The organism is Methyloprofundus sp. (genome assembly GCF_965251085.1).
Lineage (GTDB): Bacteria > Pseudomonadota > Gammaproteobacteria > Methylococcales > Methylomonadaceae > Methyloprofundus.
Genome location: NZ_OZ252594.1, coordinates 3460288 through 3921660, shown reverse-complemented (window position 1 = coordinate 3921660; position 461373 = coordinate 3460288). Strand labels below are relative to the sequence as shown.

General features: G+C 41.9%; 430 protein-coding genes, 9 tRNA genes, 3 rRNA genes, 1 other RNA gene and 25 pseudogenes (2 of these 468 cut by a window edge). 279 read left to right on the top strand and 189 right to left on the bottom strand.

Going from position 1 to position 461373, the window contains the following annotated elements:
* From aspS to ACQY3F_RS18440, 8 genes are all read left to right on the top strand, one after another.
* Positions 1-533, top strand: partial view of an aspartate--tRNA ligase gene (gene aspS / locus ACQY3F_RS18475; RefSeq protein WP_428356474.1) — the end only. It extends 1252 nt beyond the left edge of the window; the window shows 533 of its 1785 coding nt (coding positions 1253-1785); the start codon falls outside the window, past its left edge; its stop codon occupies positions 531-533.
* A 96-nt stretch (positions 534-629) separates the two neighbouring features.
* A complete protein-coding gene (nadA, locus tag ACQY3F_RS18470) occupies positions 630-1724 on the top strand; it encodes a quinolinate synthase NadA (protein WP_428356473.1) in 1095 nt (364 codons plus the stop codon).
* Between the two features lie 22 nt (positions 1725-1746).
* The gene (locus ACQY3F_RS18465; protein WP_428356472.1) at positions 1747-2967 is read left to right on the top strand and encodes a competence/damage-inducible protein A; all 1221 of its coding nucleotides are present in this window, start codon (positions 1747-1749) and stop codon (positions 2965-2967) included.
* A gap of 482 nt (positions 2968-3449) precedes the next feature.
* Complete coding sequence (locus tag ACQY3F_RS18460) at positions 3450-4601, top strand: NAD(P)-binding domain-containing protein (RefSeq protein ID WP_428356471.1); 1152 nt, start codon at positions 3450-3452, stop codon at positions 4599-4601.
* 1194 nt (positions 4602-5795) lie between these two features.
* Positions 5796-6206, top strand: a complete 411-nt coding sequence (locus ACQY3F_RS18455) for a hypothetical protein (protein ID WP_428356470.1) — start codon at positions 5796-5798, stop codon at positions 6204-6206.
* Positions 6207-6359: 153 nt separating this feature from the next.
* Positions 6360-7397 carry an IS110 family transposase gene (locus tag ACQY3F_RS18450; protein WP_428356468.1) on the top strand — a complete coding sequence of 346 codons (1038 nt, stop codon included), beginning with the start codon at positions 6360-6362 and terminating at the stop codon, positions 7395-7397.
* A 409-nt stretch (positions 7398-7806) separates the two neighbouring features.
* A complete protein-coding gene (locus ACQY3F_RS18445; RefSeq protein WP_428356466.1) occupies positions 7807-8139 on the top strand; it encodes a helix-turn-helix transcriptional regulator in 333 nt (110 codons plus the stop codon).
* Positions 8126-9391: a type II toxin-antitoxin system HipA family toxin gene (locus ACQY3F_RS18440; RefSeq protein ID WP_428356465.1), complete on the top strand. Its 1266-nt coding sequence runs from the start codon at positions 8126-8128 to the stop codon at positions 9389-9391. The genes ACQY3F_RS18445 and ACQY3F_RS18440 overlap by 14 nt, the downstream gene beginning before the upstream one ends.
* 774 nt (positions 9392-10165) lie before the next feature.
* On the opposite strand, the gene ACQY3F_RS18435 is transcribed toward ACQY3F_RS18440, so the two are convergent.
* From ACQY3F_RS18435 to rph, 3 genes are all read right to left on the bottom strand, one after another.
* Positions 10166-10552, bottom strand: coding sequence for a hypothetical protein (locus ACQY3F_RS18435; protein ID WP_428357741.1), 387 nt, complete (start codon positions 10550-10552; stop codon positions 10166-10168).
* A 296-nt stretch (positions 10553-10848) separates the two neighbouring features.
* Positions 10849-12105: a serine hydrolase domain-containing protein gene (locus ACQY3F_RS18430; protein WP_428356464.1), complete on the bottom strand. Its 1257-nt coding sequence runs from the start codon at positions 12103-12105 to the stop codon at positions 10849-10851.
* A gap of 589 nt (positions 12106-12694) precedes the next feature.
* On the bottom strand, positions 12695-13417 hold the full coding sequence (gene rph / locus ACQY3F_RS18425; RefSeq protein ID WP_428356462.1) for a ribonuclease PH: 723 nt from the start codon (positions 13415-13417) through the stop codon (positions 12695-12697).
* A 312-nt stretch (positions 13418-13729) separates the two neighbouring features.
* Here rph and ACQY3F_RS18420 point away from each other — a divergent pair.
* The 10 genes from ACQY3F_RS18420 (at position 13730) to dcd (ending at position 23649) form a co-directional block, all read left to right on the top strand.
* Positions 13730-13814: transfer RNA gene (locus ACQY3F_RS18420), tRNA-Leu, on the top strand.
* A 110-nt stretch (positions 13815-13924) separates the two neighbouring features.
* Positions 13925-15229 carry a trigger factor gene (gene tig, locus ACQY3F_RS18415; protein WP_428356461.1) on the top strand — a complete coding sequence of 435 codons (1305 nt, stop codon included), beginning with the start codon at positions 13925-13927 and terminating at the stop codon, positions 15227-15229.
* A gap of 10 nt (positions 15230-15239) precedes the next feature.
* Entirely contained in the window at positions 15240-15881 is a 642-nt protein-coding gene (gene clpP / locus ACQY3F_RS18410; RefSeq protein ID WP_428356460.1) for an ATP-dependent Clp endopeptidase proteolytic subunit ClpP, read from the top strand.
* Positions 15882-15920: 39 nt separating this feature from the next.
* Positions 15921-17195: an ATP-dependent Clp protease ATP-binding subunit ClpX gene (gene clpX / locus ACQY3F_RS18405; RefSeq protein ID WP_428356459.1), complete on the top strand. Its 1275-nt coding sequence runs from the start codon at positions 15921-15923 to the stop codon at positions 17193-17195.
* Between the two features lie 292 nt (positions 17196-17487).
* Entirely contained in the window at positions 17488-19908 is a 2421-nt protein-coding gene (lon, locus tag ACQY3F_RS18400) for an endopeptidase La (protein ID WP_428356457.1), read from the top strand.
* Positions 19909-20067: 159 nt separating this feature from the next.
* A complete protein-coding gene (locus tag ACQY3F_RS18395) occupies positions 20068-20343 on the top strand; it encodes an HU family DNA-binding protein (RefSeq protein ID WP_428356456.1) in 276 nt (91 codons plus the stop codon).
* Between the two features lie 68 nt (positions 20344-20411).
* Positions 20412-20487 (top strand) — tRNA-Val (locus tag ACQY3F_RS18390).
* 8 nt (positions 20488-20495) lie between these two features.
* A tRNA-Asp gene (locus ACQY3F_RS18385) sits at positions 20496-20572 on the top strand.
* A gap of 492 nt (positions 20573-21064) precedes the next feature.
* A complete protein-coding gene (locus ACQY3F_RS18380; RefSeq protein ID WP_428356455.1) occupies positions 21065-22921 on the top strand; it encodes a SurA N-terminal domain-containing protein in 1857 nt (618 codons plus the stop codon).
* Between the two features lie 161 nt (positions 22922-23082).
* Entirely contained in the window at positions 23083-23649 is a 567-nt protein-coding gene (gene dcd, locus ACQY3F_RS18375) for a dCTP deaminase (RefSeq protein ID WP_428356454.1), read from the top strand.
* 67 nt (positions 23650-23716) lie between these two features.
* On the opposite strand, the gene ACQY3F_RS18370 is transcribed toward dcd, so the two are convergent.
* Positions 23717-23974, bottom strand: coding sequence for a YcgL domain-containing protein (locus ACQY3F_RS18370; protein ID WP_428356452.1), 258 nt, complete (start codon positions 23972-23974; stop codon positions 23717-23719).
* Between the two features lie 49 nt (positions 23975-24023).
* On the opposite strand from ACQY3F_RS18370, the gene ACQY3F_RS18365 reads away from it, so the two are divergent.
* Positions 24024-24623, top strand: a complete 600-nt coding sequence (locus tag ACQY3F_RS18365; RefSeq protein ID WP_428356450.1) for a lysostaphin resistance A-like protein — start codon at positions 24024-24026, stop codon at positions 24621-24623.
* On the top strand, positions 24624-25106 hold the full coding sequence (locus ACQY3F_RS18360; RefSeq protein WP_428356449.1) for a hypothetical protein: 483 nt from the start codon (positions 24624-24626) through the stop codon (positions 25104-25106).
* Between the two features lie 53 nt (positions 25107-25159).
* On the opposite strand, the gene ACQY3F_RS18355 is transcribed toward ACQY3F_RS18360, so the two are convergent.
* The 6 genes from ACQY3F_RS18355 to ACQY3F_RS18330 form a co-directional block, all read right to left on the bottom strand.
* A complete protein-coding gene (locus ACQY3F_RS18355; protein ID WP_428356448.1) occupies positions 25160-26464 on the bottom strand; it encodes a putative bifunctional diguanylate cyclase/phosphodiesterase in 1305 nt (434 codons plus the stop codon).
* 87 nt (positions 26465-26551) lie between these two features.
* Positions 26552-27301 (bottom strand): ISAs1 family transposase, encoded by a 750-nt coding sequence (locus ACQY3F_RS18350; protein WP_428353157.1) that lies wholly within the window; start codon positions 27299-27301, stop codon positions 26552-26554.
* The gene (locus ACQY3F_RS18345) at positions 27280-28332 is read right to left on the bottom strand and encodes a Druantia anti-phage system protein DruA (protein WP_428353913.1); all 1053 of its coding nucleotides are present in this window, start codon (positions 28330-28332) and stop codon (positions 27280-27282) included. Before ACQY3F_RS18345 ends, ACQY3F_RS18350 begins: the two co-directional genes overlap by 22 nt.
* A gap of 82 nt (positions 28333-28414) precedes the next feature.
* On the bottom strand, positions 28415-29116 hold the full coding sequence (locus ACQY3F_RS18340; RefSeq protein WP_428356446.1) for a Druantia anti-phage system protein DruA: 702 nt from the start codon (positions 29114-29116) through the stop codon (positions 28415-28417).
* A 19-nt stretch (positions 29117-29135) separates the two neighbouring features.
* Positions 29136-29384 carry a diguanylate cyclase domain-containing protein gene (locus tag ACQY3F_RS18335; RefSeq protein ID WP_428356445.1) on the bottom strand — a complete coding sequence of 83 codons (249 nt, stop codon included), beginning with the start codon at positions 29382-29384 and terminating at the stop codon, positions 29136-29138.
* Positions 29385-30361: 977 nt separating this feature from the next.
* Positions 30362-31558 (bottom strand): ISAzo13 family transposase, encoded by a 1197-nt coding sequence (locus ACQY3F_RS18330; RefSeq protein ID WP_428352931.1) that lies wholly within the window; start codon positions 31556-31558, stop codon positions 30362-30364.
* Positions 31559-31849: 291 nt separating this feature from the next.
* Between ACQY3F_RS18330 and ACQY3F_RS18325 the strand changes: the two genes are divergently transcribed.
* A complete protein-coding gene (locus ACQY3F_RS18325; RefSeq protein ID WP_428356444.1) occupies positions 31850-32467 on the top strand; it encodes a hypothetical protein in 618 nt (205 codons plus the stop codon).
* An 18-nt stretch (positions 32468-32485) separates the two neighbouring features.
* Here the strand turns inward: ACQY3F_RS18325 and ACQY3F_RS18320 are convergent.
* Positions 32486-33681 (bottom strand): ISAzo13 family transposase gene (locus tag ACQY3F_RS18320; protein ID WP_428356443.1). Its coding sequence is split into 2 segments (ribosomal slippage): positions 32486-32874 and positions 32874-33681, totalling 1197 coding nucleotides; the frame shifts between segments, so codons are not numbered across the junction.
* A 149-nt stretch (positions 33682-33830) separates the two neighbouring features.
* On the opposite strand from ACQY3F_RS18320, the gene ACQY3F_RS18315 reads away from it, so the two are divergent.
* Positions 33831-34682: a DHHA1 domain-containing protein gene (locus ACQY3F_RS18315; protein WP_428356441.1), complete on the top strand. Its 852-nt coding sequence runs from the start codon at positions 33831-33833 to the stop codon at positions 34680-34682.
* Positions 34683-35125: 443 nt separating this feature from the next.
* Here ACQY3F_RS18315 and ACQY3F_RS18310 read toward each other — a convergent pair.
* Positions 35126-36698 (bottom strand): IS3 family transposase gene (locus ACQY3F_RS18310; protein WP_428356440.1). Its coding sequence is split into 2 segments (ribosomal slippage): positions 35126-36239 and positions 36238-36698, totalling 1575 coding nucleotides; the frame shifts between segments, so codons are not numbered across the junction.
* Positions 36699-37846: 1148 nt separating this feature from the next.
* On the opposite strand from ACQY3F_RS18310, the gene ACQY3F_RS18305 reads away from it, so the two are divergent.
* A protein-coding gene (locus ACQY3F_RS18305) for an IS3 family transposase (protein ID WP_428354389.1) occupies positions 37847-39420 on the top strand; the annotation gives its coding sequence in 2 pieces (ribosomal slippage) (positions 37847-38321 and positions 38321-39420; 1575 coding nt in all).
* Positions 39421-39643: 223 nt separating this feature from the next.
* Positions 39644-39862: a putative transposase gene (locus ACQY3F_RS18300; protein ID WP_428356439.1), complete on the top strand. Its 219-nt coding sequence runs from the start codon at positions 39644-39646 to the stop codon at positions 39860-39862.
* A gap of 779 nt (positions 39863-40641) precedes the next feature.
* Here ACQY3F_RS18300 and ACQY3F_RS18295 read toward each other — a convergent pair.
* Complete coding sequence (locus tag ACQY3F_RS18295) at positions 40642-41646, bottom strand: DUF2950 domain-containing protein (protein ID WP_428356438.1); 1005 nt, start codon at positions 41644-41646, stop codon at positions 40642-40644.
* Positions 41647-41658: 12 nt separating this feature from the next.
* Complete coding sequence (locus ACQY3F_RS18290) at positions 41659-42951, bottom strand: DUF3300 domain-containing protein (RefSeq protein WP_428356437.1); 1293 nt, start codon at positions 42949-42951, stop codon at positions 41659-41661.
* A gap of 220 nt (positions 42952-43171) precedes the next feature.
* Here ACQY3F_RS18290 and argC point away from each other — a divergent pair, with 220 nt between their 5' ends.
* Positions 43172-44206 carry an N-acetyl-gamma-glutamyl-phosphate reductase gene (gene argC, locus ACQY3F_RS18285; protein WP_428356435.1) on the top strand — a complete coding sequence of 345 codons (1035 nt, stop codon included), beginning with the start codon at positions 43172-43174 and terminating at the stop codon, positions 44204-44206.
* A gap of 11 nt (positions 44207-44217) precedes the next feature.
* On the opposite strand, the gene ACQY3F_RS18280 is transcribed toward argC, so the two are convergent.
* Both ACQY3F_RS18280 and ACQY3F_RS18275 read right to left on the bottom strand, forming a co-directional pair.
* The gene (locus ACQY3F_RS18280; protein ID WP_428356434.1) at positions 44218-44721 is read right to left on the bottom strand and encodes a GNAT family N-acetyltransferase; all 504 of its coding nucleotides are present in this window, start codon (positions 44719-44721) and stop codon (positions 44218-44220) included.
* Positions 44718-45002 (bottom strand): DUF1778 domain-containing protein, encoded by a 285-nt coding sequence (locus tag ACQY3F_RS18275; RefSeq protein WP_428356432.1) that lies wholly within the window; start codon positions 45000-45002, stop codon positions 44718-44720. Before ACQY3F_RS18275 ends, ACQY3F_RS18280 begins: the two co-directional genes overlap by 4 nt.
* Before the next feature lie 560 nt (positions 45003-45562).
* Here ACQY3F_RS18275 and erpA point away from each other — a divergent pair.
* On the top strand, positions 45563-45895 hold the full coding sequence (erpA, locus tag ACQY3F_RS18270) for an iron-sulfur cluster insertion protein ErpA (protein WP_428356430.1): 333 nt from the start codon (positions 45563-45565) through the stop codon (positions 45893-45895).
* Between the two features lie 39 nt (positions 45896-45934).
* On the opposite strand, the gene ACQY3F_RS18265 is transcribed toward erpA, so the two are convergent.
* Together ACQY3F_RS18265 and ACQY3F_RS18260 are read right to left on the bottom strand one after the other, a co-directional pair.
* A complete protein-coding gene (locus tag ACQY3F_RS18265; protein WP_428356428.1) occupies positions 45935-47050 on the bottom strand; it encodes an anhydro-N-acetylmuramic acid kinase in 1116 nt (371 codons plus the stop codon).
* Positions 47047-48468, bottom strand: coding sequence for a peptidoglycan DD-metalloendopeptidase family protein (locus ACQY3F_RS18260; protein ID WP_428356426.1), 1422 nt, complete (start codon positions 48466-48468; stop codon positions 47047-47049). The genes ACQY3F_RS18265 and ACQY3F_RS18260 overlap by 4 nt, the downstream gene beginning before the upstream one ends.
* Positions 48469-49969: 1501 nt before the next feature.
* Between ACQY3F_RS18260 and tyrS the strand changes: the two genes are divergently transcribed.
* From tyrS to ACQY3F_RS18220, 8 genes are all read left to right on the top strand, one after another.
* A complete protein-coding gene (tyrS, locus tag ACQY3F_RS18255) occupies positions 49970-51181 on the top strand; it encodes a tyrosine--tRNA ligase (RefSeq protein WP_428356424.1) in 1212 nt (403 codons plus the stop codon).
* A gap of 537 nt (positions 51182-51718) precedes the next feature.
* A 16S ribosomal RNA gene (locus ACQY3F_RS18250) occupies positions 51719-53257 on the top strand.
* Between the two features lie 82 nt (positions 53258-53339).
* A tRNA-Ile gene (locus ACQY3F_RS18245) sits at positions 53340-53416 on the top strand.
* Positions 53417-53654: 238 nt separating this feature from the next.
* Positions 53655-53730: transfer RNA gene (locus ACQY3F_RS18240), tRNA-Ala, on the top strand.
* A gap of 370 nt (positions 53731-54100) precedes the next feature.
* Positions 54101-57281 (top strand): 23S ribosomal RNA (locus ACQY3F_RS18235).
* A 211-nt stretch (positions 57282-57492) separates the two neighbouring features.
* Positions 57493-57607 (top strand): 5S ribosomal RNA (rrf, locus tag ACQY3F_RS18230).
* The 16S, 23S and 5S rRNA genes sit together here with 2 tRNA genes alongside, the layout of an rRNA operon.
* A 202-nt stretch (positions 57608-57809) precedes the next feature.
* Entirely contained in the window at positions 57810-60374 is a 2565-nt protein-coding gene (gene mutS / locus ACQY3F_RS18225) for a DNA mismatch repair protein MutS (RefSeq protein WP_428356422.1), read from the top strand.
* A gap of 518 nt (positions 60375-60892) precedes the next feature.
* Positions 60893-61348, top strand: a complete 456-nt coding sequence (locus ACQY3F_RS18220) for a TerB family tellurite resistance protein (protein ID WP_428356420.1) — start codon at positions 60893-60895, stop codon at positions 61346-61348.
* 100 nt (positions 61349-61448) lie between these two features.
* On the opposite strand, the gene ACQY3F_RS18215 is transcribed toward ACQY3F_RS18220, so the two are convergent.
* Both ACQY3F_RS18215 and ACQY3F_RS18210 read right to left on the bottom strand, forming a co-directional pair.
* Positions 61449-62114, bottom strand: coding sequence for a class I SAM-dependent methyltransferase (locus ACQY3F_RS18215; protein ID WP_428356418.1), 666 nt, complete (start codon positions 62112-62114; stop codon positions 61449-61451).
* A gap of 338 nt (positions 62115-62452) precedes the next feature.
* Positions 62453-62740, bottom strand: coding sequence for a hypothetical protein (locus ACQY3F_RS18210; protein WP_428356416.1), 288 nt, complete (start codon positions 62738-62740; stop codon positions 62453-62455).
* 90 nt (positions 62741-62830) lie between these two features.
* On the opposite strand from ACQY3F_RS18210, the gene ACQY3F_RS18205 reads away from it, so the two are divergent.
* Complete coding sequence (locus ACQY3F_RS18205; protein ID WP_428356414.1) at positions 62831-63175, top strand: winged helix-turn-helix transcriptional regulator; 345 nt, start codon at positions 62831-62833, stop codon at positions 63173-63175.
* Between the two features lie 507 nt (positions 63176-63682).
* Entirely contained in the window at positions 63683-66127 is a 2445-nt protein-coding gene (locus ACQY3F_RS18200) for an arylsulfatase (RefSeq protein WP_428356412.1), read from the top strand.
* A gap of 201 nt (positions 66128-66328) precedes the next feature.
* Here the strand turns inward: ACQY3F_RS18200 and ACQY3F_RS18195 are convergent, their stop codons facing one another.
* The gene (locus ACQY3F_RS18195) at positions 66329-67162 is read right to left on the bottom strand and encodes a CvfB family protein (RefSeq protein ID WP_428356410.1); all 834 of its coding nucleotides are present in this window, start codon (positions 67160-67162) and stop codon (positions 66329-66331) included.
* A 915-nt stretch (positions 67163-68077) separates the two neighbouring features.
* On the opposite strand from ACQY3F_RS18195, the gene ACQY3F_RS18190 reads away from it, so the two are divergent.
* Positions 68078-68983: a hypothetical protein gene (locus tag ACQY3F_RS18190; protein ID WP_428356409.1), complete on the top strand. Its 906-nt coding sequence runs from the start codon at positions 68078-68080 to the stop codon at positions 68981-68983.
* 267 nt (positions 68984-69250) lie between these two features.
* A complete protein-coding gene (locus ACQY3F_RS18185) occupies positions 69251-69430 on the top strand; it encodes a hypothetical protein (protein WP_428356407.1) in 180 nt (59 codons plus the stop codon).
* Positions 69431-69537: 107 nt separating this feature from the next.
* Here the strand turns inward: ACQY3F_RS18185 and ACQY3F_RS18180 are convergent, their stop codons facing one another.
* A complete protein-coding gene (locus ACQY3F_RS18180; protein ID WP_428352931.1) occupies positions 69538-70734 on the bottom strand; it encodes an ISAzo13 family transposase in 1197 nt (398 codons plus the stop codon).
* Between the two features lie 134 nt (positions 70735-70868).
* Between ACQY3F_RS18180 and ACQY3F_RS18175 the strand changes: the two genes are divergently transcribed.
* Positions 70869-72953, top strand: a complete 2085-nt coding sequence (locus ACQY3F_RS18175; protein ID WP_428356405.1) for a hypothetical protein — start codon at positions 70869-70871, stop codon at positions 72951-72953.
* An 11-nt stretch (positions 72954-72964) separates the two neighbouring features.
* Positions 72965-73669 (top strand): hypothetical protein, encoded by a 705-nt coding sequence (locus ACQY3F_RS18170; RefSeq protein WP_428356403.1) that lies wholly within the window; start codon positions 72965-72967, stop codon positions 73667-73669.
* 408 nt (positions 73670-74077) lie between these two features.
* Here ACQY3F_RS18170 and ACQY3F_RS18165 read toward each other — a convergent pair whose 3' ends face one another.
* Positions 74078-74356, bottom strand: a complete 279-nt coding sequence (locus ACQY3F_RS18165; protein WP_428356402.1) for a PqqD family protein — start codon at positions 74354-74356, stop codon at positions 74078-74080.
* A 502-nt stretch (positions 74357-74858) separates the two neighbouring features.
* Positions 74859-76748, bottom strand: coding sequence for a DNA topoisomerase IV subunit B (parE, locus tag ACQY3F_RS18160; protein ID WP_428356400.1), 1890 nt, complete (start codon positions 76746-76748; stop codon positions 74859-74861).
* Positions 76749-76827: 79 nt separating this feature from the next.
* Here parE and ACQY3F_RS18155 point away from each other — a divergent pair, with 79 nt between their 5' ends.
* The 4 genes from ACQY3F_RS18155 to ACQY3F_RS18140 all read left to right on the top strand — a co-directional run bounded on the left by ACQY3F_RS18155 (position 76828) and on the right by ACQY3F_RS18140 (position 78939).
* Positions 76828-77061 carry an exodeoxyribonuclease VII small subunit gene (locus ACQY3F_RS18155; RefSeq protein ID WP_428356398.1) on the top strand — a complete coding sequence of 78 codons (234 nt, stop codon included), beginning with the start codon at positions 76828-76830 and terminating at the stop codon, positions 77059-77061.
* Positions 77054-77950: a (2E,6E)-farnesyl diphosphate synthase gene (gene ispA, locus ACQY3F_RS18150; protein ID WP_428356397.1), complete on the top strand. Its 897-nt coding sequence runs from the start codon at positions 77054-77056 to the stop codon at positions 77948-77950. Before ACQY3F_RS18155 ends, ispA begins: the two co-directional genes overlap by 8 nt.
* Positions 77951-78346: 396 nt before the next feature.
* Entirely contained in the window at positions 78347-78571 is a 225-nt protein-coding gene (locus ACQY3F_RS18145; protein WP_428356396.1) for a hypothetical protein, read from the top strand.
* Positions 78568-78939: a type II toxin-antitoxin system VapC family toxin gene (locus ACQY3F_RS18140; protein WP_428356395.1), complete on the top strand. Its 372-nt coding sequence runs from the start codon at positions 78568-78570 to the stop codon at positions 78937-78939. Before ACQY3F_RS18145 ends, ACQY3F_RS18140 begins: the two co-directional genes overlap by 4 nt.
* A gap of 26 nt (positions 78940-78965) precedes the next feature.
* On the opposite strand, the pseudogene ACQY3F_RS18135 reads toward ACQY3F_RS18140, so the two are convergent.
* Together ACQY3F_RS18135 and ACQY3F_RS18130 are read right to left on the bottom strand one after the other, a co-directional pair.
* Positions 78966-79420: pseudogene (locus ACQY3F_RS18135) on the bottom strand (glucose-6-phosphate dehydrogenase); the annotation flags it as partial.
* On the bottom strand, positions 79377-79559 hold the full coding sequence (locus ACQY3F_RS18130; RefSeq protein WP_428356393.1) for a hypothetical protein: 183 nt from the start codon (positions 79557-79559) through the stop codon (positions 79377-79379). The pseudogene ACQY3F_RS18135 and the gene ACQY3F_RS18130, both read right to left, overlap by 44 nt.
* A 141-nt stretch (positions 79560-79700) precedes the next feature.
* Here ACQY3F_RS18130 and ACQY3F_RS18125 point away from each other — a divergent pair, with 141 nt between their 5' ends.
* Together ACQY3F_RS18125 and dhaL are read left to right on the top strand one after the other, a co-directional pair.
* Positions 79701-79916, top strand: coding sequence for a DUF1289 domain-containing protein (locus tag ACQY3F_RS18125; RefSeq protein WP_428356392.1), 216 nt, complete (start codon positions 79701-79703; stop codon positions 79914-79916).
* Between the two features lie 128 nt (positions 79917-80044).
* Complete coding sequence (dhaL, locus tag ACQY3F_RS18120) at positions 80045-80677, top strand: dihydroxyacetone kinase subunit DhaL (protein WP_428356391.1); 633 nt, start codon at positions 80045-80047, stop codon at positions 80675-80677.
* 312 nt (positions 80678-80989) lie between these two features.
* Here the strand turns inward: dhaL and dhaK are convergent, their stop codons facing one another.
* Entirely contained in the window at positions 80990-81979 is a 990-nt protein-coding gene (gene dhaK / locus ACQY3F_RS18115; protein WP_428356390.1) for a dihydroxyacetone kinase subunit DhaK, read from the bottom strand.
* A gap of 547 nt (positions 81980-82526) precedes the next feature.
* Between dhaK and ACQY3F_RS18110 the strand changes: the two genes are divergently transcribed.
* From ACQY3F_RS18110 to ACQY3F_RS18045, 14 genes are all read left to right on the top strand, one after another.
* On the top strand, positions 82527-83060 hold the full coding sequence (locus ACQY3F_RS18110; protein WP_428356389.1) for a TRAP transporter small permease subunit: 534 nt from the start codon (positions 82527-82529) through the stop codon (positions 83058-83060).
* Positions 83053-84429: a TRAP transporter large permease gene (locus ACQY3F_RS18105; protein WP_428356387.1), complete on the top strand. Its 1377-nt coding sequence runs from the start codon at positions 83053-83055 to the stop codon at positions 84427-84429. The genes ACQY3F_RS18110 and ACQY3F_RS18105 overlap by 8 nt, the downstream gene beginning before the upstream one ends.
* A gap of 18 nt (positions 84430-84447) precedes the next feature.
* The gene (lptM, locus tag ACQY3F_RS18100) at positions 84448-84597 is read left to right on the top strand and encodes an LPS translocon maturation chaperone LptM (RefSeq protein WP_428356386.1); all 150 of its coding nucleotides are present in this window, start codon (positions 84448-84450) and stop codon (positions 84595-84597) included.
* Positions 84597-85841, top strand: a complete 1245-nt coding sequence (lysA, locus tag ACQY3F_RS18095; protein WP_428356384.1) for a diaminopimelate decarboxylase — start codon at positions 84597-84599, stop codon at positions 85839-85841. The genes lptM and lysA overlap by 1 nt, the downstream gene beginning before the upstream one ends.
* A gap of 104 nt (positions 85842-85945) precedes the next feature.
* Positions 85946-86776 carry a diaminopimelate epimerase gene (gene dapF, locus ACQY3F_RS18090; RefSeq protein WP_428356383.1) on the top strand — a complete coding sequence of 277 codons (831 nt, stop codon included), beginning with the start codon at positions 85946-85948 and terminating at the stop codon, positions 86774-86776.
* The gene (locus tag ACQY3F_RS18085) at positions 86773-87447 is read left to right on the top strand and encodes a DUF484 family protein (protein ID WP_428356381.1); all 675 of its coding nucleotides are present in this window, start codon (positions 86773-86775) and stop codon (positions 87445-87447) included. The genes dapF and ACQY3F_RS18085 overlap by 4 nt, the downstream gene beginning before the upstream one ends.
* 2 nt (positions 87448-87449) lie before the next feature.
* On the top strand, positions 87450-88352 hold the full coding sequence (gene xerC / locus ACQY3F_RS18080) for a tyrosine recombinase XerC (RefSeq protein WP_428356379.1): 903 nt from the start codon (positions 87450-87452) through the stop codon (positions 88350-88352).
* 138 nt (positions 88353-88490) lie between these two features.
* A complete protein-coding gene (locus ACQY3F_RS18075) occupies positions 88491-89486 on the top strand; it encodes a DUF2333 family protein (RefSeq protein ID WP_428356377.1) in 996 nt (331 codons plus the stop codon).
* 6 nt (positions 89487-89492) lie between these two features.
* The gene (locus ACQY3F_RS18070) at positions 89493-89807 is read left to right on the top strand and encodes a DUF4389 domain-containing protein (protein WP_428356376.1); all 315 of its coding nucleotides are present in this window, start codon (positions 89493-89495) and stop codon (positions 89805-89807) included.
* A gap of 3 nt (positions 89808-89810) precedes the next feature.
* Positions 89811-90887, top strand: coding sequence for a DNA polymerase IV (dinB, locus tag ACQY3F_RS18065; protein ID WP_428356375.1), 1077 nt, complete (start codon positions 89811-89813; stop codon positions 90885-90887).
* Between the two features lie 204 nt (positions 90888-91091).
* Complete coding sequence (locus ACQY3F_RS18060) at positions 91092-91277, top strand: hypothetical protein (protein WP_428356374.1); 186 nt, start codon at positions 91092-91094, stop codon at positions 91275-91277.
* 1 nt (position 91278) lies between these two features.
* Positions 91279-91824 carry a ribosome biogenesis factor YjgA gene (yjgA, locus tag ACQY3F_RS18055; protein ID WP_428356373.1) on the top strand — a complete coding sequence of 182 codons (546 nt, stop codon included), beginning with the start codon at positions 91279-91281 and terminating at the stop codon, positions 91822-91824.
* 604 nt (positions 91825-92428) lie between these two features.
* The gene (locus ACQY3F_RS18050; protein WP_428356371.1) at positions 92429-94279 is read left to right on the top strand and encodes a mechanosensitive ion channel family protein; all 1851 of its coding nucleotides are present in this window, start codon (positions 92429-92431) and stop codon (positions 94277-94279) included.
* Between the two features lie 34 nt (positions 94280-94313).
* The gene (locus ACQY3F_RS18045) at positions 94314-95489 is read left to right on the top strand and encodes a M20 aminoacylase family protein (protein WP_428356370.1); all 1176 of its coding nucleotides are present in this window, start codon (positions 94314-94316) and stop codon (positions 95487-95489) included.
* A gap of 218 nt (positions 95490-95707) precedes the next feature.
* Here ACQY3F_RS18045 and ACQY3F_RS18040 read toward each other — a convergent pair whose 3' ends face one another.
* The 7 genes from ACQY3F_RS18040 to ACQY3F_RS18010 all read right to left on the bottom strand — a co-directional run bounded on the left by ACQY3F_RS18040 (position 95708) and on the right by ACQY3F_RS18010 (position 100951).
* Positions 95708-96196 carry a hypothetical protein gene (locus tag ACQY3F_RS18040; protein WP_428356369.1) on the bottom strand — a complete coding sequence of 163 codons (489 nt, stop codon included), beginning with the start codon at positions 96194-96196 and terminating at the stop codon, positions 95708-95710.
* Between the two features lie 125 nt (positions 96197-96321).
* Positions 96322-96522, bottom strand: a complete 201-nt coding sequence (locus tag ACQY3F_RS18035) for a hypothetical protein (RefSeq protein WP_428356367.1) — start codon at positions 96520-96522, stop codon at positions 96322-96324.
* Positions 96523-96631: 109 nt separating this feature from the next.
* Complete coding sequence (tnpC, locus tag ACQY3F_RS18030) at positions 96632-98266, bottom strand: IS66 family transposase (RefSeq protein WP_428355813.1); 1635 nt, start codon at positions 98264-98266, stop codon at positions 96632-96634.
* 46 nt (positions 98267-98312) lie between these two features.
* A complete protein-coding gene (gene tnpB, locus ACQY3F_RS18025) occupies positions 98313-98678 on the bottom strand; it encodes an IS66 family insertion sequence element accessory protein TnpB (protein ID WP_428353231.1) in 366 nt (121 codons plus the stop codon).
* Positions 98675-98992 carry an IS66 family insertion sequence element accessory protein TnpA gene (tnpA, locus tag ACQY3F_RS18020; protein WP_428352923.1) on the bottom strand — a complete coding sequence of 106 codons (318 nt, stop codon included), beginning with the start codon at positions 98990-98992 and terminating at the stop codon, positions 98675-98677. The genes tnpB (ACQY3F_RS18025) and tnpA (ACQY3F_RS18020) overlap by 4 nt, the downstream gene beginning before the upstream one ends.
* A gap of 70 nt (positions 98993-99062) precedes the next feature.
* On the bottom strand, positions 99063-100259 hold the full coding sequence (locus ACQY3F_RS18015) for an ISAzo13 family transposase (protein WP_428352931.1): 1197 nt from the start codon (positions 100257-100259) through the stop codon (positions 99063-99065).
* Between the two features lie 125 nt (positions 100260-100384).
* Complete coding sequence (locus ACQY3F_RS18010) at positions 100385-100951, bottom strand: MGH1-like glycoside hydrolase domain-containing protein (RefSeq protein WP_428356366.1); 567 nt, start codon at positions 100949-100951, stop codon at positions 100385-100387.
* A gap of 191 nt (positions 100952-101142) precedes the next feature.
* Between ACQY3F_RS18010 and ACQY3F_RS18005 the strand changes: the two are divergent.
* A pseudogene (locus tag ACQY3F_RS18005) lies at positions 101143-102050 on the top strand (tyrosine-type recombinase/integrase).
* Positions 102047-103123 (top strand): IS91 family transposase, encoded by a 1077-nt coding sequence (locus ACQY3F_RS18000; protein ID WP_428352924.1) that lies wholly within the window; start codon positions 102047-102049, stop codon positions 103121-103123. Before ACQY3F_RS18005 ends, ACQY3F_RS18000 begins: the two are co-directional and overlap by 4 nt.
* A 320-nt stretch (positions 103124-103443) precedes the next feature.
* On the opposite strand, the gene ACQY3F_RS17995 is transcribed toward ACQY3F_RS18000, so the two are convergent.
* From ACQY3F_RS17995 to ACQY3F_RS17980, 4 genes are all read right to left on the bottom strand, one after another.
* Complete coding sequence (locus tag ACQY3F_RS17995; protein ID WP_428356364.1) at positions 103444-105180, bottom strand: MGH1-like glycoside hydrolase domain-containing protein; 1737 nt, start codon at positions 105178-105180, stop codon at positions 103444-103446.
* Positions 105181-105793: 613 nt separating this feature from the next.
* A complete protein-coding gene (locus ACQY3F_RS17990) occupies positions 105794-106315 on the bottom strand; it encodes a hypothetical protein (protein ID WP_428356363.1) in 522 nt (173 codons plus the stop codon).
* A 314-nt stretch (positions 106316-106629) separates the two neighbouring features.
* Positions 106630-109425: an insulinase family protein gene (locus ACQY3F_RS17985; protein ID WP_428356362.1), complete on the bottom strand. Its 2796-nt coding sequence runs from the start codon at positions 109423-109425 to the stop codon at positions 106630-106632.
* A gap of 163 nt (positions 109426-109588) precedes the next feature.
* A complete protein-coding gene (locus ACQY3F_RS17980; RefSeq protein WP_428356361.1) occupies positions 109589-110698 on the bottom strand; it encodes a hypothetical protein in 1110 nt (369 codons plus the stop codon).
* A gap of 201 nt (positions 110699-110899) precedes the next feature.
* On the opposite strand from ACQY3F_RS17980, the gene pssA reads away from it, so the two are divergent.
* From pssA to ACQY3F_RS17940, 8 genes are all read left to right on the top strand, one after another.
* Positions 110900-111649 (top strand): CDP-diacylglycerol--serine O-phosphatidyltransferase, encoded by a 750-nt coding sequence (gene pssA / locus ACQY3F_RS17975; RefSeq protein WP_428356359.1) that lies wholly within the window; start codon positions 110900-110902, stop codon positions 111647-111649.
* A gap of 271 nt (positions 111650-111920) precedes the next feature.
* Positions 111921-113456 (top strand): 2-isopropylmalate synthase, encoded by a 1536-nt coding sequence (locus ACQY3F_RS17970; protein WP_428356357.1) that lies wholly within the window; start codon positions 111921-111923, stop codon positions 113454-113456.
* 136 nt (positions 113457-113592) lie between these two features.
* Complete coding sequence (locus ACQY3F_RS17965) at positions 113593-114258, top strand: uracil-DNA glycosylase (protein WP_428356355.1); 666 nt, start codon at positions 113593-113595, stop codon at positions 114256-114258.
* A 2-nt stretch (positions 114259-114260) separates the two neighbouring features.
* Positions 114261-114815, top strand: a complete 555-nt coding sequence (gene rimI / locus ACQY3F_RS17960) for a ribosomal protein S18-alanine N-acetyltransferase (RefSeq protein WP_428356354.1) — start codon at positions 114261-114263, stop codon at positions 114813-114815.
* A gap of 165 nt (positions 114816-114980) precedes the next feature.
* Entirely contained in the window at positions 114981-115622 is a 642-nt protein-coding gene (locus tag ACQY3F_RS17955) for a DUF6781 family protein (RefSeq protein ID WP_428356352.1), read from the top strand.
* Between the two features lie 36 nt (positions 115623-115658).
* The gene (locus ACQY3F_RS17950; RefSeq protein ID WP_428356350.1) at positions 115659-117320 is read left to right on the top strand and encodes an ABC1 kinase family protein; all 1662 of its coding nucleotides are present in this window, start codon (positions 115659-115661) and stop codon (positions 117318-117320) included.
* Positions 117321-117638: 318 nt separating this feature from the next.
* Positions 117639-117887, top strand: a complete 249-nt coding sequence (locus ACQY3F_RS17945; RefSeq protein ID WP_428356348.1) for an AbrB/MazE/SpoVT family DNA-binding domain-containing protein — start codon at positions 117639-117641, stop codon at positions 117885-117887.
* Positions 117877-118269 carry a type II toxin-antitoxin system VapC family toxin gene (locus ACQY3F_RS17940; protein ID WP_428356347.1) on the top strand — a complete coding sequence of 131 codons (393 nt, stop codon included), beginning with the start codon at positions 117877-117879 and terminating at the stop codon, positions 118267-118269. The genes ACQY3F_RS17945 and ACQY3F_RS17940 overlap by 11 nt, the downstream gene beginning before the upstream one ends.
* Before the next feature lie 163 nt (positions 118270-118432).
* Here ACQY3F_RS17940 and ACQY3F_RS17935 read toward each other — a convergent pair whose 3' ends face one another.
* The 6 genes and pseudogenes from ACQY3F_RS17935 to hslO all read right to left on the bottom strand — a co-directional run bounded on the left by ACQY3F_RS17935 (position 118433) and on the right by hslO (position 123022).
* A complete protein-coding gene (locus ACQY3F_RS17935; protein ID WP_428356346.1) occupies positions 118433-118753 on the bottom strand; it encodes a helix-turn-helix domain-containing protein in 321 nt (106 codons plus the stop codon).
* Positions 118750-119112 carry a type II toxin-antitoxin system RelE/ParE family toxin gene (locus ACQY3F_RS17930; RefSeq protein WP_428356344.1) on the bottom strand — a complete coding sequence of 121 codons (363 nt, stop codon included), beginning with the start codon at positions 119110-119112 and terminating at the stop codon, positions 118750-118752. Before ACQY3F_RS17930 ends, ACQY3F_RS17935 begins: the two co-directional genes overlap by 4 nt.
* Before the next feature lie 1129 nt (positions 119113-120241).
* Entirely contained in the window at positions 120242-120844 is a 603-nt protein-coding gene (locus ACQY3F_RS17925) for a polysaccharide deacetylase family protein (RefSeq protein WP_428357740.1), read from the bottom strand.
* A 586-nt stretch (positions 120845-121430) separates the two neighbouring features.
* Positions 121431-121718, bottom strand: a complete 288-nt coding sequence (locus tag ACQY3F_RS17920) for a HigA family addiction module antitoxin (RefSeq protein ID WP_428356342.1) — start codon at positions 121716-121718, stop codon at positions 121431-121433.
* Between the two features lie 9 nt (positions 121719-121727).
* A pseudogene (locus ACQY3F_RS17915) lies at positions 121728-121925 on the bottom strand (type II toxin-antitoxin system RelE/ParE family toxin); the annotation flags it as partial.
* A 221-nt stretch (positions 121926-122146) separates the two neighbouring features.
* Positions 122147-123022, bottom strand: coding sequence for an Hsp33 family molecular chaperone HslO (gene hslO / locus ACQY3F_RS17910; protein WP_428356341.1), 876 nt, complete (start codon positions 123020-123022; stop codon positions 122147-122149).
* Between the two features lie 128 nt (positions 123023-123150).
* Between hslO and queC the strand changes: the two genes are divergently transcribed.
* From queC to ACQY3F_RS17860, 10 genes are all read left to right on the top strand, one after another.
* Positions 123151-123822 carry a 7-cyano-7-deazaguanine synthase QueC gene (queC, locus tag ACQY3F_RS17905; RefSeq protein WP_428357738.1) on the top strand — a complete coding sequence of 224 codons (672 nt, stop codon included), beginning with the start codon at positions 123151-123153 and terminating at the stop codon, positions 123820-123822.
* A gap of 339 nt (positions 123823-124161) precedes the next feature.
* Positions 124162-125379 (top strand): FAD-dependent monooxygenase, encoded by a 1218-nt coding sequence (locus ACQY3F_RS17900; RefSeq protein ID WP_428356340.1) that lies wholly within the window; start codon positions 124162-124164, stop codon positions 125377-125379.
* Positions 125376-126140 (top strand): ABC transporter permease, encoded by a 765-nt coding sequence (locus ACQY3F_RS17895; protein ID WP_428356339.1) that lies wholly within the window; start codon positions 125376-125378, stop codon positions 126138-126140. The genes ACQY3F_RS17900 and ACQY3F_RS17895 overlap by 4 nt, the downstream gene beginning before the upstream one ends.
* A gap of 179 nt (positions 126141-126319) precedes the next feature.
* Positions 126320-126688, top strand: a complete 369-nt coding sequence (locus ACQY3F_RS17890) for a DUF4398 domain-containing protein (RefSeq protein WP_428356337.1) — start codon at positions 126320-126322, stop codon at positions 126686-126688.
* A 40-nt stretch (positions 126689-126728) separates the two neighbouring features.
* The gene (locus ACQY3F_RS17885) at positions 126729-127499 is read left to right on the top strand and encodes an OmpA family protein (RefSeq protein WP_428356336.1); all 771 of its coding nucleotides are present in this window, start codon (positions 126729-126731) and stop codon (positions 127497-127499) included.
* 265 nt (positions 127500-127764) lie between these two features.
* The gene (locus ACQY3F_RS17880; RefSeq protein ID WP_428356334.1) at positions 127765-128193 is read left to right on the top strand and encodes a hypothetical protein; all 429 of its coding nucleotides are present in this window, start codon (positions 127765-127767) and stop codon (positions 128191-128193) included.
* Between the two features lie 36 nt (positions 128194-128229).
* Positions 128230-128658: a hypothetical protein gene (locus ACQY3F_RS17875; protein ID WP_428356333.1), complete on the top strand. Its 429-nt coding sequence runs from the start codon at positions 128230-128232 to the stop codon at positions 128656-128658.
* Between the two features lie 132 nt (positions 128659-128790).
* Positions 128791-130326, top strand: coding sequence for a phytoene desaturase family protein (locus tag ACQY3F_RS17870; RefSeq protein WP_428356332.1), 1536 nt, complete (start codon positions 128791-128793; stop codon positions 130324-130326).
* A 64-nt stretch (positions 130327-130390) separates the two neighbouring features.
* On the top strand, positions 130391-131986 hold the full coding sequence (locus ACQY3F_RS17865) for an NAD(P)/FAD-dependent oxidoreductase (RefSeq protein ID WP_428356331.1): 1596 nt from the start codon (positions 130391-130393) through the stop codon (positions 131984-131986).
* A 228-nt stretch (positions 131987-132214) separates the two neighbouring features.
* Positions 132215-132736 carry a transposase gene (locus tag ACQY3F_RS17860; RefSeq protein ID WP_428356330.1) on the top strand — a complete coding sequence of 174 codons (522 nt, stop codon included), beginning with the start codon at positions 132215-132217 and terminating at the stop codon, positions 132734-132736.
* A gap of 66 nt (positions 132737-132802) precedes the next feature.
* Here the strand turns inward: ACQY3F_RS17860 and ACQY3F_RS17855 are convergent, their stop codons facing one another.
* The 6 genes from ACQY3F_RS17855 to ACQY3F_RS17830 are packed head-to-tail and all read right to left on the bottom strand — an operon-like array spanning position 132803 to position 137755.
* Positions 132803-134092 carry an NAD(P)/FAD-dependent oxidoreductase gene (locus ACQY3F_RS17855; protein WP_428356329.1) on the bottom strand — a complete coding sequence of 430 codons (1290 nt, stop codon included), beginning with the start codon at positions 134090-134092 and terminating at the stop codon, positions 132803-132805.
* Between the two features lies 1 nt (position 134093).
* On the bottom strand, positions 134094-134813 hold the full coding sequence (gene fabG / locus ACQY3F_RS17850) for a 3-oxoacyl-ACP reductase FabG (RefSeq protein WP_428356327.1): 720 nt from the start codon (positions 134811-134813) through the stop codon (positions 134094-134096).
* On the bottom strand, positions 134810-135184 hold the full coding sequence (locus tag ACQY3F_RS17845) for a hypothetical protein (protein WP_428356326.1): 375 nt from the start codon (positions 135182-135184) through the stop codon (positions 134810-134812). The genes fabG and ACQY3F_RS17845 overlap by 4 nt, the downstream gene beginning before the upstream one ends.
* 49 nt (positions 135185-135233) lie before the next feature.
* Entirely contained in the window at positions 135234-136142 is a 909-nt protein-coding gene (locus ACQY3F_RS17840) for a lipid A biosynthesis acyltransferase (RefSeq protein ID WP_428356325.1), read from the bottom strand.
* On the bottom strand, positions 136135-136446 hold the full coding sequence (locus tag ACQY3F_RS17835; protein ID WP_428356323.1) for a hypothetical protein: 312 nt from the start codon (positions 136444-136446) through the stop codon (positions 136135-136137). Before ACQY3F_RS17835 ends, ACQY3F_RS17840 begins: the two co-directional genes overlap by 8 nt.
* Positions 136433-137755 (bottom strand): AMP-binding protein, encoded by a 1323-nt coding sequence (locus ACQY3F_RS17830; protein ID WP_428356322.1) that lies wholly within the window; start codon positions 137753-137755, stop codon positions 136433-136435. The genes ACQY3F_RS17835 and ACQY3F_RS17830 overlap by 14 nt, the downstream gene beginning before the upstream one ends.
* 430 nt (positions 137756-138185) lie before the next feature.
* Between ACQY3F_RS17830 and ACQY3F_RS17825 the strand changes: the two genes are divergently transcribed.
* From ACQY3F_RS17825 to ACQY3F_RS17740, 18 genes are all read left to right on the top strand, one after another.
* On the top strand, positions 138186-138503 hold the full coding sequence (locus tag ACQY3F_RS17825; protein ID WP_428356321.1) for a hypothetical protein: 318 nt from the start codon (positions 138186-138188) through the stop codon (positions 138501-138503).
* Positions 138503-139204 (top strand): TSUP family transporter, encoded by a 702-nt coding sequence (locus ACQY3F_RS17820; RefSeq protein ID WP_428356319.1) that lies wholly within the window; start codon positions 138503-138505, stop codon positions 139202-139204. Before ACQY3F_RS17825 ends, ACQY3F_RS17820 begins: the two co-directional genes overlap by 1 nt.
* Before the next feature lie 98 nt (positions 139205-139302).
* The gene (locus ACQY3F_RS17815; RefSeq protein ID WP_428357736.1) at positions 139303-139971 is read left to right on the top strand and encodes a lysophospholipid acyltransferase family protein; all 669 of its coding nucleotides are present in this window, start codon (positions 139303-139305) and stop codon (positions 139969-139971) included.
* A gap of 5 nt (positions 139972-139976) precedes the next feature.
* A complete protein-coding gene (locus ACQY3F_RS17810) occupies positions 139977-140750 on the top strand; it encodes a glycosyltransferase family 2 protein (RefSeq protein ID WP_428356317.1) in 774 nt (257 codons plus the stop codon).
* A gap of 186 nt (positions 140751-140936) precedes the next feature.
* Complete coding sequence (locus ACQY3F_RS17805) at positions 140937-141200, top strand: phosphopantetheine-binding protein (protein ID WP_428356316.1); 264 nt, start codon at positions 140937-140939, stop codon at positions 141198-141200.
* A 7-nt stretch (positions 141201-141207) separates the two neighbouring features.
* Positions 141208-141852, top strand: a complete 645-nt coding sequence (locus ACQY3F_RS17800) for a hypothetical protein (protein WP_428356314.1) — start codon at positions 141208-141210, stop codon at positions 141850-141852.
* Positions 141852-142484, top strand: a complete 633-nt coding sequence (locus ACQY3F_RS17795) for a LolA family protein (protein WP_428356313.1) — start codon at positions 141852-141854, stop codon at positions 142482-142484. Before ACQY3F_RS17800 ends, ACQY3F_RS17795 begins: the two co-directional genes overlap by 1 nt.
* A 2-nt stretch (positions 142485-142486) precedes the next feature.
* A complete protein-coding gene (locus tag ACQY3F_RS17790; protein ID WP_428356311.1) occupies positions 142487-144799 on the top strand; it encodes an MMPL family transporter in 2313 nt (770 codons plus the stop codon).
* A 223-nt stretch (positions 144800-145022) separates the two neighbouring features.
* On the top strand, positions 145023-145283 hold the full coding sequence (locus tag ACQY3F_RS17785; protein ID WP_428356310.1) for a hypothetical protein: 261 nt from the start codon (positions 145023-145025) through the stop codon (positions 145281-145283).
* Between the two features lie 3 nt (positions 145284-145286).
* Positions 145287-145811 (top strand): DNA-binding protein, encoded by a 525-nt coding sequence (locus tag ACQY3F_RS17780; protein ID WP_428356309.1) that lies wholly within the window; start codon positions 145287-145289, stop codon positions 145809-145811.
* A 46-nt stretch (positions 145812-145857) separates the two neighbouring features.
* Complete coding sequence (locus tag ACQY3F_RS17775) at positions 145858-146115, top strand: type II toxin-antitoxin system Phd/YefM family antitoxin (RefSeq protein ID WP_428356308.1); 258 nt, start codon at positions 145858-145860, stop codon at positions 146113-146115.
* 65 nt (positions 146116-146180) lie between these two features.
* Positions 146181-146456, top strand: a complete 276-nt coding sequence (locus tag ACQY3F_RS17770) for a hypothetical protein (protein ID WP_428356307.1) — start codon at positions 146181-146183, stop codon at positions 146454-146456.
* Positions 146449-146679, top strand: a complete 231-nt coding sequence (locus tag ACQY3F_RS17765; RefSeq protein ID WP_174483412.1) for a DUF2283 domain-containing protein — start codon at positions 146449-146451, stop codon at positions 146677-146679. The genes ACQY3F_RS17770 and ACQY3F_RS17765 overlap by 8 nt, the downstream gene beginning before the upstream one ends.
* 226 nt (positions 146680-146905) lie before the next feature.
* Positions 146906-147139, top strand: coding sequence for a FitA-like ribbon-helix-helix domain-containing protein (locus ACQY3F_RS17760; protein WP_428356306.1), 234 nt, complete (start codon positions 146906-146908; stop codon positions 147137-147139).
* The gene (locus tag ACQY3F_RS17755; protein WP_428356304.1) at positions 147126-147542 is read left to right on the top strand and encodes a type II toxin-antitoxin system VapC family toxin; all 417 of its coding nucleotides are present in this window, start codon (positions 147126-147128) and stop codon (positions 147540-147542) included. The genes ACQY3F_RS17760 and ACQY3F_RS17755 overlap by 14 nt, the downstream gene beginning before the upstream one ends.
* 129 nt (positions 147543-147671) lie before the next feature.
* Positions 147672-148880, top strand: coding sequence for a beta-ketoacyl-ACP synthase (locus ACQY3F_RS17750; RefSeq protein WP_428356302.1), 1209 nt, complete (start codon positions 147672-147674; stop codon positions 148878-148880).
* Positions 148877-149626 carry a beta-ketoacyl synthase chain length factor gene (locus ACQY3F_RS17745; RefSeq protein WP_428356301.1) on the top strand — a complete coding sequence of 250 codons (750 nt, stop codon included), beginning with the start codon at positions 148877-148879 and terminating at the stop codon, positions 149624-149626. The genes ACQY3F_RS17750 and ACQY3F_RS17745 overlap by 4 nt, the downstream gene beginning before the upstream one ends.
* A 252-nt stretch (positions 149627-149878) precedes the next feature.
* Positions 149879-151201 carry an NAD(P)/FAD-dependent oxidoreductase gene (locus ACQY3F_RS17740; protein WP_428356299.1) on the top strand — a complete coding sequence of 441 codons (1323 nt, stop codon included), beginning with the start codon at positions 149879-149881 and terminating at the stop codon, positions 151199-151201.
* Here ACQY3F_RS17740 and ACQY3F_RS17735 read toward each other — a convergent pair whose 3' ends face one another.
* From ACQY3F_RS17735 to ACQY3F_RS17720, 4 genes are all read right to left on the bottom strand, one after another.
* Positions 151202-151678: a methyltransferase family protein gene (locus tag ACQY3F_RS17735; protein ID WP_428356298.1), complete on the bottom strand. Its 477-nt coding sequence runs from the start codon at positions 151676-151678 to the stop codon at positions 151202-151204.
* Between the two features lie 67 nt (positions 151679-151745).
* The gene (locus tag ACQY3F_RS17730; RefSeq protein WP_428356296.1) at positions 151746-151967 is read right to left on the bottom strand and encodes a hypothetical protein; all 222 of its coding nucleotides are present in this window, start codon (positions 151965-151967) and stop codon (positions 151746-151748) included.
* A gap of 65 nt (positions 151968-152032) precedes the next feature.
* Positions 152033-153127 carry an acyl-CoA dehydrogenase family protein gene (locus ACQY3F_RS17725; protein ID WP_428356295.1) on the bottom strand — a complete coding sequence of 365 codons (1095 nt, stop codon included), beginning with the start codon at positions 153125-153127 and terminating at the stop codon, positions 152033-152035.
* 71 nt (positions 153128-153198) lie between these two features.
* Entirely contained in the window at positions 153199-154635 is a 1437-nt protein-coding gene (locus ACQY3F_RS17720; RefSeq protein WP_428356294.1) for an amino acid adenylation domain-containing protein, read from the bottom strand.
* Between the two features lie 445 nt (positions 154636-155080).
* Between ACQY3F_RS17720 and ACQY3F_RS17715 the strand changes: the two genes are divergently transcribed.
* Entirely contained in the window at positions 155081-155335 is a 255-nt protein-coding gene (locus ACQY3F_RS17715) for an AbrB/MazE/SpoVT family DNA-binding domain-containing protein (protein WP_428356293.1), read from the top strand.
* Positions 155332-155721, top strand: a complete 390-nt coding sequence (locus tag ACQY3F_RS17710) for a type II toxin-antitoxin system VapC family toxin (protein ID WP_428356292.1) — start codon at positions 155332-155334, stop codon at positions 155719-155721. Before ACQY3F_RS17715 ends, ACQY3F_RS17710 begins: the two co-directional genes overlap by 4 nt.
* 283 nt (positions 155722-156004) lie before the next feature.
* Here the strand turns inward: ACQY3F_RS17710 and ACQY3F_RS17705 are convergent, their stop codons facing one another.
* The 10 genes from ACQY3F_RS17705 to purM form a co-directional block, all read right to left on the bottom strand.
* A complete protein-coding gene (locus tag ACQY3F_RS17705) occupies positions 156005-156244 on the bottom strand; it encodes a hypothetical protein (RefSeq protein WP_428356291.1) in 240 nt (79 codons plus the stop codon).
* An 89-nt stretch (positions 156245-156333) separates the two neighbouring features.
* A complete protein-coding gene (locus ACQY3F_RS17700) occupies positions 156334-156513 on the bottom strand; it encodes a BrnT family toxin (RefSeq protein WP_428356289.1) in 180 nt (59 codons plus the stop codon).
* Positions 156514-156647: 134 nt separating this feature from the next.
* Positions 156648-157844 (bottom strand): ISAzo13 family transposase, encoded by a 1197-nt coding sequence (locus ACQY3F_RS17695; protein WP_428352931.1) that lies wholly within the window; start codon positions 157842-157844, stop codon positions 156648-156650.
* Between the two features lie 209 nt (positions 157845-158053).
* Positions 158054-159199 carry an ISAzo13 family transposase gene (locus ACQY3F_RS17690; RefSeq protein WP_428356287.1) on the bottom strand — a complete coding sequence of 382 codons (1146 nt, stop codon included), beginning with the start codon at positions 159197-159199 and terminating at the stop codon, positions 158054-158056.
* A 154-nt stretch (positions 159200-159353) separates the two neighbouring features.
* The gene (locus ACQY3F_RS17685; RefSeq protein WP_428357734.1) at positions 159354-159725 is read right to left on the bottom strand and encodes an REP-associated tyrosine transposase; all 372 of its coding nucleotides are present in this window, start codon (positions 159723-159725) and stop codon (positions 159354-159356) included.
* Between the two features lie 538 nt (positions 159726-160263).
* Positions 160264-160869: a hypothetical protein gene (locus ACQY3F_RS17680; RefSeq protein WP_428356286.1), complete on the bottom strand. Its 606-nt coding sequence runs from the start codon at positions 160867-160869 to the stop codon at positions 160264-160266.
* A 431-nt stretch (positions 160870-161300) separates the two neighbouring features.
* On the bottom strand, positions 161301-162626 hold the full coding sequence (locus ACQY3F_RS17675; RefSeq protein WP_428356285.1) for a hypothetical protein: 1326 nt from the start codon (positions 162624-162626) through the stop codon (positions 161301-161303).
* The gene (locus ACQY3F_RS17670) at positions 162623-162859 is read right to left on the bottom strand and encodes an acyl carrier protein (RefSeq protein ID WP_428356283.1); all 237 of its coding nucleotides are present in this window, start codon (positions 162857-162859) and stop codon (positions 162623-162625) included. The genes ACQY3F_RS17675 and ACQY3F_RS17670 overlap by 4 nt, the downstream gene beginning before the upstream one ends.
* A gap of 111 nt (positions 162860-162970) precedes the next feature.
* The gene (locus tag ACQY3F_RS17665; RefSeq protein WP_428356282.1) at positions 162971-163939 is read right to left on the bottom strand and encodes a Tim44 domain-containing protein; all 969 of its coding nucleotides are present in this window, start codon (positions 163937-163939) and stop codon (positions 162971-162973) included.
* Positions 163940-164306: 367 nt separating this feature from the next.
* Positions 164307-165356: a phosphoribosylformylglycinamidine cyclo-ligase gene (purM, locus tag ACQY3F_RS17660; RefSeq protein WP_428356280.1), complete on the bottom strand. Its 1050-nt coding sequence runs from the start codon at positions 165354-165356 to the stop codon at positions 164307-164309.
* Positions 165357-165445: 89 nt separating this feature from the next.
* On the opposite strand from purM, the gene ACQY3F_RS17655 reads away from it, so the two are divergent.
* From ACQY3F_RS17655 to selD, 37 genes are all read left to right on the top strand, one after another.
* The gene (locus tag ACQY3F_RS17655; RefSeq protein ID WP_428356278.1) at positions 165446-166198 is read left to right on the top strand and encodes a DUF2066 domain-containing protein; all 753 of its coding nucleotides are present in this window, start codon (positions 165446-165448) and stop codon (positions 166196-166198) included.
* A 228-nt stretch (positions 166199-166426) separates the two neighbouring features.
* Positions 166427-167539 (top strand): tRNA guanosine(34) transglycosylase Tgt, encoded by a 1113-nt coding sequence (gene tgt / locus ACQY3F_RS17650; RefSeq protein ID WP_428356277.1) that lies wholly within the window; start codon positions 166427-166429, stop codon positions 167537-167539.
* 271 nt (positions 167540-167810) lie between these two features.
* Positions 167811-168161, top strand: a complete 351-nt coding sequence (gene yajC / locus ACQY3F_RS17645) for a preprotein translocase subunit YajC (RefSeq protein WP_428356276.1) — start codon at positions 167811-167813, stop codon at positions 168159-168161.
* Positions 168162-168293: 132 nt separating this feature from the next.
* Positions 168294-170147 carry a protein translocase subunit SecD gene (secD, locus tag ACQY3F_RS17640; protein WP_428356275.1) on the top strand — a complete coding sequence of 618 codons (1854 nt, stop codon included), beginning with the start codon at positions 168294-168296 and terminating at the stop codon, positions 170145-170147.
* Between the two features lie 14 nt (positions 170148-170161).
* A complete protein-coding gene (gene secF / locus ACQY3F_RS17635) occupies positions 170162-171085 on the top strand; it encodes a protein translocase subunit SecF (protein ID WP_428356274.1) in 924 nt (307 codons plus the stop codon).
* A 156-nt stretch (positions 171086-171241) separates the two neighbouring features.
* Positions 171242-171673: a nucleoside-diphosphate kinase gene (ndk, locus tag ACQY3F_RS17630; RefSeq protein WP_428356273.1), complete on the top strand. Its 432-nt coding sequence runs from the start codon at positions 171242-171244 to the stop codon at positions 171671-171673.
* Entirely contained in the window at positions 171645-172760 is a 1116-nt protein-coding gene (gene rlmN / locus ACQY3F_RS17625) for a 23S rRNA (adenine(2503)-C(2))-methyltransferase RlmN (RefSeq protein ID WP_428357733.1), read from the top strand. Before ndk ends, rlmN begins: the two co-directional genes overlap by 29 nt.
* On the top strand, positions 172669-173523 hold the full coding sequence (gene pilW, locus ACQY3F_RS17620; protein WP_428356272.1) for a type IV pilus biogenesis/stability protein PilW: 855 nt from the start codon (positions 172669-172671) through the stop codon (positions 173521-173523). Before rlmN ends, pilW begins: the two co-directional genes overlap by 92 nt.
* Before the next feature lie 15 nt (positions 173524-173538).
* Positions 173539-174804 (top strand): histidine--tRNA ligase, encoded by a 1266-nt coding sequence (hisS, locus tag ACQY3F_RS17615; protein WP_428356270.1) that lies wholly within the window; start codon positions 173539-173541, stop codon positions 174802-174804.
* 30 nt (positions 174805-174834) lie between these two features.
* Positions 174835-175482: a YfgM family protein gene (locus ACQY3F_RS17610; RefSeq protein ID WP_428356269.1), complete on the top strand. Its 648-nt coding sequence runs from the start codon at positions 174835-174837 to the stop codon at positions 175480-175482.
* Positions 175483-175521: 39 nt separating this feature from the next.
* Positions 175522-176703, top strand: a complete 1182-nt coding sequence (gene bamB / locus ACQY3F_RS17605) for an outer membrane protein assembly factor BamB (RefSeq protein ID WP_428356268.1) — start codon at positions 175522-175524, stop codon at positions 176701-176703.
* Between the two features lie 97 nt (positions 176704-176800).
* Complete coding sequence (gene der, locus ACQY3F_RS17600; protein ID WP_428356266.1) at positions 176801-178231, top strand: ribosome biogenesis GTPase Der; 1431 nt, start codon at positions 176801-176803, stop codon at positions 178229-178231.
* Between the two features lie 208 nt (positions 178232-178439).
* The gene (locus ACQY3F_RS17595; RefSeq protein WP_428356265.1) at positions 178440-178667 is read left to right on the top strand and encodes an addiction module protein; all 228 of its coding nucleotides are present in this window, start codon (positions 178440-178442) and stop codon (positions 178665-178667) included.
* Complete coding sequence (locus tag ACQY3F_RS17590; protein ID WP_428356264.1) at positions 178664-178945, top strand: type II toxin-antitoxin system RelE/ParE family toxin; 282 nt, start codon at positions 178664-178666, stop codon at positions 178943-178945. Before ACQY3F_RS17595 ends, ACQY3F_RS17590 begins: the two co-directional genes overlap by 4 nt.
* 47 nt (positions 178946-178992) lie before the next feature.
* Positions 178993-179508, top strand: coding sequence for a thiol peroxidase (gene tpx, locus ACQY3F_RS17585; protein WP_428356263.1), 516 nt, complete (start codon positions 178993-178995; stop codon positions 179506-179508).
* Between the two features lie 19 nt (positions 179509-179527).
* A complete protein-coding gene (gene tsaB, locus ACQY3F_RS17580; protein ID WP_428356261.1) occupies positions 179528-180226 on the top strand; it encodes a tRNA (adenosine(37)-N6)-threonylcarbamoyltransferase complex dimerization subunit type 1 TsaB in 699 nt (232 codons plus the stop codon).
* A 16-nt stretch (positions 180227-180242) separates the two neighbouring features.
* A complete protein-coding gene (locus ACQY3F_RS17575) occupies positions 180243-180866 on the top strand; it encodes an L-threonylcarbamoyladenylate synthase (RefSeq protein WP_428356259.1) in 624 nt (207 codons plus the stop codon).
* Between the two features lies 1 nt (position 180867).
* On the top strand, positions 180868-181518 hold the full coding sequence (locus ACQY3F_RS17570) for a site-2 protease family protein (protein ID WP_428356257.1): 651 nt from the start codon (positions 180868-180870) through the stop codon (positions 181516-181518).
* Positions 181519-182331, top strand: a complete 813-nt coding sequence (locus ACQY3F_RS17565; protein WP_428356255.1) for a segregation and condensation protein A — start codon at positions 181519-181521, stop codon at positions 182329-182331.
* Positions 182324-183334 (top strand): SMC-Scp complex subunit ScpB, encoded by a 1011-nt coding sequence (scpB, locus tag ACQY3F_RS17560; protein ID WP_428356253.1) that lies wholly within the window; start codon positions 182324-182326, stop codon positions 183332-183334. Before ACQY3F_RS17565 ends, scpB begins: the two co-directional genes overlap by 8 nt.
* 17 nt (positions 183335-183351) lie before the next feature.
* Positions 183352-183642, top strand: coding sequence for a DUF3301 domain-containing protein (locus tag ACQY3F_RS17555; RefSeq protein WP_428356252.1), 291 nt, complete (start codon positions 183352-183354; stop codon positions 183640-183642).
* Positions 183643-183786: 144 nt separating this feature from the next.
* Positions 183787-184029, top strand: a complete 243-nt coding sequence (locus ACQY3F_RS17550) for a hypothetical protein (RefSeq protein WP_428356251.1) — start codon at positions 183787-183789, stop codon at positions 184027-184029.
* Positions 184030-184188: 159 nt separating this feature from the next.
* Positions 184189-184323, top strand: coding sequence for a hypothetical protein (locus ACQY3F_RS17545; protein WP_428354266.1), 135 nt, complete (start codon positions 184189-184191; stop codon positions 184321-184323).
* Complete coding sequence (locus ACQY3F_RS17540; RefSeq protein WP_428356250.1) at positions 184268-184639, top strand: hypothetical protein; 372 nt, start codon at positions 184268-184270, stop codon at positions 184637-184639. The genes ACQY3F_RS17545 and ACQY3F_RS17540 overlap by 56 nt, the downstream gene beginning before the upstream one ends.
* 53 nt (positions 184640-184692) lie before the next feature.
* Positions 184693-185079 (top strand): FAD-dependent protein, encoded by a 387-nt coding sequence (locus ACQY3F_RS17535; RefSeq protein ID WP_428356248.1) that lies wholly within the window; start codon positions 184693-184695, stop codon positions 185077-185079.
* Positions 185076-186365: a putative transposase gene (locus ACQY3F_RS17530; protein ID WP_428357732.1), complete on the top strand. Its 1290-nt coding sequence runs from the start codon at positions 185076-185078 to the stop codon at positions 186363-186365. Before ACQY3F_RS17535 ends, ACQY3F_RS17530 begins: the two co-directional genes overlap by 4 nt.
* A 34-nt stretch (positions 186366-186399) precedes the next feature.
* Positions 186400-187794 carry an NAD(P)/FAD-dependent oxidoreductase gene (locus ACQY3F_RS17525; RefSeq protein WP_428356247.1) on the top strand — a complete coding sequence of 465 codons (1395 nt, stop codon included), beginning with the start codon at positions 186400-186402 and terminating at the stop codon, positions 187792-187794.
* A 141-nt stretch (positions 187795-187935) separates the two neighbouring features.
* Entirely contained in the window at positions 187936-188364 is a 429-nt protein-coding gene (rplM, locus tag ACQY3F_RS17520; protein WP_428356245.1) for a 50S ribosomal protein L13, read from the top strand.
* Between the two features lie 20 nt (positions 188365-188384).
* Entirely contained in the window at positions 188385-188777 is a 393-nt protein-coding gene (rpsI, locus tag ACQY3F_RS17515) for a 30S ribosomal protein S9 (RefSeq protein ID WP_428356243.1), read from the top strand.
* 431 nt (positions 188778-189208) lie between these two features.
* Positions 189209-189487 (top strand): type II toxin-antitoxin system RelE/ParE family toxin, encoded by a 279-nt coding sequence (locus ACQY3F_RS17510; protein ID WP_428356242.1) that lies wholly within the window; start codon positions 189209-189211, stop codon positions 189485-189487.
* A gap of 8 nt (positions 189488-189495) precedes the next feature.
* Positions 189496-189795, top strand: coding sequence for a HigA family addiction module antitoxin (locus tag ACQY3F_RS17505; RefSeq protein WP_428356241.1), 300 nt, complete (start codon positions 189496-189498; stop codon positions 189793-189795).
* 50 nt (positions 189796-189845) lie between these two features.
* Positions 189846-191240 (top strand): replicative DNA helicase, encoded by a 1395-nt coding sequence (gene dnaB / locus ACQY3F_RS17500; RefSeq protein ID WP_428356240.1) that lies wholly within the window; start codon positions 189846-189848, stop codon positions 191238-191240.
* On the top strand, positions 191237-192322 hold the full coding sequence (alr, locus tag ACQY3F_RS17495) for an alanine racemase (protein ID WP_428356238.1): 1086 nt from the start codon (positions 191237-191239) through the stop codon (positions 192320-192322). Before dnaB ends, alr begins: the two co-directional genes overlap by 4 nt.
* A gap of 93 nt (positions 192323-192415) precedes the next feature.
* Complete coding sequence (locus ACQY3F_RS17490; RefSeq protein WP_428356236.1) at positions 192416-193174, top strand: carbonic anhydrase family protein; 759 nt, start codon at positions 192416-192418, stop codon at positions 193172-193174.
* A gap of 22 nt (positions 193175-193196) precedes the next feature.
* A complete protein-coding gene (locus tag ACQY3F_RS17485; RefSeq protein ID WP_428356234.1) occupies positions 193197-194669 on the top strand; it encodes a M48 family metalloprotease in 1473 nt (490 codons plus the stop codon).
* 520 nt (positions 194670-195189) lie between these two features.
* Positions 195190-196302: a tRNA 2-selenouridine(34) synthase MnmH gene (mnmH, locus tag ACQY3F_RS17480; protein ID WP_428356233.1), complete on the top strand. Its 1113-nt coding sequence runs from the start codon at positions 195190-195192 to the stop codon at positions 196300-196302.
* A complete protein-coding gene (selD, locus tag ACQY3F_RS17475) occupies positions 196299-198500 on the top strand; it encodes a selenide, water dikinase SelD (RefSeq protein WP_428356231.1) in 2202 nt (733 codons plus the stop codon). Before mnmH ends, selD begins: the two co-directional genes overlap by 4 nt.
* A 191-nt stretch (positions 198501-198691) precedes the next feature.
* On the opposite strand, the gene ACQY3F_RS17470 is transcribed toward selD, so the two are convergent.
* The 9 genes from ACQY3F_RS17470 to ACQY3F_RS17430 form a co-directional block, all read right to left on the bottom strand.
* Positions 198692-198823 carry a hypothetical protein gene (locus ACQY3F_RS17470; protein WP_428356229.1) on the bottom strand — a complete coding sequence of 44 codons (132 nt, stop codon included), beginning with the start codon at positions 198821-198823 and terminating at the stop codon, positions 198692-198694.
* Between the two features lie 57 nt (positions 198824-198880).
* Positions 198881-199372, bottom strand: coding sequence for a DoxX family protein (locus ACQY3F_RS17465; RefSeq protein ID WP_428356228.1), 492 nt, complete (start codon positions 199370-199372; stop codon positions 198881-198883).
* Positions 199356-200174, bottom strand: coding sequence for a DNA-binding domain-containing protein (locus tag ACQY3F_RS17460; RefSeq protein WP_428356227.1), 819 nt, complete (start codon positions 200172-200174; stop codon positions 199356-199358). The genes ACQY3F_RS17465 and ACQY3F_RS17460 overlap by 17 nt, the downstream gene beginning before the upstream one ends.
* Before the next feature lie 10 nt (positions 200175-200184).
* Positions 200185-201033 (bottom strand): HvfB family MNIO-type RiPP peptide maturase, encoded by an 849-nt coding sequence (locus ACQY3F_RS17455; RefSeq protein ID WP_428356225.1) that lies wholly within the window; start codon positions 201031-201033, stop codon positions 200185-200187.
* 315 nt (positions 201034-201348) lie between these two features.
* Positions 201349-201678, bottom strand: coding sequence for a copper-binding oxazolone/thioamide-containing RiPP (locus ACQY3F_RS17450; protein WP_428356224.1), 330 nt, complete (start codon positions 201676-201678; stop codon positions 201349-201351).
* A 352-nt stretch (positions 201679-202030) separates the two neighbouring features.
* Complete coding sequence (locus ACQY3F_RS17445) at positions 202031-203713, bottom strand: NAD(P)/FAD-dependent oxidoreductase (protein WP_428356223.1); 1683 nt, start codon at positions 203711-203713, stop codon at positions 202031-202033.
* A gap of 247 nt (positions 203714-203960) precedes the next feature.
* Positions 203961-204863, bottom strand: a complete 903-nt coding sequence (locus ACQY3F_RS17440) for a peroxiredoxin family protein (protein WP_428356221.1) — start codon at positions 204861-204863, stop codon at positions 203961-203963.
* A 346-nt stretch (positions 204864-205209) separates the two neighbouring features.
* Positions 205210-206964 carry a putative transposase gene (locus tag ACQY3F_RS17435; RefSeq protein ID WP_428357730.1) on the bottom strand — a complete coding sequence of 585 codons (1755 nt, stop codon included), beginning with the start codon at positions 206962-206964 and terminating at the stop codon, positions 205210-205212.
* Positions 206965-207002: 38 nt separating this feature from the next.
* A complete protein-coding gene (locus ACQY3F_RS17430) occupies positions 207003-207467 on the bottom strand; it encodes a hypothetical protein (protein WP_428353676.1) in 465 nt (154 codons plus the stop codon).
* Between the two features lie 135 nt (positions 207468-207602).
* Between ACQY3F_RS17430 and ACQY3F_RS17425 the strand changes: the two genes are divergently transcribed.
* The 4 genes from ACQY3F_RS17425 (at position 207603) to ACQY3F_RS17410 (ending at position 209129) form a co-directional block, all read left to right on the top strand.
* Positions 207603-207788 (top strand): cupin domain-containing protein, encoded by a 186-nt coding sequence (locus tag ACQY3F_RS17425; protein WP_428356219.1) that lies wholly within the window; start codon positions 207603-207605, stop codon positions 207786-207788.
* 16 nt (positions 207789-207804) lie between these two features.
* The gene (locus ACQY3F_RS17420; protein ID WP_428356218.1) at positions 207805-208029 is read left to right on the top strand and encodes a hypothetical protein; all 225 of its coding nucleotides are present in this window, start codon (positions 207805-207807) and stop codon (positions 208027-208029) included.
* A gap of 158 nt (positions 208030-208187) precedes the next feature.
* Entirely contained in the window at positions 208188-208457 is a 270-nt protein-coding gene (locus ACQY3F_RS17415) for a helix-turn-helix transcriptional regulator (protein WP_428356217.1), read from the top strand.
* A gap of 108 nt (positions 208458-208565) precedes the next feature.
* On the top strand, positions 208566-209129 hold the full coding sequence (locus ACQY3F_RS17410; protein ID WP_428356215.1) for a TetR/AcrR family transcriptional regulator: 564 nt from the start codon (positions 208566-208568) through the stop codon (positions 209127-209129).
* 141 nt (positions 209130-209270) lie between these two features.
* Here the strand turns inward: ACQY3F_RS17410 and ACQY3F_RS17405 are convergent, their stop codons facing one another.
* From ACQY3F_RS17405 to ACQY3F_RS17385, 5 genes are all read right to left on the bottom strand, one after another.
* Positions 209271-210902 (bottom strand): SulP family inorganic anion transporter, encoded by a 1632-nt coding sequence (locus ACQY3F_RS17405; protein WP_428356214.1) that lies wholly within the window; start codon positions 210900-210902, stop codon positions 209271-209273.
* A gap of 560 nt (positions 210903-211462) precedes the next feature.
* Positions 211463-212929 carry an MFS transporter gene (locus ACQY3F_RS17400; protein WP_428356213.1) on the bottom strand — a complete coding sequence of 489 codons (1467 nt, stop codon included), beginning with the start codon at positions 212927-212929 and terminating at the stop codon, positions 211463-211465.
* A gap of 762 nt (positions 212930-213691) precedes the next feature.
* Positions 213692-215206, bottom strand: coding sequence for a TAXI family TRAP transporter solute-binding subunit (locus tag ACQY3F_RS17395; protein WP_428356212.1), 1515 nt, complete (start codon positions 215204-215206; stop codon positions 213692-213694).
* A gap of 2 nt (positions 215207-215208) precedes the next feature.
* Positions 215209-216414, bottom strand: coding sequence for a sodium/glutamate symporter (gene gltS / locus ACQY3F_RS17390; protein WP_428356211.1), 1206 nt, complete (start codon positions 216412-216414; stop codon positions 215209-215211).
* Positions 216415-216925: 511 nt separating this feature from the next.
* Positions 216926-217321 carry a hypothetical protein gene (locus ACQY3F_RS17385; RefSeq protein ID WP_428356210.1) on the bottom strand — a complete coding sequence of 132 codons (396 nt, stop codon included), beginning with the start codon at positions 217319-217321 and terminating at the stop codon, positions 216926-216928.
* Between the two features lie 83 nt (positions 217322-217404).
* On the opposite strand from ACQY3F_RS17385, the gene ACQY3F_RS17380 reads away from it, so the two are divergent.
* A complete protein-coding gene (locus tag ACQY3F_RS17380) occupies positions 217405-218292 on the top strand; it encodes an IS1380 family transposase (RefSeq protein ID WP_428356209.1) in 888 nt (295 codons plus the stop codon).
* A 29-nt stretch (positions 218293-218321) separates the two neighbouring features.
* On the opposite strand, the gene ACQY3F_RS17375 is transcribed toward ACQY3F_RS17380, so the two are convergent.
* Positions 218322-220076 carry a putative transposase gene (locus ACQY3F_RS17375; protein WP_428357615.1) on the bottom strand — a complete coding sequence of 585 codons (1755 nt, stop codon included), beginning with the start codon at positions 220074-220076 and terminating at the stop codon, positions 218322-218324.
* 38 nt (positions 220077-220114) lie between these two features.
* Complete coding sequence (locus tag ACQY3F_RS17370) at positions 220115-220579, bottom strand: hypothetical protein (protein ID WP_428353676.1); 465 nt, start codon at positions 220577-220579, stop codon at positions 220115-220117.
* Between the two features lie 170 nt (positions 220580-220749).
* Between ACQY3F_RS17370 and ACQY3F_RS17365 the strand changes: the two are divergent.
* Positions 220750-221241, top strand: a pseudogene (locus tag ACQY3F_RS17365) (transposase); the annotation flags it as partial.
* 230 nt (positions 221242-221471) lie between these two features.
* Here the strand turns inward: ACQY3F_RS17365 and ACQY3F_RS17360 are convergent.
* On the bottom strand, positions 221472-222614 hold the full coding sequence (locus ACQY3F_RS17360) for an SGNH/GDSL hydrolase family protein (protein WP_428356207.1): 1143 nt from the start codon (positions 222612-222614) through the stop codon (positions 221472-221474).
* Between the two features lie 266 nt (positions 222615-222880).
* Here ACQY3F_RS17360 and ACQY3F_RS17355 point away from each other — a divergent pair, with 266 nt between their 5' ends.
* The 11 genes from ACQY3F_RS17355 to ACQY3F_RS17305 all read left to right on the top strand — a co-directional run bounded on the left by ACQY3F_RS17355 (position 222881) and on the right by ACQY3F_RS17305 (position 234524).
* Complete coding sequence (locus ACQY3F_RS17355; protein ID WP_428356205.1) at positions 222881-223195, top strand: hypothetical protein; 315 nt, start codon at positions 222881-222883, stop codon at positions 223193-223195.
* The gene (locus tag ACQY3F_RS17350) at positions 223188-223445 is read left to right on the top strand and encodes a PIN domain-containing protein (protein WP_428356204.1); all 258 of its coding nucleotides are present in this window, start codon (positions 223188-223190) and stop codon (positions 223443-223445) included. Before ACQY3F_RS17355 ends, ACQY3F_RS17350 begins: the two co-directional genes overlap by 8 nt.
* A gap of 83 nt (positions 223446-223528) precedes the next feature.
* Positions 223529-224725, top strand: coding sequence for an ISAzo13 family transposase (locus ACQY3F_RS17345; protein WP_428352931.1), 1197 nt, complete (start codon positions 223529-223531; stop codon positions 224723-224725).
* Positions 224722-224949, top strand: coding sequence for a type II toxin-antitoxin system VapC family toxin (locus ACQY3F_RS17340; protein ID WP_428356203.1), 228 nt, complete (start codon positions 224722-224724; stop codon positions 224947-224949). The genes ACQY3F_RS17345 and ACQY3F_RS17340 overlap by 4 nt, the downstream gene beginning before the upstream one ends.
* A gap of 100 nt (positions 224950-225049) precedes the next feature.
* On the top strand, positions 225050-227275 hold the full coding sequence (locus ACQY3F_RS17335) for a tetratricopeptide repeat protein (RefSeq protein ID WP_428356202.1): 2226 nt from the start codon (positions 225050-225052) through the stop codon (positions 227273-227275).
* 303 nt (positions 227276-227578) lie between these two features.
* Positions 227579-228589, top strand: a complete 1011-nt coding sequence (locus ACQY3F_RS17330; RefSeq protein ID WP_428356200.1) for an HAD family hydrolase — start codon at positions 227579-227581, stop codon at positions 228587-228589.
* A gap of 334 nt (positions 228590-228923) precedes the next feature.
* Entirely contained in the window at positions 228924-229133 is a 210-nt protein-coding gene (locus ACQY3F_RS17325) for a dodecin (RefSeq protein ID WP_428356199.1), read from the top strand.
* A gap of 579 nt (positions 229134-229712) precedes the next feature.
* A complete protein-coding gene (locus ACQY3F_RS17320; protein ID WP_428356198.1) occupies positions 229713-230996 on the top strand; it encodes a DEAD/DEAH box helicase in 1284 nt (427 codons plus the stop codon).
* A 516-nt stretch (positions 230997-231512) separates the two neighbouring features.
* Entirely contained in the window at positions 231513-231881 is a 369-nt protein-coding gene (locus ACQY3F_RS17315; protein WP_428356196.1) for an STAS/SEC14 domain-containing protein, read from the top strand.
* Between the two features lie 308 nt (positions 231882-232189).
* Positions 232190-233065, top strand: a complete 876-nt coding sequence (locus ACQY3F_RS17310; RefSeq protein WP_428356195.1) for a patatin-like phospholipase family protein — start codon at positions 232190-232192, stop codon at positions 233063-233065.
* Positions 233066-233114: 49 nt separating this feature from the next.
* Positions 233115-234524, top strand: coding sequence for an aldehyde dehydrogenase (locus ACQY3F_RS17305; RefSeq protein ID WP_428356193.1), 1410 nt, complete (start codon positions 233115-233117; stop codon positions 234522-234524).
* Positions 234525-234641: 117 nt separating this feature from the next.
* Here the strand turns inward: ACQY3F_RS17305 and ACQY3F_RS17300 are convergent, their stop codons facing one another.
* Positions 234642-234944, bottom strand: coding sequence for a type II toxin-antitoxin system RelE/ParE family toxin (locus ACQY3F_RS17300; protein WP_428356191.1), 303 nt, complete (start codon positions 234942-234944; stop codon positions 234642-234644).
* Positions 234945-234947: 3 nt separating this feature from the next.
* On the bottom strand, positions 234948-235190 hold the full coding sequence (locus tag ACQY3F_RS17295; RefSeq protein ID WP_428356190.1) for a type II toxin-antitoxin system ParD family antitoxin: 243 nt from the start codon (positions 235188-235190) through the stop codon (positions 234948-234950).
* A 345-nt stretch (positions 235191-235535) separates the two neighbouring features.
* On the opposite strand from ACQY3F_RS17295, the gene ACQY3F_RS17290 reads away from it, so the two are divergent.
* The 3 genes from ACQY3F_RS17290 (at position 235536) to ACQY3F_RS17280 (ending at position 237433) form a co-directional block, all read left to right on the top strand.
* Positions 235536-235850 carry a hypothetical protein gene (locus tag ACQY3F_RS17290; protein ID WP_428356188.1) on the top strand — a complete coding sequence of 105 codons (315 nt, stop codon included), beginning with the start codon at positions 235536-235538 and terminating at the stop codon, positions 235848-235850.
* 238 nt (positions 235851-236088) lie between these two features.
* A complete protein-coding gene (locus ACQY3F_RS17285; RefSeq protein WP_428356187.1) occupies positions 236089-236847 on the top strand; it encodes a hypothetical protein in 759 nt (252 codons plus the stop codon).
* Between the two features lie 208 nt (positions 236848-237055).
* Positions 237056-237433, top strand: coding sequence for a DUF4345 domain-containing protein (locus ACQY3F_RS17280; protein WP_428356186.1), 378 nt, complete (start codon positions 237056-237058; stop codon positions 237431-237433).
* 50 nt (positions 237434-237483) lie between these two features.
* Here the strand turns inward: ACQY3F_RS17280 and ACQY3F_RS17275 are convergent, their stop codons facing one another.
* Positions 237484-238395, bottom strand: coding sequence for a class I SAM-dependent methyltransferase (locus ACQY3F_RS17275; RefSeq protein WP_428356185.1), 912 nt, complete (start codon positions 238393-238395; stop codon positions 237484-237486).
* Between the two features lie 268 nt (positions 238396-238663).
* Between ACQY3F_RS17275 and ACQY3F_RS17270 the strand changes: the two genes are divergently transcribed.
* The 3 genes from ACQY3F_RS17270 (at position 238664) to ACQY3F_RS17260 (ending at position 245158) form a co-directional block, all read left to right on the top strand.
* Positions 238664-240364: an autotransporter assembly complex protein TamA gene (locus ACQY3F_RS17270; RefSeq protein WP_428356183.1), complete on the top strand. Its 1701-nt coding sequence runs from the start codon at positions 238664-238666 to the stop codon at positions 240362-240364.
* Entirely contained in the window at positions 240361-243813 is a 3453-nt protein-coding gene (locus ACQY3F_RS17265) for a translocation/assembly module TamB domain-containing protein (RefSeq protein ID WP_428356181.1), read from the top strand. The genes ACQY3F_RS17270 and ACQY3F_RS17265 overlap by 4 nt, the downstream gene beginning before the upstream one ends.
* A gap of 196 nt (positions 243814-244009) precedes the next feature.
* Positions 244010-245158: a fatty acid desaturase family protein gene (locus tag ACQY3F_RS17260; protein ID WP_428356180.1), complete on the top strand. Its 1149-nt coding sequence runs from the start codon at positions 244010-244012 to the stop codon at positions 245156-245158.
* A gap of 165 nt (positions 245159-245323) precedes the next feature.
* Here the strand turns inward: ACQY3F_RS17260 and ACQY3F_RS17255 are convergent, their stop codons facing one another.
* Complete coding sequence (locus ACQY3F_RS17255) at positions 245324-246124, bottom strand: inositol monophosphatase family protein (RefSeq protein WP_428356178.1); 801 nt, start codon at positions 246122-246124, stop codon at positions 245324-245326.
* 98 nt (positions 246125-246222) lie between these two features.
* Between ACQY3F_RS17255 and ACQY3F_RS17250 the strand changes: the two genes are divergently transcribed.
* The 15 genes and pseudogenes from ACQY3F_RS17250 to ACQY3F_RS17180 all read left to right on the top strand — a co-directional run bounded on the left by ACQY3F_RS17250 (position 246223) and on the right by ACQY3F_RS17180 (position 259734).
* Positions 246223-246948 carry an RNA methyltransferase gene (locus ACQY3F_RS17250; protein ID WP_428356176.1) on the top strand — a complete coding sequence of 242 codons (726 nt, stop codon included), beginning with the start codon at positions 246223-246225 and terminating at the stop codon, positions 246946-246948.
* Positions 246941-247684: a serine O-acetyltransferase gene (gene cysE / locus ACQY3F_RS17245; protein ID WP_428356175.1), complete on the top strand. Its 744-nt coding sequence runs from the start codon at positions 246941-246943 to the stop codon at positions 247682-247684. Before ACQY3F_RS17250 ends, cysE begins: the two co-directional genes overlap by 8 nt.
* 179 nt (positions 247685-247863) lie before the next feature.
* Complete coding sequence (locus ACQY3F_RS17240) at positions 247864-248355, top strand: Rrf2 family transcriptional regulator (RefSeq protein WP_428356174.1); 492 nt, start codon at positions 247864-247866, stop codon at positions 248353-248355.
* Between the two features lie 23 nt (positions 248356-248378).
* The gene (locus ACQY3F_RS17235; RefSeq protein ID WP_428356173.1) at positions 248379-249452 is read left to right on the top strand and encodes a cysteine desulfurase family protein; all 1074 of its coding nucleotides are present in this window, start codon (positions 248379-248381) and stop codon (positions 249450-249452) included.
* A gap of 207 nt (positions 249453-249659) precedes the next feature.
* Positions 249660-250595, top strand: a pseudogene (locus ACQY3F_RS17230) (IS66 family transposase); the annotation flags it as partial.
* Between the two features lie 44 nt (positions 250596-250639).
* On the top strand, positions 250640-251380 hold the full coding sequence (locus ACQY3F_RS17225) for an IS66 family transposase (RefSeq protein WP_428356172.1): 741 nt from the start codon (positions 250640-250642) through the stop codon (positions 251378-251380).
* Positions 251377-252234 (top strand): Druantia anti-phage system protein DruA, encoded by an 858-nt coding sequence (locus ACQY3F_RS17220; RefSeq protein WP_428356170.1) that lies wholly within the window; start codon positions 251377-251379, stop codon positions 252232-252234. Before ACQY3F_RS17225 ends, ACQY3F_RS17220 begins: the two co-directional genes overlap by 4 nt.
* Before the next feature lie 209 nt (positions 252235-252443).
* A complete protein-coding gene (locus ACQY3F_RS17215; RefSeq protein ID WP_428353027.1) occupies positions 252444-252908 on the top strand; it encodes a hypothetical protein in 465 nt (154 codons plus the stop codon).
* 59 nt (positions 252909-252967) lie between these two features.
* Positions 252968-254701: a putative transposase gene (locus ACQY3F_RS17210; RefSeq protein WP_428356169.1), complete on the top strand. Its 1734-nt coding sequence runs from the start codon at positions 252968-252970 to the stop codon at positions 254699-254701.
* 61 nt (positions 254702-254762) lie between these two features.
* Positions 254763-254930, top strand: coding sequence for a hypothetical protein (locus ACQY3F_RS17205; protein WP_428356168.1), 168 nt, complete (start codon positions 254763-254765; stop codon positions 254928-254930).
* Positions 254931-255439: 509 nt separating this feature from the next.
* Complete coding sequence (locus ACQY3F_RS17200; protein ID WP_428357729.1) at positions 255440-256123, top strand: IS1634 family transposase; 684 nt, start codon at positions 255440-255442, stop codon at positions 256121-256123.
* A gap of 92 nt (positions 256124-256215) precedes the next feature.
* On the top strand, positions 256216-257577 hold the full coding sequence (locus ACQY3F_RS17195; RefSeq protein WP_428352972.1) for an IS1380 family transposase: 1362 nt from the start codon (positions 256216-256218) through the stop codon (positions 257575-257577).
* 215 nt (positions 257578-257792) lie between these two features.
* Positions 257793-257999 (top strand): hypothetical protein, encoded by a 207-nt coding sequence (locus ACQY3F_RS17190; protein WP_428356167.1) that lies wholly within the window; start codon positions 257793-257795, stop codon positions 257997-257999.
* Positions 258000-258060: 61 nt separating this feature from the next.
* Positions 258061-258405, top strand: coding sequence for a hypothetical protein (locus ACQY3F_RS17185; RefSeq protein ID WP_428356166.1), 345 nt, complete (start codon positions 258061-258063; stop codon positions 258403-258405).
* 54 nt (positions 258406-258459) lie between these two features.
* Complete coding sequence (locus ACQY3F_RS17180) at positions 258460-259734, top strand: autotransporter outer membrane beta-barrel domain-containing protein (protein ID WP_428356164.1); 1275 nt, start codon at positions 258460-258462, stop codon at positions 259732-259734.
* Between the two features lie 85 nt (positions 259735-259819).
* Here ACQY3F_RS17180 and ACQY3F_RS17175 read toward each other — a convergent pair.
* Positions 259820-261015 (bottom strand): annotated as a pseudogene (locus ACQY3F_RS17175) (ISAzo13 family transposase).
* A 172-nt stretch (positions 261016-261187) separates the two neighbouring features.
* On the opposite strand from ACQY3F_RS17175, the gene ACQY3F_RS17170 reads away from it, so the two are divergent.
* Entirely contained in the window at positions 261188-261526 is a 339-nt protein-coding gene (locus tag ACQY3F_RS17170) for a transposase family protein (RefSeq protein WP_428356162.1), read from the top strand.
* Between the two features lie 899 nt (positions 261527-262425).
* Here the strand turns inward: ACQY3F_RS17170 and ACQY3F_RS17165 are convergent.
* The 5 genes from ACQY3F_RS17165 to ACQY3F_RS17145 form a co-directional block, all read right to left on the bottom strand.
* A complete protein-coding gene (locus ACQY3F_RS17165) occupies positions 262426-263697 on the bottom strand; it encodes an alpha/beta hydrolase (protein WP_428356161.1) in 1272 nt (423 codons plus the stop codon).
* A 372-nt stretch (positions 263698-264069) separates the two neighbouring features.
* Entirely contained in the window at positions 264070-264477 is a 408-nt protein-coding gene (locus ACQY3F_RS17160; protein WP_428356159.1) for a hypothetical protein, read from the bottom strand.
* Between the two features lie 2 nt (positions 264478-264479).
* Positions 264480-265148: a DUF6796 family protein gene (locus ACQY3F_RS17155; RefSeq protein ID WP_428356158.1), complete on the bottom strand. Its 669-nt coding sequence runs from the start codon at positions 265146-265148 to the stop codon at positions 264480-264482.
* Complete coding sequence (locus tag ACQY3F_RS17150) at positions 265141-266742, bottom strand: CRTAC1 family protein (protein WP_428356157.1); 1602 nt, start codon at positions 266740-266742, stop codon at positions 265141-265143. Before ACQY3F_RS17150 ends, ACQY3F_RS17155 begins: the two co-directional genes overlap by 8 nt.
* Positions 266743-266951: 209 nt before the next feature.
* Complete coding sequence (locus tag ACQY3F_RS17145) at positions 266952-268496, bottom strand: catalase (protein WP_428356155.1); 1545 nt, start codon at positions 268494-268496, stop codon at positions 266952-266954.
* Between the two features lie 207 nt (positions 268497-268703).
* On the opposite strand from ACQY3F_RS17145, the gene ACQY3F_RS17140 reads away from it, so the two are divergent.
* Both ACQY3F_RS17140 and ACQY3F_RS17135 read left to right on the top strand, forming a co-directional pair.
* A complete protein-coding gene (locus ACQY3F_RS17140) occupies positions 268704-269207 on the top strand; it encodes a transposase (RefSeq protein WP_428353680.1) in 504 nt (167 codons plus the stop codon).
* Positions 269204-269971, top strand: coding sequence for a DDE-type integrase/transposase/recombinase (locus tag ACQY3F_RS17135; RefSeq protein ID WP_428356154.1), 768 nt, complete (start codon positions 269204-269206; stop codon positions 269969-269971). The genes ACQY3F_RS17140 and ACQY3F_RS17135 overlap by 4 nt, the downstream gene beginning before the upstream one ends.
* Here the strand turns inward: ACQY3F_RS17135 and ACQY3F_RS17130 are convergent.
* The 5 genes and pseudogenes from ACQY3F_RS17130 to ACQY3F_RS17110 form a co-directional block, all read right to left on the bottom strand.
* A complete protein-coding gene (locus tag ACQY3F_RS17130; RefSeq protein ID WP_428352931.1) occupies positions 269902-271098 on the bottom strand; it encodes an ISAzo13 family transposase in 1197 nt (398 codons plus the stop codon). The two genes, ACQY3F_RS17135 and ACQY3F_RS17130, sit on opposite strands and share 70 nt — an antisense overlap.
* An 83-nt stretch (positions 271099-271181) precedes the next feature.
* A complete protein-coding gene (locus ACQY3F_RS17125; protein ID WP_428356153.1) occupies positions 271182-272177 on the bottom strand; it encodes a hypothetical protein in 996 nt (331 codons plus the stop codon).
* A 156-nt stretch (positions 272178-272333) separates the two neighbouring features.
* Complete coding sequence (locus ACQY3F_RS17120; protein WP_428356152.1) at positions 272334-273149, bottom strand: outer membrane lipoprotein-sorting protein; 816 nt, start codon at positions 273147-273149, stop codon at positions 272334-272336.
* A 63-nt stretch (positions 273150-273212) separates the two neighbouring features.
* Positions 273213-275909 carry an efflux RND transporter permease subunit gene (locus tag ACQY3F_RS17115; RefSeq protein ID WP_428356151.1) on the bottom strand — a complete coding sequence of 899 codons (2697 nt, stop codon included), beginning with the start codon at positions 275907-275909 and terminating at the stop codon, positions 273213-273215.
* Between the two features lie 340 nt (positions 275910-276249).
* Positions 276250-277041 (bottom strand): annotated as a pseudogene (locus ACQY3F_RS17110) (IS1380 family transposase); the annotation flags it as partial.
* A 127-nt stretch (positions 277042-277168) separates the two neighbouring features.
* On the opposite strand from ACQY3F_RS17110, the pseudogene ACQY3F_RS17105 reads away from it, so the two are divergent.
* Positions 277169-278076: pseudogene (locus tag ACQY3F_RS17105) on the top strand (tyrosine-type recombinase/integrase).
* Positions 278073-279149, top strand: a complete 1077-nt coding sequence (locus ACQY3F_RS17100; protein ID WP_428352924.1) for an IS91 family transposase — start codon at positions 278073-278075, stop codon at positions 279147-279149. The pseudogene ACQY3F_RS17105 and the gene ACQY3F_RS17100 overlap by 4 nt, the downstream one beginning before the upstream one ends.
* A 210-nt stretch (positions 279150-279359) precedes the next feature.
* Here the strand turns inward: ACQY3F_RS17100 and ACQY3F_RS17095 are convergent, their stop codons facing one another.
* Entirely contained in the window at positions 279360-280049 is a 690-nt protein-coding gene (locus tag ACQY3F_RS17095) for a transposase (RefSeq protein ID WP_428353770.1), read from the bottom strand.
* A gap of 447 nt (positions 280050-280496) precedes the next feature.
* Here ACQY3F_RS17095 and ACQY3F_RS17090 point away from each other — a divergent pair, with 447 nt between their 5' ends.
* Together ACQY3F_RS17090 and ACQY3F_RS17085 are read left to right on the top strand one after the other, a co-directional pair.
* Entirely contained in the window at positions 280497-281771 is a 1275-nt protein-coding gene (locus ACQY3F_RS17090; protein WP_428356149.1) for an NAD(P)/FAD-dependent oxidoreductase, read from the top strand.
* A 9-nt stretch (positions 281772-281780) separates the two neighbouring features.
* Positions 281781-281981 (top strand): YgaP family membrane protein, encoded by a 201-nt coding sequence (locus tag ACQY3F_RS17085; protein WP_428356148.1) that lies wholly within the window; start codon positions 281781-281783, stop codon positions 281979-281981.
* Between the two features lie 494 nt (positions 281982-282475).
* On the opposite strand, the gene ACQY3F_RS17080 is transcribed toward ACQY3F_RS17085, so the two are convergent.
* Positions 282476-283168, bottom strand: coding sequence for a 4'-phosphopantetheinyl transferase family protein (locus ACQY3F_RS17080; RefSeq protein WP_428356147.1), 693 nt, complete (start codon positions 283166-283168; stop codon positions 282476-282478).
* Entirely contained in the window at positions 283161-284873 is a 1713-nt protein-coding gene (gene ggt / locus ACQY3F_RS17075; protein WP_428356146.1) for a gamma-glutamyltransferase, read from the bottom strand. The genes ACQY3F_RS17080 and ggt overlap by 8 nt, the downstream gene beginning before the upstream one ends.
* On the opposite strand from ggt, the gene ACQY3F_RS17070 reads away from it, so the two are divergent.
* From ACQY3F_RS17070 to ACQY3F_RS17060, 3 genes are all read left to right on the top strand, one after another.
* Positions 284872-285705 carry an HAD-IIA family hydrolase gene (locus ACQY3F_RS17070; RefSeq protein ID WP_428356144.1) on the top strand — a complete coding sequence of 278 codons (834 nt, stop codon included), beginning with the start codon at positions 284872-284874 and terminating at the stop codon, positions 285703-285705. The two genes, ggt and ACQY3F_RS17070, sit on opposite strands and share 2 nt — an antisense overlap.
* A 397-nt stretch (positions 285706-286102) precedes the next feature.
* On the top strand, positions 286103-288418 hold the full coding sequence (locus tag ACQY3F_RS17065; protein WP_428356143.1) for a WD40/YVTN/BNR-like repeat-containing protein: 2316 nt from the start codon (positions 286103-286105) through the stop codon (positions 288416-288418).
* A 352-nt stretch (positions 288419-288770) separates the two neighbouring features.
* A complete protein-coding gene (locus ACQY3F_RS17060) occupies positions 288771-289469 on the top strand; it encodes a WD40/YVTN/BNR-like repeat-containing protein (protein WP_428356142.1) in 699 nt (232 codons plus the stop codon).
* Between the two features lie 230 nt (positions 289470-289699).
* Here ACQY3F_RS17060 and ACQY3F_RS17055 read toward each other — a convergent pair whose 3' ends face one another.
* Positions 289700-291061, bottom strand: coding sequence for an IS1380 family transposase (locus ACQY3F_RS17055; RefSeq protein ID WP_428352976.1), 1362 nt, complete (start codon positions 291059-291061; stop codon positions 289700-289702).
* Between the two features lie 83 nt (positions 291062-291144).
* Here ACQY3F_RS17055 and ACQY3F_RS17050 point away from each other — a divergent pair, with 83 nt between their 5' ends.
* On the top strand, positions 291145-292575 hold the full coding sequence (locus ACQY3F_RS17050; protein ID WP_428356141.1) for a WD40/YVTN/BNR-like repeat-containing protein: 1431 nt from the start codon (positions 291145-291147) through the stop codon (positions 292573-292575).
* Positions 292576-292649: 74 nt separating this feature from the next.
* Here the strand turns inward: ACQY3F_RS17050 and ACQY3F_RS17045 are convergent, their stop codons facing one another.
* From ACQY3F_RS17045 to ACQY3F_RS17015, 7 genes and pseudogenes are all read right to left on the bottom strand, one after another.
* Positions 292650-292886, bottom strand: a complete 237-nt coding sequence (locus tag ACQY3F_RS17045; RefSeq protein ID WP_428356140.1) for a hypothetical protein — start codon at positions 292884-292886, stop codon at positions 292650-292652.
* A gap of 164 nt (positions 292887-293050) precedes the next feature.
* The gene (gene hda / locus ACQY3F_RS17040) at positions 293051-293746 is read right to left on the bottom strand and encodes a DnaA regulatory inactivator Hda (RefSeq protein WP_428356139.1); all 696 of its coding nucleotides are present in this window, start codon (positions 293744-293746) and stop codon (positions 293051-293053) included.
* Between the two features lie 2 nt (positions 293747-293748).
* On the bottom strand, positions 293749-294093 hold the full coding sequence (locus ACQY3F_RS17035) for a DUF2069 domain-containing protein (RefSeq protein ID WP_428356137.1): 345 nt from the start codon (positions 294091-294093) through the stop codon (positions 293749-293751).
* The gene (gene wrbA / locus ACQY3F_RS17030; RefSeq protein ID WP_428356136.1) at positions 294090-294680 is read right to left on the bottom strand and encodes an NAD(P)H:quinone oxidoreductase; all 591 of its coding nucleotides are present in this window, start codon (positions 294678-294680) and stop codon (positions 294090-294092) included. Before wrbA ends, ACQY3F_RS17035 begins: the two co-directional genes overlap by 4 nt.
* 86 nt (positions 294681-294766) lie before the next feature.
* Complete coding sequence (arsC, locus tag ACQY3F_RS17025; RefSeq protein ID WP_428356135.1) at positions 294767-295114, bottom strand: arsenate reductase (glutaredoxin); 348 nt, start codon at positions 295112-295114, stop codon at positions 294767-294769.
* A 115-nt stretch (positions 295115-295229) separates the two neighbouring features.
* Entirely contained in the window at positions 295230-296351 is a 1122-nt protein-coding gene (locus ACQY3F_RS17020; protein WP_428356134.1) for an MATE family efflux transporter, read from the bottom strand.
* Positions 296352-296387: 36 nt separating this feature from the next.
* Positions 296388-296513, bottom strand: a pseudogene (locus ACQY3F_RS17015) (hypothetical protein); the annotation flags it as partial.
* Positions 296514-296596: 83 nt separating this feature from the next.
* On the opposite strand from ACQY3F_RS17015, the gene ACQY3F_RS17010 reads away from it, so the two are divergent.
* Complete coding sequence (locus ACQY3F_RS17010; RefSeq protein WP_428353111.1) at positions 296597-297601, top strand: IS630 family transposase; 1005 nt, start codon at positions 296597-296599, stop codon at positions 297599-297601.
* On the opposite strand, the gene ACQY3F_RS17005 is transcribed toward ACQY3F_RS17010, so the two are convergent.
* Together ACQY3F_RS17005 and ACQY3F_RS17000 are read right to left on the bottom strand one after the other, a co-directional pair.
* A complete protein-coding gene (locus ACQY3F_RS17005; RefSeq protein ID WP_428356132.1) occupies positions 297580-299184 on the bottom strand; it encodes a putative transposase in 1605 nt (534 codons plus the stop codon). The two genes, ACQY3F_RS17010 and ACQY3F_RS17005, sit on opposite strands and share 22 nt — an antisense overlap.
* Before the next feature lie 41 nt (positions 299185-299225).
* Positions 299226-299690, bottom strand: coding sequence for a hypothetical protein (locus tag ACQY3F_RS17000; protein WP_428353305.1), 465 nt, complete (start codon positions 299688-299690; stop codon positions 299226-299228).
* Between the two features lie 317 nt (positions 299691-300007).
* On the opposite strand from ACQY3F_RS17000, the gene ACQY3F_RS16995 reads away from it, so the two are divergent.
* Together ACQY3F_RS16995 and ACQY3F_RS16990 are read left to right on the top strand one after the other, a co-directional pair.
* Positions 300008-300472 carry a hypothetical protein gene (locus ACQY3F_RS16995; protein WP_428353027.1) on the top strand — a complete coding sequence of 155 codons (465 nt, stop codon included), beginning with the start codon at positions 300008-300010 and terminating at the stop codon, positions 300470-300472.
* A 59-nt stretch (positions 300473-300531) separates the two neighbouring features.
* Positions 300532-302265, top strand: a complete 1734-nt coding sequence (locus ACQY3F_RS16990) for a putative transposase (RefSeq protein ID WP_428356131.1) — start codon at positions 300532-300534, stop codon at positions 302263-302265.
* Here ACQY3F_RS16990 and ACQY3F_RS16985 read toward each other — a convergent pair.
* Complete coding sequence (locus tag ACQY3F_RS16985; RefSeq protein ID WP_428356129.1) at positions 302204-302572, bottom strand: MATE family efflux transporter; 369 nt, start codon at positions 302570-302572, stop codon at positions 302204-302206. The two genes, ACQY3F_RS16990 and ACQY3F_RS16985, sit on opposite strands and share 62 nt — an antisense overlap.
* Before the next feature lie 29 nt (positions 302573-302601).
* Complete coding sequence (locus ACQY3F_RS16980) at positions 302602-303306, bottom strand: hypothetical protein (RefSeq protein WP_428356127.1); 705 nt, start codon at positions 303304-303306, stop codon at positions 302602-302604.
* Positions 303307-303517: 211 nt separating this feature from the next.
* On the opposite strand from ACQY3F_RS16980, the gene ACQY3F_RS16975 reads away from it, so the two are divergent.
* Positions 303518-303593, top strand: a tRNA-Lys gene (locus ACQY3F_RS16975).
* Between the two features lie 426 nt (positions 303594-304019).
* On the opposite strand, the gene tnpC (ACQY3F_RS16970) is transcribed toward ACQY3F_RS16975, so the two are convergent.
* Positions 304020-305585 carry an IS66 family transposase gene (gene tnpC / locus ACQY3F_RS16970; RefSeq protein ID WP_428353782.1) on the bottom strand — a complete coding sequence of 522 codons (1566 nt, stop codon included), beginning with the start codon at positions 305583-305585 and terminating at the stop codon, positions 304020-304022.
* Between the two features lie 386 nt (positions 305586-305971).
* Here tnpC (ACQY3F_RS16970) and ACQY3F_RS16965 point away from each other — a divergent pair, with 386 nt between their 5' ends.
* Complete coding sequence (locus ACQY3F_RS16965; protein ID WP_428356126.1) at positions 305972-306331, top strand: hypothetical protein; 360 nt, start codon at positions 305972-305974, stop codon at positions 306329-306331.
* A 655-nt stretch (positions 306332-306986) separates the two neighbouring features.
* Positions 306987-308177, top strand: a pseudogene (locus ACQY3F_RS16960) (undecaprenyl-phosphate glucose phosphotransferase).
* Here ACQY3F_RS16960 and ACQY3F_RS16955 read toward each other — a convergent pair.
* The 6 genes from ACQY3F_RS16955 to ACQY3F_RS16930 form a co-directional block, all read right to left on the bottom strand.
* Positions 308157-308843 carry a VanZ family protein gene (locus tag ACQY3F_RS16955; RefSeq protein ID WP_428356125.1) on the bottom strand — a complete coding sequence of 229 codons (687 nt, stop codon included), beginning with the start codon at positions 308841-308843 and terminating at the stop codon, positions 308157-308159. The pseudogene ACQY3F_RS16960 and the gene ACQY3F_RS16955 sit on opposite strands and share 21 nt — an antisense overlap.
* A gap of 148 nt (positions 308844-308991) precedes the next feature.
* Complete coding sequence (locus tag ACQY3F_RS16950) at positions 308992-309546, bottom strand: transposase (RefSeq protein ID WP_428356123.1); 555 nt, start codon at positions 309544-309546, stop codon at positions 308992-308994.
* 218 nt (positions 309547-309764) lie between these two features.
* Positions 309765-311582, bottom strand: coding sequence for an IS1634 family transposase (locus ACQY3F_RS16945; protein ID WP_428356121.1), 1818 nt, complete (start codon positions 311580-311582; stop codon positions 309765-309767).
* Positions 311583-311807: 225 nt separating this feature from the next.
* On the bottom strand, positions 311808-312206 hold the full coding sequence (vapC, locus tag ACQY3F_RS16940; protein ID WP_428356119.1) for a type II toxin-antitoxin system tRNA(fMet)-specific endonuclease VapC: 399 nt from the start codon (positions 312204-312206) through the stop codon (positions 311808-311810).
* Positions 312206-312439: a type II toxin-antitoxin system VapB family antitoxin gene (gene vapB, locus ACQY3F_RS16935; RefSeq protein WP_428356117.1), complete on the bottom strand. Its 234-nt coding sequence runs from the start codon at positions 312437-312439 to the stop codon at positions 312206-312208. Before vapB ends, vapC begins: the two co-directional genes overlap by 1 nt.
* A 222-nt stretch (positions 312440-312661) precedes the next feature.
* A complete protein-coding gene (locus tag ACQY3F_RS16930; RefSeq protein ID WP_428356115.1) occupies positions 312662-313006 on the bottom strand; it encodes a transposase in 345 nt (114 codons plus the stop codon).
* 74 nt (positions 313007-313080) lie between these two features.
* Between ACQY3F_RS16930 and tnpA (ACQY3F_RS16925) the strand changes: the two genes are divergently transcribed.
* From tnpA (ACQY3F_RS16925) to tnpC (ACQY3F_RS16915), 3 genes are read left to right on the top strand one after another with little or no spacing between them, the layout of a single operon-like run.
* The gene (gene tnpA / locus ACQY3F_RS16925; protein ID WP_428353774.1) at positions 313081-313398 is read left to right on the top strand and encodes an IS66 family insertion sequence element accessory protein TnpA; all 318 of its coding nucleotides are present in this window, start codon (positions 313081-313083) and stop codon (positions 313396-313398) included.
* A gap of 8 nt (positions 313399-313406) precedes the next feature.
* Entirely contained in the window at positions 313407-313760 is a 354-nt protein-coding gene (tnpB, locus tag ACQY3F_RS16920; RefSeq protein ID WP_428353775.1) for an IS66 family insertion sequence element accessory protein TnpB, read from the top strand.
* Positions 313761-313806: 46 nt separating this feature from the next.
* The gene (tnpC, locus tag ACQY3F_RS16915; protein ID WP_428356113.1) at positions 313807-315441 is read left to right on the top strand and encodes an IS66 family transposase; all 1635 of its coding nucleotides are present in this window, start codon (positions 313807-313809) and stop codon (positions 315439-315441) included.
* A 25-nt stretch (positions 315442-315466) separates the two neighbouring features.
* Here tnpC (ACQY3F_RS16915) and ACQY3F_RS16910 read toward each other — a convergent pair whose 3' ends face one another.
* From ACQY3F_RS16910 to ACQY3F_RS16885, 6 genes are all read right to left on the bottom strand, one after another.
* Positions 315467-315781, bottom strand: a complete 315-nt coding sequence (locus tag ACQY3F_RS16910) for a dTDP-4-dehydrorhamnose 3,5-epimerase family protein (RefSeq protein WP_428356111.1) — start codon at positions 315779-315781, stop codon at positions 315467-315469.
* Positions 315778-316665, bottom strand: coding sequence for a glucose-1-phosphate thymidylyltransferase RfbA (gene rfbA, locus ACQY3F_RS16905; protein ID WP_428356109.1), 888 nt, complete (start codon positions 316663-316665; stop codon positions 315778-315780). The genes ACQY3F_RS16910 and rfbA overlap by 4 nt, the downstream gene beginning before the upstream one ends.
* A gap of 396 nt (positions 316666-317061) precedes the next feature.
* Positions 317062-317241, bottom strand: coding sequence for a hypothetical protein (locus ACQY3F_RS16900; RefSeq protein ID WP_428356107.1), 180 nt, complete (start codon positions 317239-317241; stop codon positions 317062-317064).
* A 43-nt stretch (positions 317242-317284) separates the two neighbouring features.
* Positions 317285-317638, bottom strand: a complete 354-nt coding sequence (locus tag ACQY3F_RS16895; protein ID WP_428357727.1) for a PIN domain-containing protein — start codon at positions 317636-317638, stop codon at positions 317285-317287.
* Positions 317639-318113: 475 nt separating this feature from the next.
* Positions 318114-318275, bottom strand: a complete 162-nt coding sequence (locus tag ACQY3F_RS16890) for a hypothetical protein (protein ID WP_428356105.1) — start codon at positions 318273-318275, stop codon at positions 318114-318116.
* Positions 318259-318420 (bottom strand): hypothetical protein, encoded by a 162-nt coding sequence (locus ACQY3F_RS16885; protein ID WP_428356103.1) that lies wholly within the window; start codon positions 318418-318420, stop codon positions 318259-318261. The genes ACQY3F_RS16890 and ACQY3F_RS16885 overlap by 17 nt, the downstream gene beginning before the upstream one ends.
* Positions 318421-319036: 616 nt before the next feature.
* Between ACQY3F_RS16885 and ACQY3F_RS16880 the strand changes: the two genes are divergently transcribed.
* Complete coding sequence (locus ACQY3F_RS16880) at positions 319037-319783, top strand: reverse transcriptase domain-containing protein (protein ID WP_428356101.1); 747 nt, start codon at positions 319037-319039, stop codon at positions 319781-319783.
* Here the strand turns inward: ACQY3F_RS16880 and tnpC (ACQY3F_RS16875) are convergent.
* The 3 genes from tnpC (ACQY3F_RS16875) to tnpA (ACQY3F_RS16865) are packed head-to-tail and all read right to left on the bottom strand — an operon-like array spanning position 319766 to position 322126.
* Positions 319766-321400 carry an IS66 family transposase gene (gene tnpC / locus ACQY3F_RS16875; protein WP_428356099.1) on the bottom strand — a complete coding sequence of 545 codons (1635 nt, stop codon included), beginning with the start codon at positions 321398-321400 and terminating at the stop codon, positions 319766-319768. The genes ACQY3F_RS16880 and tnpC (ACQY3F_RS16875) overlap by 18 nt on opposite strands.
* Positions 321401-321446: 46 nt before the next feature.
* Entirely contained in the window at positions 321447-321812 is a 366-nt protein-coding gene (gene tnpB / locus ACQY3F_RS16870; RefSeq protein ID WP_428353150.1) for an IS66 family insertion sequence element accessory protein TnpB, read from the bottom strand.
* A complete protein-coding gene (gene tnpA, locus ACQY3F_RS16865; protein ID WP_428352923.1) occupies positions 321809-322126 on the bottom strand; it encodes an IS66 family insertion sequence element accessory protein TnpA in 318 nt (105 codons plus the stop codon). The genes tnpB (ACQY3F_RS16870) and tnpA (ACQY3F_RS16865) overlap by 4 nt, the downstream gene beginning before the upstream one ends.
* A 120-nt stretch (positions 322127-322246) precedes the next feature.
* On the opposite strand from tnpA (ACQY3F_RS16865), the gene ACQY3F_RS16860 reads away from it, so the two are divergent.
* Positions 322247-322852 carry a reverse transcriptase domain-containing protein gene (locus ACQY3F_RS16860; protein ID WP_428357725.1) on the top strand — a complete coding sequence of 202 codons (606 nt, stop codon included), beginning with the start codon at positions 322247-322249 and terminating at the stop codon, positions 322850-322852.
* Between the two features lie 1127 nt (positions 322853-323979).
* Here ACQY3F_RS16860 and ACQY3F_RS16855 read toward each other — a convergent pair.
* The 4 genes from ACQY3F_RS16855 to ACQY3F_RS16840 all read right to left on the bottom strand — a co-directional run bounded on the left by ACQY3F_RS16855 (position 323980) and on the right by ACQY3F_RS16840 (position 325012).
* Positions 323980-324111 (bottom strand): hypothetical protein, encoded by a 132-nt coding sequence (locus ACQY3F_RS16855; RefSeq protein ID WP_428356097.1) that lies wholly within the window; start codon positions 324109-324111, stop codon positions 323980-323982.
* A gap of 345 nt (positions 324112-324456) precedes the next feature.
* On the bottom strand, positions 324457-324609 hold the full coding sequence (locus ACQY3F_RS16850; RefSeq protein WP_428356095.1) for a hypothetical protein: 153 nt from the start codon (positions 324607-324609) through the stop codon (positions 324457-324459).
* On the bottom strand, positions 324591-324824 hold the full coding sequence (locus ACQY3F_RS16845) for a DUF2442 domain-containing protein (RefSeq protein ID WP_428356094.1): 234 nt from the start codon (positions 324822-324824) through the stop codon (positions 324591-324593). The genes ACQY3F_RS16850 and ACQY3F_RS16845 overlap by 19 nt, the downstream gene beginning before the upstream one ends.
* Positions 324821-325012 (bottom strand): DUF4160 domain-containing protein, encoded by a 192-nt coding sequence (locus tag ACQY3F_RS16840; RefSeq protein ID WP_428356093.1) that lies wholly within the window; start codon positions 325010-325012, stop codon positions 324821-324823. Before ACQY3F_RS16840 ends, ACQY3F_RS16845 begins: the two co-directional genes overlap by 4 nt.
* Positions 325013-325255: 243 nt before the next feature.
* On the opposite strand from ACQY3F_RS16840, the gene ACQY3F_RS16835 reads away from it, so the two are divergent.
* Positions 325256-326617 carry an IS1380 family transposase gene (locus ACQY3F_RS16835; protein ID WP_428352972.1) on the top strand — a complete coding sequence of 454 codons (1362 nt, stop codon included), beginning with the start codon at positions 325256-325258 and terminating at the stop codon, positions 326615-326617.
* A 486-nt stretch (positions 326618-327103) separates the two neighbouring features.
* Here ACQY3F_RS16835 and ACQY3F_RS16830 read toward each other — a convergent pair whose 3' ends face one another.
* Positions 327104-328300 carry an ISAzo13 family transposase gene (locus ACQY3F_RS16830; protein WP_428352931.1) on the bottom strand — a complete coding sequence of 399 codons (1197 nt, stop codon included), beginning with the start codon at positions 328298-328300 and terminating at the stop codon, positions 327104-327106.
* A gap of 75 nt (positions 328301-328375) precedes the next feature.
* Here ACQY3F_RS16830 and ACQY3F_RS16825 point away from each other — a divergent pair, with 75 nt between their 5' ends.
* Positions 328376-329242: an ISAzo13-like element transposase-related protein gene (locus ACQY3F_RS16825; RefSeq protein ID WP_428356092.1), complete on the top strand. Its 867-nt coding sequence runs from the start codon at positions 328376-328378 to the stop codon at positions 329240-329242.
* Between the two features lie 681 nt (positions 329243-329923).
* Here the strand turns inward: ACQY3F_RS16825 and ACQY3F_RS16820 are convergent.
* The 9 genes from ACQY3F_RS16820 to ACQY3F_RS16780 all read right to left on the bottom strand — a co-directional run bounded on the left by ACQY3F_RS16820 (position 329924) and on the right by ACQY3F_RS16780 (position 333747).
* Positions 329924-330064 (bottom strand): transposase domain-containing protein, encoded by a 141-nt coding sequence (locus ACQY3F_RS16820; RefSeq protein WP_428357724.1) that lies wholly within the window; start codon positions 330062-330064, stop codon positions 329924-329926.
* 554 nt (positions 330065-330618) lie between these two features.
* Complete coding sequence (locus ACQY3F_RS16815; protein ID WP_428356090.1) at positions 330619-330822, bottom strand: hypothetical protein; 204 nt, start codon at positions 330820-330822, stop codon at positions 330619-330621.
* Between the two features lie 134 nt (positions 330823-330956).
* Positions 330957-331289, bottom strand: a complete 333-nt coding sequence (locus ACQY3F_RS16810; RefSeq protein WP_428356089.1) for a DUF5615 family PIN-like protein — start codon at positions 331287-331289, stop codon at positions 330957-330959.
* Entirely contained in the window at positions 331289-331513 is a 225-nt protein-coding gene (locus ACQY3F_RS16805; protein ID WP_428356088.1) for a DUF433 domain-containing protein, read from the bottom strand. Before ACQY3F_RS16805 ends, ACQY3F_RS16810 begins: the two co-directional genes overlap by 1 nt.
* A 126-nt stretch (positions 331514-331639) precedes the next feature.
* Positions 331640-332137, bottom strand: coding sequence for a hypothetical protein (locus tag ACQY3F_RS16800; RefSeq protein WP_428356087.1), 498 nt, complete (start codon positions 332135-332137; stop codon positions 331640-331642).
* Positions 332134-332430 (bottom strand): nucleotidyltransferase domain-containing protein, encoded by a 297-nt coding sequence (locus tag ACQY3F_RS16795; protein WP_428356085.1) that lies wholly within the window; start codon positions 332428-332430, stop codon positions 332134-332136. The genes ACQY3F_RS16800 and ACQY3F_RS16795 overlap by 4 nt, the downstream gene beginning before the upstream one ends.
* Before the next feature lie 132 nt (positions 332431-332562).
* On the bottom strand, positions 332563-332733 hold the full coding sequence (locus tag ACQY3F_RS16790; RefSeq protein WP_428356083.1) for a hypothetical protein: 171 nt from the start codon (positions 332731-332733) through the stop codon (positions 332563-332565).
* A gap of 5 nt (positions 332734-332738) precedes the next feature.
* Positions 332739-333002, bottom strand: coding sequence for a hypothetical protein (locus ACQY3F_RS16785; protein WP_428356082.1), 264 nt, complete (start codon positions 333000-333002; stop codon positions 332739-332741).
* Positions 333003-333570: 568 nt separating this feature from the next.
* Entirely contained in the window at positions 333571-333747 is a 177-nt protein-coding gene (locus ACQY3F_RS16780; protein WP_428356081.1) for a hypothetical protein, read from the bottom strand.
* Between the two features lie 232 nt (positions 333748-333979).
* Here ACQY3F_RS16780 and ACQY3F_RS16775 point away from each other — a divergent pair, with 232 nt between their 5' ends.
* The 4 genes from ACQY3F_RS16775 (at position 333980) to tnpC (ACQY3F_RS16760) (ending at position 336513) form a co-directional block, all read left to right on the top strand.
* Complete coding sequence (locus ACQY3F_RS16775; protein WP_428356080.1) at positions 333980-334408, top strand: outer membrane beta-barrel protein; 429 nt, start codon at positions 333980-333982, stop codon at positions 334406-334408.
* A 71-nt stretch (positions 334409-334479) separates the two neighbouring features.
* On the top strand, positions 334480-334797 hold the full coding sequence (tnpA, locus tag ACQY3F_RS16770) for an IS66 family insertion sequence element accessory protein TnpA (protein ID WP_428353701.1): 318 nt from the start codon (positions 334480-334482) through the stop codon (positions 334795-334797).
* A complete protein-coding gene (tnpB, locus tag ACQY3F_RS16765) occupies positions 334794-335159 on the top strand; it encodes an IS66 family insertion sequence element accessory protein TnpB (protein WP_428353703.1) in 366 nt (121 codons plus the stop codon). Before tnpA (ACQY3F_RS16770) ends, tnpB (ACQY3F_RS16765) begins: the two co-directional genes overlap by 4 nt.
* 46 nt (positions 335160-335205) lie before the next feature.
* Complete coding sequence (gene tnpC, locus ACQY3F_RS16760; protein ID WP_428356079.1) at positions 335206-336513, top strand: IS66 family transposase; 1308 nt, start codon at positions 335206-335208, stop codon at positions 336511-336513.
* A 42-nt stretch (positions 336514-336555) separates the two neighbouring features.
* Here tnpC (ACQY3F_RS16760) and ACQY3F_RS16755 read toward each other — a convergent pair whose 3' ends face one another.
* A complete protein-coding gene (locus ACQY3F_RS16755; RefSeq protein ID WP_428353388.1) occupies positions 336556-338439 on the bottom strand; it encodes an IS1634 family transposase in 1884 nt (627 codons plus the stop codon).
* Between the two features lie 177 nt (positions 338440-338616).
* Between ACQY3F_RS16755 and ACQY3F_RS16750 the strand changes: the two are divergent.
* Positions 338617-338952 (top strand): annotated as a pseudogene (locus ACQY3F_RS16750) (transposase domain-containing protein); the annotation flags it as partial.
* A 34-nt stretch (positions 338953-338986) separates the two neighbouring features.
* Positions 338987-339190 (top strand): ISAzo13-like element transposase-related protein, encoded by a 204-nt coding sequence (locus tag ACQY3F_RS16745; protein ID WP_428356077.1) that lies wholly within the window; start codon positions 338987-338989, stop codon positions 339188-339190.
* A 195-nt stretch (positions 339191-339385) separates the two neighbouring features.
* Here ACQY3F_RS16745 and ACQY3F_RS16740 read toward each other — a convergent pair whose 3' ends face one another.
* Both ACQY3F_RS16740 and ACQY3F_RS16735 read right to left on the bottom strand, forming a co-directional pair.
* Positions 339386-340039: a c-type cytochrome gene (locus ACQY3F_RS16740; RefSeq protein ID WP_428356075.1), complete on the bottom strand. Its 654-nt coding sequence runs from the start codon at positions 340037-340039 to the stop codon at positions 339386-339388.
* Positions 340040-340049: 10 nt separating this feature from the next.
* Positions 340050-341291 carry a molybdopterin-dependent oxidoreductase gene (locus ACQY3F_RS16735; protein WP_428356073.1) on the bottom strand — a complete coding sequence of 414 codons (1242 nt, stop codon included), beginning with the start codon at positions 341289-341291 and terminating at the stop codon, positions 340050-340052.
* A 218-nt stretch (positions 341292-341509) separates the two neighbouring features.
* On the opposite strand from ACQY3F_RS16735, the gene ACQY3F_RS16730 reads away from it, so the two are divergent.
* Positions 341510-342046 (top strand): DUF924 family protein, encoded by a 537-nt coding sequence (locus tag ACQY3F_RS16730; protein ID WP_428356072.1) that lies wholly within the window; start codon positions 341510-341512, stop codon positions 342044-342046.
* Between the two features lie 7 nt (positions 342047-342053).
* Here ACQY3F_RS16730 and ACQY3F_RS16725 read toward each other — a convergent pair whose 3' ends face one another.
* The 4 genes from ACQY3F_RS16725 to rpsT form a co-directional block, all read right to left on the bottom strand.
* Positions 342054-343013 carry a DUF1835 domain-containing protein gene (locus ACQY3F_RS16725; RefSeq protein WP_428356071.1) on the bottom strand — a complete coding sequence of 320 codons (960 nt, stop codon included), beginning with the start codon at positions 343011-343013 and terminating at the stop codon, positions 342054-342056.
* 249 nt (positions 343014-343262) lie between these two features.
* Positions 343263-343574 carry a hypothetical protein gene (locus tag ACQY3F_RS16720; protein ID WP_428356070.1) on the bottom strand — a complete coding sequence of 104 codons (312 nt, stop codon included), beginning with the start codon at positions 343572-343574 and terminating at the stop codon, positions 343263-343265.
* A 545-nt stretch (positions 343575-344119) separates the two neighbouring features.
* Positions 344120-345136: a Gfo/Idh/MocA family protein gene (locus tag ACQY3F_RS16715; RefSeq protein WP_428356069.1), complete on the bottom strand. Its 1017-nt coding sequence runs from the start codon at positions 345134-345136 to the stop codon at positions 344120-344122.
* Positions 345137-345281: 145 nt separating this feature from the next.
* Entirely contained in the window at positions 345282-345545 is a 264-nt protein-coding gene (gene rpsT, locus ACQY3F_RS16710; RefSeq protein ID WP_428356067.1) for a 30S ribosomal protein S20, read from the bottom strand.
* A 93-nt stretch (positions 345546-345638) separates the two neighbouring features.
* Between rpsT and murJ the strand changes: the two genes are divergently transcribed.
* The 5 genes from murJ (at position 345639) to ACQY3F_RS16685 (ending at position 352393) form a co-directional block, all read left to right on the top strand.
* The gene (gene murJ, locus ACQY3F_RS16705) at positions 345639-347168 is read left to right on the top strand and encodes a murein biosynthesis integral membrane protein MurJ (RefSeq protein WP_428356066.1); all 1530 of its coding nucleotides are present in this window, start codon (positions 345639-345641) and stop codon (positions 347166-347168) included.
* 190 nt (positions 347169-347358) lie between these two features.
* Complete coding sequence (gene msrB, locus ACQY3F_RS16700; protein ID WP_428356065.1) at positions 347359-347751, top strand: peptide-methionine (R)-S-oxide reductase MsrB; 393 nt, start codon at positions 347359-347361, stop codon at positions 347749-347751.
* Positions 347748-349049 carry a M18 family aminopeptidase gene (locus ACQY3F_RS16695; RefSeq protein WP_428356064.1) on the top strand — a complete coding sequence of 434 codons (1302 nt, stop codon included), beginning with the start codon at positions 347748-347750 and terminating at the stop codon, positions 349047-349049. Before msrB ends, ACQY3F_RS16695 begins: the two co-directional genes overlap by 4 nt.
* Before the next feature lie 318 nt (positions 349050-349367).
* Positions 349368-349940 (top strand): c-type cytochrome, encoded by a 573-nt coding sequence (locus ACQY3F_RS16690; protein WP_428356062.1) that lies wholly within the window; start codon positions 349368-349370, stop codon positions 349938-349940.
* Positions 349941-350155: 215 nt separating this feature from the next.
* The gene (locus ACQY3F_RS16685; RefSeq protein WP_428356061.1) at positions 350156-352393 is read left to right on the top strand and encodes a fused MFS/spermidine synthase; all 2238 of its coding nucleotides are present in this window, start codon (positions 350156-350158) and stop codon (positions 352391-352393) included.
* A 363-nt stretch (positions 352394-352756) separates the two neighbouring features.
* Here the strand turns inward: ACQY3F_RS16685 and uvrA are convergent, their stop codons facing one another.
* The 4 genes from uvrA to cysD all read right to left on the bottom strand — a co-directional run bounded on the left by uvrA (position 352757) and on the right by cysD (position 359375).
* Positions 352757-355585, bottom strand: a complete 2829-nt coding sequence (gene uvrA / locus ACQY3F_RS16680; protein ID WP_428357722.1) for an excinuclease ABC subunit UvrA — start codon at positions 355583-355585, stop codon at positions 352757-352759.
* 17 nt (positions 355586-355602) lie between these two features.
* Positions 355603-356487, bottom strand: coding sequence for a UTP--glucose-1-phosphate uridylyltransferase GalU (galU, locus tag ACQY3F_RS16675; protein WP_428356059.1), 885 nt, complete (start codon positions 356485-356487; stop codon positions 355603-355605).
* A 245-nt stretch (positions 356488-356732) separates the two neighbouring features.
* A complete protein-coding gene (gene cysN, locus ACQY3F_RS16670) occupies positions 356733-358361 on the bottom strand; it encodes a sulfate adenylyltransferase subunit CysN (RefSeq protein WP_428356057.1) in 1629 nt (542 codons plus the stop codon).
* Positions 358362-358466: 105 nt separating this feature from the next.
* Complete coding sequence (gene cysD / locus ACQY3F_RS16665; RefSeq protein WP_428356056.1) at positions 358467-359375, bottom strand: sulfate adenylyltransferase subunit CysD; 909 nt, start codon at positions 359373-359375, stop codon at positions 358467-358469.
* Positions 359376-360169: 794 nt separating this feature from the next.
* On the opposite strand from cysD, the gene ACQY3F_RS16660 reads away from it, so the two are divergent.
* Positions 360170-360709, top strand: a complete 540-nt coding sequence (locus ACQY3F_RS16660; RefSeq protein WP_428356054.1) for a hypothetical protein — start codon at positions 360170-360172, stop codon at positions 360707-360709.
* A 223-nt stretch (positions 360710-360932) separates the two neighbouring features.
* Here the strand turns inward: ACQY3F_RS16660 and ACQY3F_RS16655 are convergent, their stop codons facing one another.
* A complete protein-coding gene (locus ACQY3F_RS16655) occupies positions 360933-361802 on the bottom strand; it encodes an ion transporter (protein WP_428356053.1) in 870 nt (289 codons plus the stop codon).
* Positions 361803-362078: 276 nt separating this feature from the next.
* Between ACQY3F_RS16655 and ACQY3F_RS16650 the strand changes: the two genes are divergently transcribed.
* The 8 genes from ACQY3F_RS16650 to ACQY3F_RS16615 all read left to right on the top strand — a co-directional run bounded on the left by ACQY3F_RS16650 (position 362079) and on the right by ACQY3F_RS16615 (position 372137).
* Positions 362079-363734 (top strand): glutamine--tRNA ligase/YqeY domain fusion protein, encoded by a 1656-nt coding sequence (locus tag ACQY3F_RS16650; protein ID WP_428356052.1) that lies wholly within the window; start codon positions 362079-362081, stop codon positions 363732-363734.
* Positions 363735-363767: 33 nt separating this feature from the next.
* Positions 363768-364292 carry a globin domain-containing protein gene (locus ACQY3F_RS16645; RefSeq protein WP_428356050.1) on the top strand — a complete coding sequence of 175 codons (525 nt, stop codon included), beginning with the start codon at positions 363768-363770 and terminating at the stop codon, positions 364290-364292.
* 731 nt (positions 364293-365023) lie between these two features.
* Positions 365024-366997, top strand: a complete 1974-nt coding sequence (locus ACQY3F_RS16640; RefSeq protein ID WP_428357720.1) for a C4-dicarboxylate ABC transporter — start codon at positions 365024-365026, stop codon at positions 366995-366997.
* 12 nt (positions 366998-367009) lie between these two features.
* On the top strand, positions 367010-367609 hold the full coding sequence (locus ACQY3F_RS16635) for a YdbL family protein (RefSeq protein WP_428356049.1): 600 nt from the start codon (positions 367010-367012) through the stop codon (positions 367607-367609).
* Between the two features lie 692 nt (positions 367610-368301).
* Positions 368302-369024 (top strand): META domain-containing protein, encoded by a 723-nt coding sequence (locus ACQY3F_RS16630; protein WP_428356048.1) that lies wholly within the window; start codon positions 368302-368304, stop codon positions 369022-369024.
* A gap of 143 nt (positions 369025-369167) precedes the next feature.
* Positions 369168-370583, top strand: a complete 1416-nt coding sequence (locus ACQY3F_RS16625) for a hypothetical protein (protein WP_428356046.1) — start codon at positions 369168-369170, stop codon at positions 370581-370583.
* Between the two features lie 520 nt (positions 370584-371103).
* A complete protein-coding gene (locus ACQY3F_RS16620) occupies positions 371104-371652 on the top strand; it encodes an FMN-binding protein (protein ID WP_428356045.1) in 549 nt (182 codons plus the stop codon).
* A 59-nt stretch (positions 371653-371711) separates the two neighbouring features.
* Positions 371712-372137: a hypothetical protein gene (locus tag ACQY3F_RS16615; protein ID WP_428356043.1), complete on the top strand. Its 426-nt coding sequence runs from the start codon at positions 371712-371714 to the stop codon at positions 372135-372137.
* Between the two features lie 617 nt (positions 372138-372754).
* Here the strand turns inward: ACQY3F_RS16615 and ACQY3F_RS16610 are convergent.
* Entirely contained in the window at positions 372755-373561 is an 807-nt protein-coding gene (locus ACQY3F_RS16610; RefSeq protein WP_428356042.1) for a PfkB family carbohydrate kinase, read from the bottom strand.
* A gap of 309 nt (positions 373562-373870) precedes the next feature.
* On the opposite strand from ACQY3F_RS16610, the gene ACQY3F_RS16605 reads away from it, so the two are divergent.
* The 4 genes from ACQY3F_RS16605 to ACQY3F_RS16590 all read left to right on the top strand — a co-directional run bounded on the left by ACQY3F_RS16605 (position 373871) and on the right by ACQY3F_RS16590 (position 377118).
* Entirely contained in the window at positions 373871-374128 is a 258-nt protein-coding gene (locus ACQY3F_RS16605) for an RNase H family protein (protein ID WP_428356041.1), read from the top strand.
* A gap of 540 nt (positions 374129-374668) precedes the next feature.
* Positions 374669-375490 carry a hypothetical protein gene (locus ACQY3F_RS16600; RefSeq protein WP_428356040.1) on the top strand — a complete coding sequence of 274 codons (822 nt, stop codon included), beginning with the start codon at positions 374669-374671 and terminating at the stop codon, positions 375488-375490.
* A gap of 150 nt (positions 375491-375640) precedes the next feature.
* A complete protein-coding gene (locus ACQY3F_RS16595; RefSeq protein WP_428356038.1) occupies positions 375641-376927 on the top strand; it encodes an IS630 family transposase in 1287 nt (428 codons plus the stop codon).
* A gap of 8 nt (positions 376928-376935) precedes the next feature.
* Positions 376936-377118, top strand: a complete 183-nt coding sequence (locus tag ACQY3F_RS16590) for a topoisomerase DNA-binding C4 zinc finger domain-containing protein (protein WP_428357719.1) — start codon at positions 376936-376938, stop codon at positions 377116-377118.
* Between the two features lie 217 nt (positions 377119-377335).
* On the opposite strand, the gene ACQY3F_RS16585 is transcribed toward ACQY3F_RS16590, so the two are convergent.
* The gene (locus ACQY3F_RS16585; protein ID WP_428356037.1) at positions 377336-377563 is read right to left on the bottom strand and encodes a hypothetical protein; all 228 of its coding nucleotides are present in this window, start codon (positions 377561-377563) and stop codon (positions 377336-377338) included.
* A gap of 266 nt (positions 377564-377829) precedes the next feature.
* On the opposite strand from ACQY3F_RS16585, the gene ACQY3F_RS16580 reads away from it, so the two are divergent.
* The 4 genes from ACQY3F_RS16580 (at position 377830) to ACQY3F_RS16565 (ending at position 380731) form a co-directional block, all read left to right on the top strand.
* Positions 377830-378090, top strand: coding sequence for a hypothetical protein (locus ACQY3F_RS16580; protein WP_428356036.1), 261 nt, complete (start codon positions 377830-377832; stop codon positions 378088-378090).
* Between the two features lie 191 nt (positions 378091-378281).
* Positions 378282-379103 carry a hypothetical protein gene (locus ACQY3F_RS16575; RefSeq protein ID WP_428356035.1) on the top strand — a complete coding sequence of 274 codons (822 nt, stop codon included), beginning with the start codon at positions 378282-378284 and terminating at the stop codon, positions 379101-379103.
* Between the two features lie 150 nt (positions 379104-379253).
* The gene (locus ACQY3F_RS16570) at positions 379254-380540 is read left to right on the top strand and encodes an IS630 family transposase (protein WP_428356038.1); all 1287 of its coding nucleotides are present in this window, start codon (positions 379254-379256) and stop codon (positions 380538-380540) included.
* Between the two features lie 8 nt (positions 380541-380548).
* Entirely contained in the window at positions 380549-380731 is a 183-nt protein-coding gene (locus ACQY3F_RS16565) for a topoisomerase DNA-binding C4 zinc finger domain-containing protein (RefSeq protein ID WP_428357719.1), read from the top strand.
* A 217-nt stretch (positions 380732-380948) separates the two neighbouring features.
* Here the strand turns inward: ACQY3F_RS16565 and ACQY3F_RS16560 are convergent, their stop codons facing one another.
* Positions 380949-381176, bottom strand: coding sequence for a hypothetical protein (locus ACQY3F_RS16560; RefSeq protein WP_428356037.1), 228 nt, complete (start codon positions 381174-381176; stop codon positions 380949-380951).
* A gap of 266 nt (positions 381177-381442) precedes the next feature.
* Between ACQY3F_RS16560 and ACQY3F_RS16555 the strand changes: the two genes are divergently transcribed.
* The 3 genes from ACQY3F_RS16555 to ACQY3F_RS16545 all read left to right on the top strand — a co-directional run bounded on the left by ACQY3F_RS16555 (position 381443) and on the right by ACQY3F_RS16545 (position 384894).
* Entirely contained in the window at positions 381443-381703 is a 261-nt protein-coding gene (locus ACQY3F_RS16555) for a hypothetical protein (protein ID WP_428356036.1), read from the top strand.
* A gap of 191 nt (positions 381704-381894) precedes the next feature.
* Complete coding sequence (locus ACQY3F_RS16550; RefSeq protein ID WP_428356035.1) at positions 381895-382716, top strand: hypothetical protein; 822 nt, start codon at positions 381895-381897, stop codon at positions 382714-382716.
* Positions 382717-382866: 150 nt separating this feature from the next.
* Positions 382867-384894, top strand: a complete 2028-nt coding sequence (locus tag ACQY3F_RS16545) for a DNA topoisomerase III (RefSeq protein WP_428356034.1) — start codon at positions 382867-382869, stop codon at positions 384892-384894.
* Positions 384895-384912: 18 nt separating this feature from the next.
* Here the strand turns inward: ACQY3F_RS16545 and ACQY3F_RS16540 are convergent, their stop codons facing one another.
* From ACQY3F_RS16540 to ACQY3F_RS16525, 4 genes and pseudogenes are all read right to left on the bottom strand, one after another.
* On the bottom strand, positions 384913-385281 hold the full coding sequence (locus ACQY3F_RS16540) for an ISAzo13-like element transposase-related protein (protein ID WP_428356032.1): 369 nt from the start codon (positions 385279-385281) through the stop codon (positions 384913-384915).
* Positions 385248-385583, bottom strand: coding sequence for an ISAzo13-like element transposase-related protein (locus ACQY3F_RS16535; RefSeq protein WP_428356030.1), 336 nt, complete (start codon positions 385581-385583; stop codon positions 385248-385250). Before ACQY3F_RS16535 ends, ACQY3F_RS16540 begins: the two co-directional genes overlap by 34 nt.
* Positions 385584-385836: 253 nt before the next feature.
* Positions 385837-387412 (bottom strand): annotated as a pseudogene (locus ACQY3F_RS16530) (IS3 family transposase).
* Positions 387413-387537: 125 nt separating this feature from the next.
* Positions 387538-387999, bottom strand: coding sequence for an ATP-binding protein (locus tag ACQY3F_RS16525; RefSeq protein ID WP_428357717.1), 462 nt, complete (start codon positions 387997-387999; stop codon positions 387538-387540).
* A 442-nt stretch (positions 388000-388441) separates the two neighbouring features.
* On the opposite strand from ACQY3F_RS16525, the gene ACQY3F_RS16520 reads away from it, so the two are divergent.
* Both ACQY3F_RS16520 and ACQY3F_RS16515 read left to right on the top strand, forming a co-directional pair.
* Positions 388442-388690 (top strand): DUF4160 domain-containing protein, encoded by a 249-nt coding sequence (locus ACQY3F_RS16520; RefSeq protein ID WP_428356029.1) that lies wholly within the window; start codon positions 388442-388444, stop codon positions 388688-388690.
* Between the two features lie 3 nt (positions 388691-388693).
* A complete protein-coding gene (locus tag ACQY3F_RS16515; protein ID WP_428356027.1) occupies positions 388694-388942 on the top strand; it encodes a DUF2442 domain-containing protein in 249 nt (82 codons plus the stop codon).
* A 119-nt stretch (positions 388943-389061) separates the two neighbouring features.
* On the opposite strand, the gene ACQY3F_RS16510 is transcribed toward ACQY3F_RS16515, so the two are convergent.
* From ACQY3F_RS16510 to ACQY3F_RS16485, 6 genes are all read right to left on the bottom strand, one after another.
* Positions 389062-389601 carry an ATP-dependent DNA helicase gene (locus tag ACQY3F_RS16510; RefSeq protein WP_428356026.1) on the bottom strand — a complete coding sequence of 180 codons (540 nt, stop codon included), beginning with the start codon at positions 389599-389601 and terminating at the stop codon, positions 389062-389064.
* A gap of 689 nt (positions 389602-390290) precedes the next feature.
* Positions 390291-390497, bottom strand: a complete 207-nt coding sequence (locus tag ACQY3F_RS16505) for a Fic family protein (RefSeq protein WP_428356024.1) — start codon at positions 390495-390497, stop codon at positions 390291-390293.
* A gap of 10 nt (positions 390498-390507) precedes the next feature.
* Complete coding sequence (locus tag ACQY3F_RS16500) at positions 390508-391323, bottom strand: Fic family protein (protein ID WP_428356023.1); 816 nt, start codon at positions 391321-391323, stop codon at positions 390508-390510.
* Positions 391324-391446, bottom strand: a complete 123-nt coding sequence (gene rhuM / locus ACQY3F_RS16495) for a RhuM family protein (protein ID WP_428357715.1) — start codon at positions 391444-391446, stop codon at positions 391324-391326. It lies immediately after the preceding gene.
* Positions 391447-392385: 939 nt separating this feature from the next.
* Positions 392386-392762, bottom strand: a transfer-messenger RNA (tmRNA) gene (ssrA, locus tag ACQY3F_RS16490).
* A gap of 93 nt (positions 392763-392855) precedes the next feature.
* Complete coding sequence (locus tag ACQY3F_RS16485) at positions 392856-393926, bottom strand: helix-turn-helix transcriptional regulator (protein WP_428356021.1); 1071 nt, start codon at positions 393924-393926, stop codon at positions 392856-392858.
* Positions 393927-394523: 597 nt separating this feature from the next.
* Between ACQY3F_RS16485 and ACQY3F_RS16480 the strand changes: the two genes are divergently transcribed.
* The 5 genes and pseudogenes from ACQY3F_RS16480 (at position 394524) to ACQY3F_RS16460 (ending at position 399046) form a co-directional block, all read left to right on the top strand.
* Positions 394524-394877 (top strand): hypothetical protein, encoded by a 354-nt coding sequence (locus ACQY3F_RS16480; RefSeq protein ID WP_428356019.1) that lies wholly within the window; start codon positions 394524-394526, stop codon positions 394875-394877.
* Between the two features lie 221 nt (positions 394878-395098).
* Positions 395099-395455, top strand: a complete 357-nt coding sequence (locus ACQY3F_RS16475) for a hypothetical protein (RefSeq protein ID WP_428356018.1) — start codon at positions 395099-395101, stop codon at positions 395453-395455.
* Between the two features lie 406 nt (positions 395456-395861).
* The gene (locus ACQY3F_RS16470) at positions 395862-396992 is read left to right on the top strand and encodes an alkaline phosphatase D family protein (protein WP_428356017.1); all 1131 of its coding nucleotides are present in this window, start codon (positions 395862-395864) and stop codon (positions 396990-396992) included.
* A 73-nt stretch (positions 396993-397065) separates the two neighbouring features.
* Positions 397066-397973, top strand: a pseudogene (locus ACQY3F_RS16465) (tyrosine-type recombinase/integrase).
* On the top strand, positions 397970-399046 hold the full coding sequence (locus tag ACQY3F_RS16460; protein WP_428352924.1) for an IS91 family transposase: 1077 nt from the start codon (positions 397970-397972) through the stop codon (positions 399044-399046). Before ACQY3F_RS16465 ends, ACQY3F_RS16460 begins: the two are co-directional and overlap by 4 nt.
* 565 nt (positions 399047-399611) lie before the next feature.
* Here ACQY3F_RS16460 and ACQY3F_RS16455 read toward each other — a convergent pair.
* On the bottom strand, positions 399612-400361 hold the full coding sequence (locus ACQY3F_RS16455) for an ISAs1 family transposase (protein WP_428353157.1): 750 nt from the start codon (positions 400359-400361) through the stop codon (positions 399612-399614).
* On the bottom strand, positions 400340-401392 hold the full coding sequence (locus tag ACQY3F_RS16450) for a Druantia anti-phage system protein DruA (RefSeq protein ID WP_428353913.1): 1053 nt from the start codon (positions 401390-401392) through the stop codon (positions 400340-400342). The genes ACQY3F_RS16455 and ACQY3F_RS16450 overlap by 22 nt, the downstream gene beginning before the upstream one ends.
* Before the next feature lie 104 nt (positions 401393-401496).
* Here ACQY3F_RS16450 and ACQY3F_RS16445 point away from each other — a divergent pair.
* The 8 genes and pseudogenes from ACQY3F_RS16445 (at position 401497) to ACQY3F_RS16410 (ending at position 408169) form a co-directional block, all read left to right on the top strand.
* Positions 401497-402344, top strand: a pseudogene (locus ACQY3F_RS16445) (tyrosine-type recombinase/integrase).
* On the top strand, positions 402341-403417 hold the full coding sequence (locus ACQY3F_RS16440; protein ID WP_428354445.1) for an IS91 family transposase: 1077 nt from the start codon (positions 402341-402343) through the stop codon (positions 403415-403417). Before ACQY3F_RS16445 ends, ACQY3F_RS16440 begins: the two are co-directional and overlap by 4 nt.
* 457 nt (positions 403418-403874) lie before the next feature.
* Entirely contained in the window at positions 403875-404582 is a 708-nt protein-coding gene (locus tag ACQY3F_RS16435; RefSeq protein ID WP_428356016.1) for a tyrosine-type recombinase/integrase, read from the top strand.
* Positions 404537-404699 (top strand): annotated as a pseudogene (locus ACQY3F_RS16430) (transposase zinc-binding domain-containing protein); the annotation flags it as partial. The gene ACQY3F_RS16435 and the pseudogene ACQY3F_RS16430, both read left to right, overlap by 46 nt.
* 79 nt (positions 404700-404778) lie before the next feature.
* Positions 404779-405238 (top strand): annotated as a pseudogene (locus ACQY3F_RS16425) (IS91 family transposase); the annotation flags it as partial.
* Positions 405239-405403: 165 nt separating this feature from the next.
* Positions 405404-405798: pseudogene (locus ACQY3F_RS16420) on the top strand (transposase); the annotation flags it as partial.
* Positions 405799-406217: 419 nt separating this feature from the next.
* A pseudogene (locus tag ACQY3F_RS16415) lies at positions 406218-407125 on the top strand (tyrosine-type recombinase/integrase).
* Positions 407126-407152: 27 nt separating this feature from the next.
* Positions 407153-408169 (top strand): IS91 family transposase, encoded by a 1017-nt coding sequence (locus tag ACQY3F_RS16410; protein WP_428356015.1) that lies wholly within the window; start codon positions 407153-407155, stop codon positions 408167-408169.
* A 248-nt stretch (positions 408170-408417) separates the two neighbouring features.
* Here the strand turns inward: ACQY3F_RS16410 and ACQY3F_RS16405 are convergent, their stop codons facing one another.
* The 5 genes from ACQY3F_RS16405 to ACQY3F_RS16385 all read right to left on the bottom strand — a co-directional run bounded on the left by ACQY3F_RS16405 (position 408418) and on the right by ACQY3F_RS16385 (position 410462).
* Positions 408418-408705 carry a HigA family addiction module antitoxin gene (locus tag ACQY3F_RS16405; protein WP_428356013.1) on the bottom strand — a complete coding sequence of 96 codons (288 nt, stop codon included), beginning with the start codon at positions 408703-408705 and terminating at the stop codon, positions 408418-408420.
* An 8-nt stretch (positions 408706-408713) separates the two neighbouring features.
* A complete protein-coding gene (locus ACQY3F_RS16400; protein WP_428356012.1) occupies positions 408714-408992 on the bottom strand; it encodes a type II toxin-antitoxin system RelE/ParE family toxin in 279 nt (92 codons plus the stop codon).
* Positions 408993-409606: 614 nt separating this feature from the next.
* Complete coding sequence (locus ACQY3F_RS16395; protein WP_428356011.1) at positions 409607-409777, bottom strand: hypothetical protein; 171 nt, start codon at positions 409775-409777, stop codon at positions 409607-409609.
* Between the two features lie 6 nt (positions 409778-409783).
* Positions 409784-410047 carry a hypothetical protein gene (locus tag ACQY3F_RS16390; protein WP_428356009.1) on the bottom strand — a complete coding sequence of 88 codons (264 nt, stop codon included), beginning with the start codon at positions 410045-410047 and terminating at the stop codon, positions 409784-409786.
* A complete protein-coding gene (locus ACQY3F_RS16385) occupies positions 410040-410462 on the bottom strand; it encodes a putative toxin-antitoxin system toxin component, PIN family (RefSeq protein ID WP_428357713.1) in 423 nt (140 codons plus the stop codon). The genes ACQY3F_RS16390 and ACQY3F_RS16385 overlap by 8 nt, the downstream gene beginning before the upstream one ends.
* Before the next feature lie 1211 nt (positions 410463-411673).
* On the opposite strand from ACQY3F_RS16385, the pseudogene ACQY3F_RS16380 reads away from it, so the two are divergent.
* From ACQY3F_RS16380 to ACQY3F_RS16365, 4 genes and pseudogenes are all read left to right on the top strand, one after another.
* Positions 411674-412581 (top strand): annotated as a pseudogene (locus ACQY3F_RS16380) (tyrosine-type recombinase/integrase).
* Positions 412578-413654 (top strand): IS91 family transposase, encoded by a 1077-nt coding sequence (locus tag ACQY3F_RS16375; protein ID WP_428352924.1) that lies wholly within the window; start codon positions 412578-412580, stop codon positions 413652-413654. Before ACQY3F_RS16380 ends, ACQY3F_RS16375 begins: the two are co-directional and overlap by 4 nt.
* A 457-nt stretch (positions 413655-414111) precedes the next feature.
* Positions 414112-415019, top strand: a pseudogene (locus ACQY3F_RS16370) (tyrosine-type recombinase/integrase).
* Positions 415016-416092 carry an IS91 family transposase gene (locus tag ACQY3F_RS16365; protein ID WP_428354445.1) on the top strand — a complete coding sequence of 359 codons (1077 nt, stop codon included), beginning with the start codon at positions 415016-415018 and terminating at the stop codon, positions 416090-416092. The pseudogene ACQY3F_RS16370 and the gene ACQY3F_RS16365 overlap by 4 nt, the downstream one beginning before the upstream one ends.
* Before the next feature lie 342 nt (positions 416093-416434).
* Here ACQY3F_RS16365 and ACQY3F_RS16360 read toward each other — a convergent pair whose 3' ends face one another.
* A complete protein-coding gene (locus ACQY3F_RS16360) occupies positions 416435-417631 on the bottom strand; it encodes an ISAzo13 family transposase (protein WP_428352931.1) in 1197 nt (398 codons plus the stop codon).
* 236 nt (positions 417632-417867) lie between these two features.
* On the opposite strand from ACQY3F_RS16360, the gene ACQY3F_RS16355 reads away from it, so the two are divergent.
* The 4 genes from ACQY3F_RS16355 (at position 417868) to ACQY3F_RS16340 (ending at position 419654) form a co-directional block, all read left to right on the top strand.
* A complete protein-coding gene (locus ACQY3F_RS16355) occupies positions 417868-418098 on the top strand; it encodes a hypothetical protein (RefSeq protein ID WP_428356008.1) in 231 nt (76 codons plus the stop codon).
* A 4-nt stretch (positions 418099-418102) separates the two neighbouring features.
* A complete protein-coding gene (locus tag ACQY3F_RS16350; RefSeq protein ID WP_428356006.1) occupies positions 418103-418252 on the top strand; it encodes a hypothetical protein in 150 nt (49 codons plus the stop codon).
* 101 nt (positions 418253-418353) lie between these two features.
* Complete coding sequence (locus ACQY3F_RS16345; RefSeq protein WP_428356005.1) at positions 418354-418521, top strand: hypothetical protein; 168 nt, start codon at positions 418354-418356, stop codon at positions 418519-418521.
* Positions 418522-418661: 140 nt separating this feature from the next.
* Positions 418662-419654 (top strand): integron integrase, encoded by a 993-nt coding sequence (locus ACQY3F_RS16340; RefSeq protein WP_428356004.1) that lies wholly within the window; start codon positions 418662-418664, stop codon positions 419652-419654.
* 281 nt (positions 419655-419935) lie between these two features.
* On the opposite strand, the gene ACQY3F_RS16335 is transcribed toward ACQY3F_RS16340, so the two are convergent.
* Positions 419936-421672 (bottom strand): diflavin oxidoreductase, encoded by a 1737-nt coding sequence (locus tag ACQY3F_RS16335; protein WP_428356002.1) that lies wholly within the window; start codon positions 421670-421672, stop codon positions 419936-419938.
* 195 nt (positions 421673-421867) lie between these two features.
* Entirely contained in the window at positions 421868-427333 is a 5466-nt protein-coding gene (locus ACQY3F_RS16330) for a glutamate synthase-related protein (protein ID WP_428356000.1), read from the bottom strand.
* A 442-nt stretch (positions 427334-427775) separates the two neighbouring features.
* On the opposite strand from ACQY3F_RS16330, the gene ACQY3F_RS16325 reads away from it, so the two are divergent.
* Positions 427776-430088 carry a TonB-dependent receptor gene (locus ACQY3F_RS16325; protein ID WP_428355999.1) on the top strand — a complete coding sequence of 771 codons (2313 nt, stop codon included), beginning with the start codon at positions 427776-427778 and terminating at the stop codon, positions 430086-430088.
* Positions 430089-430604: 516 nt separating this feature from the next.
* On the opposite strand, the gene ACQY3F_RS16320 is transcribed toward ACQY3F_RS16325, so the two are convergent.
* From ACQY3F_RS16320 to xseA, 4 genes are all read right to left on the bottom strand, one after another.
* A complete protein-coding gene (locus tag ACQY3F_RS16320; protein WP_428355997.1) occupies positions 430605-431486 on the bottom strand; it encodes an NAD(P)-dependent oxidoreductase in 882 nt (293 codons plus the stop codon).
* A gap of 13 nt (positions 431487-431499) precedes the next feature.
* Positions 431500-431826 (bottom strand): YbjQ family protein, encoded by a 327-nt coding sequence (locus tag ACQY3F_RS16315; protein ID WP_428355995.1) that lies wholly within the window; start codon positions 431824-431826, stop codon positions 431500-431502.
* A gap of 602 nt (positions 431827-432428) precedes the next feature.
* Complete coding sequence (locus ACQY3F_RS16310; protein WP_428355993.1) at positions 432429-433277, bottom strand: peptidoglycan DD-metalloendopeptidase family protein; 849 nt, start codon at positions 433275-433277, stop codon at positions 432429-432431.
* Positions 433270-434622 carry an exodeoxyribonuclease VII large subunit gene (gene xseA, locus ACQY3F_RS16305; RefSeq protein ID WP_428355992.1) on the bottom strand — a complete coding sequence of 451 codons (1353 nt, stop codon included), beginning with the start codon at positions 434620-434622 and terminating at the stop codon, positions 433270-433272. The genes ACQY3F_RS16310 and xseA overlap by 8 nt, the downstream gene beginning before the upstream one ends.
* 111 nt (positions 434623-434733) lie before the next feature.
* Here xseA and ACQY3F_RS16300 point away from each other — a divergent pair, with 111 nt between their 5' ends.
* From ACQY3F_RS16300 to ACQY3F_RS16290, 3 genes are read left to right on the top strand one after another with little or no spacing between them, the layout of a single operon-like run.
* Entirely contained in the window at positions 434734-435141 is a 408-nt protein-coding gene (locus ACQY3F_RS16300; protein WP_428355991.1) for a DMT family transporter, read from the top strand.
* Positions 435141-435431, top strand: coding sequence for a sulfurtransferase complex subunit TusB (gene tusB, locus ACQY3F_RS16295; RefSeq protein WP_428355989.1), 291 nt, complete (start codon positions 435141-435143; stop codon positions 435429-435431). The genes ACQY3F_RS16300 and tusB overlap by 1 nt, the downstream gene beginning before the upstream one ends.
* Complete coding sequence (locus ACQY3F_RS16290; RefSeq protein ID WP_428355988.1) at positions 435422-435754, top strand: TusE/DsrC/DsvC family sulfur relay protein; 333 nt, start codon at positions 435422-435424, stop codon at positions 435752-435754. Before tusB ends, ACQY3F_RS16290 begins: the two co-directional genes overlap by 10 nt.
* Before the next feature lie 160 nt (positions 435755-435914).
* Here ACQY3F_RS16290 and ACQY3F_RS16285 read toward each other — a convergent pair whose 3' ends face one another.
* Both ACQY3F_RS16285 and ACQY3F_RS16280 read right to left on the bottom strand, forming a co-directional pair.
* On the bottom strand, positions 435915-436304 hold the full coding sequence (locus ACQY3F_RS16285; protein WP_428355986.1) for an RNA-binding S4 domain-containing protein: 390 nt from the start codon (positions 436302-436304) through the stop codon (positions 435915-435917).
* Positions 436305-436312: 8 nt separating this feature from the next.
* On the bottom strand, positions 436313-436657 hold the full coding sequence (locus ACQY3F_RS16280; RefSeq protein ID WP_428355985.1) for a rhodanese-like domain-containing protein: 345 nt from the start codon (positions 436655-436657) through the stop codon (positions 436313-436315).
* Positions 436658-436788: 131 nt separating this feature from the next.
* Between ACQY3F_RS16280 and ACQY3F_RS16275 the strand changes: the two genes are divergently transcribed.
* From ACQY3F_RS16275 to ACQY3F_RS16265, 3 genes are all read left to right on the top strand, one after another.
* Entirely contained in the window at positions 436789-437172 is a 384-nt protein-coding gene (locus ACQY3F_RS16275; protein WP_428355983.1) for a DUF6394 family protein, read from the top strand.
* A gap of 40 nt (positions 437173-437212) precedes the next feature.
* Positions 437213-438943 carry an NAD-binding protein gene (locus tag ACQY3F_RS16270; protein ID WP_428355982.1) on the top strand — a complete coding sequence of 577 codons (1731 nt, stop codon included), beginning with the start codon at positions 437213-437215 and terminating at the stop codon, positions 438941-438943.
* Positions 438944-439131: 188 nt separating this feature from the next.
* Positions 439132-439284, top strand: a complete 153-nt coding sequence (locus ACQY3F_RS16265) for a heavy metal translocating P-type ATPase metal-binding domain-containing protein (RefSeq protein WP_428355981.1) — start codon at positions 439132-439134, stop codon at positions 439282-439284.
* Positions 439285-439409: 125 nt separating this feature from the next.
* Here ACQY3F_RS16265 and lpxH read toward each other — a convergent pair whose 3' ends face one another.
* Positions 439410-440135 carry a UDP-2,3-diacylglucosamine diphosphatase gene (gene lpxH / locus ACQY3F_RS16260; protein WP_428355979.1) on the bottom strand — a complete coding sequence of 242 codons (726 nt, stop codon included), beginning with the start codon at positions 440133-440135 and terminating at the stop codon, positions 439410-439412.
* Between the two features lie 230 nt (positions 440136-440365).
* Positions 440366-440947, bottom strand: a complete 582-nt coding sequence (locus ACQY3F_RS16255) for a peptidylprolyl isomerase (protein WP_428355978.1) — start codon at positions 440945-440947, stop codon at positions 440366-440368.
* A gap of 141 nt (positions 440948-441088) precedes the next feature.
* On the opposite strand from ACQY3F_RS16255, the gene cysS reads away from it, so the two are divergent.
* From cysS to ACQY3F_RS16230, 5 genes are all read left to right on the top strand, one after another.
* Positions 441089-442474, top strand: coding sequence for a cysteine--tRNA ligase (gene cysS, locus ACQY3F_RS16250; protein ID WP_428355977.1), 1386 nt, complete (start codon positions 441089-441091; stop codon positions 442472-442474).
* A gap of 772 nt (positions 442475-443246) precedes the next feature.
* Positions 443247-443876, top strand: a complete 630-nt coding sequence (gene fchA / locus ACQY3F_RS16245; RefSeq protein WP_428355976.1) for a methenyltetrahydrofolate cyclohydrolase — start codon at positions 443247-443249, stop codon at positions 443874-443876.
* 98 nt (positions 443877-443974) lie between these two features.
* Positions 443975-444051, top strand: a tRNA-Pro gene (locus tag ACQY3F_RS16240).
* 7 nt (positions 444052-444058) lie between these two features.
* A tRNA-Arg gene (locus ACQY3F_RS16235) sits at positions 444059-444135 on the top strand.
* A 26-nt stretch (positions 444136-444161) separates the two neighbouring features.
* Positions 444162-444237: transfer RNA gene (locus tag ACQY3F_RS16230), tRNA-His, on the top strand.
* Between the two features lie 62 nt (positions 444238-444299).
* On the opposite strand, the gene ACQY3F_RS16225 is transcribed toward ACQY3F_RS16230, so the two are convergent.
* Positions 444300-444680: a tyrosine-type recombinase/integrase gene (locus ACQY3F_RS16225; protein ID WP_428355975.1), complete on the bottom strand. Its 381-nt coding sequence runs from the start codon at positions 444678-444680 to the stop codon at positions 444300-444302.
* Between the two features lie 171 nt (positions 444681-444851).
* Here ACQY3F_RS16225 and ACQY3F_RS16220 point away from each other — a divergent pair.
* The 6 genes and pseudogenes from ACQY3F_RS16220 (at position 444852) to ACQY3F_RS16195 (ending at position 450746) form a co-directional block, all read left to right on the top strand.
* Positions 444852-445759, top strand: a pseudogene (locus ACQY3F_RS16220) (tyrosine-type recombinase/integrase).
* On the top strand, positions 445756-446832 hold the full coding sequence (locus ACQY3F_RS16215; RefSeq protein WP_428352924.1) for an IS91 family transposase: 1077 nt from the start codon (positions 445756-445758) through the stop codon (positions 446830-446832). The pseudogene ACQY3F_RS16220 and the gene ACQY3F_RS16215 overlap by 4 nt, the downstream one beginning before the upstream one ends.
* 457 nt (positions 446833-447289) lie before the next feature.
* Positions 447290-448197, top strand: a pseudogene (locus tag ACQY3F_RS16210) (tyrosine-type recombinase/integrase).
* Positions 448194-449270 (top strand): IS91 family transposase, encoded by a 1077-nt coding sequence (locus tag ACQY3F_RS16205; protein WP_428352924.1) that lies wholly within the window; start codon positions 448194-448196, stop codon positions 449268-449270. The pseudogene ACQY3F_RS16210 and the gene ACQY3F_RS16205 overlap by 4 nt, the downstream one beginning before the upstream one ends.
* 416 nt (positions 449271-449686) lie before the next feature.
* Positions 449687-450594, top strand: a pseudogene (locus ACQY3F_RS16200) (tyrosine-type recombinase/integrase).
* Entirely contained in the window at positions 450591-450746 is a 156-nt protein-coding gene (locus ACQY3F_RS16195; protein ID WP_428355974.1) for a hypothetical protein, read from the top strand. The pseudogene ACQY3F_RS16200 and the gene ACQY3F_RS16195 overlap by 4 nt, the downstream one beginning before the upstream one ends.
* Before the next feature lie 175 nt (positions 450747-450921).
* On the opposite strand, the gene ACQY3F_RS16190 is transcribed toward ACQY3F_RS16195, so the two are convergent.
* Together ACQY3F_RS16190 and ACQY3F_RS16185 are read right to left on the bottom strand one after the other, a co-directional pair.
* Positions 450922-452655, bottom strand: a complete 1734-nt coding sequence (locus tag ACQY3F_RS16190) for a putative transposase (RefSeq protein ID WP_428355972.1) — start codon at positions 452653-452655, stop codon at positions 450922-450924.
* 59 nt (positions 452656-452714) lie between these two features.
* Positions 452715-453179 carry a hypothetical protein gene (locus ACQY3F_RS16185; RefSeq protein ID WP_428355971.1) on the bottom strand — a complete coding sequence of 155 codons (465 nt, stop codon included), beginning with the start codon at positions 453177-453179 and terminating at the stop codon, positions 452715-452717.
* Positions 453180-453314: 135 nt separating this feature from the next.
* Here ACQY3F_RS16185 and ACQY3F_RS16180 point away from each other — a divergent pair, with 135 nt between their 5' ends.
* The 5 genes and pseudogenes from ACQY3F_RS16180 (at position 453315) to ACQY3F_RS16160 (ending at position 457068) form a co-directional block, all read left to right on the top strand.
* Positions 453315-454031, top strand: coding sequence for a reverse transcriptase domain-containing protein (locus ACQY3F_RS16180; protein WP_428355969.1), 717 nt, complete (start codon positions 453315-453317; stop codon positions 454029-454031).
* Between the two features lie 48 nt (positions 454032-454079).
* A pseudogene (locus tag ACQY3F_RS16175) lies at positions 454080-454241 on the top strand (transposase zinc-binding domain-containing protein); the annotation flags it as partial.
* A gap of 201 nt (positions 454242-454442) precedes the next feature.
* Positions 454443-455639, top strand: a pseudogene (locus ACQY3F_RS16170) (ISAzo13 family transposase).
* 175 nt (positions 455640-455814) lie between these two features.
* The gene (locus tag ACQY3F_RS16165) at positions 455815-456054 is read left to right on the top strand and encodes a hypothetical protein (protein ID WP_428355968.1); all 240 of its coding nucleotides are present in this window, start codon (positions 455815-455817) and stop codon (positions 456052-456054) included.
* A gap of 15 nt (positions 456055-456069) precedes the next feature.
* Positions 456070-457068: a reverse transcriptase domain-containing protein gene (locus tag ACQY3F_RS16160; RefSeq protein ID WP_428357712.1), complete on the top strand. Its 999-nt coding sequence runs from the start codon at positions 456070-456072 to the stop codon at positions 457066-457068.
* 165 nt (positions 457069-457233) lie between these two features.
* Here the strand turns inward: ACQY3F_RS16160 and ACQY3F_RS16155 are convergent, their stop codons facing one another.
* Both ACQY3F_RS16155 and ACQY3F_RS16150 read right to left on the bottom strand, forming a co-directional pair.
* Positions 457234-458814: an FMN-binding glutamate synthase family protein gene (locus tag ACQY3F_RS16155; protein ID WP_428355967.1), complete on the bottom strand. Its 1581-nt coding sequence runs from the start codon at positions 458812-458814 to the stop codon at positions 457234-457236.
* A gap of 98 nt (positions 458815-458912) precedes the next feature.
* Entirely contained in the window at positions 458913-460361 is a 1449-nt protein-coding gene (locus ACQY3F_RS16150) for an aldehyde dehydrogenase family protein (RefSeq protein WP_428355965.1), read from the bottom strand.
* Between the two features lie 137 nt (positions 460362-460498).
* On the opposite strand from ACQY3F_RS16150, the gene ACQY3F_RS16145 reads away from it, so the two are divergent.
* Positions 460499-460966 carry a hypothetical protein gene (locus ACQY3F_RS16145; protein WP_428355963.1) on the top strand — a complete coding sequence of 156 codons (468 nt, stop codon included), beginning with the start codon at positions 460499-460501 and terminating at the stop codon, positions 460964-460966.
* A gap of 56 nt (positions 460967-461022) precedes the next feature.
* Positions 461023-461373: the beginning of an IS66 family transposase gene (gene tnpC / locus ACQY3F_RS16140; protein ID WP_428353782.1), read on the top strand. The gene runs 1215 nt beyond the window's last position; the window shows 351 of its 1566 coding nt (coding positions 1-351); its start codon is at positions 461023-461025; its stop codon lies off the right edge, out of view.

The window sequence follows — 461373 nt, the reverse complement described above, 5'->3', positions numbered from 1 at the left end:
TGGATCTAGGCTTATTAGAAGGCGACTGGAAGCCGCTCTGGGTGGTTGATTTTCCAATGTTTGAATGGGATGAAAAAGGCCAGCGTTGGAATGCTATCCATCACCCTTTTACAGCACCTAGCTGTTCAGAGGAAGAACTTAAAGCCAACCCTGGAACAGCGTTGTCGCGAGCTTATGATTTAGTGCTGAATGGTACAGAAGTGGGCGGTGGTTCAATTCGTATCGACAAAACTGGAATGCAATCCACTGTGTTAGGTATTCTAGGTATCGGAGAACAGGAAGCGAATGATAAATTTGGCTTTTTACTCGAAGCCTTAAAATATGGCTGTCCTCCGCATGGTGGTATGGCTTATGGCCTGGATCGATTAGTGATGCTAATGACAGGTTCAAGTTCAATTCGAGAAGTAATCGCTTTCCCGAAAACTCAATCGGCGGCTTGCCCATTAGTGGATGCACCTGCGATGATTAATGAAGAGCAATTAAAAGAATTGCATATTAAGCTGCATAAGCCTATTGTTAAAGACGAAGCTTAAATATATGTGTAGGGCGTGGATTTAGCCCGCTTTTAAGTGTAAAGATATTTGCGGGCTGAAGCCACGCCCTACCAAAAGAGTTTTTAAGAAATCATTATGACTGCATTACCCATCCAAAACTACGCATTACTTTCCGATGAAGAATGCGCGACAAAAATACAGCAAGCGAAAGCAGTTTTAGGCAAGCGCTGTATTATTTTAGGCCATCATTATCAGCGTGACGAAGTATTTCAGCACTCGGATATATCCGGCGACTCCTTAAAGCTTTCCAGAGAAGCAGCCGAATCCGATGCTGAATATATCGTTTTTTGTGGCGTGCATTTTATGGCAGAAGTAGCGGATATTTTGTCTCGCCCGGAACAGATTGCCATTTTGCCTGATTTAGCGGCGGGTTGCTCAATGGCAGACATGGCGAATAAAGTTAATGTGCAGCGCTGCTGGGATGAGCTCGCGAAGGTCATTGATGTTGAAAATGAAGTCACCCCTGTAACTTATATTAATTCAGCGGCAGATTTAAAAGCGTTTTGTGGCGAACATGAAGGTATCGTTTGTACCTCATCCAATGCCGGGAAAATCCTCGAATGGAGTTTTGCCAAGCGAGAAAAAATTCTGTTTTTCCCCGACCAGCATTTGGGCCGCAACACTGCTTTTAATATGGGTATTGCCTTGGATGAAATGGTGGTATGGGATTTTACCAAACCATTAGGTGGCTTGACAGCAGAGAAAATCCGCAAGGCAAAAATGATCCTCTGGGGTGGTTATTGTTCAGTGCATCAGGTGTTCCAGCCAGAACAGATTGATGCTTTTTTAGAGCGTTACCCTGAAACTAAAGTGATTGCTCATCCGGAAGCTTGTTTTGAAGTGTGTCAAAAAGCCGATTATATCGGCTCTACCGAAGTTATCTTGAAAATAGTGCGTGAAGCCGAGCCAAACACACGTTGGTTGGTTGCAACCGAGCTGAATTTAGTTAATCGCTTGCATGATGAGTGTAAAGCAGAAGGCAAAAATGTCCATTTTATGTCACCCGCTTTAAGCATGTGTTCGACCATGTTCCGTACCGATCCGCAACATTTGGCCTGGGTTCTTGAAAATCTGGTCGCAGGACATGTGGTAAACCGCATAAGCGTAGAAAAACAAGACGCAGTCAATGCTAAAATTGCGCTGGATAATATGCTGGCAATTAACATATAGCAGATAAAATCAGAGGATATTTATGCAAGCTATAGCAGAAATATTTTCTCAAGGTGAAGAAATCGTTAGCGGCCAGACGGTCGATAGCAATGCCGCATGGCTTTCGCAGCAGCTGGTACAAATGGGGTTTGTCGTTAAACGACATACCGCAGTAGGCGATAATTTAGCTGATTTAAAAAGCTTAATGCACGATATTTCCACGCGTGCAGATGTGTGTATTTGTACGGGTGGGTTGGGGCCAACCATCGATGATCTGACCGCACAGGCAGTTGCAGAAGCATTCTCAAGACCATTACAGCTGGATACGGTCGCATTAGAACAGATCACGCAGTATTTTAGTGGTCGAAAACGCGAGATGGCTGATAGTAATCGCAAACAGGCTTTTTTCCCGCAAGGCTCGCAACGCATAGATAATGAATGGGGTACTGCGCCAGGTTTTGCTGTACAGCAGAATCAATGCTGGTTTGTTTTTATGCCAGGCGTGCCTTACGAAATGAAGCATATGTTTTCTGCAAGCATTGTCAGCCAACTTTCACAGCGCTATTCTCTACAACCCGAACAATTAATTAGCCTGCGCTCAGTGGGTATCGGTGAATCTGATTTACAGGAAATACTCAACACAGTGGCCTTGCCTGAAAGCGCACAACTCAGTTTTCGCGCGGGCGTAGATGAGGTACAAACCAAACTGATTTTCCCAAGTCATACTGAACAGTCGATAGTAACAACGACCGTTAAGCAGGTAGCGGAAAGTATCGGTGATTATATTTTTGCCATAGATGGATTAGATGGGGCCGATAGATTGCGGGGCGGACTGGTTGATGTCATCAGCCAATTGATGCTGCAGCAAAAATTCACATTATCTGTTCAGGAAACAGCTTCGCAGGGACTTATTTCCGCAAAATGCATCGCACAACCCTGGCTGATTAGTTCGACTTTTAAGCAAATCTTACAGCAACAGACTGAAAAACTGGCGATAGAGGATTTTCTGGATGCTGCTACAAGGATTGCGCAAAGTACCCAGCAACAAGAGGGAACTGATTTAGTTCTGGTTCAGCTATATCAAGGCGGCACTGAACAATTCCAGAAAAAAGAGCAGAGTATACGACTCTTTAGTTTACTGATGACTCCCACGGGTATTATCCATAGACAGCGTACATTAGCAGGCTCAATATCACGCAAACAAAACCAGGCAGCTATTTATTCGTTGGATTTATTACGACGATATTTGCAGAATAAAGTTTAGCGTTATTAGCTTGCAGCATTTTCTTTTACAGAATACCAGTGCTAGAGTGTACGGTAGTCCATAATTATTAACCTACCCACTAACTCAAACTGGCTAGCACAACTTTGCTCCCAATCCCTATTTGGGAATATATGGACGAACAGCTCTGCTGTGAGAAGTTTAGGTCAATGCTGTTGACTTAAGAATAAACTCCTTCTCCAGAGGGAGAAGGCTGGGATGAGGGGATTGTAAATGCTTGATTTTATCCTCCTCACTCAACCCTCCAGCAAGTGAGGGCTTAAGTCAACAGCATTGGAGGTTTAGGTAGGCAGAGCTTACTTTTCATGCGTTCCCAAACAGAGTTTGGGAGCGAGAGTTGTGACATTTCCAGTCTATTCTTAATTATTTTGAGTAGTTTATATATTGCGGCTTACCTATAAGGTAATCTTATCAAGATATAAGCTTACCCTTACCTTACTTGTCCCGCTGAACAATAGATACTTATGAGTCTTATTAAACGAACTCAATTGCTTATAATTGGCGCTGGTCCCTATGGCCTTGCTGCTGCAAGGCTGGCGAAAATACGTGAACTGGATTACCTGGTTTCCGGATCATGCATGAGTTTCTGGAAACAACATATGCCGCCAGGAATGAATCTGCGAACGACTTGTGACTGGGGTGAAAGCAGTGAGCTTGAGCATTTTCTGCAACAACGTCAGCTGACCTTCGAGCAAATATCTCCAGTTCCTCGTGAGTTTTTTATCGACTTCGTTGAAACTACCGCAAAGTCCGAGCAGCTGAATTGGACACTCGGACAGGTAGCTCAGGTGAACTATGAGCAGGACATTTATAAATGTGTAATGGATAACGGTGATGTTATCTGTGCGCAAAATATACTGGTAGCCACGGGCTACTATGACTACCGTTTTATTCCTACTGAACTGGCTGCAATATTTCCTGAAGAACAGCGTATTCACACGGCGGACTGCGCCGATTTAAGCAAGTTTTCTAATCAGCGCTGCTTAATTGTTGGTGGCCGTCAGAGTGCTTTTGAAACTGCCGCTTTGCTAGCATCCCATGCTGAATCCGTCGAACTTGTCTATCGGCATGCACGTCCTGAATTTGTGCGCTCGGACTGGACCTGGACAGATGAGCATATGCAACGCACCCGAACTCAACCTGGCTGGTGGCGTAAATACCCAGCAGAAGAAAAGCAAGTCATTAATCAACGGTTTTGGCATGATGGCAGGCTGCAACTGGAAGACTCTCTGGAGCAGTCGGTCACGCATAAAAAGATTAGCCACAATCCGGATACGACTATTGTTGGTTGTGTGCCACAAGCAGATGGCTCATTGCAGGTAAGCTTGTCAGGAGATCGGACAATTTTTGTGGATCAGGTGATTTGCGCTACCGGTTATCGCCCTGATGTGCAAAAAATTCCATTTATTGCAGATGGAAATATCCTCAACAAGATGGAAATAAAAAATAGCCTACCAGAACTGAGTGATGCTCTTGAAAGTAACATCCCAGGTTTGTATTTTACTGGAATACATGGCGTTAACGACTTTGGTCCGTTTCTATTTTTTGTCGCGGGATCTACAGCAGCAGCGGAAATCGTCATCAACAGTATTGAATCTCAAATAAACGCCAAATAATTAAGTAATTAGGGTAAGTATGTGAAAAATAATTGAGATATCGAAAAATCCCAGTAAAAAGAGCAGTGTGTTTTATTACTGACTCAACCAGCGTTGTACATAGGCTGCGTTCATCAGCTGGTTCAATAATACGCAAATAAAACCAAGCAGCCATTTATACACTGGGTTTGTTATACTTCACGCGGTCACGGGTGCGGAAAATATAGAGAGCTGATTTTTGTCGATAGCAAGGCTCACTAATTGGCTGTTTTTTGTTAGTATCATGGTAACTGCTCAGACATCCTGAGTAGTTACCGCAAAATAAACACTTTTGCGGATTCAACTCTGAATGTGGCAGCTTAGTCTTTAGGAATAAGAAATTTGGAATAGTTGTCTTGACTATTTGGGGTACTTAATTCTTCTGGTGATTTTAGTTAAATTATTACTTGATTACCCACAACTCTCAGCTAGACTCCGTCATTCCTGCATGCTTTTAGCAGGGATCTCGTAGGTTAAGCATAGATTCCCGATAAAGCTTGTGCCCACGCTTGACTGGGTAGACTTCGGGAATGACGAGTTTTTTAATATACTGTTTTTAATGTTTTATTCTCTTATGGCTGAGAGTTGGACGTAATCAGGAATTATTATGCTAAAACATGTTATTTTACCTGCACTTCAAATAGTTACCTGATTACCCATGACTTTCAGCCATTCTCCGTCATTCCTGCATGCTTTTAGCAGGGATCTCATGGGTTTAGTACAGATTCCCGATAAAAGACTTCGGGAATGACGAGGTTTTTAACATGCTGATTTTCTAGTTTTATTCTACTGTAGCTAAGAGTTGTACGTAATCAGCAATAGTTATAACAATAAATAAAGGATTGGGTTAAGCTCTTTTAACTAGACAACTCTCATTTATTCCCCTTTTCTTGAGACACGCTCTAAAAATTATCAGGCAATGCCTGCGAACTTACCCACGCCCACAGAACGTGGTTACTATTTTTAATATAAGGCATCTGGAAATAAATAAGCGTCCAATATTTGGGCGGAATTTTTGTTTGTCATTAGTGCTGTAGCATTAGGCGCATAACTGGTTACGTAATTATTGCTACAGTGCTAATGACGGACAAAAAGACCAGCAAAGTTGGATGATGTGTGTTTCCAGGTGCCTAGTACAGCCAAGCACCTTCATATACCCTGGAACCCAATAAAAACATGATTGAAATAACGAATTACCAAACCTTATTAGCCGTTGGCAAACAACAACAAGAACCCCAACGCTTTCTGTTTGTATTTTTACAGACTTCATTACCCAAAGATCATACTGACGATGATAAACGGCGCTTTCACTCTGGAAAAGGTGGAGAATTACAAGCGATTATGTGTGTCGACAAAGATTTACAAGAATTAAGCAACTTTGCAGACCTGATAAAAGAATCAGAGCAGATGGAGCAAGACTGGAGTATTGTTTTAATTGCCTGTCTTTCAGGGGTAAATGCTACTTTACCAAGCTCCAAGGAAGCTGAACAGCCATTAAAAATGATGGTGCAAACCGTGCAAAATGGTGGTGACCTGTCGAAATATCTAGCCTTTGACAAACAAGGAGAACTGTTACATTTTGCTTGATAGTTAAACTTAGGCAACTCGCAATAAATAACCCACCCACCTTGTTGGTCTTTTTGTCCGTCATTAGCACTATAGAAATAGATAATTGGACTCCCCACCCAAATAGGTAGAGTATGTAGTTGCTCTCAAACAAAATATTATGGAGTCCATAACATGAAGCATACAATGATTGGTGTTGATTTAGCAAAAGAAGTCATTCAAGTTTGTATTTATACAAACAAAAAGGTGCATTCCAACAAGGAAATGATACATAACGAATTTCTTCACTGGCTTTTTAAAACCAAGCCCAGCATCATTATATTTGAAGCATGTGGTACATCAAACTACTGGAAACAAAGAGCGATTGAAGCAGGACACGATGCACGTCTTATTTCGGCTAAATTAGTAGCAACCGTCAGGCAGAACCAGAAAACAGATAAAAATGATGCACTGGCCATTGTTCAGGCCGCTCAACTTCCTGAAATAAGGTTTATAGACGGTAAGAATGAAAAACAGCAACAATTACAGTCTGTATTACGTTTACGAGAGCTTTCAATTAAGCAAAAAACAGCTTTAAATAATCAGCTGAAAGCTTTATTGCTTGAATTTAATATTCGGGTATCGACTAAAAATGGTGGCTTAAAAGGCGTTGTCGCATCGGTATTAGAAGATGCAGAAAATGGTTTTTCCTGTGAGTTCAGGCCGGCTTTAGATATCGCCTGGAAGCAGTATTCGCAATTATTGGAATCAATTCGAGTCTACGATGAGTGTTTAGAATCCTCTATAAACGAGCATAAGGATTGCAAACGCTTACTGAAACTTGAAGGCGTAGGTACATTGAATGCCATTAATCTCTACATTGCCTTGGGGTGTGCCGAGTTGGGTGCCTTTAAAAAAGGGAAAGATGCCTCGGCTTGTATTGGGTTAACACCGTTACAATATTCCTCTGGGGGAAAAACGAACCTCGGGTCTATTGGCCGGTATGTGAAAAATAGTACGCTTAGAAGTCAGCTCATTACAGGTGCCATGTCAGCAGTAAGTCAGGTTGTAAAAAGAGAGGCAAAGACCAAAAAGAATGCATGGATACAAGGATTAGTTGAGCGTCGAGGTAAAAAATGTGCGGCTGTCGCATTGGCTAATAAAACAGCGAGAACGGCTTATGCCATGCTCACTCAATGCACAGAATACAAAGCAGAGCTACTCGCTGTTTAAAAAGAGTTCCAACAATAAAAAATGCAAAATCGAAGATAAAAATCAGCGTGTTAAATCAGTACGTAACAAAGAGCTTCGAGCTCGCTGAATAGATTTGAAAACACGTTCGCGTAAATATCATAGAGCCTGAGTTAGCTACTCTCTATAGAGCTCGTACATAAGTACGCATTTATTTCTTTTATTGGGCAAATTTATTGTTGACACAGGGGAGTCCACATAAGTTAAGAACAAGAGTAAAAGATTCAGGATTACTTTAAATGACCATTAAAATAATCATTAAGCATGTATATGACTGTTAAAATAGTCATTTTTCTTGACTCAATATAAATTTACTGCTAGTTTTGACTATAGTAATGGTCATTATATACCCTAGTGACCATTAAATTAGACATACCTAAGAATGGCCACCATGAAAAAGCAAAGAACTTATTCCAAATATGCCTTAGAAACCACCACCTTACTCGGAGAGCAGATCAAGCTTGGGCGCAAACAACGTAAATGGAGCGAGCAAAATCTGGCAGAACGCGCTGGTATTTCCAGAGCCACCTTGCAGAAAATCGAAAATGGCGAGATGAATTGTGCTATTGGCCTATATTTCGAGGTCGCTACGCTCGTTGGCGTATATCTGTTCGAACATGATAATTTCCCTCTTTCACGACAAATAGAACAAACTAAAGATAAAGTTGCCTTGCTGCCTAAACGTATCAAATCAAAAACTAGGGTGGTACATGATGACTTTTGACAATCAATACAGCGAAGCTTATGTTTGGATATGGCTGCCGAATGAAACCGAACCAGTTGTAGCAGGAAAGCTGGAAACTGATAACGGCAATCTTTTGTTCAACTATGGTAAAAGTTACCTTGAACGGGTTAACGATACAAAACCAGCTATTCCTATTTACGAACCTGAACTGCCTTTAAAGTCAGGAGCGTTACCTTTGCTTGATGGGTTGAGTATGCCCGGATGCATTCGTGACGGTGCGCCCGATGCTTGGGGGAGGCGAGTCATTATTAATAAAAAATTGGGTATGAAAGGTGCGGATACAGATACAACTGTCCTGGATGAACTAACTTATTTATTAGAGTCAGGTTCTGATCGTATCGGTGCATTGGACTTTCAACAGTCCCCCTTTCATTATGAACCGCGTAGCGCGACCAATGTTGCTCTCGAAGAACTATTGGATTCTGCCGCGCGTGTTGAAAAAGGTGTTCCACTCACCCCAGAACTTGATATTGCCTTGTATCATGGCACGGCCATTGGCGGTGCAAGGCCAAAAGCTCTAGTTGAAGATAATAATAAAAAATATGTCGCCAAATTTTCTTCCAGCACTGACATATACAGCGTAGTAAAAGCTGAATTTATCGCCATGAAATTAGCCGACATTGTTGGGCTTGATGTTGCACCCGTTAAACTGGAAACCGCAGCAAATCGAGATGTGTTACTTGTCGAACGATTTGATCGTGAGGAAACCAAGCAGGGCTGGGCTCGTAAATCAATGGTATCCGCACTAACTCTATTTGCCCTTGATGACATGATGGCGCGTTATGCAAGCTATGAAACTTTGGCTGAAATAATTCGTTATCGTTTTACCGATCCAAAAGACACACTGATAGAATTATTCTCTCGCCTGACCTTCAATATTCTTTGCGGCAATACGGATGACCATGCCCGTAATCACGCGGCTTTTTGGAATGGCAAAGATTTAAGCCTAACACCTGCATATGATATATGTCCTCAAGGGCGTTCTGGCAATGAAGCCTCCCATGCGATGCTAATATCAGGCAATAATAATCTTAGCCAGTTAAAAACCTGCCTTGGGGCTGCACACTCCTTCCTTATCTCGGAACAAGATGCGCGCGAAATTTTTGAAAAACAAAAGCAAGCTATAGAAACAAACTGGGATGCGGTATGTGACGAAGCCAAGCTTGGTGAGATAGATAGAAAACTATTCTGGGGACGGCAGTTCTTAAATTCATACTCTATTGAAGGATAATGGTAATCATGAAAAACGATTATCGCCTATGAATTTTGATTATATTACAACTTAGATGACCTAACTGCAGGAAGTCCACCCATACCATTAGGAGTCTTTGATTTATGATTATTAATAATTATTGCAAGACCTGAACATCCCATAGGGATTTTCAATTTTTTCTTCAATACTCATGCTCTTCTCGACTATTGAAATTTTGTTAAAGAGCACTTTCTAGAGTATAGGTACAATTAATAGCTTACTAACGTGCTAAAAGCACACTCACTAGAAAGGTTTTAAATTGATAATTGATATTTACAAAAGCCCGGTAGGTCCGATTAGCGTAGCGTAGCGTAATCGGACGCATGTTATTCCGCTGCCCACCGAAATATTTATATCGGTTCCACACGGCAAATCAATAACCTGAGCAAGGTATTGATGAAAAGTAGAGTAAGGCCAATCTACAACACGTCTTAGCAATCCATGTTGCATGAGAAGCCGCTTTTAATTAACCGCTAACGCATACGAACTTACTGTTATTTGGCGGCAATGTCCGGCCGCAATGCAAATGATCCGGTAATACAGCCCATACATCAATTTGAAAAGGATGACGTTTACGAACACGTCGCACCGTATCGCGTAGCGAATTGTTCTCTCGAAACTAATCATTCGTCCGATTACGCTGCGCTAATTGGACCTACCTGCCTCAGCAGCAGTTTCAGGTATATTCAAAGTATACTTAAAAGAGTCTAGCCAGGTTTTGGGGGATGACACACTTCAATAAAATAGGTTAAATTAATGTATGCTTTCGCCTGACCATCGATCGCGGTTTTTCCAAAATGTACAGGTTGGGCATTTCTCTCCATCCGGATAATCAATACCTTCTTGGTGTGGGCAGCCGATAATAGCATCAAGCATAGCAATGGACTTTACATTGTATGCAGAGATGAAATCTAATACTTCTTCTAGCACCAGAGGATCATTTCTTATATCTTCTGTAGATAACCAACTTTTCATCGGTTCTGGACTAGCATTCTTCTTTGCAACAATCCCAACCGCAACTTTCGTAGCTTTTTTATCTGTTGGGCCATAGTATGCAACGGTTGCAGCGGGATAACCTCTAAAGCCTTTACGTATTTTATTGGCTAATTTCTTTTTATTCCGTTCAGTTTTTAGGCTCATTTTTTTCAAAATTAATAATTTATGCCACGATTAGTTAAATCTTCATTCAATTTTCTATGATTTTCCATAATCCTCAATCCATCACAAATTCATCTCTCAAATCAATAGGTTGTTATCATATCATTGCAATAGATTAACTGTAAAAAAACAGCTTCCCTCCGGAACGAATGCTCGCCGATAATTGGGCATGATGCTGTATTATTGTGGAATGAGTGAATGTTAGATTGGATTCTTATTGAGTTTTAGGGGCAGACCTCTTTTTCCTCCTCTATTTTTCGTGACCCTATTTTACCGTCCTACTTAGATTCTTTCTGTTTCCATTTAATCGCTTCCCGAATGGCTTCGACAAGGACCTTATCCTCTGAATGCATGTCGTCGACATTCAAAATGTTCATCACTGCAACATAAGAACTCTTGGTCGGTGGGTGGTATCTCATGACAGTCATGAACCCAGCGCGCGCTCCGTCATGACCGATTCCCAGATCTTTTGGCTTCTTTGTCGTTGCCAATCCGTAAGTACCGTGCCGATCGGCGGTTGCCTTTTGAGCATTCATCTGCGCAAGTGTCTCACTATTCAAAATGTCATTGGTTCCCCAAAGACGGTACGCCCAATTACTCAAGTCTGCGAGCGTGGTAACAAGATTACCGTCAGCCTGCGCTGACGACAAATTGTCGAAGGGGGGCTTGAAGACTTTTCCGTCCACCTGAAGGTAGTTGTCGATGGTGGCTGTTGAATTCTTGTGACTACCGGTCACGATGAACGCTGATTCGTTCATGTGCAACGGTTTCAGAAAGTTGTTACTCAAATATTGATCAAGTGGGCTACCTGAAACTCGTTCAACGATAATGCCAAGTAATTGATAGCCGGTATTGGAATAGTGAAAATCTTTGCCTGGCTTGAAGAAGCTGATTTGGCCTTTGGAAACCGGCGCAAGCAATTCTTCTTTAGTAAATGTGTGAGTTTCGCCTTTTTTTCTCATGAGATAGTCAACAAAACGCTGGCCGGCGTATGGTGCATCAACTGTTTCAGGGATATCGTTGTTAGTAACATCGAACACGCCAGCCCGATGAGAAAGTAATTGGCGAATCGTAATCTGCGACTTGTAAGGAATTTTGAACAAATCATTATCTGGAAGGTACGGTTTGTTGCGATTCGGAATCGTATCCGTAATCAAGTCGTCGATATTGAGTTTTCCTTCCTGATGCAATTTTAGAATAGCAGCACTGGTAAACGTCTTGCTGGTGCTTGCCGCGTGATGTCGAGTATTCAGTGTATAAGGTTTGTCGAAACCATATTGTCCAAATAACGTCCCCGATTTGTCGCGAACAATAACGGCGATACCGACCGGTTTGCCGAAAGTACTCGTGTACGCCGAAAATTTTTTCTCTAACACCTCGTCAAATGTACCTGGCGACGAAACCAAATCCTTACCTTGTTTGCTGGGCGGCTTTTGCTCAGGTTCCTTGATATTTTTGCTGATCGAATCGGGATTACAACCTGAGGAAATGGCGCAAAGATAAGTAAGCAAAAAAGTGATTATGAATTTATTCATCAGGATTAAAGCCTTTCATAATGTGTATTCTGATAAGGGGGCTGACACTAATGCTGTTGGCTTAAGCCTTCTCTTGCCGGAGAGGGTTGGGTGAGGAGAATAAAATCATGCATTGATAATTCCCTCATCCCAATCATCTCCCTCTGGAGAAGGAGATTATTCTTAAGTCAACAGCATCCCCGAAGTTAGTGAATAGCTAGCGAAATAATTAAGCAGGAAATACAATTTCTTAAGCTATTTTGTATTTCACGAATTTACGGGCTGCTGTATTTGCCGAGACTTATGGGTAATCAGGTATCATTTTTATTATGAAGAGCATTATCCTAAAAACCTCAGTTGAACGCTAAAAAACACTCTAGGCATTTGCATATAAAACATAATGACCGTAACAACTTATCATCTGCACGGTGAACAAACTCCGCTTCACGGTTTTGTGAATAAATCTGAGCGCGAAATACTGCGTTACAGCTATTGCCAAGGGCTACGGCCATTGCCTGCTAGCTGTGTCTTGTCTTTCGCACTCAGATTTTCCACAAAATCCCTGCTCAACTGCGGTTTCTAGGATTATGGATATAAAGATAATACTGTTTTAAAGATGAGCCTCTAAAGCTTCCGATTGTTTACTGATTAAATCGGCAATACCTGATTTAGCCAGATCTAACATGGCATTTAATTCTTCCTGACGAAAAGCATGGCCTTCAGCAGTCCCCTGAATTTCTATAAAAGCAGAGGCATCATTCATAACCACATTCATATCGGTTTCGGCATTACTGTCTTCTATATAATCCAGGTCCAGTACCGGCATGCCTTTGTAGATACCAACTGAAATGGAGGCTACCTGTCCGTGTATCGGGTTTTTTTTGATTTTCTTTTGCTTTAATAGCGTCTGTAGGGCAATTGATAATGCAACAAATCCACCGGTAATAGAGGCTGTCCGAGTGCCACCATCGGCTTGTAAAACGTCACAGTCAATGGTGATGGTGCGTTCACCTAAGGCGGATAAATCAACGGCAGCGCGTAAAGAGCGGCCAATAAGGCGCTGGATTTCTTGAGTACGACCACCCTGTTTACCCTGGCTAGCTTCACGTCCCATGCGCGTATGTGTAGAGCGGGGTAGCATGCCATACTCGGCGGTTACCCAGCCGTCACCTTTGCCTTTTAAAAAACGTGGAACTCTATTTTCTACGCTGGCTGTGCAGAGTACACGTGTTTCGCCAAATTCAACTAAGACAGAACCTTCAGCATGTTTAGTGTATCCACAGGTAAATTTTACCTCTCTCAGTTGATCGAGTGCGCGTCCGCTAGGTCTCATTATTTATCTCAATATATTTAAAAAAAGAGGTAGAGTATACCTGATTGTGTGCTTCGGGTATGAGCAATGCCGGATAAATTTAGATCTGTTTAGGGAATTGAAATAGTGCCGAATTACACAACAAGGTATCGCTATATAATTTTATGCTTATTGTAGGAAAATTTTTTTATTTTTTTCTGTGTGTACTGTATTGATTCAAAAGACTTAATAATTTTACAGCGAACTTAACCAGCAATGCCTAGTGAGTTCTGCTTGAATTTATATTTGTGTTTACTGAATTAGCTGTTTATAATGCGCCTTCGAATTAAGTATGCGAGCGTGGCGGAATTGGTAGACGCGCTGGTTTTAGGTACCAGTATCTTATGATGTGAGAGTTCAAGTCTCTCCGCTCGCACCACTTAATAAGCAAATGAAATATTAACGATAATCATCGTTAACTCTCCCGAGATACATCCCCAACGCGGGAATTAATAGTCAACCCATATACAACAGTTTTGAGGTAAATCAATGGAAGTTTCTGTCGAAAAGACATCGGAATTAAGCAGAAAAATGATCGTTAGTATTCCTGAAGATATTGTTCAGGATAAAGTCAATGAGCGCTTAAAGTCTTTAGCTCGCGAAGTAAAGATAGACGGTTTTCGTCCGGGAAAAGTTCCGCAAAAAGTTGTGCAAAAGATGTATGGCGCGCGCGTAAAAGAAGAAATTACTGGCGACTTAATCCAGACAAATTACGTTCAGGCTTTGCAGGATAACGATTTGCGTCCGGCGGGCATGCCTCATATTGAGCCTATTAAGAGTGACCAGGGCTTTAGCTTTGCCGCTGTTTTTGAAGTGTATCCGAATTTTACCTTAGACGCAGTAGATACTATCGAAGTAAACAAGCCTGTCGCGAGCATTGAAGCAAGCGATGTTGACGCGATGATAGATAAGCTGAAAGAGCAAAAGAAAGACTGGCAGGTATCCGAGCAGAGTTCACAAGAGGGTGACCAGGTTACGATTAAATTTTCGGGTACTTGTGAAGGCGAAAATTTCACTGAAGGAACGGTTGATGATTTTCAGGTTGAGCTGGGTTCAAAAAAGATGGTTCCAGGGTTTGAGGATGAATTAACTGGACTTGCTGTAGGCGATAAAAAGACCTTCGAAGTCACGTTTCCTGAAGATTATGGCAACGAGAAATTAGCAGGTAAACCGGCACAGTTTGAGATAGAAGTACTAAAAATAGAGAATCCGAAATTACCTGAGATTGATGCAGATTTTATTAAAGCCTATGGAATAGAAAGCGGTGAGCTGGCTGAGTTCCGTGCTGATGTAGAAAGCAATATGCAACGCGAATTAGCCCAGGGACTGAAGGCAAAACTTAAAAATTCAGTGATGGATGCTCTATATGATGCGATTTCTGTTGCTTTACCTGGCGTGATGGTTGACCAGGAAATCGAAAGCTTAATGAAGCCGTATTACGAGAGTGCAAAAAAACGTAATGTCGATGTTAATGATATCAAACCAGCAACTGCGGATTTTGAAGATCAGGCTAAACGTCGCGTTGCCCTAGGTTTGATTCTGGCTGAAATTATTCAGCAAAATGAAATCAAGGCGGAAGCGGCTATAGTTCGTGCGGTGATTGATGATATGGCGCAGAGCTATGAAGATCCAGAGCAGGTTATCAACTGGTATTATGGTGATAAAGAACGTCTTGCTGAAGTCGAGCAAATGGTTCTGGAAGATGCCACCGTTGCCTGGGTGTTAGATAAAATAAAAGTAACTGATGAGCCCGTTTCATTCAAAGATGTAATGGAACCTGCTACACAACAATAAGGATTGGAGCATGGCTAATAGTGATAACGGAATAGGTAATATTATATCGCCCGAAGCGGCCGGCGGCTTGGTGCCTATGGTCATAGAGCAGACTGCACGTGGTGAGCGTTCATATGATATATACTCGCGTTTATTAAAAGAGCGAGTGATCTTTCTGGTCGGCCAGGTAGAAGATTACATGGCTAATCTTGTTGTTGCTCAGCTGTTGTTCTTAGAGTCTGAAAATCCGGATAAAGATATCCATTTGTATATTAATTCTCCGGGCGGTTCAGTCACCGCGGGTATGGCAATTTATGACACTATGCAGTTTATTAAACCTGACGTAAGTACCATGTGTATTGGTCAGGCGGCAAGCATGGGGTCTTTATTGCTAACCGGTGGTGCTAAAGGTAAAAGATATTGTCTACCTCATTCGCGGGTGATGATTCATCAGCCGCTAGGTGGGTTTCAAGGGCAGGCTTCTGATTTTGATATTCATGCGCGTGAAATCTTAACCATTCGTGAAAAGCTAAATAAAATTCTATCGCATCACACTGGGCATAATATGAAGAAAATTCAGGCCGATACTGATAGGGATAATTTCCTCAGTGCAGAGGAGTCGGTTGATTATGGGCTAATTGATAAGGTATTATCTAATAGAACAGAGTCCTGAAAAAGTAATGGCTTCTAAATCAATTATGAAGGATGAGCGATGAGTAAAGGTAGTAATGGCGATAAGATTTTGTATTGTTCATTTTGTGGTAAAAGTCAAAGTGAAGTAAGAAAGCTTATTGCAGGCCCATCTGTCTATGTTTGTGATGAGTGTGTTGATCTTTGTAACGATATCATTAAAGAGGAATTGGCTGGTGATAACCAGGATGAAAGCGAAGAAGGCCTGCAGAAATTACCTAAGCCTAAGGAAATTAAGGCTGCACTAGATGAATATGTGATCGGTCAGGAACAAGCTAAAAAAGTACTCTCAGTTGCAGTTTATAATCATTATAAGCGTTTGCGGAGCCACGGAACAAAAGGCGATGAAATTGAGCTGGGTAAAAGTAATATATTGTTGATAGGGCCGACAGGCTCTGGCAAGACCTTATTGGCAGAGACTCTGGCTAAGGTTCTGGATGTGCCTTTTAGTATCGCGGATGCAACAACGCTGACTGAAGCGGGTTATGTCGGAGAAGATGTAGAAAATGTCATTCAGAAGATTTTGCAAAAATGTGATTTTGATGTCGAGAAAGCTGAAGCAGGCATTATTTATATTGATGAAATTGATAAGATTTCACGTAAATCTGAAAATCCATCCATTACTCGCGATGTTTCAGGTGAAGGCGTACAGCAAGCGTTATTAAAATTAATAGAAGGAACCGTTGCTTCGGTAGCGCCACAGGGTGGACGTAAAAACCCGCAGCAAGAGTTCGTGCAAGTAAATACGGCGAATATCCTGTTTATAGTTGGAGGTGCTTTTGCCGGGCTGGATAAAGTTATTAAACAACGCACGGAAAAAGGCGGAATTGGTTTTTCTGCTGAAGTAAAAACCAAAGATGATGCCAAAAATGTAGGCGAAATATTTGCTGAAGTTGAGGCAGAAGATTTAATTCGCTATGGCTTGATACCTGAGTTTGTTGGCCGATTACCTGTGGTTGCTACGCTGGAAGAACTAAACGAAGAAGCATTGATACAGGTGTTGACGGAGCCTAAAAACGCCTTAACCAAACAGTATAAAAAATTGTTTGAAATGGAAGGCACTGAACTGGAATTCCGCGAAGACTCTTTATATGCGATTGCGCAGAAATCTATGCAGCGTAAAACCGGGGCCAGAGGTTTAAGAACTATCGTAGAAAGTGTTTTGCTGGATACCATGTATGAAATTCCTTCGGTTGATAATGTCGCTAAAGTAGTGATAGATAAATTAGTCATAGAATGTGAAAACGATCCTTATTTTGTTTATGAGAATAAGAAAAAGGTTGCTGCTTCGGAATAGTTATTAACAGTAGGCTTAGGTTAATTATTTAAAAGCGGGCGTTTATTTATAAGCGCCCGCTTTTTTTTGCTTTATCTTAAAGCATCGATTGAGCGCTCATATTTCTTTACAACACCGTGCAGCGGTATTGACTCACTAAATGTGTGAATCATCACTGGGTTTAAAGCGCTATTTATTCACTAGGTTATTAGAAAATATAGCGTTCAACTGATGTTTTTAGGTTTATACCTTGTTAAATACCTAATCATCCTTATATCATATGCATTAAACATGAATTGATTAAAGGCTTCCTATGCAAACCAATGAAATTATAGATGTGACCGGTGACGATGATTTAACACCAGTTTTACCGCTTAGAGATGTAGTCGTTTATCCGCATATGGTTATTCCTTTATTTGTCGGAAGGGAAAAATCCATAGAAGCTCTGGATAAAGCGATGCAGGAAAATAAGCAAATTTTGCTTGTTTCGCAAAAAGAAGCGGATCTAGATGAGCCACAATTTGATGAATTACATACGGTTGGAACTTTAGCAAATATATTGCAATTACTAAAACTTCCTGATGGAACGGTAAAGGTTTTAGTCGAGGGTGAGCAACGTAGTCAGGTAGTTAAATATCATGACCGTGATGGTTGTATTTTTGCCGAAATAAGCGAAATTAACGATGTTATAACGTTGAGCGATAAAGAGCTGGATGTATTGGTTCGCGCGACGGTTGATTCATTTTCAACATATGTCAAATTAAACAGCAAAATTCCGCCTGAAGTATTAAACGCCTTGTCGGGTATAGATGAAACAGGGCGACTTGCCGATACTATGGCTGCGCATATGAGCCTGAAGGTTGTTGAAAAACAGGAATTGCTGGAAATGGCCGATATAGTGCAGCGTCTTGAAAAGCTGATGTTGCTAATGGAAAGTGAAGCGGATTTATTTTCCCTGGAAAAAAACATCCGTGTGCGGGTCAAGCAGCAAATGGATAAAAATCAGCGTGAATATTACTTGAATGAGCAAATGAAAGCCATTCAAAAAGAGCTGGGTGAAATGGATGATGCTGTTAGCGAAATAGAAGAGCTAGAGCAAAAAATTGCCAAAGCAGGTATGTCAAAAGAGGCCAAGGAAAAGGCGGGAGTCGAGCTTAATAAGCTAAAAATGATGTCGCCTATGTCAGCAGAAGCCTCCGTTGTACGTAATTATTTAGACTGGATGATAAATGTACCCTGGAAAAAGAAAACCAAGGTGCGTAATGATTTAAAGCTGGCCGAAGAAATATTGGATATAGATCACTATGGGCTGGAAAAGGTAAAAGAGCGAATATTAGAATATTTAGCCGTTCAGCAGCGCGTAAAATCTTTGAATGGACCTATTCTATGTTTAGTTGGACCTCCTGGCGTTGGTAAAACCTCTTTAGGTGAGTCTATTGCCCGCGCTACGAATAGAAAATATGTCAGAATGGCCTTAGGGGGAGTGCGTGACGAAGCGGAAATACGCGGACACAGACGCACTTATATCGGCTCTATGCCGGGTAAGATATTGCAAAATATGTCCAAGATTAAAGTGCGTAATCCTTTATTCCTATTGGATGAAATTGATAAAATGTCGGGCGATTTTCGCGGTGACCCAGCGTCAGCGCTGCTGGAAGTATTAGATCCTGAACAAAATAAAGCCTTTGCCGACCATTATTTAGAAGTAGATTTTGATTTATCGGATGTTATGTTTGTGGCGACGGCTAATACCATGAATATACCGGGACCGCTACTGGATAGAATGGAAGTGATTCGTCTGGCGGGTTATACCGAAGATGAAAAAATCAATATAGCTATGCGTTATCTATTGCCTAAGCAATTAAAAAATAATGGTTTAAAAGATTCGGAAGTAGAAATCGAGCAGGATGTTATTCGAGATATCGTAAGGTATTACACTCGTGAGGCAGGGGTACGTAGCCTGGAGCGTGAAATTTCTAAAATATGCCGTAAAGTTGTAAAAGAATTATTACTTAAAGAAAAGCGGGGACATGTCAGTGTTACAGCGAAAATAATAGCGGATTACCTGGGCGTACGTCGGTTTAGCTACGGTCTGGCTGAAGAGCAAGACCAGATTGGCCAGGTAACAGGTCTTGCGTGGACAGAAGTAGGGGGTGAATTGCTCACTATCGAAGCGGTAGCGATGCCAGGTAAAGGCAAGCAATCTACTACGGGTACCCTGGGCGATGTTATGAAAGAATCGATAGCGGCTGCAATTACTGTGGTGCGTGCGCGTGCAGAAACTTTAGGTATAAAAGAAGAGGCTTTTCAACAGCAGGATTTACATATCCATGTGCCCGAAGGCGCAACACCAAAAGATGGGCCTAGTGCCGGTATAGGCATGTGCACAGCGATCATCTCTGCCCTCACTGGCGTTCCAGTTAAAGCCGAAGTGGCCATGACTGGGGAAATTACTTTGCGTGGCGAAGTGTTGCCTATCGGTGGGCTCAAAGAAAAGTTGCTTGCGGCACATCGTGGCGGTATTAAAACGGTTATTATTCCTGCAGAGAATGAAAAGGATTTGGCGGAAATCCCTGATAACGTTAAACAAAATTTAACTATTAAGCCAGTGCGATGGATTGATCAAGTGTTAGAGATAGCTTTGCAGTATCAGCCTGAGCCATTAAAAAAACTTAAGCAAACGGTTGATAAAACCGCTTTGAAAGCAGATGAAAAGTCGATTAGAGCGCATTAATTTATCAGTTAGACTCAGTTATTTTGCAGGTGCAAGGCTGTATCGCTTGACACAACTAAGACAGAGTTGATATAAATACACTCGCTTTCATAGTAAATTTAGTTTTTTGGCTGGTCGGCATAAACGTGTGCTGTGTATATTTCTTAAGGAGAATAATAAATGAATAAATCAGAACTTATCGATGCAATGGCAGATGCTTCAGAGCTAACAAAAGCAGATGCTGGGCGTGCACTCGACTCTTTTATGTCGTCTGTTACCGATGCATTGAAATCAGGTGATTCTGTTGCTTTAGTGGGCTTTGGTACATTTGCTGTAAAAGATAGAGCTGAGCGTAAAGGTCGTAATCCACAAACTGGGGCGGAGATAACGATTAAAGCGGCGAAGATTCCTTCATTCAAAGCAGGAAAGGGCTTGAAAGAGAGCGTCAACGTATGAAATAGAGATATTTCTAATATTTAGCTTGCAAGTTATTAGAAAGCTATTATAATAGAATACCTTAAGTCGGGTGCTTAGCTCAGCTGGGAGAGCATCGCCCTTACAAGGCGAGGGTCGGGGGTTCGAACCCCTCAGCACCCACCATAGACTTTGGAGCGGTAGTTCAGCTGGTTAGAATGCTGGCCTGTCACGCCGGAGGTCGCGGGTTCGAATCCCGTCCGCTCCGCCATATTAAGAAACCCCGACCTTTTGGTTCGGGGTTTTTTTTTGTTTAAATTTTTCTAGGTTAATGCGATATAAGTCATAAATAAATTTATCAACAAGAATACGCAGTTTGACATTGCGGTTTTATTTATACAGAATACAAAGTTTCGCATGATCCTAGAAAAATCAGTTGAGCGTGAATTTATAGTGCAAGACATTGAATTAATATAATACTTTCAAAAAATTTTAGCTTCACCCATCGGTTAAGCGGACATTTTTTGCAAGTGCGGTGGAATCAAGAGCTCGTGCTAGAAAACGTGAGCAACTGATTTTTCTAGGATGATGCTGCTCAAGCTACATAGGTACCTAATAGCTACGATACTATTAAAGCATTATGGTTATGGGTCATGCGAAGTATAATAGACTTTATATATTGATCCTATAGAGTATATTATTCCAAGGGTGATGGTTTAAAAACAGGCACTCAGAAGTAAATTAATCGAGTAAGGCTAATAAGATGTTGACAAAAATAAGAGAAAAAACACAGGGAACTTTTGCCTGGGTAATCTTGATATTGATATGTGTGCCCTTTGCATTATGGGGTTTGCAAAACTATACCGATGGTGGGCAGGAAAATGCCATTGTCATTGTTGGGGACAAGGAATTTGTTCAACGCGATGTAAATCAGGCTTATGCGCAATTCAGACAGCAGTATGCAGAGGTACAGATACCTGAGGAAATATTGAGAAACCAGGCTATCGAAAAATTAATTCGTGATGAATTGCTGTTACAGCATGTCACAGATGAAAAGCTGACGGTTACGGATGAAACGGTACGCAAATTTATAGCTTCTTTACCATATTTTCAGCGTGATGGAAAATTTGATAAAAAGCAATATGAATCGATGCTAGTGGCGCAAGGAATGTCATCGGCACAATTTGTCAACCGTATCCGCAAAGCATTACTGATGGAGCAGTATCAAAAGGCCATCACTGATACTAGTTTTGTTTCTGAACAGGCTATCGAAAGCTTTTTCAGGATTCAAAACCAGACTCGCGATATAGAATATCTTACCGTTGCTTTAATGCCTGTAGAAACGATTCCTACAGCTGAAGAAATTAACGCCTTCTATCAACAGAAGGCGAATGATTTTCAGACGGCAGAGCAAGTTTCGGTGGAATATGTGGAGCTATCTCTAACTGATTTGATGGATGATGTGCAGCCCACTGAAGAGCAATCAGAGGAATATTATCAAGATAATATAGCCATTTATTCGACTAAAGAGCGGCGCAAGGTCAGCCATATATTATTTGCTAAAACAAATGAGGTGGCTGAAGAGCAGGCGCTAGCTAATGCACAGGCAGCAAAATTACGTTTAAATGAAGAATCATTTGCTGATTTAGCCGCTCAGCTTTCTGATGATACCGTGACGGCAAAGACCGGTGGTGATCTTGGTTTATTTGAAATGGGTGTAATGGAGCCCGCATTTGAAACAGCTGCAACTGAATTGAAGCTAGGTGAAGTGTCTGAGCCTGTTCAATCCGCATTTGGCTATCATTTGATAACCGTAACAGAATTAGTGCCTGCAGAAGTTAAAACTTTAGCAGAGGTTAAAGTTGAAGTTGACCAGGCAGTACAACGCGCTGCAGCAGAAACAACTTTTTATGAGCTAGGTGAAATATTAACTGAAGTAAGCTTTGAAAATTCCGATAATTTGCAAGTTGTAGCTGACGAATTGGGTATAGAAATTCAACAGGTTGAATTATTTACTCAGGACGCAGGTGAGGGTATTGCCAGTGAACCAGCCGTTAGAAATATCGCTTTTTCCGAAGCGGTTTTACAAGGAAATAATAGTGAACCTTTAGAGTTGGGGGATGATCGCTTGCTTGTCTTACGCATGAAAGAACATCAGCCTGCTGAAACTAAACCCTTGTCTGAGGTGCAGGAAATCATCATTGCTGTGATTCAAACTCAACAGGCAAGGCAACAAACAGAGCAGCAGGCGGAAACTATTAAGCAACAATTACTCTCCGGTATTGCTATGCAGGAGGCCGCTGAAGAGTTATCTCTTAACATTGAAAAAATTAGCGGATTAAAGCGCGATAGTACTGATATAACTGCACAACTTAACGAGGCAGTATTTAAGGCGGCAAAACCGATTGCTGGTCAGGCGACTGTTATAGTCGTAGAGACCCCCGAAGGTAATCAAGCTGTAGTGAATTTATTGGCGGTGACTGATGGAGTTAAATCGGCAGAAGATACTGAAAGATCTAAACTTGCCATGGCTAATATAGCCAGAGCATTAGGACAGTCTGATTATGCTGCTGTTGTTGATGGAATGCGCCAATCAACCAGAGTTTCTATAAGAGAATAAAGCTATTCTGATTGGGTGTGAACGAAGGGGCTATTTATAGCCCCTTTTTTATGCCGATAAATTCTAGTCGTGGATTTATTCGAAGTAAATTCTATATGACCTGTGTTTAGGATAAAATTAGCCTAAACTGGAATATCTTAAATTAATGTAACAAGGGCAATATGAGTATAAAATCAGATAAATGGATTCGTCGTATGGCGCAAGATAAAGGCATGATAGAGCCTTTTGAGGCAGGGCAGGTCAGGGATACTGAGCAGGGAAAGGTTATTTCCTATGGTACATCAAGTTATGGCTATGATGTGCGCTGTTCTGATGAATTTAAAATATTTACCAATATTAATTCAGCAATAGTCGATCCAAAAAATTTCAGCGAAGGTAGCTTTGTTGATGTAAAGTCTGATGTATGCATTATTCCACCTAATTCGTTTGCATTGGCGAGAACTGTTGAGTTCTTTCGTATTCCGCGTGATGTTTTAACTATTTGTTTAGGCAAATCAACTTATGCGCGCTGCGGGATTATTGTCAATGTCACCCCGCTGGAGCCTGAGTGGGAAGGGCATGTAACGTTAGAGTTCTCAAATACGACCCCTTTACCCGCAAAAATTTACGCGCATGAAGGCGTGGCGCAGATGCTGTTTTTTGGTGGTGATGAAGTCTGTGAAACCTCGTATAAAGACCGTGGCGGGAAATACCAGGGGCAACAGGGTGTAACTCTGCCAAAAGCCTAAGAGAGACTCCTGGCGTGGCACTCGCTGTTATACTTCGCGAGAGTTAAGTGTGTTTTACGTGATGTTGCTATTGTAGATTTTTGGGGGCAGGGTACAAGGTAGGTGGCAATTGAATAAAAAAACCATTTTCTTCAATTCCCTTGATGACGTCGCTTGCTTTTTCTCGTGCAAGTTGACGCTCTGGAGTGAGTGCTAGTTCCATTACAAATGATGGCGTTCCTATGATTTTGAGTATTGCTTGCGGGACAGCGGAAAAATCATCTTGTTTTGCGATATATAAATATAATTCTTCTTTTTTGTTACCTTTATAAATAAAACAGTGCATTATTATCCTTGCTTAACTGAAACTAGCATTATTATCGCATCAATTAACAATGAATGAACCTACAATAGACCCTGAAAAATTTTTTAAGACAGCCTGCTATTTCGAGAGTGCATTGATTCTAGTTGCCCTGTTATTGGGCTGGATAGCGGATATAAATCCATTTGAATTTATTATTTTCGATGAACAGGCGGTAATGAATGGCATCATTGGAACCTTGCCTTTATGCCTTATCTTTATTGCTTTAAATCAGCTGCAACTGGATTCACTAGATAAGATTAGACAGGTCTTACATACAACCCTTGGGCCTAGCCTGCATAAGCATCACTGGACTGACTTGTTTATTTTAGCGGCGATTGCAGGTGTTTCTGAGGAAATTTTATTTCGCGGAGTTATCCAGCCCTGGATAGAAAACTCATGGGGTATGGTAGTAGGAATATTAGCGAGTAGTGTTATATTCGGCCTGGTTCATGCTGTGACAGCCTTGTATTTTGTAATGGCAACGGCTGTGAGTATTTATCTTGGGTTGTACCTTGATTACGATGGTACCAGGAATCTACTGACGCCTATTATTATTCATGGCTTATATGATTTCTTTGCTTTTGTTGTCATATTGCATAGTTATCGACTCGCACTACAAAAGGGTAAATAAATGGCGATTTCACAACTGCAACTGCAATTACAACCTGATCTGATATTCGCTGGCATTATCAGGGCTTTGGCTTTACTTAGTCTAATGGCTTTCATTGCTATTTGTCATATATATAATGATCAAATACAAACAGATATGGACGCTCAGGCGCGTATTATTATCAGAACCTCACTCTATGTTGTTGCCATCGTGACTTTTCCGTTGATGAAATTTATGCGTCATGTGTTGCTACGATTAAATCAAAGGGGAAAGGGTGAGCGTAGTGCAAAATCTCGTTATTTAGTGACTATTATCATTTCTATGGCTGTTGCTGAAACGATTGGTATCTATGGTTTTGTGATGTATATACTCGGCGATAGCTTTAATACCTTATATATATTTATTATTTTATCTGCCTTAGCTATGTATCTATATAAGCCAAAAGTGGAAGAATATCAGCTGATTGTTGAGAGTATTGGGCCTCAACGTAACTCGCTCGACTAATATTGATCTGGTTTTTAATATATTTTCCGCATCCGTGACCGCGCGAAGTATAGTTAATTAAATATCTGTGAAATATAGAGTTGTACTTGTTCTGGTGATGACGGCTTGGAAAAATAGTACCCTTGCGCAATATCGCAACCCGCATCTTGCAAAAACTGTAATTGTTCTTTACTTTCCACGCCTACCGCAATCACTTCCTTATTCAGAGCGTGAGCCATATTAATAAGAGCCTGCACAAGTGCCTGGTTTTCATGGTTAGTGATTAGGTTAAGCAGAAGTGAAGCATCAATTTTGAGATAATTGACGGGGAGATTTTTCAGGTAGGGTAGGGATGACTGACTTATGCCAAAGCCATCTATATATATGTTTAGGCCGGCTTCTGTTAGCTCTTGAATGGCTTTTTTACTTACCTCGGGTATTTTCATTAGCGCACTTTCTGTTATCTCTATGGCAATTGATTCAAGGGGTGCACCATTCGCTTCAATCTGATTAATGAAATTTTTTGTAAATTCATAGTTGATGAGTTCAACGGCGGAAATATTTATTGTAATATTCTTAAAATCAACGCATTCTTCAGCCCAGGCAATAGCTTGGGAGCATACTTGTCTTGTAATCCATTGGCTAAGTTCTAAGATCAGCCCGGTTTTTTCTGCAAGAGGAATAAATTCTAGCGGAGAAATCATGCCCAACTCTGGATGTTGCCAGCGAATTAAAGCCTCGTAACCCTGTATACTATTATCTTGAATGTAGTGTTTGGATTGATATGCTATGCGTAATTCTTGCGTATTTTCGGCATTTTCTTCTGTGAGAATTTTGCGTAAGGCTTGTTCTAGCTCAAGTCTGCGTTTGCTTTTTTCATCAAGCTCTGGCGTACAAAATGTAAATGCCTTATTGTTATGTTTGGCAAAATACATCGCATTGTCTGCTTGTTGTATGAGTGTTTCGGTGTCACCGCCATCCTGTGGATAGAGGGCAATTCCGATACTGCTACCAATACTCATTTGTTGATTATTGATAACAAATGGATTTAGTATGCGAGTCAAGATTTTTTTGGCAACGACTTTAGCGGCGTGTTTACCAGAATTTAAAAGAATCAGCGCAAATTCATTGCCACCTATGCGTGCTATCGTATCGGAGTCGCGGGTTAAGGCTTCTAGCCGACTAGCCGCTTCTTTAAGTACAGCGTCGCCGGTAGAATGGCCGTAATTTTCATTGATTAGCTTAAATCCATCAAGATCCATAAATAGCAAAGCCAGGGATTTATCCTGGCGGCGGGATAATCTCAGCATTTGTTTAAGCCGGTCAGTGAATAAACGATGATTGGCAAGTCCAGTAATATCATCATAATAAGACAGCAAGTCTAGTTGTTCTCTGGTTTGAATTATCTGACTAATATCATGCGCAATACCCTTCAGCCCAGGGTTAATTTGTTCATATTCTAAACCTTATGCGGCACAAGGCCTCCTGGTATTTTTTGTAATTTTCAAATAGTCTAAAACAGCTCTGGTATTCTTATTGAGTTGCCTCATTTTCTTTGAAATCCCTTTCTCAACTTTTGATTTTATTAATCCGATAGCAAAGCGCCTAAGACGGGTCATGTTCTCAGGGCCATAACCGGTACGAATTGTTGAGCGATCTTCATCAAAAACCCAGTCAATAATATAATGACTGACTTCAATAGACCAGTGACCTCGAACTTTATATAAGATGGTTTTCGGATCTGCGTCTTTTTTTGTTCTGCTGGTCACACCGTAAGCGGTCGCAAGTGATGTTTTCCCACTTTTCTTGTCCGTTATTTCTCGTTCTATGCGATAAACCTGGGCAACATGAGGGAATAATACATACTCACTTAATTCCGATGTGACCCAGATTCTACGAATCTCAATTCGTCCGTGCCCGACAGACACTTTGTCTTCATAATCTGCCAAACGGCTATCATTTGAAAAGTAGGTGGTAATATCATCAAGCAGTGTCGGCTGGTTTCCTTTGACACTAAAATAATAATGCGCTTTTCGTTGTTCTACTAAATAACGCGCGAATTCAGTCTGGGTGTGCAAAGCATCGCTGGTGATATCTTTATTTTCAATCGGTAGTGTATCTAATAATTTCGGAGCAAATGTTATTTCATTGGTTTGCTTAACTTCATCCGACCCATCTCCAACAGGCAAAGTACCTACTTTTTTTGGGCGTAGCAAATTCCTGTGGTATGCCCAACAGCACTCATTATTTGTGTTTGGCGCCCTGATTCATCAATCGCATTACACATGACTTTGCCATCTATTGCGAGTGAGTTGTCATCCTGGGCATAGGCTTTGTTCCAGGCATTAAAGGCTGCGTCAAGTTCATTCGGGTCTACTCTTACTAAGATATTTCTAAAAATGCTTAGGCTTGGAATCACATAACGGCCTTTATCATAACGGCAACGAAAATGCGCTCTGGACTTTTGAGATAAGCTTTCAGCCCAGTCAAAAATAGATTCATAGCTCCTCATGCCGCATAACACAGCTCCAGCGGCTATTCCCAGAACAGTCTGTATTCTATGGCGTCGCCCTTGGGCTCTACGGGGATCATTAATTTCCTTGAAGAAATCCGGTAATGAACGCATTTGATGACGCGTTATTTTCATTTTTACCTCACCTAATAAAAAATGATGACTTAATATAGTGTGAGATAAAACAGATTGTGCTCGACGATGAAGTGGCTTAACGAAAATCAGCTTTTTGTGCTCTGTTTGAGCAGAGTAACCGTCTGTTACCCTGCGAAACCCTTTCGTGTAACCAATAGCCTGCCAGTTACTGGCTCGATAAACACCTCCATGAAATCGCTTTGGATCGACAAAGGTCTCGACCAACAAAATAGGGTGTCCATACTTTTCAACCCAATCATTGGATAAGCGTTTAAGGCACAGTGAAAGGAGGCGTGATCCTAGGTTTTTATCATGCCTCGTCGGTAATATCAAAAAACGGCTGTTGTTGGCAATCAGTTTTAAGCGGCCCGTTTGGTGGCGATAACTCCATCCTATCCAGCTATCACGAGCCGCACACTTTAATGCGGCGGCCGAAAAGCTGATCAGTGCAATCCATTCTGTTTCAGAATAGGCCACATACCAAAGGGTTTCACCAATTTTTGGAATAGCACCTAAGTAATGCTGGGCCTCCATCAAATCCTGATATTTTGGTTCTTCTTGCTTTAAAATGGGCCTGACTGATATTTGGTTGAGTTGCATCGTTTTATCTCAAGAAACTGGATAGAAACTATACATGCTTTTCATGGGTTTGTCCATCTTGGGGTGTAACTCATTACCATGCTTACCCTTTATAGCTAGAACAAATTAGCCGTGATCCATACTGCCGGTTAAAATCTTTTGCTATCGTTGCCATGCTCATGCCTAGTACTTTCGATGCCAGGTTTTTGCAGTTGACACTGGGACGGATCAAAAAACGACTCATCCCGACGATCATATGGAGCTGTGCTTGATGCTCTTCTTGATTCCAGCCTATCCATTGATCGCGGGCGGATAATTGCAAAGCCGGCGCGGCATACCCAATCCCTCCTAACCAGCCATGCTCGGAACGAATCAGGTAGCGCATTTGCCTGCCCACCAATATTGCTGCTTTCAGGTAGTGTTCTGTAAGCATCAGTTCATTCCAGGTTCGCATCTGATCTGCCTCTTGTACTAGTACCAATTCAAGCGCTGCAATGTGCCTGACTTCATCGGGTACATCAACAGGATGTGGTACGGAGTCCGTTAAACGGCGGGGTGATTTTGTGCCCGTTTTGTGTTGCACCCTGGGTAGCTCAAAATGCCCCGATGATTCTAGAGCACGGAGTGCTTTCAGGCAGCCACTGGTTTGCATTTTCCCGCGTGCATCGTGAAATTCAAAGTGTGTACAGACTTGTTTGGCTAAATCGCTTCTATGTGCAACTCCCTTGCCTTCCAGTAATTGTTTGATGTATTCTATATTGCTTGATAAGGAGAGTGTTCGTTTGATTTGGTTTTGTTTATTCATGCCTTATAGCATGCAATAATTATTCTTGATTGTCCAGCTGTAATTTATGGGTAATAGGCAGGGCTAGCCGACTAGCCGCTTCTTTAAGTACAGCGTCGCCGGTAGAATGACCGTAACTTTCATTGATGAGCTTAAATCCATCAAGATCCATAAATAGCAAAGCCAGGGATTTATCCTGGCGGCGGGATAATCTCAGCATTTGTTTAAGCCGGTCAGTGAATAAACGATGATTGGCAAGTCCAGTAATATCATCATAATAAGACAGCAAGTCTAGTTGTTCTCTGGTTTGAATTATCTGACTAATATCATGCGCAATACCCTTCAGCCCGATACATTCATTATGTTGATTATAAACATGTTTTTGCTAAATTTCTAAGATATGTTTGGCTTTCAGTTCACCCTGCAGTTGATAAGTTGTTACGGTCATTATGTTTTATATTCAAATGCTTAGAGTGTTTTTTAGCGTTCAATTGCGGTTTTTAGGATGATCGTTATGGAATAGGCGGATTCAACTCTGAAGTGCAATTCTTGTCATCATGCGGCCTCACGTTGAGTCTTGTTAAAAAACACAGCTTGAGGGGTATTACAGTTTAACGTTTTTCGAGGTCGATGATTGAGCTTATTCATGACTGCTTCGACCTGCTCACTGGTTATTTCTCAAAGCTACTGCCTTTAATGAAATACTGCCTTTAATGAAATACTGCCTTATCAATCCATTGGTGTGCTCATTCAAACCTCGTTCCCAGGAGGCGTAAGGGTGGGCAAAACAGGACATCGCAGGTTTTAATCAGTTTCGTTAAGCTTTTGCTGCGAACTTGGGCAGGGATGCCCAAAATGAACTTTCGCAAAAGTAGGGGCTCCCCGTGTGTTAATAACGTCGAATGTCATTTTAATAATTTTACCGGCTTCTTGTCTTCGCTTCTCAGCCTTAATATGTGCTTGCTTGGGACGGTATCCCCGCATTACGCTCAAGTCCACGGCTAATTGTCGATGGAGACACTCCAGGGATTAAGTCTATATCCTTTCCTGATTACCCCTGACTCTCAGCCATTCTCCGCCATTCCTGCAAGCTTTTAGCAGGAATCTCATGGGTTTAGTACAGATTCCCGATAAAAGACTTCGGGAATGACGAGGTTTTTAACATGCTGATTTTCTAAGTTTATTCTACTGTAGCTGAGAGTTGTACGTAATCAGCTATCCTTTTGAGAAGTTACTGCTTTTAATAAGGGAGATGGAAAGAAATAATCATCCAGAACAACCAGGAGAAATGGTCAAAAACCATTTCTCCAACGATGGCATTCGGTCAACAAACTGATAATACGTCTTCATTGCTTTTTTACCTACCTTTACTCCTGTTTCATATATTTTTTCTGTTAATTTAACAATAGGTGCTTTGCCATTGTAGGTCATACTTTTGGCAAATTTTAAAGTTGTTTCAACTGTATCCATTATGTCGCCACTAATATGATTTTCATAGGCTCCCCATACTCGTTCAATTGGGTTATATTTACTATGATAAGGAGGGTAGTAGGCCAGTTTTATCTTTATGTTGCTTTTTTCAGCAAACTCCACAAGCCTTTTTATAAACTGAGTTCTGGAGCTACTGTTCTCCATACCATTGTCAGCGTTAATTGTCAGAATATCTACTCCATATTTTTCTTGAATTTCTGGCCAAATTTCTTCCAATCGGTCAACGATGAAATCACTGCTGGCATAGCCTGCTGTAAAGAAAAGGAAAAAATCATCATGTTCAGGCAGATAAAAACCAAAAGGAGTTAACTTTTCCTTAACATCTAAATCATGATCCTCTGCTTTTGTTAAAACCCGATTTCGTCCTCCCCGTGAAAAATTTCCTATATTCATTCTTGCTTTGGCATCAATTGATATACGAATCTCTTTTGGGTTGATATCTGCCATTCCATTGACTGAATGAACTTGTTCAAAAATTGCATCCGTTTCCTTGATTTTCTTATGAGGCTTTGTTTTTTGTACCTTTTTTGGATGGTAACTCAGGTCATTTAATTTTGTATTGATAGTTTTTGAGCAAGGTAATGTTTTTTCATCGTAATAATCAATCTCCAGTAAACGTTTTCTAACTTCTTTAGCCGTTAGCCGGGTATATAATCGACAGGAATTAAAAGAGGGATCCGTTTGACACTCCGGTTCAGCAATTTTTTTTATGTCATCAAGTAGATGAGGAAAATGCTCTTCACTTTTATTACGCCCTCTCGCTGAAAAATTATCTTCTATGGGCTGAGTTTCAAGTTCATATTGTCCTTTTCGGATAGTGCCTCTATTCCATCCTAGTTTTTCTTCAGCAATACTTGCACCACCTGAGCCTAGTAGCTCCACCGTTTCAGCCATGAATATACGACGTACCGAGCCTTTTAAACGATGGGCTGTATTTATAATCCAACCTATAATGCTATCTGTTAATATCAACAAGCTTATCTGCCTAGTGTGAGAATAAATTCAGAATTCATTATTATAAATTATTGAGACACAAGCTTACTTCGTTTGGATGATTATTTCTTTCCATCTCCCTAAGGCTGAAATCTGGTATCGTTGTCCTTCGGTTAGCTGACTGTATGGGTTCATATGTGGGCAGATTGAAAAATCCTGAACTATATATCAGCTGGCCTTCTCAGTCTCAGAAAAATGAATTGAACTTATTGGTTGAATCTGAGTACGTAAGAAAAACTGATTGCTAAAATTTGAATTAAGAGGTCTGCTATGACATATTGCTTTTTTTACAAATCCAGATTCATTAAATATGCTTTTGTAGTGTGTGCTGTTTTGTATGCCCCGTTATCACTTGCTACGACCTCAGCTAATCAGGGGCTAATTGAAAAAGAAAGCCTGGATTATTTCAATGATATAGACGTTTCTGATTTTCAACAAACTACGGAAGACTTAGAACTTGATAAAATCAATATGGGCAAAAAGCATCATGATGTATTGCTGGCAACCCTAGAGCTATTAAACAGAGGTGAGGTTGAAAAGGCAATACTAATCACACGTATTTTGATTGATAATGGCGAGCAAGCTGCTCCAGCCTATGAAGTATACGGAGCAGCTCTAGCTATTAATGGGGATACGGATAAGGCCCTGCAAAAACTGCAGAAAGCAGTGGATATAAGCCCTGAACAGCACTCTTCTATCACTAAAATGGGTGACATTTATTACGCTTTAGGCAACTTTAAGGAATCAAAAAAGAAATATTTACAGTCTAGCAAAATTGACTCAACTATACGGGTAGAGCAGATGCAGAAAAGCACTATAAAGACCTGTCACAATAGTTTGGTTTTTTGTTCTTCTGACAAGCAGGAGAGTACCTTTATTTCAGCTTAGGGAGATGGAAAGAAATAATCATCCAGAACAACCAGGAGAAATGGTCAAAAACCATTTCTCCAACGATGGCATTCGGTCAACAAACTGATAATACGTCTTCATTGCTTTTTTACCTACCTTTACTCCTGTTTCATATATTTTTTCTGTTAATTTAACAATAGGTGCTTTGCCATTGTAGGTCATACTTTTGGCAAATTTTAAAGTTGTTTCAACTGTATCCATTATGTCGCCACTAATATGATTTTCATAGGCTCCCCATACTCGTTCAATTGGGTTATATTTACTATGATAAGGAGGGTAGTAGGCCAGTTTTATCTTTATGTTGCTTTTTTCAGCAAACTCCACAAGCCTTTTTATAAACTGAGTTCTGGAGCTACTGTTCTCCATACCATTGTCAGCGTGTGTGTCAGAATATCTACTCCATATTTTTCTTGAATTTCTGGCCAAATTTCTTCCAATCGGTCAACGATGAAATCACTGCTGGCATAGCCTGCTGTAAAGAAAAGGAAAAAATCATCATGTTCAGGCAGATAAAAACCAAAAGGAGTTAACTTTTCCTTAACATCTAAATCATGATCCTCTGCTTTTGTTAAAACCCGATTTCGTCCTCCCCGTGAAAAATTTCCTATATTCATTCTTGCTTTGGCATCAATTGATATACGAATCTCTTTTGGGTTGATATCTGCCATTCCATTGACTGCATGAACTTGTTCAAAAATTGCATCCGTTTCCTTGATTTTCTTATGAGGCTTTGTTTTTTGTACCTTTTTTGGATGGTAACTCAGGTCATTTAATTTTGTATTGATAGTTTTTGAGCAAGGTAATGTTTTTTCATCGTAATAATCAATCTCCAGTAAACGTTTTCTAACTTCTTTAGCCGTTAGCCGGGTATATAATCGACAGGAATTAAAAGAGGGATCCGTTTGACACTCCGGTTCAGCAATTTTTTTTATGTCATCAAGTAGATGAGGAAAATGCTCTTCACTTTTATTACGCCCTCTCGCTGAAAAATTATCTTCTATGGGCTGAGTTTCAAGTTCATATTGTCCTTTTCGGATAGTGCCTCTATTCCATCCTAGTTTTTCTTCAGCAATACTTGCACCACCTGAGCCTAGTAGCTCCACCGTTTCAGCCATGAATATACGACGTACCGAGCCTTTTAAACGATGGGCTGTATTTATAATCCAACCTATAATGCTATCTGTTAATATCAACAAGCTTATCTGCCTAGTGTGAGAATAAATTCAGAATTCATTATTATAAATTATTGAGACACAAGCTTACTTCGTTTGGATGATTATTTCTTTCCATCTCCCTTATGCTTTTCTGTCTTCAGGTCTAGGAACAGGCAGGGTACTCTTATATGAGCATTGATATGAAAGGACATGAAGTGGCTGTACTGTACCATGCCGACTGTCTGGATGGTTATGCTGCCGCCTGGTCTGCGTGGAAATCTCTTGGCAAGACGGCAGAGTATCAGGCGGTACGCCATCAAATGCCAATACCAGAATTTTCTGAGGGTGCTGTACTCTATATATTAGACTTTTGTTATCCCATCGAGCAATTACGGGTTGCAGCACAAAAAGCAAGTAAAATTATAGTTCTGGATCACCATATCAGTGCACAGCAAGCAGTTGATGCTTTTCAGGGAGAGTTGCCTGCAAACCTGCAGATAACCTTTAATATGCAGCAAAGTGGTTGCATGATCGCGTGGCAATATTTTCATGGAGATCTTGCGCCGCCTATGATATTAAGCCATATTCAAGACCATGATTTATGGCGCCACCAGATAGCACATACTGAGGAGATAACCAGAGCCTTGTTTTTACGTCGTCCACTTGCTTTTTCTAGCTTTGAAAAGATAGAGCTAGATGCCTTATTCCGCGAGGGAAAGGTATTATTAAAGCAACAACGGCAAATGGTTAAGACTTTGTTGAATTCACGCCACTCGATAAAGCTAAATGATGCAGTGGGATTAGCTGTCAATGCGCCAGGTGCATTTTCCAGTGATTTAGGGCAGGCGCTGGCTAAACTATCAGGGACTTTTGGCTTAACTTATCATTATCATGGTAAGCGTCAGTGTTACGAGTGTGGGCTACGGTCCATCGGCGAGTTTGATGTCTCTCAAATTGCAGTGGCCTTCGGTGGAGGAGGGCATCAAAATGCAGCAGGTTTCAGTATAGACAGAAAGACATTTTTAGCCTGTTTGCCCTAAAGCAATGCTCAAGAACAAAAGATTAATACCTGCTCATAAGCAGGATGTGCTGAGGAACGAAGCGCATCAATTTTGGTACTCTTTGTGAACTGACCCATATAAGTTAAACTTCGCGCGGTCATGGATGCGCATTTCTAGCGGCTGAGTTTTTGCCGATAGCTACATTGCTGAAGCCATTACGTAGCTAGCTATGGGAGCGGCCGACAAGGCTGTAAATCTTGGAGGGTGAAAGTCCTTTCACCGTCAGTTGCGCTAAATGTCAACCAACCTGTCGCATTATTGTGATATAAAACTTGCTGTGCAAGTACATGGGGGCTTTGCCCCCAAACCCCCAAGGTATTTTTACAACGGTAATGATATAATTCCATTACGGTACAGGCTGAGGAGCCGATGACCGTCAACGGTAATAGGCGGCCCATGTCGCCTTTTGCTTTATTGTTCGCTTAAGCTACATTTTTCAACTTTAATTCGTTTTCTTCCGAGTTAATATCATCCTTGTCAGGGTTCAGAAAAACAGTCTTTATGGGACTTAAATTCCTTGTATTACGCCCATTCCAGCGCTCAGGATGACGCACCTTCGCTTGTTCAATAACTTTCTTTCTGTTCTCCAGTATTGCCCTATCTAAGCCATTATGACGTTGATTAGGTGTTACAAATTTAATCGCGCTGTGTTGGTGTTCATCGTTATACCAATCCACAAATCCTTCCACCCAATCTCTTGCTTCTTTTAAACATGTAAACGGATCTTCTGGGAAGGTATAATGATATTTGACGGTTTTAAATAAGGACTCCGAATAAGGGTTGTCGTTGCTAACGCGCGGCCGGCTATACGAAGGACTGATGTCTAAATCAATCATTTTTGCTCTCAATGTTGCACCTTTCATCGGGCTTCCGTTGTCAGAATGAATCACCAACTGGTTTTTATCTATTTTTTCTCGGCAGGCAATATCTTCTATCAAATCAGCGGCATGAGCACTTGATTCACAATCATGAACCTGCCAGCCGACTGTTTTCCGGCTGTAAATATCCATCACCATATACAAATAGTAGTATTGCCCCTTTACCGGGCTTAATAAATAGGTAATATCCCAGGAATAGATTTCATTGGCTGCAGTCGCTTTTAGTGACCGGGGTTTCTTACGCTGAGCTGCTGTCCCTTTACCTCTGTGTTTAAGTTGATTATACTCTTTCATTACTCGGTAAAATGTTGATTCTGATGCAATATATTCACCGATGTCTAATAAAGTAGGCACTATTTGGTAAGGGGTTAATGTGCTATATTCAGGCAAATTAATAACCCTTAGTATGTCTTGCCTAATAACATCTGATAACTTGTTGTGCGCAGGAGAATCATTGTAAATTCTTTGGTCTTCTGATAATTTCTTCCCCTGGTTCCACCGTTGATAAGTACGAGATGCAATGCCAACAAGCTCACAAGCCAGATGCTGTCTTGCGCCATTTTGTACCGCCTCGTCAATGAATGCACAGTATTGCTTGCGATCTGGGTAGGAGATCAAGCGACCTCCTTTTCCCCCAGATCGCTTGGCACTTTTTTGATAATACCAGTAAGGCGGCTGTTTCAGAGAGCGCTCTATCCTTGCGATTGAGCTCTTTCTGTAAGCGTTTGTTTTCTTGTTTAAGTTTCTTTTGTTCTTGCCTGGAAACAGAATTAGATGCTTGCTTTTCTGATAAAAAATCTGATTTCCACTCCTTCACATGATGCGGGTAAATTCCATTTTCTCGGCAATATGAGCTAAGCTGCTCGCCGTTCAGGCTGTGGCAGTCCATTACGGCCTCAAGACGTTGTGCTTTAGCCCAATCCTGAGGGCTTTTTTCTTTTGACATACTTGTTTCGGGTTTCTCTAATTTATTCTTCTTGGCTAAGTGGATCCATCTTTGAAGTGTTGAATAACCAATACGTAAATCATCGGCAATAGTGTTAAGCGTTTGATCAGATCGTCTGGATAATGCTTTTTCTACAGATTGTACTTTGAATTCCTGATTATATAATGCCATTTCTGTCTCCTAAAATAAAATTTTACAGGCGACAGGTATGTTGACATAGGGGGGTTGACCGATAACGGACGGTTAGTATATCCCCTGTTCAGCGAGGTAACAGACTGAAATATGCGGGGAAGTAAAAGCCCTGACTGCCTGGAGTTGAGAAATTCTGCGGTAGGAGCAATTTGGGGGGCGAGCAAATCTGCGGGCAGGAACATTAGAGAATGACTGCAGCCTCGAAAACTACGCCACACAGAAGTTGCAGTGTGGGTTATTGCCAAGCGCCGACCAGTTCATAGCGCTGGGAAGGCCGTTGTCTTGTGGGAAGAAACGGGTAAATGCACCATGAGAGCAGCCGGGGTAGGGGTCCTTGCACGCAGAGAAAGGTTTGTAGAGATAACGTCGGGAAGATCCTACTTCCAGCAGGGGTTGACAGCAACCTGCAAAGACCTTATGTTCAAGGTTAATTCCGTAGGCATAAGGAGGATTTAGGATTGTCGCATGAGTTCGTATGAGCGATGAAGGCAGGGTAACTCCTGCTGACGGGGTGCTGGATGCCTCGGTGTGAAAGGTAACGCCTTGAACATGCAAAGGGACTCTGGGCGCTTGATAGCCTCTTGAGTACTCGGACAATGTAAGGTCGAGGAACATATTAGAGGTAACCTTGGAAGTAAATCAAGGGGCAGAGGGGTGTATGTGAGTCAACACTTAAGCTTCATGCTCTTTGGGAAGGCGACTGAAGGTATTAATCAAGGTCAGAACCGGACTCGGGAAAACCGACCGTCCGGGATCGTAGGCAATGTCATTCGTTTAAGAAACACTCCTATTCGGTTAAGAATCAGATAAACTTCAACCCAACCCACATTCTTATGTTAAAAAATCAAGCGCTATTTCTCCGCGTATTCCATTGCTGTGCTGACTGTTTCGATTCTCTTGCGTAATGACGCCCCTTCCTTTTCTTGTGATAGTAACGTGAAATTGAACAAACCAACTCAGTCATCACCTGATTGATGTAAATACTGGGTGCATACAAAATCTCCTCAAGATGTCGGGCTACGGTCGTTAATGTATTTTTAAAGTTCACCTGAATGGTTTGCTCTGCCTCTGATTCCCCCTATGTCAACATACCTGTCGCCTGTAAAAATTAATATTAGGAGACAGAAATGGCCATATATAGCCAAGAATTTAAAGTACAATCTGTAGAAAAAGCATTATCCAAACGTGACGAACAAACGCTTCACGATATTGCCGATAATTTACATATTGGTTATTCAACACTTCAAAGATGGATCCGATTAGCCAAGGAAAATAAACTAGAAAATCCTGAAACAAATATGTCAACTGAAAAAAGCCCACAGAGCTGGACTAAAGCACAACGTCTTGAGGCTGTAATGGACTGTCACGGCCTGAACGATGAGCATCTTAGCTCTTACTGCCGAGAAAATGGAATTTACCCGCATCATGTTCAGGAATGGAAATCAGATTTTTTATCAGAACATCAAGCATCTAATTCTACCTCCAGGCAGGAACAAAAAAAACTCAAACAAGAAAATAAACGACTACAGAAAGAGCTCAATCGTAAGGACAGAGCTCTCTCTGAAACGGCGGCTTTACTGGTGTTATCAAAAAAGTGCCAAGCGATCTGGGGGGAAACGGAGGTCGATTAATCTCCTACCCAGATCGCAAACAATACTGTGCACTCGTTAATGAGGCGGTACAAAATGGAGCAAGACAACAGCTGGCTTGCGAGCTTGTTGGCATTACTGCCCGTACTTATCAACGATGGAATCAGGGTGAGAAATTATCAGAAGACCAAAGAATTTATAATGATACCCCTGCACACAACAAGCTATCAGAGGCCGTTACGCAAGAAATATTAAAGGTCATTAACCTGCCAGAATATAGCACGTTAACCCCTTATCAAATAGTACCTACTTTATTAGATTCAGGTCACTATATTGCATCAGAATCAACATTTTACCGAGTAATGAAGGCGCATAATCTACTTAAACACAGAGGTAAAGGGACAGCAGCTCAGCGCAAGAAACCCCGGTCACTAAAAGCGACTGCAGCCAATGAAATCTATTCATGGGATATTACCTATTTATTAAGCCCGGTAAAGGGACAGTACTATTATTTGTATATGGTGATGGATATTTATAGCCGAAAAATAGTTGGCTGGCAGGCTCATGATTGTGAATCAAGTTCTCATGCTGCTGATTTAATAGAAGATATTGTCTACCGAGAAAAAATAGATAAAAACCAGTTGGTAATTCATTCCGACAATGGAAGCCCGATGAAAGGTGCAACGTTAAGAGCAAAAATGATAGATCTGGAAATCAGTCCATCGTACAGCAGGCCACGTGTTAGTAATGATAACCCCTATTCGGAGTCTCTATTTAAAACGGTCAAATACCATTACACCTTTCCAGAAGCCCCCTTTGTCAACCTACACGAAGCAAGGCACTGGGTGGAACAGTTTGTAGATTGGTATAACAATGAGCATCAACACAGTACGATTAAATATGTAACACCTAATCAACGCCATAAGGGCTTAGATAGTGCAATTCTAGAGAAGAGAAAGAGTGTTATCGAGCAAGCGAAGGAATGTCATCCTGAGCGCTGGAATGGGCGTAACACAAGGAATTTAGACCCTATAAAAACTGTTTTTCTGAATCCTGATAAGGATGAAATCAGCTCGGCAGAAAACGAATTACAGTTGAAAAATATCGCTTAAGTTAACAGTAAAGCAATCGGCGACATAAGCCGCCCATTACCCTTGACAGTCATCGGCTCCTCAGCCTGTACTGTAAGAATATTATATCATTACCCTTGCTTAAATACCTTGGGGGTTTGGGGGCAAAGCCCCCATGAACTTGCGTAGCAAGTTTTATATCACAAAAATGCGACAGGTTGGTTGACATATAGCGTCCCTAACCTCACCGACAATCGACTTTCCGATGGCAAGGCAACTATTACAAACGCTGTTTGTGACAGAAGCAGATATATTACCCGATGAAGTAAAAAAACAACTTCGGATACGTGTGCATAGTACTTCCCGACCTGCAAGTAATAAAGCAATAGAAAAGTTATTTGAACAACTCAATCAAACGGAACTCAATTATCCAGGAACCGATCTGCGCTTAATTTATGAGCTGACTTCATCCGCAAAAAATTAGGAAATGGTCTCAAATTAGTTTCGTCTGAATCAAGATGTCTGAGCTTAGCTAAGGCGCTTAGGCAGGCATTAATTTTATTGCGTTTTTTTGCCGTGACCCAGTGCAAATGTTCGCATAGCGTTTCGGCAAGTTCGGTCAGGCTTAAGTTGGGGAACGTGTTAACGGTTTGCTGAACGTAGGCGAGTTCTTTTTTAGAAAAATAACGAGCAGAAAGTGTAAGGGGTTGGGTAATAGCTGTTGTCATTATGTTGCCTGCCTGCAAAAATTAAATTATCCATGCTTATGTTGGCAGATTAGATGGATATAGTCAAGGCAAAAAGTAACTGAGGAAAGCGTTGCTTAAGCTTATGAGTATTAATCACTTTATTTTTTTTTGTTATTTTTGTATTTAAGTGAATGACATTGGGATCGTAGGGGGGCTTGCGGAAACGTGATGTATGGTCAATGGCTATTTGCTACTAATCTGGAAACAAGAGGATACCATGGATAAACTATTGGCCTAAGCCTGCCTGCGCGCGCCGTATTTCTACCCCGACCGTCAGTTTCAACGTCCCCGTATTAAGTGCGGGGCAGGCTTTGCTATCGACTAAAATAAGCTCACTATACAAGCGCATCCGTGACCGCGTGAAGTATAGTGTTCGATGAGTAGTGAGGAATATAGATTGATAATCTATTAGTAGGCGCAATTCCGGTCTTTGTTTGTGGCTAGATTAGCCGCTCGCAGTAAACTGCCCGTTAAAAATTAACCCCGGCAGTTTACTAGCGACTTTAAATTGGGGTTATTGATCAACAATAGTCTGCGGGGCATTCACTTCTTGTGCGGGTACCCAGCTTGCATCTGGATCATAGTGGGTCATTTTGAGTGCAATTTCAGCAGTATCCAAGCCAAGATTTTGTTCGTAAACGATGCCATCATGGCTAACAATAAAGCTCATTATGCCGCTGTCAGCATAATCCTGCGGCCAGGCAATAACAGCAAACCCGGCGCGCATTTTATCGCCTATCATATAATTATAGGCACCTCCCCTGGCGTGTTTGCCTTGGGCTTTTAGAATGTGGTAGAAATAACCATGATACCCTTCACCTGGGTTGCGATTACCTAGAAGTGAGCCTAATGGACTAAGTTCTTTGCCCGGTTCTGTTTCCCAAAACAAGCCGTCTTTAGAGCCTGGAGCGCTGATTAGTTTCTGCGCGTATTCTAATAAGCCGTTAGTGTTACGATCTTGCGTGGCATATTCCATTTGTGCATCATAGTAGGCGAGAACCGCTTGCATAGTCGCCAGTTCGTTTCTACCTATGCGCCGTATGCGCATCCGCTCAAGGCCTTCTTCTACGTCAAAGTACCAGCCTGCTGAACCCGAAACAATGGGTATGGGCATGGTCCACTCGCTTTTGCCTATAGCAAGCAGCATTTTGTTTTCGCCCTGAGGCAATAAGGTGTGATGCTTTTCCCAGGCATGATCAAAGTTATTTAAATCTTCTGAGGTAACATCATCCAGGGGTAGAATTTCGCGGAAATCTTCGCCGAGTAACTTGTTAAATTGTTCTTGGTCAACATTTTTAACGGCCTGTGAGAAAGCAACCGCTGCATCTTCGGGGTCATTAAACACTGCCTGTTGCAGAGTAGGGTCTATATTCAGTTGTACCTCCGGCTGGTTGAAGCGTGAGCAGGATACAGTGAACAGTATTATGCTTAATATGAGTAAAGTCGAAAAGTATTTATGCATGGTCTGTAACGGGTAAGCGCTAGTCATTAGTATGTGCTTGTTTATTGTCTGGTTCATGATTGTCTCCTGTTATCGTCTGCGTCCACCACCGCCACTACGACGGCCACCACCTGAGCGATGCGAGCTACTGCGGTTACGCGTAGACCGATTACTTGAATTACCGCGATTAATGTTTTGTCGGGATTTTTTAGCATTTCCTGCATTTCTAAAGGCATTGTCACGTGATCGGTGAGACTGATTGGCGTAGTTGCCTGATTTTCGGGTATCGCGTGTTTTACCTGAGCTATGGTTTTGCCTGGAAGAATTACCAAACTTACCCTGGTTAACATCACGATTGGCCTTATTCACCGAGGAGCGTGCTTTATCGCCGCCTGAACCTTGTAATTGTTTGCGCCCGGAGGCAGGATCTACAGCACGTTTGTCTAAGGTGGAGCGTGCTTTATCGCGTTGCGCATCGCGGCCACGGTAGTCTTTGCGTTGATCCGCACCACCACGTTTGTTGTTATATTGTTTGCGGCTTTTCTTGTCTGCATAGGGAACGCCACGACGGTTATTCGAGTTGTGTTTCCAGTTAGTGTTTCTATTGTTAGAATTGATTTTGTTATTATTGATGTTGATATTATTGTGTTTATTAACATTTATATTAACGTCGCCACGACCTCTTCCCCAGCTACAGCCTCCCCACAGAGCATTGGTGATACCTATGCCCACACCAAATCCGATGCCTCTCATTACTGCGCCGCCAAAGCGATACCCAGGCGGGTAGTAGTACCAGGGGCGGTAGTGTGGCCACCACCAGGTTCCGTAGACAACCGTTGTGTTATAGACTGGAACATAGACTACCTGCGGGTCAGCTGGTTCTATTATGATAACTGTCTCGGCGGGTTGTTGTTCGACGATGACTTTTTGCTGTTCCGTTGTTTCCAGGTTGCCTTCGTTCTTGGCTTTATTGCGTAATTTCTGTACGGAGTCCATTACTTTTTCAGAGCTTGCCAGGAATGCATCACCCACATTTTGCACCCAGTCAGGCTGCTCTCCCATCATGCTTAATACCTGTGGAAAAGCGACTAAAGACATGACGCTGGGGTCCCAGGATTTATTTTGCACTGCTTTTACGGCGGCATCACCCTCTTGTTTAGGGTTATCCTTCGACCATTTAACGGCTTCACTTATATCAGCCGGGTAGGTACATGCCATCAGGATTTGTGCCAGTAATGAATCCGGATATAAGGCTATCGGCGCCATCATCTGGTCGAGCTCGGCTTCACTGAAAGTTTTATCCTCTGCTTGCGCTATAGACAGTGGTACGCAAAGCAGGGCGGCAAGCAAAGTGTTACCAAAAATTGCTAACAGTTTTTTCATAAGTCGTGCTCCTTTTTTGACTGATATTATTTAGATAGCCTGAACTGTCTTTGCCTAAGATTGTACTTGTCCGCCAGGAAAAGTGAAAGTATGGCAGAAAAAACCACAATAGCTATACAAAAATGTCTAATTAGACTCTGAATTTTAGCAATAGCGGGATACATCCAGAAATTTTGAGTTAAAATGACGCTCATTATTATATTTTGCTATAGGTTGGTTTATGATTCGCGCGGGTATTGTTGGGGGAACGGGGTATACGGGAGTAGAGCTATTAAGGATTTTGGCCTTGCATGATGAGGTAGAAGTCGCTGTGGTTACTTCTCGCTCAGATGATGGCTTACGGGCCGATGCTTTATATCCTAGTTTACGTAGCAGTATAGACATTTGTTTTACCAAACCGGATGTCGAATCGTTGGCGGGCTGTGATGTGGTGTTTTTTGCAACACCTAATGGCACGGCCATGTTAATGGCAGAGCAACTTTTAGCGCGTAATGTGAAAGTCATCGATCTGTCCGCTGATTTTCGAATTAAAGATGCAGCTGAGTGGGCGAAGTGGTATGGCATGGAACACGCATGTCCTGACTTGATAGCCGATGCTGTGTATGGTTTGCCAGAAATAAACCGTAGCGCGATTAAAGGTGCCGAGTTAATAGCTTGTCCGGGTTGTTACCCCACAGCAGTGCAATTAGGTTTTTTACCTTTAATCGAACAAGGTTTGATTGATAGCAGTCATTTAATTGCCGATGTGAAATCCGGTGTTAGCGGGGCAGGGCGTAAAGCCAGTGTTGCTACCTTAATGAGTGAAACAGGTGAGAGTTTTAAAGCTTATGCATCTTCAGGTCACCGGCACTTGCCAGAGATTGCTCAAGGCTTGTCTATAGCCGCAGGGAAGCAGGTAGGTTTAACTTTTGTGCCACATTTAGTTCCGATGATTCGCGGGATTCATGCGACATTATATGCTCAGCTTAAAGGCGATTTTGCAGCTCAGCTACAGGCAATCTATGAAAAACGCTATGCGGATGAGTATTTTGTCGATGTTTTACCCGCAGGTGCGCATCCGGATACGCGCAATGTTCGAGGCAGTAATAACTGTCAGATTTCTATAGTCGTGCCGCAAGAAAGCGATACAGTCGTTGTGATGTCGGTTATTGATAACCTGGTTAAGGGCGCGGCAGGGCAGGCGGTGCAGAATATGAATTTAATGTTTGCTTTTAATGAAAAACAGGGTTTGCAGACTATGGCTTTGTATCCATGATTTAGGTGGAGTTACTTATGCAGTGATGGTAAACCATTCAGAGGAAGAATGAATTGCCTAGGGATTGATCCAAAAGCGACAAAACCATGATGGCGGTAAAAGGCTTCAGCGGGATCATTTTTTGCATCGACAATCAACCCAAAAACCGCGATTTCAGATCGGGAAGAGCGTAAAAGGGCATCCCATAATAAGGAGCCGCCAAGGCGATGGCCTTGATATTTCAGATCAACGGCAAGCCTGCCCAATCTAGCAACAGGTATAGATGGATAACGAGGAAGGCGTTTTATCATCTCTTTCGGGATATCGGATAACGGAATATCAGCGGCTGAAAGGGTGTAATAAGCAGCAATGCAGTCTGTTTTATTTTCCAGAGCAACATAGCATGCAGTAATGCGGCGTCGAATATCCTGTGTAACACGCTCAGAAAAATACCGGTCTAGCGCATCGTCACCACAGGCAAACCCCTTCCTGTGGCGCTTTGATGTCAAAACTTCTATGCGAAATGGTTGGGTCACTGGGAATCAAACATTTGCATATGATCATCTTTAGCGCGAACCAATGCAGGTGCAAGTGGATTGGGGTTCAGTAGTAAATCCACAAAGCGTAATTGATCTTCTGCAGATAAACGGATAATTCCAGACTCTTCGATGGTTTTGTGAGCTGCTTCTTGAGCAGCGGTAACGACAAAATCGCTTAAGCTGCGTCCCTGAAGTTCGGCAGCACGTTTGACAAGAAATAAGTTATCGGGAGCTATGCGAGCTTCTAGCCTAGCTGTTCTACTGGATTGTGTTGACATAATATAAATCCTCCATATTTTAATGTACGTTAATTAACCGTACATTGTCAAGTTTATTGAAAATAACAGTAATTATTGGAGAATGCGCTGTATTTCATGTTTTTTCAAGCAAAGGGCAGTTTACTATTCCCTTGGATGTAAGGAATAGTATGGGAATACTCTCCGCTGAAATTAAAATTGAGTTTGTACTAGATGAAAATGGGCGCTGATATATTGCTAAGACAAAACCATCTGATAAAACAATCAGGCGTTTTAGAACAGCTTACAAGGCAGGAAAAATAACCATGAACACTGATGAAATCATGGAATTAACTAGAGATGAGCTTGACCACCATCCTTGCAGCTCTTACCGATTATCAATTGCTTACCAGAGGTAAAGGCAGGTTTAGCGTGTATTTTCCTAAGGTTAAATTGATTATGCCTGAACCAGGCAAAGTGTGAAATTAAAACACTATTTTGCCTGTTGCTAGGCAAAAATTTTTTATAAGCATAATTCTTGACTAAATTACTAGGTATAGTCATAATTCATAACTAATGATTTTTTATAGGGTGTATTAATAATGGCAGATCCAATTATTTTTTCTGATAGTGCAGCTAAAAAAGTAGGCAATTTAATTGCTGAAGAAGGCAATGATAACTTGAAATTACGCGTGTATATTTCGGGTGGAGGTTGCTCTGGATTTCAATATGGCTTTACTTTTGATGAAGAAGTAGCTGATGATGATACCCAGGTCGTCAATGGTGGCGTGACTGTTTTAGTGGATGCGATGAGTGTTCAATACCTGAACGGTGCGGAAATAGATTATAAAGAAGATTTATCCGGCGCGCAGTTTGTTATTCGTAACCCGAATGCTTCAACCACCTGCGGTTGCGGGTCTTCCTTTTCGGTTTAATTTGCTTATGGCGGGGTGGGCGCAATACCTACCCTGCCTTTACGCCTGATATATCCCGCCTAAAATCACAGCTTGTTTTGCCCCGGTTACTTCTGGCAAATTCCCTGTTAAACCTTCCAGTGTTCGTTTAGCTAGCCACGCAAATGCCATAGCCTCAACTTGATCTGGAGGTACGCCCTGAGTTTCTGTTGATGCAATGGGAAGCTTGAGTCGTTTCTCCAAAGCGATGACCAGTGATTTATTGTGCGTACCGCCGCCACAAAGAAATACCTGGTCAGTTTGTGGCGCAAATTTGTGTATGGCTTCGGCGATGGTTTCGGCTGTCAACTGACATAAGGTTCTTTGTATGTCCTCAGGAAGATAATCGTTTGCCTGGTTGGCTAGTTTTGTTGTTAGCCAGTCTGCGGAAAAATATTCAGTACCCGTGCTTTTGGGGGGTAGGGCAGTGAAGTAATAATCCTTTTTAAGTTGCTGTAGCAATTTGGCCTGTACTTTTCCTGTAGCAGCCCACTCGCCATCGAGATCATAAGAGCAGTCTTTGTGTTTGAAAATCCAGTAATCCATCAAGGTATTGCCAGGCCCTGTATCAAAGCCGAGTACAGGCTGTTGCATATCTTTAGGTAGAATGCTCAGGTTGGCAATCCCTCCTATATTAATAATCACTCTATTTTCTTTGTCGGACTGAAATATTGCCTGATGAAATGCCGGGACTAAGGGGGCTCCTTGCCCGCCAGCAGCCATATCTCTACGTCGAAAGTCGCTAATAACAGTGATGCCCGTTTTCTGGCTGATAATATTGGCATCGCCTATTTGCAAGGTGAAAGGAAATTCTGAATCTGGGGAATGGAATAGCGTTTGTCCGTGGTTACCTATTGCTGTTACTTCTTTAGAACTTACTTTTGCCTGACTCAGTAACTTAAGGCAGGCTTCGGCATAAAGTAATCCAAGCTGGGCATCGAGTTCTCCGTAATCACTCAGGGCGACGGATTGATGATTGCTGCAAAGGTCATGGATTTTTTGCTTTAATTGTTGGCTGAAAGGTTGATAGTAAAAATCAATAAGCTGTAGTCGATCGCCAGATAGCTCGTAAAGTCCAGCATCGATACCATCAATACTGGTTCCGGACATCATACCTATATAATATTCTCTGCTCATTCTGAGGGGGTGTCTGTAGCTGCGAAATTCGTCGGTGTAAGTTCTGCTAGCTGGCTGAGTAGGATTTTTGATTTTTCTAAGAAATCAGCTTTATACTTTGCCTGAATAGGATTGGCATTAGGCAGAGTTACCGTTAATGGGTTGCGGTGCACTCCATTGACACGGAATTCATAATGCAAATGTGCCCCAGTGGCCAATCCTGATTTACCAACATAGCCAATTACCTGGCCTTGATTGACCCGGGATCCAACGCGTTGTCCCTTTCTGAATTTAGACATATGTGCGTAAAGTGTGCTGTACTTCTGGCCGTGCTGAACAATAACGACTCTACCATAACCGCCTTTACGTCCACGATAAGTGATTTTTCCATCTCCTGCAGACTTAATAGGTGTGCCAGTACGTGCGGCATAATCGACACCTTTGTGTGCACGAATACGATTAAGCACAGGGTGCTTACGTTTCAGGTTAAAGTGTGAGCTGATGCGTGCAAAGTCTATAGGTGTACGGAGAAAAGCTTTACGCATGCTATCGCCACCCGAAGTATAGTAGCTTGCGGCACCTTCGGGGGGTTGATATCGAACTGCTGTGATAGATTTGCCACGATTAATAAATTCGGCAGCCAAAATTTTCCCAGGGCCAATGAATGTATTGTCTATATATAGCTTTTCATAGATCACTGAAAATCTATCCCCTTCATGCAGGTTAAGGGCAAAATCTATATCCCAGGCAAAAATATTTGCGAGCTGCATAATAATATTGTTGGATAGCCCGGCATTTTGCCCATCCAGAAATAGTGATGAGTGAATAATGCCTGACGCACTGTTGATGCGCCGGTCTAACTCTTTTTCTAGTAGCTCTACTTTAAATTCACCATCCTCAAGCCGGGTTGCTTTAAGTTCTTCGTAGGGGCTTTTCTTGTAAATCAGATGGCTGAAGTTACCTGAGATATCATGGCCAATTAATAAAGACTTGCCGGGCTGGATAGTTGCAAATTTTGAACTGATATCATTCGCATGAATGATTTTATGTAAGTCAGTAGTATCCAGCTGGTTTTCTGTAAAGATAATAGAAAGGCTTTCGCCGGATTTAACTTTATGTTCATGCCAGATGGTTGAAAGGCTTTGCATACTGTGTGTGGGCGTATCGACAGAAGCGGTAATAATAAGACCAGAATCTGTCGTATCGATTTCGGTGATTAAACTTTCATCTTGACCCGTACTTTCAATTTTTGTTGCAAGATCAGGGATAGTCAGGGCGATATTTTCTTGCTTGGTTTGTTCAGGTTTTGCAGCAAAGAAAATATAGCTAATAATGATTAGCAGAGCGCAGACAATCGCTATAAATAGGTGTTTTGATCGGTTGTTGATTTCATCTTGGGGTGGGTTGGTGGATTTGTATAAGTCATTTTGATAGCGCATCTATGTAATTATAAGGTGTTTTTTTTGCCAATGCCTAATATTATATTACGTCAATTTTATAATGAAAAAGAGTATACTTCGCGCGGCCACGGATGCGGAATTTATAGGGAGCTTATTTTTGTCGAAAGAAAGGCTCTTAAGTAAGCGAATAGCAGGCTACGCAGCTATTTAGGCTACGCATCTATCGGCAAAAAATCAGTTGCTAGACATCGGCAGCTATGACCGCGCGAAATATAATTGTCCGGCTAAGGAACGTGCGCGGAATAACTTAGGCGCCTGGAAATAAATAAGCGTCCAATATTTGGATAGGATTTTTGTTTGTCATCGGTGCTGTAGCAATAGGCTCATAGCTGGCTACGTAACTAGTGTTGCAGTGCTGATGACGGACAAAAAGACCAGCAAGGATGGATGATTATTTGTTTCTAGGCGCCTTAAGCAGCGAACTTGTCTTTTTATCCGTCTTCTGCGTTGTAGAAACTGTTACGTAGCTGGCTATGGGAGCGGCCGACAAGGCTGCAAATCTTGGAGGGTGAAAGTCCTTTCACCGTCAGTTGCCCGATAACGGACGGTTAGTATATCCCCTGTTCAGCGAGGTAACAGACTGAAATATGCGGGGAAGTAAAAGCCCTGACTGCCTGGAGTTGAGAAATTCTGCGGTAGGAGCAATTTGGGGGGCGAGCAAATCTGCGGGCAGGAACATTAGAGAATGACTGCAGCCTCGAAAACTACGCCACACAGAAGTTGCAGTGTGGGTTATTGCCAAGCGCCGACCAGTTCATAGCGCTGGGAAGGCCGTTGTCTTGTGGGAAGAAACGGGTAAATGCACCATGAGAGCAGCCGGGGTAGGGGTCCTTGCACGCAGAGAAAGGTTTGTAGAGATAACGTCGGGAAGATCCTACTTCCAGCAGGGGTTGACAGCAACCTGCAAAGACCTTATGTTCAAGGTTAATTCCGTAGGCATAAGGAGGATTTAGGATTGTCGCATGAGTTCGTATGAGCGATGAAGGCAGGGTAACTCCTGCTGACGGGGTGCTGGATGCCTCGGTGTGAAAGGTAACGCCTTGAACATGCAAAGGGACTCTGAGCGCTTGATAGCCTCTTGAGTACTCGGACAATGTAAGGTCGAGGAACATATTAGAGGTAACCTTGGAAGTAAATCAAGGGGCAGAGGGGTGTATGTGAGTCAACACTTAAGCTTCATGCTCTTTGGGAAGGCGACTGAAGGTATTAATCAAGGTCAGAACCGGACTCGGGAAAACCGACCGTCCGGGATCGTAGGGGGGGCTTGCGGAAACGTGATGTATGGTCAATAGCTATTTGCTACTAATCTGGAAACAGAGGATACCATGGATAAACTATTGGCCTAAGCCTGCGCGCGCCGTATTTCTACCCCGACCGCCTGTTTCTATGCCTTGAATACGAATTAAAATACTGCGCTAGATGCTCAGCTTATTTCGTGCGCGTTCCTAAGGTATAATTTACGCAATTACATTAATTAACAATGAAGGTGGGGAAATTGCAAGAAGATGTGCTGGCGCAACTAAAGCGTGGAACGGATGAAATTCTAGTAGAAGCAGAGCTGTTAAAAAAACTCAATGAAGGGCGATCATTACGCATTAAAGCAGGTTTCGATCCTACTGCGCCTGATTTACACTTAGGCCATACTGTTTTGATCAATAAATTAAAGCAATTTCAGGACTTAGGGCATGAGGTGTTATTTTTAATTGGTGATTTTACCGGAATGATTGGTGACCCCACTGGTAAGAATGTGACTAGAAAGCCATTAACTCGTGATGATGTGATTGAAAATGCAAAATCTTACGAAGAGCAGATATTCAAGATTCTTGATCCAGTAAAAACATTAGTCATGTTTAATTCCAGCTGGATGAATGCCATGAACCCCGCTGAACTAATTCAGCTGGCATCTAAAAGTACAGTGGCAAGAATGCTGGAACGAGATGACTTTAGCAAGCGCTATAAAGGCGGGCAACCAATTGCAATACATGAGTTTCTATATCCCCTTATTCAGGGCTATGATTCGGTTGCAATGAAAGCAGATGTGGAGCTTGGCGGGACGGATCAGAAATTCAATTTGCTGATGGGCAGGCAGTTACAGGAAATGTACGGCCAAATGCCACAAGTTGTCATGACTGTGCCTATTCTGGAGGGCCTGGATGGTGTGCAGAAAATGTCTAAATCCTTAAATAACTATATAGGTATAGCGGATGCACCGGATGATATGTTTGGTAAAATCATGTCTATATCGGATGAATTGATGTGGCGCTATTTTGAACTACTAAGTTTTAGGCCTTTGCAGGAAATAGCTGAGTGGAATAAAGAATGTGTACAAGGGGCTAACCCGCGTAACTATAAAGTAAAGCTGGCGCAGGAAATTATTGCCCGGTTTCACGACGAAGCAGCAGCAATAAAAGCCTTAGAGAATTTTGAAGCGCAATTTAAACGCGGTGCAATACCTGATGATATACCTGAAATAGAATTAAAAGCTACAGCAGAGGGCTATGCTATTGCGCTATTATTAAAAGATGCAGGTTTGACTTCAAGTACGTCAGATTCAAATAGGATGGTAAAGCAGGGAGCTGTAAAAATAGATGGCGAAAAATTAGCTGATGCAAAGCTGCTAGTTTCAGGGGGAACAGAGCATGTATATCAAGTAGGAAAAAGAAAGTTTGCAAAAGTAAAAGTAATCGCTTGACGTAAATTGTATGGGTTGTATAATTGCCGGCTCTTCAACGCAAGTTGAGGGGAGTCGGGTCTGGTTTCAAGGTGAGTTTTTATAGCCTGCCATAGAGCTTAATCCGGTTTTTTGAAGTGATCTGGTTTTTTATCAGGTGGCTGAAAATAAAAGCTTGACCAAATAGATATGAACGCTATAATGGTCGGCTCCTTAAGAGATTGAGGTTGGGCCTTCGGGTCCGGTTGGTGTGGGTGTTTGGCGCATTGTTTTCCGGTTAGGTTTTTTGGGAAACGGGTTCTGAAAACAAACATTGACAACGAGTTTTGACTCTGTAGAATGGTCGGACTCAGCAGGGCAGAATGCTTAAACATCCCGCTCTGAGCTCTTTAAAAAAACAAATCAAAATAATTTGTGTGGGTACTTGTAGAGATTATTGGCGTGATAAAGATAATCGATATAAGAATCTACACCGTTAATCTTCGGATTAACAAACGTAAATTCTGACAATCGAAACAAAGATTGGTGGCACATCTGATGATGTCACAAAATGATTATAAACTGAAGAGTTTGATCATGGCTCAGATTGAACGCTGGCGGTATGCTTAACACATGCAAGTCGAACGGTAACAGCAGAGCTTGCTCTGGCTGACGAGTGGCGGACGGGTGCGTAACGCGTAGGAATCTGCCTATTAGTGGGGGACAACATGGGGAAACCCATGCTAATACCGCATACGCCCTGCGGGGGAAAGCAGGGGATCTTCGGACCTTGCGCTAATAGATGAGCCTGCGTTAGATTAGCTAGTTGGTGAGGTAATGGCTCACCAAGGCGACGATCTATAGCTGGTCTGAGAGGACGATCAGCCACACTGGGACTGAGACACGGCCCAGACTCCTACGGGAGGCAGCAGTGGGGAATATTGGACAATGGGCGAAAGCCTGATCCAGCAATACCGCGTGTGTGAAGAAGGCCTGAGGGTTGTAAAGCACTTTCAATTGGGAGGAAAACAGGCAGGTCAATATCCTGTCTCTTGACATTACCTTTAGAAGAAGCACCGGCTAACTCCGTGCCAGCAGCCGCGGTAATACGGAGGGTGCAAGCGTTAATCGGAATTACTGGGCGTAAAGCGTTCGTAGGCGGTTTGTTAAGTTAGATGTGAAAGCCCCGGGCTTAACCTGGGAACTGCATTTAAAACTGGCAAACTAGAGTTTAGGAGAGGGAAGTGGAATTTCAGGTGTAGCAGTGAAATGCGTAGAGATCTGAAGGAACACCAGTGGCGAAGGCGACTTCCTGGGCTAAAACTGACGCTGAGGAACGAAAGCGTGGGTAGCAAACGGGATTAGATACCCCGGTAGTCCACGCCGTAAACGATGTCAACTAGCCGTTGGGCCTATATACAGGCTTAGTGGCGGAGCTAACGTATTAAGTTGACCGCCTGGGGAGTACGGCCGCAAGGTTAAAACTCAAATGAATTGACGGGGGCCCGCACAAGCGGTGGAGCATGTGGTTTAATTCGATGCAACGCGAAGAACCTTACCTACCCTTGACATCCAGAGAATCTGTTAGAGATAGTAGAGTGCCTTCGGGAACTCTGAGACAGGTGCTGCATGGCTGTCGTCAGCTCGTGTCGTGAGATGTTGGGTTAAGTCCCGTAACGAGCGCAACCCCTATCCTTAGTTGCTAGCAGGTAATGCTGAGAACTCTAAGGAGACTGCCGGTGATAAACCGGAGGAAGGTGGGGACGACGTCAAGTCATCATGGTCCTTATGGGTAGGGCTACACACGTGCTACAATGGTCGGTACAGAGGGCCGCAAACTCGCGAGAGTAAGCAAATCCCAGAAAGCCGATCTTAGTCCGGATTGGAGTCTGCAACTCGACTCCATGAAGTTGGAATCGCTAGTAATCGCGAATCAGAACGTCGCGGTGAATACGTTCCCGGGCCTTGTACACACCGCCCGTCACACCATGGGAGTGGGTTGCAAAAGAAGTGGGTAGACTAACCTTCGGGAGGTCGCTCACCACTTTGTGATTCATGACTGGGGTGAAGTCGTAACAAGGTAGCCCTAGGGGAACCTGGGGCTGGATCACCTCCTTACAAAGCACGCAATGCTTTATGAGTACTCACAACAAATTATTTTGATTTAAGTAAATCGAGACTGACCTTGAACGCAACTATTGGGTCTGTAGCTCAGTTGGTTAGAGCGCACCCCTGATAAGGGTGAGGTCGGAGGTTCAAATCCTCCCAGACCCACCAAATTTTGCACTGGACTGCGTTAAAATTCCACTCATGTACTAGCGTACACTTCGCGGAATTTTGCCTTGCCCAGAACGAAATTCCTGTTTATCAACAAGATGATAGAAATCAGTTTTTACGCAGGATTTTTAACCTTAGGCAAGGCGTACGAAGGCGTGAATGAAGGAGCATACATAAGTATGTAACTGAATGAGCGACGAGAACAACGCGGCATAAGGGTAAAAAGACCAGTAAAATTGGGGCCATAGCTCAGCTGGGAGAGCACCTGCCTTGCACGCAGGGGGTCGGGAGTTCGATCCTCCCTGGCTCCACCATTACTCGATGAAAAAAGTGACAAAACCTAATTCTATAAATTTTGAAGACAAGCAGAAACACTTCAGAACTTATAGAATTAGTTTTTTTTAAAGCTAATAAGCTCTTTAACAATTTGGAAATCTGTAAAGTAAACTAAATAAATTTATTTAGTAGCGTTAATCTGATTGCAAAATCGACTTAACAAAACAAAGTAAACCAAAAAAGTTTCAAACGAGTTTAAAAGCGACAAAGCGAAATAGTAGCGAAAGCAACTATAAAGTGGCGTCAAATATTAAATGAGTTCTCAAGCAGAAAAAGCGAAAATGTCAGTGAACATATAATTCAGACGTGCGAAAAGCGCAAGCTGTGTAAGACGTATTTGGGTTATATGGTCAAGTGAATAAGCGCATACGGTGGATGCCTAGGCGATAAGAGGCGAAGAAGGACGTTGTAGGATGCGATAAGCCGCGGAGAGTTTTCAAACTAACTTTGACCCGCGGATTTCCGAATGGGGAAACCCAATGGGCATAAGCCCATTATCCTGACCTGAATACATAGGGTCAGAGAAGCGAACCGGGAGAACTGAAACATCTAAGTACCCCGAGGAAAAGAAATCAATTGAGATTCCCTAAGTAGCGGCGAGCGAACGGGGAACAGCCGAGCAGAATAGAGTTAGTGGAACAGTCTGGAAAGTCTGGCGATACAGGGTGATAGCCCCGTACACGAAAACTCTTTTTTGACATATTAAGTAGGTCGATGCACGTGAAACGTTGACTGAAGATGGGGGGACCATCCTCCAAGGCTAAATACTCCTTATCGACCGATAGTGAACTAGTACCGTGAGGGAAAGGCGAAAAGAACCCCGGAGAGGGGAGTGAAATAGATCCTGAAACCGTATGCGTACAAGCAGTAGGAGCAGACTTGTTCTGTGACTGCGTACCTTTTGTATAATGGGTCAGCGACTTACATTTTGTGGCAAGCTTAACCGATAAGGGAAGGCGTAGCGAAAGCGAGTCTTAATAGGGCGTTTAGTCGCAAGGTGTAGACCCGAAACCGGGCGATCTATCCATGGCCAGGTTGAAGGTGGGGTAATACCTACTGGAGGACCGAACCGACTTATGTTGAAAAATGAGCGGATGAGCTGTGGATCGGAGTGAAAGGCTAATCAAGCCCGGAGATAGCTGGTTCTCCTCGAAATCTATTTAGGTAGAGCCTCGTGTATAACTGTTGGGGGTAGAGCACTGTTACGGCTAGGGGGTCATCCCGACTTACCAAACCGTTGCAAACTCCGAATACCAACAAGTTTTAGCACGGGAGACACACGGCGGGTGCTAAGGTCCGTCGTGAAAAGGGAAACAGCCCAGACCGTCAGCTAAGGTCCCAAAATCTATGCTCAGTGGGAAACGATGTGAAAAGGCCCAGACAGCCAGGAGGTTGGCTTAGAAGCAGCCATCCTTTAAAGAAAGCGTAATAGCTCACTGGTCGAGTCGGTTTGCGCGGAAGATTTACCGGGGCTAAGCATAGTACCGAAGCTACGGATCGACGTTTATTTATAAACGGAGGTGGTAGAGGAGCGTTCCGTAAGCCTGCGAAGGTCAATTGAGAAGTTGGCTGGAGGTATCGGAAGTGCGAATGCTGACATGAGTAACGATAATGGGGGTGAAAAACCCCCACGCCGAAAACCCAAGGTTTCCTGCGCAACGCTAATCGACGCAGGGTTAGTCGGGACCTAAGGCGAGGCCGAAAGGCGTAGTCGATGGAAAACAGGTTAATATTCCTGTACTTGTTCTAACTGCGATGGGGTGACGGAGAAGGCTAGATCAGCTTACTGTTGGATATGTAAGTTTAAGCGTGTAGGCAGAGAGTTTAGGAAAATCCGGACTCTTAATGCTGAGGCGTGACGACGAGTTTTTCCTTGTGAAAAACGAAGTGATTGATGCCATACTTCCAAGAAAAACCTCTAAGCATCAGGTTAAAACAACCCGTACCCCAAACCGACACAGGTGGGTGGGATGAGAATTCTAAGGCGCTTGAGAGAACTCGGCTGAAGGAACTAGGCAAAATGGAACCGTAACTTCGGGAGAAGGTTCACCCTTGTTATGTGAAGCCCCTGCGGGTGGAGCAGAAGAGGGTTGCAATAAATTGGTGGCTGCGACTGTTTATCAAAAACATAGCACTCTGCAAACACGAAAGTGGACGTATAGGGTGTGACGCCTGCCCGGTGCTGGAAGGTTAATTGATGGGGTTACCCCTCACCTAGATTATTTAAACCACATGTATTATGTATACGTACTTTATAGTCACGAACTGGATGAATTTTATCTGGGATCGACAAAAGACTTAAAAAAACGATTGAAAGCTCACCGTCAAGGCGAGAATAAATCAACTAAAAAAGTACAAGACTGGATTGTATCTTACTATGAAGCCTATCTAACGATAGAAATAGCAAGGCAACGAGAAAGCAACTTAAAACGAAGTGGAAAAGCGTATCACAGCTTAAAACAGCGGATACGACAAAGCATAGATAATCTAGGTGAGGGGGAAGCTCTTGATCGAAGCCCCAGTAAACGGCGGCCGTAACTATAACGGTCCTAAGGTAGCGAAATTCCTTGTCGGGTAAGTTCCGACCTGCACGAATGGCGTAACGATGGCCACACTGTCTCCAGCCGAGACTCAGTGAAATTGAAATTGCGGTGAAGATGCCGTATACCCGCGGCTAGACGGAAAGACCCCGTGCACCTTTACTATAGCTTTACACTGGACTTTGAACCTACTTGTGTAGGATAGGTGGGAGACTATGAAACCATGTCGCTAGATGTGGTGGAGTCACCCTTGAAATACCACCCTGGTATGTTTGAAGTTCTAACCTAGGCCCCTTATCGGGGTTGGGGACAGTGTATGGTGGGTAGTTTGACTGGGGCGGTCTCCTCCCAAAGAGTAACGGAGGAGCACGAAGGTACCCTAATCCTGGTCGGAAATCAGGAGTTTAGTGCAATGGCATAAGGGTGCTTGACTGCGAGACGGACAAGTCGAGCAGGTACGAAAGTAGGTCATAGTGATCCGGTGGTTCTGAATGGAAGGGCCATCGCTCAACGGATAAAAGGTACGCCGGGGATAACAGGCTGATACCGCCCAAGAGTTCATATCGACGGCGGTGTTTGGCACCTCGATGTCGGCTCATCACATCCTGGGGCTGAAGCAGGTCCCAAGGGTATGGCTGTTCGCCATTTAAAGTGGTACGCGAGCTGGGTTCAGAACGTCGTGAGACAGTTCGGTCCCTATCTGCCGTGGGCGTTTGAGATTTGAGGGAAGCTGCTCCTAGTACGAGAGGACCGGAGTGGACGAACCACTGGTGTTCGGGTTGTCATGCCAATGGCATTGCCCGGTAGCTACGTTCGGACAGGATAACCGCTGAAAGCATCTAAGCGGGAAGCCCCTCCCAAGATGAGATCTCACTGGAACTTTAAGTTCCCTGAAGGGCCGTCGAAGACTACGACGTTGATAGGCAAGGTGTGGAAGCACAGTAATGTGTGAAGCTAACTTGTACTAATTGCCCGTGAGGCTTGACCATATAACACCAAATACGTTTCAGGACAGAACACGTTCGGGAGCTGTTTGAGTTGTATGAAAGCGACATAACGTTTTTACTGTAAGAGAACGAAACCTCTTAAACTCAAAACACAGATTTCCAATTATTTAGCCACAAGCTAGATAAGAGACGATTGATAGCGAGGAAACTACCCACAAGGTATAAAACCAGGCTAGTTGATCAACACCAATTGCTTGGTGACCATAGCGAGCGTGAACCACCCGATCCCATCTCGAACTCGGAAGTGAAACCGTTTAGTGCCGATGATAGTGTGGATTTATCCATGTGAAAGTAGGGAATTGCCAAGCTCTTAAATCTAAAACCCAATCTCTAACGAGTTTGGGTTTTTTTTTGCCTCAAGCTTTGTTGTACAATACTATCTAAGCAGTTAGGTTTTTGTAGGGCGTGGCTTTAGCCCGCTTTTGTTTAATATTGTTGTACTTTAAAGCGGGCTAAAGCCACGCCCTACGGGTAAAAATTTAATAATTTTTGATATTCATTAAATAGCTCATGACGGATACAGTAGATCAACCGGTAGTTCACACACCCATGATGCAGCAATTTTTACGTATCAAGGCTGATTATCAAGATACATTATTGTTTTATCGCATGGGAGATTTTTATGAACTCTTTTTTGATGATGCAAAGAAAGCGGCTGAACTTTTAAGTATTACTCTGACAGCAAGAGGGCATTCGGCAGGCTCGCCTATTCCCATGTGCGGGCTGCCTTATCATGCGGCTGAAGGTTATATCGCTAAATTAATGAAGGTAGGTGAGTCAGTTGCGATATGTGAGCAGATTGGTGACCCTACCACATCAAAAGGTCCGGTTGAGCGCCAGGTTGTGCGAATTGTTACGCCCGGGACGGTAACCGAAGAAGCGTTGTTAGAAGAGCGCCAGGATAATTTATTAGTCGCTATCTATTATGCTAAAGTTTACGGCATTGCCTGTCTTGACCTAACTAGTGGACGGTTTGTGTTATTGCAGGTTAATTCGGCTGATGAATTATTAAGTGAAATCGAGCGCTTAAATCCAGCTGAGCTGTTATTTAATGAAGACTGGTTGCTGCCTGCTGCACTCAAGGAACGTAAAGGCTTAACACGTCGTCCATCCTGGCATTTTGAGGAAACTAGTGCCAGGAAGTTAATATTAAAGCAGTTTAAAACACATGACTTGAAAGGCTTTGGTTGTGAGAATTTAACCGCAGCTATCTCGGCTGCTGGATGTTTGTTGCAATATGTAAAAGATACCCAGCAAAGTGCTTTGCCGCATATACAAGGCATTCGTGTAGAAAATAGTGATGATAGTATTCTCTTAGATGCCTCTAGTCGGCGTAATCTAGAGTTAGATTTTCACCCTTCCGGGCAGATTAAATATACTCTGTATGGGGTATTAGATAAAACAGTCACGGCTATGGGAAGTCGTTGTTTAAGGCGCTGGTTAAATCGTCCTTTACGAGACCAGGCGATCTTAAATAATCGCTATGATTGTGTCGATGCATTATTAAAAAGTGGTTTATATGAAGATGTGCGTGAAAGTTTACGCTCTGTCGGAGATATAGAGAGGGTTAGTTCGCGTATCGCTTTAAAATCAGCACGACCGCGAGATTTACTGGTATTGCGTGATACTTTTGTAGTATTGCCAAGCTTGCAATTACTGATAGCTCAATCAGGGTGCGAGCAGATAAGTCAGTTGGCTAGCAGAATAGGTGAGCAGCCTGAGTTTTTAGCCTTATTACAGCGCGCTATTGTTGATAACCCGCCGGTATTAATTCGTGATGGTGGCGTAATTGCGGCAGGCTATAATCAGGAGCTAGACGATTTACGCAACCTTAGCCAGAACGCTAATCAATTCTTGATTGATATGGAAAGCCGGGAAAAGGAAAATACCGGGATCGCAACCTTAAGAATAAAATATAACCGTGTGCATGGTTATTATATTGAGATTCCACGCTCGCAATCTGATGATGTGCCTGATACCTATATACGTAAACAAACGCTTAAAAATGCAGAGCGATTTTTTACGAGCGAGTTAAAAGAGTTCGAAGATACCGTACTGAGTGCAAAAGAAAAATCCCTGGTTTTTGAGAAAAAACTCTATGATGAATTACTGGATGCCATTGCCACGATTCTAATTCCTATACAAACGTGTGCTTTGGCGCTGGCAGAACTAGATGTATTAGTAAATTTTGCGCAGCGGGCAAGTAGTTTGAATTTAATTCGTCCTGTATTACGTAAAGAGCGAGGAATAAGTATAAGCTCGGGACGGCATTTAGTTGTTGAGCATGTATCGGATATTCCCTTTGTCGCTAACGATTTAGATTTTAATGATGCACGACGTATGTTGATTATTACCGGGCCAAATATGGGAGGGAAATCAACGTATATGCGCCAGGCTGCTTTGATCGTTTTAATTGCCCATATCGGCTGTTTTGTACCCGCAGTGAAGCTGGAATGTGGGCCGATTGATAAAATTTTTACCCGGATCGGAGCGTCGGATGATTTAACCAGTGGTCGATCGACCTTTATGGTGGAGATGTCTGAAACAGCGAATATTTTGCATAATGCCACGGCGAATAGCTTAATCCTGATGGATGAAATTGGTCGTGGAACGAGTACTTTTGATGGATTGTCGCTAGCCTGGGCCTGTGCAGATTATTTAGCGAGAGAAATACATGCCTTTACTTTGTTTGCGACCCATTATTTTGAATTAACCAGCCTGCCAGAGGAACAAAGTACGATCCATAATGTTCACCTTGATGCGATGGAGCACGGCGATAAAATTATTTTTTTACACGCGGTTAAAGAGGGCGCTGCAAGCCAAAGTTACGGTTTGCAGGTGGCAGCACTGGCAGGCATACCCGGCTCTGTAATTGAGCAGGCCAAGCTAAAATTAAGCCACTTGGAAGATACAGCTTATAAAGAACAGCAGATAGAAATGGGTAGTAGTCAATTAGATTTATTCGCGATTAGTGCACCACATCCGGCTGTAGAGTTAATTGAAAAGTTATCGCCTGATGAATTAAGTCCGCGTGAAGCGCTGGATTTTCTTTATAAACTAAAGCAAACCCTGTAACTTATATAGTGGATGAACGAAAAGTCCAGAGGCCTCGATATGGAATTGTCCAGAGAGATTTATTTGATTTGAATGAATTGAAGAGCTTTTATTCTAGTGTCAGAAAATCTTCAAATCATTATTTCGGCTATACACTTAAGGTGAGGCATATACTATGTAGGGTATGCACCGCATACCGTATTCCTGAAAGGTACGCAATGCGTACCCTACATTTATATCCTGCCTTAAGGTCATAGGCATTATTTCCTTTGAATTACATAGTTACAAAGGCTTTCTAAGTTTCCGTTCAGGCACTATATAGTCTAATAAACCACATCCTGAAAGGCGATTTATTATCTTTCTTTTATTTCTGGGTGCCTCTAATAATTAGGATTTTTGTACGAGTTCAAGGCGAATGTTTTTCGAGAACCGCAGTGACTATGAAATACATGAGAATTGCAGAAAACCATTCAACGCTGAAATTGGGCAAAAAAGACCATTATTAGAGGTATCCTTCTATTGAATCTGGCTAAATAATCATGCTTAATCAAATTAAACTGTTCTTTGATGAACATATGAAACTTCCTGCTCCCGAAGAACCCTCGCAAGAAAAACTGCAAATTGCCCGTGCTGCATTGTTATTAGAAATGGTGACGATGGATGATAAAATCGAGGCTATAGAGCAAGAGACTGTTTTGGCATTAGTTCAGAAGAGCTTCTCTTTATCTTTAGAACAAGCCACTGACTTATTTGATCTGGCTGAAGAGCAGAGGAATCAGGCAGTTGATTATTTTCAATTTACCTCACTCATCAATAAATCTTATACGCTGGAACAAAAAATTGAATTAATTGAGTCTCTATGGAAGGTGGCTTTTGTTGATGGCGATCTGGATATGCATGAAGAATATTTGGTACGCAAAATTGCTGACCTTTTATATGTGCCTCATGCTTCGTTAATGAAGACTAAGCATCGAGTGAAAACGGACCATAGTTAAAGTTAAAGCCTGTTTATGGTTTATTCAGGAATAAGACAAAATAAATTAATCTTGACCTATATGGTTATTATGACTTCCAGAAACAGTACAATTGTATGAGTCAAGCAGGTTTTATTGCAGAAACTGAAATAACCATCCCCTGTAAATAATCTTTTGTGGTAATTTCTGTCAATCCAGCTTGCTTGAATAAGGATAAAATATCACTCGCTTGCATTTTTGGGGCGAGTTTATGCCAAGCTTCCATTGCAGCAGCAGAAAATCCTGAATTCCCAAGTGATTCTTGCAATGAATGTAAATTTTTATCAGTAAATTTAGCTGAAGGCACAAGGATCGTCATCATCCCACCTTTTTTACAAGTACGAGAGAGTTCGTCAATTGCTTTATTCTTATCGGGTATAATATTAACGAGTGACGCTGCAATAACAGCATCGAAGCAATCGGTTTCAAAGGGCAAATCAAGCACATCGGCCATTAAAAAATCAATACCGTTATTATTTTTGTTAGCAAGCTCAATCATTTTACTCGATGCATCAACTCCAGTAGGAATATAGCCTGATTTAGCAATATAAGCCGTTAAAGCACCTGATGCACAGCCCGCTTCTAGCACTTTACTTTTGGCGCTAAAGCGCTGATCATTAACCCATAGCCGCAAGGTGTTTTTATACCAATCTAACTGATTTATTTTGTCAAAAAGTAGCGCAGGTTTAAATTTAAGCAGCCATTTAATCTGCAATTGATAATACTGTTTTTTCAGCCAGAAAATCATGCTGAGTGACTCTTTTTAGGCATCCATAAAAGCAGAAGAACAATCATCCATGTCGCATTAAACAGTGGAAAAGCTGAACCGGCAATATTGACAACACCACTGAGGGTATAAAATAGTCCTGCCCCTAGATCTATTAACTGAATGAAGACCATAAACTGAACCCATAAAAGGTACTTCAACCTAAAAACCGCAGTTGAACGCTAAAAAACACTCTAAGTATTTGAATATAAATCATAATTAACGCAACAACTTATCACCTGCAGGGTGAGCAGACTCCGCTTCACGGTTTTGTGAATAAATCTGAGCGCGAAATACTGCGTTACAGCTATTGCCAAGGGCTACGGCCATTGCCTGCTAGCTGTGCCTTGTCTTTCGCACTCAGATTTTCCACAAAATCCCTGCTCAACTGCGGTTTCTAGGTTCAAAGGTTCTTTTGCTATATAGATTAGTGCAATACCATAGGCTATAAACCTTGCCGCCAACATGGCGAGTGGATAGTAAATATTGGCTTGAGGAATGCTGTGCCCGATACTTTTTAAAATGAACTCTGGGAAAAATAAATAAAAAATACCCAATATAATTTGAATCGCTCCAATAACAGTCAGTAAATAAGTCATCTTCTTCATATTTAGCTCCTTACTTGTTAAAGCATGGCTAGATTATATGAGTTAAACTATACTTTTGAAAGTAGTTACCAATAGGATAGTAGGGGTGTTATGGATAGTTTAGAAAAGAATCAAGCTTGTAGTGATGAATGTCCGGTAAAAAAAACAGCAGAACTTATTGAAGGTAAGTGGACAACATTAGTTATTAGAGAACTATTGCCGCATAAAAAACGCTATTCGGAGATTCAACGCGCATTAACAGGTATCAGTCCAAAAGTGCTAACAACGCGGTTGAGGTTTTTAGAAAAAAAAGGGGTAATCACAAGAACCGTCTATGCGACTGTTCCTCCAACCACAGAATATGAATTAACGAATATGGGTGAAAAGCTAAAAGAAGTGCTAGATGCTATGGCAGAATTTGGGAAAAACTCTAACAATCGCATCAATATTGACTGAGAGCGTCGTGGGTCGGTTAGTGGCCACTGGGCCTAGGCCTATAGAGTCTCCTGAAATTATAAGTCTGGATGGTCGCTCGTCAGTCAGGAGCGGGCATTCAAAAATTAACTGGAGTTAGCGGATTTAATCTCATCGCACCTAACTTTTTCCATTCAGTTGATAGCCTGAATCTTGTGGGATATTTAAATAATATCTTGACTTTATGGTCTGGAATTCCTATTCTTCATTGCTTCTGGTCGCTTCCTTTAGATTACACTCTGGTTCTGAAGGTGTTATTGTTAAAAAAGCTAAAAATTCGCAATTCGGACCCCTATTTTTCCCGTTATTCGTCTCGTACGAGAATACGTTGTGGAAAAGAAACTTGTTTTTATACAAGAAAAATAAGCTGGAATTATTCGACAGATTGGTTGGCGTATACTAGGCTCTAGCTCAATACAGAATAAAGAACAAGAAACAAAAATTTTTTACTGAAGAATTTTTTTACAATTATTTAACTATGGATAGCAAATGAAAATAACAAACTTTAGCCGCCAAATACTTTTTAAAGCATTCGTCTTTTCATTCTTAACTATAGCTATAACAGGGTGTAACCAAACAGATAAAGAAGCTAAACAAGCCAGCAGTGATTCACCAGAGTTTAAAGGAAAAATTGCTTTAGATATTCGAGATTCTAAAGCAGACTGGGCTGCTTACACACCAAAATCTGCACCTAAAGGTTCTCCTAATATTCTCTTTGTTTTGTATGATGACACAGGCCTTGGATCTTGGTCTCCTTATGGGGGCGCAATTAACATGCCCACTTTGGATAAGCTTGCTGAAAATGGCTTGACCTATACGCAGTGGCATACGACTGCATTGTGTTCGCCTACGCGCTCAACCTTACAAACTGGAAGAAATCATCACTTGAATGGAATGGCGGCAATTACCGAAACGGCTGATGGCTTTCCGGGTGCTAATGGCAGAATGTCTGAAAGAGTGACGCCACTTGCTAAAATATTGCAAGATAATGGCTGGAGTACTTTTTGGGTTGGGAAAAACCACAATGTTCCTGAACAAGATGTCGCTTCCGGAGGCAGCAAAAAACAATGGCCATTACAAATGGGTTGGGATCGATTTTATGGTTTTATTGGCGGCGAAACCAATCAATGGTATCCCGATTTAATCGAAGACAATCATTTTATTGAAGCACCTGCAACGCCAGAAGAAGGCTACCACCTATCTAAAGATTTAGCAGACCATGCACTTGAAATGCTACGTGACCAACAAGCAACAAATCCTTCTAAGCCTTGGTACTTATGGTTTAACCCAGGTGCAAACCATGCGCCACACCATTCCCCTAAAGACTATATAGCAAAATATAAAGGGAAATTTGATCAAGGTTACGATGTCTATAGAGAGTGGGTAACTCAACGGATGATAGCAAAAGGAATATTACCTAAAGGAACGGTCAATACACCTATGAACCCGATGCGAGCAGATATGGCCGCTCCTATTGACAATGTTCGCCCTTGGGACTCATTAAATGACGATGAGAAAAAACTATTTGCACGAATGGCTGAGGTTTATGCTGGATTTTCAGAATATACTGATGCTCAGGTAGGGCGTATTATTGATTACCTGGAAGAAAGCGGTCAGTTAGACAACACCATCGTAATGTATGCGGCTGATAATGGGGCTTCGGGTGAAGGTACTCCTAATGGTTCGGTTAACGAAAATAAATTTTTCAATGGTTACCCTGATGAATTATCAGAAAATATGAAATATTTAGAGGTTTTAGGCGGCCCGGAAACCTATAACCATTTCCCAACGGGATGGGCATCTGCTTTTTCTGCGCCATTCAAAATGTTTAAACGTTACTCACAATATGCAGGTGGAACCAACGATCCACTCATTATTTCCTGGCCAAAGGGAATAAAAGCTAAAGGTGAAATTCGTCAGCAATACCACCATTCAGTTGATATTGTGCCTACCATTCTTGAATTGACAGGTCTTGACATGCCAAAAGTTTATAAAGGCGTTGAACAAGAACCATTGTCAGGTGTATCAATGGCTTACACTTTTGATGCAAAACCAGATGGTCCAACGCGTAAAGAAGTTCAATATTTTGCAATGCTAGGCTCTCGTGGCATCTGGAAAGAAGGCTGGAAAGCGGCTGCCGTACACGCCCCATTGTCAGGAAAAGGACACTTTGATAAAGATGACTGGGAACTATACCATGTAGCCAGTGACAGATCTGAGTCTAAAGACCTTGCTAAAGAAAACCCTGAAAAACTACAGGAATTAGTAGAGGCATGGTTTGTGGAGGCTGAAAAAAACAATGTTCTGCCTTTGGATGATAGAAGTGCCGCAGAAATTATTAGTATTGAAAGACCTTCTCAAGAACCTGCGAGAGATCGGTATGTTTATTATCCCAACACTGCCCCCGTACCAGAAGGTGTGGCTGTCAATGTAAGAGGGCGCTCGTATAAAATATTAGCAAATGTTGAGCTGACTGATAAAGCTTCAGGCGTTATATTTGCACACGGCTCCCGTTTTGGAGGGCACTCTTTATTTATAAAAAATAATAAGCTCTATTATGTTTATAACTTTTTAGGCATAAAACCAGAACAGGTTTTTGAATCTTCAATAAAACTGATGCCTGGAAAACATACCTTAGGAATGGAGTTTAGCAGAGAAAAAACAGGTAAAAATGGTGAGTCTGTGGGCACCACTAAACTGTATATTAATGAAGAGTTAGTAGCTGAGGGGTCGATGAAAACACAGCCTGCTAAATTTACCTTATCTGGAGATGGCTTATGTATCGCTTATGATAGTGGAGATGCAGTGAGTGAATTATATCCATCACCCAGTAAATTTAGTGGAGGAACGATTGATTTGGTTGGAGTAACCGTGGAAGGCACACCTTATATAGATTTAGAAGCTGAAGCTAAACGAGTGATGATGAGCCAATAGATTTTGTTGCTTAGATAACAAGCGGGCTGGAGGGTGATTTCTCCAGCCTGGTTTTCTTTGGTTCAGACTTTAATAGTCGATGAATTAAGTCCGCGTGAGGCCTTAGAATTTCTTTATACCTTAAAGCGAACCCTGTAGAGCGGACTTTAGTCCGCTGCTTGTATGGGTGCTAGATATTAGCGGACTGAGCTCCGCTCTACATTACTCCTTATTTAAAGAAATACTGGTTTTTGTCAGAGTAATTTTACGTTCTTTATAGAGTGTACCAATCGCATGTTTAAAAACTTTTTTGCTGACCCCGAAAGCCGCATTTATGCTTTCTGGTGAGCTTTTATCAGACAGTTCTAAAAAACCATTATTGTCTTTCAGACGCTGAATAATTTGCTCTGAGACGGATAGTACATGGGTATGACCAGTCTTGTTCAGGCTTAAATCAATTTTATTATCCTCACGGATTTTCTTAATATAGCCTGTTAGTTTTTGCCCTTCTCTAAGGGGTTGGAAAACTTCATTATGGTATAAAATGCCCCAGAAATTATCATTAACCACCGCTTTAACGCCCAGGTCTGTTTTGCCTGAAATTATCAGCGAAACTTCATCACCTTCGTGTAAATAATGTGCTTCGTCAGAGATGTAATGATTCAGGTAGGTCGATGCGGCAATACGATTTTGGTTGTCTAGGTAGACTTTTACCAGGCAAAAGTTGTTTTCTTCCAGTTCATAATCTTGTTCAGAAAAGGGCACCAGCAAATCTTTCGCAATCCCCCAGTCCAAAAAAGCACCCGCAGAACCCATTGAAATAACCTTTAGCCAGGCAACACCATCCATTTGCACATAAGGTTTTTTACACGTTGCAAATAACTCACCCTCAGCGCCTGTATAAATAAAAACGTCCAGAGACTCGCCGGCTTTTGCCAGCTTAGGGCGCAGCTTGTCAGTTAATAGAATATCCCCAAAGTCACCACCCTCTAGATAGAGCTGCATACCCGTATCTTTTGCTATATTTAAGGTATTAAACTGACCAATGTTAATCATAGACTGTGCTGTTAAGTAAAAATGAAATAGGCAGATTAGCATATACAAAGTCTAGTGCCCTGTCCACAAAGTGGCTTTAAACGAGAAAAATTAGTGTTTGAATTGTTTAATGTATGTATCATAAAAGGCTCAGGCACCGAAGGCATAAGCGGTCGCGTTAAGTGGTTTTTGCAAATAGTGCCATGAGTAAAGATAAGCCGGCTAATAAAAGCCCCCTATATGTAAAATGCTGGGTTACGTTATCTGCGCTGCGCTTACTAAGCTAACCCAGCCTACGAGGTAATTTATTGATTATGCAGCAATTAATATCAGACAGTACGTAATCAGCATTTTAAGCCGTGGCAGCCTGGTCACCCCAATGTTGTTGACTTAAGCCCTCTCTTGCTGGAGAGGGCTGGGTGAGGAGAATAAAATCATGCATTGATAATCCCCTCATCCCAACCTTCTCCCTCTGGAGAAGGAGATTTTTCTGAAACAGCAATAGCTGAAGCTATGGTACTCCTCGCGATTTTTTGAATATCAACAGCACTATAGAGATTGTGAAAGTATTCAGTGTAAGCAGAGATTACCCCACTGCCATTAAGTTAAGGATTTATTATTTAATAATCAATGAATGACACTGTAGGCTGAGTTAGATTTTTTTTGCGAAAAAAAACGTTACCCAGCAAAGCTCCATATATGTAAAATGCTGGGTTACGTTATCTGCGCTGCGCTTGCTAAGCTAACCCAGCCTACGATGTAACGTGTTGTTTATTATTGTTTTATCCCTTAACTTAAGGGCAGTGAGAGTTTGCCCGCCTACAAAAATAGCAATATTTATAGATAAAAAGATTATTTGTTTCCCGGTGCCTTAGTCTGCGCTGCTATTGCCTTATGTAGGCTAAAGCCTACGCCCCAATAGTAGAGCAAGAACTGATGCAACAATTAATATCAGACAGTATCATTATGATCGCCTTCAATTTTAATATTATTTTCCCCAGTGAGCCGTTATTACGGGATGATGTATACAACCCCGCATTAGAAACAATAGTTATAGAACAAATAGACGAAAATACGCAACCAGCAGCGTTTCCAGAACGTTCAGGCTGGATGGATATGTCTGCCCGTAAAGGCAGGTATTTTGCACAAAGTAAATTTGCCCTGGCAACCGGTGCCGGGAGCCAATGGGCTTTGGAAATTGCACAAGTGCTTACTCTATACTGGTCCATCGGCAGTCATACACTACACTATCAGCCTGAAGCGCAATTTACCCCCGAGCGCTTACGCTTCTGGGTGTGCCATACCCTATTGCCGCTAAAATTTGCGCTGGAAAAACGTTATGAAATGTTACATGTAGGCGCAGTTGAAGTCGCCGGTCGGCCAATTTTTTTTTCGGCTGAATCCTTTGGTGGAAAATCAACACTAACGGATTATTTTATTCAGCAAGGCCATGCGCTGTATTCCGATGATTCACTGGCAATCTTTCAGCAGCATGACACGTTTTATACAGTAGCCTCCTACCCATTTCACCGGCCTTATCGTGAACCTGAAGTGCTGGGTTATCCGGTAGAAAATGTTGCCCGACAGTCTAAGCCTATTTATGCAGGTTATGTGTTAGAGGCGGTAGCAGCAGATGCAGTCGTTAGTATTACCACGCTGGAAGGTATAGAGAAATTCAAGGCCTTTCACTTTAGCGGCTTTATCGATCTGGGTTTTTTTAAAGCACATCACTTTCAGTTGCGAGCCGAGCTGGCAAAGGCAATTCCCGTTTATAAAGTAACAATCCCCTGGCAGATCGAGCGGCTGGGTGAGGTCTATGCAAAAATAGTGGCGCATAATTAAGGCACCTGGAAACACACATCATCCATCCTTGCGGGTCTTTTTGTCCGTCATCAGCACTGTAGCAAGTTACGCAGCCAGCTATGTGCCTGTTTCTACGTTTTGAATACGAATAAAAATTCTGCGCCAGATGCTCATTTTAGTTCGTGCAATACTTCCTAAGTATTGCTGATAAACTGCCTGCTTACCTAGGGAAAAACAGACACAAACAGAAAAATTGTGCTATATTTCTCAATAGTGTTATAAATTAATTTAGCAAGGAGATTTGCTGTGGATGAAAAAACTGAAAAAACTAAAAGCATAGAGGTGTCTAATTCACGTCGTGGGTTTATGCGCAAGGCCGTTTACGTAGCGCCCGCATTGATAGTCTTAGGTAGCCTGACAAAAAGCAAAGATGTAAAGGCTTTTGGCCCACCTCCTAGCCTTATTCCGACGCCAACGGGACCATAAAGAATTAGGAACAAAAAGAATTAAAGTTATAAATAATGGGAGTTAGAAATGAAAATTAATTTCAAGAAGTGTGTATCAATCACACTCAGGGAGATGGAAAGAAATAATCATCCAGAACAACCAGGAGAAATGGTCAAAAACCATTTCTCCAACGATGGCATTCGGTCAACAAACTGATAATACGTCTTCATTGCTTTTTTACCTACCTTTACTCCTGTTTCATATATTTTTTCTGTTAATTTAACAATAGGTGCTTTGCCATTGTAGGTCATACTTTTGGCAAATTTTAAAGTTGTTTCAACTGTATCCATTATGTCGCCACTAATATGATTTTCATAGGCTCCCCATACTCGTTCAATTGGGTTATATTTACTATGATAAGGAGGGTAGTAGGCCAGTTTTATCTTTATGTTGCTTTTTTCAGCAAACTCCACAAGCCTTTTTATAAACTGAGTTCTGGAGCTACTGTTCTCCATACCATTGTCAGCGTTAATTGTCAGAATATCTACTCCATATTTTTCTTGAATTTCTGGCCAAATTTCTTCCAATCGGTCAACGATGAAATCACTGCTGGCATAGCCTGCTGTAAAGAAAAGGAAAAAATCATCATGTTCAGGCAGATAAAAACCAAAAGGAGTTAACTTTTCCTTAACATCTAAATCATGATCCTCTGCTTTTGTTAAAACCCGATTTCGTCCTCCCCGTGAAAAATTTCCTATATTCATTCTTGCTTTGGCATCAATTGATATACGAATCTCTTTTGGGTTGATATCTGCCATTCCATTGACTGAATGAACTTGTTCAAAAATTGCATCCGTTTCCTTGATTTTCTTATGAGGCTTTGTTTTTTGTACCTTTTTTGGATGGTAACTCAGGTCATTTAATTTTGTATTGATAGTTTTTGAGCAAGGTAATGTTTTTTCATCGTAATAATCAATCTCCAGTAAACGTTTTCTAACTTCTTTAGCCGTTAGCCGGGTATATAATCGACAGGAATTAAAAGAGGGATCCGTTTGACACTCCGGTTCAGCAATTTTTTTTATGTCATCAAGTAGATGAGGAAAATGCTCTTCACTTTTATTACGCCCTCTCGCTGAAAAATTATCTTCTATGGGCTGAGTTTCAAGTTCATATTGTCCTTTTCGGATAGTGCCTCTATTCCATCCTAGTTTTTCTTCAGCAATACTTGCACCACCTGAGCCTAGTAGCTCCACCGTTTCAGCCATGAATATACGACGTACCGAGCCTTTTAAACGATGGGCTGTATTTATAATCCAACCTATAATGCTATCTGTTAATATCAACAAGCTTATCTGCCTAGTGTGAGAATAAATTCAGAATTCATTATTATAAATTATTGAGACACAAGCTTACTTCGTTTGGATGATTATTTCTTTCCATCTCCCTCAGTGTTTTAGCACTAGCGGGAGCCGGGTCTGTGAAGGCTATACCAGTTATTGCTGAGCAAATATTAAGTGATAATGGTTTGAGCGGAGGTCCAGGCCTTGATGGGATCGGTGGTTTTTCGGTTGCTATTTTGGGAGAGTGGGCCTTTGTAGGTAGCCCGGCAGATGAAACTGAAAATGGACAGGCATTTTGTAAGGTTTATGTCTATAGATATGATTATTTGACTAACCTATGGGGTGATGGTGGTGGTGGTGGTGGTGGTGGTGGTGGTGGTGGTGGTGGTGGTGGTGGTGGTGGTGGTGGTGGTGGTGGTGGTGGTGGTGGTGGAGCTATTGTAGCTGGAGCTCCGTATTCAGTATTAGGACCTGGCGGGTCCTGCAGTACAGCTGGGTCGGCTGCTTTTGGTTTTTCGGTTTCTACATCAACAAATCTATTGGCTATTGGTGCGCCATTGGCTAAATTTGGGGGAAGTTCTCAACCCGGAAAAATATTTTTCTTTAGATATATTCCTGGTTTTGATATTTGGGCGTTGTTCGGCGATGTTGGTCAACCTTTATTGTCTCCTGGCGTCCCAGATCTTGCAGCAGATGGGTCCGCTTTTGGAACAAAGGTTTCGATACGACTTAATGCAGCGGGTACTGAAGGAATTCTGATCGCCGGTGCACCTTTATATGATGGCGCTGGGGGGACATTAATAGACTCAGGTAAGGTCTATGTTTATCAGTGGCTATCATCTGGTATCATTAATTTTATCGGGGGGATAGAAGGGACTGTCGCCGGAGAAAAATTTGGATCCTCTGTGACATCAAATGGTGTTAACTTTCTGGTGGGTGCGCCGGAGTTTAGCGATGTAAGTATGAATAATGGTGCTGCATATTTGTACAATTTAGATGTATCGCAACCTTCTCCATTTACTTTCATACAAAGAGTCGACGGTAATACTGACGGTGGCATAACTGCTAATCGGATGCTAGGCGTGGAAGTCTCCTTAACTGCTGATGGGGTGGGTAGTACAATGCTGGTCTCAGGTGGGCCAACTAAGGGCGCTATGCAGCTTAAGTATGGTACCCCCTTCTACGTGCTTGGTGATAGTATTCTTGGAACCAACGGCGGTGACACCTCTCAGAGTGGAAACATAGCAGGTTTAGGTTTTAAAGGCACATCAGTTGAGCTCTTTTATAATAGACAAGATTTAGGTGGCGGTGCCTCTCCTGATTGGGCTTTCGATCGTACAGGACTTGATGCTGCAAATAATGCTGATTATGGTAGAGATATCAGTATTGATGGTAACGGTGGTATTCGTGTTATGGCTAATGGTAATCTCCCCCTGGGGGCAGCTGCTAATTCTAACAATAGTCGGGCCTATGCCTATTACACTCCTTGTGGCACAGGCGGTGAGTTAATCGCTGATCAGTGGGCCATGATTGGTATAAACTGCCTTACCAATGCAACGATTAATGAGATCTTTGCTGATGATCTAGGTACTTATGGTGATAACGCAAATTGGGTAATGTATAAGCAGACTACACAATTTGGCGGGCATCAGCCTGAATATGTTGAGATGGTTTCTAGCGAAGGTATGGTGCAGGGGGTGGGGTACTGGATTATAACCGATGGTTTGGGTCCAAATGGTACAAAATGGCAGCTCGATGCGGCTATGGGTATTACTGCAACCGGAACACCAAAAATAGCGGTTCCAGATGCAGGTGTATCACCACGAGAACTAGCGGCTAGTAGCTTTTCATCCAATCTAGCAACAATTTTGAGTGGTGGTACCAGCTCAAATAGTAATGATGATTTTAGAACAATGCTGTCAAGCCCATTTTTAGGTGAAATGGACTGGAGTTTAGCCTACATGGATCTTGGAGCTGGATTAGGAGCTCTTCCTCTTAGCAATTCGAGCTTGGCCTTTTATGACGATGGCAGTGGCCCTGACCTTAATGCATATGTCTATACTGGTGTCGGCGAAATCTATGAAGCTATTCCTTATGCTACGCCAGGTTTTGAAACGACTATTAAGTCTGGACAAGCATATTTTGTTCGATTTAGTGGTGGTCTAGTGACTCTGATTGACAATGGCGATAGTGTAACCCTGATTCCAGCAGATTTAAAATAAGGAGAATATAAATGAAAAAAGTACAGCAAAAATTACTCTTCTCTTTGGCTACGGCAGTTGCTTTGAGTTCTTTAAGTGGACTGGCCGTTAGTAAAGGCAAGTCTGAAGCTCAAAACAAGCCTGAGTGGTTTGTTAGAATAGCATTGGAAGTTAATGATCAGAAGGCTATTAATAAAGTAGTATTAGGTCAATTAAAGGAATGTAAAAAGTTGTGTCCTCAGCATAGGGTTAAACCTTTTAGCCCTATGGTTAAGAGTGGTAGTGAAAAGGGTATATTATTTATTAATGGCTATGGCGAGACCTTTGCTGATTATCATGGTATAAAAGGTAATGATAGCTGGGGAATAACAGTTTTAGGTGCCCCCGGTAGTGAAGTTAAACTGGAATGGGATGCCTCTGCGCTAGAATCTAGTCGGGAGAAAAGTAGAATTACTTATGTTGAAACTCCTTTTGACTCTAAAATGTGGAAACGCATACGCATAATTGACCTGGAGACTCTGGACGTTTACGAAATGCCAGAGGATGGTAGCCTTACTGTTAAGTTTGGAAGTCAAGAATCTAGTCGTAACTTTCGCGTGGTTTTAGGTCCTATCAAGGCGGATTATTTTGATCCGGCCAGTGGTGCAATAAAGCATATTAAGGAGAACCAACCTGAGGTCTTGCGTCAGCGTCGCGGGGTAAAGAAAGGCGGTAAGTTTGGTCTGCCTCCTGGTTAGTATTTAGTTTTATTAACGCTATAAAAAGGCAGCCCACGGGCTGCCTTTTTTGTTTCCCGGTTTCATAAGACAGGGGAGTAGGCTTTAGCCTACACAAATTCAAGTAATTCATTCATACAACTCATGCACCGTGTAGACTAAAGTCTACTCCCCTATATTTTCCATTCGTAGGTTAAAACCTTTGCCTTTCAGGCGAACAGCTTTATCTCAAATATGACATAAACGTTAGATATACCCGCTATAAGTGATAAGAATAGCCTACAGCCCACTGTCAATAAGTTAAATAATTTTCTATAGGATGTGCTGAGGAACGAAGCGCATCAACTGTAAACTTTTAGCCTACATAAATTTATGCTCCGTGTAGACTAAAGTCTACTCCCCTTTTCATTGCTTATTAAGGAAAACAGCTTACTCTAGGCTGACCAGGTCTTTATCTAATAGCTTGGACAGCAGGTCGTTTAAATCCAGTTCTAGTTGCTGTTCCTCAACATCATATTCCTGTCGCATTATATCGAATATCTTTTGCAGTTCATTATGCGCTTGTAATAATTGCCAGAAGCGTGTGCCGACTGCATCCAGGCCAAAATAATCTTCACTTTGCATATCAAGCAGAACGGTTTCGTTATTAACTTCCTGGGTTAGTACATCGCTGGAGATAATTATTTTGCTGTTTAGTGGGATAGGCATGGTTATTTTATTATAGGATGTGAAACTATTTATTTTAGTGAAACTACACAGTGAATTTCGACATTATAAGCTATTGATTTATTGTAGGATGGGCAAAGTTTGCGTGCCCATCTTTCTCATGACAGGGGAAAGTGCTGGGCACACTGTGTTTTGCCCACCCTACAAGTAATTTATATTATTGATTATTAAATGAAATTTACGCTGAATAGGTGCGTTTTAGTTAGGTGACATAAACTAATTTGTAACTGTCGAAAGTAGTACGAACCCCGTTGATTTACTCGCATTTTTGTCAAAGGTAATTGTTTTCTGACAATTACCCATCGTTCCCACGCTTTGCGTGGAAACGCAGCCTGTGACGCTCCTGCGTCACGGGACGCAGGAGCGTCCATATATGAATTCCCACGGAGACCATGGGAACTATCTTGTTTTATCCATCATTCCAAAGTTGATGGGTTGCTAATATGGCTGAGAATTATACGTAATGAGGAAGCGGTATGGTCTTTTAGACTTCCGCCAGATTGCCTTTGCTTTCCAGCCAGGATTTTCTATCTTGAGAGCGTTTTTTGGCTAATAATAAATCCATTTTTTCATTAGTATCATCACCCTCTTCGATGGTTAGCTGCACCAGGCGGCGAGTATCTGGGTTCATGGTGGTTACGCGTAGCTGGGCGGGATTCATTTCGCCTAAGCCTTTAAAGCGCTGTACATTGATTTTGCCTTTGAGTTTGTCAGCCTTGATGCGGTCTATAACCCCCTGGCGTTCAGATTCATCCAGAGCATAAAAAATTTGCTTACCGACATCAATACGGTATAGCGGAGGCATAGCGACAAAGACATGACCTGCTTTAACCAGACTGTGGAAATGCTTAAAAAACAAAGCGCAAATCAAGGTTGCAATATGTAGACCATCGGAATCGGCATCTGCGAGGATGCATACTTTACCGTAACGCAGACCTTGTAAGTCATCTGATCCTGGTTCTATGCCTAATGCGACCGCTATATCGTGGACTTCATTAGACGCCATTACTTGAGTAGAATCCACTTCCCAGGTATTTAGAATTTTACCGCGTAATGGCATGATTGCCTGAAATTCACGTTCGCGGGCTTGTTTGGCTGAGCCGCCCGCAGAGTCTCCTTCAACTAAGAATAGTTCACTGCGATTGATATCCTGTGAAGCACAATCAGCTAGTTTTCCGGGTAATTGTGGGCCCGCAGAAATTCTTTTGCGAATTGCTTTTTTGCTGGATTTTAAGCGCTTTTGAGCGCTTAATATGATGACTTCGGCAATTTTCTCGCCAGCAGCAGGGTGTTGGTTTAGCCATAGACTAAAGCCATCCTTAGCGACGCCAGAGACAAAAGCAACACATTCACGAGAACTTAAGCGTTCTTTAGTTTGTCCAGAAAATTGCGGGTCTTCTAATTTGACTGACAAAATATAATGACATAATTCCCAGACATCTTCCGGCGTGATTTTAACGCCACGGGGTAATAGGCTACGAATCTCACAGAACTCGCGCATGGCTTCGGTCAAGCCTGCGCGTAAGCCATTGACATGCGTACCACCTTGAGAGGTAGGCACCAGATTAACATAGCTTTCAGTCACGTTTTCTGGCAAGGACTCTGTGGTCCAGACGATACCCCACTCAACCGCTTCATGGTCTGCTGACATATTACCCATAAACGGCTCGGTTGGATAAAATTCTACATTTCCTACTCTATCTAACAGGTATTCTTCCAGGCCATTTTGATAATGCCACTCCCATGATTCTTCTGTCTGCTCGATAGATAAGCTGATTTTTAAGCCTGGGCAAAGTACTGCTTTTGCTCTTAGTACGTGCTTGAGCTTGAGTACAGACACTTTACTGGAATCAAAGTATTTGGCATCAGGCATAAAATGTACCATGGTACCGGTATTGAGTTTGCCGACACTGCCAATTTCGCTAAGTTCGGTTTGCTTTTCACCACCTGCAAACTGCATCTGGTAGATTTTGCCATTCCGCTTGATTTCTACATCCAGTTGCGTTGATAGAGCATTTACAACCGACACACCGACACCGTGTAGACCGCCAGAGAACTGGTAATTCTTATTAGAAAATTTTCCGCCTGCGTGTAATTGGGTCAAAATCACTTCAACGCCAGGCATATTTTGCTCGGGGTGCATATCAACGGGCATGCCTCGGCCATCGTCTTGTACCTTAATGCTGCCGTCTTTCAATAAAACCACGCCTATGCTTGAAGCATGTCCTGCAACCGCTTCATCCACACTATTATCAACGACCTCCTGAACCAGGTGGTTAGGTCGTGTGGTATCGGTATACATGCCCGGACGTTTACGCACGGGGTCTAAGCCACTTAAAACTTCAATAGCTGCTGCGTTATAGGTATTACTCATTTTCTAGTTAATTACTCGGATGTTTTTCATATATAATAGTTCGATTAAACTATCCTATCATTAAATTATTTTTATCGACATGCCTAGAAAGAAAAGTGCCACGTTATTTGAAGATTCTCTGAAAGGTTTAGAAGAGATTGTCGAGCAATTAGAGCAAGGTGATATTTCTTTGGAAGAGTCATTAAAATCATTTGAGCAAGGTGTGAATTTAACGCGTACTTGTCAGAAAGCCTTGCAAGAGGCAGAGCAAAAAGTGCAAATTTTATTAGCAAAAAACGGTCAACAAACTTTGGAGTCATTTAACGATGAGTAACGCCCTGAAAGAATATTTAGTCTCCAGCCAGGAGCGAGTAGAAAAAGCTCTGGAACACCGTTTGCCGGCAAATACAATTCTGCCTCAAAGACTCCATGATGCCATGCGGTACAGTACTCTGGATGGTGGAAAACGTATGCGCCCCATGTTGACTTATAGTGCGGGTAAGGCTCTGGGTATTAACCCTGATGTTTTAGATGGCCCCGCCTGTGCGGTAGAGATGATTCATGTTTATTCTTTAATTCATGATGATCTACCCGCTATGGATGATGATGATTTGCGCCGTGGCAAAGCAACATCGCATGTGGCTTATGATGAGGCGACTGCAATATTGGCAGGCGATGCATTACAAGCGCTAGCCTTTCAGACTCTGGCTAGTGACAGTAGTATGAATGCCAGTGCGGAGTCACGCATACAAATGATTAATGCACTAACGAAGGCTAGTGGCTCATTAGGTATGGTAGGTGGGCAGGCGATTGATCTGGAATCAGTGGGTAAAACGCTGACGTTGCCTGAACTGGAAAATATGCATATTCACAAAACGGGTGCTTTGATTCGTGTTGCTGTACAACTTGCGACTTTATCCAAGCCTGATTTAGATCCTGCCACGGCGAGTAAGCTAGATCATTATGCTAAATGTATCGGGCTATCATTTCAGGTTAAAGACGATATTTTAGATGAGGAAAGCGATACCGCTACTTTGGGAAAAACTCAGGGTAAGGATCAGGATAATGATAAGCCTACTTATCCAGCCTTATTAGGCTTAGCGGGCGCGAAGCAAAAAGCACAGGATTTGCATGATCAGGCCGTTGAAAGTCTGACTGATTTTGGGGCTGAAGCTGATTTATTGCGTGATTTATCTTTGTATATTATTCAGAGAGATCATTAAGGCAACTCGCAATAAATAACCCACCCACCTTGCTGGTCTTTTTGTCCGTCTTCTGCGTTGTAGAAATAGTTACGTAGCTAGCTATGCGCCTATTTCTACGCCCCCGTATCGAGTACGGGGCAGGCTTTGAAGACAAACAAAAATCCTACGTAATATGGGTGGGTTATTTATTGCGCGTTACCTAAGCTAGGAGACTGTCCGAGAATAGCTGGCTCTTTAACGAAAATTAGCGGGAAATCTGGCCAAAATTAGCTTTTCCGCTGTAGGCTTTCTATTCTCGGGCAGCCTTCTAGGGCCTTTTTGCTTTATAACTGCTTGTGCGAGAAAACGTGAGCGACTGAATTTTCTAGGATTATATGTTATAGTGATGTATAAATGTGATGTATGGAGTGTAAGATGCACAGAACACAAATATATTTCGAAGAGCTATTATTTGCAGATGTTAAGAGGCAGGCCAATAATTTAGGACTCTCGCTCTCTGCTTATATTAGAAAAACGCTAGAAAAAGACTTAGAAGAGAGAAAGAAAAACCCTCAAACTCTGGATTTTTCTGATTTTTCAGGAATGTGGGAAAACAGGGAGATAAGCCAGGAATCAATTAGAAAGCAAGCCTGGAAATGATCGTCTTAGATACTAATGTATTGATTGAAGTTTTAAAAGGTAATGAGGAAACCATTAAAAGAGTACATGCTTTTAATGAAGATCTTGTTATTTCTTCTATCTCGGTAATGGAGCTTTATTATGGTGCGATTAATAAAGCAGAGACAATAAAGCTTGAAAAGTTTGTATCACTTTTTAAGGTGGAGCATTTGAATGAGAATGTCTCAAAAAAATCTACAATGCTGATTAAGACTTATGCAAAGAGTCATAACCTGGATATTCCTGATAGTCTTATTGCCGCAACAGTTTTAGTGCGAGATTGTAAGATATTTACTTATAATCTGAAGGATTTTAGCTATATAAATGGATTGGAGTTAGTTAAGTTTTAGTGTTAAAAATCATCGGAGAATACATTTTATTCTTCCCAGGTTTGACCATCTCTAGCAATCATTTCCACTGATGCATCAGGCCCCCAGCTGCCAGCAGGGTAGTCTTTAGTTGCTGCCTTGGTGGATTCCCATGCGTCCTGAATGGAATCAATCCATGACCAGGCTTGTTCAATTTCCTCACGGCTAATAAACAGGGTTGGATTGCCGCGCATGGCTTCCAGTATTAATTTCTCATAACCGCCAAAAATACGACTATTTTTAAAGGTTTCAAAAAAGCTTAAATCCAGTTTTGTTCTTTGTAGTTTAATATTTTCATCGATACCGGGTATTTTTTCAGCATTTGAATTTCAATGCCTTCATTCGGTTGCAGGTGGATGATTAATTTATTTGCAGGTAATTGCTGGAAGCTTTCTGTGAAAATATTATGTGGTAATTGTTTAAAGTTTATGACAATTTCCGAGCGCTTGTACATCATGTACTTTCATGCGTGTGTCAGGTTCAAGAAAACCTCCATTTTCCAGGCGGTATAGAGAAATAATTAATTTTCGTCGTGACAAGTCTCCAAGGCCACCATAAATAACCAGGTCGCAAGGCGTAAAGCTCTCTTTATGTGCCGTCATTTTATTATTTTTGTACGGACGTTATTGGTTTTCTAATCAAGGGTTTGCATTAATATAGCCAGGAATGGATGTATCTAACAATAAATTAGAGTATAGTATTGCAGTTGTTAAAAGTAAATATCGTACTGGGAGAGATGTGAAATGAAATTTATTCCATGTAAAGGGAGTGCTTTTTGTACAGAAACAGGGACGCATTGTGACGGTTGTGGCAGGTCTCATGTGGAGATTGCAGAAACTAAAAAACTGGTGAGTGGTCTGGTTGAGTTTGTGCAAAAACAGGATTATGATAATCCTGAAGATTTTGCCCAGTCTATCAGCGCTTCACTGGTTAAAAAATGCATGAAACTTGGAATCTAACGATATGTCAGTAGGCTTCGCAAATACAGTGCTATTTACAAAGCGAGCTGTTTTAGATAATATTTATTAGCTGAAGTCCTCGGAAATATCCATGGGGATGGCTACTTTAAACGAGAGGAAAAAAGATAATGCAAGTAACTTCAGATATGTTAACAGAGCTAATTAAGGCCGCTAGCGATACCATAGTGGAGCATGACGCAGAAGTAACCGAACTGGATAAAACTCTGGGTGATGGTGATCATGTAATTAACATTCGCCGTGGACTAGGTTTTCTAACCGAGCAAAGTGACGAAATAAGCCAGTTAGATTGGGCGGATGCCTGGAAAAAAATGGGTATGACCTGCATGAGTAAAATTGGGGGTGCATCAGGCTCTTTAATTGGTACTTTTTTCGTTGCCATGGGTAAAGATGCAGTGGGAAAAACGATTGATCCAGTTACCTTTGCAGAGTCTTTTAATGCCGCAGTAGAAGCGATGAAAGCGCGTGGAAAATCTGATGCTGGCGAGAAAACAATGTTAGATACATTAATTCCAGTGGCTAACTATTTTAATGAAAACTGTGGCAAGCTTGAATATCCAGCATTGTTAGCAGGGCTTAAAGAAGTTGCAATTAAAGGCATGGAGTCTACCAAACCTATGCATTCAGTACGCGGCCGTTCTTCATTCCTGGGTGAGCGTAGTGTTGGGCATATCGATGCTGGCGCAAGAAGTTCTCAGTTAATGATCTGTGCAATTGCAGATGCTATAGAAGCAAAATTATAAGTGTGTATTCTGAATAGGATGTGCTGAGGCACGAAGCGCATCATTCATGTATTGATGCGCTTCCTATGGTCAGCATAGGCTATTCGGGATGCAAATAAAAAAGGTGGGCATTGCCCACCTTTTTTTTGCTTTCTGGATAGGATATTCTGAAGCACGAAGCGCGCATCATTCGAAGGTTGATGCGCTTCCTATCGTCAGCACATCCTGTATACTTTACGCGGCCAGCCACGGTTGCGGATTTTATAACAAGTCGATTTTTGTTGCTAGAAAACCGCAATCGTGGCCGCGTGAAGTATATGTGTGTTCAGGCTCTTAACAACCCCAACGTAAGTTAGCCGTATGCACAGGCGCATCCCATAATCCGATGAGTTCATCATCTAATAAAGTCACCGTGATAGAAATTCCTGCCATATCCAAAGCTGTCGTGTAATCACCGACTAAAGAGCGCTCAATAATAACACCACGCTCTTCCCAGTACTGACACGCTTCATCAAAGACTAGGTATTGTTCCATCGGAGGAGTTGCACCTAGGCCATTCACATGTAGGAGAATTCTTTGACCTTTTTGTGGCTTTAAGTCATCTTCAATTTTTTTACAAATAATCGCAGTAATTTCTTTGGCTGTGCCCAATTTCATGGTTTCTATGCCACGTTCACCGTGAATGCCAACACCCATTTCCATTTCATCTTCTGCTAATGAAAAAGTAGGTTCGCCTAAAGCAGGAATAGTACAACTTGTTAAAGCCACACCCATTGATGCTGTACTCTCGGCAACACGGTCGCCGATTGCTTTGCATGTTGCCAGGTCAGCGCCATTTTCGGCGGCCGCACCGATCATTTTTTCAACGATTAGTGTGCCAGCAACACCACGACGACCAATAGGGTGGTCTTTCGGTAGTGAAACATCATCAGCAACAATAACTGAGGCAGATTCACAATCAGACATTTCTGCACCAATTTCAAAATTCATCACATCGCCAGCGTAGTTTTTGACGATAAATATAACACCAGCCCCGCTGTTGACTTCTTCGGCAGCCATCATCATTTGATCAGGCGTAGGCGAAGTGAATGTTTGTCCCGGGCATGCCGCATCTAACATACCTTTACCAACAAAGCCTGCATGTAGTGGCTCGTGTCCTGCGCCGCCACCTGAAATAAGGGCGACTTTATTGGCGGGTGTAGGTGCTGTGCGAGTGATAAAACAAGGATCAGGATTAAGTTTAAGAATATCACTGTGTGCTTTGGCAACCCCTTTTATACTTTCATTAAACAGGCTTTCGATGGTGTTATAAAATTTTTTCATTATTGGTTTCCTGAAATTATTGTTGATTTCCTGAGATAATTCTTGGTATTCGGGTGTGATTATACTGCACTGATAGAAAATGTGCTTGTAAAAAGCATGCCCGAAAAGCGCCGGTTTGAACGAGTCAAAGCAGGTTTTTTATGTGCTCAAAATTCGTTCGACAATAGAAAATTCAGGTAGGGGAGTAGGCTTTAGCCTACATGAGGCAGAACTATGTAGGCTAGAGCCTACTCCCCGGTTTTTGGGTTCATTAAAATCTAACACACAGATAGGCATCAATTCTGGTGCTTAGGCACCTGGAAACACACATCATCCATCCTTGCTGGTCTTTTTGTCCGTCATCAGCACTGTAACAATAAGTTACGTAGCCAGCTATGCGCCTATTGCTACCGCACCGATGACAAACAAAAATCCTGCCCAAATATTGGACGATTATTGATTTCCAGGTGCCTTAGGTATTTAGAGTTGTGGACTGAAGAAGCTCACTACACATGGTAATGCAGTATAATAGCGGGCTACAAATTATTACTAATTTCTAAATCAGGTTATGCCCTTACTTTTATCCTATTTTCAGCGCAGCGCACAAGCCATTGACTCATTTAATGAACAGGTTGGCCGTTGTGTCTCCTGGTTGAGCCTGGCTTTGGTTTTGGTTACATTTTGTATCGTGGTGCTGCGCTACCTGTTTGATCTTAGCTGGGTGATGATGCAGGAATCTATCATTTATCTACATAGTCTGGTGTTTATGCTGGGCGCTGCCTATACCCTAAAACATGAGGGGCATGTACGAGTAGATATCATTTATCAACGGTGCACTGCAACAGTCAAAGCCTGGATTGATTTACTGGGCACGCTGTTGTTGTTGTTGCCTGTTGCCGGGTTTATGCTCTGGAGCAGCTGGGGATATGTTAGCGACTCCTGGGATATTATGGAAAGTTCGCGAAATTCGGGGGGCTTACCTTTTGTCTATTTATTAAAAACCAGCCTGTTATTAATGCCTGGCTTACTCATTTTACAAGGTCTATCTTTATTAATGACCAAGATTGTTTTCCTATTTGAGATAGATGTGAAGCATGGATAGTTATATGGCTTTATGGATGTTTCTGGCTGTTTTTATCATTTTATTATCTGGCTATCCAGTGGCTTTTGTACTGAGTGGAACTGCGTTACTGTTTGCCCTGCTAGGCTTGCAGCTGGACACTTTTGATGCTGACTTTTTAATGGCTTTGCCAAACCGTTTATATGGCATCATGGGAAATGAGGTGTTGATAGCGGTGCCCTTATTTGTGTTCATGGGCGTTATGCTGGAACGGGCTAAAATAGCCGAGGCTTTGCTGGAGGCGATGTCTGAATTATTTGGCTCGTTACGGGGCGGCCTGGGTGTGGCAGTGACCATTGTGGGTATGTTAATGGCGGCGAGTACAGGGATTGTCGGCGCGACTGTGGTCACCATGGGGCTGCTTTCTTTGCCGACCATGCTTAAGCGAGGCTATGATCCTGCGATATCCTGTGGCATTATTTGTGCCTCTGGCACGTTGGGGCAGATTATTCCGCCGTCAATTGTCCTAGTGTTATTGGGTGATGTGATATCAACAGCTTATCAACAAGCACAGCTAGAAATGGGTATTTTTGCACCTGAAGCCATCTCTGTCGGTGATTTATTTGCAGGCGCTGTGATCCCGGGATTATTACTGGTTGCCCTGTATTTACTCTATATTGTCCTGATGGCGTGGATAACTCCCGATCGCTTACCGAGACCAGAAAGAGTGGAAAATCAGCAGCCGGGTTTTTATTTACGTATTCTGAAAAGTCTGTTGCCGCCGTTAATGTTAATTCTGGCTGTACTGGGTTCGATTATCGGGGGGCTGGCCACGCCGACGGAGGCTGCATCTGTGGGGGCGGTAGGCGCAATGATTCTAGCCATTATGAGTGGCAAATTAAATAAGCAGATATTACAGGGGGTGATGCGCAATACCACGCAAATTACCAGTATGGTGTTTATGATCCTAATCGGTGCCGCATTATTTTCCCTCGTGTTTAGAGGATTTGGAGGTGATGAACTGATTATTGAGCTGCTGTCTGATTTGCCGGGCGGTAAGTTTGGCGCCATGTTTACTGTGATGCTGGTCATGTTTTTACTAGGCTTTGTCCTCGACTTTATTGAAATAACTTTTGTTATTGTGCCCATTGTTGGGCCGATCTTGTTAACCATGGGGATTGATCCAGTCTGGTTAGGTATTATGATAGGGTTAAATTTACAAACTTCCTTTTTAACACCTCCCTTTGGTTTTGCATTATTTTATTTACGTGGTGTTGCGCCTGAGGAAGTGACGACAGGGCAAATTTATAAAGGTGTGATGCCTTTTATTGCCATACAATTACTGCTACTGGGAATTTTAGCTTTCTTTCCTGAACTAGCAACCTGGCTACCTGGTGTTATTTATGCCTAATATTTTATACTTGATTCTATGACTAGTCCGCGACTCCTTATTGTTATTTTATTTAGCGTTGTATTAAACGCATGTGGCCAGCAGGGGCCTTTATTTATGCCTATAGAAAACGAATCCATTGATGAGCAAACGATTGATAACAGCAAGCAAGAAGCAGGGGTAAATTAATGGATTATTTTAATTACCGTGAACAGAGACTTTTTGCAGAAGATGTTGCTATAGAGGATGTTGTTACAAAATACGGTTCACCTTGTTATATTTATTCCAAAGCAACTCTGGAGCGTCATTGGCATGCATTTGATTCAGCTTTTGGCGAGCAGGCACATTTGATTTGTTATGCGGTTAAAGCAAATTCTAATATTGCTATCCTAAATACTTTAGCGCGATTAGGCTCGGGTTTTGATATTGTCTCCCTGGGTGAATTAGAGCGCGTACTAGTCGCAAAAGGTGACCCGAAAAAAGTGGTTTTTTCAGGCGTGGGCAAGCGCGAAGATGAGATCAGAGCCGCGTTGAAAGTGGGTATTCGCTGCTTTAATATTGAAGTTAAAGGCGAGCTGGATAGAATTAACCAGATAGCCGGCGAGTTAGGCGTGATTGCACCGGTATCTTTTCGAGTAAATCCGGACGTGGATGCGAAAACGCATCCCTATATCTCCACAGGATTGAAAGAAAATAAATTTGGTATCAATATAGCAGGCGCGCTTGATGAATACCGCCGGGCTGCCGCCATGCAACATATTAAAATTGTCGGTATTGATTGTCATATAGGCTCGCAATTAACTGAAACGCGTCCATTTCTGGATGCTCTGGAGCGCGTTCTGAAAATAGTGACAGCTTTAAAGTCGGAAGGAATTGTCTTGCATCATTTAGATCTGGGCGGGGGTTTAGGTATTTGTTATAACGATGAAACACCGCCGGAACCTGCTGAATATGTTGGCGCTCTTTTACAGGAGTTAGGCCAAAATGAACTGGAGATTTTACTCGAGCCTGGGCGTGCAATTGCAGGAAATGCGGGTATTCTAGTGACAAAAGTCGAGTATTTAAAACCCACTGAATATAAGAATTTTGCCATAGTCGATGCCGCAATGAATGACCTAGTGCGCCCCTCTTTATATAGTTCCTGGCAGGCAATTATTCCTGTGCAATTGGGCAGCAGAGCAGAAGAAAAACAATGGGACATCGTTGGGCCGGTATGTGAAACGGGAGATTTTTTAGGTAAAGATCGTATTCTAGCTCTAAGGCAGAGTGATTTGTTAGCCATTCGCTCTTCGGGGGCTTATGGCTTTACTATGAGCTCGAATTATAATTCACGTCCCAGAGCGGCAGAGGTTATGGTTGATGGGGCAAGCATGCACTTAATCAGAGAGCGTGAAAGCATTGCGCAGTTATGGGCTGGCGAGCATTTATTGTAGAGCGGACTTTGTAGGGCGCGGCTTCAGCCCGCCTGGCCCAAAACGCTGAATACTGAGGGGCTAAAGCAGCGCCCTACATTGCTTAAGATTTATGGACGTCGTTAATGTTAATTGAGTTTACAAAAATGCATGGCTTGGGCAATGACTTTGTGGTCATTGATGCAATTCGGCAGCAGATTGATTTAACCGCAGAGAAGATCCGCTTTATAGCAGATCGACATTTTGGTGTGGGTTGTGATCAATTGTTAATGGTTGAGTATGCATTGCATTCAGATGCAGATTTCCGCTATCGGATATTTAATGCCGATGGCAGTGAGGTTGCCCAATGTGGCAATGGCGCACGTTGTTTTGCAAGGTTTATCAGAGATAAAAAATTATCTTACAAAGATAATATCTTAGTCGATACCCATGCAGGGCAGTTGTTATTAACCTTTGATGACGATGGTTTAATAACCGTTAATATGGGTGTGCCACGACATAAACCAGCGCTTATACCGCTTAACACTGAGCAAGAAGAAAAGTTTTATACAGTAAAGGTAGGCGATGTAGAAAAAGCTTTTGGGGCGGTGTCTATGGGTAATCCACATGCTGTATTGCAGGTGATGGATGTTAAACTTGCTGAGGTGGAAGAGGTAGGTGCAGCTTTGGAAAATCATGTGTGTTTTCCAGAAAGAGCAAATATCGGATTTATGCAGCTTATAGACCGCAATAAAATTAAATTACGTGTGTATGAACGAGGCGCAGGGGAAACGTTAGCTTGCGGGAGTGGAGCCTGTGCCGCTGTGGTTATTGGCATAGAACAAGGCGTGTTAGCAAATGATGTGCTGGTTGAATTGCCGGGTGGGCCGCTTAAAATTCATTGGCAAGGGCGTAATCATCCTGTTTTTATGACTGGGCCAGCAGTCAGTGTTTTTGAAGGAAGTATAGAGTTATGAGTGAATTGAATAATGTGGAAGTGGCGGACTATTTAAAGCAACATCCGGAATTTTTTCATGAGCATTTAGATTTATTAGAGCATATTAGTATTCCGCACCCTAGCGGTGATGCGGTGTCATTGATTTCCAAGCAATTAGAGTTATTTCGCAACCGGCATCACGAAATGGAAACCCAGTTAAATGGGTTGATTGAAATTGCCAGAGACAACGACAATTCCGCGAATAAAATGCATGAGCTAACGCTGGCAGTGCTGGAAGCAGATACGCTGGATATTGCGATTGAGAATTTAAGTGTGGTTTTGGCAGAATGCTTTTTAACTGATTTTTTCGCCGTAAAGATTATTAGTGCAGATAAGCATAAGACTGCACTGGCTGGTTTATTCGTCGACCCGGAAAGTGAAGAGTTGACGCATTTTATGGATGAATTAAATAGCAATAAGGCTAATGTCGGTCATCCGACTTTAGCACAAGCCAGGTTTCTGTTTGGAGAAAATGCATTGGAAGTCAAATCGTGTGTGATTATTCCTATGGCTTATACTGAAATTGAAGGACTGGTTGCCATAGGTAGTTGCGAAGAAGATCGTTTTCATTACAGTATGGGGCATTTATTTTTAACCCAGATGAGTGAAATCATTGGCACACGCTTTGCGGCCTTGTTGAAGAATAGCTAAAGATGCAAGCGCTAGCCAGGCAGCAATTACTGGATTATTTACAGCAGTTAAAAGTTGAAAGGCGTGTTTCTGCGCATACCCTGACGAATTATCAAAGGGATTTAAAACATTTAGCCTTGTTTTGTGATGATCGACAGTGTGAAGACTGGAGTACATTGAGTTCGGCAGATATTCTTAAGCATATAGCCGAAAGGCATCGTGCAGGTTTAAGTAGTAAAAGCCTGCAGCGAGAGCTTTCGGCAATAAGAGGTTTGTTTTTATTTTTGATGAAAACCGGGCAGGTAGATAATAACCCGGCACAACATGTCAAAGCCCCTAAACAGGCCAGAAAACTTCCTAAAACATTAGATGTCGATCAGGTTTGTGCGCTACTGGATGCTGGCGCAAATTCAGTTTTAGAGGTACGCGATGTGGCCATGTTTGAATTATTCTATTCCTCTGGTCTGCGTTTAAGTGAACTGAGTTCATTAGACCTGGCGGATGTTGATATGCATGATCGGCAACTTATGGTGCTGAGTGGTAAAGGGGGGAAATCACGCTTGTTGCCTGTTGGAAAGAAAGCCGTACAGGCATTACAAAAATGGCTGAAAGTACGCCCGTCTGTGGATGATAATGAGCGTGCTTTGTTTACCAGTGCTAAAGGTAAACGTTTAGGTAATCGCAGTATTCAGTTACGTTTAAAACAATGGTGTATTAAGAAAGGCATTCCCGAATCAGTACACCCGCATATGCTACGCCATTCTTTTGCCACACACCTGCTGGAAAGTAGTCGGGACTTAAGAGCTGTACAAGAGCTATTGGGGCATGAAAATATTAGTACTACGCAAATTTATACTCATTTAGATTTTCAACATTTAGCGGAAGTTTATGACCAGGCTCATCCACGAGCAAAGAAGACCAAATAGTTAATTTTAATAAGGGATTTCTCTATCCCTATTATTATGAAAAAATGTTATTATAGTGTTCATTTGTCTTTGTAGGCCAGTCAATGTTTTTTTGCTGAGTTTGCAGGCATCACTAAGATACTAGAATAGGATAATATAATGGCAGCCAGCGATTTTTCGCATGAAGCAGAATCGAAGGGATTTGCATGGCTTATGGGAGTCCTTGGCGCACTTGCGATTATTGTTATAATCGTATTGGCCGGCTATTGGAGTATTGAACCTAAACCTTTCAATGTCATGACCGAGGCAAAGGCGCGTCAGGAAGCGCAGGGTTTTTCTGAGATTCCCGATGGCTATGTCTTTGCGAATACTTTAGTGCATATAGCCGAAACATTGCTCTATAAACCGGGAGGCTACCTTACCAATGATGTCGGTGTTCCTGGGATTCTGCTTGATAATATTCCTAGTTGGGAATATGGTGCGCTGATTATGTTGCGTGATGGCGCTTCTGCATTAAGAAATCACCTGGCGCGGGCACAATCACAGTCAGCAGAAGACCCGGACTTAGCTAGAGCTGAGCCTTATTTTTATTATGAACGTAATTCATGGGCTTTACCGTCTACTGAAGCGGAATATGAAAAAGGGATTTCAGCACTGCACTCTTATATGAGGCGTCTGGCAAATCCGCAACATAAAAATCCGGGACATTTTTATTCCCGGGCAGATAACTTATGGCAATATATAGAGATTATTATCAAGCGTCTGGGTGGTATTTCAACGCGCCTGTCGGCTAGTACTGACCGCTATGAAGCCTATGATATTGCACAGGAAAAATCAGCTGCGATTTCTCAGACTACCTGGATGCAACTGGATGATGAATTTTGGCAGGCGCGAGGCTCTTGCTGGGCATTACTGCATATATTAAAGTCTATTAAATGGGATTTCAGGCTGATTTTGGAAGATAAACGCGCAATGGATACCGTGGAAATCATGATTCATGAAATGGAAAATGCTTTGGCGCCGATTACCAGTCCGGTTATCTTAAATGGTGATGGTTATGGTATTTCTGCTAACTATTCATTGGCTATGGCAAGTTATGTATCAAGAGCAAGTGCGGCAGCACTTGATTTACGTGATGTAATGAACAGAGGTTAATCAGTAATGGAAGAACATTTAAATGCAAATCTTAAACAAGTAAGTACCTGGAAGCGTATAGGGTTTATTCTTGTTTTTGCAGTGATAGCGGGTGTTGTACGTACCTTGATATGGGTAGTCGTATTACTGCAAATTGCTTCAGCTTTATTTACCGGCGATACCAATCAGCATATTTTGGGTTTTGGTCAGAAATTAGCGGCTTACTTGTATCATATCTTGTTATTTATGACCTTTAATACCGATCAAATACCTTTTCCGTTTTCCGACTGGAATTTAACTGAAGAAGTGATAGGTAATAAGGATATAGTTACCAAAGATTAGTCTATGTCTGACCCACTGCGTAAAATCATTCACATTGATATGGATGCATTTTTTGCCGCGGTAGAGCAGCGAGATAACCCGAAGTACCAGAACAAACCTATTATAGTCGGTGGCGCACCTGATAGCAGGGGCGTCGTTGCTACCTGTAGTTATGAAGCAAGACAATATGGCATACACTCTGCTATGCCATCTTCCCGAGCCTTAAATCTGTGCCCTCAGGCGATATTTGTAAAACCTCGTTTAGCCCTTTATAAGCAAGTTTCATCAGCAATTCGGCAGGTTTTTTATCAATATAGTAGGCTGGTTGAGCCACTATCTTTAGATGAGGCATACCTGGATGTTAGTCAAAGTGAACTTTACCAGGGGTCAGCAACCCGCATTGCTCAAGCAATAAAGCAACAAATTTTGTCTGAAACGGGGCTGGTTGCATCGGCAGGTGTTTCGTATAATAAATTTTTTGCAAAAATAGCCTCTGATATGGATAAGCCTGATGGGCTCTATCTGATAACACCACAACAAGGGCTGGATTTTGTTGCCCAGTTACCGATAGGCAAGTTTCATGGCGTGGGTAAGGTTACTGAGCGGAAGATGCACGAGCTAGGTATAAAAAATGGCGCAGACCTTAAGCAATTCTCTTTGCCAGTGTTACAGCAACACTTTGGTAAATCAGCGTTATTTTTCTTTAATATTGCTCTCGGGATTGATGAGCGACCGATTCGCGTTGACCGGGAAAGTAAATCCATAGGTACCGAAACTACTTATGCCGAAGATCTGCTGCAAAGTAAGGATATTTATCAGCAGCTAACTGAGTTACTGGATAAAGCCTTGCATAAAGTTCAGGCAAAAAAACTCTATGCGCGAACTTTGACCATCAAAGTAAAATATCATGACTTCCAGCAAATTACCCGCAGCATGACATTTAATAAGCCGATAAAAAATCAACTGGCGACAACTCCGGTATTCAGGCAATTATTACGTCAGGATGGTATAGGGCAGAATAAAATAAGGTTATTGGGCATTACCTTGTCCACATTGGAAAAACAGACAAACTATTACCAGCAAATGGATATATTTGATTAGTTTTTAGCCGAGGCGCTTGCCTGTAGCCTACTGGGTATGAAGATGATATCGATACGATAACTTTGCCTTGAGAAAAAATTTTATTACTATGAAGGTCATGAGGAGCAGAATGAGAGGTCTTCAAGTCCTTCATGGTAAATATTAAAATTAGTACCCGATGGTTCATGCTGATTTACGATTATTAAAGAAAAAACAGAGGGCAATATGCAAATGGAAATGTGGGAAAGTATTTTATTAGGTGTGATGGTGCTGGGGCTAATTTTCTGGATGGGGCCTGGCATTAAAGCAACTTTGCAGCGTAGTAAAGAAGCACCAAAAGACTGGATGGGAGCATTAGTGCCCATAGCGGGCGTAGTCTTATTTGTAATATTTTTAATTATGATGGTTTGATATGAATGAATTTTTTGATCCGCTAGAGGAAGAAGAAACCTGGGCGATAAGACCCAATAAATCACAGATTAAACGTGATATCTCGGCTTTAGCTGACTTATGCGAAGAAATAACTCAATTGCCACCTGCTCAGATAGAACGTTTGGGGCTACCTGATGCTATCTTTACAGCGATTATAGCAGCGACAAAAATGCCTAATAAAGGTGCAAGGAAGCGCCAGTTAAAATTTATTAACGGCTTGATGCGTAAAGTCGATGTTGAACCGATACAGCAAGAATTAGATAAAATAAAAGCTAAAAGCGCTCACGCGACAAGGGAATTACATCAACTGGAGCAATGGCGTGCACGTCTTTTATCCGATGATAAACAAGCATTAACTCAATTTCTAGCGCAATGTCCTGGAGCAGATGCGCAGCATATTCGCCAATTGATTCGCAATGCTAAAAAAGAAGCAATCAGCGAAAAGCCTCCTAAATCTTCGCGTTTACTCTTCCGTTACCTAAGAGAGTTGCTAGATAACCAGGCAGATAAAACTGAAGATTATTAGCCGTTTTTAAATTGCGCACATTATGCAAGAATATATGTAACTACTCAGCGTATCTGATAGTTACGAAATTAGATTGTATATTTCCAGCCAGGCACCAGAAAAACAGGTATTTGATAAAAAATACCCTGATGGAACAAGCGTTTTTGTAGGATGGGCAAAGGAGGTACGACGTGCCCATCATGTTTTCGTTGATGGGCACGGATGGAGACCGTTGCCCATCCTACAGTGTTTATTTTGCTGTAACTACTCAGCTTGTCTGAGTAGTTACGAATATATTTGAATATCTACAAGCTTCAGCCACTGTAAAAACATTTATAAATCAATAATGTTCTGGCGTAGCCCGCATGTTGTTATGGAATGCGGGAATGGGTTCCTCGAATATCCCGCATTTCGTATGCTCCATAAACCTGGAAAAATCAGTTAAGCGGGAATTTTTTGGAAGTGCGGTGGAATCAAGAGCTTGTGCTAGAAACCGTGAGTAACTGATTTTTTGTATGATAATGGGCTACGCAAAATTTTAAAAAAGGCTAAATTTATTCGTGACCGCGCGAAGTATAAGTACCAACCAATGAAAATTAGGAATGTAATACCCATGGGTAACAAGTTGATTAACATTTTTTTATTGACGATATTATTGTTTGCGCCTTTGCAGTTAAAAGCTGAAAGCGAAGATAAATATATTGCGATTTCATCTATGTTTAAAGACGTGGCTGAAGTTAATCAGGAAATTGCGAACAATGATGACGACGTAAAACTACAAATTTTGCTGCAGGAAAAAAGCAGCTTGTTTCGTCATCTGATGCTGGTGATTCGTGGCTCTTTTATCGATTATCAGGTAGCCGGTATAGATAATGACGAACTAAAGCTATTACGCTCCAAGATAAGTATTAATCGCTCACGCGGAAATTCAGTTGCAGTTCAGCGCGACCAGTATGATATCGACTTTATTATGACCAAGCGGGCAATAGGAGAGTTTGTTGTTTATTTGGTCGATGCTAGTCGTAATTATAAGCCTGAAGAAGACATAGTCGGGGACACTAAACAAAAAATTAAGCAAATTAAGCAAAAAATTAAAGCCACGCCCGAGCCTATTCAAGGCGATAGCCCTATTTATCAAGATCTGGCCCAGAATCATGCAGACTTATTAAAAATTTATGCGGTGAATCTGGATTTTCTGGAGTATGTGTTAGCTAATCCAGATACGATTGTTACCACCAGTTTCTTTCAGAAGATGTCTTTAATCAGCTTAATTTCATACATTAATAGTTTTGATATATTTAGAAATATAAACTTTAAGATCGCTCCCTTACGCATAGATATGGGGGGAATTATTATTTCCTTATGTATTGTGATCCTGAATTTAATTGCTTTTCCATTGGTCTCCAAAACGAGTAACCGGTTGGTAGAACGATTTATTTTAGATGATGGCAAAATAGAAAATGTTGAGCTGGTGTTTATCAGCATGCACAAGCCCCTTTTATATCTCATGCTTTTTTTCGGTATAGATCTGGCTATGAACGCCTTGCTCTATAAGACAGAAATTAAAATCACCCTGGATTACTTTGTTTATATTATCTATGCAGGGCTGTATATCTATTTATTGTTTAATATTATTGACAGCGTTGCAGCTGTTCACTCTGAACATGCGACAAGACGTAATAAGGAATATAACAAAGAGCTGATTATACTGGTGGTAAAAGGCTTGAAAGGCTTGGTTTTTTTAATTATTTTAACCTTATTATTGAGTCATTTCGGCATAAATATCACCGCGATTATTTCCACACTAGGGATTGGGGGGCTAGCGTTTGCGATGGCAGCTAAGGATAGTCTGGCTAATTTCTTTGGTGGTTTAAATATCATGATTGACCGCATTTATAAGATGGGTGACTGGATTAAAGTCGGCTCGGTAGAAGGCACTGTCGTCGAAATTGGTTTACGAAGTACCACCGTTAGAACTTTTGATAATGCGCTAATCACCATGCCGAATTCATTGATATCAACAGCCAGCGTACTCAACTGGAATCGCCGATCAGTAGGACGGCGAATTAAAATGCATATCGGAGTGACCTATGAAAGTAATATGGATGATATCCGTCAGGCTTTGCAGGATATTAAGGATATGCTACAGGACCATCCAGGTATTGCCAGCCCCAAGGAAAGTCACACTACTCAAGCAAGAAAAAAATTTGTTAAGCTAGAGGATTTACACGGGATTAAATCTACACAGCTAGTGTTTATGGACCGCTACAATGATTTTTCCATAGATATTTTAATTTACTGTTTTTCTAAGACCGTCAATTGGGCAGACTGGTTAGAAGTAAAGCAGGATGTGATGTTTAAAATTGCCGAAATTCTGGAAAAAAATGAATTATCTTTTGCCTATCCTACCAATGTGCAGATTAACCGTGATGAGAGCAATTCAGAAACCGGCATCAGTCACTTATTAGTGGAATAAAATGCTAGAACTAAGCTTTTCTTCAGCAATATAAATGAGCATCTATAAAGAAATTTCAGCAATGCAGGCTGAAATGTGTGCATGGCGTCAGTATTTGCATCAATTCCCTGAAACAGCTTACGAAGAATTTAATACGGCACAGTTTATCAGTGAAAAGCTGCTCAGTTTTGGCCTGGAAGTTCATCAGGGTCTAGCTATAACGGGTGTGGTAGCAAGTTTATCCAATGGTACGAGCAATAAGAAAATTGCCTTACGTGCAGATATGGATGCACTGTTTATTCAGGAAAAAAATGAACTTAGTTATAAATCTCAAAATGCAGGAAAAATGCATGCCTGTGGGCACGATGGCCATTCGGCGATGTTATTGGGCGCAGCAAAATATCTAGCGACTCATACTGATTTCGACGGTACGGTTTATTTTATTTTCCAACCAGCTGAAGAAGGTCGGGCTGGCGCTAAGCAAATGATTGATGAAGGGTTATTTGATCTATTTCCGGCCGATAGCGTATTTGGTCTGCATAACTTTCCTGATACGCCGCAAGGTCATTTTGCCATTAAGAGCGGGGCGATGATGGCCTCCTTTGATTGCTTTGAAATAGAGCTGTCGGGGCAGGCGTCACATGCAGCCATGCCACACCAAGGCAATGATGTTCTGGTGGCTGCGGCGCAGATAATTAATGCATTACAAACGATAGTCAGCAGAAATGTTGATCCTGCCGATGCGGCAGTTTTAAGCATTACCCAGATTCATGGTGGCAATACCTGGAATGCGATTCCTGACTCGGTACTGATAAGAGGCACTTATCGCTGCTTTACCCAAGCGACTCAGCAGCTGATTCAAGCCAGATTGATAAAAATAACCGAATCCCTGGCGCAGGGCTTTGATTTAACAGCGAAAATTAACATAAACCCGGAAAATTCAGGATACCCTGTCACCCGAAATACGCCGGAAGAAACTGCTATTGCAATTGCAGTCGCACAAGCCGTGGTAGGCGTCGATAAAGTAGAATTACAGCCTGTCCCGAGTATGGGTGCAGAAGATTTTGCCTTTATGTTACAGGAAAAACCGGGTTGTTATGTGTGGTTGGGAAATGGTTCCTCGGATGGCGGCTGCCTATTACATAATCCACACTATGATTTTAATGACGAGATCTTAACCGTGGGCGCAAGTTATTGGGTTAAACTCGTGGAACGGGTTTTAAGAAGTTAACAGCTTGGATGGGTTCATATGCTTGCTCATCTTTGCTCAGATTGAATAAGCCTGAACTATACATCAGCAGGCCTTTTCAGTCCCAGAAAAAGGAATTGCACTTATTAGTTGAATCTAAGAGGTATAACAACTCCTCCATTGCTACGAATGCGTCAAGCGCCTATATCTGTAGAGAAGGAGGAGTATGTATTTAGAGTAGTACCGAGATAAATGAAGTATTAATGTGACTTGGCACCCGCAGCGTCATCTTTAGTATTTGTAAGACGGTTGAGCATATGCGTCTGCTGTGATGCTCTATCGGCTTGAGTCAAGTTAAGCATACCTTTAAGTCCTTCAAAACGTGTTCTGGCTTCTTTTAGCTCTACTTTTGCTGTTTCAAAGTCATCTTGTTTTATAGCTTTGCGCGCTTTTTTCAAATAACCATTAGCACGCTGACGATTACGGTCAACTTTATCATTCGCATTGATTTCCTTACTGACCCTTAAGGCATCTTTAATGTTTCCTATAATTGCTTGATCAGAATGATGGGCATCGACCGCTTCTATTGCTGCATCAATCTGGATTATAGTTGCATTAATTCCTTGCAGTGGTGTCATCTTGGCATACATGCATGCCATACCCATACAGACTGCATTAGCTGTAGTAGAAACAGTGCCTAAAGAAAGCGCCAGTGTTGTTGCTACGGCCGCGTTTTTTAACAATTTCATCAAGTGTATTCCTCGTTATATTATTTTTATTGGATTGATGATTTAACGCTAGTTTGGTGCAAATTGCAATATTTCCTATAAAATCAAAAGCTTAAAATAAGTAGGGGGATTGGGAGGGGAGCTTTTTATAATAGTTTCGCAATTAGGCCAGTCCAGCCAGTTTGATGCGAAGCGCCTACGCCACGGCCATTGTCGCCGTGAAAATATTCATGGAAGAGCAGGTAATCTTTGAAATGCGGGTCGGTTTGCAGCTTTTCATTATTGCCAAACACAGGTCTACGACCTGATTCATCACGGCGAAATAAGCTGGCTAGACGTGCCGCCAATTCATCGGCGACTTCTGCGATACTTAGGGAATTTCCTGAGTCGGTGGGGTATTCAATTTTAAAGTCTTCACCATAATAAGGTAAGCGCTCAACGAAGCACGTACTTGCCCTATTCAGGCGTATCTGATTTTTTAATATTCCAGGGCAACAAAGCCTCCACTTTATCAACCGTATCAGCATAAGGTAAAGCAGTGAGAACCTGCTTAAGATATGCATAAGGCTCCAGCCCATTTGCTTTAGCTGTTTCTATCAGGCTGTAATGTATTGCACTGGCACGAGCACCCGCAGGGGTATCAGAAAATAACCAGGCTTTGCGCCCTATCACAAACGGGCGAATCGCATTTTCTGCCAGGATGTTGCTAATATTGAGTTCACCATGGGTGCAATACACATTGAGTTTTTCCCACTGGTTACTCAGGTAAGTCATTGCCTTTCCTGTCAGGCTATCTTTAGGTACTTTATGCTGGTTTTCTTCCAGATAGGCTTTGAGCTGGTTCAATACAGGAATGCTCTTCTCCTGGCGCTGCTGATATTTTTCATCCACTGACAGGTCTTTAATTTCTCGCTCAATGACATACAGTTTATTGATCAGGCTCAGCGCTTTACCTGCTTTTGAGGGTTTGTTATTTTGTCCCTTTTTGCGTTTAGGCTGTGCATTCTGGGCATCTTTAAAATAACGACGCGCATGATCCCAGCACACCAGCTGGGTGATGCTGTTTTTTTGGCACACGGCATTGTACCCCGCATAGCCATCGGTTTGCAGATAGCCACTAAAGCCGTCAAGCAGGCGCATGGGGACGTCTCCACTACGAGAGGGATCGTATTCAAACAGGATGCTTTTTTCACCCGGTGGCCCGCCAAGCGTCACCCACATATATTTATCTGAGGTCGCTGGCCGCCCCGGTTCTTTTAATACCTGAACCCGCGTTTCATCAGCGAGTATGACTGCCCCTGTGTGTTGATGCTCTCGCATCAGGTTAATCAGGGGCTGAAGTTGTTTAGCCAGTGCGATCATCCAGTTTGCTAATGTCGCTCTGGAGATGTCACCCCCATAACGAGACAAGATGCCTTCTTGCCGATATAAAGGTAAGCCGTCAGCATACTTGGCGATAATAACAAAGCACATTAAACTGATGCTTCCCATTGCTCTGGCAATAGGGTGTCTGGGCATTTGTGCGGCTTTAACCTGGCGTTGTTTTTCGCCTTCAATCTGTTTGATAAAGACCGCTTTTTCCTGCATGTATTCAAGAACACGTACTTTAGCAGGAATAATATCCAGCTCTTCTTTCACTTTAGTAAAGAAAGTATCAATAGCACCTTCTTTTTCTTCATCGGTTAAATAAATAAAAATTTGCTCGCGAGGTAACTTATCTGAGAAGGGTTTGCGTCCCGGCTTTTTCTTGGTGCCAGTAGAACTTGTTTGTTTTTCGTCCTCAGGTGCTTCATCAGCCTCCAGGTCTAGCTCCTCATCGCTATCCGCTTCATTCTCTGCTTCATCAAACAAAGAGGATTGATGAGATTGTTCACTGGATGATCCAAAGCGTTTTATTTTAGATAAGCGTAGTACCTCTTCCAGAATAAGGATGCGTTTTTTCTGTTCGGAAATCACCCCAGACTTAACTTCAATCACACGCGTCAGTTCATCAATAGCCTGTTTTTTTTCAAGCAACAAAGCAACACTCTCCGACAGCAAAGAACCGGCTTTATCTTGTTGTTTTATATTTGAAATATCGGCTAAAATCATGGCTTTATTATAGCATTTATAGTGGCAATAATGAACACAAAAACAGCTAAAAAACAGACTCATATTGAAGTTTTTTATGACCTTTCATCGCGCTAATATCAAAGCCATCCAGCAGCCAGTTTAACTGCTGGCCTGTTAAGGTTAATGTCTCTTCCTCACCCTTAGGCCACTTAAATGTTTCTTCTACCAATGACTTGTAATAAAGGACAAAACCATTATCTTCCCAAAACAGGCATTTAATCTTATTCCGCCGTTTATTCGTAAAGGCATAGAGAGCCCCCTCAAAAGGATTATGCCCTAACTCACATTCAACAATCGCCGATAAGCCCCGATGTGACTTACGAAAATCAATGGGCTGCCGATACAGATACACTTCTGTCAAAGACAGAGAGGGACGCATAACAACCGTCATCGCAACAGCTCAAGCAGTGGTTGAATACACGGCATAGTATCCTGCGTAATACCTTCCAACCGAATACCATCATTAAATTGCAAAGATAATCCTGGGACTGGCGCAGATGAACGATCCCCGTCAACCCGAATACGTGTAAACCCTGTAGGGGAAGTAGTCGGCTTTACAGTCGATTTACGTTTCCAGTAGCCTAACTTTTGCGGACATAAATCATGCTGTCGACAATAAGCTACCTGTGATTGGCCTGATGCCTGCCAGTGCTCTATGTGAATAGGCCAGAAAGTCTTTGCCTGTATTTTTTCTAACGCTGCCATTTAAAATTCCCCGTGGTATTTAACAATGGGGATAGTTTGGCATTAATCTGAGGGAGATGGAAAGAAATAATCATCCAGAACAACCAGGAGAAATGGTCAAAAACCATTTCTCCAACGATGGCATTCGGTCAACAAACTGATAATACGTCTTCATTGCTTTTTTACCTACCTTTACTCCTGTTTCATATATTTTTTCTGTTAATTTAACAATAGGTGCTTTGCCATTGTAGGTCATACTTTTGGCAAATTTTAAAGTTGTTTCAACTGTATCCATTATGTCGCCACTAATATGATTTTCATAGGCTCCCCATACTCGTTCAATTGGGTTATATTTACTATGATAAGGAGGGTAGTAGGCCAGTTTTATCTTTATGTTGCTTTTTTCAGCAAACTCCACAAGCCTTTTTATAAACTGAGTTCTGGAGCTACTGTTCTCCATACCATTGTCAGCGTTAATTGTCAGAATATCTACTCCATATTTTTCTTGAATTTCTGGCCAAATTTCTTCCAATCGGTCAACGATGAAATCACTGCTGGCATAGCCTGCTGTAAAGAAAAGGAAAAAATCATCATGTTCAGGCAGATAAAAACCAAAAGGAGTTAACTTTTCCTTAACATCTAAATCATGATCCTCTGCTTTTGTTAAAACCCGATTTCGTCCTCCCCGTGAAAAATTTCCTATATTCATTCTTGCTTTGGCATCAATTGATATACGAATCTCTTTTGGGTTGATATCTGCCATTCCATTGACTGAATGAACTTGTTCAAAAATTGCATCCGTTTCCTTGATTTTCTTATGAGGCTTTGTTTTTTGTACCTTTTTTGGATGGTAACTCAGGTCATTTAATTTTGTATTGATAGTTTTTGAGCAAGGTAATGTTTTTTCATCGTAATAATCAATCTCCAGTAAACGTTTTCTAACTTCTTTAGCCGTTAGCCGGGTATATAATCGACAGGAATTAAAAGAGGGATCCGTTTGACACTCCGGTTCAGCAATTTTTTTTATGTCATCAAGTAGATGAGGAAAATGCTCTTCACTTTTATTACGCCCTCTCGCTGAAAAATTATCTTCTATGGGCTGAGTTTCAAGTTCATATTGTCCTTTTCGGATAGTGCCTCTATTCCATCCTAGTTTTTCTTCAGCAATACTTGCACCACCTGAGCCTAGTAGCTCCACCGTTTCAGCCATGAATATACGACGTACCGAGCCTTTTAAACGATGGGCTGTATTTATAATCCAACCTATAATGCTATCTGTTAATATCAACAAGCTTATCTGCCTAGTGTGAGAATAAATTCAGAATTCATTATTATAAATTATTGAGACACAAGCTTACTTCGTTTGGATGATTATTTCTTTCCATCTCCCTGAGTTGCCGTGAAGTACGCTGACTATTGAGCGCTTACATAATAAGTGGCAAAGCGTCGTAGTGAGGTGATGATTAAATAATTAACGGGAAACCACACAGGGCCGCGCCAGTTGGAGTTACCGCCAAAAAGGACCGATTCGGATTCACCAGGTTCATACTTTACGGTAATGGAATGTCCATTGCAGTCGAAAATATAAGGTTCCTCATGGTGGGCTCGTGATAAGGACCGTATGCCGTAGTCGGATAAAAATTCACTTTCATCTAACATGCGCTGCAGTATTTTCTTCATGCGGTGCCCGCGTAAAAGAGATAATAAGCGCCGTTTGCCACGCCCCGGTGTTTCCCAATAGGATACTAAACCAGCTAGGTCAGGGCGGTAATTTAAAAACCATTTCAGGCGTAATTTAAAGTGCGGTAGTTTTTCCAGTATTTCCGGCTCAATGATTTCAACAGCAAACAGCGGAATAAGGCCAACCATCGAACGGATTTTTAGCGGGGTCATTTCGCCGTTAGGAAAGCGTAATACATCGTAGAAAAAGCTATCTTCTTCGTTCCACAGGCCGATACCGTTATCGCCAATATGGGTCATAGCAGCCGCGATATATAAGAAGTGCTCAAAGAATTTAGTGGCGATATCGTCATAAGCCTTGTTGGACGAAGCCGCTATCGCGGAGAAAAACAGCGCATCCCTTAAATTTAAAGTGTAACCTCATTGCCTGTTATATGCATAACAGGTAACTTGTAAGCTCATCCAACTAACAATAATGAGGTTACACTGTTATGACACCATCGATAGAGCTTAAATTCAACCATTATTATATCCAGCACTGTAAGCATTTAAAGCTTAAGGGACTGCAACCCAAAACCATTGACGCTTATTCACGCGCTATTCGCCGTATCGGGGAACACTTTCAGGGGCATCTGGATAACTTAACGCAAGATCAACTGGTGGATTATTTTCATGCTCTTTTAAGCCGCCTTTCCTGGAGTGCCGTGAAACTAGATCTCTATGGTCTCAAGTTTTTCTATACACATGTGCTACAAAAGCCGTGGGTTGATGTGCTAATGATTAAACCACCACGATGTACGCGTATACCCGATATTGTCACTGTGGTTGAAGCACAACAACTGTTTATGTCGACCCGTAATCTAAGCTATCGAGTTTTTTATTTTACGATTTACAGTCTAGGTTTACGTTTGGGCGAGGGCTTAAGCCTGAAAGTAGGTGATATTGATGCGACACGCATGCGGGTACATATTCGCAATGCCAAAGGCAATAAGGATCGGCTTGTGCCTTTGCCTGTGAATACCTTGAAGGTGTTGCGTAAGTTTTGGGCTGTGCATAAAAATCCAGTGCTGGTATTTCCCAACCGTGCCCGGGGTCTAAAAGGTGCACATCTTGCTGAATCCCCCCTTGATCGCGGTGGCATCCAGAAGACAATCCGTCTTGTGACGCAAGAAATGGGACTAAAAAAAAGATTTCCTGCCACTCGCTGCGCCACAGTTACGCCACTCACCTGTTAGAAGCCGGGGTTGATTTAGTTGAGTTGCAGAAGATTCTGGGCCATACCAGTTTAGTAACCACGGCTCGCTATACGCATTTGACCGATATTACCGATGAGAATGCAGAGCTGCACATTAATCAGTTAGTCAATGACTTTTCTATTCACTGGGGGCAGATTTCATGATAACCCTAGCTGCAGTGATTGATCAATTTCAGTCTGACTTTTTAAGCGAGTATCAATCTCGTTTACGCTCCAATCAGATCAGTGCATTACATGCCATGAAGAGCTGTCGGACACAGCTGAGTCCTGTGATGCAGGTTAACTGTGCAGACTGTGACTATCAAACCTTTGTGCCTCATTCCTGTGGCCAGCGTAACTGCCCGCATTGTCAACATCATGAGAGTCAACAATGGATTGAACGACAGGTACAAAAACAAGTCCCTGCTGATTATTTTATGAATACCTTTACCTTACCTGCGCAGTTAAGGTCGTTAGCCAGGCAGCATCCGCGGTTACTTTACAGTATGATGTTTGACTGTGCCTGGGCGACTTTACAGAGTTTTAGTAAAAATGATAAGCAGTTGCAAGGCGATGCCGGGGCGATTGCTGTCTTACATACACACTCACGCGAATTAAATTATCATCCGCATATTCATGTCATTATGCCTGCGGCAATCGTGGATAAAATCAAGAAGCTCTGGCGCACTAAGGAAGGCAAATACCTGTTTCATCATAAAGCACTAGCAAAAGTATTTCGTGCAAAGATGCTAGCGCGTATGAACGAAGAAAAGTTGCCATTTCCCACAGCTATTCCGGAAAAATGGGTGGTCGATTGTAAGTTTGTCGGTGCAGGCGATAAAGCATTGATATATCTGGGTCGATACCTGTATCGTGGTGTGATTCGTGAACAGGATATCTTATCCTGCCAAAATGGCAAAGTAACCTACCGTTATCAAGACAGCAAAACCAAACGCTATCAAACCAAAACGGTATCGGGGGCTAAATTTCTGTGGCTGGTGCTGCAACATGTTTTGCCTAAAGGCTTTCGTCGTGCGCGCAATTATGGCTTTTTACATCCGAATAGCAAGGGTGTTATTAAGTTGATTCACTCCCTGCTAAAGTTTGACCCGACGAAGATATTGCGTGCACTCAAAGTACGGCCGGCATTCAGTTGCAAATGTTGTGGCGGGGCGATGGTTGTTGGGCGTCGGCAAATACCCAGGGTGGAAATAATGTTTCAGCCTTTGCCAACTTAACAATTGGAATCACTAGCGCTTATGTAAATTTAAACACTTCGACCCAGGCTATCAGCGGATTAAATGCTGAGGGAGTTGCTTGGGCTAAAATCGGAGATTAAGGCAGAATTTTGCTCCGATACTTGGACTTTGAGAGTTGACTGCAATGGACAACGCTCAAAGTTCAGTTAAACAGGTAAAAACAGAGGTTCGATTCATCAGTCGGGCTGATCAACAAAAAGCTATTTTCATAGAGCGCATTAAATGAATTCCTACTATCGTGCCGGGCTTGTCCAACAAACGGTTCAGATTGTGGCTCGCTTCGCGATCACAATCTAACCTTATTCGTTATGCAGGGCTAGTTCCAGTGCTATACGCATCAGGTTAAGGCTGTACATAGCCATCCAGCTGGTACCGTCTGCCTGGTCAAGATGCCCCCCAGTCGGTAGCGGCGCGCTACGATCGAATACCCCGATATTATCTAACCCCAGAAAGCCGCCCTGGAAAACGTTATTATCATCTACATCTTTGCGGTTAACCCACCAGGTAAAATTTACTATCAGCTTATGCATCGAGCGTTCCAGAAATTCAAGATCGCCCTGACCATTATTTGCATCGCGTTCTGCCTTGTAAATTTCCCAGGCAGCCCAGGCATGCACAGGTGGGTTAACATCGTCGAATGACCATTCGTAAGCTGGAATTTGTCCGTTGGGATGCATGTACCAGACTCGGGTCATTAGCAGGATCTGGCTTTTGGCAAAGCTCGGATCGATCATGGCGAGTGTTATGCAATGAAAGGCTAGATCCCATGAGGCATACCAAGGGTATTCCCATTTATCCGGCATGGAAATAATATCGGCGTTGTTTAAATGCTGCCAGTTATAGTTGCGGATCTTACGCCGTTTGGGGGAGGGCTTGGGTTGCCCAGGATCACCGTTTTGCCATTGCGGGATGTCGTAATAATAAAACTGTTTGCTCCAGATCATACCCGCAAAAGCCTGACGTTGAATCATGCGCGCTTCATCATCGGCTAATTCAGATTGTATTTGGGCATAAAAGGCATCGGCTTCTTGCTGGCGGGTGGTAAAAATTTGATCAAAATCGCTAAAAGCTTGTTTATTAGCGTTGTTACTTAGGCGCAGACGTACTTCGACTTTACCATTGGCAGGAACATCAAAAGTATAGTGCGCACAGGACTTAGTGCCTTGCTTGTTCGGGTTAACAGCAGCTGATTGCTGATGAATAATGGCTTCATGAAAGGCATCTTTAAAATAGCCATTAGCTTCCTCAGCGTATAACTTGGGTATGTTGGTATTATTATCGCAGAATAATAGTTCAGGTGCGCCATCAAGGTAGCAGTAGTAATCGCCCAGTTTAGTATGAGTTATGCTGATCACTTGTTCTGCACTGGCGGATAAAGAGGGGCGCGTTTCATCGTAACCCCAGCTCCAGGTGTTGCGGCACCATAGTTGCGGCAATATATGCAGAGGTGCCGCCTGAGGCGCTCTATTATAAGCGGTGATACGCATCAGGATATCGTCTGCATCTGCTTTGGCATACTCGACAAAAACATCAAAATATTCGTTTTTCTCAAACACCCCGGTATCGAGTAGTTCAAATTCCGCATCGGTTTTTCCACGCCGGCTATTTTCCTCGATCAATTCATTATAGGGAAAAGCCTGCTGTGGATATTTGTACAGCATTTTTAAGTATGAATGGCTGGGCGTCGCATCCAGATAGTAATAAAGCTCTTTGACATCCTCGCCATGGTTACCTTGTGAATTGGTTAAGCCAAAGAGTCGCTCTTTTAATATGGGATCTTGACCATTCCAGACAGCAAGGCCGAGGCACAGTTGTTGATTATTATCGCAAAACCCAGCGATGCCATCTTCACCCCAGCGATAGGCCCGACTTCTCGCCTGATCATGAGTGAAATGATCCCATGCTTCGCCATCGTCACTGTAGTCTTCGCGTACCGTACCCCATTGACGTTCGCCCAAGTAAGGCCCCCATTTTCGCCAGGCATTGCTTTGCACATCAATGCGTTGTTGCTCAGCTTTATTTTGCTTTGATGTCATGGTTAATCCTGTTATTTAGAGGGTTCAATTCATTGCTAATAAAACGTCATTAACTTGAGCTTAGAAAAATCAGTTGCTCACGGTTTCTAGCGCAAGCTATTGATTCCACAGAGCTTGCAGGAAACCCCCTGTCAACCTATGGGTGAAGCTAAAAAATCATTTGTAAAGTGTTATATTAATTTCAATGACTTGCACTATAAATCCGCGTTCAATCGATTTTTCTAGGTTGACGCATATAATAAACTCATAGATGAAAATGGTGTATTTAGCGACTAAGTAAGACACTTTTAAATGGCTTAGTTTAGTGTTTATGCAATCACCCGTTGTGATTCCTCTTAGCCCTGCGTCAATTATGGGGGGCAATAATGACCAACCTATACCCAATAGTTAAGATAGACAATATAGATTACATTACTTTAACGCAGCAACTTTCAGGTATATAGCTTCCAGATTACCAGCCAGTCTGAAGCATAAATAATGGCTATGTCTGCATTAGCTGTTGGTAAGACCTAAAGGCCAATGATTGCGGGCATTTATATTTTACTATGACCCGCATAAAAAACAATAACTTAGGTGGTCGCCAACACTTAATGAGTACATAGCCTAAATAATACTACTTAAGCAGTTCTGCAAAAGGCTTAAGCTGTTTGTTATTATGTTGTCTACAGACAGTTAATAGATAGGTTTTGTCAGCAATATTTATCGAACTATCTTCCAGTGTGGTTTGGCGTTTGCATCGTGTGCCTTTAGCGGTACTGCCCTGACATTGTCCGCTGTTATCTTTTAAATCAATGATGTTCTCGTTAACGGTGCTTGTGGTGCTTTTTTCTGCAGCCGGAGTCTCCAGTTCTATTGGCTCAACTGGGGTTGGTTCCTGGGTAATTATAGGGGTAGGATTTTCTGGCTCTGGATTGGTCTGCTCTTGAGTAATAACTGGAGCCGGATCCTCTTGTGCCTCGAGCGGGGGAACACAGTTCAGTTGTTTTCTAAATATGAAGATAAATCCAACAATCGCGAGAAAAGGCCAGATGGGCATAGCACTGGAAAGACTTTCTTCAGCGGCAAATAAAGTTCCAGAGTTAAGGCTAATACAAGTTGCGAGGATTGGAGCAGATATACTTTTCTTAGAGAGCATTTTATTTCCTTTAGGTTAACAAGTTGTATTCGTTTATAGCGATTTTGTAAAAATAACACAATCACAGCAATTAATGAAATATTTCCTAACACTAAGGAACGAGAATTTAATAATACCCGTCCCTTAGAGACTGTGAAAGTATCTTATGTGGCTGGGGTAGAAGTACGAAACCCAACAATCGAGGCCACCTAAACTAATGATTGTCGGCTTTCTCTAATCTACGAAGTGTGACTTGTTTTGAGTGTCATTGATTGCTTTTACAGCCTGTCTAGCCTTATGTTTAGTCTCCGGGGTTAAAGACCCAATCCAGGTGGCTAAAGTTTATTATGCCCTTGTTTAAAAGTGTCGATATCGATAATCAGCTCTGGATTAGCAAAATCGTCATTACTGAATTGATTGCCTAATGCATAGCTGCGTAACTCGCGTGGCTTATCTATCAGCCAGTCTTTATAGACGGCTATTAAGCGCTGCTTATCAATCTTACCTACCGCTTTAGCAATACGCTCTTTAGTATCGAAATCAGTGTTTTCTCGGTCTATTTCCAGCCAGTTTCTATAGCTTCTTTTTTTCAGGCTTTTATCTTTTTCCAGCAGGCGAGTAATCAATCCGGCCTTATAGCTTTCCAGTTCATGCTCTGTCATTGCCTCTAATTCCTGTAGATAGGAATTGATAAAAGTAAGGTAGCTAGTTTCTATTTCAGGTACTGATATAACAGGCGATTGCATAATAAAGATAATACCTGGCATATCTTTCATAGGCAGGGCTGCAACACCCAAATTGTAGCCTAGTTGCTGGCGAGTACGTAGATCGGCAAAGAATGGGGGAGACATAATACGCCCTAATAACTGTGCTTCTGCTTGTGACTGGATGCTTTTATCGGGTGCCTGGAAATACAGTGCCAAGGCAGCATCATGATTATCAATCGTTAAGCGACGTGCATTCAGGGATTTTTCTGTCAACTGAATAATGCCTGCACTAGGTACTCGCGGTGCTTCAGCTGTTAAACCCATTTGCTGGCTGAGCATGGCGGAAATATCTTTAGCTTCGCTAGCCGTGTTATTTCCCTGCAATAACATCGTGACATGCAGTTGTTTTAGAAAATCCGTAGCGAAAATCTCTAAATCCTGGCGCGTTATGCTATCTAAAGCAGTCAATTTTTGCTCATTTGTCCAGCGCCGTTCGACCAAAGTACGTTTAAGTTCAGCGAGAATTTGCTGGAAGGGTTGTTGCTTTTGTGCGTTGGATAATTTTTGTTTGAACCGTGCGGTTAAAATATTAAAGCGCTTTTCTGTTATCTCAGGTGCTTTGATTGCAGCAATAATTCGTTCTAACAAGACGGTTTGTTTTTGATCATAACCAGACAGAGCAATACTAATGCCTCGCTCCGTTGGATAAACTGAATAATTTAATCCTGCCAGGTGAGCGGGGTATGCGTAGCTGTTGAGTTGTTTATTGACAATGCCGGTGAACAGTGCGGTTAATAAGCTATTGCGTGGAGTTTGAGTGGCAATAGGCGATTGTAGCGCTATAAACAAGTTGCTGCGGGGAACATTGAAGCTGGTGTCTAGCTGGTGCCAAACATTAATACTGCTGTCCTGCAGTATTAATTTTGGGTGAGTCTGGGCATCTTGGTTAATTCCGGCCTGTGGCGTTTTTAGCTGTAATGCATCGGGTATAAATGGGTTGGCAGCGGGCAAAGCTAATGCTGGATTGATGGGCGAGTGTGACCAGGTGTGGAGTAGCTCTGGGTCAATATTGGCAATGCTATAATCCACCTGGTAATATTCTTCGGTTTTATCCGTATCAAGGTCTTGAGTATTTAAAGCAATCAGGACTCGATCAGGCGTTAATTGGCTTAATAATTGTTTGCTTAAGTCAGGTCTGAATTGCTCAATCACATAGAGGCCGCGCAATACATCTTCCGGGGCATAATATTGTATGTTGCGAGCCAGCCCGGTTACTGTGCTACTAGCATCATGTTGTTCTTGATAACGAAATTGCAGGGTCGCCATCTGGCTTTGTTCTTGCCATAGCCATTCTTGAATATCATTGTTTTGTAAAAGCCTGATATATTGAAAGACGATATCGATAATCTCATGGGTATGTTGCAATCCGGCCTGGGTTAAATTAATACCCAGGTGCAAGCTGGATTCCTGTGCATTATTGCTAAAACCAGCGGATGAGCTGAGTTCATCTGCCCAGCCTTTTTCTTTTAGCAGAGCAAGAATACTCCCTTCGCCTTCATGTCCAAGTAAGGACTGAAAATAAGCACTGGGCTTGGCAAGATAATGAGACTGAGTTTCTGGCAAGGGAAAAATAAGGCTTAATTCACGCTTTTCCTGTAGCGATTTGATATTAATTTGCTGTGCCATTTGTGCTGCAGTTAAAAATGGCTGGGTGAATACTTTGTTTGCTGTTTTCTGATTGGGAATCGCAGAAAATTTGTCAGTGACCCATTGTTTTAAAACCGGCAATGGTTCATTTGCGAGCACCACTAATGTCATTAAATTCGCTGAATAATGCGTTGCATAAAATGCTAACAGGTCATCACGTACCAGGTCATTTTCTCTGTCGGCTAATGTTTCCAGATTACCAACGCTAAATTTAGCGTAAGGACTTTGCGGGTTAAATGCTTGTTGCAGGCCCGCAAAATAACGCCGATTTTCAGTTTTAATTTTGCCGAGGTATTCAGAGTTGACTGCATTTTTCTCCCGTTCTACAAATTCAGCATTAAATAAAGGCGCGGTAAAAAACTGACTGAAACGGTCTAGTGCAGGTTCCAATGAAGCATTTTTTATATCAAAAAAATAGTTGGTGTGTTCGCGTGCAGTATAGGCGTTTCTGGAGCCGCCATGTTTAGCAATAAAGCTTTGGTACTCATCAGCATCGGGATATTTTTCAGTGCCTAAAAACAACATATGTTCTAGAAAATGTGCGAGTCCTGCGAGGTCATCTGGGTCACTAGCGCTGCCGACAAAGACATCCAGGGATGCGGCGGCTTTTTTGGTTTCCGGGTCAGAGATAATAAGTACTTTTAAACCATTGTCCAGAGTGAATGCCTCATAGTGGCGGCTGTCGTTCTGGCTTTGAATAATGTCAGCTTTAGGCATAAGCAGTCTGTTTGATGTGCAGGCGTTGCAAAGTAACGCAATGAGAAGAATAAGGAGTTTTGAGTGTAAGGTCATAGCAGGTCAAGTTTACTTAGGTATGTTTAACTGTGTTGAGAATACTGGAGAAAGTAATTTTCCAGATATTTTCTGAGATAAGGAGGTTTTAATTTTCGCTAACGATTTTAATTTTACTAAACCCGCCATTCGTTGTGCGTAAATTGGTTACCTGGCCTCGATATAACCGCGCACTTACCGCGAGAATAGTTTTACGGTAGACAAACAGGCGAAAATCAGTTTTAAACTTTTCCCCATCGGGTGCATGCGTAATGGTTGGCTTAATACGCTGTTGGACTAATGTTTCGTGAGGCACCAGGCTATTCAGTTTGCTTTTAGTTAATTTATCACCTACATATACGCCTCGACTGGCATAGCTGGTCGTTGGCTTGAACACTTTTTGTTTGCGCTCTGCCCATAAAGTTTCCTCAGGGTGTGAGGATAATAATTGGGTATGCGGGATAGCTTGTTGTAAACGAGCTGCCTCCGCAGGCGATAATAAATCCTTAAAAAAATCATTATGGGACCAGTCAACCATACGTTGTTTATCCGCCAGTAGGCCATAAATGCGGGGGTTGGGTGTTAAACAGACGCTTTTTTGTTGCCATGCCTGGGCTATGGGTTGCATTTCAGAGCTGTTTAAATAAAAATCACAATGGCGGTTATAAATCAGGTCGATAGCCTGGTCTTGATAATACAGGCGAGTATTCTTTATTTCAATCTGAGCAGGGTCAATAATCACGGCTTTTATACCTGCTTGCTCAAATAGTCTGGCAAAAACCTGCATTTCAGCATACAGAAACTGCTGTTCTGGTAACTGATCAATGATTGCAATTAATCGAGGTCGTGCACTAGGGTCTTGACGAAATAAGCGGTATTCTTGTAAAAAAGTATTTAATAATTTAGCGGCCAGTTTTTTGGGGAAATCAGTCGCGTCTATTTGATAACTACGCGCAGCAAACCATAAGCCGCCTGCATTATTATTCACTTCAATTAGTTTGACCTGCTGCGTATCAGCTATATGAAAGTCATAGCCCATTAATACCGAGAAATGCCCAGGGTCGAATTGCGCTGTTGGGGGAAGGCTGGTTAATAGCGGAGGGTAAGCAGGGTTTTCACTCAGCTCTTGTAAATCACGTACCAGTTGTATCATCTGCTTTAAACAGCGGTATGATAGATTGACTGTATGCGGGCTAATGCCGTGTTGTTGATTATTCATATTGCCGCGTATTCTTACATGGAAACTCTATAAATTAAATATCTGATTGTATAGCGCAGGGTTTTCGAATGAGCGGTTGTTTATTTTTTACGCCAAATTTCCACAAAAATCCGTGCTCAACTGATGTTTTTAGGTTAAATGCTATACAATAGTCTGCATTATTATTTATATTTTATAAAACTGTTTAGCAAACCCTTAGTCATGACTGAACCGGATCAGAAAAGCTCAAAAAAACGTAATCGTGGAATTTACTTATTGCCAAATTTGTTTACTACAGGGGCTTTGTTTTCTGGTTTTTACGCCATTGCATCGGCAATTTCAGGACGTTATGAAATAGCTGCCATCTTAATTTTTGTCTCGCTAATTCTGGATGGCCTGGATGGGCGTGTTGCGCGCATGACCAATACGCAAAGTGAATTTGGTGCTGAATATGACAGCATGGCCGATATGGTTTCTTTTGGTGTTGCGCCTGCTATCGTTATGTATTTGTGGTCTTTATCTTCATTAGGACAGGCGGGCTTAATTGGTGCTTTCGTGCATTTAGCGGGTGGCGCATTACGTCTGGCAAGGTTTAACACCCAATTGGCAACGCAGGATAAACGCTATTTTCAAGGCTTGCCTAGTCCTGCCGCGGCGGCTATTTTAGCGGGTCTGGTTTGGGTTAGCGAAAAATATGAGTATGGAGTTGATGGCTGGCCATGGCTGGTTTTAATTATGACAGTAGCGACAGGTTTATTGATGGTCAGCAACTTCCGCTATTATAGTTTTAAAGATATAAATTTGCGTGGCAAAGTGCCTTTTGTGGTGGTTATCGGTGTCATGTTAGGTTTTGCCGTTACTTTATCCAACCCTGCAACGGTTTTATTTTTCTTTTTCTTTGGTTATGCCTTGTCAGGTCCTATTATGACTATGTTATTATTACGTCGTAAGCGTCAGGGACGCATGAATTAACATAATGAATCAACAAGAAAACCAACACAATATTATGATCAGCAAACAACAGGCAATACATGTTTATTCTTCCGCTAGTTGCCTAGGCCGCCATCTGCCCTGCTGGGCATCTCTATAATATTCTCTAAATATACAACGATACGGATTCGCGCGATAAGCTTTCACCCCTAAATAAAGGCTGAAATACCTCCTAGGCTCTCCTCGACTACAATGAATCCGTGTCATATATCACAAGCTGGCTAAACATAAGCCACCATGAATGGAATTTCCCATGAAAGATAAATTAATAATATTTGATACGACTTTGCGCGATGGCGAGCAAAGTCCGGGTGCGTCGATGACGCGTGAAGAAAAGGTTAGAATTGCACGTGCTTTGGAAAAATTAAAGGTCGATGTGATTGAAGCGGGCTTTCCTGCGGCGAGTGACGGTGATTTTGCTGCCGTGCAAGCGGTAGCTGAGACGATCAAAGACAGTACGGTCTGTGGACTTGCGCGTGCTTTGGATAGAGATATAGACCGTGCGGGAGAGGCCTTAAAACCAGCTCAAAGCTCGCGTATACATACGTTTATTGCAACTTCACCGATACATATGCAAATGAAGTTGAAAATGTCGCCTGAGCAGGTGATTGAGTATGCGGTAAAAGCCGTTAAGCGAGCGCGCAAGTACACGGATAATGTCGAATTCTCCCCTGAAGATGCCGGTCGTTCCGAAGAGGATTTTTTATGCCGTATTTTAGAAGCGGTTATCGATGCCGGTGCGACCACCTTAAATATCCCGGATACTGTGGGCTATAGTATTCCGGCTGATTTTGGTGCAATGATAGGCAACCTAAGGCAGCGTATTCCGAATGCTGATAAAGCTGTTTTTTCAGTGCATTGTCATAATGATTTAGGTTTGGCTGTGGCAAATTCTTTGTCTGCGGTAATGAATGGCGCGAGACAGGTAGAATGTACTATTAATGGTTTAGGCGAGCGTGCAGGTAATGCGGCTTTAGAAGAAATCGTTATGGCGATTAAAACTCGGCACGATGTCTTTGCTTGTGATACCCGCCTGGATACTCGGGAAATTCTTACCTGTTCTAAATTAATTTCCAGTATTACTGGATTTCCTGTGCAGCCGAATAAAGCCATCGTTGGCGCAAATGCCTTTGCGCATGAGTCCGGTATTCATCAGGATGGTGTATTAAAGCATCGTGAAACCTACGAAATTATGCGCGCTGAAGATGTGGGTTGGTCAGCAAATCGTATGGTTTTGGGTAAGCACTCGGGGCGTAATGCGTTTAAAAATCGCATGACGGAATTAGGCTTTGAATTTCATAGTGAGTCAGAGTTAAATGATGCCTTTTATCGCTTTAAGCAATTAGCGGATAAAAAGCATGAAATTTTTGATGAAGATTTGCAAGCCTTGATTACCGAGGTGAATACCGATAGCGAAGAAGAGCATTATAAGTTAATTGCTTTAAAAGTGTGTTCTGAAACAGGGGAAACTCCGAGTGCAAAAGTCACCGTTAAAGTGGGTGAGCAGGAGTTCAGTGCTGACTCGGAAGGGAGTGGAGCGGTTGATGCCAGCTTAAAGGCAATAGATTCTATTGTTAAGTCAGGTGCTTCTTTAGAGCTTTATTCTGTCAACAGTATCACCAATGGTACTGATGCTCAGGGTGAAGTGACTGTGCGTTTGGAGAAAGGTGGGCGCGTTGTTAATGGTTTGGGCGCCGACACAGATATTGTTATTGCATCCGCGAAGGCCTATATCAATGCGCTAAATAAACTTGAAAATAAAGGTGAAAAGCAGCACCCGCAGGTGTAGTTGATTATTCTGTTTTAAACGATGTAAGTAATTTAAACGTAGGGCGTGGCTTTAGCCCGCCGATGCCAAAGTATTGAAAGGCGGGCTAAAGCCACGCCCTACCTAAATAATAAACCCGTTGGAGTTCAGGCTGGTAATGGATAATACAACACGCTTACAATATCTATCAGCGATGGGCATAGATGTCTGGGTGCCTCGAGCTGTTGAAAATACTACCCCCAAGGATGTCCCGCTAGCTAAAATTGAGCAGGATAGTTGGGAGATTCTGCACGCTGAAATGCTCGTATGTCAGCAATGTGAACTAAGTCAATCACGTCAGCAGGTTGTTATAGGCGCAGGAAATCAGCAGGCCGATTATATGTGGATCACAGAAGCGCCCAGCGAGGAAGATGATCAACAAGGGCTACCATTTGCTGATCATTCGGCTGAGCTATTTACAGAAATGCTACGGGCTATGCAACTCAGCAGGGAGCAGGTTTATATTACGCATATCGTTAAATGCCGCCCTGCTGAAGATCGTGATCCAAAGACTCAGGAATTAGAAGCTTGTAACGCTTTTTTGCAGCGCCAGATTGCCTTGGTTCAGCCTAAGCTATTAATTGCTGTTGGCCGAATTGCTGCACATAAATTATTGCAAAGTAAAGCCCCTCTGGCTGAATTAAGGGGAGTCGAGCATCACCATGCAGGCATTCCTTTGATTGCCATGTATCATCCGGCGTATTTATTACGCTCATTAACCGAGAAGTCTAAAGTGTGGCAAGATATGCAACGGGCTTTAACTCTTTTTGAAAAAGTAAAATAAACATGTTTAAACAAGTATTGAAGCAAATTAAAGGCTTAGTCACCTATGATGCCGACCGGGAATTTTACGCTAAAGTTTTTCCGGATAGCTTAAATCAGGTGGAATTGATGCGTTTTCGTAAAATGAGTAAAGCGGATTTACCGCGAGTGCTGGAGATCGAAGGGCAGGGGTATAATTACCCATGGAAAGAGCCGATATTTCACGATTGCTTAAATGCAGCTCACTATGATTGCTGGGTGAGCGAGGATACTGAAGATAAAATAACCGCTTATTGTATTGTTTCAACAGCGGTGGGTGAGGCAACTGTGCTTAACCTTTGTATCGACCCGGTGATGCGTAAGCAAGGCCTGGGGCGAAAATTTATGCAGCATGTCATTGAAAATGCTCAAGCAAAAAAAGCCGAAAGTGTGTTTTTAGAAGTAAGGCCATCGAATACAGGTGCTATCGCTTTATATGAAAGTATGGGCTTTAATGAAATTGGTATTCGACCAGGATATTACAAGGCTGAAAATGGTGTACGCGAAGATGCCGTTATGATGGCTTTTACTATCGTTTAAATCGCTTTAAAGGCTATTAAATTCAATGTATTAAGTTTGATTCAGGTTTGCATTTTGTTCTTTGTTATTCAAGGGGCGATATGTTTCTTGCTCAGTAAGATAAGGGAAAATGAAACCTACAAGATTCTAAATCAGTAATATTAAATATCTTTTTTGGAGAAAATCATGGTTGATAATAGTAGGCAAGAACAACAACAGGCGGCACGGGATTCTGTTATCCGTGGTAACGATATACACAATGAAGTGCGCAATATCGTTGTTGATGCATTGAAAGACGGGCAGATGGAACCTGGACATATTAAAGAAGTGTTGCAGGCTGTGGTTAACGGTGCTTTTGAGGGTGCGAATAATGCCGCGCCTGAAGCAAAAGCGATCATGCAGCAAACAGTCGCCGGGATTGATGATGCATTAAGCCAGGTGGCACAAGCTTCTTCGCTGGCAATTGAGGAAGCAGCTGATAATGTCGAGCACTTTACCGAGCACGATTTGAAGCGTGCTTTAACTGATTTGAATGATCTTGAAAAGCTGTTTTTAGATACTTTGAATGAGGTTGCAAAAGGCGGTCAGGAAGTCACCTCCAATACTATCAGCAATATAGTCAGTCATCTACAACAAAGCTCCACTTCAGTCGGACGAACAGTCTCTGAGACTTCCGGTCACTTAAGCGAATTTCTTAGCCGTAAAGGTAAAAATATTCAGCTGGCAGATGTCGCAAAAACGACAGGTGCCTCTGTCGCCCGAGTTGCCAGTGGCTTGCTCGCGGGTATTGCGGATAGTTTAGCGCCAGATGATAAAGCAGGTCGATGACTATACATCGATACTGGTAAGCCGGGTTTAGGCTAAATGATATTAGGAACTTTAAATGCCGCCAAGGATCTTGGCCGGGTACATGAGATTGCATTAATCCTGATTCGCTATGGTTTTGGCGATGTAGTGCGTCGTCTGGGTCTGGCGAATATCATCGACCGTGCAGGTAAGGTTTTACATTGGGCCGAGGTTGAGGAACTGGCTCACCTGGAGCCGCCTGCCAGGGTGCGCAGAGCTTTAGAGGAAATGGGCCCGACGTATGTAAAATTAGGTCAGATTCTGGCAACACGTGCAGATTTATTCTCTCAGGAATGGATTAAAGAATTTACCAAGCTGCAAGATCAGGTGCGTGCCGTGCCTTTTAGTGAAGTCGAGCCACAATTACTCGAAGATCTAGGCGGTGAAATCGATGATTTTTTTAGCGAATTCGAACGTGAGCCTTTAGCAACCGCATCCATCGGTCAGGTTTATCGTGCCTGCCTAAAAGGGGGACAACAGGTTGTAGTCAAAATCCGCCGGCCTGGTATTCGGGCCATAGTAGAAGCTGATTTACGCTTACTCAAGCAATTAGCCGAAATAGCAGACCGAGAAAGCATAGATTTAAGGCGTTTCCAGCCTAAAGAAATTATTCATCAATTTACCTTGTCGATGCGCCGCGAACTGGATTTAGCCGGTGAGGGTCGTAATTCAGAACGTATTGCTGCATCTTTTTCCAATGACCCTGTGCTGGTTATTCCAACAGTATACTGGCAACTGACTTGCGAGCGGATGAATGTACAGGAATATATAGACGGAATTCCTGCGCGGGATCTTGTAGCGATTGACAGTGCAGGTCTGGATAGGCAGCAACTGGCAAATAGTGGCGCTGATGTGGTCATGAAAATGGTGCTGGAAGATGGTTTTTTCCATGCGGATCCGCATCCCGGCAACCTGTTTTTTCTGCCTGAAAACCGTATCGCTTTCATTGATTTTGGTATGGTCGGGCGGCTAACAGAAGAGCGGCGCGCACAGGTTATCCATCTTTTACAGGGAGTCATCAGTCGTAACACCAGTCAGGTGGTCAGGATTTTATTGAAATGGGCGGGAGATGCGCCGATTAATACCGAAAGCCTGACCACCGACGTCGATGGCTTTATCGATCAGTATCACGATGTGGCACTGAAAGACATTGATATCACCACATTTATAACAGATTTAATGACTTTGCTGCGCGACCACCATCTGATGCTACCGCCAGACCTGACCTTATTGATGAAGACCTTGATTACTCTGGAAGGCATGGGGCGGCAATTAGATCCCAACTTTAATATAGTGCAGGTGGCAAGTCCCTTTATGCGCCGTGCTTTATTTAAGCGCTATACTCCCGATGCATTACTAAAGCGGGGCTGGGAAGGTTTTTCCGAGATGATGGAATTAATGACAGAGCTCCCTAATGACTTACACCGCATACTGGAGCTGGCACGGCGTGGCGCTCTTGGTGTACGCCTGGAGATTAACAAACCGGAGTGGCTAGGCAAAGAGTTAGACAGGGTAGTGAATCGCTTATCTGTCAGTTTGATTACTTCGGCGTTAATCGTCGGTAGTTCAATTGTTTCGACAGTGGAAGGTGGGACTTCCTCTTTCCTCGGGCTGATTGGTTTTGTCGGGGCTTTTATGGGGGGAATCTGGTTATTATTTTCTATCTGGCGTAGTGGTTAGTTTGTAGTCAGCACTAAACAAACCTCTCTCGTATCTATGCCCCAGAGAAGAACCCAGGAGGCTGTTCAAGAATAGAAGGTCTACTGCGGAAAAGCTGATTTTGGCCAGATTTTCCCGATTATTTTCGTTAAAGAGCCAGCTATTCTCCTCTAATAATCGAAAAGTCTGACTCAAAATAGCTTCCCCTTGCTACGGCTTCTATTCTTGGACAGCCTCCTAGGAAAGCATCTGTGAACTACGCTCAATTATTTCAATAGTGGCAGTATATGTTTTTTACCATTATGATAATGTGTGTCAAATAAATATTTGAGGTAAAAAATGCATCATATGGCAACCATAGGGAAGTCAGGCCGATTAGTAATACCTGCTCAGTACCGTAAAGCTCTAGGTCTCACCGAAGGTGAAGGGGTGATAATTTCATTAAAAGATGGGCATATAGAAATATTGCCTGTTGAGCAATCAATAAAGAATGTACAGGAAAAAGTTGCAAGGTACATGCAGTCAGATAACGATCTTGTACAAATGCTGTTTAATGAGCGTAGAGCAGATGTGGCAAATGAACAATAAATATTTACTGGATGCCTCTGCAATTCTTGCATTACTTCAAAAGGAGAAAGGGTCGGAAGTGGTTGGAAAATGCCTTCCTTGTAGCGCTATTTCCTCCGTTAATCTGGCAGAAGTTGCCAGTGTTCTTAATAAACTTGGCATGCCGGAAAGTGAAGTTTATGAGCTTATTAATGCAATGGATATTGAAATTCTAGATTTTGAGAAGGGCACCGCCATTGCTACTGGTGGGATGAGAAATATTACTCAAAAAAAAGGTTTGTCATTAGGAGATAGGGCCTGTCTTGCGACAGCGAAACAGCATAAACGTATTGCTCTAACTGCTGATAAGGCATGGCTGGAGTTTCAGCAAGACATTGGCGTAGAAATCAAATTTATTCGTTGATTTGTCTTGATCAATGCTGAGTTGTGCTTTGTGCCTGAGCGAGTGATCCTGAAAACACTCGCGCTATGTCGATTTTATCAAAATGGCATTTAGCACTGACCCCTTTGGTCCCTTTTTATGTGCAAAATGCAAGACCGACCCCAAAACTTATTATGTCTTTTTATTACGCACTGAGCCTATAATCAAGAAGGTGAGGGGATTTTTCTAGGAGTTCAAGTAAAACTTTAGTCGAGCCACTTGGCTTTCTTTTTCCTTGCTCCCACTGCCTTATTGAGGATGCGCTAACATTTAACACTTTAGCAAATACAGTTTGACTGAGGTTCATTTGCTTTCTTATGGCTATGATCTGATTTGTTGTTAATTGGACTTTTGGAATTTCTACACCCAGCAGATCAAGTTCTTTTTTTGTAAAGGAGACTTTTATTCCAGAGTCCATCATATCTTGAACAGTCTCTCCAATTGCATTCTTTATAGACTCTCTCATTTCTCTTCCTTCAGATCAAATAGTATTTTTTGCCCGATAGATTCTTCAAGTTCCTCTGAGTCCAAAGCTAAAAGATCATTTCCTAATTTCTTGAAATATTGTAATTCAGCTTTGTCAATATTCTCTTTTTCGTTCTTTCCAAATCCATATAAGAAAATTGCTTTCTCACTTTCTTGAGATACAATAATTGTCCTAAACCCTGAACTTTTTCCGCTATGTTCTCTTTTTACTCGAACTTTGAACAGGTGACTTCCTAAATCTGTTGTAGATAATCCACCTTCTAGGTCACAGATAGCCACAAGCAAGTCATCATTTGTCAACTTAACTTTCTTTGACCATTTGGTGGACAATTTTTTCATGGCTCAACTATAGCACATTGTGATATATGAATTAAACTGAATATGAAATTAAGTCGTTTTTCTAAATGAGCACAGCGGGGTCACATTACGACGGGGTCTACTATAGAATTATGACTATATCTCAATCAGTGATATTGCTAAGAATCATAAATCAAAGACGCTGTGACCCTCGTTTTTTGGTTCAATCAAATATTTAGCAAACCAAAAATATTTAAAGAGGGTTACTTAGGAACGCACACGGAATAAGTTGAGCATCTGGCGCAGGATTTTTATTCGTATTCAAGACGTAGAAAACGGATAAAAAGACAAGTCAGTTGCTTAAGTTATTTCGTGCGCATTCCTTAGGTGTTGTGGCGGTATAAACTAAGTTGGCTGAATACTTAATTTACAATAGAGAAAGCAAACTAATGAAACACTTAAATTTAATGCTATTAATGGGAACTTTGGTCGCCTTACTGAACATAGGCGCCTAGTTGGTTGTGTCCCTTTACAGCCCTCTGTTGGGATATTTGGAGCTGTTGAAGACGATTCTTGCAGAGGCAATCAAGCTTGTTTAGATAATTCTGGTTATATCGGATCAGATTCTTGCAAAGGTGATTTTGCCTGTCAAAGAAACGAAGGAAAAGTCCAAGAAGACTCTTGCAATGGAGAATATGCCTGCCAAGATAACTTAGGTATTATTGGAGAAGACTCATGTAATGGAAACTATGCATGCCAATTTAACACCTCTGTTATTGGGAGGAATGAATGTAACAAAAACAACGAGTGTCAACAAGTCCCTGACGAATAAAAATGGTCAGCCTCTGTTGAAATTGCTTGTTTCAATGCCTGCTCTTGGCTGATAAGGCTCTTTCAATGGGAGTTTTGAATTAACACTAGGAAGCCCTCACGCGAGAAACAACGGGGTCTTTGGTTTAGGCTATGTCTCAGTTAGTGGTATTGTTAAGAATCATAAATCAAAGCCCCCTTATTCGCTTTATAAGACCTGAGGTTCCCCGAGTTTGATTCTGCATGCAGCTTGCATGAGGACGTTGCAAAAAACAAGGTCAACATCAGTGCAATACACTTTTCGATAAAATGTGTGTTCATTTTTAGGTAATAGTTGTTCGGTGTGTGCTGCACAAACCAATTAATCTATTTCAGGAAAGATGATCAGTTTTTTATTTTGCATGTCTTGCAAAATATAGGGCAATATTTCTACAGTGTTCTGTACCCGGTCATGAAAAAGAATACTTGATCTGTCATCGATTTGCCTGGTAATTCGCGTTAGCATTTTTTGTGCATTTTTATTTATCGTGTCGTAAGACCTTATATTCCATCCGACCACCTGTAAATTATTGTTTTTAGTTATTGCTGCAATTATTGGGTTACTGATGCCAAGTGGTGGCCTGAAAAGCGTTATTTTCTGGTTAATAATCGCTTCTACTACTTTAATGCCGTGCAAAATTTCTTTTTCGGCCTGGCAGAAACCCAGCGTTCCAAAGTTAGCTGGGTGGTTCAGGGTATGTCCACCAATCAAGTGCCCACGCTTCACTATTTCTTTAACAATATCGGGATGATTTATGGCGTTTTTTCCGATAAGAAAGAAAATTGCTTTTGCATTATAGGTTTCTAATATATCCAGTATTTTCAGCGTCATTTCAGGGTCGGGGCCATCATCAAACCCCAATACGGCATAACCTTTTTTTGCTTTATTTTTTGCCTTTAAATAGACGTTTAATTGCAGGTTCATAGAGAAATAAAACAATAACAGATAAATTGTTAACACTGATAAAAGTACAGGGAGCAATACATCCGTGTTGCGCAGAAAAATATATATTATTCCTTCGATAAAAAGAAAAAAAACGGCAAGTTGCTTGAAGCTATACATAAACCTAGAAACCGCAGTTGAGCAGGGATTTTGTGGAAAATCTGAGTTCGAAAGACAAGGCACAGCTAGCAGGCAATGGCCGTAGCCCTTGGCAATAGCTGTAACGCAGCATTTCGCACTCAGATTTATTCACAAAACCGTGAAGCGGAGTCTGTTGACCCTGCAGGTGATAAGTTGTTACGGGCATTATGTTTTATATTCAAATGCTTAAAGTGTTTTTTAGCGTTCAACTGCGGTTTTTAGGATAAATGGAGTAAAAATAAATTCTATACTTTGCTTGGTGACTGTTGCGCTGTTATAGTGCGTCGATTTTTGTTGAGAGCAAGGCGCTGAAACAGACGGCCAGCCTTCGAAAATGGTGATTAATAATTACACCCTGCATATCAAATTCAGATCAAAGGGGTAGCCAACTTGACCTTAAACTTCAATTAAGACGACTAAACAAACATCAGGCCACCAATATTTTAGAAACCTGTAGTTCGTCTCTATGTTGTTCGGCTTGCCATAAATCATATTGAGATTGCTGGTTCATCCAGCTTTCTGATGAAGTATTAAAAGCTATAGATAAACGAACAGCCATTTCAGGGCTTATACCAGCTTTGCCATTAATAATGCTGGATAATGTTTTTCTACTAATGCCAAGTGCCTTAGCTGCATCAGTAACTGTCACCCCTAAAGGCTCAAGGCAGAGTTCTTTTATTATGAGTCCAGGGTGGGGGGGATTGTGCATTAACATGGTTTTACCTCAATGATAATCTTCATAATTGACAATCTCTGCATGCTCTCCATTCATTCGAAAAGTTACTCGCCAATTGCCGCTCACTTTAACTGACCAAATATCATTTCTATCACCCGTAAGTTGATGAAGTGATAACCCTGGTAAGTTCATATCCAATGGTTGTGCAGAAGCATTAAGCCTACCTAAAATTAGTTGAAGCCTAGCGGAATGATTTGATTAGATAGCTGATTTATTTCCTGTTTTAAAGAAGCGTTCTAGCCCTTTATGTTTGAAACTTATAATCATAAGCTAAAGTATAACTAGATACGTTACAGGTATCAATTGGTTTTATCAAAACCATCTTTTTGGAGGAGTCCATATCATCAACTAATGTTTTTTATGATAACAAGTGATTGTCTCGGTCTGGTTTTTTGAGAGATCTGGGATTAATGCTGGGTTTTGCTTTTAGGGTGTACTAATGCTTTGGAAAAGACGCGAGCTATATCAACTTTATCAAAGTGATATTTGCTACTGCAAAATTCACAATCTACAATGATCTTACCTTGCTCGGTAAGGATTTCATCTACGGTTTCGCGGCCTAGCGATAATAATGTTACTGCGACCTTTTCAGCCGAACAGCGACATTTGAAGCTAATCGGTTCTGCGGCAAACAGGCGTACTTGTTCTTCATTAAACAGACAGTGCAGAACTTCTTCACAGGGGAGTTCTAATAGTTCTTGCTTGCTAATTGTGCTCGCTAAAGCCTCTATACGAGTCCAGTCTTCTTCTGAGTCTGAGTTTTGCTCTGCAGGAAGTTCCTGTATTAAAAGACCCGCTGCCTGATGTTCGTTGGCAAAAAGCCATACACGCGTTTTTAATTGTTCAGATTGGGTAAAATAAGTTTCTACAGCGTCACTAAGCTGTGTTCCCGCTAAGGGTACAATTCCCTGATAAGGCTCGCCTGAGGTGGGTTCTATGGTTAAAACCAGGCGACCAGAGCCGAGTAATTCAGCAATGTTTTCACCTGAAGCATCTGCATCGCAGCGCGCCCAGCCACGGATTTCTCTATTATTGGTACTTTGCGCTACTATTGATTTAAGTGGTCCATCGCCTTGAGCCTGGAGAATCAAGTTGCCATCAAATTTTATCGTCGCCGATAGCAAAGTTGCTGCTGCCAGAGCTTCAGCGAGTAGCTGCATGACATCTTCAGGATATTTGTGGTGTTGTTTTGCTGCTTGCCAGCTAGAGCTCAAGTTTAACCATTCGCCCCGGACGGCTAATCCATCAAATAAAAAACGGCGTAGAACATCTTTTTCTTGCATTGCGAGTTGTCACTTATAGTTTGATTATTCCTTATATTATAACTGCACTTATTCAATGCGCGCAGCGATATTCCATTACCTGTGTTAGCCAGTATAATAGTGTGCGAATTGACAACTATTTAAGCAATATGACAAAAAAAGCAATCATCTTATTATCAGGCGGGCTAGACTCAGTTACTGTTCTTGCGTTGGCAAAACAACAAGGCTATGACATATATGCTTTGAGTTTTGATTATGGTCAAAAGCATAATTCCGAACTTACGTCAGCCCGGGAAATAGCACAAGACTATCAAGTAGCTGAACATAAAGTAATCAATTTAGGTTTGGGGGAAATTGGTGGTTCGGCTTTAACCGATGATGCCTTGAAAGTGCCCGTAACACATCAGGAAGGAATTCCGGTGACTTACGTTCCCGCCAGGAATACGGTGTTTCTTTCGTTTGCACTAGGTTGGGCGGAAGTGCTGGGTGCGCATGATATTTTTATTGGTGTTAATGCGGTTGATTATTCTGGATATCCCGATTGTCGCCCAGAGTTTATTAAAGCTTTTCAGGTTTTGGCAAATCTAGCCACTAAAGCAGGTGTAGAAGGGCATGAAATTAAAATTCATGCGCCTCTTATCCATATGAGTAAAGGTGAAATCATACAACAAGGCACTAAGCTGCATGTCAATTATGCGCAAACAGTCTCCTGCTATGCTGCGAGTTCAGATGGTTTGGCCTGTGGTGAGTGTGATGCCTGCCGATTAAGGCAACAAGGGTTTGAACAGGCAGAAGTATCAGATCCAACCCAGTATCAATAATTCATAGAACACAACCCTTAAACCTAGAAAAATCAGTTTCTCACGGCTTCTAGCACAAGCTCTTGATTCCACAGAACTTCCAAAAAATACCCGATTAACCTACGGGTGAATCTAAGATTTTTTGAAAGTGTTATATTAATTCAATGTCTTGCACTATAATTCCGCGCCCAACTGATTTTTCTAGGTTAAAGGAGTGTGAAACGGATGTTAGAAGTTAGTGATATTACAGGATGTGCTGACGAAAGGATGCGCATCAATCTGGTTCAATAGCATTGGATGTTTTCGCTATGTCTCCTCAGTGCTATAATTATTCACATAATTTGTTTACTGGATAGTGGCATGAATGAAGAATATGATGTATTAATTGTTGGTGGTGGAATGGTCGGTGCGGCTGTCGCCTGTGCCTTGGGTGATAGTGATTTAAAAGTAGCTTTGATTGAACAAACCATGCCAGAGGCATTTTCTGCGGAGCAAGCACATGACTTACGTGTCTCTGCTTTAAGTATCGCATCACAGCAAATTTTACAAACGGTGGGTGCCTGGGATGCGGTAATGGTGATGCGCGTCTGTCCCTTTAAGCGTATGCGGGTCTGGGAAACAGCGGGGGATACCGAATTTAATAGTGATGATATAGCTTATGATGCATTAGGGTATATTGTCGAAAACCGCGTGACTCAGCTAGCCTTATTACATAGAGCCCAAGAGTTTCCAAATATAGAGTTTCTGTGTCCAGCTACTATCAAGCGCATAAACTATACCAATGGCAAAGGCAGTGTAGAACTTGATGATGGCCAGGTTTTATCTGCTAAAGTCATGGTCGGTGCAGATGGTGGGCAGTCACGCTTAAGACAAACCGTCGGGCTGGGCGTGACCAGTTGGGATTATAAGCAACATGCCATGGTTATTTATGTAGAAACTGACTACCAGCAACAGGATATTACCTGGCAGCGCTTTGTACCCACCGGCCCGCAGGCATTTTTACCATTAACAGGAAGCTATGGCTCTATTGTCTGGTATAACACACCCGATGAAGTGCGTCGCTTAAAAGCTCTAGCTGAAACAGAATTGCTGGCTGAACTTATGGCAACTTTTCCGGAGTGTTTAGGCAAAATTAATAAAGTTCTTGGTGTAGCGAGTTTTCCGTTAAAGCGTCAACATGCACAGGAGTATGTAAAACAAGGGGTTGCCTTAGTGGGCGATGCTGCGCATATGATTAATCCACTAGCAGGACAGGGCGTCAATATAGGTTTATTAGATGCGGCTATGCTGGCAGAAGTCTTAATTGATGCCAGCAATAAAGGTAAAAACATTGCTGATGTTGAGGTGCTCAAACGATACGAGCGTTTACGCCGAAACGAAAACCTGAAAATGATGACTGTGATGGATTTGTTTTACCGTACGTTTAGTAATCAGGTTTTACCGCTTAAGTTCTTTAGAAATCTGGGTCTGGGTTTAGCGGAACGAATTACCCCGTTAAAAAATAAAGTGATGCGTGGAGCAATGGGTTTAGAGGGGCGCTTACCCAAGCTGGCAAAAGGTGAAACGATAATTTCATGAATAACTCGATTGCCTTTAGAACCCTGTTGTTTAAAGAAATTCGTCGCTTTACGCGTATCTGGCCACAAACATTATTACCACCGGCGATTACCACTTCATTATATTTTCTGATTTTTGGCAAACTGATTGGTGATCGTATCGGTAGTGTGAATGGGGTTAGCTATATGGATTATATCGTACCGGGTGTGATTTTAATGTCAGTGATTAGCCACTCCTATTCCAATGTTGTGTCTTCGTTTTATTCAACCAAATTTCAGCGGCATATTGAAGAGTTACTGGTGGCGCCTGTACCAAACTGGGTTATTCTGGCGGGTTATATTGGTGGTGGAGTTATACGCGGAATGTTAGTCGGTTGTGTCGTGGCGGCAATTTCTCTGCTATTTACTGAAATATCCGTGACTAATTGGTGGATTACTGTTGCTGTATTTGTGTTAACTGCAACCTTGTTTTCTCTGGCTGGCTTTGTTAATGCGATTTTTGCCGATAGTTTTGATGATATATCCATTATTCCCAATTTTATTTTGACACCTCTTAGTTATCTGGGCGGTGTGTTTTATTCTGTTTCCATGCTCCCTGAGATCTGGCAGAAAATTGCTTTGTTCAATCCTATTTTGTATATGATTGATGCTTTTCGCTTCGGCCTGATTGGTATTTCAGATGTCGATGTAATCAGCGCCATGATTATTACCGTCAGTTTTATACTGGTATTAATCATTTTTTGTCTGATTTTACTGGCCAGAGGTACAGGTATAAAAAGTTAATATTTAGGCGGTGAAATAGAGGCTGATTTTTTACTGCGAAATATTGAATCTATCAAGGTATAAAAAATCGGGATGCGCTTTAGAAAATTCTTTTGCAATTCCGCATAACTAATATAGAATCACAATGTTAACTACATTAGTTTGTCATTATTTCTTAAATTAAAATGGAGAGCGAGTTTATGTTTATAAAAAATAATACTGCAGCATTAATTAAAGCGACTGCTTTAGGTGTTGCTGTTTCTGCCTTAAGTGCATGTGGAATTGCACCACCAAAAACTGAAGTTGCGTATGCAGAAGCTACGCTACAGTCGGCTAGAAACATAGGTGCCAATGAATATGCTGCGGTGGAACTGGAACGAGCAAAAAATAAACTACAGCAAGCCAAGAGCGAAATGAAAGAGGGTAACGATGAAGCGGCGTTACGTTTAGCCAATGAGGCAACTGCAGAAGCAAGTTTGGCTCAAGCGAAAACTGAGGCAGGAAAAGCAGGTGCATCAGAAAAGCAAATGCAACAAAGCTTGCAAATGTTGAAATCCCAGCTGCAATAATCAGTTTTAACCCGATTTACTAATATTTATGGACCTATTTATGAAAACATTGACAGTAAAAAAACTGCTTATTCCTGTAGTCATTACTACGCTGGTTGCTGGTTGTGCAGAATTACAAAAGCCAAAATCGTTACTTGATGCACAACAAGCGTATAAATCAGCGGCTAGTAATCCAGCCATACAGAAATATGCAACAGATGAGTTAACTAAAGCAAATGAAACTTTGCTTAATGCGGTTGCTTCTGAGTCGCTAGATGACATGACGTCATTGGCCTACATTGGAAATGCCCAGGTTGAAACGGCAGTTAGTATTGCTGCGGCTGAACAATCAAGACAAAACAGTGTTGATTTGATGGCAAAAAAAGAGCAATTAATTAACGACTCGCTTAACTTAAAAAAAGACGCTACTCAGAACCAACTAGATGTAGCGGAGAACAAAGTACTGGCAATGCAATTATCTGAAGCAGAGCGTGAAATTTTACGAGCCTTTGGGGATATTGAATTTGTTACAGGTACGGCTGATTTAGTGCCTGGCGCCACCAGAGGTATTGATTTGCTAGCGACCTATATGGAAAAGTATCCTAGTAAAAAAGTAACCTTGGAAGGGCATACTGATAGCACGGGTAGTACAAAACTTAACAATGAATTATCACAAAAACGTGCTGATTTTATTCGTAATGTTTTAATTAGCAAAGGTGTTGCTGCCAACCGTATTACTGCGATAGGCTATGGTCAAAGCCAGCCGATTGCTTCAAATAGCTCACAAGCTGGACGGCAGAAAAATCGTCGTATTGATATAAAATTCAACTAGTACAACACTAGTGATATAGGATGTTACGCAGCAGTTATGACTGCTGCGTAACGCTCTTCAAAAAATCTCCTGAATATTCTTGTTACAGGCTCATACTCTGAAAGGACGATGGTACTTTTCCCCAGTTGCAGCTTAAAGAGCCGAGGGCTTAGCCAGTAGCGACTATCTTTACAAGCGCTCATTAGTTAAGGTTAACTCACTTGCAGTTCTTCATCGGTGCGCAATCTCTGTATAATTAAGCGTTTTTCTGAAAGTAATACGCACCATGAAACACATTCTCTCAACGCTATTAGTCAGTTTACTCTTATTGATGCCATTCCCGTCCCTGGCGACAAGTAAAAGTTGCACTATAAAGTATAATTTAACTGGCTGGTCTTTTTTTTATCAAGGCTATAAAGGGACGGGAGTTGTCAGTTGTACTAATGGACAGAGTGCCCGGGTTTCTTTGACCCTACATGGCGGTGGCTTAACTTTAGGTGTGATCGATATTGAAAATGCCAAAGGTAAATTTACGGGCATTAAAAGTATTCAGGATATTTATGGCACTTATTTCTCAATCGATGTACATGCTGGTTTTGCCCGTGCAGCAGAGGCGCGTACCTTATTTAAAGGCTATATCGCCGGTGGTGGTGCTGGTGTCGGTGGTGGTTATAATCTAGGCTTTGCCTTTAGTGGCTTAACCATCAAGCCTTAAGGTATAATCAAGTTTTACTATTTGAAAGGAATAATTATGCGTACAAAAATTTTAGGCTTAGCTGTTAGTTCACTTTTCTTTATGTCTTTTTCTACAGCTCATGCTGAAGATTGTGACTTAAAATATACTATGAAAGGCTGGGCTGCTTTTTATAAAACCTATGAGGGAACAGGAACAGTAACGTGCCCAAGCGGAAAAAGTGCCAATGTGAAACTGAGTTTGAAAGCCGGTGGATTTACTTTTGGCGCCTATGAAGTAACTGAGGGTAAAGGTAAAATTCGTGGGGTAACAAAAATAGATGATATTTATGGCAGCTCTTTTATGATGGATGGCGATGCAGGCTTTATTAAATCAGTTGAAGGACGCTGGGCACCAAAAGGCGCTCGAACTGTAACGCAGTCCGGAAAAGGTAAGGGATATGATCTAGGTTGGGCTATGGGCGCTTTAAGTATTCAGAAGCCTTAATTAGCACGTAGATTTTTATCGATCAAGTTGTTATCGTGCGCATCATGCCCTTTGCACATAGGAAAGGGTATGATGCTTCATCTCCTGTCTAGTTGCTCCCGTTATATAAAGTGCTTAAGGTATTAGCAATACATGCAGCAAAAGAAATTTGATATTGTTGTTATTGGGAGTGGAATAGGCGGTTTAACTGCCGCCGCTTTGCTGGCAAAATCAGGCCGGCAAGTTTTGGTGTTAGAGCAACATGACCGTGCTGGGGGCTATGCACATGGCTTTAAACGCAAGAAATATACATTTGATGCAGGCGTACATCTTACTAGCGGGTGTGGACTAAAGGGCTTAGCGGGTGGGCAGATAATCCGCAAAGTGCTGCAAGCTATCAATCAGTATGATCAGCTGGAATTTGTCCAGGTTAATCCCTTTGCTCTTGTTTCGGTTGCTGATATCGAAGTTGAACTGCCTTCATCCATTGATGGCATCGTAACTCAATTAGCTAAGCTATTTCCTGATGAACGACAGGGCTTGAAAGCGTTACTATCCTTATGTTTAGCCTTGGCGGAGCAAGTCGCTAAATGCGATGATGTTATGGCAACAGAAGCTAATAATATCATGCAATCTGAATTAAATTTATTACTTAAATATCGTCACTGCACTCTCGCTGAAGTCTGGAGTGATTACATTACAGATCCCCAACTAAAATGCATCTTTGCGGCGCTATGGCCGTATCTGGGTTTGCCTCCTGAAAAAGTATCGTTTATTTATTGGGCGAGTATGCTAATGGGCTATGTTGCTGATGGTGCCTATTACTGTGCCGGCGGTTTCCAAGTATTCTCTGATAGTCTGGTCACAGGCTTAAAGCAGGCTGGAGGCGAAATTTACTATAAGCAAAAGGTAAATAAAATACATGTCTGTGAGAACAAGGTTCAAGGCGTACTTCTTGAATCAGGAGAAGTCATTCACGCCGCAACGGTTATTGCGAATGCTGATATGCGACAGACAGTCTATCAGCTGATAGGTAAAGAATATTTCCCCAAACGCTACCTTACCCGGTTGCAGCGCATGGACGTATCATGTTCTATTTTTGTCGTTTATATTGCTACTGATCTGGACCTTGTTCAGGCCGGAGCACATCATGAAGCATTCTATTATGATGAATTAAGTCATGCGCTTAATTACAAAAAATCAATGCAGGGCGAAGTGTCCTGGATAAGCATCACTGTGCCAACTTTGGTGGATAGCAGTATTGCGCCTAAAGGTGAGCATTTAGTCATGTTGACAACTTTAGCGAAGTTTGATCAGGCTAGTGATTGGCAGCAAGAAAAAACCAATTATATGCAAAAAATGCTGGATTTTGCAGATCGTAAAATTAAGGGCTTAAAATCACATGTATTGTTTATTGAAGCGGGTTCTCCCTTGACAATGCAGCGCTATACATTAAATCAGGACGGCGCTGCTTATGGTTGGGCAGTAACACCAGAGCAAGTGGGTGCCAATCGCATTGCTAATAAGGCTCCGATCGAGGGGCTTTATTTTTCCGGGCACTGGACGACACCGGGCGGTGGTGTTTATGGTGTCAGTTATTCAGGCGTACAAACAGCACAGAAAATTTTAGGCTTAACTCGGCAAGCTGAGCTGTGGGCAGTTTGTGCCGCAGCACCCGTTAGATTATAGTGAGAGGGGACTCTGGTAGGCTAAAGCCTACTCCCCGCGGTTTATGTAGTATTGGAGAATTGTAATGCACAATGCGTATGACGTCCTGATTATGGGCGGGGGGTTATCTGGACTGACATTAGCCATTCAGCTGAAGCTAAGAATTAACGATATCAGCATATTGATCGTAGAAAAAGCAACCTTTCCTATGCCAGAAGCGGCACATAAAGTGGGTGAATCTACGGTAGAAATAGCCGGTTATTACTTTGATGAAATTCTGGGTTTGAAAGCGGAACTAGAAAATGAACTGCCTAAATTAGGCTTGCGATTTTTTTATAGCTATCGGGATAATCAAGATATTAGCAAACGGATTGAAATTGGGCCGAGTATTTTTTCCTTCTCTAAAAGCTATCAAATAGATAGAGGTCGATTTGAAAATGCTTTAATCAAGCGATGTCTCACTCTAGGGATAGATTTTCAGGATAGTTGTAAAATAAAAGACATTTCTGTCGAAAAACATAATCATCAAATCACGCTTTTACACAATGAACAGAAAAGCGTTATTCACAGTAAATGGCTTATTGATGCAAGTGGGCGCATGGGGCTGTTAAAGAGAAAGCTCAAGCTGGCAAAGCCTGCTTACCATGATGTCAATGCCTCATGGTTTAGAATCAATCATCAGATCAAAGTGGATGACTGGGTGGCTGAGCAAGAGTGGCAAGACCGGGTTGAAGAACCCAGGTGGCTGAGTACCAATCACTTAATGGGGAAAGGCTACTGGGTGTGGATTATTCCACTGTCATCGGGCGCGACCAGTATAGGGATTGTTGCAGACCCTAAAATTCACCCCTATGCAGGGTTTAACACTTTTGAGCGCGCCAAAGTGTGGCTGAAAAAACATGAGCCACAATTTGCCGGGATTATTGATCGGCACCTTGATCAGTGGCAGGATTTTCTCACTCTGAAACATTATTCATATAATTGCAAACAAATGTTTTCAGCAGATGGTTGGGCGATTACCGGTGATGCAGGTGTTTTTCTTGATCCATTTTATTCGCCAGGCAGTGATTTTATTGCCATGAACAATGGTTTTATTACTGAACTAATTGTTAAACAATATGCTGGAGAGGACATTAATGTAGCAACAGAGGCTTACGAGAAACTATTTCGTATCATGTTTATCGCATTCGGCCCTGTTTATGCAGATCAATACCCTATTATGGGGAATGCCAGGGTGATGACGATAAAAATTATCTGGGACTTCACTCTTTATTGGAGCGGGATCGCGTTATTATTTTTCAGCAATAAATTAACCGACCTAGAGTTTATGCAATCCGCATCAATCACCCTGCAGCAGATATATCAGCTGAATTCCCAAATGCAGGGTCTATTCCGTCGCTGGGCCGAGATAGATTTATCGACACAGGATATGAGTGATATTTTTTTGAATTACAGCCGGATCGAGTTTATACAGCAGCTGAATAAGGATTTGCATAAGCAACAGAGTGATTCAGAGTTACAGCAAAGACTGGTGCTGAATATGGAATTTATTAAGCAGCTGGCATGTGAGATCATTGCAGAAGCAATGCGGCTATACCCAGAGTTAAATGAGTATGCTCCTGAAATGCAGGAGGCTAGCACTCAGCATTTACTGGATGTTTTTGCTGCATTCGGGGAGTAGGCTTTAGCCTACACGTATAGACACATTTAAAAAATAAGGCTCTGTCACCGTTAAGTGTGGAAAATATAGCTAAAAACTGTTTAAAGCTTGATATATTACGCTTTAAAATAGTATTTCATCGCATTGTTAATTGATTGGAAGAATGATTTTTTAAAATATACACTTAACGGTGACACATTTAAAAAAATATGACTCGTGTAGGCTAAAGCCTACTCCCCAAAGGTATGCATGAATAAAAAGACTTTAAATCACTATAGTCAGTTAAATGTTTATCAGTTCGTTACTTTTCGTACGCATGATAGTGTTGATGAGTATTTACATCGAGTGAATCAAACACCTGATTTAAGCATCTCGCAAAAACAAATGAACATTGATAGCTACTGTGATCGATCAAATAAAGGGTGTTATCTAAAGGGTGATGTGATTACTATTATTGATAGTTACCTAAAACAGTTAGATCCTGAATTCTATAGGTTAATTGCCTACAGTATTATGCCAAATCATTTACATTTGTTGTTTCAGCAAAACCAACAACTGAAAGAAATAATGAAAAGAATAAAGGGCGGGTCAGCATTGTTGGTAAATAAATATCTGGCAAGGCATGGAAAACTATGGGAAAGAGATTATTTTGATAAAGCTATTCGTGATGAAATACATTTTTTGCTAACTTACGAATATATAAAAAATAATGCAATTAAAGCAAAGTTAGAAGATGCTGATCAACGCTTTTATGGCATATATGAAAATTAGGGGAGTAGGCTTTAGCCTACACGTATAGACACATTTAAAAAAATAATGACTCGTGTAGGCTTTAGCCTACTCCCCTATTTTCTGTTTTTTAAATAGCGTAAATTTTCTATTTAGCTTGAATTCGAGCAGTATATTAATGAAATATAGGAACTTAAACGCAAGCAGGGGAAGTCTAATTTGAGAATTATGATACGCATCTCCCGCTAAAACCGAGATAACAGCTGATTTCAACTTTTGCTTAACAGGGTGCTGGCTGGCTTCATCAGACGACATAAGCAATTTATGCAGAGCCGGACTGTTAAAGCGATAAATAAACCAGCAAAAAGCTTTTATTTCTTCTGCGACGGATTTTTCAAATTGCTTTACCCGTTGTTTATTATCAGCTGTACTCCTGAGTATTTGATCGACTAGGTCAGCTCCTCTTGTTGCGCTTTGCATCGCTAAATAAACGCCGCTGGAAAATACCGGGTCTACAAAAGCATAAGCATCACCAATCAGTAAAAAACCATCGCCAGACATAATACTGGATTGATAAGAATAATTTCCTGTTGCCTGGACTTCACCATCCAGCTCAGCGCCTTTCATGCGCTGACCCACTTCAGGAATAAAGCTTAAGCTTGTTTGTAGAAACGTTTTTAGATCGCTATCGCGTGTTTTTAAATATTCTGGCCAGCAAACGCAACCAACGCTCATAACGCCATCTTTAAGTGGAATCAGCCATACCCACCCGTGCTGAAACCAGTAAATACTGATATTTCCCTCATCTCTGCCGGTTCTACGCGCTACATTTTTAAAATGACCAAAAATGGCGGCCATTTTGTGCTTGGGGTTTTTTTGTTTGCTATTCAGTTGTTGCGCCAATACAGTATCGCGTCCTGAGGCATCCACCAGGTACTTGCTGGTAAATTCGTGTTGCTTACCTTGTGCATCGACAGCGATTGTTTTTTTTATGGAGCTACCTAAATCGCTATGAGTGACTGTCATGCCTTCCAGGGCTATGACTCCTTTTTTCTGGCAATTTTTAAATAATATTTCGTCTAACTCGGAACGTCTGACTTCATAGGCGAAGGCGGGGCTAGTATTGGTGGCTTTGGCAAAATAAAAGGTATCTTGTGCGAGAGAAGTTTTCAGAGAATTGAATTCTGCGGCATACTTCTTAATCCCTATAGCATCAACTTGCTCTAGTACACCTAGTTTTTCAAACAGAGGTAAATTCATCGGTAATAAAGATTCACCAATATGAAAACGAGGGTGATGGGCTTTCTCCAGCAGGCAAACACAATACCCTTTTTCAGCAAGCAAACTGGCAATCGTTGTTCCGGCAGGCCCGCCGCCAATCACTAAAACATCGTGCATTTTAAGCCATCGCTCCATTAATATTAATAATCTGCCCTGAAATATAGCTGGCATCATCAGAGCATAAAAAAGCAGCAAGAGCAGCGACTTCTTCGGGCTTTCCAGCTCGTTTCATTGGCACGATGTTTTTAATCATTTGCTTATCAAAGCTGTTTTCTGTCATTGTGCCTTCGATAATGCCGGGTGCAATCGCATTGACAGTGATCTTGCGTGATGCAAGTTCTTGCGCCAGCGATTTGGTGACACCGTTTAATGCCGCTTTTGCAGCTGAATAATTACATTGGCCACGATTGCCCATCACACCCGCTACTGATGACATATTAATAATCCGCCCCCAGCGACTTTGTATCATCGGCATTAATAACGGCTGAGTGACATTATAAAAACCATGCAGCGAGACATCAATCACATCTGCCCAGTTTTTCCTGCTCATTCCGGCTAAGGGTGCATCTCGATGTATGCCGGCATTATTGATGATAATCTGGATGAGCCCTGACTCGGAGAGTTTTTCCAAGGCTTTCTCCGTGGTTTCTGCATCGCAGACATCAAAAGCAATCGCTTCGGCTGAGCCACCTTGTTGCTGAATAGTAGTGACAATATGCTGTGCTTTATCAATGTTATGATTGCTATGAACAATTACATGGATATTATTTTTAGCAAGGCGATAGCACAAGGCTGAACCTATATCGCCACTACCGCCCGTAATAAGTGCTTTTTTCATGGTTGGGTATGAATGACCGTTGCCCGGGCATCAAGTAGTAAAGTGTCTTGACTGTCGGTAATTCGGAATGAATAAACGGCTCCGTTTTCGATTTTTAGCTCTGCGCTGGCTTTTATATGTAGCGAGCCGCTAATAGTATCTAAGCTATTAATATGAAAATGTGCACCTCGCACAGCCGCTAGAAATCCCGGAGAAGATTTGCCAGATAGTAAGCCGCCATGAATTGCCATCGACTGAGCGCCATATTCGATAAGATGCATGATCGAGAGACTGTTATCTAAGCGTAAGGGATTATCAGTCGCTAAATGTGACTGAGTGGAGCAATTAATGTGTTTATCACTCCATGAATCGACCTGATCAATTAACATCATAGATCCGGCATGGGGAATCAGGTGTGCAAACTGTGCTTGATTTAAAGTCTTATTGTTCATCTTTTTGCCAGTAATCATAAAAATTGAACCAATTGTAAGGCGTCTCCAGCATTTGTTTTTCCAGAATATCGACATATTTCTGTGTATAGGCTTGTATGTCCTTTTGCCTGGTTTTGCGGTTTAAGGTAACTTCTTCAGCGAGTAATTCAAAGCGAATTTTATAACGATTGCCTCCCAGGTAAATACCAAAAAACACAATCAGTGGTACCTTTAAAGCAGAGGCGAGTAAAACAGGAGCCGTAGACATTTTGACAGGTTCACCGAGTAGCGAGCAGATAACTGTTTTGTCATTGCCTTCACCTAAAATACGGTCACCCAGTAAGCCGACTGTTGTGCCACTATCAATGGCTTCTTTTACCTTCAACAGTCCGCTGGGTGAGCCATCTAAAGAAATTAAGGTGTCCGCAACATCAGCATTAAGTGCGTTAAGTACTTGCACCATCATAGGTGCCTGCTGCTCATACATAAGGATTTTGATCGGCAAAGGATAGTTGCTTACAGCATAACTGCGTAATACTTCAAAACTGCCGATATGACTCCCAAGTAGCAGACAGCCTTGGCCATTTTTGCTATAGGTTAAGGGAATGTTTTCTGCTGGAAAACTAATGTCTAATTTGGAAAATTGGCCAGTAAGTAAATACACGCGATCCAGAATAGTTGATGCAAAAGTATGGATATGTTTTGCACAATCCAGCCAGTTTGCCTGGCGTTTTAATACCCGTGTCAGGTATTGCATGGATGCCCTGCGCGGGGCCGTGGCGAACAGTAGAAAATACAGGGTGATCGGGTATAGCAGTAGGCGTGCTACAGGCCGTCCAAGGTGCAGGGCTATCCAGCGTATGGTGAGTAAGGTGAACGGGGTGCTACGTTCCTTGCTATCTTGCCAGTGTTTACTCATCGTCAATCTCCTGGATAAGAATTGAGCCGGTCGCGAGGGTGTCTGTATGGCGAGTGCAGGAGAATTTTATATTGTGTGCAGACGATTGTTGGAGAGTAATGGTGAAATCTTCGCCTGGGTGTAGAGGATGTAAGAACTTGGCCTGGGCTAAGGTGTTGATACGGTAAGCAGGCAACCATAAGCGCAGTTGTTGTTGCACATAATTTAAGATAACGACTCCCGGAACGATAGGGTTGTCGGGGAAGTGTCCGGCAAAGCAAGGGTGAGTCGCTTCAATACAATAATTCTGGTTATTTTCTAGCAAGTTGCTGTGTCCGTATCAGTTGCTCAAGTTCTGTTTTATTTATTTTGCCCATGTCATTGCGGGGTAAGGCCGAGACTGAATATATTGCACGAGGGATAAAAACTTCATCTATGGATTGTCTTAACTGTTTAATAATAGCATGTTTGGGTAATTGGCTAACAACCAGGACTGATAAGCGCTCATTATTGCCGGGAAAAAAAATACCGTCTTTAACGCCGTTGATAGAGGTCAGTTGGTGATTAAGGTCGCTTAGCGAGGCTCTTTTACCTGCAATTTTAATTAAATCTGTTGCACGACCCAGTAGGGTAAAAAAACCCTGATTATCAATGCTGAAATTATCATCTAAAATCTGTGGCTTGATAATGTGTCCCCCCTGTAAAATAAATTGTTTATTCTTCTGACTTAGATGAATTGTGTCGTAAGGTTGCCACAGACTGGATTTAGCTGGACGGCGGGAAGCGAACGATAAAGTCTCTGTGCTGCCAAAGAGTTCAAAGACTGGTGTTCGTAGGCTTTGCTCTACGTGTGTTGCCAGATTTTTTTCCATTGGAGCCGTTGAAGACAGGACAAACTTAATAGTATTCCAGTGACTACTTGTCTCACTACAGATTTTTAAATGCCTGGGAGTAGAGATCAGGATTTTATCAGTGCTTATATTATTCAAGGTTGAGCATATATCCTGGGGATAAAAAGGGCGGCTATTATGCAATGTCATTTGCGAAAATAATAGCCAGAATAATGAAGTTTCCAGGCCATACATATGTTGCATGGGGACTGTAGAAACCAGGGTGATTTGCTTATTTTTTAGTTTAAAGCGCTGTAGTGCTAATTCGGCAGAAGCTTGAAACTCACGCCAGGTTTTCGTTATGGCTTTAGGTTTACCGGTACTACCTGAGGTAAACGAGATAGATAGAGGACGGTTTATATCGATTAGGGGAAAAGGATTGCTGCTTTTTTCTAATAAGTCATAAGTAATAAGGAAATCACTGATGCTTTTGTCATCGCCTAGTCGGTAACTATCAGGATAAGTTGCTTGTAATTCGTGTAGAGTTTTTGGTGCCTGATTGGAGGGTAGTAATGAAATTTGTTTGCGGATGCAAACAGCTAGATAAGAAACGATAAACAGGTAGCGATCCTGGCATAGGTTAATGGCATAGTTTTTTTCAGGTAATTTCTCACTTAGCGCAACAGCATGGGCTAATAAGTCAGCACGGCTGATAATGCCAGAGGCGCAAATACAAAAAGGCATCGCTAGTTTTTTTTTCAGGCTTTCAGCCAGTAAAATTGTGTGTTGATTGTGTGCTGTCACGATAAGAGTGGCAAATAAAAAAAGTGATTAATTATCCTAGAAAAATCAGTTGGGCGCGGAATTATAGTGCAAGACATTGAATTAATATAACACTTTCAAAAAATCTTAGATTCACCCGTAGGTTAATTGGGTATTTTTTGGAAGTGCTGTGGAATCAAGAGCTTGTGCTAGAAGCCGTGAGCAACTGACTTTTCTAGGATTATACAGGATACTTTACGAGAAAGGCGTAGGGCGTGGCTTTAGCCCGCCAATATAAGCATAGTGTTAAAGGCGGGCTAAAACCACGCCCTACGGATAGATTATCAAAGCTATCGGCAAAAATCGCCCGCTAGAAAACCGCAGCCGTGGCCGTGCGAAGTATATGCTAAAATATTTTGTTCAGTGTCGCCCCATGTTGGTGAGGTGCGGTAAGACTATTTTTGGTTAGGTAATGATAAGCAGAGAAAAAAGTTGGTCATTGATAGTGAGTCTGCTAGTGGCTGTCACTGTATGGGGCACTTGGCTTTTTTATACATACCCAGAGAGTTGGCAAATCATTCATAATTATTGGCAAGTCTCGGTAACGATGGTTTTTGGTTCTATTATTGCCGGTGCAACCAGTGAAGGTGGTGGCGCGATTGCTTTTCCAGTCTTTACTAAGGTTTTGCATATCCCGCCAGCTGATGCAAAAGTTTTTTCCCTGGCTATACAAAGTGTCGGTATGGTTGCGGCTACAGTTGCTATTATGCGGCTACAGTTGCTATTATAATGATGCGCGTGAAGGTGTTGTGGCGAGTGATAATTTGGGTTAGCCTCGGTGGCGCGCTTGGTATAGTTATTGGTTCTGTTTTACTATCACCTTTATTGGCTACGGTAACAATTAGGATGTTATTCACTATCATGGCTATCAGTCTGGCATTTACCCTTATACGCTTAAGCACTGGCTTTCGACTTAACCACTTAAATATGCCTGACATAGCTTTAAGGGAAGTCATCGTATTATTAATAGTGGGTGTTGTTGGCGGGGTGATCTCTGGTTTGGTGGGGAGCGGTCTTGATATGATTTGCTTCTCGGTGCTGGTGTTATTATTTCGTATCAGCGAAAGTATCGCGACACCAATATCGGTTGTTTTAATGGCTATTAACTCGGTTTTAGGGACTTTGCTACAGATTTATTTTCTTGATGGCATCAATGCGCAAGTGCAGGCTTATTGGCTGGCGGCAGTTCCAGTGGTTGTGGTGGGCGCACCTTTAGGCGCTTATTTTTGTAGTCGTATGCATTATTTGCATATTCGCTATTTGTTAATTGCGTTAATATGTTTAGAGCTAGTCACTTCACTTTGGCTGTTAACATTTGATAGCGCCTTGATTATTTTTAGTATCAGTATGTTAATGTTATTTTTGGCGGTTATGATTTCGATGGGTAGAGCGCAATTGTATGTTCGCTCCTCTGAGCAGGAGCGCGTGTGATTAAATATTGTCAGGACTGGATTGTTTACTGTTTTATGCTCGTATACTGGGCTATTACATCACTATTTGTTTCACTGCTGGGAACTTTATTGTACTTAATGCTGCCACAAAAGTACGCACTGGTTTGTGGGCGCTTTATATTGCAAAAAGATTTCCAGTGTTTTGTTTTTTTATTAAAAGTGACTGGCTTGCTCATTTTAGAGGATGATCAATTAAAAAATCTGGCAAATAGGCAGGGGGCGATGATTGTCGCACCCAATCATTCAGCCTTATGGGATGTGGTATTTATTGTGGCGCAAGTGCCTGCGCTTATCTGTATTATGAAAGAGAGTATCTTGAAAAACCCATTACTCGGAGGACAGGCAGGGCGACTTGCTGGCTATATTCCGGTTAACTCAATTAGCCAAATGATTAAATTAGCCAAACAGTGCTTAATAAAAAATAAGCAGTTGCTCATGTTTCCGGAAGGGACACGAACAAAAACTGATGCGCAATGGATGAACCCTATACAAGGCGGTGTTGCTTTGTTGGCTAAGCAAACCTCAGTGCCCGTTATTCCTGTTTTTATTCGCAGTAATTCCCGTTTTTTTGAAAAAGGCTGGCCATTGTATAAAAAGCCCGAATTTCCATTAAGAATGAGCATTAATGTGGCCGAGCCTGTTTATATACAGGAGAATGAATCAGCGCAGGAATTCGTACAGCGCCTGGAAAAAATTTACCTTGATGAATTGTCTAGTCCGCACCCATTACGAAGAGTGCCGAAATAATCGATATGAATGATAAGTGTGAATTATCAACCAGTCACCTGCTTTTAATCCCAAGTTATAATACGGGGGCTTTATTAAAAAAAACGGTGACTGAGGCTTTACAGCAATGGCTACCAGTCTGGGTGATTATCGATGGTAGTGATGATGGTAGTGAAGATTTATTGCTGGCCCTACAAGCACAATACCCTGATACTTTGCAGGTCATAAAATATAGTGAAAATAAAGGTAAAGGCGCAGCAATATTAACCGGTATTACTCAGGCGCAGAAGCAGGGTTTTTCTCACGTGTTGACGATGGACGCGGATTATCAGCATCCGGCTAGTTTTATCAAAAAATTTATGTGCAATTCGGTAGATAATCCCGAAGCAATGATTCTGGGTGAGCCAGTGTTTGACGACTCAGCGCCTATGATAAGAGTCAAAGGACGACAAATTTCCAATTGGTGGGCTAATTTAGAAACCCTGGGTTGGGGTATTCATGACTCCCTGTTTGGCATGCGCATTTATCCCATTAACGACTTAATCGCAGTAATGCACTCAACTCGCTGGGCCAGACGCTTTGATTTTGAGCCGGAAATTGCCGTGCGCATGGCCTGGCGTAAAGTGCCGGTCATTAATATTGCCACACCAGTGCGCTATATTTCTAAACAAGAGGGAGGCGTGAGTCAGTTTAAATATGGGCGGGATAATGTCTTGCTAACTGGAATGCATATCCGCTTATTTTCAGGCTTCTTATTACGCCTGCCAAAATTACTGTTGTGTAATAAGGGGGGGGAGTAGGCTTTAGCCTACTTTTAATACGCCCCTTTCTTAAGTAAACACAAGGAAATGAAAAATAGGATATTCTGAAGTATGAAGCGCATCATGCTAAATACCTCCCCATCTACAAAAGTTATTTCATTTACGATCTCACAGAGAAAATAAGGTAAAATACCCGCTATTTATTTTTAGTTTGGAAAAGGAAGTATGTCTCAAGAATTAGTCGCAGAATTAAAAACATTGTTAATCGAGGGTTTGCATTTAGAAGATATTACGGCTGAGGAAATAATTCCTGATGAGCAGTTGTTTGGCGAGGGTTTGGGTCTGGATTCAATAGATGCCTTAGAAATAGCGGTACTGCTGGATCGCAAATATGGCGTTAAAATCACCTCTGAAGATGATCGTAATCAGGAGATTTTTGCCTCACTAAATTCTTTAGCAGCCTTTGTAGTGGAAAACAGAACAAAATAATTTTCCCATGCGCACCATTCTACGTAGCATTATTGGTAGCACCATTTTCTTACTCTATCCGTATCTTGTATATAGAGGGGTGCAAGAAGGTGTGGTCTGGTTTGCACCTGCCGTGATTGCTAGTATCTATTTTTACCAGGCAGTGAAAGCACGAACAAAGCGCGTACGAATTCAAAAAACAGGCATAGTTATTACTTTATTTCTGGGTGCTATTTTTTTTCAGGATGTCATGGCAAAGTTGATTCCAATTATAATTCAGCTCAGCTTAATGCTGTTTTTTGGTAAAACATTACTCAGAGATAAAGGGCCGTCTTTGGTGGAGCGCTTTGCACAGCTTGAATTTCCTGTTATGCCTCCCGTTCTTAGTCGATATTGCCGTCATTTAACAATAATGTGGACAGGATTCTTTGCTTTTAATATTGTCACTTGCATCTTTTTGGCATTGTTTGCGTCGGTGGAGTGGTGGGCAATCTTTACCGGAGTGCTCATTTTTATGTTAACAGCTATGTTGATGATTGCTGAGTATATCTGGCGTTTTTTTCTGTTTCGCAGAATTGAGTTGCCCAGGGAGCAAATTCCAGGAATTAAGGAATCAGCAAAAGCTATGCTGGTTAATGGCCGAAAAATCTGGCTGGATGTACAGGCAAGCTAATGCAGGTAACTAAAATTTTGCCAGTGCTTGTTGTGGCTAGTCTCAGTATTAATTGTTTTGCTCAGGATACTATTGAAAGTGTTATGGCGCGCATGAAGCCAGAGACTGCGGTGCAAATACCCTATCAGGAAACGCGCACTATGGGCTTGTTTGATGAGGACTGGCAGGGCAGCGGTTATTTGTATGCTGCAATTCCGGACATCATGCTAAAACAGCAATTAAAACCAGAAATAGAGTTGATGGCCGCAGAAGCAAGTCAGCTGATTTATCTCCGACCGTCTAGCAATACCTATCACCAGACGCAGTTAGATGAAAGCAATCCAATGATGGCAAGCCTAGTTGCTTTTAAAGCGATGCTGACAGGCAATCTTGTCGCCTTGCGCCAGCTTTATCGTTTGCAATTTAGCACTTCAGAATTATCATGGACGCTAGAGATGATAGCAAAAGAGCATCAACCCGATGCCGCACCGATGAAAATTATTATGCAAGGGCTGAGTCAGCAAGCGGCAAATAATATGATAGTGATTTTGCCTGATGGTGATCGTAGCTCGTATGCATTAAGCCAGCCACAACATGGACTGGCAATTCAACATCATATGCAGGAATTATTGCAGTCGCTAAAAGATCATTAGCTGTGCGTCGCTCGATACCTGCTTTTGTTTTTTTCCTGTGTGTCCCTTTGCTGGTTTGCCTGGCTGTTTTTACCACCCAGTTTAAAACCGATATTTCGGCTTTTGTTATTGCGGGTGATAATGCCGAAGAAATTTTATTGGCCAGTGAAATACAGTCCGGTGCGTTATCACGGCGCTATATTCTCTCGGTTGATGCAGGAGGGAGTCAGCAAGTTTCTGCAGCTTTTATTCAGGGCTGGCTAAAACATTTAAAGTCTATTTCTGGCGTAGTTGATGTCTGGACAACGGATGAAAAAAGGGGGGTTTTAGAGGCTCTGTCCAGCGTATACGCTAAACATGGAGCGCAGTTATATAGCCGCAACCCCGAGCAAGATTTAGCAGAAATTTTCACCGAGACAGCGTTGTTAGAACGAGCGGCTGGTTTAAAACAGGCTTTACTCTCTCCTCAGGGACAGTTAATTAAAAAAATAGCAGTACAAGACCCGTTGCTAATATCTTTAAATGGATTTAAAGCTTTCGCAACCCAGCTACAAAACCAGACATCGAAACATTCACAGTACGCTAATTTTATATTAGAAACACAGATGTCGGGTATGGACGTACCAGCACAGCTGAAAATTCAGCAAAAAATTAAAGATTCTTTTGCTTCCGCTACACAGCTAACGGGTAATAATTATCAGCTAGATATGACGGGTGTGCCGTTATTTGCTGTAGCAACTCAAACCATGATAGAGAATGATGTTAAGTTTATAAGCATTTTTTCTTCAATTGCTCTAATGCTGTTATTTCTATTTATTTTTCGTTCATTTCGCGTTCTGCTCTGGGTTTTTTCATTGCTGATAACAGTGATGGCGGTTGCGGTATTGGTAACCAACCTGGTGTTCGGTTCGGTACATGGTATGACGATTGCCATCGGCTCTACCTTAATCGGAATTTGCATAGATTATCCCATCCACGCATTAGTCCATGCGCAAGGCTTGCAAAAGGCACAGCGAATAAATGTCATAAAAAAGATTTTTCCTAGCTTGTTAATGGGGGCACTGACGACGTTAATTGGCTATGTTGCGTTAGGGTTGTCAGGTTATCCGGGGTTTCAACAGGTTGCAGTGTATACCGGAAGCGGAATTATTGTTTCTCTGCTTTTAACCCGTTATTTATTTCCGCGACTTATGATCGGAGAAGCAAAAAATAGTAAACCCTCTCGTTTTATTGTTTTTTGGCCTAAGTTTTGCCAGCGCTACCGCTGGGGCTTGCTAGCCGGGGTAGGGGCATTGTCGGTCGTCGGGGCGGTACAATTAGACCGCTTACAATGGATGCAGGATTTGCAGCAATTAACGCCAGAACTGGATTATTTAAAGCTAACGGATAAAAAAATTCGTGAGCGTATCATTAGCGTGGAGCCTGGCCGTTTTGTGCTAGTTAGCGGTGAGACAGTTGAGCAGACATTGCAAAGTGCTGAACAGGTGTATCAGCGGCTCGATGGCATAAAAAAAACGGGAGATTTAGACGATTATTTTGGGCTTTACCCCTGGCTTTTATCAGCGCAACAGCAGTTAGCAAATCAACAGCTATTATTAAACTCTTTAAATGAAGAGCAACGCGAGTCTTGGGGTAGTGCCTTGCAAGCACATGGCCTATCAGTGCGCCGCTTAGGCGAACTAGATTACATGCAGAACGAGCCCTTGACGTTACAGCAGGTTTTACAATCTCCCGTTGCTAAATTAATCAGTAACCAAATTGTGGTTGCTGAGCAACGGACCTTATTAATTATCTGGCTTAGCGAGCATAAGCCAGAAGCCATACAAAGCGCCCTGGCAGATTTACAGCACGTACAATATTTTAGTCAACGCGATATGCTAAATCATATGGCGATAGATTATCAGCATCGAGCTGAAATAACTTTACTAGCAGGATTAGCATTAATCATATTATTGTTAGGGTTACGCTATAAAAGCCTTGTCCTTACCCTGCAAACACTATCACCCGCATTTTTAGCTGCTTTAATGATTCTGGCTCTCTGGGCGTGGACAGGGGAAGCGATTAGCTTTTTACATCTAATTGGATTTTTATTAGCGGTCGCTATCTGCGTTGATTATGGGATTTTCTATCAGGAAAACCGCAGCGGCCATTTGACCTTGACTTACCAGGCGATGGCCGCCTCTATGTTAACCAGCGCTCTGGTGTTTGGCTGTCTGATTTTTGCCCAGACATCGATGTTGCAGACTTTGGCAAAGGTGGTTAGCTGTGGCGTGATATTGGGTTTTTTATTGTGTCCGATATTGATTAGGCCTAAAGAGCCGGATCAGAATAATTAGTAAGAGCTTGAGTTGTCGATTGACAACCTTGGGTGGGTCAGTTAAGCTTTGTAAATGGGGTATAAGTACCCAAGCATAGTTAATTTAACAAATTTTACGCAGAATTTTTTTTCATTTTCAAGGCGCATACACGGCGCAGTATGGCTACGCAACTATTTATGCAACGCCGAAAATGAGAAAAAAGACAAGTAAAATGTTGGATTAACTATGCTTGGGTACTTATATGGCAAGAAAGAAGCATTCAAAGCCTGAAATTGAAAATGCACTTCGGTATGCCGAAGCTCATGGCTGGAAAGTTAAACCGGGTGGTTCGCATGCATGGGGTAAGATATATTGCCCATACAATAGCAATGAATGTCGTTGCGGTGAATTCTGTATTTCCAGTATCTGGAGTACTCCTAAAAATACAGGTACACATGCAAAGCAGATAAAGAGGGTTGTTGATAACTGTACAGCTCGAAAAGATAAAGATAATGAGACCTAACAAATGCAAGAGTATGAATTTACTTTAAAATTTAAATTTCCTGATGCTTCTATTACTCCTGATTCTTACGTAGATCATCTCGGAGCAGGGGGATGTGATGACGCTTTAATTGGGGTTGGGCAGCAAGGGAGAATTGCTCTCAATTTTAATAGGCAAGCCGAGAGTGCACTCAATGCGGTGTGTAGCGCAATTGAAGATGTAAAAAGGGTGATTCCGGACGCGGTATTAATTGAAGCAACACCTGATTTTGTTGGCCTATCAGATATAGCTGATGTTCTCGGGTTTTCAAGGCAAAATATGAGGAATCTAATGATGAATAATAGCATCTCTTTTCCATTGCCTATACACGAAGGAAGATCAGCTATTTGGCACCTTTCTACTGTACTTTCCTGGTGCCGTGAGGGTAATCGATATCAAATTGATGACTCCATTCAAGAAGTTGCCGAGGCAAATATGCAATTAAATATAGCTAAGGAAATAACTAATATAGATCCTTTAATGAGCCCTAGAATCAGTACGGTTCTTTAGCAATAAATTGTAGTTTAGATAAAAATGTAGAGGCAATATCATGCAAATGACTAATATTTCTGATGCAAAAGCCAACTTATCCCAGTTAATAAAAATAGTTCAAGAGACTAATGAGCCTATTATTATTTGGCAAGGCAGGCAACACCCCGTTGCAATACTTTCGGCATTTAAGGAAAATCCAACACCCAGAATATTAGGGGGAAGCTGGGAAGGTAAAGTAAAAATAGCGGATGATTTCGATGAGTTAGATGATGATTTAATCGATGGTTTTTATAATTCAGCTATTTTTCCAGGTGAAAAATGAACCTGCTTCTTGATACCCATGTTGTGCTACAAATTAAAAATTGTAAGGTATTTAACATATAGAAAATGATAGAAATTAGTTGGACAGATTATTTCAGATATAGAGTGAAACTTCGCGGTTTCAATTTATCAAATGTCGAAGAGATAATCAAATATAGCACTGAAAGGTACTATGATACAGCTACCGAAAGACTAGTAGTTGTAGGAAAGGACGCTAATGTCTTGGTTATGATTCCGCATGAAATTGACAAAAAAGATATAATTACTCCAATTACAATTCATGCTACTACCCGTCAGCAAATTAATTATAGAGTAAAAAGTGGGAGGTTTGAAAATGAATGATTCAAAGTTGTCTTATTTTAAGGAAGAAGATATTTTACATCTTGCTATCTCAGATGAGCGAGAGTTCGATAGTGTTGAAATTAGCCCAAATATTACGGCAGAATTGAATGATGAAGGTGAACTTATCGGTATTGAAATAATTCAGGCAAGTTCTTTTTTGAGGGATTCAATATTAGAAACAACCCAAGCGAAATTACTACAACTAGGTAAAAAAGTAGCATAACCAGTGCATCCAGCCGACCGATGGAAGCACAGTTCGCTTAAAAAGGTTATTTTTATATCAACTACAGAGGCGTTGTTGAAGTTCACCGTATATCTTCCAGCGTCGGCTGATGCAGTCGTTCTTATTTGGGCGCTGGAAAAGAATCCGATACTTTCAAATCCAGCAAATTGCGGTCAACTGCTATCAATGATAGCATTGTCTTTTTTAAACTTTCCTACGGTGATATATGCCTAATTTGCTTGTTCGTAATATTGATGAAGATATTGTAAATGCGCTTAAAGCATTGGCCGGTAAGCACGGTATTAGTGCCGAAGCTGAGCATCGTAAAATACTTGAATCCGCGTTAAAGAAACCTAGAAAAAGAAGTTTCACAGAAGTTCTGCAGTCTATACCTAATGTCGGAGATGACCAGGATTTTTTGCGCGAGCAAGATGATCGGGTAGAAAATGTATTTAATTGATACTAATGTTATCAGTGAAGTAAGAAAGCAAAATAAAGCAAATCGTGGTGTTATCAATTTTTTTAAGATCGCGCAGGAACAAGAGACGCGATTGTTTGTCAGTGTTATCACTGTGGGTGAGCTGAGACGTGGTGTTAATATCATTCGTCATCGAGGCGATAAGCCGCAAGCTGATAGTCTAGAACAGTGGTTGAAGCTACTGCTGAATGAATACGCTGATAATATTCTTGATTTTACTGCTACGGAGGCCCAGGTATGGGGGCAGTTACGGGTTCCGCATTATGAAAATGCTTTAGATAAACAAATTGCAGCGACTGCATTGACTTATGACTTAACCGTTGTCACCAGAAATGAGCATGACTTTATTGGTTGTGGCGTTAGCATTCTTAACCCGTTTGAATAAATGAAATTAAGCACAAAGTTAGATGATTTTCTATCTACCGACAAATTCACAAGAGCTGTTGCTTTATGTATTCCCAAACGGGAGCTTGGAGCGAGAAGGTATATTGAGAAACCTTGAAAAAATTATTTTATGAAAAATAATCAAACTCTAATAGATCCCGTTGCAATAACAGCCTATTCGGCTTTAAGTGCTAGCGGCCTGGGTAGTGACGCTTTATATCAATCGTTAGCTGAGAATCGCTCTCAACTAGCTCCCTTGTCTTTATTTAAACTCCCATTTCCTGCTTATGTAGGCGAAATCAAACAGCCATTATTAGACATTCGTGAGCAATTAGCTGAATATAATTGTCGTAATGCACGCGTCGCTTTAACCGCTTTAAATGATAAACAAGGTGGGGTTCGTGATGCTGTGGAAGCAGCGAAAGAAAAATATGGCGCACACCGAATCGGCGTTATTATCGGTACCAGCACCTCGGGGCTTTATGAAACAGAAGCCGCTTATGGTGTTCTGTTAGAAACAGGAAACATGCCGGATGATTTTCATTTTGTGACTGAACATGCTTATCAGGCGACAGGGCGGTTTGTACAACAGGAACTTGGCTTAACAGGCGTGTGTTATGCCATTTCCACCGCTTGTTCCTCGGGTGCTAAAGCAATTGCTGCCGGTCAGCGTCTTATTAATAGCGGGCTCTGTGATGCGGTGATCGTCGGTGGTGTGGATACCTTATGCCGCTTAACTTTGCGCGGTTTTCGTAGTTTAGAGCTGGTGGCTAATCAACCGTGTACGCCGATGGATAAAAACCGGCAAGGCATTAGCATAGGCGAAGCAGCAGGGTTAATGCTGTTAGAAAAACGGCATGCGGATAACGCCGACAAGATGAAAGTATTGTCCGTCGGTGAATCGTCGGACGCACATCATATGAGCACCCCGCATCCAGAAGGCAAGGGTGCTGCTCTGGCAATGAATAATGCCTTACAGCTAGCTGGTTTGAAAACGGGTGATATTGATTATCTAAATCTTCATGCCACAGCAACCAAAATAAATGACAGCGTGGAAAGCCGTGCGGTATACAGTGTCTTTAGAGATCAGGTTCCCTGTAGTGGCACTAAAGGAATTACTGGTCATACGCTGGGTGCGGCAGGCGCATTAGAAACAATTATTGCACTCATCGCATTACAGCAGCAGTTTATTCCTGGCACTCAGGGGTTACAGGAGCTTGATGATAATTGTCAGTGCCAGGTTATTCAATCACCCCTACAGACAAAAAACATGCACATAGCGATGAGTAATTCCTTTGGTTTTGGTGGCAATAATGCCAGTGTGGTTGTCGCGCTATGATGAAACAGTTATTTATTAAATCTGCTGCCGTGTGTTGCCCTGATAGTGACGTATTAGCTGCGTTTAATCTACCAGGCAGTGATATAGAGAAAAGCTTGATTCCAGCGGGAATGCGCAGGCGCACCAGTGTAACCACGCGCATGGCGATTACCGCAGCTGCTAATGCCAGTACACAGGCGGGCTCGGATACTCAGAACCTGGCCTCGGTTTTTGCGTCATTAGGCGGAGAGATACAGGTCACCGATGCGCTGTGTCGTTTGTTGCCGGATGATAATGAATTACTCTCGCCGACCCAGTTTCATAACTCGGTGCATAATACTACAGCGGGTTATTGGGGGATTTTAAATAAATGCCAGGCTCCCACAACAGCGATTGCCGCTGCCGATGATACTTTCGCCATGGGCTTAATTGAAGTATGGGCGCAGTTGCAGCAAAGTAGTGGCGAGCGTCTATTGGTTTGCTATGATGAATGCTGGCCACAGTATCTAGCACCGCCAATTGGTCAAACGGCATTCGCCTGTGCCTTTGTATTCAGCACGGAGGCGGAGCAGGCAATAGCTTCGATCAGCTTGCCACAGATTAGTGAACAGGCTGAGCAAGTTTTTCAAGCTGAATGGGTAAAGCTAACGGAATCAGCACCAGCAGCGGCAGTGATTCCTTTATTGCTTGCGTTGCAAGACAAACAATCAGGTTTAGTGCCGTTAAATATAAAATCACCTATCTGGGCGTGCCAGTTTGAAGTGTGATTTTCCTGGCTCAATGTCATTACAAGTAAAAATGCATAGGATGTGTTGACGACAGGAAACGCATCAATCGCGAAAGATGCGTTTCGTTCCTCAACTCATCCTATAAAAGGTTGAATGTACTTTTATGGGAGCATATAAAGGCATCTGTGCCGATGTACAAAGGCTCTGGAAAGAGCATTGCGGAATGGTTAAAGAGCCCTGTTGAGGGGCGACTTTAGGTGATATGTAATTACTGATGAATAAACGTTTAGAATGACAGATTCAATCCCAAAAAAATGCACAGTATTAGTTATCGGCGGTGGTCCTGCGGGAAGTAGTGCCGCTACCCATCTGGCAAAAAACGGGGTGAATGTTGTCTTGCTGGAACGTGCAAGGTTTCCTCGCAATCAAGTGGGAGAAAGCCTGATTCCTCATTTCTGGAAATTCACCGACCAATTGGGTGTGACTGAAAAAATTCAGCAGCAGGGTTTTCTTAGTAAAGCCGGCGGTATTACTGTCTGGAATAATAAAATTCATCAGATTTTATTTTCTGATTACGGGTATACCCGGCCAGGCTTACATATAGAGCGCGATATTTTTGATCAACTCTTGCTAGATTTTTCGGGTGAGCAAGGCGCACAGGTTTTTAATCAGGTGGTGGTCAAAAAAGTCGATTTATCCGGCTCTGAACCTGTTGTTGCTTATACCGATACGCGCGGCACACCGAATCAGGATGGAACGATACAATGTCAGTATGTGATCGATGCCAGTGGCCATAGTTCTTTATTGGCACACCAGTTAGAAACACGGCAAACCATTAGTTCAGAAATGAATTTTTTGTCACTCTGGGGTTATTTCAAAAATTCTCGTTTTGTTGGCGTGGATCGGCAAAGCCACTCAAATGCAGAATTAAAAACGATGGCACCCGTGACTTTTGTGATGTCGCACGAAGATGGCTGGTTGTGGCATATTATTCTACGTGAGAAAACCAGTGTCGGTCTGATTGTGCATACTGATAAATTAGCGGGTATGAATAAGACCCAGCGCGAAACGTATTTTAAGCAGAGTTGCGCACAGATACCTTATTTAAAAGATTTATTAAGGGATGCCGAGTTTATTGAAAATTCTTTACAGTACCGTCCTGATTATTCTTATTATGCAAGTCAGACTTGCCGTGAGAATTATTACTGTATCGGTGATGCTGCGGGCTTTGTTGACCCGATTTTTTCGCATGGCGTACAGAATGCTTTTTATAATGCAGCGGTGGCAACGCTAGCTATTATGGAAGGATTAAAAAATACTAACAAAAGAGCGCGTTTTGCCGCTTTATGTGAAAACCGTATGCAACAGTTTTATAGCTTTTCCAGAGCATTATCCTTAGGTGATTTTGGCTGTAATGGAGTGCATCGTGATCTGGTTAAGTCTTTGATGAAGTCATTGCCTCCTCTGGAATTAGAATTGATGCTAGTGGCATCTGAGATGACTAATCGCTCCGAAAATTTTAAGCAACTCGCGCGCGAGGCAGGTGTCTGGGAGCAATTTTCAGAACAGTTTGAACAGCAAAAACGCGGCGTTATAGAAGAGCTAAATTTTTAATTATTGTTCAGGGTAATAAGCTTTAAGTTGTGGTAACCATCTAGGGACATGCTGTTTATATTCCTGCCATTGCGCATCAAATAGTTTTTCCGCCCAGGGCTCTTCATGAAGTTTTACCCTGAAGAAAAAAGCGGTGGACATAAATACTGAGAACCCTATCAAGATAGGTGATGCAGTGATAATAATCCAGCCGGATAGAATTAATAAAACACCCACATACATCGGATTTCTGACATATCGATACAGTCCAACAGTAACGAGATGCTTTGGTGGATCCCACGGAGCCAGGGTACCTTTTCCCGATACGTAAAAGTCACGCACACACCAGAGTAGAATTGCCAAACCTATTGCTAAAAGCAAGCCCCCGGCTAAACTCCCCGTACCTTTAAATGGATCATATAAAGCAAGGGTAAAAGGCACGATTCCGGCGACAACGACAGGAACCATTAAAAAAGCTAATAGGGCGCGTAGAAACATTATTTATCCTTGCGTGAGTTGGAGTAAAAAAGCTTTAGCTTTTTTCTAGTGGCAGCAATAGCTAAAACTATTGCGCTCCTTTTTCGGCAACATGAGGTTTAGCAGTGCTATTAAATTCAATATTCAAAGGCTCCATGATATCCCCAATAATCATTGTACCGCGTAATTTATCCAGCCTGTTTTGTGCTTTTTGTACAGCATTAGTTTCGGGGACTAAGTTGTCAATAGTTTCCCCTCTATAACTTACATTTTTTAAGAATTCAGTAAAGTGGGCTCTTATTTTTTTCATATTCACTTCAAACATAATCTTAACTTATTTAAATTAGTTACAATTAAAACGAGATAACAAGTATATTACTTTTGTAGCCGGCTCTTATATCCCGCTCCTGTGCCAATTAAAGCAGCAATGATATTCTTTTGTATTTCCGAAGAACCAGAAAACAAACGACTGGCCATGGCATCTTGCACTAAACCGGTCATTTTACTTTCTTCGAGTAAACCGGTGGCCCCCATTATTTGCACGGCATCCAGGCTCGATTGTAAAAAAGCTTCACTGGCGATTAATTTAGTTTGCGCACTGGCTAAGCTGATGCGTTTACCCGTATCTTTTAAACGCGCACATTCATTAACCCACAATAAGCAGGTATCCAGGCGGCATTGCATCTCGGCAATTTTATGACTGATGGCTTGATTAGCACCTAAATGTTGTTCGTTAACCCGACGCTGCCGAGAGTGTTGGATAACTTGCTGCAGTTGCCATTGCATAATGCCGATAATGCCCGCAAAAATAAAGGCTCTTTCCAGTTCCAGAGCATTCTGTATCATCATGCCACCAGCGCCCGTTTTACCTAATTGGCGGTCTAAAGGAATAAAGCAGTCTTGCAGGATGACATCGCCCATCGTAGCACTCGCACAGCCAGTTACACTGGGTTGATCGCTGAAATTGGCGCCAACATCCTCTTGTTTAATCAGGAAAGCAGAAAGTTTACCTTCTAATTTTGCATAAATTAATAACACATCTGCAATCGGTGTATTGGTGATAAAACGTTTATGACCATTGAGAATAAAGCCTGAGTCGTTTTTTATTGCGTGAGTTTCAATGGCATTTACATCAGAACCCGCCTGAGGCTCGGTAATCGCATGACCACCGACTATATCGCCCGATAATAAGCCGGGTAACCAGTTTTGCTTCTGTTGATCAGATCCATAAAGTATTAATGGAAAAATGGAGCCCCAGATATGCGCATTGATAGATAAGATCAAGCCCGTATCCTGGCAGTGCTTGCCCAGGCTTAAATGCGCTTGCACTAACTCTTGAAAACCATCACCGTGCCCATTGAATTGGGCAGCAATAGCATGTCTTAATAGCCCTTGTTGGGCGCAATACCTTAGGCGGTTTTTGGAAGCGTTAAGGTCGCCACTAGAAGGAAGCTGCTGGTATTCAATCATAAAGTTTTTTTGTAGAGCGGACTTTAGTCCGCAAGTGGTAAGCATATCGACAAAGCGGACTGAAGCCCGCCCTACACCCTAAACAAATCTTGTATCGCCTGATAATCTGTTTTTCCATTAGATAACACGGGTAGATTTTCAACCACTATAAATTTACAAGGTTGCATATAAGGTGCGAGCAACTGGCGTAACGGTTTTATCGCTTCTGCTAAAGATGCGCCAGCGATTAACACCACCACAGCCGCAGGTCGTTGTCCGCTGGTGGTGTCCTTAATGCCAATAACCGCACAGCTTTCAATGGATTCGAGCTGATTAATGCATTGTTCAATTTCAGCCGGCTCAACGCGATAACCAGAGCATTTTAACATGCGATCCAGTCGGCCATGATAGTTGTATTCACCGTACTGATTGAGTGACACTTTATCGCCAGTCGAATAGGTCTTTGAGTTAAGTGCGTGTAGCTTGCCTTGTTGCCAGTAGCCGGAAAAGTTATTCAGACAGTTGACCTGTAATTCTCCGGTACCAGCGTCTATTGTCAGCTGTGCATTACAGGCAGGTAACCCAATCGGGATAGCATCTTCGGTATTTAAGCGCTTTCGATCCACCTGCCAATAACAGCATACATTGGTTTCCGTTGGACCATATAAATTATACAGTTTAGTTTCAGGGAGTAAGTTCGCCAGTTTGATTAAGTGCTGAGAGGGGAAGACTTCACCGGCAAATAAGATGCGTTTTAGACTGGGTAATGGCGTGACATCTAACGCACCTTTAAGGGCAATAAAACTGAGCAAAGAAGGCACGGTATACCAACTGCTAATCTGCTTTTCAGCTAGCCAGGCAGTTAATCGACTAGGCGATAAACTCAAGCGGGAAGGCAGGAAATAAACGCTTGCGCCGCTGGCCAAACTAGTAAATAAATCAAAAATAGAGAGATCAAAATGAAACGGCGCCAGGCTGGCGATACGCTCTTGATTGTTAATAGCAAAGGTTTGACCTGCCCAGACAGAGAAATTGCCTATCGCCTGATGACTTAAAGCAACGCCTTTAGGGTTTCCCGTAGAGCCGGAAGTATAAAGAATAGCGGCCAACGCACTGGGTTCGACGGCAGTCGGAGTGATGTATTCGGCTGTAGTGCAAAGTAAGGCATCGATATCCAGCCATAGTTCTGCTTTATCTAGCCACGCTGGCGCTTCGCCCTGCCCAATAACATAACTAGGCTGCGCATCCTGGATAATAAAGTTTAAGCGTGTTGCCGGATTTTTAATGTCCAAAGGAAGGTAAATAGCACCTGCACTTAATACCCCATAAATAGCACATGCTGAATTAATCCCGCGATCCAGAGCAATGATGATGCATTGATTTTGTACAGATTTAGCTTGCAGGAAAGCCGCTATTTTTTCAATACTAGATTTAAACTCAGCATATGAGGTGGCTTGATTTTCTTCAACGAATGCCGTTGCTTCAGGAGTTTGAGTGCATTGTTGAAAAAAGGGAGTTACGATGTTCATAGGTGGTTATGTTTTTTCGTATTTCGGAAGCGTCATAGGACAGGCGTTGAACTCTGGTAGGGTGGAATAGCGTAGTGATTTCCAGCGTGGGTAGCAAGTCGCTTTATACGTGACCTGCAATATGCCAGAAAACGCTACGCTATTCCAGTCTACGCGATTTTTTTCTTGGAGATATGATCATCTAACAATTGCCGAATTATTTTTTGATATTGCATATGGTGCTTTTCTGAAATATCTTTAAAAGATGTGACACTATCTGAACTAAGAAAGCTTGTAACCTTAGTATTTTGGTTTTTTCTGCAAGTTCCGAGGGAGATGGCAGAAAATCAGCAACCAGTTTAATTTCGCCGATTGTCTCAGTCTGATCTTAATTTCTACCAAAATTGACAAGCATACAAGTACTTATTACAATTCTTACATTAATCTTACTTTTGGCTTGCAATCTATGAATACAACAAAATTATCTAGTAAAGGACAGGTTATCATACCTAAACCCTTAAGAACTGCACACCACTGGGAGGTGGGACAGGAGCTTATTGTTGTTGATCTGGGTGACGGGGTTTTACTAAAGCCCAAGACTCCATTTCCAGTAACTAATATTGATGATGTCGCGTCTTGTTTAAAATATAAAGGTAAAGCTAAAACGTTGGATGAAATGGAGCTAGCCATAAAAAAAGGGATTGAGGAAAAATACAGATGATTTGCGTTGATACGAATATTATTGTCAGGTTTCTAACTCACGATGATGAACAACAATATAAAAAAGCATTTTCAATTTTTAACTCACACGAAGTATTTATTTCAGATACGGTGGTTTTAGAGACCGAATGGGTTTTAAGATATGCATATGACTTTTCACCTGAAGATATTGGTAATGCTTTTATAAATCTGTTTGGCTTAAAGAGCATTCATTTATCGAATCCTACTTTTATTTCTCAAGCAATAAAGTGGCATAAGCTTGGCTTAGACTTTTCAGATGCTATGCATTTAGCTCAATACCAACAATATAAAATATTATATACTTTTGATAAAAAATTCTCACGAAAAGCAGAAGAATTAACCAATTGCCTGGTTACATTACCCTAACCAAGAGATAAGCTGTGAACGACAAGTTATCAAAACTTACGTGATGCGCAGCTTATTTTTTCAAATATTTCTCAATCTTTAAAAAGCCATGAAATTCTGCCATGCCTTTATCCTGCTCGACATCTCTTCAGTTGAAATAGCATTTCTTTCTCTAGAATCTTTGAGACCTCGCTCAATCATCTGTTCAAAAGCTAACGCTCTAAAAATCTCCTCATATGAAGAATCTTCTGGTTACTCCAAAATAAGCTTTTCCGCAGTAGGCTTTCTATTCTTGGACAGCCTCCTAGTCAGTGTTTTTTTGCTTAGCGACATAATCATCTAGCAATTGCCGAATTATTTTTTGATATTGCATATGGTGCTTTTCTGCCACACCTTTAAAATAAGCGACACTTTCTGAACTAAGAGAAATTGTAACTTTAGTATTTTGGTTTTTTACTGCAAGCTCCGAGGGAGATGGCAGAAAATCTGCAGTCAGCTTAATTTCACCGATTGGTTCATCGCTATATAGAATTTGCTTGCTCATAAGTTTTCTTACCTTTACGCCAATATCCAGCACCGAAAATTCGGATGCACCCAGAACGATAAGTAAAACGAACAGTTAAAATGCCGTCTCTATCTTGATTCAACCCGAAACAATAATATCGTTTTTTCTTGTTGACTATGCTCTACATCTTCAGCAATTACACGATATTCATCCAGAAATGTAAACTGTGCCTCATAAAAAGAAACTCCATGTTTTCGCTGGTTTTCAAGATTTTTTGCTTCATCCCACTCAAAGCTTGATTTACTCATAAGCCTAGGCTATCAACAATATGGCTATTTAGCCATATTGTTGTGCTAACAAGTTATTTTCTAGGCTTGATTATCTTGCGTTTCGCATTAATTTTCTACCTAGAAAAAGACATAAGGGAGATGGAAAGAAATAATCATCCAGAACAACCAGGAGAAATGGTCAAAAACCATTTCTCCAACGATGGCATTCGGTCAACAAACTGATAATACGTCTTCATTGCTTTTTTACCTACCTTTACTCCTGTTTCATATATTTTTTCTGTTAATTTAACAATAGGTGCTTTGCCATTGTAGGTCATACTTTTGGCAAATTTTAAAGTTGTTTCAACTGTATCCATTATGTCGCCACTAATATGATTTTCATAGGCTCCCCATACTCGTTCAATTGGGTTATATTTACTATGATAAGGAGGGTAGTAGGCCAGTTTTATCTTTATGTTGCTTTTTTCAGCAAACTCCACAAGCCTTTTTATAAACTGAGTTCTGGAGCTACTGTTCTCCATACCATTGTCAGCGTTAATTGTCAGAATATCTACTCCATATTTTTCTTGAATTTCTGGCCAAATTTCTTCCAATCGGTCAACGATGAAATCACTGCTGGCATAGCCTGCTGTAAAGAAAAGGAAAAAATCATCATGTTCAGGCAGATAAAAACCAAAAGGAGTTAACTTTTCCTTAACATCTAAATCATGATCCTCTGCTTTTGTTAAAACCCGATTTCGTCCTCCCCGTGAAAAATTTCCTATATTCATTCTTGCTTTGGCATCAATTGATATACGAATCTCTTTTGGGTTGATATCTGCCATTCCATTGACTGAATGAACTTGTTCAAAAATTGCATCCGTTTCCTTGATTTTCTTATGAGGCTTTGTTTTTTGTACCTTTTTTGGATGGTAACTCAGGTCATTTAATTTTGTATTGATAGTTTTTGAGCAAGGTAATGTTTTTTCATCGTAATAATCAATCTCCAGTAAACGTTTTCTAACTTCTTTAGCCGTTAGCCGGGTATATAATCGACAGGAATTAAAAGAGGGATCCGTTTGACACTCCGGTTCAGCAATTTTTTTTATGTCATCAAGTAGATGAGGAAAATGCTCTTCACTTTTATTACGCCCTCTCGCTGAAAAATTATCTTCTATGGGCTGAGTTTCAAGTTCATATTGTCCTTTTCGGATAGTGCCTCTATTCCATCCTAGTTTTTCTTCAGCAATACTTGCACCACCTGAGCCTAGTAGCTCCACCGTTTCAGCCATGAATATACGACGTACCGAGCCTTTTAAACGATGGGCTGTATTTATAATCCAACCTATAATGCTATCTGTTAATATCAACAAGCTTATCTGCCTAGTGTGAGAATAAATTCAGAATTCATTATTATAAATTATTGAGACACAAGCTTACTTCGTTTGGATGATTATTTCTTTCCATCTCCCTAAGCCCGTAGGGTTAGCTTATTGAGCGTAGCGAAATAACGTAACCCAGCATTTACCCCAAATCCATATCCAGCTTAGTTGCCCAATCTCTGGGATAAACGTCTCGTTCAAGCCAAAGGTGAAACGATGAGTATTGCCAATCTATTGCCCGTTGAACGTAACCGTGTTTGACATATTTTTTCTGTTAATTTAACAATAGGTGCTTTGCCATTGTAGGTCATACTTTTGGCAAATTTTAAAGTTGTTTCAACTGTATCCATTATGTCGCCACTAATATGATTTTCATAGGCTCCCCATACTCGTTCAATTGGGTTATATTTACTATGATAAGGAGGGTAGTAGGCCAGTTTTATCTTTATGTTGCTTTTTTCAGCAAACTCCACAAGCCTTTTTATAAACTGAGTTCTGGAGCTACTGTTCTCCATACCATTGTCAGCGTTAATTGTCAGAATATCTACTCCATATTTTTCTTGAATTTCTGGCCAAATTTCTTCCAATCGGTCAACGATGAAATCACTGCTGGCATAGCCTGCTGTAAAGAAAAGGAAAAAATCATCATGTTCAGGCAGATAAAAACCAAAAGGAGTTAACTTTTCCTTAACATCTAAATCATGATCCTCTGCTTTTGTTAAAACCCGATTTCGTCCTCCCCGTGAAAAATTTCCTATATTCATTCTTGCTTTGGCATCAATTGATATACGAATCTCTTTTGGGTTGATATCTGCCATTCCATTGACTGAATGAACTTGTTCAAAAATTGCATCCGTTTCCTTGATTTTCTTATGAGGCTTTGTTTTTTGTACCTTTTTTGGATGGTAACTCAGGTCATTTAATTTTGTATTGATAGTTTTTGAGCAAGGTAATGTTTTTTCATCGTAATAATCAATCTCCAGTAAACGTTTTCTAACTTCTTTAGCCGTTAGCCGGGTATATAATCGACAGGAATTAAAAGAGGGATCCGTTTGACACTCCGGTTCAGCAATTTTTTTTATGTCATCAAGTAGATGAGGAAAATGCTCTTCACTTTTATTACGCCCTCTCGCTGAAAAATTATCTTCTATGGGCTGAGTTTCAAGTTCATATTGTCCTTTTCGGATAGTGCCTCTATTCCATCCTAGTTTTTCTTCAGCAATACTTGCACCACCTGAGCCTAGTAGCTCCACCGTTTCAGCCATGAATATACGACGTACCGAGCCTTTTAAACGATGGGCTGTATTTATAATCCAACCTATAATGCTATCTGTTAATATCAACAAGCTTATCTGCCTAGTGTGAGAATAAATTCAGAATTCATTATTATAAATTATTGAGACACAAGCTTACTTCGTTTGGATGATTATTTCTTTCCATCTCCCTAAGCCCGTAGGGTTAGCTTATTGAGCGTAGCGAAATAACGTAACCCAGCATTTACCCCAAATCCATATCCAGCTTAGTTGCCCAATCTCTGGGATAAACGTCTCGTTCAAGCCAAAGGTGAAACGATGAGTATTGCCAATCTATTGCCCGTTGAACGTAACCGTGTTTGACAGGGTTGTAATGAATATAATCAAGATGGTTTTTATAATCCTCTTCATCTTTGATTAAATATTCCCAGAAACGGCGCTGCCAAATTCCGCGTTCTTTTTTCCGTTTGCGGCTGTTAGAAATACGCTCATTCAAAGGCATATTTTTTGCAAAGTGCGTTTTAATTAACCGCCAGCGCGTTGAAAAATCATGATCACCTTCGGGTAATCGCCAAATACAATGTAAATGTTCGGGTAAAATTACGCAGGCTTCAATAATCCTAAAAAAATCAGTTGCTCACGGTTTCTAGCACAAGTTATTGATTCCACGGCACTTCCAAAAAATGTCCGCTTAACCTATGGGTGAAGCTAAAATTTTTTGAAAACACTGTGAAACCAATATCTTGCACTATAAATTCGCGCTCAACTGATTTTTTTAGGAAAATAAAAGGATGGTGTTGTTTAGTCAGACGGAAAGCTTCACGCAACAATTTAATGTTAGAGATCAGTCAATCATTATTGCTACGTTCAGCTAAATTAACGGTAAAAAAATAGACACCTCCTGTTAATTTAGCCCGAATGTAAGTTCTCACATTTTTCCCCTGTATTTCAATACCAGCCAGATAAGGCTTAACAAGTTATGATAGCCAGGCCAAATGCTGGGTTACGTTATCTCGCTCCGCTCAATAAGCTAACCCAGCCTACGGGTCTAAAGTTACGCCCTACAGTTAGGGGAAGCTCCCTGTTGTATTATATGTAGCTACCGTTTGCTTCCCCCCAAAAAGCGGCTTATATATCAGTTATGTCGTGCGTATTCAGTCTCCAGGGCCAAAATCATCAAGTTCAAATTGAACAGGAGATGTTGAAAGGATATTTAAATTCGCCCAGAAATGAGCACCGCCGATATTTACGTAGGGAATGGTTAATTGTTTGCCGTCAAATTCTGCTATACATTGCTTCGCCTGTACCAGTGAAGAACTAATGCAAGAACCCGAGATGCATTGCAACTCTACAGTGTAATCTATAGGCGTTTGTTGGTTATTAAGAGAGATAATTATAGAATAAGTTTCATTTTCTACTGTCGTAAATTCTTCTATTGCAATATTACATGTACCGCCAGTTCCTCTAGCAGCAACTCTGACATTTGATGAGTTATAAACTTGAATTAGTGGTGTGAAATCTGGGACACCTATACAGTTGCCACTAGGTGGGGATACCCTGATTTTAATTACGCCTGGACTTGTTGATGCCAGGACAAATACATCAGAGTCTTTTTCTTGCTCAAAAGAACAAGAGATAACATCAGTTGCTCGTACTGAGGTGGCATTCTTTCCTTGATTGTCACACTGATACTCTTGGCTATATGCTATTTGCGGAGCCAGGGCAGTAAGACAAAATAAGGGTAATAGTATTATTTTCATTAATTATTCCTATTTAGTTTAAATTAAAGATAGCATCAGCATAATATCACAATGTTAGGGATCAGTAATTCCTGAATTCAAGTCATTATTGCTATGTTTAGCTAAATTAACGGTAAAAAAATAGACCCCTCCTGTTAATTTAGCCCGAATGTAAGTTCTCACATTTTTTCCCTGTATTTGAATGGCTGTCAGACAAGTTTTAACAAGGTATGATAATCACGCCAAATGCTGGATTACGTTATTTCGCTACGCTCAATAAGCTAACCCAGCCTACGGGCTGGTATTTGAGTACATTGTTGAAAAAAGGGGAGCGATATTCATAAAAGGTGGTTTAAAAAGAAAGTTATATATTTTTCTTGTAGGAGCGGCCTTTAGACGCGAAGGATACTGCAACCATTCGCGGCTAAAGACCGCTCCTACAACAATAATATCTACGCCATTAATAGTTCCTTCAGCATATTCTCATGCAATTCCTCAATCCACTCCTCTGTAAACAAAGGCTCAATAAAATTATAACTAAGCGTTAGTTGCCGGTTAAACTGGCAGCTTAAAAAGGCGAGGGCGGGTGGGCTACTGATCTGACAAAGATGATAGATTCGGGTGATTTCGGTATTAAAAAAAGAGGTATTGGATAAATCGACATTACCTATATCAGAAAACCAGAATGAGCTACGTTCAGTGCCGGTGCGCATGGATTTACGTAGTTTTTCGCCGTGCTGTTCTAACGATAACCAACTAGCAGCCCACATGATGGGGAGAAATGCATAATCAAGCTGCTTGCGTATGGTATTGGCATTTTGTTGTTTTAAATGCTGAAACAGCGCGGGCCGGTCATGCAGTATAGATTTAGGTGCCTGAGCGAATAAAGGCGCAACATGGTTACTTAATAACGGGCTTAGGGCTTTATTTCTGCGTAAGTTGAACGCATAAGGCGCGCAATAGGCTTCACCTTCTTGTTCAGGATTCATGCGATGCAATGCGCGCATCAAGCAGCCAACATAATATAAACTACTGGCAGTTAGACCCACTTGCTGGCGGATAAGTTGATTAATCGTCTGTGTTTGCTCAGGGCTAAGCGTATAGGTATTGTAGTTTAATTGCTTGGGAGCTTTGCTGGTGTCCGCATGGATAATGCTTTGTAACGTGTCTAGTTGAGAGATATGACGCTTGGCCTTAATAAACATGGCTATTTTCTGCCACCATTTATACTTTGCTAACTGGGTATTTACTAAGGGTTCCAGCCGGGGTAAATCAAACTTAAGTCGTTGCTCTGCGTTGTCGGTGCAAAGATATTTTAAAATTAAATCTGCCCCTTTTGCATCACAAAAAGGGTGAATCCAGCGCATCAGGAATGTGTTTTTGCTGGCACTTTGAATAAGATGGAATTCTATAGGAGGTACGGTCTCACGGGCTTGTCTGTGATTGAGTAATTTGAGCGCCGTTTGCTTATGAAAATCATCTTCGTTTATCTTATCGTTAGCGATATGTTGATGAAATAAGGGATGTTGTTGTGCGCGCTGACACCAGAAAAAACGTTTACCACGCTGCTGTAAGCTGGCAAAAGCCAGTGGAAAACGGTCACCAAATTCATAGATACGTTGTTCTATTGCGCTAGCATCAGGCGGGCTTGTTAGTTCCAGGGCAAAGCCACATTGACTGCCAGGCATGTTTTCCTGGCGTATTTCCTCGTCCATTGCCAGGGTAAAGCAATCGGATGGGTTGAGAATCTGGATAATATCGTCAGTGGCAGTACTCATGCTTTATGTTGCAATATCCATTTTTCCAAGGCATTGAAAGAATTGACATTATCCGGGTCAATTTCAGAATCCGGTAGGGTAACTGAAAATTGCTCTTCTATATGTATAATCAAGCGCATAATGCCCATGCTATCTAAGCCAGCCTCTAATAAGTCGTCATCATCTGAAAATTTTTCAGGCTCTGCGACAAAAATAAGTTCGTTAAAAATAAATTCGCGTATTTTTTGTTTCATAGATGAGAGAGGGGGAATGATGAATATGTATGTAAAACCTTGGTAGCGTGAGACTTAAGCCCGTTGATAATCAGAAATCAGCGGGCTTATTTAGAGTAAGTCTGCTAAGACTTAATCTTCAAGTTGCTGTAAACCATCCAGATACCATTTACCCTGCATGCTGTTTTTGGGTTTGATAAAAGTCCAGACTTCACGCACCTGTTCTGGCTGAGCGCTGACTTCTTCGCGCATTAACGTGTCGAATAGCACCACTGCTTCTATGTCGTTACCTATTTCACGTACTTCCAGCAACTCCGCTTCAACATTGAGTACGTCAGTATGGTTTTTGCTGCTAGAGCCTTTAAGTTGACCCTGAATTTCAGCAAAGACCTTATCGGTAGTTAAGCTACGAATTTCAGCCAGGTCTCTTTTGTCCCAGGCTGTCTGCAGCATTTTATAAGCACCTTCGGCACCTGCCAGAAAGTCTTGTTCATCGAAATCTTTAGGTAATACGATGGCACCTTCAACCAGCTTTTCTTCGTTGCGCTCATGGCTGGTATTAAATCCGCTACTCTGCCCTTTTTTAGAAAAAATATCGGTATCAAAGCCGGCACTGTTTGCAGGTTCATTGTTAGTGCGTTGATAGTTGCTATTTAGTGGTTCTGCATGAGTCGTGTTACGTGCATAATTGCTGGCGCGACTGGTTTTAGGTCTGCCTGCTTTTGCCGCAAATAGTTTGAATAGTAAATAGGCAATCCCGCCAAAAATCAGGATGTCCATAAAATTAAAGTTTTCAAATGCACCACCAAAAAATAGCGAGCCTAATAAACCACCTAATGCTAAGCCACCCAACATGCCCATCAAACCGCCACGTCTAGACATGGTTTGCCGGGCTGACTGGTTTTTATTATAAGCCTGCTTCTGACTCGCAGTTCTCTGTGCGGGTTTGGCTGCTTTTCGGCTGTAGGACTTGTTGTATTTGGACATGCTACCAAATGAGCGGGCACCACCAAAGCGCTTGGCTTCAGCATCTGAAATGCCAGCAAAGCTTAAGGTGGTAGTGACGATCATTGTTAGAAAAAAGCTAGATAATTTATTCATAGTGATGATTGCGTGATTATATAGTTATAAACCTAGAAAAATCAGTTGCTCACGGTTTCTAGCACAAGCTCTTGATTCCACCGCACTTCCAAAAAATGCTCGCTTAACCTATGGGTGAAGCTAAGATTTTTTGAAAGCACTATGAAACCAATATCTTGCACTATAAATTCGCGCTCTACTGATTTTTCTAGGATAAAGCGGGCTTACTTTTAATATGAGGTTGAATACATAAAAAACAAGAAAGCTGGGGAGTAGGCTTTAGCCTACTTAAAACCCAGGATTCATGTAGGCTAAAGCCTACTCCCCTGGTTTTATATCAATAAATAAAGACTGAGGGTTGTTTCGCTTTTTTTGATTATATTAGAGTTTACATGCTGCAATAATTAACTTGATTCTGATTAGGCGTACTGACGATTTCGCCTATGGCAAAGGCTTGCTCACCTTGCTCAACTAACGTCGCTATTGTAGCAGCTTCATCTTCTGCAGCTATACAGACAATCATGCCAATACCACAGTTAAAGGTAGTCAGCATATCAGCCTGGGTGACATTACCTTGTTCTTGTAGCCATTGAAAAATAGCTGGGAACTGCCAGGCATTCAGGTTAATACTTGCACTCAAGCCTTCTGGAAGTACGCGTGGAAGATTCTCGGTAATCCCGCCACCGGTAATATGCGCCATGGCATGTACAGGCACTTGTTTAATAAGCTCCAGTAATGGCTTAACATAAATCCGTGTGGGTTCTAGCAAATGTTCAGCTAGAGGTTTGCCTGCAAGTGAATCGGTCAACGGAATATTACTACGCTCAATAATCTTGCGAATCAAAGAGTAACCATTCGAGTGTGGGCCAGATGAGGCAATACCGATCAGCTTGTCGCCTGCAGCTACTTTACTGCCATCAATAATCGCTTCTTTTTCGACGATACCTACGCAGAAGCCAGCCAGGTCATATTCACCATCAGCATACATGCCCGGCATTTCAGCTGTTTCACCGCCGACTAAAGCAGCCCCCGCTAGCTCGCAGCCTTTGCCTATACCTTCGACGACCGAAGCGGCAATATCGACATCTAATTTGCCGGTGGCAAAGTAATCCAGAAAAAATAATGACTCAGCACCTTGCACGATAATATCGTTAACGCACATACCTACCAGGTCTATGCCGACGGTATTATGTATATTGAGATCAATAGCGAGTTTTAGTTTTGTACCCACTCCGTCAGTACCTGACACTAAAATGGGCTGTTTATAACGATCCAGAGGTAGCTCAAACATCGAACCAAAGCCGCCTAAACCAGACATAACACCTGGTGTCCGGGTTTTTTCAGCGATTGGCTTAATGCGCTCAACCAGTGTATTACCTGCTTCAATGTCTACGCCAGCGCTTTTATAGTTTAAACTCTCTGCTTTATCTTCGCTCACAAGTGCTCTCTTACCAGTCAAATTAAATTATAGTTATGGCTTATTGTACAAGACAAACATGGGATACGAAATTGCATATTAGGTTTTTATTGTTTTGTTTTTTCATGGCGCAAAGCATTTCTGCGCTAGCGTCGGAAATTCTGTATACAGCCGAGGTCTTCACACAAAGTCAGTCGCGTGAAGACAGGAACAAGGCATTAAGTGAAGCACTAGAGCAAGTCATCGGCCGCTTTGTTATAGCTGGCAGTGATATAACGCTAATAGCAGCGTTAGATAATGCCGCTTCCTATGTAGACCAGTATCAATATGTGCAAATGTCTGGTGATACGAGTAAAAAGTCGAGCCTGAAAATGCGTGTTATTTTTAATAAGGATGCTTTAAGTTCCTTGCTAGGCAGTAGCAATTTGGCTATGTGGGGTGAAAAACGTGATAAAACGCTAGTGTGGCTTGTTGTGGAGGAGGGTCGTAAACAGACTTTTGTGGATTCTGATCAAGACACTGGGATTGAAATTGCATTACTTGATGCAGCTATGGCTAGTGGTATTCCGCTGTTATTTCCTTTAATGGACCTAGAAGAAAAGCTGGCAATATCTGTTACCGATATACCTGCAACAAGTCCCGATAAAATATTGGCAGTTTCAGAGCGCTATGCAGTAGCGAATATTTTATCGGGGAAACTGGTTAAGCGTCGTACATGTTGGCGCTCGGAATGGACTTTGACTGTTAATAGCAAGACTGAGCAATGGTCTGAGCCTTGTGCGGATTTAAAAGCAAATTTAATGAGTACAATGCAAAGAGTTTATAAGTCTTTATCCGTTGTTTATGCCGTGAGTGGTAAATAGCTATACGAAGATCAATTGCCGTGGCCGCGCGAAGTATAATAAACTTGGTTATAATTACTCAAGCATTGCTTCTGTGATATTCACTTGAAATGTAAGTGTCCAATGCTAGTGAAGCACTCGCATTAGAAAAAATAAAGCATTTCTGCTGTTAACAAATTCACTTGGCTAGGCTAATTTCACTTCTAACTTTCAACCTAAGAAATTCCTTCTCTTTAGATATATTTACCCATGCAATTTGATTTACTAAATACCGATGGTCAGGCGCGACGCGGACGGCTGACTTTTGAGCGAGGTGTCGTTGAGACCCCCATTTTTATGCCAGTCGGAACCTATGGTACTGTGAAGTCACTGACCCCGCATGAGCTGACTGATATTGGTGCGCAAATTATATTGGGTAATACCTTCCATCTGATGTTGCGGCCCACTACCGAAGTGATTAAGGCGCATGGCGATTTGCATGACTTTATGAGCTGGCAGGGGCCTATTTTGACCGATTCGGGTGGTTTTCAGGTGTTTAGTCTAGGTGAATTGCGCAAAATAACCGAAGCCGGAGTGAACTTTAAATCGCCCATTGATGGCAGTAAAATTTTTATGGGCCCGGAAGAGTCAATGCAAGTGCAGCGAGATTTAGGCTCGGATATTGTGATGATTTTTGATGAATGCACGCCCTATCCCGCAACAGTGCAGGAGGCTGCTGATTCTATGCGCTTATCTTTGCGTTGGGCTGAGCGTAGTAAAAAAGCACATGGAGATAATCCCTCGGCGTTATTTGGTATTGTGCAAGGCGGCATGTACGGGCACTTACGCGAAGAGTCTATCGCAGGCCTGGTAAATATTGGTTTTGATGGCTATGCAATAGGTGGGCTTTCTGTAGGTGAGCCTAAAGATGAAATGATGGCGACTCTGGATGCGGTGCATCCAAAATTACCGCTAGATAAGCCAAGATATTTGATGGGAGTGGGCACGCCGGAAGATTTAATTGAAGCGGTCAGACGTGGTATAGATATGTTTGATTGTGTGATGCCTACACGAAATGCCCGCAATGGACATATTTTTACCACCGCCGGCGTGATTAAAATTCGTAATAGTCAATATCAATTCGATACCAAGCCTTTAGATGAAGATTGTGCTTGTTACACTTGCCAGAATTATTCGCGCTCTTATTTGCGACACCTGGATAAGTGTCATGAGATATTGGGTGCACGATTAAATACTATTCATAATCTGCATTATTATCTAAATTTAATGCAAGAGGTGCGGGAAGCCATAGCAGATAACGCATTTGAAAAGTATGTCAATTTGTTTTACGAACAACGAGGCAAAGTTGTTCCTGTCGTTTAACCTAGAAAAATCAGTTGCTCACGGCTTCTAGCACAAGCTATTGATTCCACAGCACTTCCAAAAAATACCCGATTAACCTACGGGTGAATCTAAGATTTTTTGAAAGTATTATATTAATTCAATGTGTTGCACTATAATTCCGCGCCCAACTGATTTTTCTAGGTTTAAGCCATTAAAAAGTGGTGGATAGCAATCCGTAATGGTGGCCGTGTAAAGTCTATGTCATAATAGAGGGCTTTTTTACTAAATAATTGATGATATTGGGGAAGACATGAGTTTTTTAATTTCAGATGCAGTTGCCGAAGCAGCGCCTGCCATGGGACAACAACCAGGCTGGGAAGGTTTTGCATTTCCTATAGGTATTCTAGTATTTTTTTACTTTTTATTTTTAAGACCTCAGCACAAGCGTACTAAAGAACATAAAAAAATGCTTGAGCAGATGCAGCCCGGAGCAGAAGTTGTTACCGGTGGCGGGGTTTTGGGTAAGGTCGTTAGTCTGGATGAAAATTTTGTTCAGGTTGAGGTAGCGCCTAATGTTGTCATTCAGGTGCAACGTCACCAGATTGGTAGCTTAATGCCAAAAGGAACTTATAAAGTTCAAATGAAAAAAACAAAGTCTTAAGCGCTAAAAGCGACTAAGAGCGGACACTATATAGGTGGGTGTATTACTGGAGTAGCTATTTTACTCTAGGATGCGCTCATTCTTCGTTGGTGCGGATAGCACCAGACATTGATTTATCTTGTTGGACTTATCATGCAAAACCATTTCCCTTTATGGAAAAACCTGTTGATTCTCACTGTTTTAGTTCTGGGGATTGTGTATGCATTGCCTAATCTTTATGGTGATGATCCATCAGTACAAATATCGGCTAGCAATGCGGCTGATATTACAGACATACAACTGACACAAATTGAAAGCACATTGGTCGACGCTGCTATTACTCCGAAAGCAATAGAAGTACAAGGCAGTAAAGTTCTGGCGCGTTTTAATAATACTGATGATCAGATGCGCGCTGCAGATTTATGGCGTAATGATCTGGGTGGCCGCTATATCGTGGCTCTAAATCTGGCACCTGCAACACCAGATTGGTTGCGCTCAATAGGTGCTGAACCTATGTATCTAGGGCTGGATTTACGTGGTGGGGTGCATTTTCTATTAGAAGTTGATATGCCGGCCGCACTTAAGCAGGCTGAAGAACGCTACAATAATGACGTGCGCCTAGCATTGCGTACGGCTAAAATTCGCTATAAATCGGTTGCGTATGATAATGGTGCTATTAAAGTGGTCTTGCGTAATGAAAAAGACAAGCTAGCTGCAATTGCAATGGTTGATGAAGACTTTCGTAAGCTGGATATGCGCGTAGACGAAACACAACCGGTGATTTATTTAAGTATTTCTGAGCAAGAAATTAATGAAGTAAAGAAATTTGCGTTGGCGCAAAATATTACTACTTTGCGTAATCGTGTTAATGAGCTGGGTGTTTCTGAGCCGGTGATTCAACAGCAAGGGGATAACCGTATTGTTGTACAGCTACCTGGCGTACAGGATACAGCACAGGCAAAGGAAATTCTGGGTACAACAGCAACACTGGAATATCGCAAGGTTGATACCGAACATGATGTACAACGAGCCATTAATGGGCGGGTGCCTGTAGGCTCAATTCTATATTATGAGCGAGATACCAAAGCTCCGGTCTTATTAAAGCGTCGCGTGATTATTACCGGTGATCAGATTGTTGATGCATCATCGGGCCTTGATCAGAATGGTTCTGCATCGGTGAATATTACCTTGAACGGTATAGGCGCTAAAAAAATGGGTAAATTCACTAAAGATAATATCGGCCAACCCATGGCTGTTGTCTTTATTGAGCAGAAAAGCACTACCACTATAGTGAATGGTAAAAAAGTTCGCCACAAAGAAAAAATTCAAGAAGTCATCAGTATTGCTACGGTACGCGATGCATTTAGTAAGCGCTTTCAAACGACCGGACTTGATAGTCCTCAGGAAGCTCGTAAACTCTCTTTATTATTACGTGCGGGTGCATTGGCTGCGCCAGTGGAGATCGTTGAAGAGCGTACCGTTGGCCCAAGCCTGGGACAGGATAATATCAATAAAGGTATGCTATCTGTGCTAGTGGGGTTTGCCCTGGTGCTGATTTTTATGGCGGTTTACTATAAAGTCTTTGGTCTTATCGCAAACCTGGCTTTGACCTTTAACCTGGTGGTTATTGTTGCAGTATTATCAATGTTACAGGCAACGTTGACCTTGCCTGGTATCGCTGGAATAGTACTGACCGTGGGTATGGCGGTGGATGCAAACGTGTTGATTTTTGAGCGTATTAAAGAAGAGCTGCGCAATAAAAATTCTCCGCAAACTAGTATTTTCGTAGGTTATGAAAAAGCTTTTGCCACGATTTTTGATGCTAATATCACAACTTTACTAGTGGCATTAGTTTTATTTGGTTTTGGTACCGGCCCTATTAAAGGCTTTGCCATTACTCTGGCTATAGGCATTTTAACCTCCATGTTTACCGCCATTTTAGGCTCTCGTATGGTGATTAACTGGATTTACGGTGCTCGTCAGAGTATTGATAAGCTCTCTATTTAGGCAGGAGAAAAACGATGACTGAACAAATTGATTTTTTAGGTAAGCGCCGCTTTGCGGCAATTTTTTCTGGTTTATTATTGATAGCTACGATTGTTTCATTAGCTGCGCAAGGTTTAAGGCTGGGTATTGATTTTACCGGGGGTACGCTGGTAGAAATAGGCTATAAACAGTCTGTCGATCTTAAAGCTATGCGCTCGGCACTGGATACAGCGGGCTTTGATGATGCCACTGTGCAACACTTTGGTTCGACACAGGAAATTTTGATTCGTTTACAGCCGAAAGATGGCTTAAGTAATGCACAGCTAAGCACAGGTGTTGCCACTGCAGCGAATGAAGTTATGGCCGAGCAGGGTGATTTACGCCGCGTTGAGTTTGTCGGGCCGCAAGTGGGTGATGAGTTGACTGAAGATGGAGGGTTGGCATTGCTGTACTCCATGTTCGGTATCTTGATTTATGTCGCCTGGCGTTTCGAATATAAATTTGCGCTAGGTTCTGTCGCTGCTTTAGCGCACGATGTTTTGATTACTCTGGGCTTTTTTTCGGTCTTGCAATTAGAGTTTGATTTAACCGTATTGGCGGCTGTTTTAGCAGTGATTGGATATTCATTAAACGATACCATTGTTGTTTATGATCGAATTCGGGAGAATTTCAGGTTGCTGCGTAAAGGTTCTGCTGAAAATGTAATGAATATATCACTGAATCAGACTTTAAGTCGTACCATTATGACTTCACTGACCACGCTTTTAGTGTTAATTGCACTAGCGTTATTAGGTGGTGAGATTATTCATAATTTTGCTATTGCTCTTACTGTAGGTGTGGTGATTGGTACGTATTCTTCTATTTTTGTTGCAAGTCCTATCGTGTTGGCATTAGGTGTGAGCAAAGAAGATTTGATGGAGCCAGAAATTGAAGGCGATGATATTGATTTAACACCATAATTCGAATTAATGTAGGGCGTGGCTTTAGCCCGCCGCCTTATAAAATGCGGCGGGCTAAAGCCACGCCCTACACTGAAGAGTCTCAGTTCGATAGTGTTCCTAAAAGGAAGCTATCACAAATTTTAATTTAATATTTAACCTTAGGAGTTTAAAAAAATGGCAGTAGAACGTACTTTTTCTATCGTAAAGCCCGATGCAGTTGCTAAAAACCATATCGGTGAGATTTATAACCGTTTTGAAAGCAATGGTTTACGTATTGTTGCAGCGAAAATGATGCAATTAACGAAAGAGAAAGCAGAAGGTTTTTATGCTGAGCATAGTGAGCGTCCTTTTTTCAATGACCTAGTTGCTTTTATGACGTCTGGCCCAGTGATGGTTCAGGTTTTAGAAGGCGAAGGTGCCGTACTGAAAAATCGTGATTTAATGGGTGCTACTAATCCTGCAGACGCTGATGCAGGTACAATTCGCGCAGATTTCGCGACTAGCATTGATGAAAATGCTGTGCATGGTTCAGATGCAGTTGAATCAGCGGCGCGCGAAATTGCATATTTCTTTGCTGATGAAGAGCTTTGTGAACGCATCCGCTAATAAAGAAAAAATTAATCTGCTCAATTTCGACAGAAAAGGCATGCAAGCCTTTTTTGTTGAAATTGGCGAGAAGCCTTTTCGTGCGACCCAGCTTATAAAATGGATCTATCAGGAAGGCGAGTTTGATTTTGATCAAATGACTAATTTAAGTAAGTCCTTGCGGGCTTACTTAAAAGAGCATTGCTGTATTGTTGCGCCAGATATTATTTTTGAACAAGTTGCCAGCGATGGGACCCGTAAATGGGTAGTGGAAATGGGCGGCGGCAATAAAGTTGAAGCGGTTTATATTCCCGAAGCCAACCGTGCAACATTGTGTGTATCTTCGCAAGTGGGTTGTGCTTTAGCCTGTACTTTTTGTTCCACGGGACAACAGGGCTTTAATCGTAATCTCAGTACGGCTGAAATTATTGGTCAGTTGATGGCTGCGAATAACCGTATTGGAGAGCAGGGGCGTGTTACAAATGTAGTCATGATGGGCATGGGTGAGCCCTTGTTGAATTTTGATAGCGTGGTTGCCGCAATGAATCTGATGACCGAAGACTTTGCCTTTGGTTTGTCTAAGCGCAGGGTGACTATCAGTACTTCCGGAGTGGTGCCGGCAATGTACCGTTTAACAGAGGTTTGCGATATAAGTATGGCGGTATCATTACACGCGCCTACAGATGAATTAAGAGATATTTTAGTCCCTATCAATCAGAAATATCCTTTAAAAGAATTGATGGCTGCATGCCAGAAATATATAGAAACTTCTCCTAGAGGTTTTATTACCTTTGAATATGTCATGCTGGATGGCGTGAATGATTCGCTGACTGACGCGCGATTACTGGTTAAATTGTTGAAAAACGTACCTTCAAAAATGAATTTAATTCCTTTTAACCCATTTCCGAATACTAAGTATACCTGCTCTTCGGTAGAGACTATCGGCCGGTTTAGAGATGTATTGCATAAAGCCGGAATTGTAACGACGGTACGTAAAACACGTGGTGAAGATATTGATGCGGCGTGCGGACAATTGGTTGGTAAGGTTAAAGATAAAAGTCGCCGTGCAGAGAGATTGCAAAAGATGGAGACATTGCATGGCAATTAAACAGGCTTGTTTGTTAGTGATAATAGGGTTGATAACAGCATGCTCCCAAACTGAAGAAAAATTTATTTATGTTGAGCCAGCAGCGGTGGAGCTAGACCGTCCGGCTAAAGATCGCGCAGAAACACTGACAGAGTTGGGTTTAGCATATTATAAATTAGAGAAATATAAGTATGCAGAAGAGAATCTGCAGCGCTCATTAAAACTGGATAAAAATAATGCCACGACTTATCAGGTTTTCGCTTTAATTAGGCAGCGTAGTAAGAAGCCAGAGCAAGCGCAAATATATTTTGATAAGGCACTAAAGCTGGAGCCTGATAACTATAATATTCTTACCGCCTATGCTGTATTTTTATATGAAGAACAGCGTCATAAAGAAGCTATTATTGAGTTTAATCGTATCGTCAATGCACCGTTTTATAAGAAGACGTGGGTTGCTTATAGTTACTTGGGCTTATACGATTTAGAGAACGGTGAGCAACGACCCGCTGAGATAAAATTTTATAAAGCGCTACAGGCTAACCCGGGTTATTCGCTGGCTTTGTTTGAAACGGCTAAGATTCGCTATGCCAGAGGCAACATGATGTCTGCTAGGGCTTATATTGAACGCTATTTTAGTTCAACAGGGAAAACACTGGACGGATTAGAGTTGGCGATTAAAATAGAAACGGCATTACAGACTTACGATCTAGTTGAGGAATATCAACTGGAATTAAAACGCAACTTCCCTTTTTCGGAAGCTGCAGCAAAGATTAACAGCTTTTAAACCGAAAGAACTAGTATGGCAAAAAATATTCAGGCAATTCGTGGTATGCACGATGTACTCCCTGAGCAAAGCGCGCGCTGGCAGTTTGTAGAGCAGCATATACGAGATGTTTTAAGCGCCTATGGATACCAGGAAATACGCCTGCCCATCGTCGAAAAAACAGAACTATTTAAACGCTCGATTGGTGAAGTTACCGATATCGTCGAAAAAGAGATGTATACTTTCGACGATCGAAATGGCGAATCGCTGACTTTGCGCCCGGAAGGTACTGCAGGTTGTGTCAGGGCATGTCTAGAGCATGGCTTATTACATAATCAGACTCATAGGCTTTGGTATTTTGGCCAGATGTTTCGTTATGAACGTCCGCAGAAAGGGCGCTATCGGCAGTTTGTACAATTAGGTGTCGAAACCTATGGTATGGCGGATGCGGATATAGATGCGGAATTAATTCTACTCAGTCACAGGCTATGGCAGCGACTAGGCATCAGTGATACGCTAGAATTACAGTTAAACTCACTGGGGACTACCGCAGAGAGAGTGGTCTATCGTGAACTACTGGTGGAGTATTTTACCGCCAACGTTGAGCAGCTGGATGAAGACAGCCAGCGACGTTTGCTGAGTAATCCTTTGCGTATTCTTGATACCAAAAACCCAGATATGCAGGTATTGGTTGAAGCAGCGCCCAAACTGATGGACTCTTTGGGCGCAGATAGCCTGGCGCATTTTCAACAGCTTACTGAAACGTTGACAGCGCTAGACATTTCTTACAAGTTGAATACACGACTGGTTAGGGGGCTGGATTATTACAGCAAAACGGTGTTTGAATGGGTGACAACTGAACTAGGTGCGCAAGGTACGGTGTGTGCAGGTGGACGATATGATGGTTTGATAGAGCAATTGGGTGGCAAGCCAAATCATGCAGTGGGTTTTGCCATGGGTATGGAGCGTATCCTGGCCCTATTAGAAAATCGGCAAGATCTGGCTAATATTCAGACAGTTGATGCTTATATGATCCTGGTCGGTGATGCTGCGCAAAAAGCAGGAGTCGTTCTGGCTGAAAAATTGCGCGATAGCGTGCCGGGGTTCAGATTGCAAATGCATTGCGGCAGTGGCAGCTTTAAAAGTCAGTTCAAGAAAGCTGATAAGAGTGGTGCTCAGTATGCATTAATTCTTGCTGAAGATGAAGTTGTTAATGAAACCATTGGTGTTAAATTCTTACGCACAGATGATGAGCAGCGTACTGTTTCAATTGCGCAGCTGATTGAATTATTAGATAGCTAAAAATACAATAACGATTAAAAAGGTAAAAAAGTGGAAATTTACGAAACAGAAGAAGAACAGGTTGCAGCCTTAAAAGACTGGTGGAAAGCCAATGGAACATCGGTTATCAGCGGAGTCATCATGGCGATTATTATTGTTGGTGGCTGGAATCTGTGGCAGAGCTTTCAGCAAGATAAAATGAGTCAAGCTTCATCATTATACGAGAAGTTAATAAAAGCCGAAGAAGCGAGTCAATTTGAGTCGGTGGATAACATCGCCAACAAGCTGAATAAGAATTATAACTCGACTGCTTATGCTACTTATGCGCGCTTATTTGCAGCAAAAGCGAAAGTTGAAGAACAGGATTTAGTCGCTGCGAAAGAGCAATTACAAATAGCTGTTGCTACCAGTAGCGATGCTGAATTAATTCATGTTGCACGCACACGTTTAATTCGAGTGTTACTGGCTTTACAAGAATATGAGCAAGGGCTGGAAATTATTGCCGATGTGGATCAGTCTTCTTTAGGGGGTTTTGCTGCCATCTATGAAGAACTAAAAGGGGATTTATATGTTGCCTTGGGCCGAGTGGGTGAAGCACGAACTGCTTACCAGGCTGCGTTATCTGCAGGACGAAGCTCTCCCTTATTGCAATTTAAGCTGGATGATTTAACCAGTTCTGATAGTGCAAGCGCGCTATAGGCTATACGCTGCCTCTAATAAGCAAACGTTGATTTCCACATGCGAAGAATATTAGCTTTAATTTTTATCTTAGGTTTGTCTGGCTGTGCAACTTTGACACAAATGTCTGACAGCGTGGGTGACTTGTTTAAAGACTCGGATAATTCTGAGCCACCGGCGGAACTGACAGAATATGAGCCAGAAGTTAAGCTGGAAGTTTTATGGGATAAGTCTGATGGCGACGGTACTGATGAGTTAGCACTTAATTTGGTGCCTGCGGTTGCTGATGGACGCGTGTTTATAGCTGATCATGATGGCTTGATTCAGGCAAGAAGCCAGCTTGATGGTGAACTCTTCTGGGAAGTTGAAACAGACTTGCCTATCTCTGCCGGTCCGGTTATCGATGGTGACTTACTGTTTGTAGGTACCAGCAAGGCAGATGTTTTGGCATTGAACGCCCAAACGGGAGAAGGTGTCTGGAAACATCGCGTTTCCAGTGAAGTAATGGCTTTACCGGTTGTGGTGGGTGATCGTGTGATTGTGCGTTCTGATGATGGCTATGATCTTGCTCTGGATAGAACTACGGGAGTAGAAGTCTGGTCTGTAGAGCATAGCATCCCAGCTTTGACTGTACGCGGTGAAGGCTCTCCTGTCGTGGTCGGAGATATGGTGATTATCGGCTATGCGAATGGAAAATTGATGGCCTTGAATTCCGCGGATGGGGCACATATCTGGGAAACCAGTGTGGCTATTCCTCGTGGACGTTCAGAAATTGACCGTCTTACTGACCTTAATGGCACACCCGTTTTAAATGATGATGTTATTTTTGTCAGTAGCTATAAAAGCGGGGTGAATGCGGTGACACCTATTGATGGTGAAGTTATCTGGCGTAATGAAATTATTTCCGCTTTCCAGGGCCTGAGTGCTGACTATAGCTATTTATATTTAAGTGATGCCAGCAGTGATGTGTGGCAGTTAGACCAACGTAACGGGGCTTCTTACTGGAAGCAGACCGACTTGCACCAGCGCCGCTTATCAATGCCTGCAGTATATGAAGACTATGTGGTCGTCGGAGATTTTGAAGGTTATTTGCACTGGCTATCTAAAACCGATGGCCGGTTGTTAGGCCGCATAGAAATTACTGATGAGCCTATTGTTGCTCAACCTGTTGTGGTCGATGGCACGCTTTATGTCTATGCCTCAGATGGGACTTTAGCCGCTGTTAGAGTGTTATTGTTTTAGACCATCAAGGTACTAAATCTTACATCCAAAAGGCGCCGCCCTGTTGGGTGCTTAATCGGGCTCTTTTCAGTTCGGTACTTTATTTTACGGAACTTGTATGACCTTACCCGTTATAGCTTTAGTTGGTCGACCTAATGTAGGTAAATCAACCTTATTTAATTACTTAACCCGCACTCGTGATGCCCTTGTTGCGAATTACCCGGGCTTAACCCGTGACCGAAAATATGGTCGTGTAAAGCGTGGCGAAACTCCTTATTTACTGGTCGATACCGGCGGTATTACAGATGGTGTCGATGGCATAGACTCAGTTGCCAAGAGACAAGTGCAACTTGCCCTGGAAGAAGCCGATGTAGTCCTGTTTTTAGTGGATGCGCGCGAAGGCCTGAACAGCGCCGATGAAGCTATTTCGGCGACGCTAAGAAAACTGGATAAACCAGTTATTCTAGTAACCAATAAAATTGATGGCATCAATGCAGAAATTGCGGCTGCCGACTTTCATCGCTTAGGCATAGGCAATCCAGTTTCTATTGCTGCAACGCATGGGCGCGGAGTCAATGAATTATTACAGCGGGTAAGTGCTGAATTACCTGAAGTCATAGAGCAAACAGCAACTGAGCTAGAAGACCAAGGGGTCGCTATTGCAATCGTTGGCCGGCCTAATGTGGGTAAATCCACTTTGGTTAACCGCTTGCTGGGCGAAGAGCGCGTAGTCGTCTTTGATGAGCCAGGTACCACGCGAGATAGTGTTTACATCCCCTTTGAGCGAGATGGCAAAAAGTATACCCTGATTGATACCGCCGGTATGCGCCGCCGTGCAAAGGTGACTTTAGTGGTAGAAAAATTTAGTATTATCAAAGCATTGCAGTCGGTAGAAAAAGCTAATGTAGTGATTTATTTAATTGATGCGAGTGAAGGGATTACCGATCAGGATGCCCATTTGCTGGGTATGGTGCTGGATGCCGGGCGTGCGCTGATTATCGGTTTTAATAAGTGGGATGGTTTGGATTTTGATCAACGCGAACTGATCAAGCGTCAAACTGATGTTAAACTGCCGTTTTTAGATTTTGCTGAAAAACACCCCATCTCCGCCTTGCATGGCAGCGGTGTCGGTAAACTATTCGATGTAGTGCATAAGCTATATGATGCTGCGATGGTGGATATGTCTACTTCGGTATTAACGCAGATTTTAAAAGATGCTGTTGCCGGGCATCAGCCATCAATGGTTAATGGGCGTAGAATTAAATTAAAATATGCACATCAGGGTGGACGCAATCCGCCTATAGTGGTTGTGCATGGTAATCAGACCGATTTCTTACCGGCCGCTTACGAGCGCTATTTAATGAATTATTTTCGTAATAAATTAAAGCTTGAAGGAACGCCGATAAGAATAGTTTTTAAGTCACCTAAAAATCCGTTTAAAGAGGTTAAAAATAAACTAAGCGACCGACAGTTACATAAGAAAAAACGTTTAATGGAACATTATAAAAAGAAAAAAATATCCTTAAAACGAAAAAGCAGGGATGCGTAGAGCGGACTTTAGTCCGCTAGAAAGTATGCAAGTCATTCTGAATTGAGTTGCTAACAAAGCATGTAAAGAGTAATTTTGGTCTTATTGCGCTGGCCTTTTCTTTCAGCTAGCAATCAGGCTGGTTACCCCATGATCTTTTAATCTATAAATTTTTAAAGTTAGCTACAATTTAAGGCATGTATTGAAGCAGCACTAATGAGGCTACCAAGTGAGACCAGAACAAATAAAAAATGAAGTTAGCAAATTGGGGTTGTCTGAAAAACTTCTTCTCGTTGAAGATATTTGGGATTCGATTGCTGCCACTAATTCAGAAATGCCTATGCCTATGTGGCAGAAACGAGAGCTAGATAGACGCTATGAAGAATATAAACAAGGCAAGCTAGAACTTCATGATTGGGACGATGTGCATAAAGGTTTGCGTGAAAAATATAAATGAAACTAAGCTACACGGACAGGGCAAAGGTTGATGTGGAAATTGCCTTTTCATGGTATGAAAGACAAAGGAGAGGGTTAGGGTTTGAGTTTCTGGATTGTGTAGAAAGTGCAATAAAATCAATACTGGATAACCCAGAAATTTATGAAACCTATTACTTGACATATAGAGGGTGCGTAATCAGGCGTTTTCCTTTCTCCGTATTTTATACAATTGAAGATAGAGGAATTGTGGTGCATTCAGTTTTTGACAATAGGCAAGACCCTGAAAAGAAGCCATAACCAGTCGAGAATAGATCCAGTAACAAGATAACTAATGAGAATTAAAAATGGCTAAATTAACATTTAAACCCGGTAACGATGAAATCATTATCAGTACTAGTGGTGAATTACCTGAAGTGGGCTCCAAGGCTCCTGATTTTATTCTGGTCAACGGCAAGCTTCAGGATGTTTCCCTGGCAACGTATGCAGGTAAACGCAAGATTCTGAATATAGTCCCTAGTCTGGACACGCCTGTATGTGCAGCATCGGCCAGAGCTTTTAATGAAAAAGCAGATCGAGCTGAAAATACGGTTTTGTTAATGGTTTCAGCAGATTTACCTTTTGCCCAGGGGCGTTTTTGTGAGTCTGAAGGCTTAAAAGAAGTTTTTCCTTTGTCTACCTTTCGCTCCAACTTTGCAGATGATTATGGTGTGCGCATGCTAGACAGTATGCTGGCTGGATTGACTGCGCGAGCGGTGGTGATTATTGATGAAAATGACCGCGTTATTTATACTGAATTAGTCACAGAAATTACCCATGAGCCGAATTATGATGAAGCTCTGGATGCATTAAAAGATCTATAGTCTTCAGTCGTCATATAGAATGAAAATACTCGCCGTTGATACGGCTACCGAAGCTTGTTCAGCCGCTCTGTATATCGATGGAGAGATTCAACAGCGCTTTGAAATCGCACCGCGCAAACACGCTCAGCTATTATTGCCGATGATTGATAGTTTAATGGCTGAGGCAGGATTAAAGCCACAGCAATTAGATGCGATTGCGTTTGGTTGTGGGCCAGGTTCTTTTACCGGACTTAGAATTGCCACGGGCGTGATGCAGGGCATTGCCTATGGTGCTGATTTGCCGGTAGTGCCGGTATCGACCCTGGCGGCAATCAGTCAGGCATGTTTACAAAAGACAGCGTACGATACTATATTTACAGCAGTGGATGCGCGCATGGATGAAATATATTGGGCTGTTTATCAACGCGATTCAGAAGGCGTGGCGCAGCTGATTGGTAAGGAAAAGGTTCAGCCCGCTACGGATGTCAATGCATTGGCATTAACCGGCTATGGCATAGGTTCAGGTTGGCAGCGTTATCAGCAAGAATTAACAGCGCGTCTAGGCGAACAAGTCATTGGCTTTGATGCTGAATATTTACCCAGCTCTGCTCAAGTGGCTTATCTGGGCGCTATCGGTGTACAGAGGCAGCAAACGGTTTCTGTAGAACAGGCTATGCCTGTGTATTTACGTGATAAAGTAGCAAAAACAACGGCTGAAAGAGAAGCGTTAAAGAATTAAGTACTGGTAAGATATTATGGCTCAATTTATTGAAATACATCCACAAAACCCGCAATCACGCTTGATTTATCAGGTGGTAAAAATTGTACGCCAAGGCGGGGTCATTGTTTATCCAACAGACTCAGGGTATGCTTTGGGCTGTCGTGTAGGTGAAAAACAGCCTCTGGACACCATTAAACGTATCAGGAAACTGGATGATAAGCATAATTTTTCTTTAGTCTGTAAAAGCCTGGCGCAAAGTTCCAGCTTTGCCAAACTGAGTAATGATGCACATCGCTTAATTAAAACGCTGACTCCCGGGCCATTTACCTTTATTGCGGATGCCACCAAAGAAGTACCACGGCGCATGATGCATGCAAAGCGCAAGACCATTGGGATTCGTATTCCGGATAATAATATTGCTCTGGCAATTGTTGAAGAGCTAGGCGAGCCTTTGCTCAGTGCATCCCTGATTCTACCAGGGGAAGAGTATGCACTGAGCGATCCGTTTGAGATTCGTGAAAGCCTAGAAAATGAGCTCGATTTGATTATAGATGCGGGCATTGTTAATGGCGAAAATAGTACCATTATTTCCTGTGCCGATAATCAAGTGAGTATTGTGCGTCAGGGAGTAGGTGTAGCATCTATGTTGGAGAATTAAGATGGATCAGTTAACATTAATACAGAAAATAGTCGTCTGGGTAGTGCCCGTTATTTTCGCCATTACCGTGCATGAAGTTGCTCATGGCCGGGTCGCTAAATATTATGGCGATAATACCGCGTGGATGCTGGGGCGATTAACCTTAAACCCGCTTAAGCATATAGACCCTGTAGGGACTATTTTAGTGCCTGGTTTAATGCTCGCGTTTACCGGTTTTGTCTTTGGCTGGGCCAAACCTGTCCCCGTTAATGTCCGGAATTTACGCAATCCTAAGCACGATATGGCAATTGTGGCATTAGCAGGTCCTGTAGCAAATCTGCTAATGGCGATTGGCTGGGCCTTGTTTGCCAGATTAGGTGTCTTGATTAATAGCAATGAGATTTCTATTCCAATGATTTACGTCGGAATGGCGGGGATTATGATTAACCTGGTATTGGGCTTGCTTAATTTATTGCCTATTCCACCCTTAGATGGCAGTCGTATTTTGTCCTGGGCGTTACCGGGGCGCTGGGCACAATATTACAATCAGTTTGAGCAATATGGTTTTTATTTATTGGTGATATTGTTAATGACTAATAGTCTGGGGGCAATTTTAGGCTATCCGCTTAGTATTGCCAAGAATTTGTTTTTTACTATAGCGGGTCTACAATAGTTGAGCGCAGATGCTAGTCTGGCTGAAGATTCTGAAGCAATAGCGGTTGTTTCCGGTGAGCCGTATTTAGAATTACCTGAAGATTTATATATACCGCCCGAAGCACTCAAGGTTTTTCTGGAAACCTTTGAAGGCCCGCTGGATTTGTTGCTATACCTGATAAGAAAACAAAATCTGGATATTCTTAATATCCCTATCTCTCAAATTACCCATCAATATATGCGCTATATTAATGCTATGGGTGAGTTGCAGCTGGAATTAGCCGCTGAATATTTGCTGATGGCAGCTTTGCTTGCAGAGATAAAATCACGTATGCTATTACCCAGACAGGTTAGTGCTGAAGAGGAAGAAGAGGATCCGCGAGCAGTCCTGATACGCAGGCTACAGGAATACGAGCGTATTAAAAAAGCAGCAGAAGATTTAGAGGAAATACCGCGCATGGAGCGAGATATTTTTATTGCCAGCGTGGATACCTCGACAGTTAGTGTACATAAATGTCAGCCTGAAGTTGAATTGCAGGATGTCGTGCTCGCCTTACAAAGTGTATTGCGGCGAGTTGAACAATTAAGTCATCATATAATAACTAAAGAACCCTTATCAGTCCGTGAAAGAATGGCCCTCATTATGGGAAGACTCGAAGACACGAGTAGCTTCCTTTTTACACGACTCTTTACCCAGCAAGAAGGAAAAGCAGGGGTTGTTGTCACGTTTCTTGCCATTCTTGAACTCAGCAAAGGAGGGCTTATCGAAATTCTCCAGCAAGAACCGTTCGGAGAGCTCCGAGTCCGAATCAAACCAGCAAATATTGCCTGATATCGTTGAACAGCAAGTTTTGACTGAAAAGGCATTACCGGTCGATTCTCTACCAGAGCCAGCTCCCAAACCCAAGCCAAAAGTGTCACCTGAAAAAAAGGCAAGGCCTAGAAAATCAGCTCAGCAAGAGAAGATGGCTGAGCTGGTTGCCAAGGTTGCCTATTTACAGGCAGAGCTGGATGCTGTGTCAACGCTGCCTAATGTGCAATCTGATCAAGAAGTGCTTCTTGAACAAAGCGAACAAGAGCTTGAGCCAGCTGCAGAACAAACGGCTTTACCAGACAAGCAAGAGCTTGTGTCTGAACAGCCAATTGAGCAAGGTGCAGAAGAGAGTGTTGCTGAGCAATTAAGTGTGCAGGAATCAATAGAATCTATACCCGAGCAGCCCAGTGTAGAGGGTCCAATGGATCTAGCTCCAGAGCAGATTAGCCATACTCTTTCCGCGCCTGTTGCTGAAAATAGTAAAGTAAAACGTATTGTTGAGGCGCTTTTATTTGCTGCAGAACAGCCTATGACTATTAAGCAGTTACATGCCGTTTTTCCTGAACTGGAAGCGCCGGAAAAGCAGCAAATACAAGAGTCAGTAGACTCCTTGAGCTATGATTATAGAGATCAGGGCATAGGTTTGCATAAAGTGGCGAGTGGTTACAGGTTTCAGGTAAAAACGGATATGGCACCTTGGGTAGCGCGATTATTTGCTGAAAAACCACCGAAATACTCTCGTGCACTGCTGGAAACCATTGCGATTATTGCTTACCAGCAACCCGTAACGCGAGGCGATATCGAAGAAATTCGTGGTGTTAGTGTTAGTTCGTATATGATCAGAACCTTATTGGACAGGGAGTGGATTAAGGTTCTGGCGCATAAGGAAGTCCCCGGGCGACCTGCTTTATATGGCACGACTAAGGGGTTTCTAGATTACTTTAATTTGCCGTCTTTAGACTCCATGCCGCCTTTGGAAGAATTACAGGCATTAGCACTAGAAGGCGAGATGGAAATATAATGTGGTCAGATATACTAATGATATTGTTATTTACAGCAGGATTTCTGTACTGGCAAAGCACGCAAAAAGTAAAAGAAATTGCTCTGGCAGCAACAATAAGGCATTGCCAAAAGCTGGAATTACAAATGCTGGATGGATATATTGCATGGCATGGGATATCGCTAAAAAAAGATCTCAGAGGAAAAATACATATTAGACGCTCCTACGCCTTCGAGTTTTCTTCCACCGGCGCAGAGCGTTATAACGGATTGGTTACGATGCTGGGCAGGCGAGTAGAATCAATACAGTTAGAGCCTTATCGTATTTAGTAGATCAATTATTTATCCGGGGAATTTCTTGTGTAGGGCGCGGTTTTAGCCCGCCTTTAAATGCCGTGGCATTGGCGGGCTAAAGCCGCGCCCTACAAATCTTCTGTTTGATTATTTCAAATCCATAGTCTTCACAATTAACACATGTTACGTTTAAGCAATATTAAACTTCCTTTAGAGCACACTGACTCTGACCTGCGCCTGGCAATTACAAGCAAGCTAGGTATTAAAGGCACTGAGTTGCTTGACTACAGTGTTTATAAGCGCAGCTATGATGCCCGTCAAAAGAGAAATATATTCTTTATCTATAGTTTAGATGTTGATACCAGCAAAAATTCGCAACTTTTACAGCATTGTGCGGAGGATCAGCAAGTTCAGACATCTTGATTCGCTATCCTGAAAGAAATCCATTAAAACTTAAACTAGGCAATATAATTAAAGGGTTAGGGAATTATTGTCCAATGATTGATATTTTCAGCTAAAGAAATGAAAATGGTACTCATTTAGGTTAAACTAAGCCCTCATATCATACGAGGTATTCAATTAATGCAGCAACTCATGCTCCCAATAATTCCTCAGGGTACGACTATTATAAATGGTCAGGTCAGTGTTGATAACCGAAATGATGAGTGGTTTTATTTCCTCGGCGGTATCCCGATCTATTCTCACCAGGGACAATAAGAGATTATTTAGACTTCACACCTCTCAACTCACCAATACCGGTTCCTGTCGTTCAATCGATATTATTACAACCTTTGGTGTCTCTAAAAGTAGTGTTATGCGCTCATTAAGGCAACTACGAGAAAAAGGGGCTGATTCGTTTTTTGAACCTCGCCCGACTCGCAAGGGAGGACCACTCTTTACGCTTGAGGTTTTGCAGCAAGCTCAGGAATATCTGGATCAAGGTATGACGCCTAACGAAGCCGCTAAAGAATTAGGCATCCGGGCAGATACCTTTCGCAAGGCGATCAGTGATGGACCAGTGGAGAAGCCTTAAGCAGTCAGCATATTGTTGTTGCTATTGGGCATAGCGCACGGGATACCTTTAAAATGCTGTTTGCAAAAGGCGTGTATATTGAGGCAAAACCCTTTTCCATCGGTTTTAGAATAGAGCATCCACAATCTTTAATTGACCAATGCCGCTTTGGTGACTATGCGGGCAATGAGCTATTAGGAGCGGCCGATTATAAGCTGGTGCATCATTGTAAAAATGGACGATCGGTATACAGCTTTTGTATGTGTCCTGGAGGTACGGTGGTTGCAGCGACTTCAGAAGAAGGGCATATAGTGACGAATGGCATGAGCCAGTATTCGCGTAATGAGCGTAATGCAAACAGTGCTATTGTGGTTGGTATTGATCCAGAGCAAGATTATCCTGGTTCTCCGCTTGCTGGTCTGGTCAAAATGAACCAGAGGCAGCAGGAACACTCTACATAGATGGTCATGTCCGTGTCTATCATGGACACTTGACTAAACTTCCCAAACGGCATGTTTCACGCGAAAAACTCTGCTTACGGGGTATCACCGACTACTGGGTTAATGATGGTACGGGGCGTCCCTTCTTTGTCGTTGAAAAAACGGTGGATCCGGGCTTACTAAAAACGCTGGAAGAAGATATCGTCCCCCGATTACTCAAAGACATTCCGAATCAACCGAGTGCACAAGCATTACAGCAAAACAAACAAGCCTGTCGTTTTATCCTGGTGTTTGATAGAGAAGGCTATAGCCCCGCATTCTTTAGAAAGATGTGGGACAAGCATCGTGTCGCTTGCATGACCTATCATAAATTTCCCACCGAAAATTGGCCACTGGACAATTTTTCCAGTCAGGAGATCACCCTACCGAGTGGTGAAAAAGTCATCATGAAACTCGCCGAACGAGGCAGTCTGGTTGGAACCAAAAAACAGGCGATGTGGATGAGAGAAGTGCGCAAGTTGACTGATTCTGGTCACCAAACCAGTATTATTACCACAGCCTATGAACTAGAGTTGACGGCTGTTTCTGGGCGAATGTTTAGCCGGTGGTGCCAAGAGAACTTTTTTAGATATATGAAGCACCACTATGGGCTAGATATGCTACAGGAGTATGGAATAGAGCCACTATCCGATACCCAAAAGGTGGTCAACCCTGATAGGCGCCAACAGGAAGGACAGCGTAATTCGATACAATCCAAACTCAATTACCGTCTATCTCGATTTGCAGCGATGGAACTTCATCCGGTGATTAAAAAAGATGAAACGGAAGATGTGAAATACAAGAAATGGGAAAGAAAACGAGCAGAATTACTCGAAGAAATAGAGCATTATGAAAATGAACTAAAAACCATCAAGGAACAACTAAGCCAAACGCCCAAACACATTACCTGGCAAGAGTTGAGAGACGAAGATAAGTTCGAACAGCTTCTGCCAGGGAAAAAGCGGCTGATAGATACTGTCAACATGATCGCTTATCGGGCAGAAACAGCAATGGCCGCTCTGCTAACCTCACCGACAATCGACTTTCCGATGGCAAGGCAACTATTACAAACGCTGTTTGTGACAGAAGCAGATATATTACCCGATGAAGTAAAAAAACAACTTCGGATACGTGTGCATAGTACTTCCCGACCTGCAAGTAATAAAGCAATAGAAAAGTTATTTGAACAACTCAATCAAACGGAACTCAATTATCCAGGAACCGATCTGCGCTTAATTTATGAGCTGACTTCATCCGCAAAAAATTAGGAAATGGTCTCAAATTAGTTTCGTCTGAATCAAGATGTCTGAAGTTAAATTGAAACCAGATGAGAGTTATCAATTTGTAGCCCAGGCACCAGAACAGTTAAATGAAAGGCCGATAGTCATAGGAATTGGGCCATGCGGCCTGTTTGCCGGTTTGATCTTGGCGCAAATGGGTTTCAAGCCAATTATTCTAGAACGGGGTAAAGCGGTGCGTGAGCGGACTGTAGATACCTTTGGTCTATGGCGCAAAGGTGAGTTGAACACCGAATCTAATGTGCAGTTTGGCGAAGGCGGAGCCGGGACGTTTTCTGATGGCAAGCTGTATACACAAATAAAAGACCCTAAGCATCATGGTCGTAAAGTCCTGCAGGAATTTGTAGCCGCTGGTGCACCAGAAGAAATTCTCTACCTGAGTAAACCGCATATCGGTACATTTAAACTGGTCACTATGGTTGAAAAAATGCGCCATACTATTGAATCATTAGGTGGCGAAATTCGTTTTGAGCAACGAGTCGATGAGTTACTCATTGATGATGAACGAGTTCAGGGCGTGGTACTGGCCAGTGGAGAAGCCTTAAGCAGTCAGCATATTGTTGTTGCTATTGGGCATAGCGCACGGGATACCTTTAAAATGCTGTTTGCAAAAGGCGTGTATATTGAGGCAAAACCCTTTTCCATCGGTTTTAGAATAGAGCATCCACAATCTTTAATTGACCAATGCCGCTTTGGTGACTATGCGGGCAATGAGCTATTAGGAGCGGCCGATTATAAGCTGGTGCATCATTGTAAAAATGGACGATCGGTATACAGCTTTTGTATGTGTCCTGGAGGTACGGTGGTTGCAGCGACTTCAGAAGAAGGGCATATAGTGACGAATGGCATGAGCCAGTATTCGCGTAATGAGCGTAATGCAAACAGTGCTATTGTGGTTGGTATTGATCCAGAGCAAGATTATCCTGGTTCTCCGCTTGCTGGTCTGGAATTGCAAAATCAGTTAGAAAAACACGCTTTTGTTTTAGGTGGGGGAAACTATGATGCGCCGGCGCAATTAGTCGGTGACTTTCTGGATGAAAAACCGAGTCGGGTACTGGGTACTGTTGAACCATCATATAAGCCAGGCGTGAAACTGGGAGATTTAAGTCGTAGCTTGCCTGGCTATGCAATTGCGGCAATACGTGAAGCGATTCCGGCATTTGATAAAAAAATACGCGGATTTGCCATGCAGGATGCTATTTTAACGGCAGTAGAAACGCGTACCTCATCACCGATTCGTTTAAAACGCGAGCGTGAATCATTGCAAAGCATTAACACCCAGGGGCTTTATCCGGCAGGAGAGGGCGCTGGATATGCAGGAGGTATATTATCCGCTGCTGTGGATGGTATCAAAATAGCCGAAGCGCTTGCGCTGGATATGCTAAAAAGCAAGGGTTAGGATTTATCCAGGGACCTGGATTCATTGTAAAACAGTCTTTTGTATTTGTTTTTTATGCTTGATTATTATAAGAACTTGAAAGAAAAGTTTAAATTTAATATAATGCACGGCTAACTTAAAATCTTACGAAAAGATACGAATATGAAAACATTTAGCGCAAAACCAGCTGAAGTGAAGCGCGATTGGTATGTGATCGATGCAGAGGGTAAGACGCTTGGACGTCTGGCTACCGAAGTTGCACGACGCCTTCGCGGTAAGCATAAGCCAGAGTATACACCTCATGTAGACACAGGTGATTATATTATCGTCATCAATGCTGAAAAAATCGGCGTGACAGGTAATAAAGAAAAAGACAAAATGTATTACCATCACACAGGTTACATTGGTAACTTGAAAAGTGTGAGCTTAGGTAAATTAAGACAAACTTTTCCAGACCGTATTATCAATAATGCAGTTCAGGGAATGTTGCCACGGAACCCACTGGGTCGTGCAATGTTCAAAAAGTTAAAAGTGTATGCGGGCCCTGAACATGGTCATCAAGCTCAACAACCTAAAGCTTTAGAGCTTTAGGCAACTAACAGGTTAATATCATGGCAGAAGCTTATTATTACGGAACTGGACGACGCAAAAGTGCGATAGCTCGCGTCTATGCAAAAGCAGGTTCTGGACAATTTACTATTAACGATAAAGCAATTGACGTTTATTTCGGTCGTAAAACTGATGAAATGATTGCTCGTTCTCCGTTAGAACTCGTAGAGTTGAATGATAAATTTGACATCAACGTAACGGTTAAAGGCAGTGGTCCATCAGGACAGGCTGGCGCAATCCGTCACGGTGTAACTCGTGCGTTAATGGTATATGACGAAACATTGCGTCCAGAGTTAAGAAAAGCTGGCTTTGTTACACGTGATTCACGTAAAGTGGAACGTAAGAAAGTTGGCTTACATAAAGCGAGAAAGCGTCCTCAGTACTCAAAACGTTAATCGTTTTATCGATATGCTGTATTGACTCTGGACTTGTTCCTGTTAAATACCAGCGAAATCGATAAGCTAAGAAGGGTTGTAATTTTATGATTACAGCCCTTTTTTTATGGGTTTTTTGTCGGTTTTATGTAGACATGCGTTGCATGTACATGCAACGCAAAATGAAATTATAAGGTGTATAGGGAAACGTAGAAGATACACTAAGGTCAGAACACCTGACCCCAGCCTAATAAAATCAAAAGCATAGCAATTCATCAAAGATAATAAGGTGAGACTAAAATAGGTAGGATGCTGCTGAGGAACGAAGCGCATCATTCGCGATAGATGCGCTTCGTTCCTCAGCAGCATCCTACGAGCTAACCAGGTCCATTAGTTTATGGGCACCTTATAAATAACTTTACCGTTAAACGGTAAGCTATTATACTGAGTTCATGATAAAATCATTTGCCGATTCGGATACAGAGTTTCTATTTGGCGGTAAGTGCCCTGGCGTATTCAGGGCCTTTAGAGAAAATGCGGAACGCAAGCTTCAACAACTGGACTCAGCCACTACAATTGATTTCTTGCGTAGTCCCCCGGGTAACCGTTTAGAAAAATTATCGGGGAATAGAAAAGACCAATACAGTATTCGCATCAACCGCCAATACCGGATATGTTTTATATGGAAAGATGGTCATGCTTTTGACGTTGAAATAATAGATTACCACTGAGGTGACTTATGTTAAAAAATAATATGCGCCCTATTCATCCAGGAGAAATTTTGAAAGAAGATTACCTGGCCTCTTTAGAGATGACGCCGAATGCTCTGGCGAAAGCACTGCATGTCCCCGCATCTAGGATTAATGATATTGTGCTAGAGCGCCGTGCTATAACTCCAGACACAGCATTACGTCTTGCGCGATTTTTTGGTGGCGATGCTCAATCGTGGATAAACTTGCAGTCAGCGTATGATTTGAAAATGGTCATTCAAAAGCATGGGGAAGAGATTAATAAGTCTATTTCGCCTTTAGCGGCTTAGCATTCAAGTTACACTTTGCTATTGAAATAGTGATTAAGAGATAAATATATATGGCAGACACTGCATTTAAAAGTCGCGACAGAGCGGTAGATTCTTTAAAAGTACCCCCACATTCTATCCAGGCTGAGCAATCAGTACTGGGCGGTTTGATGCTGGATAATGAGCGCTGGGATACGGTTGCGGATAAAGTCAGCGAAGTCGATTTTTATCGTAAAGACCACCGCTTAATTTTTCAAGCTATACAGGACCTGGCAGAGAAGCAGATTCCTTTTGATGTAGTCACCATTTCTGAAACCTTGGGAAAAATCAATGAACTGGAAGATGCCGGTGGCTTAGCCTATTTAAGTGTACTGGCAAAAGATACTCCCAGTGCTGCAAATATTATTGCCTATGCCAATATCGTGCGTGATCGCTCGGTCTTAAGGCAACTGATACATGTAGGTACCGATATATCTGAATCTGCTTTTAATCCTGAAGGTCAGTCAACCAGTGATTTACTGGAAGGGGCAGAAAAAAATGTTTTTGAAATTGCCGAGCAACGGCAAAAAGGCCAATCAGGGTTTATTTCGATCAAGGATTTGCTGGGTACGGCTGTTGAAAAAATAGAAACCCTATTTGAACAAGAAGGAAATATTACCGGAGCGAGTACCGGTTTTACCGATCTGGACGATATGACTTCAGGCCTGCAAGCCGGTGATTTGATTATTGTAGCCGGGCGACCTTCAATGGGGAAAACCACGATTGCCATGAATATGGCAGAAAACGTTGCCGTAGGTAGTGGCCTGCCGGTCGCAGTGTTTAGTATGGAGATGCCTGGTGATTCACTGGCGATGCGGATGATGTCATCGTTAGGACGTATTGATCAACATAAAGTACGTACCGGTAAATTAGATGATGATGAATGGCCGCGTCTCACCTCAGCCATAAATTTACTCGCTGAAACCAAATTATTTATCGACGATACGCCCGCATTGACACCCAATGAAGTACGTTCCAGAGCCAGACGCTTAACGCGTGATCATGGACAATTGGGCTTAATCGTACTGGATTATTTGCAATTGATGCAATCGCCATCCAGTGGAGAAAGCCGTGTAGCACAAATTTCTGATATTTCCCGTGGTTTAAAAACCCTAGCCAAGGAAATGCATGTGCCTGTAGTTGCCTTATCTCAGCTAAACCGTAATCTGGAACAACGCCCTAACAAGCGACCGGTGATGTCAGATCTGCGTGAATCCGGAAGTATCGAGCAGGATGCCGATGTTATTATGTTTGTCTACCGGGATGAAGTATATAACGAAGATAGCCCGGATAAAGGTATGGCAGAGTTAATTATTGGTAAGCAACGTAACGGCCCGATCGGCACCGTGCGCTTAACCTTTCTGGGTAAATACACACGTTTTGAAAACTATGCACATGACCCTTATGCCGACGGAGATTATGAGTGATCCCTGCGGCAGCGCATATTGAGCTAAACATAAGTGCATTAAGACATAATATAAACAGAGTACAGAAGCTTGCGCCTAAGGCAAAGATAATGGCAGTGATTAAAGCCAATGCCTATGGGCATGGTTTGATTTCCGTGGCTAAATATCTGGCCGAATATGTAGACGCCTTCGCAGTAGCGCGGATTGATGAGGCGATTAGCTTGCGCGAAGCGAATTTTCAAGGCAGGGTTTTAGTATTACAAGGATTTTCTCGGCCTGATGAACTAGAGCTGATACAGCGCTATCAATTAGAGTGTGTTATTCATTCGACATCACAAGTTGATTTTCTGGAAGCAGCAGAGCACACTAATTCGATTTCAGTCTGGTTGAAAATTGATACTGGAATGAACCGTTTAGGCATTCGCCCTGAGCAGTTTTCAGCCGTATTATTGCGCGTACAACAGTGTCATAATGTTGCAAAATCAGTCAACTTTATGACCCACTACGCGAATGCCGATGATCTTCAGGATCATAAAACCAAACAGCAATTACAGCTGTTTAATGAGACCACCAAAAACCATGCTGGGCTAAAGAGTAGCGCAAATTCGGCGGCTATTATCGCCTGGCCAGCAACACATCAGGACTGGGTCAGGCCGGGGCTCATGCTATACGGCGCATCTCCCTTATTAAACAAGACAGCTGAACAGCTAGATTTATTGCCTGTTATGAGCTTGTATTCACGAATTATCGCAATTAAGACTGTAAAAGCAGGCGAGGCGGTCGGTTATGGCAGTAGCTGGGTAGCAAATAAAGAGACAGTCCTTGGCGTAATATCTATTGGTTATGGCGATGGTTATCCCCGCCATGCAAAACCTGGAACCCCGGTATTAATTAACCAGCAGCGGTTGCCGTTAATAGGCCGCGTATCTATGGATATGATCACTGTTGATTTAACTGGATACCCAGATATCAAGTCAGATGATCAGGCTTTGTTATGGGGGGCTGGATTGCCAGTAGAGGAAATTGCAGACTGTGCAGACACGATTGCATACACTTTGCTTTGTGGGATTACCCGCAGGGTAAAAGTGCTGGTGAAAGATTAACAGATTATAGACTCGCAAGGCGGGAGATATTTTTGATTTCTTTTGCAGGCATTTCTAATAGAATTGATAATTTAAGCTGAGGCAAAGAAATAAATGAGATGCACAACTCCTATTATGTTTTTATTGGCAATGGTCGTTACTGCTTGTACCTGTCAAAAAGTCCCCGTTGAACTAAGCGATGAGCTGCACGCTAACCAGGAAAGCTACTTTATCCCTGGGCTCGATCATGGCTTGATTCAGTCGCCCATTAATATTCTATCTGCGCAAACAGACATAGCAAGGGCTCATGAAATTACCCTGCACTTTCAGGACAAGATCAATGCAGTAGAAAACCTGGGTCATACGGTGCAACTTGATTTCGCTCAGGGTAGTACTGTCAGCAGTGGCGGGATGGAATATGAGTTAAAACAAATGCATTTTCATACCCCATCCGAGCATTTGATTGATGGCATGACATTTCCGATGGAATTACATATCGTTAATCAGGTCCCCCCGGTAAACCAGGATGACACTCCGCATTACCTGGTTATTGCCGTATTGTTTAAAATGGGTAAGGAAAACAAATTTATCAGTGAGTTTTTAAATAAGGTTCCAGAGCAGAAAAACAGTAAAACTGAGCTTCAAATAGATGAAGTCAGATTAAGTGATATAGTCAGTGATTTTTTAAGCATGAAACAGAGCTTTTATTATTATCAGGGTTCGTTAACCACTGCACCATACACAGAAAGCGTCAGCTGGTTTGTGCTTAAACGTATTATTGAAGCATCGCCAGAACAAATTCGCGCGATTAATAAAATTGAAGGCGATAATGCGCGGCACATACAAAACAAATTTGGCAGAACGATAAATTAATTTACATACCTGGAAAATAGCGATGCAGCAGATTAACCGAGTACTAAAAATTCTTCTTATCATTGTTAGCGCTAGTTTGTATTATGGCTGTGCAGTTAACCCAGTGACTGGCGACCGTGAAGTAGTTTTTATATCGGTTGAGGGTGAAAAGCAACTCGGGGCTGAAAATGCCAAACAAGTAGAAGAGCGAATGGGCTTGGTTGATGATCCCAAGCTAGTTAGTTACATACAATCGATTGGTCAGCGCCTGGCGAAGTATTCGCCTTATCAGGAAGTGACTTATCAATTTGAGATTGTTGATATTCAAGAGCCGAATGCCTTTGCACTGCCTGGTGGATATGTGTATGTCAGCCGTGGCTTGCTGGTATTGGTTAATTCGGAAGATGAGCTAGCCGGCGTAATCGGTCATGAAATTGGCCATGTTGCTGCACGTCACTCTGTGCAACGTTTAACCCGTGCCGCGCCAATTGGTCTGGTGGCAGGTATTACTTCGGCGGCCGTTGGGATAGTGAGTTCTTCTCTTGCCAACGCCGTGTCTGGTACAGGATCGCTGCTGAACTCTGCGATTCTTGCACCCTATAGCCGGGAGCAGGAAAATGATGCCGATGCGATAGGACAGTTACTGGCCGTAAAATCGGGATGGCAGCCTGATGGCATTACTCATTTTCTACATACTCTGGATCGCGAAACGGTTAGACAAGGGCAGGAAGAAGGGCTCGCTTTTCTTGCCACACATCCATCAACACCAAAGCGAGTTAAAGCCACAGAAACAAGAGCGATTGAGCTAAACGCGAAAGCCAGTACGACACCGAAAACAGACGTAATAGCTAAGGACCATAAAGCCTTTTTGGATAAATTAAATGGCTTAATTGTAGGAGCCGATGCTAAGCAGGGCGTTTTCATCGAACAAAAGTTTCTGCACCCAGTTATGGATATAGCTCTAGATTTTCCGCCAGGCTGGGAAACCACTAATCAGTCGCAATATGTTGCTGCAGTTACTAAACAGCAAGATGCGCTGCTAATATTACAACTTCAGGGTGATGGCGATGACACGGAACAGGCAGCCAGTGAATTTCTTAATAAGGCGAACCTGACAAATCAGAGCGTAAATCAACTCACCATTAGTGGGTTGCCTGCTAGTCAAACACAAGTTAATAGTTATAAACAAAAATCCACAGTGACCTGGATTGCCTTTAATCAGCAGATATTTCGTTTAACCGCAATCAATAAAAATTCAGCAGCGAACTACGGCCCTGTAATTTCCCGGTCTATTTCTTCCTTTCATCCGCTAACAGCAAAAGGCAAGGCAGAAGTCAAGCAGCAAAGGCTACGCATCATCCCTGCTGAGTCAGGTGAGAGCGTATCTGCTTTATTAAAACGGGCTGGCAGTGACTGGGATGAGGAAAGCTGCACAATTGCAAATAATCTGCAATCCGGCGCTTCTCTTGAAAAAGGGCAACTTATCAAGGTGGTTATTACTGAGCCATTTGAGTAATGCTGAACGGTGACAATATTAAATTTTCAGACGCATTTCGCATTGGAGAAGGCTTGCGATTGCTTTAGGTTTGCAACTGGTGAGCCCAGATATTCGTGAGCAAAGGCTGGAGCAATGGACACAGTTTGTTAAAGCCCACCCGGAAGGTTATCTGTATTGTTTTCGTGGCGGCCTACGTTCACGTACGACTCAGTCCTGGCTGCACAAGAGCAGGGGGTTAATTACCCATTGATTGAATGGTGGCTATAAAGCCATGAGCACTAGAAAAAAAGGACAGTGCCTCTTCTTTTTGTATGCTTCGCGCGGTCACGGATGCGGTTGTATAGAGCGCTGGTTTTTGTCGATAGCAAAATGCTGAAACTGGTGCATAGCTAGCTAGGTAACGGTTTCAGTAACGTAGCTATTGGCAAAAAATCAGCCGCTAGAAATCCGCATCTGTGATCGTGCGAAGTATAACATACAGCTTTTAACGAAATAAGCTGATAGTATTGTTTATTACCTCCAATCAAGATTAAGCATAATGAGCAGGCAAGATACACAAAACTATCAAAGTCTTTTTTTACAAGACATTCCCTTAATGGATGTTCGTGCTCCCATTGAATTCGATAAAGGGGCTTTTCCCAATAGCCATAACATTCCCATTCTTGATGATCTGCAACGTGAGTCCATTGGCACTTGCTACAAGCAGGAGGGCCAGGATGCTGCTATTGCTTTAGGTTTGCAACTGGTGAGCCCAGACATTCGTGAACAAAGGCTGGATCAATGGACGCAGTTTATCAAAGCCCACCCAGAAGGCTATCTGTATTGTTTTCGTGGTGGCTTACGTTCACGTACGACTCAAGCCTGGCTGCAAGAGCAGGGGGTTGATTACCCGCTGATTCAAGGTGGCTACAAAGCCATGCGCACTTATTTATTGCAGCAACTGGAAGCCAGCTCGCAACAGATTCCATTGGTGATTTTAAGTGGCTTTACCGGTTCTGGGAAAACCCATGTCTTAAACAAAAGCCTGTATCATATTGACCTGGAAGGTTTGGCGAATCATCGGGGCTCTGCTTTTGGTAGTGATGTCAATGATTTTCAGCCGACACAGATAAACTGGGAAAATCAATTATCAATAGCTTGCCTGAAGTATCGACACCAGTATCCACAATCAGGGTTATTACTGGAAGATGAGAGTAAGCGTATCGGGCGGAATATTCTGCCTGATAGTTTTTATATGCAAATGCAACAGGCACCTTCTATATTTCTTGAGCGTGAGCTAGAGCAACGTGTCGCAGTTATTCGTGAGGATTACTTTACCAGTAACTGGCCGCTCTATCAGCAGCAACACCGTGATGCGGCAGGTGAGAAATTTTCTGAATATTTACTAGGCAGTCTGGCGCGTATACAAAAGCGTTTGGGCGGTGTTCTTTACCAACAAATAAATAGCTCATTTACACGGGCTCTGGAGCATTTATTTACCACCGGAAAAACAGACTTATTTGATGAGGGGGTTTATTTGTTACTGCAGAAATACTATGACCCGATGTATCAATATCAGTTAAAAAATAAGCAGCGGAAAGTGATTTTTAGTGGCACGGAGCCAGAAATTCTAGCCTGGGTTGATGATCACTTAAAGACCATGACGCAATGAACCAGACTCCTATCTTTAAAGATCTGGTTTTAGTCGGGGGTGGGCACACCCATGCGCTAGTGCTACGTAAATGGGCAATGAATCCACTACCCGGTGTACGCATTACCCTGGTCAGCCCTCAGACTATGACCCCTTATTCAGGGATGTTACCCGGCTTGATTGCAGGGCATTACAGCTTTGAGCAAACGCATATCGATCTGGTGAAATTATCACGGTGGGCCAATATCCGCTTTATTCAAGACAGCGTGACAGCCATTGATGTAGCAAGTAATACGCTGGCATTGAAAAATCGCCCAGACATAGAGTTTGATGCGGTTTCTATCGATATAGGGTCAACCCCGAATCAACAGATAGCAGGCTCTGCTGAATTTACCACACCGGTTAAGCCTATCAGTGAGTTTTATCAGCGTTGGAACTCAATTCAGCAGCAGGTGCAACAGGGCAAAATACAATCGTTGTCAGTGGTGGGCGGAGGTGCTGGCAGTGTTGAAGTCATTATGGCGATTGCCTTTAAGCTCAGACAATTTAATCAATCGATACAATATCACCTGATAACCGCTGCCGATGATGTGTTACCCGGCTATAACCGCACAGTTAGGAATCGAGTAAAACAGCAGCTTAAAGAATATAAAATAAGCATCCATAGCTCGACCCGGGTTGCCAGACTTGAACGGGGTGTTATTCATTGTCAGAATAGCGATTTGATACAGGCTGATGAAATTATCTGGTGTACTCAGGCATCCGGATCGACATGGTTACAAGAAAGTCAATTAGCGTGTGATGATGCAGGCTTTATGAAAGTCAGGCAGACTCTGCAGTCCTTAGCTTATGATCATATTTTCGCAGCAGGTGACATCGCTAATATGGTCGCAAACCCAAGACCCAAGGCTGGCGTATATGCCGTTAGACAGGCAGACACTTTATTTCATAATCTGCGCGCGCAATTACTCAAGCAAAAACTGCTTGAATATAAACCGCAGGATGGTTTTTTAAGCCTATTAGCGTTAGGTGAAAAGCGGGCGACTGGCTCAAAATCATTGCTTAGTTTTTCCGGCGACTGGGTCTGGCGCTGGAAAGATTCGATTGATACTAAATTTATGAACCAGTTTCATCAATTACCCGAATTATCGATGACAGCAATAACGGCAGTCAATCCAGCGCTGATTGCAGCCGCAGAAAAAGCAGAGCAACACGACCCCTTAAAACGCTGTACTGGCTGCGGTGCTAAAGTAGGCGCTGATGTGTTACAGCAAGTGCTCAATGAAGTGCTGGGTGAGGCTTATTACCAACCTCAGGATGCAGTGCAAATTAGCCCTGATGCAAAGCTTATTTACCAAACAGTCGATGCACTGAAGACAGTGGTTGACGATCCCTGGGTGTTTGGAAAAATTGCAGTTAACCATGCATTAAGTGATCTATATGCAATGAACCTAAAGCCAGAATCAGCTCAGGTATTGATTACCTTGCCCTATGCTAGTCAGAGCATACAAAAAAGGCAGTTAAAGGCGCTAATGCAAGGCCTCACTAGGCAACTTGATAATTTGCAATGCCGTTTTTTAGGTGGGCATACTTCTGAAGCAAACGAGCTATCAGTGGGGCTAGTGGTTAATGGTATTGAACAAGAGCAACCGTTATTTCATAAACAAGGCTTAGTTTCTGGCGATAAGCTGGTTTTGTCCAAGCCACTGGGAACCGGAGTGATACTCGCCGGTGCCATGCAGAATCAATGTGATGGTCTTGTTTTTAATCAGGCGATTGCCTCAATGCTGCAAGCTAATAACCAGGCGGCAAAGATTCTGAGCCAGCTTAATGTTAAGGCATGTACCGATGTCTCGGGTTTTGGTTTACTCGGTCATTTACAGGAGTTGTGCCTGGCATCGGCATGTGCGGCGCGCTTAAATTTAAATGCTATTCCCGTATTGTCCGGTGCTGAGGCGTTAGCACTGAAGGGTATTCACAGCAGTCTTTACACTCAAAACCGTAGCGCAATCGATTGGCAGGGATGGCCGGATTCTATCACACAACAGCCTCGCTTTAATTTGCTTTTTGACCCTCAGACTTCAGGAGGCTTGTTAGCTGGAATACCCGCTGAAGACTATAAAAACCTTGATGATAGCTTTCATCAGCAGTTTTATACTATTGGGGACGTGACAGCACAAGATGATTGCGAGGCACAAATTCAAATTGAAGCAGTTTAAAAGGAGTGCAATAGCTTTAGCTATTGCAGGTATTACAAAAAAGCTAAAGCTTTTTTACTCCTGTTGACTGTAAGAATCATAAACCAAAGACCCGCCCCCATTTACCCGCAAGTAAAACTTTTCGATAAGGTGGTTAATTTATAAACTTAAGACTGGACATTTTGGTAGGGCGTGGCTTCAGCCCGCCAACGCTAAAAGGTATTTAATGGCGGGCTAAAGCCACGCCCTACCGTTTTAATATGTCCCGCATTAAAATGGTAGCCATCATTGCATAGCGCATATTCTGCTGTATTGCCAACAGGATTGATACATTTCGTTATCAATCACATTTAAAGCCACTCACATTTCTACAGCCATAAATTTTCCTCGCCTAAGACATATTAATTGTTATCTTTATTTATAATATAATCCAGACTCCAGCGTCCTGCACCACCAAATAACAGAGGGGTAAACATTATTAAATAGAGTAAAGGTAATTTATAATTTCCAAATCCTTTATCAGTAATCGCATACCCTTGCCAGAGTTCTGCCAGGCTATTCCAGTCTGATGACCAATGCACTGCTCCAATAGCCACCACGGTTAATATCATTAGTAACAAGGCAAATATGCGCGTCCCCAATCCCAGCACCAAGGCAATCGCTCCAATTATTTCAATCCATGTCCCTAATGCCCAAAGCAGGTCATTCGACAATAGATTAAAAGGCATAGGAAAAGTTATATGGGCAAACCAGTTTTCACCATTAAATTTTTTGATGCCAGCCTCCCAAAACTCATAAGCGAGAATAAGTCTAAATAATAAAGGCGGGATCTGATCCGCTCTATTATTGAGTGCTTGGGCTCCTCTGCTATAAGCATCAGATATTGTTTGCATTAGTGTTGTGCTCATTGATTGCTCCGATAATGATTTGTTGCTCTGATAATTGCTGTAAAATTTCTCTGCCAAACTGCATAAATTGTATAGGGTCGCTAAAATTAATTTCATCAGCGAGTTGCAGCAATATATGCTCTTGATTGCGGGTTTCGCCCTGTAGTAATTCAATTAATCTCGCTGTTATAGCATTTAACTCGACAAATTTCACCTGATCATCCTGAGTCCTAAATCCAGCCAGAATGATAGGCACCTGCTCATAAGGTTCTAAGCGGTTTTGCCAGTTCTGCCAATAGTCATCTGTCGCACTGATATGCTGTACTGGATAACGATAGTGCAATAAATGTAACACAGGATTGAGTACAGGAACCATTGATAAGGGTGCGACCAACCTCGGAAAGTTTGCATGCGTCTGGTTAGATTCAGCGGTTTCTATAATCAATTCCATCCATTCATAATGCGCTAAGTCATTTATGAATTCTGGTAACTCAAGGCCTGGCTTTGCATTTAATAAATACGCCATAAATTCATTGGGTATTTCTCGGTATAAAGGCGACTGACAGCGATGCTCTTTAATAAATAGCTGTACTACTTTTTGCCAAATATTTTCACCTAATAATGCACAGCTGTTAGGAAAGCAGCGTTGTAAGCAACCTTCGATGCCTGAATAATACAGTTCTGCATAAATTTGACTTGCTTCGGGCAAGGTATTTTCTAAGATCTGATCAGCGTGTGGATTGCGTAAATAATCAACAAACTGGTGTTGGTATTGTTGAAATTCAGGTATTGAAGTGGTATTCGTCATTCGCTTTGCCTTATGCTATTTTTTTATAAATTTCACCCTGCCAGTAACTTTGTAGCTTGGCGATATGCTCGACTTCTTCCACTAAATCAGCTAAAGGCGGGATATTAAAATCACGCTCTAATAAGGTGGGGAATAAGCCAAATTGTTGGTAAGCCGTTGACAATAAATGCCATACTGGATCAATCACATCGGCACCATGTGAATCAATAATCAAATTCGGGCTTCTTTGATCATGACCTGCAACATGACAATATTTAATACGCTCGCCCGGCAAGCCCAATAAAAACTGTTCGGCATCGTAGTAATGGTTCACGCTGTTAACATAGATATTATTCACGTCTAAATGCAGCCCACAATCGGCTTCTGTTAATACGGCATTGATAAAACTCAATTCATCCATGTCAGCAATAGGCGAAGCGGCATAGTAGGAGGTATTTTCAATCGCTATCGGCATTTCCAGTATTTCTTGCGTGCGCTTAATGCGCCTGGCAACATAGTGTACGGCTTCTTCAGTAAAGGGAATCGGTAACAAGTCATATAAATGGCCGTTATCTGCACAGTAACTCAAATGTTCAGTATAGAGTGCAATATCGTGCATTTTCATAAACGCTTTAATACGCAATAAAAAGGCTTCATCTAAAGGATCAGGGCCACCCAGAGAAAGTGATAAGCCATGCGCGACTATTGGATACCGCTCGGAAAACCATCTGAAATCACGCGCTTTTTTGCCGCCTAAATCAAGGTAGTTTTCAGGGGCTATTTCAAAAAAATCGAGCACAAAGGGCGTATCATCCATAAGCGCCCCCATATGCTCACGCCTGAGACTTAATCCAGATCCTGCTAAATTTATCTTATTCATAATAAAGCCTTTTTAATAAGGGGAGTAGGCTAAGGGAGATGGAAAAATATAATCATCCAAACGCGATCCTCCTACGAAGAGAGTAACTGTCGTTAAGTTAAGTATTAACACATCATAAACAATAAGTTATATAGTAGGCTGGGTTAGATTTTTTATTGCGAAGCATTAAAAAACGTAACCCAGTAAGGTCGTATCATTAAGCTGCTGGGTTACGTTATTTCGCTTTGCTTAATAAGCTAACCCAGCCTACCCTACCCGTTTTTGGTTAAAAAATATTTTCCACCTACATAAAGCTACGGTGCCATAAAACCTCTATCAAGTTTTATCGCCGCACTTTCCCTCTCCACATTTTCCTTCACTGGATTTTTCCATTGCTTTTTTATTCGAGGCTTTTTTATCACCGCACTTGCCTTCTCCGCATTTTCCTTCTGCTGATTTTTCCATGCTAGCTTTAGCGCCTTTTTTATCACCACATTTGCCTTCCCCACATTTACCTTCAGCACCTTTCGACATTTCTGATAATTGCACGGCATTTCCGACTGTCTTCATAGCAAAGGGGTTTTCACTCGCTAAGGCGATTGACGGTGTTAACAAAGAAACAGCGATAGCGCCGCCTAATGAATGGATAAGAGTTGATGTGTTCATTGTATTGATCTCCAGATTATTGATTTAATATAAAAATAAAGTAATGCGTTTTTAAAACGATAATGGGTCGGCAATAAGCCGCCACCCTTACAAAAAAACTAAATTTTTTATACCTCCTTAGATTTTTAATCTGCTTTTGATGATTAAGATGCAGCTACGTCGGAAAAACAAGCACTCAATATGAATGCATACAGCACACTCGTTCCCAAACTCTGTTTGGGAATGCATGACATGTAAGCTCTGCTTACTGAACCCTCTCACAGCAGAGCTGTTCAAACATGTATTCCCAAGCAGAGCTTGGGAACAAAGGTTGTTTGCTATTTTTTGCGAGTTACCTACGGTGAAAATTTATTTACGAAAATGATAAATAATTTTTATGCCCAGCTTTTTTTCTGAGTACAGACGCCGTGGAGTATGTGATCTTTTCACTGAGAAAATTAAGTAATAAATCGATCGTTTCGTTGTTATTAAAGAAATGCTGGCGAAAATTGCCATTGCCCATAAATCCTGAATTTTGCCTTAGTAATTTCCAGCTTATTTTATGTTTCGGTAAATAAGCTTTGCCTTTAAGCGTTTCTCTAAAGGCATCAGGTAGCCAGTCTAGCGTTAAAAATAACGCCGTTATTTCCGCGACGACTTGATCAACCGCCTGTTCATTATTCACATCGACTTGCTCGACCAAGTGATCAATTTTATCTGCCAATCGCTTGTATTCGTCAAAGCCGCCACCCGCCAAACACAAGGACTGAATTTGCTGGTAATAATCCTCTCTATTTTTAGCGCACTTACGGATACAAGTGAGTTTTACATATTCGGTATACGCGCCTAATAACCATAACACTTTATAAGCAGACCACAGCTTATGGTTAGTAAAGGATTTATAGGAATTGGCGACTAAACGGTCATGTGCTTGCACAAAGGCCAATGTCTGCTGCTCGTAGGATTTAAACGCTTCGGCAGAAAAATCACCGGTCTTTTTTAACAATAAATGCGCTACGGTTGAGACACTATTAAAGGATACATACAGCCCTTTCGAAAAAAGTGGATCAATAAAACCTGCTGCATGGCCTAATAAAGCAAAACGATCACCCACTACCTGTTTTGAGTTATATTGAATTCTGCCGGTGCGCGTCCAGCTACGCACCGCTTTACTATGTTCGAATTGTTTTTTAAGATCAGGAAAACGGGAAATAAAAGCACAAAACTCTTCTTTTGCACTGATGCTTTTGTCTTCTGGATACATTCTAGGGTCTAACTGCAAACCTACGCTGCAAAGTGGGTTAGTCGATTTATCATGATTATTAAAAGGAATCACCCACAACCAACCGCCTTCAAAAATATGATGCAGCGTCCCTTCCGCGACACTAAACGGAAAACCATATTCTTCCTTAGAGAGCCCTGTTTGATTATAGTCAGGGACATTCACCATGTGCGTGAAAATCATACGAGAATGCGTTTTTAAATCAAAATCTCTTAAGGCATATTTTTCAGCCAGAATAGATTTAAAGCCACCCGCGTCAACAATATAATCCGCACTGAAATCACCCGCAGAAGTTTTGATATGTACCGCCTCAGGGCTAATATCAATATCGCTTACTGAAGTATCTTGATACACCTTAGCACCGTACGAGATTGCCGTCGTCACCATAAACTGGTCTGAGTCCTGTCTAAATAAATGCAGTTCATGTCCGTGGGGTTGGCTTGGAATGACCGCCTGAAAGGCTTTGTCTTTATTTTGCAACTTACCTTCAGAATGATGCAAAAAACTAAAATGCCGCTTTACGCCATGGGAATTACCGATCAGCGGTAGATAATTTTCTGAGCTGTGATAAGCCAACTCAGGTATGTCATAAAGTTCGGCCATCGCGCGTAATGTTTCCGAAGTTTCCAAAATCATCGACTCGCCTATGGCAAATCGAGGGTGATTTTTAGCTTCAAACACGATCACTTTTTTGCCTTGTTTGGCAAGAATGGTGGCTAGACATGAACCCGCAATGCCTGAGCCAATAATTGCAATATCATATTTTTGTTTCATAACGAGGACCTATTTGTTTGGTTTAAGATTTTAGAGAAAACCGTTCACTCTCTTTTGATGTTTTTTGCTATGCTGATCATTATTAATTTCAAATAACTAGTAGTGCAATCCTTAAATAAGCAATAAATAATGACTAAATTCACCGCCTTTAAACGATTAGGGGAGTAGGCTTTAGCCTACACGAAGCGTGAACTGTGTAGGCTAAAGCCTACTCCCCATTTTCATCGTATATTTAAAAGTCGTGGTACTAGGCCAGTTGTGCATGCCTATTCAGCACCTCTATAAAATCTTCTGGTTCAGGTCTAATGCGATAATTATTGGTTAAATCACTATAAATAATGTTCCCCTCCGCATCTGTAATAATGACGGTTGGATACACGGTATCTTTGTCATAGCCCAGCATTTCCATACCCGCTGGCAAACCATTTTTCATTTCTATGCCCAATGTTTGTGCAGCAGTGTTGGCTACATCGGTTACAAAAATAAACGGCACAGAAAATTTATCTGCCAAAGCTTGGGTATTTTTTTCTGGCTGTGGAGCACATAAAACAACTTTTGCGCCTAAAGCAGATAACGCTTGATATTGGGTGGCTACTTCTTTAATTTGTGCCATACATAAAGGGCACCAGTTTCCTCTAAAAAATATATACACCGTCGGAGATCCGACAAAAGAGGCTGACGTAATTCGTGAGCCCTGTGCATCTGTCACCGTAATAACAGGTAATGTTTTCCCAACGTCTAAACGTGTATTGGCTGTCCGCCCTAACGAGGAATACCAAAAGTTATACAGTACAAAAAAAACAAAACCGACACATGCCAGGCTTAAGCCAAGCGTATTAAATGCAGTTGCTTCCACTGTGCCTAATACAGTTGAAACAGACGCAACATATCCATAAATGGATAAACTAAGGCCCACGACAGCGATCAATGTTAATAAAGGAAAGTGAGACGATGTTCTCGCCATATTCTTAAACACCATGACACGACTGATAAACATCATAATAGGGAGCGTTATTAAGACAGCTCCTAGCCAAATAAGATCTAATCCTGAAGAGAGGAGGTGATAAATTCCATAGCCTGCGACTGCCATAGCAAACATCGGAAACAAGCCAATAAAAAGAGATTTAATTTTGTTCATAGTGATTTTCATTAATTAAATTAGTACGACAGTTCTAATATAGTACAGTCGTACTAATTATGCAACTATTAATGAAACTATTAGCTACTGTTTTAACGCGAGACGTATTTAAAACTGTAGGGCGTGGCTTCAGCCCGCCAATGTCAAAGGCTATTGGCGGGCTGAAGCCACGATCTACAGCGTCTAATATGTATCGCGTTAAAAGGTAGCCATTTAGTTTCAATAATAGTCACCGTTGATCTTTCTCTACACTCTGTATTAGCAGAAGTTCGTAAAGTGGGGCAGTTAGACAGCAAAGTGATTTGCCAGCCAACCCTCAGACATCTTGATTCAGACGAAACTAATTTGAGACCATTTCCTAATTTTTTGCGGATGAAGTCAGCTCATAAATTAAGCGCAGATCGGTTCCTGGATAATTGAGTTCCGTTTGATTGAGTTGTTCAAATAACTTTTCTATTGCTTTATTACTTGCAGGTCGGGAAGTACTATGCACACGTATCCGAAGTTGTTTTTTTACTTCATCGGGTAATATATCTGCTTCTGTCACAAACAGCGTTTGTAATAGTTGCCTTGCCATCGGAAAGTCGATTGTCGGTGAGGTTAGCAGAGCGGCCATTGCTGTTTCTGCCCGATAAGCGATCATGTTGACAGTATCTATCAGCCGCTTTTTCCCTGGCAGAAGCTGTTCGAACTTATCTTCGTCTCTCAACTCTTGCCAGGTAATGTGTTTGGGCGTTTGGCTTAGTTTTTCCTTGATGGTTTTTAGTTCATTTTCATAATGCTCTATTTCTTCGAGTAATTCTGCTCGTTTTCTTTCCCATTTCTTGTATTTCACATCTTCCGTTTCATCTTTTTTAATCACCGGATGAAGTTCCATCGCTGCAAATCGAGATAGACGGTAATTGAGTTTGGATTGTATCGAATTACGCTGTCCTTCCTGTTGGCGCCTATCAGGGTTGACCACCTTTTGGGTATCGGATAGTGGCTCTATTCCATACTCCTGTAGCATATCTATCCCATAGTGGTGCTTCATATATCTAAAAAAGTTCTCTTGGCACCACCGGCTAAACATTCGCCCAGAAACAGCCGTCAATTCTAGTTCATAGGCTGTGGTAATAATACTGGTTTGGTGACCAGAATCAGTCAACTTGCGCACTTCTCTCATCCACATCGCCTGTTTTCCAGTTCCAACCAGACTGCCTCGTTCGGCGAGTTTCATGATGACTTTTTCACCACTCGGTAGGGTGATCTCCTGACTGGAAAAATTGTCCAGTGGCCAATTTTCGGTGGGAAATTTATGATAGGTCATGCAAGCGACACGATGCTTGTCCCACATCTTTCTAAAGAATGCGGGGCTATAGCCTTCTCTATCAAACACCAGGATAAAACGACAGGCTTGTTTGTTTTGCTGTAATGCTTGTGCACTCGGTTGATTCGGAATGTCTTTGAGTAATCGGGGGACGATATCTTCTTCCAGCGTTTTTAGTAAGCCCGGATCCACCGTTTTTTCAACGACAAAGAAGGGACGCCCCGTACCATCATTAACCCAGTAGTCGGTGATACCCCGTAAGCAGAGTTTTTCGCGTGAAACATGCCGTTTGGGAAGTTTAGTCAAGTGTCCATGATAGACACGGACATGACCATCTATGTAGAGTGTTCCTGCTGCCTCTGGTTCATTTTCCATCCATTGTCGACTGAGGTCGGCCGCCCAGCTTTCAACTGATTCTGGATCAGACAGTCCTTTTACTTTGGTTCTTAAACAGCGCACTTCGGGAACCCGATCCAGGCCAAGTAGTTTGCCGAATTCACCCGGTGCATGCTCGCGAAGTTGTTCGGCATTTTTGATGCGACATAGTCCCATAAAGGCGAGTAGCAATAGGATATGAAAGGTTTGATAATAACCTGTCAGTTTGCCAAGGTGGTGCTCAATGTCATTTAATAAGCCATTGCTAAGTAACGCGGGCAATGCACATAACACACCGCCTTTAGGAACATCTAAACAGGATTCGAATTCGATTGAGGCTCCCTTTTCCTGCTCACCCAAAGCCGCCTGGATTCGCTCTTCTACTCGAGTGCAGGCCGTACCGAGTGACTCGGCTGCACTGGCATCAATAATATCACGGGCTGATTTGGTACTGCCATCATTGGGGTCTATTGATACGGCAGACTTTTTTTTAAACGTCCATCACTGATCGCCTTGCGAAAGGTATCTGCCCGGATGCCTAATTCTTTAGCGGCTTCGTTAGGCGTCATACCTTGATCCAGATATTCCTGAGCTTGCTGCAAAACCTCAAGCGTAAAGAGTGGTCCTCCCTTGCGAGTCGGGCGAGGTTCAAAAAACGAATCAGCCCCTTTTTCTCGTAGTTGCCTTAATGAGCGCATAACACTACTTTTAGAGACACCAAAGGTTGTAATAATATCGATTGAACGACAGGAGCCGGTATTGATGAGTTGAGAGGTGTGAAGTCTAAATAATCTCTTATTGTCAGCCTGGTGAGAATAGATCGGGATACCGCCGAGGAAATAAAACCACTCATCATTTCGGTTATCAACACTGACCTGACCATTTATAATAGTCGTACCCTGAGGAATTATTGGGAGCATGAGTTGCTGCATTAATTGAATACCTCGTATGATATGAGGGCTTAGTTTAACCTAAATGAGTACCATTTTCATTTCTTTAGCTGAAAATATCAATCATTTGACAATAATTCCCTAACCCTTTAATTATATTGCCTAGTTTAAGTTTCAATGGATTTCTTTCAGGATAGCGAATCAAGATGTCTGACCCTATGTGATCCTCGGGGCTTAGATTTTTCCACCCAAAAAATGTCCATGTTACATTTTGTGCTGGAAGGGGTTTGCTGGGTAAAAAACACTACAACCAATGAAGCTATCCGGTTAATGCAGGGTGATATTGTTTTTTTTTACCGATAACAACTGGCATGGGTTGATGAGTGATGAAGCGATTGAAACAGTGGATTACCGAACCTTTGGCTTTGAACAAAACAGTTCAAGATTAGATACAGAACCTTGCGAAGTCTGCCGACTTTTTTGTGCTTCCTATAAGCTTGAAGGCGATATGGCACAGCCGTTCTTTTCTCTATTACCCAAATTTATCCATACAAAGGCCAATGAGATAAATGACAACCCGCAACTAAATAGGCTACGCAACTGATTATCAGCGAAACAAATCTGATACCCTCGGCTATTCCGTGGTCACCTCAAGTCTTATTGACGTATTGCTGGTTTATATTATTCGCTACTGGGTTCAATCCGCGCAACCCGAGTCCTACAGCTGGATTACTTCAATACAAGACCCAAAACTATGAGTTAATGCATAAATATCCCAGTAAAAAGTGGGATGTCGATAAATTAGCGGATACCATATTTATGTCACGTTCGGCATTTTCAAAGCGATTTTCTGAATCAACAGGCTGTAGTCCTGCGGCATACCTATCAAGATGGCGCATGGATTTAGCTGCAAAGTTTTTGCGTGAAACCCATTTATCAATCTATAACATTGCTAATGAGGTGGGTTATGAATTAGAAACTTCATTCACTAAAGCCTTTAAAAAATATCGCGCAACCTCACCCGCGCAATAAAGAAAAGTAAGGACTGTAGAAGCTGAAATTCTACATTAGGCATAATTTACCTTTCATTTATAGTACGTATGTACTAGCATGTATTTATTACCCAACAGGCTTATAACGATGAAACAAGGCGAACAAACAAGAAATACTATTATAAAAGCAGCCAACAAGCTGTTTTATCAACAAGGTTTTCATCAGACTGCATTCAGCGATATTGTGAAAGAAGTGGGATTGAGCAAAGGAAATATCACTTATCACTTCAAATCCAAAGATGATATTTTGCAGGCGGTTTTGCAACGACGTATGCAAAAAACTCAAGAAACTCTTGATTTATGGGACACACAATACCTTGATGCAAAAGAAAGGCTTATTTGTTTTATTAATAGCTTACAGGAAGGAAAATCTGATTTAACCCAATATGGTTGTCCGAATGGCACTTTAGCTTCTGAATTGGGCAAGAGCAATGCCCTGACTCGTGAATTGAGCAAACACGTTTTTGATCTAATTCGCCACTGGTTAACGGATCAATTTTTAGCCTTAGGTTTCCCTGCCGATCAAGCTAATGAAAAAGCATTAGAATTGTTCACACGTGGGCAAGGGATTTGCGTGTTATCACACGTTTATAGTGATGAAAACATGTTTACTAACGAGGTCAATCACTTAAAACAAATGATAAATGATTAAATATCAATTCTTAAAAATTTTATATTCAATCATTTATCAATAAAATACGTCAATTTGTATTAGGGGCTGTTCTAAAATAAGATTTAATAATTTATTGTCTGAATTTCTTGGGGTATTATAAAATATTCCCGAACTATTTTTTTACGGCTTCCTGTCATCTGCAGTCATCAGCCGCACAGCTAAATCATGATCAGAATATTTCTCTAAGGCATGTCCCACATGTCGACAACTCCCTCCGCTGCGTGCATAATTTACACTGAAGTCATCAAGGTAAATTAATATTGAGTGATCTATTAGATAGCCATTAGAGAAATCAAAGGTAATGTTTTTACCTTGCTCAATGTTATCGACAGCCTTTTTAAAGGGTAAAAAATTAGAGAATAAAGCAGAGCCAATAAGTTTTACCGTAACATAATCGCCGTGTTCTTTAATCGTAAAATGGATTTTGAATAGATTGTTTAGCCATACACCACGCGATAAATGCAATAAAAGTTTTACAAAGACGCCAAAGAAGACACCCACCAATAAATTAGTCGCTAACACCGCTAATATAGTCACGACAAACAAAAACAGCTGATCTTTGCCTATTGCTAAAACGTCGGCAAATATTTTTGGTGTAGCGCGGCGATAACCCACAAAAACCAGTAATGCGGCTAAAGAGGCATGCGGGATATTGTGAATAAAGTGCGGAAACAAAGCGACAAACAACAGTAGAATCAAACCATGAAAGAAATTAGCCCATCCCGTTTGCGCGCCACCTTCTACATTGGCGGAGCTACGTACGAACTCGGCAATCATAGGCAAGCCCCCTAAAAATCCTGAAACCGCATTGCCTAAGCCCACGGCAGATAAGTCACGATCTAGGTCTGTGGGTCTTTTATAAGGGTCTACTTTTTCGGCCGCCGTCGCGCTCAGTAGACTTTCCAGACTAGCAACCATGCAAATAGTAATCGTTGCCACCCAGAATTCAAAGGTATCAATCTTGGAAAAATCGGGCAGGTAAAAATATCCGCTAAAATCATCAGGAATGTCCACTAAAAAAGGCGGTGTGATTAAGTGCTCATGTAATGCGTCCTGACCAAAATGATAATGGTCATGTTGGATGCCAAAAAACTGTGCCAGACCCATACCTAAAAATAATACCACAAAAGGTGCGGGGATTTTACCTAACACACTATGTTTTATAAGAGGCCAGAAGAGTAAAAGGGCGAAAGAGATCAAGCCTATCGCTGCAATTTCAGGCGTTGAATTTATTAAGCTGTTGGGAATTTGTGCGATAGAGGAAAAAAGGCTACCTGGTTCGGGTGTGACGCCTAACATAACGTGAACTTGCCGAGCCATAATGCTGATCCCCATCGCAGCCAGCATTCCGTGTACCACAGGCGCAGGGAAAAAAGCACTCAAGCTGCCCAGCTTATAGCGTCCCATAATCACCTGAAATAAACCGGTAAGCATGACGGCGGCTAAAGTATAACGATAGCCTGACATTAAATCGCCATCACTCAGTGACTCCACTGCAGCGAGCATAACTACAATTAATCCACCCGCCGGGCCATTAATGACGATATAAGAACCGTTGAGACGCGAAACTAATAAGCCACCCACGACAGCTGTAATAATCCCTGCTGAGGGAGGAAAACCAGAGCCGATGGCGATACCTAAAGATAACGGCAGGGCGATAAGAAAGACAAAAAAACCAGCTTGTAAATCACTGCGCCAATTTTCTTTTAAGCCGTCGATTCCTTCTTTGGGAAGAGTAGGGTGTTTGTTCATCTTGATTTCATCTGTTGAAAAGCTGTTAATTCTACCAATTTAAGACTATAAAAGCAGGACAAGTTGTTATCGGCATGCTCTTGCAGTGATGCAGGAGAGTGGAAAAGAGCTGCTGGTGGGGTGCTTCAGTTAGTTGGGAAACGCCAAAAATATTCCTGATTAGGCACCTGGAAATTAAAAAGCGTCCAATATCTGGGCAGAATTTTTGTTTGTCATTAGTGCTGTTGCAGTAGGCGCATAGCTAGCTGCGTAACTATTGCTACAGTGCTAATGCCGGACACAAAGACCCGCAAAGTTGGATGATGTGTGTTTCCAGGTGCCTTACCCATGACTCTCCGCCATTGTATATATCATATCGTCCAAAGTGACAGGAAGATGCTATTCCACACGTTATTCCCGAAGTCTTTTGTCGGGAATCTATGCTTAAGCTAGTAGATTCCTGCTAGAAACATGCAGGAATGACAAGGTAGCTGGCATTTTTTATATGACAGAGTGTCGTGAGTAATCAGGTAAATATTTAACCGACTGGATTAGAATTGGTTACTAAATATGCTGGTTTCTTAGTGCACATCAATCAAATGTACAGTTCCATCTGGCAAAATCTCTGCCATTGCACTTTTAGGTTTATCTAAAAATAGGACACAAACTGTGGCGAAAGCAATACCGCCACCAATCGTCATAAAAAATACGGAGGGGGATGCCAGTGAAAACACGGTCAAAAACAGAACAGCACCAATATTACCGTACGCACCCACAACCCCGGCAATTTGACCAGTTAAACGACGTTTGATCAAAGGTACCACGGCAAATACACCACCCGCTGCAGAGCCCAGAAAAAATGAACACATCATCATGACGACCACTGCCCAGGCAATCGGCCATTCACCATTAATTTGTGACATGGCAAAGAATCCGATGGAGGCCCCCGATAGCATAATCAGCAATGGAATTTTACGTCCAAATTTATCACTGATCCAGCCACCTGAAGGGCAGGATAATACATCCGTTACGGCAAAGCACGCGCCTAAAATACCGGCGAGAGATACCGGAATCAGGAAGGTGTTCTTAAAGAATAAAGGTAGCATAGAGACCACGGCTAGTTCTGAGCCAAAGGTGACAGCATAAGCGATACTGAGTATGGCAACTTGTTTAAACTTGTATTGCAGAATCTCATCGACTGGCTCTCTGAATATCTCCTTATTGACTTTATAGATTTGGCTAGACTGGATCAAATAAATGACGACTAACACGCCATAAATAATATTAGCAGTGTCGTTGCCTATTAAGCCGAGCCCGGCTACTTTCCAGGTAAGCACTGCCAGCGCACCGTACATGGGAATATTTATGAATAAATAGAAAAAGAAATCCCGCTTGCTGGTCACTTCCAGGCCACCGGACTTATTCGGTTTGAAATATGTAGAACCTGCGGGGGTGTCCTTCACTGATATGTAATAAATGCCCGCATAAATCAATGCGATCAGACCTGTTACGGCTGTCGCATAACGCCAGCCATCTTCTCCACCAAATAACAATGCAAGCGTAGGCAAGGTTATTGCCGCTGCGGCAGAGCCAACATTACCCATGCCTTTATAGATACCTTCCGCCAGGCCGAGTTGTTTGGCTGGATACCATTCACTGATCATACGAATACCAATCACAAAGCCCGCACCCACAAAGCCTAATAAGAATCGGGCGATGGCTAGTATTTCAAAGGTCTTTGCAGAGGCAAAAAAGAAACACAGGCCTGCAGTAGCCACTAACATGGCAGAATAAGTTTTTCTTGGGCCATAAACGTCTACTAACATGCCCGTCACGATACGTGCAGGGATGGTCAACGCGACATTAAGAATCAACAGTGTTTTAATCTGTTGATCGGATAATCCCATCGATTCTTGAATGGCTAGTAATAAAGGTGCGTGACTAAACCAGACCAGGAAAGTTACGAAAAAGGCAAGCCAGGTCATATGTAAAATCTTGGCCCTACCGGTGAATGAGAGAAAGCTCGCTCTCATATTAGAAGTACTCATAATAATCCGCTCCACGGGGTTAAAATCTATAACTAGTTAATAAAGCAATAATTGAGCCATAATTACCAAGCTGTGATTTGCCTACATTTAATCGGTTGTGTCTCATATTATGGATAGATATGCACCAAAATGGTTCGTGTCGTGGTCAAAAATGGTTCCATACAAAATCTTGATCAAAAGACCTAGGAGGCTGTCCGAGAATAGAAGTCGTAGCTTAAAAGCGGGTGCATCAATAAGTCGAACACTTTACAAACTGCCTCTTGTTTTAAGTTTGTTCCTTATGTGCTTTTATTTAAGTAAGTATTGTAACGGGGCTTTTTCCTTTTAGTGTGGCCTTAATGGTGGGCAAAAAAAACTGCCCACCCTACTTCTTTGCATGAGGAGCTGTCCCGCTTTAGAGTGGTAATCGAAATCACTATCTTGTGTATATGGCATCACAAAGAAAAAGAGAGCTGTTTGTATTCAGCTAGGTAGGGTGGGCAATCTTTTCTGCCCACCTTTTTTATCGGTAAATAGTGGGCAAACGGTAAGGCTGTTTGCAGACCTTACGTTGAATATGGGAAGGCGCGTTGTGATAGGTCGAATTATCACCGTACGAGAAGCAGAGGCCAGGTCCAAAATTGCGAATTTGGTGTGATTAAAAAACCATTCTAATCGGGTAAGCAATAGGAGAAAAACCAGCCTTGGGTTATTGAGGCATTATTAAAAACCAACGCGCATACGCTCGGACAAAATAAAGCTTCGCTACTTCGCTCTGCCTCTTTATTCTTTTGGAGCTGACTGCTTTTTACGCTGTGCATAAAACTTTACTGCACCGGGATGCAGCGGTACGGCAATACCCAAACGCATGGTTGCATCAGAAATAAAACCGGCACGATAATATTTTTTTGCTAATTCATTTCTACTATCAAGTAGCATTTCCAGCACTTTTTCAACTGTTTCATCAGCAGTATGTTGATGAGTAATAAGCAGCGCTGTTAAGCCCAGGGTGGTGAATGGCTTATCCTGGCCTGGGTAAGTTCTTATTGGCACGGTTAAGGGGTAATAGGCGAATTGCTGCCTGGACAGGGTTTTAATCAAGGCATGTTCAAGCGACAGAAATCTGACATCATTACGCCGACTGCTAAGCTCTTGCAGAGCGACAGAAGGCACAGCCTCAGTAATAAAGAGTGCATCAACCTGTCCAGCCTCAAGCGCCGCGATCGATTCAGCGGTGCCTAACTCAAGTATTTGTGGAAATTGGGTTGCTGTTAAACCGACAGCCCGCGCGATACGAATGGCGTTAAAACGACTACCAGAACCAGCGGCTCCCACGGCAATCCGTTTGCCCGCTAGATCATTCAGGCTATTGATACGACTGTTCTGCAAGACTACAATATGCACTGCTTCGGGCCATAAACTCGCCAGCGAGCGTAGGTTGGAATTAGGCAGCTGTTGTTGCTCCAGCCAGCCTTTGTACATGGTTTCCGCCACGTCGCTTTGAATCAGTGCAAATTCGAGTAGATGATTTTGTATTCGATAGGTGTTTTCTATGCTGCCTTCAGATGCGGCATTATGCATTGCGATTCCCTGTTCAGTGGAATACACACTAAATAGCTTGCCAAACTCATGATAGGTGCCCAGAACCTGGCCCGAACCGAAAATAAACTCGCCTTTCTGCTGTGCGAATGTCAGGTCGATTCGCTGTACAGTTTCAAGCAAGGCTTTAATAATAGTCGCATCGCGTGTATTGGGTTGCGGTTCGGTTTCACGTTGCAATAATGCACGGATATTTTTTAATACTTTCCCCGGGCTTTGTCCCTCAAGGGTCTGTGTTCGGGTATCGGTACTGACAGGCGGCTTACCATCCGCTAGCACTTGCCATTGATTATCCTTTTCGGTATAGGCTAAGCGCCCGTATACTTTGAGTATATCGCCCTTGCGATTGCTATTAGGCTTTAAGCCACTAATCCCTTCTTTGGTCGATCCGGTTATATAAGCTAGCGAGCCCAGATTCAATCCTTGCCAGGAAGTTAGATTATAGTCGCGTAAAAATTCAAATTCGGCATCATAATAAATCAGCACACCGGATATATCCTGATCCAGGTTACGGAATGGTGCTGAACCGGCTCGCTTGAAGTGACGTATTTTGAATAAATCTGCGGAAAACTCATTATTCAGCCGCGTTTGTAATTCGCCGCGTAAAATGTCTTCATCGGGTCCACGGCTACACGCATTCAGCAATAGACAGAGCAATAAAAAAAGCAGCTTAAACTGTAGTAAGCGAGTTATCTGCATGGTTAAAACCCGAACAAAGGCAGAGCTAGGTAGGCTTGAATGACCAGGGCATTTAGAAAATCGATAAAAAATGCACCCATCAACGGTACCACGAGAAAGGCCTGTGGCGATGCGCCATAGCGTAAGGTCAATGCTTTCATATTTGCCACAGCAGTGGGTGTCGCGCCGAGTCCAAAACCGCAATGCCCTCCGGCAACAATGGCAGCATCATAATGACTACCCATAATCCGGAAGGTAATAAAGCTGGCAAATAGCACCATTCCTAGCGTCTGCACCGACAACAAAACCAATAGCGGTCCAGCCAGATCCAGAAGCTCCCATAAGCGCAATGACATCAGCGCCATGGCTAGAAATATCGACAGTGACAGGCTACCAATGGTATCCACCGTAGCGCGGTGTACTTTTAAAAAGGGCCCTAGAAAATCACTATTGCGTATCGCCACGCCGATAAACAAACACCAGACAAAACCGGGCAGGGTAAAAGCCGCACCTGCCATAGACGCCGCTAATGCACGGCCACCGATTAAACACAGCAGCACATAGAATAAAGTTTGCAGTAATGTATCTGTGCTAATGGGGGATTCTTGTTGTTGTGTTTGTTGTACCTCGTTTTGCTCAATATTGTTCTCATCGGGTTGTAACGCTCGCTTGCGAATCAAACGCCCGGCTACAGGCCCACCGATGATACCGCCAATAATCAAGCCAAAGGTTGCACAGGCCAGTGCCAATTCCATCACCCCGGCAATGTTCTGCACATCGGCAAATTTCTGTGCATACGCCGCACCCGTTCCATGTCCGCCTGATAAGGTAATAGAGCCACCCAGCAATCCAACCAATGGATGCAGATCCATACTTATTGCAGTCAGTAATCCCAGTCCATCCTGAATAATAAGATAAAGTAAACACACCAGTGCAAAAATTAATAACTGGGGTCCCCCTTGTTTCAGCATGCGCAAATCCGCACTAAGACCAATGGTGGTAAAAAACATCAACATCATCGGGTCTTTCATCGACATATCAAAGTGCAGGCGTATATCGTATTGCGCGTATAAAATACTGGTCAGCAATGCAAATAACACCCCGCCAACTACCGGTACGGGGATATTATTATTGCGCAGAAAACCGACCCGGGAAATAACAAAAGTTCCCAGGTAAAGAACCAGGATCGCTATAGCAAGCGTCCAGATCGGATCTAAATCAAGATTCATAATTAGCTATTATTCCGCAAGCCTGAAAACCCAGTAGGCAATAGGCACAAAGGAAAATTCTATCGCTACATAAAGCATTAAAATACCTGAGGGTTGCACATTCATAAAAAGGCTGATAATTCATCCCGACACCAGACTGCCGGCAAAAAGCACGATAGATAGCACGGAAAATTTCTATATTTTTCACTAAAAGCGGCATATAACCAGCCCCCCTAGGGCAAGATAAAGCCCCATTACTGCTGAAGAATATGCTTAGCACCTAGGCTAATAGTAGCAGGAACATCCGCCTGCCCGATGTTGACTATCTGGTGGTTGACCTACCTTGCCAGAGAGGGACTTTCACCCGCTGGAATTATCGACCTTGCTCGGCCGCACACCCCATGATATTAGCGCTGGTGAAGACATTAATCGCCACGTACTTTTTCGCTGCTGAAATCGGACGGACCCCATTTCAGATTTCGCGAAAAATTGTGGCGCGCTTGATGTTAATTGTTAAACAGTCATCTAGCCTTTAACAATGCAACTTTTTATTCCCGGTCTCACAAACTATTTTGGCAAGCATCACTCTTATCTCTTCAAGTGTATATTCATAAGTAGGGCCTACCTGCTCACGCCTATTACGTCTATTGCTATTCTCCTCACTCAACTGGTCTAAAACAGCTGTAGCGATTACTTGTTGAAACTGTGTAGCAGGATGAGCATCATTCCAGAACGCAGTCGGAATATCGACGTTCTCAAAGTAACAGGAAGCAGCGGAACCATTTGCAATTGTTTCCCCAGTTTTGACAACACATCGTTGCCCAATTGAGAAAAAATAACCTTGGTGATTGGTATTATCCCCTCCATTACTAAAAAATCTATTAGCAACCTTTTTGATAGGCGTTAATATATCACCTAAATCCTGCAAGCATTATACATAATAATCCACAAAACTCCTTATTAAACAATGATATAATATCATTTTCCTGATTTCACTATCTCATTGTTTTAATGAAGCCCTCTAAAGTATCAAAATCCTCATCTCACGTAAGAAACCGTACCCGAACGGTAAAAATGACATCTACAGCACATGGATTGACAAGCCAGGCGGGACTGATTCCCGTCGTGAAATATTTAGACAGGATAGGTTTTGAAAAAACCGTAAAACAAAGCGTTCCACATCGGCGGGGTGAAAATGCAGACCATCACTTATCTGATGTGGTTCTATTGACGTTGGTTGGCATGATGGGGGGAGCAACATCAATGGCAAAGGTGACGACCGTATGGGCAGATAGCGTACTGCGCAAAGTAGCTGGCTGGATAAAGATTCCTGTTGAAACCACAATTTTACGGATCTTTAAAGAAGTAAGTGATAGGCAGATAAGCCAGTTTGAAACGCTCACGCATACTTTGCGTGGTCAACACTGGCGGCGATTGCTTCGTTCCGGAAAATCGAAAACTGGCATACAATCCGTCCAGTGGGTCGATGTCGATTCAACTGTGGACACCGTTTGTGGTCGACAAGAAGGAAGTGCCAAAGGCTTCAACCCCAAAAAGAAAGGTGCCCGTTCATACCATCCACAACTCGCTTTTCTAGCGGAAACAAAAGAAATTTTACAAGCCTGGTTCCGGACAGGCAATGCCTTTACAAGCAATGGTGTTGTAGAATTTACCAAACAGTTACTTGCACACTTGCCCAATCGGATGCGCATTATTTTTCGCGGTGACAGTGGTTATTTTGTCGGTGATTTGCTTGAATTTCTCGATACCAGAGGGCATGGGTATCTAATAAAGGTTAAACTTAAGAATTTGAACGCATTGCTGGCCAAACAGGCCTGGACAGCCATACAAGGCCGACCCGGTTGGGAGCAGAGCGAGTTTCAATATCAGACATCTTGATTCAGACGAAACTAATTTGAGACCATTTCCTAATTTTTTGCGGATGAAGTCAGCTCATAAATTAAGCGCAGATCGGTTCCTGGATAATTGAGTTCCGTTTGATTGAGTTGTTCAAATAACTTTTCTATTGCTTTATTACTTGCAGGTCGGGAAGTACTATGCACACGTATCCGAAGTTGTTTTTTTACTTCATCGGGTAATATATCTGCTTCTGTCACAAACAGCGTTTGTAATAGTTGCCTTGCCATCGGAAAATCGATTGTCGGTGAGGTTAGCAGAGCGGCCATTGCTGTTTCTGCCCGATAAGCGATCATGTTGACAGTATCTATCAGCCGCTTTTTCCCTGGCAGAAGCTGTTCGAACTTATCTTCGTCTCTCAACTCTTGCCAGGTAATGTGTTTGGGCGTTTGGCTTAGTTTTTCCTTGATGGTTTTTAGTTCATTTTCATAATGCTCTATTTCTTCGAGTAATTCTGCTCGTTTTCTTTCCCATTTCTTGTATTTCACATCTTCCGTTTCATCTTTTTTAATCACCGGATGAAGTTCCATCGCTGCAAATCGAGATAGACGGTAATTGAGTTTGGATTGTATCGAATTACGCTGTCCTTCCTGTTGGCGCCTATCAGGGTTGACCACCTTTTGGGTATCGGATAGTGGCTCTATTCCATACTCCTGTAGCATATCTAGCCCATAGTGGTGCTTCATATATCTAAAAAAGTTCTCTTGGCACCACCGGCTAAACATTCGCCCAGAAACAGCCGTCAATTCTAGTTCATAGGCTGTGGTAATAATACTGGTTTGGTGACCAGAATCAGTCAACTTGCGCACTTCTCTCATCCACATCGCCTGTTTTTTGGTTCCAACCAGACTGCCTCGTTCGGCGAGTTTCATGATGACTTTTTCACCACTCGGTAGTGTGATCTCCTGACTGGAAAAATTGTCCAGTGGCCAATTTTCGGTGGGAAATTTATGATAGGTCATGCAAGCGACACGATGCTTGTCCCACATCTTTCTAAAGAATGCGGGGCTATAGCCTTCTCTATCAAACACCAGGATAAAACGACAGGCTTGTTTGTTTTGCTGTAATGCTTGTGCACTCGGTTGATTCGGAATGTCTTTGAGTAATCGGGGGACGATATCTTCTTCCAGCGTTTTTAGTAAGCCCGGATCCACCGTTTTTTCAACGACAAAGAAGGGACGCCCCGTACCATCATTAACCCAGTAGTCGGTGATACCCCGTAAGCAGAGTTTTTCGCGTGAAACATGCCGTTTGGGAAGTTTAGTCAAGTGTCCATGATAGACACGGACATGACCATCTATGTAGAGTGTTCCTGCTGCCTCTGGTTCATTTTCCATCCATTGTCGACTGAGGTCGGCCGCCCAGCTTTCAACTGATTCTGGATCAGACAGTCCTTTTACTTTGGTTCTTAAACAGCGCACTTCGGGAACCCGATCCAGGCCAAGTAGTTTGCCGAATTCACCCGGTGCATGCTCGCGAAGTTGTTCGGCATTTTTGATGCGACATAGTCCCATAAAGGCGAGTAGCAATAGGATATGAAAGGTTTGATAATAACCTGTCAGTTTGCCAAGGTGGTGCTCAATGTCATTTAATAAGCCATTGCTAAGTAACGCGGGCAATGCACATAACACACCGCCTTTAGGAACATCTAAACAGGATTCGAATTCGATTGAGGCTCCCTTTTCCTGCTCACCCAAAGCCGCCTGGATTCGCTCTTCTACTCGAGTGCAGGCCGTACCGAGTGACTCGGCTGCACTGGCATCAATAATATCACGGGCTGATTTGGTACTGCCATCATTGGGGTCTATTGATACGGCAGACTTTTTTTTAAACGTCCATCACTGATCGCCTTGCGAAAGGTATCTGCCCGGATGCCTAATTCTTTAGCGGCTTCGTTAGGCGTCATACCTTGATCCAGATATTCCTGAGCTTGCTGCAAAACCTCAAGCGTAAAGAGTGGTCCTCCCTTGCGAGTCGGGCGAGGTTCAAAAAACGAATCAGCCCCTTTTTCTCGTAGTTGCCTTAATGAGCGCATAACACTACTTTTAGAGACACCAAAGGTTGTAATAATATCGATTGAACGACAGGAGCCGGTATTGATGAGTTGAGAGGTGTGAAGTCTAAATAATCTCTTATTGTCAGCCTGGTGAGAATAGATCGGGATACCGCCGAGGAAATAAAACCACTCATCATTTCGGTTATCAACACTGACCTGACCATTTATAATAGTCGTACCCTGAGGAATTATTGGGAGCATGAGTTGCTGCATTAATTGAATACCTCGTATGATATGAGGGCTTAGTTTAACCTAAATGAGTACCGTTTTCATTTCTTTAGCTGAAAATATCAATCATTTGACAATAATTCCCTAACCCTTTAATTATATTGCCTAGTTTAAGTTTTAATGGATTTCTTTCAGGATAGCGAATCAAGATGTCTGAATATCGTTGTGGTGGCTGGTCTCGCTCTCGTCAGTTTGTCGCGGTCAGGATAAAGCAACCTAAACAAGTGACAGGACCTCAGTCCGAGCTTTGGGATACGGCAGAATATGACTATTTTTGTTATGTAACAACTGAACCTCTATCGCCTTGGCAAACACATAAGAAGTATGGTGAACGAGCGACGTGCGAAACATGGATTGAAGAAGCAAAATCACAAATGGGTTTAGGTAAAATCAGAACGAATCAATTTCTGGCTAATGCCGCATTATTTCATTGCGCCGTTCTTGCCTACAATACCGTGCGCTGGATGGCTCAATTGAGTGGCAACAAAACGTTGTGCCAATGGGAGCCGGATACACTTCGTACTTATCTGATTCGGGTGGCTGGAAAATTACTCACAGGCAATAATCAGCTGAGAGTCAGAACACCTGCAGGTCCGCTCTATCCACAGGAATGGGATGATTGGGTTAAGGTGGGGTTACTCGCTTAACATTAACCGAAGTTAAGTCACTTTGATTAAAAGGTCATGGCACGTTGGCAGGGTGTTTATTGCCTTGGGCTCGGGGGATATCCATACGATACAAAAAATTTCCTCTATTTATGATTTAAATCTGGATATTTTGATCGGTTGGACAAAGAGGGCTGGCAAAGCGGCAGTAAAAACCTAATAACCACTTAGCTAGACAGGTTAATGAGAGTCAAAATATGGGCTTGCAGGATTTAGGTATCAACGTACTGGACATTATATCCTTGATCCGTGAAATATCTGATGTGTTTTTTTAAGGACTCATTATAAATTGTTGTTAATACATCAAACGCAGCGGCAACTGCACGCATTTCTCCAAGCGTATTAACACCCGCTTCGGTCAGGACTTCCGGGGAAAAACCTAAATTATACTGTCCAAGAACCAGAATATTTTTAGCACCTTGGTCTAACAAAACGTTCACACCAGATTTTGGATCAAGACTTCCCGCAATTTCCGCAGGAATTTGAACAGTCATGATTGCAATAAAATCGGCAAAACTTATATTACCGTCAACAAAATCAATAAAAGACTTGGAAAGATCATTTGCTCCAACATAGATAATATATAACGTATCATCATCGACCACTACCTTCGGCTTATTTCCGGCCCGATCTAACTCAAACATTTCAATCTGTTTATTCAGAGCAGGAACAATCACTTTCTCACGCAAACCAATATTAAAGCTAGCGTCTGTTTCACTTTGATTATTACGATAATTAGCCTGCTGTTGGTTGATCGAATTTTCTAATGATAAACCATCAACTTTGCAAGGTAATGGTCCCAAATCATAATTTGCACATTTATCATTTGATAGCGCAGAAACCATTGCATAGTTCACTGATTGTTTTTTGGTCACATCGGATTCATTGTATTGAATGACCCAAGGACGAAAATCAGCACCACTGGCCATTAATTTTCTTAAAATACCATTGTAAAGAAAATATTCACTCCAGTTAATTGAGCGAAATTCTCTTTTGTGACAAACATTGCCACTTGCCTGAGAGGAGCATAACTCTAATTGCATCGGCAGCGTTGTTCGATAAACCCTCGAATCATTATCGATTGAGGGGAATTTTAATCGGAGTCCAGGGAGTATTTTATCTTTTTTGGGATCGACAGGATTGCCGATTGAAACATATGCATTGGTAAAATAGCCACTATCCGAAGTATCTCCCTCAAGCATGAGGCTTTCAGGGAAGTTGCCAATATCTGTAAGGCTGTCCCCAAAAAGAATCAAATTCGAGTATGTTGCCGTATGTTTAGTAACTTCATTGGCATTAGCAACAGGCAATAAAGTAATTATTAACGATATAAATAGCAAAATATATTTTTTCATAATTTCATTCCTTTTTTCTGTGTGTATTGTATGGGCAATATCAAGGTATATTAACTCCTACCCATTATCCGCAAAGTTGCTATTTTTCGCAATTTTTAAAAAGTATCATGGGGTGTGTGGCCGAGTAGAAAATTAGGGCCTGATCCGAATTGCGAAACTGGTGAAACTTAAATATTACTCCGATCCCAAATATTCGCTGAGTAGTTACAAAATCCAACACGAAAGCAGAGCGACATTGTTTTATATGTTATACAATGGTGTCATTAATGGTTGCTAATATTGGCGTGATGAAAAATACAAGTAATAGTGGTGCAGATAAGGTGAGAACTACTTTATACCTGACGCAAGAAAACAAGCAAGGACTTGATCAAATTCCCAGAGGAAAAAAAACTGCTTTAATGAATAGAGCAATTGCACATGCGCTCAAAGAATTGGACAAAAAAGAAAATAATATCAAGTTTATCGAGATGATTTCTGAGATAGAGCCTGTCAACTCCGAGGTATCTTCTGAAGTAATGGTTCAGCAACTTAGAGTAGCTAAAGAAATATCTATAGCTACTGATCAATCTGACGATGAATAAAGTTGTTTTAGATTCCTGTGTGTTCGTTAAATTATTTTTACGGGAGCCTGACCATCTAGTAGCGGTTGAACTGATTACTGAATTGAGTAAAAAAAACTATCAGGTTTTAGTACCGTCTTTATTTGTATATGAGGTACTGAGTATTGCTGCTAACTCTTTTTTCATAAATAAAGCCCACGCACTTATAAGCCAGTATCAATTAGCTAATTTAGACATAGTAGAGTTAGATAAGGGAGATGGAAAGAAATAATCATCCAAACGAAGTAAGCTTGTGTCTCAATAATTTATAATAATGAATTCTGAATTTATTCTCACACTAGGCAGATAAGCTTGTTGATATTAACAGATAGCATTATAGGTTGGATTATAAATACAGCCCATCGTTTAAAAGGCTCGGTACGTCGTATATTCATGGCTGAAACGGTGGAGCTACTAGGCTCAGGTGGTGCAAGTATTGCTGAAGAAAAACTAGGATGGAATAGAGGCACTATCCGAAAAGGACAATATGAACTTGAAACTCAGCCCATAGAAGATAATTTTTCAGCGAGAGGGCGTAATAAAAGTGAAGAGCATTTTCCTCATCTACTTGATGACATAAAAAAAATTGCTGAACCGGAGTGTCAAACGGATCCCTCTTTTAATTCCTGTCGATTATATACCCGGCTAACGGCTAAAGAAGTTAGAAAACGTTTACTGGAGATTGATTATTACGATGAAAAAACATTACCTTGCTCAAAAACTATCAATACAAAATTAAATGACCTGAGTTACCATCCAAAAAAGGTACAAAAAACAAAGCCTCATAAGAAAATCAAGGAAACGGATGCAATTTTTGAACAAGTTCATTCAGTCAATGGAATGGCAGATATCAACCCAAAAGAGATTCGTATATCAATTGATGCCAAAGCAAGAATGAATATAGGAAATTTTTCACGGGGAGGACGAAATCGGGTTTTAACAAAAGCAGAGGATCATGATTTAGATGTTAAGGAAAAGTTAACTCCTTTTGGTTTTTATCTGCCTGAACATGATGATTTTTTCCTTTTCTTTACAGCAGGCTATGCCAGCAGTGATTTCATCGTTGACCGATTGGAAGAAATTTGGCCAGAAATTCAAGAAAAATATGGAGTAGATATTCTGACAATTAACGCTGACAATGGTATGGAGAACAGTAGCTCCAGAACTCAGTTTATAAAAAGGCTTGTGGAGTTTGCTGAAAAAAGCAACATAAAGATAAAACTGGCCTACTACCCTCCTTATCATAGTAAATATAACCCAATTGAACGAGTATGGGGAGCCTATGAAAATCATATTAGTGGCGACATAATGGATACAGTTGAAACAACTTTAAAATTTGCCAAAAGTATGACCTACAATGGCAAAGCACCTATTGTTAAATTAACAGAAAAAATATATGAAACAGGAGTAAAGGTAGGTAAAAAAGCAATGAAGACGTATTATCAGTTTGTTGACCGAATGCCATCGTTGGAGAAATGGTTTTTGACCATTTCTCCTGGTTGTTCTGGATGATTATTTCTTTCCATCTCCCTAAGCAGAATATTATTAAAGCCATTGAGATATGTGAACATGGGCATGAAAAATCAGGATTTCCTACGTTTTACGATGCCTGCTATCATGCCTTAGCCATTAACAATGGATGTCAGTTTATTACTGCAGACAAAAGGCACTTTATTAAGTCCAAAAGCTTTGGCCATGTGACTTTGATGAGTGATTGGGAAAGTGTTTTACGTTGAGAAACAGCTTTGCCGTAACGACCCCGGTAAACAGAGTTTAGGAACGAAGGGCTCTCTTCTTGCTATAGTTTAGAATAATCTAAGTCTGAAACTATGTAAAATGAAATTACTAACTGTTGTACGCTTTCTTATTGGTTTTTGTTTTCTTCTACCTTTATCGATTATTGCCTCCCCAGAATATGTGGGCGAACAAGCCTGCCAATCCTGCCATATAAAAGAGCATAAGCAATGGCAAGGGTCACACCATGACCTGGCAATGCAGGAAGCTAATGCAACCGTATTGGGAAACTTCAATAATGCGACCTTTAGCAAGTCGGGTACCAATACGCGGTTTTATAAAGATAATAACCGGTTTATGGTCAACACCGATGGCCCGGATGGCAAGCTGCATGACTATGAAATTAGCTATGTCTTTGGTGTCTATCCCTTACAGCAAGTTATGGTTAAGTTCCCCAAAGGCAAAATTCAGGTGCTGGATATCGCCTGGGACAGTCGCGCCAAAGAGCAGGGTGGTCAACGCTGGTTTAGCTTGCATCCCGATGAAAACATTCCGGCAGGGGATGTACTGCACTGGACGGGTCCGAATTTAAACTGGAATTTTATGTGTGCGGATTGTCATAGCACCAACCTGAAGAAAAATTATTCCGGGCAAGATAACAGTTACGCGACCACATGGAATGAGATTAATGTTTCCTGTGAGGCCTGTCATGGTCCAGCTTCTGAACATATTAACTGGGCAGAAAAGCCAGTAGATAAACGTAATAAAGAAGCAAATGGCTTAACAGTTCATCTGCCTAAGCCCGCTAACAGACACTGGATAATCAATAAACAATCGGGCAAACCTGAGCTGTCAGGCAAAACATCAACAAACCAGGCTGAAATACAAGTCTGTGCTAAATGCCATTCACGCCGCGCACAAATTGATGATGACTTTGTGCCGGGTGATAATTTCCGTGATCATTATTTACCCTCTCTATTAACTGACCCACTTTATTATCCTGATGGCCAGACCAGGGATGAAGTCTACGTCTATGGGTCGTTTTTACAGAGCAAAATGTATCAGGCTGGTGTGATTTGTAGCGATTGTCATAATCCGCATACGCTAGCGCTTAAGGCCGAAGGGGATGAAATCTGTTTACAATGTCATCTTCCTGCGGAATATCAAAATACGAATCATCATCAGCATAAACCTGAATCTACAGGTGCTAGCTGTATTGCTTGCCATATGCCGGCCACCCTATATATGGGAGTCGATGAACGCAATGATCATAGTTTTCGTATACCACGACCTGACCTGGCTGAACAATTAGCCACGCCGGATGCTTGTACTAACTGTCATAAAGATAAAAATAGCCAGTGGGCAGCTAAGTCGATAAAACAATGGCTGGGCAAAACGCCGCAGGGTTATCAACAATTTGGCCCGGCTCTGCACGCATTAGAGCAGCAACAAGCAGATGCTTTACAGCTGACTTACGGGGTGCTGTTGAACGATACGCCGGATATTGCCAAGGCCACTGTTGTCGGTCATTTAGGTGAATACCCCTCTAGGCAGACTTTGATGACAGCGATGCAAATGCTACGCTCAGAAGATGCAGATGTACGCAGGCAGTCGCTACAGGCTTCACAGGCGTTTCCTTTGCAACATACGGTAGCGCAGATTTATGCAGCTTTAAATGATCCTGTGAAAATTGTGCGTATAGACGCGGCACGAGTATTAGCGGCGGTACCACGCGGATCGCTGGAAAAAGAGCAAAAAGAACTCATTGATAAAGTCACTGAAGAGTATCGGAAAAGTTTGCTTTTTGCCGCTGAACGACCAGAGGCGCAACTCTCACTAGCGCAATTATACAGCCAGTTGGGGAAAATGGATCAGGCTGAAGCCGCATTTAAACAGGCATTGGTTTTACAGCCACAGTTTATTCCAGCCTATGTGAATTATGCTAATTTCCTGCAACAACAGAATCAGGAACAGGTCGCTTTGGCAATATTGCAGCAGGGTTTAAAAATACACCAGGATGCGGCTTTATATCATTCATTAGGGCTATGGTATGTACGTAATAAGGACAGAGAAAAAGGTATTAAGGCATTACAAAGAGCGGCGGAACTAGAGCCAGATACGGCGAGCTATCAATATGTTTATGCGGTTGCTATCGCTGAAAAGCAACCAAAGCAAGCCATTAAGATACTGAAGAGTGCCCTACAGAAACATACCGGTAATATGGAACTGTTAATGGCATTAGCCAGCTATTATAATCAGTTGGGAGATCAAGAAAATTCGCTGAAATATCGCAACAAAGCAGAAAGTGTATTGCGCTATCAACCGTAAATCCATTGTAGGGCGCGGCTTCAGCCCGCCTTTGGCTAATTGGCGCTGCTTTAGGTAACGCGCAATAAATAAACTACCCATATTGTGCAGGATTTTTGTTTGTCTTCAAAGCCTGCCCCGTACTTGATACGGGGGCGTAGAAATAGGCGCATAGCTTGCTACGTAACTTATTTCTACAACGCTGAAGACGGACAAAAAAACTAACAAGATGGGTGGGTTATTTGTTGCGAGTTGCTTCAGCCCGCCTTGGGCTAATTGGCGGGCTAAAGCCGCGCCCTACATCAAATATTAAAAGGAAGTTTAATGTTCAGACAAAGAAAACATCATATTTTTTTCGCGGCAATTCTTTTAATAGTCTTAACCGGTTGTTCGTGTACGGGAGGTATCAAACAAGATCCCTTGCCCTCATGGAATGAAGGCGCTGCTAAAACCAATATTATTGAATTTGTTCAGGCTGTGACTGATCAATCCAGCCCAGACTATGTACCGCCTGCTGAGCGTATTGCTACATTCGATAATGATGGTAATTTGTGGGCAGAAAGACCAGTCTATTTTCAGCTAATATTTGCTATAGATCGAGTAAAGCAATTAGCGCCGCAACATCCAGAGTGGAAAACCACACAGCCCTTTAAGGCGGTACTGGAAGATGATATGCAAGCTTTAGCTGCATCGGGCGAAAAAGGCTTGCTGCAGCTTATTATGGCGACCCATGCTGACATGACAGAGAATGAGTTTGCAGCTATTGTAAAGCAATGGTTAGCCACAGCTAGACATCCAAGGTTTAACCGCCCCTATAATGAGCTGGTGTACCAGCCGATGCTAGAATTGCTGACTTATTTACGTGCTAATGAATTTAAGACCTATATTGTATCGGGCGGTGGTATCGAGTTTATGCGTCCGTGGACTGAAGAGGTTTACGGCATACCGCCAGAACAAGTTGTTGGCAGTAGTATTAAAACAAAATTTGAAATACGTGATGGGGTGCCAGTATTGGTACGGCTGCCTGAAATCAACTTTATTGATGATAAAGCAGGCAAACCCGTCGGTATCAATCAGCATATCGGTCGTCGCCCAATAGCGGCCTTTGGTAATTCCGATGGTGATTTACAAATGCTGCAATGGACAGCGGCAGGTGATGGCAAGCGACTTATGATGCTGGTGCATCATACCGATGCACAACGAGAATATGCCTATGATAGAGATTCCCATATAGGTAAACTGGATAAAGCACTAGATGCGGCTGAACAGAATGGCTGGACGGTAGTTGATATGCAGAACGACTGGAAGGTGATTTTTCCGGCGGAATTAAAGTAATTGAAAACCGGCAATATCAGTATTAATAACACAGAAATATACTTCGCGCGGTCACGGATGCGAAAAATATAGTGAGCTGATTTTTGTCGGTAGCAAAGCGCTGAAACTGACGCATAGCTGGCTAAATAACGGTTTAAGCAGCGTAACTATCGGCCAAAACTCAGCCGCTAGAAATCCGCAGTCGTGACCGCGCAAAGTATATTCAGGACAATTGCGTCAATTGAAGCTAAACTGTCATTTACTAGATTAATCCGTTCAGCTTGTTTCCAGGAAAATAACTAAACGGGAATCGCTACACTATAATAATGATCGCTACTCTGCACAGGATATCAATATGACTAATCATACTTATAAAAAAATTGAATTAACGGGTTCATCAACCGTTGGCATTCAGGATGCAATTGAATGCGCTATCGCTAAGGCTTCGGAATCTGTTCACAATATGCGCTGGTTTGAAGTGATTGAAACGCGTGGACATATTGAAGAAGGTAACGTCGCTCACTGGCAAGTAACTATTAAGGTTGGTTTCACACTAGTCTCATAAGGCACCTGGAAACACACATCATCCATCCTTGCTGGTCTTTTTGTCCATCATCAACACTGTAGCAATAGTTACGTAGCTAGCTATGCGTCTATTGCTACAGCACTGATGACAAACAAAAATACTGCCCAAATATTGGACGATTATTTATTTCCAGGTGCCTAAGTAATCAGATCACCTGTTTTCAGAGGTCACGTTAAACTGGCCACTTTTCTATCTAGGAATGCGCACGAAATAGGCTGAGCATCTAGCGCAGTATTTTTATTCGTATTCAAAGCCTGCCCCGTGTTTGATACGGGGACGTAGAGGCAGGCGCATAGTCAGCTAAAACTGTTTCTACAACGCTGAAGACGGATAAAAAGACAAGTTAGTTGCTTTAGTTATTCCGTGCACGTTGCCTAGTTCGGATTTTGCAAGATCGAATTGTTTACTGTCTTTTAATTCCTTTCTAAAGTCGGTCTGTCGGCGCATTAAATTTGCTCTGCATGTGTAAAGCAATTTATTACATGTTCAACGCTAAGTTCCTGTAGACTACATATCCCGTTGAAAAGCGATTCCTTATTAATATTAAAGAGACAATACATGAGCTTTGCCGCACTAAACCTATCCCCCGAGATTCTTCAAGCCATCAGTGAAAAAGGCTATGAAACTCCCTCTCCCATTCAGGCGGAAGCAATACCCGCAGTACTTGAAGGCCGCGATATTATGGCTGCTGCACAAACAGGTACCGGAAAAACGGCAGGATTTACGCTGCCCTTATTACAATTACTATCTACCGGCGAACACGTTAACGCTAACCAGGTACGCGCATTAATTTTAACTCCTACGCGTGAGTTGGCTGCACAAGTAGAAGAAAGCATTGCTAGCTATGGCAAGCATTTACCCTTGCGCTCGACAGTCGTCTTTGGCGGTGTAAAAATCAATCCGCAAATGATGCGCTTGCGTAAAGGCGTAGATATTCTGGTAGCAACGCCCGGGCGCTTATTAGACTTATACAATCAAAAGGCCGTCAGATTTTCGCAATTAGAAATACTCGTGCTGGATGAAGCGGACCGGATGCTGGATATGGGCTTTATCCACGATATTCGTAAAATATTGGCGACTCTGCCTAAAAAGCGTCAGAACCTATTATTTTCTGCTACCTTTTCAAATGAAATTAGGCAATTAGCGAAAACCATCGTACATAACCCGGTGGAAATTTCGGTTAGCCCGCGTAACACCACAGCCGAATCAGTTAAGCAGCACATCTATCCGGTAGATAAGAAAAAGAAAGCAGAATTGCTTACCCACTTGATCAAACAGCACCAATGGCAACAGGTGCTCGTTTTTACCCGCACCAAGCGCGGGGCGAATCAATTAGCCCGTCACCTGGAAACAGAAGGTATTCAAGCGGCGGCAATTCATGGCAATAAAAGCCAGGGGGCACGAACCAAAGCGCTGGCCGAATTTAAAAGTGGCTCGATTCGGATTCTGGTTGCAACCGATATTGCTGCGCGTGGTCTGGATATAGATCAATTGCCGCAAGTGGTTAATTTTGACTTACCCAATGTACCGGAAGATTATATCCATCGTATTGGCCGCACAGGACGTGCCGGAGCAACAGGTGAGGCAGTCTCATTAGTGAGTGCAGATGAATTTCCGCAACTTTCTGATATAGAACGCTTGATTCAAACATTGCTTACACGTGAAGTCGTGGAGGGTTTTGACCCGGTTCACTCATTGCCTGAATCACGATTAGACCGCCGCCCGGTTAAGCCAAAAAAACCTAAAAAGCCCAGAGTCGGGCATAGAGATGGGCAACGTTCTGGTGCGAGTGCCGCTGGAAATAAACCCAGGGGAAGAAGTAATAGAACACGTTCGGTTTAGGAATGTGCTGTTATACTTCGCACGGCCACGGTTGAGGTTTTCTAACGGCCGATTTTTACAGATAGTTGCGTTACTGAAACAGTTGCGTAGCTAGCTATGCGCTTGTTTCAACGCCCCCGTATCAAGTACGGGGCAGGCTTTTCTCTCAACAAAAATCAACTCGTTATAAAACCTGCAACCTTCACCGCGCGAAGTATGATATTCATTTAAGTCATGATATAGGTGAGTGAGCTGCTCTTGCGTTTTGGCTACACCCTAGAAGAGTATTTTTTAGCACTGCTGATATTCAAATACTTGAGTGGAGTGCAATAGCTTCAGCTATTGCTGTTTCGGAAAAAGCTAAAGCTTTTTACTCCAATCATTCTATTCTGCTTTAAACAGGCATCCATTAATTATAAAACCTGTATCCAAGAATAGCATCGAACAACGCTAGGGTAGAGCCAACGAACCTACTACTTTATAAGGATGTGGTTTTCATTATATTTTGCATCTGGTCTATCTATTAGGAGAGTATTAATGTTAACAGTACACTTAAATGCCATAGCTGGAATCGCCATACTACAGCCTGAGGGTGAGCTATCTGCAGCAGACTTTGCATCCGCTAGTCAAATTATTGACCCGTATATTGAAAGCGCAGGGAAACTCAAGGGAATAATTATTCATGTGCAATCATTTCCCAGTTGGGATTCATTTGCGGCATTAATTAGCCATTTTAAATTTATTAAAGATCATCATAAGCAGGTGTCACACATCGCTCTGGTCACTGACTCTCCAGTTGGTGGGTTTGCTGAAAATATTGCAAGCCACTTCGTCAGTGCCGAAATTAAAAGTTTTGCTTATAATCAATTAGAGACAGCAGAACAATGGATATTAAGTACTGATTAGGGAGTGTGATTCAAAGTAAATATGAATTGCATTATTGTAGGGTGTTGTAGAGCGGACTTCAGTCCGCTATATTTCAGTATGAATTGCGGACTGAAGTCCGCTCTACAGCTTTGCTTGTTACGATTACAGTATTTCGTGCTCAGATTTATTCACAAAACCGTGAAGTGGGGGTTACTTGCTCTACAGGTGACAAGTATTTACAATCATTATATTTAATATTCAGGTACTTATCATGTTTTATAACAGTCAACTGCCGTTTTAGGGTGATAGTATAATGATGATTTCATGCACCTTCCTAAGGATCTTACATGAGTACTAATAAGAAAAGTGTCTCTTTAATTCTAGGCAGTGGCGGCGCCAGAGGACTGGCCCATATTGGTGTGATTCAGGAGCTGGAAAAAAATGGCTATGTGATCAAATCCATTTCAGGCTGTTCGATGGGAGCGCTGATTGGTGGTATTTATGCGATTGGTAAGCTGGATGAATTTGAACAATGGATCAGGGCTTTATCAAAACAGGATATATTTTCCCTGTTAGACCTTTCTTTACAAAAGGGTGGGCTGATAAAAGGCGATAAAATAATCGAAACTTTAAGGCAGCTGGTAGGTGAAACCCTGATTGAAAATTTGCCTATACCTTTTACTGCGGTTGCAGCGGATGTTCGGGCTGAAAAAGAAGTCTGGTTAAATAAAGGGCCGCTATTTGACGCCATCAGGGCTTCTATTTCACTGCCATTGTTTTTTACACCGTTTAATCATAATGGTGTTTTGCTGGTTGATGGCGGGGTGCTCAATCCTGTGCCCATAGCGCCCGCTTTTAATGACCACACGGATTTAAAAATAGCGGTTAATCTAGGTGGGGCAGTGGTTGAAGCGAAGAAAGTTGAATTGCCAGGTGAGTTAGTTGAGGAGCGATCCTTTTTGCATAAGCAAGTGACTAGCTTTATTGATAGTCTGCGTGATGAATCTGCAAGTGCCCTGGGGCTAGATTGGGGAATGTATGAAGTCGCCAATCAATCATTTGATGCCATGCAAAGTACCATTGCACGGCAGAAATTAGCCGCCTATCCCCCTGATGTTATTATTGAAATTCCACGCAATGCCTGTGGTACATTAGAGTTTGATCGCGCTAAAGAAATGATTGAGTTAGGGCGAGAAACGGCTATGCAGCACTTACAAAGATAATCTCAGTTGGCCACTCTTCAGCCCTTTCCCCAATACGGAAATTTATAATATGACTACTGATCACTTAAACAACACAGCAACAACTGAGCAGGACATTATTGATATTGTTGCCAGACAGCATGACTATTTTAAAACGGGAGTCACTAAAAGTTATCAGAGTCGTATAGAAAATCTAAATAAACTGAAAACTGCACTAATCAAATATGAAACTCAAATACATGCAGCTTTAAAACAGGATCTGGGTAAGCCTGAATTTGAGTCTTATCTTTCTGAAACAGGTTTTTGCCTGCATGATATATCAACAACTCTGCGTAAATTAAAAAGCTGGATGAAGCCGAAGTGGCGCATGACTTCACTACTGACTCAGCCGGGCTCCAGCCGCATTTATTACTCACCTTTAGGCGTTAATTTAATTATTGCGCCCTATAATTACCCTGTCGGGTTGACTTTTGCACCCTTGACTGCAGCAATTGCGGCCGGTAATACCGCTGTTATAAAAACATCGGAGATGACACCGGCCTGTAGTGCAGTTATTCGTAAGATCATTAGCGAAACATTTGACGCGGATTATATCGCCTATATCGAAGGTGAAGTTAAGGAAACGACAATATTACTGCAACAAAAATTCGAGCATATCTTTTTTACGGGCAGTCCAAGGGTAGGTTCGATAGTGATGAGTGCGGCGGCAAAAAACCTGACACCCGTTACCCTGGAGTTAGGTGGAAAAAGCCCCTGCATCGTACATGATGATGCCAAACTGGATATTACTGTTAATCGTATTGTTAGCAGTAAATTTCTCAATGCTGCTCAAACTTGCGTTGCCCCTGATTATGTTTTAGTGCATAAATCAGTAAAAGAAGCATTCCTAAGCAAGCTTAAAGACCGTATTATAAAAATATATGGTGAAGATGCCAGTACTAGCCCCGATTTTGCACGTATCGTCAGCGATAATCATTTCCAGCGCATTTGCGGCTTGATTGATCAGCAAAAAGTAATTGTTGGTGGACAAAGCGATGTAGAGTCTCGGTTTATTGCGCCTACAGTGATGCGGGATGTGACTTTGGCAGACAAAGTTATGTCTGAGGAAATATTTGGTCCGGTATTACCGGTATTGGAGTATGAATCTCTGGATGAAGTCTATAAGCTTGTCGATCAATTGCCGCATCATCCCCTGGCTTGTTACATATTTAGTGAAAGTGCGATAATTCAGCAAGAAATTATTAACAATATTCAGGCGGGTGGCGCGTGTATCAATAATTGTGTTTTTCATGCGGGTAACCACCACCTTCCATTTGGTGGTGTCGGTGAAAGTGGTATCGGTGCATATCATGGTTTTGACGGGTTTGAGTGCTTCTCACATAAGAAAGGGGTACTTAAATCCGCTAGCTGGATGGATAATCCTCTCATTTATGCGCCGTATGGAAACAAGGTAAGTCTTTTGCGCAAATTTTTAAAGTGATTTAGCGCAAAGAAATTGAGACTGTTAAACAGCTTGGCCTAAAATTCATTGGTGCCCTCAATACTTGTTGTACTGTATTGAGTATGTGTCTCAGGTTTAATTTTCCAATAGCCATTGCTAAACTATTTCTCTTATATGTTGCTGAATATCCATTCGATCATGCAAGACTCGAATAATCAATATATCATCACCTTCAATAACATAAATAATTAGGTGTTTCCTGTGATGATGTATTTTAACGGGAGGGTTAAATTCGTCACGGTCAGGGCAAAGATTCGGCATAGCAGCAATAAATTGACATTTTTCTTTAAGTGTTTCTATATACAATTCAGCCTTATTTTCACCATAATTAATAAAACTGTAGCGATAGATTCCAACTAAATCATTTTCAGCCTCTTTAGAAAATACATATAGACCCATAAGCTATTTTTTTTTCAGCTCTTTACGTGCCTGGTTAATAATTTGGTCAAATGATTTATTACTTACACCACTTTCAATCCCCGCAGTGATTGCATTCTGCAGAGCCATTAATTTACTTCTGTGTTCTTGGTCTTGACGAATTAAGTCACGAACATAATCACTAGTATTTGCATATGCCCCTGTATTAACTTGAGATTGAACCCAATCTTTCATTGGGTCAGGAACAGAAATGTTCATTGTAGCCATTATAATTCCTTTAGCTGAATAATTTACTTGTTATTTATGGCATACTTTGGCAATTGTTGCCAACTATTTTTGCAAAAAAAAAGCGCTCTTCAAGGTCAATAAGTTAAGCATTTTGCAGGATGTGTTGACGATAGGAAACGCATCAATCGAGAAAGATGTATACTTTGCACGGCAGCGCTTTATGCTCAACAAATGTATTCTAGTCGTATTATACTAAAGATAAAAGTGGTTGCAGTGCGCTAATAAACTACTTGTATATCACACAGTGTCAGCTAAGATTAAAGTCCTATGTCAGCGTTATGAATCTGCGGCTCTGACCGCGTGAAGTCTATATAGGAATCAGTGATGAGTAAAACGACAAAAACCTATTGGAATGTTCTGGCAGAAGAAAGTGTTAATGAATGGGAAGTCTATAAGCTTGTCGATCAATTGCCGCATCATCCCCTGGCTTGTTACATATTTAGTGAAAGTACGGTAATTCAGCAAGAAATTATTAACAATATTCAGGCGGGTGGAGCGTGTATCAATAATTGTGTTTTTCATGCGGGTAACCACCACCTTCCATTTGGTGGTGTCGGTGCCTATCATGGTTTTGACGGGTTTGAGTGCTTCTCACATAAAAAAGGGGTACTTAAATCCACTAGCTGGATAACTCGCTAATTTATGCGCCTTATGGAAGTAAAATCAAGCGTCTGCGCAAGTTTTTTAAGTGCCTAGTGCAGGAACTTCCAGAATTCAGTCGTACTTTCGCACGCGAAAAATCATTTTATCTAAAGCGGCAAGAGCAGATTGACTTATATATTAATGGACTTGAAATCGCGGCTATACTTGAAAGTTGATTAATGAATTTTGAATTTTCAATACCAGTATGGGGATAACGCTTCCAGGAGGTAGTTTAGTGTATGAATTTTTAAACAACGACCTGATTTCGATCATGGGTCTTGCCATCCTTGCCGGTGTCCATATACTATGTGGTAAAAGTAACTGGTGGCATTTTTTTGAAGCGCATGGCTGGATTTCATTTAGCGCTGGCGCGTCAGTTGCCTACGTGTTTATTCATGTTTTTCCTGATATAAGCATTTTACAACAGCAGATTAGTGGCGCACCTAGTCATGACTATAATGGTCTGTTTTTTAGTCACTCTTTATATTTAACCGCATTAGCTGGAATCTGCTTACCCTATTTACTGGATAGCCTGGAACTAAGTTATTCAGAGCAGGATAAAAAATGTTATGATCATGTGCGCCAAGGGATATTCGGCGTTAGAAAGCTACTCTATATGCTCTACAATATGATGCTCGCCTATATGATTGTGAATCGGCATATCGATGGAATAATCAGTGTGAAAATAATTATCCTGGTTTTATCCATGCACTTCATTGTTCTTAATGCTTATTTTATCGAAGTCTATAATGAACTATTTAAAACACATGTACGCTGGTTTGCCATATTAGGATTAGTTATAGGGGGTGTTTTAGCTAAGGCCGCCACTATACTTGCTTATGTATTTGCTATGGTCGGTGGCATCATCACTTATGCGGCTTTAAAGCAGGAATTACCAAAAACCCATCATCGCGCACCCTTTCACTTTCTGGCAGGTGTTGTGTGTTTTTCATTGTTGATATTGTCCGTGCCATATTTTGGGCAGGCACATTAGAAGGCCGAAATTAACCAGAAGCGATTATCGCACTTTCTATTTATCAAAGGGTGCCTCTAATAATTAGGATTTTTGTTCGAGTTCAAGGCGAATGTTTTTCAAGAACCGTAGTGACTATAAAATACATGAGGATCGCAGAAAAGCATTCAACGCTGAAATCGGGCAAAAAGACCATTATTAGAGGTGTCCAAAAAAGGAGAACTGTACTATGTTAATAAAAAAATATTTCCTGATTTTTTCTTTCAGTGTCGTAGCGATAATAGCCTTGTTATATGGTATTTCACCACAATGGTTCGCGCAGGCATTTCTTGATGTTCCTGCTGTTAGTCTAGATATAGCGCATATTCTCAGAGCGGTGATGGGCCTCTACCTTGCACTAGGCATATTCTGGTTATTTGCTGCGTTTAGTGATAAATATAGAAATTTTGCCGTGCTGACTATCGTGCTTTTTGCCGGTGGTCTGGTGTCGGGGCGAATTATTAGCCTGTTTGCAGACGGGCTACCTTCGGGTATTCTATTGCTTTATGTGGTGATGGAATTTGCATTCGTTCCTATTGCCTATTGGGTGTTCAGGCTTCCTGATTAACATGAAAATGGCCCGTATTGCGCAAGTTTTATATGGGCAAATTGCAGTTGCTAGTTATTCTTAAAGCATAATATTTTCAGACCCTTACCTTCCGCTTCCAGGTAAACTTCGGGTGACTGTATTTCTTCAATCAAGGTATAACGCGGTGCCAGTTCCGCCATGTGTTCGAGTAAATAATCGCGATTTAGTTCCGGTGCATTTAGGCATAATAGTAAGGTAGCTCCTGGAGCCATAAACTGATCCAGTCGGCGCAGTATCTTCGGGTAATCTTTTGCTATATCGACACTGCCTTTTTGTAGGGTAGGTGGGTCGCAAATCAATAGGTCAAACGGCCCGCGTTTTTTGAAACGGCTAAAAGATTTAAATATGTCCAATTTTTCAAAGCGTACCTGCTCCAGAGATTGCCGGTTTAGGCGATGGTTCTCACGACCAATATTCAGTGCTGGGCTGCTCATATCAATATTTAAAACGGACTTGGCATTGCCTGCAATTGCAGCAACTGAAAAACCACAGGTATAGGCAAATAAATTCAGCACACGTTTATTCTGACTATTATCCTGCACCCATCTGCGCCCGTTACGCATATCCAGAAATAAGCCGGTATTACGTGCCTGTCCTAAGCTAATATTAAAATGTAAGTCACCTTCCTGAATAGCCAGTTGAGTGATAGGTTCACCACGAATAATATCAACAGGTCCGGATAGCTGGTAACGATGTTGCAGTTGTACGCTTTTAGCTGTTGGTAACTGGGATAGCAGGTAGTCTGCCAGTATTTCAATATCAGCCAATGGCTCAGGCGCGAATAAAGTGATTAATATCACCGGTGGAAGCCAATCTATAGTGAGATGATGCAAGCCAGGGTAAGCGTGACCCCGACCATGAAACAGGCGTTGAGCTTGCAGCAAATCTGCAGCTGTTTTAGGTAGCTGTATGTGTTGAGGTAGTTGAGATAAAGCGGGCATTGTGGTTTTAATGTGTGTTTTTCGACTCAGTATATCAGCCTTCAGGTTGAAGTAGTGTGAGGGTAAGTATCCTGGCTACAAAGCTACTTTTACTGTATCAGAAATCTATGCCTCAAATAGTAGGCATAATAACTTATGCTACATTTAATACTTTGTAGGATTATTGGTGAAATAAAGTGTTAAAATTTTTCTATATTCTCTGTTCTATAAGAATTCTTTGACAATTTCATCTTACTTCACCCTTCTCAGGCTAATCTCTACTAGTGTATTGCTTATTTTTGTTAGCTACTCTGGGCCGCTTTATGCTGATCCGGAGATAGAAATTACTGGCCTGGACTCCGAGCAGGAAGATAATGTCAGGGCTTATTTGTCTTTATCAAATGAGTCTTGTGAAACACCTGCCTGGAAAATCAAGCGCTTGTTTAAACAATCACCCTTGCAAATCAATGAAGCGCTGCGGGCGATAGGTTTTTATCACCCGCAAACGACTAAAACTCTGAATTGGCTAGATGATTGCTGGGAGAGTTCATTTATTATTGAACCCGGGCCGCCAATGATTATTGATGCGATAGATGTTCAGGTGCTGGGACCAGGGGCAGAGGAACTTTTCTTTAGCGAAATTTTGCGTAACATGAGTATTAAAGTGGGCGATACTCTCAATCAAGGCGCGTACGAACAGCTTAAAAGGAAATTAAAAAACCGTGCGGACGCTAAAGGCTATTTTGATAGTGTTTTTGCCTTGAAGCGACTAGCTGTCGACCCTGATACCAATACTGCAACTATTCAGTTACATATGCAAACCGGGCAGCGTTATTATATTAGTCAGATTGATGTTGAAAAGAGCGCTTTGCATACCAATTTTAGTCGTAAATTTTTAACACTAAAAGCAGGCCAGGCTTATGACCGGGCCAGGATTTTCGAGTCCCATCAGTTGTTAGATACGTCGGGTTATTTTAAAGGTATAGAATTAAAGTATGAGCATAATCAGGCGCAGGATTATCAGGCTCCACTTATTATTAAATTAAGTAATCTACCTCGGCATGTAATGTCCGCAGGGGTCGGCTACGATACTGATCTGGGGGTTCGGTTGAGTGCCGGATATCGGAATCGATACATCAATAAAAGCGGACATCAGTTTGTTTCCAACTTAAATCTATCACTAAAAAAATCCAACCTGGTGATGGAATATATATTACCGCTGAGTAATCCACTAAAAGACCGCTTATCATTTTTTAGCGGAATTAGCTATGAAAATACCACCAATGTAAACAGTGGCAAACTTGATGTCGGTGTCAGGTTATCAAACCGGTTTTATGGTCAATTGATATTGGCAGAGCAGTTGAAATTCGTTGCTGAACATTTTCGTAATTCAAATGCTGACCCTTTTCAGACACAGATTCTTTTAGTGCCAGGGATTAGTCTTTCTAATGTTCGGGCGGAAAAGAAAGACAATTATCTTGAAGGCTATAAATACATGATAAAGCTAGATGGAGCACACCGTAGTGTCGGCTCTTCTGTTAGTTTTATTCAGACAAAATTGCATATAAAAGGTGCTTATCCCACTTTTCTAGGTGGACGCATCTTAGCCAGAATTGATTTAGGGGCTACGGCTGTCGATAATTTTGAGGATTTGCCGACTAGTTACCGGTTTTATGCGGGGGGTGATAATAGTGTGCGCGGCTATGATTATAAAAGTATTGGGCAGCGCGATGCATCCGGCGAGGTGATTGGTGGTCAATTTTTAACCACGGCTAGCCTGGAATATGAGCAAAGAGTTTACGGAAACTGGAGTTTGGCGGCTTTTGTCGATGCGGGAGATGCGTTTACCCGGGATCTGGATATACAGCTTGGAGTAGGTCTGGGAGTGCGCTGGTATTCATTGGTGGGGCCGTTGCGTATTGATCTTGCCGTTCCCAGTGAAGACTTCGGTGATGTGCATGTGCATTTTAGTTTGAGTACTGCCTTATGATTAAACGAATGCGCAATGGTTTGTTAATACTGAGTACAGCAATACTGGTACTGGTTTTGCTGTTTGCCTTGCTGGTTTCAAATCGCAGTTTTAATCACTGGCTGGTTGCGCAACTAGTTGAGCAGGTAGCTGAATTGCAAGTAGTTAAAACCGAAGGTCTATTACTGAATGGTTTGCAATTAACCGGCGTTAGCTATCAAACTGAGCAGTTAAGTATCGATATTAAATCGCTGGCGTATCAATTCAGCTGGCTGGATTTATTAGCGGCTCGGATACACTTTAAATCATTGCAGGTTAAGGATGTTGAGGTGCTCTTGCATGAAATTGAAGCACAGGAAGATGAGGCCGGGCCTGTGAAATTTATTATGCCGCTGCCGTTGCAAATTGAAAATATATCCCTGCAAAAATTAACGATCAAACAAGCTGAGTCCAGCTATGCGATTGACAATATCGGTCTGGCACTTAGTTATCAGGGGCAGCAAGTACAGCTTAGCCGGATTGCTTTAAAGAGTGGTAGTCTGCAGTTAAAAGCTAAGGCAGATTTACAGATAGGGGAGGGGTTTCCTTTTAAAGCTGATTTAGAATTGGTTAAATCTATTCCCGAATTAGCTGATCTAAAAGCACAAGTTTCAGCCTATGGTGATAGCCAGAAGATCTATCTGAGTGCCCAGGTTTTAGCCCCGCAAAAAATTCAGACACAGGGCTGGATCCAGTTTAGCGACGCGACGACTAGTTTTGATTTACAGGCGGACTGGCTAGCTTTGCAATGGCCTTTGCAGGGAGACAAACAATACGCTAGTGAAAATGCACACTTAACTTTGCAAGGTAGTTTAGAGCAATATTTTCTGACTCTAAATTCAAGTGTCCGTGTTAATGACCTTCCTGCTGCACAGTTATCATTGCAAGGACAGGGGGATGCCGAGCAAATCACATTAAAAACTTTAGACATTAATTCACCCAGCGGAGATATACAAAGCAAAGGACTTATTAGCTGGACGGAGGGTATTCCCAGTGATATCCAGTTGCAGGCAAATCAAATACAGCTTGCTGCTATAGTTCCAGGTTACTCAGGAGAATTAAGCCTGGATGCTCGGTTATCGGGGCAGCTGTTTAATCAGCCTGACTTGCAGCTGGATATAGAAAATGTAAAAGGCAATGTGCTAGGTAAGAAACTGCTAGGTATAGCTAAAGTGCATTATGCAGCTGAGACTACGATTGAGCAGTTTCTTGTTAGTGTGGGTACTAATGTTATTAATTTTCAGGGTAAGTTGGGTACTGTTAATGCGCTAGACTTTAAATTGAATGCGCAAAATTTGCATGAGCTAAGCCCTGATTTAAGCGGCTCTGTATTTGCGCATGGCTCACTCAAAGGGGATATTGATCAGCCCTTTGTAGAATTTAAATTAGAGTCTCAGGACCTGAAGTTTCAAGATCAACAGATAGCCAGTATACAATCCAGTGGCACGCTGGATACATCCCACGCGGGTCGATTGGATATGCAGTTTATTGCCCGGCAGCTTGTTTTTAATGGCCAAAAGATCGATAAAGTTGAGTTGCAAAGTATAGGCCAAAATGCACATCATGAATTACGCGCGCAAGTGTTTGCTGAACAGGCCGAACTGAAATTGGCTATGCAAGGTGCGTGGCATCCGGTTGATAAGACATGGAACGGGCAGTTACAACATATGCAATTGCAGGCCGGATCATCGGGGTTATGGCGGATTATACAGGCCAGTCCTTTGGCTGTTGCTTTTACAGATCAACAAAGCATGCAGTTGGATACAGAGTTTTGTCTGGCACAAAAAAATGCAACGGGCCTGATCTGTATTGATGCACAAACCGAATCGACCGGACGGCAGTTGAATGGCACGATTAAGCAATTACCGCTTGCGGTCTTTGCCTACTGGATGCCAGCCACAGTTAAAGTAAACAGTTTATTAAACGGTGATTTTTCCTTGTCTTTACAGGATGCTTTGTTAGGCAATGTGCAGTTATCACTCGATCCAGGTGCGTTGATAGTGCAAGATGAAGAGCTTGGTGTGCAGCGCCTGGATTTTAAAGTAGCAGAGTTTAATGCTCAGCTTCTGGTTGATACCTTGCAGTCTGACCTGGCTTTTAGAATCGATGATACTAACCAGATTAGTGGTCAGATTGAAGCTCTGGGCTTAACGAATATAGCAACAGCCAGGATAAACGGCTTGCTTAATGTGAGTCTGGAAAAAGTTGCTTTTCTCAGTGCTTTTGTAGATTCAGTGAGTAATATTACAGGAAAAATAAATGGAGAGGTATATTTGCAGGGGCTATTAAAGTCCCCTGACCTGAATAAGAGTTGGCTGCAGTTACAGCAAGGTAGCTTGACAGTCGTAGATGCAGGTTTGTCTGTTCGAGATGCAAATCTTGAGGTAAAGCATACACGAGCGGAGCAGATAGCAGTGCTTGGAGACGCTGATATAGAAGGGCAAAAAATTTCGCTTAAGGGCCAGATTGATCAATATAGTAATGAAAATATGCAGTTCAAGCTGGATATTAAAGGTGAGGATTTGCCGTTATTGCAATTACCAGAAATGCAGGCATGGCTATCACCGGATTTGAGATTAAGCGGAAATATACACAGCGCCAATTTGCAAGGTAACATTCAGGTGCCTAAAGCGATTATGATTTTTCACACTTTGCCCGAGAGCGCCGTGCAGCTTAGTAATGATGAAGTTATTGTTAATGATCAGAAGGAGGCAGTTAAGCAGTCGGGGTACCCTATGGATATGGATGTCATAATCAAGCTAGGTAAGGCTGTTTCTATCGAAGGCTTTGGCTTGAAAACACGTTTAGGAGGGGCTTTACGTGCAACACAGAAAGGTAATGATTTAAAATTATTCAATGAGCTTAATTTTCTGCAAGGCACCTATGCTGCTTATGGGCAGGACTTAACGATTGAAAAAGGGCAGTTTTTATTTGCGGGTAATATAGAAAACCCTGGAATTAGTATCCTGGCTTCACGTAAGGCATCTGATTGGGATGATAAGACAATTGCCTATTTAAAGATGACCGGAACGCTAAAAAAACCGATTACCCGTATTTACACCGAGCCTGCTTTGAATGACAGTGAAGCGCTGGCATATCTACTGACCGGTGCTCCGCTGGGCAAAGGCGATTCAGACAGTGCCGGGTTAATTGCTAAAGCAGCCCTGAGCCTGGGGCGTGATTATGTTGATGCCGTGATGGGTACTGTTGGAGTTGATGAATTTGATATAAAAAGTACCCATGTGGGACAAAACTCCATGATAGTGGGCAAGCGGATTACGCCTAGATTATATGCAAGATATATTATGGATATTTTGACCACGCAAATGCAATTTGCAGTGGAATATAAACTCACTGAAAATATTAGTATAGAAACACGGGCAGGCTCTACGCATAGCAGTGATATTAAATATAGTATTGAATTTGATTAGTTAGGTTCAATAACGGGATGACTGTACTTGCGCAAGGCAAAAAATATATTAGTGCCTACTCTGGCTTTAAATCCTTTGTTTATATAGGGTTAAAATAATGTCGAGTTTCAAAGTGCAGTTGCAGTTCGATAATCCGGTTTTTTCCACTAAAATGGATGGTATAATAAGTGTTTTTTCATTTTATAGGGGCACGTGTGTGACTCAACATATTTACCATGCAATTGACAGAGATCAGTTTGCACAAGACATGGAGAATATTCGCAAGGAAGTGTTAAGTGATCTGAATATGGATGATTTTCGGCATTTAAGAAAGATTGAACGCTGGGGGCGTATTTGTTCCACTATAGGTTACGGAACTGCCTGGATTATTCCCAACCCGGTGTCTGCATTTTTTATTAGTCAGGGAAGTGTTACACGCTGGACGACGATTGCGCATCATATTACTCATCGTGCCTACGACAAAATCGAAGGGGTTCCCAAGCGCTATACAAGTAAAGGTTTTGCTAAAGGGAATCGGCGCTTTATAGACTGGCTGGAGTGGATGATCCCTGAAGCCTGGGATAAAGAGCATAATGATTTACATCATTATAATCTGGGCGAAGAAGCTGATCCGGATCAAGTGGAGTTTAATACCGAAGACTTTAGAAATATCAATATGCCACAATGGGCAAGGTATGTTTTTCTAGGTGTCATGGCCTGTACCTGGAAGTTTCTATATTATGCACCTTCAACTCTGGTTGAGTTACAGCGTTCACAAGACAAAAAAGCAGGCTTGGGAGATGTGAGTTATTCACGAGCTGATACCTGGAATCCTATGAAGCCGATAGGTCGTAAACTATGGACGCACTGCTTGATCCCTTATATTTCTATTAGATTTGCACTGATTCCCTTGTTGTTTATACCTGTTGGTATTGTCACTGCGATAGGTGGGGCGGTTGCTGCAACGAATGTATTAATCAATTCTTTGCTCGCTGAAGTGATGACTAATTTACATACCTTTTTGGTGATTGGCACTAACCATGTGGGCGAGGACTTATATGTATTTGAAGATAAAGCAACCAATAAAGGTGAGTTTTATCTTCGGCAGATATTTGGTTCGACCAATTTTCAAACAGGGACTGATCAAATTGATTTTCTCCATGGCTGGCTGAATTATCAAGTTGAGCATCATATATGGCCAGAAATGCCGCTAAGTCGCTATCATATCGCTCAGCCTAAAGTAAAAGCCTTATGTGAAAAATACGGAATTCCGTATACACAGGAATCTGTGTTCAAGCGTTTAAGGAAAACGCTGGATGTGATGACAGGGAAAACGAGCATGATGAGACCATTGCCTGTCGTTTAAACCATGTCAGTACTGTTGACTTAAGCCCTCTCTTGTTGGAGAGGGTCGGGTGAGGAGAATAAAATCATGCCTTTATTAACTCCCTCATCCCAACCTTCTCCCTCTGGAGAAGGAGATTATTCTTAAGTCTACAGCGGTGCCTCCCCCAACTGGGTATTCAATTACCTATTTTAAATTATCCGTTACATGCGGATTAATCAATTGATACATTAATTGATGCATTTTCGGGTTACCGGCAATAATATTACCTGATTCCAGATACTGGTCATTAAATGATAGATCGGTGACCACACCACCTGCTTCTTTTACCAGGATAATCCCCGCCGCCATGTCCCAGGCCTTTAAGTCCACTTCCCAGAATCCATCTAAGCGCCCCATTGCTAAAAAAGCAAGGTCGATAGCGGCAGAGCCGGTACGGCGAATTCCAGAAGTATTAATACAAACGGCTTTAAACATATCCAGATAGGCATCTAGATATTTTTGTTGCTGTGCTTTAAAGGGAAAGCCGGTACCGATTAATGACCCAGCCAGGCTTGCTTGCTTGGTCACACGTATGCGCCGGTTATTCATCATTGCGCCTTCACCCCGCGCGGCAGTGAACAGTTCATTGGTTAATGGCAGGTAAATAACGCCGACTTCAAGACGGTTTTTGTGTTTTAAGGCAATTGAAACTGCATAATGCGGGAAGCCATGTAAGAAATTAGTTGTGCCATCCAGTGGGTCAATAATCCAGGTGTACTCATTGCCTTCATGTTGGCCACTTTCTTCAGCAAGAATCGCATGCTCGGGGAAGGCCGTCTTGATGTTTTTTATTATTTCTTGTTCTGCCTGACGATCAACTTCCGTGACGAAATCATGTTGCTCTTTATTATCAACTTGAATATGGCTGACATGTTCTGATGCACGAAGAATAATGTCGCCCGCGTTTCTCGCAGCGCGGATAGCGATAGTGAGCATTGGATGCATAGCTTAAATTTTAATGAGCGATTAGAAAGCCGTATAGAATAGCAAAATTTTTGCTATAGTGAGCTTTATTTTTCCAGGTTTATTTATAGGATCGAACATTGCTGTCAAATATCAGGGTTGTATTGGTTGAAACAAGTCATCCGGGGAACATTGGAGCTGTTGCCAGAGCCATGAAAAACATGTGCATGAGTGAATTGTATCTAGTGAAGCCCAAAATATTTCCCAGTGCTGATGCTACATCCAGAGCGTCGGGAGCGGATGATATTTTAGCGTCTGCTATACGCTGTGATTCTATACAGGAAGCGATTGCAGATTGTCAGCTTGTTATTGGTGCCAGTGCTCGCTCAAGAACGATTACGGTGCCTGAAGAGTCCCCCAGAGTTTGTGCTGAGCGGTTGGCTTTTGAAGCGCAAGACAAAAAAGTGGCTATTTTATTTGGCCGGGAGAATTCCGGTTTGAAAAACCATGAGCTGGATTTGTGCCAGACTTTATTAACAATTCCTAGTAATGCAGCTTATAGTTCACTAAACCTGGGGGCTGCAGTGCAAGTCGTCTGTTATGAATTGTTAGTTGCCTCAAGCATGGACGTTGCCGAGCCTGAATCACGAGAGGGTGCTTTGGCTAGTTCTGCGCAAATGGAATCATTTTATGAGCATTTGTATTCAGCGTTAGATGAAATTGGCTTTATAAATCCGCAAAAATCCACGTCAATTATGCGTCGCTTACGGCGAGTGTATCATCGTGCTGCACTCGATACGAAAGAGCTGGATATTTTGCGTGGCATCCTAAAAAAATCTACAGCAATATTACAAAAACATGATTAATTTAATAAAAGAAGATATTGCCTGTGTGTTTGAGCGCGATCCTGCAGCACAGACTTTGTGGGAAGTCGTTTTCGTCTACCCTGGATTTCATGCAGTAGTGGCGCATCGGGTTTGTCACCGGCTGTGGGTTAGAGGCTTTAAGTTTTTAGCCAATGTTATTGCGCATATCAGTCGCTGGCTAACCGGAATAGAAATTCATCCAGGGGCAGTCGTTGGGCGACGCTTTTTTATTGATCACGGTATGGGGGTGGTGATAGGTGAAACCACAATTATTGGTGATGATTGTACTTTGTATCATGGCGTCACTCTGGGTGGGACCAGTTGGGATAAGGGTAAAAGACATCCTACTTTAAAGAATGGTGTGGTTGTCGGTGCTGGCGCAAAAATATTAGGCCCGATAGTAATTGGTGAAAATGCTCGGGTGGGGTCAAACTCGGTGATTATAAAGCCCGTTCCGGATGGGGCAACAGTTGTCGGCATTCCCGGTCGAGTGGTCGGCGCACAAGATTCGCAAAATGCTGAACGAAAAAAAATTGCCAATAAAATGGGTTTTGATGCTTACGGGACGACTGCTGACTCTCCCGATCCGGTCGCCTATGCTATTAATCATATGCTGGATCACATTCAACTGATGGATAAGCAGATGCAAGAAATGCAACAGGCAATGAATGCCGCCGGGATTAAATGCAAACGTGAAGAGATACCAGGTTTACATGACTGTGAATTGGGTAAGTAGTTCTGCGCCCACCTCTAAGGTGTAGCCGTTAAAAGACGAAGTTAAAACATGATTTATACTTCGATCGAAGAAGCCAGCTTTGCTAAAGATGTTATTTTTCTGTTGCTTATAATAGTTGACTGTTTTAGTAGGTTATGTGTATTATAAAGCATACTTAACTTAAGTTTATAGGAACTCTTGTGCGACTAACTACTAAAGGGCGTTATGCAGTAACGGCAATGTTGGATTTGGCTTTTCATAGTCAAGCTAAACCTGTGACATTAACAGAAATTGCGACCCGACAAACTATTTCTCTTTCATATCTTGAACAATTATTCTCTCGTCTGCGTCGTGCCAATATGGTCGTTGGTGTGAGAGGTCCAGGGGGCGGATATAAATTAAGCCGAGGACCTGAAGAAATCTGTATTACCCAAATTATCCTGGCTGTTGACGAACAGGTTGATTTAACTAATTGTGAAAGTAAAGCAAACTGTCAGAATGATCAACCCTGTTTAACTCATGACTTGTGGATGGGGCTTAGCCATACGGTACGCAGCTATCTCGATGGTATCACTTTGGCGCAATTACTGGATCAGGCAGATGTGCAGGCGGTTGCTCAGCGCCAGGATGCCGATGTGCAACAAGTAATACAGTTCAGAGATGCTGAAACAATTGGTATGGCACTTAAATAAGCCAGTAGCGTTATGCATATCGCATGATTTACTTTGATCATAATGCCACAACCCCTATAGACGAAAGGGTGTTGCAGGCAATGATGCCTTTTCTTGGGCGTTTTTATGCTAACCCCTCCAGTCTCTATAAATTAGCCCGCCTATCACGTAGTGCCATAGGCACAGCACGCGAACAAGTCGCTCAGCTAGTCAATGCGCGACCCGAACATGTCATATTTACCAGCGGTGGCACGGAAGCCAATAATTTAGCTTTAAAAGGCTGCTTGCCGCAAGCGAATATATTAACCTCTGCATTCGAACATCCCTCTATTCTACAATCAGGCCATGCTGAGTTAGTTGGCATTACGCCAGAAGGCTATATAGATCAGCAAGCACTCATTCAATTAAACCAGCAATTTGATCTGGCCTCATTTATGCTGGTCAATAATGAAACCGGTGTTATTCAAGATATAGCTAGTCTCAGTGCAACAATCAAACAACAAGGTGCTTTAGTGCATACCGATGCGGTGCAGGCTGCTGGGAAAATACCAGTGAATTTTCAAGCTCTGGGTGTTGATTTGATGTCACTTTCCAGCCATAAAATATATGGACCAAAAGGCAGTGGTGCTTTGATTGCATCAGCTGAGATTTTAGAAAACCCTCAGTTAACCGGAGGCGGTCAGGAAGCAGGCCTGCGCGCAGGAACAGAAAATGTCCCCGCCATTGTTGGGTTTGGTAAAGCAGCTGAGTTAGCTTATGCTGAGCTAGAACAGCGCCAACAACATTGTCTGCAACTGAGAACACGTTTAGAAACCAGTTTACTGGAATTACCGGGTGTGAGTATTTTCGCTAAAGAGAGCCAGCGTATTAGCAATACTGTGCAATTTGGTCTACCAAACTGCGTGGGTGAAATGCTGCTTATGCAGATGGACAAAGAGGGTATCGCCATATCCAGTGGTTCAGCTTGTGCCAGCGGTCATCAGGTGGCTAGCCATGTGTTGACGGCTATGGGGATAGAAGAAAGCCTTGCTAAGTCAGCTATACGAGTGAGCCTGGGACAGGAAAATACTGTGCAAGAAATTGATCAGTTTGTGCTAAAAGTAAGACAGTTTTTATAGCGTTAATAATTAGTCAGACATTCATTCTGGTGACTATTTTTACAGAGAAACTATTGAAAACTCTAGGGCGTGGCTTTAGCCCTCCATTACTAAACCTAGAAAAATCGGTTGAGCGCGGATTTAGTAAATATTCGACTAACCCATCTATACAGCAATAAATAAAAAGAGTACGGGACACATCATCCAAAACCCTGTATAAAGGTGTTCATGGAAAGTGCCTCCCAACATTCAGCAGCGTGTCCGCAACGCATAGAGACAGGAGAAATCACAAAGTCTCCCTTTGCTCAAATTGTCATTGAACTGACACAAGCAGAGTATATACAGCTTAAATGGGATGCAAACTATTGGAAAGGACAGTATCACCAGGTCAAACAGAAAAATGAAGATCTTAAGCTAGAGCTTGAATCTGCACAGGCACGCATTCGAGACTTGAAACAACGCCTATTTGGCAAAAAAACTGAAAAAGGCGTTGCCAAGAGAAATAGTTCTGGAAGACATAATCATACTGATACACCTCGGCCTCGTGGCCAGCAAAAAGGTAGCAAGGGACACGGGCGCACTCCCCGTCCTGATTTGCCGATTATTGAAGAAGAGCATGACATTGCTGCTGAAAACACGTTGTGCCTAGTTTGTACAAAACCCTACAAGCTTCTGTCACAGACAGAGGATTCAAATATTGTTGAAATAAAGGTTAACAGCTATATTCGTCGTGTCAAACGAAAGATGACTGTTCAGGGCTGTCAATGCGAGGGAGTCACCGGATTGATTACGGCTCCTCCTGCACCACGTCTTATCCCCAAAAGTGGTATTGGCATCTCGGTATGGAGAGAAGTTCTGCTTAACAAGTTTCTGTTCTCACGAGCACTCAATAATTTGTGTACAGATTACACACATCGAGGTCTATGCATTGCCCCTGGCACACTCACGGGTGGATTACAGAAGATAGCTCCGCTATTCGAACCGCTCGTCAATGAACTGGTTAAAAAACAACTCACCAAAGATCTATTCCATAATGATGAAACCGGCTGGAAAGTGTTTGAAATCATAGAGGGAAAAACGGGCTACCGCTGGTGGTTGTGGGTCACTCAGTCCCGTTCGGTAGTCTATTACATACTTGCACCTAGCCGTAGTGGGATATACCCATCAAGTATTTTTCCGGACTGGATAAACACCTGGAACAGGTCATTGTGGTCTGTGATCGTTATAAAGGTTACATTCGGCTGGCACGGGAAATTCCACAGATCATACTGGCTTTCTGCTGGGCACATGTCCGCCGTGACTTTCTGGATGCCGCCAGAAGCTATCCGAAACTTGAAGCATGGATGCTTGATTGGGTCGAACTCATTGCCGAACTCTATCATCTTAACAAGCAACGCCTGAAAGAGTGGGACGAAACAAAAAGCCTGGAAACCCAGAATCAAGACTTCAAGCAACACCATCAAGCCCTTGCACAGGCAAGCCAAAAGATGAAAGAGCGCTACGCGCATTTACTGGAAGCGGAGAAAGAGAACAAAAACCTAGAGCGCATTCAATGCAAGATCCTAAACAGCCTGAATAACCACTGGAAAGGATTGATGGTATTCGTACTCAATCCCCAGGTACCCATGGACAACAATACTGCTGAGCAGCGCATGCGTAATCCCGGTATGGGGCGTAAAAATTATTATGGTTCAGGGAGTCAATGGAGTGCCAGACTGGCAGCCATGATGTTTTCACTGTTTCAGACAATCCTGTTATGGGGATTGAACCCACATCACTGGCTTCACGACTATCTAGATGCCTGTGCGAATAATGGTGGGCAGCCTCCCTCAGACATCCGCCCGTTTATTCCCTGGATGATGAGCGAGTCGCGCAAACAGCAGTTGAGCAAACCCTTGCCTGAACTGACTGCGACTCCACTCGAGTCAGAACAGCCCCAATCACCATGACACGGTATTGTGGACGAAACTTTAGCGAGCAGGAACTGGAACAGATGCGGAAATTGATTGCCGAGGATGCTGGGCGCACGCGTGCCGAACTTTCGCGCCTGACCTGCAGGATGCTTGATTGGTACAAGCCTGATGGGGGGCTCAAGGATATGTCATGCCGTGTTGCCATGCTGCGCATGGCAGAAGATGGACTTATCGCTCTGCCGCCACCACGGCGCAAACCACCCCCGCGACAGAAACTCAACTTTACTGAACAGACGGACCCGCAACCAGCGATCCTCCGGCCTGTTCATGAACTTGCGGCCATCCAGCTTTGTCCAGTCATCACCCGTGATCATTCACGACTATGGAATGAGTACATACATCGCTACCACTACCTGGGGCACAAGCCGCTACCCGGCGCACAGCTTCGCTACTTCGTCATCCTCGACGAGCAAATTATTGCAGCGCTCGGTTTTAGTGCGGCCGCCTGGCAAACGGCACCACGTGATCAGTTTATTGGCTGGAGCCACGAACAGCGGCAAAAAAACCTGCCGTTAGTCGTGAACAATGCCCGTTTTCTGATTATGCCCTGGGTGAAATCCAAAAATCTTGCTTCCACTATTTTATCCATGATAGCTCGTCGCCTTCCTACACAATGGGAAGAGCGTTATGGCATCCGTCCGGTGTTACTGGAAACTTTTGTTGATACCGAGCGATTTGCAGGGACTTGTTACAAAGTCGCCAACTGGATCTACGTAGGTAAAACCAAAGGGCGCGGCAAGTTGGGACCTGCTGGTAAACAAAGCGTACCCATCAAAGACTTATGGCTTTATCCGCTGTGTCGTCAGTTTAGAATCCACCTAACTCGCTGATTCTAGGTAGTATGTGTTGGTCGAATATTTACCAATATCAGACATCTTGATTCGCTATCCTGAAAGAAATCCATTAAAACTTAAACTAGGCAATATAATTAAAGGGTTAGGGAATTATTGTCAAATGATTGATATTTTCAGCTAAAGAAATGAAAATGGTACTCATTTAGGTTAAACTAAGCCCTCATATCATACGAGGTATTCAATTAATGCAGCAACTCATGCTCCCAATAATTCCTCAGGGTACGACTATTATAAATGGTCAGGTCAGTGTTGATAACCGAAATGATGAGTGGTTTTATTTCCTCGGCGGTATCCCGATCTATTCTCACCAGGCTGACAATAAGAGATTATTTAGACTTCACACCTCTCAACTCATCAATACCGGTTCCTGTCGTTCAATCGATATTATTACAACCTTTGGTGTCTCTAAAAGTAGTGTTATGCGCTCATTAAGGCAACTACGAGAAAAAGGGGCTGATTCGTTTTTTGAACCTCGCCCGACTCGCAAGGGAGGACCACTCTTTACGCTTGAGGTTTTGCAGCAAGCTCAGGAATATCTGGATCAAGGTATGACGCCTAACGAAGCCGCTAAAGAATTAGGCATCCGGGCAGATACCTTTCGCAAGGCGATCAGTGATGGACGTTTAAAAAAAAGTCTGCCGCATCAATAGACCCCAATGATGGCAGTACCAAATCAGCCCGTGATATTATAGATGCCAATGCAGCCGATGTGCTTGGTACGGCCTGCACTCGAGTAGAAGAGCGAATCCAGGCTGCTTTGGGTGAGCAGGAAAAGGGAGCCTCAATCGAATTCGAATCCTGTTTAGATGTTCCTAAAGGCGGTGTGTTATGTGCATTGCCCGCGTTACTTGGCAATGGCTTATTAAATGACATTGAGCGCCACCTGGGCAAACTGACAGGTTACTATCAAACCTTTCATATTCTATTGCTACTCGCCTTTATGGGGCTATGTCGCATCAAAAATGCCGAACAACTTCGCGAGCATGCACCGGGTGAATTCGGCAAACTACTTGGCCTGGATCGGGCTCCCGAAGTGCGTTGTTTAAGATCCAAAGTAAAAGGACTGGCTGAACCAAAATCAGTCGAAAGCTGGGCGGCCGACCTCAGTCGACAATGGATGGAAAATGAACCAGAGGCAGCAGGAACACTCTACATAGATGGTCATGTCCGTGTCTATCATGGACACTTGACTAAACTTCCCAAACGGCATGTTTCACGCGAAAAACTCTGCTTACGGGGTATCACCGACTACTGGGTTAATGATGGTACGGGGCGTCCCTTCTTTGTCGTTGAAAAAACGGTGGATCCGGGCTTACTAAAAACGCTGGAAGAAGATATCGTCCCCCGATTACTCAAAGACATTCCGAATCAACCGAGTGCACAAGCATTACAGCAAAACAAACAAGCCTGTCGTTTTATCCTGGTGTTTGATAGAGAAGGCTATAGCCCCGCATTCTTTAGAAAGATGTGGAACAAGCATCGTGTCGCTTGCATGACCTATCATAAATTTCCCACCGAAAATTGGCCACTGGACAATTTTTCCAGTCAGGAGATCACCCTACCGAGTGGTGAAAAAGTCATCATGAAACTCGCCGAACGAGGCAGTCTGGTTGGAACTGGAAAACAGGCGATGTGGATGAGAGAAGTGCGCAAGTTGACTGATTCTGGTCACCAAACCAGTATTATTACCACAGCCTATGAACTAGAATTGACGGCTGTTTCTGGGCGAATGTTTAGCCGGTGGTGCCAAGAGAACTTTTTTAGATATATGAAGCACCACTATGGGCTAGATATGCTACAGGAGTATGGAATAGAGCCACTATCCGATACCCAAAGGGTGGTCAACCCTGATAGGCGCCAACAGGAAGGACAGCGTAATTCGATACAATCCAAACTCAATTACCGTCTATCTCGATTTGCAGCGATGGAACTTCATCCGGTGATTAAAAAAGATGAAACGGAAGATGTGAAATACAAGAAATGGGAAAGAAAACGAGCAGAATTACTCGAAGAAATAGAGCATTATGAAAATGAACTAAAAACCATCAAGGAACAACTAAGCCAAACGCCCAAACACATTACCTGGCAAGAGTTGAGAGACGAAGATAAGTTCGAACAGCTTCTGCCAGGGAAAAAGCGGCTGATAGATACTGTCAACATGATCGCTTATCGGGCAGAAACAGCAATGGCCGCTCTGCTAACCTCACCGACAATCGACTTTCCGATGGCAAGGCAACTATTACAAACGCTGTTTGTGACAGAAGCAGATATATTACCCGATGAAGTAAAAAAACAACTTCGGATACGTGTGCATAGTACTTCCCGACCTGCAAGTAATAAAGCAATAGAAAAGTTATTTGAACAACTCAATCAAACGGAACTCAATTATCCAGGAACCGATCTGCGCTTAATTTATGAGCTGACTTCATCCGCAAAAAATTAGGAAATGGTCTCAAATTAGTTTCGTCTGAATCAAGATGTCTGAATCTAGAGAAGGGTGCAACATGTCCATCGTTCATTTAACGACACCGAGCCCTCTGATTGATACCTGGACAGTCTCTGGGTTTAATAATGATGACGTTTTTAATACGGTAGAACTTGATGATGAGCATACTGACTTAACCCATGTTCAGTCGTTTTTCGCTCAAAAACCACTAACAGGTCTATTTTAATAGGATAAAAAAATAAAAACCTAATCATTACAAACATTTGCATTTCCAAGCAAAGCGTAGTGCCATAACATAACAAAAGTAGTTGCATTCACTTGATTTTTATGGAAAAATTCAAGTATGTATATCCGATGCACAACGACCCGAACCAAGGCAACTGGCGAGACCTACAAAACGTTTCGGCTAGTTGAGTCCGAGCGAATTGATGGCAAGGTCAAGCAACGTACCCTGCTTAATCTGGGTCGTTTCTTCGATGTGCCCAAGTCCCAGTGGAAGTCATTATCAAGTCGTATTGATCAATTACTGACAGCACAGACTGACTGGCTCACTATTGACCTAGAGGAATCACTCGAAACACGGGCACAATATTACGCCACTCAAATCATCACATCCCGAAGTACAACCCTTGACGATAGCGTTCACTTTGAGACCGTTGATGTCGGCAGTTTAGAGCTTGTACGACCGCGCCGTGTGGGAGTCGAGCAAATAGCGTTGCACGCTGTAAAGAAAACATCCAGTATCTCATTGAGCATGGCTTTCACTATATTGTTGTCTCACGCAAGCGCAAGCGAGATTTTGATGAAGAAAAGTCCATCCTGATCAAAGATATTCCGGGGCAAAGCGTCAAAGTTCAAAAAGTGATTGTAGAAGAGACCGGAGAAGTTGAACTGTACTGTCACTCGCAACTCAGGGAAAAGAAAGAACAGGCCATGCAGGACAGTTTTTCAGAAAAATATGAAACTGCGCTCAATAGCCTGCACACTGGATTGAGTAAAAAAGGAACCACAAAAAATTATGCAAAAGTGTTAGAACGGCTTGGGCGGATAAAGGAAAAATATGCGCGTGCAGCACAACACTATGAAGTCACGGTAGTGCCTGATGACGGAGGAGGCAAGGCCATCTCAATCAGCTGGAAACGTGTGGAAAAAGCCAACTCCCAGGCAACCCACCCCGGTGTCTATTGTTTACGCACCAACCTGACCGACTGGAATGAAGAAACGCTCTGGCGCACCTACACCATGCTAACCGATCTAGAAAGTGTTTTTCGCAGTTTAAAAAGTGAACTCGGGCTACGCCCTATCTACCATCGAAAAGAAGAACGGGTTAATGGGCATATCTTTATCACTCTCATTGCCTATCATCTCGTCCAGACCCTTCGTTATCAACTCAAGACTGAACATATTAATGATACCTAAATCCTGCAAGCATTATACATAATAATCCACAAAACTCCTTATTAAACAATGATATAATATCATTTTCCTGATTTCACTATCTCATTGTTTTAATGAAGCCCTCTAAAGTATCAAAATCCTCATCTCACGTAAGAAACCGTACCCGAACGGTAAAAATGACATCTACAGCACATGGATTGACAAGCCAGGCGGGACTGATTCCCGTCGTGAAATATTTAGACAGGATAGGTTTTGAAAAAACCGTAAAACAAAGCGTTCCACATCGGCGGGGTGAAAATGCAGACCATCACTTATCTGATGTGGTTCTATTGACGTTGGTTGGCATGATGGGGGGAGCAACATCAATGGCAAAGGTGACGACCGTATGGGCAGATAGCGTACTGCGCAAAGTAGCTGGCTGGATAAAGATTCCTGTTGAAACCACAATTTTACGGATCTTTAAAGAAGTAAGTGATAGGCAGATAAGCCAGTTTGAAACGCTCACGCATACTTTGCGTGGTCAACACTGGCGGCGATTGCTTCGTTCCGGAAAATCGAAAACTGGCATACAATCCGTCCAGTGGGTCGATGTCGATTCAACTGTGGACACCGTTTGTGGTCGACAAGAAGGAAGTGCCAAAGGCTTCAACCCCAAAAAGAAAGGTGCCCGTTCATACCATCCACAACTCGCTTTTCTAGCGGAAACAAAAGAAATTTTACAAGCCTGGTTCCGGACAGGCAATGCCTTTACAAGCAATGGTGTTGTAGAATTTACCAAACAGTTACTTGCACACTTGCCCAATCGGATGCGCATTATTTTTCGCGGTGACAGTGGTTATTTTGTCGGTGATTTGCTTGAATTTCTCGATACCAGAGGGCATGGGTATCTAATAAAGGTTAAACTTAAGAATTTGAACGCATTGCTGGCCAAACAGGCCTGGACAGCCATACAAGGCCGACCCGGTTGGGAGCAGAGCGAGTTTCAATATCGTTGTGGTGGCTGGTCTCGCTCTCGTCAGTTTGTCGCGGTCAGGATAAAGCAACCTAAACAAGTGACAGGACCTCAGTCCGAGCTTTGGGATACGGCAGAATATGACTATTTTTGTTATGTAACAACTGAACCTCTATCGCCTTGGCAAACACATAAGAAGTATGGTGAACGAGCGACGTGCGAAACATGGATTGAAGAAGCAAAATCACAAATGGGTTTAGGTAAAATCAGAACGAATCAATTTCTGGCTAATGCCGCATTATTTCATTGCGCCGTTCTTGCCTACAATACCGTGCGCTGGATGGCTCAATTGAGTGGCAACAAAACGTTGTGCCAATGGGAGCCGGATACACTTCGTACTTATCTGATTCGGGTGGCTGGAAAATTACTCACAGGCAATAATCAGCTGAGAGTCAGAACACCTGCAGATCCGCTCTATCCACAGGAATGGGATGATTGGGTTAAGGTGGGGTTACTCGCTTAACATTAACCGAAGTTAAGTCACTTTGATTAAAAGGTCATGGCACGTTGGCAGGGTGTTTATTGCCTTGGGCTCGGGGGATATCCATACGATACAAAAAATTTCCTCTATTTATGATTTAAATCTGGATATTTTGATCGGTTGGACAAAGAGGGCTGGCAAAGCGGCAGTAAAAACCTAATAACCACTTAGCTAGACAGGTTAATGAGAGTCAAAATATGGGCTTGCAGGATTTAGGTGATAGCTGGCAAACAATTCGACGGATCATGGAAAACCAGCAGCGCATTACCGTTATTTTACGGCGGGAAGATGGAAAAACCATTCATCTAAGGAAAGCGACGAATGCAGAGCCGCGACAATCCGTTATTTATAAAGCACTGGAAATTTCAGCGCAGCCAGGAGGTGTTAAAAAAACATTGATTTAGCTTTAATTCAAAATAAAAAAATCTGTAGTGCCAACACCAAGGCCAGATTGTGCGTATCTAATTGTTTTTAAATGAGTTGGATATGGAATTTCAGGACAGAAGTAAAATTGTTGAATTAGTCACTTCAATATTAGCTATCACCCCTCAGTATGAACCACTTGCTTATACGATCAATGAAGCTCGAGAAATAGATGGAGCTTCTATTGAAACTGAGATGTGTCAGGCAGGCTCTGAAACAATTATTGGAGATCCTGAAACTAGTCTTTTAAGGTTAAGGATTCCTTGTATTTCAATCTCTGATTCAGTAGGGGATATTGGTAGATATCAAGCAGTTTTTGAACAAATTTCTGGTTCTTCCCAAGCCACCTTTGTATTAATAAGCTCAGGGAAAGTAGTTAAACCATAGCGCTATGCTAAAAATGAACAGTACATTTGAAACGACCTAATAGGGAGAATGCAAATGAAATCAACAATAATTTTAGCAAACTATCCGTATAAATTACCCCGTGTGTCTTCAATGTTTCGGTACATTGTTTTCTGCGTTTTCCTAACGCTCGTCTGGAATGCAACACTTCAGGCAGCCCTGGAAGCTACGCCACCTCCTGGTGTGAATGGCACTGGAGGGTCGATGTATGATGCAATTACCGCGAGTTGTGGAGATTCGGGAAATAGTTTGGCTTTTAATACTCAATGTAATGCCTTACTCAGTTCCAGTCCTATTGAACAAACAGAACAAGTACAGATAATATCACCAGAGCAAACGGGTGCATCAGGGACTAATGCCAATAAAACTTCAGCTAGCAAAACCAGCAGTGCTAATCAATCGGTGATGAGCCGTATGGTGTCTTTCCGAAATGAGGGAGTCACAACAAGAGCCAATAATTTTCAGTTCTACGATAATGGTAATGCTCTACAGCCAACGGGAATATCGAGCATCAATAAGGGGGCTGCCAGTGCGGATGACTATAGTAAACTTGGCTTATGGGTAAATGGAATTTTCCGTTTTGGTACTGTCGACTCAACCTTTCAGGAGTCTAAGGGCTATAACTATAATAATCTAGGCGTAACTTTAGGCCTTGACTATGCTGTGACGGAAGATTTGATTGTGGGAACCGCTTTTACCTACTTAAGTACTAACGGTGATTATGTGAGTAACGGCGGAGATCTACACACGGACTTATTTAATGGCGCCATTTATGCCAGCTATTATATTACCGATAATTTCTATATTGATGGTTTAGCCTTTTATGGGGGGAATAATTACGATATTACACGTAATGTCAATTATACCGGGGTTAATGCGACACTAGAAGGCACCCCCGATGGACGCCAGTATGGATTTAATTTAAGTTCCAGCTATACCTTTAATTATCAACGCCTGATAGCTGAGCCGTATGTGAGCGTAGGGTATATCGGGACTGATATAGATGCCTATGATGAGGCCGAATTAGGCCCTGCCAGTGGACAGGGATGGGCTACTAGATACGATGCCCAGAACCTAACATCTCTAAAAACAACCTTAGGCGCATTGTTTGCCTATAACTTTGATGTCCCCTGGGGTGTGCTTATTCCTCAGATTAGGGGCGAATGGCATCATGAATTCGAAGGTCATGGTCGCGAAATAACTTCTAAATTTATTGGTAATAATGCTGACAGTGCACGTACCTATTCAGTATTTATCGAGAATCCGGATCGAGATTACTTTACCTTTGGTACGTCTATAACTAGTGCCTGAACGAAAAGTCAGTTTTTTAAAAAAACATCACACCCAATCTACCATAATATTTTCCGATTTGGCTTAGGGAGATGGAAAGAAATAATCATCCAGAACAACCAGGAGAAATGGTCAAAAACCATTTCTCCAACGATGGCATTCGGTCAACAAACTGATAATACGTCTTCATTGCTTTTTTACCTACCTTTACTCCTGTTTCATATATTTTTTCTGTTAATTTAACAATAGGTGCTTTGCCATTGTAGGTCATACTTTTGGCAAATTTTAAAGTTGTTTCAACTGTATCCATTATGTCGCCACTAATATGATTTTCATAGGCTCCCCATACTCGTTCAATTGGGTTATATTTACTATGATAAGGAGGGTAGTAGGCCAGTTTTATCTTTATGTTGCTTTTTTCAGCAAACTCCACAAGCCTTTTTATAAACTGAGTTCTGGAGCTACTGTTCTCCATACCATTGTCAGCGTGTGTGTCAGAATATCTACTCCATATTTTTCTTGAATTTCTGGCCAAATTTCTTCCAATCGGTCAACGATGAAATCACTGCTGGCATAGCCTGCTGTAAAGAAAAGGAAAAAATCATCATGTTCAGGCAGATAAAAACCAAAAGGAGTTAACTTTTCCTTAACATCTAAATCATGATCCTCTGCTTTTGTTAAAACCCGATTTCGTCCTCCCCGTGAAAAATTTCCTATATTCATTCTTGCTTTGGCATCAATTGATATACGAATCTCTTTTGGGTTGATATCTGCCATTCCATTGACTGAATGAACTTGTTCAAAAATTGCATCCGTTTCCTTGATTTTCTTATGAGGCTTTGTTTTTTGTACCTTTTTTGGATGGTAACTCAGGTCATTTAATTTTGTATTGATAGTTTTTGAGCAAGGTAATGTTTTTTCATCATAATAATCAATCTCCAGTAAACGTTTTCTAACTTCTTTAGCCGTTAGCCGGGTATATAATCGACAGGAATTAAAAGAGGGATCCGTTTGACACTCCGGTTAAGCAATTTTTTTTATGTCATCAAGTAGATGAGGAAAATGCTCTTCACTTTTATTACGCCCTCTCGCTGAAAAATTATCTTCTATGGGCTGAGTTTCAAGTTCATATTGTCCTTTTCGGATAGTGCCTCTATTCCATCCTAGTTTTTCTTCAGCAATACTTGCACCACCTGAGCCTAGTAGCTCCACCGTTTCAGCCATGAATATACGACGTACCGAGCCTTTTAAACGATGGGCTGTATTTATAATCCAACCTATAATGCTATCTGTTAATATCAACAAGCTTATCTGCCTAGTGTGAGAATAAATTCAGAATTCATTATTATAAATTATTGAGACACAAGCTTACTTCGTTTGGATGATTATTTCTTTCCATCTCCCTTAGAGTAAAAATACACCTGAGCCAATGCGTGAATAAAGGAGGTGTTCACGATCATAAGAATGGGGGTTCATGATCATAAGAATATGCATGGGTGAGACGTGCGGGTTTCATCGTACTACCAAGGGCTACAGCTCAATTCAGAAACAACCCAAGCAAATCTTTGTACGTCCTTTATCATCGGGTTCTCAAGCTCGATTATCTCAACCTATTCTTGACCCTTCTTATTGTTATGGAGCACCGAAAATCATGCTAATGGCTGATCAAATGCGAATCTTACCCGAGTTTTTTGCTGACATTCCCGATCCACGGCGCAAACAAGGGCAACGTCATTCATTACCCTGGATTTTGGCCATTTCAGCGGGTGCAGTATTATGTGGAATGGAAGGCTATAAAGCAATCAGTGGCTGAACCGATGATTTAGGGGAAAAGCGCGAGAGAGCTTTAAATGTCGTAAGGCGACCGGCTTGATATAGCATACCAATACTTACTTTAGTTTATGTAGCACTGCCAGTCCTTTAACCTAGAAAAATCAGTTGCTCACGGTTTCTAGCACAAGCTCTTGATTCCACCGCACTTCCAAAAAATGCCCGTTTAACCTATGGTGGAGCTAAGATTTTTTGAAAGTATTATATTAATTCAATATCTTGCACTATAAATTCGCACTCAACTGATTTTTCTAGGATGATGGTAAAACCATGCGTAGCGCCATTGATGATGAAGGTCGCCAAACTCATATTATGGGTGTTGTAGGTCACCAGACAGGCCAATGCCACACGCTGATTTACATGAAAATGTTGGGTTACGTTATCTGCGCTTCGCTTGATAAGCTAACCCAAGCTACGATTATAAGGTGTTGTTTACTAAGTATTGTTTCTTAAGTAAGCAGTATTAGGAACTTTGCCTGTAGAAGGGGGAGATGAACTCAAACAAACGAATGAAATAGGGATGTTGGCTATACACTTAAGACGGGACAGTTTATAGCTCGTAGGGTGGGCAACGCCTTTCTGCCCACCACCAAGGCTGCACCACGGTGGGCAGAAAAGCGTTGCCCACCCTACTTTTTTACATGAGGATCTGTCCCGCTTTAAGTTGGTAGCCGGGATGTTCATTCCAGTCATGGAATCCCTAGAGGATATTGAGGGTAAACAATCACAGGCGATGCACTTTTAACACAGCGCAAGCTGGCACAGTATCTTCAGAACATCTGATCTTGACATAATGAAATCAAAAGCTTACTGTTTTCACAAGATAATTAAGATGATACCAAAACGCGTAGGTTGGCGCTGAGCTTGTATTTGTTTAATTATTTAGTCTACTGAACCGGGATAACCAACCGGCATTTCCCAGAAATTCAGTATTCGGTGAATCAACGGCCGTTCCTGACTACCAGGTTTGTATCCGCCATTAATGATCCGAATTATGTCGGAACTCGTCGCTGGATTGCCCAGATAGTATGCGTGACCAATAAAACTGTGAACACCATCCACGTCGATAAAAGCGACATTCTTTATTGCCTTGAATATCATTTGTTCCTGCTCACCAAGATCGGTGGTATGAATTCGCCCTAAGCGGACACCACTCATCAGTGTCTGTGAAATACTCAACGCCTTGTCCGAATCTGTGGTGTAAACGGTTATCTGTCCAAATGCTGGGCCAACCTTCTCCGCTATAAGGCGTTGCCGCACAATGTCGAAGTCGAGGTCTGGAGCTGCCAGAATTAAATTCTCGATTCGATAGAGCTCGTACGGGCTCTTACCTGCAGCTCTGGCTTCTATGATCAACTCTCGGAGTGCCGTGGCTGCCACGTCAGTACCACGACTGTGGGCCAGAATATTGATCCGTTCCACCTCTGGGAACGATGCCAGCATTCGGATTAAGTTTTTAAGATGGTAGATTGTAAATTCTCCGGATTCTCGATCAGCGAAATACCCAAATAGCCCCCCATGTGCTGCTGGCCAAGAATAAAGCAAAGGTACCCCTATGCGTCCGAAGAAATGCCAAAGCTCCGCCAGTGAAGCAGCAGACCAGTCGAAGGTATTACTGAAGCCATGAACGAAGATATGAACTTCATTCACACCGCTCTGCGCCATTCGTCTATCGATCTCCTGGCGAAATTGCGCGACCATTTTGTCGTACTCGGCGATTACGTCGGGGTCTTCTTTGATCACCCCATCGTCCATCTGAAACGGATGTGGGGTCGGTGGAAACCGACCCAGCTCAGTTCGTGATGTAACCTTAATTGCGGGCGAAGTTGAGCGAGAAGAAGTTTCACTCATTTCGACCAGCTCTTGCCAGCTCAGGTTGTTTCCGATCTCTACGATCGCCGAGCCGAATCCCACTGATGCTGAACGTCCCGTTCCATATTCCAGCGTATTATTATCGGTAGCCTCCGGTTTACGGTCAGTGACGTATAGCAAATCGACCTTGTTGCTCTTCAAGTCCGCAGGAACATTCGCCTCGGGGTAGCTTCCACCATCGGTGTAGATGTTCGGGGCCGGCATTAATGTCGGTGCTGAAGAGCAGCCCACGAGCAGGAGCGTAAGTAAAGATAAGCCAGCAAGGTTCAGGGTCTTCATCATTATGCTCTCCTTTTAGTGCAGGTAATGTGGTCTCGTATCAGTAATTTAATCGACTTTTCCATATTATTCTTTTGTTTTACTTAACTTAACTTAACTTAACTTAACTTAACTTAACGTATAAGTGTATGCGTCAATTAAATCACACATTCAAAAACGCATTAAACTAAGGCACCTGGAAACAAATAATCATCCACCCTTGCTGGTCTTTTTGTCCGTCATCAGCACTGTAGCAATGGTTACGTAGCCAGCTATGCGCCCATTGCTACAGCACCGATGACAAACAAAAATCCGGCCCAAATATTGGACGATTATTTATTTCCAGGTGCCTAAGGCAAAAAATATCTCTTATAAATTCAGCATGCTGATCTAGGCTCAAACTTTTCTCGAAGACAGTAAAAACTCATAAACATCTTTAAAATCTATTATCAAGGAAAGTAAAGATAATATAAGCGAAGAAACTAGCCAATAATCATGAAAACTATTTAAAGAATAATTTTGTTGATTCAAATAATAGAGCTGAAAACAAACCATAGGTATCCATGGAAAGTGCATTAAACCTAATATTTTTGAAAAACCCAGCGCGTGTGTTAATACTAAACCCATAAAAAGCCCAATAATAGCTGAAACAAGCACGATGATCGCCGTAAATTTAGGGAGAAAAATTATCGGCAGAATTCCATTGACGAGTATCAACAAATAAACCCAGGCTATCCAAAACCAGTCTAATGCCGCAAAGCCTTCTGCAAAAACACGAAATGCTTTAATCAGTATATCTATCATATTTAATCTATTGGCTTAGAGGGTTTGGCAAAAATGAGCAGTAAGGAAAAAAAGATAAAGTGGGTCATATTCATCGCAATGGGAGCAATATGAATTCCTACTGGTTTCAACCAAAACAAGGTTGATATTATTAGCCCCAAAAGAACAATAGGATTAAAAATAGCTAGCCATTTGGGCAAATTAAAATTATTTTTTAAGACAGATAAAACATAAAACAATGAAAGCAGAGCAACTAGAATTCTTAGAGCCCAAACTAAAATCTGGTAATTTTCATCATACTGTGAAAAGAAATAGTCGTAGTTAGGGCCATTAATAGCTTTTTGCAGTACCACTGCACCAAAGTACCTAGAACTAATCCATATTCCCCCAACAGTGAAAGATAAAGTGCCAGATACAAAAAGGCATTTTGCATAAAACTCATTTGAACTGCGAAATAATTTTAACAGGCCATAATAACCCGCAAAATAGAACGGGACACCTGCAATCGCAAAGAAATGTCCGGTCCTTGCTCTGGCAAGCGGAACATTTAAGAGCATATCTATTTCACCCGCTGGCCCTAGTGGGCTAAAATGCAATAAATACTCGCCGATACCCACCAGTATGCTTCCTAAAATACCGAGATAGATATAAAACCGATACCCAAATTTAAGTTTTGCTAAATAATCATTCATTTTCAAACACCACTAATTCATTGACTGAATTCACTTCTTTAGAAAGGGTATTGCCACTGGGCATTAAAACTGAAACACTGGTTGCTTTTAAAGAGTCCCCCAATCCAAATGTGAGCACATGTTCTTGGTCAGAACACAAACCTTCTCCAGAGATATGCCAATCGGTTAAGCTTGACCCATCACTGAGCGTCACTGTCACTTTACTGCCAAACATTTTAGCTGTTGATGGCAATTTAACTCTTAGATATTTGTTTTTACCACCGTTTGAAAGAAATGCTCTTGATTTTCCAGCCAGATTTACTCTGATTTGATCTAAATATCCATCGCCATTAAAGTCAGCAAGCAAAGGAGCTATCTCATATTTTCTATTTTCAACACCCGCCTCAGACTCAACTGATGCAAATGTTTGGTCATTTTTCTGTAAAAGCATACGACCGGGTAGTTTAAAAAATTCATTAAAAGGTAAATCCACATAGTTTTCAGAGATTAATATATCTTGTTGACCATCAAGATTTAAGTCAGCCATAGTGATTCCCCAGGAAAATTCATAGTCACTCAATAGAGCTTTCCTGGATGAATCTATAAAAGTCATATTGCCCGTATTTTCCATAAGCATTAAATCTGTATAAAAGACTTGGTCATCGGTTAAATCACCTTTGGCTAAAAATTTAGGAGCCGTTGGTCCAATATTCGAAAAATAAAAATCAATTTTACCGTTGTTATTGTAGTCTCCCGCTCCGATTCCCATTGGATAGCCGTATACATTTGAGAAAGGAGTTTGTACGTCTGTGAAGGTTAAGTCACCATTGTTCTTCCAGATTTTCACTTTCCCCGTATCATGAGCAACCACAAGATCTAAATCCAGATCATCATCCATATCAACAAAAATACCTAAAAAGGTATTATGGATATAAGTCATTCCAGCGGGTTCAGTAATATCTGAAAAACTATCATCGCCGTTATTTAAGAGTAGGACGCTCGACCCACCATATCCTTCCTTGTTAAAGATATTTTGTCCTTCCATTTTTGTTCTGGTCAAATAGGCACTCACATAGAGGTCAATATGGCCATCATTATTAATGTCAGCTAGGGCAAATGAAACAGCGCGTGATTTTTCATTTAGATGAAGATCTATCTTTTTTGCTTTAAATGAATTTCCAGTGTTGTAGTAAATATACCCCCCACTTTCCCTGGCAAGTAACAAGTCATCAAGACCGTCATTATTAATATCGACAACAGAAGCGCCATAGGTAGCGTCATTATTATCTTTAGCAAATTTTATGGCTGAATGTGGTTCAAATGCATTATTTGAAAATACATACAGTACATCATCTTGATTTTCTCCTCCGCCTAAAAATAGCTCTGAAACCCCATTATTATCGATATCAATGGCAGCAGAAGCTAGTATTGGTAAGAATTTCTCACCATTATAATTATGCTCATGGGCAAGCTCAATTTCTGTGTAAATTGGAATTTCTGAATCAGCCTTGCTATCGGGATAGGGATTTGGGTTGGCTTTTATATAGGAAACTATTGTAAAAATACCGAGAAGAGTGAGAGGTATCAAAGTTAAAATTTTTAATATGCTTTTCATTGATGTATCCTTTATACAGTTGATGGTATCAATCAAATTACCGAAAAATATCGATATGTTGAATAAAAAAATTATTATACGATGATTATTTTAGGAACTGCATTTGGTGTCTGCTTTTCCTAATGTTAGATTTCTATTGCTGGTAAACTCTGAGTAAAACTAGAAATCTCCTCTCTATTATTCTCTAATTTTGTTAGGCTTTTTTACGTTCAAATATCATCTAAAGATAGACCAAGAGCCTTAGCTACACCTGCACCATAAGCTTGATCAGCCTTTAAGCAATGACCAATGTGACGTTTCTGAACATCAACCGATGCACCACCAATAGACTCAGCCGTATTATTAAATAAAGCTTCTTTTTGTTTAGCACTCATCAACCTGAATAATTCACCAGGTTGTGAATAATAATCATCGTCTTCACGATGATCCCAATGACCTGCAGCACCTGATAAATTCATTGTAGGCTCAGAATAGTCTGGTTGTTCTTGCCACTCATCTTTACTATTAGGTTCATAACCAATAGTGCCACCAAAGTTGCCATCAACACGCATAGCGCCATCACGATGGTAACTATGAACAGGGCAACGAGGTGCATTGACGGGTATATGATTATGGTTTACCCCCAAGGGATAGCGTTGTGCATCACCGTAAGCAAACAAGCGTCCTTGTAGCATTTTATCTGGAGAGAAGCTAATACCTGGGACAACATTGGCAGGGTTAAACGCCGATTGCTCAACTTCCGCAAAAAAGTTTTCAGGGTTCTTATTTAACTCCATTACACCCACTTCGATTAACGGATAATCCGCATGTGGCCAAATTTTAGTCAGATCAAAAGGGTTGTAAGGCGAGCTTTCTGCCTGCTCTTCCGTCATAACCTGAATTTTTAAAACCCATGAAGGGTTATTACCCTCTTCAATAGCATTATATAAATCTGCCTGATGACTCTCACGGTCTTTACCAATCACTACCTCTGCTTCTTGATCGGTTAAGTTTTCAATGCCCTGATTAGATTTAAAGTGAAACTTAACCCAAACACGTTCATTGTCAGCATTGATCATACTGAATGTATGGCTACCAAATCCATGCATGTGCCGATAAGTCGCTGGAAGCCCTCTATCACTCATGACGATTGTGACCTGGTGCAGAGCTTCAGGAAGCGATGTCCAGAAATCCCAATTATTTTGGGCACTACGCATATTTGTGCGTGGATCACGTTTTACTGCATGATTAAGATCGGGGAATTTTAAGGGATCACGTAAAAAGAAAACGGGGGTATTGTTACCAACCATATCCCAGTTACCTTCTTCGGTATAAAATTTAATAGCAAAGCCTCGAATATCTCGTTCAGCATCGGCAGCACCACGCTCACCGGCAACGGTTGTAAATCTGGTGAACAACTCAGTTTGCTTACCCACTTCAGAGAATATTTTTGCTTTGGTATATTTTGTAATGTCATGGGTTACAGTAAATGTCCCATAAGCACCTGAACCTTTTGCATGCATACGTCGCTCTGGTATCACCTCCCGATCAAAATGCGCCATTTTTTCTAGGAACCAAACATCTTGCAATAATTGAGGACCTCGTGGGCCAGCGGTCATAACATTTTGATTGTCTGATACAGGGCAACCTGCGTTTGTAGTTAGTTTCTTTTTCATCTGTTTTCCTCGCTTTTTAGAATTGACAGTAGCTATAGTAACGGTATTTATAGGATAGTGAAAATTGATTATTCCGATTGTTTTAATAGGTTTAATCAATCAAAGTATTATGCTTGAATATATGTCTAACGTCTCATTCCAGCGGGATTTTACGGCGCGCAGCAGAGCAAAATGTCCGGCTGAAAATGCTTTGTTATGCCCATTTATTCGACGGACATTTGATATGTGATCCAATGTGTTTTCTCTGCGATCTCCCCCTATGTCAACATACCTGTCGCCTGTAAAATTTTATTTTAGGAGACAGAAATGGCATTATATAATCAGGAATTCAAAGTACAATCTGTAGAAAAAGCATTATCCAGACGATCTGATCAAACGCTTAACACTATTGCCGATGATTTACGTATTGGTTATTCAACACTTCAAAGATGGATCCACTTAGCCAAGAAGAATAAATTAGAGAAACCCGAAACAAGTATGTCAAAAGAAAAAAGCCCTCAGGATTGGGCTAAAGCACAACGTCTTGAGGCCGTAATGGACTGCCACAGCCTGAACGGCGAGCAGCTTAGCTCATATTGCCGAGAAAATGGAATTTACCCGCATCATGTGAAGGAGTGGAAATCAGATTTTTTATCAGAAAAGCAAGCATCTAATTCTGTTTCCAGGCAAGAACAAAAGAAACTTAAACAAGAAAACAAACGCTTACAGAAAGAGCTCAATCGCAAGGATAGAGCGCTCTCTGAAACAGCCGCCTTACTGGTATTATCAAAAAAGTGCCAAGCGATCTGGGGGGAAAAGGAGGTCGCTTGATCTCCTACCCAGATCGCAAGCAATACTGTGCATTCATTGACGAGGCGGTACAAAATGGCGCAAGACAGCATCTGGCTTGTGAGCTTGTTGGCATTGCATCTCGTACTTATCAACGGTGGAACCAGGGGAAGAAATTATCAGAAGACCAAAGAATTTACAATGATTCTCCTGCGCACAACAAGTTATCAGATGTTATTAGGCAAGACATACTAAGGGTTATTAATTTGCCTGAATATAGCACATTAACCCCTTACCAAATAGTGCCTACTTTATTAGACATCGGTGAATATATTGCATCAGAATCAACATTTTACCGAGTAATGAAAGAGTATAATCAACTTAAACACAGAGGTAAAGGGACAGCAGCTCAGCGTAAGAAACCCCGGTCACTAAAAGCGACTGCAGCCAATGAAATCTATTCCTGGGATATTACCTATTTATTAAGCCCGGTAAAGGGGCAATACTACTATTTGTATATGGTGATGGATATTTACAGCCGGAAAACAGTCGGCTGGCAGGTTCATGATTGTGAATCAAGTGCTCATGCCGCTGATTTGATAGAAGATATTGCCTGCCGAGAAAAAATAGATAAAAACCAGTTGGTGATTCATTCTGACAATGGAAGCCCGATGAAAGGTGCAACATTGAGAGCAAAAATGATTGATTTAGACATCAGGGAGATGGAAAGAAATAATCATCCAGAACAACCAGGAGAAATGGTCAAAAACCATTTCTCCAACGATGGCATTCGGTCAACAAACTGATAATACGTCTTCATTGCTTTTTTACCTACCTTTACTCCTGTTTCATATATTTTTTCTGTTAATTTAACAATAGGTGCTTTGCCATTGTAGGTCATACTTTTGGCAAATTTTAAAGTTGTTTCAACTGTATCCATTATGTCGCCACTAATATGATTTTCATAGGCTCCCCATACTCGTTCAATTGGGTTATATTTACTATGATAAGGAGGGTAGTAGGCCAGTTTTATCTTTATGTTGCTTTTTTCAGCAAACTCCACAAGCCTTTTTATAAACTGAGTTCTGGAGCTACTGTTCTCCATACCATTGTCAGCGTTAATTGTCAGAATATCTACTCCATATTTTTCTTGAATTTCTGGCCAAATTTCTTCCAATCGGTCAACGATGAAATCACTGCTGGCATAGCCTGCTGTAAAGAAAAGGAAAAAATCATCATGTTCAGGCAGATAAAAACCAAAAGGAGTTAACTTTTCCTTAACATCTAAATCATGATCCTCTGCTTTTGTTAAAACCCGATTTCGTCCTCCCCGTGAAAAATTTCCTATATTCATTCTTGCTTTGGCATCAATTGATATACGAATCTCTTTTGGGTTGATATCTGCCATTCCATTGACTGAATGAACTTGTTCAAAAATTGCATCCGTTTCCTTGATTTTCTTATGAGGCTTTGTTTTTTGTACCTTTTTTGGATGGTAACTCAGGTCATTTAATTTTGTATTGATAGTTTTTGAGCAAGGTAATGTTTTTTCATCGTAATAATCAATCTCCAGTAAACGTTTTCTAACTTCTTTAGCCGTTAGCCGGGTATATAATCGACAGGAATTAAAAGAGGGATCCGTTTGACACTCCGGTTCAGCAATTTTTTTTATGTCATCAAGTAGATGAGGAAAATGCTCTTCACTTTTATTACGCCCTCTCGCTGAAAAATTATCTTCTATGGGCTGAGTTTCAAGTTCATATTGTCCTTTTCGGATAGTGCCTCTATTCCATCCTAGTTTTTCTTCAGCAATACTTGCACCACCTGAGCCTAGTAGCTCCACCGTTTCAGCCATGAATATACGACGTACCGAGCCTTTTAAACGATGGGCTGTATTTATAATCCAACCTATAATGCTATCTGTTAATATCAACAAGCTTATCTGCCTAGTGTGAGAATAAATTCAGAATTCATTATTATAAATTATTGAGACACAAGCTTACTTCGTTTGGATGATTATTTCTTTCCATCTCCCTTACCTTTGATCGTTTTATATAGTCGCAGGGCGTGTTCTCCCTCATCGGGCCTTTCCGACTCAATAATGGCATTTTGTCCGGCAATAGAATTCAGCATAGGGTTGTAATAAGAAACTCTTGCGCCGGTAATGCTGCGGTCTGCATTAAACCAGGGAGTGTATATATAATCCAGATTCACATAATCCGTGAAAAAAGAAGTTTTTAACGCATCAGAAGGTGCTTTTAGGTATTCCAGGTCACGACCTATAAAAAAAGCCTGCCAGTCTTTGGGAAATAAGTCGTTAATAAAGATCAAATCGCCCGTTCCCCAGGTGAGTATCTGCCGGCCAAATTTTATATCCATAAAGGAAAAAGGGCTAAAGGCTAGGTTGGCCTCGCGTAAATCTACCCAGCCATTTCCTGTTTGTAGGTCTACATGCTGGTTAAGGGCAATGGGATCGTAGAGAAAATCGGTGACGACATTAATGGCAACAGGGCCTATATCTTTCTGTAAGCCGATCTGTAAACGTGTTTCACCTAATGAAAATTGATCTTCGTAGGGATCATTTTGCGTGCGCACACCGCCGCGTATATCCCAGAAACCGCTAAAATTGATAAACGGCTCTTCGGCATCAAATAGATTGAAGCTTTCTTGCTCTTCTGTTTGATCAGCCGGTTTACTTTCTGCTTGCTCTATCCCGGTGGGTAATGCAGGAGCAGTATCTAGACCAGTCGGTAAACTGGGTGAGCTGCCTGATTCCAGACCACCCGGTAGTGGAAGCGGGGTGTTTAACCCCGAGGGCAGAGCAGGTGCACTGCTTTTTGGTGCCTCTAATCCTGCGGGTAAACTGGGAGCGGAGCTGGGTGAAAGCCCTGCGGGAAGTGCAGGGGCGCTGGTTTCTTTTTCCAGCCCGGCAGGTAAGAGCGGAGGCTCGGCCAGGGTTATTTCACTTAAAGAAATCAGTACAAGAGTAAATGAAATAAAGAATAAGCGCATGATATAAAGTTGCGAAACAGTTTAGATTTATAGGATGGGTAGCAGGTATAGGCGATAGCCTAAACCTAAAACCCATCAAATGGATAGTGATGGGGTTCCTGCGTGACTCATTCGTGTCACTACGTTCTACCCATTCTACGTTTCATAATGTAGGTATTAGCGTAATAATTTTCTGGGTGGTTTTCTTAGGTTACGTTCGCTGAAAATATCATCTGGGATACCCACATCATATTCAACCGAGCTGTATTCCATCAAAGTACTGCCGCCTGTTTTCATGTTTTTAGCTTCTGATTTAGTAATCGTCGGATGGCCTGCAATTGTTTCAACTCCTAGCGCGGTATAGGTTTTATATTTTTCACCTTGCTTATCATAATATTCAGTTGAAATAGGCAAGAAAGTGGTTTTATGGATATACATAATATACTTTGAAAATTCAACTTCGTCTGGGTTAACCGGAGTGTTTTCAACGATATAATAATTATCATCAGTGCCTATTAAAGTATGGGTATCATCAGCCAAATTACGACCTGATATATCTTCATAAAGAAAATCAGAGCCAACAAAGCTAGTGCGTTTATCTGATGCTGCGATTCGTTTGACAAGGTCCAGTGCTGGTAAATAGAGCCAGCGATCATCAGCTGACTGGAGTTTTTTTATTACCATAAAGACCATTTTGTTGACATCCGCAGGGCGCTTGAAGTAAACATACATTTTTTGGTCGCTTTCATAAGAACGGTCTTTAATATTATCCGAAGTAGTGTCATCTTTGCGTAACACAACAAACTCACGGCTACGCGTGCGATCCTGCGCATCGGTAATGGTCATTTTTACCTTGGCTTTACCATCCTGGCCCTGATAGTACGAAGTGTAGTTAGTGTGATGAATAATATCATCTACACTCGGGGTTTCTGCAAAAGCAGCACTTAAGGCCAGAGTGGTGCCTAAGCCTAAAATAAGTTGTTTTAAAGTCATAATAATCTCCTGATGATACAAAAAATTTTCGTTCCCACGCAGAGCGTGGGAACCAGCCCGAAATTATGCGGATTTATTAAGGTTTCTAAAGAAAACCCCTGGCATCAGCGTTATTAAAGCTGGAAGAATCAATAATGAACTCACACCTGCCATAAATAGAATAGCAGCAATAAACACCCCAACGGTCTGGTAAGGAACCAGAGGCGCGGCGAGTAGTGGTAAAAAGCCCACGCCAACAACAATGGCATTACGCGCAATCGCCATAGCTGGTTCACTGAACAAAGGTTCAATGGCTGCTTCCCAGGAACCATATCTAGCAGTATATTCACGTGCACGGCTGAGAAAGTGAATAGCATAGTCTACCGCTAAACCGATACTCAGTGAACTCAATACTGCAACGGGCATATCATAGTCTTTACCTATCAAGCCGATAATGCCATAAATTAGGCCAACGGTGACTGTTAGCGGAACCATGGACAATAAGCCCCAGGCAAATGAGCGAAATAGCAAAACCATCATAATCAGTACGACGATAAAACTACCGGCAAATGATTCAAACATACCAGAAACCATTTTATCCTGCCAGACAACATTAATATGCGTCAGACCAAACCAGTTAGCCTGCAAATTATAGGGCATTGGGTGGCTGGCGATGTAGTCCGCTACTTGCTCTTCTACATAAGACATATCCTGATTATCACCACTGGTCATCTGTATCCACAGGCTGCTTTTACGGAAGTCAGGGGTCACGAAATGCCATAAATCATGAGGTCTGTGGCTATTCTGGTAAGTAATTAAGGTCTGTGCAATGGCACTTGAGGAATCAGGAATTCTAAATTCTTCCTGTTTGCCTAGTAATAACTCCCTATGCACTGTTTTTACCACATCCGACAGACTGTTAGACTTACCGACGACGTTCAGGCTATTAATATAGTTCTGTAAGTCGGCTAAATAAGTCAGTGTCTCTGGTTGTTTGAAAATTTCGCTACGCTGGCGCTCGCTGTCGATAAATAATTGCACCTGATCCCAGGTGTCGAATTCTTCATCAGTCGCTGAATCCAGGCCTTGATCTATGGTGTTATTGATTGCTTGACTCAGACTTTCCTGATCACCTGCATGGCCTACGATGGTTAATTTCACAAAATCGAATATTTTCTCACCGTTGGCATATTCATCTGCAATAGCGTCTAGCTGTGCCTGATCTAAACGCGCTAATAATGCGGGTTTAAAATCCGTATTAGTCGTAGCGTCAGGATCAACTTCTAGTGCAAGATAGGCCATATAAGTACCGCCGAAATGCTCATTCAATACCCGGTCAGCCACGCGAATAATATGTGATTCAGTAAACCACTTAATCGGGTTGTCGTTGACATTGATTTTACTAATACCGTAACCGGCTACCCCGACTGATGCCAGCGTAAATAACAGGATAAGTAAGGCATGGTTATAAGTAAATTGCCCAGTTTTCGCTAACAGGCGAGCCATGAATGTCTTTGTACTTTCTGCTTCGGCATCGCTAGTCGTTATAAAACTCGCCAGTTTTTCATCCGAAATCGAAACGATAAACGCAGGTATAAAAGTCACAGACCAGATCCAGGCTAAAAATACCCCAATTGCAATAAAGATACCAAAAACTTGCACCGGAGGAATGGGTGTTAAAGCTAATGATGCAAAACCTGCAATCGTGGTTAAGGTGGTGATTAACATCGGTGTAAATAATTCATTCATGACATGAATAATGGTTTTGCGCTTATCACGAATTGTATTATAACGATCAAAAAAGTCTGACAGGATATGCACGGCATCCAGAATAGCAATGGGCATGATGAAAATGGGAATCATCGAGCTCATGATATGGATGGTATGCCCGGAAATAATTAGCACACCCATTGTTGAAAGTGCGCAGACCATGGCCACTATCATCGGCGAAGTGACAAAAATCAGCCGCTTAAAAAACCACCAGAGAAGTAAAAAAATGACTAACATCGCAAGGGGTGCAGAAATTGCCATCTGCTTAAACATTTCTACGCCGAAAGTATCCTGTGCGACGGGTAAGCCGGTAATATAGTACTCTTCTTCAGAGTCGGTAAATTCAGCAATTTTAGCTAGCAATTGTTCGCGCACCTGATAGCTGATATTTTTGCTGGTAATCGGCAGGTATAAAGCAATCGCTTCGCCATCATCGCTGACCAAAGTGCCATTAAGAAAGGGAATCTTCAGGGCACGATCACGTATCAGCAGCGCATCAGCATCTGATTTAGGGGGTTCCGGCATTAGCCAGCTAAAGTTTACTGTGCCAGGGCCGCCTTGTTCTATATTATCTACAGTTGAAGGCGCAAGCACGTCTACCGCAATTACTCCGGCAGTTTTCCCCGGGTTTTTCTCATCAGGCCACTTAATGCCAAGGGAGAATTGCGCTAGCTCATAGATATTGGCCAGGGATTTGCTATTAAAAACTCCGTTAGCATGTTGTTTATTGGTAATGCCGACAACAACGATATCGCTTAAGCTGAATTCGGCCTTCATGTCTTTATTATAAACACGCACAGCTTCGTCATCAGAGAGCATGTTTTCAGGATCGGTATCAACCTTGATGGTGTGCAGAAATGCCAGCTTTTCAGGAAAAAAGTTAGGCAGGGCTGCCAGCGCAATGATAATAACGGTAATGATAGTCATTAACCAGGTAATTATCTTCGGGTGGTTGATAGAAAACAGCACGATCGGATTGACCGTCTCTGTAGCATGATTTTCTTGAGTCATTAGGGCACCAGGAAAAAACGTTGTATAAAATAGCTGCACATATAAGAATAGTGCAGGTATTTAATTAGTAAAAAAAGTTGAACTCTATTTTAGGGAATGCTAATACCTAAATCCTGCAAGCCCATATTTTGACTCTCATTAACCTGTCTAGCTAAGTGGTTATTAGGTTTTTACTGCCGCTTTGCCAGCCCTCTTTGTCCAACCGATCAAAATATCCAGATTTAAATCATAAATAGAGGAAATTTTTTGTATCGTATGGATATCCCCCGAGCCCAAGGCAATAAACACCCTGCCAACGTGCCATGACCTTTTAATCAAAGTGACTTAACTTCGGTTAATGTTAAGCGAGTAACCCCACCTTAACCCAATCATCCCATTCCTGTGGATAGAGCGGATCTGCAGGTGTTCTGACTCTCAGCTGATTATTGCCTGTGAGTAATTTTCCAGCCACCCGAATCAGATAAGTACGAAGTGTATCCGGCTCCCATTGGCACAACGTTTTGTTGCCACTCAATTGAGCCATCCAGCGCACGGTATTGTAGGCAAGAACGGCGCAATGAAATAATGCGGCATTAGCCAGAAATTGATTCGTTCTGATTTTACCTAAACCCATTTGTGATTTTGCTTCTTCAATCCATGTTTCGCACGTCGCTCGTTCACCATACTTCTTATGTGTTTGCCAAGGCGATAGAGGTTCAGTTGTTACATAACAAAAATAGTCATATTCTGCCGTATCCCAAAGCTCGGACTGAGGTCCTGTCACTTGTTTAGGTTGCTTTATCCTGACCGCGACAAACTGACGAGAGCGAGACCAGCCACCACAACGATATTGAAACTCGCTCTGCTCCCAACCGGGTCGGCCTTGTATGGCTGTCCAGGCCTGTTTGGCCAGCAATGCGTTCAAATTCTTAAGTTTAACCTTTATTAGATACCCATGCCCTCTGGTATCGAGAAATTCAAGCAAATCACCGACAAAATAACCACTGTCACCGCGAAAAATAATGCGCATCCGATTGGGCAAGTGTGCAAGTAACTGTTTGGTAAATTCTACAACACCATTGCTTGTAAAGGCATTGCCTGTCCGGAACCAGGCTTGTAAAATTTCTTTTGTTTCCGCTAGAAAAGCGAGTTGGACGAAGCCGCTATCGCGGAGAAAAACAGCGCATCCCTTAAATTTAAAGTGTAACCTCATTGCCTGTTATATGCATAACAGGTAACTTGTAAGCTCATCCAACTAACAATAATGAGGTTACACTGTTATGACACCATCGATAGAGCTTAAATTCAACCATTATTATATCCAGCACTGTAAGCATTTAAAGCTTAAGGGACTGCAACCCAAAACCATTGACGCTTATTCACGCGCTATTCGCCGTATCGGGGAACACTTTCAGGGGCATCTGGATAACTTAACGCAAGATCAACTGGTGGATTATTTTCATGCTCTTTTAAGCCGCCTTTCCTGGAGTGCCGTGAAACTAGATCTCTATGGTCTCAAGTTTTTCTATACACATGTGCTACAAAAGCCGTGGGTTGATGTGCTAATGATTAAACCACCACGATGTACGCGTATACCCGATATTGTCACTGTGGTTGAAGCACAACAACTGTTTATGTCGACCCGTAATCTAAGCTATCGAGTTTTTTATTTTACGATTTACAGTCTAGGTTTACGTTTGGGCGAGGGCTTAAGCCTGAAAGTAGGTGATATTGATGCGACACGCATGCGGGTACATATTCGCAATGCCAAAGGCAATAAGGATCGGCTTGTGCCTTTGCCTGTGAATACCTTGAAGGTGTTGCGTAAGTTTTGGGCTGTGCATAAAAATCCAGTGCTGGTATTTCCCAACCGTGCCCGGGGTCTAAAAGGTGCACATCTTGCTGAATCCCCCCTTGATCGCGGTGGCATCCAGAAGACAATCCGTCTTGTGACGCAAGAAATGGGACTAAAAAAAAGATTTCCTGCCACTCGCTGCGCCACAGTTACGCCACTCACCTGTTAGAAGCCGGGGTTGATTTAGTTGAGTTGCAGAAGATTCTGGGCCATACCAGTTTAGTAACCACGGCTCGCTATACGCATTTGACCGATATTACCGATGAGAATGCAGAGCTGCACATTAATCAGTTAGTCAATGACTTTTCTATTCACTGGGGGCAGATTTCATGATAACCCTAGCTGCAGTGATTGATCAATTTCAGTCTGACTTTTTAAGCGAGTATCAATCTCGTTTACGCTCCAATCAGATCAGTGCATTACATGCCATGAAGAGCTGTCGGACACAGCTGAGTCCTGTGATGCAGGTTAACTGTGCAGACTGTGACTATCAAACCTTTGTGCCTCATTCCTGTGGCCAGCGTAACTGCCCGCATTGTCAACATCATGAGAGTCAACAATGGATTGAACGACAGGTACAAAAACAAGTCCCTGCTGATTATTTTATGAATACCTTTACCTTACCTGCGCAGTTAAGGTCGTTAGCCAGGCAGCATCCGCGGTTACTTTACAGTATGATGTTTGACTGTGCCTGGGCGACTTTACAGAGTTTTAGTAAAAATGATAAGCAGTTGCAAGGCGATGCCGGGGCGATTGCTGTCTTACATACACACTCACGCGAATTAAATTATCATCCGCATATTCATGTCATTATGCCTGCGGCAATCGTGGATAAAATCAAGAAGCTCTGGCGCACTAAGGAAGGCAAATACCTGTTTCATCATAAAGCACTAGCAAAAGTATTTCGTGCAAAGATGCTAGCGCGTATGAACGAAGAAAAGTTGCCATTTCCCACAGCTATTCCGGAAAAATGGGTGGTCGATTGTAAGTTTGTCGGTGCAGGCGATAAAGCATTGATATATCTGGGTCGATACCTGTATCGTGGTGTGATTCGTGAACAGGATATCTTATCCTGCCAAAATGGCAAAGTAACCTACCGTTATCAAGACAGCAAAACCAAACGCTATCAAACCAAAACGGTATCGGGGGCTAAATTTCTGTGGCTGGTGCTGCAACATGTTTTGCCTAAAGGCTTTCGTCGTGCGCGCAATTATGGCTTTTTACATCCGAATAGCAAGGGTGTTATTAAGTTGATTCACTCCCTGCTAAAGTTTGACCCGACGAAGATATTGCGTGCACTCAAAGTACGGCCGGCATTCAGTTGCAAATGTTGTGGCGGGGCGATGGTTGTTGGGCGTCGGCAAATACCCAGGGTGGAAATAATGTTTCAGCCTTTGCCAACTTAACAATTGGAATCACTAGCGCTTATGTAAATTTAAACACTTCGACCCAGGCTATCAGCGGATTAAATGCTGAGGGAGTTGCTTGGGCTAAAATCGGAGATTAAGGCAGAATTTTGCTCCGATACTTGGACTTTGAGAGTTGACTGCAATGGACAACGCTCAAAGTTCAGTTAAACAGGTAAAAACAGAGGTTCGATTCATCAGTCGGGCTGATCAACAAAAAGCTATTTTCATAGAGCGCATTAAATGAATTCCTACTATCGTGCCGGGCTTGTCCAACAAACGGTTCAGATTGTGGCTCGCTTCGCGATCACAATCTAACCTTATTCGTTGTGGATGGTATGAACGGGCACCTTTCTTTTTGGGGTTGAAGCCTTTGGCACTTCCTTCTTGTCGACCACAAACGGTGTCCACAGTTGAATCGACATCGACCCACTGGACGGATTGTATGCCAGTTTTCGATTTTCCGGAACGAAGCAATCGCCGCCAGTGTTGACCACGCAAAGTATGCGTGAGCGTTTCAAACTGGCTTATCTGCCTATCACTTACTTCTTTAAAGATCCGTAAAATTGTGGTTTCAACAGGAATCTTTATCCAGCCAGCTACTTTGCGCAGTACGCTATCTGCCCATACGGTCGTCACCTTTGCCATTGATGTTGCTCCCCCCATCATGCCAACCAACGTCAATAGAACCACATCAGATAAGTGATGGTCTGCATTTTCACCCCGCCGATGTGGAACGCTTTGTTTTACGGTTTTTTCAAAACCTATCCTGTCTAAATATTTCACGACGGGAATCAGTCCCGCCTGGCTTGTCAATCCATGTGCTGTAGATGTCATTTTTACCGTTCGGGTACGGTTTCTTACGTGAGATGAGGATTTTGATACTTTAGAGGGCTTCATTAAAACAATGAGATAGTGAAATCAGGAAAATGATATTATATCATTGTTTAATAAGGAGTTTTGTGGATTATTATGTATAATGCTTGCAGGATTTAGGTAATATATTAATCAAGTGATATTTTTATTTTATATAATTAAATGCTAATATAATATGATCGTTACAGCAAAGTCGAATAATAACGATAAATTTTTGTATATTTCCAGCCAGGCACCAGAGACGCAGGTATTTGATAAAAAAATATCATGATAGAACAAGCGTTTGTAGGATGGGCAAAGGAGGTACGACGTGCCCATCATGTTTTCGTTGGTGGGCACAGATGAAGCCCTTTGCCCATCCTACAGTGTTTATTTTGCTGTAACTACTCAGCATGCCTGAGTAGTTACAAATTTGATTTTATTAATAGACTGTAGCGCATTTATAGTGCAGCAACAGAACGGGGAATTATTATGGCTAGAATAGTTGTTTTAGGTGCAGGAATTGGCGGTGTGCCAATGGCTTTTGAAATGAAAGAAAATATCAGCGATGACCATCAAGTCACAGTGATTTCTGATTCACCTACCTTTCATTTTGTTCCTTCTAACCCTTGGGTGCCACCAAAGTGGCGTACGCCAGAAGAACTTAAAATTGAACTCGCACCGGTTTTTGAGAAAAAAGGCATAGAGTTTATTCAGCAAGCAGCAACTAATGTTGATCCTGAAAATAATAAAGTTGAATTAGCCGATGGCTCTGCTGTTAATTACGATTATTTGATTATTGCTACAGGACCAAGATTAGCTTTTGACGAAGTGCCGGGGCTTGGGCCTGATGGGCATACTTCCTCTGTCTGTCATGTGGATCATGCCGCTATAGCTGCACAGGACTGGGAGAAATTTATGCAGGATCCGGGCCCGATTGTTGTCGGTGCCGTACAGGGAGCATCGTGCTTTGGACCCGCTTATGAATATCTAATGATTCTTGAAACAGAGCTACGCAAGCGTAAAGTTCGTGACCAGGTGCCGATGACTTTTGTCACTTCAGAACCTTATGTGGGACATTTAGGTTTGGGTGGTGTTGGAGATACCAAGGGAATGCTGGAAAGTGCCTTGCGTGAAAAAACCATCAACTGGATCACCAATGCCAAAGTCGATAAAATCGAAGAGGGCATGATGTATGTCACTGAAGTGGATGAAAGCGGTGCAGATAAGAAAAAGCATGAGCTGCCGTTTAAACATTCGATGATGCTACCTGCATTCACAGGTATTGATGCTGTGCGTCATACAAAAGCAGAAGGTTTGATTAATCCGCGTGGTTTCATCATAGTTGATGATTATCAGCGTAACCCAACCTTTAAGAATGTTTATTCGGTAGGTGTCTGTATTGCATTACCCCCTGTAGAAAAAACACCGTTACCGGTGGGGACGCCAAAAACAGGTTATATGATTGAGTCGATGGTGACCGCAACAGCGCATAATATCCGCGATGAGCTGGCAGGGAAAGAACCTGCTGATAAACCGAGTTTAAATGCTTTATGTCTAGCTGATATGGGTGATACAGGGATTGCATTTTTAGCAGTTCCGCAAATTCCACCGCGAAATACAACTTGGTCTAGCGAAGGAAAATGGGTGCATTTTGCAAAAATAGGCTTTGAGAAATACTTTATGCGCAAAATTCGCAATGGTATCAGCGAGCCTTATTATGAAAAAATGATTTTAAAATTTATGGGCGTAGTCCGTTTAAAATAGGTAGAAATAATGAGTATCGATCGTATTGTATTTGCGGTAGCAGGGGCGTTTATATTAATCAGCCTAGGGTTATCACAATATCATTCCGTTAGCTGGCTTTGGTTTACCGCTTTTGTGGGTGCTAATTTGTTTCAATCTGCGTTTACAGGGTTTTGTCCGATGGCAATTATCCTGAAAAAACTAGGTGTTAAATCAGGGTGTGCGTTTTAGTAGTAAATGTTACTAAAGAGGTAACTACTCAGACAAACTGAGTGGTTACAGCAAAATAAACATTGTAGGATGGGCAAAGGGCTTCATCCATGCCCATCAACGAAAACATGATGGGCACGTTGTACCTCCTCCCCATCCACAAAAACGCTTGTTCCATCAGGGTGTTTTTTATCAAATACCTACTTTTCTGGTGCCTAGCTGGAAATATACAATCTAATTTCGTAACTATCAGATACGCTGAGTAGTTACCTAAAGAGTTAGCACGCAAGAATCAAAAATGCTAGAATCTGGGTCTTTATCGCCGCATGCCGACGGGGCTAAAGACCCCGGTTCCATGTTAGCTGTATATATTAAATTACGCGAGTAACTTTAATCTCTTTTTTGTTTCTAGTAAGTTGTTTTGTTTGGTTTATTAATAAATATCAGTACTATTTATATGGCATTTTCGCTATAAATTCGCGCTCAACTGATTTTTCTAGGTTTAAGGTAACTTGTTAATTAAAAACCACGCATTTTTGCAGCACTGTACTTTGCTTATTACACACTGTCGCGCCGAATTCCTGGTTAGATAAGTCCAACGGGTAAATTTGCCATTGCGTGGCTAAACCCGCTAGTTCAGGTACGCGTAAAAAAGAGTTTAAATCATCAGGGTTGACTACACACTGGTTCAGTCCCAAGGTAATACCTTTACCAACTGCTTTAACTAAAGCTTCTTTTTTTACCCAGAATTGATAGAAAACTTGTGTGCGCTGCACTGCGTCCTGGCTATACCAAAATTCTGCTTCCTCGGGTGCAAAACATTTTTTTACTAGACCTTCCAAGGTGCTTCTTGTCTTATAGCATTCTACATCCACTCCAAGTTGGCATTGAGAGTCACTTATAGCGATAGCTAAAATATCGCCGGAATGGGACATATTAAAACTCAAGTCTGGGTAATCAGCTAAGAAGGGTTTACCGAATTCAGTTTTTTCAATGCGTAAACTAGTTGCTGATTCATTGGCACGTTCGGCTAGTAATTGTCTTAGCATGCCATGGCTAATAATATAGCGCTGCTTGAGTTCAGTAAATTTAAAGCGTTCAGCAACGGCCAGTTCATCTTTATCCAGTAAGCTTAGATAGTCTGCTAGTTTTGGTGTAAAACTTAATACCGAAGAATAATAGTGAAGATCTATAGTCGTATTAATCATGTATTTGCCGCACACTGGCAAAGCCTTCCCCTCTAGAGTCGCTAGCCGCAGATAAACTGTTATTTACTTTATCCAATTCCACGGCCTGCATATTGCCATAGTTATAAGTTTGCTTAAGCTGATGCCCCAATGCTTGTAAACCTTCAAGTTCCTGGGTAGTTAAACCGCCTTTTTCATATAAAATATGATCGGGCATATATTGATGGTGAAAGCGCTTTACCTTCACCCAGGACTCAGGTGAATGACCTGCGGAAAAATCCAGCGCTGCCAATAACACCATGGAAATAATTCGGCTACCACCGGGTGTGCCTAATACGGCAATACGCTCACTGTCTTCTAGAAATGTCGGGGTCATGCTGGATAACATACGTTTTTCCGGGGCGATTGCATTGGCATTACCACCAACTAAACCATAGCCATTCGCGCTGTTTTCAGCGCTGACAAAATCATCCATTTCATTATTGAGTAATACGCCTGTACCGCTTGCAACTAGCCCTGCTCCGAAGGGAAAATTAATGCTTAAAGTGGCGGCAACGCGATTACCTTCATTATCTATAATTGAAAAATGCGTGGTATTTTGACCGCCGGGTTGCTCCTGAGTGTTCCCTGTTAAATGATCACTAGCGAGTGCTTTATCTGTGCGGATCGTACTAGATTGCCCTTGTGCATAATATTTATTGATCAGGCGCGCTACTGGGACATCGACAAAATCAGCATCTCCTAAATATAAAGCCCGGTCATGATAGGCGCGGCGCATCGCTTCAACAATCAGGTGTTTGCGCGTTATATTATCTACTGCTTGCAGATCAATATCTTCCAGGATATTTAAGGCTTCAATCAAAACAATCCCGCCTGATGAAGGCAGAGCCGCGCTGGTTATCTTTATATCTTTATAGCTTCCTGTGACCGGGGCACGCTCGACTATTTGGTAGTTAAGTAAATCCTCTAAAGTCCAGATTCCGCCCTCTTTTTGTACTGCCTGCACTAATTTATCCGCAACGGTCCCTGCATAGAATCCTGACTTTCCCTGATCGGCGATGTGTCTTAACGTTTGTGCCAGATCCGTTTGTTTAAGCAAGCTGTCTTTAGCAGGAATTTGTCCATCTTGTAAGAAAATAGCCGCTGTTTCAGCGTGTTGATTGAGAACGCCTTGTCGCATGCTTAATAATTTTTGATGTCGGGTATCAATTTGAAAGCCTTGCTCAGCATAGCGTATGGCGGGTTGTAAGCTTGTCGCTAAGGGCAGCTTGCCATATTTTTTTGACAGATGCACCAGGCCTGCAGGCATACCGGGAATACCAGCAGCCAAAGCACCATTGAGTGAGAGCAGCGGATTGACCTCGCCCGATGCATTAACAAACATATCTTTATCTGCGGTTAAAGGCGCTTTTTCACGACCATCTATCATGATATCCAGGTCGTCACTTTCGCGATGTAATAACCAGAATCCACCACCGCCCAGCCCGGATCCAGACGGTTCAACCACTGCCAGGGCAGCGCTAACGGCAACAGCCGCATCATAGACATTGCCACCTTGGCGTAAAATTTCAAAGCCTGCTTGTGTTGCTAACGGGTGGGCTGAGGCAATTGCAGCCTGGCGTGGCTGATTGACGCTACAGCCTGTTATACTGAGCGCTATTAATAGTAGGCTGAAAAGGCCTGAATATTTCACCCGCTTATTTTGCTTCCAAAAAGAACTTAACATGACTGCACCCTTTACTGATATACACGCACTGATCATTGATATGGATGGCGTATTATGGCATGGAGAACAAGCCATTGCCGGATTAAACGAATTCTTTCAGGTTTTACGCGAGCAGGAAATTCCGTTTGTGCTGGCAACCAATAACGCTAGCCATACCAACGATCAATATATCAAAAAACTGGCCCGTATGGGCGTTACAGTCGAGGGAAAAGAGATATTAACCTCGGGCATGGCGACTGCACTGTACCTTGCGCAGCACAAAGATCCAGCGACAACAAGAGTCTTTGTTTTAGGCGAAGATGGCGCAAGATTGCCATTATTAGAACAGGGGTTTACTTTAACCGAGCTCTATCAATTAAATACTGAAGCTACACCAGGACAGGGTGCGGATATAGTGGTCTGTGGTAAAGATGAGTCGATTAACTGGGATAAACTATCCACAGCAACGCTTAATTTACGCGCGGGTGCAGAGTTTATTGCCACTAATGGTGATACTACGTTGCCAACTGAGCGGGGACTGATACAGGGCAATGGCGCAATTCTGGCTGCTTTACATGCGGCGACTGGTTGCACTCCCAAGGTCATTGGCAAACCTGAGCCAATTATCTATCAGCAAGCTTTGGCATTATTAGGCAGTACACCTGAAAACACCATTGCTATCGGCGACCGACTGGATACCGATATTTTAGGGGCAGTACGCACCGGTATGCGTAGTTTGATGGTGTTAACGGGAGCTTCAACCCAGGAAGATATAACTAACATTGATTACGCACCGACCTGGATTATGGATGACTTGCAGGCGGTGACTGAAGCTTTACGCGGTATGGAATAAGTATTGTTATTTTTTTGGTTTAGGCTCATGATGACAAGATATAGCATGATTTGGTTATCCACTTAACGCGGGACACAACTCACCATGAAGGACATGAAGCTAATGAAGGGAAAAACTAACTTCTTCATTCTCTTCATGTCCTTCATGGTAAAAACAATCTTCTCCTGAGTCTATAAGTACCCAAGCATAATTAATCCAATATTTTACTTGTCTTTTTTCTCATTTTCAGCGTTGCATAAAGAGTTGCGTAGCCAGCTATGCGCCTATTTATGCGCCTTGAAAATGAAAAAAAATCCTGCGTAAAATTTGTTAAATTAATTATGCTTGGGTACTTATTTTCAGGTCTCCCGTCTTAAATTTGTAGCCCATGATTTTAGTTAGATCCACGGAGTGAAAGATGATGAAAACAATACTAGATAAAATTTTCGGCTGTTTTAAATTTAAAACGATGCTACGCCTGTCTATACCTTTCTTAGTCCTGTTTTATACTAGTTTTAATCTTTATGCCGCAGAGGATCAACATTTCTGGAAAAGAATAGGACCAGAGGGCGCAATAATTGAACATTTGATTACCAATCAGGATTATCCTGAAATTATTTATGCTACGGCTATACTAGGCAATTTTAATATAGGCGCTTATTTAAAAAGCAGCAATGGCGGACAGAGCTGGGTTGTGCTGCCTCACTTAAAGAAGCCACGGAGATACTTCCCTGATAGTCTTGCATTAGACTTGGCAGTTGATGCCGTTAACCCGCATATTCTGTATACCTACCATTCAGATAGCTTATTTAAAAGTGTCGATAACGCGATGCACTGGCAGCTACTGGCGGGTGATTTAAATAGTCAGGCCTCCAGCTTTTTCGCACTAAATCCTACGCCTGTCACTCAGTCCTTACGAATTCTAACCAAAACCGAAAATTTTGTTGAATTTGGGATGGCTATTAGCCAGGATGGTGGTCAGCAATGGCTTCCAACAGATGCGCGGGTTAATTTACGCTCAGACGATAATACAGATATTACAATTATCGCCAGTGATACAAAACATCCTGATATTCTCTATGGGGTAGTTTTGTGGGCTGGAGATTTTACGCCGCCTTCGCCTTTCGAGAACATTTTATATAAAAGTATCAATGGCGGGTTAAGCTGGGTGAATATTACGCTGCCCACTAAAAAATATAGTGGCGGCTTTACTATTGCGCCTGATAATAGTGAAAAACTTTATGCCTCATTCGATGGCATAACGATGTTAAGCAACAATGGCGGCCAGGACTGGACGTTTCTCGTTAACCCTTATGAAAACCAGACAGAATTTAATATCACCAGGCTCTTTATTGATCCGACAGACTCGCGCATTTTATATGCGACCTTAAGGGCTGTTGATTTTGCAGACAGGGTAACGTATGCAAGTCGCATTGCAAAATCATATAATTCAGGGGAGAGCTGGCAGGTCATTGATGTTTCTCCCTATATTCCTGGTAGCGAAATACTTATCAATGCACACAATAAGCAAAAATTATTAATGACTGCCGGACGCGGCCAAGGGGTTTTACGTAGTGAGGACGGTGGTGAAAACTGGGTTCCTGGTAATACAGGCATGAATTTAATTGGCACACGATCCTTAAGCGTTGCAGAAGATAATAATGCTGTGATGTACATGATTGATGATTTCAATACCTATTATAGAAGTACCGATGCAGGTCAGCATTGGCAAATATTTACGGTTGCGGAACCCGTAATGGGTGAATGTCATAAATTCCTGCTTAACCCGTTACAAAATCAGGAAATTATTTGCCAGAGTTATGCAGGGCTATTTATCAGTAAAGATGCCGCTAATCACTGGGAAGTACTCAGAGCCGAACGCAATGCAAAAGCGATGTATGCTCAGGATGGCATGATTTATACGTTGATTGCAGGTGATATACGTAGAAGCTCGGATGCTGGGAAAACCTGGAAGGTAATTGCCCCCCTAGCTTACACTAAGCCCCCAATCTTTGACCCTGTTAATCCAGGTACTTTATATGTATTCGCCTCAGGAGGAATATTTAAATCAATAGACCGTGGCGATAGTTGGCAGCTAATTTTTGTGCCAAAAACCGCTGTATTTGGAGAATGGAAGTTATTTATTAATCCGCACAATCCAGAAAACCTTCTATTTGTCAGGGGCATGAGCAATATTATGCTATCAAACGATGGCGGTAAAAGCTGGGAAAAAACATTAGAATCCTTGCTCGTTACAGATACTTATTCAGCTCCGCAAATAGTTTTTGACCCTAATAATTTAAATAGCCTGTTTGCAGCAATAGATCAAGGTATTTACCAAGGTGTTTACCATAGTTCCGATCAAGGTATCACCTGGGATTTAATCAACAAGGGTTTGGAAGGTGAAGACAACCTATTACTACACACTTCGTCCGGAAGTGTATTTGCTTCTGCAAGGACAGGCATCTTTAAGCTCTCTGAGAAAACTGATTTTTCGGGCGTGTCGGGTTGTCTGTTCGCATGGGCTGAAAAGGAATACCCTGACTTGTTCATTCCAGGTACTAGCAGCTCTGAACAATGGGGTGGCTATGTCTACCGCTATTATAAACAATCGAATACCTACCTTGGGTTTTTCTACGCACAGGAAGTCCATTTAAAGCAGGCTGATTCTTCAAGCAAAATTGGCGTAGTCGGCTCTGTTGCGTTCTATCAAGAACTATCAGGCTGTAATTGATAATTTACAGAATTTTCTCGTTCCCACGGTCTCCGTGGGAATGCATTCAGGAACGCTCTGCGTTCCGTGACGCAGAGCGTCACCCACTGCATTCCCACGCGGAGCATGGGAACGAGATAAACGAGAAAATTCGCATGAGACGATTGGAGTTTGGGGAGTTAAACTTTTACTTGGTTATTATGCTTGCTACTCTCAGCTAGACTCCGTCATTCCTGCATGCTTTTAGCAGGAATCTCGTAGGTTAAGCATAGATTCCCGATAAAAAATTTCGGGAATGACGAGTTAGTTAACATGCAGATTTTTCATGTTTTATTTTACTATGGCTGAGAGTCATACGTAATCAGGAACTTTTATGAAACAAATAGTAGATAACAAATTTCCAGCGGCACTCTATTTATGCATGCCTTTACTAGTGCTTTTTTTCACTAGCTTAAATCTCTATGCTGCGGATGATTTTCCTTACTGGCAAGCCATTGGGCCAGAAGGTGCTCCCATTAATAGTTTCAGAATGAAGCAAGCAGATACTGAAATAATTGATGGGCTAAATTTAAGGGGTGACGGTTCTATTTCGGCTACTTTTAGAAGCTTTAATAATGGGAAAAGCTGGGTTGCACTTCCTGAAGCAGATGGAAAACAGCCATCAGTAGACAGGTCTAATATTCATACGATAGCCAGGGATACTAAAAATCCTGATGTTTTATATGCAGAGACTATTGTCAATGCGTATGCCTGGAGTAAATATATCGGTAATACTCAAACTTTATACAAAAGCATCGATGGTGGATTAAACTGGGTCACTATTAAAGTCCCTGACGTAGAATGTCGGGGAAATTTTGCTATGTCCCAGGAACAGAGTGAAACACTTTATGCAACGTTTCGTTTTCCATCAAGTTCTTCATTCGAAAGTGAAGATAAAGTAATGATAAGTGATAATGCTGGTAAAGATTGGCAGTTATTGGTGCCGCCAGGTGAAGGTGCAAATCTATTACATGCTGATGTTACTAAAGTTTATCTTGATCCTGTCGATTCCGGGATTTTATATGCTACCTAAATCCTGCAAGCCCATATTTTGACTCTCATTAACCTGTCTAGCTAAGTGGTTATTAGGTTTTTACTGCCGCTTTGCCAGCCCTCTTTGTCCAACCGATCAAAATATCCAGATTTAAATCATAAATAGAGGAAATTTTTTGTATCGTATGGATATCCCCCGAGCCCAAGGCAATAAACACCCTGCCAACGTGCCATGACCTTTTAATCAAAGTGACTTAACTTCGGTTAATGTTAAGCGAGTAACCCCACCTTAACCCAATCATCCCATTCCTGTGGATAGAGCGGACCTGCAGGTGTTCTGACTCTCAGCTGATTATTGCCTGTGAGTAATTTTCCAGCCACCCGAATCAGATAAGTACGAAGTGTATCCGGCTCCCATTGGCACAACGTTTTGTTGCCACTCAATTGAGCCATCCAGCGCACGGTATTGTAGGCAAGAACGGCGCAATGAAATAATGCGGCATTAGCCAGAAATTGATTCGTTCTGATTTTACCTAAACCCATTTGTGATTTTGCTTCTTCAATCCATGTTTCGCACGTCGCTCGTTCACCATACTTCTTATGTGTTTGCCAAGGCGATAGAGGTTCAGTTGTTACATAACAAAAATAGTCATATTCTGCCGTATCCCAAAGCTCGGACTGAGGTCCTGTCACTTGTTTAGGTTGCTTTATCCTGACCGCGACAAACTGACGAGAGCGAGACCAGCCACCACAACGATATTGAAACTCGCTCTGCTCCCAACCGGGTCGGCCTTGTATGGCTGTCCAGGCCTGTTTGGCCAGCAATGCGTTCAAATTCTTAAGTTTAACCTTTATTAGATACCCATGCCCTCTGGTATCGAGAAATTCAAGCAAATCACCGACAAAATAACCACTGTCACCGCGAAAAATAATGCGCATCCGATTGGGCAAGTGTGCAAGTAACTGTTTGGTAAATTCTACAACACCATTGCTTGTAAAGGCATTGCCTGTCCGGAACCAGGCTTGTAAAATTTCTTTTGTTTCCGCTAGAAAAGCGAGTTGTGGATGGTATGAACGGGCACCTTTCTTTTTGGGGTTGAAGCCTTTGGCACTTCCTTCTTGTCGACCACAAACGGTGTCCACAGTTGAATCGACATCGACCCACTGGACGGATTGTATGCCAGTTTTCGATTTTCCGGAACGAAGCAATCGCCGCCAGTGTTGACCACGCAAAGTATGCGTGAGCGTTTCAAACTGGCTTATCTGCCTATCACTTACTTCTTTAAAGATCCGTAAAATTGTGGTTTCAACAGGAATCTTTATCCAGCCAGCTACTTTGCGCAGTACGCTATCTGCCCATACGGTCGTCACCTTTGCCATTGATGTTGCTCCCCCCATCATGCCAACCAACGTCAATAGAACCACATCAGATAAGTGATGGTCTGCATTTTCACCCCGCCGATGTGGAACGCTTTGTTTTACGGTTTTTTCAAAACCTATCCTGTCTAAATATTTCACGACGGGAATCAGTCCCGCCTGGCTTGTCAATCCATGTGCTGTAGATGTCATTTTTACCGTTCGGGTACGGTTTCTTACGTGAGATGAGGATTTTGATACTTTAGAGGGCTTCATTAAAACAATGAGATAGTGAAATCAGGAAAATGATATTATATCATTGTTTAATAAGGAGTTTTGTGGATTATTATGTATAATGCTTGCAGGATTTAGGTGCTAAGTTATATGGACATGAAATGCACTATAAAAACTATGGATATAATACGACTCATTTTGCTAAGTCTTATGACTCTGGTGATAGCTGGGAAGTGATTGATGTTGCACCTTATGTACTCAGCGATTTAGTCATAAATAGGCATAATAATCAGCAGCTCTTAATGGCTTATGGTGAAGGCGTGTTACGCAGTGAAAATGGTGGTTTAGATTGGGTGCTTAGCAATACCGGAGTCAAGAAAATTGGTGGTGATTTAAGTGTAATAGAAGGCCAGAATAATGTGGATGTCATGTATATAGCTGACCGTTGGAATGGATTTCATCATAAAACAACTGATGGAGGCTTGCTTTGGCAAGCATATAGGACTAACAGCTCTGTCACAGGCACCTGTATTAAATTTATCATTAACCCAGTCAATAGTCATGAGCTTATTTGTCAAACTCGGTCTGGTTTATTTCGTAGTGTAGATTCGGGTGAGAATTGGGAAATACTACCAGTAGAAGATGGCCTTGAAGCTATTATTTATGCTAATGACGGTCAAACACTTTATGCCTATTTCCACCCACCAGGAGTTCTTAGAAAAAGTATTGATAATGGACTGAGTTGGAAAAATATCAGGAATATAATCAATGAGTCAGGCCAGGGACTTGATTTTGTTGGACTGCCCCAAATCGATCCGAGAAACCCGAATATTATTTATAGCTTGGCTTATTTTGACGGGGCTCGTAACGGGGCGCAGGGTGGATTTACAGAACTATACAAATCAATAAACGGCGGCGATAACTGGAAGCTTCTTGTTAGCGAGGCGATAGATGGGGAAGCGAGACTTATAATGCATCCGCAAAATCCTGATCTGTTGATTTATTCCATAGGTCAGAAAAGTTTTTGGCGATCAGAAAATGGCGGAGAAAGTTGGCTAAAAACTCTGCAGCAATTGACTCATGCTGATGAAGATATTGCACCTGAAATTGAATTTGATCCGGTCAATCTGCAAGGTCTGTACTGGTTGAAAGAAGGCCAGGTTCAGTATAGCGCTGATCGTGGAGTCACATGGTTAGTAGTGAATAATGGACTAGAAGAGGCTGGGAATGGATCATTAATAAGCGCTTCTGGGGATATGTTTTTTTCTTCACATAAAGGCATATTTAAATTATCCAGAAAAACTAAAACCAGTTTTTCGGCCGTGTCAGATTGCTTGTTCGCGTGGGCAGAAAAAAACTATCCTGACTTATTCGCGCCGGGTGCTAGTAGTACACAACAATGGGGTGGCTATGTCTATCGATACTTTAAACAGTCGAATATTTATCTTGGTTTTTTCTATCAACAGGAAGTTCATATAAAGCAGGCTGATTCATCCAGTAAAATTGGCGTAGTTGGCTCTGTTGCGTTTTATCAAGAACTGTCAGGTTGTTATTAATAAAATTGATTCTCGTTCCCACGCTCCGCGTGGGAATGCATACAGGAACGCTCTGCGTTCCGTGACGCAGAGCGTCACCCACTGCATTCCCACGAAGAGCGTGGGAACGAGACATTTTTGAAGATTGATGACGATTCTTGCATGATTGCTTTTCCACATTCGTATGCAAATGCCAATTCTGGCATATGAAATATCCCTTCGTTGGCTAAAGTAGAAAGAATGGTATTTTCCTTTTTAGCTACTTGGATGATTACATCTGCAATCTGATTAGCTATAGGCATATTTTTTTCTTGTAACATAGGACGTTGCATAACGTGCAGTAAAAACACACTGAAGCGGCATATTTACGGTCAATGTTGATGGCTCTGTTAGCTGTTTTTATCTACTCTTTCGTTTAATAAATAGTAGCTACTCAGCGAAGCTGGGTAGCTACAAACCAACATACTTTCAATTGGCTTGAACAAGCATCCATTTTTTATTCCTTCGCCAGAATCTGTTTTAAAAACGGCACAGTCAGTTTACGTTTGGCAACCAGAGTAGCCTGTTCCAGTTTGGGTAATAGCCGCCATAATTCAGGTAATTCTCGTGCATAATGTTTAGTCAGGAAGTCACCCACCTGCGGAGAAATTTCAAACCCCCGGTTTTTCGCCTTAAAGGTGAACGCAGCCATTTGTTCTGCATCGGAGAAATCCTGTAATTTTAAGGTTAGACCCCAGCTCATGCGCGTCTTTAAATCCGCTAACTGTATTGCTAAATAGCTGGGTGGACTAAGCGCAGCTATAATCAGCTGGTGATTATTTTCGCGTTGTTGATTATAGAAATTAAATAAAGCAAGTTCCCACGCATTATCACCTGCGCAAGATTCGATATTATCCAGGCAAATAAGTTCAAACGTCTCTAGGCCATTAAGAATATCGGGCGTGGAAAGTTCATCTACATTTAAAGGCAGGTAAAAAGCGCTACGGTTGCGTTGATGGGCGCGCAAGCAGCATGCCTGCAATAAATGCGATTTACCTGAGCCGGGCTTACCCCAAAGATAGAGCTGTTGTTCGCCTTCGCCACTTGCCGTATCTGTTAGATTCTGGATGATTTCCTGATGACTAGCGGTATAAAAACTAGCAAAGGATTGTTCAGTCTTAAGATCAAATTGTACCGGGATTTGCTCCGCCATTATTATTTGTTTCTTGCCGCATAGCGCACAAAAAATGTCGCACCTAAAAATAACATTAGGCTAAACAAAACTTCCAGGGAAGGAAGTAAGCGCTCTGTTCGGGCATAGGCTTCAATGCTGCCATGCATAAAGTAAGGCATACTCAGGTAAGCCATCCATGAGCAGCTTTTCAAATTACCTTTTATAAAGCCCCGTAGTGGCAATAATAAAGGACTGACGGTAAAAATAAGTACCAGAGCAACAGGGAGTTTCTCAGGGGGAGATATCAGCGTATTCCAAAGCATTATAATACCAAATAAGCCTACATAGCCTGATAAAGCAATAGCGTAAAAATGACGTGCATTCATGATGGTTTTAGTTTGATAGCGGTTGTGGCTAGGCGTGCGCCCAGAGCAAAGCACAGCGTTTTTTCATCTTTACTTAATGAATGCTGTCCATGATTGACATGACTAGCACCATAGGGGGTGCCTCCAGTAACTGTTTCGCGTAAGGCATCTTCGCTGCTGGGTAGTCCTAACAGGATCATGCCTTGATGAAATAAGGGTAGCATCATAGATAATAAGGTTGTTTCCTGGCCTCCATGCATACTGCCTGTTGAAGTAAAAACAGCGGCAGGCTTATTACTCAGTGCACCACTAAACCAGACCTCGGTGGTATTATCAATAAAGTATTTCAGCGGTGCCGCCATATTGCCAAAGTGTGTCGGACTACCCAGAGCCAGGCCGCCGCATTGATTTAAGTCATCCAGTGTGACATATAATGAGCCCGACTCTGGAATCTCATCGTCTGTTTGTTCACACACTGTCGAAACTTTAGGCACAGTACGTAGCATAGCTTCCGCGCCGGAAACAGATTCGACCCCTCTGGCTATATGTTGTGCCATGGCCTTGGTGGAACCATTGCGGCTGTAATATAAAACCAGAATATTGACCATTTGTTCCTGAAGGGTGGTAGGGCGAGGCTTTAGCCCGCCATTATTAAAATAGCTACGGGCTGAAGCCTCGTTCTACGAAAAATAACTTATAAGATTGCTAAAACACTTTCTGGAGGACGACCGAGTGCCGCTTTACCATTGGCTAAAACTATAGGGCGTTCAATTAATTTCGGTGTGTTAACCATGCCAGCAATAAGCGCGGCGCGATCCAGATCTGGGTTATCCATGCCCGTCGCTTTATATTCGGCTTCACCTTTGCGCATGAGTTCGCGTGGTTGCATATCCAGTAGTTGTAGTATTGTATCTAACTCTTCAGCTGTGGGTGGCGTTTTTAAATACTCAATAATTTCGGCTTGTGCGCCGTTTTCTTCCAATAATTTTAGTGTTTGACGTGATTTGCTGCATCTTGGGTTGTGATAGATTTTTATGCTCATAGGCTTATCTAGACTAGAATTAAAAGCCATATAATAGCATATCCGGATAGAGTTTAGACGGCTTCAAGCATGACACTGTTTTTCTCATAGCAACAATCAACTCTCACTCTTACATTTATTCCCAGCCTGCGCAATCTTTGTACACTTTTCTATACCAATTCTTTCTGTAATGGGCGAAATACCCGGCCATTATTAAGCTACGAAAAAGCATAAATAAGCTCAAAGCCAACCACAGGCCATGATTAGCCATTTCCTGCGTGTAATACCAAACAGGTAAAAAAACCACAAACAGAGAAATCAAGATACAATCGCGCATTTGTCTGGATAAAGTCGCGCCGATAAATACGCCATCCATTAAAAAACTGTAAAAAGAGATCAGCGGCAAGATAGTCAACCAGGGTAAGTATTCGTAGGCTGGTTCGCGAACCTCGGGTAAATGAGTCAAAGCATTGATAATATCTTTGCCCATCACGATGAATGTTAGTGAGAATAGCAACGCAACAACCAAGGACCAAAAGCCAGTCGTTCTTAGTGATTGTTGTAGTAAGGCTTTATTTTTAGCACCTGAGGCTCGTCCTACCAGGGCTTCTGCCGCATGAGCAAAACCATCCAGAACATATGCCATAAAGGTCTGAAAATGCATTAATATAGCATTTGCAGCCAGAATTGCAGTGCCGAATTTTTCGCCTTGCACAGTAAAAAAACTAAAGGTGAAGATTAAACATAAAGTACGTACAAACAAGTGACTATTAATAAGCATCATAGCTTTTATCTTGTCGATTTGTAATAGATAAGACCAGCAAATTGCACGAGAGCAACGGGATCTATTGCGGGCAATCAGCATAAGCCCAAGAGCTAAACCTGTATATTCAGAGAGTACCGAAGCCAGAGCAACCCCTTCGGTCTGCATGCCATAATGCATGACAAAAAGTAAATCCAGGAAAATATTACATAAATTTGTCGTGATCACGATAAGCAAAGGGCACTTGGTGTTTTGTCGGCCTAAGAACCAGCCTAGAATCACGTATTGCGCTAGCGTAGCAGGTGCGCTCCAGATGCGTATATTAAAATATTGCTGCGCTAATGCCTGAATACTAGAGTCGCAATTAATCAGGTAAAAGCTAAAGGTAGCAATGGGTTTTTGACATAACAGAATGACCAGGGAAATACTCACAGCAAGCGCCATAGCGCGAACAAGTATCAGACATCTTGATTCGCTATCCTGAAAGAAATCCATTAAAACTTAAACTCAGAGCACCTGATCTCGGGGAATTTACTTTGAACCCAGTTTAAAGATCATCCTTAAATTAGTTCGCGGAAATCTGGTTTCTGTGCTATTAAGTTCATCACATAATTTATGTATCGCCACGTCATAACTCCGATTGGCCAAATGGTGTAGTCGTACCGTTAATGTAAGTACTTACGCAAAATTAATTTAACGAAAAAAGGTGTCATAATAAACAATTATTTTGCTGACTCTAAATGTTTGTGCTCTATATAAAACACCTACTCCCAGAAGAAATTACTGCTTTAAATGTGATGCATAAAAACCATCCACTTCATTTAAGTAGAAGTCGAGCTCATGCTATTTTATTAAGTTTCAAAGAGCATTCTGTTCCCATGATTTGTTCTATTTATAACGTATGCCGCCAAACTGTTTCCACTTGGTTTTCTAACTGGGAAAAGAATGGAATCGATGGATTGGTTGACTGTCAGGGAAGAGGACGGCGAGGTATTTTAACTGAAAAACAACAAATAAGCTTAGTCCAGAGAGTTGAAAAATCTCCTAGATCATTAAAATCAGTACTAGCAAAATTTGAAGAAGATCTAGGCATTTCAGTTAGCATTGATACTATAAAACGTATTTGTAAACAAGCTGATCTTGTTTGGAAACGAGTTAGAAAATCCTTAAGGATAAAGCGTAATCAAGATAAATTTGATTTGGCAACCGATGAAATAAAAGAATTAATACAACAACATAAAGAGAATGAACTTGATTTGTGCTACTTTGATGAGTCGGGGTTTACACTAGAACCCTGTGTTCCTTATGCTTGGCAACAGTCAGGTGAGACGATTGAAATACCAAGCTCAAACAGCAAGCGTCTTAATGTATTAGGTTTTGTTAACAGAGATTGCAGGTTTGATTCTTTTGTTTTTGAAGGGAGTGTAAACACTTCGGTTGTTGTGGCTTGTATTGATGAATTTGCTAAACAGATTAAAAAACCAACAACTCTTATTATTGATAATGCATCGACTCATACGAGTAATGAATTTAATGAAAACCTTGAAAGGTGGAAAGAAAAAAACCTATCCATTTACCGTATACCGCCATACTCACCCGAGTTAAATATTATCGAGATTATATGGCGTAAAATAAAATACGAATGGCTTCCTTTTTCAGCTTATGAATCCTATGCCTCTCTTCAGGAAGAATTATTTAAGGTGCTGTCTAATATTGGAAAGAATTACAAAGTAGAGTTTGCATAAAAGGTTAAATTAATTTTGCATGGGTACTTACCTTGATCATGATCTGGAATCAGGTCTGCCTCGCTACTATAAATTGCCCGTAACAGACTGCGTACTTCATCAGGGCGTGAGAGCGTTTCGCGTAACAAATTGGCCATTGCCGTTTCAGCACGATAAGCAATCATTTTGATGGTATCGATGAAATGTTTACTTTTGGTGCTGAGTTGCTGAAATTGCTCCTCTTCGGGTAAATCTTTCACTTTAAGGTAATGTGGCGCTTGTTTTCGCTTTTCTTTGAGTGTCTTGATTTTCACCTGAAAGGCTTCAATGTCTTCCTGGCAGGCGGTCTTTTTTTGCAAGAAGGGCTCGACTTTGTCTGGCTCAATAGGCGTATCCAGCGTTAATGTCGCAAACCTGGCAAGCAGACGATTTAGTTTTCCCTGGCTGGATCTTATTTGGCTATCCAGTCGACGATATTCTGGATTAACCACCTTGACGGTATCGGAAACTGGTTCAATACAATAGTCAACAAGCTTATCTAATCCAAAGTGTTCACGGCAATACTTGAAGAAATTCTCCTGAGACCATCGGGCAAACATGGCAACAGCTAGCGGGATCATTTCTGAGCGATAGTCGGTTCCAATAATGCTGGTCTGGTGTCCCTTTTGAGAGAGTTTGCGTATTTCCCGTACCCAGAGACCATTACTTAAGCAGTGGCCTCGTTCTGCGAGCTTGAGTTGTGCTTGCTCTCCAGAAGATAAAGTGACCTGATAGGGTAAAAATTCTTCTTCCGGCCAGTTTTCTCCCGGGTATTTATGATAGGTTAAACAGGCAACACGCTGTGCTTTCATGCGTTTAAAAAAAGGCGGGCTGTAAGACTCTCTGTCACACACCAGTGTAAATCGATGCAATAGCGGATCGGACTCCAGCTCTTGGGCATTAACAAAAGTGGGAAGCCTTTTTTCGAGTTGCGGAAGGATGTCATTTTCAATGACCTTGATCATGCCCGGATCGACTGCTTTGTTAATGACCATAAAGGGTTGACCATCCATTGCATTAACCCAGTAATCCGTGGTTGCCCGCAAACAGAGTTTTTGTCGGGCTACGTGATGACGTGGAAGTTTGGTTTGATGTCCATTATAAACCCGGACATGACCATCAATATAAAGGATACTGGCTTGTTCAGGAGCACTCTGCATCCATTCTTTGCACAGTGCTTCACTCCATTGCAGAGGACCTTCATCTTGTGTGAGTTGTTTGATTTTACTCCGCAGGGTGCGGACTTCTGGAATACGGTCCAGTCCAATCAGTTTACCCCATTCTCCTGGCGCACTATAGCGCAAGGACTCAATGGACTTTACCCGGACAAGTGCGATAAAGGCCAGTATGATTAGCAGACTGTCTAATCCATAATAGCCTTTGCTGAGTTTAAAAAAGTTTTCACTGTATTTTAATAGCCCAGTGACTAATAAAGCGGGCAGTGCAAACAAAACACCGCCTTTGGGAACATCTTGCAGGGCTTGAAAATCAGGGGCAGCCGGTTCCTCTAATTGCCCAATACTGGCAGCCAGACGAGCATCGATATTCTGAGCCCCCATCCCCATGGGTGCCGCATTATCTTGCCCACTGCGCTCACTCTTAGTGCTTAATGTTTCTTTTTTTTTATTTTGTGCAAACGACCCGCACGAATTGATTTATTGAAGGTATCCCGCTTAATACCTAATTGATCGGCCACATCGCAAGGTTCTTGTCCTTCGTTTAATAATTGTTGGGCGTTTAGCAACACATCATCAGTCAAAACAGCCGCTCCTCGTGTTTTTTTCTCAGCATAAAAGCCTTGCACACCCTTTTCTTGATAGAGCTTAACGGCACGTTTAACACTAATGGGCGTTACACCAAAAGCACGAACGATATCCATTTGTTTGACATAACCGTTGGTATAGAATTGTGCGGTAATCATTTTGAACGAAGCATCATCATTCGCATCGTGAGTAAAAACGGGCAGAGTACCATAGAAATAGGTCACGCGGCCGTCTCGCTTTTCAACGGCCAAATCATGAGTTACTTCTGTAGAACCTTCTGGAAACATAGGAAGTTGTCGCTGAACCATGAGTTTTTTCCCGGCAGATGTGGACAGCGGTAGTCCAAGGATAATGTAAAAGGGGTATCATTACAAAATCTCATGTATGTGAAAAGTATTATCTGGTCTTTTAGAGCAAAAAGTTTGTTATTGATTGATTTTAAATATATTTATTTATTAAATAGGGCAATTTATCTAAAAATAGAGGTCAGGTGCTCTGAAACTAGGCAATATAATTAAAGGGTTAGGGAATTATTGTCAAATGATTGATATTTTCAGCTAAAGAAATGAAAATGGTACTCATTTAGGTTAAACTAAGCCCTCATATCATACGAGGTATTCAATTAATGCAGCAACTCATGCTCCCAATAATTCCTCAGGGTACGACTATTATAAATGGTCAGGTCAGTGTTGATAACCGAAATGATGAGTGGTTTTATTTCCTCGGCGGTATCCCGATCTATTCTCACCAGGCTGACAATAAGAGATTATTTAGACTTCACACCTCTCAACTCATCAATACCGGTTCCTGTCGTTCAATCGATATTATTACAACCTTTGGTGTCTCTAAAAGTAGTGTTATGCGCTCATTAAGGCAACTACGAGAAAAAGGGGCTGATTCGTTTTTTGAACCTCGCCCGACTCGCAAGGGAGGACCACTCTTTACGCTTGAGGTTTTGCAGCAAGCTCAGGAATATCTGGATCAAGGTATGACGCCTAACGAAGCCGCTAAAGAATTAGGCATCCGGGCAGATACCTTTCGCAAGGCGATCAGTGATGGACGTTTAAAAAAAAGTCTGCCGCATCAATAGACCCCAATGATGGCAGTACCAAATCAGCCCGTGATATTATAGATGCCAATGCAGCCGATGTGCTTGGTACGGCCTGCACTCGAGTAGAAGAGCGAATCCAGGCGGCTTTGGGTGAGCAGGAAAAGGGAGCCTCAATCGAATTCGAATCCTGTTTAGATGTTCCTAAAGGCGGTGTGTTATGTGCATTGCCCGCGTTACTTGGCAATGGCTTATTAAATGACATTGAGCGCCACCTGGGCAAACTGACAGGTTACTATCAAACCTTTCATATTCTATTGCTACTCGCCTTTATGGGGCTATGTCGCATCAAAAATGCCGAACAACTTCGCGAGCATGCACCGGGTGAATTCGGAAAACTACTTGGCCTGGATCGGGCTCCCGAAGTGCGTTATTTAAGAACCAAAGTAAAAGGACTGTCTGATCCAGAATCAGTTGAAAGCTGGGCGGCCGACCTCAGTCGACAATGGATGGAAAATGAACCAGAGGCAGCAGGAACACTCTACATAGATGGTCATGTCCGTGTCTATCATGGACACTTGACTAAACTTCCCAAACGGCATGTTTCACGCGAAAAACTCTGCTTACGGGGTATCACCGACTACTGGGTTAATGATGGTACGGGGCGTCCCTTCTTTGTCGTTGAAAAAACGGTGGATCCGGGCTTACTAAAAACGCTGGAAGAAGATATCGTCCCCCGATTACTCAAAGACATTCCGAATCAACCGAGTGCACAAGCATTACAGCAAAACAAACAAGCCTGTCGTTTTATCCTGGTGTTTGATAGAGAAGGCTATAGCCCCGCATTCTTTAGAAAGATGTGGGACAAGCATCGTGTCGCTTGCATGACCTATCATAAATTTCCCACCGAAAATTGGCCACTGGACAATTTTTCCAGTCAGGAGATCACCCTACCGAGTGGTGAAAAAGTCATCATGAAACTCGCCGAACGAGGCAGTCTGGTTGGAACTGGAAAACAGGCGATGTGGATGAGAGAAGTGCGCAAGTTGACTGATTCTGGTCACCAAACCAGTATTATTACCACAGCCTATGAACTAGAATTGACGGCTGTTTCTGGGCGAATGTTTAGCCGGTGGTGCCAAGAGAACTTTTTTAGATATATGAAGCACCACTATGGGCTAGATATGCTACAGGAGTATGGAATAGAGCCACTATCCGACACCCAAAAGGTGGTCAACCCTGATAGGCGCCAACAGGAAGGACAGCGTAATTCGATACAATCCAAACTCAATTACCGTCTATCTCGATTTGCAGCGATGGAACTTCATCCGGTGATTAAAAAAGATGAAACGGAAGATGTGAAATACAAGAAATGGGAAAGAAAACGAGCAGAATTACTCGAAGAAATAGAGCATTATGAAAATGAACTAAAAACCATCAAGGAACAACTAAGCCAAACGCCCAAACACATTACCTGGCAAGAGTTGAGAGACGAAGATAAGTTCGAACAGCTTCTGCCAGGGAAAAAGCGGCTGATAGATACTGTCAACATGATCGCTTATCGGGCAGAAACAGCAATGGCCGCTCTGCTAACCTCACCGACAATCGACTTTCCGATGGCAAGGCAACTATTACAAACGCTGTTTGTGACAGAAGCAGATATATTACCCGATAAAGTAAAAAAACAACTTCGGATACGTGTGCATAGTACTTCCCGACCTGCAAGTAATAAAGCAATAGAAAAGTTATTTGAACAACTCAATCAAACGGAACTCAACTATCCAGGAACCGATCTGCGCTTAATTTATGAGCTGACTTCATCCGCAAAAAATTAGGAAATGGTCTCAAATTAGTTTCGTCTGAATCAAGATGTCTGAGTATGGCGTTTAAAGCTAACGGATCATTAGCTCCAAAAGCCTGCGCAGCAAGCCCCGAAGTACCCATGCGCAAAAACCCAAAGCCCCAGAAAAGAAAATTGAAGATAAGTCCCGCCAGCGCAATTGCTGCGAGAAAGGTGGCATTATCCAGATGCCCCATCACCGCAGTATCAACCAGGCCGAGTAGGGGAGTGGAAATGTTGGCAATAACCATCGGCAGAGCTAATTGCCAGACTTGTCGATGGTTAAAATATTCTTTATGCAAAAGAAAGAGTTACTTGCGTAAAAACAACGCTAAATTGAATCAATCCCAAAAATACTGCGATACAATACGCCATGCAAGGCAACAAAAAAAGGCACGCTCCATATTAAGCCCAGGCCTATAGGTATCAGACTGATAAGATAAATTATTCCGATCAAGAGATAGATGAAAAAAATCTTAAACCAATGTTGATGTACAGCCTTGCGGGAAGCCTCCATCGCTTGCCAAAAGTCCATATCTTTTTCAATAATCAGCTGCAAAGAAAAAACATAAGCAATAGATAGATAAATACCGGGAATGACCAATAACATAAATCCAAGCATTACCAGCAATGAGGAAAAGAAAGTCGCAATAATAATAGGCAAGCTGTAACCGAAATATGCAAAAGCCATCTTGTAATCAACTGCTACGTTAATAGAGCGATGTAAGCCCATCATCAAAACGCCAGCAAAAAGTGGGTAAAAGGCCATTGATATAAAAAAGTTAAAAACGCCCGATAAAATAGATGCCAAGGCAGGGTCGATTATATTAAACAAACCCATTAATAAGATAATGCTAAAACCTATTACAGTTAGTGCCATAAAAATGAGAATAACAGCGATTAAAACAGGTGCTTTAAAACCAGAAGTGCGCTGCCAGGCTTCTCCAAAAACTTCAGAGATAGTAAAGTTATAAGGTGCCGCGACACCCTCTTGCAAGCTGCCTGATGCTGACGCTATATTTTGATGAGTTTGCATAAATAACCTCCGGGTTAAGAATATATTAGCTGAACTATAGAGTGTAGTGCAAAAATCTAAAAATAAAACCTAAGCGGTACGGGTACTAAGGAAATATTAGATAGCAATGTCTTCACCATTTTTACACCAGCCTACAGATAAAAAAATGCTAAAACATTAAAAAAAAGGTTGCGAACTTAAAAATGTTTTGTATAATAGTCGGCTCTTCTAAGGGTCCTTAGCTCAGTTGGTAGAGCACCGCACTTTTAATGCGATGGTCGCGAGTTCGAATCTCGCAGGACCCACCATGAAGACTTTTGAAAACATTGAGGTTTTCAAAACTAAACCAGCCGTCGAGCTGGTTTTTTTATGCCTGTTGTCCACTGATTGTCCAGTCGCCAGTAACAAATCACAATAAAATCACGTCTTTTTTCCCTTAGAGCAAACAAAAACTACTAAATCTGCAATTGATATTTTACCTTTATAAGGATGAGTTTGTTTTATGAGTGGACAATAAGTGGACAAAAATAATTATATTATTTTTAAGTAACTAATATATATAAAATAATAATATTTTATTAACGCATTAACAATGCGATGGTCGCGAGTTCGAATCTCGCAGGACCCACCATGAAGACCAAATTAAACCAGCATCTTAGCTGGTTTTTTTATGCCTGAAATTTACTGGTATTTTGCGACTGTAGTAAATTTGTCACATTATTGTTTGAGTGTAATTATTCAGACCCCTTAACAATTGGTAGCTTAGGAACCGCAACACCTACCCGCTGATTGTGAATAACGGCCGCTAAATATATCCATGGGGATTGCTGCCTTTTTCTACAGGTTTCGATGACACTAATCAAAATAGCAAACACACATGAACCTTCTTCAGTTCGTGTTCCATAGCTGATTCGCCTTAATATAACCCAGTGCCGTAAGGCACGTTCTGCTTCGTTATTGGTTAAGGGTAAATGAGGGAATTCGAGTACCCGAAAGATAGCCTCCCAATCATTGAGCATTTCTGTTGCTAGCGCATGGGTCTTTGTGTGTGTTGATGCTTTCATTTGTTCACACAGTTGCCGATAGGCTATCAATTGCGTTTGGTAAATTTCCGTCAGTGGCGAGTTTGGAGGGTGGTGCCGTGCTTCACGAATTGCTGTCATAAGCATGTTCATTAATTTGAGTGTTTGTTCTCCAAATAGCTGAGAGTCTTTATTTAAGCCCTCTTTTAAGCCTTTTGCCTTACGAATCAGGTGAGCCCAGCAACGAGCTCGATTAAGGTATTTTCGATAAACCTGGTAACCATCACTCATTAGCCAGCCGCAATATGCTTGACCCAGGATGTTTTCAATCAGTTCTGATGACCGAGTTGAAATCCAGTAGGCTGTGACGGTATCTGTACTAAAAACCCATAGCCATAAAAAAGTGGTGAGTTCCATCCAGGAAGTTTCATCAACATGAAGTAGATTACTTTCTACGACTTCCTTTACTAATTCAGCTTCTATAGGCATTGCTGCTGCGCCGCTTTCATGTAATGTATTGTTAATCGTGCCAACACTAATCTGTAACCCTAGCCAATCACATAAAAACTCTTGGACACGTTCTCGTGAAAGCCGCATGCGATAAGTAAGGCATATAATTAATGCTGCAAGCCCCGGACCTACCAATCTCCATTGGCTACAGTTTATATCCTGCAAGGTGCCATCGGAATTGGAACGATGCGGTTCTTTTATTGTAATATGTCCACAGTGACAGGTGACTTCATAATAGCTATGCTTGGTATTCGTTAGCCTCAGGCCTGGATTTTTCTCATCAGACCATACGATATCAATGGTTTCAAAAGCCGTGTATGCTTTTTTGAAATGGTCATTTAATGGTTGATGGCAGCATTCACATATTTCAGGAAAATGTTCCTGATAGTCTGTGATCACTATTTTTTGTTGTCGCCCAAAACCCTTGGCTCCAAGTTGCTTCCCTGGTTTTCGTTGTTCTTCTGTTTCATTTTTCGGGGACTGTCTGGATGTTTTATTGGGCTTTTCAGTAGGAGATGACTCTTTTTTATCTGAAGTCGCTTCTTGTTCCTCTTCGGAATCATTACTGGAATCTTTTTGAGTGTCCCTTTCCCATGGTGCTTCACTGCTTGGAGGCCGAGAACTATTATGGGAATTCTGGCTTAACCGTTCACGAGCTTCCTTTAAATCTGTAAGCAATCTTATTGAAAGACGACGTAACTCTTCTTCTGATAAATTTAGAAGCTCTTCTTCGTCAAGTTGGCTTAGATCCTGATTACTTAATTGCATGGCCTACATAATACTTCTTGGTATCATAAAGTTACAAGCCTTTTTTAAATTAGTTGTCAAGTTTGTCGGTAGGGGTCTGAATATTTACGTTTGAGTTGTCTACGTATTCCGCTAAATGTTCAGAAGATAAATGGGCATATTTCAAAACCATCTGAGTAATAACGGAGTAAGGAGGAGTCCGACATGAATAATAGCGTCATTGGTTTAGATATAGCAAAAAACATCTTTCACTTGTATACATTTGTCCCCCTATGTCAAGATACCTGTCGCCTGTGAAATTTTATTTTAGGAGACAGAAATGGCATCATATAGCTAGGAATTTAAAGTACAATCTCTAGAAAAAGCATTATCCAGACGAACTGATCAAACGCTTAACAATGTAGCCGATGATTTACGTGTTGCTTAATACACGTTTTGTAAAAAGTTTTGTTATTGGTAATAAAAATGATTTTAATGATGCTGCCGCCGCTATCTTTGATGCAGTCACTCGCCCGAACAGACGTATTGCTGCAATAAAAAAAATTGAACAGCAAGATGTACAGCTTGTTCATAATATGCGACAAGGATTAGTAGGTAACCACACTGCTTTAGTTAATCAAATAAGAGGCATGGTCAGTGAAAGAGGGATTATTATTCCTCAAGAAATTAATAGAGTAAGAGCACAATTACGCTTAATCCTGGAAGGCGCTGAAAATGATTTAACGGTTTTAAGTCGCGAAGTGTTTCCGATCAGTATTAAAACCTGAGAGCACTTGATGATGAAATAAAAGAGCAAGACAGGCGAATCAGTCGTCTTTGTAATAACAACGAGTTGAGCAAACAATTTTTGGAGGTACCCGGTATTGGCCCTATGACAGCTTCAATCCGTGCTTATCCGGTTGTCACACACACACAATACATACATATATATATATATGTATGTAGTATTTTGAGCGATTGCATCAATGTTAGGTTATCATTACTATAGATGTTAGGTTATATTATTCCTATCGATGTGCTTCTGCGAGGTGATCAGCTATTTCCTCGCCCCGCTATATCTAGTAGATGTGTGCGGCAACCAGATAAGCACGGAATGTAGAACGAAAATCCAAACTAAAAGCCCTTTTGTAACGATCTAAGCCAGATACTTAGAGGTTGAAAATATCTAGGCAGTAATCTAATTTATACAATTGATATGAAAGACATAAATAGAAACGGGCTGGTCAGACCCCATCGGCCTAAAATTATTGCTCTAATTCGTTTGTTTGATATTGCTATTATTTGTCTAGCATTACAGATAATTTTAATGTTAAATCAAAATGTTTTTAACAACCATGAGTTGTGGTGGATATTAATAGCAGTAACGAGCTTTGAATTTTTTGCCGAACTAAACCTTTATACAGTCCTCCCCGTGGTGTTAGCTTGTATATAGAGACCCAAAAAACTATTCTTTCTTGGGTAGGTGTCTCTTTGGTGTTTTTTGGTATCTTACAGTTTTATCCCAAGTTAATTTTTTTAGAGCAAAAGCTGTTATTTTGGCAGTGGATGGGCTTTGTTCCGCTGTTGTTAGTTAGTTGGCACCTTATTATACGTATAATCATTAATTGCGTTAGAACGAAGGGCAGGAATACTCGTCAAGTAGCTATTATTGGTGCGACCGATATTGGCCATGCATTAGAGAAAATTATAGAAAGGGATAAGTGATTAGGGTTTTTATTTTGTGGACATTTTGATGATAGAGTAAAAAAAGGAAAGGGGCGTCTACAGCGTGCGCAGCAAATATTAGCAGGTAATACTCAGGAGCTGATTCAAATGGTTAAGGAGCACAAGATAGATGTTATTTACATCACCTTACCATTAAAAGCAGAAAACAGAATTAAAGAGACTTTAGACGCGTTAGCCGATACCACAGCTGTCGTCTATTACGTGCCTGATTTTTTTGTTTTTGATTTATTAAGAGCAAGAATGGAAAATCTGAGTGGAATTCCTGTTATCAGTGTTCATGATACGCCTTTTTATGGCGTTGATGGTTTCTTAAAACGTTTATTTGATATTGTGTTGTCAGTAGGTATCTTAAGTGTTATTAGCATTCCTATGCTATTGATTGCACTGGGTGTGAAAATAACATCAGCAGGTCCAGTTATTTTTAAGCAGAGGCGCTATGGATTTAGAGGTGAAGAAATTTATGTCTGGAAGTTTCGCTCAATGACAGCCACTGATAATGGTGATAATATCCAGCAAGCCACAAAAAATGATGAGCGCATTACTAAATTTGGCGCATTTCTGCGTTGTACATCGCTTGATGAACTGCCGCAGTTTATTAATGTGTTGCAGGGACGAATGTCAATTATTGGGCCACGACCTCACGCGGTTGCGCATAATGAACTATATCGAGGTCAAATAAAAGGTTACATGTTACGCCACAAAGTAAAGCCAGGAATAACGGGCCTTGCTCAAATCAGTGGTTTTCGTGGAGAAACCGAGACATTAGAAAAAATGGAAGGCCGAATTCGTTACGATCTTGATTACATCCGTAACTGGTCTTTCATGTTAGATATAAAAATTTTTCTGAAAACAATTTTTAAATGTTTTTTAAGTAAGCAGGCGCATTGAGTGACAAAAGTCAAAATATGCTTTGCAGGCATCTTTCCGTATAGTTGATACCTTAGGTCGGTAAAACAAGTTAACTAAACCTCCTGAAACAAAAACACCTATTGTATCAACCTTAAAATCTTCCAGATTAGCACTCCTACCGATGGCAAAATTTTGTAATAGTTCAGACAATAAGGCCACCGATAATAACAACACAAAAACACCTATAAACTGCTGCCTAAACAAACTTAAGGTGATTAAAGACATACCGAAAAAAGCCAAAAAATGTCCAGTCGTAGAAAGAAAGTTTTCACCTCGCCAACCTTCAGGTAATGGGGTTTGTTCTAAGAGAGTGCTTAGTAACGTAGAAAGTTGGTTCTCATAGCTTATGGGCATTAATATTAAAAATAACACCGCACAACCTGACAGTACTACAAAACGACCACGCCACGAAGCTAGCAAAGGATAAAACACCCAAATTGCGACCACACCCCAAATCGCCATTAACCCTTGAATGTAAAGACCAATAAGTAGAACGCCATCTATTGACCATTTTTCTGTGCTGTTTTGATTAAAATCAACATAACGAAAAACCAGGAAAGTAGCTAATGAAAGTACAATAACGACAGCCATTCTAATTAGAAAGAATTTTGCAATAAATAAGGTCTGCGTATTGGCTAGGGTCATTATCATGTTTTTCTAATTTAATTAAAGTGAATGGCACGAATTTAACATAGCGATACAGGGGTGTTAACGTCTTGCTTCCCGTTTTGTTTTACTGCTGAGTATGCTGATCACAGCGCGACTAAAGTCGCGATTCCATTAGATGTCAGAATCATGGCTTCAGCCGTGACGTGTTCACTAAAGGGACACCCTCATACACACTATAAAACCTAAGCGCCAAATCCTCTTTATCACCCAACTTCACAGGATTATGCTTAATATATCGATACACCACAGCAAAATGCCGCTCATTCCTAATTGCTTTATCGTAATAATCCTTCGCCCAAAACACACCTGATCGCCCCATCATTTCATTAATCATCTTTGCACTACCGCCTTTCATTTTTTGCATAAGCACAGGCAAAGAATCGTAAGGCTTCAGCAACAAATGTACATGATTGGGCATAATAGCAAACGCAACCAGGTCATACCATAACGTACCTTTAGCCCGAAAAAATGCATTTAAAGCAACTAAAACTTTCCCCTGCAAATCAGCGCCCGCTATAGATGTATCCAAATAAGCATCTACAGCCAACTGCTTTTTATCATTAGAAATAGCTTGCGCGGTCAGCTTGCGTAAAAAACTATCCATACTAGCAAACGTCCGAAACGTAATAAATTGAAAATTATTAGGTAGATGAAGATGAGGTAAATGCTTAATACTCATGATGCCCCCTCGTTAACTAAATCGTGAAAAACTGGAATCGCGGCTTTAGCCGCGCCGTCTAACAAACACATAGTAGAACTAAGGCCCTGCCTGAGGTGTATTAATATCTGCTTAACCCATCTTTCGATTTCAGTGACAACAACTCATTTAAAAACAATTAGATACGCACAATCCGGCCTTGGTGTTGGCACTACAGATTTTTTTATTTTGAATTAAAGCTAAATCAATGTTTTTTTAACACCTCCTGGCAGCGCTGAAATTTCCAGTGCTTTATAAATAACGGATTGTCGCGGCTCTGCATTCGTTGCTTTCCTTAAATGAATCGTCTTCCCGTCTTCTCGCCGTAAAATAACAGTAATGCGCTGCTGGTTTTCCATGGTCCGTCGAATTGTTTGCCAGCTATCATTAATATGTTCAGCCTTGAGTTGATAACGAAGGGTCTGGACGAGATGATAGGCAATGAGAGTGATAAAGATATGCCCATTAACCCGTTCTTCTTTTCGATGGTAGATAGGGCGTAGCCCGAGTTCACTTTTTAAACTGCGAAAAACACTTTCTAGATCGGTTAGCAGGGTGTAGGTGCGCCAGAGCGTTTCTTCATTCCAGTCGGTCAGGTTGGTGCGTAAGCAATAGACTCCAGGGTGGGTTGCCTGCGAGTTGGCTTTTTCCATACGCTTCCAGCTGATTGAGTTGGCCTTGTCTCCTTCATCATCAGGTACGACCGTTACTTCATAGTGCTGTGCTGCACGCGCGTATTTTTCCTTTATGCGTCCCAGCCGTTCTAACACTTTTGTATAATTTTTTGTGGTTCCTTTTTTGCTCAATCCAGCATGCAGGCTGTTGAGTGCGGTTTCATATTTTTCTGAAAAACTATCCTGCATGGCTTGTTCTTTCTTTTCCCTGAGTTGCGAGTGACAGTACAGTTCAATTTCTCCGGTCTCTTCTACAGTCACTTTTTGAACTTTTACGCGTTGCCCCGGAATATCTTTGATCAGAGTTGCCTTTTCTTCATCGAAATCCCGCTTGCGTTTGCGTGAGACAACAATATAGTGAAAGCCATGCTCAATGAGATACTGGATGTTTTCTTCACTGGCAATGCCTGCATCAAGTATCACAGTGGATCCTGTTCGCCCTTCCAGTCCTTCAAGTATGGTTTGCAGGGTTTGTGGTTCACTTGCATTACCTGGGAAGATCTGGCTTTTACGTGGAAAGCCACTGCCATCAAGCACCAGCCCTAATGTAACCAGGGGACAGTCACTGCGCTTTTCCTTGGAGCGGCCTCTTTTTGCTTTTGGGTTTGTTTTGGCTTCGCCTTCAAAGAATGTATTTGTCAGATCATAAAGCGTGATGGTTTCATTGAAGCTGAATAGGTCCCGCGCCTGCTGGTATAAATGAGTTTCAATGGCTTCCCGGTGTTTCCATAATTGGTCGGATACCTGATACAGACGATCCAGCCCCATGTCTTCGAAGTCATAGTCGATTAACTCACCGAGGCCGCTGGTTGTCTGCAGCCAGCCGTGTGTGGCTAATTCACTTGCAGGACAGGCCATGCGAGCAATGATAGTACCGAGGGAGGCGGCAAGCTGGTGCTGGTTAAACCCCAGAGATTTCAATTTATCATCCAGGGTTAACTGCCTTACAGCGTGCAACGCTATTTGCTCGACTCCCACACGGCGCGGTCGTACAAGCTCTAAACTGCCGATATCAACGGTCTCAAAGTGAACGCTATCGTCAAGGGTTGTACTTCGGGATGTGATGATTTGAGTGGCGTAATATTGTGCCCGTGTTTCGAGTGATTCCTCTAGGTCAATAGTGAGCCAGTCAGTCTGTGCTGTCAGTAATTGATCAATACGACTTGATAATGACTTCCACTGGGACTTGGGTACATCGAAGAAACGACCCAGATTAAGCAGGGTACGTTGCTTGAGCTTGCCATCAATTCGCTCGGACTCAACTAGCCGAAACGTTTTGTAGGTCTCGCCAGTTGCCTTGGTTCGGGTCGTTGTGCATCGATATACATACTTGAATTTTTCCATAAAAATCAAGTGAATGCAACTATTTTTGTTATGTTATGGCACTACGCTTTGCTTGGAAATGCAAATGTTTGTAATGATTAGGTTTTTATTTTTTTATCCTATTAAAATAGACCTGTTAGTGGTTTTTGAGCGAAAAACGACTGAACATGGGTTAAGAAAACATTGTTTTTCGCCATTGACAGCACACCTATAAGTTAAAAAATAAAACCTGACCCTCTTTTTTTGTTATACCCAGTTTTCAATACGTAACGCTTCTACACGACCAAATTCTTTGAGGTTGTTAGTCACGATAATTAAACCTTCGCTACGTGCATGACCAGCAATATGCAAATCATTAACGCCAATTGTTGTACCTTGTTTTTCTAACACGGCGCGAATATTACCATAATGCTCTGCTGCTTTGTGTCCATATTCTAAAACATCTAGCCTTGAAACAAAGTTTTCCACTTGACGTAAGTTATGTTCTGGCCGATCACTTTTTTCTACGCCATGTAATAATTCAGCTAAGGTAATACTAGAAATACCCATTTGCCCTGCGTGCAAATTAAATGTTGTGAGTACTTCTATGGGGCGACGCTTAATAACATATATCACGATATTGGTATCAAGCATATATTTCAGCATTAAAATTCCTCACGCATAGATTCGGTTTGTTCAGCTCTGGTTGTTAAAAAATCATCACTAACATTATCTTCGGATAAGAAAAAGCTATCCCAGGTATTTTCTATAGGAGTCAGAATGCGCTCCTTACCTAGTTTACGAATAAAAACGCGCTTAACATTGTCATCAAACCTTGCGTCTATGGGCAAACGGACTGCTTGCGTCTTATTATTAACAAAAATTGAACCTTGTAGCATGTCTTTCTCTTGAGTTTGGTTTTGTATAGACTGTGAGTATATACAAACTTAAAAGAGTTGCATATCTTTCCGTTAGCATGTAGTCAATCAGCCGTGCCTAAGTCAATTAAAATTCTCCGGTTTAGTTTTAATTAACGTTTGCTGTTAAGTATTCTTGATCACAGCGCGACTAAAGTCGCGATTCCATTAGATGCCGGAATCACGGCTTTAGCCGTGACGTGTTCACTCAAGACCACCCTCATAAACGCCATAAAACCTAAGCGCCAAATCCTCTTTATCACCCAACTTCACAGGATTATGCTTAATATACCGATACACTACAGTAAAATGCCGCTCATCCCTAATTGCTTTATCGTAATAATCCTTAGCCCAAAACACACCTGATCGCCCCATCATTTCATTAATCATCTTTGCACTACCGCCTTTCATTTTTTGCATAAGCACAGGCAAAGAATCGTAAGGCTTCAGCAACAAATGTACATGATTGGGCATAATAGCAAACGCAACCAGGTCATACCATAACGTACCTTTAGCCCGAAAAAATGCGTTTAAAGCGTAAGCGCTCAATAGTCAGCGTACTTCACGGCAACTCAGATTAATGCCAAACTATCCCCATTGTTAAATACCACGGGGAATTTTAAATGGCAGCGTTAGAAAAAATACAGGAAAAGACTTTCTGGCCTATTCACATAGAGCACTGGCAGGCATCAGGCCAATCACAGGCAGCTTATTGTCGGCAACATGATTTATGCCCGCAAAAGTTCGGCTACTGGAAACGTAAATCGACTGTAAAGCCTACTACTTCCCCTACAGGATTTACGCGCATTCGGGTTGACGAGGGTATCTCACCGGATCTAGCTATTGGATTATCCTTACGATTTAATGATGGCACACGTCTGGAAGGTATTACGCAGGACACTATGTCGTGTATTCAACCACTGCTTGAGCTGTTGCGGTGACGGTTGTTATGCGTCCATCCCTGTCTTTAACGGAGGTGTATCTGTATCGGCGTCCCATTGATTTTCGTAAGTCACACCGAGGGCTATCGGCGATTGTTGAATGTGAGTTAGGGCATAATCCTTTTGAGGGGGCTCTCTATGCCTTTACGAATAAACAGCGGAATAAGATTAAATGTCTGTTCTGGGAAGATAATGGTTTTGTCCTTTATTACAAGTCATTGGTAGAAGACAAATTTAAGTGGCCTAAAGGTGATGAAGAGACATTAACCTTAACAGGACAGCCGTTAAACTGGTTGCTGGATGGCTTTGATATTAGCGCGATGAAGGGTCATAAAAAACTTCAATATGAGTCTGTTTTTTAGCTGTTTTTGTGTTCATTATTGCCACTATAAAGGCTATAATAAAGCCATGATTTTAGCCGATATTTCAAATATAAAACAACAAGATAAAGCCGGTTCTTTGCTGTCGGAGAGTGTTGCTTTGTTGCTTGGAAAAGAAGAGGCTATTGATGAACTGACGCGTGTGATTGAAGTTAAGTCTGGGGTGATTTCCGAACAGAAAAAACGCATCCTTATTCTGGAAGAGGTACTACGCTTATCTAAAATAAAACGCTTTGGGTCATCGAGTGAACAATCTCATCAATCCTCTTTGTTTGATGAAGCAGAGAATGAAGCAGATAGCAGCGAGGAATTAGACCAGGAAGCTGATGAAGCACCTGAGGGCGATAAGCAGACAAGTTCTACTGGCACGAAGAAAAAGCCGGGACGCAAACCCTTTTCGGATAAGTTACCCCGCGAGCAAATTTTTATTCATTTAACGGATGAAGAAAAAGAAGGCGCTATTGATACTTTCTTCACGAAAGTGAAAGAAGAGCTGGATATTATTCCTGCTAAAGTACGTGTTCTTGAATACATGCAGGAAAAAGCGGTCTTTGTCGAACAGATTGAAGGCGAAAAGCAACGCCAGGTTAAAGCCGCACAAATGCCCAGACACCCTATTGCCAGAGCAATGGGAAGCATCAGTTTAATGTGCTTTGTTATTATCGCCAAGTATGCTGACGGCTTACCTTTATATCGGCAAGAAGGCATCTTGTCTCGTTATGGGGGTGACATCTCCAGAGCGACATTAGCAAACTGGATGATCGCACTGGCTAAACAACTTCAGCCCCTGATTAACCTGATGCGAGAGCATCAACACACAGGGGCAGTCATACTCGCTGATGAAACGCGGGTTCAGGTATTAAAAGAACCGGGGCGGCCAGCGACCTCAGATAAATATATGTGGGTGACGCTTGGCGGGCCACCGGGTGAAAAAAGCATCCTGTTTGAATACGATCCCTCTCGTAGTGGAGACGTCCCCATGCGCCTGCTTGACGGCTTTAGTGGCTATCTGCAAACCGATGGCTATGCGGGGTACAATGCCGTGTGCGAAAAAAACAGCATCACCCAGCTGGGGTGCTGGGATCATGCGCGTCGTTATTTTAAAGATGCCCAGAATGCACAGCCTAAACGCAAAAAGGGACAAAATAACAAACCCTCAAAAGCAGGTAAAGCGCTGAGCCTGATCAATAAACTGTATGTCATTGAGCGAGAAATTAAAGACCTGTCAGTGGATGAAAAATATCAGCAGCGCCAGGAGAAGAGCATTCCTGTATTGAACCAGCTCAAAGCCTATCTGGAAGAAAACCAGCATAAAGTACCTAAAGATAGCCTGACAGGAAAGGCAATGACTTACCTGAGTAACCAGTGGGAAAAACTCAATGTGTATTGCACCCATGGTGAACTCAATATTAGCAACATCCTGGCAGAAAATGCGATTCGCCCGTTTGTGATAGGGCGCAAAGCCTGGTTATTTTCTGATACCCCTGCGGGTGCTCGTGCCAGTGCAATACATTACAGCCTGATAGAAACAGCTAAAGCAAATGGGCTGGAGCCTTATGCATATCTTAAGCAGGTTCTCACTGCTTTACCTTATGCTGATACGGTTGATAAAGTGGAGGCTTTGTTGCCCTGGAATATTAAAAAATCAGATACGCCTGAATAGGGCAAGTACGTGCTTCGTTGAGCGCTTACCTAAGTTCTATACTCACATGCTGACCAAAGGTCGGGCTGCCTGTGCGTATATCCACTGCAATATCCAATACACTACCTTCAATCACTCTGACGAGTTTGCTTTGAGCGTAGGGTGGGCGCTGAAAGTGCAGGCCACGTAATACGCCTTGTACTGATTTAGATTCATTATCTTGAATGAAGTTAACCGGATAGCCTGTGGCTTGTTCAAACAAGTCTTGACGGAAGGTTTCGACAAAATACCCACGATTATTGCCATGTACTTTCGGCTCAATTAAGATGACTTCAGGAATCGCTTGTGGTGTGTACTTCATGCGCTCATCCCTTCTTCTGCACGTTTAAGTAAATATTGTCCGTATTGGTTTTTTAGTAACGGTTGTGCTAACGCTATTAATTGTTCTTTGCTAATATAGCCTTCTTCAAAAGCAATCTCTTCTATACAAGCGACTTTTAAACCTTGCCGTTTTTCGATGGTTTCTATAAATTGTGATGCTTCTAATAAGCTGTCATGTGTGCCGGTATCTAACCAGGCGTAGCCTCTGCCTAATAACTCAACCTTTAATCTACTTTCGTCTAAATATAATTGATTAACGGTGGTGATTTCTAGTTCGCCTCTGTGGGAAGGCTTTATGACTGTTGCTTTATTGATGACATCATTAGGATAAAAATAAAGCCCCGTGACTGCGTAATTACTTTTTGGCTCATTTGGTTTTTCTTCTATGCTGACAACATTGCCGAAATCGTCAAATTCGGTAACACCATAGCGTTCAGGGTCAGCAACGCGATAACCAAAGACAGTGGCTTTATTGTCAATTCGAGCGGTGTCAACGCCTGTAGAAAGTACTTTTTTTAGATCATGGCCGTAAAAAATATTGTCTCCTAAAACAAGACAGACATCGTCATCACCAATAAAGTCTTTGCCCAAAATAAAGGCCTGTGCAAGTCCATCAGGGGAGGGCTGAATGATAAAACTTAGTTTGATGCCTATATCAGTTCCATCGCCTAATAGACGTTGAAAACTGGCTTGGTCATCGGGCGTGGTAATGACTAATATTTCTGTTATCCCCGCCAGCATTAATACGGATAAGGGATAATAAATCATTGGTTTATCATAAACAGGAAGCAATTGTTTAGATACACCTTTGGTTATGGGGTAAAGTCTGGTGCCTGAGCCGCCAGCTAATATAATTCCTTTCACTAGTTATTTCTCCAAAAGTTTTTCCATTCTGTGACTATACAGTAAGCGTTTATTTTCCATTCGTAAGGTTAAAACCTTCGCCTTTCAGGCGAACAGATTTATCTCAAATGTTATCCTTAGGAATCAACAATAATTATACCCGAAACTTTGTGTAGTCCGTATGGAGCATGCGGAATACGGGAAAGTTAGTGCACTGCTATTCCTGTATTACGCAAGCTTCATACAGGCTACATTCTGATAATTTTAAAACAGAATAGGGTGAGCCTAATAACAGGGCTATTCGCCCTGTATCCCGACTTTCAGTCGCCAAGCTTTCAAACCCACCCTTCTTTCAGCGGGTGGTTGTTTAGTGTTGTAATTCAACAGTTTAATGCGTCACAGGTAGCGGAATTAGGGTCAGACTCGATTGTGATTTGCCCCCTCTAACTCAATAGCAACATTCATTTCGCCTAAATTAATGACTACATTAGGCTTAGGTGCAATCCCTTTTAATCGCTTAATTGAGTGTTTTTTTAATGGATCTTCCTCAACACATCCTATATCATTGGAATATGTACTTGTTGCAAATATTTTCATGAGGAAAAATACCTTGCAGTAGGTAGTTGGCAGCATATAGGCATCAATTTATTAACCTCAAACCATCTATATATTTGAAATCTTTTTTATTATATGTCCAAAGTTCAATATCATAAATTAAACATGTTGCTGCAATGATAGAGTCATAAATGGTCATATTATGTGAAAGTGCATAATGATTAATCAATATAACTGACAAATCTAAAATATCTTGTTCGCTATCAATAAGCTTAAACTCAGAAATTATTCTATTAATTTTTTGCAACTCTCTTTTATTTAAAGCACCCACTAAAAACTCTAATTGAACAATTGAGCTAAAGCAATATTCAATTTCATCAGATCTTAAAATAGTATTATTTTTAGAGTAATCAATTAAAATACACGTATCTAAAAAAATAATAAAGTCTTTTTTTCTCTTCTAAGATTGTGAATATATAATGCACTATCCTCTATATGACTATATGGTATAACATCATCAAGATTATCAGATAAATCATCGTCGGCGTAATTTATTTTGTGCAAATGCTTTAATGGGTCTTTTACTTGATAAGCTAATTTTTTTTTACTTGAGTTTATTGCTTTATTAATGGCATTTAGCGCAACCTCTTCTATAGTTTGCTTCTTGGTCTTTACATATTCTAAAAATTTAGCTTAAAATTCTTTATCTTCAATTTTAAAAGTTAACATGGTTAATCCTTTATGATATAGAGCTAGTTAGAAATAAATGGAATGGGGTCAAACTCGATTGAAAACTTAACTTTTCTTTATTCATAATGCCCTCTATATGAAGATATATCAATCTCTTTCTTTCCTTCGTATATCGTGTAGATAAGTCTATCTTTATGATTAATTCTTCTTGAGTATACTTCATACTAAAAATATTTTAACCGTTCTGGCTTTCCTGCCCCTTCTCTGGGAGCAATCATTATTTCTCTAGTTAAATCAAAGGCTTTGACATACGATGTCTTATCATTTTTTCTAAACCAATTTAAATCTTTATTAGCATTATTTAGGATATTAATTTTGTAGGTCACAAAATATATCCTTTATTGAGTGAGATTGGGGTATTTTCCCTTTTTTTCGTGTTTCATGCGAGTCTAATAATGCTTTAAATGATTGCTTATCCGACAGTAACTTCAATGTTTCTTGCATCGCTTCATAATCTTCTTGTGGAATCATTATTACTGCTCCTTGATCTGATACGATATTAACTTCATCATGCGTGCTTAATGAATATTGAATGATGTCTTGTATATTGGTTTGTGCTTGTTTTCATTTTTAATTCAAAAAGATAAGGAAAAAGAAAATTAGTGGGGTGTGCGGCCGAGCAAGGTCGATAATTCCAGCAGGTGAAAGTCCCGCTCTGGCAAGGTAGGTCAACCACCAGATAGTCAACATCGGGCAGGCGGAGGTAACTCCAAACGTCAAGCACGATGGGCGCAAGCCAGCAGGCCGTAAGCGCAAGTTGAAGTGATTTAGCCTCGAAATGGTTTTACGTAAGCAGGACGACAGAGTACCCTTTCTGGAAGTCCCTATTCTATGACGCGCATGACAAGTATCATAGGGCTGCTTCGGGGTTGTAAAGCATGGCATGTTGGACATTGGGAATAATCGGCAACTCGGGAGATCCTGAATCGTCTTTCAAGAAGAGAGTAGGTTGAACAAGTGATAATAAAACAAGAACAGCCGAAGCGGTTCAGGAAGTCGGATGGTGGCATAGTACCGATGAAAGTGTGTAATGCATCTGGAGGGAAGGCCATCACGACAACAACAGCGGAGCAGGGACACATGTATCATGCACAGTAATGTAGAAAGCGTGCCAACAAAACTGCAACGCATAGCCAAGAAAGCCAGCACAGACAAGGACTGTCAATTCACCAGCTTATATCACCTGATGAATAAAGAGTTACTGCTGGAATGTTTTACGGGGCTCAAAGGAAAAGCCGCGTCAGGCATAGATAATATCACCAAAGAGAAATACGCCATTAATCTGGAAGCAAACCTAGATAATCTAGTCGAGCGACTGCATAAAATGGCGTATAAGCCACAGCCTGTCTTAAGGATTTACATTCCCAAAGCAGGCAGTCAACGGAAACGACCACTGGGTATCCCGACGCTAGAAGATAAATTGGTACAGGCTGGCTTAGTCAAAATCCTGCAAGCAATCTATGAGCAAGATTTTCTTAACGATTCTTATGGATTCAGACCGCTACGAAGTTGTCATGATGCGCTACGCGCATTAAGCGAAACAGTAGAAAACCAGCCTGTTCATTATATAGTAGAAGCCGATATAAAAGGTTTCTTCGATAATGTAAACCAAGATCAATTGATACAATTTATCAGTCATCGTATAGCGGACAAACGGATCCTCAGACTCATCCAACGGTTTCTCAAAGCAGGGATACAAGAAGATGGACAACACAAAGCCAGTGAAACAGGCACACCGCAAGGTGGAGTTATTTCGCCACTGCTAGCCAACATTTACCTACACTACAGTAAGCGCTCAACGAAGCACGTACTTGCCCTATTCAGGCGTATCTGATTTTTTAATATTCCAGGGCAACAAAGCCTCCACTTTATCAACCGTATCAGCATAAGGTAAAGCAGTGAGAACCTGCTTAAGATATGCATAAGGCTCCAGCCCATTTGCTTTAGCTGTTTCTATCAGGCTGTAATGTATTGCACTGGCACGAGCACCCGCAGGGGTATCAGAAAATAACCAGGCTTTGCGCCCTATCACAAACGGGCGAATCGCATTTTCTGCCAGGATGTTGCTAATATTGAGTTCACCATGGGTGCAATACACATTGAGTTTTTCCCACTGGTTACTCAGGTAAGTCATTGCCTTTCCTGTCAGGCTATCTTTAGGTACTTTATGCTGGTTTTCTTCCAGATAGGCTTTGAGCTGGTTCAATACAGGAATGCTCTTCTCCTGGCGCTGCTGATATTTTTCATCCACTGACAGGTCTTTAATTTCTCGCTCAATGACATACAGTTTATTGATCAGGCTCAGCGCTTTACCTGCTTTTGAGGGTTTGTTATTTTGTCCCTTTTTGCGTTTAGGCTGTGCATTCTGGGCATCTTTAAAATAACGACGCGCATGATCCCAGCACCCCAGCTGGGTGATGCTGTTTTTTTGGCACACGGCATTGTACCCCGCATAGCCATCGGTTTTCAGATAGCCACTAAAGCCGTCAAGCAGGCGCATGGGGACGTCTCCACTACGAGAGGGATCGTATTCAAACAGGATGCTTTTTTCACCCGGTGGCCCGCCAAGCGTCACCCACATATATTTATCTGAGGTCGCTGGCCGCCCCGGTTCTTTTAATACCTGAACCCGCGTTTCATCAGCGAGTATGACTGCCCCTGTGTGTTGATGCTCTCGCATCAGGTTAATCAGGGGCTGAAGTTGTTTAGCCAGTGCGATCATCCAGTTTGCTAATGTCGCTCTGGAGATGTCACCCCCATAACGAGACAAGATGCCTTCTTGCCGATATAAAGGTAAGCCGTCAGCATACTTGGCGATAATAACAAAGCACATTAAACTGATGCTTCCCATTGCTCTGGCAATAGGGTGTCTGGGCATTTGTGCGGCTTTAACCTGGCGTTGTTTTTCGCCTTCAATCTGTTTGATAAAGACCGCTTTTTCCTGCATGTATTCAAGAACACGTACTTTAGCAGGAATAATATCCAGCTCTTCTTTCACTTTAGTAAAGAAAGTATCAATAGCACCTTCTTTTTCTTCATCGGTTAAATAAATAAAAATTTGCTCGCGAGGTAACTTATCTGAGAAGGGTTTGCGTCCCGGCTTTTTCTTGGTGCCAGTAGAACTTGTTTGTTTTTCGTCCTCAGGTGCTTCATCAGCCTCCAGGTCTAGCTCCTCATCGCTATCCGCTTCATTCTCTGCTTCATCAAACAAAGAGGATTGATGAGATTGTTCACTGGATGATCCAAAGCGTTTTATTTTAGATAAGCGTAGTACCTCTTCCAGAATAAGGATGCGTTTTTTCTGTTCGGAAATCACCCCAGACTTAACTTCAATCACACGCGTCAGTTCATCAATAGCCTGTTTTTTTTCAAGCAACAAAGCAACACTCTCCGACAGCAAAGAACCGGCTTTATCTTGTTGTTTTATATTTGAAATATCGGCTAAAATCATGGCTTTATTATAGCATTTATAGTGGCAATAATGAACACAAAAACAGCTAAAAAACAGACTCATATTGAAGTTTTTTATGACCTTTCATCGCGCTAATATCAAAGCCATCCAGCAGCCAGTTTAACGGCTGGCCTGTTAAGGTTAATGTCTCTTCCTCACCCTTAGGCCACTTAAATGTTTCTTCTACCAATGACTTGTAATAAAGGACAAAACCATTATCTTCCCAAAACAGGCATTTAATCTTATTCCGCCGTTTATTCGTAAAGGCATAGAGAGCCCCCTCAAAAGGATTATGCCCTAACTCACATTCAACAATCGCCGATAAGCCCCGATGTGACTTACGAAAATCAATGGGCTGCCGATACAGATACACTTCTGTCAAAGACAGAGAGGGACGCATAACAACCGTCATCGCAACAGCTCAAGCAGTGGTTGAATACACGGCATAGTATCCTGCGTAATACCTTCCAACCGAATACCATCATTAAATTGCAAAGATAATCCTGGGACTGGCGCAGATGAACGATCCCCGTCAACCCGAATACGTGTAAACCCTGTAGGGGAAGTAGTCGGCTTTACAGTCGATTTACGTTTCCAGTAGCCTAACTTTTGCGGACATAAATCATGCTGTCGACAATAAGCTACCTGTGATTGGCCTGATGCCTGCCAGTGCTCTATGTGAATAGGCCAGAAAGTCTTTGCCTGTATTTTTTCTAACGCTGCCATTTAAAATTCCCCGTGGTATTTAACAATGGGGATAGTTTGGCATTAATCTGAGTTGCCGTGAAGTACGCTGACTATTGAGCGCTTACACACTACACATTAGACCTATGGTTTAAAAAGTGTATAAAGAGCAAATGCAAAGGCTATGCAAGGCTCATTCGCTATGCGGATGACTATGTTGTCTGCTTTCAAATAGAAGCTGAAGCCAAGCACTTTAAGGAGGCCATGGAAACACGGCTAAAGCAATTTAACCTTGAAGTTGCGCCCGAGAAAACCAAACTATTTAAATTTGGAAAATTTGCTCAATCAAAAGCAAAAGCCAGTGGCGAAAGACCCGCCACGTTTGATTTTCTAGGGTTCACGCACTACAACTCACGTAGTCGAGATGGCAAGCGTTATCGGATGAAAAGGAAAACGGTCAGTAAACGATTTACCGCCAAGGTTGTTGGGTATAAAGAATGGCTAAAGGCAAACAGAACGCTGCCTACCAAACAAATTATGAAAACGACTGCGGCAAAATTGCGCGGACATTTTGCCTATTACGGTGTGACCGATAATAGTAAAAGTCTGCAAAGCTTTGCCTATTGGGTAACTCAAACGTTGTATAAATGGTTAAATCGTCGTGGAAAACGGGGTTGCTACACATGGGAAAAGTTCACTAAACTTCTCAAACTGTACCCATTACCGAATCCACGAATTACGGTGAATTTATTATCTACTTCAAGGTAAAGCGTGTTGTCGAGGAGCCGTGTGCGTAAATAGCGCCAGCACGGTTCTGTGAGGGGCGTGGTAACAACTGATGAGAATTAGCAATGGTTAGAAATCACACAGTAGCTGCTTGCAGCGAAGTGTACAATAAAAGTATTATCGACTCATTGACTAGCTTGTCGGAAGAACCCGTCTACTCGACCAGTGCTCGGTTGAAAACTTAACTTTCCATAAGTGGAACCTGTGGTGTGGGGGGCAGGCTCTATTAAATATATTGATCTAGCACTTTATTTTTCCTATCTAAAAAAGATAGTCGGATCCTTTTTATTCGAATAAACCTGAATTTATTTATTTTTCTTTGTTTACTTATTGCTTAATGCAGTATTGATTTAGGTTGGTGATGTCCTTGGAACTGAAGACTGTAGCCTACTATTGTTGCCGTTATCTACGCGGCTAAAGACCGCGATTCCAAAATAAAGACTGAAAATCAAAGAGGCTAGACTCTAATGCCGCTACCTGGAATGCATTAAAGTGTTGAATTACAGCAATAAAGACTAAATAATTGTCATGTTTTCTAAAATTATAGCCAATTTAAAAACAATAACTTGAGCAGATGTATTTTAATTTTGTGGTTCAATTTTCAATAAACAAAGTCCGTAAGCTATTGTTTATTACAGTCGCGGCCATTTTAAATCATGTGTAAAATACGTAACCAATTGATTTATTATAACTTAAAATGACAGGTAGCGGTATTGGTGCAGCCAGCTTGATTTGAATCAATCAATGGCGCGCAAGTCCTAATTATTGAAATTAAATTTTACGTAGGATGTGGTGAACAAAGTGAACCACATCCTACGGGGTCTAAAAATGAGGATTATGTTCCTTATAAAGTAACAACACCGTGACTTGATTATTTTTATATTGATAAACCACGGAATAGTCTTTTACAATTATTCTTCTGCATTCGCGACCATTAATGATGACAATCACCCTTGACCCTGGAAACATTGCTAACAAAGACTTTATCGTTGTTTGTATATTTTCAAATAATGTCTAATAAAATCAGCCGAAACATTCTGTTCTTTTAAGTAAAAACCTATTTCCAATAAAGATCGTTGAGCTCTAGGCGTAAAAACGACACCCATTCTCTATATCCCCAGTGATGTAAACACACTGTCGAATGTTTCATCAATACCTAGCACCTGTGCACTATCGGCCTGCTGAAAGCTTTCGTGTAGATCTTTAATGATTTTTTGTTTTTGCAAAAATAACAATAGCATTAGGGTCAGCCTCGATTGAAAACTTAACTTTTTTTGCTCATAATTCCCTCTATTATGAAGATATATCAAACTCTTTCTTTCTTTTGTATATCGTGTCGATAAGCCTATCTTTATGATAAATAAAAATTAACCATTGGCGTAAGGATAGGATAAAGCACAGCTGAAGCCGTGAGTTCGGTGTTTGTAAATGGAATCGCGACTTTAGTCGCGTAGGTTAAATTTTGCGGTCGAAAATTTCGACCGCCCTTCATTGATTCTTTTAGTTTCTATACTGTAAATATGAGCAACATCATGATCTACTAACATTATGACATTACTCTAAACATGGTTAAAGCTCTGATTTAGTTATTTAAGGAACATGCCCGCTAATTTTAGCATGGTAAAAATAATGGCAACCATACCTATTGACCAACGCATATTAACTTTAATTACTTGGCTTATTTTTAGTTCTATATTTTTCTCAAAAAGATCAATATTAATTACGCCAGTTTTTCCCATTTAGCCTCTATGGTATCAGCGGATAAATCTGCACCACAATCCCACTCTATAAAATACTTTCCGTTATGTATCTTATTGAAATTATCATTTTCTTTTAATTTAGCAAATACTTCTGACTCTAAGTATGGAGTTACATCAAAAAGCCCTGACTGATTGTTTTCATCTGTTATATATAGTATGTAATTATTTTGAGGCACTATACTTTCAATAATCATTGATCTAACCCTCGTATTGGAAATGGTTTTTTGCCATTTACAGCTAATTCCCAGTTGGCAATAAGGTCTTCATTATGAATTTCTATCCATGCCACGACTAACTTATGCTTTTTAGGCGGTAATCTACCCGCTAACAGCTCTCCATCTTTAATCGAATAAACAAGCTGTTTCACCTTGATATTCAACATGAATATGTGGGCTATGATGCTTCTCTTTATCATAGAAAAACATTTTAACCAAAATACCATAGAACATTGAAATAGTTGGCATAATTATCTTTCAACCGTGATTAAAATTAAGGAAAAATGGGGCCAGGTCTTCCGTTATCATATTACCTAAATCCTGCAAGCATTATACATAATAATCCACAAAACTCCTTATTAAACAATGATATAATATCATTTTCCTGATTTCACTATCTCATTGTTTTAATGAAGCCCTCTAAAGTATCAAAATCCTCATCTCACGTAAGAAACCGTACCCGAACGGTAAAAATGACATCTACAGCACATGGATTGACAAGCCAGGCGGGACTGATTCCCGTCGTGAAATATTTAGACAGGATAGGTTTTGAAAAAACCGTAAAACAAAGCGTTCCACATCGGCGGGGTGAAAATGCAGACCATCACTTATCTGATGTGGTTCTATTGACGTTGGTTGGCATGATGGGGGGAGCAACATCAATGGCAAAGGTGACGACCGTATGGGCAGATAGCGTACTGCGCAAAGTAGCTGGCTGGATAAAGATTCCTGTTGAAACCACAATTTTACGGATCTTTAAAGAAGTAAGTGATAGGCAGATAAGCCAGTTTGAAACGCTCACGCATACTTTGCGTGGTCAACACTGGCGGCGATTGCTTCGTTCCGGAAAATCGAAAACTGGCATACAATCCGTCCAGTGGGTCGATGTCGATTCAACTGTGGACACCGTTTGTGGTCGACAAGAAGGAAGTGCCAAAGGCTTCAACCCCAAAAAGAAAGGTGCCCGTTCATACCATCCACAACTCGCTTTTCTAGCGGAAACAAAAGAAATTTTACAAGCCTGGTTCCGGACAGGCAATGCCTTTACAAGCAATGGTGTTGTAGAATTTACCAAACAGTTACTTGCACACTTGCCCAATCGGATGCGCATTATTTTTCGCGGTGACAGTGGTTATTTTGTCGGTGATTTGCTTGAATTTCTCGATACCAGAGGGCATGGGTATCTAATAAAGGTTAAACTTAAGAATTTGAACGCATTGCTGGCCAAACAGGCCTGGACAGCCATACAAGGCCGACCCGGTTGGGAGCAGAGCGAGTTTCAATATCGTTGTGGTGGCTGGTCTCGCTCTCGTCAGTTTGTCGCGGTCAGGATAAAGCAACCTAAACAAGTGACAGGACCTCAGTCCGAGCTTTGGGATACGGCAGAATATGACTATTTTTGTTATGTAACAACTGAACCTCTATCGCCTTGGCAAACACATAAGAAGTATGGTGAACGAGCGACGTGCGAAACATGGATTGAAGAAGCAAAATCACAAATGGGTTTAGGTAAAATCAGAACGAATCAATTTCTGGCTAATGCCGCATTATTTCATTGCGCCGTTCTTGCCTACAATACCGTGCGCTGGATGGCTCAATTGAGTGGCAACAAAACGTTGTGCCAATGGGAGCCGGATACACTTCGTACTTATCTGATTCGGGTGGCTGGAAAATTACTCACAGGCAATAATCAGCTGAGAGTCAGAACACCTGCAGATCCGCTCTATCCACAGGAATGGGATGATTGGGTTAAGGTGGGGTTACTCGCTTAACATTAGGGAGATGGAAAGAAATAATCATCCAAACGAAGTAAGCTTGTGTCTCAATAATTTATAATAATGAATTCTGAATTTATTCTCACACTAGGCAGATAAGCTTGTTGATATTAACAGATAGCATTATAGGTTGGATTATAAATACAGCCCATCGTTTAAAAGGCTCGGTACGTCGTATATTCATGGCTGAAACGGTGGAGCTACTAGGCTCAGGTGGTGCAAGTATTGCTGAAGAAAAACTAGGATGGAATAGAGGCACTATCCGAAAAGGACAATATGAACTTGAAACTCAGCCCATAGAAGATAATTTTTCAGCGAGAGGGCGTAATAAAAGTGAAGAGCATTTTCCTCATCTACTTGATGACATAAAAAAAATTGCTGAACCGGAGTGTCAAACGGATCCCTCTTTTAATTCCTGTCGATTATATACCCGGCTAACGGCTAAAGAAGTTAGAAAACGTTTAGGGAGATGGAAAGAAATAATCATCCAGAACAACCAGGAGAAATGGTCAAAAACCATTTCTCCAACGATGGCATTCGGTCAACAAACTGATAATACGTCTTCATTGCTTTTTTACCTACCTTTACTCCTGTTTCATATATTTTTTCTGTTAATTTAACAATAGGTGCTTTGCCATTGTAGGTCATACTTTTGGCAAATTTTAAAGTTGTTTCAACTGTATCCATTATGTCGCCACTAATATGATTTTCATAGGCTCCCCATACTCGTTCAATTGGGTTATATTTACTATGATAAGGAGGGTAGTAGGCCAGTTTTATCTTTATGTTGCTTTTTTCAGCAAACTCCACAAGCCTTTTTATAAACTGAGTTCTGGAGCTACTGTTCTCCATACCATTGTCAGCGTTAATTGTCAGAATATCTACTCCATATTTTTCTTGAATTTCTGGCCAAATTTCTTCCAATCGGTCAACGATGAAATCACTGCTGGCATAGCCTGCTGTAAAGAAAAGGAAAAAATCATCATGTTCAGGCAGATAAAAACCAAAAGGAGTTAACTTTTCCTTAACATCTAAATCATGATCCTCTGCTTTTGTTAAAACCCGATTTCGTCCTCCCCGTGAAAAATTTCCTATATTCATTCTTGCTTTGGCATCAATTGATATACGAATCTCTTTTGGGTTGATATCTGCCATTCCATTGACTGAATGAACTTGTTCAAAAATTGCATCCGTTTCCTTGATTTTCTTATGAGGCTTTGTTTTTTGTACCTTTTTTGGATGGTAACTCAGGTCATTTAATTTTGTATTGATAGTTTTTGAGCAAGGTAATGTTTTTTCATCGTAATAATCAATCTCCAGTAAACGTTTTCTAACTTCTTTAGCCGTTAGCCGGGTATATAATCGACAGGAATTAAAAGAGGGATCCGTTTGACACTCCGGTTCAGCAATTTTTTTTATGTCATCAAGTAGATGAGGAAAATGCTCTTCACTTTTATTACGCCCTCTCGCTGAAAAATTATCTTCTATGGGCTGAGTTTCAAGTTCATATTGTCCTTTTCGGATAGTGCCTCTATTCCATCCTAGTTTTTCTTCAGCAATACTTGCACCACCTGAGCCTAGTAGCTCCACCGTTTCAGCCATGAATATACGACGTACCGAGCCTTTTAAACGATGGGCTGTATTTATAATCCAACCTATAATGCTATCTGTTAATATCAACAAGCTTATCTGCCTAGTGTGAGAATAAATTCAGAATTCATTATTATAAATTATTGAGACACAAGCTTACTTCGTTTGGATGATTATTTCTTTCCATCTCCCTTACTGGAGATTGATTATTACGATGAAAAAACATTACCTTGCTCAAAAACTATCAATACAAAATTAAATGACCTGAGTTACCATCCAAAAAAGGTACAAAAAACAAAGCCTCATAAGAAAATCAAGGAAACGGATGCAATTTTTGAACAAGTTCATTCAGTCAATGGAATGGCAGATATCAACCCAAAAGAGATTCGTATATCAATTGATGCCAAAGCAAGAATGAATATAGGAAATTTTTCACGGGGAGGACGAAATCGGGTTTTAACAAAAGCAGAGGATCATGATTTAGATGTTAAGGAAAAGTTAACTCCTTTTGGTTTTTATCTGCCTGAACATGATGATTTTTTCCTTTTCTTTACAGCAGGCTATGCCAGCAGTGATTTCATCGTTGACCGATTGGAAGAAATTTGGCCAGAAATTCAAGAAAAATATGGAGTAGATATTCTGACAATTAACGCTGACAATGGTATGGAGAACAGTAGCTCCAGAACTCAGTTTATAAAAAGGCTTGTGGAGTTTGCTGAAAAAAGCAACATAAAGATAAAACTGGCCTACTACCCTCCTTATCATAGTAAATATAACCCAATTGAACGAGTATGGGGAGCCTATGAAAATCATATTAGTGGCGACATAATGGATACAGTTGAAACAACTTTAAAATTTGCCAAAAGTATGACCTACAATGGCAAAGCACCTATTGTTAAATTAACAGAAAAAATATATGAAACAGGAGTAAAGGTAGGTAAAAAAGCAATGAAGACGTATTATCAGTTTGTTGACCGAATGCCATCGTTGGAGAAATGGTTTTTGACCATTTCTCCTGGTTGTTCTGGATGATTATTTCTTTCCATCTCCCTTAACCGAAGTTAAGTCACTTTGATTAAAAGGTCATGGCACGTTGGCAGGGTGTTTATTGCCTTGGGCTCGGGGGATATCCATACGATACAAAAAATTTCCTCTATTTATGATTTAAATCTGGATATTTTGATCGGTTGGACAAAGAGGGCTGGCAAAGCGGCAGTAAAAACCTAATAACCACTTAGCTAGACAGGTTAATGAGAGTCAAAATATGGGCTTGCAGGATTTAGGTATTACATAAAAACCAAAACAGTTAAAGAGTTAGGGTCGATTGATTCATAAATAAACATACTGGTAACTGTTCAGTTCCTCCTTTGAAAAAGGTCTCAATCAACTCCTGCCTAATGCGACACTAGTACATCCATGTACAATATTGGATTGTGTAATAAAATCTCCCAGAAGCCCTCTTTTCCAAAGAGGGGACTGAACGGTTACCGGAAATTAGTTAACTACTATACATAAAAACTATATTATTTTCATGTCAGTCATTATTTTCTTTAATGTAAGCCATTGCTTTCATTTTGGATTTTATTGGCTCTGCTAAGGTTTAGATTGTATTTTTAGCTGGTTTGAAAGGTATAATTAAGCATTGTTTTTGAATTTATCATTTATTTATGTCTTCTTTTTTAAGGTAAGCGCTCAATGAAGCACGTACTACCCCTATTTAGAAATATCAGATTTTTTAATATTCCAGGGCAGCAGAGCTTCGACTTTATCAACCGTATCAGCATAAGGTAAAGCAGTGAAAACCTGCTTAAGATATTCATAAGGTTCCAGCCCATTTGCTTTAGCCGTTTCTATTAAATCAAAGGGATCAGCCTCTAATGCTGCTTACTTAAGCATTTATTAATTTAATATCAATGAGTTGAGACGTTGGGTTAGATTTTTTTACGAAGAAAAAAACGTAACCCAACAACACATTGATTTACATGAAAATGCTGGGTTACGTCATCTGCGCTTCGCTTAATAAGCTAACCCAGCCTACAATCATAAGTTTTGTTTACTAAGGCATTATTTTTTAAGTAAGCAGTATTAGGGGCAGCCTCGATTGAATATGTTGATCTTGCACTTTAATTTTCCTATCTAAAAAAGATAGTCGGATCCTTTTTATTCGAATAAACCTGAATTTATTTATCTTTCTTTGTTTACTTACTGCTCAATGCAGTATTGATTTAGGTTGGTGATGTCCTTGGAACTGAAGGCTGTAGCCTACTATTGTTACCGTTATCTACGCGGCTAAAGACCGCGATTCCAAAATAAAGACTGAAAATCTAAATATCAATTGATCCACAAAGTTCAAGTCTATGTCATTTTTTCTAAACTAATTTAAATCTTTATTAGCATTATTTAGGATATTAATTTTGTAGGTCACAAAATATATCCTTTATTGAGTGAGATTGGGGTATTTCCCCTTTTTTTCGTGTTTCATGCGAGTCTAATAATGCTTTAAATGATTGCTTATCCGATAGTAACTTCAATGTTTCTTGCATCGCTTCATAATCTTCTTGTGGAATCATTATTACTGCCCCTTTTGGTGTGTGTAGAGGGTCAAATGCCATAAATACATAGGCAGAACTGCGTAGGCGGATTTAAACAATAAAAATTGAGCCTAAAATAACAAATATTGATGCCTGTTTTTTAGGGCTTGCAGGATTTAGGTTAAACTAAATTTATGCATTTTCATTCCCTTTCATTAATAAATTTCTACACACGCTTTATCTGTAGAAATTAGTACCTGTTCAATCTCTGTTTTATTGTCCAGTAACGCTTTAATCATGCCCACTTTTGTTTGATTACCTATTTTTAACCAGATAATTTTAGGAGGCTGTCCGTAAAGTAACGACATATCAAAAAAATCGGCATCTTTAGTTACAATGACATAGCCTTGTGTTTTGGCGTAATCCCAAATTTCCTTATCGGTACTGTGTTCCATGTTGAGTAATGAAATCTGGGTGCTATCTAGATAGTCTTGCTGAATAAACGGAACCACACGACGCGACAAGTTTTCATCCAGTAATAATTTCATTACATTAAGGCACCGATATTATGCTCTCGATTGGCCGCAAAACTTAAACAGGCGCTAATGTCATCATGGGTTAATTCGGGATAGTCTTCAATAATATCAGCTTCTGTCATGCCATCCGCCAACCAAGATAAAACATCGTACACACTAATACGCATTCCTCTTATACAAGGCTTGCCACCCCGCTTTCCCGCCTCTATCGTAATATAATCTTTATAATTCATCATCTTATCTTATTAGGTGCTGTCTGAATTCAAATCCACGCATTTCATTCTTTATGTCATTTCAGCATAAAAGTAACATGGATGGTCTTAATCACTCTAATAACCAAAAAGGTCTGGCTCGGTTGATTTTCAAGTACATTCTTTAGTTGAACTTAGAAATGTAAAGTTTTCTTTATAAAACTCGTGGACATCATGAAAAAACTTTATTAAATTATCACTGGTATTGTAAATGTTTGTAATACTTTCAACTAGCCCTTCTGTATTGAACGAATATTCATGGGCTATTTCATTTCTTATTTCTCTTAATTTTAGCCATTCATTTTTTTCAATTATGTCTAGCTCTTCAAGTCTGTTTAATATATCTAAAAATGTTTTTCTTTTAACATCTTCTTCTGATAGCGTCAGAACGGAAGGAAATAATTTTTCTCCCAATGTATCTTGAAGTTTTGAAAATCTAAATATCAATTGATCCACAAAGCTCAAGTCTATGTCATTTAAACGGGTATATTTCTCAACAGTCAATGGCATGTGTTTTGATAAATGCAGTTTGGCTACAGTTATTTTCTCTATATGTTTATGACATTCATATAGAGTCTCTTTAAAAGATTGCTCTGTATATTGAGTCACGAGGTTAGCACCAATCCTTTTGTTAAGGCTTCCTTCTCTATCAACCTTGATTCGTCTTTCGCCAGGATAACATCAATTTTTTGATCACCTATTTTGTTTTTTAAAGCGACTAAAAAATTTATTTTTTTCTTTAATAAAGCGTCTTTATTTATGGGCTGAATATATAAATCTATATCTCCCCCTTTTAGCTCATCTTTCACCCTACTGCCAAATAAGATCACTGTTGTCCCTTTGCCAAACACTATGTTTGCAGTAGAGGTGATGCTGTCTATTTCGTTTTGTTGTAATCTCATTTTTTATTGGTAATTAAGGGGGCAGCCAGTAATACCGCTACCAGTCATTTTAAGTCCTAAAAAAACAATATGTTACGCATTTAATTCATGATTAAATAACCAAAGGGGGCCGACTCGATTGAAATCATTATTTTAGCTGCCCATTCTTAATACACCAACCACAAGTCCACCTATAGCAACCAGTACACCGAAGCTCCAGCGCATTTGTGATTTTATTTCTTGATGTATATCCATAATGGCTTTACTTTGCAATTCAAATTGTTTAGCTACTTGCTCAAAGCGCCTGTTAGATTCATTACGCATTTGCTCTAATTGCTTGTCAACTTGCTCAAATCGCTTGTCAGACTCATTGCGTGCTTGCTTAAAGCGTCTATCCAAAAGCGTCTATCCATTTGAGCAACCCCTGCTAACATTAATTCACGCTGATGCTTTAATTCTTCTTCTACTCGTGTCGTTCTTTCGCGCAGCTCTAATTCATAGCGAACATTTGCATTACCCACTTCAGGCGTTGCTTGAATTGATTTTATAATTAATGCTTGTATTTGTTCTATATCTTCTTGGGCAAGTGCCATAATTTAGGCTTCCTTCTAAAAACAATCGGATCAGACTTTAATACTGCTTACTTAGCAGGTCATTATTCATATATTTCAAATAGATAAGCCAACTTATGAAGGTTAAGCTCTCCTTTATAATCAGATATAATTGAATTACCAAGTAAAATTAATCTGATAAAGAGCTTAACCATGCCTAATGTTACGAAAAAAATTGTATTGTATCAAGTTCGAAAATTCAAAAACTCCATTTTTCAATTCTCTCACCTACCTTTTTCAGATATTTTATCTATCGATACTTTGGAGAAAATCATGGCTACGAACTTAACACGGGACATTTAGAGTATTTTACTGACTAGTGTAAGAAAGCAAACGTGCCGGGGAGTAGGCTTTAGCCTACACGTGTAGCAGATGGTGGTTCATGTAGGCTAAAGCCTACTCCCCTTCGAATGTCTCGTCTTAAGTGCGTAACCAATAAACAGAACCATAACGCTCTTGATAATTCGCTTTTTCAACAGCCTAGGATAGGGGGCAATGCTGTTGACTTAAGCCCTCTCTTGCAGGAGAGGGTTGGGTGAGGAGGATGAAATCATGTATTTATAATCCCCTCATCCCAATCTTCTCCCTCTGGAGAAGGAGTTAATTCATTGTCGGTAAAAACAAGCAAGGCATTGTAATTACTATCTTTAATGACTGCTCGAATGATTTCTGTAATCATGGAGTAAGGCATTTCTAATACCAATAATTTTACGCCATCCGATATCATTAACATCTATTCCTTGCTGAGAGAATTTTCCAAAAGTTGTATATGCTTTTGCTCGCACTAAATTGGAAGCGGGGTCTTTAGCCCCACCTTGCTCTGTGCGGGGCTAAAGGCCCCGCTTCCGAAAAAGTGCAAGTTTTAAAATTCAGTATAGTTTTGGCATTATTGTCATGCCCGTGAACTATACACGGCACTAACTTAAATGTTTTGATTCTGTTAACTATGCGTGCTATGCGTGTTTTGTGTTTGTTTTTTTGTTTCTCAATCTGTGTTTGCTTACGAGCGAGCGAGGCGTACTTTAAATTATGGAGCTGAACAAAAACGTGCGGATGCGATTGCGCCATTAGGTATTCCTTTTAGTGGTTTTGATTTTTTTCCTTTCTTTGGTGTGGGCGAAGAGTTTAATGATAATATTGTCAAGTCTGAGGTATTGGTATTGGATGATTTTATTACTCACCTATCTCCAGGGTTTAATATAGCGTCTGATTGGAATAGGCACCAACTAGCTTTGAATGTTAAGTCTGATATTGCCTTTTATGCTGAATATTCGGGTCAAAATTATCAAGATGTGACGGTTGATTTTAATGGCCGGCTAGATGTATTGCAAAATAGTGCGTTGCAGTTTTCTACTTTTTTTGGCTCATTACATGTAAGCGCTCAATAGTCAGCGTACTTCACGGCAACTCAGATTAATGCCAAACTATCCCCATTGTTAAATACCACGGGGAATTTTAAATGGCAGCGTTAGAAAAAATACAGGAAAAGACTTTCTGGCCTATTCACATAGAGCACTGGCAGGCATCAGGCCAATCACAGGCAGCTTATTGTCGGCAACATGATTTATGCCCGCAAAAGTTCGGCTACTGGAAACGTAAATCGACTGTAAAGCCTACTACTTCCCCTACAGGATTTACGCGCATTCGGGTTGACGAGGGTATCTCACCGGATCTAGCTATTGGATTATCCTTACGATTTAATGATGGCACACGTCTGGAAGGTATTACGCAGGATACTATGCCGTGTATTCAACCACTGCTTGAGCTGTTGCGATGACGGTTGTTATGCGTCCCTCTCTGTCTTTGACAGAAGTGTATCTGTATCGGCAGCCCATTGATTTTCGTAAGTCACATCGGGGCTTATCGGCGATTGTTGAATGTGAGTTAGGGCATAATCCTTTTGAGGGGGCTCTCTATGCCTTTACGAATAAACAGCGGAATAAGATTAAATGTCTGTTCTGGGAAGATAATGGTTTTGTCCTTTATTACAAGTCATTGGTAGAAGACAAATTTAAGTGGCCTAAAGGTGATGAAGAGACATTAACCTTAACAGGCCAGCCGTTAAACTGGCTGCTGGATGGCTTTGATATTAGCGCGATGAAAGGTCATAAAAAACTTCAATATGAGTCTGTTTTTTAGCTGTTTTTGTGTTCATTATTGCCACTATAAAGGCTATAATAAAGCCATGATTTTAGCCGATATTTCAAATATAAAACAACAAGATAAAGCCGGTTCTTTGCTGTCGGAGAGTGTTGCTTTGTTGCTTGAAAAAGAAGAGGCTATTGATGAACTGACGCGTGTGATTGAAGTTAAGTCTGGGGTGATTTCCGAACAGAAAAAACGCATCCTTATTCTGGAAGAGGTACTACGCTTATCTAAAATAAAACGCTTTGGGTCATCGAGTGAACAATCTCATCAATCCTCTTTGTTTGATGAAGCAGAGAATGAAGCAGATAGCAGCGAGGAATTAGACCAGGAAGCTGATGAAGCACCTGAGGGCGATAAGCAGACAAGTTCTACTGGCACGAAGAAAAAGCCGGGACGCAAACCCTTTTCGGATAAGTTACCCCGCGAGCAAATTTTTATTCATTTAACGGATGAAGAAAAAGAAGGCGCTATTGATACTTTCTTCACGAAAGTGAAAGAAGAGCTGGATATTATTCCTGCTAAAGTACGTGTTCTTGAATACATGCAGGAAAAAGCGGTCTTTGTCGAACAGATTGAAGGCGAAAAGCAACGCCAGGTTAAAGCCGCACAAATGCCCAGACACCCTATTGCCAGAGCAATGGGAAGCATCAGTTTAATGTGCTTTGTTATTATCGCCAAGTATGCTGACGGCTTACCTTTATATCGGCAAGAAGGCATCTTGTCTCGTTATGGGGGTGACATCTCCAGAGCGACATTAGCAAACTGGATGATCGCACTGGCTAAACAACTTCAGCCCCTGATTAATCTGATGCGAGAGCATCAACACACAGGGGCAGTCATACTCGCTGATGAAACGCGGGTTCAGGTATTAAAAGAACCGGGGCGGCCAGCGACCTCAGATAAATATATGTGGGTGACGCTTGGCGGGCCACCGGGTGAAAAAAGCATCCTGTTTGAATACGATCCCTCTCGTAGTGGAGACGTCCCCATGCGCCTGCTTGACGGCTTTAGTGGCTATCTGCAAACCGATGGCTATGCGGGGTACAATGCCGTGTGCCAAAAAAACAGCATCACCCAGCTGGGGTGCTGGGATCATGCGCGTCGTTATTTTAAAGATGCCCAGAATGCACAGCCTAAACGCAAAAAGGGACAAAATAACAAACCCTCAAAAGCAGGTAAAGCGCTGAGCCTGATCAATAAACTGTATGTCATTGAGCGAGAAATTAAAGACCTGTCAGTGGATGAAAAATATCAGCAGCGCCAGGAGAAGAGCATTCCTGTATTGAGCCAGCTCAAAGCCTATCTGGAAGAAAACCAGCATAAAGTACCTAACCCATCTTCGTGACTTATACAGTCAATTCCCCATTATTTCAATGAGTTAAATTTTTCAATCGGTCTCAGTTGGCACTACAGATTTCATATCAACGGTCGTTTTAATTTTTCCTATCGGGTCGGGGTTAATATTCAAAGCAGTATAGATTTGTTTTTGTCTGGTTTCTGCTTTGCTTGTGGTTCGCAAGTGAATGATTGTATCGTTATCAGTGGGTAAGGTAATGGTCAAACGTTGCTGGGTCGACATAATGTTGCGAATGCTTTCCCAGCTTAGATGAATGCCCTGCAGTTTAAGCTGATAACGCAGTGTATGTACCAAGTGGTAAGCTAATAATGTAATGAATAGCTGTCCGGTAACCCGGTCTTCTTTTTGGTGGTAGACAGGGCGCAAACCCAGTTCGGTTTTCAGGCTTCTAAAGGTCGCTTCAATCTCTGTGAGCATGGTATAGGTCGTCCATAACTGTTCTTCCGACCAGTCAGGGATATTTGTTCTTAGGCAGTACACACCACAGTGTTGATCTTTCTGGTCACTTTCAGGTTTACGTTTCCATTCGATACTGGTGGCTTTGTTTTTTTTGTCATCCGCCATGACGTTGATGGTGTAGTCAGCAGCAACGCGGCTATGTTTTTCACGTAGCCGGCCGATACGTTCCAGTATTTTGTCGTATTTTTTAAGGGTGCCTTTTTTGCTCAGGCCCGTGTGCAGTTTTTCCAGGGCTTCTTCCAGACGAACATGAAAGCGGTTACGGATACCTTGTTCTTTTTTTGCCTTTTGTTCTGAGTGACAATAGAGTCGGGTTTCCCTGGTTTCTGGATCAACTTCACGATACACAACGACATTACTGTCCGGGGTATCCCTGACTGTTACCGGGCTTTCCTGGTCTCTTGGGTTTTTTACGTGCTGTTCTCGACTGACGACGAGATAATGATAATCTTGTTCGATTAACCAGGCAACATTGTCGGCACTGGCAATGCCGGCATCCATGATAACCACCGGCTTTATTTGATGAAAGGGATCCTTGTCTCGCAGTCCCTCAAGCATGAGCTTCAGAGTCGCGGGCTCACTGGCATTGCCGGGAAAAACCTGACTACTCAATGGGAAACCGTCACCATCCAAAATCAGCCCCAGGGTCACTAGTGGACAGTCTGTGCGTTTCTCTTTGGAGCGACCGAATTGCGCTTTCGGGTTTTGGGTACATTGGCCTTCAAAATAAGTATTGGTCAGATCGTACAATACAATCTTGCGGTTTAAATTGAATAAAGTCTGCTCGCGGTTAGCCAGAAATGATTCAAGAGTTGCCTGGTGTTTGAGTAACTTGTCACTGACCGTATATAATCGTGTCAGGCTTGTATTGCCGTAGTCATGATCCAGCAGCTCACCCAGCCCCGTTCGATTTTGCAACCAATCATGTGTTTTCAATTCACTGCCGGGTGAAACTATACGTCCGATGATACTGCCCAGTGCTGTCACCGTATCGATTTTATTAAAGCCCAGTGCTGTGAGTTTCTCATCTAGCTGCAATTGCTGTGCAGCATGCAGTGCCAAGGTTTCCACGCCTATACTGCGGGCATTAATGGCTTCGACATGGTTAATATCAACAGAATGATAATCCCGTTCTGAGCTTTGTGAGTCTAGTGGTTGTGACAGTTTTGCAGTCATCAGTGCGCTATAGCGTTGAGCCGTTGCTTCCAGCAGTTGATTTAAATCATCAGCTAAATGGAATAGCTCTTCCTGATGGGGTTCCGAACCTTGTTGTAATTGTTCAATTCTGGCCGTTAGCAGGGGCCAATACTTTTTCTCGATAGTAAAGTCCGCACCTATATTGAGCAATGTGCGTTGCTTGACTTGTTTCCCTATACGAAAAGACTCAACAATGCGGTAAGTGAAATAAGCGGAGCCGTCTTCCAGACTCTTTGTTTTGGTTCTTCGAATATACATGCCACTAGCATCAAGGAAAAACCAGGAAAAATCAATAGGCAGAGCAAACTAAAATGGCACTACAGGAGCCTCAAAAAAAACACCTTTGATTTTAAAGGAGCTTTTTTGATGAAAATTTTATGCGAACGATAAATCAATAACTTGGAAAGATAAAAGTGACGAAGATGGGCTAAAGATAGCCTGACAGGAAAGGCAATGACTTACCTGAGTAACCAGTGGGAAAAACTCAATGTGTATTGCACCCATGGTGAACTCAATATTAGCAACATCCTGGCAGAAAATGCGATTCGCCCGTTTGTGATAGGGCGCAAAGCCTGGTTATTTTCTGATACCCCTGCGGGTGCTCGTGCCAGTGCAATACATTACAGCCTGATAGAAACAGCTAAAGCAAATGGGCTGGAGCCTTATGCATATCTTAAGCAGGTTCTCACTGCTTTACCTTATGCTGATACGGTTGATAAAGTGGAGGCTTTGTTGCCCTGGAATATTAAAAAATCAGATACGCCTGAATAGGGCAAGTACGTGCTTCGTTGAGCGCTTACACATAATGGATACAGTTGAAACAACTTTAAAATTTGCCAAAAGTATGACCTACAATGGCAAAGCACCTATTGTTAAATTAACAGAAAAAATATATGAAACAGGAGTAAAGGTAGGTAAAAAAACAATGAAGACGTATTATCAGTTTGTTGACCGAATGCCATCGTTGGAGAAATGGTTTTTGACCATTTCTCCTGGTTGTTCTGGATGATTATTTCTTTCCATCTCCCTAAGCATAGATTCCCGATAAAGCTTGTGCCCACGCTTGACTGGGTAGACTTCGGAAATGACGAGTTTTTTAATAGATTGTTTTTAATGTTTTATTCTCTTATGGCTGAGAGTTGTACTTAATCAGGTAGAGCTATGTAATCAGAAGTAGAGTTTTAGACAATTAGATCCTTTCTCTTTACTGCTTTAATACAAAAGCTGATAAGGCCTTAGACTGAGTATTACTCAAATTGCTCATTGCTGGCATGGGCATTTCACCCCATTTTCCTACACTCCCTTTTTGAATAGCAGTGGCGAGTTTAGATTGCGCCTGTGCATCGTTTTTGTATTTTAGTGCTATTTTTTGAAAAGCAGGCCCGACTAATTGCTTATCTATGGCGTGGCAGGAAAGACAGGCGTTGTTACTGAGTAAAGCCTGTACGGCGGTCGTGGTATCTGCTGCAGGATTCTTAACAACGGTTGCAGATTTAGAAGCGGCTATTATACTGGGATCGGTCGCCTTAGCAGAGCCGTACGCCACCGCCAGGTAAGCACCAATACTCTTCGCGTCAGCTTTACTCAACTGTGCGCCATAAGAATGCTGCATTTTAAACACTTCGTCAGTCCACTGTTGCTGATTCATATTGGGGGCCTGGAAGTTAATGTAGTCTGCTGAGTGGCAGATTAAGCATTGCTGTGTCGCCAGTGTGTATCCAGGAAGCTTGGATTTGCGTAGTTTTGCTGTCTCTGGAGGAAGTTTGATTTGCTTCGGTGCAGCGTGTGTAAGTTGCATAAATAGTGCAGTTATTGTTGCAAAAGTCAGGGCCTGGATGGTTTTATTAATAAGTCGCATGGATAGTTCCTCAGACTATGGTGATCGGTGTGGATTCGATAACATTACGTCGATACCCTCCTGGGTTCCAGGTAGCCTGGAGGGGTTGTATCTCTCCCTGCTTATTGCTGGCGCGCACCATAAGTATGGCTGGGCCTTTATGCGTAAACTTGACGTCAAGTTGCCACCCGCGAAAAGAAAAACGGCCTAAGCTCTCGTCTAGTGTTGCGCAACGCCAGGTTTGACCGCCATCGATAGAAACATCTACCGCCTTAATACCAGAGCCATCGTCAAAGGCGATACCTTTTAATCTGACTGTGCTGTTTACTGTGAACACTTCATTTGCTTTTGCACTAGTAATGAAACTGCGTACCGGCAATGTGGAGATCGGGCGAGTTTTGTCGGCTTTGGTTCCTGGAGTGACGCACATGCAATCATTATCGGGTAAACGATAGCCCTTGTTCATAAAGTAAGAATTGTGACCTGTGTAGGGATGGTCTATAATCTCGATTTCTGTCAGGTGTTTAACCCAGTAAGTACCAAAATAGCCGGGTACGATCAGTTTGAGAGGGTAGCCATTTAAGAACGGTAAGTCTTGCCCGTTCATACTCCATGCGAGCATGGGTTCTGGGCTTAATGCGTGTTCAATATCGAGGGCTTTGCGAAAGTCTGGTGTGCTAGGTAAAACCGGTTTATCCATGCCATTAAAAATAACCTGTTGAGCATTTGATTGGATGCCTGCTTTTTCTAACACTGCTTTCAGCGAAACACCAAGCCAGCGAGCATTACCCATAGCGCCATTCCCGAGCTGTGCACCAAATACGCGTGGAGATGAATAGCCTCGGCTATTACCCGCGCATTGATTTACCGCGACGACTTCTGCTTGTTGAAAGCTAGATTTAAGTTCGGCGAGTGTCAGGCTAAGGGGTGTTTTGACCGCTCCTTTGACGGTTAGCTTATAAGTTTGAGGGTCAAAAGAAGTGGGAAAATTTGCCAGGTGATAGCGTACAAAAAATGCATTATTAGGTGTGATGATGCTTTCGTTAAATACCTCTGCGGGTGTTTCCAGGTGTGGCGGGCGCGTATGCACCAGAATCAGTTCGCGTTTGCCTGGGTAGCGCACTAAGGGACGTGGTCCATCGGCAAAGGTCATACCTTCGCTAGTATCAGTTGATGCTAGACTGTTTAGCGAAGTAGAGGCCAGTGCAAGCGCTCCAGCATTGCGCATAAACTGGCGACGTGAAGTGAGTTTTTTATCGTTTTCATCGTTCATGAACAGGTCCCTGAATTAAATGGAGTGAACTCTACGCGCTAGTGCTTTATTATGATGCTGGTTTATCTTTGTGGTCAACTAATGCTTTTAGGTAGCTAATCAGTCATGCAGCTAATTTTGCACCTAAGCAGGGAGAATGCTTAAACTTGGAAAACGTGAGTAACTGATTTTTCAAGGTTAAATACATTTAGTTATTAATCTTTATTACAATTGAGCAAATGTATCAAACAATTTTAAATTTTTGGTTTGAGGAGCTGGAACCCTCTCAATGGTGGAAAAAAGATGAGCAATTAGATGAGCAAATCAGCACGAGATTTGCTGAGACTTATCAGCAAGCTTGTTGTTGTGAATTATATTCATGGCGAGCTACCGCTAAGGGCAGGTTGGCAGAGGTGATTGTGCTGGATCAGTTTTCCAGAAATATGTATCGAAATTCGCCACTCTGTTTCGCGTATGATGCTTTGGCTTTAGCGCTGGCTCAAGAGGCGGTTTTGATCGGTGCGGATGTGGAATTAACTCCTATCCAGCGTAGTGTTTTGTATTTACCTTATATGCATAGTGAGTCTTTAAAAATACATGAACTTGCGCTGCCGTTATATCAGGCTAATGGTCTGCAAAGCAACCTTGACTTTGAGATTAAGCATAAACAGATAATTGAAAAATTTGCTCGGTATCCGCACCGAAATACGGTGCTTGGTAGGGAATCAACTGAGCAAGAATTAGAATTTTTGAGTCAGCCAGGCTCTAGTTTTTAACTGGTTCTTACTTGATTAAGGTGCCGCTATCAGAGTCCCATTGCCAGATATTATTGGCTGTTAAGTGTACACCCCCAAGCCAGTGATCTGGCGCTGATATTTCTAGCCAGTTTTTCTTTCCAGTTAATACTGCTTTACCTGTTGCTGTAATACTGATGCTTTGTTCAGGGCCAGAGGGGATGTTGATTTCGTTTCCTTCTGACATTGCTATTAAAGGCGGCTCAGAATGCAGAAATTCATTAAGAATCAGCCAGAAACTTGAATCGCCAAGAAATCTGCGTTCTTCAGTTTGCTGATAAAGCTTGAATATTTCTTCGGGGCGTTTTCTGGTCACGGAAATTAACTTGAGTGCTTGATGTGCGGTGCGGGATAAACCATTCAATGTGTTTGGGTATTCTTGCAAAAGCCTGATGACGGTTCCCTGTAAAAAAGGCAATATTGACGTATCCGTGTTTAAAAGATCGGCCCATTTCTCGGGTGTGCCTGCACGAAAGGCTGCCCAAGCCAGGCTTGCTAGTTGTAATTGAGCTGCAGTAATCGGCTTTTCGTAGTGTTGTAAAGCTGCGAGTTCTGCAGGTGATTGCATGCCCAAATATTGGTCGGTACAGATGATTGCAAGTGTTGCGTTATAAATCGGATTTTGTTGTAGGTAGTCAAGTATTTGCAAGAGTTGTAATTGATCATACAGGTCATGTTCAAACCACAAGATGACTTTATCGTATTGTTCAAAGGCTTCTAGTTGTTTATCTCTGCGGATAAAATCCTCGTGTATCGTTGTAAAGTTACCCCAGCCACAATCGGCAATAAACTGCGCGCGGATTCTGGACAAAGCTCCTATTGTTAAATTATCGGGTACCGGGCCGTTGTGTAAAACATCTTGCCAAGGGAGGAATGCACCAGGTATTCCCGCTTGTTGCATAATGTTTACAGCGCTATCGCCATTAGTGATATTGACTATGTTTTTCATATGGTATTTAGGAGGGCTGAGGCATTGTTTTAGCTTTTGGGGCTGCTAAAACAGATTTATACTTCGCGCGGTTACAGATGCGGAAAAAATATAGTGAGCTGGTTTTTGTCGACAGCAAAGCCTGCCCCGTACTTGATGCGGGGACGCTGAAACAGGCGCATAGCTAGCTACGTAATGGTTTAAGCAACGTAGCTATGGGCAAAACTCAGCCCTAGAAATCTGCAGCCGTGACCGCGCAAAAGTATAGTTTTAATGATGAAAAATAGAATCAGAGTTGATCATATTTCTGTGTTTTTTTGTTAGGTTTTGATGTTTTTTAGCAAGTTGCTGGTGTTTTTTTGCTAAGAAAAAGCAAATTATAGCAAGAATTAGTAAGCCTGATTTGCCTATGGGACTGTCGGAATTGGTATCCTGAGTTGCTGTGAACTTTTGGGTGACAGAAAAATTTTCGTTGTCAATAAATTGTATTGTCTGGGTGTTATTAGTCGGGTTTTGAGCCTGAATAGTTGTAGCTGAAAAAACACACCAAAGGGTAAACAATATAGTCAGAGCTTTTTTCATGATAAATTCCCTTATTACTTAAACTGTAATTGTAGGATATCAATAAATAAAGCTCTAAACTTTGATGTTGCTCACAAAACATAAATTCGCGCTCAACAGATTTTCCTAGGTTGAAAATGAGGCCCTGGAAGGGCTATAAATTTTCGTTAGTGAATACCTCATCTTGGTTAACAGCTTAGTGTGTTGATTCGTAACTTCTCATTATTAATGGGTACAGGTAGTTTTTTCAGTTCGTCATTCCTGCATGTTGTTAGCAGGAATCTGTGCTCAACGTAGATTCCCGATAAAACACTTCGGGAATGACGATATTTTTATCTGTTTTTGCCCGTGAATAATGAGAAGTTACATTGATTTTTATGCACCTGGAAACAAATAAGCGTCCAATATTTGGGCAGGGTTTTTGTTTGTCATTAGTGCTGTAGCAGTAGGCGCATAGCTGGATGATTATTTATTTCCAGGTGTTTTACATAAGAAGAGCAGGGACAAGTAGCGTTGCGCTGTATAACTCACTAATATCCGGGTAATAACGATCGCTGTTTTAATGCTTATTTTATTTGAACTGTTTTGCCTTGCTCGGCTGATTCCAGGGCGGCAAGGATAATTTTACAGTTGGCTTGCGCATCTTGTAGTGAAAGTTTAGGGGGCTGATTTTCAAGAATACAGTGACAGAAATGTTCGACTTCGAGTTGAAAATGATTGGCTAGGTCTAGGTTCTCAATATGTTCTTCACCTGCATCTGTTTGCCAGGAAATAATTGGCTGCTCAGTCGCCTTTGCCCAGACGTTGTGACATTTTAAGCCGCCCTTAGTGCCAATAATTTCGTATTCAGCACGACGTGCATGCTCAAAACTGAAACTAAATTGTGCATAGCGGCCATCGCCAAAGTCTATGATGCCGCTACTACTGATGTCTGCGCCATGCTGATTATGTTTCGCTAATGCAGTGACCGCCTGGGCTCTAGCATCACCGAAATGAAGCCTGGCTGCATGAATCGCATAGCAGCCAATATCCCACATGGCCCCACCGCCCTGACTGATAGATCTATCTACACGGTAAAGTCGGGCAGGTTGCATAGGGTAGGCAAAGCATGTGCGTACCGAACGAACCTCACCTATAACACCTGAATTAATAATTTCCTGGATACGCTGATGTTGAGGGTGAAAGCGATACATAAAGCCTTCCATAACTTTAAGTTGTTGTTCTTTGGCTGCAGTTTCAATGGCATCTATATCGCTAACATTAAGTGCGATGGGCTTTTCACAGAGCACATGCTTGCCATGTTCTATAGCACGTAAAGTCCAAAGTGCATGATCTTCGGTGGCAAGCGGTATATAAACTGCCTGGATATCAGGGTTTTTTAGCAGTTCATTCTGATCATTATAGAGACGTACATTTTCACAATCCGGAGCGTATTGCTGTAGTGTTGCTTCTGCAGCTCCAGGCCTACGGCTGGCAATAGCAATTAATTTGCTGTTTTCTGCCGCGACAATGGCGGGCATAAGTTGTTGATTGATGCGCGCAGCACCTAGTATTCCCCAGCGGATTTTTTTATGAGTAGACATAATCTGTATCTTCTTATTGGTGGACGATTGACAGAGTATATCAAAAAATAGCTGTAGGGCGGGTTGAATAGTTTGCAGGCAAAAAAATACCAGATCAGGCTAAAATGCCTGTCTGGTATTTTTTGTATAATTCCTTGAGGAATTATTAAGCCATAGCGCGAACTCTGGTATTAAGTCTGCTTTTGTTTCTTGCGGCTTTATTTTTGTGCAGAAGTCCTTTGTTCACTGCTGAGTCAATCACTGGAACGACTGTTGCATAAGCTGTTTTAGCTTGTTCTACGTCACCAGATTCTACTGCAGCAATAACTTTTTTGATGAATGTACGTAGTTTGCTACGTTGTCCTGCATTGCGAACGCGATTGTTTTCTGATTGACGCGCGCGTTTTTTTGCTTGAGCTGAATTAGCCATGATGCCTCGGTTATTGCGTTATATATTTTAAAACCGTGTATTTTCCCTATAAATGATATGATTGTCAATCTTTTAATAGCAGGAATGTAAGTCTTGAGCCGTAAACTATTTAAATCCACCGCGATAGTCAGTAGCATGACTATGATTTCACGTATTTTAGGTTTTATCAGGGACATGATGTTTGCGCGTATTTTTGGCGCAGATTCGGGTACCGATGCCTTTTTTGTGGCTTTTAAAATACCAAATTTTTTACGTCGCTTATTTGCCGAAGGTGCTTTTGCTCAGGCATTTGTGCCGGTGTTATCTGATTATAAGCAACAGGGCGGTAAGGCCGCGATGCGTCATTTTATAGATCGTACTGCAGGAACGCTAGCAATTATTTTAATGTTAACAACGATTGTGGGCATGTTGGCAGCACCTTATCTGATTATGGCATTTGCCCCGGGCTTTGCATGGGAAGGCGGGCAATATGAGCTAGCGGTGCAAATGTTGCGCATTACTTTTCCGTATTTGTTCTTTATTTCATCGGTCGCTTTTGCCGGAGGAATCTTAAATACCTATGGTAAGTTCGCCATACCTGCTTTTACCCCGGTATTCCTTAATATATGTTTGATATCAGCCGCAATCTGGTTAGCTCCATTAATGCCGCAGCCTATTGTTGCACTGGCTTGGGGCGTATTTTTTGCGGGCGCTGTGCAACTGGTGTTTCAGTTTCCGGCCTTACGCCGTTTAGGGCTGGTGCCGCGCTTGCGCTTCGGCTTTAAGGATCCTGGGGTAAAGAAAATTATGAAGCTGATGTTACCCGCTTTATTTGGTGTGTCGGTAACGCAGATTAATTTATTATTGGATACTTTGTTGGCTTCTTTTTTAGCAACAGGCAGTATTTCCTGGTTATATTACTCTGATCGCCTGGTTGAATTTCCTTTGGGCATTTTTGGTATTGCGTTGGCAACGGTGATATTACCGAGCCTATCACGAAATCATGTGGCTGAAGATACTGAGGCATTTTCCCGGTCATTAGATTGGGGGCTTAAACTGGTTGTTTTGATTGGTGCGCCGGCCTCTTTAGGTCTGATGATGCTGGCAGAGCCTATGGTGTCTACTTTATTTCAATATCACCATTTCACTGCTTATGATGTGATGATGACAGGACGTAGCTTAATGGCATATTCGGTGGGCTTATTAGGCTTTATTCTAGTTAAGGTCCTGGTGCCTGGATTTACCTCGCGCAAAGATATGAAAACACCGGTGCGCTTTGGTATTTATGCCATGGTGGCTAATATGCTTTTAAATATCGCACTCGTTTTTCCGTTGGCGCATGCTGGGCTTGCGTTAGCAACTTCTCTAGCGGCATTTTTTAATGCCAGTCTGTTATTGTCTAGCTTATTAAAAACCAGGATATATCAACCCAGTGCAGGTTGGCGAGTATTAATTTTGCGTATTATGCTGGGCTGTTCGGCGATGGCTGCGTTAATCTACCATTGTGTTGATATTAGCCTATGGCAAGATTGGCGTATGCTGGAACGTGCATGGCATCTGGCAATGTGGATCGGTATTGCGGCAACATTATATGCTGTCGTATTATTGCTATCAGGGTTAAGATTAAGGCATTTATCGGCCTGAATTTTCGCTGCTGAGTGTGTGAAAAGCCAAGGAGTAGGGCGTGGCTTTTTGTCTATTACCGACGCATTAAAATCAGTGTAAAAAAAACAAGGACTAGGGCGTTACCTTAGCCCCAAATGGTGTACGATAAGCGGGCTAAAGCCACGCCCTACGATATATAGATATTCAAAATTCAGCAGGATAAACCAATATGAGCAAGACCAAACTCAGCGAAGAACAATGGCGCGAAAAGCTAAGTCCCGAACAATTTAATATTTGTCGCTGTAGCGGAACTGAGCCGCCATTTACGGGTAAATATGCAGACTGCAAAGAAGACGGCATTTACCATTGTAGTTGCTGTGGTCAGGCTTTGTTTGATTCTGCAACAAAATACAATTCAGGCTCAGGCTGGCCGAGTTTCTGGGGTAGTTTGTCAGCTGATGTTATTAAAGAAATAGTCGATACTAGCCATGGTATGCGCAGAGTTGAAATTGTGTGTAGCGACTGCGATGCACACTTAGGGCATTTATTTGAGGATGGGCCGGAACCAACGGGTCTGCGCTATTGTCTTAATTCAGCCTCTTTAGATTTAAAACCAAGATGAATGACAGACAACAAGTTCAGCAATTATTAGATTTTATTGATGCCAGTCCTAGCCCCTGGCATGCAGTGGCAACCATGGAGCAGGCCTTGCAGGCAGCAGCTTTTACTCGTTTATCTGAAAAAAATTCGTGGCAGTTAGAAGCAGGCGGGCGGTATTTTGTGGTTCGTGATGATTCGTCTATTATTGCGTTTGTGGTCGGGCATAAAGTCTTAGCTGAAAACGGTTATAAAATTATCGGAGCGCATACCGATTCACCCGGCTTAAGAATTAAGCCTCATGCACTGCATAAATCAGGTGAAATATTACGTATGGGTGTTGAGGTGTATGGTGGGCCCATTCTCGCTACTTTTACAGATCGGGACTTAAGTTTTGCTGGACGAGTAAGTTATCGCGATGAAGCTGGTGAAATTAAAACCCAATTAGTACGCTTTGAGCAATCCTTATTACGCTTACCTAATCTTGCTATTCATATGAATAGAGGGGTTAATGAAGACGGATTGAAGTTGAACAAGCAAAGCGAATTACCGCTGATATATTCTATGAGCAGTAAGGAGCAATTTCCGGATCAGGTTTTTACAGAATTATTAGTCACGCAATGCCACATCGCTGCCGAGCAAATTTTATCCTGGGAGTTTAATGTCTATGATACCCAGAAGGGTGCATTCTGGGGAGCAGAAGATGCATTTTACACGGATAGTCAGCTAGACAATCTGGCTTCCTGTCATGCTGGGTTAACGGCTTTGCTGGATGAAGTAGTATTAAACGCTGGCAATACGCTTGTGTGTGCATTTTTTGATCATGAAGAAGTGGGTAGTGAGAGTACTAAGGGAGCGGACGGGAGTTTTCTACCCGATGTATTGGAACGAATTGCTTTAGCGGCTGCATTAAATACTGAAGATTATAAACGCGCTCTAGCCAATAGTTTTATGCTCAGTGTTGATATGGCGCATGCCTATCAGCCTAATTTTCCAGCGGCTTACGAAACAGAGCATAAGGTCTATGTGAATAAAGGCCCGGTGATAAAATTAAACGCTAATCAACGATATAGCTCAGAAAGTGTTTCGGTAGCGATGTTTATTGGCTGGTGTCAGGCGGCGAATATCCCCTACCAAAAATATGCACATAGAACAGATATTCCTTGTGGTAGTACGATAGGCCCGATGACCTCGGCTAAACTAGGTATACGTACGGTCGATGTCGGTAATGCCATGTGGGCGATGCATAGTATACGAGAGAGTGCCGGGGTGCAGGACCATGCCTATATGATTGCCGTTATGCAATGCTTTTTTAAACATTAGACAATGGTATTAATGATGCTTGGGTACTTAGGCAACTCGCAATAAATAACCCACTCACCTTGCTGGTCTTTTTGTCCGTCTTCTGCGTTGTAGAAATAGTTACGTAGCTAGCTATGCGCCTATTTCTACGCCTTGAAGACAAACAAAAATCCTACGCAATATGGGGGGGGGTTATTTATTGCGCGTTACCTTAGCAGTCATTCGAGGATAGTAACCTATGTCAACTTTCTAAACGTGAATTTAGCGAGTACTTTTAATTTGAACAATTATTAGCTAGGGCGTAAGATTAACGCCTGTATTTACTGAGTAATGAGGTGCATGATGAATCTGTGTAGAAAATTATATCTGGGTGTTTTTTTATCTCTATTTGTTTCAGGCTTAGCTCTTGCAGCCCCTGATATCGCCGCAGGCAAAGAAAAAGCAGGGATGTGTTTTAATTGCCATGGTGCAGAAGGAAATAGCAAGCGGTCTAATTTTCCAAGCCTGGCTGGTCAGAAGCCTGCCTATCTGGTTAATCAACTACGCGCCTTTCGTGAAGGAACACGTGAAAATGGCCTTATGCAAAATCAGGCTGCTAATTTAACAGATGCAGAGATTAATAATCTGGCCGCCTTTTTTGCTTCAGTGAAAAATATCAGTGCCGGAGGCGATAAAGCGCTAGCGGATAAAGGCGAATCTAAAGCACCGATGTGCTTTGGCTGTCACGGTAATAAAGCAATGGGAATGGGCGTTACACCTAGACTTGCTGGTCAATACCCTGCCTATTTACAACGCCAGTTGCAGGCATTTAAAGACGGTACGCGAAAAAATGGTCCGATGAGAGGTATTGCCAAAATGTTATCTGCAGAAGAAGTGAGTGCGGTTACTGAATATATGGGCAGCTTAAAATAAGCGTCCGTGCTTTGCGTCAATGTCATGAAGTTTAGGCGACCAATATAGGATGTGTTGAGGCACGAAGCGCATCTTTTGGTAAATGATGCGCTTCACGTGATGCGTTTCGTGCCTCAACACATCCTATACTATCGATACAGAGCAAACAAAAAATGTAGGGCGCGGCTTTAGCCCGCCATCTTCACTGACACAAGTAGTCAACGTCTAAATCCATTATGTCCAACACATCCTCTAGTTCAAATCGTAGTCTTTCCTTAATTATACTATTTGCCGGTACACTGTTTGTCAGTGCAACCTTGATGTTTATCTTGCAGCCGCTGTTTGGCAAGCTAATGCTGCCCTTATTGGGTGGCTCGCCTGCCGTCTGGAATACCTGTATGGTGTTTTATCAGATGCTGCTGTTTTTTGGCTATTTATATGCGCATTATCTATCGACTCGCTTTTCTCATCTGCGTCAGATTCAAGTGCATGGTGCATTAATCCTTATCAGTTTAATTGCACTGCCGGTAGCCTTGCCCGAGCTAATGACGCCACCTACGGAAAGCAACCCTACGCTATGGTTGGTCTGGACGCTGTTTATTGCCATTGGATTACCCTTTTTTGTTCTGTCCACAACGTCGCCCTTAATTCAGAAATGGTTCTCGCATGTGGGGCACCATACCAGTCATGACCCTTATTATCTGTATGCTGCAAGCAATATCGGTAGTTTGCTAGCCCTATTAAGTTACCCGTTTATTTTAGAGCCGAATATAGGCTTAAGTGCGCAGAAACTGATCTGGAGCGCTGGCTATATAGCGCTAATTCTGTTTATCGCTGCCTGCGCCTGGTATTTTGTGCGCAATTATCAGCATGAAGAAGTTGATGAGCAGCAAGAAGCAGAAGTGGAAGCTCCTTCACCATTAACTAAACTACATTGGTTAGCGCTGGCCTTCGTTCCGTCTAGCCTATTATTAGGGCTGACCAATTTTGTTAGTACCGATATCGCCGCAGTGCCTTTATTGTGGATTATTCCGTTAACCTTATATTTACTCTCTTTTGTACTGGTTTTTTCCCGCTGGGCCAAGCCAATCCATCGGGTATCGGTGTTTTTGCAGCCTATCGTGCTCTTACCCTTTATCGCCTATTCATTTATTAATCCAGCCATATTGCCTTACTGGCTGGATTTAATTCTGCATTTAAGTGCCTTCTTTCTGGCTGTCATGGTGTGTCATGGTGAGTTGGCCAAAAATCGCCCGCATACGGCTTATTTGACCCTGTTTTATTTGATTATGTCATTTGCAGGTATGTTGGGCGGCATGTTCAATACTTTTGTCGCACCGTTTATCTTTAATGGAATTTATGAATATCCGTTGATGATCGTTGCCGCATTATTACTCCGTCCAGCCGTGCAATTAAAAGCTAATGAACAATGGAAAAAATTTGCTATACAGGCTATTTTTCCGTTATTCATTTTTATCTTTGGCTGGCTAGTCTATTTTGGTGTTTCTGATTTAGGCGCGTATATGGATAATATCGGCACCGCATTGATATTATTTGCCGGCTTGACCTACGCATTTCGTAAGCAGGCGGTCAGCCTGGCTTTATTAAGCGGGGTGATAATTTTCTTTATCGTGGGCTTACGTATCACGATGTCGAATACAATTTATAAAGAACGTACTTTTTTCGGTGTTTTATCCGTGCGTGATAGTGTGTTATTAAATGAACAGGGTAAGCCAGAGAAATATAAAGAACTGTTTCATGGTACGACCAAACATGGCGCACAGCGTCTGGCAAGCCATGTGCAGGAGCCTTTAACCTACTACAGTCGCCCAGGCCCGATGGGGCAATTGTTTAAAGCCTATGATGCCGTTGACCAGAATTGGCAGGTAGCTGTGGTGGGTCTGGGGGCAGGGGCATTAGCCTGTTATGCTAAGCCACAGCAACGCTGGACATTCTATGAGATCGATCCTGTCGTCGTTGAAATCGCAGAAAATCCTAAATACTTTAGTTATCTGCAACGTTGTACGCCTAAAGCAGCTATGGTAATAGGTGATGCAAGATTATCATTACAATCAGAGCCAGCAGCAAAGTTTGATTTATTAGTCATCGATGCCTTTAGCTCAGACTCAGTACCAACACATCTATTAACTCAGGAAGCTTTGCAATTATATTTCAGTAAGTTATCGGACAATGGCATACTCTCATTCCATATCACCAACCGGCATCTGGATTTAAAGAAAGTACTCGCTGATCATGCAAAACAATTACACTATGCGGCATTGATTCAGGAATTCAAGCCACAACAAGAAATCCCATTAGTGGTCGCCACGGATTGGTTTGTCTTAGCGAAAAATGAGCAGGCTCTGGCACCACTGTATCAAAATGGACGAGGCCGCTGGCAAAAACCGGGTTTATATTTTGATATGAAGCCGTGGACAGATGATTTTACTAATATTGTGGGGATTTGGAAATAGGGCAGCAATTTTTGTTGAGCTGATGAGTCTAAGGCTATCTAATGTACGGCTTGAATCGAGTTGGCGAGGGTATTCCTGATAACATACTTCGCGCGCGGTCACGCGAAGTATAAGTATTAGTTCAAACTAAATCTTATCTTAATAAAACGTAACTACTCAGACATGCTGAGTAGTTACAGAAAAATAAACACTGTAGGATGGGCAAAGGGCTTCATCCGTGCCCATCAACGAAAGCATGATGGGCACGTCGTACCTCCTTTGCCCATCCTACAAAATGCTTGTTCTATCATGATATTTATTATCAAATACCTGCTTCTCTGCTGCCTGGCTGGAAATATACAATAATACTAACCCATAGGCGAATTATTTAAAAAAACGTTTTAGATAATGACCCGTATAGGATTCTTTAATGTTGGAAACATGTTCGGGAGTGCCTTCAGCAACCACTGTTCCGCCGCCATCACCACCTTCTGGACCTATATCAATCAGCCAATCTGCGGTTTTAACCACATCCAGATTATGTTCGATCACAATAATGGTATTGCCGTGGTCGCGCAAGGTGTGCAGTACATTGAGTAGTTGCTGTATGTCATGAAAATGCAGGCCAGTTGTGGGTTCATCCAGAATATATAGCGTCTTGCCAGTGTCGCGCTTGGATAATTCCTTGGATAATTTTACCCGTTGCGCTTCACCACCCGAAAGAGTGGTGGCATTTTGCCCCAGTGTTATATAACTCAAACCAACATCTAACATGGTTTGTAGTTTACGCGCGAGAACTGGGACCGGTTTAAAGAAGGTGTAGGCTTCTTCTACGGTCATATTCAGTACCTCGTTAATGGTTTTACCCTTATAACGAATTTCCAGTGTTTCTCGGTTATAGCGTTTACCAGCACAAATATCACAGTGTACAAATACATCCGGTAGAAAATGCATTTCTACTTTAACAACACCATCACCACGGCAGGATTCGCAACGTCCGCCTTTGACATTAAAGCTGAATCTACCTGGTGTGTAACCTCGGGAGCGAGATTCAGGCGTTGCGGCAAAAAGTTCGCGGATCGGGGTAAAAAGCCCCGTATAGGTGGCCGGATTCGAGCGCGGTGTTCTGCCGATCGGGCTTTGATCAATATCAACTACCTTATCACATGCATCCAGCCCTTCCACAGCATCACAGGGAGCAGGCAAGGTCGTTGCACGATTGATGGCGCGAGCTGCATAGCGGTATAAAGTGTCATTAACCAGCGTGGACTTGCCCGACCCCGAAACTCCGGTTACGCAGGTAAATAAACCGATAGGAAAGTTGACATCAATATTTTTTAAATTATTTCCGTGCGCATTATGCACCGTGATCAGTTGCTGGTCATTGATGGGGGTTAACTGCTTCGGACCAGTAATACTGAGCTTTCCAGAAAGATATTGTCCGGTAATAGAATGCTTATTAGCGATCACATCTTCTGGGGTTCCTTGCGCAATAATCTGCCCTCCGTGTACACCTGCTCCAGGACCAATGTCGACAACATGCTGCGCTGCACGAATAGCATCTTCATCATGCTCTACGACTATCACGGTATTGCCTAAGTCGCGTAGTCTAAAAAGCGTGTTTAGCAGGCGGTCATTATCGCGTTGATGCAAGCCGATAGACGGTTCATCCAGAACATACATAACGCCGACCAGCCCAGCACCAATCTGGCTAGCGAGACGAATACGCTGTGCCTCACCCCCAGACAGGGTGTCAGCACTGCGATCCAGAGTAAGATAGTCTAGACCGACATTAACCAGAAATTCCAGTCGTTGCTGAATTTCAGTCACGATTTTTTCAGCAATTTGGCCGCGTTGCCCGGGTAAATGTAGCGTCTGAAAAAATTCTAGGCAGTGTCGTATAGGTAACCGGGTAATTTCGTAAAGGGGTCTTGAGTCGATGAAGACATTGCGCGCGGCGGTATTTAAACGCGATCCCTGACAATTTGGGCAGCCAATATGTGCCTGATATTTGGCCAATTCATCGCGTACTACTTGAGACTCTGTTTCGTGATAGCGGCGCTCCATATTGGCAATGATGCCTTCAAAGCTATGACGCTTTTTACGTTTTTTGCCACTGCCAGTAACAAAAGTAAAGTCTATGGCTTTGCGTCCACTACCATATAAAATGATCTGCCGGATTTCTTCACTCAATTCCTGAAACGGAGTTTCCGGGTCAAAATCATAATGCTCTGCTAGCGAGCAGATGATTTGATAATAATAGCCATTGCGTCTGTCCCAGCCTCTGACAGCTCCACCGGCTAGACTCAGTTCGCTATTATGCACCACCAGGTCTGGGTCGAAATGTTGCTTGATGCCCAGACCATCACAGGCAGGGCAAGCGCCTTTGGGGTTATTAAAGGAAAAAATACGTGGCTCTAATTCAGTAATACTGTAGCCACATTCTGAGCAGGCATATTTTTCCGAGAAAATCAGTTGCCGTGGCTTTTTAGCTTTATCATCCATGCTCACAGCAGTAGCCACGCCATCAGCAATTCTTAAGGCGGTTTCAAAGGACTCTGCCAGACGTAGTTTGATATCCTGGCGAATTTTGAAGCGGTCAATAATGACTTCTATCGTGTGCTTTTTCTTACCATCCAGTTCAGGGAGTTCATCAAGTTCGTAAACCACACCATCAATACGTGTACGAATAAAGCCCTGAGCCTGCAGATCCTCTAGTAATTGAATATGTTCGCCTTTGCGATCATTAATCACCGGGGCCAGCAGCATCCAGCGCTCACCCTCGGGTTGCTCTAGTACATGATCAACCATCTGGCTAATGGTTTGAGCTTCCAGGGATAAGCCATGATCAGGGCAGCAGGGCGTGCCCGCGCGAGCATAGAGTAGCCTTAGATAATCATATATTTCGGTAATGGTACCCACGGTAGAGCGTGGGTTATGTGACGTGGATTTCTGTTCTATAGAAATTGCTGGAGATAAGCCTTCGATATGATCGACATCTGGCTTTTCCATTATGGATAAAAACTGGCGGGCGTATGCAGATAAGGATTCTACATAGCGTCGTTGCCCTTCAGCATAGATAGTGTCAAAAGCCAGTGAAGATTTACCTGAACCTGATAAGCCGGTGATAACGATCAGCGCATCACGAGGCAGATCAAGATCTATATTTTTCAGGTTATGCGTTCTGGCACCGCGTATGCTAATAGTATCTATCATAAGCTGTGAAGGAGTTAGCTGAGTGTATTAGCCAGATTTATAAGATAATCTTTAAAATCATCTTTTAACTCATCATGCAATAAGCCATGTTCTACAGTGGCAATTAAGAAGCCTAGTTTGGAGCCACAATCATACCGTGTACCTTCAAACTCATAAGCTAGCACTTGTTCATCATCTAATAGGCTGGCAATCGCATCAGTTAACTGAATTTCATTACCAGCGCCTCTTTCTGTTGTTTCAATTTTATCAAAAATTGCGGGGGTTAAAATATAACGACCAACAACACCTAAATTACTGGGTGCAACATCTGGTTTTGGTTTTTCAATGATGGACTCAACTTTATTGATTGAGGGGCCAACAGGACTGGTCTCAACGATGCCATACTTCTCAGTTTCACTTGGATCAACTCTTTCTACGCCTAAAATAGAGCAGGAGTTTTTTTCATATTGTTGCACCATTTGTGCCATACAGCCACGCTCTGCATCTTCTACTAAATCATCGGCAAGAATAACGGCAAATGGCTCATCACCTACAACGGGTTTGGCACAGAGCACGGCATGCCCTAGTCCTAAAGCTTCTGATTGACGTATAAACACGCAGGATACATGAGGTGGGATAATGTTGCGTACGGTTTCGAGTACGCGTAGCTTGTTTTTCGCTGTTAACTCTACTTCTAATTCGTAAGCTTTATCAAAGTGGTCGGGGATTGAGCGTTTATTCCTTCCAGTGATAAAAATCATGGTATCAATTCCAGCAGCAACAGCTTCTTCTACAGCGTATTGAATTAAAGGTTTATCAACAATTGGCAGCATTTCTTTAGGGCTAGCTTTAGTTGCTGGAAGGAAACGCGTGCCTAATCCAGCGACTGGAAATACTGCTTTGGTGATTTTTTGCGTCATTAATTAGTTCCTTACTTACTGAATTACAAATTATGTAAGAGTCTTATGTGTAGCAGAGTTAACTGCTAAGGAGCGAGGATTTAATAATATCCGCAAGTATGACGCAGGATTTTGGCATCACAGGCGTGCTAGGAAAACAGGCGCATAGCAGGCTACGCAACTGTTTTTCTAGTATGACTGTGGGGTCAAAAGACAAGTCAGACTCGGGTATTATTAAATCCTCGCTCCTAAGTAAACGTTTTCGATTATTGAATAATATTTTGTTCTTTAAGCGCTAAATGAATACTGTCTAACGAAGTTTGATCGGTATCAAAGCTAAGGTCACAAACATCATGTGCAGTACAAAGGCATATTAACCCCGCATTTTTGACGACGGTTATGGCATCATCCATATTATTCAATTTAGATGCTAAAACAGTCGCTGCATGACCATTATCAAATAGTTTACGCTCTAATTGATAGGCAATTTGTTCGCTGTGAGTGCCGGTTAAAGCAATGGATACTGCTTGTTGCGCATAACGTGCAGCACGCTCCTCAATACTAACATCTCTAAGTTCTGTGTCAGAACTATGGCCTGCAATCATGCCCGCTCCCACGGTAACATTTGTCAGGCGGTCGATGATAATAAATGCTCCTGTGCCTTTGCTACGTTTATAAGCATCAAAAACAACGGGTGCATTAACCGAAACCGAGCATAAGCCAATTTCATTTAACTGTAACTCTTTGGCATCGTGGTGTTCCAGTGTATTTACATCAATACGGTGCTGGATATTGGCGATGGAACCTGAAACACTGCGTGTTGCCAGTTTAATAATATATTGTTTGCCGGGAACTAAGGAATTTTCAGTCATCCAGACTATAGTGGCATCAAACTTATCGGCTACACTCGGCAAGTTATCACTGCTGACTATGGTGTCGCCACGACTGACATCAATTTCATCTTCTAGTGTTAAGGTGACCGCCATAGGAGGATAAGCTTCTTCCAGCTCGCCATCAAAAGTAACTATAGACTTAATGGTACTGGTTTTACCCGATGGCAAGGCAGTAATTGCATCACCCTTATGAAAAACGCCGGAAGCAATGGTGCCGCAAAAGCCACGAAAATCAAGGTTGGGACGGTTAACATATTGCACAGGAAAGCGAGCATCCTGAAAATTTCCATCTTGGGAGATTTTCACGGTTTCCAGTGTTTCCATCATAGATTTACCCGTGTACCAAGGCATATTGGTACTCTTATTGACGACATTATCACCGTCTAAAGCAGATAGCGGGATAGCATAAACGTCGTCAAGACCATCTAGGTCTTTAATAAAGTCTAAATAGTCAGTCTTGATTGCTTCATAAGTTTGTTCACTATAGTCTTTGAGGTCCATTTTATTGATGGCAACAATAATATGTTTAATACCTAATAATGAAGCGATAAAGCTGTGGCGTTTGGTTTGTGTTTGTACTCCATATCGCGCATCGATCAATATAACCGCAAGATCACAGGTGGAGGCTCCAGTAGCCATATTGCGCGTATATTGTTCATGCCCGGGTGTATCAGCAATAATAAATTTACGCGTAGTGGTAGAAAAATAACGATAAGCAACATCGATAGTGATGCCTTGCTCACGTTCGGCCTGTAAGCCATCTACTAATAAAGCCAGGTCAATTTTTCCGGCACCTGTCGTACCTGATTTAACACTGTCTGATTGTACAGCTGCCAATTGATCTTCGTAGATCATTTTTGAATCATATAACAAGCGGCCGATTAGGGTGCTTTTGCCATCGTCGACATTACCACAGGTTAAAAAACGTAATAATTCTTTGCGTTCATGTTGCGCCAGATAAGCGTCTATGTCGGTACTAATTAAGTCTGATTGATGAGACATTGTGTTTTCCTGAAAAAAAGATAAATGCGAAAGTGTGAGTTAACTGACTTTTGCGACAGTAAGTGAGTCAGCTATCTAGGTCTGTTCGAATAATTCAAAAAAGAATTAAAAATAACCTTCGCGTTTTTTCTGTTCCATTGATCCTGATTGATCGTGATCGATTAATCGACCCTGGCGTTCGGATGTCGTTGTTAACAGCATTTCCTGAATAATTTCAGGTAAGGTCGTTGCCGTCGATTCCACAGCACCGGTTAGAGGGTAACAACCTAAAGTACGGAAACGTACCATTTTCATTTCTATTTTTTCATCAGGACCAATTGGCATACGATCATCATCAACCATGATTAACATGCCATCTTTATTTACTACAGGACGTTTTTTGGCAAAGTACAAGGGTACAATTGGAATGTTTTCTAAATGGATATATTGCCAGACATCGAGTTCAGTCCAGTTAGAAATAGGGAAGACCCGAATGCTTTCACCCTGATCAATTCTGCCGTTATAGATATTCCATAATTCAGGACGTTGATTTTTTGGATCCCAGCCATGATTTTTATCACGGAATGAATAAACACGTTCTTTAGCACGTGATTTTTCTTCATCGCGACGAGCACCACCAAAAGCAGCATCAAATTTATATTTATTCAATGCTTGTTTTAAGCCCTGGGTTTTCATTATATCGGTATGTTTTTTACTGCCATGAGTAAAAGGGCCAACGCCTTGATCAATTCCATCCTGATTTGAATGAACTATTAGATCCCAGCCTAGTTCTTTAATGTATTTGTCGCGGAACTCGATCATTTCCTTAAACTTCCACTTAGTATCAACATGCATTAAAGGGAAGGGGGGCTTTCCCGGGTAAAATGCTTTACGCGTTAAATGTAACATGACCGCTGAATCTTTACCTACGGAGTAAAGCATTACCGGACGGTCAAATTCTGCTGCTACTTCACGAATAATATGGATGCTTTCAGCTTCCAGCTCTTTCAGGTGGGTCAGTTTATGATCAGTCATCAATAAAAGGTTAAGTTCAAAATAAGAGAGTAAAAAGTGTGATGTAGTTAATCACGCTTTGTTCGTATAAAGATCCTATGTATTTTAATTTGAATAAGCATTTAATGCTATAAGCATTACTAAATAACTAACTGTTAATGCATGTTATTTCTGGATCTTTTGACTGTAAAGTTACTTGTTATGCAGTCTCTGGCTAGTTTAGCGTCTCTCTTTGTACTGCGTAAAGTTTATTGTAACTAGGCATTAACATCTAAAATTAGGGGCTATAAACCTTTTTGCCAGCGGTCTTATGTTTCAATCATGAATTCGCGACATAAGATTTAAGTCTTTTTGCAAAAAGGGCGTTAACTAACAAATACATTAACCTGAAACCGCAGTTGAGCAGGGATTTATTCACAAAACCGTGAAGCGGAGTCTGTTCACTCTGCAGGTGATAAGTTGTTGCGATCATTATGCTTTATATTCAAATACTTAGGGTGTTTTTTAGCGTTCAATTGCGGTTTTTAGGTTTAATCAGCATATTGCGATATATTGATTAATAATCATACATAGGGTTTAATTATCAAATCTAACTTAGGAACGCGCACGGAATAAGTTGAGCATCTGGCGTAGGATTTTTATTCGTATTCAAAGCCTGCCCCGTGCTTGATACGGGGACGTAGAAACAGGCGCGTAGCCAGCTATGCGGCTATTGCTACAGCACTGATGACAAACAAAAATACTGCCCAAATATTGGATACTTATTTATTTCCAGGTGCCTCAGCTTAGAATACTAATAATAGAGAGGAATATTTATGAGTAACTATAACAATAATAAAGTCATATCAGCGATAATCATTGCTTCAATTACAGGTTTATTTTTAGTCGCCTGCGGAGATCAACAAAAGAAATCACCCGCTATCAAGATCCCGGTGCAACAGTATAAACAAGCGAAGATTCTGCAAGGTAGTGTGCAAGATGCGAAGGGACCTGTGCGAGAAGGAGAAATCAAAGTAGAGGACAGCACTGGCCATGTGGTCGCTAGTGCCAGCCTGGAAGGTAGCAAGAATTATAGTGTAACAATTCCGGCAGGTACGACTTTGCCAATTGTGATAACAGTTAAGCCCAAAGGTAGTTCCGAAAAATTAATAGCAGCGGTTATTTCTACGGCGGTATCCCGATATGATATCAGCCCCTTAACGACTAAAATTGCTAAGCGTGCTAAAGAGTTAGGTGGTTACACGCATGCGCATATGGTAATGGCAGCGGATAATACTGTGGGTGTGCCAGATGCTAATAAAACCTCGACAGGTTTTCGTGGCGACCCAACCAAGCAATATGGCGGCTGGCATTAAGGAGCGAGAATTCAATAATACCCGAGTCTGACTTGTTCCTGCCTACGCAGGAATGACGTTTCTTTTGACTCCATAGTCGCACTAGAAAAACAGTTACGTAGCCTGCTACGCACCGGTTCCAGCGCCCCCGTATCTAGTACGGGGCAGGCTTTTCTCTCAAAAAAAACGACTGCTTATAAAATCCGCAACCTTGGTTGCGCGCAGTATATCTTGAAGTTTAAAATCACTCAATCTCTTCCAGCGCACCACCACAATACTTACAAAAATCAGCATCAGTATCATGGCCAATTTTGCCACAACTAGGGCAGGCTTCATTAGAGACTTTTGCGGGCTGGTAAGATTTAATTAATTCAGCACTATAAATCCCGGTAGGTACTGCAATAATGCCATAACCCATGATCATAATGCCTGCGGCAATAATCTGGCCTAAAGGTGTCTGTGGTGCAATATCGCCATAACCCACCGTGGTCAGAGTAACAATTGCCCAATACACCGATTTTGGAATGCTGGTAAAGCCCGAAGCACTGCCTTCAATTACGTACAGCAAAGATCCAAAGACTATAGATAGTGTTAGAACAGCATACAGAAATACCAGAATTTTTTGGCTACTGTTTTTTAAAGCTGTCATCAGAGTTTCAGCTTCATCTACATATTCTGCCAATTTGAAAATACGAAAAATTCGTAATAAGCGCAGGATACGAATAATCAGCATATATTTTATGCCAGGAAAAAGTAGTCCGATATAAGTTGGTAAAATCGATAGTAAGTCGATGATCCCATAGAAGCTGCGAGCATAGAGTCTAGGCTGGCGTACAGCGAATAGGCGTAGTATATATTCACAGGTAAATAGCAGAGTAAAGCCCCATTCGGTATAAAAAAATACCCAGCTATATTGCTGATAAAATGCTTCTACGCTACTTAGCATTACGGCTAATACGCTAAGAGAAATAGCAATTATCAGTACAATATCGAATAATTTTCCTGCACGGGTTTCAGCACCAAAAATAATGCTGTTGAGTGTTTCTCGCCACGCCGATAAATGCTCTCCGGTATTGTAATTCACCCTGGTTTTTCTACTTTTCGATGCTTGCATATTGGGAATTAAATTAGCTATATAGGTTAAGGTGATTATAGTTGCTATCGCGTTGTAATATGGTATCTTAATGCTCCATATTACTTAGGAACGTGCACGAAATAAAATCTACAACAAGTAATGGAAGCGGGACCTTTAGTCCCGCATGGAAATGGCAGGACTAAAGATCCCGCTTCCAAGTTGACTAATTTGTTTCCAGCTGCCTAAGCAAAAGCCTTTATTATGCACATTTTATAATGGATGTGCGCAAACCAACACAAAGATCCCTAATATTCAATGTCAACGACTGAAAGTGCCCCTGCAACAAACTTCATCCGTCAAATAATCACTAAAGATCTGGCAGAAAATAAACATAGCCAGGTTATAACGCGTTTTCCGCCTGAGCCTAATGGGTTTTTACATATCGGCCACGCGAAATCCATTTGTCTTAACTTTGGTGTCGCGGCGGAAAACCAGGGTTTATGTAATTTACGTTTTGATGATACCAATCCGCAAAAAGAAAGTATCGAATATGTGCGTGCAATTGAAAAAGATGTGCATTGGCTGGGCTTTGAGTGGGCTGAATTAAAGCATTCATCGGATTATTTTGAGTTACTCTATGGCTTTGCCGTTGAGCTAATAGAAAAGGGCCTGGCTTATGTGGATAGCTTAAGTGCAGAACAAATTCGTGAGTATCGTGGTACTTTGACCAAGCCGGGTAAAGAAAGCCCCGATCGTAGTCGTAGTATTGAAGAAAATCTGGATTTATTTGCCAGAATGCGAGCCGGTGAATTTGCCGATGGTCAATATTTGCTGCGCGCTAAAATTGATATGGGCTCTGCGAATATTAATATGCGTGACCCTGCCATCTATCGAATTCGCCGGGTACATCATCAGCTTACTGGGGATAACTGGTGCATCTATCCGATGTATGACTATACCCATTGTATATCGGATGCCTTAGAAAATGTCACCCATTCGCTGTGTACACTGGAGTTTGCAGATCATCGCCCTTTGTATGACTGGGTGCTAGATAATATAAGTATTAATTGCCATCCGCAACAAATCGAATTTGCGCGTTTAGAACTGGAATATACTATTGTTAGTAAACGTAAATTAAATCAACTGGTAGTCGATGGTCATGTCAATGGCTGGGATGATCCACGTATGCCTACGATTGCTGGCCTACGCCGTGCCGGTTTTACCCCGGCATCTATTCGTGATTTTTGTGAACGTATCGGTGTAACCAAAAAAGATTCTTCGATAGAAATGGCAGTACTAGAAAATTGTATCCGTGAAGACCTAAACGATACTGCTGCACGTGCGATGGCAGTTTTAGAGCCTATAAAAATCGTAATAGAAAATTATCCTGATGACCAGGTTGAACAATTAGAAATGGCTAATCACCCGCAAAATGAAGCCATGGGTAAGCGCATTGTTCCATTCGCCAAAGATATTTATATCGATCAGGATGACTATGCCGATGTGCCTCCACCCAAGTACAAACGTTTGATAGAAGGTGGTGAAGTCCGCTTACGCGGCGCTTATGTGATTAAATGTCATCAAGTGATTAAAGATACTGCGGGTAAAGTCATAGAATTACGTTGTACCTATGATGAAAATACCTTGGGGAAAAAGCCAGAAGGGCGTAAGGTAAAAGGAGTCATTCATTGGGTGTCGGCAACTCATGCCCTGGATGCGGAAGTACGCTTGTACGATCGTTTATTTAAAGTAGCCAACCCAAGTGCTGAAGATGATTTTTGTGACGCTTTAAATCCGGATTCTCTACAAGTGATAACGGCAGCTAAAGTTGAAGCCAGCTTAGCGGGTGCTGAACTAGGCAGCCGTTATCAATTTGAAAGGGTAGGCTATTTTTGTCTGGATACTGAAGATAGCACAGCGGAAAAATTAGTGTTTAATCGTACTGTCACTTTGCGTGATACCTGGGCTTAAAAAACGGTAGCTTAATTAAATGGGATTATCCTTATGATGTATGGTGTTTTGCTTTTGGTAATTTTGCTTGCCTATTTGCTATTAATTCAAAATAAAAAAAATCAGGCGAGATATGCGCAACAATATATTGAGGAAGAACCGTATCCATTAACGCCGGAGCAAATTAAATGCATACGCAACTCCTGGCGGCGCATACTTCCGATCAAAGAAAAATTTGCTGAAATGTTTTATGTGCGCTTGTTTGAATTAGATCCAGCGTTGAAATCCTTATTTCGAGGCAGGCTGGATTTTCAAGGTACGAAGTTAATGACGACTTTGAATGTCGTAGTCAACTCCATAGAGGATTTCAACGCAGTGGAAGCCATGCTTGAGGCTATGGGCAATCGTCATATTATTTACGGTGTTCAGGCGGCTCATTATGAAACAGTAGGAGCTGCGTTGTTATATGTTTTAGAAAAAAGTCTGGGTGAATATTTTAATGATGATATAGAAGATGCCTGGGTTACAGCTTATAGTGAGATTGCTAACACTATGAAAAAAACGGCTTATCCGGAATAAAAAAACGTATCAGAGTAAGGTGATTGGATAGTATGCATACCGCTGGCCTACAACACCTGAGATATAAGGAAAACTCTGCAGGGAAATGATATGCTAACGATTAGTCAGTTTTTACTTTCTTGATTACCCACAACTCTCAGCTAGACTCCGTCATTTCAGCTACCATTTTAAAAGGGGACAAAGCAATGTAGGCTGGGTTAGCTTATCTAGCGAAGCGCAGATAACGTAACCCAGCACTTTACGTATACGGGGCTTTGCTGGGTTACGTTTTTTTACTTCGTTAAAAAAATCTAACCCAGCCTACGGTGTCCCGTCTTAAGTGCGTAGCCATCATTCCTGCATACTTTTAGCAGGGATCTCGTAGGTTAAGCATAGATTCCCGATAAAAGATTTCGGGAATGACGAGTTTTTTAATATACTGTTTTTAATGTTTTATTCTCTTATGGCTGAGAGTTGTACGTAATCAGGTTTACTTTTGTCGTCTAGTGAACAATGATCGTTTAACCTAGAAACCGCAGTTGAGCAGGGATTTCGCGCTCAGATTTATTCACAAAACCGTGAAGCGGAGTCTGTTCACCCTGCAGGTGATAAGTTGTTACGGTCATTATCTTTATATTCAAATGCTTAGAGTGTTTTTTAGCGTTCAACGGCGGTTTTTAGGTTTAAAGCCCTGTCTCTACTTTTTTATCGTACTGCTATGTTTTACCCAAAGCGTAAATGCATTGCAGTCTATGCAACTGTCTATCGATGAAATTACGTCAGAACAGTGGTCGCTAAGCGAAGCGTTGCTGGAAATTAAGTACCTCAATCAAACGCCTCAAATATCTCTAAGCTCTGCAGTGCTGACATTGCCACCGCCATTCGAGCAGATCAAACTACTTAGTATTCAATGCCAGAAAATAGCATGGGATAAGCATTATTTAAACTGCGCAGGAGGAACAGGGCAGTTTAAATCCAGATTAAATAATTTAATTTCATTCGCTTTCTCCTTACTTGTAGATCATAACAAAAGTGAATTTACTCTCAGCCATTTTTCACTATTCGGTGCAGAAATATCAATTCATGCACAGGAAAAAGCAGAAAAATGGCAGCTAAGTATCCAGGCTAAACACCTCAATCTTGATAGACTCAAAACCCTATTTGCCGACGACGTTTTAGCTATTATGCAAGGAATGGTTGATGTAAATGTCGAGCTAAGTGGAGAACAAGATAACCTTCAATCAGTTCAAGTGACTGCGCTAGTCGATAAGTTAAACCTACAGGATAAAGCCGGGTTGTTTGTCAGTGAAAACAGCTTGTTAAAAATTAGCTTATGTGCGGACAAAAAAAATAAGGCTTGGTATTGGCAGACTACAAATCGTATTCTTGCCGGAGAAATGTTTGTGGACCCGGTCTATTTGAAAGTGGAAAGCAAGTCAGTACGCCTAATTGCCAAAGGTATATGGCAGCCAGAGCAGGCGAAAACCAAGATAACAGAGTTAACACTGGAGCATGCAGGGATGTTTACTTTGCAAGCAAATGCAGAATGGGATCATCAGGCGGAAACAAGCATGACCAAGGCTGACATAACGGTTCAAATCCCCCAGCTAAAGTCCGCTACTGCGACTTATATATTGCCCTTTTTGGAATCTAGTGCTTTAGCCGATATAGATTTGAGCGGTTCAGTCGAGGGCAGATTTAAGATAAAGCAAAACAATATAATTGCTGCAAAAGTTATCGTTAACCATCTAAGCTTAGATAATTCCCAGACTGGCTTATCTATTAATCAAGCCAATGCTCAGTTAAACTGGGCAGAACAACAGCAAAACACCCTAGCCTCATTTATAGACTGGCAACAGCTAAAAGTGCAGGCAATCCCCTTTCAGGCAGGACGGCTGGATTTTATCAGCTTTGCTAAGCAGTTCAGCCTTGTTAAACGGGCTGATCTCGCTGTTTTAGGTGGGATTATTTCTATCCATAATCTTAGCTATTCTGCTGCGGGGCAAAATAGCGAGACCAAGCTGCATTTTCAAGGCTCCGTTAAGCAGCTATCTTTGCAACAATTATCTAAAGCACTTGGCTGGACACCGCTGTCAGGAACCATCAGTGGGAATATTCCTTCGGTAAACTATCAGGACAATCTTTTATCGCTGGAGGGTGAATTAAAAATGCAGGTATTTGATGGTGAAGTGATCATAACTAACCTGGCTTCCTCTGGTCTGTTGAGTGATTTTCCCCAATTTTATACAGATATACAGCTAAAGAATCTTGATTTAGGCATGATGACCCGTCAATTCCATACGGGGTATATTGAAGGACGAGTCTCGGGGGATGTGAAAAATCTGTATATGGAAAATTGGCAAGCTGTCTCCTTTTATGCCTGGATTGGTACGCCTGAGGATGATAGTACTACGCACAGAATCAGCCAGAAAGCAGTAGAAAATATTGCCAGTATTGGTGGCGGGGGTGTGTCGGATGTATTGTCCAGAGGTTTCCTGGGATTGTTTAGCACTTTTGGTTATAAGAAATTGGGTTTTGGCTGTTATCTGCATCAGGGGGTTTGTCAATTAATGGGTGTTGAGGCCGTCGATAATGGATTTTATCTGATTAAAGGAGGAGGGCTGCCAAGAATCGATGTTATTGGTTATACTCCTCATCTGGACTGGAATATATTGTTGAATAGTTTGCAAAGAATTACCGCCTCGGATGAGGCCATTATTAAATAGAGGTTTAACAGCATGAATATATACAAAATACCCTTTGTCAGTGCTTTATTTTTAACTGCTTGTGTCACGATTAATATTTACTTTCCTGCCGCGGCGGCTGAGCAAGTTGCAGATGAAATTATTCAGGATATTCAGAAAACTGAACCGCAAGCGAACCCTTCTCAAAGCCTGGTGATACCAGACTCAGATATATCGACTTGGCAGTTGAGTGTGTATAGGCAATTAGATCAGGTGATTTCTGTGTTTATCAGTTCTGCCCATGCGCAAGCAAATTTATCAGTGGATAGTGCAGATATAAGACGTCTCACTGCAAGTATGCGTTCTCGGTTCTCTGAATTAAAGCCATTTTATCAGCAAGGCGCGATAGGTATTAAATCTGATGGATTATTAACGCTTAAAGGCAAAGTGCCTTTAAAGGATCGCAATAAAGTTAATAAACTGATTGCCTCAGAAAATGCGGATCGCATTAAGTTGTATCAAGCGATAGCTAAAGAAAATGGACACCCTGAATGGTTTGCGCAAATTAAAACAACGTTTGCCGCACGATGGGTAAAGAATGCACAGTCAGGTTGGTGGTATCAGTTGTCGAATGGAAGCTGGAAACAGAAGTAACGCTAGCACACGTCTAAAAATTTACCTGATTACGTACAACTCTCAGCCATAGTTGAATAAAGCTTGAAACATCAGTATGTTAAAAACTTCATCATTCCCGAAGTTTACCCAGTCAAGCGTGGGCACATGCTTTATCCTAGAAACCGCAGTTGAGCAGGGATTTTGTGGAAAATCTGAGTGCGAAAGACAAGGCACAGCTAGCAGGCAATGGCCGTAGCCCTTGGCAATAGCTGTAACGCAGTATTTCGCGCTCAGATTTATTCACAAAACCGTGAAGCGGAGTCTGTTCACCCTGCAGGGGATAAGTTGTTACGGTCATTATGTTTTATATTCAAATGTTTAGAGTGTTTTTTAGCGTTCAACTGCGGTTTTTAGGTTTATCGGGAATCTATGCTTATCCGACTAGATTCCTGCTTAAAGCATGCAGGAATGACGAAGTATAGCTGAGGGTTATCCTAGAAAAATCAGTTGAGCGCGAATTTATAGTGCAAGATATTTGTTTCACAGTGCTTCCAAAAAATTTTAGCTTCACCCATAGGTTAAGCGGACATTTTTTGGAAGTGCGGTGGAATTAAGAGCTTGTGCTAGAAACCGTGAGCAACTGATTTTTCTAGGATTATGGGTAATCAGGAAGATTTATGAACAGAGTCTGTATGCCTGAACCCTGAATTTAATGCAAGGAGGAGTCGGTAATGAAATTGAATATCAAAAATAGCGGCCTATATAAAGGGATCGTGTATTTATTGCTGACTATTACGCTCCCGGTCTCTGCAAACGAACAGGCGCAACGCTATCGTGGGCAGTATACTTACGGTCATGAAGTTAATACTTTTTGTCCTGCGAATAACTCCCAATGTTATTGGATAAACCCTGCTACATCGGCACAACTAAGTCAGCAACTACCACAGTTGTCAGTTGCTAATACTCAGCGTCCTTTCCAGCCTATCTGTGTGATTCTACAAGGACGGATAGATCGGGAAACGAAAGCCGATGGTTTTGCCGCAGACTATGATGGCCTTATCGAAATAGAAAAAGTTTACGGCTTATGTCGTCAGACAGCTATCGTTACTCAGGGTGATTTGCAACACCATCGCTGGGTACTGGAAAGTATTGACGCAGTTAAAGTTGCACTAGGTAATAATACTTTTGATCTGGATTTCGAAGAGCAAATGACAGTAACGGCTCATATAGGCTGTTATCAACTGACAGGTAAGGCTGTTTTGCGTGATCAATATTTCATAATTCAAGGTATACAAGCAACAGGACAAAACTGTACTGCAAAAGTACGCAAAATTGGGTCTTTAATGCACTCAATATTAACCAGCGAATCCACTATAGTCTTAGATGGCAAGTATTTGATGTTGAAAAATGAAAATACCTTGCTGAAATACAAATCACAGGATTGGCTTAATTAACAACCGAGTTATTTTTCGTATTAGTAGTTATTAAAGATAGGAAATAGAAAAAATATAAATGTTATTGAGAATTGTTTGCATTTGCCTTTATCTGTCGATATACTTACCTCAACTTTTATAATTACTTGGGATAGATAATGAAAATGATGCAACAGGCAATAGGCCTGGGGACGGCTTTATTACTGGCTACTAGCCTTGCCAGTGCAGCAGAGAGGCCACAAACCATGGATGAAATGTGGAAGATTATTGAGGCTCAGCAGGCGCAACTAGATGCGATGAAAAAAATGCTGGAAGAACGAGCTGAAGTACCTGCTGCTAGGGGCGAAGGTCATAAAACGCCAGAAACCGATACCGAAGTTGCGCAGACGCAACAAAAAACAGAGGAAGAAGTTGCAGAATTAAAGCATAAAACCGATGTATTGACCGAGGCAGTTGAATCGATGCGCACCGCGCTGGTATTGCCTGATAAAAAGGAATTAAAAAGTAGCTATGGTCTGGGACCTGCTGCTTCCAAGGTTTATCAAGTAGATCAAGGCTTGTCTATAGGTGGTTACGGTGAAGTTAATTATCAGGCATTGGTCGCAGATAAAGGGTCCAAGAATGATAATGCTGACCTTGAGCGGCTAGTTCTTTACTTTGGTTATAAGTTCAATGACTCGATCATTTTAAACAGTGAAATTGAATTTGAGCATTCATCAACCTCTAAAAGTGGTTCGGTGTCTGTAGAGATGATGGCCCTGGATTTTTTGATAGATCCATTGGTAAATATTCGTGCGGGTTTAACGCTGACACCGATGGGATTTATCAACCTGGTGCATGAACCCCCGTTTTATTTTGGTAATAACCGCCCTGAAGTAGAACGCCGTATTATTCCAAGTACCTGGCGTAATATAGGGGGAGGGTTGTTTGGACAAATTACCCCGGATGTCAATTATACAATGTACGCTGTTACGGGTTTAAATGCAGAAGGTTTCAGTTCTGCAGGTATACGTGGAGGTAGGCAGAAAGGGTCTAAGGCCTTAGCTGAAGACTGGGCTTTTGTCGGTAGACTGGATTATACGCCAATGGCTGTTCCCGGTTTAGTGTTTGGAGCTTCCAGTTATTTAGGAAACTCAGGACAGGATCAAGTCGATGCGAATGTTTTTACCCAATTATATGAAGCACATATGGAATGGAAGTATTATGGCTTTGAAACCCGTGTTTTAGGGGCATGGGGGCATGTAGCCGATGCGGCAACTTTAAGTGCGCTGAAAGGAGAAACTATCGGTAGTTCCAATTATGGGGTCTATGCTGAAGTCGCCTATGATATTTTACCGCTGATTTTTGCAGGTACTTCTCAATATTTGGCACCTTTTTTCCGCTATGAGAAATATGACACGATTGCCACTGCGCCAAACGGCTATGCTGATGATTTGTTTTACGATCAGGATATTTTTCAGGTCGGTTTTAACTATAAACCGATACCCGAAGTGGTCATAAAATTAGATTACCGCAATAGAAATGCTAAAGAGGGCACAGTGCCTGATGAAGTGAATATTGGTTTTGGTTTTATTTTTTAGCCACACTAGAACTAATTGCAGGGCGCGACTTCGGCAAGCCTGTAAAATGGCGGTATAATATATACTTTGCGTGGTTACGGATACGGAGAATATAGTGAGCTGATTTTGACGATAGCTCGCTACGTAACGATTTCAGCAATGAGCTATCGGCAAACTCAGCCGCTAGAAATCCGCAGCAGTGGCCGCGCGAAGTATATATAGCAAGGGAGTCGCTTTAGTCAGGCATGTATTTACAGCCTAAGGAACGCGCACGGAATAAGTTGAGCATCTGGCGCAGGATTTTTATTCGTATTCAAGACGTAGAAACAGGCGCATAGCCAGCTACGTAACAGTTTCTACAACGCAGAAAACGGATAAAAAGACAAGTCAGTTGCTTAAGTTATTTCGTGCGCGTTCCTAAGTAAGGTTACTCCCTTGATTTATTATAGGCTGGCAATGAGTCGGCTGAATTCGTATATCCCTCGTGCGAGCATAATTATTGATTTTCAACGTCCATTGGCTTGCAAACCTGAATATTAAAATGAAATTTATTAAAAGTCGTCAGCTATTGTTATGCCTTCTGTTGTCATTATTTATCGCATCACCAGGCTATGCCAAAATATACTACAGCAAACAGGAAGCTATGGAGCTTGCTTTTGGAAAAGAGGCTAGCGTCGAACGCCTGTCGCTTTTTCTGACGGACGATGAGGTTCAGCGTATTCAACAACTAGCACGAGCTAAAATTGACTCTGCATTATTTACCTTTTACGTGGGTAAAAAAGCAGGTGAAATACTAGGTTATGCTGCGATAGAATCGCATAAGGTACGTACCAAGCCCGAAACCCTGCTGGTTGTTTTAAATCCTCAGGGCCAATTGACCCAGGTGCAAACCCTTGCATTTCACGAGCCACCTGAATATCAGCCTTCTGCGCGTTGGTATGCACAATTGTTTAATTTACCACTGGAAGAAGTGAGTTTTAGAAAAAAAGTACAGGGAATTTCAGGCGCGACTTTAAGTAGCAGAGCTGCTCTGGATAGTGTACGCAGAGTACTGGCAGTGTATCAGGTCGGTGTGGTAGAGAAACAATAATGCGCTTTTTTGTCACAGGCGAACAAAATCGCCAACTGTTATTAAATTCATTAATCTTAATGTTTTTAGGCTATATTTTACTGCTCTGGGTAAGCAATGGCTTAATGTATTTCCATAAAATGGATCTAACACCAGGCTCAGTTATTTCATATTACCTCGGTTCTGAAGTAGATTTTACCCAGCCTAAAAGTTATCAAAGCATGCTAGAAGTCTCACACTTTCATGTGTTTTCTATGGGCTTGCTGGTATTGACACTAACTCACTTAATGATAATGACCAATTTATCCGTACCGGTTAAAGTGTGGGTAAGTGCTATGGTGTATGTTTCTGCAATAGCTGACGAATTAGCAGGCTGGCTAGTGCGCTTTGTACACCCTGATTTCGCATACTTTAAAATAGCCAGTTTTGTTTTGCTGGAAGTATCCCTGATAAGTTTGATTATTCTGGTTACAATTTCCTTGTTTTACGCACGCCGAAAAATGTGAGTGATGCTGTCGTATCCAATTACACCTTCAGTGAAGCAACCTGGAGTCAAAAACGTCCCGACTGGATTAACAGTCATATCAGAACCTGAAAGGGGTGCAACGGGAAAAAGTTATTAAAGGAAGTGATTATCCAGCGTTGCATCTGAATATTAAATTCACTGCGTTCACCATAAAGGCGATTAAACAATGAGTGTCAGACCACCTGAACTCTAGAATAATAACTTGCTGCCAATGCTTGATATGTAGGTTGGCGCTGAGCTTGCGAAGCCCAACAATCACTGTGCAATATCATGTTGGGCTTCGTATACTCAGCGCCAACGCACTTTAGTATCATGTAAATATCTTGTGAAAACGGTAAGTTTTTGATTTCTTTATGTCGAGATCAGGAGTTCTGAGTGTATAGAATAAAAATTAGCTCCGAGCCGAGTATAGAAATAGCGCATATTACGCTGTTTAATAATCTCGGGCTTTAACGCAAACAGAATCTCATTCAGTAGCGAATGTGAACTTATTCATACATGATTTAGATCCTTAATATCCCAAGCCTCAATAAAGGGGCTGTAAAATTGTTTATGTTCAGGTGTCGCGCCTTTAATGCCGACAATCGCACTGGCAAATTATTGTGCTCTGCTTAGACAGACATCCAACGGCCAATTTAATATCCGCCCCGCCAGCAAGACACTGCAAAATGAATCACCTGCGCCGACTGTATCTACAACAAAGGCTTTAGCTTGTGGGCTAATGGAGTGTTGTTTACCATCGACTGCTGAAATAGCAATTGCGCCACTTTCTCCGCCTGTTAACACAAGCTGTTCAGACAACTGCTGCAAAACTTTGGCTAATTGCTGGTCATGCTGGCTAATGTCAGACGCATATAGTTCAATCAGCTCTTGTTCATTGAGCTTTAACCAGTCCGCACCCTCTATCAGTTTAAGCACGCTTTTCTGATTCCACCAAGGTGAACGTAAATTAATATCAACGAACAATGTGTTGGCGTGTATGTTTTTAAGCTGTTGTAAGCTATTGGCAGAGTCAGTATGACGCAGTGCCAACGAGCCATGATATAACAAGTATTCGCCTTGCAATGCTGGAAGCAAAGATGCATCAATGTAATCATAGGCCACTTGATCGACAATATTATAATCAGGCTCACCGTCCTTAAATGTCACCTTAACTGAACCCGTCGGGTGACTATGATCTATTTGCAATCCCGCACAATCCATTCCCCAATCAGCCATGGCTTGCTGGATTTTTTTTCCAGCTTCATCATTGCCAATCCGGGTAATCATCATTGGATTAAGGCCAAATGCCTGTATATGCCAAGCGACATTAAAAGGCGCACCGCCTAAAACAACCGTGTCATCTGGAAAGCAATCAAAGAGTACTTCGCCAAAAATGAGAGGGCGCATGTGTGTTTCTTGCATTATTTTAAACCTTCAATTACTGCGGTCATATCAGGCCGGTAGTTGTCAGGTTTCACCACGTTGTACCTCGATTTTAATCTGAATATCATCACCAGTAGCAGTACTGTCTGAGCTGCAGGACAAGAGCAAAAAACAAAGGGTAATCAGTACTATTTTATACATGTTCCATTAGCCGTATACATGGTTAAAGTATAGCTGAGTATACTAGGTCTAGAGGTATAATGGATATGGATAAATAGAGCAAAGTTGTGCATCACAGTCGAATATTTATCATAATAGCCCGATAGCTTAAAACATAAAATAATTTTTATGGATGAACTCATGTTGTTTACAGATGGAAGTGTGAATACCCAGTCAAAAATTGGGTATGGAGCTTACCTCGCTGTGTTTGATCGAGGCTTATCTCTGGAGTCGTTGAAGAAAAACATAAAAGTGAAGCAATTTGAGCATACGTCTTCAACGAAACTGGAATTACAAACTTTATTATGGGCGCTAAGTGATATCCAAGCCCCTGGGAGTAATGTGGTTGTATACAGACTCTCAAAATATTATTGGGTTACCGGGTAGACGGGAGCGGTTAGAGAAAAGAGAATACCGCTCAAAGAACAATAAGCTGCTTAACAATTATGAGTTGTATGTTGATTTTTACAGAATAACCGATCAAATTAATTTAGAACTGGTCAAGGTGCGTGGACATCAAGCGACTAGTCAAAAAAATGAAATTGATAGGTTCTTTACACTTGTGGATAGAGCGTCAAGGAAGGCACTGAGAAATGAGTAGCGGTAAAATTTTTTTCAAAAAGGTCTTCAGGTAATCTATAGGAGCTTAAGACAAATGCTGATGAGGTAGCTAAAATAATCGACATTAAGATAAAATGATAAATATTTGAGAACCGTGTGTATGCAGCTATAACAGGTATTGCAACTCTATATCGGTTTTTTTATACATAAAGTGGCGATAAACTTAAGACGGGAAATTATGGTAGGGCGTGGCTTCAGCCCGCTATTAAATACCCTTTAGCATGGGCGGCTAAAACCACGCTCTACCGTTTTTCAATATGTCCCGCGTTAAAATACGAGTCCATAAAGTAAGGCAAGAAATCACAAATGAGTAATGAAGTAATTAATCAAGTACCTACAGTAGAACGAGCTAAGGAATTAGAGCAACAAGTAAAAGAGGGGCTTAATCAGTTAAAAGCAGGGCAGGATAAGGCTATTACAGCCTGCCATAAAATGAGAGATACCAAAGCGTATAACGCCCTGGGTTTTGATTCTTATAATGCTTGGGGAGAAAGTACACTAAATCTGAAAAAATCCAGACTGAATGAATTAGCCCAGGCCGGTGAAGTTCAGCAGGAACTATTAGCTGGGTTAGCTGATCCTGTAAATAATGCTGTAAAACTTCCCGACACAACAGGTTCTTTTGAAAATCACGTTGCGTCAGAAAGTATTGATTCTTCAATTGATCCCTCAGTCTCTGATTCAAAACCTGAACAAGTAACTAAACAAGAAACTTCTGATATTTTAAGCGTTCCAGCAGTCCAATCTATCTTTACCTCTTCTGAACTGTCCGATATAAGCACGCCTCAATTAGTCGCCTTAGCAAAAGCCCCGAAAGGAGAAAGACTAGCAGTATTGGATAAGGCAGCAGTTGAGGCTAAAGCTGAAGATAAACCTATCACGACTAATACAATTAAAGAGGCTGTAAAAGCTTCAGCTAAACCCGTTGAGCCATCAGCCGACGAGCAAGCCGTAGCAATTAAAAAGTATCATAGATCAGCAATGGGAAAAGTTAGTAGATTGGGTGAGACATTAAGAGAGCTTGATACTACAAACGTTAACAGTGAGGAGATAGTAAGTTGGAAGGCTTACCTGGATGATGTCAAAGAATCAATCTTAGTGCTTGAAAAGGAACTTGGATATGAATGAACTGATATCTTGAAATGTTGTTAAAATGAAATTGCAACGACTAAAACAAGCATTGGTACCACAGAAAGGGTTTGTAAAAATGGTTATAATACGACCTAAATAAATGCCTCAAGGCGAGTTAGCCTTCATCACTGTCGAGAACATCCCCCTTTGGTTAGCAGAGCAAAAAAAACCTTTGAACTTTACCTTTGTGAAAAACCATCACAAGGACGTGATATAGCGAAGATCCTGGGAGCTAATCAACGGAATGATGGTTATCTACAAGGTGAAAAAGTCATTGTGAGCTGGTGTATTGGCCATTTGCTTGAAATGATCCCACCTGATGAATACGATCCTAAGTATAAACGTTGGTCATTAACTGATTTGCCCATTCTGCCTACAGATTGGAAAATGACGGGGAAGAAGTCTACCAGCAAACAGCTGACGGTTTTAAAGAAGTTATTAAAGCAATGTCATAGCGTCGTTATTTCAACCGATGCTGACCGTGAGGGCGAAACCATTGCCCGGGAGGTACTCGATTATTTTAACTATAAAGGTTCAACGCGTCGTCTCTGGTTATCAGCACTCGATACAGTCAGTGTCCAACGAGCCTTAAAGGCGATTAGACCCAGTAGTGAAACAGAATCACTGTACCATTCCGGTTTAGCCAGAGGCCGGGCGGATTGGTTAATTGGCATGAATTTAACGCGTGCCTTTACGCTATTAGCAAATACTGTCCAGAGAGTTGAAAAATCTCCTAGATCATTAAAATCAGTACTAGCAAAATTTGAAGAAGATCTAGGCATTTCAGTTAGCATTGATACTATAAAACGTATTTGTAAACAAGCTGATCTTGTTTGGAAACGAGTTAGAAAATCCTTAAGGATAAAGCGTAATCAAGATAAATTTTATTTGGCAACCGATGAAATAAAAGAATTAATACAACAACATAAAGAGAATGAACTTGATTTGTGCTACTTTGATGAGTCGGGGTTTACACTAGAACCCTGTGTTCCTTATGCTTGGCAACAGTCAGGTGAGACGATTGAAATACCAAGCTCAAACAGCAAGCGTCTTAATGTATTAGGTTTTGTTAACAGAGATTGCAGGTTTGATTCTTTTGTTTTTGAAGGGAGTGTAAACACTTCGGTTGTTGTGGCTTGTATTGATGAATTTGCTAAACAGATTAAAAAACCAACAACTCTTATTATTGATAATGCATCGACTCATACGAGTAATGAATTTAATGAAAACCTTGAAAGGTGGAAAGAAAAAAACCTATCCATTTACCGTATACCGCCATACTCACCCGAGTTAAATATTATCGAGATTATATGGCGTAAAATAAAATACGAATGGCTTCCTTTTTCAGCTTATGAATCCTATGCCTCTCTTCAGGAAGAATTATTTAAGGTGCTGTCTAATATTGGAAAGAATTACAAAGTAGAGTTTGCATAAAAGGTTAAATTAATTTTGCATGGGTACTTATTACTCCCAACCCTGTTGTAAAAGTTTATAAAGCGGGAGACTCGTGTCCAGAATGTCACCATGCACTCGAAATCCGCAGTGCAATTCGAGGTAAAAAAATTGGCCAGAATTATCTAGGTTGCAGTCATTTTCCAGAGTGTCGGTTTTATACGTGGCCTTAACTTGTGGCTTCCTTTGAATTACACCCAAGTTCTGAAGGTGTTATTGTTAGAAAAGCGGAAAAATTCGCAGTTCGGGACCTGTCCTGTTTTACTTTATTTGGTATACCCCTTTTTGATTCATTTTTGTTCGTGTTCTTTGAATTCTTTGTAAGAATCCCAAGCTAAATAGCCAATAACACTAATAAGTACAAGGGATGCCAAAAACATAACAATTTCATTAAACATCTTTTAACTCCTTAATTAATCGCTTAATAAGCCGGTATTGATAAATAACATATACACCTGATAAAATACTAACAACAAAAGCTGAAACCAATAGCAAACCACTGACAATAGTGTAATTTGAAGCCATCCATCCAGCTAATGTAATTAACACAGCAATAGCCGCAAAAAACATTTTTTCGTGAAAAGCAATATTGGCTTTGATGCTTTCAGATTCTGACATAATAAATACCCATGTGTGCCTTATGACTCATTATAAGTCGGACTAATCTACTTATAAAGATTTATTAAATACTGATAGCCCTCATCAGCCACAAAAATAACATCTCGATTATTTTCTCGCTGCGGTTGCCCTGAAATTACAAAACGGGGAAGTCGCGCCATTTTTATCTCATCTACTGTTGATTTCTAAAAGTGTAACCAGATAATAACATATTTTTTATTTCTATCCAGTCTGACCCTAATACTGCTCAAGCCCCTGGGAGTAATGTGATTGTGTATACAGACTCTCAAAATATTATTGGGTTACCGGGTAGACGGGAGCGGTTAGAGAAAAGAGAATACCGCTCAAAGAACAATAAGCTGCTTAACAATTATGAGTTGTATGAGGATTTTTACAGAATAACCGATCAAATTAATTTAGAACGGGTCAAGGTGCGTGGACATCAAGCGACTAGTCAAAAAAATGAAATTGATAGGTTCTTTACACTTGTGGATAGAGCGTCAAGAAATGCACTGAGAAATGAGTAGCGGTAAGCTATTTTTTTCAAAAAGGTCTTCAAGTAATCTATGGGAGCTTAAGACAAGTGCTGATGAGGTGGCTAAAATAATCGACATTAAGATAAAATGATAAATATTTGAGAAGCATATGTATCCTGCTATAGCAGGCATTGTGTTTCTAAAATATTTTTTTATGCATTAAGTAAGGCAAGAAATCACAAATGAGTAATGAAGTAATTAATCAAGTACCTACAGTAGAACGAGCTAAGGAATTAGAGCAACAAGTAAAAGAGGGTCTTAATCAGTTAAAAGCAGGGCAGGATAAGGCCATTTCAGCCTGCCATAAAATGAGAGATACCAAAGCGTATAGCGCCCTGAATTTTGATTCCTATCATGCTTGGGGAGAAAGCACACTTAATCTGAAAAAATCCAGACTAAATGAATTAGCCCAGGCCGGTGAAGTTCAGCAGGAACTATTAGCTGGGTTAGCTGATCCTGTAAATAATGCTGTAAAACTTCCCGACACAACAGGTTCTTTTGAAAATCACGTTGCGTCAGAAAGTATTGATTCTTCAATTGATCCCTCAGTCTCTGATTCAAAACCTGAACAAGTAACTAAACAAGAAACTTCTGATATTTTAAGCGTTCCAGCAGTCCAATCTATCTTTACCTCTTCTGAACTGTCCGATATAAGCACGCCTCAATTAGTCGCCTTAGCAAAAGCCCCGAAAGGAGAAAGACTAGCAGTATTGGATAAGGCAGCAGTTGAGGCTAAAGCTGAAGATAAACCTATCACGACTAATACAATTAAAGAGGCTGTAAAAGCTTCAGCTAAACCCGTTGAGCCATCAGCCGACGAGCAAGCCGTAGCAATTAAAAAGTATCATAGATCAGCAATGGGAAAAGTTAGTAGATTGGGTGAGACATTAAGAGAGCTTGATACTACAAACGTTAACAGTGAGGAGATAGTAAGTTGGAAGGCTTACCTGGATGATGTCAAAGAATCAATCTTAGTGCTTGAAAAGGAACTTGGATATGAATGAACTGATATCTTGAAATGTTGTTAAAATGAAATTGCAACGACTAAAACAAGCATTGGTACCACAGAAAGGGTTTGTAAAAATGGTTATAATACGACCTAAATAAATGCCTCAAGGCGAGTTAGCCTTCATCACTGTCGAGAACATCCCCCTTTGGTTAGCAGAGCAAAAAAAACCTTTGAACTTTACCTTTGTGAAAAACCATCACAAGGACGTGATATAGCGAAGATCCTGGGAGCTAATCAACGGAATGATGGTTATCTACAAGGTGAAAAAGTCATTGTGAGCTGGTGTATTGGCCATTTGCTTGAAATGATCCCACCTGATGAATACGATCCTAAGTATAAACGTTGGTCATTAACTGATTTGCCCATTCTGCCTACAGATTGGAAAATGACGGGGAAGAAGTCTACCAGCAAACAGCTGACGGTTTTAAAGAAGTTATTAAAGCAATGTCATAGCGTCGTTATTTCAACCGATGCTGACCGTGAGGGCGAAACCATTGCCCGGGAGGTACTCGATTATTTTAACTATAAAGGTTCAACGCGTCGTCTCTGGTTATCAGCACTCGATACAGTCAGTGTCCAACGAGCCTTAAAGGCGATTAGACCCAGTAGTGAAACAGAATCACTGTACCATTCCGGTTTAGCCAGAGGCCGGGCGGATTGGTTAATTGGCATGAATTTAACGCGTGCCTTTACGCTATTAGCAAATACTGTCCAGAGAGTTGAAAAATCTCCTAGATCATTAAAATCAGTACTAGCAAAATTTGAAGAAGATCTAGGCATTTCAGTTAGCATTGATACTATAAAACGTATTTGTAAACAAGCTGATCTTGTTTGGAAACGAGTTAGAAAATCCTTAAGGATAAAGCGTAATCAAGATAAATTTTATTTGGCAACCGATGAAATAAAAGAATTAATACAACAACATAAAGAGAATGAACTTGATTTGTGCTACTTTGATGAGTCGGGGTTTACACTAGAACCCTGTGTTCCTTATGCTTGGCAACAGTCAGGTGAGACGATTGAAATACCAAGCTCAAACAGCAAGCGTCTTAATGTATTAGGTTTTGTTAACAGAGATTGCAGGTTTGATTCTTTTGTTTTTGAAGGGAGTGTAAACACTTCGGTTGTTGTGGCTTGTATTGATGAATTTGCTAAACAGATTAAAAAACCAACAACTCTTATTATTGATAATGCATCGACTCATACGAGTAATGAATTTAATGAAAACCTTGAAAGGTGGAAAGAAAAAAACCTATCCATTTACCGTATACCGCCATACTCACCCGAGTTAAATATTATCGAGATTATATGGCGTAAAATAAAATACGAATGGCTTCCTTTTTCAGCTTATGAATCCTATGCCTCTCTTCAGGAAGAATTATTTAAGGTGCTGTCTAATATTGGAAAGAATTACAAAGTAGAGTTTGCATAAAAGGTTAAATTAATTTTGCATGGGTACTTATTACTCCCAACCCTGTTGTAAAAGTTTATAAAGCGGGAGACTCGTGTCCAGAATGTCACCATGCACTCGAAATCCGCAGTGCAATTCGAGGTAAAAAAATTGGCCAGAATTATCTAGGTTGCAGTCATTTTCCAGAGTGTCGGTTTTATACGTGGCCTTAACTTGTGGCTTCCTTTGAATTACACCCAAGTTCTGAAGGTGTTATTGTTAGAAAAGCGGAAAAATTCGCAGTTCGGGACCTGTCCTGTTTTACTTTATTTGGTATACCCCTTTTTGATTCATTTTTGTTCGTGTTCTTTGAATTCTTTGTAAGAATCCCAAGCTAAATAGCCAATAACACTAATAAGTACAAGGGATGCCAAAAACATAACAATTTCATTAAACATCTTTTAACTCCTTAATTAATCGCTTAATAAGCCGGTATTGATAAATAACATATACACCTGATAAAATACTAACAACAAAAGCTGAAACCAATAGCAAACCACTGACAATAGTGTAATTTGAAGCCATCCATCCAGCTAATGTAATTAACACAGCAATAGCCGCAAAAAACATTTTTTCGTGAAAAGCAATATTGGCTTTGATGCTTTCAGATTCTGACATAATAAATACCCATGTGTGCCTTATGACTCATTATAAGTCGGACTAATCTACTTATAAAGATTTATTAAATACTGATAGCCCTCATCAGCCACAAAAATAACATCTCGATTATTTTCTCGCTGCGGTTGCCCTGAAATTACAAAACGGGGAAGTCGCGCCATTTTTATCTCATCTACTGTTGATTTCTAAAAGTGTAACCAGATAATAACATATTTTTTATTTCTATCCAGTCTGACCCTAATACTGCTCAAGCCCCTGGGAGTAATGTGATTGTGTATACAGACTCTCAAAATATTATTGGGTTACCGGGTAGACGGGAGCGGTTAGAGAAAAGAGAATACCGCTCAAAGAACAATAAGCTGCTTAACAATTATGAGTTGTATGAGGATTTTTACAGAATAACCGATCAAATTAATTTAGAACGGGTCAAGGTGCGTGGACATCAAGCGACTAGTCAAAAAAATGAAATTGATAGGTTCTTTACACTTGTGGATAGAGCGTCAAGAAATGCACTGAGAAATGAGTAGCGGTAAGCTATTTTTTTCAAAAAGGTCTTCAAGTAATCTATGGGAGCTTAAGACAAGTGCTGATGAGGTGGCTAAAATAATCGACATTAAGATAAAATGATAAATATTTGAGAAGCATATGTATCCTGCTATAGCAGGCATTGTGTTTCTAAAATATTTTTTTATGCATTAAGTAAGGCAAGAAATCACAAATGAGTAATGAAGTAATTAATCAAGTACCTACAGTAGAACGAGCTAAGGAATTAGAGCAACAAGTAAAAGAGGGTCTTAATCAGTTAAAAGCAGGGCAGGATAAGGCCATTTCAGCCTGCCATAAAATGAGAGATACCAAAGCGTATAGCGCCCTGAATTTTGATTCCTATCATGCTTGGGGAGAAAGCACACTTAATCTGAAAAAATCCAGACTAAATGAATTAGCCCAGGCCGGTGAAGTTCAGCAGGAACTATTAGCTGGGTTAGCTGATCCTGTAAATAATGCTGTAAAACTTCCCGACACAACAGGTTCTTTTGAAAATCACGTTGCGTCAGAAAGTATTGATTCTTCAATTGATCCCTCAGTCTCTGATTCAAAACCTGAACAAGTAACTAAACAAGAAACTTCTGATATTTTAAGCGTTCCAGCAGTCCAATCTATCTTTACCTCTTCTGAACTGTCCGATATAAGCACGCCTCAATTAGTCGCCTTAGCAAAAGCCCCGAAAGGAGAAAGACTAGCAGTATTGGATAAGGCAGCAGTTGAGGCTAAAGCTGAAGATAAACCTATCACGACTAATACAATTAAAGAGGCTGTAAAAGCTTCAGCTAAACCCGTTGAGCCATCAGCCGACGAGCAAGCCGTAGCAATTAAAAAGTATCATAGATCAGCAATGGGAAAAGTTAGTAGATTGGGTGAGACATTAAGAGAGCTTGATACTACAAACGTTAACAGTGAGGAGATAGTAAGTTGGAAGGCTTACCTGGATGATGTCAAAGAATCAATCTTAGTGCTTGAAAAGGAACTTGGATATGAATGAACTGATATCTTGAAATGTTGTTAAAATGAAATTGCAACGACTAAAACAAGCATTGGTACCACAGAAAGGGTTTGTAAAAATGGTTATAATACGACCTAAATAAATGCCTCAAGGCGAGTTAGCCTTCATCACTGTCGAGAACATCCCCCTTTGGTTAGCAGAGCAAAAAAAACCTTTGAACTTTACCTTTGTGAAAAACCATCACAAGGACGTGATATAGCGAAGATCCTGGGAGCTAATCAACGGAATGATGGTTATCTACAAGGTGAAAAAGTCATTGTGAGCTGGTGTATTGGCCATTTGCTTGAAATGATCCCACCTGATGAATACGATCCTAAGTATAAACGTTGGTCATTAACTGATTTGCCCATTCTGCCTACAGATTGGAAAATGACGGGGAAGAAGTCTACCAGCAAACAGCTGACGGTTTTAAAGAAGTTATTAAAGCAATGTCATAGCGTCGTTATTTCAACCGATGCTGACCGTGAGGGCGAAACCATTGCCCGGGAGGTACTCGATTATTTTAACTATAAAGGTTCAACGCGTCGTCTCTGGTTATCAGCACTCGATACAGTCAGTGTCCAACGAGCCTTAAAGGCGATTAGACCCAGTAGTGAAACAGAATCACTGTACCATTCCGGTTTAGCCAGAGGCCGGGCGGATTGGTTAATTGGCATGAATTTAACGCGTGCCTTTACGCTATTAGCAAATGACCGGCAAGTTCGCTCAGTAGGAAGAGTACAAACACCGACCTTAGCGTTAATCGTTAATCGGGATCGTGAAATTGCTCATTTTAAGCCTGTTTCCTACTACGAGGTCATGGCTTACTTTAAAACCCTGAGCGGTGAGTTATTAGAGACAAAATGGCAGTTTCCCGAAATACACTCTAAAACTCAAGCTGAACAAGCGAAGCAGTGTCTGGATAAAAAAGTAGCTCAGGCGGTCATTGAGCGATGCCAACATCAAACGGGTTTAGTAACCACCGCAACCACCGCTAGAAAAAAACAGTCGCCCCCCTTACTTTATAATCTATCGGGATTACAGCAAGAAGCATCAAGACGCTGGAGCTACGGGGCTCAAGATGTATTGAATATAGCTCAAGCACTGTATGAAACACATAAGCTGACATCATATCCTCGAAGTGATTGTGAATATTTACCGCTCAGTCAGTTTAACGATGCCAGCAGTATACTGAATGCCTTGTGCAACAATGACTCAAGCCTTAATGATCTTATTGCACAAGCCAATACCAAACAACGCTCCCGAGTGTGGAATGATAAAAAGATAACGGCTCACCATGCCATCATTCCAACACAGGCAACGCCAGGTATTGCACGGCTTAATGCTAAAGAGCTTAATATCTACAATTTGATCCGCAGACGCTATATTGCCCAATTCTTTCCAGATTATGAGTATGACCAAAGCACCATTATCGTCAGCATAGCATCCGATCAATTTAAAGCCAGTGGTCGTATAGCGCGTGTTAAAGGATGGAAGCAAGCTCTTGAAACAGAGGCTAGCAAACAGAGGTTTTCTAAAGCAGGCGGCGATAATCAACGGGAGTTGCCCACGGTTAATAAAGGGGAGAAACTGCCGTGTGATCATCTTAAATTATTAGATAAATTAACCCAGCCTCCTAAATATTTTACGGAAGGTACCTTGATCAAAGCGATGGAAACCATTGGTACTCAGGTGACCGATAAGGTCATGAAGAAGGTATTAAGGGAGACCGCAGGTTTAGGGACGCAAGCTACCCGAGCGAACATCATTCAGACCTTGTTTCAGCGTAAATTCATTGTTGCAGAAAAGAAATGTCTTAAAGCGACAAGCTTAGGAATTAATTTAATTGATGCCGTTCCTAATGCTATCAAAGACCCGCTCTTAACTGCTCAGTGGGAACAGCAACTCGATGATATCGCCAATAATAAAGGGCAGGATATTAATGGCTTTTTACAGCAACAAATTTTGCTGCTTAATGCCATTGTCACGCAGGTAAAAGAGCCTCAATCAAAAGCTATTGCTCCCAACCCTGTCGTAAAGGTTTATAAAGCGGGGGACTCGTGCCCAGAATGTCACCATGCACTTGAAATCCGCAGTGCAATTCGAGGTAAAAAAATTGGCCAGAATTATCTAGGTTGCAGTCATTTTCCAGAGTGTCGATTCTATACCTGGCCTTAGGGAGATGGAAAGAAATAATCATCCAGAACAACCAGGAGAAATGGTCAAAAACCATTTCTCCAACGATGGCATTCGGTCAACAAACTGATAATACGTCTTCATTGCTTTTTTACCTACCTTTACTCCTGTTTCATATATTTTTTCTGTTAATTTAACAATAGGTGCTTTGCCATTGTAGGTCATACTTTTGGCAAATTTTAAAGTTGTTTCAACTGTATCCATTATGTCGCCACTAATATGATTTTCATAGGCTCCCCATACTCGTTCAATTGGGTTATATTTACTATGATAAGGAGGGTAGTAGGCCAGTTTTATCTTTATGTTGCTTTTTTCAGCAAACTCCACAAGCCTTTTTATAAACTGAGTTCTGGAGCTACTGTTCTCCATACCATTGTCAGCGTGTGTGTCAGAATATCTACTCCATATTTTTCTTGAATTTCTGGCCAAATTTCTTCCAATCGGTCAACGATGAAATCACTGCTGGCATAGCCTGCTGTAAAGAAAAGGAAAAAATCATCATGTTCAGGCAGATAAAAACCAAAAGGAGTTAACTTTTCCTTAACATCTAAATCATGATCCTCTGCTTTTGTTAAAACCCGATTTCGTCCTCCCCGTGAAAAATTTCCTATATTCATTCTTGCTTTGGCATCAATTGATATACGAATCTCTTTTGGGTTGATATCTGCCATTCCATTCCATTGACTGAATGAACTTGTTCAAAAATTGCATCCGTTTCCTTGGTTTTCTTACGCTATATGTCAACCAACCTGTCGCATTTTTGTGATATAAAACTTGCTACGCAAGTTCATGGGGGCTTTGCCCCCAAACCCCCAAGGTATTTAAGCAAGGGTAATGATATAATATTCTTACAGTACAGGCTGAGGAGCCGATGACTGTCAAGGGTAATGGGCGGCTTATGTCGCCGATTGCTTTACTGTTAACTTAAGCGATATTTTTCAACTGTAATTCGTTTTCTGCCGAGCTGATTTCATCCTTATCAGGATTCAGAAAAACAGTTTTTATAGGGTCTAAATTCCTTGTGTTACGCCCATTCCAGCGCTCAGGATGACATTCCTTCGCTTGCTCGATAACACTCTTTCTCTTCTCTAGAATTGCACTATCTAAGCCCTTATGGCGTTGATTAGGTGTTACATATTTAATCGCACTGTGTTGATGCTCATTGTTATACCAATCTACAAACTGTTCCACCCAGTGCCTTGCTTCGTGTAGGTTGACAAAGGGGGCTTCTGGAAAGGTGTAATGGTATTTGACCGTTTTAAATAGAGACTCCGAATAGGGGTTATCATTACTAACACGTGGCCTGCTGTACGATGGACTGATTTCCAGATCTATCATTTTTGCTCTTAACGTTGCACCTTTCATCGGGCTTCCATTGTCGGAATGAATTACCAACTGGTTTTTATCTATTTTTTCTCGGTAGACAATATCTTCTATTAAATCAGCAGCATGAGAACTTTATTCACAATCATGAGCCTGCCAGCCAACTATTTTTCGGCTATAAATATCCATCACCATATACAAATAATAGTACTGTCCCTTTACCGGGCTTAATAAATAGGTAATATCCCATGAATAGATTTCATTGGCTGCAGTCGCTTTTAGTGACCGGGGTTTCTTGCGCTGAGCTGCTGTCCCTTTACCTCTGTGTTTAAGTAGATTATGCGCCTTCATTACTCGGTAAAATGTTGATTCTGATGCAATATAGTGACCTGAATCTAATAAAGTAGGTACTATTTGATAAGGGGGGTTAACGTGCTATATTCTGGCAGGTTAATGACCTTTAATATTTCTTGCGTAACGGCCTCTGATAGCTTGTTGTGTGCAGGGGTATCATTATAAATTCTTTGGTCTTCTGATAATTTCTCACCCTGATTCCATCGTTGATAAGTACGGGCAGTAATGCCAACAAGCTCGCAAGCCAGCTGTTGTCTTGCTCCATTTTGTACCGCCTCATTAACGAGTGCACAGTATTGTTTGCGATCTGGGTAGGAGATTAATCGACCTCCGTTTCCCCCCAGATCGCTTGGCACTTTTTTGATAACACCAGTAAAGCCGCCGTTTCAGAGAGAGCTCTGTCCTTACGATTGAGCTCTTTCTGTAGTCGTTTATTTTCTTGTTTGAGTTTTTTTTGTTCCTGCCTGGAGGTAGAATTAGATGCTTGATGTTCTGATAAAAAATCTAATTTCCATTCCTGAACATGATGCGGGTAAATTCCATTTTCTCGGCAGTAAGAGCTAAGATGCTCATCGTTCAGGCCGTGACAGTCCATTACAGCCTCAAGACGTTGTGCTTTAGTCCAGCTCTGTGGGCTTTTTTCAGTTGACATATTTGTTTCAGGATTTTCTAGTTTATTTTCCTTGGCTAATCGGATCCATCTTTGAAGTGTTGAATAACCAATATGTAAATTATCGGCAATATCGTGAAGCGTTTGTTCGTCACGTTTGGATAATGCTTTTTCTACAGATTGTACTTTAAATTCTTGGCTATATATGGCCATTTCTGTCTCCTAATATTAATTTTTACAGGCGACAGGTATGTTGACATAGGGGGATTGTGACAATATCTTCGCCATAGCTTTGCCAGATGGCTATTTTTAGGTCATCAAGCAAGGTAAATATGTCTTCAGCTTGTTCCGTTGTTCAGTGTGTGGTGATTCTTAGTGTTTTTTCCTTTTCTATTTTCTATCTTGGCTTTACGGCGGTTACTGGCTTGTTCCTGGGCTTCTTTCATACGATAGGATTCGCCTTCAATAGCAAGCACTTCGCTGTGATGCACTAAGCGATCAATCAGTGAGACTACACAGGCTGCATTGGGGAATACCTCATTCCATTCGCTAAAGGGTCGATTGGTGGTGACGATGGTTGCGTTTTTTTCATAGCGTCGATTGATGATTTCAAACAGTAGGTCGGCATGGCGGTTGCTGTAGCAAAGATAACCGACTTCATCAATGAGGAGTAATCTGGGTTTGGCGTAATAAACCTCATAAACCTCCGAATCCAAACCCCGGGGTCTTTTATTTATGATTCTTAACAATATCACTGTCTGAGACGTAGTCATAAACCAAAGACCTGCCCCTGGTGTTATTAGAATATCATTAGGTCAGCCAGCTTGAAATAATGGATTATTTAACTTTACTCCGACCCCAGTTATGTGGGAAATATGGACGAGTAGAATTAAAGCACGTATTATTATATCTCAATGCCAAGCTAGCAAGATGGGCAAAGCGTAAGTACAAATGGTTGAAAACAAACGCTCAAGCGATACGCTGGGTAATAGGTTATCAGAAACGAGAACCCAATTTGTTTGTACATTGGAGATTTACTTAATAAAACCGTTGGATGATAAGAGCCGTATGAAGCGAGAGTTTCATGTACGGTTCTGTGAGACCTGAGGGGGAAGTTATCATGGGCTACTCGACTTTCAAAGGTTATTTTTATATCAAAGTTAAATGCGTTTTCATAGTTCATCGAACATCTGCCTGCGTCAAGTGACCAAGGCGTTATGGCAAAAAATAGGAAAAAACAGGATGCCTGAGATAGCAAGATTTTACGGGATTGTTATAAAGTTATTTTTCGGAGACCACCCTCCACCACATTTTCATGCAGTTTATGGGGAGTATGTAGGATTGTTCAATATAGAAACACTTGAAATGGTTGAAGGTGACTTACCAAATCGAGCTAAGAAGTTGGTGATCGAATGGGCGAATCAAAATCAAAGCGCATTAAGAAAAATGTGGGACACTCAAGAATTTCATAAATTACCAGCACTAAAATAAAAAATGAGTTATCCAAAAGTCAAATTAGTTAAAGCTCTTGATAATTATCAATTGATAGTTAGGTTCGATAACAATCAAACAAAACAATATGATGTAAGCCCATTGTTAAAAAAAGCAATGTTTAGTCCACTGAAAAATTTAGCTCTATTTAAAGCTGTAAAAGTCGAAAATGGTGGTTATGCAGTTGTTTGGAATGAAGATATTGATATTAGTGAATATGAGCTATGGCAACATGGGCAGCCAATTCCATAATCTAACCGAAGCCAAAAGGGCCAGTATCGATTGAAATTTAAAATAACTGAATGCCCGCTATAGGTCGTAAAGGGACGTTCATATTTCGCAACCTGACTTTTCTATACACTGCCTAACCTTTAATCAAACTTTCTAAAGCAGGTTTGCCTTTGACTAACATCCTGTTGCTGTATGGCCATAGACAAGGCTCTTCTTGTACCCACAAAAACTGCCAAATCTTTTGCTCTGGTTAAACCTGTATAAATCAGATTACGATAAAGCATCTTAAAATGCTGGGTAAGGATAGGGATAATAACCGCTTTAAATTCACTGCCCTGGGACTTATGAAACGTAATTGCATAAGCCAGATCAAGCTCCATAATATTTTCTTTCTTATAATTCACTTCCCGGCTATCAGGATAAAATGAAACGATAGCCGTAAGCTCTTCATTATCGATGCTAATAATTTTTCCTATATCCCCATTAAAGACATTAAGATCATAATTATTACGACGATGAATCACACGGTCACCTTCCCTAAATATCCGTTCACCTACTTTTAATTGGCACTTACTTTGATGTGGTGGATTAGCTTTTCCCTGGATTACTTTATTGAGATTAGCAGAACCCAGGCTGCCACGCGTCCTATCAACAGCAGACAGGTCAATGCGCCAGATCATAAGTTAGGAACTCTCGTAAAGTACGCAAATATTCATGCAGAGGGTGTTTTTCATAGAGCATTATACGACTCTCAAATGACGACAAAGCTATGGATGGCAATGCTAGAGAATATAAACCAACATTATGATATACCTGATATTCCGTTTAATTTGCTTGAGAAGTTGGCTAAAACACCCAAAAAGAATGTGCGCAACTTCTTACGGAATTGGTAAATACTTACTGCTAATAACCTAATGTACCGCACTATTCAATATGTAATCTAAACAGGTGTATTATGAGTGAAGATAAATTATCGATAGGGGTTATTTATTCAGCAAAAGAGGTTGGGGCACTTGTGACTCAATACCGAAAAACAGCAAGCGTTAAGGCAAGTCGAATTAGCGGGTCTTGCACAGACAGGGACACGGTTTATTAATGACCTGGAAAATGGTAAAGGCACCGTACAGTTCGATAAAGTGACACATATACTCAATTTATTAGGGCTTGAAATGCTTATTAGAGAACGCAGCTCTAAATGTGTTTGCAGGGAATACCTTAGCAGGGCAATTAATAGAAAGTGAAACTTTAGGCTTGTGTTTTAAATATGCGTCTAGATGGTTAAGGGATAAAGACGTTAAATCACTGTCGCCTGAATCTCTAGGAGTCAAATAAGAAGGTTTGTACAGAGTTACTACAACCATGAATAAGTCTACTCTAAACCAATTTTTTTAGTCAATTTCAGACCCAAAGTAGTTAAAAAATATTTCTGTAGAGGACTATTCGGTTTATCTGGGAGTGTCATCTCAATTAACCCTCCAGATAAAGCAGGGGTTAAATAGCGTTCTCTAAATGACTTTCGGTCTTTTAATTTAAGAGCTTGTTGTAATTGCTCACGGCTCATTTCACCTTTTACCACATTCAGTAACCTAAATACTTGGGGGGTGGCTTGAGGGTTGCCTTGGGGGGGTGGCAAGCAGACAAGCCTCTAAAATAACAGTCAACATAAACTCAATAAAGGGGGCTGAATCTGTTTGTGACGTGCTTTCATTTAGTGCTTGATAATAAGCCTCTTGCTGGGCATAAACCATGCTTTCTACAGGGATATGAATAAACAAAGGGTTCCATTGGCTTAAAATCAGTGTTTGCCATAGCCGCCCCATGCGACCATTACCATCAATAAAAGGATGAATAAATTCAAATTCATAATGAAACACGCAACTTGCAATCAAAGCATGGTCAGGGGTTGTTTTTAACCAGCTTAATAAATCGCCCATTAGGATATTAACCCGATTAGCAGGTGGAGCCATGTGAATCACTTGATCTCCTCGCATAACACCCACGCCTTTATGACGATAGGTGCCTGCCTCATCAATTAAGCCGTGCATTAGTAATAAATGAGCATCCAGCAAATGCGCTTCTCTACTCGCTTGCCATTGTTCGAGCTGCTCATATGCTGCCAGTGCATTACGTGCCTCTTGAATTTCGCGTGGCGGAGCAATAACAGGTTTGCCTTCTAAAATGGCGGTTATTTGTTGCTCCGTTAAGGTGTTTCCCTCAATCGCTAATGAACCCTGAATGGTACGAATACGATTGATTCGGCGTAAACGTAAATTTGCTGATTGCTCCATCAAAATAGACAAACGCCCCAGGTTTTCACTGATTTCAGCGATTAAATGTAAGATTTTTGGCGTAATGGTATAGGGCGGTTGATAACTCATTTTACTATCCTGGTGAGACATCATTCATGATAAACCTTTATTGATATAATCTTGTAAGTGGCGGTTTGCCCATTGCCTAAATTGCGTGCCACGCACTCCCTTAACCCGAAAACCTATGGTAAGTATCATTGGCAGGGCGTAATGGATAACGGATTATTGTTTACCATCGGCGGCAGTTGTTAAGTAATTCTTTACAACTGACTTTTCCTCTAATTCTTTTTCTTTCAATATGTTAAGTGTGTGTAAGCTAATATTTTTCTTGGAGGTGGCAAAAAGTTCTATCAGTTGGTTCTGGTTAGGCTAAATTGCCATAAAGGGCAACGGGTATTTTGCCATCTGCTGTTTTATAGAAGATGAAGTCTTGTAGGTTCATGGCTTAACTTCAAAAACTCAGCTTTTCAGGTTTCGCCCAGGCTATAAAGGCTTCGGTAATACCATCGGCTAATTCGCCATCATGGTTATGTAAGTCATGGTCAACAATTAAATGTCTATTTTTTCATTACTCCAATGGTTCGATTTTAATACATGTTTAGCAACATTATTCCATAATCCTAAAAACCGCAGTTAAACGCTAAAAAAACTCTAAGCATTTGAATTTAAAACATAATGACCGTAACAACTTATCACCTGCAGGGTGAACAGGCTCCGCTTCACGGTTTTGTGAATAAATCTGAGCAAGAAATACTGCGTTACAGCTATTGCCAAGGGCTACGGCCATTGCCTGCTAGCTGTGCCTTGTCTTGCGCACTCAGATTTTCCACAAAATCCCTGCTCAACTGAGGTTTCTAGAATAATCGAAAGAATCTGTTGCCTAACATCTCTTCCTTGATTATCTTGCTCAACTCCATAAGAAACAAACATTGCCCTTTACTTACTTCTGCCCATAATTCACCCACATTACGTTTTTCAGCAGAATCATCGTTAGTCACATAAGCAGAGTGTGTTTAGCGGTAGTCACCGCTTGGTTTTTATTAAGCCAGTGGAGAATGGACATTTGAATTGTTTGTCATGCTGTTAAGGAATTAACAGAATGCTACAAACAAAAAAAGCCTGCAAATTTAATAATTTACAAGCTTTTATGTGATTTGGTGGAGACGGGGGGAATTGAACCCCCGTCCGCAAGCACTCCGCCTTTGGATCTACATGTTTATTCCGCACTTTAATTTAACTAGAAGCTACCCGTCGGACCAAGATACTTTTAGCGATTTCGATTGGGTTTAACGTGGCGGAACTCCGAACAAAGTTCTTAACGCGATCTTATGTAGAGTGACTCCTGGATGTCCCGAAGGACTCTACCCGCATAAGCACAGATAGCCAGGAGAATGGTGCTGGGTTTAAGCAGCTAAAGCCATTGAGTAGTTTTCGTCATTTGCGAATACTTAAGTTCAGTAGGTTTTACGAGGTGTACTGTCCTCGACATGCACCTAAGGTTTTGCTACCCACGTCGAAGCCAGGTCGTCCCCTTTGGAGGTTTTATTATAATTGATTTTTGTATTGAATATAGAATTATTAATTGTTCTCTTTATATTTTGGGTTTTAACTTATATAGTTTCTGGCTAAAGCGCTGACAGGGTTAATAATTTTTTCATCAATTCTGCTTGATTATGGACATCCATTTTTTGCATAGTATGTTTTATATGATTACGTACAGTTTCCTGTGAGCGGTAGGTGCTTGATGCTACTTCAGGAATTGAGGGGGTCTTCATGAAGTGTAGTGCACACACAGCTTCGCATCGAGATAGTTGGAATATTTCTGTCAGGCGGTTAAGGCTAGGATTTTTAGCTTTATCGTGTGTAAAGGTAAGAATAAATCCATCTTTGTAGCATTCCCATTTGTATAAATTTTCTAGGCTTGAAATAGGGATTAAGCTGATTTGGCAGGAATGGCACTGGTTATGAACTGAACCTGCTTCCTGATTTAGCTCAATTAATGTGAGTAGCTGTTGTTTCATCAGCGAATTTTTCATTTGAATCCGGTCGTTAGATATCGTTACACAATCTAACTGGCTGATAATCGACGTATACACAGGGTCTGAAAAAAGAATATTTAAATGACGATCAATAATGATATAACCATCAAAATGTTCGCCCATGTAATGTAGAATCTGGCTATTAATCTTGAAACGCTGCTCACCATGTAATGCTTCTTCCAGCGGTGAGATGATGGCTTGAAAAATTTGGTTGAACTTTTTTAGTTCTGCATCATTAAAGGCTTGCTTTCGGTTGACTATTAAGCTGAGGGCGTGATTGTGATTGCAGGGGATAGATACTCCAATGCGGTGTCGTTGCTCGGATAGAGGTTTGAAATTTTTTTCAATTCCATGGTTAATTTCGTCTTCCAGAGTCTGGTTAAAATGAATTTGCTTGGGATTTTTGCTAATGAAATAATTAAAACTATCTAGTCTGTTGAATTCGCGTTCATACTTTTTCTGATATCCCAAAGGTATATTTACACTGAATAGAAAATGGGTGTTTTCGCGTTTTATGAGATCAGTCACCAGTAGAACACTTGAGTCACAATTCAGTTGCCAGGTTAGTTCTGCAAGAAAGCGATTCCAGATTAAAGCATTTCCAGGGGCTGTAGCCAGTATTGCATTAAGGTCTATTACCTCAGTTCGTTGAGCCATATTTCAGCCTTTTTTATTATTTTTCATAGATATTAAAATACGTCCTATCTTTATAACATGAGCTGTGCAACTTAGCCAAGGAGTTAGGTTGTTATTGCATTTTAAACTGAGTTGCTCCTGTCATTGATTTTTCACATTAAATGACTGCTTAGGAATTTAAATACAAGCATAGCACTCGTTTTTCCTGTTAATCCTGAGTTGTGCTTTGATGTACTTTTGTAGTTTGTGTTGTTCCAACTTTGCCTTTAGGAAAAATCCGGCTAGAGGATATTCAGTTTAATTTGATATTTGCTTGGCAGAATGAGAAATTAGGAGTTCAAGAGACCGTAAATAACCAGTTTATTGCGTTTGATGCATTATTCAATGTTCTAGTGGGGGGATTGGAGTGATAAATTTTGGTGGCTTGCGTAGGCCTTAATCAGGATTATAAAAAATTATATTTTGACCCATTTGGGTCATGTGTCATTTGATTTGTTAGTGTAAGCTTGCTTAATAGAGCAATGTAACGAGTACACGTTATGTTATATTGAGTTTCAATTGTATATTGCATAACAGCACTTACTATTTTTTAAGGTTGATTGTTTCGGTGGATCAAATATGAATGCTAATTCCATATTAAATCAGGAAGGTTTGGCTGAAGAAGAAAGAGATCCAGTACGGGTTATCATGGAAATTGTTGAAAATGAGAATTTATCTGATCAGAAAAAATCTGAATTAATCATGCTTGTGCAGAATAAATATAAAAGGGGCAGGTTCATTGGCTATTTTGCTTTATGTGCTTTAGTCGCTTCCTTAATGTTACTATTTATTGCTGCAATAAGTGATGGTATCGCTGGAACAACAATTCTCGCAATGGTTCATGAAAGTCAGACCTTATTTGCCGGAATGGAAGGAGTGTTAACTTTTATTGTAGCTACTTGTTATAAACCAAAAAAGTTTTATAGCCCTTGAATTTTGACGAAGTATGTTATCTATTAATTTTGCCGGAATCCGGGTTTTAATATTATTGGAAAAGCTCCATATAACTCATTTTTATAGGTTCAACTGCCTGGCAAATTTTTAGATACTTATTATGGGCTTAGTAATTTCATGTATCCACACCAGTGGTTATTCGAAGTTTTAGCAAAAATAGTTTAAACCGGGAAAAATTTTTATTTAATTAGGGGGAATTTATGAGCAGCGTCATACCAGCAAGTATAGATAAAACATCTGAAGCAGGGCGAGACCCGTTACGGATTATGATTGAGATTGCAGAGAATGATAAGCTTTCCGATGAGGATAAAACCAATTTGATCATTTTTTCGACTGAGCGATTTAAAAATAGGCGGCTGATGGCTTATATCTCTCTTTATGCATTAGTTGCTTCTTTAACACTGTTATTTCTATCCGCAATTATTGATGGAATTGCTGGTACACAGATTCTTATATCGATTCAAGGAAGCCAGACATTATTTGCATGGATGGAAGGTTTTTTAACGGCCATTGTTGCTGCTTATTTTGGTGTTTCAGCGTGGCGACCGGCAAGCTAGGATTAGATAGATTGTGAGTGTTTTAGGTTTTGCGGATGGGTTTCATTACGCGCTCTTGCGAGTCACTGCGCACCTAAAAAGACAAGTGCTACTTCTACCCATCTACAGAAATGTTAAATTGATGCACCACATATACTTACCTGATTACCCATGACTTTCAGCCATTCTCCGTCATTCCTGCAAGCTTTTAGCAGGAATCTCATGGGTTTAGTACAGATTCCCGATAAAGCTTGTGCCCACGCTTGACTGGGTAGACTTCGGGAATGACGAGGTTTTTAACATGCTGATTTTCTAGGTTTATTCTACTGTAGCTGAGAGTTGTACGTAATCAGCTATACTTATGACAAATAGTGTAAAGACCTTTTCTGTAAAGGTTAAAATGCAATAAATGTATCAGGAGTAAATTATGAGTAGTTTACGCATTCCAGGATTAGGCCCTATAGTTGGACATACAGCCGATGATTGCTGTCGAATCTGGATCAGAGCCGGAGATCCAGAGGATAACAAAACTGAGCTATCTTCTTCACGGCGAACGCTAGGTATTATTACCATTATTGCGCTTGATGGTAAATCGGTTAAGGACTCGCCAATTTATTATTTTAGGTTGCATCGCGAATATGATCGCACGGGTACATTTCTATTAGGTAAAGAATCTGGTATAGATTCTAAAGCAAGCGTGCAGCCCTTACTTGCGGATACAAAATATTCCGTGCGGGTCGCAACTTTAACGATTGATGATCCCTTTCCTGATGATGACATGATTCAAGATCAGGAATTATTTGATCGCTTGCCTGATGCAAATGTCTGGCGAGATGTATTGCTGGATGATGGGCAATTAGATGGAAATCGTTCAATTGCAGAGTTTCGCACATTTCCCGATGCAAAAAAACTACTTGATAAATATAGTTTTATTTTAGGGTCTTGCCGTTTTCCTGGAATACTCTGGCGAACTAAACATGCGGATCGGATTTTTGGGCCAATTGCCGGGCAAGTGTCTAAACCGAGTAAAAAAGAACCAGCCCCTAGGTTTGTGCTAATGGTGGGTGATCAGATTTATGCCGACAAACTAAATCGCTATATACCAGTAGGGCGAGCAGATACTTTTGAAGAGTTTCAGGAGCGCTATTTAACGGCATTCGGTTCACGGAATATGCGTGAGTTATTGCGTACGGTTCCTAATTACATGATTTTAGACGACCATGAAATTGAAGATAACTGGACTCAGGATCGTTTTGCAAATGGCTCTAAACGACAATTATTTGTCCTGGCTATGAATGCATATATGAGTTATCAATGGTGCCATAGCCCGCGAACATTTGGAACACGATTATATTACACTTTTGAATGTGGCGGTTATCCTTATTTTGTTTTAGACACTCGAACTCAGCGGTATTTGAATACTGAACAGGATACGCTAAAAGATAATCATATGCTGGGTCGTCCTTCACTAGGGCAAGAGCCAAACCAATTATCCCGTTTGTTGGACGAAGCCGCTATCGCGGAGAAAAACAGCGCATCCCTTAAATTTAAAGTGTAACCTCATTGCCTGTTATATGCATAACAGGTAACTTGTAAGCTCATCCAACTAACAATAATGAGGTTACACTGTTATGACACCATCGATAGAGCTTAAATTCAACCATTATTATATCCAGCACTGTAAGCATTTAAAGCTTAAGGGACTGCAACCCAAAACCATTGACGCTTATTCACGCGCTATTCGCCGTATCGGGGAACACTTTCAGGGGCATCTGGATAACTTAACGCAAGATCAACTGGTGGATTATTTTCATGCTCTTTTAAGCCGCCTTTCCTGGAGTGCCGTGAAACTAGATCTCTATGGTCTCAAGTTTTTCTATACACATGTGCTACAAAAGCCGTGGGTTGATGTGCTAATGATTAAACCACCACGATGTACGCGTATACCCGATATTGTCACTGTGGTTGAAGCACAACAACTGTTTATGTCGACCCGTAATCTAAGCTATCGAGTTTTTTATTTTACGATTTACAGTCTAGGTTTACGTTTGGGCGAGGGCTTAAGCCTGAAAGTAGGTGATATTGATGCGACACGCATGCGGGTACATATTCGCAATGCCAAAGGCAATAAGGATCGGCTTGTGCCTTTGCCTGTGAATACCTTGAAGGTGTTGCGTAAGTTTTGGGCTGTGCATAAAAATCCAGTGCTGGTATTTCCCAACCGTGCCCGGGGTCTAAAAGGTGCACATCTTGCTGAATCCCCCCTTGATCGCGGTGGCATCCAGAAGACAATCCGTCTTGTGACGCAAGAAATGGGACTAAAAAAAAGATTTCCTGCCACTCGCTGCGCCACAGTTACGCCACTCACCTGTTAGAAGCCGGGGTTGATTTAGTTGAGTTGCAGAAGATTCTGGGCCATACCAGTTTAGTAACCACGGCTCGCTATACGCATTTGACCGATATTACCGATGAGAATGCAGAGCTGCACATTAATCAGTTAGTCAATGACTTTTCTATTCACTGGGGGCAGATTTCATGATAACCCTAGCTGCAGTGATTGATCAATTTCAGTCTGACTTTTTAAGCGAGTATCAATCTCGTTTACGCTCCAATCAGATCAGTGCATTACATGCCATGAAGAGCTGTCGGACACAGCTGAGTCCTGTGATGCAGGTTAACTGTGCAGACTGTGACTATCAAACCTTTGTGCCTCATTCCTGTGGCCAGCGTAACTGCCCGCATTGTCAACATCATGAGAGTCAACAATGGATTGAACGACAGGTACAAAAACAAGTCCCTGCTGATTATTTTATGAATACCTTTACCTTACCTGCGCAGTTAAGGTCGTTAGCCAGGCAGCATCCGCGGTTACTTTACAGTATGATGTTTGACTGTGCCTGGGCGACTTTACAGAGTTTTAGTAAAAATGATAAGCAGTTGCAAGGCGATGCCGGGGCGATTGCTGTCTTACATACACACTCACGCGAATTAAATTATCATCCGCATATTCATGTCATTATGCCTGCGGCAATCGTGGATAAAATCAAGAAGCTCTGGCGCACTAAGGAAGGCAAATACCTGTTTCATCATAAAGCACTAGCAAAAGTATTTCGTGCAAAGATGCTAGCGCGTATGAACGAAGAAAAGTTGCCATTTCCCACAGCTATTCCGGAAAAATGGGTGGTCGATTGTAAGTTTGTCGGTGCAGGCGATAAAGCATTGATATATCTGGGTCGATACCTGTATCGTGGTGTGATTCGTGAACAGGATATCTTATCCTGCCAAAATGGCAAAGTAACCTACCGTTATCAAGACAGCAAAACCAAACGCTATCAAACCAAAACGGTATCGGGGGCTAAATTTCTGTGGCTGGTGCTGCAACATGTTTTGCCTAAAGGCTTTCGTCGTGCGCGCAATTATGGCTTTTTACATCCGAATAGCAAGGGTGTTATTAAGTTGATTCACTCCCTGCTAAAGTTTGACCCGACGAAGATATTGCGTGCACTCAAAGTACGGCCGGCATTCAGTTGCAAATGTTGTGGCGGGGCGATGGTTGTTGGGCGTCGGCAAATACCCAGGGTGGAAATAATGTTTCAGCCTTTGCCAACTTAACAATTGGAATCACTAGCGCTTATGTAAATTTAAACACTTCGACCCAGGCTATCAGCGGATTAAATGCTGAGGGAGTTGCTTGGGCTAAAATCGGAGATTAAGGCAGAATTTTGCTCCGATACTTGGACTTTGAGAGTTGACTGCAATGGACAACGCTCAAAGTTCAGTTAAACAGGTAAAAACAGAGGTTCGATTCATCAGTCGGGCTGATCAACAAAAAGCTATTTTCATAGAGCGCATTAAATGAATTCCTACTATCGTGCCGGGCTTGTCCAACAAACGGTTCAGATTGTGGCTCGCTTCGCGATCACAATCTAACCTTATTCGTTGGACGAAGCCGCTATCGCGGAGAAAAACAGCGCATCCCTTAAATTTAAAGTGTAACCTCATTGCCTGTTATATGCATAACAGGTAACTTGTAAGCTCATCCAACTAACAATAATGAGGTTACACTGTTATGACACCATCGATAGAGCTTAAATTCAACCATTATTATATCCAGCACTGTAAGCATTTAAAGCTTAAGGGACTGCAACCCAGGGTTAATTTGTTCATATTCTAAACCTTATGCGGCACAAGGCCTCCTGGTATTTTTTGTAATTTTCAAATAGTCTAAAACAGCTCTGGTATTCTTATTGAGTTGCCTCATTTTCTTTGAAATCCCTTTCTCAACTTTTGATTTTATTAATCCGATAGCAAAGCGCCTAAGACGGGTCATGTTCTCAGGGCCATAACCGGTACGAATTGTTGAGCGATCTTCATCAAAAACCCAGTCAATAATATAATGACTGACTTCAATAGACCAGTGACCTCGAACTTTATATAAGATGGTTTTCGGATCTGCGTCTTTTTTTGTTCTGCTGGTCACACCGTAAGCGGTCGCAAGTGATGTTTTCCCACTTTTCTTGTCCGTTATTTCTCGTTCTATGCGATAAACCTGGGCAACATGAGGGAATAATACATACTCACTTAATTCCGATGTGACCCAGATTCTACGAATCTCAATTCGTCCGTGCCCGACAGACACTTTGTCTTCATAATCTGCCAAACGGCTATCATTTGAAAAGTAGGTGGTAATATCATCAAGCAGTGTCGGCTGGTTTCCTTTGACACTAAAATAATAATGCGCTTTTCGTTGTTCTACTAAATAACGCGCGAATTCAGTCTGGGTGTGCAAAGCATCGCTGGTGATATCTTTATTTTCAATCGGTAGTGTATCTAATAATTTCGGAGCAAATGTTATTTCATTGGTTTGCTTAACTTCATCCGACCCATCTCCAACAGGCAAAGTACCTACTTTTTTTGGGCGTAGCAAATTCCTGTGGTATGCCCAACAGCACTCATTATTTGTGTTTGGCGCCCTGATTCATCAATCGCATTACACATGACTTTGCCATCTATTGCGAGTGAGTTGTCATCCTGGGCATAGGCTTTGTTCCAGGCATTAAAGGCTGCGTCAAGTTCATTCGGGTCTACTCTTACTAAGATATTTCTAAAAATGCTTAGGCTTGGAATCACATAACGGCCTTTATCATAACGGCAACGAAAATGCGCTCTGGACTTTTGAGATAAGCTTTCAGCCCAGTCAAAAATAGATTCATAGCTCCTCATGCCGCATAACACAGCTCCAGCGGCTATTCCCAGAACAGTCTGTATTCTATGGCGTCGCCCTTGGGCTCTACGGGGATCATTAATTTCCTTGAAGAAATCCGGTAATGAACGCATTTGATGACGCGTTATTTTCATTTTTACCTCACCTAATAAAAAATGATGACTTAATATAGTGTGAGATAAAACAGATTGTGCTCGACGATGAAGTGGCTTAACGAAAATCAGCTTTTTGTGCTCTGTTTGAGCAGAGTAACCGTCTGTTACCCTGCGAAACCCTTTCGTGTAACCAATAGCCTGCCAGTTACTGGCTCGATAAACACCTCCATGAAATCGCTTTGGATCGACAAAGGTCTCGACCAACAAAATAGGGTGTCCATACTTTTCAACCCAATCATTGGATAAGCGTTTAAGGCACAGTGAAAGGAGGCGTGATCCTAGGTTTTTATCATGCCTCGTCGGTAATATCAAAAAACGGCTGTTGTTGGCAATCAGTTTTAAGCGGCCCGTTTGGTGGCGATAACTCCATCCTATCCAGCTATCACGAGCCGCACACTTTAATGCGGCGGCCGAAAAGCTGATCAGTGCAATCCATTCTGTTTCAGAATAGGCCACATACCAAAGGGTTTCACCAATTTTTGGAATAGCACCTAAGTAATGCTGGGCCTCCATCAAATCCTGATATTTTGGTTCTTCTTGCTTTAAAATGGGCCTGACTGATATTTGGTTGAGTTGCATCGTTTTATCTCAAGAAACTGGATAGAAACTATACATGCTTTTCATGGGTTTGTCCATCTTGGGGTGTAACTCATTACCATGCTTACCCTTTATAGCTAGAACAAATTAGCCGTGGACTGCAACCCAAAACCATTGACGCTTATTCACGCGCTATTCGCCGTATCGGGGAACACTTTCAGGGGCATCTGGATAACTTAACGCAAGATCAACTGGTGGATTATTTTCATGCTCTTTTAAGCCGCCTTTCCTGGAGTGCCGTGAAACTAGATCTCTATGGTCTCAAGTTTTTCTATACACATGTGCTACAAAAGCCGTGGGTTGATGTGCTAATGATTAAACCACCACGATGTACGCGTATACCCGATATTGTCACTGTGGTTGAAGCACAACAACTGTTTATGTCGACCCGTAATCTAAGCTATCGAGTTTTTTATTTTACGATTTACAGTCTAGGTTTACGTTTGGGCGAGGGCTTAAGCCTGAAAGTAGGTGATATTGATGCGACACGCATGCGGGTACATATTCGCAATGCCAAAGGCAATAAGGATCGGCTTGTGCCTTTGCCTGTGAATACCTTGAAGGTGTTGCGTAAGTTTTGGGCTGTGCATAAAAATCCAGTGCTGGTATTTCCCAACCGTGCCCGGGGTCTAAAAGGTGCACATCTTGCTGAATCCCCCCTTGATCGCGGTGGCATCCAGAAGACAATCCGTCTTGTGACGCAAGAAATGGGACTAAAAAAAAGATTTCCTGCCACTCGCTGCGCCACAGTTACGCCACTCACCTGTTAGAAGCCGGGGTTGATTTAGTTGAGTTGCAGAAGATTCTGGGCCATACCAGTTTAGTAACCACGGCTCGCTATACGCATTTGACCGATATTACCGATGAGAATGCAGAGCTGCACATTAATCAGTTAGTCAATGACTTTTCTATTCACTGGGGGCAGATTTCATGATAACCCTAGCTGCAGTGATTGATCAATTTCAGTCTGACTTTTTAAGCGAGTATCAATCTCGTTTACGCTCCAATCAGATCAGTGCATTACATGCCATGAAGAGCTGTCGGACACAGCTGAGTCCTGTGATGCAGGTTAACTGTGCAGACTGTGACTATCAAACCTTTGTGCCTCATTCCTGTGGCCAGCGTAACTGCCCGCATTGTCAACATCATGAGAGTCAACAATGGATTGAACGACAGGTACAAAAACAAGTCCCTGCTGATTATTTTATGAATACCTTTACCTTACCTGCGCAGTTAAGGTCGTTAGCCAGGCAGCATCCGCGGTTACTTTACAGTATGATGTTTGACTGTGCCTGGGCGACTTTACAGAGTTTTAGTAAAAATGATAAGCAGTTGCAAGGCGATGCCGGGGCGATTGCTGTCTTACATACACACTCACGCGAATTAAATTATCATCCGCATATTCATGTCATTATGCCTGCAGGCATCGTGGACAAAATCAAGAAGCTTTGGCGCACTAAGGAAGGCAAATACCTGTTTCATCATAAAGCACTGGCAAAAGTATTTCGTGCAAAGATGCTAGCGCGTATGAACGAAGAAAAGTTGCCATTCCCCACAGCTATTCCGAAACAATGGGTGGTCGATTGTAAGTTTGTCGGTGCAGGCGATAAAGCGTTGATATATCTGGGTCGATACCTGTATCGTGGTGTGATTCGTGAACAGGATATCTTATCCTGCCAAAATGGCAAAGTAACCTACCGTTATGAAGACAGCAAAACCAAACGCTATCAAACCAAAACGGTATCGGGGGCTAAATTTCTGTGGCTGGTGCTGCAACATGTTTTGCCTAAAGGCTTTCGTCGTGCGCGCAATTATGGCTTTTTACATCCGAATAGCAAGGGTGTTATTAAGTTGATTCACTCCCTGCTAAAGTTTGACCCGACGAAGATATTGCGTGCACTCAAAGTACGGCCGGCATTCAGTTGCAAATATTGTGGCGGGGCGATGGTTGTTGGGCGTCGGCAAATACCCAGGGTGGAAATAATGTTTCAGCCTTTGCCAACTTAACAATTGGAATCACTAGCGCTTATGTAAATTTAAACACTTCGACCCAGGCTATCAGCGGATTAAATGCTGAGGGAGTTGCTTGGGCTAAAATCGGAGATTAAGGCAGAATTTTGCTCCGATACTTGGACTTTGAGAGTTGACTGCAATGGACAACGCTCAAAGTTCAGTTAAACAGGTAAAAACAGAGGTTCGATTCATCAGTCGGGCTGATCAACAAAAAGCTATTTTCATAGAGCGCATTAAATGAATTCCTACTATCGTGCCGGGCTTGTCCAACAAACGGTTCAGATTGTGGCTCGCTTCGCGATCACAATCTAACCTTATTCGTTGGACGAAGCCGCTATCGCGGAGAAAAACAGCGCATCCCTTAAATTTAAAGTGTAACCTCATTGCCTGTTATATGCATAACAGGTAACTTGTAAGCTCATCCAACTAACAATAATGAGGTTACACTGTTATGACACCATCGATAGAGCTTAAATTCAACCATTATTATATCCAGCACTGTAAGCATTTAAAGCTTAAGGGACTGCAACCCAAAACCATTGACGCTTATTCACGCGCTATTCGCCGTATCGGGGAACACTTTCAGTGGCATCTGGATAACTTAACGCAAGATCAACTGGTGGATTATTTTCATGCTCTTTTAAGCCGCCTTTCCTGGAGTGCCGTGAAACTAGATCTCTATGGTCTCAAGTTTTTCTATACACATGTGCTACAAAAGCCGTGGGTCAATGTGCTGATGATTAAACCACCACGCTGTGCGCGTATACCCGATATTGTTACCGTGGCTGAGGCGCAACAACTGTTTATGTCGACCCGCAATCTAAGCTACCGGGTATTCTATTTTATGATTTACAGTTTGGGCTTACGTTTGGGCGAGGGCTTAAGTCTGGAAGTGGGGGATGTTGATGCGACACGTATGCGGGTACATATTAGCAATGCCAAAGGCAATAAGGATCGTCTTGTGCCTTTGCCTGTGAATACCTTGAAGGTGTTGCGTAAGTTTTGGGCTGTGCATAAAAATCCAGTGCTGTTATTTCCCAACCGTGCCCGGGGTTTAAAAGGTGCACATCTTGCTGAATCGCCCCTTGATCGCGGTGGAGTTCAGAAGACGATCAAAATCAGTTACGCTCCAACCAAATCAGCGCGCTACATGCAATGAAACGCAGTCGTACACAGCTGAGTCCTGTGATGCAGGTTAACTGTGCAGACTGTGACTATCAAACCTTTGTGCCTCACTCCTGTGGCCAGCGTAACTGCCCGCATTGTCAGCATTATGACAAATCGGCAGGAAAGCCGATTTGCACAGCTTCAGCTGCCCGTAGGGTAAAGGTGCATGGATGCACCTTTATGATTGTCAGCAGTGGATTGAGAGACAAGTGCAGCGACAAGTCACTGCTGATTATTTTATGAATACCTTTACCTTACCTGCGCAGTTAAGGTCGTTAGCCAGGCAGCACCCACGTTTACTTTATAGCATGATGTTTGACTGTGCCTGGGCGACTTTACAGAGTTTCAGTAAAAATGATAAGTAGTTGCGAGGCGATCCCGGGGCGATTGCAGTTTTACACGCGCATTCACGCGAACTAAATTATCATCCGCATATTCATGTCATTATACCTGCGGCAATTGTGGACAAAATCAAGAAGCTCTGGCGCACTAAGGAAGGCAAATACCTGTTTCATCATAAAGCACTGGCGAAAGTATTTCGTGCAAAGATGCTAACACGTATGAACGAAGAAAAACTGCCATTCCCTACGGCTATTCCGAAACAATGGGTGGTGGATTGTAAGTTTGTCGGTGCAGGCGATAAAGTCTGATTATGCAGTTTACTCATCCAATAAAAATAAAAGCGCTTTATGTGTGTTGATTCTATTAGAAACTTGAGGGTTTCTTAAAACTAGGTGTATCTTTCTATCTACTTGTATTCATTGCGATTTAAAGACATAGGATGAACTAACTGCACAATCAGACGATAAAACATTGATATATCTGGGTCGATACCTGTATCGTGGCGTGATTCGTGAACAGGATATCTTATCCTGCCAGGATGGAAAAGTAAGCTACCGTTATCAAGACAGCAAAACCAAACGCTATCAAACCAAAACGGTATCAGGGGTTAAGTTTCTCTGGCTGGTGCTGCAACATGTTTTGCCTAAAGGCTTTCGTCGTGTGCGCAATTATGGTTTTTTTTACACCCGAATAGCAAGGGCGTTATTAAGCTGATTCACTTCCTGCTTAAGCTTGACCCGACGAAAATATTACGGACACTCAAAGTACGGCCGGCATTCAGTTGCAAATGTTGTGGCGGGGCGATGGTTGTTGGGCGTCGGCAAATACCCAGGGTGGAAATAATGTTTCAGCCTTTGCCAACTTAACAATTGGAATCACTAGCGCTTATGTAAATTTAAACACTTCGACCCAGGCTATCAGCGGATTAAATGCTGAGGGAGTTGCTTGGGCTAAAATCGGAGATTAAGGCAGAATTTTGCTCCGATACTTGGACTTTGAGAGTTGACTGCAATGGACAACGCTCAAAGTTCAGTTAAACAGGTAAAAACAGAGGCTCAATTCATCAGTCGGGCTGATCAACAAAAAGCTATTTTCATAGAGCGGATTTAAACGACTTTCTACTATGTGTGCCGGGCTTGTCCAACAAACGGTTCAGATTGTGGCTCGCTTCGCGATCACAATCTGACCTTGTTCGTTGGACGAAGCCGCTATCGCGGCAGAAAAACCCATTTACGGATACACTCCAATATGTACTCATTGTCGAGTACGATAATTGGAGTTTACCATGAATACGATAGAACAAACTCATTTTGAAAAGCTATATAACCGTCACCTTCGTGCTTTAAAATTACGCGGCATGAGTGATGCAACCATTGATAACTATGCTCGTGCTGTGCGCAGAGTCACTGAGCATTTTGATTGCTCACCCGAAAGACTCAGTACTGAACAGCTTGAAGTCTATTTTGCTGAATTGGTTGAATCTCATTCCTGGAGTACCGTTAAAATCGATCGTAATGGTCTCCAGTTTTTCTGGCAATACGTCCTTAAAAAGGATTGGCAATGGATTAAAATCATCAAAGCCCCCAAGATACAGACACTGCCTGATATTCTAGCGGTTTCCGAGGTAGAGCAACTGATTGCGGTGACCTACAAACTACGTTACAAAGTCTTTTTATTAGCAACCTACTCAATGGGCTTGCGCCTGGGTGAAACGCTTTCTTTGCAAGTCGGTGATATTGATGCAAAGCGCAAACAGGTACATATTCGCCGGGGCAAAGGGCATAAAGACCGCTTTGTGCCATTACCTGATTTAACATGCTATGCATTGCGTGACTTATGGCGTAAACACCGTAATCCAGTCTGGTTATTTCCCAGTGGAACCGGCTCAATGGAGACCCTTCAAAATGCGACAACACCGATGGATAGAGGCGGCGCTCAAGCCGCGATGAAAGCGGCCCTTAAAGACTGTGGGATTAAAAAAAAGCCTCGATTCACACGCTGCGTCATAGCATAGCCACGCACCTGCTGGAACAAGGATTAAGCCTGATTCATATTCAGCACTTGCTCGGCCATGCTAGCCCGACCACGACAGCTCGCTATGCTCATTCCACGGAACTGACAGAAAAGGATACTATCTCAGCCATTAATCAACTGACTAATACCTTATCAACAGGTTTCAGGAGTCAGTCATGATCCCCCTTGTCACGATTATTGAGCATTATGAAAGCAGTTTTCACAAAAAAATACTCGACAAAATTATTGCCTGGCCATTTAAAAGCTATCTCTGCGATAAAGCGTTGCCGCACGGCACTCTCAGGTGAGTTCCATGTGCAATATACAGGATGCGGTCACTCTGAATGGCACCCTAAATCCTGTGGGCATCGTAGCTGTCCCCAGTGTCAGAACCATGAAGCATCGGAATGGCTGATGCGTCAGCAAAAGAAACAACTTCCGGTTGACTATTATATGGTGACCTTTACGCTCCCTGCTCAATTGAGAGCGTTGACATGGCATCACCAGACAATCATTTATCAGCTGATGTTTCTCTGTGTCAGTAGCACATTAAAGGATTTTGGGCTCAACCCCAAAAACCTCGGGGCTGAAATAGGCATGACGGCCGTATTGCACACGCACAGCCGCAGGCTGGATTATCATCCGCATATTCATGTCATTATTCCGGGCGGCGGGATCAACAAAGCTAAAAGGCAATGGATAAAAACCAAAGGCAAATACCTGTTCAATGAGTTTGCCCTGGCTAAAGTCTTCCGTGCCCGGATTCTGGACGGACTGAATGCAGCAAAGCTACCGATTCCCTGTTCAATGCCAGAAGAGTGGGTCGTCGATTGTAAACGTGTCGGTAACGGTGAACCTGCTTTAAAGTATTTATCGCGTTATTTATATCGCGGGGTGATCAGTGAGAAGAACATCATTGCAGATAACAATGGCAGGGTCACCTTTCGGTACACAGATGGCGACACGGGCGAGACCTTAACCCGATCTCTGAAAGGAGAGGATTTTTTATGGCTGGTTCTGCAGCATGTCCTGCCTAAAGGGTTTCATCGTGTCAGAGATTATGGTTTTTTGCACAGCAATGCAAAGACATTACTGAAGCTAGTACAGCTAGTCCTGCGTGTTGTTATTCAGTTACTGGCACCTAAACCAAGGCTCGTTGTTAAATGCCCTCATTGCCAGGCTCCCATGCAGGTCATCGGTTTTAGGCCACCAGAGCCAGGATAAATAAAATGGATCATAAACCCCCAATTCACAAACAGAGAGAATAATTTATAACATAATGATATAGCTGTATTTTTTTTTGCAGTATAGAATGCAAAGGCGGGAGCTTGCCTGAAGGAAAGTGATGATCCGTATTAAGGCCAGGAGCCAAAAAGATATTTGCTTATTATAAAGCGTTTACCTCACCCCGGGCTTGTCCAACACGGGATAAGATTGTGGTGCGCTTCGCTTACACAATCTATCCTTATTCGTTAGGCAACATTTAACACATGCACGCCCAATTCATCTTTATGTTGTTCAATTTGCCAAAGGTCATAAGTAACTTGATGTCCCATCCAACTTTCAGGGCTAGCCCCTAAAGCAATTGATAACCTAACTGCCATTTCTGGTGTTACACTCCCATTTCCATTTATAACTTTTGATAATGTTTTTCGACTAACAGCTAGAGCCTTGGCTGCTTCAGTGATGCTTATTTTTGCTGGCTCTAACCATAAGCCTTTTATGATTTCACCCGGATGAGGTGGATTATACATTTTCATAATATCTCCTAATGGTAATCCTCATAATTTATAGTTTCTGCATCACCTTCATGAAAACGAAAAGTAATACGCCAGTTTGCTTGTACTGTTACAGACCATATTCCTTTTCTGTCGCCTTTTAATTCGTGAAGTTTTAGAAATGGAATATCCATATCTTTGACAATTTTCGCTTGGTTTAATTGAGCAAGAATCAAACGTAACCGGTCTGTGTGTTGTGCTTGAATTCCAGCTTTGCTACCTGTTCGATAGAATTTTTCCAAACCTTTGTGAATGAAGCTTTTTATCATCAATCAAATTGTAACCTCTTAATTCTCAATCTGCAATTTTTCTGTTGCCTAACGCGTAAATCAGCCACCGCGATCAAAGATGCTAAACTTTAAATAGGCGATAACTTTTTTAAACACTATATAACTTTAAAGAATCTGCGCTGCTAGCGGTTGGCTGGATTTTATTGTGTGTGCCCGGCATGGGCATGATCTTATGGGGTGCAAGTACCCTGTACATTATCCAGAGATTTATTTTATATGATAATTCTAAAAAGTACTAGCCGATGGCAAGGGCGGAGGGTGACCAATGTTTGAAAGAAGCCTAAGTGCAAAAAATTCGTCAGGAACGAATTTGAACAGCTTTAGCTGGCCCGAAGGGTGATCTACAAGGAAGTAGATCATAGCTCTGCGAGCCAATGGACAAAAACAGCATAGTAAGGCCGAACCGCAGGGCGAATCAGCACAACATGACGAAGCCCATCTGGATCACTGTGAGATGGTAAATGCTGTGGTCGTGCAGAGAAAGATCATGTTCTTACCCGGGGAGATCTGCCTGCCTAAGACCCGTATGTACGGCGCTGTGGGAGGGAGGCTACTTGAGTAGTTCCCTATCCCGATTAGATACAGAGTTTACCTCAGGCATGAAAACTAGCAGATTTCTTTTTTTTAAATTTATAAGGATACCCTTTTAGCTTTAAAAAAACATCCCATTTGAAGGAAACATTAAAACCCGTGTTTTCACGTGTTTTAATGTTTTCAATCGAGTCTGACCCCATTTCTTCAGTCCATGCATCTTTTTCATACATTATTGTTTAATGCACTTTATCCCACTCAGGAACATTAGGATTTTTTGGTACTGAATCAAGTACTTTATTAACCTTTGTTTTTAAAGAAGAAATATCTTTTTTAGAAATTCTCGCTTCAATCGTTGAAAGCATCTCTATTTGGCTAATTTGTGTTGTAAGCATATAGTTGGCAAGATTATTCATTGAAACACCTTGAATGTGTGCTTCACTTTCTAACCGTGCCTTCAAATCAACAGGAATTCTTAAAGTAACTACTTGTGTCTTACTCATAATTTTTTCTCCACATTTGATAGAAATCTTTTGGTGTTAGCACCTTGAACTTAAAACCTCTTAATTCACCACCATCAAAATCACGAATATTTGAGGTGATTAAGTAGTTACTATTGCTTGCAAATGCACACTCAACAAATAAGTTATCATTTTCATCTCTTAAGTTTGGTCGAAGCCTGTAATATATTTTTTGTTTTTGTGCCAGAAGAACCAATAAATCAAGTACATCTTCAACTTGCCCAATATTCAGCCTTGTAAGTTTAAGAATCTCCTTTCTTTTCAAGACATCATCATATTCAAGTAATATCTGCGTTGATAATGCAATATTAATCTTCTCATTTGTGATGAGCCGGAAAATTTTATGTGACGCACCAGACTGACTAATATGTGCTGCTAATAAAACATTGGTATCCATTGTCACTATCATAGGCATAAATGATAGCACATACGAATACTATATTCTATGAGCAGATTTTAAAACACCGGGTAGCTCAGGGTCTCGCGACCCTTTGCCCCCTAAGAACCGTACTTGCGAGTTTCCCAGCATACGGCTCAAGCCCTTCAAAAGCCAGAATAAACTGACCCAGCTGCCTTATTATTCAACAGTAAACTCATTTTATTTAGTGTAAAATGATGTATTTTCCATCACTAACTTTACTACCAAAAACAATGTCTGTTGAACAAATTTAATAGCCAACCTTTGCGATACGTATCTACAGCCGATAATACATATTGCTATGCCAGAAGGTGCACCAGCCAAAGGCCGTCATTTGCGTTTCCTTCTTAAAACCGGTTCTCTAAACTCTCTCGCAACGAAGCACCAAATGGACGTGCGCACACTTTCGTGTCGGACAAATCTTGAATCCGTATCAACTACATTACATAATCGCCTTCGCTTTTTCCATTCTCTCATCGACGCATGGCCATCAGCACCCCTTGCGGGCAGATTTCTCCATTGCTGGAGGACGATACGACATTGCCACGTTCCACATAAATATCTTAACGAACGACTTAGGTGCTGCCTGTATCCCAGTAGTGCATTATCTGCGTGAAACCGACGTTATAACAGTTCCACTGACTACCCACCTGTTGGTTACAGCCTATCAGTGCTTTTGGCTGCTCTTTTGTTAACGGGACTTCAAGACGACAGTTCACATTACATTCACCCTATCATTCCATCCTAGCTCCCGTCCGCCTTAGCACTGGCAGTTACGATTCCCCTCACGGTTCCTCTTATACGAGTTTCATTGTCCCAGACGCTTCACACCACATCCGTGTCGCATGGCCTGGTAGGATACTGGAGGCAGAACTCCAGGTTGCGCCTCACTTAAAAAAAGTGATTTACAACATATATTTATGCAACTTCGTGTCGCAACTAACGCCAAATTCAGCTGACACTGGCAGATGTTCGATGAACCCTAACAATACACTAAACTTTGATTAAAGATGACATCTGAAAACGAGTGGTGCTGCCAGTGGTCAGCTGCAATTTTTTGTTGGACGAAGCCGCTATCGCGGAGAAAAACAGCGCATCCCTTAAATTTAAAGTGTAACCTCATTGCCTGTTATATGCATAACAGGTAACTTGTAAGCTCATCCAACTAACAATAATGAGGTTACACTGTTATGACACCATCGATAGAGCTTAAATTCAACCATTATTATATCCAGCACTGTAAGCATTTAAAGCTTAAGGGACTGCAACCCAAAACCATTGACGCTTATTCACGCGCTATTCGCCGTATCGGGGAACACTTTCAGGGGCATCTGGATAACTTAACGCAAGATCAACTGGTGGATTATTTTCATGCTCTTTTAAGCCGCCTTTCCTGGAGTGCCGTGAAACTAGATCTCTATGGTCTCAAGTTTTTCTATACACATGTGCTACAAAAGCCGTGGGTTGATGTGCTAATGATTAAACCACCACGATGTACGCGTATACCCGATATTGTCACTGTGGTTGAAGCACAACAACTGTTTATGTCGACCCGTAATCTAAGCTATCGAGTTTTTTATTTTACGATTTACAGTCTAGGTTTACGTTTGGGCGAGGGCTTAAGCCTGAAAGTAGGTGATATTGATGCGACACGCATGCGGGTACATATTCGCAATGCCAAAGGCAATAAGGATCGGCTTGTGCCTTTGCCTGTGAATACCTTGAAGGTGTTGCGTAAGTTTTGGGCTGTGCATAAAAATCCAGTGCTGGTATTTCCCAACCGTGCCCGGGGTCTAAAAGGTGCACATCTTGCTGAATCCCCCCTTGATCGCGGTGGCATCCAGAAGACAATCCGTCTTGTGACGCAAGAAATGGGACTAAAAAAAAGATTTCCTGCCACTCGCTGCGCCACAGTTACGCCACTCACCTGTTAGAAGCCGGGGTTGATTTAGTTGAGTTGCAGAAGATTCTGGGCCATACCAGTTTAGTAACCACGGCTCGCTATACGCATTTGACCGATATTACCGATGAGAATGCAGAGCTGCACATTAATCAGTTAGTCAATGACTTTTCTATTCACTGGGGGCAGATTTCATGATAACCCTAGCTGCAGTGATTGATCAATTTCAGTCTGACTTTTTAAGCGAGTATCAATCTCGTTTACGCTCCAATCAGATCAGTGCATTACATGCCATGAAGAGCTGTCGGACACAGCTGAGTCCTGTGATGCAGGTTAACTGTGCAGACTGTGACTATCAAACCTTTGTGCCTCATTCCTGTGGCCAGCGTAACTGCCCGCATTGTCAACATCATGAGAGTCAACAATGGATTGAACGACAGGTACAAAAACAAGTCCCTGCTGATTATTTTATGAATACCTTTACCTTACCTGCGCAGTTAAGGTCGTTAGCCAGGCAGCATCCGCGGTTACTTTACAGTATGATGTTTGACTGTGCCTGGGCGACTTTACAGAGTTTTAGTAAAAATGATAAGCAGTTGCAAGGCGATGCCGGGGCGATTGCTGTCTTACATACACACTCACGCGAATTAAATTATCATCCGCATATTCATGTCATTATGCCTGCGGCAATCGTGGATAAAATCAAGAAGCTCTGGCGCACTAAGGAAGGCAAATACCTGTTTCATCATAAAGCACTAGCAAAAGTATTTCGTGCAAAGATGCTAGCGCGTATGAACGAAGAAAAGTTGCCATTTCCCACAGCTATTCCGGAAAAATGGGTGGTCGATTGTAAGTTTGTCGGTGCAGGCGATAAAGCATTGATATATCTGGGTCGATACCTGTATCGTGGTGTGATTCGTGAACAGGATATCTTATCCTGCCAAAATGGCAAAGTAACCTACCGTTATCAAGACAGCAAAACCAAACGCTATCAAACCAAAACGGTATCGGGGGCTAAATTTCTGTGGCTGGTGCTGCAACATGTTTTGCCTAAAGGCTTTCGTCGTGCGCGCAATTATGGCTTTTTACATCCGAATAGCAAGGGTGTTATTAAGTTGATTCACTCCCTGCTAAAGTTTGACCCGACGAAGATATTGCGTGCACTCAAAGTACGGCCGGCATTCAGTTGCAAATGTTGTGGCGGGGCGATGGTTGTTGGGCGTCGGCAAATACCCAGGGTGGAAATAATGTTTCAGCCTTTGCCAACTTAACAATTGGAATCACTAGCGCTTATGTAAATTTAAACACTTCGACCCAGGCTATCAGCGGATTAAATGCTGAGGGAGTTGCTTGGGCTAAAATCGGAGATTAAGGCAGAATTTTGCTCCGATACTTGGACTTTGAGAGTTGACTGCAATGGACAACGCTCAAAGTTCAGTTAAACAGGTAAAAACAGAGGTTCGATTCATCAGTCGGGCTGATCAACAAAAAGCTATTTTCATAGAGCGCATTAAATGAATTCCTACTATCGTGCCGGGCTTGTCCAACAAACGGTTCAGATTGTGGCTCGCTTCGCGATCACAATCTAACCTTATTCGTTGGACGAAGCCGCTATCGCGGAGAAAAACAGCGCATCCCTTAAATTTAAAGTGTAACCTCATTGCCTGTTATATGCATAACAGGTAACTTGTAAGCTCATCCAACTAACAATAATGAGGTTACACTGTTATGACACCATCGATAGAGCTTAAATTCAACCATTATTATATCCAGCACTGTAAGCATTTAAAGCTTAAGGGACTGCAACCCAAAACCATTGACGCTTATTCACGCGCTATTCGCCGTATCGGGGAACACTTTCAGGGGCATCTGGATAACTTAACGCAAGATCAACTGGTGGATTATTTTCATGCTCTTTTAAGCCGCCTTTCCTGGAGTGCCGTGAAACTAGATCTCTATGGTCTCAAGTTTTTCTATACACATGTGCTACAAAAGCCGTGGGTTGATGTGCTAATGATTAAACCACCACGATGTACGCGTATACCCGATATTGTCACTGTGGTTGAAGCACAACAACTGTTTATGTCGACCCGTAATCTAAGCTATCGAGTTTTTTATTTTACGATTTACAGTCTAGGTTTACGTTTGGGCGAGGGCTTAAGCCTGAAAGTAGGTGATATTGATGCGACACGCATGCGGGTACATATTCGCAATGCCAAAGGCAATAAGGATCGGCTTGTGCCTTTGCCTGTGAATACCTTGAAGGTGTTGCGTAAGTTTTGGGCTGTGCATAAAAATCCAGTGCTGGTATTTCCCAACCGTGCCCGGGGTCTAAAAGGTGCACATCTTGCTGAATCCCCCCTTGATCGCGGTGGCATCCAGAAGACAATCCGTCTTGTGACGCAAGAAATGGGACTAAAAAAAAGATTTCCTGCCACTCGCTGCGCCACAGTTACGCCACTCACCTGTTAGAAGCCGGGGTTGATTTAGTTGAGTTGCAGAAGATTCTGGGCCATACCAGTTTAGTAACCACGGCTCGCTATACGCATTTGACCGATATTACCGATGAGAATGCAGAGCTGCACATTAATCAGTTAGTCAATGACTTTTCTATTCACTGGGGGCAGATTTCATGATAACCCTAGCTGCAGTGATTGATCAATTTCAGTCTGACTTTTTAAGCGAGTATCAATCTCGTTTACGCTCCAATCAGATCAGTGCATTACATGCCATGAAGAGCTGTCGGACACAGCTGAGTCCTGTGATGCAGGTTAACTGTGCAGACTGTGACTATCAAACCTTTGTGCCTCATTCCTGTGGCCAGCGTAACTGCCCGCATTGTCAACATCATGAGAGTCAACAATGGATTGAACGACAGGTACAAAAACAAGTCCCTGCTGATTATTTTATGAATACCTTTACCTTACCTGCGCAGTTAAGGTCGTTAGCCAGGCAGCATCCGCGGTTACTTTACAGTATGATGTTTGACTGTGCCTGGGCGACTTTACAGAGTTTTAGTAAAAATGATAAGCAGTTGCAAGGCGATGCCGGGGCGATTGCTGTCTTACATACACACTCACGCGAATTAAATTATCATCCGCATATTCATGTCATTATGCCTGCAGGCATCGTGGACAAAATCAAGAAGCTTTGGCGCACTAAGGAAGGCAAATACCTGTTTCATCATAAAGCACTGGCAAAAGTATTTCGTGCAAAGATGCTAGCGCGTATGAACGAAGAAAAGTTGCCATTCCCCACAGCTATTCCGAAACAATGGGTGGTCGATTGTAAGTTTGTCGGTGCAGGCGATAAAGCGTTGATATATCTGGGTCGATACCTGTATCGTGGTGTGATTCGTGAACAGGATATCTTATCCTGCCAAAATGGCAAAGTAACCTACCGTTATGAAGACAGCAAAACCAAACGCTATCAAACCAAAACGGTATCGGGGGCTAAATTTCTGTGGCTGGTGCTGCAACATGTTTTGCCTAAAGGCTTTCGTCGTGCGCGCAATTATGGCTTTTTACATCCGAATAGCAAGGGTGTTATTAAGTTGATTCACTCCCTGCTAAAGTTTGACCCGACGAAGATATTGCGTGCACTCAAAGTACGGCCGGCATTCAGTTGCAAATATTGTGGCGGGGCGATGGTTGTTGGGCGTCGGCAAATACCCAGGGTGGAAATAATGTTTCAGCCTTTGCCAACTTAACAATTGGAATCACTAGCGCTTATGTAAATTTAAACACTTCGACCCAGGCTATCAGCGGATTAAATGCTGAGGGAGTTGCTTGGGCTAAAATCGGAGATTAAGGCAGAATTTTGCTCCGATACTTGGACTTTGAGAGTTGACTGCAATGGACAACGCTCAAAGTTCAGTTAAACAGGTAAAAACAGAGGTTCGATTCATCAGTCGGGCTGATCAACAAAAAGCTATTTTCATAGAGCGCATTAAATGAATTCCTACTATCGTGCCGGGCTTGTCCAACAAACGGTTCAGATTGTGGCTCGCTTCGCGATCACAATCTAACCTTAGGGAGATGGAAAGAAATAATCATCCAGAACAACCAGGAGAAATGGTCAAAAACCATTTCTCCAACGATGGCATTCGGTCAACAAACTGATAATACGTCTTCATTGCTTTTTTACCTACCTTTACTCCTGTTTCATATATTTTTTCTGTTAATTTAACAATAGGTGCTTTGCCATTGTAGGTCATACTTTTGGCAAATTTTAAAGTTGTTTCAACTGTATCCATTATGTCGCCACTAATATGATTTTCATAGGCTCCCCATACTCGTTCAATTGGGTTATATTTACTATGATAAGGAGGGTAGTAGGCCAGTTTTATCTTTATGTTGCTTTTTTCAGCAAACTCCACAAGCCTTTTTATAAACTGAGTTCTGGAGCTACTGTTCTCCATACCATTGTCAGCGTTAATTGTCAGAATATCTACTCCATATTTTTCTTGAATTTCTGGCCAAATTTCTTCCAATCGGTCAACGATGAAATCACTGCTGGCATAGCCTGCTGTAAAGAAAAGGAAAAAATCATCATGTTCAGGCAGATAAAAACCAAAAGGAGTTAACTTTTCCTTAACATCTAAATCATGATCCTCTGCTTTTGTTAAAACCCGATTTCGTCCTCCCCGTGAAAAATTTCCTATATTCATTCTTGCTTTGGCATCAATTGATATACGAATCTCTTTTGGGTTGATATCTGCCATTCCATTGACTGAATGAACTTGTTCAAAAATTGCATCCGTTTCCTTGATTTTCTTATGAGGCTTTGTTTTTTGTACCTTTTTTGGATGGTAACTCAGGTCATTTAATTTTGTATTGATAGTTTTTGAGCAAGGTAATGTTTTTTCATCGTAATAATCAATCTCCAGTAAACGTTTTCTAACTTCTTTAGCCGTTAGCCGGGTATATAATCGACAGGAATTAAAAGAGGGATCCGTTTGACACTCCGGTTCAGCAATTTTTTTTATGTCATCAAGTAGATGAGGAAAATGCTCTTCACTTTTATTACGCCCTCTCGCTGAAAAATTATCTTCTATGGGCTGAGTTTCAAGTTCATATTGTCCTTTTCGGATAGTGCCTCTATTCCATCCTAGTTTTTCTTCAGCAATACTTGCACCACCTGAGCCTAGTAGCTCCACCGTTTCAGCCATGAATATACGACGTACCGAGCCTTTTAAACGATGGGCTGTATTTATAATCCAACCTATAATGCTATCTGTTAATATCAACAAGCTTATCTGCCTAGTGTGAGAATAAATTCAGAATTCATTATTATAAATTATTGAGACACAAGCTTACTTCGTTTGGATGATTATTTCTTTCCATCTCCCTTATTCGTTATATGCAGATGACACGATGAATTAATTTATTTTTCACTACTTTTATTCTTTTCTTGACTGTTACGCGTAACAATGTATAATGGACTCATGGTTTAGAAATTCTCTAAACAAAACGGAGCAAGAAAATGAAAACATCAATTAAAAGAGACGATTTATTATCAACACAACAAATTGCTATGAAAAAAACAAACAAAGCAATTGAGCTAGTTTTATCAAAATATAATACAGAATGGATAGGAAACGAAGGCGATGTAGATCAGAACGAAATGAATAAAAATGATTCAGATATTTATTCTTACTTATTTGATGCTCGTGAAATGATACAAAACATTCAGACTCAAATCATTAATCTTTAAAATAATGGCATCATCAAAAGAAAGACAAGCCGCGTTTCGTAAAAGAAACGCGGCACTTGGGTTGTCAGAATTGCGTGGGATTATGGCAACAAAAGAAGAGCAAGACATTTTGAAGCCCAAAATCAAACTAATACTTGAAGAGCTAAGAAAATAAGATGAATAGCATATAACATTGTTAATATGTGGAAAAAATTCCATCTAGTACCTATATGCAATGTAAAAAAATCCATGTATTGTGATATTAAACTATATAACATGGAAATATTTTCTTTGATTTTCCACTTTAGCCATAGTAGCGACCTTTATAGTGGAAAGCAAGACAAAGATGATGCTGACAGGTGGAAAATATTTTCAATTTTAGGTCGTGCTCAAAAAAGAGCGGAATTAAGTTTATTGATTGCCTATTATATTGAATATAAATAAGTATTAGTTATTTTTAGTTTCTCGATTCAAGTAATAAAAAAATGGTTGGGTGAATTTTTTTCCACTTATCAGTATAATATTAACAATAACATGGAAAATATCATTAGATTTTTTTATACTATCTCAGTAAGATTCTCCTTATGGATATGCAAAATAAATTCAAGCCGAATCCCGATCTTAAACTTATCGAACAGGTGCGTGAGGTCATGCGCTATCAGCACTATCAATATCGAACAGAGCAGACTTATTGTGAGTGGATTACCCGATTTATTAAATTTCATGGTTGCCAGAAACATCCTCGAGAAATGGGGAAATTGGAGATTGAGTCTTTTTTGAGTCACCTTGCTTCAGAACGAAAGGTTTCTGCATCGACTCAGCGACAGGCATTAAATGCTATTGTGTTCCTTTATACTAAAGTGCTTGATTTGCCTGTAGCTGAGGATATTGGGCATGTCAGGGCGAAACAACAGACCAGGCCTCCGGTTGTTTTGACCAAGCACGAAATTCAGCAAGTTTTTGCCTGGATGAAAGGGGATCACCTTTTGATGGCCAAAATGCTATATGGATGTGGACTTCGGCTAATGGAATGTATCCGATTGCGCATTCAAGATCTTGATTTTGGTCAGGGTCTGGTTTATATACGTGATGCTAAAGGCGGGAAAGATAGGGTGGTGGTATTGCCAAACTCTGTTCGGGAAGATTTGCTGTTTCGGGTTGAAAGCGTTAAAAAAACACATGATGCGGATTTGTTGCAAGGGTTTGGTCGAGTCTATATTCCTGAAGCTCTTGCTAGAAAATATCCAAATGCCTCACAGGAGTTCCGCTGGCAGTATGTTTTTCCGGCTAAGAAAATGAGCATCGACCCTCGCTCTGGCGTACAGCGCAGGCATCATGTGCTTGAGTCCGGTCTACAGAAAGCGGTAAAAACTGCAGTTGATCGCGCGGGCATTACTAAACGTGCGACTTGCCATACATTTCGCCATTCATTTGCTACGCATATGCTGGAAAATGGGGTGAATATCCGGATTGTGCAGGAGCTTATGGGGCATGCGGATGTGAAAACCACAGAAATCTATACCCATGTTATGGAAAAGGATATTTCATGTATTGCTAGTCCTCTTGATTTACTATAAACGCTGGTGTGACTATTCACACTTCTACTGGTTTGAACCTTCAGCCTACAATGCTGTTGACTTAAGCCCTCTCTTGCTGGAGAGGGTTGGGTGAGGAGGATAAAATCAAGCATTTATAATCCCCTCATCCCAACCTTCTCCCTCTGGAGAAGGAGTTTGTTCTTAAGTCAACAGCATTGAGCCTAATCCTAGCCACAGTGAAGGAGTCATTTTTAAATATTTCGGCTCTTTAATTTAGAGGTAGGGCGGACTAAAGTCCGCTCTACAGAGAGCAGTATTTTTTAGTAAACATCGCGCACATAACGTTTATCTTTTTTCATTTGATTAACGTATTCTGTTGCCTGCTCTTCAGATAGTTTACCTTGTACGGCAATCACATCATGCAATGCTTTATCAACGTCTTTGGCCATGCGGTAAGCATCACCACAGACGAAGAAGTAACCGCCTAGTTCAAGCAGGGCAAAGAGTTCTGCTCCTTTTTCAAGCATGCGATCCTGAACATAGATTTTTTCTTCCTGATCGCGCGAGAAGGCCAGGTCTAATTTACTTAAGACGTTGTTATTCTGCATGGCTTCGATTTCATCACGATAGATAAAATCTGTTGCTTCATTACGATCACCGAAGAATAACCAGTTCAACCCTTTGGCTTTTCTGAATTCACGTTCTTGCAGGAATGCACGGAAGGGCGCAATTCCAGTACCAGGCCCGACCATAATCATCGGTAGATCGTCGTTTTCAGGCACTCTAAAGACTTTATTAGGGCTAAAGAAACAGCGTACAGCGGTGTTTTCATCTGCTAAATCAGCAAGGTAGGTTGAACAAACCCCTTTGTGCTCACGATCATGGCTGTTGTAACGTACACTACTGATCGTTAAATGCACGGTGTCCGGGTTGGCTTTGCCACTAGATGAGATAGAGTAAGCTCTGTGCTGCAATGGTTTTAACAGGGCTAAAAATTCTGCTGCCGAGAATTGCATTTCAGGGAATTGCAATAATAGATCTAGCGTGTCACGGCCCCACAAATAGCTCGCTAGTTTATCTTTGTCACCGGCGTTCAATAGATTATTTAATTCTTGATCGCCTGAACGTTTGGCGATTTCATCTAATAAACCTTTACTGGGTAGTTTGATTTCAAAGTGCTCAGCTAGTGCCTGAGTTAGTGGCATTAACTCGCCGCTGACAGGCTCATCTTCATCGCCTGTGCAACCAATGGCTTTAATAATATCGCTGACTAATTCCGGACAGTTAACAGGAACAACATTTAGCGCATCACCGGCCTCATAGCTTAATTCTGAGCCAGTGATGGAAATTTCATAATGGCGAATTTCTTTTGAAGAGTCCGGGCTACTTAATAACCGGTTGGCTACGAGTGTTCCTGGGAATGGGTTTTTACGTCCAAATTTAGCGGGCTGTGTTGTGCTACTACTATCAATGGTAATGTTTGCTGTGCCATCAGCCATTAACGGGATAGTATTACTGATCCAGTTTTCAGCTGCTGCATCAAAATCAACGTCACAGTCAATACGTTCGTAAAGGCGTTTTGCTCCTAGTTTTTCTAGGATCAGGTCCCAGTCTATACCAGCCTGACAGAAAAGGTCATAGCTGGTGTCACCCAGGGCGAGTACCGAATACTGCATGTTAGATAGGTCGATGCTATCGTCTGCACTGATATTATCCCATAGCATTTGCGCGTTATCTGGCATATCACCTTCGCCATAGGTGCTGGTGATAATTAATAGATATTCTATGTTAATAAAAGCAGCGACTTCAATTTCGTCCATGCTCAAAATGGTAGGATTTAAACCATGAGCTTTAGCAGCTTGCGCAGCATCGTGGGCAACTGATTCAGAATTTCCTGTTTGTGAACCATAGATTATGCTAATACTTCGTGCATTCGCTGCATCGCCTGATCCGGCACTTTGTAAAATATGGCTGTGCATGCCTGCAAAAAAACCACCTAGCCAGGCTTGTTGCGCCTCGTTGAAAGGTATGTTTAGAGAACTGTTCGCTGTTGTCATGGGACTACTCTTAAAAAAGGCTCGCTGCATAACAGTGAGTCTAGTAAATATATTTATTGACCATTAAGCATGCAGAATCCACAGCCTAAGTTTTTAAACTTTGTCTGTGGATTCTATTTCAGCCGTTTGGTTGTGTTATTGACGTTTAAGTCGTGGTTGTCTGGATAAGAACCCTTAATACTGCGGTGTTAAGCATTAAGCAGCCTGTTTAATCTTTATCATATCCTGAATAACCGCCTGACTGTTGAGTGCTGCAAGGTATTCATCAACAGCTGGAATATCAGCCAGTGCCTGATTATTAATGGCTGATTGTTCAATAATCCAGTTAGTTGAACCAATTGAATAAATACTTTGCACATCACGTAAAATCAAGGCTTGCTTATAATCATTTAAACGCTTATTAGCTAATAATAAGGCTAATTGTGCATCATCATAATTCGCATAAGCCTCGCGGGTTTCTTTGACTAAAGCATCCTGTAATTTGCGTGCTTTGGTATTAATCAGTCGCTGTGCCACAGTTTCAGTTTGCTGTGGATTTTGTACTTGAGTCGCAGCAATCAATGTCGCTTTATTTAATACCGCAAAGCTATTGATCATTTTAAAAGCAAGCGGGCTATCGGTTGCACCATAATCAGGCGTTTGACCGCCAAATAATACCGCACCCTCGGCATACGCCTCCTGAACCTGGTTGACTTGCTGTTGAGCCTGATCAACGGCTAGCTCTTCAATGATGGCTTTGCGGTCTACTGTTTTAGCAATAAACTCAGCCGTCTGGGTCTTATATAACCATAACGGGATTGCAAATTTAAAATGCTGGCGTTCACTATCCCAGTTATCGAGCAGCTTTTGTGCCACACTTGATTCAGCATAGTCTGCATGTTGTTCCAGCATCGCTAATACAAATTGCTCATGCGCGCGTGCAGTGTCGCTATCTTCACTCAAGCTTCTGATCTCGATAGAAGATTCATCATATAGCTTAGGTAATTTATCTTCCGGGTCGTATTGATAAGCATTACCCCCGGACATACCGTTGCAGAAGCCTTTACCAAATGTACCGATATTCAGCACCGCACCGTTGGTCATGTATTCGCAGGCAAAATCTCCAACCCCTTCAACGACGGCCATTGCACCAGAATTACGCACGGCAAATCGGTCACCGGCTTCACCGTTAATAAAAGTTTTACCGCCGGTTGCACCAAACAGGGTAAAGTTACCGACTAATACATTTTCACCGGGTACTTTATGTCCACCACCCGGAGATTTAATGATAATAGTTCCACCGCACGATGATTTTCCTACACCATCATTACAGGTTCCGGTATGTTCCATACGCATACCATCATTATTAAATGCGCCATAGCTTTGCCCTGCAGAACCACGAGTGCGAACAATCAGGGAATCAGGTGCCAGGTAACGACGCTTATGCTGGTTAGTATAAATTTTACCGTTTTCGGCAATTTGATCGGCATCCAGTTCATAAGATAATAGGCGTTCTATATCTATTGCTGTCTGACCACCGACTGTTTTATGTCGGTTGTTAAGGTTGAATTCAGAACCCTCAACAATCACTTGTTGTTGTTTGGCATTAACAAAGCCGGCTTTGAATTGCTGCATAATTTTATCATCGATAGAAAAATCAGCTTCCAGATAAACCGGTTTATCAATATGGATGACATCCACGTAGTTTAATAGCTTGCTGAAGTCCATTTGACCGATCATCGTTTCATGATCCATTAAATGTAATAAATCGGTTTGACCGCGAATTTCAGATAGGCTTTTATATCCCAGCGAAGCTAGAATTTCACGTACCTCATGTGCCAGATTCATAAAATACTGAGCTAAAACACGTGGATCGCCTTTGAATTCTTCATGAAGGGTGGTTAAACCGGCAGGACAGTGGACATTACAGTTTTTCGCCATCACACAGCGCAACATCATTAGCGCGGTGGTACCAAATTCAAACGAATCACCACCGAGTATTGCCGATTTAATGACATCTGAGCCATTTTGATGTGCGCCGCTACAACGAAGTACAACCTTATCACGCAAGCCGTTTACTGACAGCGCCTGATGAACCTCGGAAATGCCAATTTCAGGAGAGCGTCCGGTGTTTTTCAAACTGGTTACTGCTGCGGCACCGGTTCCACCGGTATTCCCGGCAACGTTAATCACATCAGCGCCGGCTTTGGCAACACCGACAGCAATGGTACCTATGCCCTCAGATGAAACCAGTTTAACCACCACTCTAACGCGTGCTGCTTTGGCATCATGAATGAGTTGGCCTAAATCTTCAATAGAATAGGTGTCGTGGTGCGGCGGAGGGCTGATTAATTCAACCTTGGGTGTGCCTCCCCGTGCAGCTGCAATCTCAACCGAGACTTTAGCAGCAGGCAGCTGTCCACCTTCGCCGGGTTTTGCACCCTGGGCAATTTTTATTTCAATCTCTTGAATATTTAAATCAGCTAGATAGCCAGCCCAGACACCAAATCGACCCGAAGCAAACTGTTTGATTTTACTGGATCTAATGGTATTAAAACGGCTTGAATGTTCACCCCCTTCGCCTGAATTACTCATAGCTCCGGCAATATTAGTGCCATGTGCAACCGCTTCATGTGCTTCTGCCATTAAAGCACCGTGGCTCATTGCACCAGTAGCTAATGCAGCAGTGATTTCATGAGCAGGTTGCACATCAGTCAGGGTGATAGGTCCGCGAGCAGAAATAATGCTGTTAAGATAATTGGCTACAAGGCTATGCGCATCATCTTCTGTTATTGTCAGCGCAGAGTCAGATACATTGATAGCTAAATCATGACCGGCAAAGCGCGCAGTAAAATGTGCGGCCAGGTTTTCTAGGCGTTGTTTAGTGGAGTCATTCGTTAAGGTAATCTCAAAGCTGTTATCAAGTTGCTTAACAGCTAGGCCACGAATACTGTAATTAATATTTCCACGCAAGTTTTGCTTGCCTAAAATAGCATCAAATTCAGCCGTTTCTTTTGCACGGGAAATATCAGCAGGGTAGCTCATAACATCGCGTAAAGCAGCAGGACGGCGATCGCGTTCCTGCATTAAGATTTTGCTGAAATTGCGGTAGGCCGGCGTGACTCCAAAGCTATCTATTTGCTCAGGGGTGCGTCTCTCATAACCAAAATCGGCATAAGCACTATCACTGACTACCGGTGATTTTCCATGATTGATATACAGAATATCTTCATCCGTCATGTTGATATATTCACGCACGGAAGTGTTACCAAAAGTATGCCCTGCACCTTCATTACGTTCTTTAAACAAGCCTAGGAATGGGATGTCGCTTTCAGAACCTACGGATAATGCCTTTTCATGCCATTCAGTTGCACTAGCAGCGATATTTGCAAACTGAATACCACCGACAGAAGAATTAATATTAGGGAAATAGATTTGTAATAGCGGCTCGTCAGTATCAATATAATTTGATTCAAAGAATTCACCGCCGATATAACTTTCAGCGGTACATAAACCAAATTTACCCATGGTTTTCATTAGCGATTTTTCGACCGCTTTTTGATAGCTATCCAGTGCTTTTTGCTGTTGGTCTTCGCTATACTGCGAGATAACCCGGTTGTGTACGCTTAATGGACAAATGGCCGATGCACCAAATCCCAAGATAGTTGCGACATCATGTGCGCTGACTGCCTGTCCTGTTTCAGAAATAAGCGAGGAATTGAAACGTAAGCCTTCTTTAACCAGGTGCTGGTTGGCTGCAGAAATAAGTAGCAGGGCAGGGATAGCCGCTTGTTCTTGACTGATATTAATATCGCTAAGGATAATAATACCGGTATTTTGTTTAGCCGCCTGGCCTACTTTATTGCAGGTATTCGTTAAAGCCTGTAACAGATTTTTTGCATTTTGTTCTGCATTTTCAAGGTCTGGCGTGTATAAAGCATCTATTGTCGCTACGCTAACAGCAGATTGCTGGCGAATTTGAGCTAATTGCGTGCGCTGTAAAATCGGTGAATTAATCACCAGCTGTTGACTTGTACTTTCGGAAAAATTAGGTTTCGCGCCCAGTGCAACGCGTAAAGTCATACCATCACTTTCACGCAATGAATCCAGTGGCGGGTTGGTGACTTGAGCAAAGCGTTGGCTGAAATAACGAGACATTCCACCTTCAGCGCCTGACAGGGCATTGGGTGTGATCCCGTAACCCATGGCGGAGATTTTCTCCAGCCCCGTATTTAGCATAGGGTCTAGCAAGAATTTGAAACTTTCCTGGTTAAGCGAATAGGCAGTATGCTGCTGGTCTATATTAAAGGCATGCTGACTGTTGATATCAGCTAATGAAACGGTCGACAATTCATCTAAATGAATCGCTCGTGCTTTTAATAAGGCATGGTAATCCGTTTCCTTTGCCAGACGTTCCATCACTTGATGGCTATCATAAGCTTCGCCAGTGCTATGATCAAAATAGATCATACCACCTGCTTCAATACGCCCTCGGCGTAAAACATCTTTAGAATCAAAGCCAATTTGACCGGCTTCGGACATGACCGCTAGATATTCATTTGTTTCTACGGAACGTAAAGGTCGCAGGCCAAGACGATCTAGACGTGCGCCTACGCGAATGCCATCATTAAAAATAAGTGCTGCAGGCCCATCATTTTTTTCTTCATATAAACTGAAATATTCCAGCATGGCTTTAACATCAGCCGAGAGGGTTGTGTCATTTTCCCAGGCGGGTGGCATCATTGCTAAAATTGCAGTGACGATATCCAGTTTGTCTTCATGGATGCGGCGCGATAGCGTTTGGTCTAAACGGCTGGAGTCTGATTGGCCAAGAGGGAAAACCAGGTTTTTACCATGCTGTCTGGCAATGGCTTGCTCGCTTAGGCGGTTTTTCTTGTCAGTATTTAATTCACCATTATGCGCCATATAGCGAAATGGCTGCGCCATCATCGTTGCAGGAGCGGTATTGGTAGAAAACCGGGTATGGAAGAACAAGGTGCAGATCTCGTGATCTTCATCGTATAAATCAGTGAAGTAAGGAATGACCTCAAAGGAATTTAAACGGCCTTTGTAAACCTGAGTACGTGAGCTCATGGATAGCGGATAGAAACCATCCAGTTCGTGTCGAGTAAAGCCGTCTTGTTCAATAGTCAGGAGTACATCCTGAATATAATACTCAAATTCTTCGTGACTCGCATCTTTTAATGATGTTTCCGGGCGACCAAAGATGACCTGCTTAATAGACAGCTGTGCCTTAATTGACGCGGCATTCAGAACACTGTTATCAACTGGGATATCGCGCCATTTAATGATCGGTAAGCCATATTCTTTTAAGTGTTGTTCTACTAATTCAATCGCTGCAGAATCAAATTGGCTATGATTTTCAGGCAAGAAAAAGTTGGCAACGCCGAATTGACCTAGCTCAAGCTCTTGGTTACCCGTTAATTTACGGAAAAACTTCAGTGATAAATCAATATTAACTCCAGCGCCGTCACCAATCCCTTCGGCACTCATGCCGCCGCGATGAGGAATGGTACATAAAGCCTGGTGTGATTTAATCAGTAAATCATGCGTTTGTTTACTTTGTTTGTGCGTAATAAAGCCTACGCCACAGCTGTCCCGTGAATCATCAGGGTTGTATAGCAATTGATCATTATTCTTTGATGGGGAAATTTTATTCATTTGTCTAGCCTAATTAGCAACATGAAATAGGTTTTATCTCTATATATTTAATATGTAGGTGTTTGTTTGTAAAGTAAATTCGTGTGTTTTTAACTGATATACCTGTGCATACAATATTTTCAAAGTGACCTATAAAACCATTTCGTTAATAAAATTTTTCTGTAGTGAAACCCGCAGATATTATCATGTAAATGCTATTTTGTCATTTTTGCGTATTTTATAAATATCAAAGATCCCATAACTCATTATAAGGCCGTGAATCCATACGATAAAAAGTGAAATAGATGTCATATTGTGCCTCCATAGACGTGAGCCGAAATTTACATTTTTTTTGCAAAAATCTACGAATATTAATAATCAGGAAAAAGTCCTATATTTTTTGCCTATGTTTACTAATACAATTCTTCATCTCAAAAAAATAAAAAAAGCAAAAAGAATAAAAATGAACAAAATTCTGCCATGTAGTCTTATCTTGCTAAGCATGAGTCATGCTATCCAGGGTGCAGATACACCAACTGAAGTTGATCAGCCAATTGAGCTGGAAACAATGAGTGTGGTCAATACTACGCCTTTAGGGGCGGATATTGCATTGAATAAAGTGACTACCAATGTACAGGTGATGACTGCCGAGGATATGGCAAGAGCGCAAAGTATCTCGATTGCTGATTATATGAATCAGTATATGGGCAGTGTTTCAATTAATGATGCGCAAAATAACCCCTTACAACCCGATATCCAGTATCGTGGGTTTACTGTCTCACCGTTATTGGGGCTACCACAAGGTTTATCAGTGTATACCAATGGAATACGCTTTAACGAGCCCTTTGGAGATTCGGTGCATTGGGACCTGATTCCAAAAGGGGCGATTGACAGCATGACTTTACAGGGAGGGTCTAACCCCGCCTATGGTTTAAATAGTCTAGGCGGCTCGATTGCAATTAAGACTAAAACAGGCTTTACTGCGCCAGAACATAGCTTGACTGTTAGTGGTGGTTCCTGGTCCAGACATAATGAGGAATTGACCAGCGGCTGGAATAATGGCGAATTTGCTTATTTTCTTGATCTACAGTACTTTCATGAAGAGGGCTGGCGAGATGATTCCGAAAGCGGTGTATTTAACGGTCTGGGTACTTTAAGCTGGCGCGGTGAAGACGGGCAGTTAAACCTGACATTAGCAGGTGCCAATAGTAGTTTGATCGGAAATGGCGCCCTGCCTGTCGAGCTAGAAGCTATCGATCGAACAGCTATATTTACGCATCCAGACAAAACCAGCAATCATTTTTTTCTATCTGCTTTAGATGGCAACTTATGGGTCAACGATGAGGTCGAACTCGCAGGAAATGTTTATTATCGTAGTAATCGTATCGATAGCCTGAATGGCGATGGTAGTGAGTTTGAGGAATGTGATGATGACCCTATGTATTTGTGTGAAGAGGGAAGTGATGAGATTGTTGAAGATATCAATGGTAACCCCATACTGGCAACCGGAGCAGTTCAAGGCGGAACCCTGAATACTTCAGAAGCTGATCAATGGTCCTTTGGTCTGGCGTTACAATCGGTTTTTAATCAGAGCCTATGGGGGCATGAAAATCAGTTTGTTATTGGTAGTAGTTATGATTTGGGCAAGGTGGCTTTTAGCGCAGATACTGAATTAGGCTCTTTAACGGATGATCGAGGTGTGAACGCTTCGGGGGTTTTTGTGGATGAATCCCGCGTACGCCTGGATACCACGACTAATTCATTTGGACTTTTCTTTTCCGAAGTTTTTAACGTGACTGAAAAGCTGGCGGTTAATGTTGCGGGTCGGTATAACCACGTTGAAATTGATATGCAGGATAGAGGGGGAAATCCGAAATTAACGGGTAAGCATAAATTTGATCGTTTTAATCCCGCTGCTGGCGTAACCTACTCCTTTATGCCGGAAATAAATTTCTATAGTGGCTACAGCGAATCATCGCGGGTGCCAACGCCAATGGAATTAAGTTGTGCAGATCCTGATGATCCCTGTAAGCTTCCCAATGCATTTGTTGCCGATCCGCCTTTGGATCAGGTTGTTGCAAAGTCGTGGGAAGTAGGCTTTAGAGGGAATTTTTCCAGGGTTCTGGATGGCCGGATTCAATGGAATCTTGGTTATTTTAATACCACTAATCATAATGATATTATTTTTCAAAGTGCGGGTACGGCTAATAGCGCAGGCTATTTTGATAATGTGGGGCGTACGCAAAGGCAGGGTGTTGAGCTAGGGCTGAGTAGTTCGTTTTTTGACCGCTGGCGTATGGCGCTGAATTACTCGTATATCAATGCTGTTTTCTTAACCCCCTACACCTCACATAGCCCCAGTAATCCTTTTGCCGATGCAGATGGTGATATTCAGGTGCAAAGTGGCAGTCATATACCGGGAATACCTGAGCATATTGTCAAATTTTCATCTGATGTCGATATTATTAAAAGCCTCACTTTTGGGTTCAATGTCTTATTTAATGCTGAGCAGTTTCTGCGCGGCGATGCGGCCAATCTGGACATACCTCTAGGTTCGTTTGCAGTGGTTAATTTACAGACAGAATATCGCTTTAATGAGCACTTTACGATTTTTGGTCGCCTGGATAATTTATTTAATACGAAATACAATAATTTTGGCACTTACGGCGAAACGGGGGATGTACTGGAAGGAATAGGCATTCCTGATAAGGATACCCGCTTTGTTGGAGTCAGTGCTCCACGAGCAGGGTGGGTCGGTATTAAGCTTAGTCTATAGATTTGCTAAAGGTCAGACCCCCTGAACTCTAGGATAATAACTTGATACCCATGATTGACATGTAGGTTGGCGCTGAGCTTGCGAAGCCCAACAATTACTGTGCAATATCATGTTGGGCTTCGTATACTCAGCGCCAACTTACGCGTTTTAGTGTCACCTTAATTATCTTGTGAAAACAGTAAGCTTAAATAACAGACATAAAAAAACCTGCATAAAGCAGGTTTTTAGAGCGGTAAAACTTTATTATTTTTATTTTTAAATGGAATTTATTCCTTACTAAACTTATTTATTATTTTTATTTGTTAAGTCTTTCTTACCTCGCTATCCATATTGTTATTTACTTAAATCCCTCAAGTGCGACAAAGTATATATCAATAATTCAGTTGGTGTCTATCAAAAAAAATGATATTTTAATGAAAAAAAGTTTCGACTCGAAAACGTATTTTAAAAACAAAGGTTTAAGTTTTATAAAGCGTTGGTTTTTTGTAATGAGCTTGGCATTTTCTGCCGTATAGATTATTTTTTGTCGCTATATAATTTGATTAAAGTAGACGGGTCTTGTTCTAAAAAACCATGGCTACCATGCAACTGCATCAATTGTGCAGCAAGCGCTGACATGGGGATGGCGGTAGACTGAGTGCTGGCTAAATCGGTCGCCATATGCAGGTCTTTGAGTAAAGTCTTAACGCGCCATTTAACAGGTGTAAAACTGCCACTTGCCATTTCCGGTGCAACAATCTGCAAGGGTTTGGAGTCGGCAAAGCCACCCGCGAGAGCGGTTGCTATTTTACTGGCATCTACACCGGACTTTTCTGCTAAAGCAATCATTTCGGCTATAACCAGAACATTACAGCTGACAATCATTTGATTGCAAACCTTGGTAACCTGACCGCTACCAACATCGCCCATATGCGTGAGTTGACTATATAAAGGTGCTAATAATTCACGCGCTATCTGTATAGATTTTTCCTTACCACCCGCCATAATCGCAAGAGTGCCCTGAGTTGCACCTGTAACGCCGCCAGATACTGGGGCATCAACCCAGTCCATAGCGCAGCTTTGAAATAACAGCTCTGCCAATTGGCGGGTAGAATCTGGATGGGTGCTGGATAGGTCAATCAATAGTTTATGTTGATTACCCAGTGGTATTATATGTTGTTTAACAATGGCTTCGACACTCTGAGTATCTGCTAGGCAAAGCAGGATAATATCTGATTGGGTAACCAATTCTGCAATGCTAGCGCAGGGATTAGCGCCTGCTTGTGTCACTGTAGCGAGTTTTTCTGTTGTTCGATTCCAGACATTAATCGGGTAACCTGCCGCTAATAACCTCAGGGTCATAGGTTGCCCCATCAGCCCAATACCAATAAAGCCTAGAGTTTGCTTGATATCATTCATAAATAGCGCTTTGTTATTCCTGGTCTTCCTGCAATTTTACAGCAGTCCCATTGGCGAGAATTTCAGATGCATTTGCCATAATGGCGCTGGTTGTAAAGCGTATATTGATAATGGCATCAGCCCCCCGTTTATTCGCTTCATCGACCATTCTTGCTATGGCAATATCGCGTGCATCGGCTAACATTTCCGTATAACCGACAATTTCTCCACCGATAATACCTTTTAGTCCAGCCATAAAGTCACGACCCACATGTTTGGACTGCACTACATTGCCAGTGACAACGCCGAGGTTTTCTTGAATCGTTTTACATGGAATTTCTGGTGTAGTTGAAAATTGCATTTTGTTTCCCCTAAGATTTTTCTAGGATAATGGTGGAGGTTCAGAACTCCTGATTTCGACATAAAGAAATCAAAAGCTTACCGTTTTCACAAGATAATTAGATGATACTAAAGTGCGTAGGTTGGCGCTGAGTATACGAAGCCCAACATGATATTGCATAGTGATTGTTGGGCTTCGCAAGCTCAGCGCCAACCTACATATCAAGCATTGGCATCAAGTTATTATCCTAGAGTTCAGACGGTCTGAGGTTAGTAACTATCAATATTAAGGAACGCGCACGGAATAAGTTGAGCATCTGGCGCAGGATTTTTATTCGTATTCAAGACGTAGAAACAGGCGCATAGCCAGCTACGTAACAGTTTCTACAACGCAGAAAACGGATAAAAAGACAAGTCAGTTGCTTAAGTTATTTCGTGCGCGTTCCTAAGGCCCCTGGAAATAAATAAGCGTCCAATATTTGGGCAGTATTTTTGTTTGTCATTAGTGCTGTAGCAGTAAGCGAATAACTGGCTACGGAACTATTGCTACAGTGCTAATGACGGACAAAAGATCAGCAAAGCTGGATGATTATTTGTTTCCAGGTGCCTAAATGTTATACCGATTTATTGTGCAGCTTCAGCTTCAGTTTTAGTTGCTGATAATTCAGGCACGAAGAGCGCGGGGTCTACTTTGGTTTTATTCAAATAAACATTCCAGTGTAAGTGTGGGCCTGTCACTCGGCCCGTTTCTCCAACTTCTCCAAGTTTAGTGCCTTGCTCGACTATCTGGCCCGCTTTGACGGTTATTTTAGACATATGAAAATAGCCTGTGACTAACCCCTGTCCATGATCTAAAAACACAGTGTTGCCGTTATAATAATAACCGCCTGTATTGATGACCAAACCGGGCGCAGGCGCACTAATTGTCGTTCCTTTTGGAGCGGCTATATCCAGGCCGCTATGTGGATTTTTAGGCTGATTATTAAAAAATCGCTTAAGTCCGAAGGGACTGCTTAAGCGGCCCTCAACCGGTATACTAAATAATAAGTCGCCAACCGGCTGTTCGGTCCAGGTGTTCAGCGCTTTATTGATGGCTGGGCGCTCACTCGTAATACGCTTAAGGTCATCGGGATTAGGGTTGACCATGCGTTTGTTTTTGATAGTAATATATTGTGCCGGGTAATCTTTATCTACAATAGCAAAATCAAGCTGTGTGCTGGTTGCACCCGATGTTACCTGAATGCTATGCTGCCCAGCTTTGATTTTTAGCGGGATGCCAACTATGGCGTACCATTTATGATCATTCTCAACAATCAATACGCGTTTATCCTGAAATGTGACCACAGGCGCTGGCGTTTCAACAGAGCCCAGTTGTATGTTAACAATACCACCCGGTGCCGCGAGTTGTTGCGGCAGAGCACTGCTTAAAGCTATTTGCGGTATTAGTAATAATGTTAGGAGTATTTTATTCATGATTAATTTCCTGTATCTGGCTGCTGATTGAACCTGTTGCCAGGCGTGTTTGTATGATTTGCCCAATGCTGACTTGTTGGGTCGTGCTAATAAGTTTGCCTTGCTCATCAGTGCTTAAAGTGTAACCTCGGTGCAAAGTGGCTAGAGGGCTGACAATATTCAACGTTTGACTAAGATGGCCTAGTTTTTCCTGTTGCTCATGCAGCTTATTATTAATATGCATGTTGAGGCGGTTATTTAAAGCCAGGTGTTCGCTTTTAAGTCGTTGCAATGTATGTGCCGGGTTATATTGCCATAGCTGTGCATGGTGAGTTGTCAGCTTTGCCTGTGCCTGATTTAACTGGTTTTTTATTTTGTTGGTCAGGCGTAGCTCCAACTCGGCAAGCCGTTGCGATTTGTTTTCTAATTGTTTGCCTGGGTGTTGCAGTTGCAGGTTTTTAGTCAGCCAGTCTAGGTGCTGCGTGGTTTGTTGCAGGGTGTTTTTGATCAGTTGGCTTAAGCGCTGTTCATAGGCCATAAACTGTCCTAGCCATTGTTGTCCGTCAGGTGTGCAATGTTCAGCTGCTGCTGTTGGTGTCGCTGCACGTAAATCAGCGACATAGTCTGCAATGGTGGTATCGGTTTCATGACCTATGCCACTGATAATGGGTAGTTGACTTTTATATATCGCATTAGCGACCATTTCTTCATTAAAGGCCCACAAATCTTCGAGCGAGCCGCCACCACGCGCCAGTAGGAGCACATCACATTCTTTGCGTTGATTGGCGGTGATGATCGCCTGATTAATTTCATATTTCGCTTCGTTTCCCTGCACCATTACCGGATAAATGATCACTGGAATACCCGGAAAGCGCCGCGCCAGTACGGATAAGATATCGCGTATAGCTGCACCTGAGGGTGAGGTGATAATTCCAATGCTTTTAGGCAGTAATGGTAGCTGCTGTTTGTGTTCCGGGGAAAACAATCCCTTTGCGTCGAGTTTGGCTTTAAGCTGTTCATATGCACGGCGAAGAGCGCCGTCGCCTGTTTCCTGCATTTGATTAATGATTAGTTGGTAATCTCCCCGTGCTTCATACAGGCTAACATTTGCACTAGCCTGAATTTGCAGACCATTTTCAGGGATAAACTTAAGCCTTTGTGCCTGGCTTCTAAATAAGGCGCAGCGGACCTGGGCACGGTCATCTTTTAAAGAGAAATAAAGGTGGCCTGAGGCAGGGCGGCTTAAATTAGAAATTTCACCGGTTACTTGAATAGAAAAAAAATTCTGTTCTAACAGAGATTTCACATTCCGATTCAGTTGCGAAACACTGTAAATTGTTGCCTTTGGGTTAGTAAAAGAATCCATAGCTTGCAATAGAATCGTATAAGTAGAGTAGGGCGTGGCTTTAGGCCAGCTAAAAAAGTCGTTAATTTACGGCCTGGCTAAAATCATGCGCTACAGGTAAAAGAGATAGCGGTGAAAAATAACCCTGAATTAATAAATAATCAAATCAATGAGTATTGTAAAATAAACATTATTACATGTATATTGATTGGAGTAAGGATGGGCTGGGTATATTTAGTGGGTGCGAGTATTGCAGAAATATTTTTTGCACTTAGCCTTAAGTATAATGAAGGGTTTACTAAGCTTATTCCTTCGATAGTGACAGCCGTGACAGGTGCCGGGAGTTTTGGGTTATTAATTCTGGCGATTAAAACTTTACCGTTGGGTACGGCTTACGCCATCTGGACTGGGGTAGGCGCAGCAGGGATTGCTATCGCTGGTATTTTTTTGTTTAAGGAATCAATTGATATTTACCGCCTTGCTTCGATTGCACTGATTATCATTGGTGTGGTGGGTTTGAAAATATTTTCTAATGAGTAATGCTGCATATTATTAGAACTAGCGTAGGGCTTGAAGTCTTATTAGATCGAGTTGCCGAAGGCGATGCCTTGCTTTTTGTGGAAAGTGCGGTGCTTTGTTTGCATAAGCAATCACAATCTGCGCAGCGAATACGCTCTATTGATAAGCCGTTGCAATACTACGCTTTACAATCTGATGTATTAGCGCGGGGGTTGAGTTTAGCTACAATCATGGCTGAGGTTAGTATTGTCGATTATCCTGGCTTTGTTAGATTAACTGTTGAGCATAAAGTAATCAAAACATGGAGTTAGAACTTGATGGTAAGCCCGTGGCTACAAACGAGCAGGGTTTTTTACTGGATATGCTGCAATGGAATGAAGCACTAGCAGTGCGCCTTGCAAGTATTGAAAGTATAGAATTAAGCAAAGAACATTGGGAAATCCTGTATTTTATCCGTCAGTTTTATCTAGACTATAAATACTTACCTAATGCTCGTGTCTTCAGTAAAGCCATCAAGCACAAACTGGGTGCTGAAAAAGCTAACAGCCGTTATTTGCTGAAACTCTTTCCACCGGGACCGTTAAAATTTTCCTGCAAAATTGCGGGTCTGCCTAAGCCGCCGAGCTGTTTGTAGCTGAAACCTAAAAACATCAGTTGAACGCTATATTTCCCAATAACTTGATGAAAAGATAATATTTTTAGTCCAGTTGCATTTTTCTCATTTTCCACAAAATCCGTGCTCACCTGATGTTTTTAGGCTAAATAAGCCGGATCGTCTCTTCTGGGTTAGGCGCTTACTGTTGCTTAAATCGATGAATCTGACGACGTTGCTTTTTATTGGGCCGTTCTGCGGGATCATTATGCATAAATTGGCGTTCGATGCGCCTCTGAGCAACATCCTGTTCGCGCTTTAATAGGCTAGCAGCTGTTTCCTCGTATAACAGCACGGCTTCTACAGCGGGCCTGCGCTGAGCATTGATGGCTAATACCGTAATATCCCAGCTAAACTGATCTTTATGGATCACCATATGGCTATTCACCTTTACTTCTTTGCTAGGCTTGGTGCGCTGGCCATTTAAATGAACTTTACCACCAGATACCGCTTCTGCAGCCAGTTTGCGCGTTTTAAAAAAACGCGCAGCCCAGAGCCATTTATCCAGACGTATAGATTCTAAAGCGTCCATTGATGCTTTTAGCCTTCTGACCAGGCTTTATATCCACCTGCTAAACTAACAGCATTGATGTAGCCAAGCTTGTGTAAGCTTTCTGTTGCTAGTGCTGAGCGCCCGCCCGACTGACAACAGACTATAATTTTAGCATCCTGCTGACCTGCAAAAATAGGATGGTTATTGATTTGAAATTCAAGTACTCCCCGTGGGATATTCACTGCATTAGGTATTTGCCCGGCAGCAAATTCAGCAGGTTCTCGAACATCGATAATCAGGACGTCGCTTAAGTTCTGCCTAGCATCATTGACGCTTATTTCAGTAATATTTTGTTTTGCTTCTGCAACCAGATCCATTGCGGTTAAAGGCATTTTTTTCTCCTTATTTTTAATTTAAAAGTAAATATTAGCAAAGAATTATATAAAAAGACTAGTTTTTTAGTGGGTGGCGAGGATTTTAAGGTAAAATAGGCTTTCTTTTCTTTTTGTGTCGGGGATGTTTCGTGAATCTTGAAAAGGTTGTTTTCGGTTTTTTCATTGTACTCTCATTAACTCTAAATGTGGGTTTTGTATTAGGTGAGTTTACTAATCCGGCGCATCATAGTGTCTATGAATTATTTGGTGTCGTGGTGGTTAATTTGATCGCTACCGGTTTAAAATTAGGCGATCGATCGCAAATTGGCGCGTTATTATTGGCAACCAGTCTGGTGGCTGATTTTGAATTAATTGCTGCCGCTATCGAATGGACTTTTGCAGTACATATTATTGGTACAGGGATTACACCCGATGTGATATCCAGCATCGTTTCTCTTGCCGGAGGTGCCTTAGTTGCGAATATTATTTCCGTTGTTATCCTGGTTTCAGAAACCTTGATTTCCAGAATATAGTACGCTGATGTTATTTGCATCGTTCTTCAAAGCCTAGCTTATGTATACCAGCGATGAATTAAGTCGCGTTAGCTTCATAGTTATGCGTCAAATGCGCTTACCTTTGATTATTCTATTAACTGTTTATTCAGTTGCTATTTTCGGTATGGTGTCTATTCCGGGCCCTCTTATAGATGGTAAAACCGAGTATTTAAGCATCTTTCATGCGTTTTACTTTATGACCTATACTGCGACCACGACTGGTTTCGGTGAAATCCCTTTTGCTTTCAGTAATGCGCAACGTTTATGGGCAATTGCCTGTTTGTATGTCAGTGTTGTTACCTGGTTTTATGCGTTAGGTAGTATCGTCCGTTTATTCCAGAATGTGTTTTTTAAGCGCGCGGTAGATGAATTACGTTTTGCTTTAAGCGTCAACCGGATAGGGTCGCCCTTTTATATTATCTGTGGGTTTGGTGACACCGGCAGTGTATTGGTGCGAGGCTTGAATGATGCAGGTATGCATGCGGTGGTTATAGATGAGAGCGCTGAGCGCATACAAGCTCTAAAATTACGCAATTATAAATTAGCGGTTCCTGGCTTGCATGCTGATGCGAGTGTTCCCAAGCATTTGCTGGAAGCAGGTGTTAGTAATGAACTCTGTAAAGCCGTGGTTGCGATTACCAGTAATGAAGAGGTTAATCTTAAGATTTCGGCTGTAGCGCGTTTATTGAATCCTGATGTGGGTATTCTGACCATGTCAAAAATGAATGATATTGAAGAAACACTCGCGACTTTAGGCGGAGAAGTGCATGTTATTGACCCGTTTAAAACTTTCGCCAAGGTATTGAATGCCTGCATTAACAATCCTGCATTTTATGCTTTAAATAACTGGCTAGTAGGCGATAAAGGCGCAACCTTAGAGTCCTATGTGCAACCGCCAGTAGGCAGCTGGATTATTGCAGGTTATGGACGCATGGGTATGGAAGCTAACCATGTGCTCACTATGAATGGCGTGAAAACGGCCGTTATTGATCCACATTCACGTAAGAAAGAAGAGGAAGTTGAAACCTATATAGTTGGCAGAGCAAATGCCAAAACCTTGAAAAAAGCAGGAATAGAGCAGGCAGTGGGTTTGCTGGCAGCGGCTGATGATGATGGCCAGAATTTGAGTGTCCTGTTAAATGCACGCAGTTTGAATCAGAATTTATTTACTATCGTTAGACAGAATAGTCATCAGAACGAGTTGGCGTTTGCCAAGGCAGATGCTGATATGATTATGCAGCCGACTCTAGTGTCAGCAAGAAAGATCTTATTATTGTTAATCGCGCCATTATTAAAGCATTTTTTTAGATACCTATTGGCTAAAGAGCCAGGGCGCGAGGAATTAATTAAACAGGTTATTAGTACACTGAGAGAAAAAATCGGTAATAAAAAACCTTTATTAGTGACTATTGATTTCACCAGGGAAAAAAGCAAGGCAGTCATTGATTGTCTAGACAGAGGTGAGGCTGTGTTGTTAGGAGATGTTATTGCATCTCCGGGCAACCCCGAACGAGAGCTTGAATTAATGGTGTTTGTGATCAAGTCTGGCAAGGAAGAAATAATTTTACCTGGGAAAAAGCATAAAATTAAAGAAGGCGATCAATTGCTTTTTTGTGGTACGGCTTATGCGAAACAAATGTTAAAGGCTACTATTAATAATGAATATACGCTACATTTTTTACGCACTGGAAAATACAAGCCATCGAGTTATTTGACGCTATGGTACGCACGTCGATTCAAAAAAGCGTAAGTACCCAAGCATAATTAATTCAACATTTTACTTGTCTTTTTTCTCATTTTCAGCGTTGCATAAAGAGTTGCGTAGCCAGCTATGCGCTTATTTATGCGCCTTGAAAATGAAAAAAAATCCTGCGTAAAATTTGTTAAATTAATTATGCTTGGGTACTTAGTAATATCTGAAAGGTAGGAAGTATTATAATGAGCGAGAATAAAATAAATTGTGCCCTATGCGGACTTGCAGTAGAGATAGATGGGTTTAATGTTGAGACTACCGAGGGTTTAAAATTATTCTGTTGTGCAGGGTGCTTATCGGTTTATCGCTTATTTAATGGCGATAAAATCCAAGAATAATAAGTAAAGCTTAGCCTGTATTTAACCTGTAGCCGGTTATGAAGCGTGCGGAATACGGGATGCTCGTGGCGCTAATTTTCCACATTTGATAAACCTCAAACGAGCTATTTTTGATAACGGTTTATTTAAATCGATTCTACTTTGTAACCAGATTCAGACCAGGATAACAGTCTGATATCGTCTTTTTTCCACTCTGCGAGCACAAACCGTTGTGCTTCTTGCCCGTTAACTTCTAAATTATGTATCGCGGGTCTATGGGTGTGCCCATGAATTAAACGGCTTACCTGGTATTCTTCCATCACTTGCTTAACAGTATCTTGATTTACATCCATAATATCCTGTGATTTTTTTCGCTTATGGAAGTAACTACGCAACCGATACCAGCGTGCATACAGCAACCTAAATATTAAAGGCTTGGATAAAACATTTTTTTGCCATGCAGCAGAATGTGATTTTATGCGAAATTCCTGATAGGGCAGGTCATCGGTGCATAATAAATCGCCATGCGTTAACAAGGTTTTGGCTCCATACAGGTCAATAACGCTGTATTCATCCAGTAATGTAACGCCTGTTTGCTGGCTAAAGCGCTCACCAATTAGAAAATCACGGTTACCGTGTATATAAAAAACGTCTATGCCTTGTTCAGTCAGCGTTTTTAGATGTTTTTTTACCGTGTTAATAGGTGGGCTGAAATCATCATCCCCAATCCAGGTATCAAATAAGTCACCTAATATATAGATAGCCTGGGCTTTTGTTGCTCGTGTCTTTAGCAACTCCAAAAACTTGCGGGTTACTTCGGGGCGTTCAATTGTCAGATGTAAGTCTGAAATAAAGAGAGTTTCATTGCGCATGCTGTAAAAAAATGTAGGTTGGGTTAGATTTTTTATTGCGGAGCATTAAAAAACGTAACCCGACATTTCTGCTAGATACGGAAATGCTGGATTACGTTATTAGTTTTGTTTAATTAACCTAGAAAAATCAGTTGTTCACGGTTTCTAGCACAAGCTCTTGATTCCACCGCACTTCCAAAAAATTCCCGCTTAACTGATTTTTCTAGGATTAAGCCAGACAAACAAAGGTGTTACTGTATAACTTCAGCTTTTTCTATGATGATATCTGTTTTAGGCACATCTTGATGCCCATCACGGTTTCCAGTAGGTGCATTGGCCATTTCGTCAATGATATCCATGCCTTCGACTACTTTCCCAAATACAGTATAACCCCAGCCCTGTGAAGTCTTAGCAGTATGGTTTAAGAAATCATTGTCTTTGTAGTTAACAAAAAATTGTGAAGATGCCGAGTCAGGCACTCCAGTACGTGCCATTGCAACGGTACCACGATCATTTTTTAAGCCATTATCAGCTTCAATCTTGATATTATCGTGAGTCGCTTTTTGTTTATAGCTAGAATCAAATCCGCCGCCTTGAGCCATGAAACCAGGAATAATACGGTGAAAAACAGTGCCGTTATAAAATCCTTCGTTAACATAAGTAATAAAGTTTTTTACGGTAATGGGCGCTTTTTCCGCATTAAGTTCAATAATAAAATCACCTGCTGTAGTTTCGAATTTGACTCTAGGTTGTGTCTCTGACATTTTATTTTCCGTTGAAAAAGAATAAGTTGAAGTTAAAGAAAGCATCAAAAAAAGAATTATAGAACGCATAGTACTCACTGTATAAAGATGCAAATTATAAATTCTATGTGTTTTTAGCTTGAAAGAGAAGAGTTAATATTGGAAAATTGATAAATTAAATTCATGCCAGCAAGTCTCTGGATTGATTCAATCGTAATAACCAAGTCCTAAATGTTAAAAATATATAATACCCTGACGCGTAGCAAAGAAGTATTTACCCCACGTGTTGAGGGCAAGGTGGGTATGTATGTCTGCGGTATGACGGTCTATGATTACTGCCATATTGGACATGCGCGAGTGATGGTGGTTTTTGATGTTGTTGCGCGTTATTTACGTTATTCGGGATACGATTTAAGTTATGTGCGTAATGTTACCGATATAGACGATAAAATTATTCAGCGTGCGCAGGATAATAATGAAGAGATAAGTGCATTAACTGAGCGTTTTATTGGTGCAATGCATGAAGATGAGCGAGCTTTGGCCGTACTACCACCAGATATCGAGCCTAGGGCGACAAAGTCAATGGGTGATATTATCCTGATGATTACTGCCTTATTTGAAAAGGGTTTGGCTTATACTGGCAGCAATGGCGATGTTTTTTATGCAGTCGATAAATTTGTCGGCTATGGTGCTTTATCTGGTAAAAAACTGGATGAATTGCAGGCAGGTGAGCGGGTTGAAGTTGATCAGGCAAAGAAAAATCCCTTTGATTTTGTATTATGGAAAAAAGCCAAAGCGGATGAGCCATACTGGAATTCTCCCTGGGGAAGAGGTCGCCCAGGCTGGCATATAGAATGTTCAGCAATGGCAACGCGATGCCTGGGGCATCATTTTGATATACATGGCGGCGGTATGGATTTACAATTTCCCCATCATGAAAATGAAATAGCACAATCTGAAGGCGCGACCGGTGAAAAATTCGTTAATTTCTGGATGCATAATGGATTTGTGCGTATAAATGAGGAAAAAATGTCCAAATCGCTGGGCAATTTTTTCACTGTTCGAGAAGTGTTAAAACAATACCGACCAGAGGTGGTACGCTTTTTTGTAATGTCCAGTCATTATCGTAGTCCGCTGAACTATTCGGATGAGCAGTTAGATGATGCGGGAGCCGCGCTCACGCGTTTATATACAGCCCTGCGTGGAGTTACGATCCTGACAGGAAAGAGTAGTAAATATAGCGATCGGTTTAAACAGGCAATGGACGATGATTTTAATACACCGGTTGCAGTAGCAGTATTATTTGATATGGCGAGAGAATTGAATAAAGAAAAAAACAAAGATGCGGACCTTGCAGCTCAATTAGCGGGCGAATTAAAAGAGCTATCGAATGTGCTGGGGATTTTACAGGATGACCCAGAAAGCTTTTTGCAAGCAGGCGATAGCGTTAAAGAAGATGGCTTAAGCGAGGAGGAAATCGAGCAGTTTATCCAGCAACGGCTACAGGCAAAACAGGATAGAGACTGGGCTTTAGCTGATAAAATCCGCGATGATTTAAAGCAGCAGGGTGTCGTGCTGGAAGATATTGCAACAGGCACCAACTGGCGACGCGAGTAGTCGCAAGCCTATTGTTTACATTTTCAATGTAGGGCGCGGCTTTAGCCCGCCTTGTTCAACCTAGAAAAATCAGTTGCTCACGGCTACTAACACAAGCTATTGATTCCACAGCACTTCCAAAAAATACCCGATTAACCTACGGGTGAATCTAAGATTTTTTGAAAGTATTATATTAATTCAATGTCTTGCACTATAATTCCGCGCCCAACTGATTTTTCTAGGTTCAACGGCAAAACAGGTTAAAGCAACACTCTACAAGGAACTGCTGACTCTTTATATTAGAGGTGTGGGCCAAGTAAGCTTAAAAACCTTTATTGGAAGTGTGACTTCAGCGATTAGGTAGGTTGGGTAAAGGTACGAAACCCAACAATCGAAGCCACCCATGCTAATAATTTCTGAAATTTTTAATCTCGCCCAAACCTACAAAGTATTTCTTTATAGACGTATTATTGAATACTTGACCTTCTCTTTAGCCCTGCAAATAAAAAAAGGACTGAATACCCCGTATCTGTTTTCGATAGTGTTATGCGCATACCTCTAAGTAGCAACTGCGTAAACTATTTGAGACAAATATTAATCATCCTAGAAAAATCAGTTGCTCACGTTTTCTAGCACAAGCTCTTGATTCCACCGTACTTGCAAAAAATGTCCGACTAACTTATGGGTGAAGCTAAAATTTTTTGAAAGTGTTATATGAATTCAATATCTTGCGCTATAATTTCGCGCTCAACTGATTTTTCTAGGATTATCCATAAATCAATCGAGAGTCAGAGTGAAACAAATAAAAGACAAATCTATCCAGAGCTATTTAGACGAACTGGCAAGTAAAGCGCCCACTCCTGGTGGTGGAAGTGCAGCTGCATTCTTAGGTGCGCAAGCTGCAGCCTTGACCAGTATGGTGTGCAATATCACTATTGGCAAACCAAAGTATGCAGCCGTAGAGGCAGATATGCAGGCTTTATTAGGTAAATCCGAAGCTTTGCGATCAACTTTAACCGATATGATTCAAGCGGATGTCGAGATTTTTAGTCAATTGATGGCAGCCTATGGTCTGGAAAAAGCAACGGAACAAGAAAAAATACGACGTAGCCAAGAGATACAGGCAGTATTGCGCGAAGCAACACTTGTTCCTTTAGCCTGCGCCAAAGCCTGCGCTGAAGCAATAGAGCTAAGTCAGGAAGCAGCAGATAAAGGCAACTTAAATGTTATCAGTGATGCTGGTGTGGCTGTTATGTCCGCCTATGCAGGTCTAAAAAGTGCCGCATTAAACGTTTACATCAATGCCGCAGGTCTAAAAGACAGAGCTTTTGCCGAAGAGCAATTAACAAAATTAGCAGTAGTGCTAAAAGGTGCTGATATAAAAACTGACGAGATTTATCAGCTAGTTAAAAATAAGCTATAAAACCTTAAATAATTATTGACCGACTATAAATATAGGTTATAATAGTCAGTTCTTTAAGGCATCTATTGCTAATGTAGTAATTGAACTTATAAGTGTATCGGGGTATAGCGCAGTTTGGTAGCGCGCCTGCTTTGGGAGCAGGATGTCGGGGGTTCGAATCCCTCTACCCCGACCAACAATATGCGCTTGTAGCTCAGCTGGATAGAGCATCGGCCTTCTAAGCCGAGGGTCACAGGTTCGACTCCTGTCAAGCGTACCATTATTCCTTAAAGTATCTACATTATGGTGAGCGTAGCTCAGTTGGTAGAGTCCCGGATTGTGATTCCGGTCGTCGCGGGTTCGAGCCCCGTCGTTCACCCCAATTACTTTAAGTGTTTCAAGCATTCTTGCTTTCCTTACTATCAGTGTACTGTAGTAAATTTGTCACAGGCTTAGAGTTGTTAGCGTACTCTGAGAGGTGTTCAGATGATAAGTGAGCATACCCCTACCCATTTCATAAGAACTCCAACCGCCTAATTCTTGCAATACATGCAAAGGTGTTCCGTTTTGGATATGCCAACTCGCCCACGTATGATGTAAATCATGCCAGCGGAAATTTTCAATACCGGCTCTTTCTAATGCTTTTCCCCATGCGTGATTATTGCAACCCGTTACATTTTTTCCTTTGTAAGTAAAAACATAAGTCTGGTTTTTACCTTCGCGGATTACTTTTAACGCTTCATCATTCAAAGGAATGGCAATATCTCTTTTTCCTTTTGCCTGATCAGCATATATCCAACAACTCCTCTGCATATCAACTTGCAACCATTCCAGATTTACAATATTGCTCTCTCTTAACCCAGTTGTTGGACGAAGCCGCTATCGCGGAGAAAAACAGCGCATCCCTTAAATTTAAAGTGTAACCTCATTGCCTGTTATATGCATAACAGGTAACTTGTAAGCTCATCCAACTAACAATAATGAGGTTACACTGTTATGACACCATCGATAGAGCTTAAATTCAACCATTATTATATCCAGCACTGTAAGCATTTAAAGCTTAAGGGACTGCAACCCAAAACCATTGACGCTTATTCACGCGCTATTCGCCGTATCGGGGAACACTTTCAGGGGCATCTGGATAACTTAACGCAAGATCAACTGGTGGATTATTTTCATGCTCTTTTAAGCCGCCTTTCCTGGAGTGCCGTGAAACTAGATCTCTATGGTCTCAAGTTTTTCTATACACATGTGCTACAAAAGCCGTGGGTTGATGTGCTAATGATTAAACCACCACGATGTACGCGTATACCCGATATTGTCACTGTGGTTGAAGCACAACAACTGTTTATGTCGACCCGTAATCTAAGCTATCGAGTTTTTTATTTTACGATTTACAGTCTAGGTTTACGTTTGGGCGAGGGCTTAAGCCTGAAAGTAGGTGATATTGATGCGACACGCATGCGGGTACATATTCGCAATGCCAAAGGCAATAAGGATCGGCTTGTGCCTTTGCCTGTGAATACCTTGAAGGTGTTGCGTAAGTTTTGGGCTGTGCATAAAAATCCAGTGCTGGTATTTCCCAACCGTGCCCGGGGTCTAAAAGGTGCACATCTTGCTGAATCCCCCCTTGATCGCGGTGGCATCCAGAAGACAATCCGTCTTGTGACGCAAGAAATGGGACTAAAAAAAAGATTTCCTGCCACTCGCTGCGCCACAGTTACGCCACTCACCTGTTAGAAGCCGGGGTTGATTTAGTTGAGTTGCAGAAGATTCTGGGCCATACCAGTTTAGTAACCACGGCTCGCTATACGCATTTGACCGATATTACCGATGAGAATGCAGAGCTGCACATTAATCAGTTAGTCAATGACTTTTCTATTCACTGGGGGCAGATTTCATGATAACCCTAGCTGCAGTGATTGATCAATTTCAGTCTGACTTTTTAAGCGAGTATCAATCTCGTTTACGCTCCAATCAGATCAGTGCATTACATGCCATGAAGAGCTGTCGGACACAGCTGAGTCCTGTGATGCAGGTTAACTGTGCAGACTGTGACTATCAAACCTTTGTGCCTCATTCCTGTGGCCAGCGTAACTGCCCGCATTGTCAACATCATGAGAGTCAACAATGGATTGAACGACAGGTACAAAAACAAGTCCCTGCTGATTATTTTATGAATACCTTTACCTTACCTGCGCAGTTAAGGTCGTTAGCCAGGCAGCATCCGCGGTTACTTTACAGTATGATGTTTGACTGTGCCTGGGCGACTTTACAGAGTTTTAGTAAAAATGATAAGCAGTTGCAAGGCGATGCCGGGGCGATTGCTGTCTTACATACACACTCACGCGAATTAAATTATCATCCGCATATTCATGTCATTATGCCTGCGGCAATCGTGGATAAAATCAAGAAGCTCTGGCGCACTAAGGAAGGCAAATACCTGTTTCATCATAAAGCACTAGCAAAAGTATTTCGTGCAAAGATGCTAGCGCGTATGAACGAAGAAAAGTTGCCATTTCCCACAGCTATTCCGGAAAAATGGGTGGTCGATTGTAAGTTTGTCGGTGCAGGCGATAAAGCATTGATATATCTGGGTCGATACCTGTATCGTGGTGTGATTCGTGAACAGGATATCTTATCCTGCCAAAATGGCAAAGTAACCTACCGTTATCAAGACAGCAAAACCAAACGCTATCAAACCAAAACGGTATCGGGGGCTAAATTTCTGTGGCTGGTGCTGCAACATGTTTTGCCTAAAGGCTTTCGTCGTGCGCGCAATTATGGCTTTTTACATCCGAATAGCAAGGGTGTTATTAAGTTGATTCACTCCCTGCTAAAGTTTGACCCGACGAAGATATTGCGTGCACTCAAAGTACGGCCGGCATTCAGTTGCAAATGTTGTGGCGGGGCGATGGTTGTTGGGCGTCGGCAAATACCCAGGGTGGAAATAATGTTTCAGCCTTTGCCAACTTAACAATTGGAATCACTAGCGCTTATGTAAATTTAAACACTTCGACCCAGGCTATCAGCGGATTAAATGCTGAGGGAGTTGCTTGGGCTAAAATCGGAGATTAAGGCAGAATTTTGCTCCGATACTTGGACTTTGAGAGTTGACTGCAATGGACAACGCTCAAAGTTCAGTTAAACAGGTAAAAACAGAGGTTCGATTCATCAGTCGGGCTGATCAACAAAAAGCTATTTTCATAGAGCGCATTAAATGAATTCCTACTATCGTGCCGGGCTTGTCCAACAAACGGTTCAGATTGTGGCTCGCTTCGCGATCACAATCTAACCTTATTCGTTGGACGAAGCCGCTATCGCGGAGAAAAACAGCGCATCCCTTAAATTTAAAGTGTAACCTCATTGCCTGTTATATGCATAACAGGTAACTTGTAAGCTCATCCAACTAACAATAATGAGGTTACACTGTTATGACACCATCGATAGAGCTTAAATTCAACCATTATTATATCCAGCACTGTAAGCATTTAAAGCTTAAGGGACTGCAACCCAAAACCATTGACGCTTATTCACGCGCTATTCGCCGTATCGGGGAACACTTTCAGGGGCATCTGGATAACTTAACGCAAGATCAACTGGTGGATTATTTTCATGCTCTTTTAAGCCGCCTTTCCTGGAGTGCCGTGAAACTAGATCTCTATGGTCTCAAGTTTTTCTATACACATGTGCTACAAAAGCCGTGGGTTGATGTGCTAATGATTAAACCACCACGATGTACGCGTATACCCGATATTGTCACTGTGGTTGAAGCACAACAACTGTTTATGTCGACCCGTAATCTAAGCTATCGAGTTTTTTATTTTACGATTTACAGTCTAGGTTTACGTTTGGGCGAGGGCTTAAGCCTGAAAGTAGGTGATATTGATGCGACACGCATGCGGGTACATATTCGCAATGCCAAAGGCAATAAGGATCGGCTTGTGCCTTTGCCTGTGAATACCTTGAAGGTGTTGCGTAAGTTTTGGGCTGTGCATAAAAATCCAGTGCTGGTATTTCCCAACCGTGCCCGGGGTCTAAAAGGTGCACATCTTGCTGAATCCCCCCTTGATCGCGGTGGCATCCAGAAGACAATCCGTCTTGTGACGCAAGAAATGGGACTAAAAAAAAGATTTCCTGCCACTCGCTGCGCCACAGTTACGCCACTCACCTGTTAGAAGCCGGGGTTGATTTAGTTGAGTTGCAGAAGATTCTGGGCCATACCAGTTTAGTAACCACGGCTCGCTATACGCATTTGACCGATATTACCGATGAGAATGCAGAGCTGCACATTAATCAGTTAGTCAATGACTTTTCTATTCACTGGGGGCAGATTTCATGATAACCCTAGCTGCAGTGATTGATCAATTTCAGTCTGACTTTTTAAGCGAGTATCAATCTCGTTTACGCTCCAATCAGATCAGTGCATTACATGCCATGAAGAGCTGTCGGACACAGCTGAGTCCTGTGATGCAGGTTAACTGTGCAGACTGTGACTATCAAACCTTTGTGCCTCATTCCTGTGGCCAGCGTAACTGCCCGCATTGTCAACATCATGAGAGTCAACAATGGATTGAACGACAGGTACAAAAACAAGTCCCTGCTGATTATTTTATGAATACCTTTACCTTACCTGCGCAGTTAAGGTCGTTAGCCAGGCAGCATCCGCGGTTACTTTACAGTATGATGTTTGACTGTGCCTGGGCGACTTTACAGAGTTTTAGTAAAAATGATAAGCAGTTGCAAGGCGATGCCGGGGCGATTGCTGTCTTACATACACACTCACGCGAATTAAATTATCATCCGCATATTCATGTCATTATGCCTGCGGCAATCGTGGATAAAATCAAGAAGCTCTGGCGCACTAAGGAAGGCAAATACCTGTTTCATCATAAAGCACTAGCAAAAGTATTTCGTGCAAAGATGCTAGCGCGTATGAACGAAGAAAAGTTGCCATTTCCCACAGCTATTCCGGAAAAATGGGTGGTCGATTGTAAGTTTGTCGGTGCAGGCGATAAAGCATTGATATATCTGGGTCGATACCTGTATCGTGGTGTGATTCGTGAACAGGATATCTTATCCTGCCAAAATGGCAAAGTAACCTACCGTTATCAAGACAGCAAAACCAAACGCTATCAAACCAAAACGGTATCGGGGGCTAAATTTCTGTGGCTGGTGCTGCAACATGTTTTGCCTAAAGGCTTTCGTCGTGCGCGCAATTATGGCTTTTTACATCCGAATAGCAAGGGTGTTATTAAGTTGATTCACTCCCTGCTAAAGTTTGACCCGACGAAGATATTGCGTGCACTCAAAGTACGGCCGGCATTCAGTTGCAAATGTTGTGGCGGGGCGATGGTTGTTGGGCGTCGGCAAATACCCAGGGTGGAAATAATGTTTCAGCCTTTGCCAACTTAACAATTGGAATCACTAGCGCTTATGTAAATTTAAACACTTCGACCCAGGCTATCAGCGGATTAAATGCTGAGGGAGTTGCTTGGGCTAAAATCGGAGATTAAGGCAGAATTTTGCTCCGATACTTGGACTTTGAGAGTTGACTGCAATGGACAACGCTCAAAGTTCAGTTAAACAGGTAAAAACAGAGGTTCGATTCATCAGTCGGGCTGATCAACAAAAAGCTATTTTCATAGAGCGCATTAAATGAATTCCTACTATCGTGCCGGGCTTGTCCAACAAACGGTTCAGATTGTGGCTCGCTTCGCGATCACAATCTAACCTTATTCGTTGGACGAAGCCGCTATGCGGCAGAAAAACCCATTTACGGATACACTCTGATATGTACTCATTGTCGAGTACGATAATTGGAGTTTACCATGAACACGAAAGAACAAGCGCATTTTGATGAGCTATATAGCCGTCACCTTCGTGCTTTAAAATTACGGGGCATGAGTGATGCAACTATTGATAGCTATGCACGTGCTGTCCGCAGAGTCGCTGAGCACTTTGATTGCTCACCCGAAAGACTCAGTACTGAACAACTTGAAGCCTATTTTGCTGATCTGGTTGAATCTCATTCTTGGAGTACCGTTAAAATTGATCGTAATGGTCTACAGTTTTTCTGGCAATACGTCCTTAAAATGGATTGGCAATGGATTGAGATCATTAAAGTACCCAAAGTGCAGACACTGCCTGATATTCTAGCGGTTTCCGAGGTAGAGCAACTCATTGCGATGACCTACAGGCTACGCTACAAAGTCTTTCTTTTAGCGACCTACTCAATGGGTTTGCGCCTGGGTGAAACACTCTCTTTACAAGTCGGGGATATTGATGCAGAACGCAAGCAGGTGCATATTCGCCGAGGTAAAGGCCATAAAGATCGCTTTGTGCCATTACCTGATTTTACCTGCAATGCATTGCGTCACTTATGGCGCAAACACCATAATCCAGTCTGGTTATTTCCCAGTGGAACCGGCTCAATGGAGACCATTCAAAGTGCCACAACACCGATGGATCGAGGCGGCGCTCAAGCCGCGATGAAAGCGGCCCTTAAAGACTGTGGGATTAAAAAAAAGCCTCGATTCACACGCTTCGCCATAGCATAGCCACGCACCTGCTGGAACAGGGGTTGAGCCTGATTCATATTCAGCACTTACTCGGCCATGCCAGCCCTACCACGACCGCTCGCTATGCACATTCAACGGAATTGACGGAACAGGATACGATCGCAGTCATTAATCAACTGACTAATACCTTATCAACCGGTTTCAGGAGTCAGTCATGATCTCCCTTGTTGCTATTCTTGAGCGTTATGAAAAAGACTTTCACAAAAAATATGCGGTAAAATTATTACCCGGCCATTTAAAAGCCATCTCAGCGATAAAGCGTTGCCGCACGGCACTCTCAGGTGGTGTGACTGGCATGATAGTCAGCTAGTTGGTGAAAGTCCAGCCTTTGCCCTGTGAGAAGGGAAGAAGTAGGCGAAAGCAAGGGTGTCCAAAGAAACTCTCCATAGCTACCCAACAGGGAACCACGGTTATAGAGAGCCAATGCGGAATCTGAAGGAAGCTCAGACATCTTGATTCAGACGAAACTAATTTGAGACCATTTCCTAATTTTTTGCGGATGAAGTCAGCTCATAAATTAAGCGCAGATCGGTTCCTGGATAGTTGAGTTCCGTTTGATTGAGTTGTTCAAATAACTTTTCTATTGCTTTATTACTTGCAGGTCGGGAAGTACTATGCACACGTATCCGAAGTTGTTTTTTTACTTTATCGGGTAATATATCTGCTTCTGTCACAAACAGCGTTTGTAATAGTTGCCTTGCCATCGGAAAGTCGATTGTCGGTGAGGTTAGCAGAGCGGCCATTGCTGTTTCTGCCCGATAAGCGATCATGTTGACAGTATCTATCAGCCGCTTTTTCCCTGGCAGAAGCTGTTCGAACTTATCTTCGTCTCTCAACTCTTGCCAGGTAATGTGTTTGGGCGTTTGGCTTAGTTGTTCCTTGATGGTTTTTAGTTCATTTTCATAATGCTCTATTTCTTCGAGTAATTCTGCTCGTTTTCTTTCCCATTTCTTGTATTTCACATCTTCCGTTTCATCTTTTTTAATCACCGGATGAAGTTCCATCGCTGCAAATCGAGATAGACGGTAATTGAGTTTGGATTGTATCGAATTACGCTGTCCTTCCTGTTGGCGCCTATCAGGGTTGACCACCTTTTGGGTATCGGATAGTGGCTCTATTCCATACTCCTGTAGCATGTCTATCCGATAGTGGTGCTTCATATATCTAAAAAAGTTATCTTGGCACCACCGGCTAAACATTCGCCCAGAAACAGCCGTCAATTCTAGTTCATAGGCTGTGGTAATAATACTGGTTTGGTGACCAGAATCAGTCAACTTGCGCACTTCTCTCATCCACATCGCCTGTTTTTTGGTTCCAACCAGACTGCCTCGTTCGGCGAGTTTCATGATGACTTTTTCACCACTCGGTAGGGTGATCTCCTGGCCGGAAAAATTGTCCAGTGGCCAATTTTCGGTGGGAAATTTATGATAGGTCATGCAAGCGACACGATGCTTGTTCCACATCTTTCTAAAGAATGCGGGGCTATAGCCTTCTCTATCAAACACCAGGATAAAACGACAGGCTTGTTTGTTTTGCTGTAATGCTTGTGCACTCGGTTGATTCGGAATGTCTTTGAGTAATCGGGGGACGATATCTTCTTCCAGCGTTTTTAGTAAGCCCGGATCCACCGTTTTTTCAACGACAAAGAAGGGACGCCCCGTACCATCATTAACCCAGTAGTCGGTGATACCCCGTAAGCAGAGTTTTTCGCGTGAAACATGCCGTTTGGGAAGTTTAGTCAAGTGTCCATGATAGACACGGACATGACCATCTATGTAGAGTGTTCCTGCTGCCTCTGGTTCATTTTCCATCCATTGTCGACTGAGGTCGGCCGCCCAGCTTTCGACTGATTTTGGTTCAGCCAGTCCTTTTACTTTGGATCTTAAACAACGCACTTCGGGAGCCCGATCCAGGCCAAGTAGTTTTCCGAATTCACCCGGTGCATGCTCGCGAAGTTGTTCGGCATTTTTGATGCGACATAGCCCCATAAAGGCGAGTAGCAATAGAATATGAAAGGTTTGATAGTAACCTGTCAGTTTGCCCAGGTGGCGCTCAATGTCATTTAATAAGCCATTGCCAAGTAACGCGGGCAATGCACATAACACACCGCCTTTAGGAACATCTAAACAGGATTCGAATTCGATTGAGGCTCCCTTTTCCTGCTCACCCAAAGCAGCCTGGATTCGCTCTTCTACTCGAGTGCAGGCCGTACCAAGCACATCGGCTGCATTGGCATCTATAATATCACGGGCTGATTTGGTACTGCCATCATTGGGGTCTATTGATGCGGCAGACTTTTTTTTAAACGTCCATCACTGATCGCCTTGCGAAAGGTATCTGCCCGGATGCCTAATTCTTTAGCGGCTTCGTTAGGCGTCATACCTTGATCCAGATATTCCTGAGCTTGCTGCAAAACCTCAAGCGTAAAGAGTGGTCCTCCCTTGCGAGTCGGGCGAGGTTCAAAAAACGAATCAGCCCCTTTTTCTCGTAGTTGCCTTAATGAGCGCATAACACTACTTTTAGAGACACCAAAGGTTGTAATAATATCGATTGAACGACAGGAACCGGTATTGATGAGTTGAGGTGTGTGAAGTCTAAATAATCTCTTATTGTCAGCCTGGTGAGAATAGATCGGGATACCGCCGAGGAAATAAAACCACTCATCATTTCGGTTATCAACACTGACCTGACCATTTATAATAGTCGTACCCTGAGGAATTATTGGGAGCATGAGTTGCTGCATTAATTGAATACCTCGTATGATATGAGGGCTTAGTTTAACCTAAATGAGTACCATTTTCATTTCTTTAGCTGAAAATATCAATCATTTGACAATAATTCCCTAACCCTTTAATTATATTGCCTAGTTTAAGTTTCAATGGATTTCTTTCAGGATAGCGAATCAAGATGTCTGAACATAGTTCTGGATGAACTGGATCAGGAATTGGAAAAACGCGGACTTGAGTTTTGTCGATTCGCAGACGACTGTAACATCTTTGTCAAATCGCAAAAAGCGGCAGATAGAGTCATGGAAAAAGTCAGCCAATTTATCGAAAAGAAGCTAAAACTGAAAGTGAATCGGGATAAAAGCCAAGTGGCCAAATCCGAGAAGGTCAAGTTTTTGGGATTTACCGTGGTAGACGGGACGATTGCGATTGCGCATAAAGCCCTGCAATCCGCCATGGATAAAGTCAAAGAACTGACCCCAAGAGGCACTCATCAGACTCTGGAAACAACACTAGACGAGATCAATCAATGGTACGTGGGTTGGTCAAACTACTACAGTTTGACCTATTACCCCGCGCAACTAAAGAAAATTGAAGCGCATATAAGGCGACGATTACGATCAAGGATAGTGGATCAACAAAAGAGGAAAAAGCACCTGTATCGAAAACTGATCAAACGAGGAGTACCGCGAAAACAAGCAGGGAATGCCGTATTCTCAAACAACAAACGGTGGGTGTTATCAAATGCGCGAGCAGTGACGAAAGCCTATCCGAATAGTTGGTTTATAAAAGAGAAAGGGCAGGAAATACGATCTGACCGAAGGGTGAAGCATTGGTTTGAGGTTTCTCAATGGATAAGTCTTGCGTGAGGAGCCGTGTACAGACGGAGGCTGCGGCCTCCTCTGACCCGATAGTTCCATGTGCAATGTACAGGATGCGGTCACTCTGAATGGCACCCTAAATCCTGTGGGCATCGTAGCTGTCCCCAGTGTCAGAACCATGAAGCATCGGAATGGCTTATGCGCCAGCAAAAGAAGCAGCTTCCTGTTGACTATTTTATGGTGACCTTTACGCTTCCTTCTCAGCGGAACGACTGGTGGTTCAGTACCCACAATCATATTCAGAACCTCCCCTACAGCCCTTGCTTTGACATCCACAGGATTGATACTAAGCTCTAAGGGAGATGGAAAGAAATAATCATCCAAACGAAGTAAGCTTGTGTCTCAATAATTTATAATAATGAATTCTGAATTTATTCTCACACTAGGCAGATAAGCTTGTTGATATTAACAGATAGCATTATAGGTTGGATTATAAATACAGCCCATCGTTTAAAAGGCTCGGTACGTCGTATATTCATGGCTGAAACGGTGGAGCTACTAGGCTCAGGTGGTGCAAGTATTGCTGAAGAAAAACTAGGATGGAATAGAGGCACTATCCGAAAAGGACAATATGAACTTGAAACTCAGCCCATAGAAGATAATTTTTCAGCGAGAGGGCGTAATAAAAGTGAAGAGCATTTTCCTCATCTACTTGATGACATAAAAAAAATTGCTTAACCGGAGTGTCAAACGGATCCCTCTTTTAATTCCTGTCGATTATATACCCGGCTAACGGCTAAAGAAGTTAGAAAACGTTTACTGGAGATTGATTATTATGATGAAAAAACATTACCTTGCTCAAAAACTATCAATACAAAATTAAATGACCTGAGTTACCATCCAAAAAAGGTACAAAAAACAAAGCCTCATAAGAAAATCAAGGAAACGGATGCAATTTTTGAACAAGTTCATGCAGTCAATGGAATGGCAGATATCAACCCAAAAGAGATTCGTATATCAATTGATGCCAAAGCAAGAATGAATATAGGAAATTTTTCACGGGGAGGACGAAATCGGGTTTTAACAAAAGCAGAGGATCATGATTTAGATGTTAAGGAAAAGTTAACTCCTTTTGGTTTTTATCTGCCTGAACATGATGATTTTTTCCTTTTCTTTACAGCAGGCTATGCCAGCAGTGATTTCATCGTTGACCGATTGGAAGAAATTTGGCCAGAAATTCAAGAAAAATATGGAGTAGATATTCTGACAATTAACGCTGACAATGGTATGGAGAACAGTAGCTCCAGAACTCAGTTTATAAAAAGGCTTGTGGAGTTTGCTGAAAAAAGCAACATAAAGATAAAACTGGCCTACTACCCTCCTTATCATAGTAAATATAACCCAATTGAACGAGTATGGGGAGCCTATGAAAATCATATTAGTGGCGACATAATGGATACAGTTGAAACAACTTTAAAATTTGCCAAAAGTATGACCTACAATGGCAAAGCACCTATTGTTAAATTAACAGAAAAAATATATGAAACAGGAGTAAAGGTAGGTAAAAAAGCAATGAAGACGTATTATCAGTTTGTTGACCGAATGCCATCGTTGGAGAAATGGTTTTTGACCATTTCTCCTGGTTGTTCTGGATGATTATTTCTTTCCATCTCCCTAATTGCTTTTATCTCAATCAGCACTTCATCTGCTTTGGGGCTAGAGCAGCCCGCTCTACCTTCAAGTAACCAATCTGGGAAACCAGTGGGTAATTGGGCGGTAGATGAATAATTGGTAGCGAGCCTCAAACTTTAAACTCACCATAATTTATATTATGTTACTTGAACAAATACTGGCATCTGATAATTTGCAACAAGCATGGAAACGTGTGAAGCAGAATAAAGGTGCCGCAGGTATTGATGGTATGACGGTTGATGATTATCTCGAATGGGCGAAAGTCCATTGGGAAAGTGTCAACCGAGGACTGGAGCAAGGTTATTATTGCCCGCTTCCTGTCAAACGTGTGGAAATTCCTAAATCCAATGGCGGCATCCGTCTATTGGGGATTCCCTGAGTTAATGACAGACTAATCCAACAAGCCATCACTCAATGCCTGCAACCCATCATCGATCCCGATTTTTCGGATCATAGCCATGGTTTTCGCCCCTTACGTTCTGCACATCATGCTGTTAAGGCCGTGCAGAATGGGATAAAACAAGGCTATGTCTACGCAGTTGATATTGACCTGTCGAAATTCTTCGATAACGTCGATCACGATTTGTTGATGAACCGTGTGTCAAAATGGGTCGATGATAAACGTGTATTAGCACTGATTGGAAAATATCTGCGTGCTGGGGTTAGCATTAATGGCAAGGTAGAAGACACGCTTCGCGGTGTACCGCAGGGTGGTCCACTATCTCCATCATTAGCTAACGTCATGCTAGATGATCTTGACCGTTATTTAGAAAGTAAACACTATCGTTTTGCTCGATATGCTGATGACTTTGTCATCAGCGTTAAATCCTTCACAGAAGGTGAACGAATTAAAGCGGAAGTCGTCGGTTTTCTTGAAACGTTAAAGTTACCCATCAACACAGAGAAAAGCCAAGTAGTACCCGTGCGCAAGCTTAGCTTTCTTGGTTTTGTCTTTAAAGGCAAGAAAATCGTTTGGAGTCCGAAATCACTGGCAAACTTTAAGCATCGTATTCGTGAAATTACGGGGCGATCTTGGGGCGTTAGCTGGAGCTATCGGTATTTACAACTCAGGCGATATATTTCTGGTTGGATAAACTACTTTGGGCTGAGTGAATTTTATCGTCCTGTTCCTGAACTGGATCACTGGATTAGAAGACGGATTCGTATGTGCTATTTAAAACAATGGTGCAGAATGAAAACCCGTATTCGAAAATTGATTAGTTTAGGAGTCTCTACCAAACTGGCGATTTATATTGGCTTGAGTTCAAAAGGGTATTATCGGTTAGCGAAAACCAAGGCTGTGCAAATGGGTCTTAATAATGACTGGCTAAAAGCACAAGGGTTAGTGTCTGTTAAAGAACAGTGGGTAAAGTTCCATTATCCAAATGGCTAATGAACCGCCCTGTGCGGATCCGCATGCAGCGTGGTGTGGTAAGAGCTGGAGAGAAACCAGCTCTTACCCGATTATTTGAACTGTAAAGTTATTACTGTTTTAATTCACACTGATGCTTTTCTTTTTCAGTTTCGTAGTGATGGACGTGATAATGAATAAAACTTGTTAAAAATGCTCTGCGTGAGCATTATTCATAAGCTTTTTAAAAGCTTCTGGATAAGGTTCTTGCAGTAAACATCCGGGTTCCAGCGATGGATAAACCTCATCATAACAACGCACCTGTTCAGCACTGACCCGGCGTTGAATATGACATCGCTTTAGTTGATCGGTACTTTTTAAACTGGCGGCGGCGATCAGTTCAACGACTGCTTCTACCGTCTCCTTATGAAAATTTGCGACCCGTTGCTTCTTGTCGGCAACAACAAGACCTTTATACAAAGAAGGTTCTTGTGTTGCAACCCCTGTAGGGCAGCTGTTCTTATTGCACTCCAGAGACTGAATACACCCCAGTGCCATCATCATTCCTCTGGCGCTATTGCACAGATCAGCCCCTTGCGCTAATAAACGCACAATATGAAAACCAGTGAAAACTCGCCCGCTGGCAATGACACGAATATCTTTCTTGAGATCAAAACCAATCAAACAGTCAACCACAAAAGCCAACCCTTCACGTAGGGGTGTACCCACTGAATTAGTATATTCCAATGGTGCGGCTCCCGTTCCACCTTCCCCGCCATCGACGGTAATAAAATCAGGTTTGATGCCAGTTTCTATCATGGCTTTACATAGCGCAATAAATTCACTTTTTCTCCCCAAACACAGTTTAAACCCAATCGGTTTGCCTCCGGATAGTTCACGTAATAGATGAATAAATTGCATCATTTCCAGCGGCGTGAAAAAAGCGCTGTGCGCGGGCGGGGAGTCCACCTGAGTATAAGGCTGTACACCTCGAATTTCTGCGATTTCTGGGGTATTTTTTATGGCGGGCAAAATACCGCCATGACCTGGTTTAGCTCCCTGTGATAACTTTATTTCGATCATCTTGACATTGGTTAAGGTCGCATTTTTTACAAACAGTTGTTCCGAAAAATGGCCTTCTTCATTGCGACAGCCGAAATAACCAGTGCCTATCTGCCAAATCAAATCCCCACCAGGCTCAAGGTGATGAGGGCTAAGCCCTCCTTCACCCGTATTATGGGCGAAACCGCCAATTTTCGCTCCTCCATTGAGTGCTAATATGGCATGTTTGCTGAGTGCGCCAAAGCTCATGGCAGAAATATTTAGAATACTTGCTGCATACGGCTGTTTACAGTCTGGGCCTCCGATAATAACGCGTGGATCCTGATCAAGTTCATCAGCCTTTAACGCCATAAGAGAATGATCCATCCATTCATAACCCGTTCGGTAAGTGTCCATCTTGGTTCCCAGAGGAACGGTGTCTAGCACCCCCTTTGCACGCTGATAAACCACCGACCGAAACATTCGACTGACTGGCACACCATCAGTCTCGGACTCAATGAAATATTGATACATCATCGGCCGTAACCATTCCATAAACCAGCGCCCGTGACCTCCCACCGGAAAGTTGCGCAGGATGGTATGTCTGGATTGAAAAATGTCATGAATTCCTAGCATCACCACACAGATCACAAGCCCCAGCAGCCCGACCGCCGGAAACCATAACCAGGCGAGGCCTGCGGAAAGTATTAAACTAAGTGTTGCCAGGAGATAAAAACGTTTACGCATGAGATTTTTCCTTCAAAGAAAGTAATTATTGTTTTGTAACTATTCAGTGTCTTTTGGAAAAGTCATGCTAAATAGATACATTTTTTTGACAGACTCTTTTACAATGCCAGTGAACGTATCACTAACATTTTTTCGATATGCATATCCCGGAAAGTGTAGGGAATTCCGCCCACCCCGTATCCCGATTGACGCAAGCCGGAAAACGGCATCCAGTCAACACGAAATGCAGAATGGTCATTCACCATGACAGCGGAAGCAGCCAGATGTTTATAGACATACATAATCGTATCAATATTCTGACTCATGACTGCTGCCTGAAAAGCAAAAGGAAGCGCATTCGCCTGCTGAATCGCCTCATCAATTTTGTCATAGGTATAAAGGCATACCACAGGGCCAAAAATTTCACGATGACTCACTTCGCTGGTCACCGAAGGGTTAAGTAAAACGGTTGGCGCGTAGAATGAATCAGCCAGTTGCTTGCCCCCCGTCAAAACTTGTGCTCCTGATATTGTGGCAGCATCCACCCAATCACCAATGCGAGTGACTTCATGGTGACGGATTAACGGCCCCACGTCTGTCCTTGCCAATAATGGATCGCCGGTTTGTAATTGCCCAACCAATTCCGCCATACGCTCAGCGACATTGTTAATCAATGTCTTATGTACAAAGACGCGTTGCACCGATACGCAGACCTGTCCCGCATGATAAAAGCCTCCTTTGACCACTAACGGCAAGGTTTTTTCAAGATCTGCATCCTCTGCCATAATAACTGGGGCCGCACCACCATGCTCCAGGGCGCAACGAGTCCCCGCTGCTAGTTTAGAGCGAAGAGTCCAGCCAATTTTGGCGCTGCCTATAAAACTAAAGAATGCCACTCGGCTATCTGTAACTAACTTTTCAGCGACCCCAAGATCAGTCACAGCGACAGCTTGACACCAACCATCTGGCAAGCCTGCTTCCCTCAACAATTTAACGAATTCAAAACAACTCGCCGCCGTATCTTTTGCGGGTTTAATAATCACAGGACAACCGCTAGCAACGGCTGGACCCACTTGGTGAATAATAAGGTTCAGTGGGTGATTAAATGCACTGACAGCAACGACCACACCAATAGGTTCTTTATGGGTTATTGCAAATCGTTGACTGGATGATGAATTTAGCTGCATGGGGATTTCGCGCCCATGCTCACTACGAATACAATCTATGCACAAGGAAAGGCCATCAATGGCGCGCTCCACTTCAATGCGGGTATCGATTAATGGCTTGCCTCCTTCCCGCACCGCTATTTGCACCAAGCGATCAAAACGCTCTCTCATTAACACGACAGTACGCTCTAAAATAGCTATGCGTTTATCGGCAGGTAACCATCCATTACGATTGTTATACGCTTGAAAAGCATTATCTAAGGCCTGCTCAGCACCTTTTTCGTCAATGGTTTCTATGCTTGCAACTAATTCACCATTAAATGGCGATGTGACTTCTAATATGCCTTTGCCTGCCGCACCTTGCACTTGAACGCTATAATGTAGCGGTTCATGTGTGATCATATCGTACACACCAATTCGCCTAATTCTTTAGTTAAGGGAGATGGAAAGAAATAATCATCCAAACGAAGTAAGCTTGTGTCTCAATAATTTATAATAATGAATTCTGAATTTATTCTCACACTAGGCAGATAAGCTTGTTGATATTAACAGATAGCATTATAGGTTGGATTATAAATACAGCCCATCGTTTAAAAGGCTCGGTACGTCGTATATTCATGGCTGAAACGGTGGAGCTACTAGGCTCAGGTGGTGCAAGTATTGCTGAAGAAAAACTAGGATGGAATAGAGGCACTATCCGAAAAGGACAATATGAACTTGAAACTCAGCCCATAGAAGATAATTTTTCAGCGAGAGGGCGTAATAAAAGTGAAGAGCATTTTCCTCATCTACTTGATGACATAAAAAAAATTGCTGAACCGGAGTGTCAAACGGATCCCTCTTTTAATTCCTGTCGATTATATACCCGGCTAACGGCTAAAGAAGTTAGAAAACGTTTACTGGAGATTGATTATTATGATGAAAAAACATTACCTTGCTCAAAAACTATCAATACAAAATTAAATGACCTGAGTTGTAAATATTCAGACCCCTACCGACAAACTTGACAACTAATTTAAAAAAGGCTTGTAACTTTATGATACCAAGAAGTATTATGTAGGCCATGCAATTAAGTAATCAGGATCTAAGCCAACTTGACGAAGAAGAGCTTCTAAATTTATCAGAAGAAGAGTTACGTCGTCTTTCAATAAGATTGCTTACAGATTTAAAGGAAGCTCGTGAACGGTTAAGCCAGAATTCCCATAATAGTTCTCGGCCTCCAAGCAGTGAAGCACCATGGGAAAGGGACACTCAAAAAGATTCCAGTAATGATTCCGAAGAGGAACAAGAAGCGACTTCAGATAAAAAAGAGTCATCTCCTACTGAAAAGCCCAATAAAACATCCAGACAGTCCCCGAAAAATGAAACAGAAGAACAACGAAAACCAGGGAAGCAACTTGGAGCCAAGGGTTTT

Bases quoted from the DNA above. Each gene is read 5' to 3' on its own strand.
- nadA (WP_428356473.1), top strand. From the start codon at position 630: ATGACTGCATTACCCATCCAAAACTACGCATTACTTTCCGATGAAGAA.
- ACQY3F_RS18465 (WP_428356472.1), top strand. From the start codon at position 1,747: ATGCAAGCTATAGCAGAAATATTTTCTCAAGGTGAAGAAATCGTTAGC.
- ACQY3F_RS18460 (WP_428356471.1), top strand. From the start codon at position 3,450: ATGAGTCTTATTAAACGAACTCAATTGCTTATAATTGGCGCTGGTCCC.
- ACQY3F_RS18455 (WP_428356470.1), top strand. From the start codon at position 5,796: ATGATTGAAATAACGAATTACCAAACCTTATTAGCCGTTGGCAAACAA.
- ACQY3F_RS18450 (WP_428356468.1), top strand. From the start codon at position 6,360: ATGAAGCATACAATGATTGGTGTTGATTTAGCAAAAGAAGTCATTCAA.
- ACQY3F_RS18445 (WP_428356466.1), top strand. From the start codon at position 7,807: ATGAAAAAGCAAAGAACTTATTCCAAATATGCCTTAGAAACCACCACC.
- ACQY3F_RS18440 (WP_428356465.1), top strand. From the start codon at position 8,126: ATGATGACTTTTGACAATCAATACAGCGAAGCTTATGTTTGGATATGG.
- ACQY3F_RS18435 (WP_428357741.1), bottom strand. From the start codon at position 10,552: ATGAGCCTAAAAACTGAACGGAATAAAAAGAAATTAGCCAATAAAATA.
- ACQY3F_RS18430 (WP_428356464.1), bottom strand. From the start codon at position 12,105: ATGAATAAATTCATAATCACTTTTTTGCTTACTTATCTTTGCGCCATT.
- rph (WP_428356462.1), bottom strand. From the start codon at position 13,417: ATGAGACCTAGCGGACGCGCACTCGATCAACTGAGAGAGGTAAAATTT.
- tig (WP_428356461.1), top strand. From the start codon at position 13,925: ATGGAAGTTTCTGTCGAAAAGACATCGGAATTAAGCAGAAAAATGATC.
- clpP (WP_428356460.1), top strand. From the start codon at position 15,240: ATGGCTAATAGTGATAACGGAATAGGTAATATTATATCGCCCGAAGCG.
- clpX (WP_428356459.1), top strand. From the start codon at position 15,921: ATGAGTAAAGGTAGTAATGGCGATAAGATTTTGTATTGTTCATTTTGT.
- lon (WP_428356457.1), top strand. From the start codon at position 17,488: ATGCAAACCAATGAAATTATAGATGTGACCGGTGACGATGATTTAACA.
- ACQY3F_RS18395 (WP_428356456.1), top strand. From the start codon at position 20,068: ATGAATAAATCAGAACTTATCGATGCAATGGCAGATGCTTCAGAGCTA.
- ACQY3F_RS18380 (WP_428356455.1), top strand. From the start codon at position 21,065: ATGTTGACAAAAATAAGAGAAAAAACACAGGGAACTTTTGCCTGGGTA.
- dcd (WP_428356454.1), top strand. From the start codon at position 23,083: ATGAGTATAAAATCAGATAAATGGATTCGTCGTATGGCGCAAGATAAA.
- ACQY3F_RS18370 (WP_428356452.1), bottom strand. From the start codon at position 23,974: ATGCACTGTTTTATTTATAAAGGTAACAAAAAAGAAGAATTATATTTA.
- ACQY3F_RS18365 (WP_428356450.1), top strand. From the start codon at position 24,024: ATGAATGAACCTACAATAGACCCTGAAAAATTTTTTAAGACAGCCTGC.
- ACQY3F_RS18360 (WP_428356449.1), top strand. From the start codon at position 24,624: ATGGCGATTTCACAACTGCAACTGCAATTACAACCTGATCTGATATTC.
- ACQY3F_RS18345 (WP_428353913.1), bottom strand. From the start codon at position 28,332: ATGCAACTCAACCAAATATCAGTCAGGCCCATTTTAAAGCAAGAAGAA.
- ACQY3F_RS18340 (WP_428356446.1), bottom strand. From the start codon at position 29,116: ATGAATAAACAAAACCAAATCAAACGAACACTCTCCTTATCAAGCAAT.
- ACQY3F_RS18325 (WP_428356444.1), top strand. From the start codon at position 31,850: ATGACATATTGCTTTTTTTACAAATCCAGATTCATTAAATATGCTTTT.
- ACQY3F_RS18315 (WP_428356441.1), top strand. From the start codon at position 33,831: ATGAGCATTGATATGAAAGGACATGAAGTGGCTGTACTGTACCATGCC.
- ACQY3F_RS18300 (WP_428356439.1), top strand. From the start codon at position 39,644: ATGGCAAGGCAACTATTACAAACGCTGTTTGTGACAGAAGCAGATATA.
- ACQY3F_RS18295 (WP_428356438.1), bottom strand. From the start codon at position 41,646: ATGAACCAGACAATAAACAAGCACATACTAATGACTAGCGCTTACCCG.
- ACQY3F_RS18290 (WP_428356437.1), bottom strand. From the start codon at position 42,951: ATGAAAAAACTGTTAGCAATTTTTGGTAACACTTTGCTTGCCGCCCTG.
- argC (WP_428356435.1), top strand. From the start codon at position 43,172: ATGATTCGCGCGGGTATTGTTGGGGGAACGGGGTATACGGGAGTAGAG.
- ACQY3F_RS18275 (WP_428356432.1), bottom strand. From the start codon at position 45,002: ATGTCAACACAATCCAGTAGAACAGCTAGGCTAGAAGCTCGCATAGCT.
- erpA (WP_428356430.1), top strand. From the start codon at position 45,563: ATGGCAGATCCAATTATTTTTTCTGATAGTGCAGCTAAAAAAGTAGGC.
- ACQY3F_RS18265 (WP_428356428.1), bottom strand. From the start codon at position 47,050: ATGAGCAGAGAATATTATATAGGTATGATGTCCGGAACCAGTATTGAT.
- ACQY3F_RS18260 (WP_428356426.1), bottom strand. From the start codon at position 48,468: ATGCGCTATCAAAATGACTTATACAAATCCACCAACCCACCCCAAGAT.
- tyrS (WP_428356424.1), top strand. From the start codon at position 49,970: ATGAAGGTGGGGAAATTGCAAGAAGATGTGCTGGCGCAACTAAAGCGT.
- mutS (WP_428356422.1), top strand. From the start codon at position 57,810: ATGACGGATACAGTAGATCAACCGGTAGTTCACACACCCATGATGCAG.
- ACQY3F_RS18220 (WP_428356420.1), top strand. From the start codon at position 60,893: ATGCTTAATCAAATTAAACTGTTCTTTGATGAACATATGAAACTTCCT.
- ACQY3F_RS18215 (WP_428356418.1), bottom strand. From the start codon at position 62,114: ATGATTTTCTGGCTGAAAAAACAGTATTATCAATTGCAGATTAAATGG.
- ACQY3F_RS18210 (WP_428356416.1), bottom strand. From the start codon at position 62,740: ATGAAGAAGATGACTTATTTACTGACTGTTATTGGAGCGATTCAAATT.
- ACQY3F_RS18205 (WP_428356414.1), top strand. From the start codon at position 62,831: ATGGATAGTTTAGAAAAGAATCAAGCTTGTAGTGATGAATGTCCGGTA.
- ACQY3F_RS18200 (WP_428356412.1), top strand. From the start codon at position 63,683: ATGAAAATAACAAACTTTAGCCGCCAAATACTTTTTAAAGCATTCGTC.
- ACQY3F_RS18195 (WP_428356410.1), bottom strand. From the start codon at position 67,162: ATGATTAACATTGGTCAGTTTAATACCTTAAATATAGCAAAAGATACG.
- ACQY3F_RS18190 (WP_428356409.1), top strand. From the start codon at position 68,078: ATGCAACAATTAATATCAGACAGTATCATTATGATCGCCTTCAATTTT.
- ACQY3F_RS18170 (WP_428356403.1), top strand. From the start codon at position 72,965: ATGAAAAAAGTACAGCAAAAATTACTCTTCTCTTTGGCTACGGCAGTT.
- ACQY3F_RS18165 (WP_428356402.1), bottom strand. From the start codon at position 74,356: ATGCCTATCCCACTAAACAGCAAAATAATTATCTCCAGCGATGTACTA.
- parE (WP_428356400.1), bottom strand. From the start codon at position 76,748: ATGAGTAATACCTATAACGCAGCAGCTATTGAAGTTTTAAGTGGCTTA.
- ACQY3F_RS18155 (WP_428356398.1), top strand. From the start codon at position 76,828: ATGCCTAGAAAGAAAAGTGCCACGTTATTTGAAGATTCTCTGAAAGGT.
- ispA (WP_428356397.1), top strand. From the start codon at position 77,054: ATGAGTAACGCCCTGAAAGAATATTTAGTCTCCAGCCAGGAGCGAGTA.
- ACQY3F_RS18145 (WP_428356396.1), top strand. From the start codon at position 78,347: ATGCACAGAACACAAATATATTTCGAAGAGCTATTATTTGCAGATGTT.
- ACQY3F_RS18140 (WP_428356395.1), top strand. From the start codon at position 78,568: ATGATCGTCTTAGATACTAATGTATTGATTGAAGTTTTAAAAGGTAAT.
- ACQY3F_RS18130 (WP_428356393.1), bottom strand. From the start codon at position 79,559: ATGACGGCACATAAAGAGAGCTTTACGCCTTGCGACCTGGTTATTTAT.
- ACQY3F_RS18125 (WP_428356392.1), top strand. From the start codon at position 79,701: ATGAAATTTATTCCATGTAAAGGGAGTGCTTTTTGTACAGAAACAGGG.
- dhaL (WP_428356391.1), top strand. From the start codon at position 80,045: ATGCAAGTAACTTCAGATATGTTAACAGAGCTAATTAAGGCCGCTAGC.
- dhaK (WP_428356390.1), bottom strand. From the start codon at position 81,979: ATGAAAAAATTTTATAACACCATCGAAAGCCTGTTTAATGAAAGTATA.
- ACQY3F_RS18110 (WP_428356389.1), top strand. From the start codon at position 82,527: ATGCCCTTACTTTTATCCTATTTTCAGCGCAGCGCACAAGCCATTGAC.
- ACQY3F_RS18105 (WP_428356387.1), top strand. From the start codon at position 83,053: ATGGATAGTTATATGGCTTTATGGATGTTTCTGGCTGTTTTTATCATT.
- lptM (WP_428356386.1), top strand. From the start codon at position 84,448: ATGACTAGTCCGCGACTCCTTATTGTTATTTTATTTAGCGTTGTATTA.
- lysA (WP_428356384.1), top strand. From the start codon at position 84,597: ATGGATTATTTTAATTACCGTGAACAGAGACTTTTTGCAGAAGATGTT.
- dapF (WP_428356383.1), top strand. From the start codon at position 85,946: ATGTTAATTGAGTTTACAAAAATGCATGGCTTGGGCAATGACTTTGTG.
- ACQY3F_RS18085 (WP_428356381.1), top strand. From the start codon at position 86,773: ATGAGTGAATTGAATAATGTGGAAGTGGCGGACTATTTAAAGCAACAT.
- xerC (WP_428356379.1), top strand. From the start codon at position 87,450: ATGCAAGCGCTAGCCAGGCAGCAATTACTGGATTATTTACAGCAGTTA.
- ACQY3F_RS18075 (WP_428356377.1), top strand. From the start codon at position 88,491: ATGGCAGCCAGCGATTTTTCGCATGAAGCAGAATCGAAGGGATTTGCA.
- ACQY3F_RS18070 (WP_428356376.1), top strand. From the start codon at position 89,493: ATGGAAGAACATTTAAATGCAAATCTTAAACAAGTAAGTACCTGGAAG.
- dinB (WP_428356375.1), top strand. From the start codon at position 89,811: ATGTCTGACCCACTGCGTAAAATCATTCACATTGATATGGATGCATTT.
- ACQY3F_RS18060 (WP_428356374.1), top strand. From the start codon at position 91,092: ATGCAAATGGAAATGTGGGAAAGTATTTTATTAGGTGTGATGGTGCTG.
- yjgA (WP_428356373.1), top strand. From the start codon at position 91,279: ATGAATGAATTTTTTGATCCGCTAGAGGAAGAAGAAACCTGGGCGATA.
- ACQY3F_RS18045 (WP_428356370.1), top strand. From the start codon at position 94,314: ATGAGCATCTATAAAGAAATTTCAGCAATGCAGGCTGAAATGTGTGCA.
- ACQY3F_RS18040 (WP_428356369.1), bottom strand. From the start codon at position 96,196: ATGAAATTGTTAAAAAACGCGGCCGTAGCAACAACACTGGCGCTTTCT.
- tnpC (WP_428355813.1), bottom strand. From the start codon at position 98,266: ATGATTTTAGCCGATATTTCAAATATAAAACAACAAGATAAAGCCGGT.
- tnpB (WP_428353231.1), bottom strand. From the start codon at position 98,678: ATGACGGTTGTTATGCGTCCCTCTCTGTCTTTGACAGAAGTGTATCTG.
- tnpA (WP_428352923.1), bottom strand. From the start codon at position 98,992: ATGGCAGCGTTAGAAAAAATACAGGCAAAGACTTTCTGGCCTATTCAC.
- ACQY3F_RS18010 (WP_428356366.1), bottom strand. From the start codon at position 100,951: ATGACCCATATTGGCGATAACGGTATCGGCCTGTGGAACGAAGAAGAT.
- ACQY3F_RS18000 (WP_428352924.1), top strand. From the start codon at position 102,047: ATGATAACCCTAGCTGCAGTGATTGATCAATTTCAGTCTGACTTTTTA.
- ACQY3F_RS17995 (WP_428356364.1), bottom strand. From the start codon at position 105,180: ATGACATCAAAGCAAAATAAAGCTGAGCAACAACGCATTGATGTGCAA.
- ACQY3F_RS17990 (WP_428356363.1), bottom strand. From the start codon at position 106,315: ATGCTCTCTAAGAAAAGTATATCTGCTCCAATCCTCGCAACTTGTATT.
- ACQY3F_RS17985 (WP_428356362.1), bottom strand. From the start codon at position 109,425: ATGCCTAAAGCTGACATTATTCAAAGCCAGAACGACAGCCGCCACTAT.
- ACQY3F_RS17980 (WP_428356361.1), bottom strand. From the start codon at position 110,698: ATGAATAATCAACAACACGGCATTAGCCCGCATACAGTCAATCTATCA.
- pssA (WP_428356359.1), top strand. From the start codon at position 110,900: ATGACTGAACCGGATCAGAAAAGCTCAAAAAAACGTAATCGTGGAATT.
- ACQY3F_RS17970 (WP_428356357.1), top strand. From the start codon at position 111,921: ATGAAAGATAAATTAATAATATTTGATACGACTTTGCGCGATGGCGAG.
- ACQY3F_RS17965 (WP_428356355.1), top strand. From the start codon at position 113,593: ATGGATAATACAACACGCTTACAATATCTATCAGCGATGGGCATAGAT.
- rimI (WP_428356354.1), top strand. From the start codon at position 114,261: ATGTTTAAACAAGTATTGAAGCAAATTAAAGGCTTAGTCACCTATGAT.
- ACQY3F_RS17955 (WP_428356352.1), top strand. From the start codon at position 114,981: ATGGTTGATAATAGTAGGCAAGAACAACAACAGGCGGCACGGGATTCT.
- ACQY3F_RS17950 (WP_428356350.1), top strand. From the start codon at position 115,659: ATGATATTAGGAACTTTAAATGCCGCCAAGGATCTTGGCCGGGTACAT.
- ACQY3F_RS17945 (WP_428356348.1), top strand. From the start codon at position 117,639: ATGCATCATATGGCAACCATAGGGAAGTCAGGCCGATTAGTAATACCT.
- ACQY3F_RS17940 (WP_428356347.1), top strand. From the start codon at position 117,877: ATGAACAATAAATATTTACTGGATGCCTCTGCAATTCTTGCATTACTT.
- ACQY3F_RS17935 (WP_428356346.1), bottom strand. From the start codon at position 118,753: ATGAGAGAGTCTATAAAGAATGCAATTGGAGAGACTGTTCAAGATATG.
- ACQY3F_RS17930 (WP_428356344.1), bottom strand. From the start codon at position 119,112: ATGAAAAAATTGTCCACCAAATGGTCAAAGAAAGTTAAGTTGACAAAT.
- ACQY3F_RS17925 (WP_428357740.1), bottom strand. From the start codon at position 120,844: ATGAACCTGCAATTAAACGTCTATTTAAAGGCAAAAAATAAAGCAAAA.
- ACQY3F_RS17920 (WP_428356342.1), bottom strand. From the start codon at position 121,718: ATGTTAATGCACAATCCCCCCCACCCTGGACTCATAATAAAAGAACTC.
- hslO (WP_428356341.1), bottom strand. From the start codon at position 123,022: ATGCAAGAAAAAGATGTTCTACGCCGTTTTTTATTTGATGGATTAGCC.
- queC (WP_428357738.1), top strand. From the start codon at position 123,151: ATGACAAAAAAAGCAATCATCTTATTATCAGGCGGGCTAGACTCAGTT.
- ACQY3F_RS17900 (WP_428356340.1), top strand. From the start codon at position 124,162: ATGAATGAAGAATATGATGTATTAATTGTTGGTGGTGGAATGGTCGGT.
- ACQY3F_RS17895 (WP_428356339.1), top strand. From the start codon at position 125,376: ATGAATAACTCGATTGCCTTTAGAACCCTGTTGTTTAAAGAAATTCGT.
- ACQY3F_RS17890 (WP_428356337.1), top strand. From the start codon at position 126,320: ATGTTTATAAAAAATAATACTGCAGCATTAATTAAAGCGACTGCTTTA.
- ACQY3F_RS17885 (WP_428356336.1), top strand. From the start codon at position 126,729: ATGAAAACATTGACAGTAAAAAAACTGCTTATTCCTGTAGTCATTACT.
- ACQY3F_RS17880 (WP_428356334.1), top strand. From the start codon at position 127,765: ATGAAACACATTCTCTCAACGCTATTAGTCAGTTTACTCTTATTGATG.
- ACQY3F_RS17875 (WP_428356333.1), top strand. From the start codon at position 128,230: ATGCGTACAAAAATTTTAGGCTTAGCTGTTAGTTCACTTTTCTTTATG.
- ACQY3F_RS17870 (WP_428356332.1), top strand. From the start codon at position 128,791: ATGCAGCAAAAGAAATTTGATATTGTTGTTATTGGGAGTGGAATAGGC.
- ACQY3F_RS17865 (WP_428356331.1), top strand. From the start codon at position 130,391: ATGCACAATGCGTATGACGTCCTGATTATGGGCGGGGGGTTATCTGGA.
- ACQY3F_RS17860 (WP_428356330.1), top strand. From the start codon at position 132,215: ATGAATAAAAAGACTTTAAATCACTATAGTCAGTTAAATGTTTATCAG.
- ACQY3F_RS17855 (WP_428356329.1), bottom strand. From the start codon at position 134,092: ATGCACGATGTTTTAGTGATTGGCGGCGGGCCTGCCGGAACAACGATT.
- fabG (WP_428356327.1), bottom strand. From the start codon at position 134,813: ATGAAAAAAGCACTTATTACGGGCGGTAGTGGCGATATAGGTTCAGCC.
- ACQY3F_RS17845 (WP_428356326.1), bottom strand. From the start codon at position 135,184: ATGATGTTAATTGATCAGGTCGATTCATGGAGTGATAAACACATTAAT.
- ACQY3F_RS17840 (WP_428356325.1), bottom strand. From the start codon at position 136,142: ATGAGTAAACACTGGCAAGATAGCAAGGAACGTAGCACCCCGTTCACC.
- ACQY3F_RS17825 (WP_428356321.1), top strand. From the start codon at position 138,186: ATGATAAGCAGAGAAAAAAGTTGGTCATTGATAGTGAGTCTGCTAGTG.
- ACQY3F_RS17820 (WP_428356319.1), top strand. From the start codon at position 138,503: ATGATGCGCGTGAAGGTGTTGTGGCGAGTGATAATTTGGGTTAGCCTC.
- ACQY3F_RS17815 (WP_428357736.1), top strand. From the start codon at position 139,303: ATGCTGCCACAAAAGTACGCACTGGTTTGTGGGCGCTTTATATTGCAA.
- ACQY3F_RS17810 (WP_428356317.1), top strand. From the start codon at position 139,977: ATGAATGATAAGTGTGAATTATCAACCAGTCACCTGCTTTTAATCCCA.
- ACQY3F_RS17805 (WP_428356316.1), top strand. From the start codon at position 140,937: ATGTCTCAAGAATTAGTCGCAGAATTAAAAACATTGTTAATCGAGGGT.
- ACQY3F_RS17800 (WP_428356314.1), top strand. From the start codon at position 141,208: ATGCGCACCATTCTACGTAGCATTATTGGTAGCACCATTTTCTTACTC.
- ACQY3F_RS17795 (WP_428356313.1), top strand. From the start codon at position 141,852: ATGCAGGTAACTAAAATTTTGCCAGTGCTTGTTGTGGCTAGTCTCAGT.
- ACQY3F_RS17785 (WP_428356310.1), top strand. From the start codon at position 145,023: ATGGCAAGAAAGAAGCATTCAAAGCCTGAAATTGAAAATGCACTTCGG.
- ACQY3F_RS17780 (WP_428356309.1), top strand. From the start codon at position 145,287: ATGCAAGAGTATGAATTTACTTTAAAATTTAAATTTCCTGATGCTTCT.
- ACQY3F_RS17775 (WP_428356308.1), top strand. From the start codon at position 145,858: ATGACTAATATTTCTGATGCAAAAGCCAACTTATCCCAGTTAATAAAA.
- ACQY3F_RS17770 (WP_428356307.1), top strand. From the start codon at position 146,181: ATGATAGAAATTAGTTGGACAGATTATTTCAGATATAGAGTGAAACTT.
- ACQY3F_RS17765 (WP_174483412.1), top strand. From the start codon at position 146,449: ATGAATGATTCAAAGTTGTCTTATTTTAAGGAAGAAGATATTTTACAT.
- ACQY3F_RS17760 (WP_428356306.1), top strand. From the start codon at position 146,906: ATGCCTAATTTGCTTGTTCGTAATATTGATGAAGATATTGTAAATGCG.
- ACQY3F_RS17755 (WP_428356304.1), top strand. From the start codon at position 147,126: ATGTATTTAATTGATACTAATGTTATCAGTGAAGTAAGAAAGCAAAAT.
- ACQY3F_RS17750 (WP_428356302.1), top strand. From the start codon at position 147,672: ATGAAAAATAATCAAACTCTAATAGATCCCGTTGCAATAACAGCCTAT.
- ACQY3F_RS17745 (WP_428356301.1), top strand. From the start codon at position 148,877: ATGATGAAACAGTTATTTATTAAATCTGCTGCCGTGTGTTGCCCTGAT.
- ACQY3F_RS17740 (WP_428356299.1), top strand. From the start codon at position 149,879: ATGACAGATTCAATCCCAAAAAAATGCACAGTATTAGTTATCGGCGGT.
- ACQY3F_RS17735 (WP_428356298.1), bottom strand. From the start codon at position 151,678: ATGTTTCTACGCGCCCTATTAGCTTTTTTAATGGTTCCTGTCGTTGTC.
- ACQY3F_RS17730 (WP_428356296.1), bottom strand. From the start codon at position 151,967: ATGAAAAAAATAAGAGCCCACTTTACTGAATTCTTAAAAAATGTAAGT.
- ACQY3F_RS17725 (WP_428356295.1), bottom strand. From the start codon at position 153,127: ATGATTGAATACCAGCAGCTTCCTTCTAGTGGCGACCTTAACGCTTCC.
- ACQY3F_RS17720 (WP_428356294.1), bottom strand. From the start codon at position 154,635: ATGAACATCGTAACTCCCTTTTTTCAACAATGCACTCAAACTCCTGAA.
- ACQY3F_RS17715 (WP_428356293.1), top strand. From the start codon at position 155,081: ATGAATACAACAAAATTATCTAGTAAAGGACAGGTTATCATACCTAAA.
- ACQY3F_RS17710 (WP_428356292.1), top strand. From the start codon at position 155,332: ATGATTTGCGTTGATACGAATATTATTGTCAGGTTTCTAACTCACGAT.
- ACQY3F_RS17705 (WP_428356291.1), bottom strand. From the start codon at position 156,244: ATGAGCAAGCAAATTCTATATAGCGATGAACCAATCGGTGAAATTAAG.
- ACQY3F_RS17700 (WP_428356289.1), bottom strand. From the start codon at position 156,513: ATGAGTAAATCAAGCTTTGAGTGGGATGAAGCAAAAAATCTTGAAAAC.
- ACQY3F_RS17680 (WP_428356286.1), bottom strand. From the start codon at position 160,869: ATGAAAATAATACTATTACCCTTATTTTGTCTTACTGCCCTGGCTCCG.
- ACQY3F_RS17675 (WP_428356285.1), bottom strand. From the start codon at position 162,626: ATGAGTACTGCCACTGACGATATTATCCAGATTCTCAACCCATCCGAT.
- ACQY3F_RS17670 (WP_428356283.1), bottom strand. From the start codon at position 162,859: ATGAAACAAAAAATACGCGAATTTATTTTTAACGAACTTATTTTTGTC.
- ACQY3F_RS17665 (WP_428356282.1), bottom strand. From the start codon at position 163,939: ATGAATAAATTATCTAGCTTTTTTCTAACAATGATCGTCACTACCACC.
- tgt (WP_428356277.1), top strand. From the start codon at position 166,427: ATGCAATTTGATTTACTAAATACCGATGGTCAGGCGCGACGCGGACGG.
- yajC (WP_428356276.1), top strand. From the start codon at position 167,811: ATGAGTTTTTTAATTTCAGATGCAGTTGCCGAAGCAGCGCCTGCCATG.
- secD (WP_428356275.1), top strand. From the start codon at position 168,294: ATGCAAAACCATTTCCCTTTATGGAAAAACCTGTTGATTCTCACTGTT.
- secF (WP_428356274.1), top strand. From the start codon at position 170,162: ATGACTGAACAAATTGATTTTTTAGGTAAGCGCCGCTTTGCGGCAATT.
- ndk (WP_428356273.1), top strand. From the start codon at position 171,242: ATGGCAGTAGAACGTACTTTTTCTATCGTAAAGCCCGATGCAGTTGCT.
- rlmN (WP_428357733.1), top strand. From the start codon at position 171,645: ATGAAGAGCTTTGTGAACGCATCCGCTAATAAAGAAAAAATTAATCTG.
- pilW (WP_428356272.1), top strand. From the start codon at position 172,669: ATGCGGCGTGCGGACAATTGGTTGGTAAGGTTAAAGATAAAAGTCGCC.
- hisS (WP_428356270.1), top strand. From the start codon at position 173,539: ATGGCAAAAAATATTCAGGCAATTCGTGGTATGCACGATGTACTCCCT.
- bamB (WP_428356268.1), top strand. From the start codon at position 175,522: ATGCGAAGAATATTAGCTTTAATTTTTATCTTAGGTTTGTCTGGCTGT.
- der (WP_428356266.1), top strand. From the start codon at position 176,801: ATGACCTTACCCGTTATAGCTTTAGTTGGTCGACCTAATGTAGGTAAA.
- ACQY3F_RS17590 (WP_428356264.1), top strand. From the start codon at position 178,664: ATGAAACTAAGCTACACGGACAGGGCAAAGGTTGATGTGGAAATTGCC.
- tpx (WP_428356263.1), top strand. From the start codon at position 178,993: ATGGCTAAATTAACATTTAAACCCGGTAACGATGAAATCATTATCAGT.
- tsaB (WP_428356261.1), top strand. From the start codon at position 179,528: ATGAAAATACTCGCCGTTGATACGGCTACCGAAGCTTGTTCAGCCGCT.
- ACQY3F_RS17575 (WP_428356259.1), top strand. From the start codon at position 180,243: ATGGCTCAATTTATTGAAATACATCCACAAAACCCGCAATCACGCTTG.
- ACQY3F_RS17570 (WP_428356257.1), top strand. From the start codon at position 180,868: ATGGATCAGTTAACATTAATACAGAAAATAGTCGTCTGGGTAGTGCCC.
- ACQY3F_RS17555 (WP_428356252.1), top strand. From the start codon at position 183,352: ATGATATTGTTATTTACAGCAGGATTTCTGTACTGGCAAAGCACGCAA.
- ACQY3F_RS17550 (WP_428356251.1), top strand. From the start codon at position 183,787: ATGTTACGTTTAAGCAATATTAAACTTCCTTTAGAGCACACTGACTCT.
- ACQY3F_RS17545 (WP_428354266.1), top strand. From the start codon at position 184,189: ATGCAGCAACTCATGCTCCCAATAATTCCTCAGGGTACGACTATTATA.
- ACQY3F_RS17540 (WP_428356250.1), top strand. From the start codon at position 184,268: ATGAGTGGTTTTATTTCCTCGGCGGTATCCCGATCTATTCTCACCAGG.
- ACQY3F_RS17535 (WP_428356248.1), top strand. From the start codon at position 184,693: ATGCTGTTTGCAAAAGGCGTGTATATTGAGGCAAAACCCTTTTCCATC.
- ACQY3F_RS17525 (WP_428356247.1), top strand. From the start codon at position 186,400: ATGTCTGAAGTTAAATTGAAACCAGATGAGAGTTATCAATTTGTAGCC.
- rplM (WP_428356245.1), top strand. From the start codon at position 187,936: ATGAAAACATTTAGCGCAAAACCAGCTGAAGTGAAGCGCGATTGGTAT.
- rpsI (WP_428356243.1), top strand. From the start codon at position 188,385: ATGGCAGAAGCTTATTATTACGGAACTGGACGACGCAAAAGTGCGATA.
- ACQY3F_RS17510 (WP_428356242.1), top strand. From the start codon at position 189,209: ATGATAAAATCATTTGCCGATTCGGATACAGAGTTTCTATTTGGCGGT.
- ACQY3F_RS17505 (WP_428356241.1), top strand. From the start codon at position 189,496: ATGTTAAAAAATAATATGCGCCCTATTCATCCAGGAGAAATTTTGAAA.
- dnaB (WP_428356240.1), top strand. From the start codon at position 189,846: ATGGCAGACACTGCATTTAAAAGTCGCGACAGAGCGGTAGATTCTTTA.
- ACQY3F_RS17490 (WP_428356236.1), top strand. From the start codon at position 192,416: ATGAGATGCACAACTCCTATTATGTTTTTATTGGCAATGGTCGTTACT.
- ACQY3F_RS17485 (WP_428356234.1), top strand. From the start codon at position 193,197: ATGCAGCAGATTAACCGAGTACTAAAAATTCTTCTTATCATTGTTAGC.
- mnmH (WP_428356233.1), top strand. From the start codon at position 195,190: ATGAGCAGGCAAGATACACAAAACTATCAAAGTCTTTTTTTACAAGAC.
- selD (WP_428356231.1), top strand. From the start codon at position 196,299: ATGAACCAGACTCCTATCTTTAAAGATCTGGTTTTAGTCGGGGGTGGG.
- ACQY3F_RS17465 (WP_428356228.1), bottom strand. From the start codon at position 199,372: ATGCAAACAATATCTGATGCTTATAGCAGAGGAGCCCAAGCACTCAAT.
- ACQY3F_RS17460 (WP_428356227.1), bottom strand. From the start codon at position 200,174: ATGACGAATACCACTTCAATACCTGAATTTCAACAATACCAACACCAG.
- ACQY3F_RS17455 (WP_428356225.1), bottom strand. From the start codon at position 201,033: ATGAATAAGATAAATTTAGCAGGATCTGGATTAAGTCTCAGGCGTGAG.
- ACQY3F_RS17450 (WP_428356224.1), bottom strand. From the start codon at position 201,678: ATGAACACATCAACTCTTATCCATTCATTAGGCGGCGCTATCGCTGTT.
- ACQY3F_RS17445 (WP_428356223.1), bottom strand. From the start codon at position 203,713: ATGAAACAAAAATATGATATTGCAATTATTGGCTCAGGCATTGCGGGT.
- ACQY3F_RS17440 (WP_428356221.1), bottom strand. From the start codon at position 204,863: ATGAAAATCACTATGAACAAAATTAAATCTCTTTTTATTGGCTTGTTT.
- ACQY3F_RS17430 (WP_428353676.1), bottom strand. From the start codon at position 207,467: ATGCAGCAACTCATGCTCCCAATAATTCCTCAGGGTACGACTATTATA.
- ACQY3F_RS17425 (WP_428356219.1), top strand. From the start codon at position 207,603: ATGGATTTCTTTCAGGATAGCGAATCAAGATGTCTGACCCTATGTGAT.
- ACQY3F_RS17420 (WP_428356218.1), top strand. From the start codon at position 207,805: ATGAGTGATGAAGCGATTGAAACAGTGGATTACCGAACCTTTGGCTTT.
- ACQY3F_RS17415 (WP_428356217.1), top strand. From the start codon at position 208,188: ATGCATAAATATCCCAGTAAAAAGTGGGATGTCGATAAATTAGCGGAT.
- ACQY3F_RS17410 (WP_428356215.1), top strand. From the start codon at position 208,566: ATGAAACAAGGCGAACAAACAAGAAATACTATTATAAAAGCAGCCAAC.
- ACQY3F_RS17405 (WP_428356214.1), bottom strand. From the start codon at position 210,902: ATGAACAAACACCCTACTCTTCCCAAAGAAGGAATCGACGGCTTAAAA.
- ACQY3F_RS17400 (WP_428356213.1), bottom strand. From the start codon at position 212,929: ATGAGTACTTCTAATATGAGAGCGAGCTTTCTCTCATTCACCGGTAGG.
- ACQY3F_RS17395 (WP_428356212.1), bottom strand. From the start codon at position 215,206: ATGCAGATAACTCGCTTACTACAGTTTAAGCTGCTTTTTTTATTGCTC.
- gltS (WP_428356211.1), bottom strand. From the start codon at position 216,414: ATGAATCTTGATTTAGATCCGATCTGGACGCTTGCTATAGCGATCCTG.
- ACQY3F_RS17380 (WP_428356209.1), top strand. From the start codon at position 217,405: ATGAAGCCCTCTAAAGTATCAAAATCCTCATCTCACGTAAGAAACCGT.
- ACQY3F_RS17370 (WP_428353676.1), bottom strand. From the start codon at position 220,579: ATGCAGCAACTCATGCTCCCAATAATTCCTCAGGGTACGACTATTATA.
- ACQY3F_RS17360 (WP_428356207.1), bottom strand. From the start codon at position 222,614: ATGAAAAAATATATTTTGCTATTTATATCGTTAATAATTACTTTATTG.
- ACQY3F_RS17355 (WP_428356205.1), top strand. From the start codon at position 222,881: ATGGTTGCTAATATTGGCGTGATGAAAAATACAAGTAATAGTGGTGCA.
- ACQY3F_RS17350 (WP_428356204.1), top strand. From the start codon at position 223,188: ATGAATAAAGTTGTTTTAGATTCCTGTGTGTTCGTTAAATTATTTTTA.
- ACQY3F_RS17340 (WP_428356203.1), top strand. From the start codon at position 224,722: ATGATTATTTCTTTCCATCTCCCTAAGCAGAATATTATTAAAGCCATT.
- ACQY3F_RS17335 (WP_428356202.1), top strand. From the start codon at position 225,050: ATGAAATTACTAACTGTTGTACGCTTTCTTATTGGTTTTTGTTTTCTT.
- ACQY3F_RS17330 (WP_428356200.1), top strand. From the start codon at position 227,579: ATGTTCAGACAAAGAAAACATCATATTTTTTTCGCGGCAATTCTTTTA.
- ACQY3F_RS17325 (WP_428356199.1), top strand. From the start codon at position 228,924: ATGACTAATCATACTTATAAAAAAATTGAATTAACGGGTTCATCAACC.
- ACQY3F_RS17320 (WP_428356198.1), top strand. From the start codon at position 229,713: ATGAGCTTTGCCGCACTAAACCTATCCCCCGAGATTCTTCAAGCCATC.
- ACQY3F_RS17315 (WP_428356196.1), top strand. From the start codon at position 231,513: ATGTTAACAGTACACTTAAATGCCATAGCTGGAATCGCCATACTACAG.
- ACQY3F_RS17310 (WP_428356195.1), top strand. From the start codon at position 232,190: ATGAGTACTAATAAGAAAAGTGTCTCTTTAATTCTAGGCAGTGGCGGC.
- ACQY3F_RS17305 (WP_428356193.1), top strand. From the start codon at position 233,115: ATGACTACTGATCACTTAAACAACACAGCAACAACTGAGCAGGACATT.
- ACQY3F_RS17300 (WP_428356191.1), bottom strand. From the start codon at position 234,944: ATGGGTCTATATGTATTTTCTAAAGAGGCTGAAAATGATTTAGTTGGA.
- ACQY3F_RS17295 (WP_428356190.1), bottom strand. From the start codon at position 235,190: ATGGCTACAATGAACATTTCTGTTCCTGACCCAATGAAAGATTGGGTT.
- ACQY3F_RS17290 (WP_428356188.1), top strand. From the start codon at position 235,536: ATGAGTAAAACGACAAAAACCTATTGGAATGTTCTGGCAGAAGAAAGT.
- ACQY3F_RS17280 (WP_428356186.1), top strand. From the start codon at position 237,056: ATGTTAATAAAAAAATATTTCCTGATTTTTTCTTTCAGTGTCGTAGCG.
- ACQY3F_RS17275 (WP_428356185.1), bottom strand. From the start codon at position 238,395: ATGCCCGCTTTATCTCAACTACCTCAACACATACAGCTACCTAAAACA.
- ACQY3F_RS17265 (WP_428356181.1), top strand. From the start codon at position 240,361: ATGATTAAACGAATGCGCAATGGTTTGTTAATACTGAGTACAGCAATA.
- ACQY3F_RS17255 (WP_428356178.1), bottom strand. From the start codon at position 246,124: ATGCATCCAATGCTCACTATCGCTATCCGCGCTGCGAGAAACGCGGGC.
- cysE (WP_428356175.1), top strand. From the start codon at position 246,941: ATGATTAATTTAATAAAAGAAGATATTGCCTGTGTGTTTGAGCGCGAT.
- ACQY3F_RS17235 (WP_428356173.1), top strand. From the start codon at position 248,379: ATGATTTACTTTGATCATAATGCCACAACCCCTATAGACGAAAGGGTG.
- ACQY3F_RS17220 (WP_428356170.1), top strand. From the start codon at position 251,377: ATGACACGGTATTGTGGACGAAACTTTAGCGAGCAGGAACTGGAACAG.
- ACQY3F_RS17215 (WP_428353027.1), top strand. From the start codon at position 252,444: ATGCAGCAACTCATGCTCCCAATAATTCCTCAGGGTACGACTATTATA.
- ACQY3F_RS17205 (WP_428356168.1), top strand. From the start codon at position 254,763: ATGTCCATCGTTCATTTAACGACACCGAGCCCTCTGATTGATACCTGG.
- ACQY3F_RS17195 (WP_428352972.1), top strand. From the start codon at position 256,216: ATGAAGCCCTCTAAAGTATCAAAATCCTCATCTCACGTAAGAAACCGT.
- ACQY3F_RS17190 (WP_428356167.1), top strand. From the start codon at position 257,793: ATGGGCTTGCAGGATTTAGGTGATAGCTGGCAAACAATTCGACGGATC.
- ACQY3F_RS17180 (WP_428356164.1), top strand. From the start codon at position 258,460: ATGAAATCAACAATAATTTTAGCAAACTATCCGTATAAATTACCCCGT.
- ACQY3F_RS17170 (WP_428356162.1), top strand. From the start codon at position 261,188: ATGATCATAAGAATATGCATGGGTGAGACGTGCGGGTTTCATCGTACT.
- ACQY3F_RS17165 (WP_428356161.1), bottom strand. From the start codon at position 263,697: ATGATGAAGACCCTGAACCTTGCTGGCTTATCTTTACTTACGCTCCTG.
- ACQY3F_RS17160 (WP_428356159.1), bottom strand. From the start codon at position 264,477: ATGATAGATATACTGATTAAAGCATTTCGTGTTTTTGCAGAAGGCTTT.
- ACQY3F_RS17155 (WP_428356158.1), bottom strand. From the start codon at position 265,148: ATGAATGATTATTTAGCAAAACTTAAATTTGGGTATCGGTTTTATATC.
- ACQY3F_RS17150 (WP_428356157.1), bottom strand. From the start codon at position 266,742: ATGAAAAGCATATTAAAAATTTTAACTTTGATACCTCTCACTCTTCTC.
- ACQY3F_RS17140 (WP_428353680.1), top strand. From the start codon at position 268,704: ATGGCATTATATAATCAGGAATTCAAAGTACAATCTGTAGAAAAAGCA.
- ACQY3F_RS17125 (WP_428356153.1), bottom strand. From the start codon at position 272,177: ATGCGCTTATTCTTTATTTCATTTACTCTTGTACTGATTTCTTTAAGT.
- ACQY3F_RS17120 (WP_428356152.1), bottom strand. From the start codon at position 273,149: ATGACTTTAAAACAACTTATTTTAGGCTTAGGCACCACTCTGGCCTTA.
- ACQY3F_RS17115 (WP_428356151.1), bottom strand. From the start codon at position 275,909: ATGACTCAAGAAAATCATGCTACAGAGACGGTCAATCCGATCGTGCTG.
- ACQY3F_RS17100 (WP_428352924.1), top strand. From the start codon at position 278,073: ATGATAACCCTAGCTGCAGTGATTGATCAATTTCAGTCTGACTTTTTA.
- ACQY3F_RS17095 (WP_428353770.1), bottom strand. From the start codon at position 280,049: ATGAAGCCCTCTAAAGTATCAAAATCCTCATCTCACGTAAGAAACCGT.
- ACQY3F_RS17090 (WP_428356149.1), top strand. From the start codon at position 280,497: ATGGCTAGAATAGTTGTTTTAGGTGCAGGAATTGGCGGTGTGCCAATG.
- ACQY3F_RS17085 (WP_428356148.1), top strand. From the start codon at position 281,781: ATGAGTATCGATCGTATTGTATTTGCGGTAGCAGGGGCGTTTATATTA.
- ACQY3F_RS17080 (WP_428356147.1), bottom strand. From the start codon at position 283,168: ATGATTAATACGACTATAGATCTTCACTATTATTCTTCGGTATTAAGT.
- ACQY3F_RS17070 (WP_428356144.1), top strand. From the start codon at position 284,872: ATGACTGCACCCTTTACTGATATACACGCACTGATCATTGATATGGAT.
- ggt (WP_428356146.1), bottom strand. From the start codon at position 284,873: ATGTTAAGTTCTTTTTGGAAGCAAAATAAGCGGGTGAAATATTCAGGC.
- ACQY3F_RS17065 (WP_428356143.1), top strand. From the start codon at position 286,103: ATGATGAAAACAATACTAGATAAAATTTTCGGCTGTTTTAAATTTAAA.
- ACQY3F_RS17060 (WP_428356142.1), top strand. From the start codon at position 288,771: ATGAAACAAATAGTAGATAACAAATTTCCAGCGGCACTCTATTTATGC.
- ACQY3F_RS17055 (WP_428352976.1), bottom strand. From the start codon at position 291,061: ATGAAGCCCTCTAAAGTATCAAAATCCTCATCTCACGTAAGAAACCGT.
- ACQY3F_RS17045 (WP_428356140.1), bottom strand. From the start codon at position 292,886: ATGCAACGTCCTATGTTACAAGAAAAAAATATGCCTATAGCTAATCAG.
- hda (WP_428356139.1), bottom strand. From the start codon at position 293,746: ATGGCGGAGCAAATCCCGGTACAATTTGATCTTAAGACTGAACAATCC.
- ACQY3F_RS17035 (WP_428356137.1), bottom strand. From the start codon at position 294,093: ATGAATGCACGTCATTTTTACGCTATTGCTTTATCAGGCTATGTAGGC.
- wrbA (WP_428356136.1), bottom strand. From the start codon at position 294,680: ATGGTCAATATTCTGGTTTTATATTACAGCCGCAATGGTTCCACCAAG.
- arsC (WP_428356135.1), bottom strand. From the start codon at position 295,114: ATGAGCATAAAAATCTATCACAACCCAAGATGCAGCAAATCACGTCAA.
- ACQY3F_RS17020 (WP_428356134.1), bottom strand. From the start codon at position 296,351: ATGGATTTCTTTCAGGATAGCGAATCAAGATGTCTGATACTTGTTCGC.
- ACQY3F_RS17010 (WP_428353111.1), top strand. From the start codon at position 296,597: ATGTTTGTGCTCTATATAAAACACCTACTCCCAGAAGAAATTACTGCT.
- ACQY3F_RS17005 (WP_428356132.1), bottom strand. From the start codon at position 299,184: ATGGGGATGGGGGCTCAGAATATCGATGCTCGTCTGGCTGCCAGTATT.
- ACQY3F_RS17000 (WP_428353305.1), bottom strand. From the start codon at position 299,690: ATGGTTCAGCGACAACTTCCTATGTTTCCAGAAGGTTCTACAGAAGTA.
- ACQY3F_RS16995 (WP_428353027.1), top strand. From the start codon at position 300,008: ATGCAGCAACTCATGCTCCCAATAATTCCTCAGGGTACGACTATTATA.
- ACQY3F_RS16980 (WP_428356127.1), bottom strand. From the start codon at position 303,306: ATGCAAACTCATCAAAATATAGCGTCAGCATCAGGCAGCTTGCAAGAG.
- tnpC (WP_428353782.1), bottom strand. From the start codon at position 305,585: ATGCAATTAAGTAATCAGGATCTAAGCCAACTTGACGAAGAAGAGCTT.
- ACQY3F_RS16965 (WP_428356126.1), top strand. From the start codon at position 305,972: ATGATTTACGTGTTGCTTAATACACGTTTTGTAAAAAGTTTTGTTATT.
- ACQY3F_RS16955 (WP_428356125.1), bottom strand. From the start codon at position 308,843: ATGACCCTAGCCAATACGCAGACCTTATTTATTGCAAAATTCTTTCTA.
- ACQY3F_RS16950 (WP_428356123.1), bottom strand. From the start codon at position 309,546: ATGAGTATTAAGCATTTACCTCATCTTCATCTACCTAATAATTTTCAA.
- ACQY3F_RS16945 (WP_428356121.1), bottom strand. From the start codon at position 311,582: ATGGAAAAATTCAAGTATGTATATCGATGCACAACGACCCGAACCAAG.
- vapC (WP_428356119.1), bottom strand. From the start codon at position 312,206: ATGCTGAAATATATGCTTGATACCAATATCGTGATATATGTTATTAAG.
- vapB (WP_428356117.1), bottom strand. From the start codon at position 312,439: ATGCTACAAGGTTCAATTTTTGTTAATAATAAGACGCAAGCAGTCCGT.
- tnpA (WP_428353774.1), top strand. From the start codon at position 313,081: ATGGCAGCGTTAGAAAAAATACAGGAAAAGACTTTCTGGCCTATTCAC.
- tnpB (WP_428353775.1), top strand. From the start codon at position 313,407: ATGCGTCCATCCCTGTCTTTAACGGAGGTGTATCTGTATCGGCGTCCC.
- tnpC (WP_428356113.1), top strand. From the start codon at position 313,807: ATGATTTTAGCCGATATTTCAAATATAAAACAACAAGATAAAGCCGGT.
- ACQY3F_RS16910 (WP_428356111.1), bottom strand. From the start codon at position 315,781: ATGAAGTACACACCACAAGCGATTCCTGAAGTCATCTTAATTGAGCCG.
- ACQY3F_RS16900 (WP_428356107.1), bottom strand. From the start codon at position 317,241: ATGAAAATATTTGCAACAAGTACATATTCCAATGATATAGGATGTGTT.
- ACQY3F_RS16885 (WP_428356103.1), bottom strand. From the start codon at position 318,420: ATGATTCCACAAGAAGATTATGAAGCGATGCAAGAAACATTGAAGTTA.
- ACQY3F_RS16880 (WP_428356101.1), top strand. From the start codon at position 319,037: ATGCACAGTAATGTAGAAAGCGTGCCAACAAAACTGCAACGCATAGCC.
- tnpC (WP_428356099.1), bottom strand. From the start codon at position 321,400: ATGATTTTAGCCGATATTTCAAATATAAAACAACAAGATAAAGCCGGT.
- tnpB (WP_428353150.1), bottom strand. From the start codon at position 321,812: ATGACGGTTGTTATGCGTCCCTCTCTGTCTTTGACAGAAGTGTATCTG.
- tnpA (WP_428352923.1), bottom strand. From the start codon at position 322,126: ATGGCAGCGTTAGAAAAAATACAGGCAAAGACTTTCTGGCCTATTCAC.
- ACQY3F_RS16855 (WP_428356097.1), bottom strand. From the start codon at position 324,111: ATGCTATTGTTATTTTTGCAAAAACAAAAAATCATTAAAGATCTACAC.
- ACQY3F_RS16850 (WP_428356095.1), bottom strand. From the start codon at position 324,609: ATGGGAAAAACTGGCGTAATTAATATTGATCTTTTTGAGAAAAATATA.
- ACQY3F_RS16845 (WP_428356094.1), bottom strand. From the start codon at position 324,824: ATGATTATTGAAAGTATAGTGCCTCAAAATAATTACATACTATATATA.
- ACQY3F_RS16840 (WP_428356093.1), bottom strand. From the start codon at position 325,012: ATGTTGAATATCAAGGTGAAACAGCTTGTTTATTCGATTAAAGATGGA.
- ACQY3F_RS16835 (WP_428352972.1), top strand. From the start codon at position 325,256: ATGAAGCCCTCTAAAGTATCAAAATCCTCATCTCACGTAAGAAACCGT.
- ACQY3F_RS16815 (WP_428356090.1), bottom strand. From the start codon at position 330,822: ATGGCATTTGACCCTCTACACACACCAAAAGGGGCAGTAATAATGATT.
- ACQY3F_RS16810 (WP_428356089.1), bottom strand. From the start codon at position 331,289: ATGAAATTATTACTGGATGAAAACTTGTCGCGTCGTGTGGTTCCGTTT.
- ACQY3F_RS16805 (WP_428356088.1), bottom strand. From the start codon at position 331,513: ATGATGAATTATAAAGATTATATTACGATAGAGGCGGGAAAGCGGGGT.
- ACQY3F_RS16795 (WP_428356085.1), bottom strand. From the start codon at position 332,430: ATGAGATTACAACAAAACGAAATAGACAGCATCACCTCTACTGCAAAC.
- ACQY3F_RS16790 (WP_428356083.1), bottom strand. From the start codon at position 332,733: ATGCGTAATGAATCTAACAGGCGCTTTGAGCAAGTAGCTAAACAATTT.
- ACQY3F_RS16785 (WP_428356082.1), bottom strand. From the start codon at position 333,002: ATGGCACTTGCCCAAGAAGATATAGAACAAATACAAGCATTAATTATA.
- ACQY3F_RS16780 (WP_428356081.1), bottom strand. From the start codon at position 333,747: ATGATATCGGATGGCGTAAAATTATTGGTATTAGAAATGCCTTACTCC.
- tnpA (WP_428353701.1), top strand. From the start codon at position 334,480: ATGGCAGCGTTAGAAAAAATACAGGAAAAGACTTTCTGGCCTATTCAC.
- tnpB (WP_428353703.1), top strand. From the start codon at position 334,794: ATGACGGTTGTTATGCGTCCCTCTCTGTCTTTGACAGAAGTGTATCTG.
- tnpC (WP_428356079.1), top strand. From the start codon at position 335,206: ATGATTTTAGCCGATATTTCAAATATAAAACAACAAGATAAAGCCGGT.
- ACQY3F_RS16755 (WP_428353388.1), bottom strand. From the start codon at position 338,439: ATGTATATTCGAAGAACCAAAACAAAGAGTCTGGAAGACGGCTCCGCT.
- ACQY3F_RS16745 (WP_428356077.1), top strand. From the start codon at position 338,987: ATGGATACAGTTGAAACAACTTTAAAATTTGCCAAAAGTATGACCTAC.
- ACQY3F_RS16740 (WP_428356075.1), bottom strand. From the start codon at position 340,039: ATGCGACTTATTAATAAAACCATCCAGGCCCTGACTTTTGCAACAATA.
- ACQY3F_RS16735 (WP_428356073.1), bottom strand. From the start codon at position 341,291: ATGAACGATGAAAACGATAAAAAACTCACTTCACGTCGCCAGTTTATG.
- ACQY3F_RS16730 (WP_428356072.1), top strand. From the start codon at position 341,510: ATGTATCAAACAATTTTAAATTTTTGGTTTGAGGAGCTGGAACCCTCT.
- ACQY3F_RS16725 (WP_428356071.1), bottom strand. From the start codon at position 343,013: ATGAAAAACATAGTCAATATCACTAATGGCGATAGCGCTGTAAACATT.
- ACQY3F_RS16720 (WP_428356070.1), bottom strand. From the start codon at position 343,574: ATGAAAAAAGCTCTGACTATATTGTTTACCCTTTGGTGTGTTTTTTCA.
- ACQY3F_RS16715 (WP_428356069.1), bottom strand. From the start codon at position 345,136: ATGTCTACTCATAAAAAAATCCGCTGGGGAATACTAGGTGCTGCGCGC.
- rpsT (WP_428356067.1), bottom strand. From the start codon at position 345,545: ATGGCTAATTCAGCTCAAGCAAAAAAACGCGCGCGTCAATCAGAAAAC.
- msrB (WP_428356065.1), top strand. From the start codon at position 347,359: ATGAGCAAGACCAAACTCAGCGAAGAACAATGGCGCGAAAAGCTAAGT.
- ACQY3F_RS16695 (WP_428356064.1), top strand. From the start codon at position 347,748: ATGAATGACAGACAACAAGTTCAGCAATTATTAGATTTTATTGATGCC.
- ACQY3F_RS16690 (WP_428356062.1), top strand. From the start codon at position 349,368: ATGATGAATCTGTGTAGAAAATTATATCTGGGTGTTTTTTTATCTCTA.
- ACQY3F_RS16685 (WP_428356061.1), top strand. From the start codon at position 350,156: ATGTCCAACACATCCTCTAGTTCAAATCGTAGTCTTTCCTTAATTATA.
- galU (WP_428356059.1), bottom strand. From the start codon at position 356,487: ATGACGCAAAAAATCACCAAAGCAGTATTTCCAGTCGCTGGATTAGGC.
- cysN (WP_428356057.1), bottom strand. From the start codon at position 358,361: ATGTCTCATCAATCAGACTTAATTAGTACCGACATAGACGCTTATCTG.
- cysD (WP_428356056.1), bottom strand. From the start codon at position 359,375: ATGACTGATCATAAACTGACCCACCTGAAAGAGCTGGAAGCTGAAAGC.
- ACQY3F_RS16660 (WP_428356054.1), top strand. From the start codon at position 360,170: ATGAGTAACTATAACAATAATAAAGTCATATCAGCGATAATCATTGCT.
- ACQY3F_RS16655 (WP_428356053.1), bottom strand. From the start codon at position 361,802: ATGCAAGCATCGAAAAGTAGAAAAACCAGGGTGAATTACAATACCGGA.
- ACQY3F_RS16650 (WP_428356052.1), top strand. From the start codon at position 362,079: ATGTCAACGACTGAAAGTGCCCCTGCAACAAACTTCATCCGTCAAATA.
- ACQY3F_RS16645 (WP_428356050.1), top strand. From the start codon at position 363,768: ATGATGTATGGTGTTTTGCTTTTGGTAATTTTGCTTGCCTATTTGCTA.
- ACQY3F_RS16640 (WP_428357720.1), top strand. From the start codon at position 365,024: ATGCAACTGTCTATCGATGAAATTACGTCAGAACAGTGGTCGCTAAGC.
- ACQY3F_RS16635 (WP_428356049.1), top strand. From the start codon at position 367,010: ATGAATATATACAAAATACCCTTTGTCAGTGCTTTATTTTTAACTGCT.
- ACQY3F_RS16630 (WP_428356048.1), top strand. From the start codon at position 368,302: ATGAAATTGAATATCAAAAATAGCGGCCTATATAAAGGGATCGTGTAT.
- ACQY3F_RS16625 (WP_428356046.1), top strand. From the start codon at position 369,168: ATGATGCAACAGGCAATAGGCCTGGGGACGGCTTTATTACTGGCTACT.
- ACQY3F_RS16620 (WP_428356045.1), top strand. From the start codon at position 371,104: ATGAAATTTATTAAAAGTCGTCAGCTATTGTTATGCCTTCTGTTGTCA.
- ACQY3F_RS16615 (WP_428356043.1), top strand. From the start codon at position 371,712: ATGTTTTTAGGCTATATTTTACTGCTCTGGGTAAGCAATGGCTTAATG.
- ACQY3F_RS16610 (WP_428356042.1), bottom strand. From the start codon at position 373,561: ATGCAAGAAACACACATGCGCCCTCTCATTTTTGGCGAAGTACTCTTT.
- ACQY3F_RS16605 (WP_428356041.1), top strand. From the start codon at position 373,871: ATGGATGAACTCATGTTGTTTACAGATGGAAGTGTGAATACCCAGTCA.
- ACQY3F_RS16600 (WP_428356040.1), top strand. From the start codon at position 374,669: ATGAGTAATGAAGTAATTAATCAAGTACCTACAGTAGAACGAGCTAAG.
- ACQY3F_RS16585 (WP_428356037.1), bottom strand. From the start codon at position 377,563: ATGTCAGAATCTGAAAGCATCAAAGCCAATATTGCTTTTCACGAAAAA.
- ACQY3F_RS16575 (WP_428356035.1), top strand. From the start codon at position 378,282: ATGAGTAATGAAGTAATTAATCAAGTACCTACAGTAGAACGAGCTAAG.
- ACQY3F_RS16560 (WP_428356037.1), bottom strand. From the start codon at position 381,176: ATGTCAGAATCTGAAAGCATCAAAGCCAATATTGCTTTTCACGAAAAA.
- ACQY3F_RS16550 (WP_428356035.1), top strand. From the start codon at position 381,895: ATGAGTAATGAAGTAATTAATCAAGTACCTACAGTAGAACGAGCTAAG.
- ACQY3F_RS16540 (WP_428356032.1), bottom strand. From the start codon at position 385,281: ATGGAGAACAGTAGCTCCAGAACTCAGTTTATAAAAAGGCTTGTGGAG.
- ACQY3F_RS16535 (WP_428356030.1), bottom strand. From the start codon at position 385,583: ATGGCAGATATCAACCCAAAAGAGATTCGTATATCAATTGATGCCAAA.
- ACQY3F_RS16520 (WP_428356029.1), top strand. From the start codon at position 388,442: ATGCCTGAGATAGCAAGATTTTACGGGATTGTTATAAAGTTATTTTTC.
- ACQY3F_RS16515 (WP_428356027.1), top strand. From the start codon at position 388,694: ATGAGTTATCCAAAAGTCAAATTAGTTAAAGCTCTTGATAATTATCAA.
- ACQY3F_RS16510 (WP_428356026.1), bottom strand. From the start codon at position 389,601: ATGATCTGGCGCATTGACCTGTCTGCTGTTGATAGGACGCGTGGCAGC.
- ACQY3F_RS16500 (WP_428356023.1), bottom strand. From the start codon at position 391,323: ATGATGTCTCACCAGGATAGTAAAATGAGTTATCAACCGCCCTATACC.
- ACQY3F_RS16485 (WP_428356021.1), bottom strand. From the start codon at position 393,926: ATGGCTCAACGAACTGAGGTAATAGACCTTAATGCAATACTGGCTACA.
- ACQY3F_RS16480 (WP_428356019.1), top strand. From the start codon at position 394,524: ATGAATGCTAATTCCATATTAAATCAGGAAGGTTTGGCTGAAGAAGAA.
- ACQY3F_RS16475 (WP_428356018.1), top strand. From the start codon at position 395,099: ATGAGCAGCGTCATACCAGCAAGTATAGATAAAACATCTGAAGCAGGG.
- ACQY3F_RS16470 (WP_428356017.1), top strand. From the start codon at position 395,862: ATGAGTAGTTTACGCATTCCAGGATTAGGCCCTATAGTTGGACATACA.
- ACQY3F_RS16460 (WP_428352924.1), top strand. From the start codon at position 397,970: ATGATAACCCTAGCTGCAGTGATTGATCAATTTCAGTCTGACTTTTTA.
- ACQY3F_RS16450 (WP_428353913.1), bottom strand. From the start codon at position 401,392: ATGCAACTCAACCAAATATCAGTCAGGCCCATTTTAAAGCAAGAAGAA.
- ACQY3F_RS16440 (WP_428354445.1), top strand. From the start codon at position 402,341: ATGATAACCCTAGCTGCAGTGATTGATCAATTTCAGTCTGACTTTTTA.
- ACQY3F_RS16435 (WP_428356016.1), top strand. From the start codon at position 403,875: ATGACACCATCGATAGAGCTTAAATTCAACCATTATTATATCCAGCAC.
- ACQY3F_RS16410 (WP_428356015.1), top strand. From the start codon at position 407,153: ATGAAAGCAGTTTTCACAAAAAAATACTCGACAAAATTATTGCCTGGC.
- ACQY3F_RS16405 (WP_428356013.1), bottom strand. From the start codon at position 408,705: ATGAAAATGTATAATCCACCTCATCCGGGTGAAATCATAAAAGGCTTA.
- ACQY3F_RS16400 (WP_428356012.1), bottom strand. From the start codon at position 408,992: ATGATAAAAAGCTTCATTCACAAAGGTTTGGAAAAATTCTATCGAACA.
- ACQY3F_RS16395 (WP_428356011.1), bottom strand. From the start codon at position 409,777: ATGTATGAAAAAGATGCATGGACTGAAGAAATGGGGTCAGACTCGATT.
- ACQY3F_RS16390 (WP_428356009.1), bottom strand. From the start codon at position 410,047: ATGAGTAAGACACAAGTAGTTACTTTAAGAATTCCTGTTGATTTGAAG.
- ACQY3F_RS16385 (WP_428357713.1), bottom strand. From the start codon at position 410,462: ATGGATACCAATGTTTTATTAGCAGCACATATTAGTCAGTCTGGTGCG.
- ACQY3F_RS16375 (WP_428352924.1), top strand. From the start codon at position 412,578: ATGATAACCCTAGCTGCAGTGATTGATCAATTTCAGTCTGACTTTTTA.
- ACQY3F_RS16365 (WP_428354445.1), top strand. From the start codon at position 415,016: ATGATAACCCTAGCTGCAGTGATTGATCAATTTCAGTCTGACTTTTTA.
- ACQY3F_RS16355 (WP_428356008.1), top strand. From the start codon at position 417,868: ATGAAAACATCAATTAAAAGAGACGATTTATTATCAACACAACAAATT.
- ACQY3F_RS16350 (WP_428356006.1), top strand. From the start codon at position 418,103: ATGGCATCATCAAAAGAAAGACAAGCCGCGTTTCGTAAAAGAAACGCG.
- ACQY3F_RS16345 (WP_428356005.1), top strand. From the start codon at position 418,354: ATGGAAATATTTTCTTTGATTTTCCACTTTAGCCATAGTAGCGACCTT.
- ACQY3F_RS16340 (WP_428356004.1), top strand. From the start codon at position 418,662: ATGGATATGCAAAATAAATTCAAGCCGAATCCCGATCTTAAACTTATC.
- ACQY3F_RS16335 (WP_428356002.1), bottom strand. From the start codon at position 421,672: ATGACAACAGCGAACAGTTCTCTAAACATACCTTTCAACGAGGCGCAA.
- ACQY3F_RS16330 (WP_428356000.1), bottom strand. From the start codon at position 427,333: ATGAATAAAATTTCCCCATCAAAGAATAATGATCAATTGCTATACAAC.
- ACQY3F_RS16325 (WP_428355999.1), top strand. From the start codon at position 427,776: ATGAACAAAATTCTGCCATGTAGTCTTATCTTGCTAAGCATGAGTCAT.
- ACQY3F_RS16320 (WP_428355997.1), bottom strand. From the start codon at position 431,486: ATGAATGATATCAAGCAAACTCTAGGCTTTATTGGTATTGGGCTGATG.
- ACQY3F_RS16315 (WP_428355995.1), bottom strand. From the start codon at position 431,826: ATGCAATTTTCAACTACACCAGAAATTCCATGTAAAACGATTCAAGAA.
- ACQY3F_RS16310 (WP_428355993.1), bottom strand. From the start codon at position 433,277: ATGAATAAAATACTCCTAACATTATTACTAATACCGCAAATAGCTTTA.
- xseA (WP_428355992.1), bottom strand. From the start codon at position 434,622: ATGGATTCTTTTACTAACCCAAAGGCAACAATTTACAGTGTTTCGCAA.
- tusB (WP_428355989.1), top strand. From the start codon at position 435,141: ATGCTGCATATTATTAGAACTAGCGTAGGGCTTGAAGTCTTATTAGAT.
- ACQY3F_RS16290 (WP_428355988.1), top strand. From the start codon at position 435,422: ATGGAGTTAGAACTTGATGGTAAGCCCGTGGCTACAAACGAGCAGGGT.
- ACQY3F_RS16285 (WP_428355986.1), bottom strand. From the start codon at position 436,304: ATGGACGCTTTAGAATCTATACGTCTGGATAAATGGCTCTGGGCTGCG.
- ACQY3F_RS16280 (WP_428355985.1), bottom strand. From the start codon at position 436,657: ATGCCTTTAACCGCAATGGATCTGGTTGCAGAAGCAAAACAAAATATT.
- ACQY3F_RS16270 (WP_428355982.1), top strand. From the start codon at position 437,213: ATGTATACCAGCGATGAATTAAGTCGCGTTAGCTTCATAGTTATGCGT.
- ACQY3F_RS16265 (WP_428355981.1), top strand. From the start codon at position 439,132: ATGAGCGAGAATAAAATAAATTGTGCCCTATGCGGACTTGCAGTAGAG.
- lpxH (WP_428355979.1), bottom strand. From the start codon at position 440,135: ATGCGCAATGAAACTCTCTTTATTTCAGACTTACATCTGACAATTGAA.
- ACQY3F_RS16255 (WP_428355978.1), bottom strand. From the start codon at position 440,947: ATGCGTTCTATAATTCTTTTTTTGATGCTTTCTTTAACTTCAACTTAT.
- cysS (WP_428355977.1), top strand. From the start codon at position 441,089: ATGTTAAAAATATATAATACCCTGACGCGTAGCAAAGAAGTATTTACC.
- ACQY3F_RS16215 (WP_428352924.1), top strand. From the start codon at position 445,756: ATGATAACCCTAGCTGCAGTGATTGATCAATTTCAGTCTGACTTTTTA.
- ACQY3F_RS16205 (WP_428352924.1), top strand. From the start codon at position 448,194: ATGATAACCCTAGCTGCAGTGATTGATCAATTTCAGTCTGACTTTTTA.
- ACQY3F_RS16195 (WP_428355974.1), top strand. From the start codon at position 450,591: ATGATCTCCCTTGTTGCTATTCTTGAGCGTTATGAAAAAGACTTTCAC.
- ACQY3F_RS16185 (WP_428355971.1), bottom strand. From the start codon at position 453,179: ATGCAGCAACTCATGCTCCCAATAATTCCTCAGGGTACGACTATTATA.
- ACQY3F_RS16180 (WP_428355969.1), top strand. From the start codon at position 453,315: ATGGATTTCTTTCAGGATAGCGAATCAAGATGTCTGAACATAGTTCTG.
- ACQY3F_RS16165 (WP_428355968.1), top strand. From the start codon at position 455,815: ATGTTACTTGAACAAATACTGGCATCTGATAATTTGCAACAAGCATGG.
- ACQY3F_RS16155 (WP_428355967.1), bottom strand. From the start codon at position 458,814: ATGCGTAAACGTTTTTATCTCCTGGCAACACTTAGTTTAATACTTTCC.
- ACQY3F_RS16150 (WP_428355965.1), bottom strand. From the start codon at position 460,361: ATGATCACACATGAACCGCTACATTATAGCGTTCAAGTGCAAGGTGCG.